Source organism: Pseudomonas sp. HS6-2, from assembly GCF_049325675.2.
In the GTDB taxonomy this organism is placed as follows: domain Bacteria; phylum Pseudomonadota; class Gammaproteobacteria; order Pseudomonadales; family Pseudomonadaceae; genus Aquipseudomonas; species Aquipseudomonas putida_N.
In genome coordinates this window covers 4902686-5349953 of the sequence record NZ_CM143906.1, presented here as the reverse complement: position 1 = coordinate 5349953, position 447268 = coordinate 4902686, and the positions used below count along the sequence as shown (strand labels likewise).

The window sequence follows — 447268 nt, the reverse complement described above, 5'->3', positions numbered from 1 at the left end:
GGCCTGGCGCTGCGCGGCGAGCAGGATCGGGCCTTTGATCGCCTGATTCTCGACGGCCTCAACCGCGGTAATGAAGGGCCTCAGGGCTATCGCAGCTATCTGCGTGCCATTGGCCGCTATCGCCCGGCACCGGGTACTGCATTCGACGATCCGCGCTGGGAGCAGTGGGCCGGCAGGGTGCTGCACAGTTTCGAAGACTTCCAGCTGCTGTGCGCTGTGCGCAAGGGGGCCTGGGGGGTCGAAGGCCTCAACGAGCGGGTGGCGCGCGTGCTGCACAATGCCGGGCTGATCGACAGCCAGCAGCCGTGGTATGAGGGCCGCCCGGTGCTGGTCACGCGCAACGACTATGGCTTGGGCTTGATGAACGGTGACATCGGCATCGCCCTGCGCCTGCCAGACGAGCAAGGTGAAGCGTTGCTGCGCGTGGCCTTCCCGCGCAACGACGGCAGTGGTGGGGTGCGCTTCGTCCTGCCCAGCCGCCTCAACGAGGTGGAAACCGTTTACGCCATGACCGTTCACAAGTCCCAGGGCTCAGAGTTCAGCCACACCGCGCTGGTGCTGCCGGATGCACTCAACCCGGTGCTGACCAAGGAACTGGTGTACACCGGCATCACCCGGGCCAAGCATTGCTTCAGTCTGATCGAGCCGCGCCAGGGCATTTTCGAGGAAGCGGTGCTGCGCAAGGTACGGCGTATTTCCGGCCTGATGCTTGAGCAAGTCTGACCGGGGGCTTGTGACTGACCCTATGGGAGCGGGCAATCCCGTTCCTACAGATAGCCAGCGTTGTGCTATCGTTGCGCCGACTTCAGACAGGTTTTTTTGAGAGAATTCTCACATGACAGGCGCCAGGGAGCGGTTGACAGGCTGTGCGCTTTCGCTGCTGCTAGTTGCCCTGTCGCTATTGGCCAGCCCTGCCCAGGCGGATGGTTCGGCCACCTCCGCACAGGCCCAGCAGCGTGCCAGGGCGGTGACCCAGGTGGTCCTGGGTATCCTCAGCTATGCGCGCTGGCCGACCGAGCCAGTACCCTTGCGCCTGTGCCTGGTCGGCCCTACCGAATACGCCGACGACCTGATCAAGGGCAGTCTGCAGAACTCCGGCCAACCCTTGCAGGTACGCCGCCTGCTGGCCGACGACCGGCAGGTCGCCCAAGCCTGCGACGCCGTGTACATCGGCAAGCTCGACGATGCCCAGCGTGATCGTCTGTTTCAGGCCATCACTGGCCAGCCGGTACTGAGCATCAGCGAAGCCGACGACCCGTGCACGGTCGGTAGCCTGTTCTGCCTGCGCGTCGGCGATCAGCAGGTGGCTTTCGAGGTAAACCTCGATTCCGTGGCGCGTTCCGGCGTGCGTATCCACCCCAGTGTGCTGCAGCTGTCACGGCGTCGCGGAGCTATGCCATGAAAAGCCCGGCCATGAACAGCTCAGCCAGCAAGGCCGACAAGAAGCGCGGCGTGCGCCCGACCTTGCGCTCGGTGCTCGGCCGTGGCCACCTCAGCGTGGCCGTGATGGCGGTGGGCCTGGCCGGTATCTCGCTGACGCTGCTCGGCGTGTTGGCTCTGCGTGTATACGCCAACCACAACCTCCACCTGATTGCCCGTTCGATCAACTACACCGTCGAAGCTGCCGTGGTGTTCGACGACAGCGCTGCGGCCAATGAGGCACTGGAACTGATCGCCAAGACCGAAGAAGTGGCGGACGCCAAGGTCTTCAACAACGACGGGGAGCAGTTGGCACATTGGCAGCGCGGCGATGAAGGGGTGCTCGGGCGCCTTGAGGCGCAAGTGGCGACGACCTTGCTGGATGAGCCGATCAACCTGCCAATCCTGCACCAGCAACAAAAGGTCGGGCATATCGAGCTGATCGGCCAGGGCCGCAGCCTGCTGCTGTTCCTGCTCAGCGGACTGGGCGGCATCCTGTTCTGCACGATCCTCAGTGCCTTCGTCGCCTTGTACCTGTCGCGGCGCTTGCTCGGTGACATCGTTCGGCCCCTGCGCGGCCTGGCCAGCGTGGCCCATGCCGCCCGTCGCGAACGCAGTTTCGACCGCCGGGTGCCAGAGGCGCCCATTGCCGAGCTCAACGAGTTGGGCAACGACTTCAACGCGTTGCTCGATGAGCTGGAGGTCTGGCACAGCCACCTGCAGAACGAGAACGCGACCCTGGCTCACCAGGCCAGCCACGACAGCCTCACCGGCCTGCCCAACCGCGCCTTCTTCGAGGGCCGTCTCAGCCGCAGCCTACGCAACGCCGCACGGCAGCAAGACCATTTGGCGTTGCTGTTCCTCGACAGTGACCACTTCAAGCAGATCAACGACAGCCTCGGCCATGCCGTGGGCGACGAAGTGCTGATCAACATCGCCGACCGCGTGCGTGCGCAGCTGCGCGAGCACGACCTGGTGGCCCGCCTGGGCGGTGACGAGTTCGCTGTATTGTTGACCCCGCTGCACGCTCGCGAGGACGCCGAACGCATCGCCGAGAAGATCATCGCCAGCATGCAGTTGCCGATGCTGCTCGAGGGCGGCGAAAGCCTCACCACGTCGCTCAGTGTCGGCATCGCCTATTACCCGGATGATGGCAGCGACCCTGCCAGCCTCCTCAATGCCGCCGATGCGGCGATGTACCAGGCCAAGCGCAAGCGTCGTGGCCAGTGGCAAGCGGCGCAGACGGAACGGTCCGCCGCCGATTTCAGGAACAGGAGTTGAACCGTGATACAGCGTTTGCGTTTTTCGTTCGTCCTGATGTTGCTGGCTATGCTGGCGTTGACTGGGTGCCAGAGCACGCCCCCAAAAGGGCTGACCGCCGAGCAGATTGCCGTGCTCAAGCGTGAAGGCTTTGCCCCCACCGACGAGGGCTGGGCGTTCGACCTGTCGGGCAAGGTGCTGTTCGGCAGCGACCTGGACAGGCTCAATGGCCCGAGCCAGGCGATCGTCGAGCGGATCGGCAAGGCCTTGCTGGGCGTGGGTATTCAGCGTTTGCGGGTTGATGGCCATGCCGATGCCTCGGGCAAAGCGGCGTACAACCAGCAGCTGTCCGAGCGACGGGCGCAGAGTGTGGCCAACGCGTTGATCGACGTTGGCATGCTGGCGCAGAACATCCGTACCCGTGGGCTGGGCAGCACGCAGCCGGTGGCGGACAACCGCACCAGCGCCGGGCGGACCGAGAACCGCCGGGTGTCGATTGTGGTGGCGTCTTATTGACATAGCTGCAAAGAATGCAGCGAGGTGTAGCTGGCAGGTGCCTGCCTTGTGGCTTTCGGCGCCTATGAGACCGAGCGCCGCCCGCGCGGCGCATCGCGAGCTGCGCTCGCTCCTACGTTTGTTTCGGGCCAGTAATACCTGGGACAGGCGCGCGCGACCGCCTTGTAGGTACGACGCGGTGTCGCGCCATGCACTAAGGCGTTCGCGCGCAAATCCCGCAGGAGTATTTGGCCCGAAACAAACGTAGGAGCGAGCGCAGCTCGCGATGCGCCGCGCGGGCGGCGCTCGATCTGATAGGCGCTGCACATCTGTCGGCGAACACCTGGTGGCCGTGATGCGCTATCAGGCCTGGCCCATCAACGCCTCATACCCATCTCCGCATCATCCATCAGCGCCTTGGCCATCGCGCTCAGGTAGTGCGAAGCCCAGATCATCATCGGTTTCTCTTCCATCAAGCCGAGGATGGTCAGCTCGCGCACATAGCCCATCAATTCCGAGGCCTGCTCGCGGGCGTCGCGGCAAGGGATACCGGGTTCGATGCGGAACAGCGGGTGGGTCTGGTTTTCACCTTGGAAGAAGGTGGTCTTGCCGACGGTGCATTGGGTGTCGTCTGTGGGCATTGTTCATCTCCTTGAAATTTCCACCATCATCAGGATCGACGCCGGTGACTTGGGCTGCAGCAGCAACGCCTGATGCACCACTGTCGTCGCGCACAGCGCTTAGTCGGTGGCCTGGATCAGGGTGTCTTCAAGGGAATGAAAATCGTGGGGTGGATCGGGAACAATCTTTAGCATGGTGGCACTCTCTATGGGTTGGCTAGAGCCGCCACTCGTGACTTGCAGTGTGATGGGTGGCGGCCACGTACGGGTCTGCAAGACCGGCAGAGAGCAAAAATCCGGCAGGTTCGAAAACCTCCCGTACGCAGCCACCATCAAGCGCGCGCAATGGCATGCCATTGGCTATCGGTGATCGACATTTTTGCTCTGGACGGGCTTGCAGGCCCGGTCGCTGCTTTGGCAACGACCGGGCCACACTATTCCGCCGAGAACACCACCGCAATGGCCCAAGGGCGGTAGGAAGCTAATTCAGAAATGGACTACAAACAACGGGAAAAATCTGAGGTTTTGAATCAGAGGGGATCGCCTTCAGATTTTCAGCGTTTATGAGATCGAGCGCCGGCCCCATCAATCCTGAGCAAAGCGCATCTCGCGCGTCTCGCCCATCAACAATGGCGCATTCGCCTCGGTCACCCCGCGGATGTAATCCCACAGCAGGGTAATCCGCTTCAGCTTGCGCAAATCTTCCCGGCAATACATCCAGAATTGCCGCGTCACTTCGATCTCCTCCGGCAACACCGTCACCAGCCGCGCATCCTGCGCCGCGAGGAAGCACGGCAAAATCGCCAACCCACGCCCCTGCAGCGCTGCCGTGTACTGGGCTATGACACTGGTGCTGCGCAAATGCGCATTGGCATTGGGAATCATGTTGGCCAGGTACAGCAACTCCGAACTGAACGCCAGGTCGTCCACATAACTGATGAACGGGTGGCTGACCAGGTCGCTGACCTGGCGGATCGGTGCATGGCTGTCGAGGTAGTCCTGGGTCGCATAAAGCCGCAACCGATAGTCACACAGCTTGCAGCACACATAAGGCCCATGCTCCGGCCGTTCCAGGGCAATGACGATGTCTGCCTCTCGTTTGGACAGGCTGATGAAGTGCGGCAGCGGCAGGATATCCACCGAGATCGCCGGGTAGGCATCGACGAAATGGCTTAATTGTGGGGTGACGAAAAAGCTGCCAAAGCCCTCGGTGCAGCCCATGCGCACATGCCCCGACAGCGCCACGCCGGAGCCGGAGACCTGTTCGCAGGCCATGTGCAAGGTGCTCTCGATCGACTCTGCATAGCCCAGCAGGCGCTGCCCCTCGGCGGTCAGCACGAAGCCATTGGTGCGTGACTTTTCGAACAGCAGCGTGCCCAACGCCCCCTCCAGCGAGCTGATGCGCCGCGACACCGTGGTGTAGTCGACGGCCAGGCGTTTGGCAGCGCTGCTGGCCTTGCGCGTGCGCGCCACTTCGAGGAAGAACTTCAGGTCGTCCCAGTTCAGCGCACTGAGGGAGGTCAGGTCTTTTTGCATGTTGATCCGGTTTTTTTGTGCGTTCTTGTTGGATGTTTGCACATCTATACTCGAAAAAAGCCCCAAGGCGCCACCTCGTGTTTGCCCGGCGCTGGCGATCTCGTCCTGACAATAATTCCAAGGAGAACGCAGATGAACGCACCACAATCCCCTGACAAGACCAAGGTCGAGCAGGTCAAGTTGCTGATCGACGGCCAGTGGGTCGAGTCGAAAACCAGCGAATGGCGCGATATCGTCAACCCGGCCACCCAAGAGGTGCTGGCGCGGGTACCGTTCGCCACCGTCGAAGAAGTGGATGCCGCCGTGGCTGCTGGCCAGCGCGCCTTCAAGACCTGGCGCGACACCCCGATCGGGGCACGCATGCGCATCATGCTCAAGCTGCAGGCGCTGATCCGCGAACACACCAAGCGCATCGCCCAGGTACTCAGCGCCGAGCAGGGCAAGACCCTTGCCGACGCCGAAGGCGACATTTTCCGCGGCCTGGAAGTGGTCGAGCATGCGGCCTCCATCGGCACCCTACAGATGGGCGAGTTCGCCGAGAACGTTGCCGGTGGCGTGGACACCTACACCCTGCGCCAGCCGATCGGTGTGTGCGCTGGCATCACCCCGTTCAACTTCCCGGCGATGATCCCGCTGTGGATGTTCCCGATGGCCATCGTCTGCGGCAACACCTTCGTCCTCAAACCCTCCGAGCAGGATCCACTGTCGACCATGCTGCTGGTCGAGCTGGCGCTGGAAGCCGGTGTGCCTGCCGGTGTGCTGAACGTGGTGCACGGCGGCAAGCAAGTGGTGGATGCGATCTGCACTCACCAGGACATCAAGGCGATTTCCTTCGTCGGCTCCACCGAAGTCGGCACCCACGTGTACAACCTGGCCAGCCAGCACGGCAAACGCGTGCAGTCGATGATGGGCGCGAAGAACCACGCCGTGGTGCTGCCCGACGCCAACCGCACGCAAACCGTCAACGCCCTGGTCGGTGCCGCCTTCGGCGCAGCAGGCCAGCGCTGCATGGCCACCTCGGTGGCGGTGCTGGTGGGCAAGGCGCGTGAGTGGCTGCCGGACATCAAGGACGCGGCGAGCAAGCTCAAGGTCAACGCCGGTTGCGAGCCTGGCACCGATGTCGGCCCGGTGGTTTCCAAACGCGCCAAGGAGCGGGTGCTGGGCCTGATCGAAAGCGGCATTCAGGAAGGCGCCAAGCTCGAACTCGATGGCCGTGGTGTGAAGGTGCCAGGCTACGAGCAAGGCAACTTCGTCGGCCCGACCCTGTTCTCGGGGGTGAAAACCGACATGCAGGTGTACACCCAGGAAATCTTCGGCCCAGTGCTGGTGACCTTGGAAGTCGACACCCTTGACGAAGCCATTGCCCTGGTCAACGCCAACCCGTTCGGCAACGGCACTGGCCTGTTTACCCAGAGCGGCGCGGCGGCGCGCAAGTTCCAGAGCGAGATCGACATCGGCCAGGTCGGTATCAACATCCCGATTCCGGTACCGGTACCGTTCTTCAGCTTCACCGGCTCGCGGGGTTCCAAGCTCGGCGACCTGGGCCCGTACGGCAAGCAAGTGGTGCAGTTCTACACTCAGACCAAGACCGTCACCGCCCGCTGGTTCGATGACGACAGCGTCAACGACGGTGTGAACACCACCATCAGCCTGCGCTAAGGAGCTTGTCATGCGTATCGCATTCATCGGCCTGGGCAACATGGGCGCGCCCATGGCCCGCAACCTGATCAAGGCCGGGCACCAGCTGAACCTGTTTGACCTGAACAAGACCGTGCTGGCCGAGCTCGCTGAGCTGGGCGGGCAGGTCAGCGCCTCGCCGAAGGACGCGGCGGCCAGCAGCGAGCTGGTGATCACCATGCTGCCGGCGGCAGCCCATGTGCGCGCCGTATACCTCAACGAAGACGACGGTGTGCTGGCGGGCATTCGCCCGGGCACGCCGACGCTGGACTGCAGCACCATCGACCCGCAGACCGCGCGTGATGTGTCCAAGGCCGCTGCGGCAAAAGGTGTGGACATGGGCGATGCGCCGGTGTCCGGGGGGACCGGCGGCGCGGCGGCCGGTACGCTGACCTTCATGGTCGGCGCCAGCAATGAGCTGTTCGCCACGTTCAAGCCGGTGCTGGAGCAGATGGGCCGCAACATCGTGCACTGCGGTGAAGTGGGTACCGGGCAGATCGCCAAGATCTGCAACAACCTGCTGTTGGGTATCTCGATGATCGGCGTGTCCGAGGCCATGGCCTTGGGCAATGCGCTGGGTATCGACACCAAGGTGCTGGCGGGGATCATCAACAGTTCGACCGGGCGTTGCTGGAGCTCCGATACCTACAACCCATGGCCGGGCATCATCGAGACCGCCCCCGCGTCGCGTGGGTATACCGGTGGCTTTGGTGCCGAACTGATGCTCAAGGACCTGGGGCTGGCCACCGAGGCTGCGCGTCAGGCGCACCAGCCGGTCATTTTGGGTGCCGTGGCCCAGCAGCTGTATCAGGCGATGAGCCTGCGTGGTGAAGGCGGCAAGGATTTCTCGGCGATCGTCGAGGGTTACCGCAAGAAGGATTGACGAGCGAGGACTTTATCGCGGGCCGGGCGGCCTTCCCTCTGTAACTGCGCACCAGAGGGAAGGGCACCCTTCCTGCGATGTTTTTTATCAGGCGAAGACGAAATACTTGCGCACGGTCTCGACCACTTCCCAGGTACCTTTCATCCCCGGTTCGATCACGAACACATCACCCGCTTTCAGGTGCTTCGGCTCTTCGCCTTCCGGGGTGATGATGCAGTAGCCATCGAGGAAGTGACAGAACTCCCACTTCTCGTAGTTGACCTCGAACTTGCCCGGGGTGCAGATCCAGGTGCCCATGATCTTGCTGCCGTCGGCCGACAGGTAGGCGTTGAGGTTGACGGTGTGCGGATCGCCGCCGATGCGCTTCCACTTGGTGGCGTCCACGACCGGCGTCGGGCAGGTTTCGCGCAGGACGGTGATGAAATCGGACATGGCACAACTCCTGGTGACTGGCTGAATGACTCGTCACCATAGGGCCATCCGCCGAGCCGCAGTTGCCTGGGCTCGACGTCCAGCTGCCTGCCCGCGCTATGCCAGGGCGTTGACCTCGACGGTGATATGGGCCAGTTCCTGGTGCACGCCCAGTGCCTGGCGCACGCTGTCGGCGCTCAGTGCGGCCTGGGTGGCCAAGCTGAGGATGCAGGCGTACTGGTCCTTACCCACGCGCCACACGTGCAGGTCGGTGATGGTGGCGGGCACCGGCAGTTCGGCGACCACCTCGCGAATCTCCTCGACCACCGGCGCATCCATCTCGGCATCCAGCAAGACGCGGCCGGTATCGCGCAGCAGGCCACGGGCCCAGAGCGCCACCAGCACGGCACCGACCAGGCCCATCACCGGGTCGAGCCAACTGGCGCCCCAGAACTTGCCGGCCAGCAGGGCGACGATCGCCAGCACCGACGTGGCGGCGTCGGCGATCACGTGCAGGTAGGCCGAGCGCAGGTTCAGGTCGTGGTGATGATGGCCGTGGTGATGATGGCCATGGTCATGGTGGTGATGATCGTGGTCGTCGCGCAGCAGCCAGGCGCAGATCAGGTTCACGGCCAGGCCGATCACCGCGATGAAGATCGCCTCGTCATAGTGGATAGGCCCTGGCGTCAGCAGGCGCTCGGCCGACTGGAAGGCCATCAGCCCGGCCACACCGAGCAGCAGCAGGGCGCTGGAGTAGCCGCCGAGGATCTCGATCTTCAGGTGCCAAAAGCGAAGCGTTGGTCCTTGGCATAACGACGCGCGGCAGCGTAGGCCAGCAGCGACAGTCCGAGGGCCAGGGCGTGCGAGCTCATGTGCCAGCCGTCGGCGAGCAGGGCCATGGAGTTGAAGAACCAACCCCCGGCGATTTCCGCCACCATCATGATCGCCGTCAGCCACACGGCCAGGCGTGTCTTGCGCTCGGCGCCAAGGTTGCTGGTATGGAACTGGTGGCTGTGCTGCCAGCGGCCTGAGGTTTGTGTCGCCATGGTTTATCATGCTCCCGGAATGTCGAGAAATATACTATACCCCAGTATACCTAGCATGGTGTGAAAGCGAATGGCACATACGATCAAGAGCAAGAAGCAGCTGCTGACCCGCGTGCGCAAGATCAAAGGCCAGGCCGCTGCTCTGGAGACCGCGCTGGAGCAAGACAAGGACTGCCTGGCGATCCTCCAGCAGATCGCCGCCGTGCGCGGCGCGGTGAACGGGCTGATGACCGAGGTGATGGAAGGGCACATCCGCGAACACCTGGTGGCGGAAGGGCTGAGTACAGAGGAACGGCAGGAAGAGGCGGACAAGGTGGCGGCGTTGTTGCGGTCTTATCTGAAGTGATACCCCCTGGGGGTATACGGTAGGAATGTAGGCTTCCTACAGAGCTATAAGTTGAAGCCTACAAGGTGATATGAACCATCCGCTGGTCGCTGGAAGTGCGCGTAGTGTGTACTGCGCTTCGTTTTGGTTAATTCGGTGTGTATCATACACATCGACTGCCGAAGGAAGAGTGAATGCGCAGTCGTGAAGTGATCCTGCTCATTGAGGCGGACGGGTGGTATGAAGTCGAGGTGAAGGGCAGCCATCACCAGTTCAGGCATCCGTTCAAGAAGGGGAGGGTGACAGTTCCTCATCCCAAGAGCGATCTGCCTAAAGGCACCGTACACAGCATCTTGAAACAAGCTGGCTTGAAGCAGTCCAGTGGCTTCGGCAGCTCGAACATCAGTGGAGACGCGCAATGAAATTTCCGGTGGTATTGCACAAGGACGCCGATTCGGACTACGGAGTGACCGTTCCCGATGTGCCAGGTTGCTTCTCTGCCGGTGCGAATGTCGCTCAAGCGCTGGAAAACGTTCAGGAGGCGCTGGCGCTTCATTTCGAAGGCTTGGTTGCTGATAACGAAGCGCTTCCGCAAGCGCAGGAAGTCGACGTCCATGTGGCGAATCCCGATTATGCAGGTGGGGTCTGGGCTGTCGTTGATTTTGATGTCACGCCGTATCTGGGCAAGGCCGTGCGGTTCAATGCAACACTGCCGGAAAACCTGCTGCAGCGGATCGACGAAAAAGTGAAGCGTGATCATCGGTATGCCTCCCGTTCCGGATTTCTCGCCTCGGCTGCACTGCGAGAGCTGGCGCTCGCGCACTGAACAACGAGTCGATTTTGGAATCCATCAATTGTGGAAGTGCGTGAATCGGGGCGCCGAACCGCCGCAAATACGTCAGCTCAGGTGACGTTGGACATTCACGCTTGCATCAATCGCTCGACCAACCCCGCCGCATAGCCCGGTAACCCGGCAAAATCCCGCGCACACAACAGCAACCGCCGGTTGGCCCAGTCTTCCCGCAGTGCCACCCAATGCATCGGCAACACGCCCTTCCAGCGCTGCAACGATGCCAGCGGCACCACGCCGATACCAGCGCCACGGGCAACCATGCGTATCACCCCGTCAAACCCTTCGGCCCGCACCCGGACCTGCATGCGATGGCCTTCGCGCAGGGCCTGTTCCTCCAGATACAACGCCAAGGCACTGTTCACCCCCAGCCCGACATGGCCATGGGCAAGGCAGTCGCAAAAGCTCGGGGCGGGCTCTGCGGCGAGGGGATGATCCAGTGGTGTTACCAGCACCAGCGGGTCATCGCGAAAGGGCAGGGTCTGCAGATGCGCGCTGGGCGCGGCGGTGGAAATGATGCCCAGGTCAGCCATGCCCTGAGTGATCGACTGCACAATACGCAGGCTCGGCAGCTCCTGCACATCGATGCTGATCCCAGGGTTGTCGGCAAGGTAGCTGGCCAGCAGCTCCGGCAGGTACTCGGTCAGCGCCGCCGTGTTGCACAGCAGCCGCACCTGGCCTTGCTGGCCGCGTGCATAGTGGGCCAGGTCGAACTGCAGGCGCTCGACCTGCTGGCCGATCAGCCGTGCATGTTGCAGCAGTGCTTGCCCGGCGGGCGTCGGCTGCACGCCACGGCGGTTGCGCTCAAGCAACGGCGTTCCCAGCGAGGCCTCCATGGCGCGGATACGTGCACTGGCCGCTGGCAGCGAAAGATGGCTGCGGCGGGCGCCGGCGGTGATGTTGCCGCATTCGGCGGTGTGCTGGAAAAGCCGGAGGTCGATCAGGTCGAAATGCATCTGCCTCTGTCCTGGCGAGAGTCTGGCTGAGTATATGGCAGATTTTCAGTCCAATCGCTGCGCGCCATCATGGCGGCCATGGATACCTTGATCGCTTTCTACCAGAACATAGGCCCGGCATTGACGCTGCTGGTGGTCATCACCTTCCTGCTGGCCGGTGCTGTCAAAGGTGTGATCGGCCTCGGCCTGCCGACCATCGCCATGGGCTTGCTGGGGCTGGCTATGCCACCGGCGCAGGCTGCGGCGCTTCTGATCGTTCCGTCGACGCTGACCAACCTCTGGCAACTCGCAGCCGGAGGGCATCTGCCGGCGCTGCTGCGCAGGCTTGGGCCGATGCTGGCGATGATCTTCGTCGGTACCTTGCTGGGCAGTGCCTGGTTGGGTATCAACAGCGGGCCCTGGGCGGTGCATGCGTTGGGGGCGGCGCTGGTGATCTACGCGCTGTACGGGTTGGCAGGCCCGGCGTTGCGGGTAGCGCCGAAGCAGGAAGGCTGGCTGGGGCCGGTCTGTGGGCTGGTGACCGGTGTGGTCACTTCGGCCACTGGAGTGTTCGTAATGCCTGCGGTGCCTTACCTGCAGAGCCTGGGCCTGAGCCGCGACGAGATGATCCAGGCACTGGGCCTGTCGTTCACGGTCTCGACCCTGGCGCTGGCCTTTGGCCTGGCGGGGCAGGATGCCCTGGGTGGGCAAGCGCTGGGTGCTTCGTTGCTGATGCTGGCGCCGGCGTTGCTGGGCATGCTCGCGGGGCAGTGGCTGCGCCAGCGCATCAGCGCAGCGCTGTTCAAGCGCTGCTTCTTCATAGGCCTGGCCGCGTTGGGCGGCCATCTGCTGATCAACGGTTAGCGGACGAGGCGCTGAGCATGACGATCGGCTGGATGTCGAAATCGCGCTCCAGGTAGTCCATGCGTTTTTCGAAGAACTCGACCATGTGCGGCAGTGCCGAGTGCACGTCCAGCGCAGCCTTGTCGGCCCACACCTCATAGAACACGAACAGGCTCGGGTCCTGCTGGTCGCGCAGCATGTGGTATTCGATGCAGCCCGGTTCCTGGCGGCTGGGTTCGACGTAGGCGCGGAACAGGGTTTCGAAGGCTTCGGCCATTTCCGGACGGGTCTTGGCCTTGAGGATGAATGCGTGCTGCTGACTCATTGATCGTACTCACTGAAGAAGGGTGAATCGATTTTACGGCAATAATTAAGTCTGTATTCGTGACTTCAGGTCAATTGTATTTTGCCCTGTACCTGCTGTATCCCACGCCCACGAGCCATTACTGTGCCGGTCATCCATTTATGACCCCGAGGCCCAGCATGAAAAAGATCCTTCTGCTTAATGGCGGCAAACAGTTCGCTCACTCCGACGGCCGTCTCAACCAGACCCTGCACGACGCCGCCCTGGTCCATCTGGACCGTGCCGGTTTCGATGTACAGCAGACTTTCATCGACGGTGGTTACGACGCCCAGGCCGAGGTCGAGAAATTCCTCTGGGCCGATGTGATCATCTACCAGATGCCAGGCTGGTGGATGGGCGCACCGTGGACCGTGAAGAAATACATCGACGATGTCTTCACCGCCGGCCACGGCAGCCTCTATGCCAACGATGGCCGCACCCGTTCCGACCATTCGCAGAAGTACGGCAGCGGTGGCCTGGTGCACGGCAAGCAGTACATGCTGTCGTTGACCTGGAATGCGCCACAGCAAGCGTTCGATGACCCGAGCGACTTCTTCGAGGGTAAGGGCGTGGATGCGGTGTACTTCCCGTTCCACAAGGCCAACCAGTTCCTTGGCATGACCGGTCTGCCGACCTTCCTCGCGGTGGATGTGATGAAGCGCCCGGATGTGCCGACAGCCCTGGCGGCCTATGAGGCTCATCTGGACAAGGTGTTCGGCAAGGCTATCTAATTCCCGCACGGACCCAGCACAGGCGCTCAAGTGAAAACCCGATCCGAAGAACTCCAGGTATTCGTCGCCGTCATCGACTGCGGCTCGATCTCCGCCGCCGCCGAGCAGATGGGCCAGACCCCGTCGGCCGTCAGCCGCACGCTGTCACGCCTGGAGACCAAGCTCGGCACCACCCTGGTCAATCGCACTACCCGGCGCATGGACCTGACCGAAGAGGGCCGCTTCTTTCTTGAACGCGCGCGCCGGGTGCTGGAACAGATGGACGAGATGGAGGAGCATCTGTCGATGAACCGCCAGACGCCCTCCGGGCGCCTGCGCATCAATGCCGCCGCACCGTTCATGCTGCATGCCATCCTGCCGTGGATCGGCGAATTCCGTCGCCAATACCCGGCCATCGAGCTGGAACTGAACACCGACGACCTGATCATCGATCTGCTGGAACAGAGCACCGATGTGGCCATCCGCATCGGTGACCTCGCCGACTCCAGCCTGCATGCCCGTTCGCTCGGCTGCAGCCCGGTTCAGGTACTGGCGAGCCCGGAGTACCTGGAACAACACGGCACGCCGGAAAAGGTCGAAGACCTGAACAGCCACGCTCTGCTCGGCTTCAGCCAGCCCGAGTCGCTCAACCAGTGGCCGTTGCGCCACGCCCAGGGTGACCGTTGGAGCATTCGCCCGGCGCTGATCGCCTCCAGCGGCGAGACCCTGCGCCAGCTGGCGCTGGCCGGGGAGGGCATCGTCGCCCTGTCGCACTTCATGACCCACGAAGACATCCGCGCCGGTCGCCTCAAAGTGCTGCTGAGCGACGCCAATAACGGCTACCGCCAGCCGATCCACGCGGTGTACTACCGCAACACGCAGCTGGCCCTGCGTATCCAGTGCTTCCTCGATTTCATCCAGCGCAAACTGGCGATGTACGCCTGCTGAGTTGCCTGAACGCGACAGATCCTGTCCACAGGCGGCGAAACTTCCTACGGTTGATTGCACAGTCAGAGCGCTTCGGCCTTACTGACTGCTCAACAAAAACAACACCAAGGAAGTGTCATGCGTATTGTCCCGTTCCAGTGCCTGGCTCTGACAGCCGCGCTCCTGAGCTGTTCCTCGACTTTCGCCGCCACGTTGGAAGGCGGCGCTGTCGCCGCGCCCGATCAATATGGTGCACAGGTAGCCGCCGACATTCTCAAGAAGGGCGGCAACGCGGTGGATGCGGCGGTGGCCACTGCCTTCACCCTGGCGGTGACCTACCCCGAGGCGGGCAACATCGGCGGCGGTGGCTTCATGACCCTGTTCGTCGACGGCAAGCCGTACTTCCTCGACTACCGCGAAGTGGCGCCCAAGGCCGCCACGCGCAACATGTACCTGGATGACAAGGGCGAGGTTATCGAGAACCTGAGCCTGGTCGGCGTGCGCGCCGCAGGCGTGCCTGGCACGGTGATGGGGCTGTGGGAAGCCCACCAGAAGTTCGGCAAGCTGCCCTGGAGCGAGTTGCTGACCCCGGCCATCGGTTATGCGAAAAACGGCTTCAAGGTCGCCGAGAAGCAGTACCAGTACCGCAATGATGCCCAGGGCATGTTCAAGACCGCGACCAACTTCAACGATTACTTCGGCAACATGAAAGTCGGTGAGCTGTTCAAACAGCCGGAAATGGCCCAGACACTCGAACGCATTGCCGACAAGGGGGTGAGCGAGTTCTACCAAGGCAAGACCGCCGACCTGCTGGTGGCGCAGATGCAGGCCGACAAGGGCTTGGTCACCAAGGAAGACCTGAAGGACTACAAGGCCGTGTGGCGCGAACCGATCGCCATCAGCTGGCGCGGCAATGTGGTCTACACCGCGCCACCCCCAAGCTCCGGTGGCGTGGCCCTGGCCCAGTTGCTGGGCATCAAGGAAGACCGCGCGGCCGACTTCAAGGGTGTGGCGCACAACTCGGCGCAGTACATCCACCTGCTTTCGGAGATTGAAAAACGCGTGTTCGCCGACCGTGCCGATTACCTTGGCGACCCGGCGTTCACCAAGGTGCCGGTCGACCAGCTGGTGGCCAAGGACTACCTGGCCAAGCGTGCCGCGCAGGTCAACCCGAAAGCCATCTCCGAGACCGACAAGGTCAAGCCGGGCCTGGAACCGCACCAGACCACGCACTTCTCGATCGTCGACAAGCAGGGCAACGCCGTCAGCAACACCTACACCCTCAACCTCGATTACGGCAGCGGCGTAGTGGTCAAGGGCGCGGGCTTCCTGCTCAACGACGAGATGGACGACTTCAGCGCCAAGCCTGGCGCCGCCAATGCCTTTGGTGTGGTCGGCGGTGACGCTAACGCCATCGAGCCGGGCAAGCGCATGCTGTCGTCGATGAGCCCGAGCCTGATGACCCGTGATGGCAAGGTCGAACTAGTGATCGGTACCCCGGGTGGCTCGCGGATCTTTACCTCGATCTTCCAGGTGATGAACAACCTGTACGACTATGGCATGCCGCTGGAGAAGGCCGTGGCGGCGCAGCGAGTGCACCATCAGTTGCTGCCCAAGGACACCATCTATTTCGACAGCTACGCGCCGCTGACCGGGCCGGTGGCTGAAGAGCTGAAGAAGATGGGTTATGTGCTGGAGGATCAGGGCTGGGAGATGGGCGATATCCAGGCGATCCGCGTGAACGGGGCGCAGCTTGAGACCGCTTCGGATCCGCGTGGGCGTGGGGTGGGGATGATCGTCAAGTAGCTCTGCATAGGCAGTGCTGACGCATTCGCGGGGCAAGCCCGCTCCTACAGGTCTGGCGTGTACCTGTAGGAGTGGGCTTGTCCCGCGAAAGTAATATTGAGGTCAGACGCGGAACTGGCTGACCAGCATCTGCAAGTGACCACCCAGGCGCGCCAGCTCGACGCTGGACGCTGCCGTTTCATCACTGGCCGCTGCAGTCTGCTCGGACACATCCCGCACATTCAGGATGCTGCGGCTGATCTCTTCAGCCACCGCGCTCTGCTGCTCGGCCGCCGCCGCGATCTGCTGGTTCATCGACTGAATACTCGAAACCGTGCCGGTGATGTTCTCCAGCGAGGCACCGGCCTTGCGCGCCAGCTCGACACTGCTGTCGGTCAATGTGCGGCTGCCCTGCATGGCATTGGCCACCTGCTGGGTACCGTGCTGCAGGCTGGCCACCAGCTCTTCGATCTCTTCGGTGGACTTCTGCGTGCGCTGTGCCAGGCCACGCACTTCATCGGCGACCACGGCGAAACCACGGCCGGCTTCACCGGCACGGGCCGCTTCGATCGCAGCGTTGAGCGCCAACAGATTGGTCTGCTCGGCCACCGACTTGATCACGTCCATCACGCTGCCGATCTTCTGGCTTTCCTGCTGCAGCAGGTTCATGGCCTCGGTGGAGCGGTGCACTTCTTCGGCCAGGCGTTCGATCTGGCTGATTGCCTCGCCCACCACGCGATCTCCGGCACGGGCCTCGTCGTCGGCACCTGTGGCCGCGTGCGAGGCCTGTTCGGCGTTGCGCGCCACTTCCTGAACGGTGGCGGCCATTTCGTGCATGGCGGTGGCCACTTGGTCAGTCTCGACCTTCTGGCTGTTGGCGCCGGCGCTGGTCTGCTCGGTCACCGCCGACAGCTCTTCAGCGGCGCTGGCGATCTGGGTAACGCCGTCACGGATACCGCTGATCAGCTCGCGCAGGGTGGTGCCCATGCGCGCGATGCCTTGCTGCAGCACGCCGATTTCGTCGCGGCGGGTGACGCGCAGGTCGTGGGTCAGGTCGCCACCGGCGATGCGTTCCACGGCTTGCAAGGTATCGCGCAGCGGGCGGGTGATCTGGCGGGTGATGACTACGGCGGCGATGACGCCAGCCAGCAGCGCCAGCAGCGTGGCGATGGTCTGCAGGCTGCGCGCCTGAGCACTTTCGGCGTCACGGCGTTCCAGCTGGATCTTGTACAGCGCGTCGCTGCGCTTGACGATGTCGGCACCCTGCACGGTCATTTCCGCGCGGGCAACGGTGATGTCGGCGACCGCATCGCGGAATTGGCGCACGGCATCGCGATAGGCTTGCACCGACTGTTCGAACTGCTGCACGCGGGTGGCTTCAGCGGGCAGCTGGCGCTTGAGGTTGCCGATGTCGGCCAACGTACCGTCCAGCTGGCGCAGGGCGGCCTGTTCGTTGGCGGCGGTGTTGTCGGCAATGTAGCCGCGCACATCGATGCGCACCTGCAGCAGCTGCTGGCGCGCCTTGCTGATCAGCTGGTACTGGGCCAGGCGCACGCTGTCGGCCTCGGGGCGGGACATGACGTCCTGGCTGAGCGACTCCATGGCCTCATCGGCCTTGGCCGCCGACACGTTCATCGCATCACGGGCGGCCAGCGAGCTCTTGTAGCCGGCGCGCATCTTGTTCAGCGACACCTTGTACTCGCTGATGGTCTGTCCCAGCTCCTTGAGCAGCGCGACGTTGGCCGGGCTGGTGAAGGTGGTGACCAGGTATTGCTGCTGCTTGCTGAAAGCGTCGAGCTTGGCCTGGGTATTGGCAGCGGCGGTGTCATCGCCGTTGGCGATCATGTACTGCAGGCGCGAGATGCGCAGGTCGGTCAGGTCCTTGTTGAGCTGGCCGATGTCGCCCATCCAGTTGCTGCGGTCGATCAGGCTGCCCAGGCTGGTCCAGCCAGTCAGGGCCAGCAGGCCGGTTAGAAACAGCACCAGGCCGAAGCCCAGGCCGAGTTTGAGGTTGACGCTGATATTGGCGAACCAGCTGTTCATGCACGCTCTCCAGAAAATTCATTCGCTCACTTGATCATCGATCGCAGGGTGTTGTTGTTCTGGGGGCCCGCTGATTCGTGCAGGTGTTATCGGCACGACGATTGGAAAGCTGAATCGCTTTTTCAGCTGATTTGTAACTATGTGAAAACGTTTGCTTTTTGTAGATCGAAGGGGCCGCTTTGCGGCCCCGTGCAATTTCAAAGGCTACGCGCGCTGAAGGTATCGCAGCTGTTCACATTACCCTGGGCAAACCCAGCCTTGAACCAGCGCACCCGCTGCGCCGAGGTGCCATGGGTGAACGAGTCGGGCACTACGCGCCCCTGGCCCCGCTGTTGCAGCCGGTCATCACCAATGGCATTGGCCGCGTTCAGGGCCTCCTCGACATCGCCGGGCTCCAGCCAGTTCAGCCGCTTCTGCGCCTGATACGCCCACACCCCGGCCAGGCAGTCAGCCTGCAGTTCCTGGCGCACCAGCAGGCCATTGTCGCCTTCCATGCGCTGGCCGCTGCGCCGCGCGGCATCGACCTTGGCCGACACCCCCAGCAAGGTCTGCACGTGGTGGCCGATCTCGTGGGCGATCACGTAGGCCTGGGCGAAATCGCCGGCCGCAGCGAAGCGGGTTTCCATCTCGCGGAAGAACGACATGTCCAGGTAGACCCGCTGATCCGCCGGGCAGTAGAACGGCCCGACCGCTGCGGAAGCGAAACCGCAGGCCGAATTCACCTGGCCGCTGAACAGTACCAGCTTGGGGTCGCGGTATTGCTTGCCAGCCTGGGCGAACAAGGCTTTCCAGGTGTCTTCCGTGTCACCCAGGATCGAGGCGACGAACTGCGCCTGTTCGTCATTGGCCGGCGGTGCCTTGCCGCCGGCACCATTTGGCGCTGCCTGCTGTTGCTGTTGGTCCATCTGCCCGGCGAGCTGGCCAAGGATCTGCAATGGGTCCTGGCCGGTCAGCCAGCCGATGCCGACAATCAGCAGCACCGCGCCAAGCCCCAGCCCCTTGCCGCCGCCAAAGCGCATGCCGCCGCCACCACCTTCGCCGCGCGCATCGACCACGTTGTCGCTGCGCCGGCCTTTTCGCCATTCCATGAAGTGCTCTCCAGAGCGTGAAACATGGGGATAAAGATTAGATCAGCCCAGCCAAAGCGACTAATACATAACCGTTTGGTTATGCAATGGGCGGCTGATTTCAATATTCATCCCGCGCGACCTATCTGAAACTGCAAGTCCGCCTGCCGTGTACAGGCGTTTTCATAATTCCAAGAGAGGAATCCGGCATGCCCGCCCAGGACAACAGCCGCTTCGTGATCCGTGATCGCAACTGGCACCCCAAGGCCCTGACGCCCGACTACAAGACTTCCATTGCCCGCTCGCCGCGCCAGGCACTGGTCAGCATCCCACAGTCGATCAGCGAAACCACCGGCCCGGACTTTTCCCACCTGGGCTTTGGTGCCCACGACCATGACCTGCTGCTGAACTTCAACAACGGTGGCCTGCCGATCGGCGAGCGCATCATCGTTGCCGGCCGCATCGTCGACCAGTACGGCAAGCCTGTGCCGAACACCCTGGTGGAAATGTGGCAAGCCAACGCCGGCGGCCGCTATCGCCACAAGAACGACCGTTACCTGGCGCCGCTGGACCCGAATTTCGGTGGCGTCGGCCGCTGTCTGACCGACCGCGACGGCTACTACAGCTTCCGCACCATCAAGCCGGGCCCGTACCCATGGCGCAACGGCCCGAATGACTGGCGCCCGGCGCACATCCACTTCGGCATCAGCGGCCCGTCGATCGCCACCAAGTTGATCACCCAGCTGTATTTCGAAGGTGACCCACTGATTCCGATGTGCCCGATCGTCAAGTCGATCGCCAACCCCGAAGCCGTACAGCAGTTGATCGCCAAGCTCGACATGAGCAACGCCAACCCGATGGACTGCCTGGCGTACCGCTTCGACATCGTGCTGCGCGGCCAGCGCAAGACCCACTTCGAAAACTGCTGAGGACCCCGCCATGCCAATCGAACTGCTGCCGGAAACCCCCTCGCAGACCGCCGGCCCCTACGTGCACATCGGCCTGGCCCTGGAAGCCGCCGGCAACCCGACCCGCGACCAGGAAATCTGGAACCGCCTGGCCAAGCCCGAGGCTGCGGGTGAGCACATCCTGCTGATCGGCCACGTATATGACGGCAACGGCCACCTGGTGCGTGACTCGTTCCTTGAGCTGTGGCAGGCCGACGCCAATGGCCAGTACCAGGACGCCTACAACCTGGAAAACGCCTTCAACAGCTTCGGCCGCACCGCCACCACCTTCGATGCCGGCGAGTGGACCGCGCACACGGTCAAGCCGGGTGTGGTGAACAATGCCGCAGGCGTGCCGATGGCGCCGCATATCAACATCAGCCTGTTTGCCCGGGGGATCAACATCCACCTGCATACGCGCCTGTACTTCGATGACGAGCCCGAGGCCAATGCCAAGTGCCCGGTGCTCAACCTGATCGAGCAGCCGCAGCGTCGCGAGACCTTGATTGCCAAGCGTTGCGAGGTAGATGGGAAGACGGCATATCGTTTCGATATCCGTATTCAGGGGGAAGGGGAGACGGTCTTCTTCGACTTCTGAGTGAAGCCTGGGGCCGCTTTGCGGCCCATTCGCGGGGCAAGCCCGCTCCTACAGAGACCGTGCAATACCTGTAGGAGAGGGCTTGTCCCGCGAATGCTTCAACGGCGAACCATCAGCACGCCGCTTTCCATGTGGTGGGTATAGGGGAACTGGTCGAACAACGCACAACGCTCGATGCGGTGCGTGTCCTGCAACTGGGCAATGTTCGCCGCCAGCGTCTCCGGGTTGCACGAGATGTATAGGATCCGCTCGAAGCGCCGGGTCAGCTCGCAAGTATCCGGGTCCATCCCCGCACGCGGAGGGTCGACAAACACGGTGCCGAAGTCATAGCTCTTCAGGTCGATCCCTTCCAGCCGGCGGAACGGCCGCACCTCGTTCAGCGCCTGGGTCAGCTCTTCCGCCGACAGGCGCACCAGCCGCACGTTATCCACAGCGTTCTCGTCGAGGTTGCTCAGCGCGGCATTGACCGAGGTCTTGCTGATTTCGGTTGCCAGCACCTGGCGCACGCGGGTGGCCAGCGGCAGGGTGAAGTTGCCGTTGCCGCAATACAGCTCCAGCAGGTCGTCCTCACGTTCGCCGATGGCCTCGAACGCCCAGCTCAGCATCTTCTGGTTCACCGCGCCGTTGGGCTGGGTGAACGCGCCTTCCGGCTGGCGGTAGCTGAAGACCCGACCGGCGACATCGAGCTTTTCCACCGCATAGTCGCGGCCGATCACCAGGCGCTTGCCCTTCGAGCGGCCGATCACGCTCACGCCAAGATCGGTGGCGAGCTGGCGCGCAGCCACTTCCCAGGCCTCGTCCAGCGGGCGGTGGTAGCACATCGTGACCATGGCATCGCCGGCGAGGGTGGTGAGGAACTCCACCTGGAACAGGCGATTGCCCAGTTCCTCGCTGGCCTGCCAAGCGGCCTTCAAGCGCGGCATCAGCTCATTGATGCGCTGGCTGGCGATGGGGAAGTCGTCGATCAGGATCGCCTTGTGCTTGTCGCCCGGGGCGAACATCGCGTAGTGGCGCTGGCCATCCTCGCGCCACAGGCGGAACTCGGCGCGCAGGCGGTAGTGCTCGCGCGGCGAGTCGAAAACGGCCGGTTCGGGCGCGCCGAAGGGCGCCAGCAGCTCGCGCAAGCGGGCGACTTTGCCCTCGAGCTGGGTGTCGTAGGCGGAAGGATCGAAGACAGCACTCATGCGTTGAACCAGCCCAGCTTGATGACGAACAGGATGGAAAGGATCACCAGAGCCGGGTTCAGGTCGCGGTGGCGGCCAGAGATCAGCTTGACGGCGGTCCAGGAGATGAAGCCGAAGGCGATGCCATTGGCGATCGAGTAAGTCAGCGGCATGGCCAGGGCGGTCACCACCACCGGTGCGGCCTCGGTGACGTCGTCCCAGTTGATTTCCGCCAGGCCCGAGGCCATCAGCACGGCGACGAACAGCAGTGCCGGGGCGGTGGCAAAGGCCGGCACGCTACCGGCCAGTGGGGCGAAGAACAGCGCCAGCAGGAACAGGATGGCGACCACGATGGCGGTCAAACCAGTACGGCCACCGGCGCTTACGCCAGCAGCGGATTCGATGTAGCTGGTGGTGGTCGAGGTGCCCAGCAGCGAACCGGCCATGGCGGCGGTGCTGTCGGCGATCAGGGCACGGCCCATCTTCGGCATGTGGCCGTCCTTGCCCATCAGGCCGGCGCGCTTGGCCACGCCGATCAGGGTGCCGGAGTTGTCGAACAGGTCGACGAACAGGAAGGCGAAGATCACGCTGACCAGGCCGACGTCGAGGGCGCCCTTGATGTCCAGCTGGAGGAAGGTCGGCGCCAGCGACGGCGGCATCGAGACCACACCGCCGAACGGTGTCACGCCCATCAGGATCGAGGCGATGGTCACGGCCAGAATGCCGATCAGCACTGCGCCACGAACTTTGAGCGACTCAAGGCCAACGATCAGGAAGAAGCCTAGGGTGGCGAGGATCGGCGCCGGCTGCTTGAGGTCACCAAGGCCCACCAGGGTCGCCGGGTTATCGACGACGATGCCGGCGTTATGCAGAGCGATGAGTGCCAGGAACAGGCCGATACCTGCAGCAATCGCCGAACGCAGCGGCAGCGGGATGCTGTTCACGATCCATTCGCGGATGCGGAAGATCGACAGCAGGAAGAACATCACTGCGGAGAGGAACACCGCGCCCAGGGCCACCTGCCAGGTGTGGCCCATGTGCAGGACTACCGTGTAGGTGAAGAACGCGTTCAGGCCCATGCCCGGCGCCAGAGCGATCGGGTAGTTGGCAATCAGGCCCATGGTGGTCGAGCCGATGGCGGCGGCCAGGCAGGTGGCGACGAAAATCGCACCTTTGTCCATGCCGGTCTCGCCGAGGATGCTCGGGTTGACGAACAGGATGTAGGCCATGGCCAGGAAGGTGGTGACGCCCGCAAGAATCTCGGTGCGCACGTTGGTGTTGTGTGCTTTTAGTTGAAACAGCCTTTCCAGCATGCCCGCTCCCCAGGGCGCCCTCGCGCCGTGAATGTATCGACCCCATCAGCAAAGCACAGACCGTAGCGGATGCCGTGCTTTTGTGTGGGGCGGAAAAAAGCCGCGCATCATACCAGCATGCTCGGCGGGGGCCTATCGCCGTTGGGGAATGGGTAGTCTGTGCCGGCCTTTTCGCGAGGCAGGCGAGCAATCAGCCGTTGTGCAAGCGGTCCCGCTTGGCCAGTGTAGGGAACAACTTTATCCACACCCCGGTCACCACCAGCGTGCCCACGCCGCCCAGCACCACCGCCGGCACCGTGCCAAACCAGTGCGCCGTTACCCCGGACTCGAACTCGCCCAACTGGTTCGAGGCACCGATGAACAACCCGTTCACCGCGCTCACCCGGCCACGCATCTCGTCCGGCGTCTCCAACTGCACGAAGGCACCGCGGATCACCATGCTGATCATGTCCGCCGCGCCGAGCACCACCAGCACCGCCAGCGAGAACCAGAACGAGGTCGACAGGCCGAAGGCGATGGTTGCCACGCCAAACAGGCCGACGGCGGTGAACATGGTGCGGCCGACCTTGCGCTCGACCGGGAAACGCGCCAGCCACAGCGACATCAGCAATGCCCCGACCGCCGGCGCCGAGCGCAGCAGGCCCAGGCCCCATGGGCCGGTAAGCAGGATGTCCTTGGCGAACACCGGCAGCAGGGCGGTGGCGCCACCCAGCAGCACGGCAAACAAGTCCAGCGAGATGGCCCCGAGGATGTCGGGCCGGCTGCGGATGAAGCGGATGCCGGCCATCAGCGATTCGAGACTGGCGCGGCCACGCTGAGGCACCTGCTGGCGCGAGTCGAGGCTGAGCATCAACAGGCAGGCGATGGCGTACAGGGCGACGGTCGGGCCGTACACCCAGGTGCTGCCGAAGGCGTACAGGAACCCGCCCACGGCCGGGGCGACGATGGTGCCCGCCTGGGTCGCCGAAGCCGAGGCCGCCACCGCCCGCGGGAACAGCCCCGGCGGCACCACATTGGGCAGCAGTGCCTGAGTCGCTGGCATTTCGAACGAGCGGGTGGCGCCGAGCAGGAAAGCCAGGACGAAGATCAGCTCGCGGCTGACGTTGTCGGTGGCGCTGCCCACGGCCAGCGCCAGGGCGATCAGCCCCTGCAAGCTCTGGCACAGCGCCGCGACCTTGCGCCGGTCATAGCGGTCGGCGACGTGCCCGGTGTGCAACATGAACAGTACCCGGGGGGCGAATTCGACCAGGCCCACCAGGCCCAGGTCGAGCACATTGCCGGTCAGCTGGTAGAGGTGCCAGCCAATGGCCACGGTGAGCATCTGGAAGCCGCTGGCGGTGAACACCCGGGCCAGCCAGAAGGCGATGAAAGGGCGGTGATGACGCAACAACTGCGGTGCGGATTCGGACATCGGAAAACCTGTTGGCCTCGGCGCAGTAGAGGGGCCCGCAGCGTATCATCTGTTTGTAACAAACAGTTACTGTTTGCCATGGTCGGCACTTTTTCACGTGGCGTGAAAGAGGGTGGGGCAACGGGTCACGCGGCAATCAACCACACGGCCCAGCGGGCCATTCGGGACTATGCTTCCTAACAGTCGTTGATCTGGATCAATTGTTCCAGATCTAACGAATTGGCCCTTGGGCCGGAATCCCTGCGATCGAACAGAACAATTCCAATGTGCCGCACTCGACTACCGTGGGGGCAGTGGGCGACGGGGCCACAAGCCCGGACGCCGGATTATCTGAAGAGGAAGCACCATGTTCGGAATAGAGGCCTTAGAACTCGCCCGAATGCAGTTTGCCTTTACCGTGTCGTTCCACATCCTGTTCCCGGCCATCACCATTGGCCTGGCGAGCTACCTGGCGGTCCTCGAAGGCCTCTGGCTGCGGACCCACAACCAGGTTTACCGTGACCTCTACCACTTCTGGTCGAAGATCTTCGCCGTCAACTTCGGCATGGGCGTGGTCTCCGGCCTGGTCATGGCCTACCAGTTCGGCACCAACTGGAGCCGCTTCTCCGACTTTGCCGGCGCCATTACCGGCCCGTTGCTGACCTATGAAGTGCTCACCGCCTTCTTCCTTGAGGCGGGTTTCCTGGGCGTCATGCTGTTTGGCTGGAACCGCGTTGGCCGTGGCCTGCACTTCTTTTCCACGGTGATGGTCGCGCTCGGCACCCTGGTCTCGACCTTCTGGATTCTGGCCTCCAACAGCTGGATGCAGACCCCTCAGGGCCACGAGATCATCGATGGCCGGGTGGTGCCGGTGGACTGGTTCGCGGTGGTGTTCAACCCGTCGTTCCCCTATCGCCTGATGCACATGGCCACTGCTGCGTTCGTGTCCACGGCGTTCTTCGTCGGTGCGTCGGCCGCCTGGCACCTGCTGCGTGGGCGTGACAACCCGGCGGTGCGCAAGATGCTGTCGATGGCCATGTGGATGGCTCTGGTCGTTGCCCCGATCCAGGCGGTAATCGGTGATTTCCATGGCCTCAACACGCTCAAGCATCAGCCGGTGAAGATCGCCGCGATCGAAGGCCACTGGGAGAACGTGCCCGGTGAGCCGACCCCGCTGATCCTGTTCGGCATCCCCGACATGAAGGCCGAAACCACCCGGTTCAAGGTCGAAATCCCGGCGCTCGGCAGCCTGATCCTGACCCACAGCCTGGACAAGCAGGTGCCGGCGATGAAGGAGTTCCCGCCTGAGGATCGGCCCAACTCGACCATCGTGTTCTGGTCATTCCGAATCATGGTCGGGCTCGGCTTCCTGATGATCTTCGTCGGCCTGTGGAGCCTGTGGCTGCGCAAGCGCGGCACCCTCTACACCTCGCGGCCGTTCCTGTACCTGGCCCTGTGGATGGGCCCGTCCGGGCTGATCGCGCTGCTCGCCGGGTGGTTCACCACCGAAATCGGCCGCCAGCCGTGGGTGGTGTATGGCCTGATGCGCACCGCCGATGGCGTGTCCAACCACAGTTATGCACAGCTCGGCTTCACCCTGGTGGCATTCGTGGTGGTGTACTTCGCCCTGTTCGGTACCGGCCTTGGCTACATGATGCGCCTGGTGCGCAAAGGCCCGCAGACCGGCGAGGGTGATGAACACAACCCCGGTGGCCCTGGCACCCAACGCACGCCGGCGCGGCCGCTGTCCGCCGCCGATGATGGCCATGAGGCCGAGTCTGCCAGCCTGAGCAAGGGGAACTGAGCCATGGGTATCGACCTTCCGCTGATCTGGGCCGTGATCATCATCTTCGGCGTCATGATGTACGTGGTGATGGATGGTTTCGACTTGGGCATCGGCATGCTCTTCCCCTTCGTCAAGGGCGAGCGTGACCGCGATGTGATGATGAATACCGTTGCGCCCGTCTGGGACGGCAACGAAACCTGGTTGGTGCTGGGCGGTGCCGGGCTGTTCGGGGCGTTCCCGATGGCCTACGCGGTGGTGCTCGAAGCGCTGTACCTGCCGCTGATCCTGATGCTGATCGGCCTGATCTTCCGTGGCGTGGCCTTCGAGTTCCGCTTCAAGGCCAAGGCCGACAAGCGTCATGTGTGGGACAAGGCGTTCATCGGCGGTTCGCTGGTTGCCACCTTCTTCCAGGGCGTGGCGCTGGGCGCCTTCCTTGAAGGCTTCAAGGTGGTCGACCGGCACTTCGCCGGTGGCACCCTCGACTGGTTGACGCCGTTCAGCCTGTTCTGCGGCCTTGGGCTGATCGTCGCCTACACCCTGCTGGGCTGTACCTGGCTGATCATGAAGACCGAGGGCGACCTGCAATTGAAGATGCACGACCTCGCCCGACCGCTGGCGCTGGTGCTGCTGGCGGTGATCGGCATCGTCAGCCTGTGGACCCCGATCGCCTACCCGCAGATTGCCGATCGCTGGTTCAGCATGCCCAACCTGTTCTGGTTCATGCCGGTGCCGCTGCTGGTACTGGTGACCTTCTACGGCTTGCTCAAGGCGGTGGCGCGCAATGCCCACTACACGCCGTTCCTGCTCACCCTGGTGTTGATATTCCTGGGCTACAGCGGGCTGGGCATCAGCCTGTGGCCGAACATCATCCCGCCGTCGATCTCGATCTGGGATGCCGCAGCGCCGCCGCAGAGCCAGGGCTTCATGCTGGTGGGCACGTTGTTCATCCTGCCGTTCATCCTCATGTACACCTTCTGGAGCTACTACGTGTTCCGCGGCAAGGTGACCCATGAAGACGGCTATCACTAGGAGGGCCACATGATGACCGGTAAACATGGCCTGGAAGAGAAGAAACCGCTGTGGCAGCGGCTGGGTTGGCTGGTGCTGATCTGGGCGATGAGCGTGGCGGCCCTGGGCATGGCGGCCTGGGTGATGCGCCTGTTCATGGGGGCCGCTGGCCTGACCACCCATTGAGTGAAAGGGGGCGCCTGGCGCCCCCTGCCTTTATTTACGAGCCTTGAGGATCACAAATTTCGGGGTTGCAGCTACCTGCTCTACGCCACGGAACAACCGCGCCAGCTTGCTGTGATAGCCCAGATGACGGTTGCCGACGATGCAGAGCGCTCCGCCCACTACCAGCGCCTCGCGCGCCTGCTGGAACATGCGCCAGGCGAGGAAGTCACCCACCACCTGCTGCTGGTGGAACGGTGGATTGCACAGCACCACATCCAGCGACTGCTTTTCCACCCCGGCCAGGCCGTCTCCCGGCAAGACTGTTACCGGCCGCTCACCCAGAGCCGCTTGCCAGTTCTCCTGCGCCGACTGCACCGCCATGTACGATTCATCGACCAGGGTGAAGTGCGCGTCCGGGTTGGCCAGCGCGCTGGCAATGGCCAGCACGCCGTTACCGCAGCCCAGGTCGGCTACTCGGGCGTTGCCCAGGTTGCGGGGCAAGTGGGGCAGGAAGGCACGAGTGCCGATATCCAGGCCCTCGCGGCAGAACACATTGGCATGGTTGACCAAGTCCAGCACCGGCGTGTCGAGCTGGTAGCGGGTCGGGTAGGGCGATCGGGCGGCAGGGCGGTCGGCAACCGTGGCGGTCAGCAAACGGGCCTTTTTCTGTGCCAGCGAAGCTTGCACCGGGCCGATGTACTTTTCCATCAGGTCACCGGCCGCGCGCGGCAGGTGCTTGATCATGGCACCTGCAATCACCTGGGCGCCGGGTGCCAGGTGGCCTTGCAGGCGGATCAGTTGTTCTTCGAGCAGCGCCAGGGTCTTCGGCACGCGCACCAGCACGCGGTCAAACGGGCCCTGCCAGTGCTCGCTGGCCGGCACGAAGGGCACGCTGTCGAACGCCTTGCCATTACGCGCCAGGTTTTTCTCCAGCGCCATGTGCGCCAGGTGCGAGTCGCCGCTGCTGACTACCTGCAGATGATCGGCGAGGCTGGCTGCCAGGGCGCCGAAGCTGTCGTTGAGCACCAGTACCCGGCTGCCGGCGTCAAGGCCGTGCCCATGCAGCTGTTCGAGCAGGTATTCATCGGCGGCATCGAAGGCTTGCAGCGGGTCGTTGGCCTGGTCCGGCTGGCGGATCAGGTCGAGTTCGGCGTAGGGGGTGGTCAACAGGGGCATGGCGTCTGGCTCGGGTACGAATCTGCCCGTGGCGGTTCGCCGCGAGCTTTGGTACGCGATTCTACAGGGCTTTGCCCGAGGCCGCAGGCTACTGTTCGATCAGGCCGCGCATCATGGCGATGGCGATGGCACCAGCCTTGTTGGCGGCGTTGGTCTTGGTGATCACACTGCGAATGTGGAAGTTCACCGTGCTTTGCGACAGCGTCAGGATGCAGGCAACGTCGGCGGCGGTCTTGCCGGCGGCCGACCACTTGAGCACTTCGATTTCGCGCTCGCTCATTTTCAACGGTGTGCTGAGCTTGTCCAGATGATATTCGCTGATGATCGCGTGCAGGGTGTGGCACAGCCATTGCACCTTGCAGGATTTGTCGTAAAGCTCGGCGATGCTCACATCTTTGCTTGGCCTGCAAATGCTGACTTGGCTCTCATTATGCTGAAGGTCATGCAAGGACTGCGTCCAGCCATGGCGAAGCCCGTGTGCGCAAGCCTGCTCGCGGAAGTCGGGTACTTCGCGGTACAGGTCATCGGTCCACAATACCGGCAAGGTCGAGGTATGGCTGCGAGTCGCCGCTGCGTCCCGTTTGTAGAAGTCGTCGCGCTGGTAGCGCTCGATCCACGCGACAGGATAGTTGCTGTATAGGAACTGCCGTGGCGATTGGGCTGCCAGTTGAATGCGGACTTTCAGCCCCAGGAACACCATGTCGAGGTCTTGCGCCAGGTGCACGGCCAGATCAAAAACCTTTTGCGGCGTGCTTTCGCTTATCAGCTGATGGAGATGCTCATGATTCCACTGAAGCATCTGGTCACACTCCCTGGGATGTGGTGGATTCCAATCCGTTTGCATACCGGAAAGATTGTAGGAAAAGACCGGCATTCATGTTGGGATTTTTTGTTATAGAGGCCGCATTTTTCATGTAGCCCGACACCGCCGCCGGGTTGTGCCCTTACTTTCCGGCGGTTTTTATCCAGGCCGCTTTGCGCGACACTGGGCGCACGCCATACACGGAGCCCGTCATGACCGCCAGTGCCGACAAGTTTACCCGCCAGACCCTGCTCGACGTCCAGCCGCTGACGCCGAACCTGTTCAGCCTGCGGGTTACGCGTGATCCAGGGTTTCGCTTCCGGGCCGGCCAGTTTGCCCGGCTGGGCGTGACCAAGGCCGATGGCAGTGTGGTCTGGCGTGCCTATTCGATGGTCAGCGCTCCCCATGATGAATACCTCGACTTCTTTTCAATCGTGGTTCCGGGGGGCGAATTCACCAGCGAGCTCAGCCGCCTGGGCGAGGGCGATAGCCTGTTGATCGACCGTCAGGCGTTCGGCTACCTGACCCTCGACCGCTTCATCGGCGGCCGCGACCTGTGGTTGCTGGCAACCGGTACTGGCATTGCGCCTTTCATGTCGATCCTGCAGGACTTCGAGGCCTGGGAGCGGTTCGACAACATCAAGCTGGTGTACTCGGTTCGCGAGGCGAAAGAGCTGGCGTATGTAGACGACATCGCCGGGCTGGAGCAGCGGGATTACCTGGCCGAGTTCGCTGGCAAGCTGCAGTTCATTCCGGTCGTCACTCGTGAGCAGCACCCAGGGGCATTGAATGCGCGTATCACCACGCTGATCGAGAATGGCGAGCTGGAAAAGGCGGCGGGGCTGGAGTTGTCGCCCGAGCATTCGCGGATCATGCTCTGCGGCAACCCCGAGATGATCGACGAGACACGCAAGGTGCTCAAGGCGCGTGACCTGCAACTGAGCCTTAGCAAGCGGCCGGGGCAGGTGGCGGTGGAAAACTACTGGTAATGCAAAGGGGCCACGATGCGGCCCCAGCCATTTCAGGGCAACCGATTCTGGTTCTGCGCCTTGAGCAGGTCGCGGATCTCGGTGAGCAGGGTTTCCTGCGGAGTGGGGACTGGCGGAGCAGTCGGTGCCACGGCTTCTTCGCGCTTGAGGCGGTTGATTGCCTTCACGCCCATGAAGATGGCGAAGGCGACGATGACGAAGTCGATCACGGTCTGTATGAACTTGCCGTAGGCCAGCACCACTGCGGGCACATCACCCTCGGCAGCCTTCAGGGTGATTGCCAGGTCGCTGAAGTCGACACCGCCGATCAGCAGACCCAGTGGTGGCATGACCACGTCACCGACGAAGGACGAGACGATCTTGCCGAAGGCTGCGCCGATGATGATACCGACCGCCATGTCGACGACATTGCCTTTGACCGCGAAGGCCTTGAACTCACTGATCATGCCCATGTTTGGTTCCTTGTAACAAATGGTGAGGTTAACGCAGTGTAAGCCACTAAAACGCTTCATGCGTTGGCTTCAGGGGTAGTGACTGCGGTTAGAACGAATAGTTTTGTCGCATCCCGACGCGTTCGAGACACATCGGCCTCGGCTATCATGGCGGTTTTTTCCAGGAGACCCTGCCCATGGCCAAGGCCAAGCGTTTATATGGCTGCACCGAGTGCGGCGCGACCTTCCCCAAGTGGGCTGGCCAATGTGCCGACTGTGGGGCCTGGAACACCCTGGTCGAGACCATGATCGAAAGCGGCGGGGCGGCGGCCCCAAGCGGCCGCGCCGGCTGGACCGGGCAGCAGGCGCAGATCAAGACCCTGGCCGAAGTCAGCGTCGAAGAAATTCCGCGCTTCACCACCAGCAGCACCGAACTCGACCGCGTGCTCGGCGGTGGCCTGGTCGATGGCTCGGTGGTGCTGATCGGTGGTGACCCAGGGATCGGCAAGTCGACCATCCTGCTGCAGACCCTGTGCAACATCGCGGTGGGCTTGCCCGCGTTGTACGTCACCGGTGAAGAGTCGCAGCAGCAGGTGGCCATGCGCTCGCGGCGCCTGGGCCTGCCCCAGGACCAGCTCAAGGTGATGACCGAGACTTGCATCGAAACCATCATTGCCACCGCGCGGGTGGAAAAACCCCGGGTCATGGTGATCGACTCGATCCAGACCATCTTCACCGAGCAGTTGCAGTCCGCCCCTGGTGGCGTGGCCCAGGTGCGCGAGAGCACCGCGCTGCTGGTGCGTTATGCCAAGCAGAGTGGTACGGCGATCTTCCTGGTCGGCCACGTCACCAAGGAAGGCTCGCTGGCCGGGCCGCGGGTGCTGGAGCACATGGTCGACACCGTGCTGTACTTCGAGGGCGAGTCCGACGGCCGCCTGCGCTTGCTGCGGGCGGTGAAGAACCGGTTCGGCGCGGTCAACGAACTGGGCGTGTTCGGCATGACCGACCGTGGCTTGAAAGAGGTGTCCAACCCCTCGGCAATCTTCCTCAACCGCACCCAGGAAGAAGTGCCTGGCAGTGTGGTCATGGCCACTTGGGAAGGCACCCGGCCCATGCTGGTCGAGGTGCAGGCGCTGGTCGATGACAGCCACCTGGCCAACCCGCGACGGGTCACCCTGGGCCTGGATCAGAACCGCCTGGCCATGTTGCTGGCGGTACTGCACCGACATGGTGGCATTCCCACCCATGACCAGGACGTGTTCCTCAACGTGGTCGGCGGGGTGAAGGTATTGGAGACGGCTTCGGACCTGGCGTTGCTGGCAGCGGTGATGTCCAGCCTGCGCAACCGGCCGTTGGCCCATGGGTTGCTGGTGTTTGGCGAAATTGGCTTGTCGGGCGAGGTGCGGCCAGTGCCCAGCGGCCAGGAGCGCCTGAAAGAGGCGGCCAAGCATGGCTTCAAACGCGCCATTGTGCCCAAGGGCAATGCGCCGAAGGAGCCGCCTGCGGGGTTGCAGGTGATTGCCGTGACCCGGCTTGAACAGGCGTTGGATGCCTTGTTCGAATAAACGAAAAAGGGGGAGCCGACGATGCGCATCGGCTCCCCCCACGTCACCGCTCAGTCAGCGGTCAATGTTCGGCCACCGCACTGCGCCTGGGCGCCTGGTTGCCATGCTCGTCCAGCTCCATCACCGGCACTTCGTTGCCCTCGGCATCGAACAGCTTGCCATCCTTGAAGAAGTCGCCATCACGCAGGCACGAGATGTCCGAGTACTGGATGGTGCGTTCGTAGGCTGCGGCGAACACCGACTGGTTCTCCGAGTTGCCCGTCTTGAAGTGGTTGAACAGCAGGTTCAGCAGGATGGCCATGATTGCCGCCGAGCTGATGCCCGAGTGGAAGATGGTCTCGAACCAGTTCGGGAAGTTGTGGTAGAAGGTCGGCGCGGCGATCGGAATCATGCCGAAGCCCAGCGAAGCAGCGACGATGATCAGGTTGACGTTGTTCTTGTAGTTGACCTTCGACAGGGTACGGATACCGCTGGCGGCCACGGTGCCGAACAGCACGATGCCCGCGCCACCCAGTACTGGGGTCGGTACTGCGGCAATTACCCGGCCCATCACCGGCAGCAAGCCGAGCACCACCAGGATCACGCCACCGGTGGCCACCACGTAGCGGCTCTTGACCCCGGTCACGGCCACCAGGCCGACGTTCTGGGCGAAGGCGCTCTGGGTGAACGAGCCGAAGATCGGCGCCAGGATGCTCGACGCCATGTCGGCACGCAGGCCGTTGCCCAGGCGTTTGGAGTCGACCTTGGTGTCGATGATCTCACCCACGGCGAGGATGTCGGCCGAGGTTTCCACCAGGGTCACCATGATCACGATGCACATCGACAGGATCGCGGCGATGTGGAACTCCGGCATGCCGAAGTGGAACGGGGCGGGGAAGGCGAACATCGGGCCTTGGCTGACCTTGCTGAAGTCGGTCATGCCCAGCGCCCAGGCGATCAGCGTGCCGATCACCATGGCCAGCAGGATCGACAACCGCGAAATGGTTGCGCTACCGAGTTTGCTCAGCACCAGGACGATGGCGAAGGTCAGTGCAGCCAGGCCGATATTGGCCACGCTGCCGAACTCCGGCGAAGCGCTGTTGCCGCCCATCACCCAGCGCGCGGCGACTGGCATCAGGGTCAGGCCGATGGTGGTGATGACGATGCCGGTCACCAGCGGCGGGAAGAACTTGGTAATGCGCGAGAACACCGGGGTGATCAGGAAACCGATCACCGACGCTGCCATGACCGCGCCGAGCACGCCCGGCAGGCCGCCCCCGCCCTCACTGCTGAGGATGGCGCCCATGGTCGCCACGCCGGCGAACGATACGCCCTGCACCAGCGGCAACTGGCAACCGAAGAACGGGATGCCCAGCGTCTGCAGCAAGGTCGCCAGGCCACCGGCAAACAGCGACGCGGCAATCAGCATGCCGATTTCGGCACCGTTGAGGCCGGCTGCCTGACCCAGGATCAGGGGTACCGCGACGATCCCGCCATACATGGTCAGCACATGCTGTAGACCATAGGCCAGGTTGGCACCCAGCCCGAGGTTTTCGTCCTCGGGGCGCTGGGCGGGAGACGTGCTAGGGGACGTAGTCATGGAGCAGGCTCTCTGTTTATTGTTGTGGCACTACTGTAGACATTTCCTACAAATGATTGCTACATAAATTGTATACAAGTTTTTGATCGGAACGCGTACAGCAGGCCTTGCGATATGTGCAAGACCTCAATGCAGAACGCGTACCAAGTTATTGAATGCGGTGTTAGAGGGGTGTGTACAAAGCGGCGCTACCCAGGCAGAAAGCTGTCTGGGTAGCCAAGAAACAGAAGGTGGGAAGGCTGTTAGCCAACTAACAGATTCTATTCTTCGATGAGTTCGCGCAGCTCGCGCATCATTTCGGTGCCATCGGCCAGGTTCAATTCCACAAGACGGTGCAAATGGCTCATTGAGTCGACGTCGATGTACAGGCAGACGAAGCCCAGGCGGGTGGGCTCCTCATGGCGCAGTTCCACCTGCATTTGTACCCGCACCTCGGGGTTCAGGTGGATGACCGCATCGAAGTCCTGGGTCAGGTCGGCGTCCCAGGGTTCGGGGCATTTGACCAGCATGCCCTTAAGCGACACATCCAGCAGTTTTACCGGCCAGCGGCGGTCGCCCTGACGCAGCTCGGTGGGGGCATCGAAATCGATGCGCTGGAAGCGGCGGCGTTCGTCGTGATCGCTCATGGGGTAGGTCCTCGGGTGACATCCTGACTATAGTTAGTTGGATATGTGCATCAGGTACCGCAATCTGGCCGCAGAGGCTCTAGACCAAAGCAAGTGTGGCAATGCGCGATGACACGCCCTAGACTCGATGGGCGGTCTTTTCCAATCCACCAGCTGGAAGCAAACCATGAACAACAATAATAGCCTGCTACGCCACATTCCGTGGCTGGCGCTGGCAGTCATAGGAGCCTGCGCGCTGGGTGTCGTCGCCCTGCGTCGCGGCGAGGCGATCAATGCCTTGTGGATCGTGGTCGCTGCGGTGGCCATCTACCTGGTCGCCTACCGTTACTACAGCCTGTTCATCGCCACCAAGGTGATGCAACTCGACCCTCGCCGAGCCACCCCGGCGGTGCTCAACAACGACGGTCTGGATTACGTTCCAACCAACAAACACATTCTCTTCGGTCACCACTTCGCCGCCATTGCTGGCGCCGGCCCCCTGGTCGGCCCGGTACTCGCCGCGCAAATGGGCTACCTGCCCGGCACGCTGTGGCTGATTGCCGGCGTGGTGCTGGCCGGTGCGGTGCAGGACTTCATGGTCCTGTTCCTCTCCACCCGTCGCAACGGCCGCTCGCTGGGCGACATGGTGCGCGAGGAGATGGGCCGCATCCCGGGGACCATCGCCCTGTTCGGCTGCTTCCTGATCATGATCATCATCCTCGCGGTGCTGGCGCTGATCGTGGTCAAGGCCCTGGCCGAGAGCCCATGGGGCATGTTCACGGTAATGGCGACCATCCCGATCGCGATGTTCATGGGCATCTACATGCGCTACATCCGCCCGGGCCGCATTGGCGAGATCTCGGTGGTCGGCGTGGTACTGCTGCTGGCGTCGATCTGGCTGGGGGGCCAGATTGCAGCCGATCCGGTCTGGGGCCCGGCGTTCACCTTCACTGGCGTGCAGATCACCTGGATGCTGGTCGGCTACGGCTTCGTCGCTGCCGTGTTGCCGGTCTGGCTGGTACTGGCGCCGCGTGACTACCTGTCGACCTTCCTCAAGATCGGTACCATCATCGCCCTGGCCATCGGCATCCTGGTGACCATGCCCGAGCTGAAAATGCCAGCGCTGACCCAGTTCACCGACGGCACCGGCCCGGTGTGGAAGGGCACACTGTTCCCGTTCCTGTTCATCACCATCGCCTGCGGCGCGGTATCCGGCTTCCATGCGCTGATTTCCTCGGGGACCACGCCGAAGCTGCTGGACAACGAAGCCAACGCCCGTTACATCGGCTACGGCGGCATGCTGATGGAGTCGTTCGTCGCCATCATGGCCATGGTTGCCGCCTCGGTGATCGAGCCGGGCGTGTACTTCGCCATGAACAGCCCGGCCGCGGTGGTTGGCGCCGACGTGGCTTCGGTGGCGCAAACGGTCAGCAGCTGGGGCTTCATGATCACCCCTGAGCAGCTCGAAGCGGTGGCCCGTGACATCGGCGAGCACACCGTTCTCGCCCGTGCCGGTGGTGCACCGACCCTGGCCGTGGGTATCGCGCAGATCCTGCACCAAGTGCTGCCGGGTGAAAACACCATGGCCTTCTGGTACCACTTCGCGATCCTGTTCGAGGCGCTGTTCATCCTCACCGCGGTGGACGCCGGTACCCGTGCCGGCCGCTTCATGCTGCAAGACCTGCTGGGCAGCTTCGTGCCGGCGCTCAAGCGCACCGAGTCGTGGACTGCCAACCTGATCGGCACCGCCGGTTGCGTTGCGCTGTGGGGCTACCTGCTATACCAGGGCGTGATCGACCCACTGGGTGGCATCAACACTCTGTGGCCGCTGTTCGGTATCTCCAACCAGATGCTGGCCGGTATCGCCCTGATGCTCGGCACCGTGGTACTGATCAAGATGAAGCGCGAGCGCTACATCTGGGTCACCCTGCTGCCGGCTGCCTGGCTGCTGATCTGCACCACTGCGGCGGGCCTGATCAAGCTGTTCGACCCGAACCCGGCCGTCGGCTTCCTGGCCCTGGCCAAGAAGTACAGCACCGCGCTGGATGCCGGTCAGGTCTTGGCCCCGGCCAAGGACATCAACCAGATGCAGCACGTGATCTTCAACGCCTACACCAACGCCGGCCTGACCATTCTGTTCCTGCTGGTGGTGTTCAGTGTGCTGTTCTTCGCCCTCAAGGTCGGCTACGCCGCCCTCGGCCGCAAAGAACGCACCGACAAGGAAACCCCGTTCCAGGCCCTGCCTGACGCTTGAGAGGACTGCAGTGATGTTCAACGACCTGGGTCGACTGGGTAAATACCTGGGGCAGGCAGCCCGCCTGATGGTCGGCATGCCCGACTACGACAACTACGTCGAGCACATGCGCAACAAGCACCCGGACCAGCCGGTGATGACGTACGAGGCGTTCTTCCGCGAACGTCAGGAAGCACGTTACGGTGGCAAGTCCGGGCCCAAGTGCTGTTGAACCTGCAACGTGCGTGAACCTGTGGGAGGCCGGGCAACCGGCCTCCCACAATCATTTTCAGCTTCAGGAGATTTTTGCGTGCAGACGCCCATTCCCGTTACGGTCCTCACCGGCTTCCTCGGTGCCGGCAAGACCACCCTGCTCAAGCACATGCTCAAGGCCGAACACGGCCTGAAGATCGCCGTGATCGAGAACGAGTTCAGCGAGGCCGGCATCGACAGCCAGCTGCTTGGCGACGAGCCGGTACAGGTCATGACCCTGGCCAACGGCTGCGTGTGCTGCAGCATCCATGGCGACCTGACCCGCGCCCTGTACCTGCTGCTCGAACGCCTGGACGCTGGCGAGATCACCTTCGACCGCCTGGTGATCGAATGCACCGGCCTGGCCGACCCGGCACCAGTGGCGCAGACCTTTTTCATCGATGAGGAACTACGTGATCGCTACATCCTCGACGGCATCATCACCCTCGTCGATGCTGCCCACGCCGAGGTGCACCTGACCCAGACCATCGCCCAGGCCCAGGTCGGTTTTGCCGATCGCCTGCTGCTGAGCAAGACCGACCTGGTCGAACCCGCTGCGGTGGAGGCCCTGCGCGAGCGCTTGGCGCGGATCAATGGCCGCGCAGCCATCCGTGTGGTCGAGCATGGCCGCATCGACCTCGCAGAGCTGCTCGATGTGCGCGGTTTCAACCTGAACCCGGACCTGGGTGCCAACCTCAAGCCAAGCCTGCGCCCGGTGCTCAAGCCGGCTACACCGGACCGGATTTCCACCTTGGTGCTACGCACCGAGACGGCACTGGACATCGACCGCCTCAGCGATTTCATGAATGAACTGCTGGAAGAGCACGGCAAGCAGTTGCTGCGCTACAAGGGCGTGTTGAACATCGCCGGCGAAGACCGTCGCCTGGTGTTTCAGGGTGTGCTCAAGCTCTACGGCTTCGACTGGGATGCCGAATGGGCAGCAGACGAGAACCGCGAGAGCGTGATGGTGTTCATCGCCGATGAGCTGCCCGAGGCTAAGATTCGGGCTGGGTTCGAGGCGCTGGCTGCGGGCTGAGCTGGCGCGGAGGCTGAGCCTCGAACCACTGCGGCCAGGAGCTGCGGTGGCGTGTCTCGACCTCGACGCACGGGATCAGTCGCTCAGCGAGCACGGCGGTTTGCCGCACGGCCTTGGCGGTGCGGTACTTGACGCTGTGGATGCACTCGCGGTCGCCAAACTCGCAGCGGTTCAGCGCCGTGCCACCACAAGGGCCGTTGGCCAGCCCCTTGGGGCAGGTTTCCGGGCAGGTGTAGAGGGTGTCTTCCAGGCGGCAGCGGCCGCAGGTGTCGCAGCCAATCAACGGGCGTTTGACCGCCCGTTCCAGCCCGTGGAGCACCCGGGCCCCACGCTTGGTTGCCCACAGTGGCTGGCGCACGGCCCAACCGAACGCTTTGCTGAGCCAGTTGGTGCGGCTGAACAGCAGCGAATGGGCGCCGTGCAGCAGGTGATAACGGACTTTCTCCTTGCCTGAGGCGCTGACGGTCGATTCACCTTTGCGCCAGTTGCCCTGTGGCGGATGGAACGCCACGATGGGCAGGCCACGCATCTGCCAGCAGTCGGCCCAGGCGGGCGCCCAGTGCTCCAGCGAATGGATCCGCGCCTGCCAGTGTTCCAAGCGCTCTTCCAGTGCCAGCAGCTGCTTGAGTTCGTGAATCCCCGACAGGTGCACGCCTGCATACCCCATCAGCTTCACACCGATGATCTGCAAGGCCAGGCGATCGACGCTGCGCGCTTGGGCGAAGGCCTTGGACACCTTGCTTTCGGCTTCGAGCAGCTCGTGCATCGAAGGGGTGACGGTCACGCCCGCCACATGTTCGAGCATCGTCGCGCGGCCGTGGGTCAGGCTCATCAGGCAGGCCAGCATCGGTTTCGGTGCGGCCTGGCGCTTCATCCAGTGGATGGCTTCCTGGTGCTTGCTGGCATCGAAGCCCAGTTGCAAGGTAAGGAAGTCTGCGCCAGCGGCGAGCTTTTTCTCGGCTTTGAAGTATTGCGCTCCGCCTTCTTCTTCGTGGTACTTGAACGGGTTCAGTGCCGCGCCGAGCAACCAGTGCGGGCAGGCCTGGCGGGCAATCAGCAAGGCTGCGACCGACTCCAGGTAGCGCACCGGGCGTTCTCCGGGTTGGTGGCCGGGCAGGCGATCGCCGGTGAGCAGCAGCAACTGATCGAGGCCGGCGGCGTCCATGCGCTGCAGCTGAGCCAAGAGATGATGGCGCTCGCGGTCCTTGCCGGAGAAGTGCGGCAGGGCGGGGAGCGGGGTGCTGAACGAGGCGAGGGCGTCCAGTGGCGACATGTCCAGCGGGCTGCCCACGCGGTCGCCGATGGCGACGGTCATGGGCCAGCCGCACAGCTGCCCGCGGGCCATGATCGCCTCCATCGCGGCGAAGCGTTCCGCCGAGGGCTTGGGGACGAATTCCATGACGCAGACGAAGTGTTTTTCGCGCAGCGCGGCTTTCAGCAGGCTCATGGCTCGAGGGCACCTGGCGTATTCAGGTTTGCATTGTGCGGCAGTTGATCGGTTGGGCTCATGTCTGAATACGTAGGCTGCTGCTCTGAACAAGACATTCAGGTTCGTGGGCATCATGAGCAATTCTTGAGTTCATCTCAAATTTAATGAGTTTGTCTCAGGGGCTCGCCGGCCGGAAAATTCCCTCATTCATTTCGGTACTCATTTTCAGAACTCTGAGGGACAAGACATGGCACTGGCACACAACCTGGGCTTTCCACGCTTTGGCAGTGATCGCGAGCTGCGTGCCCGCCATTGGCAAGTGCAGAAAGACGCCGGCATCGAGCTGCTGCCAGTTGGCGATTTCGCCTGGTCCGACCAGCCGTTTGCCCAATGCTGGGAGCAACTGTTCGACGAAGTGACCGAAGCCAAGGCTTTGGGCCATGCAGTCAAACCGGTGGTGATCGGCCCTTTGACCTATCTGTGGCAGGCCAGCAATGGCAACGCCGACCTCGATGAGCTGGAACACCTGCTGTCGCTGTATGACCTGGGCCTGAACCGCCTGGCTGCCCTGGGGGCCGAATGGGTGCAGATCGATGAGCCGATCCTGGCCCAGGAACTGCCGCAGGATTGGAAAAACGCTTTCGAACGTGTCTACAACATCCTTCAGCGTGCACCGCTGAAGAAGCTGATCGCCACCTACTTGGGTGGCCTGGAAGGCAACCTCGGCCTGGCCGTCAGCCTGCCGGTCGATGGCTTGCACGTCGACCTGGTGCAGGCCCCCGAGCAGTACCAGACCATCCTCGACCGGCTACCGGCCTACAAGGTGCTGTCGCTCGGCCTGGTCGACGGCCGCAACGCCTCGCCATGCAACCTGGAAAATACCCTGGACCTGCTGCTCGACGCCCACGACCGTCTGGGCGATCGGCTGTGGGTGGCCACAGCCTGCCCGTTACTGCACAGCCCGGTGGAGCAGGCCGTGCACAAGTGCCAGGAAGCCGCGCTGCTGGCCAGGGCCGTCAACGAAGCGGCTGCCCGCGAGTTGCGCGCGACTGCCTGATCAACGCTCGATCGCCAGTGCGACACCCTGGCCACCACCAATGCACAAGGTGGCCAGCCCCTTCTTGGCATCACGCTTGATCATTTCGTGCAGCAAGGTCACCAGCACGCGGCACCCGGAAGCACCGATCGGATGCCCCAGGGCAATCGCGCCGCCATTGACGTTGACCTTGCTGGCATCCCACTCCAGCGCCTTGCCCACCGCCAGTGCCTGCGCGGCAAAGGCCTCGTTGGCTTCGATCAGGTCAAGGTCAGCCAGCTGCCAGCCCGCCTTGTCCAGGCAACGCTGGGTCGCCGACACCGGGCCGATACCCATGATCGCCGGGTCCACGCCGGCACTGGCATAACCGGCAATCTTCGCCAGCACCGGCAGCCCCAGGGCCTTGGCTTTGCTGGCGCTCATCAGCAGCACCGCGGCGGCGCCGTCGTTGAGGCTGGAGGCATTGCCGGCGGTGACGCTGCCGTCCTTCTTGAAGGCAGGGCGCAGCTTGGCCAGCGACTCGGCGGTGGTGTCCGGGCGGGGTTGTTCATCACGGTCGAAGACTTTCGGCTCACCTTTTTTCTGCGGCATCACGATCGGGGTGATCTCGTCCTTGAAGCGGCCCGCTTCGATCGCCGCCACGGCCTTGCGCTGCGACTCGGCGGCAAAGGCGTCCTGCTGCTCACGGCTCAGGCCGTATTTTTCCACCAGGTTCTCGGCGGTGATGCCCATGTGGTAGTCGTTGAAGGCATCCCACAGGCCGTCGCTGATCATGCTGTCAATCAGTTGGCCATGGCCCATGCGCTGGCCGGTGCGGGCAGATGGCATCACATAGGGGGCCAGGCTCATGTTCTCCTGGCCGCCGGCGATCACCACCTCGGCGTCACCGCAACGGATCGCCTGCGCCGCCAGGTGCAGGGCCTTCAGGCCCGAACCGCAGACCTTGTTCAGGGTCAGTGCCGGCACACTGTAGGGCAGGCCGGCCTTGATCGCGGCCTGGCGCGCCGGGTTCTGCCCGGCACCGGCTGTGAGCACCTGGCCGAGGATCACTTCATCGACCTGGGCCGGGTCCAGCCGGGTCTGCTCCAGCAGCTGCTTGATCACCGCTGCACCAAGGTCGACGGCTGGCACATTGGCCAGGGCACCCTGGAAGCTGCCGATGGCGGTGCGGGTTGCGGCGACGATGACCACGTCGTTCATGTTGTTGTTCTCCGGGCAATGGGCGTAGTGCTGCCAGCATCGGCGGGTTCGGTTGATTTGTTAAGTTTGTTTTTCTTTGTGATTGATGTGAAAAGCCAATCAATCAGTTGTGAGCCAGGGTGTTCGCCTCAAGGGTTCAGGCGCCTGTGAAATCGAGCGCCGCCCGCGCGGCGCTCGATCTCGAAGGCGCTAAACATCTGTCGTCATGCTTAGACCTGCGGGCACTGATGTGTCACACAATGAATCCCCCCGCCACCCGCCGCAATCGCATCGATATCCAGCTGCACGATATCCCGCCCTGGGTACAACACGGCCAGCAGCGCCCGGGCTTTTTCATCGGCCTGCGCATCACCGAACTGCGGTGCGATGATCGCGCCGTTGATCACGAAGTAGTTGATGTACCCCGCCGCAAATTCGTCATTGCCTTGGCTGAACCTGTTGCGCCGCCCGCGCAGGGGCGGCGATACCACATGCACCTGCAGGCGCCTGCCCTCGGCATCAGTGGCTTTCTTGAGTATCTCCAGGTGCTTGCGGGTCACCGCGTGGTCATAGGAGTCCGGGTCATTGTCCAGGTTGGCGATCACTACCCCAGGGCGGACGAAGCGGGCATAGAAGTCCACATGCCCGTCGGTGATGTCTTCGCCAGCGATGCCCGGCAGCCAGATGACCTTGCTCAAACCCAGGCGTGCCTTGAGCTCGGCCTCGACGTCGGCCTGGCCCCAGTCCGGGTTGCGGTTGGCATTGATCCAGCTGCTCTGGGTCATGATGCCGGTGCCGTGGCCGTCCACTTCGATGGCGCCGCCTTCGCCCACCAGTTCGCTGCGCTGGTAACGCGCGCCGGCCAGCGGGGCCATACGCTTGGCCAGCTGCGCGTCGTTCTGGTGGCGTTGCTTGTTGCCCCAGCCGTTGAAGTTGAAATCCACCGCAGCGAGGGCGCCATCGTCGTCGACGACGAAGTTGGCGCCGATGTCGCGCATCCAGATGTCGTCCAGGTTGCATTCGACAAAGCGGGTGTTGTGGTTGGCGCAGTGCCGCTCGGCCAGTTCGCGTTCGCCGGGGCGACAGAACACAGTCACTGGCTGGTAGCGGGCGATAGCCTGGGCGATACGGCCCAAGGCGGCTTGCACATCGGCGGTGAAGTCCTCCCAGATGGCCTTTTGGGCACCGAAGGCGATGAACGCGCGCTGCTGTGGTTCACCTTCGTCGGGCATGAACCAGCGCCCGGGTTCCTCAGCGCGGGCCAGGCCCAGCGGCAGTCCAAGTCCGGCACCGACGCCTGTGACCAGTGACAGTTGCAGGATGGTTCTACGGCTGTGCATGGGTCAGTCCTGTGCAGTCTTGAAACGGGTCCACACGCGCATGCGCGCTCGCATGTCGGCCTGTGGAATGTCCCGGCCCGGAATCAGCCGGGCGTAGGTGGCTTCGTCGAGGTAGATGTCGGGGTTGTCGCGCATGCGCGGGTCAACTGCCTGGCGCGCCTTGGCGCTGGCCGTGGGGTAGCCGGTGAAGTTGCTGATGGCAGCCATGTTCGCCGGGCGCATGACGAAGTTGATGAAACGATAGGCGTATTCCGGGTGCTGGGCATCTGCCGGGATGGCCATGGTGTCCATCCACACCGTGGTGCCCTGGCGCGGTACGCGGTACTGGAAGTCGAGGTGCTTGTCGGCAGCGTCGGCGGCGCGCTGGGACTGGATCACGTCGCCGCTGTAGCCCAGCGACAGGCACAGGTTCTCGTTGACCAACTCGGTCACCGGTTGCGACTGGAACTTGCGTATGTACGGGCGCACCGCCTTGAGCAGTTCGCTGGCGGCCGCCAGGTCCTCACGCTTGGCGCTACGCGGTTCGCGGCCCAGATAATGGAGCACTACGGCCAGCACTTCATCGGGCGAGTCAATGATCGAGATGCCGCAATCGGCGAACTTGGCCGCAAGCTCCGGCTTGAACAGCAGGTCGAGGTTGTCCAGCGGGGCATCGGGCATGCGCTGGCGGACTTTCTCGGCATTCGCGGTCAGGCCGATGGTGCCCCAGGTGTAGGGCACGGTCGCCTGGCTGGCCTTGGGGTATTGCGCATGCAGCTTGCGCAGGCCGGGCTCGATATCGTCGAGGGCTTCCAGGCGGCTGTGGTCCAGTGGCTGCAGGCTGCCGGCACGCATCAGGCGTTCCGCCACGGTATCGCCGGGGAACACCAGGTCGTAGCCACTGCGCCCGGACATCAACTTGGCTTCGAGTACCTCGCTGCCGTCCATCACGTCGTAGATCACCTGGATACCGGTTTCGGCGGTGAATTGCTTGAGGGTGTCTTCGGCGAAGTAATCGGCCCAGTTGTACAGGCGCAGGGTGGGCTGGTCGGCTTGGGCCTGGCTGGCGCAGAGGGCCAGGCCCAGTGCGGCGATAACGTGGCGTTTCATGCTCAGGCCCTCAGGCTGTGTGGGTGCTTGCCGTCCTGGGTCAGTAGCGGCGCGTACATTTCCGGGCGGCGGTCGCGGTAGATGCCCCAGCTCAGACGGTCTTCGCGCATGCGTGCCAGGTCCAGGTCGTGCAGCCAGATACCGCTGCTGTTGCGGTCGGCTTCGGCGAGCATCGCGCCCTTGTGGTCGCAGATGAACGACGAGCCGTAGAAGCGCATGCTCAGTGATTCATCGCTATCGGCCACTTCCACGCCGACGCGGTTGGCGGCCACCACGGGCACCAGGTTGGCGGCGGCATGACCGCGCATGGCGACCTGCCAATGATCACGCGAGTCCAGCTCGGCGCAGCCGGGCTCGGAGCCGATGGCGGTGGGGAACAGCAGCACCTCGGCGCCCAGCAGGGCCAGGCAGCGGGCAGTTTCCGGGAACCACTGGTCCCAGCAGATGCCGATGCCGAGGCAGCCAAAGGCGGTGTCCCAGACTTTGAAACCGGTGTCGCCGGGGCTGAAGTACTCCTTCTCCTGGTAGCCGATGGCGTTGGGGATGTGGGTCTTGCGGTAGACGCCTAGCAACTGGCCATCGGCATCGGCTACGGTCAGCGAGTTGAAGAATGCATTGCCGGCGCGCTCGTACCAGCTCAGCGGCAGTACCACGCCCAGCTCGCCGGCCAGGGCCGCGAAACGTTGCAGGATCGGGCTGCTCGGGTAGGGTTCGGCCAGTGCCTGGTGCTTGTGGTCCTGCTCGATGCAGAAGTAGGGCGTGGCAAACAGCTCTTGCAGCAGGATCACCTGCGCGCCATCGGCGGCGGCCTGGCGTACCAGCTGCTCGGCGCGGTCCAGGTTGTCGGGCAGGTTCCAGCTGCAAGGCATCTGGGTGGTGGCGATGCGCAGCAGGCTCATGGCTGCACCTGCGGCTGCTGCTGGGTGATGCAATGGATGCCGCCGCCGCCGTGGGCGATGGCATCGATACGCACCGGCACGATTTCGCGGCCAGGGAAGGCGTGGGCGAGTTGCTCGGCGGCGTCCTGGTCGGCGGCGATGCCGTAGGCCGGCATGATGATCGCGCCGTTGGCGATGTAGAAGTTGGTGTAGGAAGCGCAGAACACTTCAGCGTCCTGATCGACTGCGGCGCTGGCTTCATAGAGGTCGAGCAGTTCGAAATGACGGCCCTGAGCATCGCTGGCGAGTTCCAGGGCGCGACGGTTTTCGCGGACCACTTCGGCGTAGACCGAGCCGTGATCGTGGGTGGCATCGACCAGCAGTACGCCTGGGCGGGCGAAGGCGCAGACGCCATCGACATGGCCGTCGGTCATGTCGCCGGTGACGTACTGCGGGTCGCCAGGCAGCCAGATGGTCTTGCTGATGCCCAGGTAGCGGGCGAAGCAGGCTTCGAACTCAGCCTTGTCGATACCGGGGTTGCGGTTGGGGTTGAGCAGCACCGATTCGGTGGTGATCAGCGTACCTTCACCGTCGACATGAATCGCGCCGCCTTCGTTGCACAGGAAGGTGCTGAAGCCGTCCAGGCCCAGCTGGTCGAGGATACGGCGGCCGAGGCTGCGGTCCTGGCTGTGTTGCGATTTACCGCCCCAGGCATTCAAGCGCCAGCTCAGCCCGGCCAGGCCATGCTGCGGGTGGCAAACGAAGCTTGGGCCGCTGTCACGGCACCAGCTGTCGTCCACGGCCAGTTCGATCAGTTCGATGTTGGCGCCGCACAGGGCGCGGGCGCTTTGCAGGGCAGAAGGGTCGACGACCATCTTCACCGGCTCGAAGCGGGCAATGGCTTGCGCTACACGGGCATAGTCCCGCTGCACATCGGCCAGGCTGACGCGCCAACCGCTTTCCCACAGCGCCTGATTGTGTGGCCAGACCATCCAGGTCGCCGCGTGGCGGGCCCATTCGGCGGGCATACGCCAGCCGCTGCCGAGGGACAGGTGCATAGTGAACTCCGATCTATTAAGGATTTTTATCAACGAAGCCCGCCGTCGCGGGTGTTGGTGCCCATGCTATGGCTATCAAGTGGTGGCGACAAACGATAGATTTAGCCGACATCTGATTAGCAGGGCTTATCGATCATGCTCAAACACTGGCCACCGCTCAATGCCCTCAGGGGCTTCGAAGCCGCAGCCCGGCTTGGCAGCTTCCACAAGGCCGCCGAAGCCCTGAACCTCACTCAGTCGGCTATCAGCCAGCAGATCCGCAGCCTGGAAACCTACCTGGAGCAGCCACTGTTCTACCGCAGCGGTCGCAGCGTCAGCCTGACCGATGCCGGGCATGATCTGCTCAGCACCACCCAGTCCATGCTGCAGCACCTGGCCGTGGGCATCCGCCGCCTGGAGCAATATCGCAAGCCGAATCAACTTGTGGTCAATACCAGCCCGGCCTTCGCCCGGCACTGGCTGCTGCCGCGTCTGGCCGATTTCCATCAGCGCTGCCCACAGGTCGACTTGTGGTTGTTCACCAGTTTCGAGGTGCCGGACATGGCCAGCGAAACCATCGACCTGGCCATTCGCGACGATCTAAGTGCCCAGGCTGAGTGCAGCTTTACCGTGCTGCATCACGACCAGCTGTATCCCGCCTGCCACCCCTCGTTGCTGCAAACGCCTGCGCAGCAGCGCACCACCTTGCATGGCGAGCGCGAAATGGACTGGAGCCATTGGCAACTGGAAGGTGGCGAGGATGTGGGGCAGCAGGGCAAGGGGCTGAACTTCTCCGATCCTGGGCTGCTGCTGGATGCCGCGAGCGAAGGGCTGGGCGTTGCCTTGGTCAGCCAGTTGCTGGCGCAGCGGGCGGTGGGCGAGGGGCGCCTGCAGGCACTGTCTGCGCAGCGGGTGCGCGGTCCGGCGTGGGCCTGCCTGGTGCATCGGGACAGCCAGGATGATCCGCTGGCACGGCAGTTTCTGGGTTGGCTGCGCGGTGAGCTGCAGGTATGACCGGCGTTTGAATCGCTTCAAACACCCCGTAATATGTGTCGGATAACCTGCGGGGGTAGTCTCACCCTCTGATCAATCGGAATCGCCCATGCGGCGGTTCCCCCGGCATAAACCTGACGAGGTACAGACATTGGCCATCATTCATCCTAAGGTTCGCGGTTTCATCTGCACCACGACTCACCCGAAGGGCTGCGAGCTCAACGTCCGTGACCAGATCGAAGCCACCCGCAAGCTGGGCGTGCGCGAGGATGGCCCGAAGAAGGTCCTGGTCATCGGCGCTTCCAGCGGCTACGGCCTGGCAGCCCGAATCACCGCGGCCTTCGGCTTCAAGGCCGACACCCTGGGCGTGTTCTTCGAAAAGCCAGGTACCGAGACCAAGGCCGGTACCGCCGGCTGGTACAACGCCGCTGCCTTCGACAAGTTCGCCAAGGCCGAGGGCCTGTACAGCAAGTCGATCAATGGTGACGCCTTCTCCGATGAAGCCCGCGCCAAGGTCATCGAGCTGATTAAGAACGAAATGGGTGGCAAGGTCGACCTGGTCATCTACTCGCTGGCTTCGCCTGTGCGCAAGCTGCCGCAGACCGGTGAGCTGATCCGTTCCGCGCTGAAGCCGATCGGTCAGCCATACAAGTCGACCGCCATCGACACCAACAAGGACACCATCATCGAGGCCAGCATCGAGCCGGCCACCGAGCAGGAAATCGCCGACACCGTCACCGTCATGGGTGGCCAGGACTGGCAGCTGTGGATCGACGCCCTGGCGGGCGCTGACGTGTTGGCCGAAGGCGCACGTACCGTGGCCTTCAGCTACATCGGCACCGAGATCACCTGGCCGATCTACTGGCACGGCGCCCTGGGCCAGGCCAAGCAGGACCTGGACGAAACCGCACTGCGCCTGGACAAGAAACTGGCCGGTGAAGTGAAGGGCGGCGCCAATGTGGCGGTGCTCAAGTCGGTGGTCACCCAGGCCAGCTCGGCCATCCCGGTGATGCCACTGTACCTGTCGATGGTCTTCAAGATCATGCAGGAAAAGGGTGTGCACGAAGGCACTCAGGACCAGCTCGACCGCATGTTCCGTGATCGCCTGTACCGTGCCGATGGCGCCCCGGCCGAAGTGGACGAGAAAGCCCGCCTGCGCCTGGACGACTGGGAGCTGCGCGACGACGTACAGGACGCGTGCAAGGCCATGTGGCCACAAGTAACCACCGAGAACCTGTTCGAGCTGACCGACTACGCCGGCTACAAGAAGCAGTTCCTCAACCTGTTCGGCTTCGAGCGCGCTGACGTCAACTACGACGAAGACGTGGCGACCGATGTGAAGTTCGACTGCATCGAACTGTAAGTCGATATAAAAGATGGGGGCCGATACAGGCCCCCATTTTTTTTGCTAGTTTTGGCGCACAACAACAGGAAGTGCGCCATGAGCAGCCTCACCCAACCCGCCACCGCCTTTCGCCAGGCCACGGCCGACGGCTATAGCCTCGGTGGCTTCTGCTGGCGTCACGCCCAGGCAGATTCCCAGCGTCCGCTGGTGATCATCAATGCGGCCACTTCGGTACGCTGCCGCTACTACTCGCGTTTTGCCGATTACCTGTTCGCCCAAGGCTGCGATGTGCTGACCTATGACTATCGCGGGATCGGCGAATCACGCCCGCACTCGCTGCGCGGCTTCCAGGCTTCGTGGAGCGATTGGGGCCGGCTGGATTTCGAAGCCATGCTGGCGCACGCCGCCGCGCATTTTCCCGGTCAGCCAGTGGACGTGGTGGGCCACAGTTTCGGAGGTTGCGCCGTGGGCCTGGCGCCGTCGGCCGGGCAGGTACGGCGGGTGGTGATGGTCGGTGCGCAGTTTGCCTACTGGCGCGACTATGCCGCCGACCAGCGCTGGCGGCTGTTCGGCAAATGGCATGTGGTGATGCCGTTGCTGACCCGCGCCTTTGGCTACTTCCCCGGCAAGCGCCTTGGCTGGCTCGAGGATACGCCCGCCGGTGTGGTGCATGACTGGGCCACTCGCACACCGCGCTACGAACAGCGCCCGAGCGGGCGCGGCCTGGCAGTGTTGCCCTTCGCTCAAGTAAAGGCCGCGACCCTGGCCATCAGCCTGACGGATGACCCGTTTGGCACCGTGGCGGCGACCGAGCGGTTATTGGGATATCTGCCTGCGGCGCAGCGGCGGCATTTGCGGATTGCGCCTGTGGATATCTCGGTCGATGAGATTGGGCATTTCGCATTCTTCCATGACCGGTTTCGCGAAAACCTGTGGCCGATTGCTTTGCAGTGGTTGCAGGAGGGCGGGCTGGCAGATGGAGTGCCGGGGACGAATATCAGTTGAAATGCTGGGCCGCAAAGCGGCCCTAGCCATCTCAAGCTTTGCGCGAAAGCGGCAGCTCGGCGAACTTCACGCCGGCCAGCCCATGCTTGATCAGCGCACGGATATTGCCATGGTCACTGCCCTCTGGAGTGGCCAGCACGTCACGGTAGTGCTCGCCGAAGGCCAGCAGCGCTTCCTGGTCGCTCAAGCCTTCCAGCAGGGCCAGGCCGAGGGTCTTGCACGAGCCTTCGTTCTGCCCGGCGGCATTTTCCACGCCACCGTTGTTGAAGGCCTGGGGCTGGTAGCTGTAGTTGCCGGCGATGAAGGCCAGGGTGTCGGCAAAAACGTGTTGGCCGCTGGCCAGGCTGGTGCGCAGGGTGTTCAGATCAGTCACGAGGTTTTCCTTGTTCAAACGCCGCTTGCTGCTCGGCGCTGGCTTCTTTCTGGTATTGGGCTTTCCACTCGGTGTAGGGCATGCCGTACACCGCTTCGCGGGCGTCATCCAGGCTGATGTCGACCTGGCGCTCGTCGGCGGCGGCCTTGTACCACTTGGACAGGCAGTTGCGGCAAAAGCCGGAGAGGTTCATCAGGTCGATGTTCTGCACGTCGGTGCGTTTCTGCAGATGTTCGACCAGGCGCCGGAACGCGGCGGCTTCGAGTTCGAGCTGTTGTTGCTCAGTCATGGCAGTCTCTCAAATCATGCGGTTCTTCAGGTGGCGGCCACCGTTGATGACCACCTGGCTGCCGGTGCTGTACTGGCTGGCGAGCAGGTATTTCACTGTCTCGATCAGTGGCCCGGCGCCGGGTTCGAATTCCAGCAGGGCCTTTTTCAGGGTCTGCTGGCGATAGGCCTCGTCACCGCCTTCCTTGAGGATCAGTAGGCCCGGCAGGATACCGTTGACGCGCACCTTGGGCGCGTATTTTTCGGCGAACGACAGCACCATGTTCTGCAGCGCGGCCTTGGTCGCGGCGTAGCCGATGTGGCCTTTGCTGCCACGCGAGGAGGTTTCGTCGCAGATGTGGATGATGTCGGCCTTGTCGACCTTGTTCAGCATCTCGCCGAGCGCCAGGTTGAGGTGGTACGGCGCTTCGACGTGCAGGCGGAACATGGTCTCGAGGTTGTCTAGGTCGTCGTCCAGCCACAGCGAGGCGTTGTGAATGATTGCACGCAGGCCGTCGTAGTTGCGCTGCAGGTGGTCGATCAACGCTTCACGGTCGGCTCTGACGCAGAGGTCGGCCTGGAACTGCACGATGTTCGGGTGCGCGGACTGCGGCTGCAGGCTGCGGCTGGCACTGATCACCGTATGGCCGGCCTGAGCCAGTTCGAAGGCCAGGGCCAGCCCGACGCGCTGGCTGGCGCCGGTGACGAGAATAGGGCTGTTCATGTGCGGGCGGTCAACTTGTCTGTCCTGTCGTTGCCACCCAGCATACCCGAACTGTTCCCGCTTGTATGACCTTGCCTCAGCGGCTGCGCAGCGCCGGGCTGGCGGCTGGCGTGGCGTGCAGCCAGTTGGCCAGCAGGCGGGTGGACAGCGGGATGAAGAGGTAGACCATGACCGGTGTCAGGGCCAGCGTGCTGAGCAAGACCCGCGGCACCAGCTCGAGCATCGCGAGCCAATGCCCGAACAGCACGTTGAACAGCAGCGAGACCGGGAAAAAGGCCAGCCAGATAGCCACGGCCTGCTTCCAGCGTGGCGGCTTTTGCACCGTATTGGTGCCAAACCAGTCGTCAATGCCGCTGACGCGCCTCTCTTTGGGGCGTTCAAACAGGCCATTACCGCGAGCCAGCCAGGCTCGGCGCGAGGCGGAGTGCTCCCAGGCGTGCAGGGTAGGCTCGTCGCTGAAGCGGAAAATGATCTGAAATTCGTCATTGTCGTGGGGCGGAGCGAGGATGCCCGAACCAAGGTAGCCGGGGAAGTCGGTGGCCAGCTGCTCGCCTTCGTGCAGCCAGGCCAGCAGGTCCTGGTAGCGGCCATGGGCGGCGCGGCGCGACACCATCAAGGTGACGGGTGGGGTAGACATTGTGTATCTCCTGGCGACGGGCTGGCGGGTAGCCGGCCTCTTGGCTGCGTGGCCCGGGGTGGTGGGCAACGGCAACAGGCATGCAAGAATCGGGCGCATGCAGTGTTAACAATTGTTCGCAAACGGTTGCTGGCTTGCGGCCTAAGCTGTCGTAGTAGAATGACCGTTCAACTTCCGCACACAGGTTACTCAGTGCAGATGAACAAACAGGGACGTAGCTCGGAGATCGAGACAGGCCTGCAACACCAGGACCTGTTCCCCATCCGTGAGGTTTCGCGCCTGACCGGGGTCAACGCCGTGACCCTGCGTGCATGGGAACGCCGCTACGGGCTGATCCAGCCGACCCGCACCGATAGCGGTCACCGGTTGTACTCCCAGGCGGATATCGAACAGGTCCGCAGCATCCTTGGTTGGCTTGAGCGAGGCGTTGCGGTCAGCAAGGTCGGGGGTATTCTCGCCCGCGGCCAGGCAGTCGCCCAGGGCGTGATTTCAGCTGATGACAGAACGCACTGGCAGGCTCAGGTGCGCAAGGCTGTGAATCGCTTCGACGCGCCGAGCCTGGACCGGCTGTTCGACCAAGTGTTCGCGACAATCGCCCTGGACCAGGTGTTCGGCGATGTGTTCTTGCCCGTCTGGCATGATCTGGCGGCGGGGCAGGGGGCGTTCGGCCAGGCCAGCGAGTGGTTATTCCTTGATCAGTTCTTGCGGGGCCGGGTGTTCTCCCGTTTGCAGCTTTCGCGTCAGCCGCGCGCGCGCCATGTACTGCTGGCTCCGCTTCCCGGGCTGTGCCACGAGCTGGAACTGCTGGTGACCGGCCTGCTTCTGGGCGGCGATGACATTGGCGTGAGTCTGCTCATGCCCGGCCAGTCGCTGGAAGAGTTGCCGCTGGTGTGTGAGCGCCTGCGGCCGGATGCGCTGGTGCTGTTTGCCAACCATTCGCCGACAGTCGAATTGAACAAGCGCCTCAGGCGTCTGGCAGTAAGCCTGGAATGCCCATTGCTGTTGGCCGGTGAGGCGGCCGAGAGCGCCCAGGACAGCCTTGCGGGCAGCCCGGTTGCGTGCCTTGGTGCGGAAGGCGAGCTGATGCAGCGCCGCTTGCGGCAGTATCTGGCCGGTCAGCTCGATACCTGATCGTGCAGTTCCGGATGGGCCTGACGATGGGCCTGGAGGATGTACTCACGCAGTCGGTCGATTTCGTCGGCGGGGCTGCGGCTGAGGTCGTAGGCGGCCAGGTCTGGGCCGATGCGCCGACGCAGCCTGCCATGCAGGCCGATCGGGCTGATGCCCTCGGGGGCGAAAAACAGATCGAAACGTGATGGAGCTTTCGCCTGGCCACGCACCTCGAGCAGCGCACCCTTGAATGAAATGTCCCGGACCAGCAGGCCACTGGCCTTGCCTTGGGCATCCCGCAGCGCGCTGGGCTGTTCCATCGACAGGCGCCAAGGGCGCAGCATGGGGCCGTCGTCTTCGTAGATTTCCGGTGAGCCGATCTGCAGGTGCACGGCATGGAACTCGTCTTCCACCAACTGCAGCGGGAAGCTGATTTGCTGGTTGTTGAACTGAGCCTGCAGGGTCACCTGCTCGTTGGCCACCAGGCGGGCAAGCAGGGACTGGATACGGCGGTCGCCATTGACCAGCAGGCTCGACATGGGGTCGGCCAGGTTCAATTGCGGGGAGTGCTGCATGTCCTGGATGAAATCCAGTTCGTCCTGAGTCAGGAGCGCGTCTGCTTGCATGATCGAACTCGGTGATGACGATTTCTTCAACGGAAATTGACCGTGCTCAGGGCGCTTGGTTCAGCCTCGTTCGTCGGAATTCCGACGAGCGTGCATTTCGGCCAGTTCACGCTCAAGTTCGACCTGGCGGCTGACGTCTTTCTGGATACCGATGAAATAAGTGCGTTGATCGGCATCGTGCCTCACCGGGGTGATCGACAGTTCATTCCAGAATGCGCTGCCATCCTTGCGGTAGTTGCGCAGTATTTCCCGGCACGGACGGCCTTCGGCCAAGGCTTTGCGAATGCGTGCCCGGCCCAGCTGATCGCGATCATCGGCCTGCAGGAAACGGCAATCCTGATAGAGGATTTCGTCTCGGCTGTAGCCGGTCAGGCGTTCGAAGGCCGCATTCACGTAGATCAGGATGGTGTCGTCGCCTTCCTGTTCGGCGACCACGATCCCGTCGTTTGAAGCGTCGACCATCGATTGCAGCAGCTGCGCGTTGATCATGTCTGGACCATTGGGCAATGAAGGGGACTTTGGTAGAGGTGGCGGTAGAGGCGGCCTTTTGCCAGCGTCGAATGCTAGTATCCTACGTTTTCACTCAGTTTCGGAATCCTCTTCCTGATGAAAGTCGCCATTATTTCCGGCTCGGTGTACGGCACCGCCGAAGAAGTCGCCCGCCATGCCGCTTCGTTGCTCAAGGCTGCAGGCTTTGAAGCCTGGCATGCTGCCCGTGCTACCCAGCAAGATCTCGAGGGTTTTGCCCCTGAAGCGTTGCTCGCGGTGACGTCGACCACTGGCATGGGTGAGCTGCCGGATAATCTGATGCCACTGTTCAGCAGCATTCGCGACACCCTGCCAGCGGCCTGGCGTGGGCTGCCGGGCGCGGTGATTGCCCTGGGTGACTCCAGCTATGGCGATACCTATTGCGGCGGCGGCGAGCAGATGCGCGAACTGTTCGCCGAGCTGGGGGTACGGGAAGTGCTGCCGATGCTGAAGCTCGATGCCAGCGAGACCGTGACCCCAGAGGCTGATGCCGAGCCTTGGCTGGCAGAGCTTGCTCAAGCACTGAAAGGCTGAGGCGTTTGCTCCTGCAGCAATTCGAGCCAGGCCTGCGCCGCACGCGACAGGTAGGCCCCACGCCGCCAGATGAAGGCGATATCCCAGCGTAGATCCGTCGGGGCCTTCAGCGGCAAGCGCACTACTCCGGGGCGCTCCAGCGCTTTTGCCACCACACGGGGCAGCAGCACCACGCCCTGGCCGGCCGCGACCAGCGCCACCAGGAAGTCCGCCTGGCCACTGCGGCCACCTTCCTTCGGGGTGAAGCCCTGCTGCTGGCAAGCCTTGAGCAAGCGATCATTGAGCACGAAGCTGCGTTGGTACAGCAGGAACGGTGTATCCGCCAGCTGCTTCAGACTCACCTGGTCCAGCGCGGCCAGCGCATGCCCGGCCGGCAGCAGGGCATCCAGCGGTTCATTGCAGAACGGTTGGTACTCGAATGCCGGGTCGCTCGGAGTGAGGCTGCCGCCCAGCTCCAGCTCGCCATTCCTCACTGCCTGTTCGACGCTACGGCTGCCGCCTTCAAGCAGTTGAATGGCGATGTTCGGATGACGCCTGCGGTATTCGGCGAACAGCCCGGCGAACAAGGTATCGCTGCCTAGCATCGGCAAACCCAGGCGCAGCTCGCCGCGAGCCATCTGGCTGAGGTCGTCGAGCTCGCTGAGCAGCGCCTGACGCTCGCGCAGCAGCGCTTCGCCACGTGCCAGCACGATGCGCCCGGCCGCCGTCAGATGCAGCTGTGAGGCCTGACGCTCAAGCAGTGGCTGGCCCACATCTTGCTCCAATTGAGCGACCTGCTTGCTCACGGCGGACTGGCTGATATGCAACGTTTGTGCGGCTTGGGTAAAGCCACCGCGATGGACGACTTCGATGAAGCTGCGCAGCTGTTTGAATTCCATGGTCGAGATTCCATTGTGGAATGGCTGCAAGTCTAACAATTCGCTTTTGGCCTAGGCAGCCGAATCTTAAAATGAGGGCCTGTCGAGGAACCCCGCCCATGAAACCCGCATTACTGAAAAAGCCCCTGCGCTTGCTCGCCGAGCTGGCGGTCCTGCTGGCCTTGTTCCTGTTCGGTGGCCAACTGGCCGCCTGGCTGGGCTGGCCGATTCCTGGCGGGGTGATGGGCCTGGGCCTGCTGTTGCTGCTATTCGCCTTCGGTGTGCTCAAGCCGGCCACCTTGCAACTGGGCGCTGGCTGGCTGATGGCGGAAATGCTCCTGTTCTTCATCCCGGCGCTGATGAGCCTGCTCGATTACGGCAGCCTGATGCGCAGCGAAGGTTGGCGCATCCTGCTGGTCATCGCCGTGAGTACCCTGATGGTCATGGTGGTGACCGCCGTGACCGTGGAACTGGTCTGCCGCTGGAGGTTGCGCCATGAGCCTTGAACCCATGCCACTGTTCTGGCTGGCACTGACCCTGGCGGCCTACCTGGCCAGCCGCTGGCTGTATCGACGCACCGGGCGCTATCTGATGTCGCCATTGATTCTGGTCCCGGCATTGCTGCTGGCGGTGGCCGTGCCGCTGCACACGGCTTACGCTGAATATTCGCGCAACACCCATTGGCTGATGAGCGTGCTGGGCCCGGTGACCGTGGCCTTCGCCGTGCCGATCTGGCAACAGCGGGCGATGCTGGCGCGGCATTGGCCGGCGCTGTTGGTGGGCATGGTAGCGGGCAGCACGGCGTCGATCGCCAGTTCCTGGAGCCTGGCGCACCTGTTGGCGCTGGACGATGCGATCAGCCTGTCGCTGGTGCCGCGTTCGATCACCACGCCATTCGCCATGCCGCTGGCTCATGACCTGGGTGGCGTACCGGAACTGACTGCGGTGTTCGTGATGTTCACCGGGGTGTTGGGTGCCATGTTCGGCGGCGTGCTGCTGCGCTGGCTGCCCTTGCGTACACCGCTGGCGCGGGGCGCGCTGTTTGGTGTGGGCGCGCATGGCGCCGGAGTCAGCCGGGCCCAGGAAGTGGGCCGCGAAGAGGGCTCGGTGGCCGGCCTGGTCATGGTCCTCACCGGCCTGCTCAACCTGTTCGCCGCGCCGTTGCTGGCGATGCTGCTGTGACCTTACGTGCCACTGACTCGCTCGGTCATCAAGCTGGCTGGTAACGCAATTTTCACATCACGGGCTGCTGCTTACACTCGACCTCGACATAGAGAGCACATGTAAGTGCCGAGGTGACATGCAATGACCGCAGCCTTGCCCTATTCCGTCGACACCACTCCACCGGGACAATCCTGATGCCTATCGCCGAGATTCCATTGCGCGTCTGGCGTACCCGGGGGCAGTGTTTTTCATTCCGGGGCCAGAGCATCCGATACTGGACCGCAGGGCAAGGAGAGCCCTTGTTACTGTTGCATGGGTTTCCCACGGCAAGCTGGGACTGGCACTACCTGTGGGCGCCGCTGAGTCAACGCTTTCGGGTGATTGCCTGCGACATGCTCGGCTTCGGCGATTCCGCCAAGCCGCTCAACCACCGCTACAGCCTGATGGAGCAGGCGGACCTGCAACAGGCGCTGCTGGCGCATCTGGAGGTTGAGCAGCCGGTGCATCTGCTGGCACACGACTACGGTGGCAGCGTGGCTCAGGAACTGCTGTCGCGGCACCACGAACAGCGTGGCGACATCGCCAGCTGCGTGTTCCTCAACAGTGGGCTGTTCCCGGAAAGCTGTCAGATCCCGCTGGTCCAGAAGCTGCTCCTTAGCCGCCTGGGCTGGCTGGTGGGGCGTTCGTTCGGGCGCGACGATCTGGTGCGCAACGTGACCCAAATCTACGGCCCGTGCACCCACCCCAGTGAAAGCGCGCTGGATGATTGCTGGAGCCTGATCACCGCCAACTACGGTACGCGCGTCCTGCACAAGCTGGTGGGTTACCAGCGTGAGCGCAGGCAGCATCGTGAGCGCTGGGTTGGGGCATTGCAGCGCGGTGGCATACCGCTGCGGTTCATAAACGGCATCGCCGACCCTTTGTCCGGCGCGGATATGGTCGAGCGCTATCGGCAGCTGGTGCCTAACCCGGATATCGTGCAACTGCAAGGCATCGGCCATTACCCACACACCGAAGCGCCCGTGCAGGTGCTGCGCCATTACCTGGCCTTTCGCGAACAGCTGTTGAGCTACCTGCCGCAGAGTGTTGCCTGCTCCTGAGCCGGCGATCATCGCCTGGCGTTTTTTTTGTCGGGGGATTGGGGCGAGGCTGCAGGTGGCTGTCGACAGATTTGCAGCGCTTATGAGCTCGAGCGCCGCCCGCGCGGCGCTCGATTTTACAGGTACTACACCTCTCAAGGCATGCCTCCCCCAGGCATCACATCTATCAAGCCATGCACATGCCCAAAAAAAAGGCCGCTGCAAAACGCAGCGGCCAATCGAGACGTTAGATCAAGGAGCTTCAAAATCAACGTCGGTGAACCTCGCGGGCCTGAAAGGCGGGGGGTAGAGCCCTTCATGCCGGCCAGTGAGGTAAGAATAAGCGCTTGATCCTGTGGGAAAAATAGCCGCTTGTGACATTCACCTTTACGTTTCGGGCAACAGTGCCAGGCGGATTTTTCAGGCCGCTGGCGAGTAGCCCATGCGCCAGCTGGTGTCTCGCGCTGCAGCCAACAGACGCCGGGCTGCCGGGCCGTGCTCATCGGCATGGAAGATCGAGGTCGGGCCGACCACGGTCATCACCGCCGCGATCTGCCCCATGGCGTTGAACACTGGTGCAGACAACGCATCCACACCCGGCATCAACAGACCGTGCACATGGTGCAAGCCCTGTTCGCGGATCCCCGCCAGCAAGCCTTCGTAGTCGCTGGCGTTCTGCTGCAGTGCGGCCAGCTCGCGGTCACGCAGCTCCACCGTCTCTCGCTCAGGCAGATGGGCGGCAAACACCAGGCCGGTGGAAGAGCTGAGCAGCGGCAGCACCGAACCGATCTGGGTCACCACCGTGACCGCCCGTACGGCGGGCTCGATGCTGACCACGGTGGCGCCCTGGTTGCCCCATACGGCGAGGAAGCAACTCTCGTTCAGCTCATCGCGCAGTTGCGACAGTGGCAGTGCCGCCACTTTCAGTACATCGATGCTGCCCAGCGCTGCAAGCCCCACACGCAATGCTTCGCGCCCCAATCCATAGTGGTTGGTGGCGGCATCCTGCTCGGCGAAACCACTGGCGATCAGCGCCTGCAGGTAGCGGTGCACCTTGCTCGCCGGCATCTGCACATGCTCGGCCAGGCGCGACAGCGAGGTAGAGGGGGAAAGCTCGGCAAGGGCCTTGAGGATGTCGGTGCCGACTTCCGCCGAGCGGACTTTCTGCTTGCCGTTGTCGGCGGGGGAGCTGGCTTTGGCCATGGGTAGGAAGCTTCCGGATTTTTCGCGTCGCGCCTTTATAGCTTGACGCCTGGCGGGGAGCAAATTACGTTATTCGTAATCAGATTACGATAAAAACAAAATCCGGAGGTTTCGATGCACCACGACACGTCCCCCGACCTTCAGTACCTGAGCGGCTTCGGAAACGAATTCGCCAGCGAAGCATTGCCCGGTGCCCTGCCGGTCGGGCAGAACTCGCCACAGAAAGCCCCCTATGGCCTGTATGCCGAGCTGCTGTCGGGCACGGCGTTCACCATGGCCCGCAGCGAACTGCGTCGCACCTGGCTGTATCGCATCCGGCCATCGGCCCTGCACCCGCGTTTCGAGCGCCTGCAGCGCCAGCCCTTGAGCGGCCCGTTGGGTGCGGTCACGCCCAACCGCCTGCGCTGGAACCCACAGCCCATGCCCAGCGAGCCAACCGATTTCATCGAAGGCTGGGTGCCGATGGTGGCCAACTCGGCAGCCGAAAAACCGGCCGGGGTCAGCATCTACATCTACTGCGCCAACCGCACCATGGACCGGGTGTTCTTCAACGCTGACGGCGAACTGCTGCTGGTGCCGGAGCAAGGCCGCCTGCGCATCGCCAGCGAACTGGGCGTGATGGACGTCGAACCACAGGAAATCGCCGTGATCCCGCGCGGCATGAAGTTCCGTGTCGAGTTGCCCGATGGCCAGGCCCGCGGCTATATCGCAGAAAACCACGGCGCGCCGCTGCGCCTGCCTGACCTGGGGCCGATCGGCAGCAATGGCCTGGCCAACCCGCGTGATTTCCTCACCCCGGTGGCGCATTACGAAGAAGTTGATGGCCCGGTGCAGCTGGTGCAGAAGTTCCTCGGCGAGCATTGGGCTTGCGAGCTGCAGCACTCGCCGCTGGACGTGGTCGCCTGGCATGGCAGCAACGTGCCCTACAAGTATGACCTGCGCCGTTTCAACACCATCGGCACGGTCAGCTTCGACCATCCGGACCCGTCGATCTTCACCGTGCTGACTTCGCCGACCAGCGTGCACGGCATGGCCAACATGGACTTCGTGATCTTCCCGCCGCGCTGGATGGTGGCCGAGAACACCTTCCGTCCACCTTGGTTCCACCGCAACCTGATGAACGAATTCATGGGCCTGATCAACGGAGCCTACGACGCCAAGGCCGAAGGCTTCCTGCCGGGTGGTGCCTCGTTGCACGGGGTGATGAGTGCCCACGGGCCGGATGCCGAGACCTGCGAGAAGGCCATCGCCGCCGAACTGGCGCCGCACAAGATCGACAACACCATGGCCTTCATGTTCGAGACCAGCCAGGTGCTGCGCCCGAGCCTGCAGGCACTCGACAGCCCGCAATTGCAGGCCGACTACGATAGTTGCTGGGCCACCTTGCCGAGCACCTTCAACCCGAACCGGAGATAACCCATGAACCAGACCGCCATTGCCCGTAGCTGGGTCGAGCACGCCAACGGGCACAGCGACTTCCCGCTGCAGAACCTGCCGCTGGGCATCTTCAGCCGCCCGGGTGAAGCACTGCGCTGTGGCGTCGCCATCGGCGATGCCATCCTTGATCTGGAAGCCGCGCTGGCCTTGGGCCTGTTCGCTGGCCAGGCCAAGGTAGCGGTGGAAGCCACCCGTGGCGGTGCGCTGAACGGCTTCTTCGCGCTGGGGCGTGATGCCCGGGTGGCGCTGCGTGAGCGTCTGCTGGAGCTGTTGGGCGAGCACAGCGAACACCAAGCTGTGCTCAAGTCTGCGCTGTATCCGGCCAGTGAGTGCCAGTTGCACCTGCCGGCCAAGGTCGGCGACTACACCGACTTCTACGTCGGTATCCAGCACGCCACCAACGTCGGCAAGCTGTTCCGCCCCGACAACCCGCTGCTGCCCAACTACAAGTACGTCCCGATCGGCTACCACGGCCGCGCCTCAACCTTGCGTCCATCGGGTACCGAGGTCCGTCGCCCGCAAGGCCAGACGTTGCCTGCCGGCCACACCGAGCCGACTTTCGGCCCCTGCGCGCGGCTGGACTACGAACTGGAGCTGGGCATCTGGATCGGCCAGGGCAACGATATGGGCCAGGCCATTCCGATTGCCGAGGCCGAGCAGCACCTTGCCGGTCTGTGCTTGCTCAACGACTGGTCGGCGCGGGATATCCAGGCCTGGGAATACCAGCCACTGGGCCCGTTCCTGTCAAAGAGTTTCATCACCACGATTTCGCCGTGGGTAGTCACCGCCGAAGCCCTGGAGCCCTTCCGCTGCGCCCAGCCGGCCCGCCCGGAAGGCGATCCGCAGCCGCTGCCATACCTGCTCGATCAGCGTGACCAGGCCAATGGCGCCTTCGATATCGAACTGGAAGTGCTGCTGCTCACCGAGCGCATGCGCGAGCAGGGCTTGCCGGCGCAACGTCTGGCCTTGAGCAACACCTTGAACATGTACTGGACCGTGGCCCAGCTGATCGCCCATCACAGCGTCAATGGCTGCCAACTGCAGCCCGGCGACCTGTTCGGTTCCGGTACCCTGTCCGGTGCCACGCCAGACGCCTACGGCAGCCTGTTGGAAACCACGGTGGGCGGCAAGCAGCCGGTGGAACTGGCCAGTGGCGAAATCCGCAAGTTCCTCGAAGACGGTGACGAAATCATCCTGCGCGCCCGCTGCAAGCGTGAGGGCGTGGCCAGCATCGGCTTCGGTGAATGCCGCGGCAAGATCATCCCAGCCAACTGAGGGAGCAGGCCATGGAGCTGTATACCTATTACCGTTCCACCTCTTCCTATCGGGTGCGCATTGCCCTGGCGCTGAAGGGCCTGGATTACCAGGCCTTGCCGGTCAATCTGCTCGAGGGTGACCAGCGCGGTGATGCCTACGTCGCGGTGAACCCGCAAGGCCGGGTGCCGGCCTTGCGCACCGACGGCGGTGAATTGCTGGTGCAGTCGCCAGCGATCATCGAGTACCTGGAAGAGGTTTATCCACAGCCCGCATTGCTGCCGGCTGGCGCGGCCCTGCGGGCCAAGGTGCGCGGCGTGGCGGCAATCATCGGTTGCGATGTGCACCCTCTGCACAATGTCAGCGTGCTCAATCAACTGCGCCAGCTGGGTCACGATGAGGCGCAGGTAAATCAGTGGATCGCCCACTGGGTCGGTCAAGGGCTGGCCGCCGTGGAGCAGTTGATTGGCGACCACGGTTATTGCTTTGGCGATGAGCCGGGGCTGGCGGATATCTACCTGATTCCGCAGTTGTATGCGGCCGAGCGCTTCAACATCGACCTCAGCGGCTACTCACGCATCGCCCGGGTCGCTGCACTGGCCAAGGGGCATTCGGCGTTCGCCAAGGCGCATCCGTCCTGCCAGGCGGACACGCCGGCTCAGTGAATCGAACGGTTCACCGTCGGTAGCTTGCCGATACGTTCGGAGAGTTTCAGGCGCTGGACCGGGTCGTCGGTCAGCAGCAGGGCATGCTCCAGGTCGAAACGTTCGGCCTGGGGGCAGTCCAGCTGTTGATACAGCGTGGCGCGGGTCATGTAGTCACTGACCTGCGCCGGGCCCAGTTGCATGACCCGTTCGGCATCTATCAGCGCAGCCAGGTGGTTGTCGTTGCTGATATGCAACTGGCGCAGGTTGCGCGAAAGGCGCTGCAGCATCTGCGTGGCGCTGGCGCTGTGCAGGTGTTCGGCAGTCAGCGGCACATGCGGGCCGAACTGGCGCGCCAGCAGCTCGCGGCAATCATTGGGGTACAGACGGCGCCCCCCGCAAGGGTCGAGCAGGTGATCGGCACCGGGCACGCGCAGCAGGAAGTGTCCAGGGAATGCCACGCCTTCCAGCGGTATGGACAGGCGCCGGGCCAGTTCCAGGGTGACGATCGCCAGTGCCAGGGGCTGGCCGCGTCGGCGCTGCAGTACCTTGTCCAACAGCGCCGCTTGCGGGCGCAGCGGGTGGTATTCGTCCTGCTGGAAGCCCAGTGCATTGAGCTGACGCAGCAGCGGCTGGGCCAGTTCGGATAACGGCAGCATGGGCAGGCAGGCACTGATCTGCCCTTGCAGGTTTTGCAGTGTGGCAAGGCTGGCCGCAGGCTCGACCTTGCGATCATGCTCGACGGCGATCCACAACGCAGCTTCCAGCAGGGCGACCGGCTCGCGCTCCAGGCATGCCAGGCAGGCTTGACGTGGTTTCATGGGGCTCTCCACACACGTTTGAGTATTAGCTGGGGGACGTGGATTCGTCCAGTGGTCCGCCCGCCGCGCCGGTCTGTGGCGCGTGCCTATACTGGTAGGAGCACCTCGTTGGGGAGCCAGTCGATGTTCGCGCTGATGCAAAGCACCCGTACCCAGTCGCTGCACCTGTTCATTGACCCGCCCACCGGCCTCAAGGCCGTCGTGGCGATTCACAGCGAGAAACTGGGCCCGGCGGTGGGCGGTTGCCGCTACCTGCCCTATGCCGATGACGAGAGTGCCATGACCGACGCCATTCGCCTGGCCCAAGGCATGAGCTACAAGGCGGCGCTGGCAGGGTTGCCCTTGGGTGGCGGCAAGGCGGTGATCATGCGCAACCCGCATGTGGAAAACCGTGCGGCGCTGTTCGAGGCGTTCGGCCGCTTCATCGATACCTTGCAAGGGCGTTTCATCATTGCCGTGGACAGCGGGACCTCGACCCTGGACATGGACTGCATTGCCCAGAGCACACTGCATGTCACCAGTACCACAGCTTCCGGTGACCCGTCACCGCATGCCGCCATGGGCGTGTTCGCCGGCATCCGCGCCACCTCGCAGGCACGCCTGGGCAGCAGCAACCTCGAAGGCCTGCGTGTCGCCGTGCAAGGGTTGGGCAATGTCGGTTATGCCTTGGCCGAGCAGTTGCATGCGGCGGGCGCGGAGTTGCTTGTAAGCGACCTGGACCCCGGGCGGGTGCGCTTGGCGGTGGAGCAGTTCAATGCTCACCCGGTGACCAATGACGCCCTGATCAGCACCCCTTGCGATATTTTCGCGCCCTGTGGCGTAGGGCCGGTGCTCAATGGTCAGACCGTGATGCAGTTGCGTTGCGCGGCGGTGGCGGGGGCAGCGAACAATCAGCTGACCACGCTGCAGGTGGCTGACCAGCTGGAGTCGCGCGGCATCCTGTATGCCCCCGACTATGTGATCAATGCTGGTGGCCTGATCTACGTGGCGCTGAAGCATCGCGGGGGCGACCTGGGTACAATCACCGCGCACCTGGCGCGGATACCTACGCGGCTGACCGAAGTGTTCGGCCATGCCCAGGCGGAAAAACGTTCGCCGGCCCGGGTGGCGCAAATGCTGGCCGAGCGTTTGCTTTATGGTTGAAGTCGGACGCCGCAGCACCTTCAAGCCGCTTACTCGCTGCCATTTTCCGCCGCATCCAGATCAGCCAATGCTGCCGCATTGTTCTTGAACGCCGCTGCAAACACCGCCCGGTTCTTGGCCATGAAGATGCTTGCCTCTTCGGCAATGTTTTCATCAAGCCCAGGCACATGCTTTACCAGAACCTGAGTAAGCACCTCGGCCAGTTCCAGCATCTGGTCATGGGCGTCTGCGAGTTTGCGGTCCAAGAACGTGGTCTCCAAATCGCGCGTGCTGCGGTAAAGAATCTCAACAGCCATACGAGGCCTCTCGGTCAGTGGTAGCAGGGGGCGGTCGTGCGCCTTCTGCTTTGCGGTTCAGTTGCTATCCAGGCAGTCGGGCAGATTGCCGTTACCGAATACTGTATCGATGTACAGTAATGGCAATGCGGTCGTTTCGCAACCAGAAATTGTAGCTGTGCTGAATTCGCATGCCGCCCGTGCCTTGCGGCAATCGGTCGCCTTCCAAGGCAGGGGCCTGGCCCTTTAACTGCATGGCACAAGCGTCACAGGCGTGACGCATCATCCTTCATGTCGTATCGGGGAATCGCACATCGTGGATATCAAATGGGCTGAAAAACTGCGCAAGGGCCTGCACGGCTCGGCCGACGCGCTGGGCAACCTGTGCGTGGAAGCGTTCCACTACCTGGCGCTGTTCGGCATCGGCGCGATTACCGCCTACGCGGCGGTGGTGACCTTCCTGGACATGCTCGGCAAGGGTGGGATCAGCGTCGATGACATCCTGCTGCTGTTCATCTACCTGGAGCTCGGGGCGATGGTCGGTATCTACTTCAAGACCAACCATATGCCGATCCGCTTCCTGCTGTATGTGGCGATCACCGCGCTGACGCGCCTGCTGATTGGCGATGTGTCGCACCACAAGGCGCCGGATGAGGGGCTGCTGTACGTGTGTGGCGGCATCCTGCTGCTGGCGTTCTCGATCCTGGTGGTGCGCTACGCCTCGTACCGCTACCCCTCGACCAAGGTATTGGACGCCAGCGGCAAGGAAGTGGAGGAGGGCAAATAGCCCTCAGTTGGCCACGCCGACGGCTGCCTGGTGACGTGGCTCGCGGCAGCTGTCGCGGGTCAGGGCGGCGAGGACCTGCAACGGGTTCTGCCCCAGTTCGATGGCCAGGCCCAGGCGGATGCTGTCGATGATTCGCTGCAGGCGCACCGGGTCGTTGCGTTGGGCCTGGCTGATCAGGCGCTTGGCGACCACGCCGGCGTCGTCGGAAAGGGTCAGCATGATGCTGCCGTCCAGCCGCTCGATACTCAGGTTGACCCGGTATTCGGGGGCGAAGGCGGCGCTGATCTGTTCGAAGGGGTTGTTCATGGTCGGGGTCTGCAATGAATGACTGCAGAAGTTGACCGGGTAAACCGCAGGTTGGTTCAGCCCCATCGATCGGGGCAAACGAAAACGCCCGGCACAGGCCGGGCGTTATTGTGCTTGCAGATGATCAGGCCTCGGGGTCACTCAGTTCCAGTGCACCGCGCTTGCTGCGCAGCTTGCCGTAGAAGTGTTCCAGCGCATTGTTCAGCTTGCTGGCGGCGCCATCGACTGCCTGGTCCAGTGACGCGGCGGTGTGGGTCACGGAAATTGGCTGATGGCCTTTCGGGCGAGCCTCCAACTGGCAGCGTTTGTCATGCGGGCCGGGCTTGGCGCCGTTCTCGTCACGCAGATGCACCTCGATGCGGGTGAGGTCGTCGTCATAGCGTTCGAGGGTGGCTTCCAGCGTACTGCGGACCCACTCGTTGAGACGGATGTTGCCTTCGATATGGTTGCTGCTGTTGACCTGGATTTGCATGATTCCAATCCTTATTCAGCTTGCTCGCATGGAGGCGTGCCTAGGCCATTGAGGGCCTTGGTATTTCTGCGCCTCTTGACTCTAAGGTCAGGCAACGGCGAAGCGATTACAACCCCTTTCTGAAAATAAATTTCCTGTTGCAAATCCGGCTTGACCACCTGCGATCGGAAGGGGTGAACGGCGCGCGATCTTTGCTTATGAGAATTGAAATCATTACTATTGCACTCCCGTTTCCCGGACTTACGCCATGAAGCGCTCCGCCCCCGGACTTCCTCTCAACTATCGCTTGGCCGTGGCTTCACGCAGCCTGGCGGCATTGCTGGGCGGCTATCTGCTGGCGTCGCTGGGCAGTGTCTGTCTGGCCCTGTTGCTGCCGTTGCCCCAGGTCGACGCAACGCTGACCGGCCTGATGCTCTCGTTCGTGTTCTATCTGCTGGCCTTCATCTGGTGCTTCGCCTGCCGCAGCGCCTGGCGTGCCTGGCTCGGCGTGCTGCTGCCGAGCCTGGTGCTGGGGCTGCTCGGCGGGTTCGCCTACTGGATGAAAAACCCATGAAGGAAAGCTTCCGCCAGGCCATGGCCTGGCTGCATACCTGGACCGGCCTGATCTTTGGCTGGCTGCTGTTCGCCATCTTCCTTACTGGCACCCTGTCGTACTTCAAGGATGAAGTCAGCCACTGGGCGCAGCCGGAAGTGCGCCGTCATGCACTCGACCCGGTAGCCAGCCTGGGGCTGGCCCAGCGCTATCTGGAGAGCAACGCCGCGCATTCGGGCAGTTGGATGATCCGCCTGCCCAGCGAGCGCGAGGCTGCCTTGAACGTCGGCTGGCGCGACCCCGAGGGTGGGCGTCGGGGCTTTGTCAGGAAGGATCTGGACGCACAGAGCGGGCAGCCGGTCGAGGTGCGAGACAGCCGTGGCGGCCAGTTCTTCTATCGCTTCCATTTCGAGTTGCAGATGCCGTATCCATGGGGCCGCTGGCTGTCGACGTTATGCGCCTTCATCATGCTGTTGGGGCTGGTCACCGGGATCATCACCCACAAGAAGATCTTCAAGGAGTTCTTCACCTTCCGCCCTGGCAAGGGCCAGCGCTCGTGGCTGGATGGCCACAACGCCATCGGCGTGCTGGTGCTGCCGTTCCACCTGATGATCAGCTACAGCAGCCTGGTGCTGTTCATGTACATGGTCATGCCGGCCAGCATCATGGCCAGCTATGGCAATACCGGCGATTACTTCAATGACCTGTTCGGTCGCGACGAGGCACCTAAGGTAGCCAATGTCGCGGCGCCACTGGTGCCGCTGGCGAGCCTCCATGCCAAGGTCCAGGCGCAGGTGCCCGGCGCGCGCATGGGCTTCATCCAGGTGCAGAACGCAGGTGATCGAAATGCCCGTGTCACCTTCACCCAATCATCGGCGGATAATGTCCCCTACAAGCGCAGTGCTAGCTGGACCTTCGATGGTGCCACCGGCGAACTGCTGAAACAGGGTGCACCGGAAAGCACCACGATGATGACCTCTTTCAGTTTTGCCGGCCTGCACATGGGCAACTACGCCGGGCCTTGGCTGCGCTGGCTGTACTTTGCCTTCGGGCTTGCCGGCACGGCGGTGATCGGTACCGGCCTGGTGATGTGGCTGGGCAAGCGCCAGCTCAAGCATGCCAAGAGCGAACGCCTGCCGGGCGAACTGCGCCTGGTCGAAGTGCTCAACATCGCCAGCATGAGCGGCCTGATCCTGGCCGTGGCCGGCTTCTTCTGGGCCAACCGGCTGCTGCCGGTGGCATTGCCAGGGCGCGCCGACTGGGAAGTGAACACGTTCTTCCTGGTCTGGCTGGCGTCGTTGCTGCATGCCGTGCTGCGCCCGGGGCGCAAGGCCTGGGGCGAGCAGCTGGCACTGGGCGCACTGGCCTTTGCCCTGCTGCCGGTGCTCAATGCCCTGAGCACTGGCCAAGGGTTGAACGTCTCTGTGCCTGCGGGTGACTGGGCCATGGCTGGGTTCGACCTTACCGCCCTTGTTTGCGGGCTTTTCCTGGCCTGGGCCGCGAGCAAGATGCTGCGGGCCCCGAAGCCTGTCGCCAAGCGTGCGTTACGGGCGACCAAGGTAGCGACCGAAAGGGTCGAGGTGCTGTGATGCTGAGTATTGCCCTGATCGAATACGCCGGCTTCGCCGCATTGTGCCTGGCGATGGACAAACACTTCAGCGAGCTGCTCAAGCGCAAGCCCGGCCCTGGTCAGTTGCGTGCACTGCGCGTTGCGGGCTGGCTGTTGCTGACTTTGTCGCTGTTCCTCTGCGTTCACTGGCGTGGCTGGGCTCACGGTCTGGTGGAGTGGGTCGCGCTGTTGATGGCTGGTGCCACCTTGTGGGTGTTCGGCTTGCCCTATCTGCCACGTGTGCTGTTGGGCCTGGCTGCTGTCAGCCTGGTGCTGGGCCCGCTGCTGGCCATGTTTGCCGGGTGATGCCTTGAGCGAAACCGACAGCGACGGCACCCGCGCGCGCTTCGTCGAGGTGTTCCTGGCCCAGCGTGCGCGCATGGAGGCGCTGGTCAGTCGCCGGGTGGGCTGCCGTGCCACAGCGTCCGACCTGGTACAGGAGCTGTTCCTGCGCTTTTGGCGGCGCCCCGAGGTCAAGGTCGAAGCGCTCGACACCTACCTGTTGCGCTGCGCCGGTAACCTGGCCATCGACCACCTGCGCAGTGAAGGCAGCCGCGAACGCGTCGCTGAAGCATCCGTGCCGCTGGATGAAGCCGGCCTGGCTCAGGCACCGGAGCAGGCTGTGGAGGTCGATCATGACCTGCAGCGTGTGGAAGCCGCCCTGCGAGCCCTGCCCGAGCGCACGCGGCACATCTTCCTGCTCAATCGCGTTCATGGCTGCACGTACGGCGAAATCGCCAAGGCCATGCAGCTTTCCCAGAGCAGCGTGGAAAAGCATATGATGCGCGCCCTCGAAGCGTGCAAGGCCAGTGTTGCCGAGCCCGCGACCTTCACTCGCAGGCTTGGGAGCACCCGCCGATGAGCCATCCAGACCTGATCACCGCCGCCCAGTCCGAGGCTGCCTTGCAATGGCTGATCCGCATCATCGAACAGCCGGCAGCGGCCAGCAGCGCGGAGTTCAAGCGCTGGTTGCTGGAAGACCCGAAGCATCGCGAAGCCTACGCCGAGGCTCAGCTGCTGTGGCAGCTCAGCGAAGCACCGGCAGTGCGCCTGGCCGAGGAAGAACAGGCAGATTTGCAGCGCTACTTGGAGGCCATCACCAAGCCGCCTGCCAGAGGGCATTGGCGGCGCGCCGGCATGGCATTGGCCGCGGCCTGCCTGGTACTGGCTGTCAGCATGGCGGGCGGCTGGCGGCCGAGTGACTGGTTGCTCAATCTGCAGGCCGATTTCAGCAGCAGTGATGCGATTCGCCTAGTGACCCTGGCGGACCAGTCACAGGTGACCCTGGATGCGGGCAGCGCCATCGCCGTCGATTTCCAGCAAGGCGAGCGTCGCGTGCGCCTGTTGCATGGCGCAGCGTTTTTCCAGGTTACCCATACGGGGCAACCATTCGTGGTGGAAGCCGCTGGCGGCGAAGTAAGGGTGCTGGGTACGCAGTTCGAGGTGCGTGACCAGGGGCAGGGCGCGCAGGTCACCGTGCGCAGCGGGCGTGTGGCGGTTATCCCGGCGACAGGGCAGGGCGGCCAGGTACTGACGGCAAACCAGCAGCTGGCCTATGCCGATGGGCAAGCAGGTGAGCTGGCGAGCGTGGACAGCGACAGCCGCCTGGCCTGGCGCCAAGGCTGGCTGAATTATTACCAGGTGCCGCTGGCGCAGGTGGTGGCAGACCTGGGCCGTTACTACCCCGGCCGCATCGTGTTGCTCGACGGCGAGTTGGGGCGGCGCAAGGTCAGCGGCAGCTTCCCGGCAGATGAGCCTTTGGCAGCACTGGACTCGCTGGGCAAGGTGCTGGGTTTTTCGCGGCAAACCTTGTTGGGGCGGCTGACCGTAATCCGCTGACAAAAAATTTCAAAAACGGATGAGGTAACAGGAGTTGGCATCCGTGTAATGAGTGGAAGTGCGATTCATTCGCAGTAATAACCCTCTCACAGGTCAGCGTCCATGAAGTTCACCCCGCGTTGCGTTCCCCTCTGGCTCGGCCTTGCAGCGTGCTCGGCCATCACCGCTGCCCCTGGCCTCATGGCCGCCGAGCAACGCCAGCTGCACACGTTCGCCCAGGCGAGCCAGCCGCTGGCTCAAGCCCTCAACGCGTTCAGCCGTGCCACTGGCCAGAGCGTGGTCTACACCCTCGAACTGCCCAGCGTGCAGGCCCCGGCCGTCAACGGCTCGTTCAGCGCCGAAGAGGCCCTGCAACAGCTGCTGGGCAACAGTGGCCTGACTTGGCGCCGCCTCGACGCACGCACCCTGACGCTCGAACCTGTGGATACCTCGGGCGCCCTCAACCTGCAGGCCACCACGGTGACCTCGCAAATGGACAGCTACAGCTATCAGCCACCCGCCAGTGCCTCGATCATGCGCGGCCAGGGCCCGTCCCAGGACATCCCCCAAGCGATCAACGTGGTGCCGGCCCAGGTCATCCGCGACCAAGCCCCGCGCAACCTCGACGACGCCTTGGCCAACGTCAGCGGCATCACCCAGGGCAACAACTTCGGTGGCACTTCCGACACGGTGATGAAACGTGGCTTCGGTGACAACCGCGACGGCTCGATCATGCGCGACGGCATGCCGCTGGTGCAGGGCCGCAGCCTCAATGCCAGCACCGAGCGGGTCGAAGTACTCAAGGGCCCGGCCTCGTTGCTGTACGGCATCCAGGACCCGGGCGGGGTGATCAACGTGGTCAGCAAGCGCCCGCAACTGCAGCAGTACAACGCCCTGACCGTGCGCGGCTCCACCTATGGCAGCGGCAAGAATGGCAGCGGCGGTGGTTTCGACAGCACCGGCGCGCTGGGCGACAGCAACTTCGCCTACCGCCTGATCGTTGACCACGAGGACGAGGACTATTGGCGCGACTTCGGCGTGCACCGCGAGTCTCTGGTGGCGCCGTCGCTGGCCTGGCTCGGCGAGGACACCCAGGTGGTGCTGGCCTATGAGCACCGCGAATTCCTCTACCCGTTCGACCGCGGCACGGCATTTGGCAGCAACGGCCACCCGCTGGACATTCCGGCCACCCGCCGCCTGGACGAGCCGTTCAACGACATGGAAGGGCGCTCCGACCTGTACCGCCTGGAGGTCGACCACCAGTTGGCCGATGACTGGAAGCTGCACTTCGGCTACAGCTTCAACCGCGAGACCTACGATGCCAGCCAGGTTCGCGTGACCGGCGTGAACGAGGCCAAGGGCACGCTGACGCGCAGCATCGATGGCACCCACAACGCCATGAGCCGCGACCAGTTCGCCACCTTGAGCCTCAATGGCAATGTCGAACTGGCCGGCATGCAGAACGACCTGCTGTTCGGCATCGACCACGAAGACCGCAAGATCTTTCGCGGCGATCTGATCCGTCAGACCTCGCAATCCACCTTCAGCTACCTGAACCCGGTCTACGGCCAGGAAGTGGAGGGCACCACGGTGCGCGCCAGCGACAGCGACCAGACCGACAAGCTGCGCACTGACGCCTTGTTCGTACAGGACGCACTGCACCTGGATGAGCACTGGATCCTGGTCGCTGGCGCGCGTTACCAGCAATACGACCAATACGCCGGCCGCGGTCGCCCGTTCAAGGCCAATACCGACAGTAACGGCCAAGCCTGGGTGCCCCATGCGGGCATCGTCTACAAGGTCGATGACCAGCTGTCGCTGTATGGCAGCTACAGCGAGTCGTTCAAGCCCAACTCCAGCATCGCCCCGCTGACCGGTGGCGTGGTGCTGGACTCGTCGGTGGCGCCGGAGGAGGGTAAGTCCTGGGAGCTGGGGGCCAAGCTCGACATGCCGGGCAGCCTCACCGGTACCCTGGCGCTGTTCGATATCACCAAGCGCAACGTACTGGTCGCGAACTTCGACAGTGGCACTGGCGAGACGGTCTACAGCAACGCAGGGGAAGTCAGCTCGCGGGGTGTCGAACTCGACCTGACCGGGCAGCTCAGCGAGCGCTGGAGCCTGATCGGCAGCTACGCCTATACCGATGCCAAGGTGACCAAGGATCCCGACCTTGAGGGCAACCGCCTGCAGAACGTGGCCCGGCACACCGGTTCGCTGTCGGCGGTGTATGACTTCGGCAGCCTGTTCGGCGGCGATCGCCTGCGTTTCGGCGCCGGGGCGCGCTACGTAGGCGAGCGGCCGGGGAACTCGACCAATACCTTCGACCTGCCGAGCTATACCGTGGCCGATGCATTCGCCACCTACGAGACCAAGCTCGACGAGCACAATGTGCGCTTGCAACTGAACGTGAAGAACCTGTTCGACAAGGTCTACTACAGCTCGGCGGTGAACCAGTATTTCGTGGCGATTGGCGATGCGCGGCAGGTGAGCCTGTCCAGCACTTTCGAGTTCTGAGGCAATCGGGGCTGCTTCGCAGCCCCAGTTTCACGAGCTCACGGCCGCGCGGTACTCGCCAGGGGTTGCACCGATTGCCTGGCGGAAGCGGTTGCTGAAATGGCTGGCGCTGGCAAAGCCGCACAGCAGCGCCACCTGGCCCAGAGGCAGCTCGCCCAGGCGCAGTAGCTGGCGAGCGCGATGCAGGCGCCGCGCCAGCAGATACTGATGCGGCGGCAAGCCGAAACTGGTGCGGAACATGCGCGCGAAGTGGTATTCGGACAGATTGCAGCGCAATGCCAGTTCACCTAGGGTAATCGGCTGGTCGAGGTGCGCCTCGATGTATTCCACCAGTTGCCGGCGCAGGCTTGGCGCCAACCCGCCTTTCAGGCGCAACCCCTGACGCAGGCCAACCTGGCTGAGTACGGCATGGTCGACGATTTCGTGGGCCAGGCTGCTGGCCAGCAAACGCTCGGCGGGTTCATCCCAGTCGAGGGTGATCAGCTGGCGAAAGCGCACGGATTGCTGCGGGTCATCGAGGAAGGTCGCCTCCTGCAATTGCAGCTCGCGTGGCTCGCGGTCGAGCAAGCGCACGCAACCCAGGGCGAACTGCCCTTCGCTGATGTACAGGTGGGCCAGGCGAATCGCACCGTTCACCACCCAGTTCGACTCGTGCCCCGCCGGCATGATGCACAGCTTGTTTGGCGCACCCTTGTCGGCCGGGCGCTGGCGACGGAAGGTACCGGTGCCATCGGCGATGTAGCACGACAGCGTGTGATGGCTTGGCGCCTGATAGTCGCGAGCGTCGTCGCGGTTGCTCCATAACGCCGCCGCCAGCCCGTCGCCCAGGTGCGCGCTCAGCTCCAGCCGGGCGTTGGGCGAGGCGTGCATGGCGTTGAACACTTGCAGCTGGGTGAGTGGCGTCATGGGCGGGTCCTCTGGCGCTCATCGTACTGCGCCAGCGTTTCGCTGACAGCCACCAGTGGGCAAAAAGCGCAAGTTTGTGCAAGCGCAGGGTGGTGAGCAGGGAGAACACTGATGGCGTTGAATTTGAAAGGCCCAAGGAACCGCCGCCATGAACCTCTCTTTGTACCTGCTCACCGTCCTGATCTGGGGCACCACCTGGATCGCCCTGAAACTGCAACTGGGCGTAGTCGCCATTCCGGTGTCGATCGTCTACCGCTTCGCCCTGGCCGGCCTGATCCTGTTCGCCATTCTTCTGCTCACCCGCCGCCTGCAGCCGATGAACCGGCGCGGCCACCTGATCTGCCTGACGCAGGGTTTCTGCCTGTTCTGCGTCAACTTCATGTGCTTCCTCACGGCCAGCCAGTGGATCGCCAGCGGCCTGATCGCTGTGGTGTTCTCCACTGCCACCTTGTGGAATGCGCTCAACGCCCGGATCTTCTTCGGCCAGAAGATCGCCAGCAATGTCCTCGGTGGCGGTGCGTTGGGCTTGCTCGGCCTGGGCCTGCTGTTCTGGCCCGAGCTTTCGCACCACACGGCCAGCCGCGAAACCCTCTACGGCCTGGGCCTGGCCCTGCTCGGTACGCTGTGCTTCTCGGCCGGCAACATGCTCTCCAGCATGCAGCAGAAGGCCGGGCTCAAACCGATGACCACCAATGCCTGGGGCATGGTCTATGGCGCGTCGATGCTGGCCGTGTATTGCCTGGTCAGCGGCATCCCCTTCGCCATGGAATGGAACACCCGCTACATCGGCTCGCTGTTGTACCTGGTCATCCCTGGCTCGGTGATCGGTTTCACCGCCTACCTGACCCTGGTCGGGCGCATGGGGCCGGAGCGGGCGGCCTACTGCACCGTGCTGTTTCCGCTGGTAGCGCTGAACGTGTCGGCGGTTGCCGAAGGCTACCAGTGGACGACACCGGCGCTGTTAGGCTTGGTGGCAGTGATGGCGGGCAATGTGCTTGTGTTTCGCAAGCCACGGCCCAAGCCGGCTGCCGCCATGGCTTGAGGCTGCCAAAAAATGCCGGGTAGGGCGTTGGTGGCTGGCTAGACTTTTCTGCGGGAGCTTATATCCGGGGAAAGGAGATGCCGCCACCGCCGTCATGGGACAAGCCACTTACGCCTGTACAACTGTGGCTGCTCTGCTGCGCGGCGTTGCTGCTGCATGCCCTGCGGTTGCTGATGGCCGACGTGCCGTTTCTCGGGTACGCGCTGGTGCGTTTGCTGCGCTATTGGTTCGAGACACCGAGCCTGAGCTGCGTGCTGTTGGTGTTGCCCTTGTGGTTCCAACCGTATTTCCTGCAGAACCTTTCCTACCAGTACGACGGCGCCAGCATGGCGTTGTCCCTGGCGGCGGCTGCCTGGGAACCCGAGATGCTGCCCCGAGTGGGCATCGACGAGCTGCACACGTTCAACCAGCCACCACCGCTGGGCCGGCAGCAGGTGCTGGCGGCCAGCCCGACACCGCAGGTGTCGAGCCGCTTCTATGACATCCACCGGGTCGGCGACGACGCCTACGTGCTGGTCAAGCCGCCAGAAGGATATGGCCAGTGACCTGGCACCATTTTGCCCGCTACGGCCTGGTCGGTATCGGCAACACGCTGGTGCACTGGCTGGTGTTCTTCGGCTTGCACCTGGCCCTGGGCCTGAAGCAGGCGCCGAGTAACCTGCTGGCCTTTGCCGTTGCCGCGACCGTGTCCTATCAGCTCAACGCTCGCTACACCTTCGCGGTCAGGCCAACCGGCAAGCGCTACCTGCTGTTCCTGCTTGGCATGGGCTGCCTCAGCCTGGCGCTGGGAGCGCTTTCCGACCTGGCAGGCCTGTCGCCCTGGCTGACCTTGCTGACCTTCTCGGCAACCAGCCTGGTCGCGGGCTACTGCTTTTCGCACACCGTAGTGTTCAAACGGAGGGGCTGATGAACATTACTCTGATCGTGCCGGTGTTTAACGAGCAGGACACCCTGGAGCGCTTCTATGACGCGGTGCGCGGCGAACCGACGCTACAGGACGTGACGGTGGAAATCCTGTTCGTCAACGACGGCAGCAGCGATGCCAGCGAAGACATCTGCGCCGAGTTGGCGGCGCGCGACGAGTGGGTCACGGTGGTCAACTTTTCGCGCAATTTCGGCAAGGAATCGGCGCTGTTCGCCGGCCTCGAATATGCCGAAGGCGATGCCGTGGTGCCGATCGATGTCGATCTGCAAGACCCGATCGACGTCGTCGCGCAGATGATCGCGCTGTGGCGGGATGGCGCCGACGTGGTACTGGCCAAGCGTCGTAGCCGAGCCGCCGATACGCCCCTCAAACGCTGGAGTGCTCGCTTTTACTACCGCCTGCACAATCGTATTGCTTCAACCCATATCGAAGAGAACGTCGGCGACTTCCGCCTGCTCGACCGCAAGGTGGTGGCTGCGATCCGCCAGCTGCCGGAGCAGCAGCTTTTCATGAAGGGGGTGCTGTCATGGGTAGGTTTTCGTACCGCGATCGTCGAATACGACCGGCCGGAGCGAGCGGCGGGCAACAGCAAGTTCAGCTTCTGGCGTTTGTGGAACCTGGCACTGGATGGCATCACCTCGTTCAGCACCGTGCCGCTGCGGCTGTGGAGCTACGTGGGCGCAGGGGTTTCGTTGTTCGCCTTTGCCTTTGCGGTGTACATGCTGATCGACAAGATGCTGCACGGCAATGATGTGCCAGGCTATCCCTCGATGATGACGGCGATCCTGTTCCTGGGTGGGGTGCAGCTGATTGGCATCGGGATATTGGGGGAGTACGTCGGGCGGGTTTACCAGGAGACCAAGCATCGGCCGCGGTATGTGGTGCGCAAGGTGTTGGGACGTCGGCGTCAGCCTAGATGAAATAAGGTGCCTGTACCGGCCTCCGCGGCTGAAGCCGCTCCTACAGGTTCGGAGCGGCTTCAGCCGCGAACAGGCCGGTACAGGCGCTAGAGAATTATCAGCCTTTCCACACCTGTGGATTCACCAGGTCCCGCGGCCGCTCACCGAGCAACGCTGCCCGCAGGTTCGCCATCGCCCGGTTGGCCATGGCCTCGCGGGTCTCGGCGGTGGCCGAGCCGATGTGCGGTAAGGTCAGCGCATTGGGCAGGTGGAACAGCGGCGACTCGCTCAGCGGCTCCTTCTCATACACATCCAGGCCGGCGCCGCGAATAGTGCCATTGTGCAGCGCTTCGATCAGCGCCGCCTCGTCGACCACCGGGCCCCGGGCGATGTTGATCAGGAACGCGCTCGGTTTCATCAGCTTCAGTTCACGGGCGCCGATCAGCTTGCGCGTGGCGTCGGACAGCGGCACCACCAGGCAGACGAAGTCGGCCTCGGCCAGCAGTTGCTCGAGGCTGCGGTACTGGGCGCCCAGTTCCTGCTCCAGTGCAGTCTTGCGGCTGTTGCCGGCATACAGGATCGACATGTTGAAGCCGAAGCGGCCACGGCGGGCGATCGCGGCGCCGATATTGCCCAGGCCGACAATGCCCAGCGTCTTGCCATGCACGTCGCTACCGAAGTGCGATGGGGCGACCGTGGCCTGCCAGTGGCCGGCCTTAGTCCACGCGTCCAGCTCGGCGGTGCGGCGGGCACAGCCCATGATCAGCGAAAAACCTAGGTCGGCGGTGCTTTCGGTGAGCACGTCCGGGGTGTTGGTCAGGGCAATGCCGCGCTCGTTGAAATAGTCGACGTCGTAGTTGTCGAAGCCTACCGAAACGCTCGACACCACTTCGAGCTTGCCCGCGCCTTCGAGCTGCGCGCGGCCGAGCTTGCGGCCAGCGCCGATCAGGCCGTGGGCCTCGGGCAGGGCTTCGTTGAACTGGGCACTGATGTCGCCGAGCTTGGGGTTCGGCACGATCACGTTGAAGTCTTGCTGCAGGCGCTCGGCCATGGCCGGGGTGATACGGCTGAAGGCCAGGACGGTCTTTTTCATCGGGCAACTTCTCAGGGCGGTGGCTGGGGTTGATTGGTTAGCAACCTACCATTGTCCACCGCCGCCGTGCAGCAGCTTTTTCAGTTGGCGATCAGCATTTCATGGGTTTTCAGGTCGGCTTCATGGGCCGCCAGAATCTCCGGCAGCGAGTTGCGCAGGTACTCGACCCAGGTCTTGATCTTGGCATCCAGGTACTGGCGTGAAGGGTAGATGGCATACAGGTTCAGCTCCTGCAACCGGTACTCCGGCATCACCCGGACCAGGCTGCCGTCACGCAAGCCATCGATGACCGAATAGATCGGCAACACACCCATGCCCATGCCACTGCGGATTGCGGTTTTCATCGCATCCGCCGAGTTGACCTGGAACGGCGAGCTGGTGATGTTCACCAGCTCCTGGCCTTCCGGGCCGTCGAACAGCCATTTTTCCAGCGGAATCACCGGGCTGACCATGCGCAGACAAGAGTGCTTGAGCAGGTCGACCGGCTTATGCGCAAAACCGTGCTTGGCCACGTACTCGGGCGAGGCGCAGACAATGCTGTAGGTGATGCCCAGGCGCTGCGAGACGAAACCGGAATCCGGCAGCTCTGTGGCCAGCACGATGGACACGTCGTAGCCCTCGTCGAGCAGGTCGGGCACGCGGTTGGCCATGGTCAGGTCGAAGGTCACGTCCGGGTGCGACTCGCGGTAGCGGGCGATGGCATCGACCACGAAGTGCTGACCGACCCCGGTCATCGAATGCACCTTCAGCTGGCCGGCAGGCCGGGCATGGGCATCGCTGGCTTCGGCTTCGGCTTCTTCGACGTAGGTGAGGATCTGTTCACAGCGCATCAGGTAACGCTTGCCTGCCTCGGTCAGGGCGATGCGCCGGGTGGTGCGGTTGAGCAGCCGGGTTTGCAGATGGGCTTCCAGGTTGGAGACCGCCCGCGACACGTTCGCGGTGGTCGTATCCAGTTGCGCCGCGGCAGCAGTAAAGCTGCCTAGCTGGGCTACGCAACTGAAAGCACGCATGTTTTGCAGGGTGTCCATGGGTCACTCTCAAGGTAGAGGACGAAATTGTGTCACGAAGTAACGCGAATGTGCGTTCGACCAAAGCCGGATTATCGCTGTTTCGGTAACAAAGATTCGCAGGAATATGCGCTTATCGCCAGTGCGGCGGCCCCCTAGAATTGCCCGGCCCCTCCACCTCTTCCTCGGGAAATCGCAGCTGTGCCGCGTCGCATCATCAGAACGCTTCAAGTGTTCAGTGCCTGTGCCCTTAGTCTCACCTTGAGCGGCTGTATCGGAACCTGGGGTATCGCCCCGCAAAGCAAGACCCTGCAAGCCAATACCTTGACCACCGACGCCGCCATTCGCGAAGCGGGCAGCGACGCGCACTGGCCTGACCAGCGCTGGTGGCAGGCCTATGGCGACCCACAACTCGACCGCTGGATCGACCTGGCCGTGGCCGGTAGCCCGAGCCTGGCCATGGCGGCGGCGCGCGTGCGTGAAGCCAAGGCCATGGCCGGTGTGGTCGAGTCGGCGGAAAAGCTCCAGGTCAATGGTGACGCCACGCTCAAGCGGCACAACTGGCCCGAGGATCAGTTCTACGGCCCAGGCGCGTTGTCGGGCGCCAACACCTGGGACAACAACGCCGCCTTCGGTTTCAGCTACGCGCTGGACCTGTGGGGCCGCGAACGCAACGCCAGCGAGCAGGCCGTGGACCAGGCGCACATGAGCGTGGCCGAGGCCCGCCAGGCGCAGCTTGAACTGCAGAACAACGTGGTGCGTGCCTACATCCAGCTGAGCCTGCATTTCGCCCAGCGCGACATCGTCAAGGCTGAGCTCGAACAGCAGGAACAGATCCTGGCCCTGGCCAAGCGCCGCCTGGACGGCGGCATCGGCACCCATTTCGAGGTCAGCCAGGCCGAGGCGCCGCTGCCCGAAACCCATCGCCAGCTAGACAGCCTCGACGAGGAAATCGCCCTGACCCGCAACCAGCTGGCGGCGTTGGCCGGCAAAGGCCCAGGGGAGGGCGCGCAGTTGCAACGGCCGACCCTGGCCCTCGCTGCCCCTCTGAAACTGCCGTCGAACCTGCCTGCCGAACTGGTCGGCCAGCGCCCGGACGTGGTCGCCAGCCGCTGGCAGGTCGCCGCCCAGGCTCGCGGCATCGATGTCGCCCATGCCGGTTTCTTCCCCAACGTCGACCTGGTCGGCAGCCTCGGCTTCATGGCCACTGGCGGCGGCCCGCTGGAGTTCCTGACCGGGCGCAAGTTCAACTACAACGTCGGCCCGGCGATCAGCCTGCCGATCTTCGACGGCGGCCGCCTGCGCTCGCAGCTGGGCGTGGCCTCGGCCGGTTATGACGTGGCCGTGGCGCGCTACAACCAGACCGTGGTCGGTGCGCTGAAAAACATTTCCGACCAGTTGATCCGCCGTGAATCGATGAAGGAACAGTCGCACTTCGCCGCCGAGTCGGTGGCTGCTGCGCAGAAGACCTACGACATCGCCACGGTGGCCTTCCAGCGCGGCCTGACCGACTACCTCAACGTGCTCAATGCGCAGACCCTGCTGTTCCGCCAACAGCAGGTGCAGCAGCAGGTGCAGGCTGCACGCCTGATTGCCCATGCCGAGCTGGTCACCGCCCTGGGCGGCGGCCTGCAGGCTGGCCAGGACGTGCCGAAGGAAGAACACCAGGCCGCGCCGAAAACCCCGGCCACCCTGGCCATTTTCGACAAGAAGCCGGATAACGCCGAATGAGCACTTCCAGTTTGCCCGTGCGCTGGCTGCAGAGCCTGGAATGGCGCCGGGGCTTCTTTGCCTGGGCGCGCACCGACGGGGTGACCTGGGTGTACATCTTCAAGGTGCTGGCGGCCGCGTTCATCACCCTGTGGCTGGCCATGCGCCTGGAATTGCCGCAACCGCGCACGGCGATGATCACCGTGTTCATCGTCATGCAGCCGCAGAGCGGCCATGTGTTCGCCAAGAGCTTCTACCGGGTGCTCGGCACCCTGGCCGGCTCGGCGATGATGGTCGCGCTTATTGCCATCTTCCCGCAGAACACCGAACTGTTCCTGCCCAGCCTGGCGGTGTGGGTTGGCCTGTGCTCGGCCGGCGCCATGCGCTACCGCACCTTCCGCGCCTATGGCTTCGTGCTCGCCGGCTACACGGCGGCGATGATCGGCCTGCCCGTGCTGCAGCACCCGGACCAGGCGTTCATGGCGGCCGTGTGGCGAGTACTGGAAATCGCCCTGGGCATCCTGGTGTCGACCTTCGTCAGCGCCGCGATCCTGCCGCAGTCGGCCAGTGCCGCCATGCGCAACGCCCTGTACCAGCGCTTTGGCGTATTTGCCGGGGTGGTGGTGGAAGCCTTGCGCGGCGATAGCCAGCGCGACCGCTTCGAAACCAGCAACGTGCGCTTCGTCGCCGAGGCGGTGGGGCTGGAGAGCCTGCGCAACGTCACCGCCTTCGAGGACCCGCACATGCGCCGCCGCTCTGGCCGGCTGGTGCGCATGAACAGCGAGTTCATGGCCATCACCACGCGCTTCAACGCCCTGCACCGCCTGCTGGAGCGCCTGCGCGCCCGCGGCCCGCTGCAGATTGTCGGCGCCATCGAGCCGGGCCTGAACACCTTGGTGGAGCTGCTGCAGCCTTATGTCGGCCGGGCGCTGACTGACGCCGATGCGCTGCGCCTGACCCTGGAGCTGGCGGCCTACAAGGAAGGCCTGCAGGCGCAGGTACGTGGCCTGCGCGCTGACTATGTGGCAACCCAGCCCAGCGAATCCGACCTGCTCGACTTCCACACCGCGTTCGAGCTGCTCTACCGCTTCGTCGACGAGATGTACAGCTACGCCGAAACCCACGCCTCGCTGGCTGCGCACAAGCACGAGCGCGAGCAGTGGGATGAGCCCTACGTGGCGCAGACCAGCTGGCTGGTGTCGTTGGCCGCCGGTGTGCGTGCCTCGGCAGTGCTGTTGCTGCTGGGCAGCTACTGGCTGATGAGCGACTGGCCCAGCGGCGCCATGATGACCCTGATCGCCACCGTCACCGTGGGCCTCTCGGCCGCTTCGCCGAACCCCAAGCGCATGTCGTTCCAGATGGCCTGCGGCACGGCGATCGGAGCCTTCATCGGCTTCTTCGAAACCTTCTTCGTGTTCCCCTGGATCGATGGCTTCCCGCTGCTGTGCATGGTCCTGGCGCCGGTGTTCGTGCTCGGTGCGTTTCTGTCGTCGCGGCCAGCGTACGCCGGTTACGGCATCGGCCTGCTGGTGTTCTTCGCCATCGGTTCGGTGCCGAACAACCTGACCGTCTACGACCCGTACAGCTTCATCAACGACTACATCGGCATGGTCATCGGCATGTTCGTCTGCGCCGCAGCGGGGGCGATCATCCTGCCGCCGAACAGCCGCTGGCTGTGGAGCCGCCTGGAGCAGGAGCTGCGCGGGCAGGTGCTGTTCGCCATCAGCGGGCGCCTGCGCGGCCTCGGCTCGGCCTTCGAAAGCCGCACCCGCGACCTGTTGCACCAGGCCTATGGCCTGGCTGCCGGCAAGCCGCAGGTGCAGAGCCAGCTGATGGGCTGGATGTTCACCGTGCTGGAAATCGGCCACGCGATCATCGAACTGCGCAAGGAGCAGGCCCGTGCGCCGATCCACCCGGCCTATGCCGAGTCGCAGCCGTGGCGCCAGGCCATTCGTGTGATGGGGCGCGCCCTGGCCCGACTGTTCCTGCAGCCCAGCGCCAGCAACCACGAACGTGCCCTGGTCGCGGTGGACCACGCCATCGCTCGCGTGCAGGCCACCGACGAACCGTTTGCCCGGCACTTCGACACTTCGGTGCTGCGCCGTGCGCAGAGTTACCTGCACTTCATCCGTTCATCCCTGCTGGACCCACAGTCGCCGCTGGCACCGGCGAAAGGATTGCACCGTGCTCCGTGAAATCATGCCCCGCGAGATCGCCTTCCATGGCGTGTACCTGCCCACCATGACCCTGATGTTCCTGTTCGCCCTGGGCTTGGCCTGGGGCCTGGACCGGTTCATCGCCAGCCATGATGGTTACCGCTTCTTCTGGCACCCGGCGCTGCTGCGCCTGAGCCTGTTCGTCTGCCTGTTCGGCGCCCTGGCGCTGTCGCTCTACTGGTGAGAATCCTTCGATGAAAAAGTTTTTCAGCCTGATCGCCACCCTGCTGGTGCTGACCGCTGCCGTGGTGATCGGTCGCCAGTTGTGGTTGCACTACATGACTACGCCATGGACCCGCGACGGCCGCGTGCGCGCCGACATCATCAACGTCGCCGCCGATGTGCCGGGCTATGTGGTAGACGTCCCCGTCAAGGATAACCAGCGGGTGAAGAAGGGCGACCTGCTGATCCAGATCGACCCTGAGCACTACCAGCTGGCGGTCGACCAGGCCAAGGCCCTGGTCGCCTCGCGCAAGGCCACCTGGGAAATGCGCAAGGTCAACGCCAAGCGCCGTGCCGACATGGACAACCTGGTGATCTCCAAGGAAAACCGCGACGACGCCAGCAACATCGCCAACTCCGCCCTGGCCGACTACCAGCAGGCCCAGGCTGAACTGGCGGCGGCCGAGCTGAACCTCAAGCGTACCCATATCGTCGCCACGGTAGACGGCTACGTGACCAACCTGAACATCCACAAGGGCGACTATGCGCGTACCGGCGAAGCGGTGATGGCGGTGGTCGACGAGAACTCGTTCTGGGTCTACGGCTTCTTCGAGGAAACTAAGTTGCCGCATGTGAAGGTCGGCGACCAGGCCGAGCTGCAGATGATGAGCGGTGAGCGTATCAAGGGGCATGTGGAGAGCATCGCCCGCGGTATCTACGACCGCGACAACCCCCAGAGCCGCGAGCTGATCGCCGATGTGAACCCGACCTTCAACTGGGTGCGCCTGGCGCAGCGGGTGCCGGTGCGGATTCACATCGATGAAGTGCCGGACGGTTTCCTGCTGGCGGCGGGGACGACTTGTACGGTGGTGGTGAAGCCGGGCGAGGAATAGCCAAAGTATATGTTGGCCGTATCTATATCTTTGGGAAAAGGACTACAAGAGGGTAGGAAGTGGATGGCATGAGCTGAATGTAGCTCGCGTTGCACAATGCCGTTTTCGCGTTGCCGGCTATGGCGATCCGGAAAAGGAATGGCCCCGCAATGCGGGGCCATTGATACGTACCTAGCGTCATCACCAGCATGACCATCAGGTCTTCTGGGAGAGGGCAACTTAGGGCTGCACCGCGAATGCTAATACAGGATGGACGAGTTTGACAAACCAGGACTGGAGCCAATCCCTCGAGCAGGCTTTTTCCAAGCCACGCCTTGCCCGATACGCGATCAACCCTCGAAAAGCCGCTGCCGCTACAGCTTACGCTCACAATATGTTGTTGGGGCAAGCCATCTACCCATGCCTGCATGTGCTGGAAGTCAGTCTGCGCAATGCCATGCATCAGGCCTTGAAGCACAAGTACGGGCGAGGCGACTGGTGGGAGGTTGCGGACTCGCTTACGCCCCTTGATCGGTCGGAAATCGAGAAAGCCAGATCATCAATCAAGGTGAAGCGTCATACAGCAACACCTGACAAGATCATTTCCGATTTGAGCTTCGGATTTTGGGTCTCACTGCTTAATACTCGCCATGAGCAGGCGTTCTGGAAGGAATTACGCCTTGCCTTTCCACGTTGCCCGAAGAAAAGGCGACAACGAAATGAAATTTCCAAGGTACTGAATCTGATTCGGGATCTACGTAACAGAGCCGCTCACCATGATGCCTTGCTCTGGTTGGCCCCCGATATTCGCCAACGGCATTTGCTCTGCCTGGAGGTTATCAGCTGGGTAAGCCCTGAATTGAAACCCTGGCTTACCCGCTATGATGGATTTCCCGAAGCATGGTCAAACTGGGTTAGCTGCGCCGTCACAGACTGCTAGCAAGCGGCCCCCACCAACACCGGCACCTCAACCCGGTCAATCACCTTCGCGCTGATCGACGGGTCCAGCAGCCGCCCCAACCGCGACAGGTGGCGGTGGCCCATGATGATCAGCTCGCAATTCAGTGCCTGCGCCTTGGTGACAATCGCCTCGACCGGCTGCCCGGCGACCATGCAGCCTTGGCTGCTGAAGCCGGCCTGTTGCAGTAACTGAACGGCTTCACCCACAGCGCGATCACCCAGGCGTTGCTCCTCGCAGGCGGCAGGGTATTCCTCCAGTTCCTCGGCGGTGTAGGGCGCGAGTTTGTCGTGCACGGCGAAGGTTGAGTCGATGGCCAGCAGTACGTGCAGTTCGTGCTCGCCGGGGCGGCAGTAGCGGCGGGCGAGGGCGAGCAGGGCTGTGGAGGCGGGTGAGGCATCGATGGCGATCAGGACGGGGCTGGGCATGCGAAATCCTAGTTGAGGCTGGCTGATGTGCTTGCAGGCTCGGCCCTTTCGCGGGGCAAGCCCGCTCCCACAGTTACTGCACATCACGTGAGCATTGTGGGATTCCTGTAGGAGCGGGCTTGCCCGGCGAAAGGGCCGAACCTGCCTATCCTTCATTTATGGCCGAACACGGCCAGTGAATAAATGCCCCACCACGCACGAGCGCATTGCGTCTGGTGCAATCCACCAACCTGCTACCATCGCCTTTCCCCACAGCTGTCACGGAAAACGGCCATGCAACTCCCGGACATGAACCTGCTCGTCGCTCTCGATGCCCTGCTCGATGAAGGCAGCGTGGTCGGCGCCGCGCAGCGCATGAACCTGAGCCCGGCGGCGATGAGCCGCACGCTTGGGCGTATCCGCGATGCCCTGGGCGACCCGATCCTGGTGCGCGCCGGCCGTGGCCTGGTGCCGACGCCGCGGGCGCTGGCCCTGCGCGAGCAGGTGGCGGCTTTGGTGGAGCAAGCCGGCGAGGTGTTCCGCAGCGCCGATGAAGTCGACCTGCCGAGGCTCGATCGCGCCTTCAACATTCGCACCAATGACCTGTTCATCGCCTTGTATGGCGCCCAGTTGCTGCACCGCATGCATGAGCAGGCGCCGCGCACGGTGCTGCGCTTCGTGCCAGAAAGCCCCGGTGGCGATGATGACAGTGTGCTGCGCGATGGACGCACCGACCTGATCATCAGCTCGACCGTCGACCTGGGCCCGGAGATCAAGGTGCAGAGCTTGTTTCAGACTTACTATGTAGGCCTGGCCCGACGTGACCATCCGATCTTCGACCAACCGATCACTCCGACCAGCTTCGCCAGTTATCCACAGATCAGCGTGTCCCGCCGTGGCCGGGCCAACGGGCCGATCGATGTCGAACTGGCCAACTTCAAGGTGCAGCGGCGGGTGGCGCTGATTACCCCGAGTTTCCATTCGGCATTGTTCTCGCTACCGGATTCGGACCTGATCCTGCCCATGCCGGCCAATATTCTCAACAGCGTGTACAAGCTCGGGCTACCGTTGCGTTCGTTCGAGATCCCGGTGCCGCTGGAGCGTGTGACCGTGCTGCAGGCGTGGCACCCGCGCTTTCACAACGACCCGGCGCACCGCTGGCTGCGGCAGACCTTGAAGGCCTGCTGCAGCGTCGACCCTTGAGCGGATTGCGCCTGGCGCAACTTAAACCTGCCGAGAAGTCAGTTTTCGTCAGCATTCGACCTTCTTAGACTGGCTCTAGTCGCAAGTTTGTTGCTGGAGATGTCTGCCCATGAGTTCCCTGTCCGCCCCTTCTGCCGCGATTGTCGCCGCCCCCGCGCCGGCCGCGCCTGTGCAGACGGCGTTCGGCCTGCGGGTGGTGGTCGGGCTGTTCGGTGTATTGCTGGCCGTGCTGTGTGCCGGCCTCAACGAGTCGGTCACCAAGATTTCCCTCGCTGACATTCGCGGCGCCATGGGCATTGGCGCCGACGAAGGGGCCTGGCTGCTGGCGGTGTACAGCGCCGCGTCGGTGTCGGCCATGGCCTTCGCCCCCTGGCTGGCCACTACTTTTTCTCTACGCCGCTTCACCATGGGTGCGGTCGGCCTGTTTGCCGTGCTCGGGCTGCTGCAACCGTTCGCCCCCAACCTGCACAGCCTGATGCTGCTGCGTGTGCTTCAAGGCTTCGCCTCGGGTGCCTTGCCGCCGATGCTGATGAGTGTGGCGCTGCGTTTTTTGCCACCTGGCATCAAGGTCTATGGGCTGGCCTGCTACGCATTGACCGCCACCTTCGGGCCCAACCTCGGCACGCCGCTGGCTGGCTTGTGGACCGAGTACGTCGGCTGGCAGTGGGCGTTCTGGCAGATCATCCTGCCCTCGGCGCTGGCCATTTTCTGCGTCGGCTGGGGCCTGCCGCAGGACCCGCTGCGCCTGGAGCGCTTCAAGCAGTTCGACTGGCGCGGCGTGTTGCTCGGCCTGCCGGCCATCAGCAGCATTGTCCTCGGCCTGTCGCTGGGTGACCGCTGGGGCTGGTTCGATTCGCCGCTGATCTGCTGGTTGCTCGGCGGTGGCGTGCTGCTGCTGGTGCTGTTCATGTACAACGAATGGTCCGAGCCGCTGCCGTTCTTCCAGCTGCGCATGCTGCAGCGGCGCAACCTCAGCTTCGCCCTGGTGACCCTGGCCGGCGTGCTGATCGTGTTGTCCGGCGTGGGCAGCATTCCATCGGCGTACCTGGCGCAGATCCAGGGCTACCGCCCGGCGCAGACCAGCCCGCTGATGCTGCTGGTGGCCATGCCGCAGCTGATCGCGCTGCCACTGACCGCAGCGCTGTGCAACATCCGTGCGGTGGACTGCCGCTGGGTGCTGGCCATCGGCTTGGCCATGCTGGCGGTGTCGTGCGTGGGTAGCAGCTTGCTGACCAGCGAGTGGATCCGTGGCGATTTCTACCCGTTCTACCTGCTGCAGGTATTTGGCCAGCCAATGGCCGTGCTGCCGCTGCTGATGCTGTCCACCAACGGCATGAGCCCGCAGGAAGGGCCGTTCGCCTCCAGCTGGTTCAACACCGTCAAAGGCCTGGCCGCAGTGATTGCCGGTGGCCTGCTGGATGCCCTGGGCACCCTGCGCCGGCACTTTCATTCCAACCACCTGGTGGACAGCCTGGGCAATGCCCCGCTGATCGACGACAACGCCGTCGGCCTTGCCAAGCGCCTCCATGACCAGGCGCTGGTGCTGACTTCGGCCGACCTGTACCTGGTCATGGCCTGCATCGCCGTGACGTTGATCTGCCTGATTCCTTTCGTGCCTACCCGGGTCTATCCGCCGCGCGCGGTGGCCTGAACCCTGGATGAATTCGAGACACTGAACATGACCAACAACCGCAAGACCCTTCTCATCGGCTCGGTGCTCGCCGTGGCCGTGCTGGCCGGCATCGTCGGCCCGTGGCTGTTCGGCAGCGACCACCGCCAGCGTACCAACGATGCCTACGTCATCGCCGATTACACCGTGGTCGCCCCCAAGGTTGCCGGCTTCATCAAGGAAGTGCTGGTCGAAGACAACCAGCAGGTGCAGGCCGGCCAGTTGCTGGCGACCATCGATGCCCGCGATTACCAGGCTGCGCTGGATGCGGCCCAGGCACAACTGCTGGTGGCCAAGGCGCAGAGCGCCGATGCCCGCGCCACCCTGGAGCGCCAGGCCGCAGTGATTGCCCAGGCTCAGGCAGCGGTGACGGCGGCCCAGGCGGAAGCCGCGTTCGCCGACCATGAGGTCAACCGCTACAGCCGCCTGGCCGAGCAGGGCGCCGGCACCGTGCAGAACGCCCAGCAGGCACGCAGCCGGGTCGACCAGGCCCGCGCACGCTTGGCCAACGCTCAGGCAGCGCTGGTGGCGACACGCAAGCAGGTGGACATCCTCACGGCCCAGGTGGCCAGTGCCGATGGCCAGTTGAAACGGGCCGAAGCCGGCCTGGAGAAGGCCCAGCTGGACCTGTCCTACACCCGCATCACCGCGCCGGTCGACGGCATGGTCGGCGAGCGGGCGCTGCGCGTCGGCGCCTTCGTCAACCCGGGCGCACGGCTGCTGTCGGTGGTGCCGCTGCAGCATGCCTACGTGGTCGGCAACTTCCAGGAAACCCAGCTGACCCATGTGCAGCCAGGCCAGCCGGTCAGCATCAGCGTCGACACCTTCTCCGGTGAAACCCTCAAGGGCCACGTCGAGAGCATCGCCCCGGCCACTGGCGTGACCTTCGCTGCGGTGAAGCCGGACAATGCCACCGGCAACTTCACCAAGGTGGTGCAACGCATTCCGGTGAAGATCGTCTTCGATGACGGCCAGCCGCTGCTCGAACGCCTGCGTGTGGGCATGTCGGTGGAAGCAACCATCGACACCCACGGCGACCAGCTGGCCGGCAAAGAGGTGAGCGCCCGATGAAACCTGCCGTACGCTTGAGCCCGCTGTTGCTGGCCGTGCTGATGGCCGGCTGCACCCTGGGGCCGGACTTCCAGCGCCCGGACAGCCAGGCGCCACAGCAATGGGCGGCGTTGCAAGGCGAGGCGGCTGCCAGCCAGCCACAAGCCGAACCGCTGGAACTGCGCTGGTGGGAAACTTTTCATGATGCCCGCTTGAGCGCACTGATCCAACGGGTGGCCGACAACAACCTCGACCTGCAGATGGCCAGTGCCCGCCTGCTGCAAAGCCGCGCCCTGCGCAGCACGGTGGCGGCCGACGAATCACCGTCGGTGGACGTCAACGCTGGCTACAGCCGCGCTCGCAACAGTGCCGTAGGCCTGAACGATCCGTCCGGCAAGGCGGGCAAGGAGGCCTTCAACCTTTGGCAGGGCGATTTGGTGGCGGGCTGGGAGCTGGATTTGTGGGGCCGCGTGCGTCGCCAGGTTGAGGCGGCCGATGCCACGGTCGAAGTGGCCGAGAACGACCGCCGCGGCGTGCTGCTGGCGCTGCTCTCGGAAACCGCCGGCAACTACATTCAGCTGCGTGCCGTGCAGCACACCCTGGACGTGACCCGCGACAACCTCAAGGTCGCCAAACACAGCCTGAAGCTCTCCCAGGATCGCCAGGCCGAAGGTGTAGCTACCCGGCTTGATGTAGCCCAGGCCAGCGCCCAGGTGGCGTCCATCGAGGCGCGCCTGCCAAGCCTTGAAGCCCGGCGCGACGACCTGATCAACGCCCTCAGCCTGCTTGCCGCCGAACCGCCGCGCAGCCTGCAGGCCGAGTTGCTGCAGGGCGGTGAGCTGCCGGCCCCGCAGCAGACGTTCGCCATCGGCCTGCCGTCCGAGCTGGCCGAACGGCGCCCGGACATTCGCCAGGCCGAGGCGCGCCTGCATGCTGCCACCGCGAGCATTGGGGTGGCCAAAGCCGACTTCTATCCCAGCATCCGTCTGTCTGGCAACGTCGGCTTCCAGGCCATGCAACTGGCCGATTTCGGCGGCTGGGATTCGCGCCGCTTTGCCTTCGGCCCGCAGCTGTCACTGCCGATCTTCGAGGGTGGCCGGCTCAAGGGCACCCTGGAACTGCGCGAGGCGCAGCAGCAGGAGGCCGCGCTGAACTACCGCAAGGTAGTGCTCGGCGCCTGGCACGAAATCGACGATGTGCTACGCCTTTACAACGCCAGCCAGTTGCGTCGCGACCACCTGGCCGAAGCGGTGCGACAGAACCGCATCGCCCTGGAAACCGCCCAGCGCCAGTATGTGGAAGGGGCGGTGGACTTTCTCAACGTGCTGACCGTGCAGGGGGCCTTGCTGGCCAGCGAAGAGCAGTGGATCGACAGTTCTGCCGCGGTGTCGCAGGCGCTGGTGGGCCTGTACAAGGCCTTGGGCGGTGGCTGGCAGGCATTCGATGAGCAGCCGCAGCATTCTCACAGCTAGAGAGGGGAGCACAGATGCAAATTTCCTTGAACGGCAAGCGCGCCATCGTCAGCGGCTCCACCGCTGGCATTGGCCTGGCCATCGCTATCGGCCTGGCCGAGGCGGGCGCCGAAGTGGTACTCAACGGCCGCACCCAGGCCCGTGTCGACGACGCGCTCAAGGCCGTGCGCGAGCGTTTGCCGCAAGCGCGAATCATCGGCATCGCCGCCGACCTGAGCACGACAGAGGGCGCGCAGCAGCTGTTCGATCAAGTGCCGCATACCGATATCCTGGTCAACAACCTCGGTATCTTCGAGCCCAAGCCATTCTTTGAGATCGACGATGCCGACTGGCAGCGCTTCTTCGACGTCAACGTGCTCAGCGCCGTGCGCCTGTCGCGCCATTACGCCCAGGGCATGGCCGAGCGCAAGTGGGGGCGGGTGGTCTTCCTGTCCAGCGAGTCGGCGTTGCAGATCCCGACCGAGATGATTCATTACGGCATGACCAAGACAGCGCTGCTGGCGGTTTCCCGTGGCCTGGCTGAGACCTTGGCCGGTACCGGGGTGACCGTGAACTCGGTGTTGCCGGGGCCGACCCGCTCGGAAGGGGTGGGCGACTTCTTTGCCAAGCTGGCGCAGGAACAGGGTGTTTCCACCGATGAGCTGGAGGCCAAATTCCTCGCCGAGCACCGGCCGACTTCGCTGATCAAGCGGCTGGCGACGGTGGAGGAAGTGGCCAACATGGTGGTGTACCTGGCATCGATGCAGGCCAGTGCCACCACCGGGGCTGCCTTGCGGGTGGATGGCGGGGTACTGCGCTCCATCGCCTGATTGTCCGTTGCCTGTTCCGGCCTCTTCGCGGGGCCGGTACAGAGCTCAGAGAGGCCTCAGCAACCCAAAGCGCTTGCGCAATGCCCAATCCAGCAACCGCGTAGGCAGCAACCGGGCCATCAATGGCAACGCCGTGCTGCCATTGCCCAACCGCACCACCGCCGGTGCCGGCGACTTGCCCACTGCCGCCAACACCCCTTGGGCAAACTCCGCCGCCGACGTCGGCCTGTCCTGCGACGCCCGCGCCCGCGCCTGCACATGCTCGCGCAGCGGCCACCACGCCGAATCCGCCGCCAACACCTCTTCGGCCTGGCGCTGGGCATTGCTGGCGAACTGCGAGGCAATCGCTCCGGGCTGCACTTCCATCACCTGAATTCCGAACGGCGCCAGCTCCAGGCGCAGGGCATCGCTCAAGGCATGCACGGCAGCCTTGGACGCGCAGTAGGCCCCGGCGAACGGCGTGACCAGCACGCCCGAGACACTGCCGATATTCACCACCAACCCGCGCGCACGGCGCAGCAGCGGGAACAGTGCGCGGGTGACGCCAACCACGGCGAAGACGTTGGTCTCGAATTGCTGGCGCAGCGCCTCGACGCCGCCATCGAGCAGCGGCCCCATGGCGCCGTAGCCGGCGTTGTTGATCAGCATGTCGAGGCGCCCGTGTTGCGCTTCCAGCTCATCGGCCAGGCGCCTGAGCGCTTCGCCATCGTTGACATCCAGTTGCCGTGCGGTGAAGCCGGCGGCGGACAGTTGCTCGACATCGTCGGGTTTGCGGGCCGTGGCCCAGACTTCGTGGCCGGCATCGCGGAAGGCGTCGGCCAGAGCGCGGCCGATGCCGCTGGAACAACCAGTGATCAGGACGGTGGGCATGGAGTAAGCCTTCAATTAATTGGCGAATGAGCCTTGCAGGTGTTCAGCGCGAAATTCCAGGGTCTGCGGCCGGTAGCCGGAGCGCAGCGGCGGCAGTGGCAGGCAGTCCTTCCACTCGGCCCCAGGTTGCAATTCACCCGGCCCGCGATAGCGCGGTGCGTTGTAGGTGTTTTCCGCCAGGTTCACGGTATCGCCCGGCGCGTACGCCGCCACGCGCCAGCGCAGTTCGGTCAGTGGCGCCTGGCTGCCGTTCTTCATGCGCACTTGCAGCGCTCGGTCGGCAGGGCAGTGTTCGGGAGCATAGGTAAGACGCAGTTCCAGGCGTGCCAGTTGCGAGGCTTCGCGGCTGTCTTGCCAGATGACGAACATTGCCACGAGGCCGAGGCCACAGACGGCGGCGAGGGTGATCGGCAAGGCCTTGGCCGGGTAGCGCAACAGCAGCACCAGCCAGGTGAGGATGAGAAAGGCACCGATGATCATGGGGCAGGCAGACCTTGGTTGCGCAGGTCTGACCATCGTAGCGCCAAATCGGGTCGGCCTCAAAAGTAAGGGGCCGCATTGGCGGCCCCTTGGGTATTGCTTACTGCGCGATGGTCTTCACCGATACGCCGCGCTCGATCGGCGTCGAGGTGCGTCCATACACATCCTCGAAGCGTTCGATGTCGTCCTCGCCCAAGTAGCTGCCGGACTGCACCTCGATGATCTCCAGCGGGATCTTGCCCGGGTTGCGCAGGCGGTGGATCGAGGCGATCGGGATGTAGGTCGACTGGTTTTCGGTAAGCAGGAACACGTTTTCGTCACAGGTCACCTCGGCGGTGCCGGAGACCACGATCCAGTGTTCGGCACGGTGGTGGTGCATCTGCAGCGACAGGCTGGCGCCCGGCTTGACGGTGATGTGCTTGACCTGGAAGCGGCCGCCCATGTCCACCGAGTCGTACGAGCCCCACGGGCGATACACTTCCAGGTGGTTCTGGGTTTCGCTGCGGCCCTGCTCGTCGAGGGTCTTGACCATCTGCTTGACGCCCTGGACCTTGTCCTTGTGGGCAATCATCATCGCGTCCTTGGTCTCGACCACGACGATGTTCTCCAGGCCGATCACCGACACCAGCTTGCCGTTGCCGTGGATCATGCAGTTGCGGCTGTCCTGCACCACCACGTCGCCCTTGGTGACGTTGCCGTTGGGGTCCTTGTCGTGGACCTCCCACAGCGACGACCAGCAGCCCACATCGCTCCAGCCGGCCGACATCGGTACCACGCAGGCGCGCTGGGTCTTCTCCATCACCGCGTAGTCGATGGAGTTGTCCGGGCAGCAGGCAAAGGTGGCTTCGTCGATGCTCAATATATCGCCATCTTCCTGGCTGCGCTCCAGGGCCAGCAGGCAGGTATCGTAGATGTCGGAGTCGTGCTTTTTCAGTTCTTCAAGGAAGCGGCTGGCGCGGAACAGGAACATGCCGCTGTTCCAGAAGTAGCCACCGGCGGCGACGAACTCGGCGGCGCGTTTTTCGTCGGGTTTCTCGACGAACTGGGCGACCCGGGCCACGCCCTCGGGCAGCAATGCGTCCTGGCTGGAACGGATATAGCCGTAGCCGGTTTCCGGTTTGGTCGCGGGCACGCCGAACAACACCATTTCGCCACGCTCGGCGGCCACAGTGGCCAGGGCCAGGGCACGTTGCAGGGCCTTCTGGTCGTCGATCACGTGGTCGGCAGGCAGCACCAGCATCAAGTCGTCACGACCTTCGTTGACCAGTTTCATGGCCGTCATCGCCACCGCTGGCGCAGTGTTGCGACCGAACGGCTCCATCAGGATGCCCTGGGTTTCCAGTTTCAGCGCCGCGAGCTGCTCCTGGACGATGAACTTGTGGTCCTTGTTGCAGACCACGACCGGGGTGTCCATGCCTTCGAAGCGCAGGCGCTCGAGGGTCTGCTGGAACAGAGTGTGTTCACCGGTCAGCGCCAGGAACTGCTTGGGGAACTGCTTGCGCGACAGAGGCCACAGACGCGAACCGCTACCACCAGAAAGAATTACCGGGATCATCATGTTTCTCCAATAGTCGTTATGAGGCAGGGGGATCAGTTGCTAGCCACGGGGCGAGTTACCCACACCGGCGACAAGTTGCTGCCGGAACCCGTTACGTACAGCACGGCCGCTTCGCCACGCTCCAGGGCGACCGGTTTCAGGTCGCTGACTTTCTTGTTGCCTTCGAACAAGGCCAGGTTGACCTTGACCGGATTGATTTCACGCTCGCCACGGCCCTTGGTGGCCACCGACGGCACCACTTCGGTCTTGCCGTCGGCGGTTTTCAGGGTCACTGCCTGGTCGCTGAGGTTCTGCACGCGTACCAGGGCTTTCTGCTTGTTCTTGAACGGTGGTTCTTCGATCAGCTGCGGGCTGCCGCTGGTGCTGTTGACCAGGGTGTAGTACTTGTCCGCAGCCAGCTTCACCGGCACGCTCTTGCCGCCAACCTGGGCGGTGTAGTCACCGCCCGGCAGGAAGCTGAAGTCGCTGCTGGCCTGGGCGCCAACCTGCTTGATCTGGGTGTTGCCGACGCTGGCCGCAGCCGGGGCGCTGGCAGCGTTGTACAGGCGCACGAAGGTCGAGCCCTTTGGTGCGCTCGGGCCGTACAGCGCGGCGTCGGCACCGGCGAAGGCCTGCATGGACGCAAGGGAAAGGCCGGCCGCGAGGGTGAGGGCTTTGGCAATGGAAGTCTTGGTAGTCATGTGCATTTCCTCTCTATCGATCAGTGATTCGTCCGGGTGGACGACAAGGCCAGGTTTTCTTCGGATTGACGGGAGTTCTTCAGCTGCGCGATCCACTGCGGGTCGAAGCTGCTGAGGTCGTTGGTCATGGGCAGATAACGTTCGGGGAATTCCCACACCACCACTTGTGGCGCGGCGTTCTTGAAGGCATCGCTCTGCAGGTACTTGAGCATCGGCAGCAGCGGGCCGTGGCCGTCTTCGGCGTAGTTGGCGACGTCGCTGTGCAGTGCCTGTTGCAGCGCACCAAGGAAGTTCCAGTGCGGGTTGGCGCTGTAGCTGGTGCCCACCAGGGCGACCGGGATCTGGTTGTCGGCGAACAGGGCGTCGTTGCCATCGCCTTCGGCCTCGGCTGGACGGGTGGTGCGTTGTTGCAGGTTGTCCGGGGTCGGCAAAAGGTTGCTGAACAGCGGGTCCAGCGGCAGGAAGTTGGTCAGGTCGCCCTTGTACGGGGCGGTGCTGCCGGCCTCGGTGATGAAAGTCTGTGGGTCGCCGTTGAGCAGGCTCTGGCGGCTGACCGCTTCGGCCAGTGCCTGCGCCGCCACTTCGGCACCCATCGGCGTCCAGTGGGTGTCGGTGCGCAGGAACACCTGGCCACGAGCCTTGGCCTGCTCCAGTGCAGCCATCAGGTCAGGGGCGAACACGTTGGCCTGGCGCGCCTGGGCATGGAACTGGTTGTACAGGTCGTCATGCAGGCTGGCGGGTTGCTCCTTGCCGATGTATTCGGAATACACCCGTGCCTTGGCCGGGATGATCGCCAGCACCAGCTGGCTGCCATGCTTCTGCAGGGTGTCACGCACACCGCGGATCAGTGCCAGGTTGTCCTGCATCAGCTGTTCGGCACCGGCGGTGGGCTTGAACTCTTCGTCGCTGAACAGCCACTGGTCGCGGCCCAGCACCACGCCCGGGCGGCCTTCGTTGAATAGTTTGAAGTCCAGTGCGGCCCAAAGGTTGGTGCCCAGGCGCTTGATCGGGAACTGGTCGTCGTAGTGGGTTTCTGCGGCCTTGGCCAGCTTGCCGTTGAGCAGGGTCATCTGCTCGGTACGGTGGAAGCTCTCGAAGCCACCGGTGGACCAGGCACCCATGCCCACCAGCAGGCCGAGGAACGACAGGGAATAGGTGACGCGTAATGTCCGGGTCATGTCATCCACCTCAGAACTGGAAGTACAGGAACGGCGAGTAGCTCTGCGCCGAAAGCTTGAGGATCGAGGCCACGAACAGCAGCAGGATCAGGGCGCGGGTCATCACCCGGGTCCAGTCCAGGCCGATCGAGCCGTCGGCGTTGACTTGCACCGGGGTGGCGTTCGCCGTCGGGTTCGCGTTGCGGTAGAAGTCGCGCAGACCGAAGAACGCCAGGGTGAGGTAGGCGATCACCAGGGTCGCCACCTGCAGGCCCGTGAGCTGGGCGCGGTTGAGTTCCGACAGCTGCCACTCACCGAAGCTGAACATGGCGCCGTACATGCGGGCGGCGACGTGCAGGTTCTCGGCACGGAAGATCACCCAGCCGACCACCACCAGCAGGAAGGTGAAGGCCCACTTGACCGGGTTGAAGCGCTGCGGGTTGGTGTCGATGCCCAGCGCCCTCTCGATCGCCAGCCACATGCCGTGCCAGGCGCCCCAGATGATGTAGGTGAAGTTGGCACCGTGCCACAGGCCGCCCAGCAGCATGGTCAGGAACAGGTTGCGGTAGGTGTTGAAGGTGCCTTTGCGGTTGCCGCCCAAGGTGATGTACAGGTAGTCGCGCAGCCAGGTCGACAGGCTGATGTGCCAGCGCCGCCAGAATTCGGTGATCGACTGGCTGATGTACGGCTGCTTGAAGTTCTCCATGAAGCGGAAGCCCATCATCAGGCCCAGGCCGATGGCCATGTCGCTGTAGCCGCTGAAGTCGAAGTACAGCTGCGCGGTGTAGGCCAGGGCACCCAGCCAGGCGTCGCCGGTGGTCGGGTTCTGCAGGGCGAAGCAATGGTCGGCGACCACCGCCAGGGTATCGGCGATGAACACTTTCTTGATGAAGCCCTGCATGAAGCGGGTGCAGCCTTCGGAGAACTTGTCCAGGGTGTGGGTGCGGTTGTTGAACTGGTCGACCAAGTCCTTGAAGCGCAGCACGGGGCCGGCGATCAAGTGCGGGAAGATCGCCACGAACGCCGCGAAGTCGATCAGGTTACGGGTGGCCGGGGTATCGCCGCGGTACACGTCGATGATGTAGCTGATCGACTCGAAGATGTAGAACGAGATACCGATCGGCAGCAGCACGTGGGTGAGGATGAAAGGCTCCAGGCCGAACGAGGTGATGATCGCATTGAGGCTGTCGACGCCGAAGTTGGCGTACTTGAAGTAGCCGAGGATCGCCAGGTCCACGCCGACGCCGAGCAGCAGCCAGCGCTGGGCCGGTTTGGTGCGCACGCCGGCGGCGCCGACTTTCAGGCCGATCCAGTAGTTCCACAGGGTCACCCCAGCGAACAGGGCGAGGAAGTCGACTCGCCACCAGGCGTAGAAGATGTAGCTGGCGACCAGCAGCAGCAGGTTGCGATAGCGTTGCCCGCTCAAGTAGTACAAGCCGAGGAAGACCGGCAAGAACAGGAACAGGAACACGTTGGACGAGAAGACCATCCCGGTTCTCCTTGTTGTTCACAGCATCCGGGGCACAGCGCCCCCCAAACCCCCCACGCCAAAGGTGGGGGGACCTAGCCCCCGCGGGGGCGCGTTATTTCTTCGATTCTGCGCTCGGGTCGTAGACCCGCGTCATGTCGCCGCCGAGCCTGAAACTGTTGAACGGCTGCATGTGCTGCTTGCGCTGCAGGGTGTCGCCAACGCAGTGATAGAGCGCACACCAGGGTTCGAGCCAGGAGTACTTGCTGTCGACCTTGAGATCGGTCAGGTCCTGCTTCTCACCGGCGCGCTCCTTGAAGTGGCTTGGGTCGCGGGCACCGGCCAACACGCCCTCGCCCAGACGTTGCAGAGCGAAGTTGTTCTCGGCGCGCAGGTCGACGCCGTTGACCTGGGCGAAGCTGGCGATCATTGCCAGCGGCGGCAAGGCGTAGTTGTGATAAGCCAGGGCGCGCTGCTTGCGCTTGATCTCATTGGGCAGGAAGCCCTGATCGTCCACCTGGTTGGCGCCGATCTTGTATTCCTTCACCGCCCAGTCGAACAGGTCGCGGCGGTCGGTGGCCACGGCGGTGGCCATCACCGACCAGGCCGCCCAGTAGCTGTGGTTGTTGATCTTCGCCAGCGGCAGGTCGCTCCAGTCGCGCACGGTCTGCTCGGCGAGGCGGGCGAACCACTTCTCGATCAGCTCGGCCTCGGCCTGGTGCGCGGCCAGCGGCTGCGAGTTGGAGAATTTCAGGCGCAGCCACGACCCGCTCATGCTGCCCAGCGCCCATTTGCGCATGGACTTGCCGGTGTGGTTGTAGTCGGTGGACAGCAGCGCATCGGCGCGAGCCCAGCTACCGAGCCAGGCCAGGGTGCAATCGAGCTGCGCCGGGCGGCCATCACGCATGTACTGGCCGACCATCTTGCTCACGCCCTTCTCGAGCGTGGTGATGTCTTCGGTGGACTTGCGGAAGGCTTTTTCCGAGGCGACGTTGAGCGTCGCCCGGGCCTTGTCCGAGCCTTCGTACTTGCTGCGGAACTGCAGCGCGCCGGTGTACGGCTTGGGGGCCGGTTCGCAGCGGAAGTTGCCGTCCCCGGTCTTCAGCTTCTCGATGCCCTCGTAGTAACCCTGCGGGGGCACCAGTGCGGCATGGGCGGCGCTACCGAACATGGCAAGGGTGAGCAGGGCGGGGCTGAAGATTCGCTTGAATAGGGTCATGATCGCCTCACTGTCCGGCCTGCGCAGTCTGCGCGGGCACGGCGAAGTTGTTGCGTTTGCAGAGCTTGGCCTCGACTTTCTGGGTGCCGCTTTCCGGCCCCTGGACCTCGAAGGCCAACAGGTTCTGGCTGGCCCAGTCCTCGTCTTCGCGCATCTGGAAGACGAAGCGGCCGTCAGTATCGGAGGTTTCCGGTTTTTCCAGCTTGATGTCCTCGTGGCGGCCGTTGAGGTACCACAGGGTCGCCTGCAGCACCTTCACCGAAGGGTCTTCGAACTTGATGTCCATCTGCAGGTTGCGGTTGACCAGGTCCTTGATCACGCCGCCCTTGCCATTGACCATCAGCTCGTTCTTGCCAGGCTTGAGCGTGGTGCTGGCGCTCATCAGCGCCGGGCGCGCATCGCAGCCGTCGTCGAGCAGGCCGAGGATCTGCCGCCAGATGGTCTCCTGGTCCAGGCGGTACAGCGGCGAGAACTCCCAGATGAGGATCTTCGGCGGGTGGTTCTGGAATTCTTCGCTGCCCAGATACTGGATCATCGAGCCTTCCAGGCCGCCACCGGGGAAGGCGACGTTGAGCACGTCGGCGCCGATGTACTGCTCGAGGAAACCGCTGAAGTTGTAGTTCTTGCCACTGTGGCTGGTGCCGACCAGGGTGATCTGAGCGTTGCCGCTGTCACCGAACAGGTCGTCGCCGCCGCCGGTCGAGCCTTTCGGCTCGGTGGCGAACTGGTCCATGTACTGCACCGCGTAGCTGGTGCCGCAGAGCTGGCCGGCAACGTTGTGCAGGGTGCCGGTCTTGCCCATGCGCCCGGACTTGTGGGTTTCGAATTCCTTGCGCGGGATGCCTTCGAAGGCCGGCATCTTGTGCACGGTGTCGGCCACGATCTTGGCCGCGCGCTCGGCGCCGTAGGGCGTCCAGTGCTGGTCACCGCGGAAGTAGAAATCCTTGCCCTGGTCGGCGGCGGCCAGCTGCTCGTTGGTCAGCGGCGACAGGTCGGGCACGTTGTAGCCCATGCTGGCGAAGCGCTTGAGCATGGCCTGGTAGTTGCCCAGCGCCTTCTGATAGTCGAAAGCGGCTTTCTCGTCGGGCTTGAGCATGTTGCGGTTCACCAGGCCACGGGTCGGCTGATAGACCACGACCAGTTCCACACCGCGTTTCTTGAACGCATCGTGCACCTGCTGCAGGCGCTTGTAGCCGGCCGGTGTGGTGTTGAACTCGGTGCGCAGGTCTTCGCGGGTCCGGAACAGCCAGTCGCCTTGGGCCTGCACCAGCGTGGTGAAGTTCTGCTGGTAGCGGGTGGTGTAGCGGCTGGCGTCATGCGCCTCGGGGCACAGCTGGCAGCAAGGTTCGGCGGTGAAGGTCGGGGCCTTCACTTCGTCGGCGCGCACGCCCTGGCTGATGGCCAGGAGGGCGGCGGACAGGCCCAGCAGTTTCATCAGGTGTAGAGTCATGGTCTGGGCTTCCTTAATCGATCATTTCGGTCTGGCGTTCGACCGGGTCGATCAGCACGGCCTTCTGCTGGCGCACCAGCAGGTCGAGGATTTCGTCCTGGCGCTCGCCGAGGATGCCGTTGAGGCTGATGCCGCTGGCTTTGCGCGGGGCGAGCATGGACACCTTGTACAACTCGACCGACAGCGGCGAGTCGATCGACAGCGGGCCGGAGCCGTTGGCCGCCAGCTCGCCGCCGACCACAATCAGCGACACCTTGGTGTCGAACGGGTCGAGGGCGATGTCGCGGTCGGTGTCGGACAGGTCCTTGATGTGCCCGTACACGCCGACCAGGCCGTTGGCCATGGCGATGTTCTCGTACAGGCGGATGTTCACGCTGTTGCGCACGCGGATACCGTGGCGACGGTTGTTGATCAGCTTGTTGCCCCAGATCAGGTTGTCGCCGCTCTCATACAAGGTGATGCCGTCGGTGTGGTTGCGGTAGATCTCGTTGTAGGCCACCAGGTTGTTGACGCTGTTGCGGTCGATCACCACGCCCGAGAGCTTGTTGTCGTAGCTCTTGTTGTTGATGATCCAGCTGTCGTTGACTTCACGGGAAACGATGATGCCGTGCTTCTTCTTGGTGCCGTACACGGTGTTGCCGGCGATGATCAGGCGGTGCGAACGGTCGTGCGGGTCGATGCCGTAGACGATGTTGTCGTGGTAGGTGTTGTCCTTGACCACGAAGTCGGAGGTCTCGTAGCAATAGAAGCCGTACCACATGTCGCTGAAGGTCGAGCCGATGATCCAGCCGGTCGGCTCCGGGCGGCCCATGCGCTGGGACATGTTCGGTGTGTACTGCGAAATGCTCACGCCGTACGACTTGGACTTGGCATAGCCGAAGCTGGCCATCTTCGTGTTGACGATATAGGTCTCGGTACCGCCCCACGACAACAGGAACGGGCGGAATTCCTTGGGCGAGCGGAAGGTCGCCGGGCCGTTGTCCTTCTCGCGCCAGCCAGTCACCTGGGTGTCGGTGACGAACAGCTTGCCGTCGTTGACCAGGAACGAACCGCCTTCCTGGGACAGGCGCAGCTGCTTGACCTTGCCATCGATCTCGAGAATGCCCTTCTGCCCGACCACGATCGGCAGGCGCGCCAGGTACACGCCTGGTTCGACTTCGCTGAGGTACTGCTTGGGCACCTTCTTGCTCAGTTCGACCAGGTCGATATGGCCGTCATCGATGAAGATCGCCTGGGGAATGCCATGCTGGCGCTGCACCCACTCGGCGGCCTTGTTGTCGCCGCCGACGAATTCCTTGAGGGTGTCCTCCTGGAACATGCGCCGGACGCTGACCTTGCCCTTGTGACGGCGGTCGATCTTCTTCTGCACCGCTGCGGCGGTGTAGCCGGTCAGGTCGGGCAGTTTCGGCGGGTCCATCTGCAGCGGCTCGATCGGAGCGCTGGCCACGGTGTAGGTCTTGGCCTGCTGCAGCTCCTTGGCGATCACCTGGGGCTCTGCGGCGACAGCCAGGTGGCTTGCCAGCAGCAAAGCGCTGGCCAGGAGGCTGTGACGGATGTGCGGGTGAAGGTTCATCAGGGGTCTCCCGGCCTCAGAAGCGCCAGATCACGTCGACGAAGGCGCGGTGCATGTACGAGTCCGTTTCCTTGCCGTAGGCATCGCCCGGCTTGAACACACCGGCACGCAGGCGCACCAGGGCGGAAGGCTCATCGATCGCCTGGCTCATCGAGGCCGGCAGCAGGCCTTGCTTGAAGTACTTGGTGACGACCACGTCCATTTCCTGGCCGAGGTCTTTTTCGCCGTCGACCAGCTGGCGGTTCACGCCGTTGTCGTCGACCACCGCGTTGATGCCGCTGGAACCGATGTTCTGGTTGCCGTCGACGCGCCAGAACTTGTGGTAGATGAGGCTGGCGTCGTAGTCGTCGCGCAGCTGCCAGGAGGCGAACAGGGTGGCCGCCTGCAGGTTGCCTAGCTCGCCGCGGAAGGCTTCGCCGAAGCGGTGTACGCGCGAGCGGGTGCCGGTGAAGTTGGAGCGGTTGCTCTCAAGACCTGTCTGCTCGAAGTTGTTCGAACCATCGTCGCCTCCGCCGCCGCTGCCGCGGGCGTAGGCTGCACCGACCTGCCATTGCGGGTCCAGGCGCAGGCGGATGCCAAGGTCGGTGGCCCAGGCGTTGACGTCGCCGCTCTGCTTGCCGGTAGCGACCTGGTCGTCACCGACCAGTTGTGAGCTCAGGGTGTCGCGGTTGCCGGTCAGCCAGGTGACGCTGCCCCAGTAGTTGACGGTGTGGTCGTTGCGCCAGTTGTAGGCGTCGCTGTTGGCTTCCAGGCCCAGCCAGGTGAGGTCGCCGGTGCGGGTCTTGTCCAGCGCGTCGACGGTTTCGCCCGGGTTCTTCAGGCTGCCGCTGTCATGGGTGTGATGGGCGCGTACACCCACCCAGTGGCCAGGGGTCCACTGCGTGGCGACGTTGCCGTAGATATGCGTGCGGTCCTTGTCTTCCGGGGCCAGCTCGGTGAGGTCGGTGCGGTATTCGCTGAAGCGCTGGGCCACGCCCAGGTCGGCCTTGAGCAAGGTGGTGTCGAAGGTCCAGTTCAGCGCTTCGATGTTGGTGTCACGCCACATGCCGTCGTCGCTGCGCAGGCGCTGGCGGCCGAGGCGCAGTTGCTCGCCCGGGTAGGCGGTGAGGCCGCTGTAGCCGACCCAGAACTCGCGCATGGCCAGGTAGCTCTTGTCGGGCTTGCGGCTGTCGTCGCCGGTGTCGGTGGTGGTGCCGTCGTCGTTCTGGCGCAGGGTATCGGTTTCGATGGTGTCGGTGGCCGCAACCGCTTGGCCCATGGCGTAGGCGCTCCAGTTGCCGCGCTCGCCGTAGACCCACGGGCGCAGGTCGAGGCCCAGGCCGTTTACGTCGCCGCCGGAGCGGGTGCCGAGGTCACGGTCGTCTTCTGACTGGCCGGTGATCTTCACATCCAGGCCGAAGTTCTTCTGGGCGGTCATGTCCGCCAGGGTCGGGCAGGACCACAGCAGGGCGAAGCTCAGGCCGATGCCGGCTTTCACGAAGGGATTGAGCGTCATAGCGAGTCCTCACCGTCTACTTCTTTTTCGTCGTCTTGCAGGGCTTCGAGGGCCAGGGTGCTGTTGGCGCCCTGAACCATGCTGCCGCGGGCCTGTTTCTCCTGCGCCAGCAGGCTCTGCGCCTGGCTGCGCTGGTCAGGCGTGAGTTGCTGGTCGAGCTGCTGCAGCAGTTCGCTGGACTGTGGCGTCGGGTTGACCTGAGCCAGCTGGGCGAACACCCAGGCGTTGCCCGGTTGCGGGCGGATGCCATGGCCTTCGCTGAACAGCTGGGCGAGGGCATAGTCGGCGCTGTTCTGGCCGCCACGGGCGGCAGTCAGCAGGTTGTCCACAGCCTTCTGTGGCTCGACCTTGCCCAGGTAGCCGCGGCGGTACAGCTGGCCGAGGTAGTAATGGGCGCTGACTTCGCCGGCGTCGGCGGCGGCCTGCAGGTGTTGCTCGGCCTTGACCGCATCGGCGGGCAAGGTCTTGCCTTCGTAGTACAGGCGGCCCAGCAGCAGCTCAGCGCGTGGCTGTTCGGCTTCGCGGCCCTTGTCGATGTAGGCCATCAGCTGGTCGGTGTCGCCCAGCTCGGGGAAGTCGTACAGCAGCTGCGCCAGGCTGACCCAGGACGCCGGGTTGGCCGGGGCGACCTGTTCGAGCAGGTCCTTGGCGGCTTTTTCGTCGGTCTGGCCGAGGCTGCGGTCAGCCAGCACGCGGGCGACACTGTCGACCCGGGTAGCCGGCACCGCGCCACGGGCATAGGCGGATTTGAGCTGGCCGAGCAGGGCGGCCTGTTGATCGGCCTGGCCACGCTTCTGGTACACGGTGGCCAGCTCGACGTAGCAGATGTCGGTGGTGTTAAGGGCGGCCTTGCAGATTTTCTCGACATCGCCCAGGTGCTGGTCGTAGGTACCTTGGGTGCGGTACAGCAGCACCTGGGCCAGGCCCGCTTCCGGGTTGCCGGCGGCGCGCCACTGGTCAATCTGCTGCTGGGCGTTGACCTTGGGGAAGCTCTGCGGGTAGGTCAGGTAGAGCATCGCCAGCGGGATCAGGGTATTGCCTTCACCTTGCTTGGCGGCGAGCTTGAGCAGGGTTTCGGCTTCCTCGCGCTCGGCCTGGGTGCTGTCCGGCTTGGCCACCAGCAGGCGGCCGAGGCGTGCCTGGGCACGGGGCGAGGTAGCGGCGGCAGCGCGATAGGTGGCTTCGGCTTCACGGATTTTCGCCGGCTCACGGGTGGCTACCTTGATGTCGGCCAGGCCCACTTGCGCGTCGCTGTAGCCGAGGTCGGCCAGGGCCTTGTAGTTGCGCTCGGCCAGCGCGGTGTCACCGCGCTTGAGGGCTTCGTTGGCCAGGCGCTGGTCGGGCAAGCCCGCACAGCCGGCCAGGGCGACCGCCGCAGCCAGGGCACAGAGGCCCAGGCTTGCGCTTTTCTTATGGGAAATCATCACGGGATCCTCTTACAGACCACGGGCCACGGCTTTGTCGATCAGCCAGTTCAGCGAAGGGCCACGGTCGCTGTTGACCGCGGCCGGGCGGCCGGCGAGTTCAGCCGGCAGGGCGCTGTCGGGCTTGATCTGCACGCGGATGTCGGAGGCCAGGTCATCGCTGTTGAGGCTGGCGCTGCTGACGATCTGGCCAGTGCGCACGTCGTCTTCGCCGGCCACCTGGAAGTTGACCCGGGTACCTGGCTTGACCTCGTCGAACTGGCGGTAGCTGAAGCGCGCCTCGACCATCGGGGTGGTGGTGCGCGGCACCAGCTGGAAGATCGGCTGGCCCTTGGCGGCGTACTGGCCGTCGTCCACCAGTTGGCGGGCGATCACGCAATCGCAAGGGCTGGTGAGGGTGCCGGAGAGCTGCTTGCCGAACAGCTCCTCGATCTTCGCCGGCTCCAGTTGCGAGTCGTCCAGGTTGCCCTTGAGCATGTCCAGCATGCTGGTGGTGAAGCTGGCCAGCGGCGCGCCCTTGACGATCTGCCCACCGGTTTCGGCCAGGCTGTTGACGGTACCGTCGCGCGGCATGGTGACGGTGGTGGTCGGCACGGCGACCACGCCGGCTTCGGCATGGCTGACGAAGTACATGCCGTACAGCGACTTGGCGACGAAGCCGAACGCGGCCACGCCGACCACGAACACGCCGAGGGTCACGGTCACCGCCTTGAGCCGGCCGAAGGCGGACAGGCCGGAGCCCCCATCCTTCTGTTTGCGGGCCTTGGTGAAGTTGTCGCGCTGCAGGGTGCTGAGTACGTCGCCTGCGGTGATCAACTCACCCGACAGGTGGCTGGTGATGATGTGGCGCAGGGTGGCGATGTCGCGGGGTTCGAGGTTCTGGAACTGCGCACCGGTACGGCCGCTGCCGCTGTTGTAGCCGCGCACCTGGAACTCGATGTCCATCGACAGGCCGAGGTTGTCGACCGTGAACTGCAGGCGACCGCGCAGTACTTCACCGACCGACAGTGGCTGTTTGGTGTGGAAGCTCAGGCCACCGGCGGAGAGGTCGTCGACCTTCACATCGTGGGCCTGGCGCTCTTTGTCGAGGAAGCGCAGCTTGGCCGGGATGCGCACTCGGGCGTGTTGGCGCTGGGCTTCGGACTCATGCACGACGTTGACGTTCACGGCGGTATTCATCTGGGTTTGTTCCTGTTAGTTCCGATCCGGGTTGGGCTCACACGACCATGAACAGCACAGCGACGAAGATGCTGGCAGCCGAGAAGGTCATGGTCCGCGAGGACCAGGTGTTGAACCATTGTTGAAAACTGGCGAGGTCACGCTTGAGGGCAGTCGGTTGGCGGGTCCAGGACTGCTTGTCGAGGCGGAAGAACACGTAGATCTTCATCAGCGCGCCGACGATCTGGTTGTAATAGAGAATCAGCGGGTAGGCCGGGCCTACGTTGTGGCCGGAGCACAGCAGCATGATGGTGAGGATCAGGCGGGTGATGCCGATCCACAGCAGATACACCAGCAGGAACGCCATACCGAACTTCAGGCTGGCGATCACCGCCACGGTCAGCCCGAGCAGGCTGGTCCACATCGACACGCGCTGGTCGAACAGCACGATGCTGGTAAACAGGCCCAGGCGGCGCAGGCCGAGGCCCAGGGCACGGGAGTTCTGCCGCAGGTTGTTGCCGTACCAGCGGTACATCAGTTTGCGGCTGGCCTTGAGAAAGCTCTTTTCCGGCGGGTGCTCGACCGTGTTGATCGCGGCGTCCGGCACGTAGAAGGTGTCGTAGCCCAGGCGCATCAGGCTGAACCAGCTGGACTTGTCGTCACCGGTGAGGAACTTGAAGCGGCCCAGGCGCCAGTGCATCAGCGAGTCGCTTTCGACGTCGGCGATGAACTCGGGGTTGGTCACAACGCTTGCGCGGAACATCGACATGCGCCCGGTCATGGTCAGCACGCGCTTGGACAGGGCCATCGAGCACATGTTGATGTGGCGCTGGGCGAAGCGCAGCTTGTGCCACTCGCTCATGATGTAGCCGCCGCGCACTTCGCAGAACTCGTTGGTGGTCAGGCCGCCGACGTTGGGGAACAGCTTGAACCACGGCACGGTCTTGCGTACCACGCCTTCGCCGAGCACGGTGTCGCCGTCGATCACCGCGACCACGGCGTTTTCGTCCGGCAGCATCCGCGAGATGGCGCGGAAGCCGTAGGCCAGGCCGTCGCGCTTGCCGGTACCGGCGATGCGCACGATGTCCAGTTTGACGTGGGCGGGCGGGTTGTAGCGGGCCCACAGGCTCTTCACCAGCAGTTCATCGGACATTTCCACCAGCGAGCAGACCACGGTGGTGGGATAGCCGCATTCGATCGCCTCGCGGATCACCGAGCTGTACACCTGGGCAGTGGTCAGCGCTTCGATACGGAAGCTGGTGACCATCAGGTACACATGCGACGGCGCGGCGGAGTCGCCCATCTTTTGTACTTTGCGGCGCAGGTACGGGTAGACGCCGTAGAGGAAGATCATGCCGCGGATGAAATGGGTGGCGCCCATGGAATAGCGCCAGATGCCGACTGCGCCGACCAGGAAGATGAAGTGCTTCGACTGCGAGTCGAAGATATCGGCTGGCAGGGCCAGGGCGATCAGCATGAGCAGGCTCATGTAGAGCAGCCACCCGGCGCACTGCAACAGCACAGTCTGGAGCCTTTGCATGTTCAGCATCCGTCGAGAATTCGGGAAAGGGTGGGCAGCGCAGGTGCCGCTCTTGCAAGAGCACCCCGCTGCCCGGTCGAGCACTTACCAGCAGATGCCTTCGGTACGACTGGTGGTGCAGGTCGGCTTGCCCATGAAGCCGACCAGGTCGATCACCTGCTTGCCGGCCGGCGCTTGCTCGGCAAGGGCGCGGAACTGCTCGTCACGGTTGCCCAGGACGATGATGTCGGCGTTGGCGATGACCTTCTGGAAGTCGGCGTTGAGCAGCGACGAGACGTGCGGAATCTTCGACTCGATGTACTCCTTGTTCGCCCCATGGACGCGGGCGTACTCGACGTTCTCGTCGTAGATATCCAGCTGGTAGCCCTTGCCGATCAGGCGCTCGGCCAGTTCGACCAGTGGGCTCTCACGCAGGTCGTCGGTGCCGGCCTTGAAGCTCAGGCCGAGCAGGGCGACCCTGCGCTTGTCGTGGGCTTCGATCAGCTCGAATGCGTTCTGCACCTGCGATTCGTTGCTGCGCATCAGCGAGTCGAGCAGCGGTGCACGGACGTCGAGGGACGCGGCGCGGTAGGTGAGAGCACGCACGTCTTTGGGCAGGCACGAGCCACCGAAGGCAAAGCCAGGGCGCATGTAGTACTGCGACAGGTTCAGCACCTTGTCCTGGCAGACCACGTCCATCACGTCACGGCCATCCACGCCGACGGCCTTGGCGATGTTGCCGATCTCGTTGGCGAAGGTGACCTTGGTGGCGTGCCACACGTTGCAGGTGTACTTGATCATCTCGGCCACTTCGATCGGCTTGCGAATGACCGGCGCGTCGAGTTCTTCGTACAGTGCTTGCAGCACGTCACCGCTGGCGCTGTCCAGTTCACCGATGACGGTCATCGGTGGGTGGTCGTAGTCCTTGATCGCGGTACTTTCACGCAGGAACTCCGGGTTGACGGCCACGCCGAAGTCGACGCCGGCCTTTTTGCCTGAGCAGTCTTCGAGAATCGGGATCACCACGCTCTTCACGGTGCCCGGCAGCACGGTGCTGCGGACCACGATGGTGTGGCGACGATCGCTGTCGCGCAGTACGTAGCCGATTTCGCGGCACACCGACTCGATGTATTCCAGGCCCAGGTCGCCGTTTTTCTTGCTCGGGGTGCCGACGCAGATCATCGACACGTCGCTGGCGCGGATGGCCTCGGCGAAGTCGGTGGTGCCACGCAGGCGGCCGTTGGCGATGCCTTGTTGCAGCAGTGCTTCCAGGCCAGGTTCGACGATCGGCGACTTGCCCTGATTGATCAGGTCGATCTTGGTCTTGGACACGTCCACACCAATCACGTCATGGCCCCGCGCCGTCAGGCAGCCTGCACACACCGCACCCACATAACCCAAACCAAAGATGCTGATACGCATCGCTATCACCTCATGTGTTTATCACGCCAGCTCTTCCGGGAAGAGCCGGACTGGGTTGATTAACAACAGTTTTCGGGCGCACGGATCCATGGGCGAAAGCTCACTTCGCCGAGCGCAGGCATGAATAAATCCGTCGCGCACAAAGTTGTGCACTAAAAGTTGGCAGTATTAAGCCAGTCTTTAAAAGGCGTGCCCTGTCATGCAGCCGTCTTTATTGCAAAGCGCTACTTGGTGCTTTGCTGTGCTTGTTTTTTCAAGTGGAAAAATCCTTTGAAATCAACCACTAGGACGAGTTTAAAGGGGCGCGTTACTCCTCGGTTGGCAGTGCCAGTGGGGGTTCCCGTTGCACTTGCCAGGTTATCGAAGCGGGTAGTAATACCTGCTGGTTGTCATCTGTAAGTCATCTCTCACACCCCAGGGGCAGGAAATTCGTTACGGCACTATGAGCGATAGGTCGCAGGAGAAGTTCCTGAGCGGGTTCCGCTTCGATGAAAAATTTCTAAATAATTTTTCAGTAGCAAATACTTTCAAATTGATAGCACGTCACAGTTTCACCCCCAGTTATAAAGGATGAGAGTGAAGCGCGGTGTTGTTATGCCACCATGAAAAAATATTTTTCAAAATTCGTCAAAAAAGCACGAACGGTCTTATGACGTTTGGCGATAGACGGGTAATCGTCGGGTTTTTGGCGCCTGACTATTGACTTGAAGGCTATTTGCAATCGCCCTGCAATGGGGCACAGGTTGGCACATATCCGGTAACACACAAAGGCCTCACACAAGCTAAGGCTTTTCCGGCGACTGCCGTTACCCCCTTTGGACGCTCTGTGGAGCTGTTCATGTACGAAGGAGCGTCTTGGGCAACCTCGGGCCGCTGGCCACCGCGGGCGTCTCATCCATCAATCACATGGAAGAGGCGAGAGAAAGCTTATGAAGAAGACAACACAGGTAGTGATCGGCGGGGCATCGCTGCTGCTGGCTGGCATGGTGCAGGCGGGTCCCCCCGTTGAAGTGATCATCTAGAATCTTGGCACGCAAGCCGCGACGATGAAGCTGGTGACCTCCAATGAAACCAGCACCTACCAGATAGCCAACCCAAAACCCTCCAAGACAATCCAGGCTGGATCGTCGACTCCTATGCGCGTTCAGCGGGTTGTCAGCCCGGATGTGAATGCAGCCATGATCCGGTACACGATCGGCGGGAAGACCTGTGCTTTCGGTACGACATTCCAGATGCGAACGTTACCTGGAGGCATCAAACAGCCCGAGTGGACCAAAACGGCCACCCCGAGTGGAGGGGCGACCTGTACGGCCACGATCACCAGTACTGCCGCAGATTATTCATGGAAAGCTGAATTCACCATGAAGTGACAGTCAGGCGAACAGTGCACTGCTTTGGTTAACTCAAGGCAGTGCATGTGTTTAGCAACTGTATCGGGATCATGTGCTTGAGAGGGTTTGATTAATGGATGCCATCAACGGTCGTTCCGTCGCGCGTAGTGAGTCAGGCGCGCTGCAAACTATTAGGCAGGCGGATAAAGCGAGTACTCTGAACACCCAACTTCCCATCGCACAGTCGGACAGCTCAGATGAGCAGCTATCAAGTCTGGCCAAGAAACTGAGTGCTGCCGCTGAGCTGGCGGCGCAGCGTGACAGCCGTCTTTCACGCCAGGAATTGGCCGATCTGGCTGCAAGGATCATGGATCGGCTTGGCGGTCTAAGCTACTCATTAGCAAAGGATTTTTATGACTCGCAGTTGCCTGATACGCATGATGAGGAGTGGCGTGAACGCGCACGGCAGGCGAATGATTTTGCCAAGGGAAGAGGAGAAAATCCCTTCAAAGGGCTGCCTCGTGAACAACTTAGCTTGATTGTACATGATGAGAGCGGAGCCTTTACCGTAAGTGAGCGCCGTGCTGCATTGATGGAAAAAACAGATCAGCACAATCAGTGGGCCCACTCCATCATTGGCAAGATGAATGCTGAATATCAATTGACGGGGCGTACTGATCAGGGCTTGCGCGAAATTCTTGATTTTTATAATTAACTACCGCCTATAGAAGTGGCCGAATATGGGAACTACGAGGCCAATATCATGATGCAGTTATCCCTGCAGGAGGTAGAGTGGCCAGCGTCCAATACTTCATTGATCGACCTGATTGCCAAACAATGGAAAACGGAAGAAACCTCGTCCTCAGTGCCGTTTGATCCCACCTCTGATGTCATTGGCAAGGGGGGCAGCAAGGGATGACCTCGATCATTGCCCTGCACGGCGTCACACGTAGGCTGGGAGGTGAAGCCGTCCTCCAGGACGTATCGTTTTCCCTTCCCGCAGGCCAATCCTGCGCCATCGTCGGTGCCTCCGGCTCTGGCAAAAGCACACTGCTCAATCTGATCGGTCTCCTTGACCAGCCGTGTCACGGGCGCCTGGTACTGGATGGGAGTGAGGTAGCCCAGGCCGATGCCGATCAGCGTGCTATTACACGTAATCGCCTGCTTGGTTTCGTGTTCCAGAGCTTCAACCTGCTGCCCCGACTGTCCGTGCTGGACAATGTTGCGCTGCCGTTGAGCTACCGCGGCATCCGCCTGGCGTCGGCTCGGCAGATCGCCAAGGTCCAGTTGGAGAAAGTCGGCCTGGCGCCTCGTGCGAAGTATCACCCGGCCGACCTCTCCGGCGGCCAGCGGCAGCGAGTGGCAATTGCCAGGGCTCTGGTTACGGAACCACGGATTCTGCTGGCCGATGAGCCCACAGGCAATCTGGATGGTGACACGGCGCAGGACATCATCGAGCTGCTCACGACGTTGAACCGGGAGCAGTTCATGACGCTGCTGATGGTGACGCACGACCCGGCCATGGCGCAGTGCATGGATCGCTGCCTGCTGGTTCGCAACGGTGGCGTATTCGATGCCTGAAGCCGCCTACGGCCCAGGCTGGCCGCAACGCTTCAGCGAGGCCCTGTTCAGCGTTCGGCAGCTTGGTGCCCGGGCCTGGCTTGCGCTGTTTGGCATCGCAGTCGGTTGTGCCGCACTGGTGGCCCTGATGAATATCGGCCACAGCGCAGCACAGTATGCCCGGCAATTGTTCCAGGGGCTGGGTAGCGAATTGCTGGTCGTCAACCTGAAAGCCACGGTCGAAGGCGGTGCGCCCGTGCGTCTGCAACCTTTCGAGTTGCCGCCGGGCATCCGAGCTGTGGCCCCCTTGGCAGCTGGTGTGTTCGCTGTGCAGTTCAACGGGGGAAGCATCGAGACCATGGTGGCAGGCAGCACTGCACAGCTGTTCGAGGTCGTCGACCTTCAGGCAGCCCGCGGCCGCTCGCTGTCTGCTTACGATGACCAGGCCGCGCATGTGCTGCTGGGGGCTTCGCTGGCGGCGCGGTTGCAGGTGAGGCCGGGTGACCGAGTGCAATTGGGTAGCTATCTGTTCGATGTGGTCGGTGTGCTCGCGCCACGTGGCTACAACCCGATGTTGCCGGTCAATTTCGACGATAGCGTTCTGATGCCTTTGCCAGGCACGCGTCGTTTGAGCCCGGTACCCGAGGTTGCAACGCTGATCGCGAAAGGGATCGATGCCTCAACCCTCACCCAGGCTGCACGTTCATTGGAACGCCATCTGCGCGCCAGGCTCACGCAGCATGACGTGGATGTCCAGTTACCCAGGCAGATGCTCGAAGGTATGGCCGGCCAGTCACGGGTGATGACCGGGCTGCTGGCCGGCACCGCCGCCGTTGCCCTGCTACTGGGGGGTGTCGGGGTGATGAATGTGATGGTGATGAACGTGACCCAGCGCCGACGCGAAATCGGGGTGCGCATGGCCCTGGGCGCGCGCAGTCGCGATATCGCCTGGCAGTTCCTGCTTGAGGCGTTGCTGTTGTCGGTGGCCGGAGCGCTGCTGGGCGCAGTGCTTGGCCTGGCGGCCGCGTGGTTGTTCGCCCGGGTTTCAGGGTGGGATCTTGCGCTCGATGCAAGGTCGCTTCCGGCGAGCATGGGCGTATCACTGACCCTGGGGTTGTTCTTCGGTTTGCAGCCCGCCCTGTCTGCGGCGCGGCTTCAGCCTGTCGTCGCCTTGCGTGATGAGTAAGTGGCTGGCGATGACCTGCGCCTGGTCACTGCCCCTGTTCGGCCTGGCCGACAGCGCTTTGCAGCCCTCCCGTCCGACCTTGCATCAGGGTGGCTCGGTGAGTGCCTTGTCGGCGTTGCACAGTGAACCTGTGGATATCGACCTGGCCGATGCCGTTGCCCTGGCCCTGCGCGACAACCGGGCGATCCGCAGTGCTTACCTTGAGCGTGTCGCGCAAAAAATCGACCTGCGCGTGGCCCATGACCGGTTCGCCCCGCAGCTGTCGCTCAAGGCCCGCTACCTGGGCAATCGAAATCATGCCGATCGCTACCGGGAGGCGCAGCTGGCCCCGAGCGCCAGCCTGCTGACCCAATTCGGTACGCGCCTCAACCTGGAGTGGGGCTACGGGCATACACAAGCCGATGGGGCGGGGCGGCGGTATCGGGATGGCGCCAGCCTGATGATCGTCCAGCCATTGCTGCGCGGCGCCGGGCGGGACATCGCCAGCGCGCCGCTGCGCCAGGCTTACCTGGCGGAGCAGTCGAACCGTCTGACGCTCGCCGACAACGTGGCCCAGGTCATTACCCGGACCCTGCTGTCGTACCGCGATCTGCTGCGCGCACAGGAGCAACTGCATATTGCCGAAGATGGCCTGTCGCGTTCCCGTCAGCTGGTGGAGGTGAACCGGGCGTTGATCGCTGTCGGGCGCATGGCAGCCTTCGAAGTCGTGCAGGCAGAAGCCGAGGTCGCCAGCCAGGAGCTGGCCCTCGAAGGCAGCCGCAACCAGCTGCAGCAGAGCCGTGTGGCCCTGGCGCAATTGCTGGCCTTGGACCTTGCGACACCGTTACGGGCCGCGGAGCGGCTGCTGGCCGAGCATCAGCAGGTGAGCACCGAGCAGGCCCAGGCCAAGGCAGAAGCGCTGCAGCCGGCGTTTCTGATGCAGCGGCTGGCGGCCGAACAGGCGGCCATCGAGCTGCAGGTCGCAAGCAACGCGCAATGGTGGGATCTGTCACTGATCGGCGGGGCCAGCCAGGCCCGGGAACGTCCCGGCAGTGAGGCGACGTGGGAGCACTACCTAGGGCTGGAGCTGGAGATACCGATCGGTGACCAGAGCCGCCGCCAGGCGCAGGTGCGGGCCAAGGTTGAGGTGGAGAACCAGCGCTTGCGCCTGGCCGAATCCCGTCAGCAGCTTCAGCGCGAGGTGAGTACGGCAATACGCGATCTCCAGGTCCGCTGGCGGCAACTGGAGATCGCCAGGCGTGCGCTGGCCCTGACCCGGCGCAAGCTGGAAATCGAACAGCAAAAGCTCGCGGCAGGGCGCTCGAGCAATTTTCAGGTGCTCAGTTTCGAAAATGATCTGCGTCAGACGCAAAGCACGCAGCTTGAAGCGACGATCGCGTACCTGGATGCGCAAGTCATCCTCGATCAGGTCGTGGGGACCACCTTGGCCAACTGGGAGGTGGCCCTCAATGATTAAGCGGGGCTGTTGGCTGGCCGTCGCGGTGATGTGTGGCGAATTGGCGATGATGATCTGGCCCAGCGCAGTTCAGCCCCCCGAGCAGACGTGGCTGCGTGTCGAACCGCAATTGCTGGAAAGCCGTCTGGGGTTGGTGGGCAGGCTGCAGGCGGCCCGCCAGGTGACATTGAGCGCTCCGTTCGATGGTGTGGTAGCTGCAATACCCGCCCAGGATGGCCAGCGCGTTGAAGCGGGCCAACCCTTGATCAGCCTCGAGACTGCTCAGCTTGACATCCAGCTTCGCCAGGCCCGAACCGAGCGCCTCAAGGCCCAGGAGCAGCTTCTGCAGTTGCGTACCTGGGAAAGCGGCCCGCAGGTGGCGCGAGGCTTGCGCGCTGTAAGAGCGGCCCGCGCCGCGCTGGCGGCCACCCAGGCGAGCCTGGAGGACACCCGGCGTCTGTTCGAGCGTGGCATCGTCGCCCGTATGGAAGTCGCCAGCCTCGAACAACTGCACCAGACGCAGCGTCAGGCATTGCTGGATGCTGAACAGGAGTTGCTGTTGACGCGTGCGCGGGGGCAGGGCGATGCGTTGCTGATTGCGGAAATGGAGCTGGACAATGCGCAAGCGCGCTGGCAGGTCTTGACCAGAATGCGTGAGCAGCAGGTGATCGAGGCGCCTTTCACCGGCGTGCTCTTACCCGTGAGTACGGATGCCGGCCCCGCTGGCCGGCAGGTGCATGTCGGGCAAGCGGTGAGCCAGGGCATGCCGTTGTTGACCCTGGTCGACCTGGAGCGCTTGCAGGTGGTGGCCAGGCTGGAAGAGCACGATCTGGCCAAGGTGCGTGAAGGCATGCAGGTCGAGGCCGTCATCGCGGGGCAGCAGTTTGCAGGCCGCATCGACCGGATTGCCATGCAAGCAAGAGACGACACAGGGCAGGGGGCCTGGTACGACCTGCGAGTCAGTGTGGATTTGCCGGCTACGGCCCTGCAACTGGGCTTGCGCCTGGGCATGAGCGCGCAGTTGGCGCTGGTGCTTCACCGCCAGGAGCAGGCGATGGTGGTGCCTGCGCAGGCGTTGCAGGTGGACGAGGCCGGGCGCACCTATGTGCTGTTCCGGGCCGATGAAGGCCAGGCACCGCGTAAAGTGCCTGTCACGCCAGGCTCGACGGGGGTGCAGGGTGTCGAAGTTCAGGGGCTGGAGAGTGGTTACGTGCTGATACCGCCGGAGCCGCCAGGCGGCTCCGGCATCGATCAATCGGCTGGATGATCGCGCAGGAATACCAAATGATCGGCCTTCGACTGTTCGGCACTGTAGTAGTAGCCCTGCACGTCGAAGCGCTTGAGCTGCTCCGGGTCGTTGACCCGTTCCTGGATCACGAAGCGGCTCATCATGCCGCGAGCCTTCTTGGCGTAGAAGCTGATGATCTTGTATTGGCCATTCTTCAGGTCCTTGAAGTCGACGTTGATCACCCGCCCCTTGAGCGCGCTGCGTTTCACCGCACTGAAGTATTCATTGCTGGCCAGGTTCAGCAGCAGGTCGTCGCCCTGGTCGGCCAGCGCCTGGTTCAGCCATTCACTGATACGCGTGCCCCAGAAGGCATACAGGTCCTTGCCGCGGGCATTGGCCAGCTTGGTGCCCATTTCCAGGCGGTAGGGCTGCATCAGGTCGAGCGGGCGCAGCAGGCCGTACAGGCCGGAGAGCATGCGCAGGTGCTCCTGGGCATAGCTGAAATCATCCTCGCCGAGGGTTTCGGCATCCAGGCCGGTGTACACGTCACCTTTGAACGCCAGCAGTGCCTGCTTGGCGTTGGCCGGGGTGAAGTCCGGGGTCCAGCTGCCGAAGCGCGCGGCATTGAGGCCGGCTAGCTTGTCGGACAGGTGCATCAGCTCGCTGATCTGCGCCGGCGACAGCTCGCGCAGCTGCAGGATCAGTTCCTGGGAATCGTCCAGGTATTGCGGCAGGGTGAAGCGCTCGGTCACCGGCGCGGTGTCGTAGTCGAGGGTCTTGGCGGGGGAAATCACCGTCAGCATCGGGTCGGCTCCTGGAATCGTTGCGGGGAATTCTACGGATCGCGGCCGGTAACGCCAAACTATGGCGACAATAGTCACAGACCATCGCCAAAGCAGGCGTTATAGTGCGCGTTTTGGCTGTCACGGAGAGACTGATCGTGCGCATTGCCGGGGCCTTGCTGGCCACCTTGTTGAGCCTGGCCGCCCAGGCCGCCCCCATGCCGTCGGCCAGCCTGGACCGCAGCCAGTGGCCCGAGCAGCTGGACAGCCCGGTGCTGTTCGACGTCGCCTCGCGGGCCGAGATCCTGTCGTTTGCCCAGGTGCTGCATGAAAGCGAGCTGCTCGACGATGGTGCATTGGCTGCGCGCTTGGGGCTGAGGCAGATCAACCTGCAGAAGGTTCGCGCCGTGCGCGCGCAGATGTGGCAGCGGTTGTGGCAGGGCTATCAGCAGGCCCAGCGCAGTTGCGAGCAGGACGCCTCGTTCTGCTATTTGCTCGAATCCATGGCTGACTTGCGCACCAGAGCAGCGACATTCGCTACCGATGTCGGCACGTTCTATACCGGTTGGATCGAGCCCAGTCATCAGTTTCATGTGCGTTATCTGGATGAGCAACTGCGCAAGGCCGCGCTGCTGCCGCAGACCAGCAGTGAGGTCGAGCGCCTGTCCAGCCGCGAGCGCAATGGCGATGAACTGAACGACCGCATGTTCCTGTTGACCTTCGTCGGTGGCCCGGGGCCCGATGGTGGTAGCACCGATGCGCTGACCGAATACCTGCGCAAGCAGAAGCTGCAGGGCACCTTCTTTGTCTTGGGCAATCGCCTGCAGCAGCGGCGCGATACCGGCGCGGCCAATGCGCTGGCCCAGCTCTACGCCGGCCAATGCGTGGGCATCCAGGGGTGGGAATATCGCTCCCACGCCCAGTGGCAGGGTTGGCAGGACTCGATCAAGCGCGCCCAGGGGCGGGTCCAGGCCGACCTGCCAGCGCAATACGTGCCGCTGTTCCGCCCGCCCTACGGCCAGCGTCGGGCTGACGGAGAAGCGTTCATGGCCAGCCAGCAGCTAAGGGTTTCGCTATGGGATATCGACGCTCAGGATGATGGCCCGCTGACTGCCGACGCTTCGGCCCAGCGGGTGCTGACCTTGATGCTGCTATGGCGCAAGGGGGTGATCCAGTTCCATGACAGCCTGCCCAAGGCGCAGCCGGCGGTCGAGTGGTTGCTGCACAACACGGTGCAGAGCGGGATCGGCTGGGAAGACTGCCGTGATTACGCGTATCGCGAATAGAGGGTATGACTTTTGACTGTAGTCCCGTCTGGCGTTGCCGCCAAGCGCTCTTCGTCAATCGGAAAAATAAACTTCAAAATCTCGTAAAAATGCTTTTTTCGGTCATGGTTTTTGCGGTATGAAGAAACCAGACAGCCGAATCCTGCAGCACAGGTGGCGTCATCCACCCCACCTTGCCAGGTACGCTTCCCGCCCGTAGCAACGCGGATACGGGGAGAACGGCGGTCACTCTGCGGCGCACTACAGAGCGTGCCGTGTGGCTTCGACATAAGGTGACCGAGTATGGATGACCAAGGACGCAACCCTTCCTCCAGCAAGCCAATCCTCTATGTGCTCGATACCAACGTCCTGATTCACGACCCCAACGCATTACTCAACTTCGAGGAGCATCACGTCGCCATTCCGATGACGGTGCTGGAGGAACTCGACAAGCTCAAGACCGGTAAACAAACCATCGCCGCCGAATGTCGCCAGGCCATCCGCCTGATCGACCAGACCCTCGGTGACGCTTCGCCCAGCGATGTCGAGCAGGGCGTGCCGATCCAGCGCGGCAAGAGTGGGCCAAAGGGGTTCCTGTCGATCCTGATGAGCCCGCGCAACGAGCCCAGCAAGTTGCTGCCGGAAAACCTCAACGACAACATCATCATCAACACCTTGCTCGACGTACGGACCCGGCGCACCGAACTGGACGTCGTGCTGGTCACCAAAGACATCAACATGCGCCTGAAGGCGCGCGCCTGCGGGATCGCGGCCGAGGACTACAGCACCGACCAACTGGTCGACGATGTGTCCTTGCTGTCCAAGGGCTATCACTCGGTCACCGGCTCGTTCTGGGACCGGGTCAGCAAGGTCGATACCCGCCAGGAGCGTGGCCGCACCTGGCATCGGGTACAAATGATCGACAACTTGCCCGCCGTGCACATCAACGAGTTCATCATCGACGAGCAAGGTTTTGTCGGCTGGGTAAAAGGCATCCGTAACGATGAACTGCTATTGCTCGACCTGCACCAGGAGCCATTGCTGCATCAGGAGGCCTGGGGCCTGAAGCCACGGGACATTCATCAGAGCCTGGCGCTGTTCGCCTTGCTCGACCCGGATATCCACCTTGTCAACCTGACCGGCGCTGCCGGCTCCGGCAAGACCATCCTGGCCCTGGCCGCAGCCATCGAGCAGACCATGGTCAGCAAGCGCTACCGGCGCATCATCGCCACCCGCAGCGTGCAGGGGCTGGACCAGGAGATCGGCTTCCTGCCGGGCACCGAGGCGGAAAAGATGGAACCTTGGCTGGGCGCCATCACCGACAACCTCGAAGCCTTGCACATGGATGATGAAAGCACCCATGGCAGCGTCGAATACATCCTCGAACGTGTGCCACTGCAGTTCAAGTCGTTGAACTACATCCGTGGGCGCAGCTTCCAGCAGAGCCTGATCCTGATCGACGAGTGCCAGAACCTGACGCCGCACCAGATGAAAACCATCATCACCCGTGCCGGCTCCGGGTCCAAGGTGGTGTGCCTGGGCAACCTGGCGCAGATCGACACGCCGTACCTGTCCGCGACCAGCTCGGGACTGACCTACCTGACCGAGCGCTTCAAGGACTTCCCCCATGGCGTGCACATCACCCTGCAGGGTGTGCCGCGCTCGGTGCTGGCCGAGTACGCCGAGTCGCATCTGTAACCCTCCTAGCCGGGTGGCTCGCCGCCCGGCTTTTTTCCGCTGCGCAATCCTGACCCACGGGTTTACACTCTCTGTTCCCTTCAAAGGAGCAGAGCAGTGCTGACTCATCTTGATTCCCAGGGGCGCGCCAATATGGTCGACGTCACTGAAAAGGCCGTGACCGAGCGCGAGGCCGTGGCCGAGGCGCGGGTGCGCATGTTGCCGCAGACCTTGCAGATGATCGTCGACGGCGAGCATCCCAAGGGCGATGTGTTCGCCGTGGCGCGCATTGCCGGTATCCAGGCGGCGAAGAAGACCAGCGACCTGATCCCGCTGTGCCACCCGCTGATGCTGACCAGCGTCAAGGTCGAACTGAGTGCCGACGGCGAAGATGCGGTGCATATCGTCGCCCGCTGCAAGCTGGCCGGGCAGACCGGCGTCGAGATGGAAGCGCTGACCGCCGCCAGCGTCGCAGCGCTGACGATCTACGACATGTGCAAGGCGGTGGACAAGGGCATGGTCATCGAGCAGGTGCGCCTGCTGGAAAAGGTTGGTGGCAAGAGCGGGCACTACAAGGTAGAAGTGTGATGAAGGTCAAAGTGATGTATTTCGCCCGTTACCGCGAGCTGCTGGGCGTCGATACCGAGCGCCTGGAAGGTGAGTTCAAGGTGGTCGATGATGTGCGCCAGGCGTTGGTGGCCAAGGGCGGACAGTACGCGGTGCTGGCCGAACAGAACCTGATGAGTGCGCGCAATGAAGAGCTGTGCAAGCTCGACGAGCCGCTGGAAGAGGGCGATGAAGTGGCGTTCTTCCCGCCGGTGACCGGAGGCTGAATATGGCAGTGCGAGTGCAACACGGCGCGTTCGACCCGGGGGCCGAGGTCAATGCCATGCATGCGGCCAATGTCGGCGTCGGCGCCGTGGTCGGTTTTGTTGGCTATGTGCGCGACTTCAACGATGGTCGGGACGTGGCGGGGATGTTCCTCGAGCATTACCCGGGCATGACCGAGAAGGCCCTGGCCAAGATCGTGGTCGAGGCCGAGCAGCGCTGGCCGTTGCTCAAGGTCGAAGTGCTGCACCGCATCGGTGCGCTTGAGCCGGGTGAGCCAATCGTCTTTGTCAGTGTGGCCAGTGCCCATCGGCAGGCGGCGTTCGATGCCTGCAACTTCATCATGGACTACCTGAAGACCCGGGCGCCGTTCTGGAAGAAGGAAAATACCCAGGATGGACCGCGCTGGGTGGAAGGGAAGCAGAGTGACCAGGATGCTGCCGGGCGCTGGTAGCCCAGGCTGCGCGGATCTCTTGTAGGAGCGGCACAAGGCCGTTCCTACAAGGGTGCGGCTAGCGCTGATAAATCAGTGATGCTTGCGCGGTACCGGCTTCAAAAGCTCATCTGGCGGCATCTCGCACTTGATCTTGCGGCCCAGCAGCTCTTCGATAGCCGGCAGCTGGTAGGAGTCATCCTCACCGGCAAAGCTGATCGACACGCCATCGGCGCCCGCACGCCCGGTACGGCCGATACGGTGGACATAGTCGTCCGGGTCTTCCGGCAGCGTGAAGTTGATCACATGGCTGATGCCATCGATATGGATACCACGGCCTGCCACGTCAGTGGCCACCAGCACCGTGACCCGGCCTTCACGGAAGTTCTCCAGGGTGCGAATACGTTTGTGCTGCGGCACATCGCCCGATAACTGCGCGGCATTGATACCATCGCGCACGAGTTTTTCCTCGATTCGCCGTACCTCGTCCTTGCGGTTGGCGAATACCATGACCCGTTCCCACTTGTTCTGGGTCACCAGGTTGTACAGCAGCTTGTACTTGTCGCTGCCGGCCACTGCATACACGTGTTGCTCGACCGTCTCGCTGGCGACGTTCTCCGGCTCGATCTCGACGATCGCCGGGTTGGTGGTCCACTGCTTGGCCAGGTTCATCACGTCGTCGGTGAAGGTGGCGGAGAACAGCAGGGTCTGGCGTTCGCTCTTCGGCGGGGTCTGGCGGATGATCTGCCGTACCTGGGGGATGAAGCCCATGTCGAGCATGCGGTCGGCTTCATCCAGCACCATCACCTCGACCATGTCCAGGTGCACTTCGCCGCGCTGGTTGAAGTCCAGCAAACGGCCCGGGGTGGCCACCAGGATGTCGCAATGGCGGGCTTCCAGGGCCTTGAGCTGCTTGTCGAAGTCCATGCCACCGACGAAGCTCATCACATTCAGGCCGGTGTACTTGGTCAGGGCGACGGCGTCCTTGGCGATCTGCACCACCAGCTCGCGGGTTGGCGCGATGATCAGCGCGCGCGGCTCGCCCATGTAGCGCTCTTTCGGCGGCGGCGTCTGCTGCAGCTGGGAAATGATCGAAATCAGGAACGCCGCCGTCTTGCCAGTACCGGTCTGGGCGCGACCGATGGCATCCTGGCCTGCCAGGGTGTAACCCAGCACCTGCGCCTGGATCGGGGTGCAGTAAGGGAAACCGAGGTCGTGGATGGCATGCATCAGCTCGTTGGAGAGTTTGAAGTCGTGGAAGCGGGTCTTGCCTTCCTGCGGCTCGACCACGAAGTCTTCCGGCTTCCACAGACTCGCCTGGGGCTTGGGCTTGCGTTCGCGATGTGGTCTGTCCTTGGCCGGCTTGTCGGCAGGCGCTGGGGCGTCGGCGGCTGCTTCTACCTTGGCGGCGGGCTTGGCGGAGGGCTTGGCGCGTGGCGCGGCCGGTTTCGGTTCGGGCCGGGCCTCTGCGGTGAGGGCGGGCGCCGTTGGCGTCACGCTGGCAGCAGGAGCGACGGCCTGTGGCGCGGCGTCTCCTTTGCCGAATATTTTCTTGAGTGCCTTGAGCACGATCGTCTCATCAACTGGTTAAGGAATGTACGCCGGGCAGTGTAATGCAAGATCTGGGCGCGGCGTAGCGGAAAACTCCCACAACTACAGGTGGGGTTGGCTTATTGCAATTGCTTGCTCAGCCAGTCGTGGATATCGCTTAGTTCCTCGACCACCACCTCGTGCTCCATCGGGTATTCGTGCCAGCGTGCGGCGACACCCCAGGTGTTGAGGTATTCGAACGCGGTACGGCCCATGGACGGAATCACCACCGGGTCGTGCACGCCGTGCAGGCACAGGGTCGGGGTACGTTGCTGGCAGGCGCTCAGCTGGTGGCTGTCGGTGAAGGTCGGGGCATAGGTGGACAGGGCGATCACGCCGCCCAGCGCTTCCTGCCACTTTATATAGGCGGTGTGCAGCACCACCGCACCGCCCTGGGAGAAACCGGCGAGGAAGATCCGCGACAGGTTGATGCCTTTGGCCTGCTCAGCCTTGATCAGGCCGATGATCTGCTCGGCTGATTCTTCCAGCTGCGCTTCGTCGATGGCGCGGGCCGGGGTCATGGCCTTGATGTCGTACCAGCTGGGCATGGCGTAGCCGCCGTTGATGGTCACCGGGCGGGTCGGTGCCTGGGGCATGACGAAGCGGGTGCTGGGCAGGCGTTCCTGCATGAATTCAGCCACAGGTAGGAAGTCGTAACGGTCGGCACCCAAACCGTGCAACCAGATCACACAGGCGTCGGCGGTTTTCTGGGGTTCGAGAATCAGCGGGTTGGTCATGACTGCTCCGAAAGAGTGCGGGTCTTGTTATGGCGTGCATGAAAAGAAGGCGCTGCAATTGATTGTCAGAAAAAGAATGTCGCAACGATACAACTTTCCCTACTTGACGATCGCTTAAACGCTACAGCCAACAAATCTGGTACGCGCTTTGCAATTCTTCATTCGATGCAAAGGGCAGGCCGTGACGGTAACACCCTTTGCACGCGAAGGCTGTCACAGAACAGCCCATTGCGCCAATTGACCCAAGAACAAGCCAACACGGGTCGGATGCGCCTCATAAGGGTGCGGTGCAATTCCGGCTCATACAACAAGAGCGATTTGGAGGTTGTGAATGAAGATGTTGAAAACCACCCTGGCAGTCCTGACCGCTGCCGCTGCGCTGGGCGCCGTGAGCACCGTCCAGGCCGGCGCCACCCTCGATGCGGTAAAGAAGAAGGGCTTCGTCCAGTGTGGCGTGAGCGACGGTCTTCCAGGCTTCTCGGTCCCTGATGCGCAGGGCAAGATCGTCGGTATTGACGCCGACGTCTGCCGCGCCGTGGCCGCCGCCGTGTTCGGTGATGCGACCAAGGTCAAGTTCAGCCAGCTCAACGCCAAGGAACGCTTCACCGCACTGCAGTCGGGTGAAGTCGACGTGCTGTCGCGCAACACCACCTGGACCAGTTCTCGCGATGCCGGCATGGGCTTGGTATTCGCCGGTGTCACCTACTACGACGGCGTTGGCTTCCTGGTCAACAAGAAGCTCGGCGTTTCCAGCGCCAAGGAACTCGACGGCGCGACCATTTGCATCCAGGCCGGTACCACCACCGAACTGAACGTGTCGGACTTCTTCCGTGCCAATGGCCTGAAGTACACCCCGATCACCTTCGATACCTCCGATGAAAGCGCCAAGTCGCTTGAGTCCGGCCGTTGCGACGTGCTGACCTCGGACAAGTCGCAGCTGTTCGCCCAGCGCTCCAAGCTGGCCGCGCCGACCGACTACGTGGTACTGCCGGAAACCATCTCCAAGGAGCCTCTGGGCCCGGTGGTGCGTAAGGGCGACGAGGACTGGTTCAGCATCGTCAAGTGGACCCTGTTCGCCATGCTCAATGCCGAAGAGGCCGGCATCACCTCGAAGAACGTCGAGGCCGAGGCCAAGTCCACCAAGAACCCGGACGTCGCCCGCCTGCTGGGCGCGGACGGTGAATATGGCAAGGACCTCAAGCTGCCCAAAGACTGGGTAGTGCAGATCGTCAAGCAAGTCGGCAACTACGGCGAAGTGTTCGAGAAGAACCTGGGCCAGAGCACCGACCTGAAGATCGACCGTGGCATGAACGCCCTGTGGAACAACGGCGGCATCCAGTACGCGCCACCTGTGCGCTGATGGCTGCACCCTGCGGCGGCATCCCGTCGCCGCAGGTTGTTCGAATCCCTATTTTTCGGGGCACTTCATGCAAAATCAAATTGGCGCACCCAAGGGGCTGTCCCTGAACGACCCGCGTGTGCGCGCCTGGCTGTTCCAGATTCTCACCATCATCTTCGTGGTGGGCCTGGGCTGGTATCTGTTCCACAACACCCAGACCAACCTGCAACACCGGGGTATCACCTCGGGTTTTGACTTCCTCGAGCGTAGCGCCGGCTTCGGCATCGCCCAGCACCTGATTCCCTACGTGGAGTCCGACAGCTATGCGCGGGTGTTCGTCATCGGCCTGCTCAATACCCTGCTGGTGACGTTCATTGGCGTGATCCTGGCGACCGTCCTCGGCTTCATCATCGGCGCGGCGCGGCTGTCGCCCAACTGGATGATCAGCAAGCTGGCGACCGTGTATGTGGAAACCTTCCGCAACATCCCGCCACTGCTGCAGATCCTGTTCTGGTACTTCGCGGTGTTCCTGACCCTGCCGGGGCCAAGGGGCAGCATCAACATCGACGACACTTTCTTCATCAGCAACCGCGGCCTGAACATGCCCGGTGCGTCGATGGCGGAGGGTTTCTGGCCGTTCGTCGTTGCTCTGCTGCTGGCGCTGGTGGCGATCGTGGCGATGGTGCGTTACGCCAACAAGCGTTTCGACGAAACCGGCGAGCCGTTCCACAAGTTCTGGGTGGGGCTGGCGCTGCTCATCGCCATTCCAGGCGCCTGCGCGCTGCTGTTCGGCAGTCCGGTGCATTGGGAGGTGCCGCAGCTCAAGGGCTTCAACTTCGTCGGCGGTTGGGTGTTGATCCCTGAACTGCTGGCGCTGACCCTGGCGTTGACCATCTACACGGCGGCCTTCATTGCCGAGATCGTGCGTTCGGGCATTCGTTCGGTGAGCCACGGCCAGACCGAAGCCGCCCATTCGCTCGGCCTGCGCGACGGCCCGACCCTGCGCAAGGTGATTATTCCCCAGGCACTGCGGGTGATCATTCCGCCACTGACCAGCCAGTACCTGAACCTGGCGAAGAACTCGTCGCTGGCAGCCGGTATCGGCTACCCGGAGATGGTCTCGCTGTTCGCCGGTACCGTGCTCAACCAGACCGGCCAGGCCATTGAGGTGATCGCCATCACCATGAGTGTCTATCTCGCCATCAGCATCAGCATTTCGCTGCTGATGAACTGGTACAACAAGCGCATCGCGCTGATCGAGCGGTGAGGATACGCCCGTGAATGCTCATGTTTTCAAACCCGACATGCCGCCACCGGTGAAAACCGTCGGCGTGCTCGCATGGATGCGTGCAAACCTGTTCTCCAGCTGGCTCAACACCCTGCTGACCCTGTTCGCCGTGTACCTGGTGTGGCTGATCGTGCCGCCGCTGGTGCAGTGGGCGTTGATCGACGCCAACTGGGTCGGCACCACCCGCGCCGACTGCACGAAAGAGGGCGCCTGCTGGGTGTTCGTGCAACAGCGCTTCGGCCAGTTCATGTACGGCTACTACCCGGTCGAGCTGCGCTGGCGCGTGGACCTCACGGTGTGGCTGGCCGTGCTCGGCGCGGCGCCGCTGTTCATCAAACGCTTCCCGCGCAAGGCCTTCTACGGCCTGGGCTTCCTGGTGCTGTACCCGGTCATCGCCTACACCTTGCTGCACGGCGGCGTACTGGGCCTGAGCAACGTCGCCACCAGCCAGTGGGGCGGCCTGATGCTGACCCTGGTGATTGCCACGGTGGGGATCGTCGGCGCCTTGCCGCTGGGCATTCTGCTGGCCCTTGGGCGACGCTCGCGGATGCCGGCGGTGAAGGTGGTCTGCGTGACCTTCATCGAGTTCTGGCGTGGCGTGCCGCTGATCACTGTGCTGTTCATGTCGTCGGTGATGCTGCCGTTGTTCCTGCCTGAAGGCATGAGCTTCGACAAGCTGCTGCGGGCAATGATCGGGGTGATCCTGTTCCAGTCGGCGTATGTCGCCGAGGTGGTGCGCGGCGGTCTGCAGGCCATCCCCAAGGGCCAGTACGAAGCCGCCGCGGCCATGGGCCTGGGCTACTGGCGCTCGATGGGCCTAGTGATTCTGCCGCAGGCGCTCAAGCTGGTGATCCCTGGCATCGTCAACACCTTCATCGCCCTGTTCAAGGACACCAGCCTGGTGATCATCATCGGCCTGTTCGACCTGCTCAACAGCGTCAAGCAAGCCGCCGCTGACCCGGCTTGGCTGGGCATGGCCACCGAGGGCTATGTGTTCGCCGCCCTGGTGTTCTGGATTTTCTGTTTCGGTATGTCCCGCTACTCCATGCACCTGGAGCGCAAGCTGGACACTGGCCACAAGCGTTAGGAGTTTCAAAATGAGTGAAGCGATCAAGCAGCCTGCCGGCCCCGAAGGCATCATCCAGATGCAGGGCGTGAACAAGTGGTACGGCCAGTTCCATGTGCTCAAGGACATCAACCTGAACGTGCGCCAGGGCGAGCGCATCGTCCTGTGTGGCCCGTCCGGTTCCGGCAAGTCGACCACCATCCGCTGCCTGAACCGCCTGGAAGAGCACCAGCAGGGCCGCATCGTGGTCGATGGCGTGGAACTGACCAACGACCTCAAGCAGATCGAGGCGATCCGCCGCGAGGTGGGCATGGTGTTCCAGCACTTCAACCTGTTCCCGCACCTGAGCATTCTGGAAAACTGCACCTTGGCGCCGATGTGGGTGCGCAAGATGCCCCGGCGCAAGGCCGAGGAAATCGCCATGCACTACCTGGAGCGGGTGCGCATTCCGGAACAGGCCCACAAGTTCCCGGGGCAGCTGTCGGGTGGCCAGCAGCAGCGCGTGGCGATTGCCCGGGCGCTGTGCATGAAGCCGAAGATCATGCTGTTCGACGAACCGACCTCGGCACTGGACCCGGAAATGGTCAAGGAAGTGCTCGACACCATGGTCGGCCTGGCCGAGGACGGCATGACCATGCTCTGCGTGACCCACGAAATGGGCTTTGCCCGCACCGTGGCAAACCGGGTGATCTTCATGGACAAGGGGGAGATCGTCGAGCAGGCGGCGCCGGATGATTTCTTCGATCGCCCGCGCAGTGACCGGACCAAGCTGTTCCTCAGCCAGATCCTGCACTGATGCAAAAGGGGCCGCAAATGCGGCCCCTTTTTCTTATTTCTCTTCCTGCGTTGTTGCAGGCGCTGGCGGCGGGCGCAGCCCCACCTCGGCAATCAGCTTCAGCTGCTGACCATTGCGCATCACTTCGATGGTGATCTTTTCGGTCGGCTTGATTCGCGCCACCTGGTTCATCGACTTGCGCCCGTCACCCGCCGGTTCGCCGTTGATGCTCAGGATCACGTCACCCAACTGCAACCCGGCCTTCTGCGCCGGGCCGTCGCGGAAGATACCGGCCACCACGATGCCTGGGCGGCCCTGCATGCCGAAAGATTCAGCCAGTTCCTGGCTCAACGGTTGCACTTCGATGCCCAGCCAGCCGCGGATCACCTGGCCGTGTTCGACGATCGACTTCATCACTTCCAGCGCCAGCTTGATCGGGATGGCGAAGCCGATGCCCTGGGAGCCGCCGGACTTGGAGAAGATCGCGGTGTTGATGCCGACCAGGTTGCCATTGGCGTCGACCAGCGCACCACCGGAGTTGCCCGGGTTGATCGCCGCGTCGGTCTGGATGAAGTCTTCGTAGTTGTTCAGGCCCAGCTGGTTGCGGCCGGTGGCACTGATGATGCCCATGGTCACGGTCTGGCCAACACCGAACGGGTTGCCGATGGCCAGCACCACATCACCGATGTGGATGTTGTCGGAGCGGCCGATGGTGATGGCTGGCAGGTTCTTCAGGTCGATCTTCAACACCGCCAGGTCGGTTTCCGGGTCACTGCCGATCACTCGCGCCAGGGTTTCCCGGCCGTCCTTAAGGGCCACGACGATCTGGTCGGCGCCGCTGGTGACGTGGTTGTTGGTCAGCAGGTAGCCCTCCGGGCTCATGATCACCGCCGAACCCAGGCTCGACTCCCAACGGCGCTGCTTGGGCAGGTTGTCACCGAAGAACCGGCGGAACTGCGGGTCTTCGAACAGCGGGTGAGCGGTCTTGTTCACCACCTTGGTGGTGTACAGGTTGACCACGGCCGGGGCGGCGAGGGTCACGGCGTCGGCGTAGGACACCGGGCCCTGCATGATCCGCGTGGTCTGCGGGGCTTGCTGCAGGTTGACGTCCTGGCTGGGCAGACCGACCCACTCCGGGTAGCGCTGGATGATCAGTACGGCGATCAGAATACCGGTGAGCAGGGGCCAGCCGAAGTAACGCAAAGCCTTGAACATGAACGAGTCCTGGAAAGAGCGGGGGCCGGAGGCCGCGCAGTGGGGCATGAGCGCGCGCGATCATACACCGGTTCCCCCGATGCCGGCGACGGCCCATAATGGCCGGCATTATACGGGCGTTCTGCAGGCGTTGCGCCCGTGAAAAGCGCAGATTTCGAGGAGATTTTCATGGCCGTCGCACTCAACACCCTGGTCGAGGAGGCCGAACGCTACCTAGGCAGCGCGAAGATCCAGGATTATTGCCCCAATGGCCTGCAGGTCGAGGGCCGGCCGCAGGTCAGCCGCATCGTCAGCGGCGTCACCGCCAGCCAGGCCTTGCTGGATGCCGCAGTCGAGGCTGAGGCCGACCTGATCCTGGTGCACCATGGTTACTTCTGGAAGGGCGAGAACCCGTGCGTTACCGGGATCCGTCAGCGCCGCCTGAAGACCTTGCTCAAGCACGACATCAGCTTGCTGGCGTTTCATCTGCCGCTGGATGTGCACCCTGAGGTCGGCAACAACGTGCAGCTGGCGCGGCAGCTGGATATCACCGTCGAAGGGCCGCTGGACCCGGAAAACCCCAAGGTGGTCGGGCTGGTCGGCTCGCTGGCGGAGCCGGTGACTGCACGTGATTTTGCCCGGCGGGTGCAGGAAGTGCTCGGACGTGAGCCGTTGCTGGTCGAGGGCGACGAGATGATTCGCCGAGTCGGCTGGTGCACCGGCGGCGGGCAGGGCTATATCGACACGGCAATTGCCGCCGGGGTGGACCTGTACCTGACTGGCGAGGCGTCCGAACAGACCTATCACAGTGCCCGGGAGAATGGCGTCAGCTTCATTGCTGCTGGGCACCACGCCACCGAGCGCTATGGGGTGCAGGCGCTGGGTGACTATTTGGCGCGGCGGTTTGCCCTGGAGCATTTGTTCGTCGACTGCCCGAATCCTATCTGACCGTGCCGACTCTTGGGCCGCGAAGCGGCCCAAACCCCCAGTCATATCGTTAGACTTTTTCGATCTAGTCCGCCTCCTAAATAGAAGCAGTCGCTGTGATAAAGTGGCTCGCTCGAACACGGCCCGCAGGCCGTCCATAAGATCGTTTTTCGTGTTTTTTCGTGAGTAGCCATGGTCGACAAACTGACGCACTTGAAACAGCTGGAGGCGGAGAGCATCCACATCATCCGCGAGGTGGCCGCCGAGTTCGATAACCCGGTGATGCTGTACTCGATCGGCAAGGACTCCGCCGTGATGCTGCACCTGGCGCGCAAGGCCTTCTTCCCGGGCAAGCTGCCGTTCCCGGTGATGCACGTCGACACCCAGTGGAAATTCCAGGAGATGTACAGCTTCCGCGACAAGATGGTCGAGGAAATGGGCCTGGAGCTGATCACCCACGTCAACCCCGAGGGTGTGGCGCAGGGCATCAACCCCTTCACCCATGGCAGCTCCAAGCACACCGACATCATGAAAACCCAGGGCCTCAAGCAGGCGCTGGACAAGCATGGTTTCGACGCCGCCTTCGGTGGTGCGCGCCGCGACGAAGAGAAGTCGCGGGCCAAGGAGCGCGTGTACTCGTTCCGTGACAGCAAGCACCGCTGGGACCCGAAGAACCAGCGCCCTGAGCTGTGGAACGTGTACAACGGCAAGGTCAACAAGGGCGAGTCGATCCGCGTGTTCCCGCTGTCGAACTGGACCGAGCTGGACATCTGGCAGTACATCTACCTCGAAGGCATCCCGATCGTGCCGCTGTACTTCGCCGCCGAGCGTGAAGTCATCGAGAAGAACGGCACCCTGATCATGATCGACGACGAGCGCATCCTCGAACACCTCTCCGAGGAAGAGAAGGCGCGCATCGTCAAGAAGAAGGTGCGTTTCCGTACCCTCGGCTGCTACCCGCTGACGGGCGCTGTCGAGTCGGAAGCCGAGACCCTGACGGACATCATTCAGGAAATGCTCCTGACCCGTACGTCCGAACGCCAGGGCCGTGTCATCGACCACGATGGCGCCGGTTCCATGGAAGACAAGAAACGCCAAGGCTACTTCTAATTTCAGGGTTACTCCATGTCGCACCAATCTGATCTGATCAGCGAGGACATCCTCGCCTACCTGGCCCAGCACGAGCGCAAGGAACTGCTGCGCTTCCTGACCTGCGGCAACGTCGACGATGGCAAGAGCACCCTGATCGGGCGCCTGCTGCACGACTCGAAGATGATCTACGAGGACCACCTCGAGGCCATCACCCGTGATTCGAAGAAAGTCGGCACTACCGGCGAAGAAGTCGACCTGGCGCTGCTGGTCGACGGCCTGCAGGCCGAGCGCGAGCAGGGCATCACCATCGATGTCGCCTACCGCTACTTCTCCACCGCCAAGCGCAAGTTCATCATTGCCGACACCCCGGGCCACGAGCAGTACACCCGCAACATGGCTACCGGCGCGTCCACTTGTGACCTGGCAATCATTCTGGTCGATGCCCGCTACGGTGTGCAGACCCAGACCCGTCGCCACAGCTACATCGCCTCGCTGCTGGGCATCAAGCACATCGTGGTCGCGGTCAACAAGATGGACCTCAAAGGCTTCGATGAAGGCGTGTTCGAGTCGATCAAGGCCGACTACCTGAAGTTCGCCGACGCCATCAACCTGAAGCCGAGCAGCCTGCAATTCGTGCCGATGTCGGCGCTCAAGGGCGACAACGTGGTCAACCACAGCGAGCAATCGCCGTGGTACGCCGGCCCGACCTTGATGGAAATCCTCGAGACCGTCGAAGTGTCGGCCGACCGCAACTTCACCGACCTGCGTTTCCCGGTGCAGTACGTCAACCGCCCGAACCTGAACTTCCGCGGCTTCGCCGGCACCATCGCCAGCGGCGTGGTGCACAAGGGTGACGAAGTGGTCGTGCTACCGTCGGGCAAGAGCAGCCGGGTCAAGTCCATCGTCACCTACGAAGGTGAACTGGAAAACGCCGGCCCAGGCCAGGCCGTGACCCTGACCATGGAAGACGAGATCGACATCTCCCGTGGCGACCTGCTGGTGCACGCCGATAACGTGCCGCCAGTCACCGACCAGTTCGACGCCATGCTGGTGTGGATGGCCGAGGAGCCGATGCTCCCGGGCAAGAAGTACGACATCAAGCGCGCCACCAGCTACGTGCCGGGCTCGATCGCCAGCATCACCCACAAGGTCGATGTGAACACCTTGGAGCAGGGCGCTGCCAGCGCGCTGCAACTGAACGAGATCGGCCGCGTCAAGGTCGCCCTGGACGCCTCGATCGCCCTGGACGGTTACGACAGCAACCGCACCACCGGTGCCTTCATCGTCATCGACCGCCTGACCAATGGCACCGTCGGCGCCGGCATGATCATCGCGCCGCCAGTCCTGCCGCACGGCGGCACTGGTCAGCATGGCAAGCTCGCTCACGTGGCCACCGAAGAGCGCGCCCTGCGCTTCGGCCAGCAGCCGGCCACCGTGCTGTTCAGCGGCCTGTCCGGCGCTGGCAAGAGCACCCTGGCCTATGCTGTCGAACGCAAGCTGTTCGACATGGGCCGTGCGGTGTACGTGCTCGATGGTCAGAACCTGCGCCACGATCTGAACAAGGGCCTGCCGCAAGACCGCGCCGGCCGCACCGAGAACTGGCGCCGCGCCGCCCATGTGGCGCGCCAGTTCAACGAAGCTGGCCTGCTGACCCTGGCTGCGTTCGTCGCCCCGGATGCCGAAGGCCGCGAACAGGCCAAGGCGCTGATCGGCAAGGAGCGCCTGGTGACCGTTTACGTTCAGGCCTCGCCGCTGGCGTGCCGCGAGCGTGACCCGCAGGGCCTGTATGCAGCTGGTGGCGACAACATCCCGGGTGAAAGCTTCCCGTTCGATGTGCCGCTGGATGCCGACCTGGTGATCGATACCCAGAACACCAGTGTTGAGGAAGGCGTGAAGCAGGTGCTGGATGTGCTGCGTCAGCGTGGCGCGATCTAAGTATTGCTGCTTGTGAAAAACCCCGCTTCGGCGGGGTTTTTTGTATCTGTGAAGTCAGCACAAGCTTTACATATGGACTAATTGACAAGTTGACACGCGTGATGTGGCGCCTTAGCCTATGTGCACAGGGGCTATTCAGGCCCTGAGGAGGAACCATGAGTGTGGTCACCCACGATGCCATTCATCCTGCGCTCGCTCATATCGAGGCCGCCAAGACGGCATTGCGGGAGCGCTTCGAGGAGCATCTTGCGCGAGCGTCGGCGGCGGTAGTGCTAAAAGCCGTGGCGCTTGCGGACGAGAAGGCTTTTGCTGCGCTCGCCAAGGTCGAAGTTGAAGCCAAGCGCAGTATTGCAACGCGCAATCAGGAAGCTGTGGCCAGGATGAAGGCACGTGCCTTTGAACGGGTAGACAGCCGTTGTGAACTGCTCGATGCCAAAGCAGCCTGCGAAATTCTGGGCATTACCAAGCAAGCGCTGAGTCAGAAGACCAAGGCGGGTAAACTCTTGGCGTATACCAACACGGGCAACCGCAGAAAGTTCTACCCTTCGTTTCAGTTTGCCGAAAACAAGCCAAGGTTGATTGTTGAAGCATTGATCAGGTCGCTTGATGTCGACCCTGCTGACACCGAAGCCATGAACACGCTAGTTCAGCATCTGGTCGGCAGGATGGATTACTCCGACCCAGGCGAACCTGGCAACGTATTGCCCCGATTCGAAGTGCTGGATGATCCAGCCGCTCTGGAAATCATCAAGCGTGACTACCAGAATGCGTTGATGGCGGGACAGTGAAGGCGGGCCTCGTGAGAGGTCCGTTTTTTGTGCTTACTCCAGCACTACACCCAGACTCTCCAGGAATTCCACAGCCGTCTCCCCATTCGATAGCAGTGCTTCCATTGCCAGCTGGTGGCTGATCGCCTCGACTTGGCGCCTACGGCCCTCAAACAGCACAAGGTTGCACCCGTCCATGGACCCGGTCACCGTGTAAACCGCTGACTGATAGAGCAGGCCATCGACCTCACCGACATTCATGCATGCTTGGCTGATTTTTTGGGTGAGTGCATATCCCTCTCGCCCCTGTCCCTTGGCCTGCACGATATCGCGCACTTTGTGGTGGGTGGCTCTGTTCGCCAAGGCGGCGACGTCAACCACGTTCAACACGCGTGCTGCCTTGAGTCGGTGCAGTGACGTTTGCTCAAGTCGCCAGAAACTAACTGACTGGTCGTCAACACCTTGCCCAGGTTGGAAAGATTCGGCTACGGCAACTTCCTCGGTGAGACCGAGGTAATAGACACCAATCTGCCTGGCGGGATCGGCATAGCGTGTGTCGGAGTCCGCATGATAGTTGACGGGGTTGGCATCGTAGCGGGAGGGCTGCACGCGGTGCAGTATTGTACCCTCGGGGATCTCGCGTATCAGTTCCGGGTATCTGCTCAGTGTTTCCAGCACTTGGCTGGCGATTGTATCCTCGGGCTGCTTTGCCGTACCGCTCATGAAATGCCTCCGAGCAATCGCGGTGGTGTTCGCAGATAGCGCCAAATGAATGGGCTGGGCTACCTAGTTCTTCTTGTCCTCGACTGACTTGAAGTGCCGGTCATAGTCACTTTGGCGTTCACATCCCTGCTTGTAAGGATCCATGTCACAGGAGAATTTCTGGTTCTGCTGGTCAGGCAAAAGAAAGAACTTGCCGTCTACACAACCGGTCAGAAACAGCATCAGCATCCATACAGACTTTTTCATTGCACGTTCTTGAACAGGGGAAGTCCCTTTGATTTTCGCCAGGCGATGATACGTGCGATCACCCCCATGGCGCAGCCCTCCAGCTCGTTTGCCGGGTAGTAGAGGAGGTCGGATCCGTCCGGGTGTTCGGCCATTTCGATAAAGTGTTCGAGCAAGCGGTCCTGCCAGGCGGAGGTACCAGATGCCTGTAGCAATTCCTCAACCACAGTCCTGAATTCGGCGCAGGTGTAGTCGGCAAGGGTGTGTTTTTGACTGATCACCACTTCACCTCCGATGACAGCGCGTACTGCAGGGCACTCATGATCCGTAGGTTCTCGGCGTCATACATTGCGCCGCCAAAGGCGGGTGGGTCGAGGTGACAGACTTGATAGTCGCGCACGCCTTTTGCGGTTTCGCCAAAGGGCGCGCGGGGTGGCCAGCCTTGCTTGATGCGGTTGAGCTGGGAGGTTACGAATTGTTGGGAGTAAATCGGGTCTTCGGCGATTGCCAACCAGAAGGCTTGAGAGAAATCGTCGAAGTTGTCGAAGGTTTGTGCTGCCAGTTTCTTTGCGATGTGGTCGGGAGGGTGGAGTGCCATGTCAATATTTCTCTCTAAGTGAAATCGAGATCATGGCTTCACTTGTTTGGGATGGAAATACTCACCGTGCCACATCGGATGTAGGCTTTTTCTCAGAATCAGTAGGAATGTTCTTACTTCAGCGAGAGAGGCACCCCGCCGAAGCGGGGTGTGCGTTCAGCTATCCTTGAATCCAGGTTTTCCGTTAGCTGCGCGCCACGATTTGATAATGCTCAGAACTGCTTCAAGCTCACCCTGATCATCATTTTCAGGCCAATAAATCAGGTCTGTGCCGCTAGGGTGCTCGGTAACTGCAGCAAAGTGCTCCAGTAATGGATCTAGTACCTCATCTGGCTCCTCGGCATTGGCGCGATAGATTTCCTTCAGAAACTCAACGAACTCCATTTCCGTATAGTCGTTATAGTTGGGTTTAATGATCATGGTTTGTCTCCATAATGAATCTTATGATGAGCTGCTGGTGTGACAACCCTTAGATTGTCGATGTCGTACACTGCGCCGCCTTCGCTGATTGGCACCACATGATGCAGCTCAAAACTCTTCTTTTTTCCGTAAAGGTCAGGAGTTCGCGCTCTGGGAGCATGTCCATTTTCCCGCATGCGAATAATGTTCTGTTTGGAAAATTGCCTTGAAAGCTCGGGGTCATTTGCAACAATTTTCCAGAGTTTTTCTCGAAAAGCATCGTAACTCCGAAATTCGATACCTCTAAGCTGATCAGCAATATGTGCCGGTATCGGGGCGCCTTCTCCGCGTGTTGCCTCGCCAAGCCAGAGCCCTGTTATCTGCGCACCGACTCCTGTGGCGGTACCTGGCTCATACCTGGGGCTCTTGAAAACCACCAGGATAGGCGGCAATCCCGAGTCGATCGGGAAGGTGATGATCAGCCGTTCCTGATCGAGCAGATCCAGTGCAGGATAGCTTTCCGTTGTGTTGCTTACAGGGTTGAGGCTGCTGCCGGTGTAAACAATCGTGCCCGGCGCAGCGGGTGGCAGGCTAGTGGAGCTACCTTCACCGCCTCCGGGCGGGCTGGCGGGTGTCCAGGTCAGGATGCGCGGTGGGTTCTCCAGTGCGAGGCTGTAAACCTGTCGTTCAGTATCAAATGTTGCGGCCCTTACCGGCACTGCCTTACCGCCGGGAACCACGTAGAGGCTGATGTCGTTTGCGTCTTCACTACCTGCAAGTAGATAAGGCACATCCACGCTGGTTGATGAAAGGGCGAGGGCGGCCAGGTCAGGCCCGCCAGGCGGAGCAAGGCTGGAAAGAGGAGTGCTGATCAAGTAGCGCCTTTCTGCGTTACCCAGTGTCGAAGGCCATGCTGCCGAAAGTATGGCTACAGCCACGGTGGCCGAAGTGGCAGCCAATCGACTTACTGCAGCGGTGATCGTAGCGCGAAGGGCAACCGACGCGGCTTCGACAGCGAAGGTCGCTGCCCCAATCGGAATGACGGTCGTCGCAGATGCAACAGAATGGGTGTCGTTGATGTAGTTGATGCGTTGGCGTGCAGTTTCGGCTTCTGCTTGCTGGCGTGCGGCTTCTTCGGCGGCTATGCGTTCGGCTTCTGCTTGCTGACGTGCGGTTTCTTCGGCAGCTATCCGCGCTGCTTCTGCTTGCTGACGTGCAGCCTCCTCGGCAGCTGCACGTTCGGCTGCAAGCCTTTCCTGCAGTTGTTTCAGTTCCATCGCTCGCTGGGTGAGGTTCGTCATGGCCACGCTGAACTGCTGCAAATAGCGAATGGACTCTGTGAGCGCCAGCGCTCGGTGATAATCCGCCCAAAGCACGCCAGCCCGGCGGGTGGCCTGTTCGTCGACGAGGTCTTGCAGTGCCTCGGTTTGTGGCTTGGAAAGTGGACCGACGATGTTCGGGTTGGAGTCGCCGAAAGCGGGTACCTCGGCTTGCTTCGCACCGATCAGCGCATTTGCGGCGTTTACATAGGCCGAAAAACGCTGGATGAGGGTATCGGTTTCCTGGGTTGGGGTGGATTGAGCCACTTGGTGTTGCAGGAAGCTGGGCAGGCAGTCGAAGCAGATCTGCTGTTCATGAAGAATTTGCCCATACCGCCGTTCGATGGCTTTAGGGAGGTCGACAGCAGGTTGGGCAATTTCTGCCTCGTCAACCTGGCGAGCCATTTCCGGCAGGTCCACCGCCAACGCCTGAAACTTCTGCGCTGCGATGTGCAAGCGGTAGGCGGCATCGACAGAAGCGTTGAAAGTCTCCCAGACCCGTCGGCCCCATGCCTCGCCAGAGGTACCTATCGGGAATGCGCCATCGTCGTTCAACCGGGTGGCGAAGGAGTCGTAGCGTTTATAAAAAGGAATGGCACCGTAGAAGCTGGTTGCCACGGGGGCGATCTGAAGATACTCGGCGCGCCTTTGTTGCAAGCTCGTCGTGGCCAGCTGTTGGCGTAGCCCCAGATGCTGGACAGGCTGACCCGCAGCTCCCGCGATTGCCTGTTGTTCGATGGCAGCGCGTTCAGCGCTGATTTGTGCGGGAAGTTGCTCAAGAGCGGGTGCATACTGTTCGGCGTGGATATTGTTGACGGCAGTAAACTCCTCGCCGAAAACCGTTCGCCAGCCTTTTTCCTGGGCGAAAGGGCTAGGCCCTCCAGTACCTCGAGGCCGCCCTGCATCCAGCCCCCAGCCGCCATAGCCGGTCCCGGTTAACGGCGGCAACGGGCTGAGAGACACGCGGTCTGGAGCTTGTGCGCGCGTCAAGACGCCCTCGTTCAGATGCAGCGCACCGCGGGAATCACGGAAGGGTTCACCAAGATTGACGGTTTCATTTTGAGCCATGTAGTCATCCTCCTGGTCGCTACATGGCAAAGCGTGCTCCAGGCAGTTTTTCCTGTATGTCAGGCGCTGCTCGTCAATCAGTAGGAGTATTCCTGCTGACTGGAAAGATCTGGTTTAAATGTGCTTTTCGGAAACAGGAATAACGCGCTTTTCCTTAACAGCCTTATAGGAAAAACTCGAATAAATCTCCTTCACCCCCGGCAACCGCTGCAGCACTTCCCGGGTAAATTCCCCAAACGACTCCAGATCCCTCGCCAGAATTTCCAACAGAAAGTCATACCGTCCGGATATGTTGTGACAGGACACTATCTCGGGAATCTCCATCAGCCTTTGCTCGAACGCCAAAGCCATATCCTTGGTATGCGAGTCCATCATGATGCTGACGAACGCCGTCACCCCAAACCCCAGCGACTTGGGCGACAAGATGGCTTGGTAACCGGTGATGTAGCCGTTGTCCTCCAGCAGCTTGACCCGTCGCCAGCAAGGCGAGGTGGTCAGCGCAACCTGGTCGGCGAGTTCGGAGATGGTCAGGCGGGCATTGTCCTGCAAGGCCGCGAGCAGGGCGCGATCGGTACGGTCGAGGCTTGAAGGCATGATTTGCCCTCCTGTTGTTGTATTTGTTGTTTCCTTTCCAAAACAAGCGCGAATGCTTGGGCTATTTTGGAAAAATTCAGGCAGCTCGGTGGCATAAGCTTATAGCAAACCACCAGAGGCTGTTGCCATGCGCGACTCCCATAACAACACCGGTTTTTCCACCCGCGCCATCCATCATGGCTACGACCCGCTTTCCCACGGCGGCGCCTTGGTGCCACCGGTTTACCAGACTGCAACCTATGCCTTCCCCAGCGTTGAATACGGCGCAGCGTGCTTTGCCGGGGAGGAGGGCGGGCACTTCTACAGCCGCATCTCCAACCCGACTTTGGCGTTGCTGGAGCAGCGTATGGCGTCCCTCGAAGGGGGTGAGGCCGGCCTGGCGCTGGCCTCGGGCATGGGGGCCATCACCTCGACCTTGTGGACCCTGCTACGCCCTGGCGACGAGCTGATTGTCGGGCGCACGGTGTATGGCTGCACCTTCGCCTACATGCACCATGGCATTGGCGAGTTCGGGGTAAAGGTCCGCCATGTCGACCTCAATGACACCAAGACGCTAAAGGCGGCGATTACCCACAAGACCCGGATGATCTACTTCGAAACCCCGGCCAACCCGAACATGCAACTGGTCGATATCGCGGCAGTGGCCGAAGCGGCGCGGGGGCATGACCTGCATATCGTGGTCGACAACACCTATTGCACGCCCTACCTGCAACGGCCACTGGAGCTGGGGGCTGACTTGGTCGTGCATTCGGCGACCAAGTACCTCAGCGGCCACGGCGATATCACTGCAGGCTTGGTAATCGGGCGCAAGGCGCTGGTGGACCGGATTCGCCTGGAAGGCCTCAAGGACATGACTGGCGCGGTGCTATCACCGCACGACGCCTCGCTGCTGATGCGTGGCATCAAGACGCTCGCGTTGCGCATGGAGCGTCACTGCGCGAATGCCCAACAGGTCGCCGAGTTCCTCGCGCGCCAGCCGCAGGTAGAGCTGATTCAATATCCTGGGCTGCCATCGTTTGCCCAATACGAACTGGCGCAGCGGCAGATGCGCTTGTCGGGCGGGATGATCGCTTTCGAGCTCAAGGGCGGGATAGAAGCCGGTCGGCGATTCATGAATGCCCTGCAACTGTTTGCCAGGGCGGTGAGCCTGGGTGATGCCGAATCGCTGGCGCAGCATCCCGCGAGCATGACCCATTCCAGCTATACGCCCGAGGAGCGGGCGCATCACGGCATTTCCGAGGGGTTGGTGCGGTTGTCGGTGGGGCTGGAGGATGTGGAGGATCTGTTGGCTGATGTGGAGCAGGCATTGAAGGCTTGCAGCTAGGTTGCCTGTTGCGGGCCTCTTCACGCCGAACCGCCGCGAAGAGACCAGTAAATCCAGCCCAAGAAAAAGGCCTCATGCGAGGCCTTGTTCATTTCAGCGCTTGAGCCCGTAGCTCTCGTCGAGCATGCCCGGCGAGTTCGGCGACTTCGGTGCATAGTCACGTGGCACTTCAGCGGTGTCTTTCGGCGGGGTCAGGCGGTCACGCGGACCCTGGGTGCCCTCCGAATGCAGTGCGGCGAGCAGACGCTGACGGGTCAGCTCGTCGAGCGCCAGGTGGTTGGCGCCGTCGGCCAGGTGATCCTGCACGTCCTGGTAGCTCTGGGTCAGCTTCTTGACCAGTACCGCGGTGCTGTTGAAATGGGTAACCACCTGGTTCTGGTAGCTGTCGAAGCGCTGCTGGATATCATCCAGCTGACGCTGGGTGCTGCTGGGCGCCGCGTTGGGCAGCAGGCGGGCCACGATGAAACCGACCGCCACACCGATGACCAGGGCCAGGGTTGGCAACAACCAAACAAGGAGCGAGAGTTCCACGAGTCCTTCCTCTATAAACGGCTTTGCTTTACGTTAACGGCTCAGACCTGCGCTGTATACCGCGAGCGATCGCAAATCAGAACAGAATTCCTCACCTAGACGAAACGACCCCCTTCGAGGTCACGGAGTAGTGCCTTGCTTGTCCGCGAAACCCCCTTGTTCATCGACGGCCCGATCGGCCAGCTGGAAGCCTTGTACCTGGACGTGGCCGATGCCCGCGGTGCGGTGCTGATCTGCCACCCCAACCCGGTACAGGGCGGCACCATGCTCAACAAGGTGGTCTCGACCCTGCAGCGCACCGCCCGCGACGCTGGCTACGTGACCCTGCGCTTCAACTACCGCGGTGTCGGCCAGAGCGCCGGCAGCCATGACATGGGCGCTGGCGAAGTGGCCGATGCCGAGGCGGCGGCGGCCTGGTTGCGTGCCAGGCACCCCGAGCTGCCGTTGGTACTGATGGGCTTCTCGTTCGGCGGCTTTGTCGCCACCAGCCTGGCCGGGCGCCTGGAAGCGCAAGGCGTGGAGTTGCAGCAGCTGTTCATGATCGCCCCGGCGGTGATGCGCCTGACCGCCGACTTCCCGCTGCCGCAGCGTTGCCCGATCGCCGTGGTGCAGCCTGACGCCGACGAAGTCGTCGATCCGCAGCTGGTTTACCAATGGTCCGACGCACTGGGGCGCCCCCATGAGCTGCTGAAAGTGGCAGAATGCGGACACTTCTTCCATGGCAAGCTGACCGATCTGAAGGATCTGCTGCTGCCGCGCCTTTCGAACTGAGCCAAGCCTGAATAAGCGAACACCCATGACCACGCGCATCCTCACCGGTATCACCACCACCGGCACCCCGCACCTGGGCAACTACGCCGGCGCCATCCGCCCGGCGATCGTCGCCAGCCAGCAACCGGGTGTCGACTCGTTCTACTTCCTGGCCGACTACCACGCCCTGATCAAGTGCGACGACCCGCTGCGCATCCAGCGCTCGCGCCTGGAAATCGCCGCCACCTGGCTGGCTGGTGGCCTGGACCCGGCGAAGGTGACCTTCTACCGCCAGTCCGACATCCCCGAGATCCCCGAGCTGACCTGGCTGCTGACCTGCGTTGCGGCCAAGGGCCTGCTCAACCGCGCCCACGCCTACAAGGCCTCGGTGGACAAGAACCTGGAAGCCGGCGAAGACCCGGATGCCGGCGTGACCATGGGCCTGTACAGCTACCCGGTGCTGATGGCCGCGGACATCCTGATGTTCAACGCCAACAAGGTGCCGGTCGGTCGTGACCAGATCCAGCACGTGGAAATGGCCCGCGACATCGGCCAGCGTTTCAACCACCTGTTCGGCCAGGGCAACGACTTCTTCGCCCTGCCGGAAGCGGTGATCGAAGAGAGCGTGGCCACCCTGCCGGGCCTGGACGGTCGCAAGATGTCCAAGAGCTACGACAACACCATCCCGCTGTTCACCAGCGCCAAGGACATGAAAGACGCCATCTCGCGCATCGTCACCGACTCGCGTGCACCTGGCGAAGCCAAGGATCCGGACAATTCGCATCTGTTCACCCTGTTCCAGGCCTTCTCGACGCCGTCGCAGTGCGCCGAGTTCCGCGAAGAGCTGTTGCAGGGCCTTGGTTGGGGCGAAGCGAAGCAACGCCTGTTCCAGCTGCTCGACGGCCAGCTGGCCGAGAAGCGCGAGCACTACCACCAGCTGATCGCGCGCCCGGCAGACCTGGAGGACATCCTCCTGACCGGCGCCGCCAAGGCCCGCAAGATCGCCACGCCGTTCCTCGAACAGCTGCGTGAAGCCGTTGGCCTGCGCTCGTTCCGCAGCAGCGTACAGGCCAGCACCGAAGTGAAGAAGAAAGCCGCCAAGAGCGCGCGCTTCGTCAGCTTCCGTGACGAAGACGGCAGCTTCCGCTTCCGCCTGCTGGCCGCCGATGGCGAGCAATTGCTGCTTTCGCGCAGCTTCGCCGACGGCAAGAGTGCCGGTGCCGTGAGCAAGCAGCTGCAGCAGGGCTCTGATGCCGACGTGCGCGTTGACGGCCTGGGCTTCAGCTTGTGGCTGAACGACGAGCAGGTTGCCGACGGGCCGCAGTTCGACAGCGCCGAAGCCCGTGATTCGGCTATCGAAAGCCTGCGTGTAGCGCTTGCACCACAACCGGACTGACGCATTTCGCCTGTAGGAGCGGGCTTGCCCCGCGAACACCGGCAAAGCCGGTGCCATCCAGCACATTACTGGTATGGATGAGGCATATTGACGCAAGTCTGATTGCCATTAAGCGGGCCTGTCGCTACAGTGACGGCCCGTTTTTTGTTGCCTCGCTAACGAAATCATGACGCCCCTAGAACGATATCAAGCAGATCTGAAACGTCCCGACTTCTTCCATGACGCGGCGCAGGAAACTGCGGTACGTCACCTGCAGCGTCTGTACGACGACCTGGTGCACGCGCAGAACAACAAGCCTGGTGTGTTCGGCAAGCTGTTCGGCAAGAAGGAGCAGACGCCGGTCAAAGGCCTGTACTTCTGGGGTGGAGTAGGGCGTGGCAAGACCTACCTGGTCGACACCTTCTATGAAGCGCTGCCGTTCAAGCAGAAGATGCGCACGCACTTCCACCGCTTCATGAAGCGCGTCCACGAGGAAATGAAAACCCTCAAGGGTGAGAAGAACCCGCTGACCTTGATCGCCAAGCGCTTCAGCGAAGAAGCCAAGGTGATCTGCTTCGACGAATTCTTCGTATCCGACATCACCGATGCCATGATCCTCGGCACCTTGATGGAGGAGCTGTTCAAGAACGGCGTCTCGCTGGTGGCGACCTCCAACATCGTCCCCGACGGCCTGTACAAGGACGGCCTGCAGCGCGCACGCTTCCTGCCGGCCATCGCCATGATCAAGCAGTACACCGACGTGGTGAACGTCGACAGTGGTGTCGACTACCGCCTGCGTCACCTGGAGCAGGCCGAACTGTTCCACTTCCCGCTCAATGATGCGGCGCACCAGAGCATGCGCGCCAGCTTCAAGGCGCTGACGCCCGAGTGCACCCAGGCAGTCGAGAACGACGTGCTGATGATCGAAAACCGCCCGATCAATGCCCTGCGCACCTGCGACGACGTCGCCTGGTTCGACTTCCGCGCCCTGTGCGACGGGCCCCGCAGCCAGAACGACTACATCGAGCTGGGCAAGATCTTCCATGCCGTGTTGCTGAGCAACGTGGAGCAGATGGGCGTCACCACCGACGACATCGCCCGCCGCTTCATCAACATGGTGGACGAGTTCTACGACCGCAACGTCAAGCTGATCATCTCGGCCGAAGTGGAACTCAAGGACCTGTACACCGGCGGGCGCCTGAGCTTCGAGTTCCAGCGGACCTTGAGCCGCTTGCTGGAAATGCAGTCGCACGAATTCCTGTCGCGTGCGCACAAGCCATAAGAAAGTTGGGGGCTGCAAAGCAGCCCCTAGGCCTCAAGCCTCTTGCATGAACTGCTGCCGATACTGGTTCGGCGACAACTCCGTGTGCTGGCGGAACAACCGCGCAAAGAAACTCGCATCGTCATAGCCGACCTCATAACTGATGGTCTTGATGCTCTTGCGCGTGCTCGACAGCAGCCCCTTGGCCGTCTCGATGCGTAGCCGCTGCAGGTAGTGCAACGGCTTGTCGCCAGTCGCTCCCTGGAAGCGGCGCATGAAGTTACGGATGCTCATGCCATGGTTGCGGGCCACATCCTCGAAGCGGAACTTGTCGGCGAAGTGTTCCTCCAGCCAGTGCTGGATCTGCAGGATGATCAGGTCCTGGTGCAGCTTCTGGCCGCCGAAGCCCATGCGCCCTGGCGTGTAGTTGCGCTGCACTTCGTAGAGGATGTCGCGGGCCACGGCACGCGCCACATTGGCGCCGCAGAAACGCTCGATCAGGTAGATGTACAGGTCGCAGGCCGATGTGGTGCCGCCGGCGCAGTACAGATTGTCGGCGTCGGTCAGGTGCTTGTCCTGGTTCAGGCGGATCTTCGGGAAGCGCTCGGTGAAGCTGTTGAAGAAGCGCCAGTAGGTGGTCGCTTCCTTACCGTCGAGCAGGCCGGATTCTGCCAGCCAGAACACCCCGCTGGCTTCGGCGCACAGCACGGCGCCACGGGCGTGCTGTTCGCGCAGCCAAGGCAGCACCTGTGGATAACGTTGCAGCAGGTTGTCGAAATCCTCCCAGAAGGCCGGGAGGATGATCACGTCGGCATCATCGAGGCCGCCATCGACCGGCAGCTGCACATTGCTGAAGCTGTCTACCGGCTGGGCATCGGGGCTCACCAGGTGAATCTCGAACATGGGCTGCAAGCCCAGGCCCAGCTGCTTGCTGTAGCGCAAGCTGGCGAGGTGGAAGAAATCCTTGGCCTGCATCAGGGTCGAAGCGAACACCTTGTCAATGGCCAGGATGCTGACGCGCCGCAACGACGCGGAGGGTTGGGTAAACATCATTGTCATTGTTCTTATAGGGTAGAGTGGTCAATCACCGGCTGGATCGTCTTATTTTTTGGCGATTGTGTCTACCCCGTGTCGCAGAGGGGCCGCAAAGCGGCCCATGCGGTTCAAGGCGCCGGGTTCGGCTGCTCCTGATGGATTGCCTCGATTGCCGCGAGCAGTTCGTCGTTGAGGCTCAGTTGCAGGCTGTCGAGGTTGCTCTGAAGTTGCACCAGGTCGGTCGCGCCGATGATATTGCTGGTCACGAACGGCTGTCGGGTCACGAACGCCAGGGCCATCTGGGCCGGGTCCAGGCCATGGGCCAGGGCCAGCTGCACATATCGGCTGCAGGCCGCCACGGTCTGCGGATTGGAATAGCGGGCGAAGCGGCTGAACAGGGTCAGGCGGCCTTTCTCTGGTCGGGCACCATTCTCGTACTTGCCCGAGAGCATGCCGAACGCCAGTGGCGAATAGGCCAGCAGGCCGCATTGCTCGCGGATCGCCACTTCCGCCAGGCCCACTTCGAAGCTGCGGTTGAGCAGGTTGTAAGGGTTCTGGATCGACACCGCCCGCGGCCAGCCACGGCTGTCGGCCAGTTGCAGGAACTTCATGGTGCCCCACGGGGTTTCGTTGGACAGGCCGATGTGGCGGATCTTGCCGGCACGCACCTGCTCGTCGAGCACTTCGAGGGTTTCTTCCAGCGGGGTGAACAGGTCGTTGGCCAGGTGCTGGTAACCCAGTTTGCCGAAGAAGTTGGTGCTGCGCTCCGGCCAGTGCAACTGGTAGAGGTCGATGCGGTCGGTGTGCAGGCGCTTGAGGCTCTCGTCCAGTGCGGCGACGATGTGCTGGCGGTTGTGCTTGAGCTGGCCGTCACGGATGTGGCTGATGCCATTGCCCGGGCCGGCAACCTTGCTGGCCAGGACCCAGTCATCGCGATCACCGTTGGCCCGGAACCAGTTGCCGATGATGCGCTCGGTGGCGGCATAGGTTTCCGGACGGGGCGGCACCGGGTACATCTCGGCGGTATCGATGAAGTTGATGCCGCTGGCCTTGGCCAGCTTGATCTGCTCGAAGGCCTCGTCCTGGGTGTTCTGCTCGCCCCAGGTCATGGTGCCCAGGCACAGGGCGCTGACGCCGAGGTCGGTACGGCCGAGCTTGCGGTATTCCATCGGGAAAACACTCCTTGGCAAAAGAAGCCCATCAAAGCAGGTTGAAATTTTTCGCGCAATCTGGATAATTCTGCCCCTCTCCGTGTGGCGGAAGTGATGCACCACCACGCAGGAAGAACCCCGTCGAACATTGGCGTGCCCGACCCGAGCCCCCAAAAGCGTCAGCGTTCGGCTGCGCGCTTGCCCTTGGCAAGTTGTGCACTATCCAGTAAGATTCGCCGTCTATTTTTCGCTGGGCGGCCTCTGAGGCTTTAGAGAATGAAAACTTTTACTGCTAAACCGGAAACAGTAAAGCGCGAGTGGTTCGTAGTTGACGCCGCTGGCCAGACCCTGGGTCGTCTGGCTACCGAAATCGCTACCCGTCTGCGTGGCAAGCACAAACCAGAATACACCCCTCACGTTGACACCGGCGACTACATCGTCGTCATCAACGCTGAACAGGTTCGTGTGACTGGTGCCAAGTCTTCCGACAAAATGTACTACTCCCACTCCGGTTTCCCAGGCGGCATCAAGGAAATCAACTTCGAGAAGTTGATCGCCAAGGCCCCTGAGCGTGTTATCGAAACCGCGGTCAAGGGCATGCTGCCTAAGAACCCGCTGGGTCGCGACATGTACCGTAAGCTGAAAGTGTACGCGGGTGCTGCTCACCCACACACTGCTCAGCAGCCTCAAGAACTGAAGATCTAACGGGAAAGTTCATTATGTCGGCGACTCAAAATTACGGCACTGGCCGTCGCAAGACCGCAACCGCTCGCGTTTTCCTGCGTCCGGGTACTGGTAACATTTCCATCAACAACCGTTCTCTGGACGTGTTCTTCGGTCGCGAAACCGCTCGCATGGTTGTTCGCCAGCCGCTCGAGCTGACCGAGTCCACTGAGAAGTTCGACATCTACGTCACCGTTTCCGGTGGTGGTGTCAGCGGTCAGGCCGGTGCGATCCGTCACGGTATCACCCGCGCTCTGATGGAATACGACGAAACCCTGCGTGGCGCTCTGCGTCGTGCTGGCTACGTCACCCGCGACGCTCGTGAAGTCGAGCGTAAGAAAGTGGGTCTGCGTAAAGCGCGTAAGCGTCCTCAGTACTCCAAGCGTTAATACCGCTTCGGCAGTCGAAAAAAGCCCGGTTCCTTGGAACCGGGCTTTTTTTTGTGCTTGAACTAACCTGTCAGCATGTCGGTGACCACTTGTCGCATAGACGCAGATCAAGCAAAGCGCGGGTTATAGCTCCTGGTGGGGGTAATCACCTTGTCACTGTGTGGATTTGTTTCTTACCATGACGACCAATTTTTAGCGCCACTGACACAACCTAAGTACAGGCCAGGTCCAACTGGCCAAGCAAAGCTGATGGGAGAGGACTGAATGAGCAATGACGGCGTCAACGCAGGCCGGCGCCGCTTCCTCGTAGCCGCGACATCCGTGGTCGGGGCAGCGGGGGCAGTGGGGGCTGCGGTACCGTTCGTGGGGTCATGGTTTCCCAGTGCCAAGGCGAAGGCGGCCGGCGCACCGGTGAAGGTCAATATTGCCAAGGTCGAGCCTGGGCAGCAGATGGTTGCCGAGTGGCGTGGCCAGCCGGTGTTCATCGTTCGGCGAACGCAGGAGATCCTTGGCAACCTGAAGAAGATCGAGGGTGACCTCTCCGACCCTCAATCGAAGAGTTCGGTGCAGCCGACCTATGTCGACCCCGAGGTTCGCTCGATCAAGCCGGAAATCCTCATTCTCGTCGGCCTCTGCACGCACCTCGGCTGCTCGCCGACCTTCCGCCCGGAAGTCGCGCCCGCAGACCTCGGGCCGAAGTGGGTCGGTGGTTATTTCTGCCCTTGCCACGGCTCCCACTACGACCTGGCAGGCCGTGTCTACAAGTCGCAGCCGGCGCCTCTCAACCTGCCAGTGCCGCCGCATTCTTATGAGTCGGACGACATTGTCGTCATCGGCGTCGACCAGGAGAAAGCATGATGAGCAAGTTCATGGACTGGATTGACGCTCGCTTCCCCGCCACCAAGATGTGGGAAGACCACCTGAGCAAGTATTACGCGCCCAAGAACTTCAACTTCCTGTATTTCTTCGGCTCGCTGGCGCTGCTGGTGCTGGTCAACCAGATCGTCACTGGCGTGTGGCTGACCATGAGTTTCACACCCTCGGCGGAAGAGGCCTTCGCCTCGGTCGAGTACATCATGCGTGACGTCGAATACGGCTGGATCCTGCGCTACCTGCATTCCACCGGTGCTTCGGCGTTCTTCATCGTGGTCTACCTGCACATGTTCCGCGGCCTGCTCTACGGCTCCTACCAGAAGCCTCGTGAGCTGGTGTGGCTGTTCGGCATGCTGATCTACCTGGCGCTGATGGCTGAAGCCTTCATGGGTTATCTACTGCCATGGGGGCAGATGTCGTACTGGGGTGCCCAGGTGATCATCTCGCTGTTCGGCGCCATTCCGGTGATCGGTGGCGACCTGACCCAGTGGATTCGTGGTGACTACCTGATCTCGGGCATCACCCTGAACCGCTTCTTCGCCTTGCACGTGGTGGCCCTGCCGATCGTGATTCTCGGCCTGGTGGTGCTGCACATCCTGGCCCTGCACGAAGTGGGTTCGAACAACCCCGATGGTGTCGACATCAAGAAGAAAAAGGACGAAAACGGCATTCCGCTCGACGGCATTCCGTTCCATCCTTATTACACCGTCAAGGACATTGTCGGTGTGGTGGTGTTCCTCTTCGTGTTCTGCGCCGTGGTGTTCTTCTTCCCGGAAATGGGCGGTTACTTCCTGGAAAAACCTAACTTCGAGCAAGCGAACGCGTTCAAGACGCCCGAGCATATTGCCCCTGTGTGGTACTTCACGCCGTTCTACGCGATCCTGCGAGCGGTACCTGACAAGCTCATGGGCGTAATCGCCATGGGTGCTGCGATCGCCGTGTTGTTCGTGCTGCCCTGGCTCGACCGCAGCCCGGTGCGTTCCATGCGCTACAAGGGCTGGATCAGCAAGGTCTTCCTGCTGGTGTTCTGCATTGCCTTCGTCATCCTCGGTATCCTCGGCGTACTGGCGCCTACACCTGGGCGTACCTTGCTGTCGCAGGTGTGCACGGTGCTGTATTTCGCCTACTTCCTGCTGATGCCGTTCTACACAAGGCTCGAGAAGACCAAACCGGTTCCGGAAAGGGTGACTGGCTGATGAAAAAGTTGATTGCAGTATTTTTGCTGGCAGTGATGCCTGCCTTTTCCTTCGCTGCCGAACAGGGCCTGGAGCTGGACAAGGTCGATATCGATCTGACCGACAAGGCAGCCATGCAGGACGGTGCGCGAACCTTTGCCAACTATTGCATGGGTTGCCACAGCGCCAAGTTCCAGCGTTACGAGAGGGTTGCCGATGATCTTGGCATCCCTCATGAGTTGATGCTCGAGAAGTTGGTGTTCACCGGTGCCAAGATCGGTGACCACATGCAGATCGGCATGCAGCCCAGCGACGCCAAGACCTGGTTCGGCGCCGCGCCACCCGACCTGACCCTGGTCGCCCGGGTGCGGGGTACCGACTGGCTGTACACCTACCTGCGCAGCTTCTATGAAGACAAGTCGCGCCCGTACGGGGTCAACAACAAGGTGTTCCCGAACGTCGGCATGCCCAACGTGCTGGTCGGCCTGCAAGGCAACCAGGTGGTTGGCTGCAAGCAGGTGCAGATGGTGGTGGATGGCAAGAAGCAATTCGACCCATTGACGGGTAGCCCGCTTACCCATGAAGCCTGTGACCAGCTGACCATTACGCCGAATTCCGGTACCCTGAACACCGAGCAGTTCGACGAGAAGGTCAAGAACCTGGTGACCTTCCTGGCCTATTCGGCCAACCCGGTCAAACTGGAAAGCCAGCGCATCGGTACCTACGTGTTGCTGTACCTGGCTTTCTTCTTCGTATTTGCCTACTTGCTCAAGCGCGAATACTGGAAGGACGTGCACTGATCACGCAGTAATTTCTGGTAGTTGAACGCGCCCGCGGGGCCCTGGCACATGTGCCAGGGCCCCGCGGGCGCGTTTTCATTTAGAGTTTTACAAGCATCCCCTGCGAGGAGGCGCTACATGGGCGCAACCAACCGGTTAGCCTGTTATTCCGACCCTGCTGACCATTATTCTCATCGGGTACGCCTCGTGCTTGCCGAGAAGGGCGTCAGCGTGCAGGTCATCGACGTCGATCCTGCACGGCTGCCAGCCAAGCTGGCAGAGGTGAACCCTTACGGCAGTGTGCCGACCCTGGTCGATCGTGACCTGGCGTTGTATGAGTCGACCGTGGTCATGGAATACCTCGAGGAGCGTTATCCGCATCCGCCGCTGATGCCGGTATATCCGGTCGCGCGTGGCAACAGCCGTCTGCTGATGCATCGCATCCAGCGTGACTGGTGCGCCCTGGCGGATACCATTCTCGACCCGCGCAGCGCTGAGGGCGCCCGTACCGAGGCGCGCAAGGCGCTGCGCGAAAGCCTGACCGGCGTCTCGCCGCTGTTCGGCGAGTTTGCTTGCTTCATGAGTGAGGAGCAAAGTCTGGTCGACTGTTGTCTATTGCCCATATTATGGCGTTTGCCGGTAATGGGTATCGAATTGCCGCGGCAGGCCAAGCCGCTGCTGGAATACATGGAGCGACAGTTCGCCCGCGAGCCGTTCCAGGCGAGCCTGTCCTCTGTTGAACGTGAAATGCGCAAGCTTTAAGGAGCCGTTGATGAACTCCAGTCGCCCCTACCTGGTTCGAGCACTGTACGAGTGGATCGTCGACAACGATTGCACCCCCCATATGCTGGTCAATGCCGAATTTCCGGCGGTCCAGGTGCCACAAGGTTTTGCCAGTGATGGCCAGATCGTCCTGAACATTTCGCCGAGTGCCGTGCGCAACCTGCACATGGACAACGACGCAGTGAGTTTCGAGGGGCGCTTCAGTGGCGTTGCCCATTCGTTGTTCGTGCCAGCGGGCGCCATCCTGGGTATCTATGCCCGGGAGAATGGCCAGGGCATGGTATTCGAGCTCGAACCGCCGCTGATGGAGGATGATGAGCTGGAAGACGAGGGTGTCGAGCCTGATGACGATGGCCCGCCGGAAGGGGGTGGGCAGCCGCCACGCCCAAGCGGGCGACCCAGCCTGAAGGTGGTCAAGTAACAAAAAAGGCGATCCAAATGGATCGCCTTTTTATTTGCCGCGACGCGGTGCTTACAGGTCGCTGATGGTGCGGACCTGGTCCCGGTTGATGCGGGTACGCTTGCCGTCGAGCTGCTGGAACTCGTAGAAGCCCGAGTCCTTGTCGAAGTGTGGAGCGTCCACTGCCTGGATTTCGCGGCCGTCGTTGAGGGTGATCAGGCTTGGGGTGGAGCAGCCGGCCAGGGTGGCGAAGGTGCCGAACAGCAGGGCGGGCAGCAAAAGCTTTTTCATGCGGTATTTCCTGGAAATTGAACAGGTGGGGCAAGCTGCTGCCGATACCAGTCAGTGACTGGTAACGGCGGCAACTGAATCAGTCGATGTACTCGAACAGCTTGACGATCTTCTGCACGCCAGACACACCCTGTACCACGGCAGTGGCAGAGTTGGCCTCCTGCTGAGTCACCAGGCCCAGCAGGTAGACGATGCCGTTCTCGGTGATCACCTTGATGCGCGAGCTGGGCACCGCATTGTCGGTGAGCATCTGGGTCTTGATCTTGGTGGTCAACCAGGCATCGTTGTTGCGCGCCAGGATGGAGGAGGGCTGCATCACCTGCAGCTCGTTGTGCACCTTCTTCACCCGCTGGACCTGGCTGGCAGTCTGTTCGGCCAGGCTCTTGAGATCGGCGCGCGGGGTTTGCCCGGCGAGCAGGACGATGCCGTTGTAGCTGCTGACGACGATGTGCGAGCTCTTGTCCAGGTCTGGGCTGGCCTTGGCGATGTTGACCGAAGCCTTGGTTTCGATCAGCGAGTCGTCGATCTTGCTGCCGATGGTACGGGTGCCGCGATCATCCTCGATTGGCGAGTTGCGGGTCGAGGTCAGTACCGAGCTGCAGCCGGTGACGCTCAGGCACAGGGTCAGGGCCATCAGGCCGAGGCGTATGGGGGTCATTCTTCACTCCCGAACAGTTGGCTGTCGATCAGATCGCACAGGCAGTGGATCGCCAGCAGGTGGACTTCCTGGATACGTGCGGTGACCGTCGACGGTACGCGGATTTCCACGTCTTCGGGCAGCAGCAGCGAGGCCATGCCGCCGCCGTCACGTCCGGTCAATGCTACGACAATCATTTCGCGATCATGTGCGGCCTGGATCGCTTGAATCACGTTGGCAGAGTTGCCGCTGGTCGAAATCGCCAGCAGCACGTCGCCGGGCTGGCCCAGGGCGCGGATCTGCTTGGAGAAGATCTCGTTGTAGCTGTAGTCGTTGGCGATCGAGGTCAGTGTCGAGCTGTCAGTGGTCAGGGCGATGGCCGGCAGGCTCGGGCGCTCACGCTCGAAGCGGTTGAGCAACTCCGAAGAGAAGTGCTGGGCATCGCCGGCCGAGCCGCCATTGCCGCAGGCGAGCATCTTGCCCTCGTTGAGCAGCGCATTGACCATGACCAGGCTAGCCTGCTCGATGTGCGGTGCCAGGATGTCCATTGCCTGTTGCTTGGTGTCGATGCTGGCCTGGAACAGCCGGCGAATTCGGGATTGCATGTCCATCTGGTGACCTTAAGTGGGGCGGTGGCCTTTGCTACGCGCAACAAGGACCAGCCCGCGAAACATAGAGCAAAAAAATCGGAGTGGGTTCAGCATTCGAAGGCGTTTTTCAGCCATTGAAGCGGCTGGCCTGCATGGCGACTGCCCTGCATGGCGACAACATCGAAGCGGCAGGGGTGATTGGCCCAGCGGAACTCCTTCTGCAGGAACAGAGTGGCGGCAAGCACCAACCGTTTCTGCTTGCGCCCGTCAATGCTGCCGAGGGCGCCACCGAAGTCCGCGTGCAACCGGTAGCGGACTTCGACGAATACTACTGTATCGGCGTCGAGCATGACCAGATCAAGCTCGCCGCCTTTGCATCGCCAATTGCGTGTCAGCAGTTGCAGGCCTTGCCCTTGAAGGTACTCAAGGGCTTGGGTTTCTGCCGCCTGGCCAGCGCTGGTCGGCGATGCTTTGGGCATCAGCGCGAGGTGTCTGGCAGACGCTTGACCTGGCCGCCGGTGAACTCGGCCCATGGCAGCTGGCGCTCGACGCGCTGGCTGGCGTTGATGCTCAGGCTGCCGGACAGGCCTTGCACGCGGTTGTCTGGCAATGCCTTCAGCTGGCCCAGGCGTGGTGCCAGGCTGTAGGCGTCGACACCCATGGCGTACAGGCGGCCGAGGCTGCCTGCGGCTTGCGGCCACTGCTGCACGACCTGTTGGCGCAGGCTGTTGCTGGTGTCGAGCAGCCACGGGGTTTCGCAGAAACGAATGCCGTTCATGTCGTTGTACTGGTTGACGTCACCACTGGCGCTGTACAGGTTCGAGGTGGCGTAGACCGGTACGTCACCGGCGTACTGGAAGTTCAGGGTCGGCTTGATCTGCTGTGCCTGTTGTGGGGTCGAGGCGAGGAAGATGAAATCGATGTCCTGGCGACGCGACGGTTGGGCCGCGATGTTGCCGCCCACGGTACTCTGCAGGCTCTGGGCGCGGCCTTCGCTCTGGCGCAACTGGAACAGGCTGGCGATCTGCTGGGCCAGTGCAACCGGCTGGGCGATGCGCTCGGCGGCGATGATGGTGCCGCCATTGCCTTCCCAGTCCTGACGGAAGGCGGCCAGCACGCGGTCACCCCACTCACCGCTCGGTACCAGGGCCACGGCGCGGACCATGCCGTCAGCGCGGGCGCGACGTGCCACTTCGCGGGCTTCGTCCTCGGCGGCGAGGCCGAACTGGAACAGCTGGGGTGGTGCTTTCTGGCCGGCGTCGGCGTAGTTCAAGGCGAGGGTGGTGATGGGCAGCTGGGTGTTGCCAGCAAGCTGCTTGACCAGCGGCTTTTCAAGCGGGCCGACCACCAGTTGCACGCCATCGGCCTGGGCCTGGCGATAGAAGGCGTCGAGCGAGCCGATGCGCGAACTGTCGTAGACCTGCACGGCAGGCGCTTGCCCGCCTGCCTGCTGGGCCTGGAAGTGGGCGGCCATGAAGCCGTCACGCAGGGCGCGGGCAACGCCGGCCAGTGGGCCTTCCTGGGGCAGCAGCAGGGCGATTTTGGTCAGCGGTTGGCTGGCCAGTTCCTTGAGCTTGATCAGGGCCGTTGGCAGCTGCTTGGCGGCTGGGTGATCAGGGTGCTGGTTGCGCCAGGCTTCGATGGCAGCCTGCTGCTGCTCCAGGGTGCCGGCGCTTTTCACTGCCAGCGCCAGGCTGGTCCAGCCGGCCAGGATTTCGTTGTTGGCAGGCTGTTGCAACTGCTCCGCTGGCAGCGAAGCGACCAGGGCCCAGATCGCGTCATTGTTGGCGCTGGCAGCCTGACCGCTGAGCAGCGGGCTCAGCAGCACGCGTTGCTGGGCGGCGGCCATGGCCTGGCCGTCGGCCTCGAGGGCGGCGGCGTGGACGCTGTAGGTGCGCACCTGCTGTTGCTCGGGCAGCTCTGCGATGTGTTGCAGGCTCGGGTGGGACAGCGCGGTCAGCGCGGCCTTGGGCTGGTTGCGGCTCATGGCCAGTTCGGCGCCGAGGGTGGCGGCGAAGATCTGCTGGGCCGGCTTGAGCGTGTCCATCGGCACCTGCTCGAGGATGCGTGCGGCGCGTGGGAAGTCCTTCTGCTTGTAAGCCAGGTCGGCAGCGCTCAGGCGCAGCAGGGCAGCGTCTTCGGCGGACTTGCTGGTGGCGGCCTTCTCGAGCAGTTGCTCGATGCTGGCATCCGGGGTGCGTGGCAGTTCGCCCAGGCTGGATGAGGGCGAGCTGGCGCAGGCTGCCAGCAGGGCAGCGAGGCAGAGGGCTGTGAGCAGCCGCAGGCAAGCGATCATGTAAAGGTCCTGTTACTCGATCAAGTTGGCCGGCAATTGTACCCAAGCGGCGGCCGGGGCGCGATCTGCCGTTAGCAGAACCTTCACTATAGGCGTCTGGCCGATGACCGCCGATGAAGTTCTTTGCGCCCTGTTACCGGCGCTCGGGCTACAATAGCGCCTTTGATCCGAAAGGCAGGATGTGTGCAGTGACTGATGTGGCCGGGGCTTCGAAATCCACCATGGGGACGCTTTATGTGGTCGCGACCCCCATCGGCAACCTTGATGACATGAGCGCCAGGGCGCTCAAGGTGCTGGCCGATGTCGCCCTGATCGCCGCCGAGGACACCCGGCATTCGATCCGCCTGTTGCAGCATTTCGGCATCGATACGCCGCTGGCGGCCTGTCATGAGCACAACGAGCGCGACGAGGGCGGGCGCTTCATCACCAAGCTGCTGGCCGGTGAAGATGTGGCGCTGGTATCCGATGCCGGTACGCCGCTGATTTCCGACCCGGGCTACCATCTGGTGCGCCAGGCGCGGGCCGCCGGGGTCAGCGTGGTGCCAGTGCCAGGCGCCTGCGCCTTGATTGCCGCGCTTTCGGCAGCCGGCCTGCCTTCCGACCGCTTCATCTTCGAAGGCTTCCTGCCAGCCAAGGCCGCCGGGCGTCGGGCCCGTCTGGAGCAGGTCAAGGAAGAGCCTCGCACGCTGATCTTCTACGAGGCACCTCACCGCATCCTGGAGTGTCTCGAAGACATGGAGCTGGTGTTCGGCGGCGAGCGCCCGGCGCTGCTGGCGCGCGAGCTGACCAAGACCTTCGAGACCCTCAAAGGCCTGCCGTTGGCTGAACTGCGTGCGTTCGTCGCCGGCGACAGCAACCAGCAGCGCGGCGAGTGCGTGGTGCTGGTCGGTGGCTGGAGTGCACCTGAAGGCGAGGATGCGATCAGTGCCGAGGCGCAGCGTGTATTGGATCTGCTGCTGGCCGAATTGCCACTGAAAAGGGCGGCGGCATTGGCAGCGGAAATCACTGGCGTGCGCAAGAACCTGTTGTATCAAGTGGCCCTGGAAAAACAGAAAGCGCAGTAGTGGCAATTAGACATAATTGACGGTATCGCTTGTTCTTGCGCGCGCGTGCCGTTAACCTTGTCGGCGGAGAGTCGATCGGACAGTCGCTGCCGTCTTTTGTTCCGCAAAAGATGGGGGAGGAAAGTCCGGGCTCCATAGGGCGGAGTGCCAGGTAACGCCTGGGAGGCGCGAGCCTACGGAAAGTGCCACAGAAAATAACCGCCTAAGCACTTCGGTGCCGGTAAGGGTGAAAAGGTGCGGTAAGAGCGCACCGCACGGCTGGCAACAGTTCGTGGCTAGGTAAACCCCACTCGGAGCAAGACCAAATAGGGTTCCATCAGGCGTGGCCCGCGTCGGAACCGGGTAGGTTGCTAGAGGCGTCCAGTGATGGCCGTCGTAGAGGAATGACTGTCCTCGACAAAACCCGGCTTACAGATCGACTCTCCACCTTTTCCCTTCCTGCTTGATTCGATAGCAGATCCCTCTTGGTAATACCAAAAAGATCTTACTCTTAATAATTCACTTTAACTTCGAACGGCATTCGTTTGAGTCGGTTTGATTTTTCTCGTGTTTTTCCCCGTCTGGCAGTCCTTGCGCATTCCTTTGTTGCGCTAAATCTCGGTCCTGTAAGGCTTTTCCTTATGAACGTGCCTTGACGGTGCAGCGGGCGGATTCCTATAGTGTGCGCAAGTGGCAGAAAGTGGGATGAAGTGGGTTTTCTGGCACAAAAAAGTTACCATTGTGGGGAATCGCAGCCGTGTTCCGCGGAGCCAACGCCGTCAGCCTCGATGCCAAGGGCCGTCTCGCCATGCCGAGCCGGTACCGTGACGAGCTCGATTCGCGTTGCAATGGTCAGCTGATCGTGACCATCGACGCTGTTGACCCCTGCTTGTGTGTTTATCCCCTCGATGAGTGGGAGCAGATTGAAGCCAAGTTGCGTGCCTTGCCGTCGTTGCGTGAGGAAAACCGCCGCCTGCAGCGCTTGCTGATCGGTAATGCGGTTGACCTGGAGCTCGATGGCAGTGGGCGTTTCCTGGTGCCGCCCCGCCTGCGTGAGTACGCCAAGCTGGACAAGAAGGCGATGCTGGTGGGGCAGCTGAACAAATTCCAGCTGTGGGATGAGGATGCCTGGAACGCGGTTTCGGCAGCCGACCTTGCAGCTATCCAACAACCGGGCGCCATGCCCGACGATTTGCGTGACCTGATCCTGTGACCATAGATAGCGGCTTCAACCACATCACCGTCCTCCTCGACGAAGCTGTCGAGGCATTGGCCCTGCGCGCCGACGGTTGCTATCTGGACGGCACCTTCGGGCGTGGCGGCCATAGCCGCCTGATCCTCAGCAAACTCGGACCGCAAGGGCGGCTGCTGGGCTTCGACAAAGATCCTCAAGCGATTGCCACCGGGCAAGCGCTGGCGGCCGAAGACGGCCGCTTTGTCATTGTGCAACGCAGTTTTGCCGAGCTCGGCTCGGAAGTCGCCGAGCGTGGTCTGGCCGGCAAGGTCAGCGGTATCCTGCTTGACCTGGGCGTGTCCTCGCCGCAGCTGGATGACCCCGAGCGTGGCTTCAGCTTCCTCAACGATGGGCCGCTGGACATGCGTATGAATCCGGATCAGGGCATCAGCGCTGCCGAGTTCATCGCCACCGCCCCCGTCGAAGAAATTGCCCGTGTCTTCAAGGAATACGGTGAAGAGCGCTTTGCCGGGCGTATGGCCCGTGCCGTGGTCGAGCGCCGTGAGAAGCAGCCCTTCACCCGCACCGCTGATCTGGCTGAAGTGCTCAAGGTCGCCAACCCGGCCTGGGAAAAGGGCAAAAACCCGGCGACCCGTGCCTTCCAGGGCCTGCGTATCCACGTCAATAACGAGCTGGGTGACCTCGAGACTGGCCTGGAAGCTGCGCTCGACGCCCTGGAAGTAGGCGGCCGTCTGGCGGTCATCAGCTTCCACTCGCTGGAAGACCGCATCGTCAAGCTGTTCATGCGCAAACTGGTCAAGGGCGAGGCCGACAACCTGCCACGCAACCTGCCGGTACAGCACAAGATCTTCGAGCCGAAGATCAAGCTGATCGGCAAGGCCCAGTTTGCCTCCGAAGCCGAACTCAAGGCCAACCCGCGGTCGCGCAGCGCCGTGATGCGGGTGGCGGAGAAGCTTCGGTGAGCCGGCTATTTGCCAAACCTCTGCCAGGCGGAAGCTTCCTGATGCTTCTGCTGTTTGTCGGTGTGCTCATTTCGGCCATTGCCGTGTCTTACAGTGCCCACTGGAATCGTCAGTTGCTCAACACCCTGTACGGCGAGTTGAACGAGCGTGACAAGGCCCAGGCCGAGTGGGGCCGGCTGATTCTCGAGCAAAGCACCTGGACCGCCTCCAGCCGTATCGAGAGCCTGGCCTCCGAACAGCTGAAGATGCGTGTGCCTGCAGCTGACGAAGTACGGATGGTGGCGCCATGATGAAGCTCGAAGGCGCACTCTACCCCTGGCGCTTCCGGGTAGTGATCGGCTTGCTGGCCCTGATGGTCGGCGCCATCTGCTGGCGCATCATCGACCTGCAGGTAGTCGACCGTGACTTCCTCAAGGGCCAGGGCGATGCTCGCAGCCTGCGTCACATTCCCATTCCTGCGCACCGTGGCCTGATCACCGACCGCAACGGCGAGCCGCTGGCGGTCAGTACCCCGGTCACCACCTTGTGGGCCAACCCCAAGGAAATGCAGGCCGCCAAGGATCGCTGGCCGCAGCTGGCTGCTGCCCTTGGGCAGAACGCACAGCAACTGACCGAGCGCCTGACCCAGCAGGCCAATAAAGAGTTTATCTACCTGGTCCGCGGCCTGACCCCGGAGCAGGGCCAGCACGTGCTCGATCTGAAAGTCCCGGGCGTGTATGGACTGGAAGAATTCCGCCGCTTCTATCCGGCCGGCGACGTGACCGCGCACATGGTCGGCTTCACCGACCTCGACGACCATGGTCGCGAAGGCGTGGAGCTGGCCTACGATGAATGGCTGGCCGGCGTGCCCGGTAAGCGGCAAGTGATCAAGGATCGGCGCGGCCGGCTGATCAAGGACATCCAGGTCACCAAGAACGCCAAGGCCGGCAAGACCTTGGCGTTGTCGATCGACCTGCGCCTGCAATACCTGGCCACCCGCGAACTGCGCAACGCCATTGCCGAACAGGACGCCAAGGCCGGCAGCCTGGTGATCATGGACGTCAAGACCGGTGAGGTCCTGGCCATGGTCAACCAGCCGACCTACAACCCGAACAACCGTCGCAGCATGTTCCCGGCCGCCATGCGTAACCGGGCGATCATCGACGTGTTCGAGCCGGGCTCGACGGTCAAGCCGATCTCGATGAGTGCGGCGCTGCAGAGTGGCCGCTGGAAGCCGAGCGACAAGGTCGAGGTGTATCCGGGCAGCCTGCAGATTGGTCGCTACACCATCAAGGACGTGTCCAAGAGCGAGGGCCCGATCCTCGACCTGACCGGCATCCTGATCAACTCATCCAACGTCGGCATGAGCAAGATCGCCTTCGATATCGGCGGCGAGGCCATCTACCGGGTCATGTCCCAGGTCGGCCTGGGCCAGTACACCGGCCTCGGCTTCCCGGGCGAGCGCGTCGGCAACCTGCCCAACCACCGTGAGTGGCGCAAGGCTGAAACTGCGACCCTGTCCTACGGCTACGGTGTGTCGGTGACCGCCCTGCAGCTGGTGCACGCCTACGCGGCGCTGGCCAACGACGGCAAGATGGTGCCGCTGTCGATCCTCAAGGTCGACAAGGCGCCGGAAGCGGTGCAGGCCATTCCGAAGGAAACCGCCGAAACCGTCCAAGGCATGCTGCAGCAGGTGATCGAAGCGCCGCGCGGCGTGTTCCGTGCCCAGGTGCCGTTCTACCACGTGGCCGGCAAGTCCGGTACCGCACGTAAGGCCACCGTCGGCTCCAAGGGTTACACCGAAAACGCCTACCGCTCGCTGTTCGCCGGCTTCGGCCCGATGAGCGACCCGCGCTACGCCATCGTCGTGGTCATCGACGAGCCGGGCAAGGGTGGTTACTTCGGTGGTCTGGTATCGGCCCCCGTATTCAGCAAGGTCATGTCGGGAACCCTGCGCCTGATGAACGTGCCGCCAGATAACCTGCCGCCGCCGAGTGATCCGCAGCAGGCCAGTGCAGCACCCGCCAAGGGAGGGCGTGGATGATGACGATGCCATTGAGCAAGCTTTTCGCCCACGCCAGCCGTGATCCGCTGATCCGTGAACTGACCCTGGATAGCCGTCAGGTGCGTCAGGGCGACCTGTTCCTGGCCGTGCCAGGTGCCAAGGTTGATGGCCGTGAGCACATTGCCGATGCACTGTCGCGTGGCGCTGCGGCCGTGGCTTACGAAGAGCAGGGCGTCAACGTGCTGCCGCTTACCGATGTACCGCTGATTCCTGTGAAGGGTCTGATCGGCCAGCTGTCGCAAATTGCCGGGCGCTTCTACGGCGAGCCGAGCCGTCAGCTGAACCTGGTGGGCGTCACCGGCACCAATGGCAAGACCAGCGTCACGCAGCTGGTGGCTCAGGCGCTCGATGCGCTGGGCCAGCGCTGCGGCCTGATCGGCACCTTGGGCACCGGCTTCTATGGCGAGCTGCAGAGCGGCCGCCTGACCACGCCCGATCCGATCGCCGTGCAGTCGACCTTGAGCGACCTCAAGAAGGGCGGCGCCAAGGCTGTGGCCATGGAGGTTTCGTCCCACGCCCTGGAGCAGGGCCGTGTTGCTGCGCTGGAATTCGATATCGCGGTCATGACCAACCTGTCCCGCGACCATCTGGACTACCACGGCAGCATGGAGGCCTACGAGGCCGCCAAGGCCAGGCTGTTCGCATGGCCGAGCCTGCGTTGCCAGGTGGTCAACCTGGATGATGACTTCGGTCGCCGCTTGGCCGACGATTTTGCTCGCCGCCCGAGTGTCGATCATATCGAGACCCGGCTGCTCAGCTACAGCCTGGAAAACCCGGACGCTTCGCTGTTCTGCCGCGAAGCGCATTTCGATGATGATGGCGTGCGCGCCACGCTCGTCACCGCTCAAGGTGAGCGCACTCTGCGTAGCCAGCTGCTGGGTCGCTTCAACCTGAGCAACATGCTCGCGGCGGTGGCCACGCTGCTGGCGCTGGACTACTCGTTGGAGGAGATCCTCAAGGTCGTCCCCGCCCTGCAGGGCCCGGTCGGCCGCATGCAGCGCCTGGGTGGCGGTGACAAGCCGCTGGTAGTGGTCGATTACGCACATACCCCTGATGCCCTGGAAAAAGTCCTCGAAGCCTTGCGCCCGCATGCTCACGGCGAGCTGCTGTGCCTGTTCGGCTGCGGTGGTGACCGTGATCGCGGCAAGCGCCCGCTGATGGCCGAAGTGGCCGAGCGCCTGGCCGACCGGGTGCTGGTCACCGACGACAACCCGCGTACTGAAGACCCGCTGCGCATCTTCGACGACATTCGCCCTGGTTTCGCCAAGCCTGCCGACATCGAGTTCGTCGCTGGCCGTGGTGAAGCCATTGCTCACCTGATCGCCACCGCTGCTGCCGATGACGTGATCGTCCTGGCCGGCAAGGGGCACGAGGACTACCAGGAGATCAATGGCGAGCGCCATGCCTTCTCCGACCTGATCGAAGCCGACAAGGCACTTGCAGCCTGGGAGGCACCACATGCTTAAGCCCATGACCCTCAGCCAGCTGACCGGCGCTTTGAATGCGCGCCTGGTCAACGCCGACGCCAGCTTCACCGGTGTCAGCATCGACAGCCGCAGCGTTGCTGCCGGCCAGTTGTTCGTTGCCCTGAGCGGGCCACGCTTCGATGGCCATGACTACCTCGCCGACGTGCAAACCAAAGGCGCCGTTGCTGCACTGGTCGAGCGCGAAATTGCCGATGTTGATCTGCCGCAGCTGCTGGTTGCCGACTGCCGCGTAGCACTCGGCCAGCTCGGTGCGCTGAACCGCGCTGCCTTCGACAAGCCAGTCGTCGCCATCACCGGTTCCAGCGGCAAGACCACGGTCAAGGAGATGCTCGCCAGCATCTTGCGCACCCGCGGCCTGGTGCATGCCACCCGCGGCAACCTGAACAACGACCTAGGTGCACCGCTGACCTTGCTTGAAATTGCTCCGGAGCACAGCGCTGCGGTGATCGAGCTGGGCGCTTCGCGCATCGGTGAAATCCGCTACACCGTCGGCCTGACCCAGCCGCAGGTGGTGATCATCAACAACGCCGGTACTGCCCACGTTGGCGAGTTCGGCGGCCCCGAGAAGATCGTCGAAGCCAAGGGCGAGATCCTCGAAGGCCTGGGCGAGGGCGGTATCGCCATTCTCAACCTGGACGACAAAGCCTTCGCCATCTGGAAGGCCCGTGCCGGTGCGCACAAGGTAATCAGCTTCGCTCGTGGCAACGATCAGGCTGATTTTTACGCCAGCGACATCGGTCGCGATGCCCGTGGCTGCCCGTCGTTCAAACTGCATGGCGCGGGTGAAACGGTAGACGTGCAACTCAATGTGCTAGGCGAACACAACGTCAGCAACGCCCTGGCCGCTGCCGCCGCTGCCCATGCCGTTGGTCTGAGCCTGAATGGCATCGCCGCCGGCCTCAACGCCGTGCAGCCGGTCAAGGGCCGTACCGTGGCGCAAATCGCCCCGAGCGGTGTGCGGGTAATCGACGATACCTACAACGCAAATCCCACCTCGATGTGCGCGGCCATTGATATACTCCGCGCCTTTTCCGGGCGCACCGTTCTGGTGCTGGGGGATATCGGCGAACTGGGTCAGTGGGCGGAAGAAGGCCACCGGCAGGTGGGTGATTACGCACGCGGCAAGGTTGACGCCGTGTATGCAACAGGTTCAAACATGGTTCATGCGGTCAAGGCGTTCGGCGCCAATGGCCGTCATTTCGCCACTCAAGCTGAGCTGATCGACGCCGTTCGCGCCGAGACTGCCAGCGACACCACTATCTTGATCAAGGGCTCGCGCAGCGCTGCGATGGAAAACGTCGTGGCTGCATTGTGCGGTGCCAGCGGGGAGAAACATTAATGCTGCTGCTGTTGGCCGAGTATCTGCAACAGTTCCACAAGGGCTTCGCGGTCTTCCAGTACCTGTCCCTGCGCGGGATTCTTGGTGTACTGACCGCGTTGTCACTGGCGCTGTGGCTGGGGCCGTGGATGATCCGTACCCTGCAGATTCGCCAGATCGGTCAGGCCGTTCGTAACGACGGCCCGCAATCGCACCTGTCCAAGTCCGGCACTCCGACCATGGGTGGCGCACTGATCCTGTCTGCAATCGGCGTCAGCACCCTGCTGTGGGCCGACCTGTCCAACCGCTATGTCTGGACCGTGCTGATCGTCACCCTGCTGTTCGGTGCCATCGGCTGGGTCGACGACTACCGCAAGGTGATCGAAAAGAACTCGCGTGGCCTGCCGAGCCGCTGGAAGTACTTCTGGCAGTCGGTGTTCGGCCTGGGCGCGGCAGTGTTCCTGTACATGACCGCCCCGACTACTGTCGAAACCACCTTGATCGTGCCGTTCCTCAAGGACGTCACCATCCCGCTGGGTATCGGCTTCGTCGTACTGACCTATTTCGTCATCGTCGGTTCGAGCAACGCGGTCAACCTGACCGACGGCCTCGATGGCCTGGCGATCATGCCAACCGTGATGGTCGGCGGCGCCCTGGGTATCTTCTGCTACCTGTCGGGTAACGTGAAGTTTGCCGAATACCTGCTGATCCCTTACGTACCGGGCTCGGGCGAGCTGATCGTGTTCTGCGGCGCGCTGATCGGTGCCGGCCTGGGCTTCCTTTGGTTCAACACCTATCCGGCCCAGGTGTTCATGGGCGACGTCGGCGCACTGGCGCTGGGCGCTGCATTGGGCACCATCGCCGTGATCGTGCGCCAGGAGATCGTGCTGTTCATCATGGGCGGCATCTTCGTGATGGAAACCCTGTCGGTGGTGATTCAGGTCGCCTCGTTCAAGCTCACCGGCAAGCGCGTGTTCCGCATGGCACCGATTCACCACCACTTTGAACTCAAGGGCTGGCCTGAGCCACGCGTGATCGTCCGTTTCTGGATCATCACCGTGATTCTGGTACTGATCGGCCTGGCAACCCTGAAACTGAGGTAGAAAAGCGTGTCATTGATCGCTTCCGACCAATTCCGCATCGTTGTCGGCCTCGGCAAGAGCGGCATGTCCCTGGTTCGCTTCCTGGCGAACCGGGGCATTGCCTTTGCGGTCGCCGACACCCGTGAGCAACCGCCGGAACTGGAAACCCTGCGCCGTGATTACCCGCAGGTGGAAGTGCGCTGTGGTGAACTGGACGTGGACTTCCTGTGCCGCGCCAACGAGCTGTACGTGAGTCCGGGCCTGGCCCTGGCCACCCCGGCCCTGCAGCAGGCGGCGGCACGTGGCGTGCAGCTGTCCGGTGACATCGAACTGTTCGCCCGCCATGCCAAGGCGCCGATCGTGGCGATCAGCGGCTCCAACGCGAAAAGCACCGTTACCACCCTGGTCGGCGAGATGGCCGCCAAGGCCGGCAAGCGCGTGGCCGTGGGTGGCAACCTGGGCACCCCGGCGCTGGACCTGCTGAGCGACGATGTCGAGCTGTATGTGCTGGAGCTGTCGAGCTTCCAGCTGGAGACCACCGACCAGCTCAACGCCGAAGTGGCCACCGTGCTGAATATCAGCGAAGACCACATGGACCGCTACAGCGGCCTGCCGGCCTACCACCTGGCCAAGCACCGGATCTTCCGCGGTGCCCGTCAGGTCGTGGTCAACCGCCAGGATGCCCTGAGCCGGCCGCTGCCGGTGGAAGGCCGCCCATGCTTCACCTTCGGTCTCAACCAGCCAGATTTCAAGGCCTTCGGCCTGCGCGAAGTCGATGGCGAGAAATACCTGGCGTACGAATTCCAGACGCTGATGCCGGTGCGTGAGTTGAAGGTTCGTGGCGCCCACAACCAGAGCAACGCCCTGGCGGCCCTGGCCCTCGGTCACGCTGCCGGCCTGCCGTTCGAGCCAATGCTCGAAGCGCTGCGTGAATTCAAGGGCCTGGCTCACCGTTGCCAGTGGATCCGTGAGCGCAACGCCGTCAACTGGTACGACGATTCCAAGGCCACCAACGTTGGTGCTGCCCTGGCGGCGATCGAAGGCCTGGGTGCGGACATCGACGGCAAACTGGTGCTGATCGCCGGTGGCGACGGCAAGGGTGCCGATTTCGCCGCCCTGCGCGAGCCGGTCAACAACTTCTGTCGCGCCGTGGTGCTGCTTGGCCGTGATGCCGAGCGCCTGGCCGAGGCCCTGGGCGATGGCGTGCCGCTGGTGCGGGTCAAGACCCTGGATGAGGCTGTGCAGCAGTGCGCCGAGCTGGCCCAGCCGGGTGACGCGGTGCTGCTGTCGCCGGCCTGCGCCAGCCTCGACATGTTCAAGAACTTCGAAGAACGCGGGCGCCTGTTCGCCCAGGCGGCGGGAGGGCTGGCATGATCTTCGGCATCCTCAAGCCGTATCCGTCGCCGCTGATCAGCGGCCGTGGCGTCGACCTCGACTTCGCCATGCTGGCCGGTTGCCTGGCGCTGCTGGGCCTGGGCCTGGTGATGATCACCTCGGCGTCTTCGGAAGTTGCTGCGGTGCAGTCCGGTAACCCGCTGTACCACATGTACCGTCACCTGGTGTACGTGTTCCTCGGCCTGGTTGCCTGTGGCGCGACCATGATGGTGCCGATCGCCACCTGGCAGCGCATGGGCTTCATGATGCTGATCGGTGCCTTCGGCCTGCTGGTGCTGGTGCTGGTGCCGGGGATCGGCCGTGAAGTGAACGGTTCGATGCGCTGGATCGGCTTCAGCTTCTTCAACGTGCAGCCCTCTGAGATCGCCAAGGTGTTCGTGGTCATCTACCTGGCTGGCTACCTGGTGCGCCGGCAGACCGAGGTGCGCGAGACCTGGATGGGCTTCTTCAAGCCGTTCATCGTGCTGCTGCCAATGGCGGCTCTGCTGCTGATGGAACCGGACTTCGGCGCCACCGTGGTGATGATGGGGGCCGCCGCCGCGATGCTGTTCCTCGGCGGGGTGGGGCTGTTCCGCTTCAGCCTGATGGTGGTGCTGGCGGTGGCTGCGGTGTTCATTCTGGTACAGGCGCAGCCTTACCGGATGGCGCGCCTGATCACCTTCACCGACCCCTGGTCCGACCAGTTCGGCTCCGGCTACCAGCTGACCCAGGCACTGATCGCCTTCGGCCGCGGCGAGTGGCTGGGTGTCGGCCTGGGCAACAGCGTGCAGAAGCAGTTCTACCTGCCTGAAGCGCACACCGACTTCGTGTTCTCGGTACTGGCCGAAGAGCTTGGCGTGGTTGGCTCGCTGGTGACCATCGCGCTGTTCGTCTTCGTCACCATCCGCGCGCTGTACATCGGCCTGTGGGCAGAGAAGGCCAAGCAGTTCTTCGCCGCCTACATGGCGTTCGGCCTGGCGTTCCTGTGGATCGGCCAGTTCCTGATCAACATCGGCGTGAACGTCGGCCTGCTGCCGACCAAGGGCCTGACCCTGCCATTCCTCAGTTACGGCGGTTCATCGCTGGTGATCTGCTGTGCCTGCGTGGGGTTGCTGTTGCGCATCGAATGGGAAAGTCGCACGCACCTGGGCAGCGAGGAGCACGAATTCAAAGAGAGCGATTTTGCCGAGGAGACCAGTCATGGCCGCTGACGGCAGGAACGTACTGATCATGGCAGGCGGCACCGGGGGCCACGTGTTCCCGGCCCTGGCCTGCGCCCGTGAATTCCAGGCCCGCGGCTACACCGTGCATTGGCTGGGCACCCCGCGTGGCATCGAGAACGAACTGGTGCCGCAAGCCGGCCTGCCACTGCACCTGATTCAGGTCAGTGGCCTGCGTGGCAAAGGCAAGCTTTCGCTGCTCAAGGCACCGTTCACCCTGGTCAAGGCGGTGCTCCAGGCGCGCCGTATCGTGCGCGAGCTCAAGCCCGTCTGTGTAGTTGGCTTCGGCGGCTATGTGACCGGCCCAGGCGGCGTTGCCGCACGGCTGTGCGGTGTGCCGTTGGTGATCCACGAGCAGAACGCCCGTGCCGGTACCACCAACCGCCTGCTGCTGCCCCTTGCGGCGCGTGTCTGCGAAGCCTTCCCGGCGACCTTCGACGCCAGCGACAAGCTGCGTACCACCGGCAACCCGGTGCGCCCGGAGCTGTTCATGGATGCCCAACGGGCGCCCCTGGCCGAGCGCCGCGCGCGCCTGCTGGTGATGGGGGGCAGCCTGGGTGCGGAACCATTGAACAAATTGTTGCCTAAGGCCCTGTCCGAAGTACCGGCGAACCTGCGCCCAGAGGTGTTCCACCAGGCCGGCAAGCACCATGCGCCGGCCACTGCCGAGCGTTACCGCGAAGCGGGTGTCGACGCTCAGGTCGAACCGTTCATCAAGGACATGGCCCATGCCTATGGCTGGGCCGATATCGTGGTCTGCCGGGCCGGTGCCCTGACAGTCAGCGAACTCGCGGCGGCGGGCCTGCCTTCAATGCTGGTGCCTTTGCCCCACGCGATCGACGACCACCAGACCTACAACGCCCAATATCTGGCCCAGGAAGGTGCTGCCTTCCTCATGCCACAAGCGACAACTGGCGCAGCGCAACTCGCTGAACGCCTGAACGAGGTGCTGATGCAACCCGAGAAACTCAACACCATGGCTGGCACCGCACGGCGCCTGGCCAAACCTGCTGCAACCAGCACCGTGGTCGATATCTGCCTGGAGGTGGCCCATGGTTGAAAGCCAGAAAGCCATGCCCCAGCCGAAGATGGGCCGCATCAATCGTATCCACTTCGTCGGTATCGGCGGCGTGGGCATGTGCGGTATCGCTGAAGTGCTGCTGAACCTGGGCTACCAGGTGTCCGGTTCCGACCTCAAGGCGTCGCCGGTTACCGAGCGCCTGGAGTCGTTCGGCGCCGAGATCTTCGTCGGCCACCGCGCCGAGAACGCCGCCAATGCCGATGTGCTGGTGGTGTCCAGCGCCATCAACCCAGCCAACCCGGAAGTCGCCACCGCCCTGGAGCGGCGTATTCCGGTGGTACCGCGTGCCGAGATGCTCGCCGAGCTGATGCGCTATCGCCATGGCGTGGCGGTTGCCGGTACCCACGGCAAGACCACCACCACCAGCCTGTTGGCTTCGGTATTCGCCGCCGGCGGTCTGGACCCGACTTTCGTCATCGGTGGTCGCCTGACCGCTGCCGGCACCAACGCGCAGCTGGGCACCAGCCGCTACCTGATTGCCGAAGCCGACGAAAGCGATGCCAGCTTCCTGCACCTGCAGCCGATGGTAGCCGTGGTCACCAACATCGACGCCGACCACATGGCAACCTACGAGGGTGACTTCAACAAGCTGAAGAAGACCTTCGTCGAGTTCCTGCACAACCTGCCGTTCTATGGCCTGGCCGTGATGTGCCTGGACGACCCTGTCGTGCGCGAGATCCTGCCGCAGGTCAAGCGCCCGACCGTCACCTACGGTTTCAGCGAAGAGGCCGACATCCGCGCCATCAACGTGCGCCAGCAGGGCATGCAGACCCACTTCACCGTGCTGCGCCGTGACTGCGAGCCGCTCGAGGTGTCGGTGAACATGCCTGGCAATCACAACGTGCTCAACGCCTTGGCCACCATCGCCATCGCCACTGACGAAGGCATCAGCGATGAAGCCATCGTCCAGGGCCTGTCCGGCTTCCAGGGTGTCGGCCGACGCTTCCAGGTCTACGGCGAACTGCCGGTCGACGGCGGCAGCGTGATGCTGGTCGATGACTATGGTCACCACCCGACCGAAGTGGCAGCAGTGATCAAGGCCGTGCGCGGTGGCTGGCCAAGCCGTCGCCTGGTGATCGTCTACCAGCCGCACCGCTACAGCCGTACCCGCGACCTGTACGACGATTTCGTCCAGGTGCTGGGCGATGCCAACGTGCTGCTGTTGATGGAGGTCTACCCGGCCGGCGAAGAGCCGATCCCCGGTGCCGACAGCCGCCAGCTGTGCCACAGCATCCGCCAGCGCGGCAAGCTGGACCCGATCTACATCGAACGTGGTGCCGAGCTGGCGCCGCTGGTCAAGCCGCTGCTGCGCGCCGGCGACATCCTGATCTGCCAGGGTGCCGGTGACGTCGGTGGCCTGGCTCCGCAACTGATGAAAAGCCCGCTGTTCGCTGGCGCCCAGCAGGAGAAGTCGAAATGACCAGCGCCTACGAACAACTGCACTCGACCCTGGACGTGAAAGCATTCGGCCGGGTGGCCGTGCTATACGGCGGCAAGAGCGCCGAGCGTGAAGTGTCGCTGAAGTCCGGCGCCGCGGTGATCGACGCACTGACCAGTGCCGGTGTCGATGTGGTCGGCATCGATGTCGGTGACGACCTGCTGGAGCGCCTGCAGAGCGAGAAAATCGACCGCGCCTTCATCATCCTCCACGGCCGTGGCGGTGAGGACGGAAGCATGCAGGGCCTGCTCGAGTGCCTGGGCATCCCCTACACCGGCAGCGGCATCCTCGCTTCGGCACTGGCCATGGACAAGCTGCGCACCAAGCAGGTGTGGCAGAGCCTGGGTATTCCGACCCCGCGCCACGCGGTGCTGGCCAGTGTCCAGGATTGTGTTGCAGCCAGTACGGAACTGGGCTTCCCGCTTATCGTCAAACCTGCCCATGAAGGCTCTAGCATCGGCATGGCCAAGGTGAATAGCGAGCAGGAACTGATCGCTGCCTGGCAAGACGCCGCCCACTACGATTCGCAAGTCCTGGTCGAGCAATGGATTCACGGCCCGGAGTTCACCATCGCCGTTCTGCGTGGCCAGGTGCTGCCGCCGATCGCCCTGGGCACTCCGCACGTGTTCTACGACTACGACGCCAAGTACATCGCCAATGACACCCAGTACCGCATCCCGTGTGGCCTGGACAGTGCCAAGGAGCAGGAACTGATCGACCTGACCGCGCGCGCCTGCGATGCCATCGGCATCGAAGGCTGGGGCCGGCTGGACGTGATGCAGGACGAGCAGGGCCGGTTCTGGCTGCTCGAAGTCAACACCGCACCCGGCATGACTGATCATAGCCTGGTGCCCATGGCGGCCCGCGCGGCCGGCCTGGACTTCCAGCAACTGGTGCTGGCGATCCTGGCCGAAAGCGTGGCGACGCGAGGTTAACCATCATGCAAGGCGCAATGATACGTCAGCAGCAACCCGTTACCGGCCGCAGCAAGCCGGTGCCGCGCGGTGCCAGCCGACTGGTGGCCGACGAGCCCGTATCGGCGCGCCTGCCGCGGCCCAGCCTGGGCGGCCTCAAGCGACTGCTGTGGCCGATCGTGCTGGTGGCTGCAGGCTTCGGCGCCTATGAGGGCGCCATCCGCCTGATGCCCTATGCCGACCGGCCGATCACCAAGATCGACGTGCAGGGTGACCTCAGCTACATCAGCCAGCAGTCGGTGCAGCAGCGCATTGCGCCGTATGTGGCGGCGAGCTTCTTCAGCGTCGACCTCACCGCGATGCGCGCCGAGCTCGAGCAGATGCCGTGGATCGCCCATGCCGAAGTACGCCGGGTGTGGCCGGACGAAGTGGTGATTCGCCTGGAAGAACAGCTGCCGGTGGCGCGCTGGGGTGATGAGGCCTTGCTCAACAACCAGGGCCAGGCCTTCACCCCGCGCGAGCTGGCCAACTATGAGCACCTGCCGCAGCTGGCCGGGCCGCAGCGTGCTCAGCAACAAGTCATGCAGCAATATCAGGTATTGAGCCAGATGCTGCGCCCCTTGGGCTTTTCCATCGCTCGCCTTGAGCTGCGCGAGCGGGGCAGCTGGTTCCTGACCACCGGTGCGAGCAGTGCCGGGCCGGGCATCGAGCTGCTGTTGGGGCGCGACCATCTGGTGGAGAAGATGCGCCGTTTCATTGCCATTTACGACAAGACACTCAAAGAGCAGATCACCAATATCGCCCGCATTGATCTGCGTTATGCCAACGGACTTGCCGTTGGTTGGCGGGAACCGAACGCACCGACGACGGCCAAACCCGCCGTTGCGAAGAATTAGAGAGAGGCAGGACCATGGCAAACGCGCATAGCGGCAAAATGATCGTCGGGCTGGACATCGGCACTTCCAAGGTGGTGGCGCTGGTGGGTGAAGTGGGCGAAGACGGCACCCTCGAGATCGTGGGCATCGGCACCCATCCATCCCGCGGCCTGAAGAAGGGCGTGGTGGTGAACATCGAATCGACCGTGCAGTCGATCCAGCGTGCAGTGGAAGAAGCCCAGCTGATGGCTGGCTGCCGTATCCACTCGGCGTTCGTCGGCGTAGCCGGCAACCACATCCGCAGCCTGAACTCCCACGGCATCGTCGCCATCCGCGACCGCGAGGTCAGCGTTGCCGACCTCGAGCGTGTGCTCGACGCCGCCCAGGCCGTGGCCATCCCGGCTGACCAGCGCGTGCTGCACACCTTGCCGCAGGACTACGTGATCGACAACCAGGAAGGCGTGCGCGAGCCGCTGGGCATGTCTGGCGTGCGCCTGGAAGCGAAGGTTCACGTGGTCACCTGCGCGGTCAACGCGGCGCAGAACATCGAAAAGTGCGTACGCCGCTGCGGCCTGGAAATCGACGACATCATCCTCGAGCAGCTGGCCTCGGCCTACTCGGTGCTGACCGATGACGAGAAAGAACTGGGTGTGTGCCTGGTGGACATCGGTGGTGGCACTACCGACATCGCCATCTTCACCGAGGGTGCGATCCGTCACACCGCGGTCATCCCGATTGCCGGCGACCAGGTGACCAACGACATCGCCATGGCCCTGCGTACGCCGACCCAGTACGCCGAAGAAATCAAGATCCGCTACGCCTGCGCCCTGGCCAAGCTGGCCGGCGCCGGCGAGACCATCAAGGTGCCGAGCGTGGGCGACCGCCCACCGCGCGAGCTGTCGCGCCAGGCCCTGGCCGAGGTGGTGGAGCCACGTTACGACGAGCTCTTCACCCTGATCCAGGCCGAGCTGCGCCGCAGCGGTTACGAGGACTTGGTGCCAGCCGGCATCGTCCTCACCGGCGGCACCGCGAAGATGGAAGGCGCCGTGGAACTGGCCGAGGAAATCTTCCACATGCCGGTACGCCTGGGCGTACCGCACAGCGTTCGGGGGCTGAGCGACGTGGTGCGCAACCCGATCTATTCCACCGGTGTGGGCTTGCTCACCTATGGGCTGCTCAAGCAGTCCGAGGACCTGGTCCTGACCGGTAACACCAACAGCAGCAACAACAGCTATGGCGATGAACCGAAGGCCCCAGTGCTTGAGCGCTTCAAGAAATGGGTCCAGGGCAACTTCTAAGTTTCAAAGCAGTAGTGGTAGGCGCAACAACTAGAGAACTGTAAGGAGAGGGAAAATGTTCGAGCTCGTAGACAACGTCCCGCAAAGTCCGGTCATCAAGGTGATCGGCGTCGGCGGTGGCGGCGGCAACGCCGTCAACCACATGGTGAAGAGCAGCATCGAAGGCGTCGAGTTCATCTGCGCCAACACCGATGCCCAGGCGCTGAAAAACATTGGCGCACGCACCATCCTGCAACTGGGTACCGGCGTGACCAAGGGCCTGGGTGCTGGTGCCAATCCGGAAGTCGGCCGTCAGGCCGCGCTGGAAGACCGTGAGCGCATCGCTGAGGTGCTGCAGGGCACCAACATGGTGTTCATCACCACCGGCATGGGCGGCGGTACCGGTACCGGCGCGGCGCCGATCATCGCCGAAGTGGCCAAGGAAATGGGCATTCTCACCGTTGCAGTGGTGACCCGTCCGTTCCCGTTCGAAGGCCGCAAGCGCATGCAGATCGCCGACGAAGGCATCCGCATGCTGGCTGAGAGCGTCGACTCGCTCATCACCATCCCCAACGAGAAGCTGCTGACCATCCTGGGCAAGGATGCCAGCCTGCTGTCCGCCTTTGCCAAGGCCGACGATGTACTGGCCGGTGCCGTTCGCGGTATCTCCGACATCATCAAGCGCCCGGGCATGATCAACGTCGACTTCGCCGACGTGCGCACCGTCATGGGTGAAATGGGCATGGCGATGATGGGTACCGGCTGCGCCAGCGGTCCGAACCGTGCTCGCGAAGCCACCGAAGCGGCCATTCGCAACCCGCTGCTCGAAGACGTCAACCTGCAGGGCGCCCGCGGCATCCTGGTGAACATCACCGCCGGTCCTGACCTGTCGCTTGGTGAGTACTCCGATGTAGGTAGCATCATCGAAGCCTTCGCCTCCGACCACGCCATGGTCAAGGTCGGTACCGTGATCGACCCTGACATGCGTGACGAACTGCACGTGACCGTGGTTGCCACCGGTCTGGGCGCGCGCATCGAAAAACCGGTCAAGGTGGTCGACAACACCCTGCAGACCGCTCAGCAGGTGTACGAGGCTTCCAACCCGGCGCCGGTGCGTCAGGAGCAGCCAGCCGTCAACTACCGTGACCTGGAGCGCCCGACCGTGATGCGCAACCAGGCCCACGCCGGTGCCGCTGCGGCAGCTAAACTCAACCCTCAGGATGATCTGGACTACCTCGATATCCCAGCCTTCTTGCGTCGTCAGGCTGATTGATGGAATTTATCAGGGGTATAAGGGTGATTGGTGTTCAGCAAAGGCCGGGTCTGTTATCATCCCCAGCCTTTGTTGATACCTGTTCGCATTATTTGCGCTGAAGCGGCCAATGCCATGATTAGACAACGCACCCTGAAGAATACCATCCGTGCCACGGGCGTCGGCCTGCACTCCGGGGAGAAGGTCTACCTGACCCTCAAGCCTGCGCCTGTCGACACCGGCATCGTCTTCCGTCGCGCCGACCTTGACCCTGTGGTCGAGATCCCGGCGCGTGCGGCTAACGTCGGTGAGACCACCATGTCCACCACGCTGGTCAACGGTGACGTCAAGGTCGATACGGTCGAGCACCTGCTCTCCGCCATGGCGGGCCTGGGCATCGATAACGCCTACGTCGAGCTCTCCGCCTCGGAAGTGCCGATCATGGATGGCAGCGCCGGTCCCTTCGTATTTCTGATTCAGTCTGCTGGCCTGGAAGAGCAGGACGCAGCCAAGAAGTTCATCCGCATCCTGCGCGAAGTGACAGTGGTGGAGGGCGACAAGAGCGCCACCTTCCTGCCATTCGACGGGTTCAAGGTGAGCTTCGAGATCGACTTCGATCACCCGGTCCTCAAGGGCCAGACCCAGAGTGCGGTCGTCGACTTCTCCAGCACCTCTTTCGTGAAGGAAGTCAGCCGCGCCCGTACTTTCGGCTTCATGCGTGACATCGAGTACCTGCGCAAGCACAACCTTGCGCTGGGCGGCAGTGTCGAGAACGCCATCGTGGTCGACGAGACCGGTGTGCTCAACGAAGACGGCCTTCGTTCCGATGACGAATTCGTCAAGCACAAGATCCTCGACGCCATTGGCGACCTTTACCTGCTGGGCAACAGCCTGATCGGCGAGTTCAAGGGCTACAAGTCCGGCCACGCGCTGAACAACCAGCTGCTGCGCAAGCTCATCGCTGAAACCGATGCCTGGGAAGTGGTCACTTTCGAAGATGCCAGCACGGCACCGATCTCCTACATGCGCCCTGTTGCGGCTGTGTAAGTTCGAACACTCTCTAGTTCGTTGATTGAGGCCACCTTCGGGTGGCCTTTTTTATGGCGGGTTCCTGGCTCAAGGCTTTCAGCGCCTGTGTGATCGAGCGCCGCGCGGGCGGCGCTCGATCTGCGCGCCAGCACAAAACTCGAGGCAAGCGCCCCTAGCCTTTCCCCTTCGCGTGGCTGGCCAGGCGCTCCAGGGCGGCGCGCAGCTTGGGGTCGGCGATCCCTTCGGCGGAGTCTCGGATGCTCTCGGCAGCGGTGTTCGACAATTCGGTGGTGTTACCGCCGCGCTTGGCCGGTACCAGGGGCGGCTGCACCTTGTAGAGAATGCGCTGCAGGTTGCCGAATGCTTCCAGCGCCTGTAGCTGGCGCTGCAGGCGCTTCTGCTGATAGCGCAGGCGCGTGGCCCAATGGCCGTCGGTGACCACCAGCAACAATGTGCCGTCCCGCCACGAGGCCACATGGCAATGCTCGCGGGCTGCCGGTTGCAGCTGGCTTTCCAGCAGGCGCTGCAGGTGCTCCAGGCGCTCGGCCTGGTTCAGCAGCAGGCGCAGCGGGCGGTTCTGGCGCAGCAGGGTGGCGGGCGGCTGGGCGGGGGAGGGTTTGAAGGCCATGGTGGTGTGCATCCAGTGACAAGGTGGCCAGTCTAACATCCTCGTTGCCTGAGCTGGCCTCTTCGCAGGATAGGAGTCATTCTCGCTATTGTTTCATCAACCCGCGGGTTGAACTCGGGGAAAATACCCCTATCTTAGAAAAGCCCCCGCCTAAGCGCTGTGCCAGCATCGTGGCAATCGACCACTTTCCTCACCATCGTTTCCGGGTAGAATGCTCGTTCGCATGCGGCCTCAGGGCTGCACGGGCGACTCATGGGGCCGCCCTCCATCCCTACGTGTGGAAGATCCTGCCGATATGTTTGCGCCTTTGTTAAAAAAACTTTTTGGAAGCAAGAATGAGCGTGAAGTCAAACGCATGCTCAAGACGGTTGCTATCGTCAATGCCTTCGAAGAGAAGATGGTGGCCCTCTCCGACGAGCAACTGCGGGCCAAGACCGCAGAGTTCAAGGAGCGCCTGGCCAAAGGCGAGACACTGGACCAACTGCTGCCCGAAGCCTTCGCCGTGGCCCGAGAGGCCGGCAAGCGCGTGATGGGCATGCGCCACTTCGACGTGCAGCTGATCGGCGGCATGACCCTGCACGAGGGCATGATCGCAGAAATGCGTACCGGTGAAGGCAAGACCTTGGTCGGTACCCTGGCCGTTTACCTCAATGCCCTGTCTGGCAAAGGCGTACACGTGGTCACGGTGAACGACTACCTGGCCCGCCGTGACGCCAACTGGATGCGCCCGCTGTACGAATTCCTTGGCCTGTCCGTAGGCATCGTCTCGGCCTTCCAGCCGCCTGAAGAAAAGCGTGCCGCCTACGCCGCCGACATCACCTACGGCACCAACAACGAATTCGGTTTCGACTACCTGCGCGACAACATGGCGTTCAGCCAGGAAGAGAAGTTCCAGCGTGAACTGAACTTCGCCGTGATCGACGAAGTCGACTCGATCCTCATCGACGAAGCGCGCACCCCGCTGATCATCTCCGGCCAGGCCGAAGACAGCTCCAAGCTGTACATCGAGATCAACCGCCTGATCCCGCGCCTGACCCAGCACATCGAAGAAGTCGAAGGCCAGGTCACCCAGGAAGGCCACTTCACCATCGACGAGAAGAGCCGCCAGGTCGAGCTGAACGAAGCCGGTCACCAGTTCATCGAAGAGATGCTGACCCAGGCCGGGCTGCTGGCCGAAGGCGAGAGCCTGTACTCGGCGCACAACCTGGGCCTGCTGACCCACGTCTACGCTGGCCTGCGGGCACACAAGCTGTTCCACCGCAACATCGAATACATTGTCCAGGACGGCCAGGTTCTCCTGATCGACGAACACACCGGCCGTACCATGCCGGGTCGTCGTCTGTCCGAAGGCCTGCACCAGGCCATCGAGGCAAAAGAAAACCTGAACATCCAGGCCGAAAGCCAGACCCTGGCATCGACCACCTTCCAGAACTACTTCCGTCTGTACACCAAGCTGTCCGGCATGACCGGTACCGCCGACACCGAAGCGTTCGAGTTCCAGTCGATTTACGCCCTGAACGTGATGGTCATTCCGCCGAACAAGCCGCTGGCGCGTAAAGACTTCAACGACCTGGTGTACCTGACCGCCGACGAGAAATACGCCGCGATCATCGCCGACATCAAAGAGAGCATGACCCAGGGCCGCCCGATCCTGGTGGGTACCGCCACCATCGAAACTTCGGAGCACATGTCGAACCTGCTGAAGAAGGAAGGTATCGACCACAAGGTACTGAACGCCAAGTACCACGAGAAGGAAGCCGAGATCATCGCCCAAGCCGGTGCTCCGGGTGCGCTGACCATCGCCACCAACATGGCTGGCCGTGGTACCGACATCCTGCTGGGCGGTAACTGGGAAGCCGAAGTGGCTGCCCTGGAAAACCCGACCCCCGAGCAGATCGCCCAGATCAAGGCCGACTGGCAGAAGCGTCACCAGCAGGTGATTCAAGCCGGTGGCCTGCACGTGATCGCTTCCGAGCGTCATGAATCGCGCCGTATCGACAACCAGCTGCGTGGCCGTTCCGGCCGTCAGGGTGACCCGGGTTCGAGCCGCTTCTACCTGTCGCTGGAAGACAGCCTGATGCGCATCTTCGCCTCCGACCGGGTGAAGAACTTCATGAAGGCACTGGGCATGCAGTCTGGTGAGGCCATCGAGCACCGCATGGTCACCAACGCCATCGAAAAAGCCCAGCGCAAGGTCGAAGGCCGCAACTTCGACATCCGCAAACAGCTGCTTGAATACGATGACGTGGCCAACGAACAGCGCAAGGTGATCTACCACATGCGCAACAGCCTGCTGGCAGCCGATAACATTGGCGATACCATCGCCGAGTTCCGCCAGGAAGTGCTGGACGCCACCATCAGCCAGCACATCCCGCCGCAGTCACTGCCAGAGCAGTGGGACGTGGCCGGCCTCGAAGCTTCGCTGGCCAGCGACTTCGCCATGAAGCTGCCGATCCAGCAGTGGCTGGACGAGGACGATCACCTCTACGAGGAGACCCTGCGTGAGAAGCTGCTGAACGAGATCACCACCGCCTACACCGAGAAGGAAGACCAGGCCGGCATCGAAGCGCTGCGTACCTTCGAGAAGCAGATCCTCCTGCGCGTGCTGGACGACCTGTGGAAAGACCACCTGTCGACCATGGACCACCTGCGTCACGGTATCCACCTGCGTGGTTACGCACAGAAGAACCCGAAGCAGGAGTACAAGCGCGAGTCGTTCACGCTGTTCCAGGAACTGCTCGAGTCGATCAAGCGCGACACCATCCGCGTGCTGTCGCATGTTCAAGTGCGCCGCGAAGATCCGGCCGAGGAAGAAGCCCGCCTGCGCCGCGAGGCCGAGGAGCTGGCTAGCCGCATGCAGTTCCAGCACGCAGCCGCGCCGGGCCTTGAAAGCGAGCAACTGAGCGAGGAGGGCGCCGAAGTGGCCGTGGCCGCTGCCCCGGTGCGCAACGACCTCAAGCTGGGCCGCAACGAGCCGTGCTGGTGTGGTTCGGGCAAGAAATTCAAGCATTGCCATGGTCAGATCGAGTGACCTGACCTGATTGTTGTATCGTGACATCCCTGGGGGCCGCATTGCGGCCCCCTTTTTCCATATTCACCGTATTTCTAGGAGCGCTCTAATGGCTGTTGGTCTTGGTCCTTTGCCCACCCTGCACCCGGTTCCGGGTTTTGAACTCGGTATTGCTTCTGCCGGCATCAAGCGTCCTGGGCGCAAGGATGTGGTGGTCATGCGCTGCGCCGAAGGCTCCAGCGTGGCTGGCGTGTTCACCCTCAACGCCTTCTGTGCCGCTCCCGTGATCCTGTCCAAGCAGCGCGTGCAGGGTACCGTGCGCTACCTGCTGACCAACACCGGCAATGCCAACGCCGGCACCGGCGCGCCAGGCCTGGCCGCTGCCGAACGTACCTGCGCCAAGCTGGCCGAACTGACCGGCGTGCCGGCCGAATCGGTGCTGCCGTTCTCCACCGGTGTGATCGGTGAGCCACTGCCGGTCGAGAAGATCGAAGGTGCGCTGCAGGCCGCCCTGGACAACCTGTCGGAAAACCACTGGGCTGAAGCCGCCACCGGCATCATGACCACCGACACCCTGCCAAAAGGTGCCAGCCGCCAGTTCCAGCACGAGGGCGTGACCGTCACCGTGACCGGTATCAGCAAAGGCGCCGGGATGATCCGCCCGAACATGGCCACCATGCTCGGCTACATCGCCACCGACGCCAAAGTTGCCCCGGCGGTGCTCAAGGACCTGATGCTCGACGGCGCCAACAAGTCGTTCAACCGCATCACCATCGATGGCGACACCTCGACCAACGACTGCTGCATGCTGATCGCCACCGGCAAGGCCAACCTGCCGGAAGTCACCGAAGCCAGCGGCGCGCTGTTCGAAGCGCTCAAGAAGGCCGTATTCGAAGTGTGCATGGAAGTGGCCCAGGCCATCGTCCGTGACGGCGAAGGCGCCACCAAGTTCGTCACCGTGCAGGTCAACGGTGGTGGCAACCACCAGGAGTGCCTGGATGTCGGTTACGCCGTGGCCCACTCGCCGCTGATCAAGACCGCGCTGTTCGCCTCCGACCCGAACTGGGGCCGTATCCTGGCTGCCGTGGGCCGTGCCGGCGTGCCGGAGCTGGATGTCAGCTTGATCGACGTTTACCTGGACAGCGTGTGCATCGCCAGCAAAGGCGGCCGCAGCCCGAGCTACACCGAAGCGCAGGGTTCGGCCGTGATGGCCCAGGAAGAGATCACCATCCGTATCGAGCTGGGCCGTGGTCAGTGCAGCGAAACCATCTGGACCACCGACCTGTCCCACGAATACGTGAAGATCAACGCCGAATACCGCACCTGATTCACCCGGGGCCGCACAGCGGCCCCAACCTCTCAAGAAATGGAGCCGAACCATGAGCTATCACCTGATCATCGGCGACAAGCTGTATTCCTCCTGGTCGCTGCGTGGTGCCCTGGCCCTTGAGCTGGCCGGCGTGCCGTACGAAGAAACGCTGATCAGCCTGAACCAGCCCGATACCCGCAAGCGCATCCTCGAATTCTCTTCCACCGGCAAGGTGCCGCTGCTCAAGACCGAACACGGGGTGATTGCCGACTCCCTCGCTATTGCCGAGTACCTCAACGAGCGTCACCCAGAGGCCCAGCTGTGGCCGGCCGATGTGGCTGCTCGTGCCCAGGCCCGTTCGGCTTGCGCGCAGATGCACAGCGGCTTCTTCGCCTTGCGCGGTGCCATGCCGTTCGACCTGTCCCGTGACCAGGGGCTGGATGACATGCCTCTGGACGTGCAAGTGGACATCGACCGCATCGTCGCGCTGTGGTCCGAGTGCCGCCTGGTGGCCAAGGGCAATGGCCCCTTCCTGTTCGGCAAGCCGACCCTGGCCGATGCCTTCTTTGCCCCGGTGGCGGTGCGCCTGCGTACCTACCGCGTGGAAGTGCCCGCCGAGGCAGCCACCTATATCGAAACCATTTACCAGTGGCCGGCCTTCCAGGCCTGGCAGCAAGCTGGCCTGGCGGAGCGTGAAGGTTGAAACGGATTCATGTTGTAGCCGCGGTGATCCGCGGGAGTGACGGCCGCATTCTGATTGCCCGCCGCGCCGATACTCAGCACCAAGGCGGCTTGTGGGAATTCCCGGGCGGCAAGGTGGAAGAGGGCGAAGGCGTCGAAGCGGCCCTGGCCCGTGAGTTGCGCGAAGAGCTTGGCATCGAAGTGACCCGTTCGCGGGCGCTGATCAAGGTCAGCCACGACTACCCGGACAAGCAGGTGCTGCTGGATGTGCGTGAGGTCGATGCGTTCACCGGTGAGCCCCACGGCGCCGAAGGCCAGCCACTGGCCTGGGTTGCGCCACGCGACCTGGGGCAATACGAATTCCCTGAGGCCAACAAGCCGATCGTCGCTGCTGCGCGCTTGCCGGCCCAGTACCTGATCACTCCGGATGGCCTCGAAGTGCCGCAGATGCTCAAAGGTATCCAGAAGGCCGTGGCCAACGGTATCCGTCTGATCCAGCTGCGCGCCCCGGACATGTACGACCCCAAGTACCGCGATGTGGCAGTGGACGCGGTCGGGCTGTGCGCAGGCAAGGCGCAGTTGATGCTCAAGGGGCCGCTGGAGTGGCTGGGCGACTTCCCGTCCGCCGGTTGGCACCTGACCGCCGCGCAGCTGCGCAAGTACGCAGCCAAAGGCCGCCCGTTCCCCAAGGAGCGCTGGCTGGCGGCGTCGTGCCACAGTGCTGAAGAGCTGGCCCTGGCCGAGCAGATGGGCGTGGATTTCGTCACCCTGTCGCCGGTGCAGGCAACCCAGACCCACCCCGAGGCGGTGCCGTTGGGCTGGGATGAGGCGCAGCGGCTGATTGCCGGTTTCAACCAGCCGGTTTACCTGTTGGGTGGGGTTGGGCCGGGTGAGCGGGAGAAGGCCTGGGAGGCTGGTGCCCAAGGTGTTGCCGGGATCCGCGCATTCTGGCCTGAGGCCTGAGTATCCGGGGCTGCAAAGCAGCCCCGGCGATATCAGCCTTGAGGCTTTTCTGCAGGCTGCCAAAGCACTTCCGCAATCCCTTGCCGCCGCCCAATGATCCGCGCCGCCACAAACAGCAGATCCGAAAGCCGGTTGATATAAGCCAACCCAACCCCCTGCAACGGCTCCAGCGCATTCAACTGCTGACACCGCCGTTCCGCACTGCGCGCCAGGCTACGGCACACATGGGCCTGCGCCACCAGCGCCGAACCACTGGGCAGAATGAAGTTCTGCAGCGGTCCCAGCTCCTCGTTCCACACATCGATCGCTGCCTCCAGCCGCTCCACCTCGGCCTGGTTCAGGGCCTGATAGCTGGGCATCGCCAACTCGCCGCCAAGGTCGAACAAACGATGCTGGCATGGCGCAAGGACGTTGCTTACCTCATCCAGCTTGTGGTCATCCAGGCCGGCCAGCAGCAGCCCGAGCTGACTGTTGAGGCTGTCCACCTCACCGATCGCCTCGACCCGTGGGTGGTCCTTGGGCACCCGCCGCCCGTCGCCGAGGCCGGTTTCGCCCTTGTCGCCAGTGCGGGTGTAGATCTTCGACAGGCGATAGCCCATGTCATGCCTCCGTGTGGGTCGGCGCAGCCGCTGGCGGTTGGCCGAGGGGCAGGCGCAGGGTAAAGCAGGTGCCCTGGCCGGGCGTGGACTGCACTTCCATCTGCCCCTTGTGGTTGTTGGTGATGATGAAGTACGAAACCGACAGCCCGAGCCCAGTGCCCTGGCCGATTTCCTTGGTGGTGAAGAACGGCTCGAAGGTGCGTTTGCGCACGGTTTCGGGCATGCCCACGCCGTTGTCCTCAACCTGAATCTCGGCCCAGGGGGGATTGAGCTTTGTGCGCAGCGTGATACGCCCCGGCTCGCTGGGCTGAGGCCGCTGGTGGATGGCTTGGGCGGCGTTCTTCAGCAGGTTCAGCAGCACCTGCTCCAGTTCGTTGGCGGTGCAGGGCACCGGGCCCAGGTTGGGGTCGAACTGGCGGATGATGGCCTGCCCCTTGAAGTCGAAGCCGATGGTCAGGTCGAAGTCGTTGCTGGCAATTTCCACGGCCTGGTCGATCAACGCCGGCAGTTCGCAAGGTACCAGCAGGCGGTTGCTGCGGCGGCTGAAGCTGAGCATGTGGGTGACAATCTTGGCGGCGCGTGCGCCGGCCTGCTGGATGCCGTCGAGCAGTTGCGGCACTTCGCGGTTGTCCAGGTAGCGGTTGACGCTGGCCAGGTCGATGCCCAGCTCGCTCGCCTGCTCCTGGTTGCGTGGCAGATCCGGCGACAGGCGCCGGCGGATGTTCTGCACGTTGTGCAGGATCGCGCCCAGCGGGTTGTTGATTTCGTGGGCCATGCCGGCTGCGAGGCCGCCGACCGAGAGCATCTTCTCGGACTGCACCATCATTTCTTCCAGCGACAGGCGCTGGGTGATGTCGTCGATACGGATGACCACGCCGCGGCCGCCGCCGCCCATCAGCGGGTAGAAGGTCAGGGCGTAATGGCGCAGGTCGTCTCCCTTGGGCCAGGTGACCCGCTCGATCTTCGCCACCCGGTGCTTTTCCACGCTTTCCTTGAGTTGCGGCAGGAACGGCTTGAGCGGTTCGAAGGCGATGAATATCGGCTGGTTCAGCGCTTCGTCCAGCGGCGTGCCGGAGAGTACCGTGGCTTCGTGGTTCCATTGGGTGACGTAAAGCTGCTCATCGAGGGCGATCAGCGCCGAGGGCATGGAGTCGATGATGCTGTTGAGGTAGTTCTGAAAACCGGTGAGCTTCTTCTCGATCTTGCTGCGCACCTGGACTTCCAGCTCCAGCTTGCGATTGGTGTGACGGGTTTCCTCGGCCAGGCCCTGGGCCTGGTCGTAGGCCGTCTGGAATTCGTCGCGAGTGCGCTTGAGCTGCTGCTCGCGGGCCTCGATACGCGAAAGCATGGTGTTGAAGGCTTCGGCCAGGCTGCCGATCTCGTCGTCGTTGCCGCGGGTGGCGCGCAAGGCATAGCTTTCTTCGCGGGTGACCTGGCGGCTGAGTTCTTCGAGCTGGTTGATCGGCTGGGTGATCAGGCGCTTGATCTGTCGGGCGATGATCATCCACAGCAGGATGCTGAACACCAGGATCGCCAGGCTGGCGCTGAGCGTGCCGGTGTAGAACGCCGTGGGCAGTTCACTGCTGGCCACCAGCAGCAGGTGCGCCGGTGGGTTGGCGTCGCGGGGGATGCGGATGAGCTGGGTGCTGCGAAACTCCATCAGGCGCCAGCCGTCGATGTTGCGGTAGCGCTTGGGCAGCGCCAGGTGATCGCCGTGTTGCAGCTGGGCCAGCATGCTGCCGTCGCCGCCGTAGATGGCAGCGGCGCGTAGCGGGGTGTAGCTGTCCAGCTCCTTGAGCAGGGCTGTGGCTGTCTCGGTCGAGTCGCCGGCACGGGCCGACAGTTGCGGATTGGCCACCAGCTTGCCGATGGTCTGCAATGCCTGTGGCGCCATGCTCTCCTGGGTGATCCAGTAGGCGGCGCTGATGAAGGTCAGGTTGGCGACCAGCAGGATGGTCACCAGCAGTACCAGCAGGGCTGCCAGCAGTTTCTGCCCGACCGGGAGGTTTTCCAGGCGTTGGCGCAGGCTCATGGGCAAGGCAATATCCGTATTGGGTTGACGTCAGGCGCTGGGCAAACCACGCGCTCGCAGGTTATCGACCAGGCGCTGGTGCAGGTGTTCCAGCCGTGGCAGCTCCAGGTCGTGGCGTTCGGCTGCCCGGCAGGCGTGGCCCAGCAGGTAGTGCACTTCGGTACGCCGGCCAGCGCGCACGTCCTGGTACATGGAAGAGTAGTTGGCTGCGGTGGCCAGGATCACCCGCTGCACTTCTTCATTCAGATCGGTTGCCGCTTCCGGCTGGCCGCAACGGCGCAGCAATTCGGCCAGTTCCGTAGTCAGTGCCTCGACCTCGCCGAGATGCCCAAGTAAACCGCCGTTCTGGCAGTCATGCAGCACGGTCAGCGGGTTGATGGCGCAATTGAGTGCCAGCTTGCGCCACAGGCGGGTAAGGATGTCGACCGTCCATTCGCCTGGGATGCCGGCGTCGTTCAGGTCATCGAACCATTCTGGGGTGGTGGGGTTGGCCGGGTCTCCCAGCCAGTTGAAACCATGGCCGGCGAAGCGCACCTGCCAGTCGTCCTCGCGGAAAGCGCCTTCGGTGCTGGAGGCGAAGATGCAGCGGGCAAGGGGGGCCTGATCGGCGACTTCGTCCTGGCTGCCCAGGCCGTTCTGCAACAGCACGATTTCTGCGCCTTCAGCCAGGCGCGGCGCCAGGCGGGCGATGGCGGGGGCGGCATCGTAGGCCTTGCAGGCCACCAGCAGGCGATGGATGGGCCCACCGGACTCGGCCGTTTCGGCCGGGATCGCGTAGAGGCGGGTTTGATCCTGTTCGACCAAGGTCAGGCCACCGGCCCGCTGGTAGGCCTGCAGGCGCTGCGCATCACGCAGGATCAGGCGTACCGCCTTGCCGGCGCGTGCCAGGCGGCAGGCCCAGAGGCTGCCGAGGCTACCGGCGCCGAGAATATGCCAGGTGCTGCTCATCTGCGTTTCGCAACCCGTTATAATGAGCCCGCATTTTAACCCGCTAACACCGACGCGCTCCATGTTCAGACTGAGCGCGCGTTTATTTTATGGAGATTACCCATGCCTTCGTTCGACGTGGTATCGGAACTGGACAAGCACGAAGTGCAGAACGCGGTCGACAACGCCATCAAGGACCTCGAGCGCCGCTATGACCTCAAGGGCAAGGGCAGCTTCGAGTTCAAGGACAAGGAACAGACCGTGGTGCTGACCGCCGAGGAAGAGTTCCAGCTCGAAGCCATGATGGAAATCCTGCGCCTGGCGCTGGTCAAGCGCAAGATCGACGTCAAGTGCCTGGAAACCAAGGACCCGTACGCCTCGGGCAAGGAAAAGAAACAGGAAGCCAAGTTCCGCGAAGGCATCGACAAGGACCTGGCCAAGAAGATCGTCGCCACCATCAAGGACGGCAAGCTCAAGGTCCAGGCCGCCATCCAGGGCGAGCAGGTGCGTGTCACCGGCAAGAAGCGCGACGACCTGCAGGAGGCCATTGCCCTGCTGCGCACCAAGGAATTCGACATGCCGATCCAGTTCAACAACTTCCGCGACTGATCGCCGGGTTGTGCGGAACCTCGATGGCGTAATGATGTCCATGGGGGCCATGGCCGCTGTTAGACCCGCGGCCTGCTTTACTGTGTACGTGCCGCTCGGCATCAGGAGATGAATACATGGATTTGAACGCTGAAGTCGATCAGCTGGTCCGCCAATCGCAGACCTGGGTCCCCTTGATCATGGAATACGGCAGCCGCTTTCTGCTGGCACTGCTGACCCTGGCTGTCGGTTGGTGGATCATCAACAAGGTCAGCGCCCGCCTGGGCAAACTGGTTGGGTTGCGTAACGCCGACCTGGCGCTGCAAGGGTTCATCAGCACCTTGTCGAACATTGTGCTGAAAGTGCTGCTGTTCGTCAGCGTGGCGTCGATGATCGGCATCGAGACCACTTCGTTCGTCGCCGCCATCGGTGCTGCCGGCCTGGCCATCGGCCTGGCCTTGCAGGGCAGCCTGGCGAACTTCGCGGGTGGTGTGCTGATCCTGATGTTCCGCCCGTTCCGCATCGGTGACTGGATCGAAGCGCAGGGTGTGGCGGGTACCGTCGACAGCATCCAGATCTTCCATACTGTGCTGCGTACCGGTGACAACAAGACGGTGATCATGCCCAACGGTGCCCTGTCCAACGGCATCATTACCAATACCAACCGCCAGCCGACGCGCAAGGTGGTGTTCGATGTGGGCGTGGACTATGAGGCCGACCTGCAGAAGGCCCGCCAGGTGCTGCTGGAGCTGGCGCAGGACCCACGCGTGCTGGCGGACCCTGCTCCGCAGGCGGTCGTCTCGACCCTGGGCGACAGCTCGATCACCGTTTCGCTGCGCCTGTGGACCAAGACCTCCGATTACTGGGACGTGATGTTCATGCTCAACGAGCATGCCCGTGACCGGTTGAAGGCCGAAGGGATCGACATTCCGTTCCCGCAGCGGGTGATCCGCGTGGTGCAGGAAACTGCAGCGCAGTGATGCCAGACTGGGGCCGCGAAAGCGGCCCCAGTCTTTTCAGCCCCCCTTACACTTGTTCACAGCAATCCCCCGCCATTTCTGGCATATAACCTGTCCCCTCCTGCCTGCACCCGATACGCCATCATGAAACCACTGCTCTACATCACGCCTCTTCGGGCCCTGCTGTTCGGCCTGACCCTGGCCCTGTTCGAGCTGCTCACCTACCTGGCCAGCGACGCCGTGATGCCGGCCATGCCGGTGGTGGTCGAGCAGCTGAACGCCAGCCCCGAGTACATTCCCCACGCGCTCAACCTGTACCTGCTTGGTGGCGTGGTGCTGCAATGGCTGATCGGCCCGCTGGCTGACCGCTATGGTCGCCGCCCGCTTCTGCTGGCCGGCTGCGCGTTCTTCGGCGTTGCCTGCCTGGCCACCTACTGGGTGCAAGACATTGGCCTGTTCAACCTGCTGCGCCTGCTGCAGGGCATCGGCCTGGGCTTCGTGGTGACGGTCAGCTACCCAGCGCTGAACGAGTCGTTCAGCGAAGCGGACGCGGTGCGCATGATGGCGTTGCTGGCCAATATCGCCTTGCTGTCGCCGTTGCTCGGGCCGCTGGTCGGGACCCTCATGCTGCAGTGGCTGGACTGGCGCTGGCTGTTCGTGGCCTTCGCCATCGGAGCAGTGCTGTGCTGGCTGCTGCTGCATCGGCTAATGCCGGAAACCCTCGGTGTGGAGCGTCGTGATGGCTCACGCCTGCCGTTCACCCCAATCCACCTGTTGCCTCTGCTTGCCGGTTACGGCCAGCTGCTGGCCAACCGCAAATTCGTCGCCGGCAGTGCCGCGTTGGGCCTGGTGGGCCTGCCGCTGATTGGCTGGATCGGCCTTTCGCCAGTGCTGCTGATTCACGATGAGGGGCTGAGCACGATGGAATATGCGCTTTGGCAGTTGCCGGTGTTCGGCGGGCTGATCCTGGGTAACCTGATCATCAACCGGATCGCCGACCGTTACCCGCTGCCGGCCCTTGTGCGCGGCGCGCTGGGGCCGTACCTGGCCGGCCTGTGCCTGATGGTGCTGGCGACTTGGGTGTGGCCGACGGTAACCAGTGTGGTCGCCGGCATGTCGCTGTACGCGTTGGGGCTGGGCGTGGCCAATGCGGTGCTGTACCGCATGACGCTGTTCGCCAGCGAGCAGAGCAAGGGGTTGGTATCGGCGATGCTGGGGATGATCACCATTGCCTTGCTGGGGCTGGGTGGTGCGGTATTGGCGATGATCGGGGCGGGGGCGAGCCTGTTGCACTTTGCCCTGGCGGCGGGTGTGGCAGGTGCCTTGGCGCTGTGGCCTTTGTGGTTTGTAGTGGGTGGGCAGCCTGGGGAAGGGGCTGTCGCTCAATAACCATTTTGCCTGCACTTGCCTCTTCGCGGGACAAGCCCGCTCCTACAGGCAAACTCGTTTACTGAACTGCGCCCCATTTGTTGGACAGTCTGTGATTAGGCTGCTGCAGCCTGACTCCTGTATGCCACGGGAGTCAGGCCGCCCAGCCCCATCTTGATTCGATCATGGTTGTAGTAGTTGATGTATTCATCGATTGCCGCCCTCAGCTCTGCGATGCTGGCGAAGCGCTGACCATGGTACATCTCTATCTTCAGTGTGCCGAAAAAACTCTCCATTCGTGCATTGTCCAGGCAGTTGCCTTTGCGCGACATGCTCTGCTCCAGCCCCTTTTCTTCGAGTCGATTCCGGTAGGCGTAGTATTGATACTGCCAGCCCTGGTCGGAATGCAGCATCGGCTTGGCTCCTTCCGGTAGCTTCGCAAGCGCCTGCTCCAGCATCTGGCCGACCAGAGGATAGTGCGGCGAAGTATCGATCTGATGCGCCACGATCTCCCCGCTAAACAGGTCCAATATCGGCGATAGGTACAGTTTCTCACCCGCCACCTTGAACTCGGTCACGTCTGTTACCCATTTCTCGTTGGGCTCTGCTGCCGTGAAATCGCGCTCCATTGTGTTGGGCGCAATGCGTCCGGGCTGACCGCGATAGGACTTGTACTTTTTCACGCGCACCGTGCATTTGAGGTCGAGTTCACCCATCAGCCGGCGCACAACTTTACTGTTTACTATTTGGCCAATGTTGCGCAGCGCTGCAGTCATGCGTCGATAGCCATAGCGCCCCTTATGCCGCCCCTGGGTCTCACAGATATGAGCCTTTAACGGGGCCAGCTTGTCACCTGCAGCCATCACCTTGAGTTGGTAGTAGTACGTACTGCGCGCCAGCCCAGCCAACTTGAGCAGGTTGTTGAGGGGGAATCGGTTACGCAAGGCCGAGATGATCAGGACTTTTTCTTCTCGGCCTTCTTCTGCCTCGCCTTCTCCTCGCGCAGCTCTTTTAACTTTTTTAGATAGGCGATCTCCATCTCGGCATGGCGCAGCTTGGCCAGCAACTCGGCGTGCGAGAGATCTTCATCGGCTACAGGTGGGGTGTTGGCGGGTGGAACAGGTGGTTTAGGCATGAGACTGCGCGGACCTTTGCTCTTTGCTGTCAGGGCTTTGATGCCGCCACTGTAGTACTGCGATTCCCATATGCCTATCTGGCTGGAGTGGCTCATATTGAAAACGGCTGCCGTCTGGCGCAGCGATAGCTTGTCGCGCCACATCCGCTCAAGCACCGAAAGCTTGAACTCAGGGCTGAAAGTCCGTGTTTGTCCGCAGAGGCTAGCCTCGCCATGGATGCGATAGCTCGCGACCCAGCGCCGAAGCAAGGAGGGATCCATCTGCAACTCAGATGCGATGGTGCGATAGCCAATGCCTCGCTGCAGAAAGGCATGGATGGCTGAAAGTTTGAACTGCTTGGTGTGCTTGCTCACGTAAAACGCCCCTGAGGTTGGATTTTTTGTCCAACATCAGGGGCGCAGTTCATTACTGTAGGAGCGGGCTTGTACAGGCCTTAGAGAGCTATCAGGGCTGCTCGGCCGCCGGGTTATCCACCGGCACCTGCTTTCCCCGGCTCACTTCCTGGCGCCAGTGCAGCGCGATCAGGATCAGTGTGGGCACACCCAACAGTGCAGTGATCAGGAAGAAATCGTGATACCCGTACTTCTCCACCATCACCCCTGAATAGCCGCCGATCAGGCGCGGCAGCAACAGCATGATCGAGCTGAGCAGCGCATACTGGGTGGCCGAGAACTTCAGGTTGGTCAGGCTCGACAGATAGGCGACGAACGCCGAAGTGGCCAGGCCCGAGCTGAAGTTGTCCAGCGAAATGGTCACCACCAGCATTTCCAGGTTCGGCCCCATGTCGGCCAGCATCAGGAACAGGATGTTAGTGGCCGCCGAGGCCGCGCCGCCGATGAACAGGATCGGCAGGATGCCGAACCGCACGATCAGCAATCCGCCGACGCCGGCACCGACCAGGGTCATGATCAGGCCGAAGACCTTGCTGACGCTGGCGATCTGGTCCTTGGTGAAACCCATGTCGATGTAGAACACGTTGGCCATCACGCCCATGACCGTGTCCGACATGCGATAGGTGGCGATCAGCCCTAGCAGCAGCAGCGCCTGCCAGCGGTAGCGAGCGATGAAGTCGTGCACCGGTGTAAGCACCGGGGCCAGGCCACGGCGGCCCATGCCCGAAAGGCAAGCCCAGGTCAGCAGCACGTAGAGGATCAGGCGCAGGAAGGCGCGGTCTTCGAGCAGCAGGTCGAGTGGTGTCGCATCGCCGGAAATGACGCTCGACCAGCCAGTGTTGAACATCTGGGTGAAGCTGGCCGGTACCGACACCAGCAGGATGATCAGCACGAACACCGAGGCCATCTGATGCATCAGGCCATAGCGAGCGGCCGACAGCTGAGTGCGCAGGGGTACCGGTGGCTCACGCATCACCAGGGTGGTGAACAGCGCCGGCAGCATCATCACGCCGAACAGCACGTAGGTGCCAGCCCAGGCCTTGTGCAGGTAGCTGAAGCCGGTGGAACCGAACCACTCGGCGAAGAACAGTGCGCCTGCGGTCGCGAGCAGGGCGGCGACCCGGTAACCGGCCATGTAGCTGGCGGCGAGGGCTGCCTGGCGCTGGTCGTCGGCAATCTCGAGGCGATAGGCATCGACGGCGATGTCCTGGGTGGCCGAGGCAAAGGCCACCAGCACCGCCAGGGCGATCAGCCAGGAAAGGTGTTGCTGCGGGTCGCACAAGCTCATACCGACCAGGCCGATCACTACCAGCGCTTGCGAGAGCAACAGCCACGAACGGCGTCGCCCCAGGCCGCCAAGCAACGGCAGGCGCCACTGGTCGAGCAGGGGTGACCAGACCCATTTGAAGGCATAGGCCAGGCCGATCAGGCTGGCGTAGCCAATGGTTTCACGGGCCACGCCCGCTTCGCGCAGCCATACCGACAGGGTCGAGAACACCAGCATGTAGGGCAGGCCGGCGGCAAAGCCCAGCAGCAAAAGTACCAAGGTTGACGGGCTGGCATATGCAGCAAGCGCAGCGCGCCAGGTTTTACGGGGCATGGGCCAACATCTGCCTCAAATTTGCGAAAACAAAGCGCGCACTCTAACCGCTGTGATCCATCGGGCGCCAGCCATGGCGCGCTATTCCCACACGATTATTAGACACTTCAACACCTTCTGCCCTTAGGCGTGCCCGCTGTTCGTCGCCAGAGGGCGTGCTTGCTCCAAGGCTCAAGCGGCCACCCGCACCGACCACTCTGTGCCATGGCAGGCGGCTGTCCGCTGGCAGCTGGCCGAGCACTCGACCAACCCAGCGCGCCGCGCGACCCAGTCCAGCCAGCTCGGCAAGCTGGCCATAGGTCACGACTTTGCCCGGTGGCACTTGTCCCAGCACGGTAAACAGCGCCGTTCGTCGGGCCTCTGGTGATTCCGCGACGTGCACATATGACTCAGACATCAGAGCAGCCCAGGCCTGGGATGAAACCGGACGAGTGGTCACGGCAAATGAGAGTTGAACTCAACGGCATACTCCTGGGTCTGTCCTTGCTCTGGTCGTCGGTATCTGGATAATGCCCGGCTTTTTTCGTCAAATCGAACCTGTAGCGCGCTTATGTATTCTAGATCCTTGCTTTGCCTGTTGACCGCTTCGCTGTGCGCCGCCCCGGCGTTCGCCGATACCGTGTGGATGAAGAACGGGGACCGGCTCAGCGGCAAGATTCGTGTATTCGACGGTGGCAAGCTGGTGCTGGAAACGCCGTATGGTGGCGCGATCTCGCTGGACTGGAAACAGGTCCAGACCCTGGAAAGCGACCAGGAACTGCTGGTCAAGCAGGACGCCTACAGCGGCGAGAAGGCCAAGTCACTCAAGGCCGCCGAGCCGGGCAAGGTGACCCTGGCCAACGGCGATGCGCCGAAGACGGTCGAGCTGGCCAGTGTCCAGCAGATCATGAAGCCCAAACCGCTGGTCGAGGACTTCATCTGGAAGGGCAACGTCGACGTGGCCTTGGACTACAAGCGCGCCGAGACTGACAGCGACGACTACGACATCGGCTTCAAGACCACCGCCCGCCATGGCCGCTGGCGGCACAATGCCGAAGGCGAATACAACCGCGAATCCAAGGACGACGTCACCACCACCGACAACTGGAGCGCCGAGTACGCGCTCGACCGCTTCATCACCGAGAAGTGGTTCTGGCAGGGGCGCATGGAGTACAAGCGCGACCGCATCGAGGAACTGGCCCGGCAGCGCACGGTCGGTACCGGCCCGGGTTACCAGTTCTGGGATGACGAACTGGGCGCGTTCTCGCTGGGTTCGCTGATCAACCGCACCGATTTCGAATACCAGGATGGTGCCAAGGACAACTTCTATTCGGCGGCGGTGAAGTGGGACTACACCCGCTACCTGATCGGCAAGAACGTTCAACTGTTCACCAATGGCGAATTTGCCAAGCCGCTGGGCGGTGTCGCCGATTACTCGCTGGATGCCGAAGTGGGGCTGCGCTACAAGGTCACCGAATGGGCCTCGCTCAACCTCAAGGCGGAGAAGGACATCATTACCGGGACGCGGGATAGCGACCTGGACAAGACCCGTTACACCGCCGGTTTCGGTGTGACCTGGTAGATCATATGGCGGCGCAGCAGCACCATTGGCACTGGATGTGATAATGCTTATCTTGTCACCTATCCAGTCCGCCGCCAGGAGCCGCCCCCAAGTGAGTACCAACGCCATCCGCCCCGCCCGGGAACTGCTGCTCAAGGAATACCGCGGCGTGCTCTCGACCCATTCCAAGTCCATGCCGGGCTTCCCGTTCGGTTCGGTGGTGCCTTACTGCCTGGATGCCGAGGGCAATCCGCTGATCCTGATCAGCCGTATCGCACAGCACACCCACAATCTGCTCAAAGACCCCAAGTGCTCGCTGCTGGTGGGTGAGCGTGAGGCCGAGGACGTGCAGGCTGTGGGCCGCCTGACGGTGATGGCCGAAGCGCACAAGCTGGTCGATGAGGCCGCCATCGAGGCGGCGGCCGAGCGCTACTACCGCTATTTCCCCGATGCGGCCAACTACCACAAGGCCCATGACTTCGACTTCTGGGGCCTGCAGCCGGTGCGCCATCGCTATATCGGTGGCTTCGGTGCGATCCACTGGCTCGATCAGGTGACCCTGGCCAATCCGTTCGCGGGCAAGGCCGAGGCGGGCATGATCGAGCACATGAACAGCGACCATGCCAATGCCATCGCCCATTACGCCGAGCTGAGCGACCTGCCGCGCAACGTACCGGCGCAGATGGTCGGCATCGACAGCGAAGGCATGCACCTGCGTATCGGCCAGGGTATTTACTGGTTAGCGTTTCCCGCGCCTTGCAACACGCCGACACAAGTCCGCGAAGCCCTGGTTTTGCTGGCACGCGCCGACCAGTGGCCGACTGCGACTGAAGTCGAGGCTTGAAATCCCGAGTGAACGCATCCAACTGTAGGTCTAACAGGAAGGGTCTCTTCCGACGAGGAATGCTTTGATGCGTGCTTTTCTATTGCTGTTTCTGTTGTTCCCGGTGCTGGAGCTGTTCGTCTTCGTCAAGGTCGCCGGGGCCATCGGTTTCTTTCCGGCGCTGCTGCTGATCATCGCCGGCTCCGCCCTGGGGGTGCTGGTGGTGCGTGTGGCGGGCCTCGCCACTGCCCTGCGTGCCCGTGAAAGCCTGCAGCGTGGCGAACTGCCCGCCGAGGACATGTTTCAGGGCCTGATGCTGGCCGTGGGCGGTGGCTTGTTGCTGCTGCCAGGTTTCATCAGCGACGTGCTGGGCCTGCTGTGCCTGCTGCCCTTCACCCGCCACCTGGCGGCCCGCAAGATGCGCGAGCGCGCCGAAGCCCAGGCCATGCGCCAGCGCGCGTTCCAGGACGACCCGTTCCAGCCGCAGCCGCGTGATGGCGGCCATCGCCCGAACGTGATCGAAGGCGAGTACGAGCGCCGCGACAAATAATCAGACCTGCAACCCCCGGGGCCGCACAAGCGGCCCTGGTCTTTTTCAACCGGCTGAAAAATTTTGCATATCAAACCTTGTAATTGGATATGGCGGCCTCATGTATGTGGTCACCGCAAGGTTTCTGGTGGCAACACCAGTCATGACACAGGTGGTTCGCCCTTTGCGGGCCACCCCCGGCAACGCCGGACCGCATAAACCCGCCGGTGTCGATACCGGCCGATGAAAACCACAATTTGGGAGAGATCGACAATGAAGCTTCGTCCTCTGCATGACCGCGTAGTCATCCGTCGCAGCGAAGAAGAATCGAAAACCGCTGGCGGTATCGTCCTGCCGGGTTCGGCCGCTGAAAAACCAAACCGCGGCGAAGTTGTTGCTGTTGGCACCGGTCGCGTCCTGGAAAACGGCGAAGTACGTGCGCTGGCCGTCAAGGTCGGTGACAAAGTGGTTTTCGGCCCTTACTCGGGCAGCAACACCGTGAAAGTCGATGGCGAAGACCTGCTGGTCATGGCCGAGAACGAAATCCTCGCCGTTATCGAAGGCTGATTTCACCCCCGACTTCCCGTTACTCCAAAGATTTACAAGGATTAAACGATCATGGCTGCTAAAGACGTAAAATTCGGCGATTCCGCTCGTAAGAAAATGCTTGTTGGTGTCAACGTTCTGGCTGACGCGGTAAAAGCGACCCTCGGCCCGAAAGGCCGTAACGTAGTGCTGGCCAAGAGCTTCGGCGCTCCGACCATCACCAAGGACGGCGTTTCCGTCGCCAAAGAAATCGAGCTGAAAGACGCCTTCGAAAACATGGGCGCCCAGCTGGTCAAGGAAGTCGCTTCCAAGGCCAACGACGCTGCCGGTGACGGCACCACCACCGCTACCGTTCTGGCTCAGGCCATCGTCAACGAAGGCCTGAAAGCCGTCGCTGCCGGCATGAACCCGATGGACCTGAAGCGCGGCATCGACAAGGCCACCGCCGCCGTTGTCGCCGAGCTGAAGAACCTGTCCAAGCCATGCGCCGACTCCAAGGCCATCGCCCAGGTAGGCACCATCTCCGCCAACTCCGACAACTCCATCGGTGAAATCATCGCCGAAGCCATGGAAAAAGTCGGTAAAGAAGGCGTGATCACCGTTGAAGAAGGCTCGGGCCTGGAAAACGAACTGTCCGTCGTAGAAGGCATGCAGTTCGACCGCGGCTACCTGTCGCCGTACTTCATCAACAAGCCGGACACCATGGTTGCCGAGCTGGAAGGCCCGCTGCTGCTGCTGGTCGACAAGAAGATCTCCAACATCCGTGAGCTGCTGCCAGTTCTGGAAGCCGTTGCCAAGGCCGGCCGTCCACTGCTGATCGTTGCCGAAGACGTCGAAGGCGAAGCGCTGGCGACCCTGGTGGTCAACAACATGCGCGGCATCGTCAAGGTTGCTGCAGTCAAGGCACCAGGCTTCGGCGACCGCCGCAAGGCCATGCTGCAGGACATCGCTGTCCTGACCGGCGGCCAGGTCATCTCCGAAGAAATCGGCCTGACCCTGGAAACCACCACCCTGGAGCACCTGGGTAACGCCAAGCGCGTCATCCTGTCCAAAGAAAACACCACCATCATCGACGGTGCTGGCGTTGACGCCGACATCGAAGCACGCGTCAAGCAGATCCGTGCCCAGATCGAAGAAACCTCTTCGGACTACGACCGTGAGAAGCTGCAAGAGCGTCTGGCCAAACTGGCTGGCGGTGTTGCCGTGATCAAGGTCGGTGCTGGCACCGAAGTTGAAATGAAAGAGAAGAAAGCTCGCGTTGAAGACGCCCTGCACGCTACCCGTGCTGCCGTCGAAGAAGGCGTGGTGCCTGGCGGTGGTGTTGCCCTGGTTCGTGCCCTGGCTGCCATTGTTGACCTCAAAGGCGACAACGAAGACCAGAACGTCGGTATCGCCCTGCTGCGTCGCGCTGTAGAAGCTCCGCTGCGCCAGATCACTGCCAACGCCGGCGACGAGCCAAGCGTTGTTGCTGACAAGGTCAAGCAAGGTTCGGGCAACTACGGCTACAACGCTGCTACCGGCGAATACGGCGACATGATCGAAATGGGTATCCTCGACCCAGCCAAGGTCACCCGTTCGGCTCTGCAAGCTGCAGCTTCGATCGGTGGTCTGATGATCACCACCGAAGCCATGGTTGCCGACCTGCCGGAAGACAAGCCAGCTGCTGGCATGCCTGACATGGGCGGCATGGGCGGCATGGGCGGCATGATGTAAGCCAGCCTTACCCCCTGCAGCAAGAAGAAGCCCCGGTTCGTGAGAACCGGGGCTTTTTCGTTTTTCTGTCGCGGCCCCCTATCAGGCAGTACGAGGCTCGCCGGCTGCCGTCTCGGCCACGCCGTTGCGATACAGCACCAGGTAATAGGAGCCCAAGCCTATCAACCAGCAGAACACTGCGGTCCACACGTTATGCGACAGGAAGTGCGCCCCCTGCAGCATCCGCCCCAACCCCAGCGCCGAGCCAGCCACCAGGGCTACCCCGAACGCCACGCGCGCCAGCTTCGGCTTGCGGTCACGCAGCATGAAGAACAGGCCGAACAGGCAGAAACCGGTGGCCGCATGCCCACCTGGCCAGCACAGCCCCGGCTTGTCGGTGGCCGGGCGATGTTGCAGCAGCTCGCTGTAGGTTTCCTTACCGCCGAACTGGGTCAGGCTCCACGGGCACTGCACCTGGGTCACCTTCTTCAGCGGCGTGACGAAGGCCGTCGACAGCCCCAGCGCCAAGACCAGGCAACCCAGCTCGCGGCGCCAGCTGAACAGACGCTTCCAGAAGAAGCTCGAGGCGAATGCGCCCAGCGAAATCAGCCCAAGCAGGATCACACCTTGCTTGACCCGGTCGTGCATGACGGTTTCCAGCAAGTAACTGTGACGGCCGATGAACTGCCCGGCGGCGGGGTCGAAGAACAGGTTGGCGACGTCCATGTCGACCGATGTCAACTCCAGCAGGAGCAGGGCCGCGGCAATAGCCAGGGGTATGCCCAGGTACAGCCAGAGATTGATCGGACGCGGACGAGTGCGTTGTTGCATGACGACTCCAGGGGGTAAAAAGACCGGGCATTGTCATGCGCCCGCTATTCTCTGTCCGTGAAGGATCAGTGAAAAAACTGTCAAGTTCGCTGAATTTGCCCTGGGGCTGGCACAGTACCGGCGATGGCCTTAAGCTGCGCGTGCCGCGCCCCCTAGCGAAGCGCCGCACAGGAGAACCCGATGCGTATTCTTTTGGTTGAAGACAACCGCGATATTCTTGCCAACCTTGCCGATTACCTGGGCATGAAAGGCTACACCGTCGACTGCGCCCAGGACGGCCTCTCAGGCCTGCACCTGGCCGCCACCGAGCACTACGACCTGATCGTGCTCGACATCATGCTGCCCGGTATCGATGGCTATACCCTGTGCAAGCGCCTGCGCGAGGATGCCCGCCGTGATACCCCGGTGATCATGCTCACGGCCCGCGACCAGCTGGACGATCGCCTCCAGGGCTTCCGCTCCGGTGCCGATGATTACCTGCTCAAACCTTTTGCCCTGTCCGAGCTGGCCGCGCGCATCGAAGCCGTGCTGCGCCGTGCCCAGGGCGGCGGGCGGCGTACCCTGCAGGTCGCAGACTTGAGCTACGACCTCGATACCCTCGAAGTGACCCGTCAGGGCCGCCTGCTCAAGCTGAACCCGGTCGGTCTCAAGCTGCTCGCAGTATTGATGCAGAAGAGCCCGCACGTGCTGCGCCGCGAAGTGCTGGAAGAAGCCCTGTGGGGCGATGACTGCCCGGACAGCGACAGCCTGCGCAGCCACGTGCACCAGTTGCGCCAGGTGATCGACAAACCGTTCGAAAAACCGCTGCTGCATACCGTCCATGGCGTCGGCTATCGCCTCGCCGAGGGCCGCGATGGAGTTTAAGCAAAGCCTTGCCCAGCGCATCATCATCGCCTTTGCGTTGATGAGTGCGCTGGTGGCCGGCGCCTTCGCCTTCGGTATTGTCGCCACCGTGCACCTGGTCGAAGAGCGCCTGATCTCGTCGGTGCTCGGCGGCGACTTGCAGCGCTTGCTGCGCATGGACAGCGTGAGCGACTGGAGCCACCGGCCACGGCCTGACCAGTTGTTCTACTTCAGTGGCGGGCGCGATGACTTCGAGCTGCCCAAGGACCTGCGCCACCTCGACGTCGGCTTCCATGAGGTGTTTCGCGACCAGCTGTCCTATCACGCGATGGTCGAGATCGTCGATGGTCGCCGCTATGTGCTGCTGCAGGACCAGAGCGATTTCGAAGAGCGCGAGCGCGTGCTGTTCGCCGTCGTGGTGGTGGGCTTCGTGCTCAGCCTGGTACTGGCGGTAGTGCTCGGCTGGCTGTTGGCGCGCAGGGTGATGGCACCGGTCATCCGCCTGGCGCGACAGGTTCGCCATCGTGATCAGTTGCTTGGCCTGGCGCCGCCGTTGGCCCCGGACTACGCGGCCGACGAAGTCGGCCAGCTGGCGGTGGCGTTCGACGATACCCTGGGCCGGCTGCGCGATGCGCTGACCCGCGAGCGCTTGTTCACCAGCGATGTCAGCCATGAGTTGCGCACGCCGCTGATGGTGCTGGCCACCTCGTGCGAACTGCTGATGGAAAACCCCAATCTGGATACCCGCGCGCGCAGCCAGGTGGAGCGTATCGCCCGCGCTACGGAAGAAATGCGCGAGCTGGTCAAGACCTTCCTGATGCTGGCGCGTGCCCAGCGTGACCAGGGTGCCGTGGCATCCCAGGCAACCCTGCGCGAAGTCGCCGACGACCTGATCGGGGTGTGGCGCGATACCATCGAGCAGAAGGGCCTGGCGCTCTATTACGATGGCCAGGTCAGTGCAGGCCCATTGCTGTACAACGCCACCTTCCTGCAATCGGTGATGGGCAACTTGCTACGCAACGCCGCCCATTACACCGACAGCGGTTATATTCGCCTCAGCCTGGAGCTCAACGGCTTCAGTGTCGAGGACAGTGGCGTGGGTATCCCGGAGGAGCAGCGCGAGGCCATGTTCCAGCCTTTCGTGCGCGGCGAGGAGCGGCGTGGCGAAGGCCTTGGGTTGGGTCTGTCGCTGGTGCAGCGGATCTGCGATGACCAGGGCTGGCGGGTGACGCTGACTTCGACGGCACCGCATGGCTGCCGCTTCCAGGTGGACCTGAGCCAGAGCGCGGAAAAGATCGATCCCACGCAAGAATAAGGTGGAAAATTTCTACGAAATAATGTGAAACATACCTTCCGTTTGATGACATTATTTTCACATTGGCATGACCAGTTGCCTACGATTTGTTACCTAAGGTATGCGCATTGGAGACAGGAGCTACTCGATGCGCAGCCCGATCAAACTCGAATTTTCCGAGAAGTACGACCAGCAACATGCCCAGGACTACTTCCTCAAGCACCAGGATGGACTGGCCCGACGTCTGTCCCACAAGCGTGACGAGCAGTTGGCCCGTCGTGCCCTGGCACTGGCTGGAGAACCGGGCTTGGTCCTCGACTTGCCTTGCGGCGCGGGCCGTTTCTGGCCGCTGCTGGCGGAAAAGCCGAACCGGGTGATCATCGGTGCCGACAACTCCGAGGCGATGATCCAGACGGCCTGTGCCGCACAACCACCAGAAGTGGTGGCACGGGTACGTCCTTTGCAGACTTCGGCATTCGCGATCGACTTGCCGGATAATTCGGTCGACAGCATCTTCTGCATGCGGCTGTTCCACCACATTGGCGAGGCGGCTCACCGCAAGACCATTCTTGACGAGTTTCAAAGGGTTAGCCGTGACAGTGTAATCCTGTCATTGTGGGTGGACGGCAACTTCAAGGCCTGGCGCCGCAAGAAGCTCGAGCAAGAGCGTCACGCCAAGGCCGAGCAGGGCAGTTATCAGAACCGTTTCGTGTTACCGGCAGAAACGGTCGAAGCAGAATTCAAGGCCGCCGGCTTCAGAATCCAGGAACACCTCGACTTCCTGCCGTTCTATGCCATGTGGCGGGTGTATGTATTGCGTAAGGGGTAGTGTTTGATGGCTGTAGCGCAAAATGGGGAGTCTCGGTTCGATTATTACTGGCGCCAGCAGGGCGAATGGGTCGAGGAACCCAACCAGCGGCGCGGTGGTGAGAGTGGCGTACAACGGCTGAACGATGGCAACGGCAAGGTGCTGTATGCCAAGCGTCAGGTCGGCCATATCTATCGCAGCCTGTTGCACCCACTCGGCAGGCCGACCGTGTTGCGCGAGCTCGATGCACTGAACAGCTTCGAGCAACTGGGTGTGCGTGTGCCGCGCATCGTGTTTTGTGGCGCCGAGCGTGACCCCGAGCACCAATGGCGCGCGCTGCTGGTCAGCGAGGCGCTGGATGGCTTTGTCGAACTCGATACGTGGCACGCCGAAGGCGCCCGCGAGCGCTATCCTCAAGTTGTGCATGAACGCATGCTCAAGGATCTGGCCGACAACCTGGCGCGCATGCACCTGGGCCATTGGCAGCATGGCTGCCTGTACGGCAAGCACGTCTTCATCAAGGTCATCGGCGAGGGTGAGCAGGCCCGCGTCGAGGTAGCACTTCTGGATCTGGAAAAATGCCGACGACGCATCAGCTGTCAGCGGGCTGCGGGTAACGACCTGCGTCAGCTGCGCCGCCACTCGTCGCTAAATGACACGGAATGGCAAACGCTGCTCTATTTTTACCAGATGGCGTTTGGCAGCGCTGTCAAAGGGTTAGGGTAATGAAACTAGAAATAGCTCGAGCTTTATTCCTGGTGGCTGGGTTGGCTGTGACCACGGCGGCGGTAGCTGCCTGGGAAGAGCCACGGCCTGTGGTATTCAGCAAGGCAGACCAGTGCGCGGTGCCGCATGAGGTCAAGGCGCAGCAGAACAAGGCCGAACCGGACCAGGACCTGCTGTTGTTCCTCTTTGGCATGCGCCAGGGGCTACGGCCGTTTGGCTGATACAGCTTGAGCAAGATGAAGGCCTCGCAAACGCGAGGCCTTTGTTTTTTTGTAGGAGCGGTCATGCGGTAATCGGCTGCTTGGCTTCAGACTTGTGTGCCAGCAAGGTGTAGATACACGGCAGCACAAACAGGGTGAACAAGGTCCCGATAGACATCCCGGTGGCAATCACCGTGCCGATATCGAACCGGCTCACCGCGCCGGCCCCGGTGGCCAGGATCAGCGGCACCATGCCGAACACCATCGCCGCCGTGGTCATCAGCACTGGCCGCAGGCGAATGGCGGCCGCTTCCTCGATGGCCTGGCGAACGCTCAAGCCCTTTTCCTCACGCAACTGGTTGGCGAACTCGACGATCAGGATGCCGTGCTTGCTGATCAGCCCGATCAGCGTCACCAGCCCCACCTGGGTGTAGATGTTCATGCTGGATATGCCCAGGAACAGCGGTAGCAGCGCACCACAGATCGACAAGGGTACGGTCACCAGGATCACCAACGGGTCGCGGAAGCTCTCGAACTGCGCAGCCAGCACCAGGAAGATGATCGCCAGTGCCAGGCCGAAGGTCACCCACAGTGCGCTGCCTTCCTGCACGTACTGCCTGGCCGTCCCGGCATAGTCAAAGGCAAAGCCCTCCGGTGCCTCTTCCCGGGCGATGTCGCGCACCGTCTGCAGCGCTTCGCCGATGCTGACCATCGGCACTCCCTGGATGATCGCCGAGTTAAGCTGCTGGAACTGGTTGAGCTGGCGCGGGCGGGCGCGGTCACTGAGGGTGATCAGTGTCGACAAGGGCAGCAACTGCCCTTGCTCGTTCTTCACGTAGTAGTTGTTCAGCCAGCCGGCGTTGTCCCGATAGGGCCGCTCGACCTGGGCAATTACCTTGTAGCTGCGGCCTTCGAGGGTGAAACGGTTGATTTCCGCCTCGCCCAGCAGGGTGGCCAGGGTGCCGCCGAGCGTATCCATGGACACGCCCATCTGCGCCGCCTTGGCCCGGTCGATATCAACCACCACTTCAGGCTTGTCGAAGGCCAGGTCGATGTCGAGGAAGGCGAACTTGCCCGATTCCTGCGCCCGTTGCTTGACCCGCTGGGCGACTTCCAGCAGGGCAGGGTAATCGCCGGCAGTGTTGATCACGAACTGGAACGGCAGGCCCTCACCGGTGCCTGGCAGCGATGGCAGGTTGAAACCGAAGATCTGCAGCCCGCCGATCTGCTCCAGCTTGGCCTGCACCAGCGGCAGCAGTTCCATCTGCGTGCGCTGGCGTTCGTTCCAGGGCTTGAGCAGGAAGCCACCGATGCCGCTCTGTACGCCGTTGAAGCCGTTGATCTGGAACGACGAGTAGTACTCGGGGAAGCTCTTGAACAGCGGCGTGAACTGGTCGGTGTAGGCGTTCAGGTAGTCGAGGTTGGCCGGCTGCGGCGAGCTGCTCATCATGAAGATCACACCCTGGTCCTCGTTGGGCGCCAGCTCGTTCTGGGTGAACTTCAGCAGCAGCGGGATCAGACACAGGATGATCACGGCGAACACCAGCACCACCGGGCGACTGTCGAGGGTGGCATGCAGCAGGCGCTGGTAACGTACCTTGAGGCCTTCGAACAGCACGTCGAGCCGATGGGCCAGGCCGCTGGGGTTCTGCTCCTGGCGCAGAAGCAGGGCGCACATCATCGGCGACAGGGTCAGGGCGACGATGCCAGAGATCACTACCGCGCCAGCCAGGGTCAGGGCGAACTCCTTGAACAGCGCACCGGTGAGCCCGGTAAGGAAGCCGATGGGCGCGTACACCGCCGCCAGGGTGATCGTCATCGACACCACCGGCATGGCGATTTCCCGCGCGCCTTCCAGGGCGGCATCGAAGGGAGACTTGCCTTCCTCCATGTGCCGGTGGATGTTCTCCACCACCACAATGGCATCGTCCACCACCAGGCCGATGGCCAGCACCATCGCCAGCAGTGTCAGCAGGTTCAGCGAGTAGCCCATCATCTGCATGAAGAACAGCACGCCGATCATCGACAGTGGGATGGTCACCACCGGGATCAGCACCGAGCGCAGCGCGCCGAGGAACAGGAACACCACCACGATGACGATCAGCACCGCTTCGCCCAGGGTCTTGATCACTTCGTCGATGGACGCCTGGATGAACAACGTGGCGTCGTAGGCGATCGATACCTTCAGCGCCGACGGCAGCTGGCTTTCCAGCTCCGGCATGATGCGCCGCACTTCCTTGATCACGTCCAGCGGGTTGGCCGCCGGGGTGGCCTTGATGCCGATATAGACCGACGGCGTGCCATCGAACGAACTGACCGTGTCGTAATTTTCCGCGCCCATCTCCACCCGTGCCACGTCACCCAACAGCACCCTGCTGTCACCGGACACCTTGAGCGGTAGCGCGGCGAAGGCTTCGGCCGATTTCAGCTCGGTGCTGGCGTTGATGCTGGTGACCACGTACTCGCCCTTTACCTCGCCGGCGGCGGAGAGGAAGTTGTAGCGGCGTACGGCATTGGTCACGTCGGTGGCGGCAAGGCCGAAGCCGGCCAGCTTCACCGGGTCGATCCAGATGCGCATGGCGAACACCTGATTGCCCAGGATTTCCGCTTCGGCCATGCCCGGCAGGGTGGCCAGCTTGGGCTGGATCACCCGCGACAGGTAGTCGGTGATCTGCGGGTTGCTCATCTCCTTGCTGTAGAAACTGATGTACATCAGCGCCGATGCGTCGGCGGCTTCCTTGCTCAGGACCGGGTCTTCAGAATCCTGCGGGAGCTGGTTGCGCACCTCGTTGGCCTTGGCCAGCAGTTCGGTGAACAGGCGGTCGCTGTCGGCGCCGATGCGCGCGTAGATGGAGATCACCGAAAAGTTCTGCCGGCTGACCGAGGTCATGTAGTCGATGCCTTCGGCGCTGGCCAGGCTCTGTTGCAGCGGCTGGGTGATGTAGCCCTGGATGGTTTCGGCGTTGGCCCCGGGGTAGGCGGTGGTCACAGTGATCAGGGCGTTTTCCATTTTCGGGTACTGGCGGATCTGCAGCTTGTTCCAGGCCTGGAAGCCGAGCAGCAGGATCAGCAGGCTGACCACGCTGGCCAGCACCGGGCGGCGGATGAACGGGTCGGTGAACGCCATGCCTGCCTCCTGCTCAGTCGGTGCGCGGGGCGCCCTGTTCGGGCTTGAGCGCGCTGTCCTGGCCAATGCGGATGGTCGCGCCCGGGGTCAGCTTGAGCTGCCCGGCGGTGACCACCTGCTCGCCGGCCTTGAGGCCCTTGCTGACCACCACCACGCCATCGCGGCGTTCGCCGGTCTGCACGGTACGCTGTTCGGCACTGAGCTGTGGCTGGCCCTTGTCGTCGTTTTCCGGGTTGCCGTCCTTGTCTTTCTTCGGCGTGGCGACGTACACCGAGTTGCCGTACAGGGTGTAGGTGATGGCACTTTCCGGCACCACTACCTGGGGCTGTGGATCGGGCAGCAGGATCAGCAGGTTGGCGAACATGCCGGGCAGCAGCTTGTCGTCCGGGTTGGCCAGGGTTGCGCGCACCAGCAGGTTGCGCGTGTTCTCATCGACCTTGGGGTTGATCGCGCTGAGGCTGGCCGGGAAGGTCTGGCCGGGGTAGGCCGCCACCTGCACCAGCACCTGCTGGCCCAGGCTCAGGTGCGGCAGCGCCTGTTCCGGGACGTTGAAGTCGACATACAGGCTGGACAGGTCCTGTAGGGTGGCGATCACCGTGCCGGCGGCCAGGTACTGGCCAATGTCCACCTGGCGGATGCCGATGGTGCCATTGAACGGCGCGTTGATGCTTTTCTTGATCTTTTGCGCCTTGAGCTGTTCGACCACCGCCTGATTGCGCCGGTACTGGGAGGACAGGCGATCGAACTCGCCGCGGGAAATGGCGGCATCGCCGACCAGCTGGCTGCCGCGGCCGAAGTCGACCTTGGCCAGCCCCAGGTCGGCCTGGGCGGTGCCGAGCAGGGCGGTTTCCTGGTCGTCGTTGAGCTGCAGCAGCGGTTGCCCGGCTTTGACCTTCTGCCCGGAGTCGAAGTACAAGGCTTTGACGATGCCTTCCACTTCCAGACTCAGCTCGACGCCTTGCAGGGCCTTGAGGCTGCCTACGGCAGGCAGGCGTTCCTGCCACTGGCGCTGTTCGGCCGGTGCGGCTGCAACGGTGATGGGCGGCCTGGGCGCCGAGAACATCTGGATCTGCCGGTAGATCGAGAAGCCCTTGTAGCCCCCCAGGGCCAGCACGATCAGCAGAACGACGGCCAACATGATGAGCATGCGGCGGCGTAGCATAGGTCCGGTTCCTTGGATGCGTGGTTGTTATTCGTTTTGACACGACAACGGGCGATCCTGCCCACGTGCGGATGATGGAAGTATTGCAGAAGGAGAGGGGATTGCCTGTACCGGCCTCTTCGCGGGGCAAGCCCGCTCCTACAGGTACATTGCGAACCCACGGATTGTGGGGCCCTGCAGGAGCGGGCTTGCCCCGCGAAAGGTCCGTCAAGCCAGGTGCAGGTGGTTATCCCAGAACCCGGAAGGCAGGTCCATCGGTTGCCCGATCAGTTCGGCCTTGCGGCAATCGTAGAAGCGGCAACGGCCCTGCCCGGAGGTGACAACGAAACCATCCTTGACCGCGCCGACCCCGGCGCAATCGGGCATCGGCGCATCGAGCTTCACCGCACCGCTGTCCAGGTCCCAGACGAACAGGCGGTTGGCCCGCGGCGCAGTCACGGCCACCAGGCGAAGGTCGCTGTGGATGGCGACGCTGGCGGTGTACTGGGCCATCGATTGCAGCTGGCGCTCAGGTACCGGGAAGGCCTTGAATGGCTCCCCCGGGCGCTTGATCGCCAGCAGCTCGGCGGTCTCGTCGGCAGCGCCCATGAACTGCTGGCAGGCGGCGATGGTGCCATCGTCGCCCACTGCCAGGTGCCGCACGCTGTTCATCTGCTGGGCCAGGGTCTCCTTGCTCAGCATGGTGCCGTCGCGCTGCATCAGCACCAGGCTCGGCTCCATGGCATTGAGGTTCATCTCGACCCGGCTCTCGGCCTCGGTGCGGATGCCACCGTTGGCCACGACCAGGGTTTCGCCGTCCGGCAGCCAGGCCACTTCATGGGGGCCGATGCCGTGGGTCGGGATCTCGCCCGTATGCACCAGACGCTCACCCACGAAGCGGTACACGCCGAGCACGCCACGGCCTGGGTCAGTGGTGTCGTTCTCGGTGGCATACAGCCATTCGCCACCCTGGTGGATCACCGCATGGCCATAGAAGTGCCGGTTCGGTTGCGAGGTGACAGTCTGCAGCAGGCGCCCGTCGCGCAGGTCGACCAGGTAGCTTTCGGTACCGGGGCGACGGGCGACGAACAGGGCGATCGGCAGCTCGGGGTGGTTGATGATGGCATGGCAACGCTGGGCAACCTGGGTACTGAACACCTGGGTGCCGTCCAGGCGGAACCCGACCGCATAATGCTTGCCGTCGCCATCGTCCCGCGCCGACAGCAGCAAGGGTTCGCTGCCTTTGTTGCGCAGCAGGCTCCAACCGCCCAGGGTCAGGGCGCTGAGCAATACGCTACCGAGTTTGAGGGCCTGGCGTCGCAGCATGATCAGTCACCGTCGTTGGCATTGAAGCCCAGCTGGATGTTCAGCGCCTTGGCCAGGTCGCCTTCGTGCAGGCGGTGGACGGCGTTGAGGGCATCGTAGATCTGGTTGAGGGTCTGCTGCCCGGCGTCGTCGGCCAGCAGTTCGCCGAGGGGCTTCTGATTGTCGGCCAGCAGTTTGAGCGCCGTAGCGTAGGCGTCGTCGATCTTCTGCGCCAGGGCTTTCTGATCGCTGGGCAGCAGGCTGCGCAGGCCCTGGTTGTCGACCCCGACCCACACGGCCTGGGCGGCCTTGAGGGTGGCTTCCAGGCTCTTCAGCGAAGAGTGGCTGCGCCAGGCTTCGGCCTGCAGCGGCTGCGGGATGCCCTTGCTCTGGCGGCCCATCGGTGCCCCCAGCTTCTTCTTCAGGGTGTCCAGGGCGGTGACCTGGGAGCGCAGCAGGTCGGCGATCGCCTCGTGGGAGTCGGCGTAGCGCTGGTTGGGGAACTTGGTCATCTGCGACAGCATGCCGTCGGTGCTGTTCCAGGTCTTGAGGATGTCCTCGGCCAGAACCTTCTGGTGATCGGCGATGGCGACCAGCAGCGGGCAGTAGCGGGCTTTCTGCTCGGCAGTGGCGATGTCCGGCTTGCTGTCGAAGAGGATGTACTCGTACGCCGACAGACCGCGTACCACGACGCTGGCCTTGCCCAGGGCGGCGGCATCGACCGGCTTGTCGCCGTTGACCAGTTGCTCGACCTGGCGGCCGACCAGGTTCTTCTTGTCTGGCCAGAACTGTACCTGCCAGGCGCGGTTGCCTTCGGCCAGCGGGCCGACCAGCAGCGGTTGCAGTTCGGCCCAGGCTTTTTGCGCATTGAGGAAGTCGGCGCGCGCGGTGTCCAGGCTTTCCTTGCCTTCACAGTAGGCCAGGGCGCTGGCAGCCAGCTGGCGGTCGGCTTCGACCCAGCGGCTGTAGGTCGGCAGGATCACCTGCTTGGCGATGGCGGCGGAAGTCACCGCCTGCGGGTCTTGCGGCGAGCAGGCACCCAGGGCGAGTGCGGCGAGGCTGGTGAACAACAGTTTGGGTCGGAACATGCCCGGCTCCTTGCGCGTTTTAAAGTGAGTTCAGGAAAGCCAGCAACGCGGCGCGCTGCTCGGCATTGAAGGTCAAGACATGGTCGCGCGCCGACTGGGCTTCGCCGCCGTGCCAGAGCACGGCTTCGAGCAGGTTGCGGGCGCGGCCGTCATGCAGGTACTGGGTGTGGCCACTGACGGTTTCGGTCAGGCCGATGCCCCACAGTGGCGGGGTACGCCAGTCTTGGCCGTTGGCCGCGAATTCGGTGCGTTCGTCGGCCAGACCTGGGCCCATGTCGTGCAGCAGCAGGTCGCTGTAGGGGCGGATCACCTGGTTGGCCAGCTCCGCTTGGGCGGTGTTGGCAGCGGTGGTGAACTGCGGGATGTGGCAGGCCTGGCAGCCCGCCTGGAAGAACAGGTTCTTGCCGGCCAGCACTTGCGGTGCGCCGACGTCACGACGGGCAGGCACGCCGAGGTTGCGGGTGTAGAAGGTGACCAGGCGCAGGATGTTGTCGCTGACTTCCTTTTCGTCGCCTTCGCCGTTGCCATTGGGCGCGGCCAGGCAGTCGACCTGGGCCGGAGTGCAGTCGTCCTTCGGCTGCAAGGTGCTGGTCAGGCCCATGTCACCGTTGAAGGCGTGCACGTTCTGCTGGTTGACGTTGGGCTGCCCAGCCTTCCAGCCGAAGCGGCCGATCACGGTCTTGCCCTGGGTGTCGTCCCAGACCCGGTTGGCGCGGCCGCGGATACCGTCGTGGTTGCGGTCGTCCGGGTCTTCGTTGGCCAGGATGTCGGCCTCGGGGATGGCTTCGAGCAGGCCCAGGCCGATCATCGGTGGGGCGACGCGGGCAGAGAAGCGCGTGTCGGGGTGCATGGGGCCATAGCCGAGCTGGGTGATCTGCAGGGCCGGACGGCGCAGTTCGACCGGGTAGCCGTCCTTGAAGGTGACGGTCTGCGTGGAGTAGTTCACCCTTACCTTGCCTTCTGGCGCTACGCCGGGTATGGCCATGTCCTGCAACTGGGTGCCGTAGACGGGTTCGGGGACCACGCCCAGGCGCTCGATCTCCTTGGCCAAGTAAGGCTGATCGGGGATCGACAGGCGCACCAGCATGCCTACGGCATTGCTGTCGCCCGGCTCCGGCGGGTGCCCGCGGCCGTCGCGCACGTGGCAGTTCTGGCAGGCCGTGGTGTTGAACAACGGGCCCAGGCCGTCACGCGCGGTGGTGGTGGACGGGGCGATCACCCAAGGGTTGCGGAAGAAGCTGTTGCCCACGGCGAAGTCCAGGCGCCGCTCGGCCGAGAGGTTGGCCGAAGGCAGGGAGAATGCCTTGCGGTCGTCGCGCTGGACCGTTGCCTGACCGCCAGACAGCGCTTCGCCGGGCTCGGCCTGGGTGAAACGCGGGGCGTCGTCACAGGCGGCAAGGGCGATGGCCAGCAGCAGAGGGGAGAGTCGGGACAGCGACGAGGACATGCAAAATCCTGGGCGTGGACGAAAAACCGGCGTGCAAGCTTAGCAGGCCGGCGATGTTTGAATAAGAGCAATTTGCAATTACCCGGGTGAAAAGGATGTGAAATCTCAGCATTTTCATGGGCTTCATTGGCCCTTTCACGGGGCACAGAAAAAAGGCGACCCGCAGGCCGCCTCATTGTGAGCCAGCACAGCCGATCAGAACTCGTGGTCGGCGGTGTCCGGGTTCAGGTTGGCAATCCCCAGCTTGCCAGCAGCCTGCTCGATCGAGCCGGTCTGCTTGACCAGCGAGGCGATGGCGTCGCGCACGATCTGGTTGCCGGCAGCGTTGTCGGCGGCGATCAGCTGGTCGTAGTGCTCGCCCTTGAGGGCGTGGTCGACCATCACCTGGATCTTCGCTTCGGTAGCTTCGAGGTCAGCCTTGAGGGTGGCGTCGGCAGCCGGGTCGGCCTTGGCCACCAGCGACGACAGGCTCGGGCCGGTCAGCTTGGTGCCGTCGACACGGGTGTACTCGCCCAGATAGACGTTGCGAATGCCCTTGGCGTCGTAGAAGTGCGAGTAGTGGGTGTTGTCGCTGAAGCAGTCCTGCTCGTCTTCCGGCGAGTTGGCTTCCAGCGAGACCTTCATGCGCTCACCGGCCAGTTCGCCCAGCGACAGACTGCCCATGCCGAACAGCATCTTGCGCAGGCCATCGGCTGCCGGCTCGGCTTCCAGCGTGGCACGGTAGTTGTCGGCGACGTTCGGTGCCCAGTTGCCGACCATCTCTTCGAGGTCCTTGACCAGCAGCTCGGTGACCGCCTTCAGGTAGGCACGGCGACGGTCGTTGTGGCCGCCGGTCGCCCCCTTGCCTTCCAGGTAGTCGGAAGCCGGGCGGTTGCCCGCGCCTGGGCCGGTGCCGTTGAGGTCCTGGCCCCAGAGCAGGAATTCGATGGCGTGGTAGCCGGTGGCGACGTTGGCTTCGGAACCTGCCAGTTCGTTCAGGCTGGCCAGCTTCTCAGGGGTGATGTCCTTGACGTCGACCTTCTCTTCGCCCACCTGGATCTCGGTGTTGGCGATGATGTTGGCGCTGGCTGCCGGGTTGCCCAGGGCGTGCTCGTAGCTCTTGTCGACGTAGTCGATCAGGCCTTCGTCCAGCGGCCAGGAGTTCACTTGGCCTTCCCAGTCGTCGATGATGGTGTTGCCGAAGCGGAACGCCTCGCTCTGCAGGTACGGAACGCGCGCGGCGACCCAGGCCTCTTTGGCGGCTTTCAGGGTTTCGTCGTTGGGCTTGGCGAGGAACGCGTCGATGGCGGTCTGCAAGTTCTTGGCGGTGCTCAGTGCATCGCTGTACACGGCGTAGACCATTTCGGTGTAATGCTTGACCACGGCTTTGCCGGTCGCTTCGTCGACAGCCCCGGGCGCCGCAGCAGCGGTGCTGGCAGCAGCAGGTGCCTGAGCTTGCGGAGCGGCGGCCTTGTCATCCTTGCCTTCGCCGCAACCGGCGAGAGCGATGGCGATGGCCAGCAGACTGGCGGAGGCCAGAGGCATACGAATCATTATTGGTTTTCCTGCGTCGTGTGGTTGGACCAAGGGGTTGGGCCGTGCGCCGTGGCACGCGAAACGACAACATCATGCGAAAGATTTGCATTTGCTGTAAAGGGGTTGGCGCGCAATTCATGCAAATGCGCGTCACGGCCGATAATCGGGGCAAGCGTTACAGCGCGGAGACCTGATTGCGCTGGGCTTGTTTGAGGAAGTTGGTCAGTTCGCGGGCCGACAACGGCTTGCTGTAGTGGTAGCCCTGACCTTCATGGCAACCCTGGGCGATGATGTAGGCTTCCTGCTCGACGGTTTCCACGCCTTCGGCGATCACCTGCATCCCCAGGCTCTTGCCCAGCTGGATGATGGCGCGAACGATGGTGGCGTCGTCATCGTCGTCGAGCAGGTCCTGGACGAAGCTCTTGTCGATCTTGATCTTGTCCAGCGGCAGCGATTTCAGGTAGCTGAGCGACGAGTAGCCGGTGCCGAAGTCGTCGATGGCGATCATCGCCCCCGAGCGGCGCAGGCTCAGCAGGTGCTGGGCGGCGGTGCTGATGTCCTCCATCAGACCGGTCTCGGTCACCTCCAGCTCCAGGCTGCGCGGAGGCAGACGGTAGGCCTGCAGCAGGTTGTTGACCACCCGTGGCAGCTCGTTGTGGTGCAGTTGCACGGTGGACAGGTTGACCGCCATGCGCAGCTCGCTGAAGCCCAGGTCGTGCCATTCGCGCAACTGTCGGCAGGCCTGGTCGAGTACCCATTCGCCGATGCTGATGATGCTGCCGTTCTGTTCGGCCAGCGGGATGAACTGGTCGGGCGGGACCATGCCCAGTTCCGGGTGCTGCCAGCGTAGCAAGGCCTCGACCCCGACCACACGATGGTCGCGGTAGCTGATCTGCGGTTGATAGACCAGGTACAGCTGGTTGCGCGGCAGGGCTTCGCGCAGGTCCTTTTCCAGCTCGCGGCGGCGGCGCATTTCGCTGTCGACGCTGGCGATGTAGAACTGGTAGCGGTTGCGCGAGCGGGCCTTGGCCAGCGTCATGGTCTGTTCGGCCTTCTGCAGCAGCTTCTCGGTGCTGTCACCGTCCTCGGGGAACAGGGTGATGCCGATGGTGGCGCGCAGGCGGATCTGCTGGAGATCGAGGCCAAATGGCAGTTCCAGGTCGTCGAGGATGCTCTGGGCCAGCTCCGCCGCCTCGTAAGGCTGCTCGATATTGGCCTGGACCAGGGCGAACTGGTCGCCACCCAGCCGTGCCAGCGCACCCAGGCGCCCGCTGTGGGCGCGCAGGCGGTCGGCCAGGGCCAGCAGCAGCTGGTCGCCGGTCTGGTAGCTGAACTGCTCGTTGATGCCCTTGAAGTCGTCCAGGCCCACGCAAAGCACGGCCACGCGATGCTGCAGGCGGCCGGCGTCGGCGAGGATCTTGTCGAGCTGCTCCTGCAATTGCTGGCGGTTGGGCAGGCCGGTGAGGAAATCGTACTGGGCCATGCGCTGCAGGCTGTTCTCGGCTTCGTGGCGCAGGTGGGTATTGCGCTCGATCGAGGCCAGCAGCTGGTTGGCGGTGTTGACCCAGATGCCCAGTTCGTTCTTCTCGTGGCCCTTGAGCAGCGGGATCTGGTGCTGGCTGGGGCGGTCGGGGTTGATCTGGGTAAGGTGCTCGATGATCTTCGACAGCGGCTTGGTCAGCAGCCAGTGGTAGACCAGGTACAGCACCAGGCCCATGGCCAGGGCGCGCAGCACGCCGGAAATGAAGATGATTACCGCATTGATCAGGAAGTCTTCGCCATAGGACGAAGTATCGAGGGTGATGCTCAGGTCGCCGTAGTATTCGCTGTATGGACCACGGCCGACCAGCTGGGTGGTATAGGTGCGTTCCTGGCCGAGGATCAGGTCGGTCAGCCAGCGCATCGACATGTCCTGCAGCGGGCGGGACTTTTCCGCAAGCATGGTTTCGTTGGGGTGGCCGATCGAGGCCATGCGCACCGACTCGTCCTGGAACAGGCCTTCCATCACCTGCATGCCCATTTCCCGGTCGAGGCTGTACACCGCCTGGGTAGAGGGGTCGCGGAACATGTCGAGAATGCGTTGGGCGTCGTTGTTGACGGCCTGGCGGGTCTTGGAGGTGTCGTAGACGATCTGCGCGCAACTCAGGACAACGCCGACCGCCAGCGCCGACAGGAGCACGACCCTGAGCAACTTGACCGACAAGCTGTTCCGCAATTCCAGCTTCAATGGGGTTTCCTTAATCCATGCGCATGACATCATTTTGCCACTAACGTTGGCAATACACTATCGGCCGACCTTGGGTAGTGTATCGGTTGCCCGACCCTGCAACTTGAGTGCGCGGTGTCAAACTTCCAGACGGTTGATGTTAGCGTGCAATACGCGCTGAGCAAGACCCTGCGGGAAAACTGTCAGGCATAAAAAACCCGGCACATGGCCGGGTTTTTTGTTCAAGGCTGAATGAATCAGGCCTTGAAGGTCTTGCCTTCGAACTGCTCGGCAACGAATTTCCAGTTGACCAGGTTCCAGAACGCCTCGACGTACTTAGGACGCAGGTTGCGGTAGTCGATGTAGTAGGCGTGTTCCCAGACGTCGCAGGTCAGCAGCGGGGTGTCGCCGCTGGTCAGCGGGCAGCCGGCGCCGATGGTGCTGGCCAGGGCCAGGGAACCGTCAGCTTTCTTCACCAGCCAGCCCCAGCCGGAACCGAAGGTGCCGATCGAAGTCTTGGAGAACTCTTCCTTGAACTTGTCGAAGGAACCGAAAGCGGCGTTGATGGCATCAGCCAGGGCGCCGGTCGGCTGGCCACCGGCGTTAGGTGCCAGGCAGTTCCAGTAGAAGGTGTGGTTCCAGACTTGAGCGGCGTTGTTGAAGATGCCGCCCGAAGAGCTCTTGACGATCTCTTCCAGGGTCTTGCCTTCGAATTCGGTGCCTGGGACCAGGTTGTTCAGGTTCACGACATAGGTGTTGTGGTGCTTGTCGTGGTGAAACTCCAGGGTTTCCTTGGAGATGTGCGGCTGCAGGGCATCGTGGGCGTACGGCAGCGGCGGCAATTCAAAAGCCATGGTGGATCTCCTGATTCAGGTCTGTTTGCGGTTTGCGCAAGGCCGATCACGGGCGGCCCGATGTACGTCGGCGAGTTTGTACTCTTTGCGACGCAAGGGCTGGATCATAGCACCGGGCCCGGCTCATAACCACGCAACAAAGATAGGGAATAGAGGTTCCAGAGCGGTTGGCAGCCGCCGACCGGCGGCCCTCAATCAAAGATCAGTTGCGCCGCCACGGCGAACATCATCACCGCCACCATCAGGTCGAGCATCCGCCAGGTTGCCGGGCGCGCCAGCCACGGTGCCAGCCACGCGGCGCCGATCGCCAGGGTCGAGAACCACAGCAGCGAGGCGCTGGCTGCCCCCGCCACATAGGCGCCAGGCACAGTCTGTTGGGCACCGAGCGAGCCGATCAGCAGCACGGTGTCGAGGTACACGTGAGGGTTGAGCAGGGTAACCGCCAGCGCGCTCAGCAATACCGCCCGGCGCGAGCGCATGCCCTGGCCTTCCTGGTGCTGCAGGCTCTGCTTGGAAAAGGCGCTGCGCAGGGCCTTGGCGCCGTACCAGATGAGGAACACTGCGCCGCCCCAGCGAGCGATGGCAAGCAATGTCGGGTTGTGCGCCAGCACCGTGGCCAGGCCAAACACCCCGGCTGCCACCAGGATGGCGTCACAGACGATGCACAGCGCGGCCACTGGTAAGTGGTGCTCGCGGCGCAGGCTCTGGGCGAGGACGAAAGCGTTTTGTGCACCGATGGCCATGATCAGGCCAAAGGCCACCAGCATGCCGTTGAGATAGCTCTGCCACATGGCGAATACTCCAAACAAGATGCTGGATATTGTGGCGAGTGTCGCTGTATAAGAAAAACAAATAGAGCTGATCCGTCATTAGGAAAATTGATGTTCGACTACAAGCTGCTGGCTGCCCTTGCGGCGGTGATCGAGCAAGGCGGTTTCGAACGTGCCGCGCAGGTGCTGGGGCTGTCACAGTCCGCCATTTCGCAGCGCATCAAGCTACTCGAAGCGCGGGTCGGGCAACCCGTGCTGGTGCGTGCTGCACCGCCGAGCCCGACCGAGGTCGGCCGGCAATTGCTCAACCATGTGCAACAGGTACGGCTGCTCGAACGTGATTTGCAGCGTCAGGTGCCAGCATTGGACGAGGAGGGCATGCCCGAGCGTCTGCGCATCGCCCTGAACGCCGACAGCCTGGCGACCTGGTGGGCTGGTGCGGTGGGCACATTCTGCGCCGAGCATCAGCTGCTCACCGACTTGGTGGTTGAAGACCAAGAGGTCGGTCTCAAGCGCATGCGTGCGGGTGAAGTGGCAGCCTGCCTGTGTGGCAGCGAGCGGCCGGTGGCTGGCGCACGCAGCCTGCCGCTGGGAGCCATGCGCTATAGGGCATTGGCCAGCCCTGGGTTCATGGCACGCTATTTCCCTCAGGGTTTCGAGGCGCAGCGCCTGGCCCGCACGCCGGCCATCGTCTACGGGCCGGACGATTTCCTGCAGCACCGTTACCTGGCTTCACTGGGAATTCAGGACGGTTTCCTGCACCACCTGTGCCCGTCGTCCGAAGGCTTTCTGCGCATGACCGAGGCCGGACTGGGATGGGGCCTGGTGCCCGAGTTGCAGGCCCGTGAACAGTTGGCCAATGGCCAATTGGTGGAAATCTGCAGCGATACCCCCATCGATGTGCCGCTGTACTGGCATCATTGGCGCAACGGCGGGCACCTGCTCGCGCAACTGACCGAACACCTGCGGCACACGGCACGGCACTGGCTGGTGCCCTTGTAGCGGCGGCTGGCGTCTGTTGCATCTGAAATCAAGGCGGAGTCATACATGCAAATTCTGGTCACCGGCGCGAGCGGCTTCATTGGCGGGCGTTTTGCGCGCTTTGCCCTGGAGCAGGGCCTGGCTGTACGGGTCAGCGGCCGGCGTGCCGAGGGCGTGGAGCACTTGGTCAAGCGCGGCGCACAGTTCATCCCTGGCGACCTGGGCGACCCTGAGCTGGCCCGTCGCCTGTGCCAGGGGGTCGAGGCCGTGGTGCATTGCGCGGGCGCGGTGGGTAATTGGGGGCGCTACCAGGACTTCCACCAGGGCAATGTGGTGGTCACGGAAAACGTCGTCGAAGGCTGCCTCAAGGAGCATGTGCGGCGCCTGGTGCACCTGTCGTCGCCGTCGATCTACTTCAACGGCCGTTCGCGCCTGGGTATCCGAGAAGATCAGGTGCCGCGCCGCTTTCATGATCACTATGCGCAAACCAAACATATTGCTGAACAGAAAGTGTTCGGCGCCCAGGAGTTCGGCCTGGAGGTGCTGGCGCTGCGCCCACGCTTCGTCACCGGGGCCGGCGATGCGAGCATCTTCCCGCGCTTGATGCAGATGCAGCGCAAGGGCCGTTTGGCGATTATCGGCAACGGCCTGAACAAGGTCGATTTCACCAGCGTGCACAACCTCAACGAGGCATTGCTGAGCGCCTTGTTCGCCGAAGACCGCGCACTGGGCCAGGCCTACAACATCAGCAACGGCCAGCCGCTGCCGCTGTGGGACGTGGTCAACTACGTGATGCGCCAGATGCATTTGCCGCAGGTAACCCGCTATCGCTCCTATGGCCTGGCCTACAGCATCGCGGCGCTTAACGAAGCCGCATGCATGCTCTGGCCCGGGCGCCCGCAGCCGACCTTGTCGCGCCTGGGCATGCAGGTGATGAGCCGTGATTTCACCCTGGATATCAGCCGCGCCCGCCAATACCTGGATTACCAGCCCAAGGTCAGCCTGTGGAACGCGCTGGATGAATTCTGCGCCTGGTGGAAGCATCAGCCGCTGGGGCAGTGAACCAGATCCGCAGATGATGGTCATCAGTGCGCCGCGCAAGCGGTTTATACTCATGTCTCTTTGCTACCACCGCGGTTGAAGCCACCTATGCGTAACGATGCCAACGACGATTTCGATGATGTGCCTACCTTGCGGGCGGGTACCCCCGATGACGACGAGCTGTTGCCCGCACACGTCTCGCGCAGCCGCCAGAAGGCCGCCAGGCCGGCCAGCACTGGGCCGCTGTGGGCATTGCTGGGGGCGTCGTTCATTGCGTTGGCCGGGCTGGGCTGGTGGAGCTTCCAGCAGATCTCGCTGATGGAGCAGCAACTGGTGGCTACCCAGGAAAGCTTTGCGCGTATCAGCGAAGAGGCGGCCGGGCGTTTGCAGGCGATCAGCGGCAAGGTCGATGCCAGCGAGTCAACGAGCAGCACCGGCAGTGAAGCACTGAAGCTGCAGATCCGTCAGTTGCAGGCCAGCCTGGCCGAGCAGGGCAAGCAGCAACAAGGTGTGGCGGGGCAGGCCGGCGACCTGGGCAAGCGCCTGGAGCAGGTGCTGGCGGATACCCGTGAGCAGCAGAAGGCGGTGACCGAACTGCAGACCCAGCTGCAGGCACAGTTGAAGGCGGTGAACGCTGAGTTGGCCGCCCTGAAGTCGGGGCAGGTGGATGGCGGCAAGCTTGATGGCCAGTTCAAGAACCTAAACGATGAGGTGGCTGCACTGAAGAAGCAGGGCAATCAGAAAGCCGCCATCGACAGCCTGGAGCAGGATGTGCTGGTGCTCAAGACCCAGATGGAAAACCGTTCAGCCTCGTCGGGCGGGGCGACGGTGCAGGAGTTCGATGCGTTCCGTGGGCAGACCACGCGCAACCTCAATACCCTGCAGAGCCAGATCCAGAACCTGCAGCAGCAGATCAATTCCCGGCCTTGAGAAAGGGCCGCAAAGCGGCCCCGGCGATCTCAATTACAGGCGCGGGTAGTCGATGTACCCGACTGGCCCTTTGCCGTAGAAAGTCTCTGGATGTGCGTCATTCAACGGCGCATCTGCCGCCAGCCGCGCCGGCAGATCAGGGTTGGCGATAAACGGCACACCAAATGCCACCGCATCGGCCTTGCCCGCCGCCAATGCAGCATTGGCACTGGCCTTGTCGAAGCGCTCGTTGACGATGTAAGGCCCGCCAAATGCCGCTTTGATCAGCGGGCCGATGCTGTCGTCGGCTTCTTTCTCCCGCGAGCAGATAAAGGCAACGCCACGTTTACCCAGCTCGCGTGCCACGTAGGTGAAGGTCTCGGCGCGGTCGGCATCGCCCATATCATGGGCATCGGCCCGTGGCGCCAGGTGCACGCCGACGCGGCCGGCCCCCCAGACTTCGATGGCCGCATCGGTCACCTCCAGCAGCAGCCGTGCGCGGTTTTCCAGCGAGCCGCCGTAGCGGTCGGTACGCTGGTTGGTGCTGCTCTGCAGGAACTGGTCGAGCAGGTAGCCGTTGGCGCCGTGAATCTCCACACCATCGAAGCCAGCGGCCTTGGCGTTCTCGGCACCGCTGCGGTAGGCCTCGACGATGTCGGCGATCTCTTCGGTTTCCAGTGCGCGTGGGGTCGGGTAGTCGCTCAGCGGACGCACCAGGCTGACGTGGCCTTTGGCCTGGATCGCGCTGGGGGCCACCGGCAGCTCACCATTGAGGTAGCTGGGGTGGGAGATACGGCCAACGTGCCACAGCTGCAGGAAAATGCGCCCGCCAGCGCCGTGCACGGCCTGGGTGACGTTGTGCCAGCCACGTACCTGCTGGTCGTTCCAGATGCCGGGGGTGTCGGGGTAGCCGACGCCCATCGCGCTGACTGATGTCGCCTCGCTGAGAATCAGGCCGGCACTGGCGCGCTGCACGTAGTATTCGGCCATCAGCGCATTGGGCACGCGGCCCTCATCGGCGCGGCAGCGAGTCAGCGGGGCCATGATGATGCGGTTGGGCAGTTGCAAGTCGCCCAGTTGGATCGGATCGAAAAGCGTGGTCATAACGGTTACCTGCCTTGTCAAAGCGCTTGGCGCAGTTGTTCGAGGAACGCCTCGATGGTGGCTTCGTTGCGTTTGAAGAAGTGCCACTGGCCGACCTTCTGGCTGCTGATCAGACCGGCCCGCTGCAAGGTGGCCAGGTGGGCAGAGACGGTCGACTGCGACAGCCCGCAGCGCTGGTCTATCTGCCCTGCACAGACACCGTTCTCGGTGCTGTGGTACTGGTCAGGAAACTGCGTTGCCGGGTCTTTCAGCCAGCTGAGGATTTCTCGCCTGACCGGATGGGCCAGCGCTTTTATGATTTCGTCGAGATCGAGTGGCATGGGTTGAGGCTCGTGCTGTAGCGGTATATCGCGATAGGGCGAAACATACATCGGTATTTCGCGATACACAAATATGAAGAGGTTCTGAGCTGAGCATGAATCGCTATATCGCGTTATAACGATGTACGCGAAGGGGGTGCTAGAATGCCTCCATGAATTACCTCGCACACCTGCACCTGGGCGGCCCAGCGCCACAGCAACTGCTCGGCAGCCTGTATGGCGATTTCGTCAAAGGCTCGCTGGAGGGGCGCTTCCCGCCTGCGCTGGAGGCGGCGATCCGGCTGCACCGGCATATCGACAGCTACACCGACCAGCATCCCTTGGTGCTGGCAGCGCTGGCGCGTTTTCCGCGGGAGCGGCGGCGTTTTGCCGGGATCGTCCTGGACGTGTTTTTCGACCATTGCCTGGCGCGGCACTGGGGGGATTACGTCGAGCAGCCGCTGGCGCAGTTCACCGGGGACTTTTACCGGGTGCTGCTGGCCGAGCCCGAGCTGCCAGGGCGGTTGGCGCGGATTGCGCCGTTCATGGCGGCGGATGACTGGCTGGGGGCGTATGGCGATTTCGCCACGCTGGAGCAGGTGTTCAACGGCATCGCGCGGCGTTTGTCGCGGCCCGAAGGGATGGCCGGGGTGATGGATGAGCTGGAGCGGTTGTATCAACCGTTGATGGCGGATTTTCGCGAGTTCTATCCGCAGCTGCAGGCGTTTGCGGCGGCGGGGCGTACGGCGGGGGAGCTGCAACGACCGTGAGAACGAGCGCCGCCCGCGCGGCGCTCGATCTCAAAGACCACACATCTCCAACGTCAGGCTCAAGCAGCGCGCGCTTGACGCCGAGGTACCACCGCCACTTCCTCAACCCCGAACAACGCCATGTGAATCGCCTGTTGCGCCTGAAACGCCAGCGCCGCACGTTCCTTCTCGACGCTGCCAATCGGCTTCAACATGTGAATATGCACCTCACCCCGAGGCTCGGCAAACAAACGCATCAAGTGCGAAACCAGATCATCGTCGCCAATGAACGGTGCAATCGAGTCCGGCTCGCCATTGCGCAGGTACTGAATGGCCACCGGCTGCACTGCCACGCCCTGGTCGATGGCCCCGGCCAGCAGGCGACCGTGGAAGGTACGCAACTGGCGACCATCGGTGGTGGTGCCTTCGGGGAAGATCAGCAGCGGCCGGTCGTGCCCCAGCTGGTCGCTGATCTGTTCGCGCAGGCGCTGGCCGTCACCCCCACCGCGGCGAATGAACAGCGTGCCGGCCTTCTCTGCCAGCCAGCCGGCCACCGGCCAGTGGCGGACCTCGGCCTTGGACAGGAAGGACAACGGCAGCAGCATGCCGAGCAGGGGAATGTCGGTCCAGGACACGTGATTGCTGACCCACAGCATCGGCCGTTGTGGCAGTTCACCGATCACTCGCACCTCGAACGGCAGGGCGCCGACCAGTCGCTTCATGAACCAGCAGGACCAGCGCTGGCGAAGTTCGATGGACGCCTTGATCCCCAGGCGTTCGCCCACGGCGATGACGCCGGCCATGAGCATGCCGAGCGACAGTACCAGCAGCAGCCGAGCGAGGCGGGCGAGCACCCGCAGGCCAGGCATCAGACCGCTGCCTTGAAGTGGCGGGCATAGCGCGGGCAAAGGTCGTCGCGCTTGAGCAGGATGAACACGTCCGCCACCTGGAAGTCCTCGTCCCAGCACGGCTCGCCGCAGATCTTCGCGCCCAGACGCATGTAAGCCTTGAGCAGCGGCGGCATTTCGGCGATGACGTTGTTCGGCAGGGCCAGGCTGGGCAACGGGTTCTTCGGCTCGGCACGCAGGTGCTCGGTGCACAGGTAGCGCTCGCGCAGGCGCTGCATGACGGCGTGGGCCTGCACGCCGCCGTCCTGCATGGGGATGCTGGCGCAACCCATCAGGTAGCTGTAGCGGCCCTCGTTGAGCACTTCGGCCAGTTCGCCCCAGAGCACTGCGATGGTGCCGCCATTGCGGTATTCGGCGGCGACGCAGGTACGGCCCAGTTCGAGGATCGGGCCCTGCAGTTGCAGCAGGCCGTGCAGGCTGAATTCTTCTTCGCTGTAGAAACGCCCCAGGCTGCTCGCGGCCTGGTGGTCGAGCAGGCGGGTGGTGGCTACCAGTTCGCCGGTGCTCAGGTCGCGCACGCCGATGTGGCGGCAATGTACGTCGTAGTCATCCATGTCCAGGCCCAGTTCGGCGCCTTTGAGCTTGGCCTTGAATTCTGCGCTGAACACCTTGTAGCGCAGGGCCTGGGCTTCCTGCAGGGCCGCAGCGCCGACCAGGCGTTCGGCTTGCAGACGGCGTTCAGTGCTGTTGTCGCCAGAGTGAGCGATCCGAGTCATTACGAGTCTCCATAAGCCAGCCATGAAGGGTTGCGGCCGGTCGGCTTTGTTGTGCAAAGTCAGCCTAGGTAGGCGCGGTGTCACCCCTGTGACTCTTTGGTGATGCTTGCATGACACCCCAGAACAGCCCCCTTGAAGGAGCGTCCGATGGCCTGGTTGCAACGACTCAACGACCCTCTCCGCCAGCCCTTGGCTGGCACCTTGGGCGAGACCTATGCCGCGCAGTTCGAGCGCCTTGGCGCGGTTGCCCCGTTCGAACTGGCGGTGCTGGGCGGGCGGGCCATGGCCACGCCGGGCCTGGCGTTCCTCATCGGTTACCAAGCCGCCTTGCGCGTGCTCTGGCCCAGTGCGCCCGCCAGCCTAGGGGCGCTGTGCGCCACCGAGCGGCGCAGTGTGCGCCCGGCGGACATGCATACCCGGCTGGTCGGTTTGCGCCTGAACGGCAACAAGGATTTCGTCACCGCCGGCCTGGATGCCGAGTGGCTGCTGGTGGCTGCCCGCAGCGAAGCGCTGGGTGAACCACCCCGGCTGAGCCTGGCAGTGGTTTACCCCGGGGAGGCTGGGGTGACGCTGGAAGCATTACCGACCCTGCCGCTGATGCCCGAGGTAGGGCACGGTCGATTGCATCTGCACGATGCGGCCTGTGAGCTGCTGGCTGGCGATGGTTGGGATGCATACGTCAAACCTTTCCGCTCGCTGGAGGACTTGTACGTGCTCGCGGCGCTGACGGCCTGGCTGTATGGGGTGGGGCAGGAGTGCGGCTGGCCGCAGGAGCTGCGCCTGCGTCTGCTGGGTTTGTTGGCGGGATGTGCCGAGGGCAGCCGGCAGTGTGCCGACAGTGTTGGCTGCCATCTATTGCTGGGGGGATTGTTCTCGCAGTTTCAGGAGCTGCGCGGGGCGATCGACAAGGCGCTGCTGGCGGGGCCGGAGCAATGGGCGCAACTGTGGCAGCGGGATCAGGGCGTATTGGCATTGGCCACTGCGGCGCGGGAAAAGCGCCTGGCCAAGGCCTGGTTGGCAGCAGGGTTGTCATGAAGGCCTGAGAAACTGCGTGATCTTTTAGATCCCGGGGCTGCGAGCAGCCCCCGCAGGCGATGACGATGAAAGCACTGCTTCTGATCCTGGCATTAGCTGTGTGCCCGGCCTGGGCCGAAGTCTGGCCCGAACCGGACTGGCCAATCGACAACACCGCCCTCGACTGGCAGGCCGTCGACGCCTACGCCTTCCCGGAGCGCAACGCCGACGAACGCAGCGGCAACCGCACCGACGCTCTGCTGATCATCCGTGACGGTCGCATCCTCCACGAACGTTACAGCGCCCCCACCACCGCCAATACCGCCCACCTGACCTGGTCGGTCAGCAAGAGCGTACTGGCCACAGTGCTAGGCGTCGCCCAGGGTGAGGGCCGTTTCCAGCTGCAGGACCCGGCTGCACGTTTTTACCCGCCGATGCAGGCTCATCCTGACGTGCACCTGGCCGACCTGCTGCACTGGGCCAGCGGCCTGGACTGGCAGGAAGACTACGAGTACGCACCGTTGAAGTCCTCCGTCGTGGCCATGCTCTATACCCGTGGGCGCGACGACATGGCGGCCTATACCGCAGCCCGCGCCGGCGCCGAAAAGCCCGGCCAGCGCTTTCTCTACTCCAGCGGCGACAGCAACGTGTTGGCAGCCGCCTTGCGCGGCATGCTCGATGCCGGCACCTATGCCGACTATCCCTGGCAGGCACTGTTCACCCCGCTGGGTATCGACAGCGCAGTTTGGGAGCGTGACGGTGCAGGTACGTTCGTTGGCTCTTCCTACCTCTACCTCAGTGCCCGCGACTTGGCGCGCATCGGCTTGCTGATGCAACGCGATGGCCGCTGGCAAGGTCGCCAGCTGCTGCCGCCGAGCTGGGTTGCCTTCAACCGCACACCCTTTAGCCAGGCCGTCGCGATGCCCGGCGAAGCCAACCCGGGCGGTCACTGGTGGCTCAACCTGCCATTGCCAGGTAGCCCGAAACCGTGGCCCGACGCCCCGGCCGATACCTACGCCGCGCTCGGCCACTGGGGCCAGGCGCTGTATATCGTGCCGTCGCAGAAACTGCTGATCGTGCGCTATGCCGATGACCGCGATGGCAGCTACCGCCACAACGAACTGCTCAAGCGGGTGCTGGCGGCGCTGGCCAAGGAGGGCGCATGAAGCGCGTGCTGTTGCTGGTGATCGTCGCCTTGCTCGGCTGGGCCTGGCTGGAGCGCCAGGCGCTGGCGGACTTCCCCGGCATCCTGTCGGCCTATTCGGCCAAGGAGTACTGTTCGTGCCGCTTCGTCATGGGCTTCGACGAGGCCTATTGCCGGGGCTATGTGAAGCAATGGTTGCCCCTGAGCCGGCTGGAGGAAGACGGCCCGCAACGGCGGGTCAGCGCAGAGGGCCTCGGCCAGCGCAACCAGGCGGCTTGGCAGGGTGCGCTGGCCGGCTGCCGCTTGCTGCCATGAGGGCGGGCGGGTAAGGTTGGCGGTCAAGTTTCACGAGACCAGTCATGTTCAAGCTGCCCCGTTTTCTACCTGCCCTGCTGCTGGCTTTGTGCCTGCCTGCCCATGCCAACTGGCACCTCGATGGCGAGTCTTCACGCCTTTCTTTCGTCACCGGCAAGAACGGCGATACCACCGAGGTGCATCGTTTTCTGGTGTTGCATGGCAGCGTCGACCGCAAGGGCGCGGCTGCGTTGAGCATCGAGATGGACTCGGTGAGCAGCGGCATCCCGCTGCGTGACGAGCAGATGCGCGACAACCTGTTCGAGGTGGAGCGCTTTGCCGAGGCGAGCGTGAAGGCGCAGATCGACTTGCGACCGATCAATGACCTGGCCGATGGTGCGCAAATTGAACTGCGCCTGCCGCTGACCGTCACCCTGCATGGCCAATCGCACAGTTACAACGCGCTGCTGCTGGCCACCCGCCTGGATGAGCGGCGCTTCCAGGTGGTGACCCTCGAACCGCTGGTGCTACGGGCTTCGGATTTTGGCCTGTTGCCAGGGCTGGAAAGCCTACGCAAGTTCGCCAAGCTGAAATCCATCAATCCGTCGGTACCGGTCAATGCGGTACTGATCTTCAACGCCCGCTGACATGCCGGGGCCGGTCTTCCCCTGGCGGGGTGGCAATGAGTTCGAACTGCTGATCGACGGCCCCGAGTTCTTTCCGCGCATGCTCCAGGCGATCCTGCGCGCTGAGCTCCAGGTCGACCTCGAACTGTACCTGGTAGAGGCCGGTGCGTGTGCCGAGGCCGTGGTAGAGGCACTGGAGCAGGTGGCACGCCGCGGCGTGCGGGTGCGTTGCCTGTTCGATGACTATGGCTCATTGGCCTTTACCGCGGCGTTGCGCCAGCGCCTGCAGGAGGCCGGGGTGTACTTGCGCTGGTACAACCGCCTGCGCTGGAAGCGTGGTTTTCGCAACCTGTACCGCGACCATCGCAAGCTGTTGCTGGTGGACGAACGCTGGGCGGTGGTGGGTGGCACGGGCGTCACCGACGAGTTCTGGACGCCAGGTGAGGCGACCAGCGCCTGGCACGAAGTGATGGTGCAGATGCAAGGGCCAGTGGTGAACGACTGGCAGTTGCTGTTCGACCGCCAGTGGCAAGCCAACAACCGCCGCACCGCCTGGCGCCCGGCCGAGGGCTTTGGCCTGCCGCGCTTGCCCAAGGTGCCGGTGCAAGGCCAGGGTATGGGCCGGGTGGCCTATGCCGACGCCCGTCAGCACCAGGACATCCTGCATTCGCTGGTACGGGCGATCAACAGTGGCAAACAGCGGGTGTGGCTGGCCACGCCATACTTCCTGCCGACCTGGAGCGTGCGCCGGTCGTTACGCCGTGCCGCCAGCAAAGGCGTCGACGTGCGATTGCTGTTGACCGGGCCACGCACCGACCACCCTTCGGTACGCTATGCCGGGCACCGCTATTACCCCCGATTGCTGCGTGCCGGGGTGCGCATCTACGAGTACCAGCCGTGCTTCCTGCACTTGAAGATGGTGCTGATCGACGACTGGGTCAGTGTCGGTTCGTGCAACTTCGATCACTGGAACCTGCGCTTTAACCTGGAGGCCAACATCGAGGCCCTCGACCCGCCGTTGACGGCTGCCGTGCAGGCCAGCTTCGAGCGTGACTTTGCCTTGAGCGAAGTGGTCGATCTCGAACATTGGCATGCGCGGCCGCTGTGGCGTCGGGTGAAGCAGCGCGTGTGGGGATGGCTGGACCGGTTGGTGGTCAACCTGCTCGACCGGCGCGACTGAGAACGGCTATCGTGCAGTGACTGTCCCTTGGCAATCGAAGGAGTGGGTGCGATGACGGCGAAGAAGATTCTCATGCTGGTTGGCGACTATGTCGAAGATTACGAGGCCATGGTGCCGTTCCAGGCGCTGAGCATGGTCGGGCACACGGTGCATGCGGTATGCCCGGAGAAGGTCGCGGGGCAGACTGTGCGCACGGCGATTCATGATTTCGAAGGCGAGCAGACCTACAGCGAAAAGCCTGGGCACAATTTTGCCCTGAACTACGATTTTGTGCGGGTGCGGGCCGAGGGTTACGACGCGTTGCTGATTCCCGGTGGCCGCGCGCCGGAGTACCTGCGTCTGGATGAGAAGGTGCTGGAACTGGTGCGGGCGTTCGACCTGGCCGGCAAGCCGATTGCGGCGGTGTGCCATGGCGCGCAGTTACTGGCGGCAGCGGGTGTACTGGAAGGGCGCGAGTGCAGTGCGTATCCGGCTTGTGCGCCGGAAGTGCGCCTAGCCGGAGGCACGTTCATCGATATTGCGGTGGACCAGGCGCATGTCGATGGCAACCTGGTGACCGCACCCGCCTGGCCGGCGCACCCGGCGTGGCTGGCGGCTTTCCTCAAGGTGCTGGGGACCCGTATCGCCTGACCGGGCCTGTTCGCGGGTTCACCCGCGAACAGGCCGAAACAGGTTTACTCAACCTGCTCGACCCAGTCGTTGAGGTTGTAGTAGTTGGTCACCCGGGCAATCTTGCCGCAGTGAATGTAGAAGAAGGCCCCCGCCGGCAGCACGTAGGTCTGGCCTTTGGCTGCCGGCAACCCTTCGTCGTCGGCCAGATATTTGCCATGCACGGTGAATTCTGCCGCCGCCCGGCTGCCGTCGGCGTTCTGCATTACCACGATGTCGGCCAGGCGCTCGCGGTAGCAGCGGTTCATCTTGTCCATGAACGCGGCGAATCTGGCTTTGCCCATCTGCCGCTCGCCCTGGTTGATGTCGTGGATCACGTCTTCGCTGAGCAGTGCCAGGAAGGCCGGCATGTCGCCGGCATTGAAGGCGGCGTAGTAAGCATTTACCAGTTCGGTAGCGGTCATGGAACAGTACCTGTCGTGTAGGGAAAAGGCTGTGCGTTGGCTCGGATGATAGGGTTTCCCCTCAAGCCCGGCTTAGCCGAGCGCGTCATCCACATCGACAAAACGACCGCCAAGCATGGAAATACGCCTGTTGCACGGCGCCGCTATCGCGCCTTACATCGATGACCTCGCTCGCCTGCGCCTGACCGTGTTCCGCGAGTTCCCCTACCTCTACGACGGCACCCCGGAGTACGAGGCCGAATACCTGGCCAGCTACACCCGTTCCGGGCGCAGCCTGGTGGTGCTGGCCCTGGACGATGGCCAGGTGGTGGGTGCCTCCACCGGCCTGCCGCTGGTGGATGTGGCCCCGCAGTTCCAGCAGCCGTTCCTGACTCAGGGGCGCGACCCGGCCAACGTCTACTACTTCGGTGAGTCGCTGGTACTGCCGGAGTACCGTGGCCGTGGCTTGGGCGTGCGTTTCTTCATCGAGCGCGAGTCCTATGCCCACAAACTGGCCGAATTCGACTTCTGCGCATTCTGTGCCGTCGAGCGCCCCGGTGTGCACCCGCGCCGGCCTGCGGACTACAAGCCGCTGCACGGGTTCTGGCGCAATCGCGGCTTCCTGCATGACCCCTCCCTGCGCACCCGCTACGCTTGGCGCGACCTGGACGAGCAGGAAAGCTCGGAAAAGATCATGTCGTTCTGGACCAAGGAGCTGCCGATTTGATCCGCCTCGCGGCCTGCCAGTACGCCATCGAACTGCATGAAACCTGGGATGCCTATGCCGACCATCTGCAGGCCTTGTGCGCCGAGGCAGCAGAGGCGGGCGCCCAGTTGCTGCTGTTGCCGGAATACGCCGGGCTGGTGCTTAGCGGCCAGCTGCCGGCCGAGCAGCGTGGTGACCTCAAGGCTTCGATCGCCGGCATCCAGCCGCTGATCGAGCCGTGGCTGGTGCTGTGCGAAGGGATTGCCCGGCGCTGGGGTATCTACCTGCAACCGGGCAGCCTGCCGGTGCTCGACCTTGATGGGCAGTACCGCAACCGTGCCTGGCTGTTTGGCCCCAAGGGTGTGCTTGGCTATCAGGAAAAACTGATGATGACCCGCTTCGAGCGGGAGCAGTGGGGCATTGTTGCCGGTGAGGGGCTGCAGGTGTTCGATACCGATCTTGGGCGCCTGGGCATCCTGATCTGTTATGACAACGAGTTCCCGATGCTGGCGCGGCGCCTGGCCGAGGGTGGTGCCGACCTGATTCTGGCGCCGAGCTGTACCGACACCGAGGCGGGTTACCACCGGGTGCGCATTGGTGCACAGGCACGGGCGCTGGAAAACCAGATAGCCGTGTTGCAGAGCCCGACGGTGGGGCTGGCGCCCTGGTCGCCGGCACTGGATGAGAACATCGGCCGGGCTGGGCTGTTCGTTCCGCCGGATCATGGGATGCCGGGGGACGGGGTGGTTGCGTTGAGTGGGGCGTTGAGCCCGCAGAGCAGCCAGTGGCTGGTGTGCCAGGTGGATCTTCAGGAAGTGCGGCGGGTGAGGCGGGAAGGGCAGGTGTTTACCCGCAGGGACTGGCCGGAGCAGTTCGAAAGACTTCTGTGAGAGCGGCGGCGCCCGTGAAGCAGGCGCCACCGTTACATCGGGATTACTTCACTTCGACTGCCAGGCTCTGAGCAATCTTGCTCTGCCACAGGGCAGGGCCAGTGATGTGCACCGACTCACCGTTGCTGTCGACAGCGACGGTCACCGGCATGTCCTTGACCTCGAACTCGTAGATCGCTTCCATGCCCAGCTCGGCGAAGGCCAGGACCTTCGATTTGCGGATGGCCTGGGCCACCAGGTAGGCAGCGCCACCCACGGCCATCAGGTACACGGCCTTGTTGTCCTTGATCGCTTCGATCGCGGTAGGGCCGCGCTCGGACTTGCCGATCATGCCCAGCAGGCCGGTCTGCTCGAGGATCTGGCGGGTGAACTTGTCCATGCGGGTGGCAGTGGTCGGGCCGGCTGGGCCTACCACTTCGTCACCGACCGGGTCGACCGGGCCGACGTAGTAGATGAAGCGACCTTTCAGGTCCACCGGCAGTTCTTCACCGCGGTTGAGCATCTCGACCATGCGCTTGTGCGCAGCGTCGCGGCCGGTGAGCATCTTGCCATTGAGCAGGATGGTCTCGCCCGGTTTCCAGCTGGCGACTTCCTCAGGGGTAATGTCGTCGAGGTTGACGCGGCGGGCGCTTGGGCCTGCTTCCCAGACGATTTCCGGGTAGGCGTCCAGCGACGGCGCTTCCAGCTCGGCAGGGCCGGAGCCGTCGAGCACGAAGTGGGCGTGGCGGGTGGCGGCGCAGTTGGGGATCATGCAGACCGGCAGCGAAGCTGCGTGGGTCGGGTAGTCCATGATCTTGACGTCGAGCACGGTGGTCAGGCCGCCCAGGCCCTGGGCGCCGATGCCCAGCTGGTTGACCTTCTCGAACAGCTCCAGGCGGATTTCTTCCAGGCGGTTCTGCGGGCCGCGGGCTTTCAGTTCGTGGATGTCGATGGACTCCATCAACACTTCCTTGGCCATCACCGCGGCCTTCTCGGCGGTACCGCCGATGCCGATGCCGAGCATGCCAGGCGGGCACCAGCCAGCGCCCATGGTCGGGACGGTCTTGAGCACCCAGTCGACGATCGAGTCGGACGGGTTGAGCATGGCCATCTTCGACTTGTTCTCCGAGCCGCCGCCTTTGGCTGCAACGTCGACCTCGACCTTGTCGCCAGGGACGATGGAGTAGTGGATGACGGCCGGGGTGTTGTCCTTGGTATTCTTGCGGGCACCGGCCGGGTCGGCCAGGATCGAGGCGCGCAGGACGTTTTCAGGCAGGTTGTAGGCGCGACGCACACCTTCGTTGATCATGTCGTCGACGCTCAGGGTGGCGCCGTCCCAGCGCACGTCCATGCCCACGCGCACGAACACGGTGACGATACCGGTGTCCTGGCAGATCGGGCGATGGCCGGTGGCGCACATGCGCGAGTTGATCAGGATCTGGGCGATGGAGTCGCGTGCCGCAGGCGACTCTTCGCGCAGGTAGGCCTCGTGCATCGCCTGGATGAAATCGACGGGGTGGTAGTACGAGATGAATTGCAGGGCGTCGGCGACGCTCTGAATCAGGTCGTCTTGCTTGATCACGGTCATGCAGCGCGCTCCTCTTAAAGACGGGAACATTCAAAAAGACGCTCGACGGTGCCGACCAGCGTGTCGAAGCGCCTTGCAAGGCGCGCCGGCAGGCTGGCCGACGCAAAAGGGCGCGGCAGTATAGCGCGCCTCACCGCGCGAAACACCTGCGCGTGGTCTGGACCATGGTCGGCAGGTGCCAGGCATCCTTTTTGCTGCCAATGCGCGCTTGGCATACAGTGACCCGGTGATCGATGGAGACAGACATACCATGCCCGAACTTTGCGTGGGCGCGCGTCGCTGGACGGTGCCGACCGGCAGCAACCTACTCGATGCCTTGAACGAGGCCGGGCTCAACGTGCCCTACAGCTGCCGCGCCGGCAGTTGCCATGCCTGCCTGGTGCATTGCCTGCAAGGGCAGCCGGTGGACGCCCTGCCCGAGGCCCTGGCGCTGGACAGGCATGCCTTGGGCTGGCGCCTGGCTTGCCAGTGCCGGGTGGTCGAGGACCTGCACGTGGCGGTGTTCGACCCGCAACAGGATGGCGTGCCGGCGCAGGTCTGCGCGGTGGACTGGTTTGGCGATGTGCTGCGCTTACGGCTGCGACCGCAACGGGCGTTGCGTTATCAGGCGGGGCAGCATGTGGTGTTGTGGTTGGGCGCTGTTGCTCGGCCTTACTCTCTGGCCAGCCTGCCGGGGGAAGATGATTTCCTCGAATTTCATATCGATTGCCAACGAGCTGGTGCCTTTTGCGACAAGGCCCGTGGGCTGAAGGCGGGTGATGAGTTGCGCCTGGGTGAGTTCAGGGGCGGGGCGTTGCACTACGACCCGGACTGGCAGGCGCGTCCGCTCTGGTTGCTGGCAGCGGGCACGGGCCTTGCGCCGTTGTGGGGCATCTTGCGCGAAGCGCTGCGCCAGGGGCATCAAGGGGAGATTCGAGTGGTGCATGTGGCGCGGGACTGCGCTGGGCACTATCAGGCTGAGCTGTTGATGCAATTGCAGGGTGTGAAGGTCGAGCTGGTGCTGGCGGAGCAGATGGAGGAAGCGCTGGCGGGGTTGCGGCCGTCATCGCGGCAGACGGTGGCGCTGGTGTGCGGGGCGCCGGGGAGTGTCGAGCGGTTTGCCCGGCGGCTGTTCATTGCCGGGGTGCCGCGGGGGCAGGTGTTTGCTGATGTGTTTGTCGAACATGCCTGAGGCAGGTCCGGCCTCTTCGCGGGGCAAGTCGGATCGCCGCACCGCCGCTCCTACAGGGACTGTGCAAGCTTCAAGGCCTGCGCTGTACCTGTAGGAGCAGCGGTGCGGCGATCCGACTTGCCCCGCGAATGGGCCGCAAAGCGGCCCCCGGAAGGCATCAGCCGACCAGCGGATCACCGACGTGCAGGATCTTCATGCCGTTGGTGCCACCGATGGTGTGGTAGCTGTCACCCTTGGTCAGGATTACCCAGTCACCTTGCTCCACCAGGCCGCGCTTGAGCAGCTCGTCGACGGCTGCCTGGCTGACCTTGTCGGCCGGCAGCGAGGCCGGGTCGAAGGCGATCGGGTAGACGCCGCGGAACATGTTGGCGCGGGCCTGGGTGGCGCGGTGCGGCGAGAGTGCGAAGATCGGCACGTGCGAACGCAGGCGCGACATGATCAGCGGGGTGTAGCCACTTTCGGTCAGGGCGATGATCGCCTTCACGCCCGGGAAGTGGTTGGCGGTGTACATGGCCGCCAGGGCGATGCTTTCGTCGCAACGCTCGAAGGTGGTGTGCAGGCGGTGGCTGGACCTCTGGCTGGTCGGGTGCTTTTCGGCACCGGAGCAGATGCGGGCCATGGCCTGTACGGCTTCGATCGGGTAAGAGCCGGCAGCGCTCTCGGCCGACAGCATCACCGCGTCGGTGTTGTCCAGCACGGCGTTGGCCACGTCGGACACTTCGGCACGGGTCGGCATCGGGTTCTGGATCATCGACTCCATCATCTGGGTCGCGACGATCACCGCCTTGTTGTTGCGGCGGGCGTGCTGGATGATCTTCTTCTGGATGGCGATCAGCTCGGCGTCGCCGATTTCCACGCCCAGGTCGCCACGGGCAACCATCACGGCATCAGAAGCGAGGATCAGCTTGTCGAGGGTTTCGTCATCGGCAACGGCCTCGGCGCGCTCGATCTTGGCCACCAGCCAGGCGCTGCCGCCGGCTTCGTCACGCAGCTTGCGGGCGTATTCCATGTCGCTGGCGTCACGCGGGAAGGAGACGGCCAGGTAGTCCAGGTCCATTTCCGCGGCGAGCTTGATGTCGGCCTTGTCTTTTTCGGTCAAGGCCGGCGCGGTCAGGCCGCCACCTTTGCGGTTGATGCCTTTGTGGTCCGACAGCGGGCCACCGATGATCACCACGCAGTGCAGGGCGTCTGCGGTGGCAGTCTCGACGCGCATGACCACACGGCCGTCGTCGAGCAGCAGTTCGTCACCAACGCCGCAGTCCTTGACCAGGTCGGGATAGTCGATACCGACGATGTCCTGGTTGCCTTCGGTCAGCGGGTGGGCGGTAGAGAAGGTGAACTTGTCACCGATCTTCAATTCGATGCGCTTGTTGGCGAACTTGGCGATGCGGATCTTCGGACCCTGCAGGTCGCCCAGCAGTGCGACATGGCGGCCGTTCTTGGCGGCGATGTCACGGATCAGGCGGGCGCGCGCCTTGTGCTCGTCCGGAGTGCCGTGGGAGAAGTTCAGGCGTGCCACGTCCAGGCCGGCGAGGATCAGCTGTTCGATCACTTCCGGCGAGTTGCTGGCGGGGCCAAGGGTGGCGACGATTTTGGTACGGCGGATGCTCATGCACAGACTCCTATAGTGAAGCGCAGCGAAAGGCTACTCCTCAATTGCGCTGTAGTCATTGTTCCGTTGCACTACCTGCGACCAACGCAGGGTGGCATTTGAACGGGCGCGAGTATCCTTGCAAATGGCTGTGAAGATTCGCCGGCAATGGCCGATAAACAGGCATCAAAGGAGATACCCCATGCGCGCCCTGATCATAATCGCCCTGGCGGCCAGCACCGTCGGCTGCACCCGCTGGTCCATGGACCACCACCTGAACAACGCCTACCGCGCCTATGACCGGGGCGATTGCTCGAAAGTCATGCTGGAGTTGTCGCAGGTCGACCGCACCAGCCGTGCGCGGCCGTTCGTCCACCCGGAAGTGTCGCTGCTGCGTGGCCAGTGTCTGGAGCGTGACATGCTTTATGTCGATGCGGCGCAGACCTACGAGTACCTGATCCAGCAGTATCCGGGCAATGAATACGCCTACCGGGCCAAGGCGCGCCTGGAGACCCTGCAGAAGCTCGGGCACTACCGTGGTGCAGAGGCGGCGGTGGCCAACCCGGTCAATACCCCTACTTGGCGTTAACACCAAGGTGTCATTAATTTCACGGGATTTGATTGGCGCGCTGCGCTAATCTGTAACTCAGCTGTTACAACAACCGCCAGTACCTTGCATTCCTGGCATCAGGTACGGGACTGCACTCGCGATCATGTTCATCCAGCGCCATATTCAACGCCATCAGTTGCCTTGTGTGCTGAAGGTCTATAACCGCTTTACCGATCAGCCGATCGGTCAGCTGGGCAATGCCTCCGAAGACGGGATCATGCTGATCAGCTCGCTGCCTGTGCTGGTCGGGCCGGACTTCGAGTTGCAATTGCGCATTCCGCTGGCCGGTGGCGGATTTCAGTTCATCAACCTGACCGCCAGTTGCCTGTGGTGCCGCGAGGACCAGACCCCGGGCCACTACGACTCCGGTTTCATGCTGCTGCAGGCACCGCGCGAATACGATGAATTCGTCCGCTCGCTGCGCGACTATTTCAGTTTCCGCCCCGCCAACGCTTCCGCCTGAGCCTGTCTCCGCTAAAATCGGGTCGACCTCGAAACAGGACGACCCCGTGACTTCCAGCATCTTCTGGCACGACTACGAAACCACTGGCATCAACCCACGCTGCGACCGGCCGTTGCAGGTCGCTGGTGTGCGCACCGACCTTGAGCTCAACGAGATCGAAGAGCCGATCAACCTCTATTGCCGCCCTTCGGACGATATTCTGCCGCACCCGGCCGCCTGCCTGGTCACTGGCATCACCCCCGAGCAGCTCGCCAACCAGGGCCTGTGCGAAGCCGAGTTCATGACCCGGGTCCACGCACAGCTGGCGCGCCCTGGCACATGCGCCGCCGGCTACAACACCCTGCGCTTCGACGATGAAGTGACCCGCTACAGCCTGTACCGCAACTTCTTCGACCCTTATGCCCGCGAGTGGCAGGGCGGCAACAGCCGCTGGGACCTGATCGACGTGGTGCGCACTGCCTACGCCCTGCGTCCGGAGGGCATCGTCTGGCCGCAACAGGACGGGCGTACCAGCCTGCGTCTGGAATTGCTCAGCCAAGCCAATGGCATCGACCACGGGCATGCCCATGAAGCGCTTTCCGACGTACGGGCCACGATTGCCCTGGCCCGCCTGATAAGGCAGCAACAACCCAAGTTGTACGAGTGGCTGTTCCAGTTGCGCAGCAAGCACAAAGTGATGGAGCAGATCCGTCTATTGCAGCCTCTGGTACATATATCCGGGCGCTTTTCTGCTGCGCGTAATTATCTGGGGGTGGTCCTGCCATTGGCCTGGCACCCGCGTAATCGCAATGCGCTGATTGTGTGCGACCTGCATCAGGAAACCCTACCGTTAATAAGGGAAAGTGCCGAGGTACTGCGCGAGCGTTTGTACACGCGGCATGAGGAATTAACTGAAGGACAATTACCGGTTCCGCTCAAGTTGGTGCAGATCAATCGCTGCCCGGTAGTCGCTCCGCTTTCGGTATTGCGCCCTGCCGATCAGCGGCGATTGGGCATCGATCTGGCACTGATGCAATCACGCGCTGAACAGTTGGCTAATCAACAGGCTGAATGGCAGGACAAGCTTGAGCCTATCTACGGCAAGGAGGACTTTGCTGCGGTTGAAGACCCGGAACAGCAGTTGTATGACGGATTCATCGGTGACCGTGACCGCCGCCTGTGCGAGCAAGTTCGCACGCTGGACCCTGCGCAATTAGGGCATGGCCACTGGATGTTCGATGATGCGCGCCTGCCGGAGTTATTGTTCCGCTACCGCGCCCGTAACTTCCCCGAGACGTTGAACAATGAAGAGCGCCAGCGCTGGTATGGTTTCTGCCAGCAGCGCTTGAGCGACCCGCATTGGGGCGCACCGAACACGCTGGGTGATTTCGAGCAGGCCAGGCTGAGCGCCTGGGCCAACGCCGACGAGGCCGGGCGGCGAGTGCTGGACGCCTGGCAAGTGCATGCCAGCAACTTGCGAGAGCAGTTTGCAATCAGCCTTTGAATGAGCAAAAACGCCGGCATCATGCCGGCGTTCTTGTTTGTATATACAAAGCGTTGCTGTGGCCAATCAGTCCAGCAGGGTCGCCCAGCTTTCAACCACGTCACCACCCCATTTGGCTTTCCATTCTTTCAGGGTCTTGTGGTTGCCGCCTTTGGTTTCGATCACTTCACCGTTGTGCGGGTTCTTGTATTGCTTGACCTTACGCGCACGCTTGGTAGCAACTGGTTTCGCTGCACCGCGTGGGGCTTTGCTCAGTTTCGACTCTGGGTCGAGCAGGGCGATGACGTCTCGCAGCGACTTGGAGTACTCGCCCATCAGGGTGCGCAGTTTGCCTTCGAACTCCAGTTCTTTCTTCAGCTTGTCATCCTGCGACAGGTTGGCCAGGCGGGCCTGAAGTTCCTTGATGGCTTCTTCGGTAGCGCGGTACTCGTTGATCAGGGACATGGAGTGTTCCTTTAATGCGTGTTCAGAAATGTGTGAGGCAATAATAGACAGGCGATACTCTCAAGTAAACATATTATTCGGCACTTAACTGTTAGTAGCCCTGTGACAAAATATCTCAAGATTAAGAAAAATTTACATATGGCCCTGCAGTTGGTCGTGATTGTCATCAGGCTGTAGTAGCGCGCTTTTCGCCCTGCCTTGCCGGGCATGGCGCTGGCGGCGGGCGCAATGATTACTGCGTTTTTTTGGTCGGGCCGCTAGAATGAGCGCCTTTGCGAAGTTCTGGAGTCTTAATTCATGCGCACCTATCGTCTGGTGATCGCCTGCCCCGACCGTGTTGGCATCGTGGCGAAAGTCAGTAATTTCCTGGCCTTGTACAATGGCTGGATCAACGAAGCCAGCCACCACTCCGATGAGCAGAGCGGTTGGTTCTTCATGCGCCATGAAATCCGCGCCGAATCGCTGCCATTCGGTATCGAGGCGTTCCGCGAGGCCTTCGCGCCGATAGCCGAAGAGTTCTCCATGACCTGGCGTATCACCGACTCGGCACAGAAGAAGCGCGTGGTGCTGATGGCCAGCCGCGAATCGCACTGCCTGGCCGACCTGCTGCACCGCTGGCACACCGATGAACTGGATTGCGATATCCCGTGTGTGATTTCCAACCACAACGACCTGCGCAGCATGGTCGAATGGCACGGCATTCCGTTCTTCCACGTGCCGGTCGACCCCAAGGACAAGGCCCCGGCCTTTGCCGAAGTGTCGCGCCTGGTCCAGGAGCATGCGGCTGACGTGGTGGTGCTGGCGCGTTACATGCAGATCCTGCCGCCGCAACTGTGCCAGGACTATGCCGAAAAGGTCATCAACATCCACCACAGCTTCCTGCCGTCGTTCGTTGGCGCCAAGCCGTATCACCAGGCCGCCCTGCGTGGCGTGAAGCTGATCGGTGCGACCTGCCACTACGTGACCGAAGAGCTGGATGCCGGCCCGATCATCGAGCAGGACGTGGTGCGTGTGAGCCACGCCGACAGCATCGAAGACATGGTCCGCTTCGGCCGTGACGTCGAGAAGATGGTGCTGGCCCGCGGCCTGCGCTATCACCTGGAAGACCGCGTGCTGGTGCACGGCAACAAGACCGTGGTATTCGACTGATACCGCTGCGGGGGCTGCATTGCGGCCCCAATGCTTTTGCGGAGACCATGATGGCAATCTCGCGCAACAAACCCACAGCCTCAATTCCCCCCACCCTCGGCGAAGGCTGCCTGGCCCGCTACGACCCAGAAGCCCTGAGCGATGACGACGGCACCGACTTCCCCGATGCCGCCGAATTGTGGCGCCAACTCAACCCGCCTGACCCCGCCAGCGCTCCAGCAACGGACGCGCCAGCAAGCAGACAAACACCGGCCCGCCCGCCAGCAGATAAAAGTAGTAAGTGATCGCCCGCCAGATGACGATCGCCGCTGCGGCTGTCGAACTGCCCACCAGCGGCGTCAGCAGGCTGGCCGAAGTAAGCTCGGCGGCACCGGCGCCACCTGGCAGCAGGCTGAATTGCCCGGCGCTGAGTGACAGCATCTGCACCAGGAAGCTCGGGATCCACGACAGCTCCACCCCCAGGCCCTGCAGGACCAGGTACAACACGCTGTAGCGCAGGCTCCAGTGCATGCAGGTGAGGGTGAACACCAACGCCAGGGTGCGTTTGGGCAGCTGCCAGGTCTGTGCCAGGGCGTCGATGAAATGCAGCACCTTGCGGGCCCAGCGGCGTTTGCGCTTGCCGGGCATGCCCAGGCGTTGCAGCAGTCGCCCGTTGAAGCGCATCACAGCCCGGCGATAACGCAGCAGTACCACGATCATGGTCAGGGCAGCGCACAGCAGCAAAGCGCTGCCCAACAACATGCTTTGTTGGCTGCGCCCCAGGCTGTGGAACAGGGCATAACCGGCAATCGCCAGCATCGCGCAGAAGAAGAACAGCAGGTCGTTCAACTGATCCATGGCAAATACCGCACCACTGCGGGCCGGGCCGATGCGGTCACGGGCGAGCAGGGCCATGAGGGTGATCGGGCCGCCGCTGCCGCCAGGTGTGGTACAGATCGCGAACTCGGTGGCCATCACCACGCCGAGGCTGCGCACACGGCCAAGCTGTGTCGCCTGCTCGCCGAGCAGCAGGCGCAGGCGCATGGTATTGATCACCCAGCACAGCAGAATCATGCCGAGCAGGCTCAGCAACAGCCTGGTGTCGAATGTCGCCAGCCTGGGCAGCAGTTCGTTGCCGCCGAGCAGCGCCGGCACCAGCAAGGCGCCAGCCAGTGTCAGGGCCAGCCAGCCGAAGCGGTTCATGCGATCACCTGGCGCTCCAGCCAGGCCGACTTGGTCAGCGGCTCACGGCCTTGCAGTAGCAGGTTGTCGAGGGTGCGCAACCAGTAGTTGCGCGCCGAGCGGTGACGCATGTCTACCGGGTGCAAGCCAAGACGCAGGGTTTCAGCTGTGCGCCAGTGCCGGCACTGCCAGTCGCAGACCACCCTCGACAGCCCCCGGCGCCACGCGCTGCGTGCGCTCCATACCAGCCCCGGCGCCTCGAATGCGGTGAAGTCCGGCAAGCGATACAGGTGCTGGGGCGTGCTGGTGTAGCGCAGCGGCAGTTGGCTCAGGGCCTGCCGGGTGCCTTGGCTCATCAACCACCCCGGAGCGACGAAACCGGCCACCGGCCAGCCTTGCCCGGCGAACAGGGCCAGGCCTTGTTCCAGGCGCTGCAGGGCTTGCGCCTGGTCAAGGGCATAGAACTCGCCTTCGTGGGTGTAGATACGCCGCATGAAGTATTCGCCGAGGCTGCGCGGCGTGGGTCCGTCGTCGGCATGGTAGAAGCCGTGCAACGCCAGTTCGTCACCCCGGGTCAGGCGTCGCTCGAGCAGGCGGCAGAAGGTTGGTGAGCGGGTCAGCGGGTTGCGGTGATGAAAGTCTGGCACCACCAGCCAGGTCATCGGCACATTGCCCATTTCGTCCACGGCCTGCACGAACGGCTGGTAGTCAGGCCAGGTTTCGGGCGCGATATCGTGCAGCACCAGCATCAGGCTGCCCGAGACCCCTGCGGGCTCAGCCATGGGCGCGTACCTGGGGTCGGTGGCCGAGTACGGCCTGGTAGTGCAGCAGCAGGCCAGCCACCACGTTGTCCCACGAATAGTGCTGCTCCACATGCAGGCGGGCCTGGGCGCCGAGCTTGCGCACTCCTGCTTCGAACGCTTCGCGTACGGCCAGGGCCATGGCCTGGCCATCGTTTGCCCGGCACAGGCGCCCGCAATGTTCGTTGACGATCTCGCCGAAGGCCCCGGCGCGTACCGCGACCACTGGGGTGGCGCTGGCCATGGCTTCGAGGATGACCAGGCCGAAGGTTTCCTGATCGCCGGCGTGCACCAGCAGGTCGGCGCTGGCCATCAGGCGGGCGACTTCCTGCGGCGGGCGGAACTGGTCGATGACGCTGACGTTCTCGGGCACGCTGGCTGGCATGTTGGAACCAACCAGCAACAGGTGATAGGGCTGCCCGAGGTGTTTCATGCATTCGAGCAGCACCGGCAAGTTCTTTTCCCGTGAACCGCGCCCGGCATAGATAAGCAGGCGGCTGGTATCGGCAATGCCCAGCTGGGCGCGCAGATGCGGGTCGCGATGGTCAGGATGGAAGGTCTGCAGGTCGACACCCAGGCGCTGCACATGCACGTCACGTACACCCAGGCGGCGCAGCTTGTCGGCCATCACCAGGCTGGGCGCCAGTACCCGGTCGAAATTGCCATACAACTTGCTGACATAGGCCTCGACATTGGGCGTGAACCAGTTGCCCATGCGATTGCTCACCAGCAGCGGCAGGTCGGAGTGGTAGAAGCCGATCACCGGCACGTCGAGCTTGCGCCGGGCTTCCAGCGCCGCCCAGGCCGTGAGATAGGGGTCGCCGACTTCGATCAGGTCGGGCTTGAGGCGGCGCAGCACGTTGCACCACGGTGCCAGGCGCACCGGGAAACGGTAGCCTTTGCCGAACGGCAGGGGCGGTGCGGGGACCTGGTAGATGCCATCGGCATGGCTGGCGCTGGGGCCGGGGATCAGGAGGCTGTGGCGCACGCCTGGAAGCGCGTCGAGGCGATGGTGTTTGGCGTCGAGGTAAGTCCGCACGCCGCCGCTGGCCGGGGCGTAGAACATGGTGATGTCGGCGATGTGCACGATCAGCATCCCTCCGGGATCGTCTTCGGGTGTGTCATCTGGCGATGACGCGCCTAAAGGTTGACCTTTCTGAAGGATAGTTTGTTCGATCGGGTTGGGTGGGAGGGCAGTGCTGGATTCTGCGCGGCTGAAGCTGCTCCCACAGGGATTTCCACAATCCTGTAGAAGCGGCTTCAGGCGCGAAGCAGGCGACGCGGTCTGACGGTCAGATGCGGAAGCTGCCGACCAGGTGCTTGAGGCGGGTGGCCTGCTGCTCCAAGTCCGAGCAGGCGCGCAAGGTAGCCTGCAGGTTCTCGACACCTTCCTGGTTGAGCATGTTGATCTCGTTGATGTCCATGTTGATCGAGTCGACCACGGCGGTCTGCTCTTCGGTGGCGGTGGCCACCGACTGGTTCATGCCGTCGATCTCGCCGATGCGCACGGTCACGCTGTCCAGGCGTTCGCCGGCCTGGTTGGCGATCTGCATGCTGTCCTGGCTGTGGCGCTGACTCTGGCCCATGGTGTCGACCGACTCGCGGGCTCCTACCTGCAGCTCTTCGATCATGGTCTGCACCTGCTGCGCCGACTCCTGGGTGCGATGCGCCAGGTTGCGGACCTCGTCGGCGACCACGGCAAAACCACGCCCGGCCTCGCCGGCGCGGGCCGCTTCGATCGCGGCATTGAGCGCCAGCAGGTTGGTCTGCTGGGAAATGCTGGTGATCACTTCGAGGATCTGGCCGATGTTCACGGTCTTGCTGTTGAGCGTCTCGATGTGCGCGCTCGAGGTGACAATCAGGTCGGACAGGCGGTTCATCGCGGCGATGTTGCGCTCCACCACCTGTTGGCCTTCCTCGGCCAGCAGGCGCGCGGAGCTGGCGTGCTGCGAAGCCTGGGCGGCATTGCCGGCGATTTCCTGGGCGGCGGCGCCGAGCTCGTTGATGGCCGCAGCGACACTGTTGGTGCGGTTGGATTGCTCGTCGGAATTGGCCATCGACGAATTCGAGGCGCTGATCACGCGCAGGGCCACTTCGTTGACCTGCTCGGTCGCCGACGACACTTCGCGGATCGAGCCGTGGATACGTTCGACGAAGCGGTTGAAGGCCTTGCCGAGAATGCCGAACTCGTCGTGGTTGTGGATGCTCAGGCGCTTGGTCAGGTCGCCTTCACCTTCGGCGATGTCTTCCATGGCGCGGGTCATGGTGTGCAGCGGCTGCATCAGCACGCGGATCAGCAGGCCGAGCAGGCCGATGATGATCACCACCGCCACCAGGGTGGCGATCACCGCCGAGGTGCGGAAGGTGCTGAGCATGGCAAAGGCCTTGTCCTTGTCCACCGACAGGCCGATGTACCAGTTGGCCGAGGGCAGGCCCTTGATCGGGGTGAAGGTCAGCAGGCGAGCCTGGCCGTTGGCGTCGACTTCGGTCAGTTCGCCGGACAGTTTCGGCGTTTGCTGCGGGAACAGATCCGACAGCGACTTCATGACCAGTTCTTTGTCCGGGTGGACCAGGATCTTGCCCTGGTCGTTGACCAGGAAGGCATAACCCATGCCGCCAAAGTTCAGCGAGTTGATGATCTGCACCAGGCCATCGAGGGCCAGGTCGCCACCGACCACGCCAACACTGGCGGAAACCTTGCTGAGGATGCCGATGACCATTTTGTTGGTGGTCAGGTCGATGTAGGGCTCGGTGAGAATCGCACCCTGGGCGTTCATGCCGTCCTTGTACCAGGGGCGGGTACGCGGGTCGTAGCCATCAGGCATCTTGGAGTCCGGACGCACGCTGAAACCACCATCGACCTTGCCCAGGTAGACGGTGAGGAAACTCGAGATCAGGGCATTCTGGCCCATCAGTGTTTCGGCGTTGGCCGGTTGCTGGGCAATGTTCTGCGCCAGGTTTTCCACCAGCTTGATACGGCCATCGAACAGGTTGCGGATGTTGGTCGAAGTGGATTCGCCCATTTCAGCCAGATAATTGTCCAGATTCTCGCGGATCGCATTACGCTGGAGGTAATCGTTGTAAAGGGTGAACAGGCTGAAGGCGAGTATCACGATCAATGACGCAGCCAGAAGGATCTTGTGGCTGAAACGCAGGTTTTTGTTCATGGCGTAATCGGTTCCGCTAAGGTTTTTATCGGGCGTTCGCACGGTGTCGCTGCAAACAGTGCAACATCCCGAAAAGTCCTTTTTCGGTTGCTCCTGTCTATTAAGGCGAATATCACCCAAAGGTATCGGCCGAATTAAGCTAAAGCTTGAGCGGGGGATTAAAGAGATGTCAGAAACATCGACCATAGTTGTAGGCGCAGACCCGGGTGGGCAACCCGTTCAGCAAGCCATGCGCCTCGCCAATCGCCACGGCTTGGTCGCCGGGGCTACCGGCACCGGCAAGACCGTGACCCTGCAGCACCTGGCGGAAGTGTTCAGCGATGCTGGGGTGGCGGTGTTCGCGGCAGATGTCAAAGGCGACCTGTGCGGCCTGGGTGCGGCAGGTGCGCCACAAGGCAAGGTGGCCGAGCGGATCGCTGGCATGCCTTGGCTGGGACACACTCCAAAAGCCTATCCGGTAACGCTCTGGGATGTGGCGGGCCAGTCCGGCCACCCTTTGCGTACCACGCTCAGCGAAATGGGCCCGTTGCTGCTCGGCAACCTGCTGGAGTTGACCGACAGCCAGCAGGCCGCGCTGTATGCGGCGTACAAGGTGGCGGATCGAGAAGGCTTGCTGCTGCTTGATCTAAAAGACCTCAAGGCCTTGTTGGCGCACCTGAAGGACAACCCGCAGCTGCTGGGTGAAGACAGTGCGTTGATGACCACTGGCTCGACCCAGGCCTTGCTGCGCCGGCTGGCAACCCTGGAGCAGCAGGGCGCCGAGGCGTTGTTTGGCGAACCAGCGCTGCAGCTGGAGGACCTGTTGCAGCCAGATGCCGATGTCCGTGGGCGTATCCACCTGCTGGACGCCAGCCGGCTGGTGCATGAGGCACCGAAGGTGTACGCAACATTCCTGCTGTGGCTGCTGGCCGAGCTGTTCGAGCAGCTGCCGGAGCGCGGTGATGCCGACAAGCCGGTACTGGCGCTGTTCTTCGATGAGGCGCATCTGTTGTTCAACGGCACGCCCAAAGCACTGCAGGACCGCCTTGAGCAGGTGGTACGGCTGATCCGTTCCAAGGGGGTTGGCGTGTATTTCGTCACCCAGTCGCCGGGCGATCTGCCAGATAGCGTATTGGCCCAATTGGGCTTGCGTATCCAGCACGGCCTGCGCGCGTTCACCGCCAAAGAGCAAAAGTCGCTCAGGGCCGTGGCGGATGGCTTCCGCCCGAACCCGGCATTTGACAGCCTGGCGGTGCTGACCGAGCTGGGGATCGGCGAGGCATTGGTCGGCACCCTGGAAGACAAGGGCACGCCGGCGATGGTCCAGCGGGTGCTGATCGCACCACCGCAATCGCGGATCGGGCCGCTGAGTACGGCTGAGCGCAGTGCGTTGATAGCGACTTCGCCTTTACTGGGGCGGTATGACAAGGCGATCGACCGGGAGTCGGCGTATGAAATGCTGACCCAGCGCAAAGGAGAGCCAGTGGAGCCGACGCCAGTGCCAAAGGCGGACGAAGAGAGTTTCACCGACAAGGCAGGCGAGTTTCTGCAGAGTGCAGCGGGACAGGCGATCAAGTCGGCAGTGCGCCAGGCGGCCAATCAGTTGGGGCGGCAGCTGGTGCGTGGGTTGATGGGGTCGTTGCTGGGTGGCAAGAAAAGGTAAGCACCCACGAAAAAGGCGCCCTGGGGCGCCTTTTTCAGTGCAGCGGGATCGCTCAGGCCAGTGCCTTGGACGCCAGCCAGAACAGGCCGGCCGCCAGGCCCATCGAGGCCGGCAGGGTCAGTACCCAGGCCAGCAGGATGGTCTTCACGGTGCCGCCTTGAAGGCCGCTCTTGTTGGCGACCATGGTGCCGGCAACGCCGGACGACAGCACGTGGGTGGTCGATACCGGCAGGGCGAACACGTTGGCCATGCCGATGGCGCAGGCCGCGGTGATCTGTGCCGACATGCCTTGGGCATAGGTCATGCCCTGCTTGCCGATCTTCTCGCCGACGGTCAGTACCACACGCTTCCAGCCAACCATGGTGCCCAGGCCCAGGGCCAGGGCGACGGCCACGATCACCCAGAACGGGGCGTATTCGGTGGTAGCGGTCAGGTCCTTGCGCAGCTTCTCGAGGTCGGCCTTTTCACGGGCGTCCAGGCCAGGCAGCTTGCCGACCTTCTTCGCGGTGTCGTCCAGGCACAGCAGGTAGCGGCGCACTTCGACACGCTTCTCGGCATCCAGCGCGTGGTAATCGGTCACGCCTTGCAGCGAGGATTGCAGGGCGGCGATGGTCGGTTCGGTCTGCTGCGGGTTGCAGCTGAACTGCTCCGGCAGGTCGGTCGACTTGGCCTTGCCCAGTGCCAGGAACTCGCCCAGGGTGGCGGCGTTGCGCTGGTAGAACTGGCTCATGTGCAGGGTGGCGTCGCGGGTGCGCTCGATCTGGTAGGTGGTGCTGTTCAGGTCGAGGACAAACTTGGCCGGGACGATACCGATCAGCACCAGCATGATCAGGCCGATACCTTTCTGGCCATCGTTGGAGCCGTGTACGAAGCTCACGCCCATGGCCGAGATCACCAGGACCAGACGGTTCCAGAACGGTGGGTGCTTTTTGTCGTCGAGCTTGCGGCGCTGGTCCGGGGTCTTGTGCATCTTCGACAGCGGGCGCCACCATTTCAGGCCGACCAGCACCAGTGCGGCGACAGCGAAGCCGGCAATTGGCGAGACCACCAGCGACATGGCGATGTCGATCGCCTTCTGCCAGTTGACGCCATCGCCCAGCGGGATGTCGTTGATCAAAGCGTTGGCCAGGCCCACGCCGAGGATCGAGCCGATCAGGGTGTGCGAGCTGGAAGCGGGAATGCCGAAGTACCAGGTGCCGAGGTTCCAGGTGATGGCCGCGGCCAGCAACGAGAAGACCATGGCCAGGCCATGCCCGGTATTCACATTGATCAGCAGTTCGACCGGCAGCAGGTGCACGATGGCGTAGGCCACCCCGACACCACCGAGCAGAACGCCGAGGAAGTTGAACACCCCGGAGAAGAACACGGCCAGGTGTGGTGGCATGGCTTTGGTATAGATGACGGTGGCTACCGCGTTTGCGGTGTCATGAAAGCCATTGATGAACTCGAATGCGAGCACGAAGGTCAGGGCGAGCAGCAGGCTCACCAATACCCAGGCATCCAGTCCGCTGAATAAATCGATCATGAAGGTTGTCTGGCGGTCATAGGGGGGCGGGATTATGCCAGAAAACCTTGGCAATCGATGCACCCACAGCTGACCGATGGCAGCTATGTGAGCACCCTCTTAGCCCGGCAGGTTACGTGATCTGGCGGAAAAAGTTCCGTTAATAATCAAGAAATCGCGAAAAATTCGTTAAATTTCCGGAAAAATCTTGGTGCGGTGACACTTCAAACGGTTGTATGAAATTTGTGTAATTCCATTTCATCCTCGGCCATTCGGTAAAGATCGGCCGCATCGAGGGCGCCTGGCCCGCGACGTGATGACAGTGCAACAGGCAGCTCAGGGCTGCTCGTTGCGCAGTTCCTTTTCCATTTTTTCCAGTTCCTGGCTGAAGGCCTGGTCCTGAACGGTGGCGCGTTTGCGCCAAGGCTTGCGTTCCGGTTCCGGTTGCGCCGCATAGGTAGTGACTTCACCACCGTAAACTTCCTTGTAACGTTCTGCCTGGCGCTCGAGTTCCGCGCGCAGTTCATCTTTCGTCACAGTAATACCTGAATGAGTAGAAGTGGCTGATGTTGCGTGCAGGTGCAAGTTGCCCATGCACGACGTGCTGGTTGGCGGATGAAAGCCGGGCCAGTATTCCATTGCCGGAGTGTCGATCCGGGCCAGCGGAATCGATTATAGCAATCGGTAAATCGTCAAACAGGGATATTTATGTAATAGCGTGCAAAGTTTCAAGGCCACAGCGGCCTGTACAAACTTTGAGCAAACAGCTCCGGGAAGAGTTCACTGCCTTTTTACCCCAAGGCGGAAATAAAACGGCCCCGCACGAGGCGAGGCCGTTGCCTGGGGACTTCTACGGTGGGTACCTGACCAGTCTCTCCAAAGAAGCCACATGTGGCAGGAGAAAGGTATAAGTAAATTTGTCGGCGGTCAATTGCGATTATCGGCCGTTCGTTCGATAATCGCACGAGCCAGCGATTTTTTGAGGTGAGCGATGAACGACGAAACCACGGCCAACGAATCTGCCAACCCGGAGGCGATACGCCCGAGCGCACCCGCACTGGCACCGCCGATCGTGGCCTCGCCGGCCAAGCGTATTCAGGCATTTACCGGTGACCCTGACTTCATGACCTCCCTGGCGCGTGGCCTGGCGGTGATCCAGGCCTTCCAGGAGCGCAAGCGCCACCTGACCATCGCTCAGATCAGCCATCGCACCGAAATCCCCAGGGCTGCCGTGCGCCGTTGCCTGCACACGCTGATCAAGCTCGGTTACGCCACCACTGACGGGCGCACCTATTCGCTGTTGCCGAAGGTGCTGACCCTGGGCCATGCCTACCTGTCGTCGACGCCGCTGGCGGTGTCGGCCCAGCCCTATCTGGACCGCATCAGCGACCAGTTGCACGAGGCTGCCAACATGGCCACCCTCGAAGGCGACGACATCCTTTATATAGCCCGTTCGGCCACGGTGGAGCGGCTGATTTCGGTCGACCTTTCGGTTGGTGGGCGGTTGCCGGCCTATTGCACGTCCATGGGCCGCATCCTGCTGGCGGCGATGGACGACACCAGCCTGCGCGAATATCTCGACCGCGCCGACCTCAAGGCGCGCACCAGCCGAACCCTGAACGACCCCGAGTCGTTGTTCGCCTGCATCCAGCAGGTGCGGGAGCAGGGCTGGTGCGTGGTCGATCAGGAACTGGAACAGGGACTGCGCTCGATCGCCGTGCCTATCTATGATGCGTCCGGGCAGGTGCTGGCGGCGCTGAACGTGAGCACCCATGTCGGGCGGGTGACGCGCAGCGAGCTTGAGCAGCGCTTTCTGCCGATTCTGCTGGCGGCCAGCCGCGACCTTTGTCACCAGTTGTTCGGTTGACGGTGTTGGCGACACTGTTTCCTGTTCGATAAACGCACAGTGTCGCTCCGGGTGAATTGCGCCACCCGCCATCGCTGATTAATGTCTCTCGCAACGGTCGGCTATGCCGACCGATACAAGAAAAACACAAGAGGCGCATCCCATGACCACTGTCACTCGACTGCCGCGGCCGCACCCGTTCGCAGTACCGTTGTATCCAGGCTGATTCAGGCCGCACTTATTCGATATTCAAGCCCTGTGCTCTTGACCCAAGTGCAGTGGCCGACCGTGCCCCCTTTCTGGATAACAACAATGAACCAACCTCACTCTGTCGGGAATAATCTCGACGTCCAGTCGTTCATCAATGAACAACCGCTGTCGCGCTATCAGTGGCGCGTGGTGATCCTCTGCTTCCTGATCGTTTTCCTCGATGGCCTCGATACTGCGGCCATGGGCTTTATCGCGCCTGCCTTGTCGCAGGAGTGGGGCATCGACCGTGCCAGCCTCGGTCCGGTGATGAGTGCCGCGTTGATCGGCATGGTGTTCGGTGCCCTGGGCTCCGGGCCGCTGGCCGATCGTTTCGGGCGCAAGGGCGTGCTGGTCGGTGCGGTGCTGGTGTTCGGTGGTTTCAGCCTGGCCTCGGCCTATGCCGGCAACGTTGACCAACTGCTGGTGCTGCGCTTCCTGACGGGCCTGGGGCTGGGGGCGGGGATGCCCAATGCCACCACGCTGCTGTCCGAATATACCCCGGAACGCCTCAAGTCGCTGCTGGTGACCAGTATGTTCTGCGGCTTCAACCTGGGCATGGCCGGTGGTGGATTCATCTCCGCGAAGATGATCCCGGCCTATGGCTGGCACAGCCTGCTGGTGATCGGTGGCGTGCTGCCGTTGCTGCTGGCCGTAGTGCTGATGATCTGGTTGCCGGAATCAGCGCGCTTCCTGGTGGTGCGCAACCGCGGTAACGACAAGGTGCGCAAGACCTTGTCACCGATCGCGCCGGCGGTGGTGGCACAGGCGGCCAGCTTCAGCGTACCGGAGCAGAAGGCCGTGGCTGCGCGCAATGTGTTTGCGGTGATCTTCTCGGGTACCTACGGCCTGGGCACGGTGCTGCTGTGGCTGACCTACTTCATGGGCCTGGTGATCGTCTACCTGCTGACCAGCTGGCTGCCGACATTGATGCGCGACAGCGGCGCCAGCATGGAACAGGCCGCGTTCATCGGTGCGCTGTTCCAGTTCGGCGGTGTGCTCAGCGCCGTGGGGGTAGGCTGGGCCATGGACCGTTTCAACCCGCACAAGGTCATTGGCATCTTCTACCTGCTGGCCGGGGTGTTTGCCTACGCCGTGGGCCTGAGCCTGGGCAACATCACCGTGCTCGCCACCCTGGTGCTGGTGGCCGGCATGTGTGTCAACGGTGCGCAGTCGGCCATGCCATCGCTGGCTGCACGCTTCTACCCGACCCAAGGTCGCGCCACAGGCGTATCGTGGATGCTGGGCATCGGCCGCTTCGGCGCAATCCTCGGGGCCTGGAGCGGAGCCACGCTGCTGGGCCTGGGCTGGAACTTCGAGCAGGTTCTGACCGCCTTGCTGGTGCCGGCGGCGCTGGCGACGGTGGGCGTGGTCGTCAAGGGGCTGGTGAGCCACGCCGACGCGACCTGATCAGGCGGGGCCGCACGGCGGCCCCGTCATCGGAGATGGATAGCAGGGTAACATTTTGTTCGATAACCGCACGTTTAGTCGATTATCGAATTGTAAGCGACCCCTCAGTCTCCTTAATCTGGGCTCAACGTAGCACCCCTGGCAGGAGAAGCCTGATGCGTGAAGTATTTATCTGTGACGCCATCCGCACCCCGATCGGCCGCTTCGGCGGCGCCTTGGCCGGCGTGCGTGCCGACGACCTGGCAGCCGTTCCACTTAAGGCGCTGATCGAACGCAACCCGTCGGTACAGTGGGACCAGCTCGACGAAGTGTTCTTCGGCTGCGCCAACCAGGCCGGTGAAGACAACCGCAACGTCGCGCGCATGGCTCTGCTGCTGGCTGGCCTGCCAGAGAGCGTCCCGGGCGTGACCCTGAACCGCCTGTGCGCTTCGGGCATGGATGCCATCGGTACTGCTTTCCGCGCCATTGCCAGCGGTGAAATGGAGTTTGTGATTGCCGGCGGCGTCGAGTCGATGTCGCGTGCGCCGTTCGTCATGGGCAAGGCCGAAAGCGGTTACTCGCGCAACATGAAGCTGGAAGACACCACCATCGGCTGGCGTTTCATCAACCCGTTGATGAAGAGCCAGTACGGTGTCGACGCCATGCCGGAAACCGCCGACAACGTGGCTGACGACTACCAGGTGTCCCGCGCTGACCAGGACGTCTTTGCCCTGCGCAGCCAGCAGAAGGCTGCTGCGGCCCAGGCTGCCGGTTTCTTCGCTGAAGAGATCGTGCCCGTGCGTATCGCTCACAAGAAAGGCGAAACCATCGTTGAGCGTGACGAACACCTGCGTCCTGAGACCACTCTCGAAGCGCTGACCAAGCTCAAGCCGGTCAACGGCCCGGACAAGACCGTCACCGCGGGCAACGCCTCGGGCGTCAACGATGGCGCTGCGGCACTGATCCTGGCCTCGGCCGAGGCAGTGAAGAAACACGGCCTGACCCCACGTGCCCGCGTACTGGGCATGGCCAGCGCCGGTGTTGCCCCGCGTGTCATGGGCATCGGCCCGGTGCCAGCGGTGCGCAAGTTGACCGAGCGTCTGGGTGTGGCAGTAACCGATTTCGATGTGATCGAGCTCAACGAAGCCTTTGCCAGCCAAGGCCTGGCGGTGCTGCGTGAGTTGGGTGTGGCCGACGATGCGCCGCAGGTGAACCCCAACGGCGGCGCGATTGCCCTGGGCCACCCGCTGGGCATGAGCGGCGCGCGCCTGGTGCTGACTGCGCTTCACCAGCTGGAGAAGAGCGGTGGGCGCAAGGGCTTGGCGACCATGTGTGTGGGCGTCGGCCAAGGCCTGGCTTTGGCTATCGAGCGGGTTTGACCTGTACCGGCCTCTTCGCGGGACAAGCCCGCTCCTACAAGGGAACCACGCTGCCCCTGTAGGAGCGGGCTTGTCCCGCGAAGAGGCCGGCACCTACGGCACAAGGCCAATTGCCAGCCCGCAAGCGGAACGAGTGTGTTACTAGGTATGTCTAGACTTACCTGTGACCCTCCAGGAGTGAACACGCCATGACCTCAACCTATTACACCGGTGAAGAGCGCAGCAAACGCATCTTCGCTATCGTCGGTGCCTCTTCGGGCAACCTGGTGGAATGGTTCGACTTCTACGTCTATGCCTTCAGCGCGATCTACTTCGCCGCGTCCTTCTTCCCCTCCGACGACCCAACCGTGCAGCTGCTCAACACAGCCGGCGTATTTGCTGCGGGCTTCCTGATGCGCCCGATCGGTGGCTGGATCTTCGGTCGCCTGGCCGACCGCCATGGCCGCAAGAATTCCCTGATGATCTCGGTGCTGATGATGTGCTTCGGCTCGCTGATGATCGCCTGCCTGCCGACCTATTCGAGCATCGGTGCCTGGGCACCGGCGTTGCTGCTGCTCGCGCGGCTGATCCAGGGCCTGTCGGTGGGGGGCGAGTATGGCACCACCGCGACCTACATGAGTGAAGTGGCCCTGCGCGGTCAGCGCGGTTTCTTCGCGTCGTTCCAGTACGTGACCCTGATCGGCGGCCAGTTGCTGGCGGTGCTAGTGGTGGTGATCATGCAACAACTGCTGACCGAGGAAGAGCTGCGTGCCTGGGGCTGGCGAATTCCGTTCGTGGTCGGTGCCATTGCCGCGCTGATCTCGCTGATGCTGCGCCGCTCGCTGCACGAAACCAGCAGCGCCGAAACCCGCAAGGACAAGGAAGCCGGCACCATCAAGGGGCTGTTCCGCAACCACACCGCAGCGTTCATTACCGTGCTGGGCTACACCGCCGGTGGCTCGCTGATCTTCTACACCTTCACCACCTACATGCAGAAGTACCTGGTCAACACGGCAGGCATGCCTGCGAAGACCGCCAGTTTCGTGATGACCGGCGCGCTGTTCCTGTACATGGTGATGCAGCCGTTCTTCGGCATGCTCTCCGACCGCATCGGCCGGCGTAACTCGATGCTGCTGTTTGGTGCGTTGGGCACGATCTTTACCGTACCGCTGCTGATGGCGCTGAAGACCGTGAGCAGCCCGTTCATGGCTTTCGTACTGATCACCCTGGCCCTGTGCATCGTCAGTTTCTACACCTCGATCAGTGGCCTGGTGAAAGCCGAGATGTTCCCGCCGCAGGTCCGTGCGCTGGGCGTGGGCCTGGCTTACGCAGTGGCCAACGCAGCGTTTGGTGGTTCGGCTGAGTATGTGGCCCTGGGGCTGAAGACCATGGGCATGGAGAACACCTTCTACTGGTACGTGACGGCCATGATGGCGATTGCCTTCCTGTTCAGCCTGCGCCTGCCGAAGCAGGCGCAATACCTGCACCACGATGATTAAGGACGTTGCATGAGCAACCAACTGTTCGACGCCTACTTCACCGCGCCGGCCATGCGCGACGTGTTCTCCGACCGTGGCCGCCTGCAGGGCATGCTCGACTTCGAGGCCGCACTGGCCCGTGCCGAGGCCGCTGCCGGCCTGGTGCCGCACAGTGCCGTGGCGGCCATCGAGGCGGCCTGCCAGGCCGAGCGCTATGACGTGCGGGCGCTGGCCGATGCCATCGCCACCGCCGGCAACTCGGCGATCCCGCTGGTCAAGGCGCTGGGCAAGGTGATCGCCAGTGGTGTGCCCGAAGCCGAGCGTTACGTGCACCTGGGCGCCACCAGCCAGGATGCGATGGATACCGGGCTGGTGTTGCAGTTGCGCGACGCACTGGCGCTGATCGAAGCGGACCTCGGCAAGCTGGCCGAGACCTTGGCGCGCCAGGCCTTGCAACATGCCGACACGCCACTGGTTGGCCGCACCTGGCTGCAACATGCCACGCCAGTGACCTTGGGCATGAAGCTGGCAGGTGTGCTTGGTGCCTTGACCCGCCATCGTCAGCGCCTGCAGGAACTGCGCCCGCGACTGCTGGTGCTGCAGTTCGGCGGTGCTTCCGGGAGCCTGGCGGCCCTGGGCAGCAAAGCCATGCCGGTGGCGGAAGCGCTGGCCGAACAACTCAAGCTGACCTTGCCCGAGCAGCCTTGGCACACCCAGCGTGATCGCCTGGTGGAATTCGCGTCGGTGCTGGGCCTGGTTGCCGGCAGCCTGGGCAAGTTCGGCCGTGATGTCAGCCTGCTGATGCAGACCGAGGCCGGTGAGGTGTTCGAGCCTTCCGCGCCGGGTAAGGGCGGTTCCTCGACCATGCCGCACAAGCGCAATCCGGTCGGTGCTGCGGTGCTGATCGGCGCCGCGACCCGCGTGCCGGGCCTGCTTTCGACGCTGTTCGCCGCCATGCCCCAGGAGCACGAGCGCAGCCTCGGCCTGTGGCATGCCGAATGGGAAACCTTGCCGGACATCTGCTGCCTGGTCTCCGGCGCCCTGCGCCAGGCCCAGGTGATCGCCGAGGGCATGGAAGTGGATGCCGAACGCATGCGCCGCAACCTCGACCTGACACAAGGCCTGGTGCTGGCCGAGGCGGTCAGCATCGTGCTCGCCCAGCGCCTGGGCCGTGACCGTGCCCACCACTTGCTGGAGCAATGCTGCCAGCGGGCCGTGGCCGAACAGCGCCATTTGCGCGCCGTGCTGGGTGACGAGCCGCAGGTCAATGCCGAGCTGAGCGCGGAAGAACTCGACCGCCTGCTCGACCCTGCTCATTACCTTGGCCAGGCCCGCGTCTGGGTGGCGCGCGCCGTGGCTGAACATCAACGTTTGACTGCCTGAAGGAGACCGCTGTGGCGCACTTGCAACTGGCCGATGGCGTACTGAACTACCAACTCGACGGCCCGGCCGACGCTCCGGTGCTGGTCCTGTCCAACTCGCTGGGTACCGACCTTGGCATGTGGGACAGCCAGATCCCGCTGTGGAGCGAACACTTGCGCGTGTTGCGCTACGACACCCGTGGCCATGGCGCTTCACTGGTCACTGATGGCCCCTACAGCATCGAGCAGCTGGGCCAGGATGTACTGGCGCTGCTCGACGCGCTGGACATTCAGCACGCGCACTTCGTCGGCCTGTCCATGGGCGGCCTGATCGGCCAGTGGTTGGGTATTCATGCAGGCGCGCGCCTGCACAGCCTGACTCTGTGCAACACGGCAGCCAAGATCGCCAACGACGAGGTGTGGAACACCCGTATCGACACCGTGCTCAAGGGCGGCCAGCAAGCCATGGTCGACCTGCGCGATGCCTCCATCGCCCGCTGGTTCACCCCGAAGTTTGCCGAGCAGCAGCCGAAAGAGGCCCAGCGTATCTGCCAGATGCTGGCGCAAACCAGCCCGCAAGGGTATGCCGCCAACTGCGCGGCCGTGCGTGATGCCGATTTCCGTGAGCAACTGGGTCGCATCCAGGTGGCGACGTTGATCGTCGCCGGCACCGAAGACGTGGTCACCACGCCGGAGCATGGCCGCTTCATGCAGGCCGGTATCATCGGTGCCACCTACGCCGAGTTCCCGGCGGCGCACCTGTCCAATGTCGAGATTGGTGAGGCATTCAGCCGCCGCGTGCTCGACTTCCTGCTGGCTCGCTGAGGAATTGGCCATGGACGAGAAACAACGTTACGACGCTGGCATGCAGGTTCGTCGCGCAGTGCTGGGTGATGCCCATGTGGATCGCAGCCTGGAGAAGCTCAACGACTTCAACGGCGAATTCCAGGAAATGATCACCCGGCACGCCTGGGGCGACATCTGGACCCGCCCAGGCCTGCCGCGTCACACCCGCAGCCTGATCACCATCGCCATGTTGATCGGCATGAACCGTAACGACGAGCTCAAGCTGCACCTGCGCGCCGCAGCCAACAACGGCGTGACCCGTGACGAGATCAAGGAAGTGCTGATGCAGAGCGCGATCTATTGCGGCATCCCGGCAGCCAATGCCACCTTCCACCTGGCCGAGTCGGTGTGGGATGAGCTGGGCGTAGAGTCGCGGGGTTAAACCCCGCGTATAGCCACTGGCCCGGCATTGGCTTCCACGGCCTGTTTCAGTGCCGGGCACAGGCCCAACATGAATGCCGCTTCAGCCACCACGAACAGCGGGCCGATGATCAGCCCGCTGATATCGTCGACGAACGCCGGCTTGCGGCCTTCGTAATGATGCCCGACGAACTGGATGATCCAGCCCACCACGAACGCACCTAGGCCGGCGCTGAGCCACAGGCCGGTGGATTGCGTGGCCAGCGCCTGGCCGATCCACAGGCACAGGCCAAGCAGCAGGCCCATGACCAGGCCGAAACGCAGGTCCAGGCGCAGGTAGAACCGCACGGCAGCTGCTGCGGCGAGCAGGGCAGGGGATAGCCAGATGCCGGCCAGGTCCCAGCCGGGGCGCGACAGCAGTACCGTGACGGCGACGACAATCAGCGGAATGCCGACGAAGTGGGTGGCGATGTTGCGTGGGTCGCGATGGTAGTTGGCGTATTGGCTCAGGTGTTCGACGAGGTTTTTCATTGTTGTTCCTCCCTGGGTGGCCGATGTCTCGATATAGCTGAGAATAGCCCGCAGTCACCACCATCATCAGTTCAGCGAATGGCAGCAGCGCGCATTGGTGCATCCAACCCCACCAGGGTCTCGATCATTGCCCGTGCTGCCGGTGACAAGCGGTAGCCGCTGCGGCTGACCACCCCACATCTCACACTCAGCACCTCCAGGGCCGGTGGCAGGTTGCGCCAGTGCAGGCGCACCAGGCGCCCGCTGGCGAGGTCGTCGGCCACGGCTTCTTCGCTGGCGGTGCCCACGGCATCGCTGGCCAGCACCACGCTGCGCAATACCGCCAGATGCTCGGTCTGCAAGTGCGGGATGAAGTCGCTGCGCCCGCTCAGGTTGGCCAGGCGCTTGCGCACGCCGGGTGCAAGCAGGGCACTGGCCAAGGGGTAGGCGAACAGGTCGTTGGTCGACAGGCTGTCCTTGGCCAGCAGCGGGTGGCCGGGGCGGCAGAAGAACAGCCCGGGGCGCGGCGTGAGCGGTGCGGTGTGGAAATTGGGGTCGGCTTCGAAGGGGCGGATGTCATCGACGAAGAACTCGATCTGCTCGCGGCGCAGTGCCTGGCCCAGGCGCTCGGCATTGTCCACTACCAGCGCCGTGCGGATGCCGGGGTAGCTGGCAATGAAATGCTGCAGTGCTTGCGGGACCAGGCGCACGGCCAGGGCCGGGCCGCTGCCGAAATGCAGCTCGCCAGCGTCGAGCTTGGTCATTTGCAGCACTTCGTTGCTCAGCTGATTGGCGCCTTGCACCAGGCGGCGGGCGTGCTGCAGCACCACCAGGCCCTCGGGGGTAGGGGGCAGGGCCTTGCTGGCGCGGTCGACCAGGGGGCAGCCGAAGGTGTGTTCGAGGCCTTGGATGGCTCGGCTGAAGGCGGGTTGGGTGATACCCATGGCTTGCGCGGCGCGGACGAAACTGCGGTATTCGGTGAGGGCGATGAAGTAGCGCAGTTGGCGAAGGTCCATGTCGAGGCTCTGCGGTGGAACAGGGCTCGATTTAAGCGGTTTCTGCTTATGTCGTCAAAGAAGGTTTATCGATCTATATATTTCTTTTGGTTATTGATTGAGGCATCCGGCTTCTTCGTGGGGCAAGCCCGCTCCTACAGGCAAGGTACAGATATCGAAACCTGTGCAGGACCTGTAGGAGCGGGCTTGTCCCGCGAAGAGGCCAGTTGAATCAAAGCAGGTTCAGCGGATAGCTCACGATCAACCGGTTCTCATCGAACGAGTTGGTGCTGAAGTCCCGGCGCATGGTGGAGTTGCGCCACTTCAGCGACAGGTCCTTGAAGGTGCCGGACTGGATCACATAGGCCAGCTCGCTTTCCCGCGCCCATTCCTTGCCGTCGGTCACGCCACCGGCGGTGACATTGTCGCCCTTGATGTAGCGGTTCATCAGGGTCAGGCCGGGAATGCCGACGCTGACGAAGTTGAAGTCGTGGCGTACCTGCCAGGAGCGTTCCTTGGCATTGTCGAAGCTTGAGTTGTAGCTGTCGTTGGCCAGGGTGCCGCCACTGGTGCCGTTGACCCGCAGCCAGGCATTGTCACCGCTGACCTTCTGCAGGCCGACGTAGAAGGTGTTGCCCTTGTAGCGCGCCGACAACATCGCCGAGGCGGTCTTGTTGTCCAGCTGGCCGGCGCGTTCTGCGCCATCTTCCTTGCCCCAGAAGTAGCCCAGGTTGGCACCCAGGGTCCATTCGCCCAACGGCTGGCTGTGCACCAGGTTGAGGTACTGCTGGCGGTAGATGTCTTTGAGCTGGGCGTCCCACAGGCCGATCATGGTGCGCTTGTCGTTGAAGGTGTATTCACCGCCGCCGAAGTTGAAGCGGTCGGATGTGAAGGCCGCGCGGCCGTTGAGCGACATGTCTTCCATGCTGGCGTCGTTGCGCGGGCTGTTGCCGCGGAACTGGCCGGCATACAGGGTCAGGCCCTCGATTTCTTTCGAAGTGACCTGGCCGCCACGGAAGGTCTGCGGCAGCGAGCGGCCGTCGTCCGAGCGCAGAATCGGCAATACCGGCATCCACTCACCGACTTTAAGCTCGGTCTCGGACAGCTTGGCTTTCAATGCCACGCCCAGGCGGCCGAAGTCGTCGGCGGGGCGGCCGTCGTCATGCACTGGCAGCAGCTGGGTGTTGGCGGTGCCTTTGCCGCCATCGAGCTTGATCGAATACAGGCCCAATACGTCGATGCCGAAGCCGACAGTGCCTTGGGTGAAGCCGGAGCGGGCATCGAGGATGAAGCTCTGGGTCCATTCTTCGCCCTTGCCCTGCGGGTAGGCCGGGTCGACGAAGTTGCGGTTGATGTAGAAGTTGCGCAGGTTGAGGCTGGCCTTGGCGTCCTCCATGAACCCGCCATTGTCGGCGGCGTATACAGGCAGGGCGCAGGAAATGGCCAACAGGCCGGGCAGCAGCTGGCGTGCGGGTTGCGAAGTGCTCATCTGTCGTAAATCTCTTGTTTTTATGGGCGAACCTGCGCTGCAGGATGCGGCCTGCTGGCGAGGGTCTTTTGATGAACTTGCGAAGCGTTGCGTGGGGATGGTGCGGGGCTGGGCGGGGGTGAGGCAATTCGCCGCAAACGGTATTGGGCGATAATCGAACGCTATGTTCCACCTGGTTAATTTTGCCCAACAAAAAAAGCCCAGCGCGAGGCTGGGCTTGAGGCTGTTGCCGGTCGATCAGCCTTTCGGTGCGTCCACCGAAGCTTGCTGGTTGGCCTGGCCAGACTGCTCATACCAGCCACCGCCAAGCGCCTTGTACAGGTTGACCTCGCTGGTCAGCTGCGAGAGGCGGTCGGTGATCAGCGACTGTTGCGACGAGTACAGGTTGCGCTGTGCATCGAGGAAGGTCAGGTTGCTGTCGATCCCGATGCGGTAGCGGCGTTCGGCCAAGCGGTAGTAGTCCTGGTTCGCCTGCACCAGGTCGCGTTGAGCCTGCAGCTGCTCTTCGAAGGTCTTGCGCGCTGCCAGGCCATCGGAGACTTCCTGGAAGGCGGTCTGGATGGTCTTTTCGTACTTGGCGACGTTGATGTCCTTCTGGATCTTCGAGTAGTCCAGGCTGGCCTTCAGGCTGCCAGCGTTGAAGATCGGCAGGTTGATCTGCGGCTGGAACAGCCAGGTGCCCTGGCCGCCCGCGAACAGGTGGCCCATGTCGGGGCTCAGGCTGCCGGCGTTGGCGGTCAGGCTGATGCTTGGGAAGAACGCTGCACGGGCTGCACCGATGTTGGCATTGGCGGCCTTGAGCAGGTGTTCGGCTTCCTGGATGTCCGGGCGACGCTGGAGGATGTCGGACGGCAGGCCGGCCGGCACTTCGGCCAGCTGGTCGGCATTGAGCTCCAGCGGCTTGGCCAGGTCGGCCGGAATGCCGGTACCCAGCAGCACGGTCAGGCTGTTGACGTCCTGGGCGACCAGGCGCTGGTACTGCGAGTACTTGACCCGAGCGCCTTCCACGGCGGTGCGCGACTGGCTGACGTCCAGCGCCGAAGCCACACCGACTTCGTTGCTGCGACGGGTCAGGTTGTAGCTTTCCTCGTAGGTCTTGAGCGTCTCTTCGGTCAGCTTGAACAGCGCCTGGTCGGCTTGCCAGGTGTAGTAGGCGTTGGCCACGCTGGCCACCAGGGCGATCTGCGTGGAACGGCGCGCCTGCTCACTGGACAGGTAGGTTTCCAGGGCCTGCTCGGTCAGGCTGCGGACGCGGCCGAACAGGTCCAGCTCATAGGCGCTGACGCCCAGGGTGGCCGAGTACTGGCTGTTGATGCTGGACTCACCGGTGGTCGACATGTTCGCCGGCACGCGCTGGCGGCTGCCGCTGCCAGTGGCCGAGACCGCCGGGAACAGGTCGGCACGCTGGATACGGTACTGGGCGCGGTAGGCGTCGATATTCAACGCTGCCACACGCAGGTCACGGTTGTTCACCAGCGAGGTCTGGATCAGCTGCTGCAGTGCCGGGTCATGGAAGAACTGGCGCCAGCCCTGTTCGGCGGCGGCCACGTCGGCCGACTGGGTCGGCGAGTACGCAGGGCCTTGCGGCCACTGCGCAGCCACCGGCGATTCCGGGGTCTGATAGTCAGGGATCAGCGAGCAACCGCCGAGAATGAAAGCGGTTACCGCCAGGGACAACAAAGACTTGGTCATTGCCCAGCCTCATAACGTGGAGTTTCAGGGGTGACGTCCTTTTCCGGCTCTTTGCTGCCGAACAGCGACGACACTGCGACGAAGAATAGCGGTACCCAGAAGATTGCCAGCACGGTCGCACTGATCATGCCGCCGATCACGCCGGTGCCGATGGCATGCTGGCTGCCGGCGCCAGCGCCGCTGGCGATGGTCAACGGTACCACGCCGAGGATGAACGCCAGCGAGGTCATGATGATCGGGCGCAGACGCATGCGGCAGGCTTCGATGGCCGCGTCGTACAGGCTGCGGCCTTGCTCGTGCAGTTCCTTGGCGAATTCGACGATCAGGATCGCGTTCTTCGCCGCCAGACCGATGGTGGTCAACAGACCGACCAGGAAGTACACGTCGTTGGACAGCCCGCGCAGGCTGGTGGCGATCAGTGCACCGATAATACCCAGCGGTACTACCAGTACGACGGCGATCGGGATCGACCAGCTTTCGTACAGTGCTGCCAGGCAGAGGAACACGAACAGGACCGAGAGGGCGAACAGTGCCGGCATCTGCGAGCCGGAGAGTTTTTCCTCGTAGGACATGCCAGTCCAGGAGAAGCCGACACCGGCTGGCAATTCACCAGCAATGCGCTCGACTTCGGCCATGGCTTCGCCGGTACTGTAGCCAGGCGCCGGGGCACCGAGGATTTCCATCGCTTCGACGCCGTTGTAACGCGACAGCTTCGGCGAACCGTAGGTCCATTCGCCCTTGGCGAAGGAGGAGAACGGTACCATCTCGCCGGCGCCGTTGCGCACGTACCACTTCTGCAGGTCTTCCGGGCTCATCCGCGAGTTGGGTTCCCCCTGGATGTACACCTTCTTGACCCGGCCACGGTCGATGAAGTCGTTGACATAGCTGGCACCCAAGGCAATCGACAGGGTGTTGTTGATGTCGGCAATGGTCACGCCCAGGGCGCTGGCACGTTCGTCATCGATGGTCAGCTGGTACTGCGGTTCATCGTTCAGGCCGTTCGGGCGCACGGCGCTGAGGATCTTGCTTTGCGCGGCCTTGGCCAGGAACTGGTTGCGCGCTTCCATCAGCTTGGCATGGCCGACACCGCCGCGGTCCTGCAGGAACACGTCGAAGCCGGTGGCGTTACCCAGCTCCAGTACCGCAGGCGGGGCGAAGGCGAACACCATCGCATCGCGGAAGGTAAAGAAGTGCTGCTGTGCGCGCTGGGCGAGGTTGAACACGCTGTTCTCGGCCGAACGCTCGTCCCATGGCTTGAGCATGATGAACGCCATACCGGAGCTCTGGCCACGGCCGGCGAAGTTGAAGCCGTTGACGGTGAACACCGACGCTACGGTGTCAGATTCTTCCTTGAGCAGATACTCACGCATCTGGTCGACCACTACCTGGGTGCGCTCGGCACTGGAGCCGGCCGGGGTTTGCACCTGGGCGAACAATACGCCCTGGTCTTCTTCAGGCAGGAACGCGGTAGGGATGCGGGCGAACAGCCAGATCATGCCAACCACGATCAGCGCATAGGCCAGCAGGAACGGCACCTTGTTGCGCAGGATCGCGCCAACGCTACGCTCGTAACCGTTTACGCTGCGGTCGAAGTTGCGGTTGAACCAGCCGAAGAAGCCACCTTTGGCGGTGTGGTGCTCGCCTTTTTTCAGCGGCTTGAGCATGGTTGCGCAGAGTGCCGGGGTGAAGATCAGCGCCACCAGCACCGACAGGCCCATGGCCGAAACGATGGTGATGGAGAACTGCCGGTAGATCACACCAGTGGAGCCGCCGAAGAACGCCATGGGCAGCAGTACCGCCGACAGCACCAGGGCGATACCCACCAGGGCGCCCTGGATCTGGCCCATGGAGCGCTTGGTCGCCTCCTTGGGTGGTAGGCCCTCTTCGGACATCACCCGCTCGACGTTCTCCACCACGACGATGGCGTCGTCCACCAGCAAGCCGATGGCCAGGACCATGGCGAACATGGTCAGGGTGTTGATGCTGAAGCCCGCAGCGGCAAGGATGCCGAAGGTACCCAGCAACACCACCGGGACGGTCATGGTAGTGATGATGGTGGCGCGGAAGTTCTGCAGGAACAGGTACATCACCAGGAACACCAGGACCACGGCTTCGATCAGGGTGTGGATCACGCCGCTGATCGATTCGGTGACCACCGGGGTGGTGTCATACGGGAATACCGCTTTCACCCCAGGCGGGAAGAACGGTTCCAGGTCGGAAATGGTCTTGCGCAGGGCCTTGGCGGTGTCCAGGGCGTTGGCGCCGGTGGCCAGTTTTACGGCCAGGCCGGAAGCCGGCTTGCCGTTGAACTGTGCGCTGACCGCGTAGTTTTCGCCGCCCAGGCCGACCTGGGCAACATCGCCCAGACGCACCTGCGAACCGTCGGTGTTGACCTTGAGCAGGATCTTCTCGAACTGCTCGGCGGTCTGCAGGCGGGTCTTGCCGATGATGGTGGCGTTCAGCTGGGTACCCGGCATGGCGGGCAGGCCGCCGAGCTGGCCGGAAGACACCTGCACGTTCTGCGCGGCAACCGCGGTCTTGACGTCGACCGGGGTCAGCTGGAACTTGTTCAGCTTGGCCGGATCGAGCCAGATACGCATGGCGTACTGCGCACCGAACACCTGGAAGTCACCTACACCGGCAGTCCGCGAAATCGGGTCCTGCATGTTGGAGACGATATAGTTGGCCAAGTCGTCCTTGGTCATGCTGCCGTCTTCAGACACCAGGCCGATCACCAGCAGGAAGTTCTTCACTGCCTTGGTGACACGGATACCTTGCTGCTGCACTTCTTGCGGCAGCAGTGGGGTGGCCAGGTTCAGCTTGTTCTGCACCTGGACCTGGGCGGTGTCAGGGTTGGTACCCTGCTCGAAGGTGGCGGTAATGGTCATGCTGCCGTCGGAGTTACTTTCCGACGACACATAACGCAGGTTGTCGATACCGTTGAGCTGCTGCTCGATGACCTGCACCACGGTGTCCTGCACGGTCTGCGCCGAGGCGCCCGGGTAGGTCACGGCGATGGCGATGGCCGGCGGCGCGATGCTCGGGTACTGGTTGATCGGCAGCTTCAGGATCGACAAGGCGCCGACCAGCATGATCACCAAGGCGATCACCCAGGCGAAGATCGGGCGATCGATAAAGAACTTCGACATGGTTTACTCCGCGTTGGCGTCTGCTTTGGCCGCGTTGGCCTGATCAGGGCTGCCGGGCTTCTTGACGTTGGTGGCATCGCTGACCTTGACCTCGACGCCAGGGCGTACGTACTGCAGGCCTTCGGTGATCAGGCGGTCGCCCGGGTTCAAGCCGTCCTCGATCAGCCAGTCGCTGCCCAGGGTACGGCTGGCCTTGAGCTGGCGCAGTTCGACCTTGTTCTCCTGGTTGACCACCAGTGCGGTCGGCGCGCCCTTGAGGTCGCGGGTCACGCCCTGTTGCGGGGCCAGGATGGCGTTGGCGTTGACCCCGGCCTTGAGCCGCGCATGCACGAACATGCCAGGCAGCAGGGTGTGATCAGGGTTGGGGAAGAGCGCACGCAGGGTCACCGAGCCGGTGGTCTCGTCGACCGCGACTTCGGAGAACTCCAGGCGGCCTTCCTGTTTGAACAGGCTGCCGTCTTCCAGCACCAGCTGCACCGAGGCGGCGTTTTCGCCGGCCTTCTGCAGCTGGCCGCTTTCCAGGTCACGGCGCAGCTTGAGCAGCTCGGCGGTGGACTGGGTGACGTCGACGTAGATCGGGTCGAGCTGCTGGATGGTGGCCATGGCGTTGCTCTGGCCGTTGCTCACCAGCGCACCTTCGGTGACCGAAGAGCGCCCGATGCGGCCGCTGATCGGCGCCAGCACCTTGGTGTAACGCAGGTCGATCTGCGCGCTTTTCAGCGAAGCTTCGGCTTGCAATCGTTTGGCACTGGCATCGTCGTATTCCTGTTTCGATACCGCCTGCTCGTTGACCAGCTGCTTGTAGCGCTCGGCCAGCGACTTGGTGGATTGCAGGTTCGCCTGGGCGTTGGCCAAGGTGGCCTCGTACACGGCAGGGTCGATCTGATACAGCTGCTGGCCTTCCTTGACCTCGCTGCCTTCCTTGAACAGGCGCTTGAGGATGATGCCATTGACCTGCGGGCGCACTTCGGCGACGCGGAAGGCGCTGGTGCGCCCCGGCAATTCCGAAGTCAGGGTGAAGGACTGCGGTTGCAAGGTGACGACGCCGACCAGAGGAGCCTGCGCTGCGGGCGCGGCTTCTTCTTTCTTACAGCCACTTAGCAGGGTTGCCAGGGCGACGGCGGAAACCAGAGCGGTAACGGCTGGCTTGAATTGCATGAGGATCCTCGGGTCGCAAGAGCAGGGAGATGCTCAAGAGTAATGGAAGAGTCTTGTCAGAAAAAACTATCCGGTGGATAAGTAGCTTACTAACGAATATACTTACATTCACGGTTGTTTGTAAATACCGCTGGGTAGTACTTGGTGACTACCGCAGCCCTTGATTAGCCCATCCGGGAGGCACCCTGCAGAGGTGAACCCGGCGGTTTTCCCGCCTGCACAGCGCAGCGGGTCCAGATGAGGTTGCACTGCCATGGTCCGTCGAACCAAAGAAGAAGCCCAGGAGACCCGTGCCCAGATCATTGAGGCAGCGGAAAAGGCCTTCTATAAGCGCGGGGTTGCGCGAACCACACTGGCCGACATCGCCGAGCTGGCGGGCGTGACCCGGGGGGCGATCTACTGGCACTTCAACAACAAGGCGGAGCTGGTGCAGGCGCTGCTCGACAGCCTGCATGAAACCCATGACCACCTGGCGCGGGCCAGTGAAAGCGAAGACGAACTGGACCCGCTCGGCTGCATGCGCAAGCTGTTGCTGCAGGTGCTCAACGAGCTGGTGCTGGACGCCCGTACCCGGCGTATCAATGAAATCCTGCATCACAAGTGCGAGTTCACCGATGACATGTGTGAAATTCGCCAGCAGCGCCAAGGTGCGGTGCTGGACTGCCATGTGGGCATTGACCTGGCACTTGCCAATGCCGTTCGCCGTGGTCAGTTGCCGGCGGAGCTGGATGTCGGGCGCGCTTCCGTCGCCTTGTTCGCCTATATCGATGGCCTGATCGGGCGCTGGTTGCTGCTACCGGACAGCTTCGATCTACTGCGCGACGCGGAAAAATGGGTCGACACAGGGCTGGATATGCTGCGCTTGAGCCCCGCGCTACGCAAATGACACTTTGTTAAGGATTGTGAGGGAGTGTTTCCCTCATGTATTAAGTGAGTATTAATGCAGGCCTTAACGGCCGCGCAATTGCCGGTCCGGCAGCGCCAAGGCCGCCAGCAGTCCCAGTAAGGCAGTGCCCGCGCTGCCCAGCAACAACTGGCGGAACGTTTCCAGCAATTTCATCTGCGTGTGTGGATCCGCCTCACCTGCCTTCAGGCTCCCCAGCAGCGGGTTGCCCAGCAATTCGAAACCACCTTGTTGCAGCAGCGCCAGCAACAGACTGGACATGCACGCCACACCCATGGCCCCGCCGAGTGAGCGGAACAGGTTGGTAGTACTGGTGGCCACACCGATATCCTTGCTTTCTACTGCGCTCTGCGTGCCCACCAGCGAGGTCGGGAACTGCAGGCCACAGGCGATGCCGGTCAGCAGCATGAACACGGCACTGAGCAGGCCAGACTGCGGTGGGGTGATGGCCATGGCGAAGATCGCCACGGGCATCAGTACGGCGCCCGCCAGAATCTGTGGTTTGAAGCGCCCGGTGCGGCTGGTCATGCGGCCACCGGTGTAGGCGCCCAAGGGCAGGCCCATGACCAGCGGCAGCAGGTGCAGCGCGGCGCTGTCGGCACCAGCACCAGTAATGCCCTGGTAGCGCAGCGGTATCAGCATGGTCAGCGAAATCGACTGGAAGCTGGCGAAGAAGATCACACCCCAGCACAGCACGGCCACCCGGTTGCCGAACAGGCCCATGGGCAGCAGTGGTTCCTGGCAGCGCCGCTCATGGCCAATGAACAGGCTCAGGCCAAGCAAGGCGCAGGCGAACAGGGTCAGCACCGCGGGTGCGCTCCACGGCTGGCCTTGGCCGACCAGCGTGATGCCCAGCAGCAGACTGCCCAGGCCGAGGATCATCAGCACCGCGCCGAGGTAATCGACCCGGGCCTGACGGTGCTGCACCGGCATGCCGGCCAGGGCGCGACGGATCGCCCACAGCGCGACCAGGCCCAGCGGCAGGTTGATCCAGAACACCCAGCGCCAGGACAGGTACTCGGTCAGCGAGCCGCCGAGCACTGGCCCGGCCACGCTCGCCACGGCGTACATGCTGCTGAAGTAGCCCTGGTAACGGCCGCGTTCACGCGGTGGCACGAAATCGCCGATGATCGCCTGGCTCACCGACACCATGCCGCCGGCACCAATGCCTTGCAGTACGCGCGCCATGACCAGTTGCTGCATGTCCTGGGCCAGGGCGCAGGCGATCGAGGCCAGGGTGAACAGGCTGATACCGGTGAGGATCATGCGTCGCCGGCCATACAGGTCGCCGAGCTTGCCGTAGATCGGCACGGCCACGGTCATCGCCACCATGTAGCCGGATATCACCCAGGCCAGCAGGCCGACATCGTTGAACTGGGCCGAGATGGCCGGTAGGGAGACGGCGACGATGGTCTGGTCGAGGGCACCGAGGAAGATCGCCAGCATCAGGGCGGTCAACACGTTGCGCAGGACGGTCGGGGGCAGGGCGGCAGTCACGGAGGTACCTTGTCTGGAAGGGCGACGCGAATAGCGGGAGTGTAACCCGAGTTAGGTAGCTTCCTATGTACTATCTGCATCGCCTATGCAAGATCGGCATTGGCGCATTCATCCGGAGCTGCATGGCCGCGTGATATCGTTGGTATGCCACAGGGGCTGTAAGCCGCGGCCTGCACCAGCCTGGTGCAACATTATGCCGCAGGGTTTGTACGCCGCTGTCTCCCACACCTTTTATTCCTCTGCCTGCATGTCGAGCATGACCGCCCAGATGGCGACGGTTGGAACAGGTCAGGTAGACCCGATTCAGGGGTCGGTAGCAACCGTTCAATTTCTACATATATAAGCGGAGTGATCATGCCCAAGGCTTCCCATCAAGATCTGCGTTTTGCCTTCCGCGAGCTGCTCGCTTCAGGCTCCTGCTATCACACCGCCTCCGTGTTCGATCCGATGTCGGCACGCATCGCTGCCGACCTGGGATTTGAAGTCGGCATCCTCGGCGGTTCGGTGGCTTCGTTGCAGGTGCTGGCCGCACCGGACTTCGCCCTGATCACCTTGAGCGAATTCGTCGAGCAGGCCACCCGCATTGGCCGCGTGGCGCAACTGCCGGTGCTCGCCGATGCGGACCACGGTTATGGCAATGCGCTCAACGTCATGCGCACTGTCATCGAACTGGAGCGCGCCGGTGTCGCTGCGCTGACCATCGAAGACACCCTGTTGCCTGCCCAATTCGGGCGCAAGTCCACTGACCTGATTTCGGTCGAGGAGGGCGTGGGCAAGATCCGTGCGGCCCTGGAAGCGCGTGTCGACTCGTCGCTGTCGATCATCGCCCGGACCAATGCCGGCGTGCTCACCACCGAAGAAATCATCGTCCGCACCCAGAGCTACCAGAAGGCCGGTGCCGACGGTATCTGCATGGTCGGGGTGAAGGATTTCGAGCAGCTGGAAAAGATTGCCGAGCACCTGACCGTGCCGCTGATGCTGGTGACCTACGCCAACCCCAACCTGCGTGACGACGAGCGCCTCGCTCGCCTGGGCGTGCGTATCGTGGTCGATGGCCATGCCGCCTACTTCGCCGCGATCAAGGCCACCTATGACTGCCTGCGCCTGCAGCGCGGCCAGCAGAACAAGTCCGAGAACCTCAGCGCCACCGAGCTCTCGCACACCTACACCCAGCCCGAGGATTACATTCGCTGGGCCAAGGAGTACATGAGCGTCGAGGAGTGATTGGCGTGGCGCCAATCAACTAACGGACGGCACTCAAGGTTGCGGTGTGGGGCACGCAGTGTTCCTGCTCGCAACGGTTGGCCGCACTGGGCTGGCTGCGTAGCAGTTCGGCGCGCCAGCAGGCCGAGCCATACAGCGCCGCGACCGCGGTCAGGGCCATGACCAGGGCGACTCTTCTGGACTTGATGCCCATGGTGCTCACCTCCTGTTACTGCACAGGTGACACTCTAAGCATAGTCAATACAAACCCCGGTCCCACTCCGGTTCGTCCTTGAACCGCTGCACCAGAAAATCCAGCATGCTGCGCAAGGTCGCCGGCATATGCTTGCGCGAGGTGTAGACCGCGTTCAGGTTCAGCTCCCGTGGCCGCGCTTCCGGCAGCAGCCGCACCAGGGCGCCGCTGCGCAGGGCCGTAGCCGCCTGGTAGGTTGGCAGCATGGCGATGCCGGCACCTGCCAGTGTTGCGTTCTGCAGTGTCATGACCTCGTTGGCGCTGATGTTGCCTTGCACCGGCACGGCGATCTGTTGGCCGCCCACCTCGAAATACCACAGGCTGTGGCCGAAATAGGCATGGGTCAGGCAGTTGTGCAGGCTCAGTTCCTCGACCCGCTGCGGCGTGCCGTGCTCGCGCAGGTAGGCGGGCGTTGCACAGATCACCGAGCGGCACACGGTCAAGCGCCTGGCAATCAGGTTCGGGTCCAGATCGTTGCTGGTGCGGATTGCCAGGTCGATACGCTCGTCCACCAGGTTGACCGTGCGATCGAGCATCTGCAGTTCAACCTTCACGCCTGGGTAGCGCCGCACATACTCGGCGACCGCATCGGCCAGCTGCGCCTGGCCAAACGACGTACTGACGCTGATGCGCAGGGCACCCTTAGGCGCATCTTGCGGTTGTTGCACGGCGGCCTGCAGGTCGCCGGCCAGGTCCAGCAACTGCCGGCAGCGGGGCAGGATTTCCTGGCCGGCATCAGTCAGGCTGAGCTTGCGCGTGGTGCGCTGCATCAGTCGTGCGCCGACCCACTCCTCCAGCTCGGCGAGGTAGCGCGACACCACGGGGCGCGACAGCTGCAGGCGGTCTGCCGCTGCCGACTGGCTGCCCAGGTCGACGACGGTGACGAAAACGCGCATGGCGTTGAGACGGTCCATGATTTGCCCGATTTCAGAAACAAACTATGTCTGAGCATCGCATTTTTTGTCATGGATCAGGCAACTAAGCTGTTGCCCATCGTTCATCTCGCAGGAATCACCATGTCGCTCTTCACTCCCTTGCGTAGCCTGCTGCTGGCCTGCATCACCCTGGCCGGCCCGGCACTGGCCGCCGAGCCGTTGCAGCTCGAGGTATACAACCCAGGGCATCAGGCCATTTTCCCGGTCAGCTCGGTGATCGTCAGTGGCGAGAAAGAGGCCATCCTGGTCGATGCGCAGTTCGGCAAGGCCCAGGCCGAGCAACTGGTGCAGCGCCTGCAGGCCAGCGGCAAGCGCCTGACCACCATCTACATCAGCCACGGCGACCCGGATTACTACTTCGGCCTGGACACCGTGACCCAGGCCTTCCCCGACGCCAAGGTATTCGCCTCGGCAGCCACGCTGGCCCATATCCGCCAGACCATGGACGCCAAGCTGGCGTACTGGGGACCACAGATGGGCACGGACAAACCGGCACGGCTGGTGCTACCGAAGGTGTTGCACGGCCACAGCCTGATGCTGGAAGGGCAGTCGCTGGAGGTTGTCGGCCTGGATGGCCCGCAACCGGATCGCAGTTTCGTCTGGATTCCGTCGATCAGGGCAGTGGTCGGTGGTGTCGTGGTTGCGCAGAACATCCACGTGTGGATGGCCGACACCCAGACGGCCAAGTCCCACGCCGACTGGCTTGCCACCCTGGCGAAGATCGAGGCCTTGGCCCCGCGTACGGTGGTGCCTGGCCATTACCTGGGCCAGAGCGACCACTCACTCGACGCCGTGCGCTTCACGGCGGGTTATATCCGTGCGTTCGATGCCGAAACGGCGAGGGCGAAGGATAGCGGCGCGTTGATTGAGGCGATGAAACAGCGCTACCCCGCGCTTGCTGATGAGAGTTCGCTGGAGCTCGGCGCGAAGGTCGCCAAGGGCGAAATGAAGTGGTAATTCCGTTCAACTGACAGGAGCATTTTCGATGAGCAAGATCGCAATCATTGGGGCCACCGGCCGTGCCGGCAGCCAATTGCTGGAAGAAGCCCTGCGTCGCGGCCACAGCGTGGTGGCCATCGCCCGTGACCCATCGCAGTTGCAGGGGCGCGAAGGTGTAACCACCCAGGCATTGGATGCCAAGGACAGTGCAGCCCTGCAGCAGGCGGTCGCAGGTGTCGACGCGGTGCTCAGTGCAGCGCATTTCTCGACCCTCGAGCCCCACGCAATCATCGAGCCGGTCAAGCGCGCCGGGGTCAAGCGCCTGCTGGTGGTGGGCGGTGCAGGCAGCCTGCTGCTGCCTTCCGGGCACCGGGTGATCGACAGCCCGGACTTCCCGGAGGCCTACAAGGCCGAGGCCAGTGCCGGGGTGCGTTTTCTCGATGTGCTGCGCCAGGAGCCGACACTGGACTGGACCTTCCTCTCGCCATCGGCGGAGTTCGTCGAAGGCGAGCGCAGCGGGCACTACAAACTGGGCAAGGACCATCTTCTGATCGGTGCAGATGGCAAAAGCACGATCACCTTTGCCGACTTTGCCATTGCCATGCTCGATGAGCTGGAGAAACCGGCGCACTCGCGCCAGCGCTTCACTGTCGGTTACTGAGGCGTCTGCGCTCATGGACTGGCCTGGCTTTCCAGCCAGTCCATGAGCTCGCCCAGGCCTGGCGGAAGGCTCTTCGCCTGGCTCACCAGGTAATAACCTTTACCGGTCTGTACCTTCAGCGTAAACGGCATGCACAGCCGCCCCCCGCGCAAGTCATCACCGATCAGCGCCCAGTCGCCAATCGCCACCCCGGTTCCCTGCGATGCCATGGCCATCGCCATGTCCAACGTTTCGAAATGCTGCTTCGGCCCCTGTGCTTCCAGCACCACGCCTGCTGCCTGCAGCCACAGCCGCCAGTCATGTTCATCCCGAGAGGGATGCAGCAGCATGTGCCGGGCCAGATCCTGGATCTGCTGCAGAGGGACTGCCCCGTTCAACAGCGAAGGCGCACACACCGGTGTCAGTTGCTCGTCGAACAGCTTGCGCACCAGCAGGCCATGGTTCGGCGCAGCGCCATAGACTACGGCGGCATCGAACCCCTCACGGCGAAAGTCCACCCCGTGCTGCACCGTGGTGGTCAACTCGACCGGCACGTCGGGTCGCAGCGCCTGCCACTCCATCAGCCGCGGCAGCAGCCAACGCATCACGCAGGTCGGTGCCTTGAGCTGCAAGGTGGCGCTGCGCCCGCCGACCTCGCGCACGCCTTGTTCGATAAGGCCGAAGATCTGCTGGACCCGAGGCAGCCAGTCTTGGCCCTCGCGGGTCAGGCTCAGGCCGCGAGCCTGGCGCTGGAACAAGGCGTAGCCCAGGTGCTCCTCGAGCCCGGCAATCTGCCTGCTGACGGCGCCTTGGGTGATGTGCAGCTGCTGTGCGGCACGGGTGAAATTGCAGTACTGCGCGGTGACCAGAAAGGTGTGCAGGGCAGGCAGGGGCGGTAGCCGTTTCATTGCGCTGAGCCATGATTACAGGACATGGCTAGTATGTGTTTTTTTGCATTGTGGCGGTAGCGGTGCGTTGGGTCCAATGGGCGCAGATTGCAACAAGATTCTCCCCAACAAGATCTTAGGTGAAACCCCATGGCAACCTGCGGCGAAGTATTGGTCAAACTCCTTGAAGGCTATGGCGTGGACCATGTCTTCGGCATTCCCGGCGTACATACCGTGGAGCTCTACCGTGGCCTGGCGGGCTCGTCGATCCGCCACATCACCCCGCGCCACGAGCAGGGCGCCGGGTTCATGGCTGACGGCTATGCGCGTACCCGTGGCAAGCCAGGCGTGTGCTTCATCATCACCGGCCCCGGGATGACCAACATCACCACCGCCATGGGCCAGGCCTATGCCGATTCGATCCCGATGCTGGTGATTTCTAGCGTGCAGTCGCGCGATCAGCTGGGCGGCGGCCGCGGCAAGCTGCACGAGCTGCCCAACCAGGCAGCGCTGGTGTCGGGCGTGGCGGCGTTCTCGCAGACGCTGATGAGCGCCGATGACCTGCCGCAGGTGCTGGCTCGCGCCTTTGCCGTGTTCGATGGCGCCCGCCCGCGCCCGGTGCATATCGAGATCCCGCTGGACGTGCTGGTCGAGCCCGCCGACCATCTGCTGCCTGGCCGCCCTGTACGCAGTGCCCGCGCAGGTGCCTCGCCCCAGGCCGTAGCTGCCATGGCCGAGCGCCTGGCCAATGCTAGCCGGCCGCTGATCCTGGCCGGTGGTGGCGCACTGGCTGCGGGTGCACCGCTGGCGCTGCTGGCTGAGCACTTGCAGGCGCCGGTGGCACTGACCATCAATGCCAAAGGCCTGCTGCCAGCCAGCCACCCGCTGCAGATCGGTTCGACCCAATCGCTGGTCGTCACCCGTGAGCTGGTGGAAGAGGCCGATGTGGTGCTGGCGATCGGCACCGAACTGGCCGAGACCGACTATGACGTGACCTTCAAGGGCGGTTTCAAGATTCCCGGCAGCCTGCTGCGCATCGACATCGACCCGGACCAGACCGTGCGCAACTACCTGCCGGAGCTGGCACTGGTGGCGGATGCCGAGCTGGCCGCGCAATCCCTGCTCGAGGCCTTGCGTCAGCTACCCGCACCGGTGCGTGCCGAGGGCTGGGGCGTTGCTCGCGCGCAGCGCCTGCGCGACGCGTTGGCAACGGGCTGGGACCAGCCGACGCTGAGCCAGACACGCCTGCTGAACAGCATTCTGCAAAGCCTGCCCAACGCCATTCTGGTCGGTGACTCGACCCAGCCGGTGTACACCGGCAACCTGACCCTGGACATGGATCAGCCGCGCCGCTGGTTCAATGCTTCGACCGGCTACGGTACTTTGGGCTATGCATTGCCAGCGGCGATGGGCGCCTGGTTGGGCAGCGCCGAGCAAGCGGCCGAGCGTGCGCCAGCGGTCTGCCTGATTGGCGATGGCGGCATGCAGTTCACCCTGCCGGAACTGGCCAGCGCGGTAGAGGCGCAGGTGCCGATGATCGTGCTGCTGTGGAATAACCAGGGTTACGAGGAGATCAAGAAGTACATGGTCAACCGGGCGATCGAGCCGGTCGGCGTGGACATTCATACCCCGGACTTCATCGGCGTGGCGCGGGCGTTGGGCGCCGACGCGGAGCATGTTGCCGATGTCGAGCAACTGCAGGCTGCGCTGGGACGGGCGGTGGAGCGCAAGGGGCCGACCTTGATCCAGGTCGACCAGAACCAGTGGCAGGCGGCAGTAGCGAGCTAGTTCAGCCCGCACTGGCCCGCAACCGCGCCACATCTCGGATCGGCGGTGCGCCATACAGCCGGCTGTACTCGCGGCTGAACTGCGACGGGCTTTCGTACCCCACCCGATAGCCCGCCACCGCCGCTTCCAGGCCGTCGTTGAGCATCAGCCGCCGCGCCTCCTGCAGGCGCAGTTGCTTCTGGTATTGCAGCGGGCTCATGGAGGTCACGGCTTTGAAGCGGTGATGCAAGGTCGAGGTGCTGAGGTTGACCTCGCGGGCCAGGTCCTCGATGCGCAGCGGCTGCTGATAGTTCTGGTTGAGCCAGGTGATGGCCTGGCACACCCGGTGGGTCTGACTGTTGGCCAAGGCGATTTCGTACAGACGATAACCCTGCGGCCCACGCAGCAGGCGGTAGAGAATCTCGCGACGAATCAGCGGCGCCAGCATGCCGATGTCGCGCGGTGAATCCAGCAAGCGGACCAGCCGCAACAGCGCGTCGAGCAGTTGCGGGTCGGTGCGTTCTACATACAGGCCACGGCCGGAGGGCAGGTTGGGCACCAGCATCGGCCCGCTCTCGGCGATCAGCTGGCTTATTTCGGCTGGGTCGAGGTCCATGCGGATACCCAGGCTTGGGTTCTCCGGGCTGGCGTCCAGCTTGACACCGCTCAGCGGCAAGGTCACCGATACCACCATGTAATGCAACGGGTCGTAGGCGTATTGTTCGTCGCCGAGGAACAGGCTTTTGCTGCCCTGCGCCAGGATGCACAGCGCCGGTTGAGCCAAGGTCGGCACCGAACGGACGTTCTCGGTATAGCGCACCAGATACAGGTCGTCGATGGCCGAGACGGGGCCATGGGGCTCGCCGGCGTGCTTGCGGATCAACGCGGCCAGTTCCTGGCGTTGCACTTCCAAGGTCGGGTCGATGGACGGGGCGGTGGTCATGATGGCTTTCCTCTGCTGACCGACGCAGCATAGGTTTGGGCAATGACAGGCGCTAGTCGAAAGCTGCACGTCGATTGCCTGATCCTGTCGCGCTGCAGGATCAGGCAATCGGCGAGCAGTAATGGCCTAACGCGTCGCGCGCGCCAGCCCCTAACCTTGGCAGCCTGGTTTATCGGCCCGCCTGCTTCAAGGAGATCGTGCAATGACCCTACGACAACCGGTCACCCATCTGGCTTTCATCCGTGCCAGCAGCGGTCGCTCCGCAGAACTCGGCGCGCGCCTGCGCGACCTGCTGGAGCCGTCCTTGCGCACCCCGGGCTGCCTGAGCTTCACCGTGCAGCGCTCCCAGGCCGACGCCGACCTGTGGCTGCTCAGCGGTAGTTGGCAGGATCAACAGGCGATGAGCGGTTACTTCGCCTCGCCCACCCTCAATGTGTTCGGCGAGCTGGTTCAGGCGCAAGTCGTCAGCAGTCTCGACTTGCATACCTTCGATTGAAACACGGTTAGAATGCCGCCCCTCGATTAACAGGCGGATGGCAACATGGCACGTAGAGAATTCCCGCATTTCGAAGCGGTTTCGGCGATGGTCCCGGTGGAAGGCGGTGGCTATAACGCCGCCATCGCGGTCAAGGCCGTGGGCATGGGCGGCGCGCCGCGTTTCCACAAGGTCCTCGACGAGCAAGTGTTCGAAAGCGCCGTGGCGGCTGACGAAGCCGCCTGCGCCGAGCTTGCACGCCTGCAGGGCGTGGGCGAGGAAGGCGAACTGATCTGGTGATCAGGCCTTTGGGCGAGCCATTTTGAACAGGTTGCCCAACTCGAAGTAATCCGCCGGGCCACCACCACGCAGGATCGGCTCGGCGGCAGCGGTATCGTAGATACCGTTCTTCAGCAGGTGCTCGGCAATGTGCACCGCCACCACCTCTCCCAGAATCAGCCAGCTGGGCACCAGTTCCTGATCGGCGCGTTTGAGCTGGACGATCTGGCTCACCTTGCACTCGAAGGCCACCGGCGTTTCGCCTACGCGTGGCACCTTGACGATATTCGATGGCACCGCAGTCAGGCCGCTCAGCTCGAATTCGTTGACATCGGCGGCGACGGCCGCGCAGCTCTGGTTCATCTGCTCGGCCAGTGGCCGGGTCGCCAGGTTCCAGACGAATTCGCCTGTCTGCTCGATGTTGTTCAGGCTGTCTTTGCGCCCGACGCTGCAGAAACCGATGATTGGTGGAATGTAGTTGAAGGCGTTGAAGAAGCTGTACGGCGCAAGGTTCAGCTGGCCGTCCTGGTTCTGCGAGGAGATCCAGCCGATGGGGCGCGGCCCGACTATGGCGTTGAACGGGTCGTGGGGCAGGCCGTGGCCTTTGGCGGGTTCGTAGTAGTACATCTGTCAGCATCCTGGAAACGAGGTGCTTAGTGTGCCAAGCCTTAGTCCGCCTGAAAATGATCAAGCCCGGCGCGAGGCCGGGCTGGTAGCGCGCAACAGGGATCAGCTGAGGCGGTGGGCGTTGGTGTGGTCGTAGCCGTCTTCGGCGAAGCGTTGGGCGTTGGTGTGGTCGAAGCCATCTTCGGCGAAGCGCTGAGCGCCGGTGTGATCGAAACCATCCTCAGCGAAGCGTTGTGCACCGGTGTGGTCGAAGCCGTCTTCGGCGTAGCTGGCCGATTGAGTCTGGGCGGCGGCGAAAGTGTGGGCGTTGGTGCGGTCGAAACCATCTTCGGCGAATGCGCCAGCAGCGAAGACCGAGAGGGCCAGGGTGAGGATCAGTTTGCTTTTCATGGTCATTGCTCCTTTGGGTGCGAGAGGTTGTTTGTTTCTATGGGTTTAATGCTACTCCGATTAATTTGATTAAAAAGCGCAAAAAATAGTCTCTAAAAATCGAATTAATAGATAAATATGGTCGAGCGCTGTGTCTTCCAGCGGGTGCCGATGCTTCTTCGTGAGGTGCTTCAAACCCAAGGCGAGCGCAATGCTTCACCAGCCATTGCAGATTGGAGGAGCAGGATTAATAGGTGGTTAAGAACGAAAAATCTTAATTTGTAACTGCGTATGACGCTTTTTTCATATATCGCCAACCGATTTTTCAGGCTCTGCTCAGCACCATCGCCGCACTCAATTCCGGAGCGGCAAACAATGAACAAACTTCCGCAAATCACCCTGGCCTTCTGGGTCATGAAGATCTGCGCCACCACCCTTGGCGAAACAGCCGGTGATCTGCTGTCGATGACCCTCAACGTTGGCTATGCCGTCAGCTCGATGGTGCTGATCAGCGTGTTCCTGGTGACCCTGTTCGGTCAGCTGTTTTCGCGCCGCTATCACCCGATGCTGTATTGGCTGGTAATCCTGTCCACCAGCACGGCCGGGACCACTATGTCCGACTTCATGGACCGCACCCTGGGCCTGGGCTATGCCGCAGGTTCGGCAATCCTGATCGGTATCTTGCTGCTGACCTTCCTGGTCTGGCGCCTGAGCGGCAACCCGCTTGACGTCACCCGCATCAAGAACCGCACCGGTGAAATCTTCTACTGGGTCGCCATCCTGTTCTCCAACACCCTGGGCACAGCGCTGGGCGACTATCTGGCGGACGACTCTGGGCTGGGTTTTGCCGGTGGTGCACTACTGATCGGCAGCTCCATCGCCGTGGTAGTGCTCGCCCGTTACTGGACGCGCATCCCGGGTGTGGTGCTGTTCTGGGTGGCGTTCGTGCTGACCCGTCCGTTCGGTGCAACGCTGGGTGACTTCCTGACCAAACCGTACGAGAAAGGCGGCCTGGACTTCGGCACCATCGGTTCTTCCGCTGTGCTGGGTGGCGTGCTGCTGGTGATGGTGCTTATGGCGAACTGGTACCAGCGCCGTGAGCCGCGTCAGGTGCTGGAGATGTCCTGAAGCAAGAAAGGGCGCCCTTGATGGGGCGCCCTTTTTCTATGCGGTTGTCACAATCAGTCAGTAGTAATCCGCGAATGCTGCTTGGTGTCCTTCATGGTCGCATACACCAGCAGCGAGCAGGCGATGCACGCCGTGACGTACCAGTAGAAGCCGCTTTCCATGCCGACGCTCTTGAACCACAGGGCCACGTACTCGGCGGTGCCGCCGAAGATCGACACGGTCAGCGCGTACGGCAGGCCGACGCCCAGGGCGCGGATTTCGGTAGGGAACAGCTCGGCCTTCACCACTGCGTTGATCGAGGTGTAGCCGCTGACGATGATCAGCGCCGCCATGATCAGGAAGAACGCACCCCACCAGCTCTGGATGGTGTGCAGGGTGCTGAGGATCGGTACGGTGAACAGGGTGCCGAGCACGCCGAAGGCGATCAGGATCGGGCGACGGCCGATCTTGTCGGACAGGCCTCCGATGACCGGCTGCAGGCACATGAACAGGAACAGCGTGGCCGCCGAGATGGTGGTCGAATCGCTGATGCTCATGCCCACGGTGTTGACCAGGTACTTCTGCATGTAGGTGGTGTAGGTGTAGAAGGCCAGGGTGCCGCCCATGGTCAGGCCGACCACGGTCATCAGCTCCTTAGGGTGGCGCATGAGGGTGCGCATCAGGCTTTCCTTGGCCTTTTCCTTCTTGGTGAAAGAGGCGGTTTCTTCCATGCCGCGGCGCAGGTACAGGGCAACCACTGCGCACAGCGCACCGATCACGAAGGGCACACGCCAGCCCCAGGCGTAAAGCTGCTCGGTGGTCAGGGTCTGCTGCAGGATGATTAGTACTGCAAGGGCGATGAGCTGGCCGGAAATCAGCGTCACGTACTGGAAGCTGGAGAAGAAGCCACGGCGGTCCTTGCTGGCCATTTCGCTGAGGTAGGTGGCCGAGGTGCCGTATTCGCCGCCCACCGACAGGCCCTGCATCAGGCGTGCGATGACCAGCAGGACCGGCGCGGCAACGCCGATGGTTTCATAGCCTGGGGTCAGAGCGATCACCAGGGAGCCGGCGCACATCAGCAGCACCGAAGCCATCAGCGCGGCCTTGCGGCCCTTGCGGTCGGCGTACAGACCCATCAGCCAGCCACCGATCGGGCGCATCAGGAAGCCCACGGCGAAGATCGCGGCGGTGTTGAGCAGTTGTGCGGTGGAGTCGCCGGCAGGGAAGAAGGCCTTGGCGAAGTACAGCGAGAATGCGGCGTAGACGTACCAGTCGTACCATTCGACCATGTTGCCGATGGAACCGCTGAAGATCGACTTGAGGCGGCTGGCGGTGGTTTTTTCAGCGGCGGGCGTGACGGCCGCCCCGGCTGGCAGGGAGGTGGCGTTATCCATCAGGGATACCTTCTCGTTGTTTTTGTGGAGCGCGCCGAAGCGCAGCTTGCCAGGGCAATTGCAGAAGGTGTGCCAAATGGGTGCGTAACGATCCAAATGGGGGCATTGCAGCGTCACAGGAACCGCGAGTTACCTGGTGCGGCGCAGTTCTCTGTGGGCGGGCGTGCCCGCGAAAGGCTGCACAGCAGCCCCCGAAATCTCGCAGGAATAAGCGGATTTTCGCCTATCAAGATCCGTCGGTAAGCGGATTTCCGCCTATTCCCGCTCGACGAATGCCTCGCGGACCAAACCATGGCGCTGCATCTTTTCGTTCAGCGTGCGCCGAGGCAGCTGCAAGGTCTCCATTACCGCCTTGATCTCCCCCGCATGCTGGCGCAAGGCAGCGCGCAGGCACTGGGCCTCGAACGCTTCCATCTGCTCAGCCAACGACTGCCCGGCAGGCGCTACCTCGATGTTCGGCGAGCCCAACCCCAGTGCATGCCGCTCCGCCGCATTGGCGAGCTCACGCACATTGCCCGGCCAGTCATGGGACAGCAGCTGCGCCAGTTGCGCACCGCTCAATGCTGGCGCCGTGCGCCCCAGCTTGGTCGCGGCCGCACGGGCGAAATGCTCGAACAGCAGCGGGATATCCTCACGCCGTTCACGCAGCGGCGCCAGGCACAGTTCCGCCACGTTCAGGCGATAGGCCAAATCCTCGCGAAAGCGCCCGGCGCGAGCCTCTTCGAGCAAATTGGGCTTGGTGGCGGCAATGATGCGCAGGTCGACGCTGATGCTCTGGTTGGCCCCCAGTCGCTCCAGCTTCTGCTCCTGGATCACCCGCAGCAGCTTGGCCTGCTGGGCCAGTGGCATGCTCTCGATCTCGTCGAGGAACACCGTACCGCCGTTGGCGTATTCCAACTTGCCGATGCGTTTGCCCTGGGCGCCAGTGAAGGCACCGCTTTCGTGGCCGAACAGTTCGGCTTCGAACAGTGCTTCAGGGATGGCCGCACAGTTGAGCGCGACGAACGGCCTGTCGGCACGCGGGCCAAAGTCGTGCAGGCAGCGCGCCACGCGCTCCTTGCCGCTGCCGGTTTCGCCGCGGATCAGCACGTTCACTGGCAGGTTGGCCAGGTCCAGCACCTGTCGGCGTAGCTGCTGCAAACCTTGCGACATGCCGAGCAGGGTCGTTTCCAGGCGCGACTTGAGGTCAGCCTGTTCATGCAGACGGCGGTTCTCCAGGACCAGCTGGCGTTTCTCCAGGGCGCGGCGCAGGCTGCCCAGCAAGTGCTGCGGGGTGAAGGGCTTTTCGAGGAAGTCGTAGGCGCCGTTGCGCATGGCCTCGACCGCCATCGGCACATCGCCATGGCCGGTCAGCAGGATCACCGGCAGGTCCGGGTCATCCGCCTGCAGGCGTTCCAGCAGTTGCAGGCCACCCATGCCCGGCATGCGTACGTCGCTGATGATCACCCCGGCAAAGTGCGCGGGCAGCTGGGCCAGGCAGTCTTCGGCGCGAGCGAACAGTTGCACGCTGAAGCCCGACAGGCTCAGCCATTGCTCGACCGCAGTGCGGATGCTGGCCTCATCATCGACGACGATCACTGAATTCAACATACAGGCTCCAGGTCACGGGGCAGGGTCAGGTTCAAGCGGGCGCCGCCCGGCAGGTTCTCGGCGTGCAGCTGGCCGCCGGCTTCGACGATGATGCCATAGGAAATCGCCAGGCCCAGGCCCAGGCCTTCGCCCACCGGCTTGGTGGTGAAGAAGGGGTCGAAGACCTTGGCCAGGTCCGCATCGGCAATGCCGCCGCCGGAGTCCAGCACGCTCAGGCGCCACTGCGCGTGGTCCGGTTCGATGCGTACCTCCAGGCGCTTGTAGCGTTTGTCGGCCATGGCGTCGAGGGCGTTGCGCAGCAGGTTGATCAATACCTGCTCAAGGCGGATCGCATCGCCCCGGACCCAGGCCGGGCGGGCCAGGTACAGGGCCACTTCGACTTCCTCGCTGCGAATGCGGGTGTCCAGCAGGTGCAGGGCCTGGTCGACCACGGTGGCCAGGTCGAGGCGTTCGCGCAGGCCGACCGGGCTGTTGCGGGCGAAGGTCTTCAGGTGGCTGGTCAGTGCGGCCATGCGCGCGAGCATCTGCTCCAGCGGCTCGAGGGCCTTGCGCGCATCGTCGTAGCGGCCGTGGTCGAGCAGCAGCCGCAGGGTCTCCAGTTGCATGCGCTGGGTAGTCAGCGGCTGGTTGATCTCGTGGGCCATGGCCGCCGACATCTGTCCCAGCGCGGCCAGCTTGGCCGACTGCACCAGGCCTTCCTGGGCGGTGTGCAGCTCGCGGGTGCGTTCCTCGACCTGGCGCTTGAGCTCTTCGCGGCTGCGCTGGCGCAGGCGGGCCAGGCGCAGGCGCTGGCTGACGAACAGTGCGGCGAATACCAGGCTCAGCCACACGGCGGCGGCGCCCAGTGCAGCGTTGCGGCCAGCGGCTTCGACCTGGGGTTTGCGCAGCAGGTGCAAGGTCCAGTCCTCGCCCTCCAGCGGCAGGCTTTCCCAGAGGTATTCGACGGCGCCATCTGGGCCCTGCACGCGGCTCAGGTGACTGTTGCTGGCGAAGCGGGTCAGTATCTGGTGCTGAAGCGGCACCAGCGGCTGTTTGTCGTACTGGCGGGTTTCGGCCAGTTCGGCGCGGTCGGCGCCGCTGAGTGGCTTGAGTTCGCGGTAGCGCCAGCCTTCCTGGTTGGCGATGAAGGTGATGCCGCGGGCGTCACTGACCAGCAGGATGTCGTTGCCTTGGCGCCATTCGCGTTCGAGTTCAGGGAACTCCAGCTTGACCACCATGGCGCCGAGGAAGCGCCCCTGTTCATCGCTGACGGCACTGGCGAGGAAATAGCCCGGCACGCCGCTGGTCACGCCCACTGCGTAGAAGCGGCCACTGCCCTGGCTGCGGGTCTGCTTGAAGTAGGGGCGAAAACCATAGTTGGAACCCACGTAGGTGGTCGGCAGGCGCCAGTTGCTGGCAGCCACGGCCAGCCCGGTGCGGTCGAGCAGCTCCAGGGTCGAGGAGTTGGCGGCGCCGTTGATGCGCTCGAGTTTGAGGTTGAGCGTGTGCTGCATCTGTTCGCTGACCGGACCGCGCAGGGCTTCGATCAGTTCCGGGTCCAGCGCCAGCACAGCGGGCAGGGCACGGTAGCGATCGATCAGGGTGTGCAGGGCGTTGGCGTACAGTACCAACTGCTGGCTGGCGCGGCGGGCGTCGTCCTGCATGGCTTGTCGCTTGGCCTGGTGCATGGCCCAGCCGGCACTGAGGGCGGTGCCGAGTACGATCAGCAGAGTGATCAGCCCCAGACGCAGGGCGCGAAAGGAAAAGGGCATGGGGCGGATCCGGGTGATGGGATATCAGGACCGGCCTCTTCGCGGGTAAACCCGCTCGCACAGAGGCCGGTGCAGGCGACGAATCAGTTACAACAGTTCGAAGCTCTTTTGTTGCACTGCCTCGGAATCCAGCCCGACCTGGACATTGAACTCGCCAGGCTCGGCCACCCGTTGCAACTGGCCATTGTAGAACTTCAGATCATCCTCGCTGATGCGGAAGGTCAAGGTTCGCGACTCCCCGGCCTTGAGCATCAGTTTCTGGAAGCTCTTCAGTTCCTTGACCGGTCGGCTCATCGACGCCGAAACATCCTGCAGGTACAGCTGCACCACCGTCTCGCCGTCAAGCTTGCCGGTGTTTTTCACCGTCACTTTGGCCTCCAGGGTGTCGCCGCGCTTGAGGTCCTTGTTCGACAGGGTCAGGCCCGACAGCTCGAAGCTGCTGTAGCTCAGGCCATAACCGAACGGGTACAGCGGGCCGTTGGGCTCTTCGAAGTACTGCGAGGTGTAGTTGCCCGGCTTGCCTGGGGTGAACGGCCGACCGATGCGGGTGTGGTTGTAGTACATCGGGATCTGCCCGACCGAACGCGGGAAGGTGATGGCCAGCTTGCCCGACGGGTTGTAGTCGCCGAACAGCACATCGGCGATGGCGTTGCCGCCTTCGGTACCGGAGAACCAGGTTTCGAGCATCGCATCGGCCTGGTCACGCTCCCAACTGATCGACAGCGGGCGGCCGTTCATCAGTACCAGGACCAACGGCTTGCCAGTGGCCTTCAGGGCCTTGATCAGCTCGCGCTGGCTGGCCGGGATTTCCAGGGTGGTGCGGCTAGACGACTCGTGGGACATGCCACGGGACTCACCGACTACGGCTACCACCACATCGGACTGCTTGGCGGCCTTGACCGCTTCATCGATCAGCACGGCCGCAGGGCGCGGGTCATCGACAATTTCCGGGGCATCGAAGTTGAGGAAGTTCAGGTAGTCGAGGATCGCCTTGTCGCCGGTGACGTTGGAGCCCTTGGCGTACACCAGCTTGGCCTTGCCCTCGACTGCACGGCGCAGGCCTTCGCGCACGGTGACCGAGTGCATCGGCTTACCGTCGGCGGCCCAGCTGCCCATCATGTCGATCGGGGCATCGGCCAGCGGGCCGACCAGGGCGATGGTACCGGCCTTTTTCAGTGGCAGGGTCTGGTTGCGGTTTTCCAGCAGCACGAGGCTGCGACGCGCCACGTCACGGGCGGCGTCGCGGTGCAGGCGGTTTTCGGCGTAGTAGTCTTTCAGGTCGGTTTCGGCCTTGCCGATGCGCACGTACGGGTCCTTGAACAGGCCCATGTCGTACTTGGCGCCGAGCACCTCGCGTACGGCCTGGTTCAGCTCGTGCTGGGTCACTTCGCCGGACTTCAGCAGCCCGGGCAGCTCTTCGCCGTACAGGGTGTCGTTCATGCTCATGTCGATGCCGGCCTTGATCGCCAGCTTGGCGGCTTCGCGGCCATCGCGGGCGACACCGTGGCGGATCAGCTCCTGGATGGCACCATGGTCGCTGATGGTCACGCCCTTGAAGCCCCATTCTTTGCGCAACAGGTCGTTCATCAGCCAGGTGTTGGAGGTGGCCGGCACGCCGTTGATCGAGTTGAGCGCCACCATCACCCCGCCGGCACCGGCGTCGAGCGCGGCGCGGTAGGGCGGCAGGTAGTCGTTGTACATTTTCGGCAGGCTCATATCGACCGTGTTGTAGTCGCGCCCGCCTTCCACCGCGCCATACAGGGCGAAGTGCTTGACGATGGCCATGATGCTGTCGGGATTGGCCGGGCTGCTGCCCTGAAACGAGCGGACCATCACCTGGCCGATCTTCGAGGTCAGGTAGGTGTCTTCGCCGAAGCCTTCACTGGTGCGGCCCCAACGTGGGTCGCGGGCGATGTCGACCATGGGCGCGAAGGTCATGTCCAGAGCGTCGGCCGACGCTTCGATGGCCGAGGTGCGACCGACCTTGGCGATGGCGTCCATGTCCCAGCTGGCGGCCAGGCCCAGGCCGATCGGGAAGATGGTGCGCTCGCCGTGGATGGTGTCGTAGGCAAAGAACATCGGGATCTTCAGGCGGCTGCGCATGGCGGCGTCCTGCATCGGCCGGTTCTCGGGGGCGGTGCGCGAGTTGAACGTGCCACCAATGCGACCGGCGGCGATTTCTTCGCGGATCTTCTCGCGAGGCATTTCCGGGCCGATGCTGATCAGGCGCAGCTGGCCGATCTTTTCGGCCTCGGTCATCTGGCTGATCAGATGATCGATGAACGCCTGCTTGTCCTGCAGGGGCGGGGCGGTAGGGGCGGCAAGGGCCGCCTGGCTGGCCAGGCCCATGGCCAAGCCCAGCAAAGACAGTTTCATCATCAATCCCATTGTCGAGGCCTTTGCCGTATCCACGGTGATACGTGCGCGGCCGAAGTTTTCAGGCGACTATTGTTGTACGATTCGCGGGTAATGCTTCCAGCGGCGGATTATGCCTGAATATGTCAGCCGCGGACGAAGCCCCGAATGCCGGGACAACAACTATAAGAACGCTGAAGAGAGCGAAGGCATGACCCCCCTCAACGAATACGAACGCCGCCTGGTGGCCGAGGCCATCGCCCGGGTCGAGCGGCGCACTGATGCGCAACTGGTGACCGTGCTGGCGCGCCGCGCCGATGACTATGCCTACCTGCCACTGTTCTGGGCCGCCGTGCTGGCGCTGGCCGTGCCTGGCCTGCTGCAGTGGTTGCTGGGCTGGCCCGGGATACGAGGGCTGCTGGTCGCCAACATGCTGCTGTTCATTGGCCTGTGCCTGCTGCTGCGCAGCCCGCGCCTGGCAGCCATGCTGATTCCTGCTGCCCTGCGCCGCTGGCGCGCTTCGAGCCTGGCCCGCCAGCAGTTTCGCGAACAGAACCTGCAGGGCACGGAAGGTGCCACAGGGGTGCTGATCTTTGTCGCCGAGACCGAGCGACATGTGGAAATCCTCGTCGACCAAGGCATCGATCATCATCTCGATGCCCAGGCCCGCGCCGTGTTGGTTGCGCGTCTCGCCGAACAGGTTCGCCAGGGGCGGACCTTGCAGGGCTTTGTCGAGTGCATCGAGGCGTGCGGTGAGTTGCTGTGCGAACACGTGCCACGCACCCATGCGCGCAACGAACTGCCCAACCGTCTGGTGATTCTCGACTGAACTGGTTGGCTCAGGGTGTAGAATGCGCGGCATTGCGCAACGCGCCCCCTGTTATCCGAGGCACCCGCTTTCCATGTCCGCCAGTACTTCCGCTTCTTCCGCGCCGGATGCGCGCGCCCAGTTCCTTGACCTGCTGAGTGCCGCCCTGAACGGCAACACCCTGGTCAAGCTGGTGCTGGCGCGCCATGTCGGGGCCGACCAGACCCTGCAGCGCATCATCGCCAAGCCACTGCTGGTGAAAGGGCAGGCCCAGCTGTCGCTGGTCTACCGCCATCAGACCCGCGACATCACCCGCAACCTGCCGCTGGACCAGGCCCAGGCGCTGGTCGCCGAGCTGCTGCCGGAGAGCTTCCGCAATGCCCACCTGTTCGACGCCGACGGCGAAGTGCAGCTGACCTTCAGCAAGAAGGGCAAGCCGATGCTCCAGCGCCACGGCGCGCAGGCGCCACGCGAGGCGCTTGCCAACACCGGTCATGACCGTGAGAAGAAGCGCTACCTGGAGCTTTCGCGGCCATTCCTGCGCGACCTGGGCGTGACCGATGCCCAAGGCGCGCTGATCCCGTCGATGTCGCGCAAGTGGAAGCAGATCAACAAGTTCATCGAAGTCTTCGACCACGCCCTGGCCAATGCCCCGGTACCGGCCGAGCAGACGCTGCGGGTAGCCGACTTCGGCTCGGGCAAGGGCTACCTGACCTTCGCCATGCATGACTATCTGCGCAACACCCTGGCCCGCGAGGCGCAGGTGACCGGGGTGGAGCTGCGCCAGGACATGGTCGATTTGTGCAATGGCGCTGCGCAGCGCCTGGAACACTCGGGCCTGGAATTCCAGTGCGGCGACGTGCGCAGCGTGGTGCCCGAGGCCATCGAGGTGATGATTGCCCTGCACGCCTGCGACATCGCCACCGACTACGCCATCCACACCGGCATCCGCTGCAACGCCGCCATCATCATGTGCTCGCCGTGCTGCCATAAACAGATCCGCCCGCAATTGCACAGCCCGGGGCTGCTGCAGCCCATGCTGCAATACGGGCTGCACCTGGGGCAGCAGGCCGAGATGCTTACCGACAGCCTGCGTGCGCTGTATCTGGAAGCCTGCGGTTACGAGACAAAAGTGTTCGAGTTCATCTCCCTGGAACACACCAACAAGAACAAGATGATTCTTGCGGTGAAGCGCCGGCAGGTGGGGGATAACGCGGCATTGCTGGAGAAGATCGAGCAGCTCAAGGCGTTTTATGGGGTGCAGGAGCATTGCCTGGAGACGTTGTTGCGGGCCGATAAGCTGATCTGATTACAGCAAGATGAAGTGCACTGGAGAACTGCTCCTGTATTCACGTAGGAGAATTCCCAAGAACACTTAACGGCCGTTTTGATCCTCATGGGTTCTGTGGCGTGATTGTTCGTCAATCTCGATGGTTGTCATTTGACATGGAGCACGCCAAAAAAACCTGGCAATTTCGCCGTCAGCTAAGGCGCGTCGTGGACAACTGCACCAGCAGCATGGCCAAAGCTGGTAAGAAGAGGTAGCAGTGGAATACGAGTTCACCCTGAAGTATCAATTGATCGAAGACGAAAACATCAATGCGATGCTGGAGCGTTTGGCCGAGGCAGGCTGTGATGATGCAATGGTTGGAGTTGGGCAGCCAGGCCGCTTGGCATTGGCTTTTGTGCGCGAGGCGCCCTCTGCCGTGGAAGCCATTGAAAGTGCGCTGAGTGATGTACGTAAAGCAGTGCCTGGTGCCCGCCTGATCGAAGCGACACCCGACTTGGTAGGGCTTACCGACGTAGCGGAAATCATCGGTGTGTCACGGCAAAACATGCGCAAGTTGATGCTTTCGCATATGTACAGTTTCCCTACACCTGTTCATGAAGGCAGTACATCGTTGTGGCATCTTGCGGATGTGCTGATCTGGTTGCAGGCGCGGGGAAGTTACGCGATCGGTCAGGACATTGTGGATCTGGCTCGGGTAGCTATGTCTGTCAATGTTTCCCGTGCACATGCGCGCGTTTTCGGTTAAGTGCGAAACCCAGCCTTTGCAAGCTAATTGAGCGCGGCAATTAGCGACGCGCTGACGCCACCTCGATTGCCAACCCCTCCAACCCCAACGGGTGCGTACTGGCATCGAAGAATTGCAACGCCATCCCGACTATATCCCCGAACCGTTCGACAAAGTGCTGCTTCTGGTTGATCACCGATGCCTCGCTCAACGGCCGGATGGCAATCGACAAGTGTTTGGGCCGCGCTTGGCGAATGGCTTCGACCAAGTGCTGGTCAGTGCCATCCAGATGCTGCCCGAACAGGCACAGTCCCTGGCTTTCCTGTGCCAGTTGCCCCAACCCCCAGGCGAGGTAGTCCGAGTTGCGGATGGCGCGCATTTTCTCGTCGCTGCGTTCTTCGTTGACGAACAGCGGCACTTCACCGGGAATGTTCACGGCAAAGCCGTCCAGCAATTCGGCGCTGTCGGCGCTGCGCTGGCGGGTGCTGCCATCGGGCAGCTTGAGCAGGTGCAGGCCGCCATGCAGGTGCAGTACGCGGGTGCCTTCGCTGCGGGTGCGGCGTACGTCGAAGAACCCTTGATCGTCGAATAGCGTGGCGAAGCCCTGCGGGTTGTGTTGCAGGGCCCAGGGCAGGATCAGGTCGTAGTTGCTGGTATAGACGCTGCGGTATTCGCGCAAGGCATGGTTGATCGACGCCAGGGTGGCGGCGGGCACCAGAGGCCAGGGCAGGTGCAGGGTGCGGATGGCGTGGATCAGGCCTTCCTTGATCGAGTAGTAGCGGTTCAGCGGCGCGGTGGAATTGATGGCCAGGGCGGCGTTGGCGCGCACGGTGTGGTTGAGGGTGCTCAGTACCGGCTCGAACAGTTCGGTGCCCAGCGACTTGAACAGGGCCTGGTCGCTGATCGCCAGGCCTTTCTTGCGCCCGGCGCGCTGAGCTTCCTCGTACAGCGAGAAATAGCCGAACGGTTTCCACAGCGCGCGACTGGCGCCGTTGCCCAGCAGCAGGGCTGTGCACGGGTGGCGCTGGTTGAGGTCTGGCCAAGAGGCGAGGCGGGCGTCGAGAGCTGGCATGTGCGGTCCGTTCGGTGGTGCGGGAAACGGCGGGGACTTTAGCATGTCATGCAAGGTGTGCGAGGGTTGGTGTTTACATTACAGCCTTGTGCTGCCTGCAACGCAGGACGAAAGAGGACTTCTCCATGCGCAATCCGCTGCTCCGCACCCTGGCCCTGAGTACACTGTTCTCGGCTGCCTTGGCCTCAGCCACTGATGGCAAGACCTTGGCCGCTGCCCAAGGCATTCCTTACCCGGCGGTGATCGCCCATCGCGGCGCTTCCTACGATACCCCCGAATCCACCACGCCTGCCTACCTGCTTGCCCGCGAGCTGGGCGCCGATTACCTGGAACTCGACCTGCAACGCACCCGCGATGGCGTGCTGGTGGTGGTCCACGATGATGAGCTGTCGCGCACCAGCAACGTCGCCGAGCGATTTCCCGAGCGCGCGAAAAGCCCGGTCAGTGCCTTCACCCTGGCTGAGCTGAAATCGCTGGATGCTGGCAGCTGGTTCAATCAGGCCTACCCGAAGCGTGCCCGTCCATCGTTCGAAAAGTTGTCGATCCTGACTCTGGACGAAGTCATCGACATCGCCGAAGGCAACCCCGACCGCCACCCCGGGCTGTATATCGAAACCAAGGTGCCCAACCAGTTCCCCGGCATCGAGAAAGACCTGAAGACACGCCTCGAAGCCCGTGGCTGGCTTGATCGGCCGGGGTGGGTAGTGTTGCAGACTTTCGACCGCAACAGCCTCAAGTTGCTGCACGAAGCGATGCCGCAGGTGCCGAAGATCCTCTTGCTGTGGGTGGGCAACAATGGCATTGCATCGGCATCCGGGCAGGATTTCTCCCAGTCAGGCGAGCAGGACAAGGCCGCTTTCTATGCGCGCCAACAGCCCAAGGACAAGGCGGAGTACTTGCGCTGGCTCGACCATGCAAAGCAGGAGGGCGCAATCGGTACCGGCCCGTCAGCCACGCGCACTCATCTGGGCGAGCAGAGTTACAGCGACCTGATCCAGCCGTGGATGAACCAGGCCAATCACCAGCGCGGGCTGTTGGTCCACGTCTACACGCTCGATGACCGGGTCGATTTCGACAAAGCCATGAAAGCCGGTGTCGACGGAATCTTCACTAATCGGGCGGGGGAGCTTTTGCGCGCCTATCAGCGCCCGGCAGAAAGTGAGTCGGTTCTGTTGAAGCGTTTGGGATACTGAATCAATAAGCAAGTGCCCTGAGGACATGGTCAGGGTCGTTGCGTATGGAACGTAGCAAAGCCTTGGCCGGTCCGGTAGGTTCCCTGCGCCCTTGCTCCCAGTTCCTTAGCGTGGCGACCTGAACATCGATCATCTCGGCGAAACGCACTTGGGACAAACCCGTGGATTTACGGATGCTCCGGACCTGCAGCGCATCTATCCTTCGATCAAGTCACTCGCATCGGGAGTGCTCATCAGTTTGACTTGAAGGAGCCGGTAGGTGTCGTTTCCAAGCAGCGTTTTCACTCGTTTGGTGAACACGGGCGTTTCAATGAAGAGCGTAGCAGGATGTGCGCCATTGGCGTAGTCGATGGTTGCCCGACGCTACGAGAAGGAAGAAATCCCAGCGCTTATTCTGCGTGGGAAGACGAGGCTAGTGGATGGTGCAGTGGCTAGCAGGTCGTCCACTTCCGACTCAGATGTAGTCCGATTCTCTATTTAATTACTGGCGCCTTGCGATTCCTGTTTCGCCAAACCCGATAAGCCCGAATTCCCGCCCTTACCGAGCCAAACAGCAACTTTTCTTCCATCTCACGCGCCATCCCCGAGCGCACCAGCATGCGCAGGAAGGTGCCGCGGGCACGGGCGATGGCGAAGTGGATGCCCTGCGCCGTCAGGGTGTCACGCACCTCGCGCAGGGCGGCGATGCCGCTGACGTCGATGCTGCTCACCGCTTCCGCATCGAACAGCACCGCCTGGGGCTGGGCCTGGCTTTGCACGGCTTCGAGCAGGCGCATCTTGAAGTAGTCGGCATTGAAGAACAGGATCGCGTCGTCGAAGCGGTACACCACCAGGCCCGGCACGGTGCGAGCGTCCTTGTTCTTGCGGATGTCGACCTGGCCTTCGGTGCCCGGCAGCCAGCCGAGCACGGCGTCGGTGGGTTGGTAGATGGTGTAGAGCAGGCGCAGGATCGCCAGGGTCACGGCAAAGACGATGCCCGGCAGGACGCCCAGGCCGAGCACGCCGACCGTGGTCAGCAGGCACAGCCAGAACTCGAAGCGACTCAGGCGCCTGATGCTGCCCAGCGACTTGATGTCGATCAATCCCCAGCCAGCCATCAGCAGCACGGCGCCTAATACCGCCTGAGGGATCCAAGCCATCGGTGCGGTGAAGAATAGCAGAATCAGGGCGATCACCAGTGCCGCGACGATGCCGACCAGCTGGCTCTTGCCGCCTACCATGTCATTGACCGCCGTGCGCGAGTCGGCGCCGCTGATGGCAAACCCCTGGGAAATGCCGGCGGCCAGGTTGCTCACGCCAAGGGCGACGAACTCATGGTTGGCGTTGATCGCATAGCCGTGCCGCGCGGCGAAGCTGCGCGCGGTAAGCATGGCGCTGCAGAAGCTCACGGTGGCGATACCCAAGGCATCGCGCAGCAGGCTCTTGGTTTCGTCCAGGTTGCTGTGGGGCCAAGCGAGCTCGGGGATGCCGGACGGCACCGGGCCGAGGATGGCGACGCCGAAACGATCCAGGCCGAGCAGGCCGACCAGCAGGGTAAAGATTGCCACGGTCACCAGGGCCGCCGGCAGGCGAGGGTAGCGGCGCGGTAGCAAGATCAACAGTGCCAGCCCGGCCAGGCCGATAGCCAGGGTCATCCAGTGGATCTCGTTCAGGCGCTGGAAGAAATTCACCACGCTGAGGATGAAACCGTCTCCCTCGATCTTGAACCCCACTACCTTCGACAGTTGCCCGGCAATCAGGCTCAAGCCGATACCGTTGAGGTAACCGATCAGGATCGGGCGCGAGAAGAAACTGGCGATGAATCCGGCGCGTGCCAAGCCGGCGACAATCAGCATCAGCCCTACCAGCACGGTGACGATCACCGACAGTTCGGCGATGCGCTGTGGGTCGCCCATGGCCAGTGGCGCCACGGCGCCAGCGATCATGGCGCAGGTGGCGGCGTCGGGGCCGACCATCAATTGCCGTGAGCTGCCGATCAGGGCATAGACCATCATCGGCAGCACGCATGCGTACAGGCCGTATTGCGGCGGCAGGCCGACGATCTGGGCGTAGGCGATGGCGATGGGGATCTGGATAGCGGCCACCGAAAGCCCGGCCTGCAGGTCGGCATGGAACCATTCACGGCGGTAGTGCATCAGGTTGGCAAGGCCGGGGAGCCAGCGGGAGAGAAACATGCGTCGTCCTTTCGAAATGTTTCACGGATCCATGAAGCATATGCGCCCCAAGCCGTTTCGCTTGCAAGCGAATTGAAGCGGAAGGTGTCGAACGCGGCCTTGGGCCATATCAATGAAAGGGCAGAAACGAAAAAAGGAGCCTCGGGCTCCTTTTGACAGCGATGACGTTGCTGGAACGCCATGCGGGGTATGCAATGTGTGGAGCGGGTAGAGGGAATCGAACCCTCAACTAAAGCTTGGGAAGCTTTCGTTTTGCCACTAAACTATACCCGCGTCTGCGCTGGACTTTTTACCAGAACCCTCCCCGAATTAGAAGCCCAAGTTATAAAAAAGCTTGTCGGCGCCCCATGACCTGCGGGTACGGGGTCCGGGACGCCGATGCGCTCAGATGGCCAATGCATGTTGCCCCTGGATGTATGGGTTAGCGCGTTGACGGGACTCGCGCACGGTCGGCTTGAGGAAACCCAGCATGACGTTGCGGGTGTTTTCAGAGGCTGACTTGTTTTCCATGTCGAGGAAATGGCCAGCGTCGCGGATCACGCTGAACTGGCTGTTGCCTACATGTTTGCCGAACTCGCGTGCATCTTCGACGGTGGTGTATTCATCGCGGTCGCCGTTGATGAACAGCACCGGGATGTCGATGTTGCGCGCGCCGTTCAATGCCCGTTGCAGGTCACGTTGCAGCACTTCGTTGATGTGGAAGTGCATCTGCGCGTACTCGTGGCTGTCCAGGCCGCTGACATGCCGGTAGTTGAAGCGCTTGAACAGCGATGGCAGGTACTTGCCGATGGTGTCGTTGACCAGGTTGCCGACCTGGTAGCGATCGCAGGCAGACAGGTACCGGCAGCCACGCTCCAGGTAGTCGCGCATCGGCTCATTGATGATCGGCGAGAACGAACTGACCACCGCCTTCTTCACCAGCCGCGGCTGGTGCGCCAGCGCCAGCAGGGTGCAGGCACCGCCCCAGGAGAAGGACATGACGTGGTCGCACTGGAAGCGCTCGATCAGTTCAAGAAGGATCTGCGCCTCGTCTTCCTTGCTGATCAGCCGTTCCTGGCGGTTGTGCGGCTTGGACTTGCCGGCATATGGCTGGTCGTACAGCACAACGTTGAATTGCGGGTGCAGGTTACGCACTGTCTGGGCGAACGAGGCCGTGGTGGCCAGCGACCCATTGATCAGTATGATCGTCTTCTCGGCCGTATCCGCGCGATAGAACTCCGTGTAAACCCGATACTGACCTTGGATATCAAGTACAGCGATTTCTGGCCTCATGTCATCGACTCCTGGCGCAAAAAGGGTAATCGCGTCACCTAGGGTGCACGTTCTTTATGACAGGTAGGCATTCGCCTGAATAAAACGGGGGGCCCTGTGTCGATCCTTGGCACACGCGTCGACGATTTTGTTGTGGCGGGCAATCTGCCGTGCCCCAAGGCATCTGGGCCTTGGGTGGCCGGCAAAAGGTGTCATGAACTGCAGGCGTGACTGATTGGTCACTCGCGGACTGACGAGTTGAGAGTCAAGCAGTGGGGCGGGGATCCCGCAAGTGCCGTTTGCGCAAATTTGTGACTCGGGCCGCTCAGCGGTCGTATGCCTGTATTACGGCATTCAGACCGAGGTGATTTCTTCCACCGTAAGCGCCCTGAATTCGCCAGGTTGCAGGCCTGGATCGAGGCGGATCGTACCCATGCTTTCGCGATGCAGGCCGACCACCTTGTTGTCGAAATGGCCGAACATGCGCTTGACCTGGTGGTAGCGCCCTTCGACGATTGCCAGCCGTGCCTGACGCGGGCCAAGGATGTCGAGTTGGGCGGGCAGGGTGGTCAGGTCTTCGAAGGCGAAATAGAACCCTTCGCTGAACTTGGCGACATAGTGCGCGCCGATCTCGTCTTCGGTTTCCACCAGGTAATGCTTGGGCAGCTTGGTGGCCGGCTGGGTCAGGCGCCGCGACCACTGGCCATCGTTGGTCAGGATCATCAGGCCAGTGGTGTTGAAGTCCAGGCGCCCGGCAATGTGCAGGTCATCGCGCAATTCGCTGGGCAGCAGGTCGAGCACGGTGCGGTGCTGCGGGTCTTGCGTGGCGCTGACGCAGCCAGCGGGTTTGTGCAGCATCAGGTAGCGCGCGGGGCGGCCGGCCTGCAGCAGTTGATCGTCCACTTCCACGCGGCTGAATTCCCGGACGTCCGCCTTGGGGTCGGTGACCACTTCGTGATCCAGGCGCACATGGCCCTGCACCAGCAGCAGGCGCACTTGCTGGCGGTTGTAGCAGGGCAGGTTGGCGAGGAAACGGTCGAGGCGCATGGCAGCGGGTAAAGTGAAATGTGGGCGCAGTTTAGCGGTTTTTCACTTTAGAGCGGTGCCGGCTTGTTCGCGGGCGAGCCCGTTCCCACAAGTTGGTCTTCCACGGCGGCGCAGCGTGGGCATAGACAGGCCTTGTCGCGCAGTTCGGCAGGCAGGGCCTGGAGCACGGCCGGGTCGATGGTCACGCCGTAGCACCAGCAGGCCTGGGTGGCACTGCGTGCGTCGGCCAGGCTGCACTGGTTGAGGGCGCCACAGGCAGGGCAGTGCTGGCTGTCATTCATGTTCGGTTCCAAGTGTTTCACTGCAGACGCGGTTGCGGCCGGCCTGCTTGGCACGATAAAGCGCACGGTCGGCGCGGGTCAGCAGGGCGTGCAGGGTGTCGCCCGGCTGCAAGGCGCTGAGGCCGATACTGGTGGTCAGGCGCAAGGGTTGATCTTCGTAGCTGAAGGTCAGTTGCTCGGTACGACGGCGGATCTTCTGGGCCACCTCGATGGCCTGCTGGCCCTCGGCATCGCGCAACAGGACGATGAATTCCTCACCGCCCCAGCGGCAGAGTATATCCGACTGACGCAGGCTGCCCTGCAGCACGTTGGCGAACTGGCGCAGCACTTCGTCGCCTGCCAGGTGGCCATGGGTATCGTTGAGCACCTTGAAGTGATCGAGGTCGATCAGCAAGGCGACCAGCGGCGCGCAATCGCGCTGGGCTTCCTGCAGGGCCTGGGCGGCCAGCAGGTCGAAGCTGCGTCGGTTGGGCAGGCCGGTCAGGCTGTCGAGGGTCGCCAGCGCCTCGGTGCTGGCCTGATGGCGCCTGAGCATGCCATTGAGCAGCGACAGTACCACCAGAGTGATCATCGCGCAGATCACCAGGTTCAGGTACAGCGAGTGGCGAATCGGGTCCAGAGCGCCGGTCTCGCGTTTGTCGACCAGCAGGTACCAACCCAGTTCGGGCAGCTGCCGCACATTGAGGAAGTGGCTGTGACCTCTGCTGTCCTTGTATTCGTGGCTGCCCTCGGTGGGCGTCGGGCGCTGCGCCAGCAAATCGCTCAGGTCGGTATTATCGGACAAGGGTTGCCCCACTTTCAGCCCATGCGGGCCGCCCTCCGAGCCGGTCAGGATGAGCTTGCCCTTGGCGTCGGTGAAGAACACCGAGCGCTGATAGCGGCGCTGATACTTGTCGATCAGCTTGATCACCGCGTCCACGCTCAGGCCCACACCGGTGGCGCCGATGAAGCGCTGCTGATAGTCCAGCACCGGGTAGTTGATGAACACCGTCAGGTTGTCCTGGTTGGCCATGTCCAGGTCGACGTTGATCTCATACGGCGTTTTCATCTCGCGCAGGCGGAAGTACCAGGCATCGCGCCAAGTGTTCGGTACCACGTGCTTGAGCACGCCCTTGGCCTGGTAGTAGGTGAGGGTGCGGTCAGAGACGAAGAACGAGGTGAAGGTGTCCTGCTTGCCCATGACCTCGCCGAGAAAGCGAGTGATGCGCTGGGTGTCCTGTTCACCCGCCAGTACCCAGTCGCGCAGGAAGGTGTCCTGGGCCATCATCGAGGCGATCAGCACCGGGCGGATCAGGTCTTTCTGGATTTCCGAATAGACGGTATCGGAGGTCAGCGGCAGCTCGGTATTGACGATGCCGTCGCGGATCGCGCTGCGCGAGGCGAAATAGCTGATCAGCGATGTGGCGAGGAAGCCGCAGGTCAGCAGCAGCAGCAGGGCAAGAATCAGCGAGCGCTGTGAGAACAGGGCGGAGCGTGAAGGCATGATCTTCCCATGATGTGTGCCGAGGCGCTCATTCTAGTGAGATGACAGGCAAATGACTGCATGTTTTTAAAGGTTATTTCGACCTGTATCAATTTGTTGCTGAAATGGCACTGCACCTTGGCGCCGTTGTCTGATTCATTGTCGATGAACGCATTTGCGTCGACGCTCGCCAGCGCCGCTGTTCGAGCACCTCTGCGGTCCAGGAGGCCGCCATGTCCTATCGAATTCTGCTGATCGCCCTGCTGGGTCTGATGACGTCCGCCTGCGCGCCCTACTACGGGGGCGGTGACTATTACCGATCGGATTACTACACCACCGATCGCTACGTAACGCCGGGGTACTACCGCTATGACCGCTACTATGTAACGCCGCAGACGCGTTACTACTACCAGCCTGCACCCCGTTACTACCGGCCGGCTCCGGCACCTTATTACCGGCCCAATCCACAGCCGGGGATGAACCAGTGGCATGGCAACCCGCGATACGATTATGGCAATCGCCAGCGCAATGACTATGGACGCGATCGCGACCGCAATGACTATCGCGATGGCAGCCAGCGTTACCAGCATGATCGCTGGCATTCCAATAACCGTAGGGACAATGACGGCCAGTCGGAACGTGGGCGTGGAGGCGACCACAACTGGCAGCGTTAAGGCTGTCATGCCCCCAGGTCGGCCAGCGGGTGCCGCCCTTCCCACACCTTGGTAAAGTGCGCCTCGACCACCGCCGCTGGCACCTGCGCCACATCCGGCCAGTGCCAGTGCGGCTGGTTGTCCTTGTCCAGCAGGCGCGCTCGCACGCCTTCACTGAATTCCGGATGCCGGCAACAATTGAGGCTCATGCTGTACTCCATCTGGAACACCTGGGCCAGTGACAGGTGTCGGGCACGCTGGATCTGTTCCCAGACCAGGTGTGCCGTCAGTGGGCAGCCTTCATGCAGGCGTTGTCCCGCTTCGGCCAGCAACGGATCAGGGTGATGCTTGAGACTTTCCAGTGCGCGCCAGGCCGCAGCAGGGTCGGCCACATCCAGCAGTTCGTCGATCACCTGGCGCCGCGGCAGCCACTGCGCCGCAGGCAGCTCGGCCCAGGCGCGATGCTGTTCGGCCTTGAGCAAGCTGTTCAACTGCAGGCCGGTCTGCTCCTGCCAGTTCAGTTGCAGCAGCTCTTCGACCAATGCCTCTTGCTGTTCTTCCCCAAAGAAACGATCAGCCAGGTCCAGGTCGAGGGCATCACGGGCATTGATCGGTGCCCCGGTCAGCCCTAGGAACAAGCCAAGCTTGCCGGGCAGGCGGGCGAGAAACCAGCTGGCGCCTACGTCCGGATACAGGCCAATGCTGATTTCCGGCATGGCCAGCCGGCTGCTTGGGGTGACGATGCGTACACCGGCGCCCTGCAGCAACCCCATGCCGCCGCCCAGCACATGCCCGTGGCCCCAGCACAGCAGGGGCTTCGGGTAGGTATGCAAGAGGTAGTCGAGGCGGTATTCGGCGGCAAAGAAGGTGGCGGCCAGCGGCGGTATGCTGCCGGGGTGGGCAAGGCAGGCCTGGGCCAGCGCTCGTACATCGCCGCCGGCGCAAAAGGCCTTGGCACCGTTACCGCGCAACAGCACGCAGACGACGCCAGGGTCGCTGGCCCAGCTATGCAGCTGTTCGCCCAGCACTTCGATCATCGGCAGGTTGAGGGCATTGAGCGCCTTGGGGGCATCGAGCGTGGCGATGCCGATTCGGGCGCCATCGGCGCCGGTGAGTACCTCGCAATGAATGGCCATGGACTACCTCGCGCAAGTATCCCCCAAGTATGGCCCGCATCGCCGATCATGCCGGTCGTCGGTCGGATCGATTGACAAGGGCAAGTGGCTTACCTAGTGTCGCGTCATTGTTTACGGATGGCCCCATGACTGAAGACGATCGCATCAAACTCGAACCCAGCTGGAAGGCTGCACTGCGCGCCGAGTTCGACCAGCCCTACATGCACCAGCTGCGTGAGTTCCTGCGCCAGGAGCACGCGGCAGGCAAGGAGATCTACCCGCCGGGGCCGCTGATCTTCAATGCGCTCAATTCCACGCCGCTGGAGCAGGTCAAGGTGGTGATCCTCGGCCAGGACCCGTATCACGGACCGGGCCAGGCACATGGCCTGTGCTTCTCGGTGCAGCCGGGCGTGCCGGCGCCGCCGTCGCTGGTCAACATCTATAAAGAGCTGCAGCGCGACCTGAACATCCCGATTGCCAGCCACGGTTACCTGCAGAGCTGGGCCGAACAGGGCGTGCTGCTGCTCAACACGACCATGACTGTCGAACGGGCCAATGCCGCTTCGCATGCGAAGAAGGGTTGGGAGTTCTTTACCGACCGGATCATCCAGGTGGTCAGCGAGCAGTGCCCGAATGTGGTGTTCCTGCTGTGGGGGGCACATGCCCAGAGCAAGCAGAAGCTGATCGATGGCACCAAGCACCTGGTGCTCAAGTCGGTGCACCCGTCGCCACTTTCGGCGTATCGAGGGTTCCTTGGCTGCGGGCACTTCAGTCGCACCAACAGCTTCCTCGAACAACGTGGCATGGCGCCCATCAACTGGGCGCTGCCGCCACTCTGAAGGCGGGCAGGGGCTGCACGGCAGCCCCTAGTTCAGAGCTTTGACCCAATACCTGAACAACGGCTCCGCCAGAAACAGCACCAGGATCAACCGCACCACCTGCAGCGCCGTCACCAGCGGCACCGACAACTGCAGGGTTTCGGCCGTCAGGCTCATCTCGGCGATTCCACCCGGCATCATCCCCAGGGTCAGCGAACGCAGGTCCAGCTCGGTCATCACGCTCAACCCCCACGCCGCGCTGCCGGCAATCGCCATGCACAGTGCCGTGGCCAGCAGCGTGCGCCCAAGGAAGGACGGCGCGCGGCGGAAGAACGCGCGGTTGAAGTGGCAGGCCAGGCCGCTGCCGATGAGCCACTGACCGATCTGGCTGGCACCGTTGGGCAAGGCGATCTGCAGGTTGCCCGCCAAGCTCATCGAGGCGGCGACCAGCAACGGCCCGAACAGCCACGGGTTGGGTTGGCGCAGACGCTGCCAGGCAAACCCCACCGCCACGCCCAACGGCACGATTAGCGCCAACCAGCCCCAGCTGACACTGCCGGCGTGATTAAGCGGCACGCCGTCACCAAGCAGGAGTTTGAACAGCGCCGGCACGCACAGCACCACGGCCAGCACGCGCAGGCTCTGCGCCGCCGCCACCTGGCTGAGCACCGCGCCATTGCGTGCGCCCAGGTTGACCATCTCCCCCGAGCCACCGGGCATGCTGGCGAAGAACGCCGTGGCGCGATCTTCACCGCTACGCCGCAGCAGCCACACGCTGATCACGCTGGAAAGCGTGGTGAACAGCGCACCGAAGAAAATCAGTGCGAAATGGCTGGCGACCTGTTCGATCACCGCTGGGGTGAAGTGCAGGCCGATGCCGATGCCGATGATGCACTGGCCGCACTTGCGGCCATTGGGGATTTCCGACAGCTGCCAGGGCGTCAGGCAGCGCACCAGGATGATCGCCAGCAAGGAGCCGACCATCCACGGCAAAGGCCAGCCGACCTTGCTGGCGGCAAAACCGCCAGCAAGGCCGACCAGCCCGGTTGCGACAAACAGCGGCAGTGACCGATCAGGCATCAGCCATGGCCCGGCGCTGCAGGCTGCGCTTGCGCCAGATGCGCAGCAGCGGCAGGGTCAGCATGCAGAGGGTCAGGACCCATACCGACAGGCTGATCGGGCTCGACCAGAGGATGCCCAGCTCACCGTTGGAAATCGACAGGGCCCGGCGCAGGTTCTGCTCCATCAGGCCGCCGAGGATGAAGCCGAGCAGGATCGGCGACAGCGGGAAGTCCAGCTTGCGCAGGATGTAGCCCATGATGCCGATGCCGACCATCAGGAACAGGTCGAAGGTAGTGGCATGCACGGCGTACACGCCGATCGCCGTGATGATCGCGATCACCGGCACCAGCGCCCAGTTCGGCACGGCGAGGATGCGGGTGAAGATGCGGATCATCGGGATATTCAGGATCACCAGCATGATGTTGGCGATGAACAGCGAGGCGATCAGGCCCCAGACGATGTCCGGCTGCTGTTCGAACAGCAATGGGCCCGGGGTGATGTTGTACAGGGTCAGCGCGCCGATCATCACCGCCGTGGTGCCCGAACCTGGGACGCCGAGGGTCAGCATCGGCACCAGGGCGCCGCAGCAGGAAGCACCGATGGCGGTTTCCGGGGCAGCCAGGCCACGGGCGTCACCTTTGCCGAACTTGCCATTTTCACCGGCCAGGCGCTTCTCCGTCATGTAGGCCACGGCACTCGCCAGCGTGGCGCCGGCGCCCGGCAGCACGCCCATGATGAAGCCCAGCAGGCCGCAGCGGATGTTGACCACGAACACCGAGGCGGCTTCCTTGAGATTGAACAGCATGCGCCCGGTGGCCTTGACTGCTTCGTGGCCATGGTGTGTCTTCTCCAGCAACAGCAGGATTTCGCTGACGGAGAACAGGCCCAGCACCAGTACCACGAACTGGATACCGTCGGCCAGGTGCACACTGTCGCCAGTGAAGCGGTATACGCCGCTGTTGGCATCGATACCGACTGCCGACAGGAACAGGCCGATCAGTGCAGCAATGAAGGTCTTCAGTGGCTTGTCGCCGGCCATGCCGCCGAGGGCGACGATGGCGAACACCATCAGCACGAAGTATTCCGCCGGGCCGAAGGCAATCGCCCATTTCGCCAGCAGCGGGGCGAACAGCACCATGCCGCAGGTGGCGATGAGGGCGCCGATGAACGAGCTCCAGGCCGACAGCGACAAGGCCACACCGGCCAGGCCCTGGCGCGCCATCGGGTAACCGTCAAGGGTGGTCATCACGGTCGAGGCTTCGCCCGGGATGTTCAGCAGGATCGAGCTGATCCGGCCGCCGTATTCGCAACCCAGGTAGACCGCGGCCAGCAGGATCAGCGCCGACTCTGGTGGCAGGCCAAGGGCGAAGGCGATCGGGATCAGCAGGGCCACGCCGTTGATCGGCCCCAGGCCAGGCAGCAGGCCGACCACGGTGCCGATCAGCGTGCCCGACAGGGCGGTGACCAGGTTGTAAGGGGACAGGGCGACGCCGAAGCCCTGGCCCAGGTAGCTCAAGGTATCCATGTGTCAGTTCTCCAGTACGCTCAGCAGGCCGAGGGGCAGGGGTACGTCCATGACGCGGTCGAACAGCCAGTAGAGAAACACGCTCATGCCCACCACCACGAGGGTGCTGTGCAACCAGCGGCCGCCATACAGAAGGGCCATGGGGATGCCGACCAGGATGGCGCTGAGGATGAAACCCAGGGCTTCGAAGGTGGCGGCGAAGATGATCAGCAGGCCGACGCAGGCGGTGATCTTGATCAGGGTTTCGCGGTCCAGTTCAGGCTCATCGTCCTTGCGCACGATGGGCGTGGGGCGGATCGCCAGGTACAGCAGGGCAAGGCTCATCAGCCCGAGCATCAGCAGCGGGTAGGCACGCGGGCCGACGGGTTCGTAGGAAAACGCGGCCTGGTAGGGCCAGGCCATCACGGCCAGGACTGCACACACCGCCAGCAGGGCCAGGGCGAAGATGCGTTGCAGGATCATAGGAGAATCCTCATTGAATCGCGGGCCCTGTAGGAGCGGGCTTGCCCCGCGAACACCGGCGGAGCCGGTGCCATGCACCGCGCCGGCTTCTTCGCGGGGCAAGCCCGCTCCTACAGGAATCGGTGAAGGGGCCTGAGAGGCTTACTGGATCAGGCCGAATTCCTTGGCCAGTACCTTGTACTCAGTCACCTGCTTCTTCACATAGCTGTCCAGCTCCGCGCCGGTCATGGCGAACGGGAACAGCTCGCGCTGGTCACGCAACTTGGCGAAGTCTTCCGAGGCCAGCATCTTGTCGAACGATTCTTTCCACCAGGCGTACTCTTCGTCGCTCACCTTCGGCCCGAGGTAGAAGCCGCGCACCACCGGCCAAACGATGTCGTAGCCCTGTTCCTTGGCAGTGGGGATGTCCTTCATCTCTGGCTCGTCCAGGCGGTTTTCCGAGAACACTGCGAGGATGCGCATGTTGCCGCTCTGGATATGCGGCATGGAGTCGGAGATGTCGGTGGAGCCGACCTGGATGTGCCCGCCCAGCAGCGCGGTGGCGATCTCGCCGCCGCCTTCCAGGGCTACGTAGCGCAAGTCGCGCGGGTTGATGCCGGCGGCCTTGGCGATCAGCGCGGTCTGCATCCAGTCCTGGCTGCCGACGGTGCCGCCGGAGCCGATCACCACCTTGCTCGGGTCTTTCTTCAGTGCCGCGACCAGGTCATCGAGGGTCTTGTAGGGCGAATCACTCTTCACGGCAATGGCACCGTAGCTGGTGCCAACTGCTGCCAGCCATTTCACTGCGTTCTCGTCGAAGCGGCCGAACTTGCCTTGGGCCAGGTTCAGCAGCGAACCGCTGGACCAGGCCACCAGGGTGCCGGCGTCGGCCGGGCGCTGTGCGACCACGGCGTTGTAGGCCACTGCGCCGACACCACCGGGCATGTAGGTCACGCGCATCGGCTTGCTGAGGATCTTCTCCTGCACCAGGGCGCTCTGCACCAGTTTGCAGGTCAGGTCGAAACCACCACCGGGCGAGGCCGGGGCGATGCATTCAGGGCGTTTCGGTTCGGTGGCGAGGGCATTGCCGGCCAGCAGCAGGCAGCCGGTGGCGAGGACGAGGCGGCGCAGTGAAAAGGTCATCGAATGTCTCCGTGAGCGTTTTTGTTATGGGTTACCACAGGGCTACGCTGTAGCTCACCAGCAGCCGTACTTCGTCCGCATCGCGGGCGAAGTTGGAGCGGAAGGTGGCGTTGCGCAGGCGCACGGCGACGTTCTTCAACGGGCCGCTTTGTACCACGTACTTCAGTTCGGTGTTGCGTTCCCACTCCTTGCCCTCGCCACCGGCAGCGCGGCTGACGTTGTCGCCGTTGATGTAGCGGGTCATGAAGGTCAGGCCGGGGACGCCGAGGGCGGCGAAGTTGTAGTCGTAGCGCGCTTGCCACGAGCGCTCGTCTCTACCTGCGAAGTCGTTGATCTGGACGAAGTTGACCAGGTACGGGTCGGCACCATCGATGTAGGGGAAGGCGCTGTCGCCGGAAAGCTGCTGCCAGGCGGCGCTGACCTTGTGCCCGCCCAGGCTGTAGCTGAGCATCGTGTTGAAGGTGGTGTTGTCGATGCGCCCGGCCTTGGCCGCGCCGGCATCGTCGCTGATCGCCAGGCGCACGTCGGCGCCGAAGGTGCCCGGGCCCCACGGCTGGGTGGCGAGCATGCCGATGAAGTGCTGACGGTAGATGTCGTCGAGCTGGGCGAAGTGGTAGCTGCCGGTGATGCGATCGGTGAACTTGTAGTCCAGGCCGGCCAGGTCGAGGTTGTCGGCGCTGAAGGTGCCACCGAAGCGGCCGTTCTTGTTGTTGAGGGCCAGGTCTTCCCAGTTGGTGTCGTTGCGGTCCTTGGCCTTGTCCAGGCGCCCGCCGGTGAAGGTCAGGCCCTTGATCTCCTGCGAGGTCAGCAGGCCGCCCTCGAAGGTTTGCGGCAGGATGCGGCCGTCGTTGGGCTGCAAGGTCGGCAGTTCAGGGATCAGAGTGCCGATCTTCAGTTCGGTCTTCGACACTTTGACCTTGCCGGTCAGGCCGAGCTTGGAGTACTCGTCGGCAGCCTTGCCGTCATCGTGGGTCGGCAGCAGGCCGGTGTCGGTGCGGTCGGGGCTGGAGTCGAGCTTGATGCCCATCATGCCCAGCGCATCCAGGCCGAAGCCCACGGTGCCATCGGTATAGCCGGACTCGAAGTTGAGCATGAAGCCCTGGGCCCACTCGTCGCGCTTGGATTGTTGCGCGCTGGTGCCGTCGCGGAAGTCGCGGTTGAAGTACATGTTGCGGGTTTCGAAGGTTGCCGTGCTGTCTTCGAAGAAGGCGGCCTGGCTCAGCGGGGCGACACCGGCAAGTGCAAGGGCACTGGCGATGGCAGAAGGGCGTGCGGACAGGGAACGGCTAGGCGCGAACGCCTTAGGCTGCGATGACAGCATCGGGATGACTCCGTTTTTTTATTCTTGTTCGTTGCACCTTGCTGGTGCTTTTTTCGGCGCGTGGAGCGACCGTGATGCGATGCTAGGCAATGAACCTTTCGCTAACCTTTCAGTGTGAAAGGTTTGCTACAAGGGTCTTCACAGGCTTGGCGACGGCGGTACACTCCGCGCCACCGCCCCACCCGAGCAGGGAGAATCCGATGCGTGTGCTGCTGGTCGAAGACCATCTGCAACTGGCCGAAAGCGTGGCCCAGGCCCTGAAAAGTCAAGGCCTGACCGTGGATGTATTGCATGATGGCGTGGCTGCCGACCTGGCCCTGGCCAGCGAGGAATACGCCGTTGCCGTACTCGACGTGGGCCTGCCGCGGATGGACGGCTTCGAGGTGCTGGCGCGCCTGCGCGGTCGCGGCAAGACCCTGCCGGTACTCATGCTCACTGCACGCAGCGATGTGAAGGATCGCGTGCATGGCCTGAACCTCGGTGCTGACGATTACCTTGCCAAGCCCTTCGAACTGACCGAGCTGGAAGCGCGGGTAAAGGCCTTGCTCAGGCGCAGCGTGCTCGGTGGTGAGCGCCAGCAGCGTTGCGGGCCACTGGTGTACGACCTGGACACCCGGCGTTTCAGCCTGAGCGAGGAAAACCTGACCCTGACCTCGCGTGAGCAGAGTGTGCTTGAAGCATTGATTGCCCGCCCAGGTCGCGTGATGAGCAAGGAACAGCTGGCCGCCCAGGTGTTCGGCCTGGACGAAGAGGCCAGCCCCGACGCCATCGAAATCTACATCCACCGCCTGCGCAAGAAGCTCGATGGCCACTCGGTTGCTATTGTCACCTTCCGCGGGCTGGGTTACCTGCTTGAGCACCGCGATGCGTGACAATGGCAGCTTGCGCGGGCGGCTGCTGGGTAACCTGGCGTTGCTGCTGGTGGTGCTGATGCTGGCCAGTGGCCTGAGTGCCTACTGGAACGGTCGCGAAGCGGCCGATACCGCCTACGACCGCACCTTGCTGGCTTCGGCGCGGACCATCGCCGCCGGGCTGTCCCAACGTGATGGCAGCCTCAGCGCCGATGTGCCCTATGTGGCACTGGACACCTTCGCCTACGACAGCGCCGGGCGTATCTACTACCAGGTTTTGGACATCAATCAGCAGCTGATTTCCGGTTACGAGAACCTGCCGCCACCGCCGCCCGGCACGCCGCGTACCGACGACTATCCGGCACTGGCGCGCTTCTACGACGCCAACTACCTCGGCCAGGACGTGCGTGTGGTCAGCTTGCTGAAGGCAGTGAGCGAGCCGAACATGAACGGTATGGCGGAAATTCGCGTGGCCGAGACCGAAGAGGCTCGGGTGCGCATGGCCCGTGGGTTGATGGCCGACACCCTGCTGCGTTTGGGCATGCTGGCCCTGGCTGCGCTGGTGATGGTGTGGTTTGCGGTCAGCGCGGCGCTGCGCCCCCTGGAGCGCTTGCGCACGGCGGTGGAAGAGCGTCAGCCGGATGACCTGCGGGCGCTTCCGGTAGTGCAGGTGCAGCGTGAACTGGGCCCATTGGTGCGTGCCTTGAACCACTTCACCGAGCGTTTGCGCGGGCAGTTCGAACGCCAGGCGCAGTTCATTGCGGAGGCGGCCCACGAACTGCGCACGCCACTGGCGGCGCTGAAGGCACGGGTCGAGCTAGGGTTGCGTTCGCAGCAGCCCGAAGAATGGCGGCAGACCTTGGAGTCGGCAGCGCAGGGGACTGATCGCCTGACCCATCTGGCCAATCAGTTGCTGTCGCTGGCCAGGGTCGAGAACGGTGCCCGGGCGATTGCCGAAGGCGGTGCCCAGCGCCTGGACCTGAGCCAGCTGGCCCGTGAACTGGGCATGGCCATGGCGCCACTGGCCTACAACCGCGGCGTGGCCTTGGCGCTGGAGGCCGAGGCGCCGGTGTGGTTGAAGGGGGAGCCGACGCTGCTCAACGAGCTGCTCAGCAACCTGGTGGACAACTCGCTGGCGCATACCCCGGCGGGTGGCAATGTGATCCTGCGGGTGCTGGCGCCGGCGGTGCTGGAGGTCGAGGATGATGGGCCGGGGATTCCTGAAGATGAGCGCGAGCGGGTATTCGAGCGCTTCTATCGCAGGGGCGTGCAGGGCAGTGGGCTGGGGTTGGCCATTGTGGGTGAGATCTGCAGGGCGCACCTGGCGCAGATCAGCCTGCATGATGGCGAGAAGGGCGGGTTGAAAGTGCGGGTGAGTTTCATCGCCGACTGATCTTCTGCCTGTACTGGCCCCTTCGCGGGGCCTGTGATGTACCTGTAGGAGCGAGGTTGTCCCGCGAAGAGGCCAGTGCAGGCAGCACCTGTCAGCGCAACATGCTCCGCGCTTCCAGCAACTCGGCAATCTCCAGTTCGGTACCAAATGGCAACCCAAGGTGCCGATAAGCCGGCAACGCCGCCAAAGGCCGGCTGCGCGCGCGTTGGCTCAGGCACTTGGCGATCTGCACTACATCGATGTAGTCGACCTTGTCGGTGCGCCGGTCCAGGTCCTGCACCTGGCTCGGCAGGTTGACCAACTGCTCGGGAAACTCCCATGAAGAAAGAATCTTGTCCCCCAACACTGGCTGGATCTGCTCGATCACATAGTGCAGGCAGACCGGGTCGGAAAGCAGTTCGTTGTGTTCTTCGGCGTAGATCAGCACCGGCAGTGCGCCGATCTGGTTGACCAGCCCACCTAGGGTTGCCTGGTCGGGTTTCAGTTGCGTAAAGCGGCGGCAAATTTCATAGCTGATCCCCGCAACTTCAAGACTGTTCGACCAGATGTCCCGCAATTTTTGCTCAACTGCAGACGAGCGGGCATGGAAGATCTGTTCGATCACCAGGCCGATCGCCAGGTTGCAGCTGTAGTTGATGCCCAATCGCGTGATGGCCGTGTGCAGGTCGGTGACTTCGACCGCTGCGCGCAGCAACGGGCTGTTGACCACCTTGATCAGGCGCGCCGACAGGGCGGCGTCACGGCCGATCACCTTGCTCAGGGCGGCAACGCTGATCTCGCTGTCTTCGGCGGCCTCGCGAATGCTCAGGGCTACCTCGGGCAGGGTTGGCAGGACCAGGTCATCGTTGTCGATGGCAGCGAGCAACTGCGCTTGAACCATCTCGGCCAGCTTGTTCATGAACGTCTCAACGGCAAGGGTGGTGCACTGTTCAGCGCTGGATTTCCTGATCGCGGTCCAGCTCGTACGGCAGGCTCAGCACCTGCAGGCGAGGGCCTTCGAGGCTGTTCAGGTGCAGGTTGTCGTCCTCCACCGACTCGGCGCTGAGCACTGCAAGCAGCTCGCAGCCCTGGCCGGTGCTGGCAGCCAACACCACTTCGCCAACTGACGAACCATGGGTCGGTGAGAAGATTTCCGTACCCGGAGCCGGATTTTCCTGCTGCTCGAGTGCCAGCCGGTACTGGCGGCGCTTGAGCTTGCCCAGGTACTGCATGCGCGCGACGATTTCCTGGCCGGTGTAGCAGCCTTTCTTGAAGCTCACGCCGCCGACGGCCTGCAGGTTGATCATCTGCGGGATGAACAGCTCGCGGGTGGGGCCCATGACCTGGCCGATGCCGGCACGCACTTGCCCCAGCAGCCAGTCGTTGAGGCGGCCTTCCGGCAACGCGGCTGCCAGCTGTTGGCGAATGCTGTCGGCTCGCTCTGCCGGTACCCAGAGTTCGGCGCGGTCGGTGGAGACGGCAATGGCAATCAGGCCATCATGGCGAACGGTACTACCCGCCGCAGCCGGAAGGTCCAGCCCCAGTGCCTGCAGCGCGGTGCCGCCAGCTTGCAGGCCGTAGCGCGCCCAGGCTGCGCTCTCGTCAGTGAGCGTGGCCTTGGAAAACACGGCGTACTTCTTCAGGTCGGCCAGTTGCGGCTCCAGCAGCTCGCTGGCCATGGCCAGCAGGTAGCCATTGCCCTCGGGCAGGATGCGGAAGCTCGACTGCATGCGCCCCTTGACCATGCAGCGGGCGCCGAGGCTGGCATGCTCGAGGCTGAGGTAGTTGATGTTGCAGGTCAGCTGGCCCTGCAGGAACTTGCCGGCGTCGGAGCCGCGGACGGCGAGGATGCCCTCGTGGGACAGGGGGCTGAAGAAAGCGGAATCGGCCATGGGTCATCGCGGTGGCTAAAGACTGGCGGCCATCATAGAACGCCAGTAACAAAATAGGTAGGTGACTAGACCAACGCCCTGTGTCGCTTCGTTCACTGCGCGGTATACTGCGCGACCATTCGAGGAGGGCCCCATGGTCGAACAAACTGAACTCAACCGGCTTTTCTGGCACAGCCGCCGCGGCATGCTGGAACTGGACGTACTGCTGGTGCCATTCACCCAGGAGGTCTATCCGACCCTGAGCGAAGCCGACCGCGAACTTTATGTCCGCTTGTTGAGCTGTGAAGATCAGGACATGTTCGGCTGGTTCATGGAGCGTACCGAGTCCGAAGACCCGGAGCTGCAGCGTATGGTCCGCATCATTCTGGATCGTGTCCAGCCCAAATGAGTGTTTCGAGTGCCGCTGGCAGGGCTCGCGCCTGTTGCTGGCGGCCTACCTGGGTTGCCAGGTGCTGGCGTTACTGGTCTTGTTACTGAGCGCGCTGCCCTGGTGGCTTGGTCTTTGTGTTCTTGCCGCTTGTATTGCCCACGCTCTCTGGGCGATTCCCCGCCGTATTCTGCTGACTGATCCCCATGCCGTCACCGGTTTGCGTCGTGACGCGTCGGGTTGGCGCGTGTTCAGCCGGGCGCTCGGCTGGCAACCGGTGCGCCTGTGTCGGGACAGCGTGGCGGTGCCGGGGCTGGTGGTGTTGCGGTTCGTCAGGGCAGGGCACTGGCTCGGCGAGAGCCAGTGCGTGCCTCGGGATGCCGTGGGGGCTGAACAGCACCGGCGTTTGCGGGTGAGGTTGAAGTTCAGCCGTCGCAGGTTCGACAGCTGTTTCAGAGCGGGCTGAGGATGGTGTCCTTGGCCTCTGGCAGCATTCCAGGGTAATCCAGGGTGTAGTGCAGCCCGCGGCTTTCCTTGCGCTGCATCGCCGAGCGAATCATCAGCTCAGCCACCTGTGCGAGGTTGCGCAGTTCGATCAGGTCGCGGCTGACCTTGTAGTTGCTGTAGAACTCGTCGATCTCGTCGAGCAGCAGGCGCACGCGATGCTCGGCGCGCTGCAAGCGTTTGCTGGTGCGCACGATCCCCACGTAGTCCCACATGAAGCGGCGCAACTCGTCCCAGTTGTGGGCGATGATCACGTCTTCATCCGAATCGGTGACCTGGCTGGCGTCCCAGCAGGGCAGGGCCCTGGGCATGGCGATCTGGTCCAGATGTGCCTGGATGTCCGCCGCTGCGGCACGGCCATAGACGAAGCACTCCAGCAACGAGTTGCTGGCCATGCGGTTGGCGCCGTGCAGGCCGGTGAAGCTGGTTTCGCCGATGGCGTACAGGCCGGGCACATCGGTGTGGCCACGATCATCGACCATGACCCCGCCACAGGTGTAATGGGCGGCCGGAACCACCGGAATCGGCTGGCGGGTGATGTCGATGCCGAAGGCCAGGCAGCGTTCATAGACAGTCGGGAAGTGGCTCTTGATGAAGTCGGCCGGCTTGTGAGTGATGTCCAGGTAGACGCAGTCGACCCCCAGTCGCTTCATCTCGTGGTCGATGGCGCGGGCGACGATATCGCGCGGGGCCAGTTCTTCGCGCGGGTCGAAGCGCGGCATGAAACGCTCACCGTTAGGCAGCCGCAACAGCGCGCCTTCGCCACGCAAGGCCTCGGTGACCAGGAAGCTCTTGGCCTGAGGGTGATACAGGCAGGTCGGGTGGAACTGGTTGAATTCCAGGTTTGCCACCCGGCAGCCGGCGCGCCAGGCCATGGCGATGCCATCGCCGCAGGCTCCGTCGGGGTTGCTGGTATAGAGGTAGACCTTGGCTGCGCCCCCCGTGGCCAGCACGGTGAAGCGCGCGCCGAAGGTGTCGACTTCGCCGCTGTTGCGGTTCAGCACGTAGGCACCCAGGCAGCGGTCACCCGCCAGGCCCAGGCGGCGTTCGGTGATCAGGTCGACCGCCACGCGCTGCTCCAGCAATTCGATGTTCGGGCGCTTGCGCGCTTGTTCGAGCAGGGTGGTGAAAATCGCCGCGCCAGTGGCGTCGGCGGCGTGGATGATGCGTCGGTGGCTGTGGCCGCCTTCGCGGGTCAGGTGGAACTCGAAACCCCCATCATCGACGCTGTAGTGCTCATCGCGGGTAAAGGGCACACCTTGCTCGATCAGCCATTCGATGGCTTCGCGGCTGTGCTCGACGGTAAAGCGCACAGCGTCTTCGTCGCACAGACCACCGCCGGCATTGAGGGTGTCCTCGACATGCGATTGCACGGTGTCGGTGTCGTCGAGTACGGCGGCGACCCCGCCTTGGGCCCAGAAGGTCGAGCCGTTGGCCAGGTCGCCCTTGCTCAGCACGGCAATGCGCAAATGGCCGGGAAGGTTAAGTGCCAGGCTGAGACCGGCTGCGCCGCTGCCGATCACCAGGACATCATGTTGGAATTGTTGGCTCATGTCGGGACACTAGTAATCTTTGGAAAGGGCGCGGCACAATAGTCACGTGCAGATGGCAATGTGAAACTATCGTGAATGCTGGCCGGGCTGCCTTTATAGCAGCCTGCGGCAGCCAATTTCCATGCTAGTTAGGACGTTGCGTCAATCTTTGCGGGAACTTTCCGATACGGCCGGAAATCCTATGAAGGCTGTCCGCACGCCACAATTTGCCGCGGCGACGCAGGGCGGCAGCTCTATTCGGGCTGACACCTGCGTATTCGAAACCTGATTATCGACGTAGCGGGCCGTGACCGCGCAGCGTCTTCCGTGCGAGCCGACCAAGGGCCGCAGGAAACTTGCTTGGAGGGGAGAACTTTTGCGCAAAGCCCGAGTCTATGGTTGCAAGCCTGAACAAAGGCTATGGCAACGCTCCTTCGAGTTCACTGAGGAGTGTTCATGCTAACCCAGGAAGAGGATCAGCAGCTTGTCGAGCGCGTGCAGCGCGGCGACAGGCGAGCGTTCGATCTGTTGGTGCTGAAGTATCAGCACAAGATTCTAGGGTTGATCGTGCGGTTCGTTCACGACACCCACGAGGCCCAGGATGTGGCGCAGGAAGCCTTTATCAAGGCCTACCGTGCGCTTGGCAATTTCCGCGGTGACAGTGCGTTTTATACCTGGCTGTACCGCATCGCCATCAACACGGCGAAGAACTACCTGGTGTCCCGTGGAAGACGGCCACCAGACAGCGATGTGAGCTCCGAGGATGCGGAGTTTTACGACGGCGATCATGGTCTCAAGGATCTCGAGTCCCCAGAGCGCTCGTTGTTGCGGGATGAAATCGAAGGCACTGTCCATCGCACCATCCAGCAACTGCCCGAAGACCTGCGCACGGCACTGACGCTGCGTGAGTTCGACGGGTTGAGTTACGAAGACATTGCCAGTGTCATGCAATGTCCGGTGGGTACCGTGCGCTCTCGAATCTTCCGCGCTCGGGAGGCCATAGATAAAGCCCTGCAGCCGTTGTTGCAGGAAACCTGAGACAGCGGCGACAGCCGAGAGAGGAACCGCCATGAGTCGTGAAGCTTTGCAGGAATCGCTGTCCGCGGTGATGGATAACGAAGCGGACGAACTGGAATTGCGTCGCGTGTTGAACGCCGTCGACGATGCCGAAACCCGTGCCACCTGGTCGCGTTACCAGGTAGCCCGCGCAGCTATGCACAAGGAACTGCTGCTGCCCAAGCTGGATATCGCTTCGGCGGTCTCCGCCGCGTTGGCCGATGAAGCCGTGCCGGCCAAGGTCAAGCAGGGCCCGTGGCGCAGCATTGGCCGCTTGGCCGTGGCTGCCTCGGTCACTGTAGCGGTGCTGGCTGGCGTACGCATGTACAACCAGGACGAGATCACCGGCGCCGAGCTGGCTGCCCAGCAGCCTGCACAGCAAGGCCTGACCATGCCACAAAGTCAGGGCCCTGCGGTTTTGGCAGGCTATAGTGAAAGCAGTGAGCAACCGACCGGGCCTATGGCCAACGGCGTGCTGCAGAACCAGGCCGGCTGGGATCAGCGTCTGCCAGGCTATCTGCGCCAGCACGCGCAGGAATCCGCGCTCAAGGGCACTGAAACCGCCCTGCCGTATGCCCGCGCCGCCAGCCTGGAAAACCGCTAAGTAAGGAGGATCATGCGCGCGCTACCTCTCCTGTCGCTGCTGATAGGCAGCTGCATGACGGTGCCAGCGTTGGCAGCCAATTCATCGCCCGAGGCGAGTGAATGGTTGAACAAGCTGGCACAGGCCGAGCAGAAGCAGAGTTACCAGGGCTCCTTCGTCTACGAACGTAACGGCAGCTTTTCTTCCCACGATATCTGGCATCGCGTTCAGGACGGCAAGGTCAGCGAGCGGCTTCTGCAGCTCGATGGCACCGCCCAGGAAATCGTGCGCGTGAATGGCAAGGTGCAGTGCGTCAGTGGTGCCTTGGCGAGCGGTGTAAGTAACCTTCCCGATTCTGCACAGCGTTCGCTCGATCCCCTCAAGTTGATGAGCTGGTATGACCTGAGTGTGGCAGGCAAGTCACGGGTCGCTGACCGCGATGCCGTGATTGTCACGCTGACACCTCGCGATCAGCACCGCTACGCATTCGAGCTCCACCTGGACCGACGAACCGGCCTGCCGCTGCGCTCATTGATGCTCAATGACAAGGGGCAACTGCTCGAGCGCTTCCAGATGACCCGCCTGGACACCGACGGCCAGCCTACTGACAAAGACCTGCAAGCCAGTGCTGCGTGCAAGCCGGTCGAGCGGGTGGCCAGTAGCACCAGCGAGGCGGTTGCCGGTTGGCGTTCGGACTGGCTGCCGCCGGGGTTCGAGTTGATCAACAGTACGGTGCGCCGCGACCCTGAGCGCAACAGCTCGATCAGCAGCCTGATGTATGACGATGGCCTGGCCCGATTCTCGGTGTTCCTCGAACCCGTGAAGGATGATGCCGGTGCCGATGTGCGCACCCAGCTTGGCCCGACCTCGGCCGTTTCACGCCGGCTGAATACACCCAAAGGCAAGGTGCAGGTCACCGTGGTTGGCGAAATTCCGCTGGGTACGGCAGAACGTATCGCGCTGTCGATGCGTCCTCAGGATGCCCAGGCACGCCAGTGACGGCGCGCTTTTGCGGGCCGAATCAAGGGCAATGCACAGGCGAACGGACCCGCGGCTGAAATGAAATTAAAGCATTGTCATTTGCAATCCTTCGGCAAATTTTCTATAGGTCAGGCTTCTGGAAGTCTGGCCTTTCCTGCTTTGGGCAGGGCTATTTCAACTACCGCTCGTTGTGACGGGAGCCGTATGTCAATACCACGCTTGAAATCCTACCTAACGATGTTCGCCGCCGTGCTGATGCTTGGCCAGGTGCTCAGCGCCCAGGCCGATGAAGCCCTGCCGGACTTCACCACCCTGGTCGAGCAAGCCTCGCCGGCCGTGGTCAATATCAGCACCAAGCAGAAGCTGCCGGACCGCGTCGCCTCCGGGCAGATGCCGGACCTCGAAGGCCTGCCGCCGATGTTCCGCGAATTTTTCGAACGCAACATGCCGCAGCAGCCGCGTTCGCCGCGCGGCGACCGTCAACGCGAGGCCATGTCGCTGGGTTCTGGCTTCATCATTTCCAGCGATGGCTATGTTCTGACCAACAACCACGTGGTTGCCGATGCCGACGAGATCATCGTCCGCCTGTCGGACCGCAGCGAGCTGCAAGCCAAGCTGATCGGCACCGACCCGCGCACCGACGTGGCCCTGCTCAAGGTCGAGGGCAAGAACCTGCCGACCGTCAAGCTGGGTGATTCCGAGAAGCTCAAGGTTGGCGAATGGGTGCTGGCCATCGGTTCGCCGTTCGGCTTCGACCACTCGGTGACCAAAGGTATCGTAAGTGCCAAGGGGCGGACGCTGCCCAACGATACCTATGTGCCTTTCATCCAGACCGATGTGGCCATCAACCCGGGCAACTCCGGTGGCCCGCTGTTCAACATGAAAGGCGAAGTGGTAGGTATCAACTCGCAAATTTTCACCCGCTCCGGCGGCTTCATGGGCCTTTCCTTCGCCATCCCGATCGACGTCGCCCTCGACGTGTCCAATCAGCTGAAGAAAGACGGCAAGGTCAGCCGCGGCTGGCTGGGCGTGGTGATTCAGGAGGTCAACAAGGACCTGGCTGAATCGTTCGGCCTCGACAAACCGGCCGGTGCCCTGGTGGCGCAAGTACTGGAAAACGGCCCGGCAGCCAAGGGCGGCCTGCAGGTAGGTGACGTGATCCTGAGCATGAACGGCCAGCCGATCGTCATGTCGGCCGACCTGCCGCACCTGGTCGGCAGCCTGAAGGACGGCGAGAAAGCCAAGCTCGAAATCATCCGCAACGGCAAGCGCCAGACCCTGGACGTCGCCGTAGGCCCGATGCCGGATGACGATGCCGACATCGGTGCCGGTTCTGGCCCTGAAGGCGGCGCCGAGCGCAACAGCAACCGCCTGGGCGTGTCGGTATCGGACCTGACCGCCGAACAGAAGAAGACCCTGGAACTCAAGGGTGGCGTGGTCATCAAGGAAGTCCAGGACGGCCCGGCCGCGATGATCGGGCTGCGCCCGGGCGACGTGATCAGCCACCTGAACAATCAGGCGGTCGCCTCGGCCAAGCAGTTCACTGAAATCGCCAAGGACCTGCCGAAGAACCGTTCGGTGTCGATGCGCGTACTGCGCCAGGGACGTGCCAGCTTCATCACCTTCAAACTCGCCGAATAAGCGGGCTCAGGGGTAGGAAAGGGCAGCTTCGGCTGCCCTTTTTCATGAAAGTTCACAATTGCGGGGACGAATGCTGTGTACAGTCCGATAGAGGAATCTCCCATAACCCAGCAGCTTAAGGTACAATTCCCGGCTATTTTTCGGCGGGCGTCCGGCTCGCAGCCTTTTCCGAGTGTTGACCCGTGAGTGATTTGAGTCATATCCGCAATTTCTCCATCATCGCCCACATCGACCATGGCAAGTCGACGCTGGCCGACCGTTTCATTCAAATGTGCGGTGGCCTGTCGGCGCGCGAAATGGAAGCCCAGGTACTGGACTCCATGGACCTGGAGCGCGAACGCGGTATCACCATCAAGGCCCACAGCGTCACGCTCAACTACAAGGCGCAAGACGGCAAGGTCTACCAGCTGAACTTCATTGACACCCCTGGTCACGTCGACTTCACCTACGAAGTTTCGCGTTCGCTGGCGGCCTGTGAAGGTGCGCTGCTGGTGGTGGACGCCGGCCAGGGCGTCGAAGCCCAGTCCGTGGCCAACTGCTACACCGCCATCGAGCAGGGCCTGGAAGTCATGCCGGTCCTGAACAAGATGGACCTGCCCCAGGCCGATCCGGACCGCGTGAAGGACGAGATCGAGAAGATCATCGGTATCGACGCCACCGACGCCGTGGCCTGCAGCGCCAAGAGCGGCATGGGCGTGGACGAGGTGCTCGAGCGCCTGGTGCAGACCATCCCCGCGCCGGAAGGCGATATCGAGGCGCCACTGCAGGCGCTGATCATCGACTCCTGGTTCGACAACTACCTGGGCGTGGTCTCGCTGGTGCGTGTGCGCCACGGCCGCGTCAAGAAAGGCGACAAGATCCTGGTCAAGTCCACCGGCAAGGTGCACCTGGTCGACAGCGTCGGTGTCTTCACCCCGAAGCATACCCAGACTGCCGACCTGAAGGCCGGTGAAGTAGGCTTCATCATTGCCAGCATCAAGGACATTCACGGTGCGCCGGTCGGTGACACCCTGACGCTGTCCTCTACGCCAGAAGTCGAAGTGCTGGCCGGTTTCAAGAAGATTCAGCCACAGGTCTACGCCGGTCTGTTCCCGGTCAGCTCCGATGACTTCGAGGACTTCCGCGACGCCCTGCAGAAGCTCACCCTGAACGATTCGTCGCTGCAGTACATGCCGGAAAGCTCCGATGCTCTGGGCTTCGGCTTCCGTTGTGGCTTCCTCGGCATGCTGCACATGGAGATCATCCAGGAGCGCCTGGAGCGCGAATACGACCTGGACCTGATCACCACCGCGCCAAGCGTGATCTACGAGCTGGAACTGAAAACCGGCGAAACCATCATCGTCGACAACCCGTCCAAGCTGCCAGATGTATCCTCGGTGCTCGACTTCCGCGAGCCGATCGTCACCGCGACCATTCTGGTACCGCAGGAGCACTTGGGCAACGTCATCACCCTGTGCATCGAGAAGCGTGGTGTGCAGCGCGACATGCAGTTCCTCGGCAGCCAGGTGCAGGTGCGCTATGACATGCCGATGAACGAAGTGGTACTGGACTTCTTCGACCGCCTGAAGTCGACCAGCCGCGGCTATGCTTCGCTGGACTATCATTTCGATCGCTACCAGTCGGCCAACCTGGTCAAGCTGGATGTACTGATCAACGGCGACAAGGTCGATGCCCTGGCATTGATCGTGCACCGCGACAACGCGGCCTACAAAGGCCGTGCGTTGACCGAGAAGATGAAGGAGCTGATCCCTCGGCAGATGTTCGACGTGGCGATCCAGGCTGCCATTGGTGGCCAGATCATCGCGCGGACGACCGTCAAGGCGCTCAGAAAGAACGTGCTGGCCAAGTGCTACGGTGGTGACGTCAGCCGTAAGAAGAAACTGCTGGAGAAGCAGAAGGCCGGTAAAAAACGCATGAAACAGGTGGGTAACGTGGAGATTCCACAGGAAGCCTTCCTCGCCGTGCTCAGGTTGGATAGCTAGGTCCTATGTCGCTAAATTTCCCGCTGTTGCTAGTCATCGCCGTCTTCGTCTGCGGTCTGCTGGGCTTGATCGATCTGCTGTTCCTGGCCCCGCGCCGGCGGGCAGCGATCGCCAACTACCAGGGCAGCGTCACCCAACCAGAAATGGCGGTGGTCGAGCGCCTGAACAAAGAGCCGCTGCTGGTTGAGTACGGCAAGTCGTTCTTCCCGGTGCTGTTCATCGTGCTGGTGCTGCGCTCGTTCCTGGTCGAACCGTTCCAGATCCCTTCAGGGTCGATGAAACCGACCCTGGAAGTGGGCGATTTCATCCTGGTGAACAAGTTCTCCTATGGCATCCGCCTGCCGGTGATCGACAAGAAGGTCATCGAGGTGGGTGACCCGCAACGCGGCGATGTGATGGTGTTCCGCTACCCGAGCGACCCGAACGTCAACTACATCAAGCGTGTGGTCGGCCTGCCGGGCGACAAGATCAGCTACACCAACGACAAGCGGCTGTTCGTAAACGGCCAGCCGATTGCCGAGCAGTTGGTCGGCGCCGAACCCGGTACCCTGGGCAGCGCCGAGTTGTACAAGGAGAAACTCGGCGAAGCCGAACACCTGATCCGCAAGGAGATGACCCGCTATCGCATGCCACCGGACCAGCAATGGACCGTACCGGCCGGCCATTACTTCATGATGGGCGACAACCGCGACAACTCCAACGACAGCCGCTACTGGGATGACCCGAAAATCCCTAAAGAGCTGCACGGCATGGTTCCGGACCGGAACATCGTCGGCAAGGCCTTCGCGGTCTGGATGAGCTGGCCTGAGCCCAAGCTCAGCCACTTGCCCAACCTGTCGCGGGTCGGCCTGATCCATTGATACCCTTCGGCGCTGTCTTGCAGACAGCGCCGAATGCATTTCTGACATAGGCTGTGTTCTCAGGGAACGAGAGATTCGCCGCTCGCCGCGACGGACCACAGCCAAACAGTCTTTCAGGATGTTGATTTGAACAACGCGTTGAACAACCAACGGGTGGCTGCATGACTGCTTCCCTTGCCCGTCTCGAGCGCAAGCTCGGCTACACCTTCAAGGACCAGGAGCAGATGCTGCTGGCCTTGACCCACCGCAGCTATGCCGGGCGCAACAACGAGCGCCTGGAGTTCCTCGGTGACGCCATTCTCAACTTCGTCGCCGGCGAGGCGCTGTTCGAGCGCTTCCCACAGGCCCGCGAAGGCCAGCTGTCGCGTCTGCGCGCCCGCCTGGTAAAGGGCGAGACCCTGGCCCGCCTGGCCCGTGGTTTCGACCTGGGCGACTACCTGCGCCTGGGCTCGGGTGAGCTCAAGAGCGGTGGCTTCCGCCGTGAGTCGATCCTGGCCGACGCCCTCGAGGCGCTGATCGGCGCCATCTACCTGGACGCGGACATGCAGACCGCGCGCGAGCGTGTCCTCGCCTGGCTGACCGACGAGTTCGAAGGCCTGACCCTGGTCGACACCAACAAGGACCCGAAAACCCGCCTGCAGGAGTTCCTGCAATCGCGCAGCTGTGAGCTGCCGCGTTACGAAGTGGTCGACATCCAGGGCGAACCGCACTGCCGTACCTTCTTCGTCGAATGCGAAGTGGTGCTGCTGAACAACAAGAGCCGTGGCCAAGGTGTAAGTCGGCGTATCGCCGAGCAGGTCGCCGCCGCTGCTGCATTGATCGCCTTGGGCGTGGAGAATGGTAATGACTGATAACAATCCGACCCGCTGCGGTTACGTGGCCATCGTCGGCCGCCCGAACGTGGGCAAGTCGACCTTGCTCAATCACATCCTCGGCCAGAAGCTGGCGATCACCTCGCGCAAGCCGCAAACCACCCGCCACAACATGCTCGGTATCAAGACCGAGGGTGACGTGCAGGCGATCTACGTTGACACCCCGGGCATGCACAAGGCCAACGACAAGGCCTTGAACCGCTACATGAACCGCAACGCCTCGGCGGCCCTGAAGGACGTCGACGTGGTGATCTTCGTCGTCGACCGTACCAAGTGGACCGACGAGGACCAACTGGTGCTGGAGCGCGTGCAGTACGTGACCGGCCCACTGATCATTGCGGTCAACAAGACCGACCGCATGGAAGAGAAGGCCGAGTTGATCCCGCACCTGCAATGGCTGCAGGAGCAACTGCCGAACGCTGAAGTGATGCCGATTTCCGCGCAGCAGGGCCACAACCTGGAAGCGCTGGAAGCCCAGATCGCCAAGCACCTGCCGGAAAACGACCACTTCTTCCCGGAAGACCAGATCACCGACCGCAGCAGCCGTTTCCTCGCCGCCGAACTGGTGCGCGAGAAGATCATGCGCCAGCTGGGTGCCGAGCTGCCGTACCAGATCACCGTGGAAATCGAAGAGTTCAAGCAGCAGGGCCACGTGCTGCACATCCATGCACTGATCCTGGTCGAGCGTGATGGCCAGAAGAAGATCATCATCGGTGACAAGGGCGAGCGCATCAAACGCATTGGCTCTGAAGCACGCAAGGACATGGAAGTGCTGTTCGACTCCAAAGTCATGCTCAACCTCTGGGTCAAGGTCAAGGGCGGCTGGTCAGACGACGAACGCGCCCTGCGTTCGCTGGGCTACGGCGACCTGTAAGCCTTGCCGGGCCCTCTTCTAGGAGCGGGCCCTGCCTGCGACTGAGTTATCTTATGGAACAGCCAGTCGGCCAGCCGGCCTACGTCCTGCACAGCCGCGCCTACAAGGAAACCAGTGCTCTGGTGGACTTCTTCACCCCGCAGGGCCGCCTGCGTGCGGTGCTGCGGCGTGCGCGCGGCAAGGGTGGCAGCCTGGTGCGGCCGTTCGTTCCGCTGGAAGTGGAGTTGTTCGGTAAAGGTGAGCTGAAGAACGTCAGGCGCCTGGACAGTGTGGGTATTGCAGCATGGCTGCATGGCGACGCGCTGTTCAGCGGCCTATACCTCAACGAACTGCTGATGCGCCTGCTCCCCGCCGAGGCGCCGCAGCCCGAACTGTTCGAGCACTACGCCCTGACCCTGCAGGCCTTGGTCGCGGGAAGGCCTTTGGAACCCCTGTTGCGCTCCTTCGAGTGGCGGCTGCTTGAGGACCTGGGCTACACCTTTTCACTCAGCCACGACGTCAACGACGACCCGATCGAAGCGGACGGACTGTACCGCCTGCGGGTCGATGCCGGCCTCGAACGCGTGTACCTGGCCCAACCTGGTCTGTTCAACGGCACCGAGCTGCTGGCCCTGGCCCTGGCCGACTGGGATGCCCCCGGCGCCTTGCTGGCGGCCAAGCGCCTGATGCGCCAGGCACTGGCAGTACACCTGGGGCCAAAACCGCTGGTCAGCCGGGAACTGTTTCGCAAGCGCTGAGCACGTCGTATGCTGTGTGGCTCAAACTTCAGGAGAGCCTTTCGTGACTCACAGCAACCGCATGCTTCTTGGCGTCAACATCGACCACGTGGCGACCCTGCGCCAGGCCCGCGGCACCCGCTACCCGGACCCGGTCAAGGCTGCGCTGGATGCCGAGGAAGCGGGCGCCGACGGTATTACCGTGCACCTGCGTGAAGACCGCCGGCATATCCAGGAGCGCGACGTGCTGGTGCTCAAGGACGTTCTGCAGACGCGCATGAACTTCGAAATGGGCATCACCGAAGAGATGATGGCCTTTGCCGAAAAGATCCGCCCGGCGCATATCTGCCTGGTCCCCGAGACCCGCCAGGAGCTGACCACCGAGGGTGGCCTGGACGTGGCCGGCCAGGAGGCGCGGATCAAGGCGGCGGTCGAGCGCCTGTCGCGTACCGGTGCTGAAGTGTCGCTGTTCATCGATGCCGACGAGCGGCAGATCGAGGCTTCGCGCCGTGTCGGCGCCCCAGCCGTCGAGCTGCACACCGGGCGTTATGCCGATGCCGAAACACCGACCGAAGTGGCCGAGGAGCTGCAACGCATCGTCGATGGCGTGGCGTTTGGCGTGGGCCAGGGGCTGATCGTCAATGCCGGGCATGGTCTGCATTACCACAACGTCGAGGCGGTTGCGGCGATCAAGGGCATCAATGAACTGAACATCGGCCATGCGCTGGTGGCGCATGCGCTGTTCGTCGGCTTCAAGGCTGCCGTGGCCGAGATGAAGGCGCTGATCGTCGCGGCTTCGCGATGACCTAGTGGTACCTGTACCGGCCCTTTCGCGGGGCAAGCCCGCTCCTACAGGGGTGAACTGCGCCCCTGATGTTGGACAAAAAATCCAACCTCAGGGGCGTTTTACGTGAGCAAGCACACCAAGCAGTTCAAACTTTCAGCCATCCATGCCTTTCTGCAGCGAGGCATTGGCTATCGCACCATCGCATCTGAGTTGCAGATGGATCCCTCCTTGCTTCGGCGCTGGGTCGCGAGCTATCGCATCCATGGCGAGGCTAGCCTCTGCGGACAAACACGGACTTTCAGCCCTGAGTTCAAGCTTTCGGTGCTTGAGCGGATGTGGCGCGACAAGCTATCGCTGCGCCAGACGGCAGCCGTTTTCAATATGAGCCACTCCAGCCAGATAGGCATATGGGAATCGCAGTACTACAGTGGCGGCATCAAAGCCCTGACAGCAAAGAGCAAAGGTCCGCGCAGTCTCATGCCTAAACCACCTGTTCCACCCGCCAACACCCCACCTGTAGCCGATGAAGATCTCTCGCACGCCGAGTTGCTGGCCAAGCTGCGCCATGCCGAGATGGAGATCGCCTATCTAAAAAAGTTAAAAGAGCTGCGCGAGGAGAAGGCGAGGCAGAAGAAGGCCGAGAAGAAAAAGTCCTGATCATCTCGGCCTTGCGTAACCGATTCCCCCTCAACAACCTGCTCAAGTTGGCTGGGCTGGCGCGCAGTACGTACTACTACCAACTCAAGGTGATGGCTGCAGGTGACAAGCTGGCCCCGTTAAAGGCTCATATCTGTGAGACCCAGGGGCGGCATAAGGGGCGCTATGGCTATCGACGCATGACTGCAGCGCTGCGCAACATTGGCCAAATAGTAAACAGTAAAGTTGTGCGCCGGCTGATGGGTGAACTCGACCTCAAATGCACGGTGCGCGTGAAAAAGTACAAGTCCTATCGCGGTCAGCCCGGACGCATTGCGCCCAACACAATGGAGCGCGATTTCACGGCAGCAGAGCCCAACGAGAAATGGGTAACAGACGTGACCGAGTTCAAGGTGGCGGGTGAGAAACTGTACCTATCGCCGATATTGGACCTGTTTAGCGGGGAGATCGTGGCGCATCAGATCGATACTTCGCCGCACTATCCTCTGGTCGGCCAGATGCTGGAGCAGGCGCTTGCGAAGCTACCGGAAGGAGCCAAGCCGATGCTGCATTCCGACCAGGGCTGGCAGTATCAATACTACGCCTACCGGAATCGACTCGAAGAAAAGGGGCTGGAGCAGAGCATGTCGCGCAAAGGCAACTGCCTGGACAATGCACGAATGGAGAGTTTTTTCGGCACACTGAAGATAGAGATGTACCATGGTCAGCGCTTCGCCAGCATCGCAGAGCTGAGGGCGGCAATCGATGAATACATCAACTACTACAACCATGATCGAATCAAGATGGGGCTGGGCGGCCTGACTCCCGTGGCATACAGGAGTCAGGCTGCAGCAGCCTAATCACAGACTGTCCAACAAATGGGGCGCAGTTCACCTCTGTAGGAGCGGGCTTGCCCCGCGAAAGGGCCGGTACAGGCAACCTTCATTCAGCCTGAAACACCAAGGTAAACCGGGTCGGCCCTGAAAGGTTACTGCTGACCTCGACCCGCCCCCCATGCAACTGCATGATCGACTTCACGATCGCCAACCCCAACCCCGTCCCACCCTCCAGCCGTGAACGCCCCGACCCTACCCGGTAAAAGCGCTCGAACAGTTGCGGCCAATGTTCTTCGGCAATCCCCGGCCCCTGATTCTCCACCCACATCAGCACTTCGCTGCCCTGACGCTCGATGCCCAGCTTCACTGCCTGCCCCTGAGGGCAATGCCGTATGGCATTGCTCAACAGGTTCGACAGCGCCCGCTGGAACATCAAGCGGTCCGCCAGCGCCGTCCCCCAGCCCTGCAAGCGCAGCTCGATACCCTTCAGCTCGGCACTGAAGGCAAACAACTCGCTTACCTGCGCAGCTTCCTCCGCCAATGCCAGTGGCTTGAGCGCCACCTGCGCCTGTGGTTGGCTGACCTGGGCAAGGAACAGCATGTCGTTGATGATGCGATTGAGCCGGGTCAGCTCCTCGACGCTGTCTTCCAGCACTTCCCGGTAGTTCGCGCTATCACGCTCGCGGGCCAGGGTGACCTGGGCCTTGCCCATCAGGTTGCCCAGCGGGGTACGCAGTTCATGGGCCAGGTCGTCGGAGAACTGCGACAGCTGGCGCACACCCTGGTCCAGGCGGTCGAGCATCACATTGATACTGCGCGCCAGCTCTGCCAGCTCCAGTGGTAACCCGGTGGCGGGCAGGCGGTGTTGCAGGTCCTGGGTGGAAACCTGCCCAGCGATGCGGCGGAAGTGGCGCAGTGGCTTCAGGCCGCGCTGCATCAGCCACCAGGCGCCCGCGCCGATCAGCAGCAACAGCACGGGCAGGGCCAGCAGGGTGGAGTGCAGATAGGCCTGAAGCAGGGCATGGTCGTCGGCGCGGTTGAGCGACATCATCACCCGCACCGGGGTGTCGTCACGCAGGCGCATCTGCCGGGTCACGGTGAGGATCTGGTTGCCGCTGCTGTCGCGCCATTCGTGGTAGTTCAGCCGTGCATCGGTAGGCAATTCGCCAACCCGGGACTCCAGCGCAGGGCCGAGACTGAGCAGGTGCGGATGGCGGCCCTCAAGGGCCAGTACGCTCAGGCTGAGGTTGTCGTGGCCCATCACCAGGTCGAGCAATGGATGGGCGCGGTTGCCCAGGTCCTCACTGCGCAAGTCGACCCGCAAGTTGTGCTCCACCTGCAACATCTTGCGCGCCAGGTCCTTGCGGGCACGGCTGTCCAGTTCGTGGTCGAGGGCGAACACCGCCAGGCAGGCGAGCAGCAAGACCAGGGCGGCGCCCATCAGGGTCATGCTCAGGCCCAGGCGCAGCGACAGGCTGGCCTGCTTCAAACGCGGGCCTCGAGGACATAACCGACGCCGCGCAGGGTATGGATCAGCTTGTCGTCAAACGGGTCGTCGATCTTTGCCCGCAGGCGGCGGATCGAGACTTCGACGACATTGGTGTCGCAATCGAAATTCATGTCCCACACCAGCGAGATGATCTGCGTGCGCGACAGCACCTCGCCGCTCTGGCGCATCAGCAGGTGGAGCAGGGCGAATTCCTTGGCGGTCAGGTCGATGCGCTTGCCGGCACGGTAGGCGCGGTGGCGGCTGGGGTCCAGCTCCAGGTCGGCGACGCGCAGGGTGCTCGGTTGCAGTTGCTGGTCGTTGCGGCGCAGCAGGCTGCGAATACGGGCCAGCAACTCGGGGAATTCGAATGGTTTGAGCAGGTAGTCGTCAGCGCCCAGGTCCAGGCCTTTGACCCGGTCTGACAGGCGACCATGGGCGGTCAGCATCATGATCCGCGTGGCCGACTCGGCGCGCAGGCGCTGCAGCACCGCCCAGCCGTCCAGTTCGGGCAGGTTGACGTCGAGGATGATCAGGTCGTAAGGCTGCTGGCGCGCCAGGTGCAAGCCATCGATGCCGGTGTGGGCGCAGTCGGCCACGTAGCCGTTCTCGCGCAGGCCTTGTTGCAGGTAGTCGGCGGTACGCGGTTCGTCCTCGATAATCAGTAGGCGCATGGGCGGGCTCGGTAGGCTGGAAGGAGCAGGATTCTCAAGCCTGTAGGGGCTTCAGGGTCAAGCGGCAGGATGTTACGGCATGCGAATGGCCTGTCGGCTTAGATAACGGATTTGTAATCCTGGCGTTATCTGGCTGTCTGCCAAGGCCACATTGCAAGACTGTAATGCCCGCCTCACCTTGGCGTTAGCTGCCGATGGATACGATTGCCCTGTCTGATCGGTTATCAACGAGGCAAGCACGATGAACCTGAGCAAATACCTGCTGCTGGCGACCCTCGCCCTGGGCAGCGCCAGTGTCTACGCCGAAGGCGGCGCCGAACGTTCCCAGCAGTTCTGGCAAGCATTCCGCCAGGATCAGGAGCGCCTGCACGGCGACAAGCAACAGGCTGTCGCCGAGCGCGAACGCAAGGCGCAGGAGAAGGCCCGCGAGGTGGCCAAGGACTAAGGCAACAGCAGCTGTGCCGGCACTGCTCCCCGGCACAGGTGTGATTCGGGCGTCCACATGGACGCCTTTTTTATTTGCGCGCCAGCAGGGTGGCGCGGCGCGGGGCGGGCAAGCCTTCGATGGTCTTGCTGTGGTCGTTCGGGTCGAGGAAGTCGCCCAGCGACTGATAGCGCATCCATTCGGTGCTGCGCTGTTCCTCGACGCTGGTGACGCTCACGTCGACGCAGCGCACATCGGTGAAACCGGCGCGGCGCAACCAGCGCTCCAGGGCCGGTACCGACGGCAGGTACCAGACGTTGCGCATCTGCGCGTAACGGTCTTCGGGCACCAGCACCTGGTTTTCGTCGCCCTCGATCACCAGGGTTTCCAGCACCAGTTCGCCGCCTTTGACCAGGCAGTCCTTGAGCGCCAGCAGGTGTTCGATGGGCGAGCGGCGGTGGTAGAACACGCCCATGGAGAACACGGTGTCGAAGCCTTCGAGGTTGGCCGGCAGCTCTTCCAAGGCGAACGGCAGGTGCCAGGCGGGCAGGTCGGGCAGGTATTGCTGCACAGCCTGGAACTGGCAGAAGAACAGCCAGTTGGGGTCGACGCCGACGACCATGTCGGCACCGGCACCGAGCATGCGCCACTGGTAGTAACCGTTGCCGCAGCCGACATCGAGCACGCGCTTGCCCTTGAGGTCGAGGTGCGGGCCGACCCGCGACCACTTCCAGTCCGAGCGCCATTCGGTATCGACATGCACGCCGAACAGGTCGAACGGCCCCTTGCGCCAGGGCGACAGGCCCATCAGCGCCTGGCGCATTTGCGCGCGGGTGGCGTCATCGCACGCGCAATCCAGGCGCAGGCCGTCGACCAGGTCGATTTCGCTGGGCTGCAGGGCTGGCAACGCGTCGAGCGCACCGCGCCAGCGGTCGAGGTCGCCGTGGCCTTTTTCCAGCTTGGCTTCCAGTTGTGCTTGCAGGCCCTGGGACCAGGAAGCCAGGGGCGTGCCCGCCAGGCGGCGGACGAGGGGGGACAGATCGATCATGGCAGGGCTATCAGCGAGGTAAAGTTGAGGCATTGGAACCACGGCACCACCTTGGTGAAACCGGCCGCATGCAGGCGTTCCTTATGGGCTTGCAGGGTGTCGGGCTTCATCACGTTCTCGATGGCGCTGCGTTTCTGGGCGATTTCCAGTTCGCTGTAGCCATTGGCCCGCTTGAAGTCCAGGTGCAGTTCGTTGAGCAGCGACTGTTCCTCGTCATCGGCGAAACGCAGTTTCTCCGAGAGGATCAGCGCGCCGCCGGGCAGCAGTGCCTGGCGGATCTGGCCGAGCAGCGCCAGACGTCGTTCAGGGGCGATGAACTGCAGGGTGAAGTTCATCGCCACCACCGAGGCCGGTTCGAAGGGCAGGGTGAGGATGTCGGCTTCCAGCACGTCGACCGGCAGCAGTTCCTGGAACATCGAATCCTGGGCGGTCAGGTACTGGCGGCAACGCTCGACCATGGCGGCGGAGTTGTCCACCGCGATCACCCGGCAGCCGTCGCTGCGCACATGGCGGCGCAGCGCCTGGGTGACGGCACCCAGGGAAGCGCCCAAGTCGTACAGCGCCGTGTTCGGCTGGGCGAAGCGCGCCGCCAGCACGCCGAGGTTTTCGACGATGGTCGGATAACCGGGCACCGAGCGCTTGATCATGTCCGGGAACACGCGCACCACGTCTTCGTTGAACACGAAGTCGGGGACTTGCTCCAGAGGTTGGGCGAAAAGGCGGTCGGGTTGTTTGCTCACGGTGAATCCAGGCGGCTGACGATAGGCAGGGCCGGCATTCTAGCCAAACCGCGGCGTGGATGCATGGTTGGCTGACCAGCGCTCTGCGTTTAGTTGACCCGGATGGCGCAATCGAAGGTCTGTACCGGGCGCACTTCCGGAGCCCAGGGTTGCTGGTAGACCAGCACCAGGTGGCCTTCACCGGCAGTGCGGGCCTGGTAGCGCCAGGTCGAGATGCCCGAGCTGCCGACGATACCGGCGTCCTCGGGGGCACTGTAGACCTCAGGGCCCAGGCTTTGCAGCACGTTGGATGCAGGGTTCTGTACCAGCCAGCGGTAGCCGGTGGTGGGGTTGCTGGGCAGGGTCAGGGTGAGGCTCTGGCCGACCTGCAGGCGCTTGGGGCATTCGCTTTCGGCGTCCAGTTCGACGGTTTGTTTTGGCTGCTGGGCGCAGGCAGCGAGCAGGGCGAGGCTCAGGGGAACGAGCAGACGAGATGCGGTCATGGTGGCTCCGGAGGCTGGCGATGGCCTGAGGATACCCGATGCTGGTGGGGTTTTGTGTTGTCAGTGCTGGCCTCTTCGCGGGTTCACCCGCGAAGAGGCCGGTGCAGGTCAGAACAGGACTTTGGCCACGTCGGAGAAGCGCTTTGCGAAATGTACGGTCAGGCCTTCACGCAGGTAGTCCGGCAGTTCTTCGAAGTCCCCGCGGTTCGGCTCCGGCAGGATCAGCTCGAAGATCTTCTGCCGCCGCGCCGCGATCACTTTCTCGCGCACGCCGCCAATCGGCAGTACCTGGCCGGTGAGGGTGAGCTCGCCAGTCATGGCCACGCCTTTTTTCGGCGCCTGGTCGCGGGCCAGCGACAGCAGCGCGCTGGCCATGGTGATACCGGCGCTTGGGCCGTCCTTGGGCGTGGCGCCTTCGGGTACATGCAGGTGAATGAACGCTTCGTTGAAGAAACCGGGGTCACCACCAAACTGCTTGAGGTTGGAGCTGACATAGCTGTAGGCGATTTCAGCGGATTCCTTCATCACATCACCCAGCTTGCCGGTGAGCTTGAAGCCGCGGTTCAGGGTGTGGATGCGCGTCGCCTCGATCGGCAGGGTCGCACCGCCCATGCTGGTCCAGGCAAGGCCGGTAATCACGCCTTTGCCAGATAGCACCTGCTCGCTGCGGAACACCGGCATGCCCAGGGCGGCTTCCAGGTCCTTGTTGCCGATCTTGAGCTTGGCGTCCGGGGCTTCCAGCAGCTTGACCACGGCCTTGCGCACCAGCTTGCCCAGCTGTTTTTCCAGCTGGCGCACCCCGGCTTCACGGGCGTAGCCCTCGATCACCGTGCGCAGGGCGCTATCGCTGATGCTCAGGCTGGCCTTGGCCACGCCGGCCTTTTCCAGCTGCTTGGGCCACAGGTGGCGCTTGGCGATGGCCAGCTTCTCTTCGGTGATGTAGCCGGACAGGCGGATCACCTCCATGCGGTCGAGCAGCGGCCCGGGGATCGAGTCCAGGGTGTTGGCCGTGCACACGAACAGCACCTTGGACAGGTCCAGGCGCAGGTCCAGATAGTGGTCGAGGAAATCGACGTTCTGCTCCGGGTCGAGGGTTTCCAGCAGCGCCGAGGCCGGGTCGCCCTGGTAGCTCTGGCCCATCTTGTCGATCTCGTCGAGCATGATCACCGGGTTCATCACCTCGACTTCCTTCAGCGCCTGCACCAGCTTGCCCGGCTGGGCGCCGATGTAGGTGCGGCGGTGGCCCTTGATCTCGGCCTCGTCGCGCATGCCACCGACGCTGAAGCGGTAGAACGGCCGGCCGAGGGATTCGGCGATGGACTTGCCGATGCTGGTCTTGCCCACCCCGGGCGGGCCCACCAGCAGCACGATCGAGCCGCTGATCTCGCCCTTCCAGGCGCCGACGGCGAGGAATTCGAGGATGCGCTCCTTGATGTCATCCAGGCCGGCGTGGTGTTGGTCGAGCACCTTGCGCGCATGCTTGAGGTCGAGCTTGTCCTTGCCGTACACGCCCCAGGGCAGGGCGGTGGCCCATTCCAGGTAATTGCGGGTGACGGCGTATTCGGGCGAACCGGTCTCGAGGATGGCCAGCTTGCCCATTTCTTCGTCGATGCGCTTTTGGGCCTGCTCGGGCAGTGTCTTGCCGGCAAGGCGCTGCTCGAACTGTTCGAGGTCGGCGCTGCGGTCGTCCTTGGTCAGGCCCAGCTCCTGCTGGATGACCTTGAGCTGCTCCTTGAGGAAGAACTCACGCTGGTGCTCGCCGATCTGCCGGTTGACCTCGGCGGAAATCTCGTTTTGCAGGCGCGCGACCTCGACCTCCTTGCGCAGCATCGGCAGGACCTTTTCCATGCGCTTGAGCATGGGCACGCAGTCGAGCACTTCCTGCAGCTGGTTGCCGGTGGCGGAGGTGAGCGCGGCGGCGAAGTCGGTGAGTGGCGACGGGTCGTTGGGGCTGAAGCGGTTGAGGTAATTCTTCAGTTCTTCGCTGTACAGCGGGTTGAGCGGCAGCAGTTCCTTGATCGCATTGATCAGCGCCATGCCGTAGGCCTTGACCTCGTCAGTCGGCTCGGCCGGCTGGCGCGGATATTCGACCTCGACCAGGTACGGCGGGCGATGGTGCTTGAGCCAGGTGCGGATGCGCACCCGGGTCAGACCCTGGGCGACGAACTGCAATTTGCCGTTCTCGCGGCTGGCGTGGTGCACCTTGACCAGGGTGCCGTACTCCGGCAGGGCCGAGGTGTCGAAATGGCGGTGGTCTTCCGGCGGGGTGTCCATGAAGAACAGTGCCAGCGAGTGGTGCTCGGTCTTGGCTACCAGGTCGAGGGTTTCGGCCCAGGGTTCTTCGTTGACGATCACCGGCAGCACTTGCGCGGGGAAGAACGGGCGATTGTGGATCGGGATCACGTAGACCTTGTCCGGCAATTGCTGGCCGGGCAGGGCGAGGGCGTGGCCGGCATGGGCCTGGGTGTCGAGCTGTTCGACTGCGCTGTGTTCGTCGGGTTGTTCCGGGAAATCCTGCTGGTCGCTCATGGGGCACCTGCGTGAATGACTATGGTGCTTAGATGGGGCGGGGGGGGAAGGGTTTCAATGGTAGACGAAGGGCGCAGGGGCAGGGTTTCATCTTTGCAGGCCTGTACCGGCAGCAACGCCGGTACAGGTAATTGAGCCCCTGAGCGGGGCTCGGTGGGATCACTGAGCCAATTTGTAAGCGATGATGTAATCGCCCATCTTCGTGCCCAGCGAGCCATGGCCGCCGGCAACGATCAGCACGTACTGCTTGCCGTCCTTGCCGGTATAGGTCATCGGCGTGGCCTGGCCACCCGCTGGCAGGCGGGCTTTCCACAGTTCCTTGCCGTTGTTCACGTCATAGGCGCGCAGGTACTGGTCGAGGGTACCGCTGAGGAAGCCGACGCCACCGGCGGTGACGATCGAACCGCCCATGCTCGGTACGCCCACCGGCATGCCGATCGGCACCGGGGTGCTGTCACGGGTAGTGCCGTTCTTGCGCTTCCACACCACCTTGTTGGTGAACAGGTCGATGGCCGCCACATAACCCCAGGCGGGTGCCTGGCACGGGATGCCGATCGGCGACATGAACGGGTGCATGATCACCGCATACGGCGCGCCAGTGTTCGGCTGTACACCGCTGGTCTCGCTTTCGCGCTTGCTGCCTGCGGCCACCTGCTCACGTGGCACCATCTTCGACACGAAGGCCATGTAGTTGGGTGAGGTGAACAGCAGTTGGCGCACCGGGTCGACCGACACGCTGCCCCAGTTGAACACGCCGACGTTGCCCGGGTAGATCAGGCTGCCCTGTTCGGACGGCGGGGTGTACTGGCCTTCGTAGCGCAGCTCGCGGAATTGGATGCGGCACAGCATCTGGTCGAACGGCGTGGCGCCCCACATGGCCTGTTCGGTCAGCTCTGGGCCAAGCAGGTTGAGGTCGGAGCGGGCCTGGGTCGGTGCGGTGTGGTCACCCTTGACCGCGCCCTGCGGGACCGGGACCTCGCGGATCGGCACGATCGGCGTGCCGTCGCGGCGGTCGAGCACGTACAGGCTGCCCTGCTTGGTCGGCACGATGATCGCCGGCTTCACGTCGTCCTTGGTCTTCAGGTGCACCAGGGTCGGCTGGCTGCCGACGTCCATGTCCCACAGGTCGTGGTGGGTGAACTGGTAGTTCCAGCGGGCCTTGCCGGTGGCCAGGTCCAGGGCGACCACGCCGGCGCTGTACTTCTCGGCGCCTGGGGTGCGGTCGGCGCCCCACTGGTCAGGGGTCTGGTTGCCAAGCGGCAGGTAGACCATCCCCAGGTCTTCGTCGACGCTGGCCAGCGACCACATGTTGGCCGAGTTGCGGCTGTACATCTTGCCTGGGGCCAGCGGTTTGGTGTCGTCCGGGTTGTTGCTGTCCCAGTTCCACACCAGGTGGCCGTCGTGCACGTCGTAGGCGCGAATCACGCCGGACGGTTCGTTGGTCGACTCGTTGTCGGTCACATGGCCGCCGATGATCACCAGGCTGCGGGTGATCGCCACCGGCGAGGTGGAGTAGTAGCCACCGGCAGTGAACGGGCCAATGCCCGTGGTCAGGTCGATCGCGCCCTGGTTGGCGAAGCCTTCGCAGACCTTGCCGTTGTCGGCGTTGATGGCGATCAGGCGGGCGTCGGCGGTCGGCAGGTAGAGGCGGCGTGGGCAGGCCTGGGCCACGGCCTGGCCTGCGTCGGACACCTTTGGAGCTGGGCTGCCGTCGCGGCTGACGTAGCTGTTCTCGTCATAGTACGAGACGCCACGGCAGGTCATGTGGGCGAAGCCCTTGAAGGTGCCGACGGGGGTCTTGATCTGCGGGTCGTAGCGCCAGATCTCGGCACCGGTGTCCGGGTCCAGGGCCAGCACCTTGCTGTGGGCCGTGCAGGCATAGAGCATGCCGTTGGCCTTCAGCGGGGTGTTTTCGTTGGTCAGCTCGACCGGGTCGTTGTCGGTCGGCAGGTCGCCGGTGCGGATCCGCCAGGCTTCTTCCAGGCGGTAGGCGTTCTGCGGGGTGATCTGGCGCAGCGGCGAATAGCGGTCGCCGTGCTCGGTGCGGCCATAGGCCTGCCAGTCGCCATCCGGCATGGCCGGTGCGGCGCTGCCCATTTCGCTGTTGTCGCGGCCCAGTTCGCCGAACACTTCACCCGGGTGAGTGAACTGGCTGCCCAGGGCGCAGGCGCCGGAAGCCAGCACGGCAACGCTCAGCAGCGCGGTGTTGGCCTTGGCGGCAGGGCCGGTCAGCGGGCGCCGGGCCCACGGCAGCAGCAGCACCACGCCGATGGCGAACCAAATGGCCAGGCGCGGCACCAGTTGCCACCAGTCCAGGCCCACTTCGAGCATGGCCCATACCGTGCTGCCCAGCAGTACCAGGCCATACAGGCCCAGGGCGATGCGGCGCTTGGCCAGCAGCAGGGCGCCCGACAGGGCAAAGCCGATACCGGCGATCAGGTAGTACAGCGATCCGCCCAGCTGGCTCAGCTTGATGCCGCCGGCCAGCAGGGCCAGGCCCATCAGCAACAGCAGCACGCCCATCAGGCGTGGCAGCCAGCGGGTTCCTTGGTTGGCACCGTCAGTGCTCATCGTAGGTTCTCCCTTTAATGAAGGTGGTCAGTGTGAAAGTGGTCAGAAAGTGCTTTGGATTTTCAGGCCGCCGATCAGCGCGCTGTCGACCTGCGACACCCCGCCCGGATGGCGGATGTACTGCAGGTTCGGGCGCACCGTGAGCCAGTCGGCCAGGTGAATGCCGTAATAGAGTTCGGCGCTGTACTCGGTGTCTTGCACCGGCAGGTAGCCCGGGTTGTCGTAGTCGTCGAGGCCCGCCACCTGATTGGCCAGGCGGGCATTCTTGCGGTAGGCCGGGTTGGCGTGCACGCGGGCGACGGCGAAGCCGATGTCGTCCTTGGCGCGGGCGTCGAAGGGGCCTTTGTATACCAGTCCAGCTTGAACATAGTTATCGATGACATTGGTCTTCTTGTCGTGCACCGTGGCGTTGGCGAACAGACTCAGGCCGCGCGACTGGTCGGACGCCAGCGAGGTGACCTGCTGCTGGGCCCCGAGCCACATGCCGTGCTTGCTCGAACTGCTGCGGTAAGCGGCGCCACTGAGGGCGGCCGGCTGGCCGTTGCTGTCCTTGAGAACATCCTGTGCCTTGGCATTACTGTAGTAGTAGCCGGCGCGATATTCCCCTTTCAGGCCGTTCAAGCTTGGGCTCCATACCAGTTCGACCGGCATGACCGCACCCTGGGTGCCGCTGCCGCTGAGCTTGAAGCCGTTGCCCGATTCGAGGTTGGACGGGTTTTGCTCATACACGCCAACTTGGGCGTACAGTTCAGGGCTGAGGTTGTAGCGAACGCGCATGGCCCACTGGCTGACCGGCCAGTTGTACCAGATGCCGCCGACCCAGTTGCCCACCTGCGAGCCGCAGAAGGCCAGGTTCTGGAAGTCGCAGGGGAAGCTGTTGAAATCCTCGCCTTCGCCGAAACGGCCGACTTTCACGTCCAGGGCGCCGTCGAAGTACTTCTGCTTGATCCACATTTGCGTGAGCCGCCAGGTTTCGCCACGGCCCCAGACTTCCTGGGCCGAAGTGAAGCCGCCGACCCGCGGGTCGTTGATGCGGTCGTTGCTGATGTTGTCGCCGTGACGCTCGGTGACGGTCAGCTGGAACTCGGTGTCGTTCCAGCCGAGGATCTTCTCCAGGTCCAGGTGGCTGCCGAAGGTGAACTGGTCGCTGTAGCGTGCCGTGCGGTCGTGGTCGTAGCCGCCGTGCAGGTTGCTGCCCATCTCGCCGGTGTAGCCGAGGGTGAAGTCGTAGCCTTTCTGCAGCAGCTCGGTGCGGGTGCCACCCCAGTCGCCGAACATCCATGGAGAGTCCTTGGCGAAGGGTTCGCTGGCGCTGGCCGCGTTCGGCAGGCTGGTGGTGAGGGCAATGAGGGCAAAGCCGGTGTAGCGGGTCTTGGGCAGTTGGAGCATGAGATAGCGCTATCTTTTGATTGTTGAGCAAACGGCAAGTGCACCGAGGAGCGGACTCTTCGATGGAAGTGGCAATTGGGAGTGCTGGATGAAGCGATTCAGCTTGCGGCGGGGAGGATATAGGGGAAGTTGTAAGAAAAAAAGACAAAATGTCGCAGTTGATTGTTGCTGATCCGGTAACAGTCAGCGCAGAAAGGGGGCTGCCGAGCAGCCCCATGCGCTTTAGAAGGTGGTCCGCAGTCCAACTTCCACACTGCGCCCCGGCGCTGGCGCGATATCCCGCAGGATCGAACTCGCATAGCGCACGGTCTGGTCGGTCAGGTTCTCGCCGCGCACAAAGGCCAGCCACTGGCTCTGGCCGATGCCGAAACGGTAGCCGACGCTGGCCCCGAGCGTGGTGTAGCCATCGCTGCTGGTCTCGTTCTCAGGCTTGCGGTGCTGCGATGCGGCATGCTGCACATCGACCCGTGCCTGCCAGCGGTCCAGTTCCCATACGAGCCCGCTGTTCAGCCGCAGCGGGGCAATCCGCGGCAGTGGCTCGCCGCTGTCGAGGTTCTTGGCCCGGGTGTAGTCGCCGGACAGCTCCAGCGCGAAGCTGCCATAGCGGTTCTCGAGCAGCTTCCAGCGGTCTTGTGCCTCGATGCCGTAGAAGCGCGCACGCACGCCCTGGTATTGGTACTCGGGGAAGCCGCCATCGTCATGATCGTGGTCGTGGTCGTGATCATCCTCGCCATGGTCGTGATCATGGCCTTCACGCAGGTTACCCGTGCCGATCAGGCCGATATAGTTGCGCAAGTGGCTGTAGAACACCCCGACGCTGCCCTTGTGGGTGCCATTGTCGAAGCGCAGGGCCAGGTCGGCGGAAATTGCCTTTTCCTTGTTCAGGCTGGCATCACCAACTTCATACGCGCCGGTGGCCACATGGGCACCATTGGCATAGAGCTCGTAGAACGTCGGGGCGCGCTCGGTGTAGCCGAGGTTGGCCGCCAGAGACCAGGTCGGGTCGAGCTGGTACACAGCGCCCGAGGACAGGCTGAAGGCGTTGAAGCTGCTGGCGCTGTCGGTCTCGACGAAGTTCTCGTTGCCCTTGGCATCGGGGTCGACGCGGGTGTGTTCCAGGCGTGCGCCAAGGCTCAGGTTCAGGCGCTCGGTGGTTTGCCACTGCTCGAGCATGAACAGCGCCAGGCTGTCGGTGTCGGTGTGCGGGACGAAGGCTTCCTCGCCCAGTGCCGAGAACTCGTTGCGGCTGACCTGTGCGCCAATCACGCCTTCAAGCGGCCCGAGCGGCTGATGACGGGCTTCGATGCGGGCTTCGTAGCCCTTGTTCTTGAAGGTGGTGTGCACCTCACCTTCTTCGATCTCGCTGTGCTCGTAGTCGGTGTAGCCGGCATCGACCTTGACCGAGCTGAACGGGCCCTCCAGGTCACGCAGTTCCGAGGCAAAGGCGTAGTGGTCCTGCTTCATGTCCAGGCGCACGCCGGACTCGGCCACCGAGCCGTAGTTGCTGTCGTAGCGGCTGTAGGACAAGCCGGCATAGCCATGCTCCCAGTTGTAGGAACCGCCGATCGCGCCACCGTCCTGGCGGCCGTCGCTGTTTTCCAGGCGGTGGCGACTGCCTGGCGCGTCGGGGTCACGGACCTTGGCGCTCTGCGCGTAGCCGGGAATACGCAGGTCATTGAATTGACGGCTATTGGCGTCCAGGTGCAAGGCGAAAGTGCCGTCACCGGCTTCCAGTTTGCCGGCACTGCTGCGGGTGGTGTCGGCGCCGCCGTAGCGCAGTTCGCCAGCGCCGTGGATGCCCTCGATCGGCGAGTCAGGAATGCGGTTGTCGAAGGTGTTGATCACGCCGCCGATGGCATTGCCGCCATATAGCAGGGCAGCCGGACCGCGGACGATTTCCACGCGCTCGACCGTGACCGGGTCCAGCGGCACTGCGTGGTCATAGGACAGCGACGAGGCATCCAGGGCACCCACGCCATTGCGCAGGATGCGAATGCGGTCGCCATCCAGGCCGCGAATCACCGGGCGGCTGGCGCCAGGGCCGAACCAGGTGGAGGCTACACCGGGTTGCTTGTTCAGGGTTTCACCGAGGCTGCCGTGTTGCTGTTGCAGCAGGTCGTCACCTTCAAGCACGGTGCTGGGGGCAGCCAGTTGACGGTTGCCCAGTGGGTTGGCGGTGATGACCTGGGGTTCCAGTTCCACGGCTTGGCTGGGTGATGAGGCGAGCCACAGGGCGACAGCGAGGGGGCAGAGGCGGAGCGGGATGTACAGCATGGGGAAGAGGCGTTCCTTGGCAGATGCTTTTGTGTTGTTACAATATAACATCACTATTTCAGCACAGAGGTTTTGCCCCTGGCCAGTGGTTTTTCCGCAGACAACACGCATCCCACCCGCCACTACACTCGTGTAAGGTGCGCATCTTTCCTACGGAGCACTGGCATGAGCACGGCCCAACACAACGCGTTGCACGGCAAGACCCTCGAACAGATCCTCACCGAACTGGTGGCGCACTACCAATGGCAGGGCCTGGCCGAACGCGTTGATGTGCGCTGCTTCAAGAGCAACCCGAGCATCAAGTCGAGCCTGACCTTCCTGCGCAAGACGCCGTGGGCGCGGGAGAAGGTCGAGCAGTTGTACGTGAAGCTGCAGCGCCAGGCCTGACATGCCACGGCGCCCCTGGCTGACGTCGATGGCGTTGCTTGGCTGGTTCGGCCTCACGGTGCAGGTCTACCTGGTGCTGCTGGCGCGCTGGCAGGAACAGGCCAGCCTGATTGGCGGGCTGATCAATGTGTTCGGTTACTTCACGGTGCTGACCAATACCCTGGTGGCGACAGTGCTCAGCTACGCGGCTTTTGGCCGAGAGTCAGCGGCCGGGCGCTGGTTTCTGTCGCCATCGGTGAGTTCTGCGGTGGCGGCCAGCATCGTGCTGGTGGCGTTGGCTTACAGCTTGCTGCTGCGACACCTGTGGCAGCCCGAAGGTTGGCAGTGGCTGGCGGATGAACTGCTGCATGATGTGATGCCGCTGCTGTTCGCTTTGTACTGGTGGTTCGAGGTGCCCAAGGGCAGCCTGCGGCTCTGGCATTTGATGGTGTGGGCGCTGTACCCGGCGGTGTATTTCGCCTATGCGCTGTGGCGGGGGAGTGAGATCGGCGCGTATGCCTACCCGTTCATCGATGTGGCGAGCCTGGGGTATGGGCAAGTAATGCTAAATGCCCTCGGGGTTTTGGCGGGGTTCTGGGGGATTGGCCTGGTGTTGCTAGGGCTGGACCGGTGGCGGGGAAAGCATGGCATTGATTAGCCTGTACCGGCCCTCTGGCGGGTCACGCCCGCTCCTACAGGGGATCGCGTAACGTTGTAGGTGCGGCGGTCCGACTTGTCCCGCGAAAGGGCCGGTGCAGCAGAGAGCAGATCACTCGTCGTCCGCAGTCCCGTCGGCACGCCAGTAAGCGGCGGCCTTCAAGGCATCTTCTGCCACGCCTTTGTCCAGCAACAATGCCTTGGCCAGCCGAGTCAGTGACTTCTCGAGCGCCACCCAGCTGTACAGCTTACCTTCCGGCAACGCCAGATCCTTGAGCAACGCCAGCAGGTCCTTATCCCGCTTGACCCAGATGACTTCGACCTGCGCTGCGCTCGGCAACGGCTGCCGCTCCTGCTCATCCTCGATCTGGATCACCGCCAGCACCCGACGCCCCGCCGGCAGTTCCTCCAGTCGTCGGCCAATCGCCGGAATTGCCGTCTCGTCACCCACCAGCAGGTAGCTGTCGAAGATATCCGGCACTACCATCGAAGCCCGTGGCCCGGCGATGTTCAGCGTCTGCCCAGGTTTCGCCTGGGCCGCCCAGGTCGAAGCTGGGCCGTCGCCGTGCAGCACGAAATCGATGTCCAGTTCGTGGGCCACCAGGTCGATACGGCGCGGCGTGTACTCGCGCATGGTCGGCCGGGCGCCGCCGTCACGGCCCAGGTTGCGGGCGTCGATGGCCTGCTGCTGCTCGGCCGTTTCAGCGAACAGCAGTTTGATGTGGTCGTCACTGCCCAGGCTGGTGAAGCCCTGCAGCTCGGCGCCACCGAGGGTGATGCGGCGCATGCGCGGGGTGAGGTCGGTGACTCGCAGCACCTGCAGGCGACGTTGGCGGATTTCGTGGTTGACGCGGTGAATGGTGTCACTCATGGGGGTTCTCCCTGACTGGATCGGCCGGCCCGGAGGCGATGGCCTTGGCAGTGTCGTTGAGCAGGTTGCGCACCCGATCGATTTCTTCCGGCGTCCAGCGGCCACTGTGCATGTGCAGGGCATGGCGCAGGTTGCCGACCGCTTCGTGGATTTCCGGCGGGCGGTCGTGGCCACGCAGGGCGCGCTTGCTGACTTCGATGCGCATGCGCACGCCATCCAGGGCGACGGCCTGATCGGCCAGCGCGTTACGGCCGGCAGCGGTGATGGCGTACAGGCGTTTGCTGCCGTGCACCTGGCCGCTGATCAACTCGGCTTCTTCGAGGAAATTGAGGGTGGGGTAGATCACGCCGGGGCTCGGCGTGTAGCTGCCATCGAACAGGTTCTCGATCTGGCGGATCAGGTCATAGCCGTGGCCCGGTTGCTCGGCCAGCATCGACAGCATCAGCAGTTTGAGGTCACCCGGGGCGAAAACCCGCGGGCCACGCTCGCCTCGGGCGGGGCGGCGTTCAAAAGGGTCATGTGCGTAATGGTCACGCATTTAGAGGCTCCCTGTGTTTCGATATATCGCAAGATATTACTCAAGATATATCTAAACACAAGCCTCTAAATGCCGATGATTATCATCTACGTTTTAGATGAATCGTCGCCATGCATGGCAACCTGCGGTGGTTTGCACTCGTTCGGGTTACCTGGCTGCAAGTACGGCATCAGGATCGGCGCCATGCCCTTGAGCACCTGCACCGGCAGCGCCGAGGTAAACTTGAAGGCTTCCGCCGAGCGTCCAGGGACGAAGGCGGTCAGGGTGCCGAAGTGGTTTTCACCGAGGAAGAACACGAAGGTGGCGGTACGGTTGAGCGAGCGTGAGCCAATCAGCCGGCCACCAGCGCCGAAGCTTTCGATACGGTTGTCGCCGGTACCGGTCTTGCCACCCATCACCAGCGGCGTGCCATCCTTGAGCTTGAAGCTGCCGGAGATGCGCCGCGCGGTACCGGCATCGACCACCTGCGACATGGCCCCTTTCAGCGCCCGCGCCACTTCTACCGGCAGGATTCGCACGCCACGGTCCGGGTCACTGACCAGCTTGGTCTCGTAGGGGGTATTGGCGGCGAAATGCAGGGTGTCGATACGCAGCGTCGGCAGGCGCACGCCGTCGTTCTGGATGATGCCGACCAGTTCCGACAGCGCGGCCGGGCGATCGCCGGAACTGCCGATGGCGGTGGCCAACGACGGCACCAGATGGTCGAACGGGTAGCCCACGCGTTTCCAGCGTTGGTGGATATCGAGGAACGCTTCGATCTCGACCATGGTGCGGATGCGGCTGTCACGCGCCCCCTGGTGGCGGCTCTTGAACAGCCAGCTGTAGACTTCCTGGCGCTCGAAATGGCTGGCGTTGACCATTTCGGTGAGCGTGGAGCTCGGGTGCTTCAACAGGTAGCCCAGCAGCCACAGGTCCAGCGGGTGGACCTTGGCGATGTAGCCCTGGTCGGGCAGGTCGTACTTGCCGGGGCCGTACGCTTCGTACATCTCCGCCAGCTTGCCGTCGGTGAGTTTGCCCAAGGCAATCTTGTCATCCTTGCTGTGGGCACGGACGAAGGCATTGAAGGTTTCCTGGCCGGCTTCTGGGAACAGGTAGCGGTGCACCGCCGCCAGGCGTTGCGGGGTGGCGCGCATGCTGTCCAGGAAGGTGTCCAGGCGTTGCTGCGAGGTCTTGCGCTGGTATTTCTTCCAGAAGCGCATCAGGTAGCTGGTGCCTTCCTTGTCGGCGAAGCGGGCCAGGTATTCCTGGCGTCGCGGGTCCGAGTCGTCCTTGAGCAGCGGCACGCGGTTGAACGGCTGCTGGTAGGTGACGTAACGCACCAGGTCGCGCATCAGGCGGATGAACGGCAAGTTGATCGATTCGCGCAGGGCATCCTTGAGGGTCGGGTTGCGGTTGTTGTCTTCCTTGCGGAAGTTGTTGAACACGTGCATGCCGCCGCCGGTGAAGAAGGCTTCACCGGTGTTGGCCGAGTATTTACGCTCCAGCGCCGCATCGAGCATGGCATCCAGGCTCTGGTTCTTGCTGTTCTGTGCCAGCCATTCCAGCGACCACTGGGTGATGCGGTCGAGCTCGGCAACTTCGACTTTCTTCAACTCGGCGGCAGGTTTGCCGGCGTACTTGTCGTGCAGTTCGGCGATGATCTCCAGGTAAGTCGTGAGCACTCGCAGCTTGGCGGTCGAGCCAAGTTCCAGCTTGCTGCCTTCGTTGATATCGAAAGGCTGGTTGGTGCTGTCGGTCTGCACACGGACCCGCGAACCATCGGCGGTGCGCTCGAACAAGGTGAAGCTGTAGCTCACCTGGTCAGTGGTCTTGGAGGTGAGCAGGCGTTCGCCGATAAGGCCGATCTGCGCGGCGAATTCGGGGTCGGCAAGGTTTTTCAGGTACTGGCTGACCTGCAGCTGCAGGTCGGCTTGCAGGGTGCTGGTGGCTGACACATCGAGGCGGTCGAGATCATACAGGGGGCGGTTGAGCATGGCTGCCAGGCGATTGCGGGCCAGGCTGATGCCTTTGTTGGTGATGATCGGCACGATGGTCGGCTGGGCGACCCAGTCGCGGTAGACCGCCTTGCTGGCCAGCGCCGCATCGGCCAACGGTTGATCGATAATCTTGGCGGCCGCCAGCACACGAATGTGTGAGTCGGTGAGCTCGGCCAGTTCGACGCGGCCCTTGGAAAGGTAATGCGAAGGGCGACGCTGGGCGATCATCAGCGACAGCACCTGGCGCAGGGCCAGGCCGCGTGCGGCCATGCTGTCCGGGTCGGTGGCGGTGGAGGTCAGCGCCTGGTTGACCTGATCGAAATCGGCGCCGTACCACACCCGCAGGCCCTCGGCCATGCCATGCACCTCGCCATGCCCGGGCACGGCCGACAGCGGTACGCTGTTGAGGTAGTCACGCACGATCCGGTGGCGCGCTTCGCTGGTGTCGGGGCCACCCTGGTAGGCGCGCACGCTGGCCGAGATCATCTGGCGGATCTTCTCGGCGCCATTGACGGTCAGGCCATCCGGCGAATGGCGGTACTTCTCCAGCTGGGTGGCGAGGGTGCTTCCGCCCGCCGACTGGCCGGGCAGGGCCAGGTACTTGGCCACCTGGCTGTATGCGGCCTTGGCAAAGCGAGGCCAGTCCACGGCAGGGTTGTTCTTTACGTCTGTGGTATCGAGCAGGTCGCGGTTTTCGATGAACAGCAGGCTGTTGACCATCACCGGTGGGATGGAGGCGAAATCCGGGTACAGGTGCTGTGGGTAGTTGTACTGGTACAGCGTCTCGCCGCGGCAGTCGGTGATCGACAGGCCGGCCTGGATCTTTTCGATGTAGGGGGCGAACAGGCCGTGATCGACATAGCGCATCAGGGCCGGGGAGAACCGCACTTGTTCGCTGATCAAGTAATCGCGTTTCAGCAGGCGAGGCAGGAATTCGCCCAGCCCGCTGTAGCCCAGGCGCTTGTCGAATGGCCCGTCGCCCGGGTAGACGATCGCATCGCTCGGCCCAGGCTGGAGCGAATAGGTGAGGGTGGTGGCCAGCTTGCTGAATTCGCGCGATTGCAGGTTGGAGGTGCGGAACTCGTCGTAGGCGGCGAAACCGATGGCCACCAGTGCCACCAGCAGAATCAGGAAAATCAGCCGCCACCAGAGCCTGCGCTGACGTGGGGGCTGCGGTTGTGGCGTCTTGGCCGGAGGTGCTTCAGATGCTTCCGTTCTGGTTGGTTCCGATTGCCACAGTGCGCCCATAGTCTTCTATCCGGCCAGGTATTTTCGTCTTGCTTGTCTGAAGCTTAGACGTTGGCAGGAACAGGTGAAAAATTTGTAGGAAGTCGAGAAAAGTGGCGTAGGGCTATGCGGCTTTGGTGTGGGTTTATTCCCGCAGCGTTGTTGTTAGGGTGGCAGTGGAGCCGGGGCTGGCGCAGCAGTCCCCGAAAAACTCGCTGAATTTCCCTGTTTTTACAGCGAAAACCCCTATAACGGACTTCCTATACTGCTCGGCCCCTTCGCCCTGCCGGCCGCTCTAGCCCGGCACACGGGCCGGCCCACAAGGCCAGCCTGGCAAGCCAACGCCACGCCTATCGGCATGGCCGGCGCTGCACGAAGGTCAAATCCAATAACAAAATGAGGTTGTATTGCTATGCCAGTCGGCAACCATCCTGCCCCTGCCGAGCCCACTGAGGGCGGCCCGCTCAAGCGTGAGCTGGGCGAACGGCACATCCGTCTGATGGCGCTGGGCGCCTGTATCGGCGTCGGTCTTTTCCTCGGATCGGCCAAAGCCATCGAAATGGCCGGCCCCGCGATCATGCTTTCCTACATCATTGGTGGCCTGGCGATCCTGGTGATCATGCGTGCCCTCGGCGAGATGGCCGTGCACAACCCGGTCGCCGGCTCCTTCAGCCGCTATGCCCAGGACTACCTTGGCCCGCTGGCGGGTTTTCTCACCGGCTGGAACTACTGGTTCCTGTGGCTGGTGACCTGCGTAGCGGAAATCACTGCGGTGGCCATCTACATGGGTATCTGGTTCCCTGACGTGCCACGCTGGATCTGGGCCTTGATGGCGCTGGGCAGCATGGGCGCAGTCAACCTGATTGCGGTCAAGGCGTTCGGTGAGTTCGAGTTCTGGTTCGCTCTGATCAAGATCGTCACCATCATTGCCATGGTACTCGGTGGCATTGGCGTGATCGCGTTCGGTTTCGGCAATGACGGCGTCGCCGTGGGCATCTCCAACCTGTGGAGCAACGGCGGCTTCATGCCCAACGGCGTGACGGGCGTGCTGATGTCGCTGCAGATGGTGATGTTCGCCTACCTGGGCGTGGAAATGATCGGCCTCACCGCCGGCGAAGCACGCAACCCGCAGAAAACCATCCCCCAGGCGATTGGCTCGGTGTTCTGGCGCATCCTGCTGTTCTACGTCGGCGCCTTGTTCGTGATCCTGTCGATCTACCCGTGGGATGGCATCGGCAGCCAGGGCAGCCCGTTCGTGATGACCTTCGAGCGCCTGGGGATCAAGACCGCGGCCGGTATCATCAACTTCGTGGTGATTACCGCTGCGCTGTCGTCGTGCAACGGCGGCATCTTCAGCACCGGGCGCATGCTCTACAGCCTGGCACAGAACGGCCAGGCCCCGGCCGCCTTTGCCCGCACCTCGAAAAGCGGCGTGCCGCGCAATGCGCTGCTGCTGTCGATCGGTGCGCTGCTGCTGGGCGTGCTAGCCAACTACCTGGTGCCGGAAAAGGTGTTCGTCTGGGTAACCTCGATCGCCACTTTCGGTGCGATCTGGACCTGGGTGATGATCCTGCTGGCGCAGATCAAGTTCCGCGCCGGCCTCTCGACCGCCGAGCAGAAGGCGCTGAAGTACCGCATGTGGCTGTGGCCGCTGAGCTCCTACCTGGCCCTGGCCTTCCTAGTGCTGGTGGTGGGCCTGATGGCGTACTTCGAGGATACCCGCGTGGCGCTGTATATCGGCCCGGCGTTCCTGGTGCTGCTGACGGTGCTGTACTACGCGTTCCGCCTGGCACCGCGCCAGGAGCAAGCGCCAGTAAGCTCTGTCGCCTGACCAGGCAAAGCCCCGGCGTGAAGCCAGGGCTTTGCTTTCAGCGCCTGGGGTGGTCGTTGCTTGCCATTGTCAGTCGGGTCAGGCCTTGGCCCAGGATGGTCAGGCTAATGCCCAGTAATGCCAGGTCCTTGATCAGGAAGCTGCCGCTCTGGTTGAGCCATGGAAAGCCGCCGGAGTCTGCTTCCCAGATCGGTACGGTGAACAGGATCGACAGTGTTATTGCGAATGTCAGCGTGCACAGCGCACCCCCTGCTATCGCCGCCAGAGTGGACAACCTAGAGCTGAGTATGAGCATTGCACTGAGTATTTCGACCACGCCCAGAAAGTAGGAAGCTCCCGCCTCACCGAACAGGACGTAGAGCCATGCCAGCCAGGGCGTATTGCTAATCAATGGCACCAGCGCCTGAACCTCCAACGTGGTGAACTTGAGCAGGCCGATCATAAACATCGGCAGGGCGACGCCGAGCATGGCGATGAGGCTACCGGCCGCTTGTAACTGGCAAGGCGTGGGCAGATAAGGATGATTGGCGAGTCGTTGTATTAAAGTCATGGTGCCGGCTCCTGGAGAACGTGCACCAGTATTGGCAGGCGAGTTTTGCCTCGCTATAGGATGCTGCCAATCAAAACTGTGGGAATGGGCCGCGTGCGTTGCATGAACTAGATGATCGTCTGCTACCCCAGGCGGTTCCTTCGCCTCTGCCAAGTTGATTGATGGTCGCCTCGTAATCACCGTCAACTGGTATTTCTGTCAGTAGTCTCGTTGCTGTAATTCACCTAATTTGGTGCAGAGGCCAGACAGGGAAGGCTCGAACACCCATGCACCGCAGAATGCCGTCATTTTTCAAGTATCTGATCGTGGGCATCTTCAACACCGCTATTCACGTGGCGGTGTTTGCCGCACTGCAGGCGGCGGGCAATGATCAGGTGTTCAGCAACCTGGTGGCGTTCATCGTGGCGCTGTCCTTTTCGTACATCGCCAATGCCTGGTTCACGTTCAGGGTGCCTGTATCGCTCATGCGCTACTGCGTGTTCGTGGCGGGGATGGGCAGCCTCAGTGCGTCACTGGGTCACCTCGCTGACAGCCGAAGCTGGCCACCACCCTTGACCGTCGGGCTGTTCTGCCTGATCAGCCTGCCGCTGGGCTTTGTGTTTTCGCGATGGGTCTTCATGGAAAAGCGTAGATGGATATCTCGTTGATTGTGCCGGTATTCAATGAGGAACAGGCGATCAGGCCATTCTATGACGCGGTGCGCCAGGCGCTTGCCAACCAGGTTGACCAGGTCGAGCTGATTTTCATCAATGACGGTAGCCTGGATGGCACCGAAAAACAGATCCGCCAACTGATCGCCGGTGACCCTGATGTTGCCCTCATCGATCTTTCTCGCAACTTCGGCAAGGAGGCCGCGCTGTTCGCCGGGCTGGAACAGGCCAGTGGCGATGCCGTCATTCCCATCGATGTCGACCTGCAAGATCCGGTCGAAGTGATTCCCATGCTGATTGAGCAATGGCGGGCAGGCTTCGATGTCGTGCTCGCCAAACGCCGTGACCGTTCATGCGACAGTTACTTGAAGCGATTTACGGCCGCAGGGTTCTACTGCCTGCTGAACTGCATTTCGCAGATTCGCATCGAGGAAAACGTCGGTGATTTCCGCCTGCTCGATCGCAAGGTCGTCGAGGTGATCAAGTCGATGCCCGAGCAGCAACTGTTCATGAAAGGCATGCTGTCGTGGCCTGGCTTCAAGACGGCAGTGGTCGAGTACGAGCGCGCTTCGCGCATGGCAGGCAAGAGCCGCTTCAACGGCTGGAAACTGTGGAATCTGGCCCTGGATGGGATCACCTCGTTCAGTACCTTGCCATTGCGGCTCTGGACCTACGTGGGCGGCGCCATCGCATTGCTCGCGCTGTTTTACGCGGCCTACCAAGTCATCGACAAATGGCTGTTTGGCAACCCGGTACCGGGATATCCCTCGCTGATGACAGCCATACTGTTCCTTGGCGGTGTACAACTGATCGGCATCGGCGTGCTGGGAGAGTACATCGGGCGTATCTACATGGAGTCCAAGCATCGGCCAAGGTATGTAGTGAAGGGCATTGCCGGGCTGCGCACAGCGCGAAAGGACCGTGAGATCTTCAAGGAAAAATGATGAACCACCGCGCAAGCAGGCGTGAACCGATCACCTTGGCGTTGATAGTTGCCGGTATTCTGCTGCTTGCGCTGGTAGTTCGGTTGCATCAGATCGAACTGCAGGTCGTCTGGTATGACGAGGCCTTCAGTGTTTGGCTGGCCCGAATGGCACCCGCACAGACCGTCCTGTTCACTACGCGGGATGTCCATCCACCTCTGTATTACCTGCTGTTGCATGTGTGGATGAACTGTTTTGGTGATGGTGTTGCGGCCGTCCGCAGTTTCAGTGTCGTGACAGGGGTTGCCAGTGTCTGCATGGGGATGCTGATTGCTCGCTGGCTTGATGGCTGGCGCAGTGCCGTAATAGCAGGTGTGCTGTTGGCTATTTTGCCCATCGCGGTCTATTACAGCCAGGAAGCCCGAATGTACTCGCTACTCGGGTTGCTCATGCTCTCGGCGCTCTATGTGATATTGCTTTGGGGGCGACAACAGCGCGACCGGTACCTGCTGGCGTATGCCTTGTTGATGATCGCCGGGTTGTACACGCATTACTTTGCCGTGCTGTGTGCAGCGGCTATCTGGCTTCATGTGCTGCTGGCCAAAGGACAGAACGGCAAGTCGCTCATTCGCTCAGGGCGATGGTGGATCTGCAACCTGGCGATTGCGCTCGCCTTTCTGCCATGGCTGCCGACGCTGATCGAGCAGGCCAGCGATTCCGGGCTCCTCGCCTGGGTTGCCGAAATGACACTCATGACACTGCCGACAAGCGTCTGGCAAGCCTTCGCACTGGGCTTGCAGGTACCGGGTGCCAAGCTGGCGGCAGTGCTCTTTTGCTTGTTGCTGATAACCGCAGGTGCGTTCCTGGGGTACTTGGACCAGGTGCCTCACAGGCCCAGATCGCTACTCGTTATCTATTGCTTCATCCCGATCTTGGTGCTCGGGTTGATTTCCTGTGTGAAACCCATGTTCGTGGCGCGTTACCTGCTTTTCGCATTTTTGGGCCTGCCTATCCTGCTGGCAATCGCCTTGACCGGGATGCGCCAGAATTGGCGTGTCCCGCTACTGGTCCTTTGCATGGTGCTCGAAGTGACAGGCCTGGCAAATCTGTACAGCCGGCAATTCAACCTGCGTGGTGGCAGCGAATGGGTCGACAACCGGCTCGATTACGTCATGGCTCAGGTCGGCGCGCATTGGCAGCAAGGTGATGCGCTGCTCGCCGATGACAGAAACTGGTCGTTGACTATCGATTACTACAACAAGACGGGGGCTGCACCGCTGGTTTACAAGGCCGATTACGTCGACCCTGCCACTGCCTTGTATCCTCGCGTTGCGCAACGGGTAGTCTACGACCCACGAACACTGGAGCACCGGTACAAAAGAGTCTGGTGGGTGACCAGTGGCCCAGTGACGGAGGTAGAACGCATGATGCTGCGACACTGGAGGAGCCTGGCTGCGATCAGCAAAGGTGATTCACGGGCACTGCTGTTCGCAATGCCCGATCAATCGGCAAGCAGCGACTGAGCTGTTCAGGCTGCTTGCGGCTCGAAGCTGTCGGCCCGGGCCATCTGCCACATGCGCGAATAGAACTGCCCATTGACCTCACCGGTGAGCAACTCGCCCGGCTTGAGGAACACATGCATCTGCGAGAACAGCTTGATCTCGGTGGCCGACACGCGCCGCACCAGGTGCTTGGCCTCCAGCTGCGCCGGGTGCTCAAGACCTGCTGCGGCCAGCATTTCAGCCAGTGCACGCAGGGTATTGTGGTGGAAGTTCAGCACCCGTTGGGCCTTGTCCGGTACCACCAGGGCGCGCTGGCGTAGCGGGTCTTGCGTGGCTACGCCGGTCGGGCACTTGTTGGTGTGGCAGCTCTGCGACTGGATGCAGCCGATGGCGAACATGAACCCGCGCGCCGAGTTGGCCCAATCGGCACCGATGGCCAGCACGCTGGCGATGTCGAAGGCGCTGACGATCTTGCCGCTGGCGCCGAGCTTGATCTTGTCGCGCAGGTTAAGCCCAACCAAGGTGTTGTGCACGAACAGCAGGCCTTCACGCAGCGGCACGCCGATGTGATCGGTGAACTCCACCGGCGCGGCGCCGGTACCGCCTTCCTTGCCATCGACCACGATGAAGTCGGGCAGGATGCCAGTTTCCAGCATGGCCTTGGCGATGCCCATGAACTCCCACGGGTGGCCCAGGCAGAACTTGAAACCCACCGGTTTACCGCCAGACAACTCACGCAGCTGGGCGATGAAGTGCATCATCTCGATCGGGGTGGAGAAGGCGCTGTGGCGCGATGGCGAGATGCAGTCCTCGCCCATCAGCACTCCACGGGTTTCGGCAATTTCCTGGGTCACCTTGTGCTTGGGCAGGATGCCGCCGTGGCCGGGCTTGGCGCCCTGGCTCATCTTGATCTCGATCATCCGCACCTGTGGGGTGCGGGCCTGGGCGGCGAAGCGTTCGGGGTCGAAGCGGCCGTCGGCGGTGCGGCAGCCGAAGTAGCCGCTGCCCAGCTCCCAGACCAGGTCGCCACCGTTTTCGCGGTGATAGGGGCTGATGCTGCCTTCGCCGGTGTCGTGGTGGAAGTTGCCCAGCTTGGCGCCCTTGTTCAGGGCGCGGATGGCGTTGGCGCTGAGCGAGCCGAAGCTCATGGCCGAGATGTTGAAGATCGACGCCGAATACGGCTGGCTGCACTGCGGCCCGCCGACGATGACCCGGAAGCTTGCCGGGTCGGTCAGTGGTGCCGGGCGCATGGAGTGGCCGATGAACTCGAAGCCCGACTCATAGACATCGATCAGGGTGCCGAAGGGTTTGTCCGAGGCTTCGTTCTTGGCCCGGGCGTATACCAGCGAGCGCTGGGCGCGGGAGAAGGGCAGTGCGTCGCTGTCGGCCTCCAGCAGGTATTGGCGGATTTCCGGGCGGATGCCCTCGACCAGGTAGCGGATGTTGCCAAGAATCGGATAGTTGCGGCGCACCGCGTGGCGTTGCTGCAGCAGGTCGAACACCCCGATCAGGCTTAGCACCCCGGTGACCAGGGTGAACGGCCACAGCCACTCGTGGTGGAGGAACGGCAGGCTCGCCAGGGTGAACAATACACAGGCGGTGAAGAAGGCATAGCGGCTGAGAAGTGACAGGCTCATACGGGATCCTTGCGATGGCGCGGTCAGGCTCAGGGCCTGGGGCAAACCCCGACCATAGCCAACTTGTGTGGCAGTGCAAATCAAAATCGGGGAAGCGAAAATCATTCTCGCCCAGAGGTGTTCGACGATAAGGTTTAAGCGCCTGTCGGCGTACGCATCAATTTCTCCTTCCAGCTCGCTTGCTCCTGCGCCGCCCCCTCCACCAGATAGCTATACCGCCCCGCCACCCGCACCGCTACGGGCACGCCATCGCGATACAGCAACCGGTTATCACCCGCAGCAGGCACTTTCGCACCGGGCAGCAACGACCCTATCAAGTTCAGCGGATCACTGGCGCTGACCACCACCAGCCCACCATCTGGCGCCCGCCGGCGTACCTGCCGTAGCAACCCGACCGCCTCCGGCAATGCGAACTGCTCACCCGCCAGCCCGGCAATGAAACGCCCACCACGAATCTCGCCACGTGCTTCCAACCGGTGATAGCAACGTAGCAGCTCGCGCCAGGGCGGCAGTACATCGCTCTCCCGTTCCAGCAGCCGCCAGCAGATCACTCCATAGCGCCGTAGCAGCGCGCGGGCGATGTGTTCCACGCGCTGGTTCTCGTCAACAGTGCCACTGCCCCGACGCAGCAACGCCCAGCGTCCGGCATGGGCCATGCTGCTCGACAGCGGCGGGTGGCCGCGCCGGCGGTTGCGGGAGCTGCGCTTGGCGGCAGGGGTAATCAGGCTGCGCAGGCCGGTGAAACTGTCGGCGCCCACCAGGCCGGCCCCTACCAGTTCCTGCAACGCGGCTTCCAGCTCGCTGGGCAGCAGGTGGGCATCGCTGGTCAGTTCATCGAAGAACAACGCCCCGTGGGCCTGCAGCGCTTCAAGCACCCGTTGTGCTCGCCCGCCAAGTGCTTCGCGGGCAGGCTCGGGGGCGAGGCTACGCCATAGGCCCATGTGCTCGCGTGGCAACAGCACCAGCGGCGTACTCGACAAGGTATTGCTCGCCACGGTCGCGGCCAGCCGGCTCCAGGCAAACTGCCCGCTGCGGCAGGCATCGTCCAGCCAGTGCGGGCTGTAGTCCTTGATCCGCGCCGGCAGCAGCTCCGCTTCCCAGGCGCCGGCAGCACTGGGGAAACCCTGCAGCTGCCCCAGCACTTCGGCCACCGCCTGAGGCCCACGCAGGCGCTGATCAGGCGCCAGGTGCTGCCAGTCGAACAGAAAACGCATGAAGTCCTGCAGGCTGACCGGCTCGATCTCCCGGCGCAGACGTTTCACCGTGTAGCGATGGATGCGCGCCAGCAGGTGGCGCTCACACCATTGCAGGTCCCGCGCCCCTGGGCTGAAATGGCCGCGCAACACGTAGCCTTCGGCTTCCAGGCGGCCCAGCGCCTGTTCGACCTGAACAGCGGGCTTGCCCAGTGGTGCGGCAATCTGCGCCACGCTCAGCGGGCCGTAGCCGCTCAGGCGGGCGCGTAGCAGCTCACTCAGAGCGCTGTCCGGATCGATGGCCTGGTCGAAGCCGGGCAGTATGTCCAGCGCAGGCTCCAGGCGCGACGCCGGATACAGCGTCTGCAGCAGGTTCAGGCGTTCGCGTGCCAGCCAGAGTTTTTCATCGATCAGGCGCATGGCGCGTCCGGCCTTGGCCAGCTGGCGCAGTAGCAGGTCCCAGCTGGGGTTGGCATGGACTTCCTCATGGCTGATGGCGCCCAGGGTCATCAGCGCCTCGTGCATTTCGTCAGCATTGCCCGGCTGCGGCCAGGCCTCGGCCTGCACGGCGGCGATCGCATCGGCGTCCAGCGCACCGAGGTCATCGCCGTCATGCACTTCATTCCAGCGCCGGTTGAGCACCGCCTGGGTGCGTCGTTCCTCCAGCGGGGCGTCATCGAGGAAAGCATAGGGCCGTGCGTTGAGAATGGCCGAGGCCAGCGGCGAAGGCGCGGGCAGGTCGCGACACAGCAAGCGCACCTGGCCGCTTTCCATGCGCCGCAACAATGCCAGCCAGCCTTCGCTGTCCATGGCCTCGTGCAGGCAGTCGTCGAGGGTCTGTTCGACCAGCGGGTGATCGGGGATCTGCCGTTCGCCGACGATGTTCTCCAGGCAGGCGATCTGGTCGGGGAACACCGCGCCAATCAGGTCTTCGCTCTTCATGCGCTGGATTTGCGGTGCCACCTTGCGGCCGCCGACGAAGCGCGGCAGGGCCATGGCCACGCCGGCGTTCCAGCGCCAGCGCACGCCGAACAGTGGCGCGTCGAGCAGGGCCTGGATGAGGATCTGCTCGGCGTTGCGGCTGTTGAGGTAGCGCCATACTTCATCCAGCTCGAAGCTGTGGCTGGTAGACAGCGACAGCACGATGGCGTCTTCGCTGGCCGCAGCCTGCAACTCGAAATTGAAGGAGCGGCAGAAGCGTTTGCGCAGGGCCAGCCCCCATGCACGGTTGATACGGCTGCCGTAGGGCGAGTGGATGATCAACTGGGTACCGCCAGACTCGTCGAAGAAGCGCTCCATCACCAAGGTTTGTTGGGAGGGCAGGGCACCGAGCACCTCGCGGGTGCGGCCCAGGTAGTCGAGTAACTGGCTGGCGCTGGCTTCGTCCAGTTCGAAGGTGTCCTGCAGCCACTGCAATACCTCTTCGTTCTGCGCCAAACGATCATCCAGGCGGGCCTGCAGGCGAGCGACCGCGGCGGACAGTTCATCGCTGCGCCCCGGCGCTTCGCCGAGCCAGAACGGAATGGTCGGCGGCAGGCCCTGGGCATCCTCGACGCGCACTCGTCCGGGTTCGACCCGCAGGATGCGATAGGAGGCATTGCCCAGCTGGAAGATGTCCCCGGCGATGCTTTCAACCGCAAAGTCTTCGTTGACGCTGCCGATGTTCAGCGCCTGTGGCTCAAGCAGTACCGCATAGTCGGCATTATCGGGAATGGTGCCGCCACTGGTCAGCGCGGTCAGCTGGCTACCCCGGCGCCCGCGCAAGGTGCCGCTGACCGCATCACGGTGCAGGTAGGCGCTGCGGATGCCCAGGCGGCCGTTGTAGCCTTCGGCGAGCATGCGCAGCAGGGCCTGGTAATGCGCGGGATCAAGGGCGGTATAAGGCGTGGCTTGGCGCAGGCAGTCGAACAGCGCCTGTTCCTGCCAGGGCTGGTTGCTGGCCTCGGCGACGATCTGCTGGGCGAGCACGTCCAGCGGCGCCTTAGGGACATGCAATTCATCGAGTTCGCCATGGCGCACGCTGTCGAGCAGGGCCACGCATTCGATCAGGTCATCGCGGGAAGTCGGAAACAGCCGGCCCTTGGGAATGCCCTCGACCTGGTGCCCAGAGCGGCCGACCCGCTGCAGGAATGCCGCGATCGAGCCCGGTGATTCGATCTGGCAGACCAGATCAACATCGCCGATGTCGATACCCAGCTCCAGCGAGGCGGTGGCCACCAGCACCTGCAACTGGCCGTTCTTCAGGCGCTGCTCGGCGTCCAGGCGCAGCTCCTTGGCCAGGCTGCCATGGTGCGCGGCCACCGCTTCCTTGCCCAGGCGGTCGCTGAGGTGGCGGGTGATGCGTTCGGCCAGGCGCCGGGTATTGACGAACACCAGCGTGGTGCGATGTTCACGGGCGAGGGCAGCCAGACGGTCATAGACCAGGCCCCAGACATCCGTGGCCATGACGGCGCCGAGCGGCACCGGCGGCACTTCGATGGCGAGGTCGCGCTGGCGCGCGTGGCCGACATCGACGATCGCGCAAGGGCGTTGGTCGCCAACCAGGAACTGCGCCACACGCTCTACCGGACGCTGAGTGGCGGACAGGCCGATGCGTCGCAGTGGGCGCCCACACAAAGCCTGCAAACGCTCCAACGTCAGCGCCAGGTGGGCACCGCGCTTGTTGCCGGCCAGGGCGTGGATTTCATCGACGATCACCGTGTGCACGCTGGCCAGGCCTTCACGGCCGGAGGCCGAGCCCATCAGCACGTACAGCGACTCGGGTGTGGTCACCAGGATATGCGGTGCCAGCTTGCGCATGGCCGCCCGCTCTTTTTGCGGGGTGTCGCCGGTACGCACGGCGGCGGTGATGCGTGGTGCTTTCAAGCTTTGTTGTTCAAGGGCCTGGCTGATGCCTTCAAGCGGGGCCTGCAGGTTCAGGCGGATGTCGTTGGACAGCGCCTTGAGCGGCGAGACGTAGACGACCTGGGTGTGCGCCGGCAGCTCGCCGTCATGCTCCAGGCCTTCGCGAAACAGTTCGTCAAGCACGGCCAGAAAGGCGCTCAAGGTCTTGCCCGAGCCGGTCGGCGCGGCGAGCAGCATCGACTGGCCAGCATGGATCAGTGGCCAGGCACGAGCCTGGGCATCGGTGACCGTGGCGAAGTGGCGGCGGAACCAGGTGCTGACGGCCGGGTGGAACAGCTCGAGCACCGGGTGCTGGTGGGCTGGCAGGTTCATCTGTTGGTTATGGCGGCTGAAGGGCGGCTTGGCAAGGGGCCGTTCGTCGTCGATCTTCTGTACACTGTCGCCTTTTTCAGCGAGCCCACCCATGGCCAACATCATCCGTATCGCCGCCGCCCTGTTGATCGACCCGCAAGGCCGCACCCTGCTGGTGCGCAAGCGTGGCACCCAGGCGTTCATGCAACCGGGTGGCAAGATCGATGCGGGTGAGTCACCCGTTCAGGCGCTGGTGCGTGAACTGCACGAAGAGCTTGGGCTGCACATTGACCCGGACCAGGCTGTACATATGGGCCAGTTCAGCGCACCGGCCGCCAACGAACCGGGTTTCGAGGTGCAAGCCGAACTGTTCCGCGTCGACAGTGCCGAAGCGGTAGCCCCGGCGGCGGAAATCGAAGAAGTGCTGTGGCTGGCCGCCGATCAGGCAGCAACGCCTGAGTTGGCGCCGCTGACCCGCGACCTGATCCTGCCTTTGTACCGCCAGGCCGTCAGCGTACCGCGCTGACCCCGTCGAGGGTGGCGAACGAGGTGTCCTTGGCGGTCAGCAGGAAGTCGCGCATGTAAGGCGCATCGAGCATGTCGGTGCGCACCGCCGCGTACAGCGTGGCGAACAGGCCTTTCTCGCCCAGGCGTTTGCCCTTCACATAGCCCCGCGCGCTGTACTCGTGCAGCGCCCAGTGCGGCATGCCACACACACCACGGCCGCTGGCCACCAGTTGCATCATCATCACCGTCAGCTCGGACGTGCGCACGGCAGCCGGCTCGATATCGGCCGGCTCCAGGAAGCGGGTGAAGATGTCCAGGCGGTCGCGCTCCACCGGGTAGGTGATCAGGGTCTGGTCGAGCAGGTCCTGGGGCACGATATATGGCTTGCTGGCCAGTGGGTGCTGGTTGGCCACGGCGAGCATCGCTTCGTAGGTGAACAATGGCACGTAAGTGATGCCGGCGAGGTCCAGCGGGTCAGAGGTGACCACCAGATCGAGGTCGCCCCGGGCCAGTGCCGGCAATGGGGCAAAGGCAAAGCCCGAGGCCAGATCCAGTTCCACTTCCGGCCAGGCATCGCGGAACTGGTCGATGGTCGGCATCAGCCACTGGAAGCAGCTGTGGCATTCGATCGCCATGTGCAGGCGCCCGGCAGTGCCGCCTGCCAGCCGGGCGATGTCGCGCTCGGCGCCGCGCAGCAGCGGCAGGGTGGCATCGGCCAGTTGCAGCAGGCGCAGGCCGGCGCTAGTGAAGCGGATCGGCTTGGTCTTGCGCACGAACAGTGGCAGGCCCAGTCGCTCTTCAAGCTCCTTGAACTGGTGCGACAGTGCCGATTGGGTCAGGTGCAGGCGTTCGGCGGCCTCCACCAGGCTATCGGCCTCGCGCAGGGCATGAAGGGTTTTCAGGTGGCGGATCTCCAGCACGGCTGACTCCGAGTAAAAATTTGAGAAAACAGGGGAATGAGTTGAGTTTCGCTCATGTTGCCCCGGGCTGTCGACTGGACACTGGGCCGCACCGCTCGGCAGGGTTCATCAAACTGTCACTGAACTGTGGCAGCGCGCCCGAATTAAATTCATCAGACTCGCGCTCTACTGGGGATCTGCATTCTGGTGTTTCTTTCATGAGAGCTTTTCTGCTTTTTTTCTTTCTCGTGTTCAACGCTTCGGCGAGCTTCGCCGACACCCGTTGCGACGCCCATGTGCCGGTACAACGTGCCGAAATCGGTGAGCTGAGCCTGGTCTATCAGAGCGTCGGCGCGCCTCGCGATCCAGCCTTGTTGCTGGTCATGGGCCTGGGCGGGCAACTGATCCATTGGCCGGACGACGTGGTCGAGGCGTTGTGCCGCCAGGGCTTCCGGGTCATTCGCTATGACAATCGCGATGTCGGCCTGTCGCGCTGGAACCAGCTGCCACCTTCGGCCAATCTCACGCTCGAGCTGTTGCGCTACAAGCTGGGCCTGCCGGTTTCCGCGCCTTATACCCTGACTGACATGGCCGACGATGGCCTGCAACTGATGGATGTGCTGGGCATTCGCCAGTTCCATGTGCTGGGCGTGAGCATGGGCGGGATGATCGCCCAGCACCTGGCCGCCATGGCGCCCGAGCGGGTGCGTAGCCTGACCCTGGTGATGTCCAGTTCTGGGGCGGCAGGGCTGCCAGCGCCGGATCCGGCCCTGGTGCAGTTGCTGGCGCGGCGCAGTGCGCCGAGTCGTGAGGTGGCCATCGAGCAGCAGGCTGACCTGCTGGCTGCGTTGGGCAGCCCGCAGGTGCATGACGATCGGGCGGTGCTGCTGCAGCAGGCGGCGGTGGCGTACGACCGGGCGTACAACCCGGAGGGTGCGAAGCGCCAGATCATGGCGATTCTGGCCGAGCCGAGCCGGGTGCAGTTGCTGAATGGGTTGCGGGTGCCGACACTGGTGGTGCATGGCACCGCCGATCCGCTATTGCCGGTGATGCATGGCGTGCACTTGGCAGCGCATATCCAGGGGAGCCAGCTTCGATTGATTCCGGGGCTGGCGCACCGCTTCCAGGAGCGATTCAAGGCACCGTTGCTGGCGGCGGTGCTACCTTACCTGCAATCGCACCGGCAGGATGTCACCCATATCGCCGGCCTCTGAATCGGCATCGCCTGCGTTGCGAGCTTGCCCGCGAAGCAGGCGACGCCGTTCTGTCAGCCGAGCCCGTATTTCTTGACCTTGTCAAACAGGGTGGTCTTGGCCATGCCCAGCTCCTGGCTGGCTTGGCTGAGGTTACCGCCGGTACGCTGCAAGGCATCGCTGAGCAAGTTGCGTTCAAAGGCTTCCACTGCCTCGGCAAACCCCAGCCCCTGGCTGGCGCCACCGCTTGGCCCCTTCTTGAACGCCGGCAGTCCAAGGGCATAACGCTCGGCCACGTTGCGCAGCTCGCGCACGTTACCCGGCCAGTCATGGGCCATCAGCCGTGACAGGGTCTGGCTGTCCAGCGTCGGCGTTTCGCGGTCGAAGCGCAGCGCCGATTGCTGCAGGAAGTGTTCGAACAGTTGCAGGATGTCCTCGCGTCGCTCACGCAACGGTGGCAACTCAAGGGTCACCACGTTGAGGCGGTAATAGAGATCGCTGCGGAACTGCCCGCTCTGGCCCAGCGCGTCGAGGTCGGATTTGGTGGCCGCAATCACCCGGCAATCCACCGCAATGCTCTGGTTTGAGCCCAGGCGCTCCAGGGTGCGTTCCTGCAGCACGCGCAACAGCTTGATCTGCAGGTTGATCGGCATGCTCTCGACCTCGTCGAGGAACAGCGTGCCGCCATTGGCGTGTTCGATCTTGCCGATGCGCCGCTTGCCAGCACCAGTGAACGCGTTGGCTTCGTGGCCGAAGATCTCGCTCTCGAACAGGTTTTCCGGCAGGCCACCACAGTTCAGCGCCACGAACGGCTGGCCTTGGCGCCGGCTGAAATCGTGCAGGCAGCGGGCGACCAGCTCCTTGCCGGTACCGGTTTCACCTTCGATCAGCACATTGGCCGAGGTATCGGCGACGTTGGCGATCAGTTCGCGCAGATGCTCCATGGCCGGCGAGCGGCCGATGATACGCCCCTCCAGGCTGCTCTGTTCGGCCAGCTGCCGTCGCAGTGCCACCACCTCGCGTGACAACCCGCGCTGCTCCAGCGCACGGCGCACCACATCGACCAGGCGTTCGGGCGAGAACGGTTTCTCCATGAAATCGTAGGCACCGTTGCGCATGGCACCGACTGCCATGTCGATATCGCCGTGGCCGGTGATCAGCACCACCGGCAGGCTACGGTCGCGGGCCTTGAGGCGATTGAGCAGTTCCAGGCCATCGATGCCGGGCAGGCGGATATCGCTGACGACGATGCCGGCAAAATCATCGCCGATGCGCTCCAGGGCCTGTTCGGCACTGCCGACCCCTTCACAGGCGATGTCTTCCAGGGCCAGCGCCTGCTGGCAGCCGAGCAGCACATGCGGGTCGTCTTCGACGATCAGGACGGTAAGTGGCGCTTGGTTCATGGTTGCTCTGCCGATTCGCTGGGGGGCGTGACCAGGGGCAGGGCGAGGACGAAGGCAGTGCCGCCGGTGGCGGGGTGCTCGACGTTCAGGCTGCCCTTGGCGGCGGCGGCAAGGCTCGCCGACAGGGTCAGCCCCAGGCCCAGGCCATGTTCGCCCGGCTTGGTGGTGAAGAAGGGTTCAAACAGGTGCTTGCGGGTTTCGGCATCGATGCCGTGGCCGTTGTCGCGCACCCGCAGGCGGTATTTGTCGCCTTGCAGCTCGCCTTCGAGCCAGAGCTCGGGCAGTGGCTGGGTGGCCATGGCGTCCAGGGCGTTGCCGATCAGGTTGACCAGGATCTGCTCCAGGCGGGTCTGGTCGATGCCTAATTGCTGGTCGTCGAACTGGCTGTGCAGCTGCAGGTGACAACCTGTGATGCGGTTGTTCAGCACCTGCAAGGAGGCGTCCACGGCCTTGGCCAGCGACGCCTGGCCGCTGTCGTCACCACGCCGGGCGAACGAGCGCAGGCTGGCCGTGATGCGGCCCATGCGGTCGATCAGGTCGTTCATGGTGCGCAGGTTGGTGCTGGCGGTTTCCAGTGCACCCCGTTCGAGGAAGCGCACGGTGTTGCCGGACAGGGTCCGCAGCGCCGCCAGCGGCTGGTTGAGCTCGTGGGCGATGCTGGTGGACATCTGCCCGATCGCCGCCAGCTTGCCGGCCTGGACCAGTTCGTCCTGGGCTTGGCGCAGGGTCTGTTCGGCATGCCGACGTTCACGGATCTGGCCCTTGAGGCGTTCGTTGCTGGCGCGCAGGTCGGCGGTGCGGTCGGCGATGCGCCGTTCCAGCTGGCTGTTGGCTTCTTCCAGGGCCTCGCGGGCGGCCAGGCGCGTGGCAATCACCTTGCGCCGCTCGTTCCAGGCGATGCCGAGGATGGTCAGCAGGGCGAAGGCCACGCCGACCAGGATGCCCTGCACCATGGATTCGCGGCGCAGGTCCTGCAGCGGGGTGAGGAGGGTGAAGTGCCAGGGTGTGTCGGCCAGGCGCCGGGTCTGCGCCAGGTAGCTCACTTCGTGGGGCTTGCCCTGGGCGGTTTCGGCGTTGGCCGGGAAGGTCAGTTTCTCCACGCCATCGGCCAGGGTTTCGCGGGCCAGGGGTTGCAGCTCGTTCAGTGGCCACCAGTAATATTGCAGGCTGCGCGCCAGGCGCTCCTTGATCTGCGGAGTCAGCGGGCGCACCGATTTCAGGCGCCGGGCCGGGTCGCTGGAGAGAATGATGATGCCGTTCTCATCGCTGACGAAGGCTTCCAGACGGGCGCGCTGCCAGCGCTCTTCGAGGGTATCCAGGCGCACCTTGATCACCGCCACGCCGATGATCTTGCCGTGTTCTTCCAGGCCGTGGGCGAGGTAGTAGCCAGCCTCGCCCGTGGTGCTGCCGATCCCGTAGAAACGGCCCGGTTCACCGCGCACGGCGCTCTGGAAATAGGCCCGGAACGACAGGTCTTCACCCAGGAACGAGTCGGCATCGCGCCAGTTGCTGCTGGCCTGCACCCGGCCGTTGGTGTCGAGGACAAAGATCGCCCGGCTGCGGCTGCGGCGGTTCAGGCCTTCGAGGTATTCGTTGACGGCCTGCCGGTTGGCGCCATCAGGGTCTGTGAGCAGCTGCGAGACGCTGTCCTCCAGCTCCAGCAGGCTCGGCAGGTAGGTGTACTTGCTGATTTCGCTCTCGACCGTGCGCGCATGCAGCTCCAGCGCGCGCTCGCCGCTCTCGCTCAAGGTGCGGATGCCGTTGCTCTCGCTGATCAGGAAGCCGGCCATGCCCAGCCCAACCATCAGCAGGATGATCAGGGGCGGCAGCAGCAATTGGCGAATCAGGCGGGATTTCACGGCGGGCTTGGCAGGGAGAAGAAGCGAAGGGTCGCATTTCATCACAGTGGCCTTGTCACGGCCAGCATCCGCTGCCGGGTGACCCCGGGCAGCGGTGCCGTTCTTGCCGAATCAGTGTTGCAGGATCTTGCTGAGGAAGTGCTGGGTGCGTTCGTGGCGGGCGCTCGGGTTGCCGAAGAAGTCTTCCTTCTGGCAGTCCTCGATGATGTTGCCCTTGTCCATGAAGATCACGCGGTTGGCCACTTTGCGGGCGAAGCCCATTTCGTGGGTCACGCACATCATGGTCATGCCTTCGTGGGCCAGCTCGACCATCACGTCCAGTACTTCGTTGACCATCTCCGGGTCCAGCGCCGAGGTCGGTTCGTCGAACAGCATGACGATCGGGTCCATCGACAGCGCGCGGGCAATCGCCACGCGTTGCTGCTGGCCGCCTGAAAGCTGGCCGGGGTGCTTTTTGGCATGGGCACTGAGGCCGACGCGGTCGAGCAGGGCCAGGCCCTTCTTGGTCGCTTCCGCTTCACTGCGGCCGAGCACCTTGCGCTGGGCGATGGTCAGGTTCTCGGTGATGCTCAGGTGCGGGAACAGCTCGAAGTGCTGGAACACCATGCCCACCCGCGAACGCAGCTTGGGCAGGTTGGTCTTGGGGTCGGCGATCGAGGTGCCATCGACCACGATGTCGCCTTTCTGGAACGGCTCCAGTGCGTTGACGCATTTGATCAGTGTGGACTTGCCCGAGCCTGACGGGCCGCAGACCACCACCACTTCACCCTTCTTCACTTCGGTGGTGCAGTCGGTCAGCACCTGGAAGTCGCCGTACCACTTGTTGACGTTCTTGATGGAAATCATACGGTGATCCTTTTTTGCAGGCGCTTGACCAGCCACGAAGCGGAGAAGCTGATGACGAAGTACACGACCCCGGCGAAGATCAGGAACTCATGGGAGCGCCCGATGATGTCGCCGTTGGAGCGTGCCGAGTTGAGGAAGTCCACCAGGCCCACGGTGTACACCAGCGAGGTGTCCTGGAACAGGATGATGCTCTGCTGCAGCAGCAGCGGGGTCATCTTGCGGAAGGCCTGGGGCAGAATGATCAGGCGCATGGTCTGGCCGTAGGTCATGCCCAGGGCCTGGGCAGCGCCCATCTGGCCCTTGGAGATCGACTGCACACCGGCGCGGACGATTTCGCAGAAGTAGGCGGCCTCGAACATCATGAACGCCACCACGCACGAGGTGAAGGCGCCCACCGGGGTGTCCTCGCCGGTGATCCAGCGCAGCACGAACGGCACCGCCAGGTAGAACCAGGTGATCACCAGCAGCAGGGGGATCGAGCGGAAGTAATTGACGTAGGCGCCGGCCACACGCGACAACAGTTTGCTCGACGACAGGCGCATCAATGCCAGGATAGTGCCGAGCACGATACCGCCGACCACGCCCATGACCATCAGTTGCAGGGTCATGACCATGCCGTCCCACAGGGCAGGCAAGGCGGGGATGATTTCGCTGAAATCCATGTCCATCTACTTGCCCCCTACGGAGATCAGGCCAGGCACGGCGACTTTCTTCTCGACCATGCGCATCAGCAACATCAGGCCCATGTTCAGGGTGAAGTAGATCAGCGTGGCCAGGGTGAAGGCCTCGAACAGGTTGGCCGAGAACTCAGCGGTCTGCTTGGTCTGCGCCAGCAGCTCCATCAGGCCGATCAGCGAGGCCACCGAGGAGTTCTTGAACACGTTCAGGAATTCCGAGGTGAGCGGCGGAATGATGATCCGGTAGGCCTGCGGCAGCAGCACGTTGTTGTAGATCTGCGGCAGGCTGAAGCCCATGGCGCGGGCAGCGGCTTCTTGGCCACGAGGCAGCGCCTGGATGCCGGTGCGCACTTGTTCGCAGACGCGGGCGGCGGTGAACAGGCCCAGGCAGATCACCACGCTGATCAGTGCCGAGGTGGTCGGGTTGAGGTCTTGCTTGAACCATTCCTGCAGGCCTTCGGGCAGCAGGTCCGGCACGAGGAAGTACCAGATGAACAGCTGCACCAGCAGCGGCACGTTGCGGAACAGCTCCACGTAGGCGGTGGCGATGCCCGATACCAGACGGTTCGGCACGGTGCGCATGACGCCGAGGAGCGACCCCAGCAGCAATGCGATGATCCAGGCGGTGATGGCGATGGCGATGGTCCAGCCCAGACCGGTGATGTACCAGTCCAGATAGGTCTCGCTGCCCACGCCGGTGGACTTGAAGAACACGCCCCAGTCCCAGTTGTAATTCATCGGGATTTCCCCTCAGACGGTTGTTTCACGGGCACCTTCGAGCATCCAAGGGCGATAAACGCCCTCGGATGAAAGGGTAGACACTAAAGCGTGGCCTGTGGGTTCAATCGTGCGCGGATGCGCACCAGGCCACTATTGGCTGAGGATCAGGACTTCTTCTCGTCCGCGGCCTTGTCGGTCGGCTCGGCGATCAGTTTCTTCAGCTCGTCGCTCATCTCGAAGTTCAGGTTGAGGCCCTTTGGCGGGATCGGCTGGGTGAACCACTTGTCGTAGCTCTTGTTGACTTCGCCCGACTTGAAGTAGGCAACGATGGCGTCATCGACCGCTTTCTTGAAGGCCGGGTCATCCTTGCGCACCATGCAGCCGTAGATTTCGTACGACTGTGGAGTACCGGTGATGACCCAGTCCTTAGGATTGCGTGCCTTGGCCATTTCACCGGCGAGCAGGGCGTCGTCCATCATGAAAGCCACGGCGCGGCCGCTTTCGAGCATGTTGAAGGCTTCACCGTGGTCCTTGGCGGAAATCACGTTCATCTTCATTTGCTTGTCGGCGTTCATCGCCTTGAGGATGCGCTCGGAGGTGGTACCAGCGGTGGTCACCACATTCTTGCCGGCCAGGTCCGGGAAGTCCTTGTAGGAAGGCTGACCGTCCTTGACCTTGGTCAGCAAGCGGGTACCGACTTCGAAGATACCGACCGAGAAGCCGACTTGCTGCTGGCGCTCGACGTTGTTGGTGGTGGAGCCGCACTCCAGGTCCACGGTGCCGTTCTGCACCAGCGGGATGCGGGTCTGGGAGGTGACCAGGTTGTACTTGACCTTGATGTCGGTACCCAGTTGCTTCTTCAGGGCATCGACCACGGCCAGTTGGATGTCATGGGAGTAACCCACGGGCGTTTGACCGCCAGCCAGGTAGGAAAATGGAATGGAAGAGTCGCGGTGGCCCAGGGTGATGGTGCCCGAGTCCTTGATCTTCTTCAGGGTACCGGTCAGCTCTTCAGCCATGGCTGGCGAAGCGATGATCGCGGCGGCGATGGTTGCGCCCAACAGATGACGAACGATACGCATCAAATTTTCCTCGAGGTGTTTGTTTTTTTTATGGAGCCGTTGGCGGACTCTTCGTTCAACGAATACAGCAACAAGCGAGTGCATTCGGCTACCAAGTGTAGAGCATGAGTCGTGCCAAGCTCTGCTCTCGATCATAACGCCGTGAAAATGCTGGGGATTAATCTTTTCTGAACATTTTTTATTGCAGATAATTCTTCGGCTTTCCGAATGAAGTTTCTGGTGGTGTTCGGTTATCCGAATGAGTGGGTCTGGACATTGACCTATTTACCACCGCTGAGCCGGACGAATGTCTTGTGCTGTCGTCTTTCAGAACAGGAGACACAGTCATGGCATCTGCCAACAGCATCCCGTCAACTTCCGTCGATCATCTGATCGCAAGACAGCTTCCCGAGTGGGTCACCAACGCCAAGTCGGACGACCTTGCCGCGTACCATCAAGCGTTGCGTTCCCAGCAGGACGCAGCAGATTCCCTGAAGCGATTGCTCGGTCATATTCCGGACATCGTGGCCTTCGCCATTCCTCTTTTGAGCGATGCACTGTTTGCAGAGGGGCTTGGTCATGTTGACCCGCAATTCGCCCACGTGGTCGTCACGGAAGAGTTTCCGCTGCCTTCGGCCGCGGAAAAACTGTACCAGCCCAAAATCTCGTACTCCACGCGGCAAACCCTGCTGTCCGCCGCACTGCATAACTTCGAAGCGCACGAAGCCGAGCCGTGGCTGTTACGCAAGGCGCATCTGGTTGGCCAGAAGGGCGAGCTGTTGGCCATGACATTCGAGCAATATGTTCGTCTGTGCCGAACGCTGGACATTGGCGGCAGATACCAGGCGCTTCTCAAGGCGGTATTGCAACCTCGGTCGGGCCGTGGTCAGCCTGAGCAGCACGCTGGTGAGGCCGTGGCAAGGATGTTTGCCGATGGCGTGAAAACTCGCCTGCGCGCTTCGGTGTACGAAGGCAGGCTCAAAGGCCTGCTGGATGGGCATGATGTGCAGCGGCTTCAGGCGCTTGTCGAAGAACCGCTTCGACCGATAGCGGCTGAAGGGAGATGGTTACCTCGCCAACTGTATCTGTTGGGCAAATGCGTGGTCGGGGTCATCACCTTGGAGTGGCGCCCGAATGCCGATGAGGACACCGACGAGATCATGCTCTGGATACCCGGAGATCCGGAAAAGAGCCTGCGCTTTTACGACTCATGGGATGCACTTTACAGTGACCTGGCGCAGCGCTTGCTCAAGCGGCAATTTCGCACCTTTTTCCGCCGGTTTATCAAGGCACAGGATAGCGTTGCCTTCTACACGTCGCTATCAGCGTTGTTGGCGGCACGCAAGCCGGGCGAGGTCGTGCAGCTGGACGGGCGCCATTTGCCAATCGATGGCAGTGTGTTTACGCATGTGCAAGTTTTGCTGGTCGCCAAACTCTTTGGTGATGCCGCCCATCTCGCGGTGCCGACGGATGTCGAGGACCGCCTGAGCAGGCACAGGCGCTTGCGGGAAATGATCGCTGCAGGCATGGACCTGGTTGGGCTGGCTGCTTTCGTGGTACCGGGGTTGGGTGAGCTGATGCTGGTGGTCAGCGCGGCGCAACTGCTGGATGAAGTCTATGAGGGCTATCAGGACTGGCGACTCGGTGACCGCCAGGGAGCGCTGGATCATCTTTTCTCCGTTGCACAGGGCCTGGTACTTGCGGGTACCACGGCGGGGGCCTTACACGTGCTGAAGCGGGTTTCGTTGGTAGATGCGTTGGCACCCAAGGTAGTGGCAGAAGACAGTTTGAGGCTGGTCAGAAACCCTTTCTACCCTCCCGCCGAGGGCCGTGCCCTGGCGTTTCTCGAGCAATGGGAAAGCGGCGATCTTGCAGGTTTGCTATGGAGTGATGCCGACAAGCTGCTGGATGTCACCGGTTACCATCAAGATCAACTTCGCCGCTTGCACCTCGAACATGCCCCGCCTCCTGCGCGATTGCTCGACATGCAGGAGCGCATCCGGCTCCATGAAGCATCACCGTCACTACGCGGTGCGGCCTTCGAAGAGGCGTTGCAGGCATTGCGTCCCACAGCTACCGATGACCAAGAGAAGCTCATACGGGCTTTCACGGGCCTGTCTCCTCGCGGCGCTCAGGAGATCATCGAGCACAGCAATTCTTCCCAGCTGCACATGCTGCGGAGCACTGATCGCGTGCCATTGGCAATGGCCGAGCGAGCCAGATGGTACCTGCGGGACAGTCGGCTCGATCAAGCCGCACTGGGCATCCGTTTGCCTGGCCTGACCAACGCTGATACTGAGCAGTTGATCATGGCTTTGATCGAGCGCAAGGCACCGTGGCCAGCGAATTCGGGCATTGAGTTGCGAGTCGGTCATCGACTGGGGCGCCTGTTGTATTCAAGCGAAGGCAAGGCAACTGGCCAGGTGCACACCATCGTCAGGTCTGAACAGGGCTACTTGCTGACTGATGCAGTGGCAGGTGATCTGGCCCGTGCCGATCAGCCCCTGCTCAGCGTGGTCCTGCAATGCCTGGATCAAGATCAAAAAGCCAGACTGGGTGGGCCAACGCTGCAGTCCAGGCAGCTGCGCACCCTGTTGCTCGAGACGGTCGTTCAGGATCGTGAGCGCGCTGCAACGCTGATCGGCCTGAAGCCGATCGGTGCCCATGTGCGGCCACCCAGGCGTTTTGCCGATGGTCGGCTGGGCTATCCGCTAAGTGGCGGTGGTGAAAGCAGCCGGCAAGCAATCAGGCAAGGCATTCATCAGATATTCCCGACGCTTAGCGAGTTGCAGCTTGATGCTTATCTCGACAGCGTGAGCCAGCGTGGTGAAAACCTGTGGAACCATTATCTGCTGCTGCAACGACAGCTCTCGGCGTTGCGTGAGGGGCTGCGGCAATGGCAGGCCGACTGGCAGTCGCCGATCGATGCCATTCGCCGTCGCCGTGTTGCCGACACACTGCGGCGTAGCTGGCGGCGCAAACTGGTGGATGATAACGAGCAGTACGAGTTGTGTATCGATGGCGAGCAGGTGGGGCAGCTGCCAAGCTTGCCAGCGGGTATCGACTACGCCCATGTGCGCCGGCTGACGCTGCGCAACATGCGGCTACAGGCTATCGATCCGCAGTTTCTCGCGCTGTTCCCCAACGTTGTCGACCTGGATCTCAGTGGCAACCGTCTCAGTGGTATTCCTGAGGGGATCGAAGGCATGGGACAACTTCGGCGCGTCAATCTGGGGAACAACCAGATCGAGCTGGATGACTCGGGCAGCCGCCGTTTGGCTCGACTGACGCGTCTTGATACGCTGATTCTCAGTTACAACCCGCTCAATGGCATGCCAGACCTCTCTGTCCTGCCCCATGTGCGTGACATCCGTCTGCGGTCGACCGGGCAGGTGGACATCGGCCAGATTCACCAGAACGTGGCCTTGCGGGCTCATATTGATCTTCGAGATAACCGGATAAGCCAGTTGCACAGGGAAGTGCGTGGCTTGCGCCTGCGCCTGCAGCGCTTGAACCTGCACGAGAATCCGTTGAGCGAAGGCAGCGCCCAGTTCCTGGATGAAGCCCGTGGCGTTGCCGAGGCAGGGGGGCGGGGTAGTGCATCCTATACCCATGAGGCACTGGATGATGGCATTCGACAGACGTGGGTGGCCTCCGATGATCCCCTGCTGCGCGCCCAACGCGAGCAAAGCTGGAATCGCCTGGTGGAGGAGCCAGGCTCTGCTGGTCTGTTCCGCTTCCTCGCCGACTTTGTCGACACCGAGGATTTTGCGACCCATCCCGCCTACTTCAGGCATCGCATATGGCGCATTCTCGATGCTTGCGAGCACAATGAAGCGCTCCGTGAACAGCTGTTCCGTGAAGCCGACGGGCCGCGAAGCTGCGAAGACCGTCTGCTGTTGATGCTCAATCAGATGGAGGTGGGCATGCTTGCTTTCGAGGGCATCGAGGGGGTGCCGGTGGCGCTGAGGGAAAACCGCTTGCTACGCCTGGGGCGGCAATTGCACCGTCTGGACCTGCTGGATGACATCGCCAACGCACACGTGCGGCGCATGCTCCGCGAAGGCCTGCGCAGGGTCGATGAAATCGAGGTGCGACTGTACTACCGATCACGTTTGGCGGGCGCGCTCGACTTGCCAGTGGTGCCCGATGCAATGCATTTTGCCTCGTTCGCACAGGTTTCGTTGGCCGACCTCAGTCGTGCCGAACTGGAGGTGTTGCGCGCCGATACCGCCGTCGCCATGCTGGATGCCTTGGCAGAGCGCCCATTTTGGCAGAGCTACCTTCGCGAAACCTTTGCGCAGCGTTTCGAGGCGCTGGCGGCGAGCTACCACGAGCGTCTCGAGGTGCTGGAAGAGCAGGCCAGGGCCGGCCAGGAAAGCGATTATGATGTGCAAGCGAGGACCTTGATGCACCAGCTTGCACAGGAGGAATCGACACTGATGCGCAGCCTTACCACGGAGGCGTGGGCACGGTCACGCTACGCCTCTCATGAACACTTGATGCCTGTCTGAGTGTTCAGGCAGCCTGGGTGCGAGCCTGATCGTGCTCACGCTGCTTGAGGTAGTCCCTCAGCACCTGCTGTTCGCTATCGCTGGTGAACAACCCCAGCTTGGTGCGGCGCCACAGGATGTCTTCGGCGTCGCACGCCCATTCTTCATTGCACAGGTATTCGACTTCGCGACCGAACAAGCCGCCGCCAATCGGCTGGCCCAGATCTTCGGGGCCATGCACGCCATCGAGCAAGCGCCAGACGCGGCTGCCGTAGGTAACCGCCCAGCGTTTGGCAATATCCACGGGCAACCATCCGCACCGCGCCAGAATGGCATCGCTCAGGGCCTGGGCTGTGGTCATGTTCTCGCCCCCGGGCAACGCAGCGTCAGCGGTCCAGCTTCCGCGCATCTGGGTGAAGAAGGGCTTGAGTTCGCCCATGGCCGATTCCGCCAGCTTGCGGTAGGTGGTCAGCTTGCCACCGAATACCGAGAGCAATGGCGCCTGGCCTTCACCGGCAGACAGCGCCAAGGTGTAATCGCGGGTGACCGCCGAGGGGTTGTCCGACTCGTCGTTGCACAGTGGGCGAACGCCAGAGTAAGTATGAAGGATATCGCTGCGGCTGATCTGGTGATTGAAGTGGGCATTGACGACTTTCAGCAGATAGTCGGTTTCCTGTTCGGTGATCGTCACCATGGCCGGGTCGCCGCTGTACTCGCGGTCGGTGGTGCCGATCAGCGTGAAGCGGTCCAGATACGGGATGCAGAAGACGATGCGCTGGTCTTCGTTTTGCAAGATGTAGGCGTGTTCGCCTTCGTACAGGCGCGGCACGATGATATGGCTGCCCTGGATCAGGCGAATGCCGTAAGGAGCATCAAGCTTGAGGTCGTCCTTGATGAAGCTGGCGACCCATGGGCCGGCGGCATTGACCAAGGCGCGGGCACGAATGCTCTGCAGGCTGCCATCGGCGTGCTGCAACTCCACTTGCCACAGGCCATCTACGCGCTCGGCGCGCAGGCAGCGGGTACGGGTGCGGATGTGCGCGCCGTGTTCACGTGCCGCCATGGCGTTCAGCACCACCAGACGGGCGTCGTCCACCGCGCAGTCAGCGTATTCGAAACCGCGGGTGATCGCCGGCTTGAGCGGGTAGCCCGGGCCGAAGCGCAGGCTGCGCGAGGCCCCCAGGCGCTTGCGTTTGCCCAGGTGATCGTACAGAAACAGGCCGGCACGGATCATCCAGGTCGGACGCAGGTGCGGGCGGTGAGGCAGCACGAAGCGCATTGGCTTGACGATGTGCGGGGCCTTGGCCAGCAGCACTTCACGCTCGGCCAGCGCCTCACGCACCAGGCGGAATTCGTAGTGTTCCAGGTAGCGCAGGCCACCGTGGATCAATTTGCTGCTGGCCGACGAGGTGTGCCGGGCCAAGTCGTCCTTCTCACAGAGGAATACCTTGAGGCCACGGCCGGCGGCGTCTGCAGCGATGCCCACACCATTGATGCCACCGCCGATCACGGCGAGGTCGTAGCAGTCGGCGACTGGGGACTGGGACGAAACGGGCTGGGACACGGGCAAGGCCTCCTGGGGCTGTTCACATCGAATATGAACATTAATGTTCGTTTTCGAAAATACTAGCGCAACAGAAAGCCGGTCGCCAGTCAGTCTTTATAGAAAAAACTGATCAGATGACAATAAAGTGAACATTTACGAAAATCACGGGCCTGTTGAAGGCCCGTCGCGGGGTCAGACCACCTCGAGGCGGATCTTGTACTGGTTCAGCAGTTGGGTGAGGGCAGGGGTAGGTGCCTGGTCGGTCACCAGGCAATCGACCAGGCTGATTGAGCCGAGGCGTACCATGGCGTTGCGCCCGAACTTGCTGGAGTCGGCGGCAAGCACCACCTGGCGCGCATTGGCGATGATCGCCTGGGAAACCCGTACTTCCTGATAATCGAAATCGAGCAGGCTGCCGTCTTCATCGATGCCGCTGATGCCGACCAGGGCGAAATCGACCTTGAACTGGTTGATGAAGTCGACGCTGGCCTGGCCAACCACGCCGCCATCGCGGCGTACCGTGCCACCGGCTACCAGCACTTCGAAATCGTCCTTGGCCGCGAGGATTGCGGCCACGTGAAGGTTGTTGGTGATGACTTTGAGGTGATTGTGGTTGAGCAGTGCCCGGGCTATCGATTCGGTAGTGGTACCGATGTTGATGAACAGCGACGCATGGTCGGGAATCTGCAGCGCAATGGCTTCGGCAATACGCTGCTTCTCGTCGCGCATCTGGTCGGCGCGCATGGCGTAGGCGGTGTTCTCGATGCTCGAGTCATAGGCAGCACCGCCGTGGTAGCGGCGCAGCAGATTGAGCTCGGCGAGTTGGTTGATGTCGCGGCGGATGGTTTGTGGCGTGACGACGAACAGCTGCGCCATTTCTTCGATACTGACGTAGCCGCGGTCGCGCACCAGTTCGAGGATTTGTTGTTGGCGTGGGGGCAGATTCATGGGCGGTCCTTTGGGGCTGCCGGACAAATTCTGCAATGATGCCGTAGGATGGGGACTACGGCCAGTAGACGATGGGGGCCGCATCGCGGCCCCCTTGTGTGTTACGCCTCGTGATCTTCCCAGTCACGGGTGCGGTCGACGGCCTTCTTCCAGCCGGCATAGAGCTTCTCTTTTTGCGCCTCATCCAGCTGTGGGCTGAACTCGCGCTCGATGATTGCCTTGTCGCGCAGCTCTTCCAGGCCGCTCCAGAAGCCACAGGCCAGGCCTGCCAGGTATGCGGCGCCGAGGGCGGTGGTCTCGCGCATTTTCGGGCGCTCAACGCAGGTGCCGAGGATGTCGGCCTGGAACTGCATGAGGAAGTTGTTGGCCACCGCACCGCCGTCAACGCGCAGCTCCGACAGACGTTCGCCGCAGTCCTGCTGCATGGCGTCGAGCACGTCGCGGGTCTGGTAGGCGATCGATTCCAGCGCGGCGCGAATGATGTGATCGACCTTCACGCCACGGGTCAGGCCGAACAGCGCGCCACGGGCATATGGGTCCCAGTACGGTGCCCCCAGGCCGGTGAAGGCGGGCACCAGGTACACGCCGTTGCTGTCCTTGACCTTGCTGGCGAAGTACTCCGTATCCAGCGCATCGTTGACGATTTTCAGCTCGTCACGCAGCCACTGCACGGTGGAGCCACCGTTGAAGACCGCGCCTTCCAGGGCATAGGCCACCTCGCCGCGCGGGCCGCAGGCAATGGTGGTGAGCAGGCCGTGGGAGGAGTTCACTGCCTTGTCGCCGGTATTCATCAGCAGGAAGCAGCCGGTGCCATAGGTATTCTTGGCCTGGCCCGGTTCCACGCACATCTGGCCGAACAGCGCCGACTGCTGGTCGCCGGCGATACCGGCGATGGCGATGCCGCTCTTGGTATGGCCGTACACTTCCGATGACGAGCGCACTTCAGGCAGCATCTGCCGCGGGATGCCGAGGATTTCCAGCAGTTTGTCGTCCCACTGCAGGCTGTGGATGTTGAACATAAGCGTGCGCGAGGCGTTGGTGTAGTCGGTGACATGCACCTTGCCGCCGGAGAACTTCCAGATCAGCCAGGTATCGATGGTGCCGAACAGCAGCTCGCCGCGCTCGGCGCGTTCGCGGGCACCTTCGACATTGTCGAGGATCCACTTCAGCTTGGTGCCGGAGAAGTACGGGTCGGTGACCAGGCCGGTGGCTTCGCGGATGTAGTCTTCATGGCCATCACGCTTGAGCTGGGCACAGATCTCGGTGCTGCGGCGGCACTGCCAGACGATGGCGTTGTACACCGGGCGGCCGGTTTCCTTGTCCCACACCACGGTGGTTTCACGCTGGTTGGTGATGCCCAGTGCGGCAACCTGGGCATGGCTGATACCGGCCTGGGCCAGGGCCTCGACCATGGTCGCGCTCTGGGTGGCGAAGATCTCCATCGGGTCATGCTCGACCCAGCCAGCTTGCGGGTAGTGTTGGGCGAACTCGCGCTGCGAGGTGCCGACCACATTGGCATCGCGGTCGAAGATGATCGCCCGCGAGCTGGTGGTGCCCTGGTCCAGGGCGATGATGTAGTTCTTATCCTGGGTGTCTGTCATGGTCGTAGGCCTTGCATAAAGAGGAGTTCAGGGCGTCAGCATCAGCTGGCTTGGGTATCGCCCTGGCGATTGTCGGTTTTCTCGGCGCTTGTGTTTTGCGCCGTCGGCAGGTTGCGGCCGATCAGGCCGCGATAGGTCGCAGCCCCCAGGCAAGCGCCGAGGATCGGTGCGAACATCGGAACCAGGAAATACGGAATGTCCCGACCGCCAGTGAAGGCGATTTCGCCCCAGCCAGCCAGGAAGGTCATCAATTTGGGGCCGAAATCGCGGGCCGGGTTCATCGCAAAACCGGTCAGCGGGCCCATGGCACTGCCAATCACGGCGATCAACAGGCCAATCAGCAGCGGGGCCATGGCGCCGCGCGGCAGGCCGTTGTTGTCATCGGTCAGGGCCATGATCACGGCCATCAGGATCGCGGTGATCACCACTTCGACCAGGAACGCCTGGCCAGTGGACAGCGACGGGTGCGGATACGTCGAGAATACCGAGGCCAGTTCCAGGCTTTCGGTGCTGCCACGCAGCATGGCGTGGGCCTGTTCGAAATCGAAGAACAGGTTGCTGTAGAGCGTGTAAACGAGTGCGGCGCCACAAAATGCACCGCAGACCTGGGCGAGTGCATAGAACGGCAGCTTGCGCTTGTCGAAGCCGGCGAACAGGGTGAGCGCGATGCTCACGGCCGGGTTCAGGTGCGCGCCGGAAATGCCAGCGGTGAGGTAGATCGCCATGCTGACGCCGACACCCCAGATGATGCTGATTTCCCAGAGGCCGAAGCTGGCGCCAGCGACCTTTAGCGCGGCAACGCAACCGGTGCCGAAGAAAATCAGCAAGGCGGTGCCGAGAAACTCGGCCAGGCATTGGCTGGACAGTGTGGGTTCGCGTAGAGCAGTCGTCATGTATGACCTCGTTGTTTTTGTTGTGAGGCGCGAAGCGCTCGACAGCAAAGCCTGGTGTCTATCCCCATTGACCCCAGGCGGGTGTTAAGAAGCGCACCTAAAAAGGGCACCATTTATTCAGAAACGAAAAAATATAGACAAGAAACGCTGATGTCAAAGGTCGAAAGTGAACGGGTAGTCACGTTTTGGTCGCCTGTTTCAAAGGCTGATGCCCGTCGTAGAGGGCTGCGTCAGCCATTGGCTGGCTGGGATGGAGGAATTGCCCTAAAGTAGCCGCGACCTGTCCCAGACCGGAGCACTGCATGACCCCCGCACTCGACCTGTTGAAAAGAGCCCGCGCTGAACATCGCGTGCATAGTTATGAACATGACCCCAAGTCGGCGTCATATGGGCTTGAGGCAGCGGAAAAACTCGGCCTCGAGCCACAGCAGGTGTTCAAGACCTTGCTGGCGAGCAGCGAGAAGGGCGAGTTGCTGGTGGCGGTGGTGCCGGTAGTAGGGACGCTGGACCTCAAGGCGCTGGCCCATGCGGCAGGCGTGAAGAAGTGCGAAATGGCCGACCCGGCAGCGGCTCAGCGGGCGACGGGCTATCTGGTGGGTGGGATCAGCCCTTTGGGGCAGAAGAAGCGCCTGCGCACCTTCATTGATGATTCTGCGCAGAATTTTGCAACCATCCATGTCAGCGCTGGACGGCGGGGGCTGGAGGTCGAGTTGGCGGCGACGGTGCTGGCCGAGCATACCCAGGGCAAATTTGCCGGGATTGGTAGAGGTTGAGATTGCCGGGGCTGCAAAGCAGCCCCAAAATCTTGAATCAGGTCGCCGAGCTGTAGCGGCGAACCCCGTTCTCCTGGCGCGCCGACTGCGTCGCGACACTGCCGGGCACCGGGAACAGCACCAGGTGGTCGGCCTTCACCGCAATCCCCACCTCCTCACCCAGCTGGTGGTCGATATGGCTCGGGAAGATCGCTTCGAGCTGGCTGCCAGTGGGCAACTGCAAACGGTACAGCGTCGATGCACCGAGGAAGCTCTTGCCGACGATGTTCGCTTGCAGCGCGCTGCTCGGGGCTGACACGATGTCATCGGGGCGCAACAGCACATCCACCGAGCTGCCTGGCGCCATGGTGTAGGCACGGTTGCCACGCAGCTCGCCCAACTCGGTATTGACCGCCTCATGGCTGCTCATCTGGCCGCGGATGAAGTAACCCTGGCCGACGAAACTGGCCACGAACGGCGTCTGCGGTTCGTGATACAGGTTATAGGGCGTATCCCACTGCTCCAGCCGGCCTTCCTTGAACACACCGACGTGATCGCTGACGGCAAACGCCTCTTCCTGGTCATGGGTCACCAGGATCGCACTGGTACCGCGGCTCTTGAGGATGTCGCGCACTTCGTGGCTGAGGCGCCGGCGCAGTTCCACGTCGAGGTTGGAGAACGGTTCGTCGAGCAGCAGCAGTTGTGGCTCAGGTGCCAGCGCGCGCGCCAGGGCGACACGCTGTTGCTGGCCACCCGACAGCTCGTGCGGGTAGCGCCCACCGAGGCCGCCAAGCTTGACCAGTTCGAGCATCTCTTCGATCACCTGCGCCTGGTTAGGGTGCTTGGCGATGCCGAAGGCGATGTTCTGCGCCACGGTCAGGTGCGGGAACAGGGCGTAGTCCTGAAACACCATGCCGATCCGGCGCTTCTCCGGGGCCAGGGTGAAGCCGGCGCGGGAGATGACCTCGCCGGCCAGCTGGATTTCACCTTCGTGCACTGGCTCGAAACCGGCGATGGCGCGCAGGGTGGTGGTCTTGCCGCAACCCGATGAGCCCAGCAGGCAACCGATGTCGCCTGCGTTCAGGTGCAGGTTGAGGTTCTGGACGATGCGCTGCTCGCCGTAGCCGCAGGCGAGGTTGCGCAGGTTGAGCAGTAGGGGTTGACTCATGCGTGGTGGTAAGCCGGTTCGACAAGGAATTCGAGAAGGGCCTTCTGTGCATGCAAGCGGTTTTCAGCCTGGTCCCAAGCGACCGAACGAGGGTCGTCGAGCAGGTCATGGCTGATTTCCTCGCCCCGGTGGGCGGGCAGGCAGTGCATGAACAGGGCGTCGGGTGCCGCCAGGTCGAGCAGTGCGCGGGTGACCTGGTAAGGCGCGAAATGCGCAAGGCGCCGTGCAGTTTCCTCTTCCTGACCCATGGAAGTCCAGACATCCGTGGTCACCAGGTGTGCGCCACGCACAGCTTCCTGCGGATCGCGGATGATCTGCACGTGATCGCCACCCAGAGCCATGAAGCGTGGATCGGGCTCATAGCCTTCCGGGCAGGCGATGCGCAGTTGGAAGTCGAACTGCTTGGCCGCTTCGATGTACGAGTTGCACATGTTGAAGCCGTCGCCGATCCAGGCCACGGTCTTGCCCTGGATCGAGCCGCGGTGCTCGAGGAAGGTCTGCATGTCTGCCAGCAACTGGCAGGGGTGCGATTCGTCGGACAGGGCGTTGATCACCGGCACGCGGGATTTGGCGGCAAATTCGGTCAGGGTGCTATGGGCGTGGGTACGGATCATCACTACGTCGAGCATGCTCGACAGCACGATGGCGCTGTCACCGATCGGCTCGCCGCGGCCCAGCTGGGTGTCCCGAGGCGAGAGGAAGATTGCCTGGCCACCGAGCTGGATCATGCCGGCTTCGAACGACACACGGGTACGGGTCGAGGACTTCTCGAAGATCATGCCCAGCACGCGGTTCTTCAGGGGCTCGAACAGCACGCCGCGCTTGCGCAGGTCCTTCAGCTCGATGCCTCGGCGGATCACACCGAGCAATTCGTCGGTGGTGAAATCCAGCAGGGAGAGAAAGTGCCTAGCGCTCATGATTGACTACCTTATCTGCAACGGTATGCAGGTCGACCGTATGGTTTTTTTTGACAACGGGAGTGACCTGCGGCGTAAGCCGCACGGGGCGGACGAAATGGGGGAAGGCGCAATACTATAATTAAATGTCGCCTGAAACCAAGAGGGGAAACAGCAGCTCGTTCTTAAGATGTTGCAAAGGGTGTCGTATCCCTTGCGCCCGTGCTGTTTTTTATTTGCTACAGAAGGTTGTACACGGCTTGCTGGCAATTTGGCAAATGGCTGTCGCGAATCGTGCGCCTGATGTCGCGGGATTCACGGCGCGAAGCGCGCTGGCAGCCGCTAGGGCTGCGGCGCATAGTCATTGCTCGACGACTCCTTACGACAACGAGGCAGAGGCAGCCATGACCAAGACCCTGCATCACCGTGCCTGTCACCTGTGCGAAGCGATCTGCGGCTTGAACATAGAAGTCAGCCACGAAGACGACGGGCGGGCGCTGATCAGCTCGATCAAGGGCGACCCTGATGACCCTTTCAGTCGGGGTCATATTTGCCCCAAGGCGGTGGCCCTGCAGGACATCCAGAACGACCCGGACCGCCTGCGCCAGCCCCACCGTCGGGTAGGGCGCAAGTGGCAACCGATCGGCTGGGACGAGGCTTTTGCCTTGGCTGCCGAAAAGCTGTGGGCAGTTCAGCAGGCCTACGGGCGCAATGCCGTGGCGGTCTATCAAGGCAACCCCAGCGTCCACAACTATGGGCTGATGACCCACAGCAATTACTTCCTCGGCCTGCTCAAGACCCGAAACCGCTTCTCCGCCACCTCGGTCGACCAGTTGCCGCAGCACCTGACCAGCCACTTGATGTACGGCCACGGCCTGCTGTTGCCGATTCCGGATATCGACCACACCGACTTCATGCTCATCCTCGGCGGCAATCCGCTGGCCTCCAATGGCAGCATCATGACCGTACCCGACGTGGAAAAGCGCTTGAAAGCCCTGCGCGGGCGAGGAGGGCGCCTGGTGGTGGTCGATCCCCGGCGCAGCGAAACCGCCGCCATGGCCGATCGCCATCTGTTCATCCGGCCCGGTGGCGATGCAGCTTTGCTGTGTGGCCTGCTCAACACCCTGTTTGATGAAGACCTCGCGCGAGGTTCGCATTTGCCGGTCAGCGGCCTGCAGCACATTCGCGAAGCGATCCTGCCGTTCAGCGCAGAGGCGATGAGTGCACACTGCGGCGTTGCCGCCACCCAGATACGCCAGCTGGCGCGGGATTTCGCTGCTGCAGACAAGGCAGTCTGCTATGGGCGCATGGGCGTTTCGACCCAGACGTTCGGCACGCTGTGTCACTGGCTGGTGCAACTGATCAACCTGGTGACCGGCAACCTTGATCGAGAGGGTGGGGCGCTGTGTACCGAGCCTGCGGTCGATCTGGTGGCGACCACGTCAGGTGGCCATTTCAATGCCTGGCAGAGCCGGGTTTCGGGCTTGCCGGAGTACGCTGGCGAACTGCCGGTGGCGGCCCTGGCCGAGGAGATGCTGACCCCGGGAGAGGGCCAGGTGCGCGCCCTGGTGACGGTTGCCGGCAATCCGGTGCTGTCCACGCCCAATGGTCGGCAGCTGGATGCGGCCCTGGACGGGCTGGAGTTCATGCTCAGCATCGACCTCTATATCAATGAAACCACCCGCCACGCCGACCTGATCCTGCCTTCGACTTCGGCGCTGGAGAACGACCATTACGACAGCACCTTCAACCTGCTGGCCGTACGCAATGTGACCCGTTTCAATCGTGCCATCCTGGCCAAGCCCGAGGGCGCCCTGCACGACTGGGAGATTTTCGTCGGCCTCGCGCAGGCGCTCGCCAAGCGTGCCGAGCTGGAACTGAAACCGACCTGGCCGCCAGCACAGATGATCGACCTGGCTCTGCGCAAGGGGCGCTATGGCGAAGCCAGCGCCTGGAAGCTCTCGCTGCAGGCGCTGGACGAGCACCCTCACGGACTCGACCTGGGGCCGCTGCGTGCCAACCTGGCGACTCGTCTGGCAACCGCCAGCAAAACCGTCGAGGCGGCGCCGCAGGTGCTGCTGGATGACCTGCAGCGGTTGGCCCTGCAGGAACCTCCTGTGCCGGGGGAGTTGCTGCTGATCGGTCGCCGTCACGTGCGCAGTAACAATTCGTGGATGCACAACTTCCATCGCCTGGTCAAAGGCAAGCCGCGCCACCAACTGCTGATGCACCCGCAGGACCTGCAGCAACGGCAGTTGCAGGATGGGCAGCGGGTGCGTATCCGCTCGCGTACCGGCATGCTGGAGGTCGAGGTGCTGGCCTGTGAAGACATGATGCCTGGGGTGGTCAGCCTACCCCATGGCTTCGGCCATGGTCGCGAGGGTGTGCAGCTGCAGGTTGCCCAGGCGCAGGCGGGTGTCAGTGCCAACGACCTTACGGATGAGCGCCTGCGCGACGCGGTTTCCGGTAATGCTGCGCTCAATGGCGTGCCTGTGCAGGTCGAGGCCGCATGAGCAACGGTAAGGCCGAGCATGCTGCTCGGCTTTCCGATACAATGCGTCACCGTGCCGACGACCGCGTCGGAAAGTTCAGCTGAGGTGCTACATGGATATCATCGATACGATCAAAGAGCAGATTGCCAACAACACCATTCTGCTTTACATGAAAGGCTCGCCGAATGCCCCGCAGTGCGGGTTCTCGGCCAAGGCATCGCAAGCTGTGATGGGTTGCGGCGAGAAGTTCGCCTACGTCGACATCCTGCAGAACCCGGAAATCCGCGCCAACCTGCCAAAATACGCCAACTGGCCGACCTTCCCGCAACTGTGGGTAGCCGGCGAGCTGGTTGGCGGTAGCGACATCATGCTGGAAATGTTCGAGAAGGGTGAGCTGCAGACCCTGATCAAGGACGCCGCCGCCAAGGCCAAGGCTTCCGAAGCCTGATTATCAGGCAGCCATGAAAAAACCCGCTCAAGGCGGGTTTTTTCATGGGGCGAGAATCTTATTCTTCGCCCATCTGCGACTGCAGGTAATTCTCGATGCCGATCTTGTCGATCAGGCCCAGCTGGGTCTCCAGCCAGTCGATGTGCTCTTCCTCGGACTCGAGGATGTCTTCGAGCATGTCACGCGAGCCGAAGTCGCCGGCGGTTTCGCAGTGGGCGATGGCGGCTTTGAGGTCGACCAGGCCTTTCTGTTCGATCTTCAGGTCGCACTCGAGCATCTCTTTGGTGTGCTCGCCAATCAGCAGCTTGCCCAGGTCCTGAACGTTGGGAATGCCTTCGAGGAAGAGAATACGCTTGATCAGCTTGTCAGCGTGCTTCATCTCGTCGATGGATTCTTTGTACTCGTGCTTGCCGAGCTTGTTCAGGCCCCAATCTTCGTACATGCGCGCGTGCAGGAAGTACTGGTTGATCGCGACCAGCTCGTTTCCGAGGATCTTGTTGAGATGCTGGATGACGCTTACGTCGCCTTTCATGTCGGGTTCCTGCCCTGTAGAAGTGTGCCAATGCAGGGAAGTTTGAGCCTGTAACTGTGGGGTGTCAAACCTAAGTGTTTGAATAATAAGTGAAAATTAATAGGAATAAGAATGTTTGTGAACCGCGTTGGTACGCTAACTTATTGATATTCAGGCATAAAAAAACCGGACACGAGGTCCGGTTCATCGAATTCTGTAATATCAGGCAGCAGTAAATTCCACCGGATAGGGCAGGGCGGCGTGCTGGCTCACCTGCAATTCGGTGAGGGTTTCGCGGACCACCTGCTTGGCCAGGCAGGCACATTTGCCACACTGGCTGGCGACATTGGTCGCAGCTCGGACTTCCTTGTAACTGCAGCATCCTTCATAGATCGCATCGCGGATCTGTCCGTCGGTAACGCCGACACAAAGACACACATACATAAGGGCTGACCATCGCGGGTTGAGTCGATGGGTTGGAGCTTAATGTTAATGAGAATGCTTGTCAAAGGACTTTCTGAAAGGCCCGTGCTTGAGCGACCGACGGTTGCATTCGGCCTGTCACCACAAGCCGTGTATGATGGTCAGCCTTTGTTGGATGTCGGGCAAGCCTGCCTTGGCCCGGCAAACGGTTCTTCACCCTCATCAGGAGATTACAATGAGCGTACTCGTTGGCAAACAAGCCCCCGACTTCACCGTCCCAGCCGTCCTGGGCAATGGCGAAATCGTCGACAGCTTCAACCTGGCCTCGGCCATCAAGGGCAAGTACGGCCTGGTGTTCTTCTACCCACTGGACTTTACCTTCGTCTGCCCGTCCGAGCTGATCGCCCTGGACAACCGCATCCCTGACTTCCAGGCGCGCAACGTTGAAGTGATCGGCGTTTCGATCGACTCGCACTTCACCCACAACGCATGGCGTAACACCCCGGTCAACGCCGGCGGTATTGGCCAGGTCAAGTACACCCTGGCGGCCGACATCACCCACGAAATCTGCAAGGCCTACGACGTCGAGTCCGAAGGCGGCGTAGCCTTCCGTGGCGCCTTCCTGATCGACACCAACGGTGTAGTTCGTTCGCAGATCGTCAACGACCTGCCACTGGGCCGTAACATGGACGAACTGCTGCGTCTGGTTGACGCCCTGCAATTCCACGAAGAGCACGGCGAAGTCTGCCCTGCCAACTGGAAGAAAGGCGACCAGGGCATGACCGCTTCGCCAGAAGGCGTTGCTGCTTACCTGAGCGAGAACGCTGGCAAGCTGTAATTGCCACGCGCACAAAAAAACCGGCCCATGTGGCCGGTTTTTTTGTGCCTGGATGCTGGGGTCGCACAGCGGCTCCAGCATTTCGACTCAGTCGTTGAAGTCGCGCCAGCCGCCCATTTCCTTCCAGCGGTTGACGATGCCGCAGAACAGCTCGGCGGTCTTCTCGGTGTCGTAACGCGCCGAGTGCGCCTCACGGCCGTCGAAGTCGATGTCGGCGCTCTGGCAGGCCCGCGCCAGCACGGTCTGGCCGTAGGCCAGGCCCGCAAGAGTCGCGGTGTCGAAGCTGGAGAACGGGTGGAACGGGTTACGCTTGATATCGTTACGCGTTACCGCCGCATTGAGGAAACCAAGGTCGAAGCTGCTGTTGTGGCCGACCAGGATCGCCCGTTTGCAGCCGTTGGCCTTCAGTGCCTTGCGCACGCCGCGGAAGATGTCGGTGAGTGCGCTTTCCTCGCTCACCGCCATGCGCAGCGGGTGGTCCAGCTTGATGCCGGTGAACTCCAGCGCGGCCGGCTCGATGTTGGCCCCTTCGAACGGTTCTACTCGGAAGAAGTAGGTGTGCTCGGGGAACAGGAAACCTTTCTCGTCCATGCCGATGGTCACGGCGGCGATTTCCAGCAGGGCGTCGGTGGCGCTGTTGAAGCCGCCGGTCTCGACATCCACCACGACTGGCAGATAGCCGCGGAAGCGCTCGGCCATCGGGTGGCGCGAGCCGCTGCCGCCCTGACCGTCCTGGTCGTCTTCGTAGAGGTCTTCGCTCACGCGTTGTCCTCCAGCAGGCGCCAGCGCAGTTTTTCACCGGCACGCAGCGGGATCACGGTCTGCTCGCCAAACGGCAGGCTGTCCGGGGCGGTCCACTCTTCGCGGACCAGGGTGATGGTGTCGGTGTTCGCCGGCAGGCCATAGAAGGCCGGGCCGTGCAGGCTGGCGAAGCCTTCGAGCTTGTCCAGTGCATTGCGCTGTTCGAACGCCTCGGCGTACATCTCGATGGCCGCGTATGCGGTGTAGCAGCCGGCGCAACCGCAGGCGGCTTCTTTGGCGTGACGGGCGTGCGGTGCCGAGTCGGTGCCGAGGAAGAACTTCGGGTTGCCGCTGGTGGCCGCGTCCAGCAGCGCCACCTGATGGGTGTTGCGCTTGAGGATCGGCAGGCAATAGAAGTGCGGGCGGATACCGCCGACCAGCATGTGGTTGCGGTTGTACAGCAGGTGCTGGGCAGTGATGGTCGCACCGACATTGGCCGGGGCTTCGGTGACGAATTGCGCGGCGTCGCCCGTGGTAATGTGCTCGAACACCACTTTCAGGGTCGGGAAGCGCTCGACCAGGCGGCGCATGTGCTCGTCGATGAAGCGCTTCTCGCGGTCGAACACGTCGATCTCGCTGCGGGTCACTTCACCGTGCACCAGCAATGGCATGCCCACTTCCGCCAGCGCTTCGATGGCCGGGAAGATGTTGTCGATGCTGGTCACGCCCGAGTCGGAGTTGGTCGTCGCGCCGGCCGGGTACAGCTTGGCGGCGTAGACGATGCCGCTGGCCTTGGCCGCGCGGATGTCCTCGGGGCTGGTGCGGTCGGTGAGGTAGAGCACCATCAGCGGTTCGAAGCGGCTGCCAGCCGGGCGGGCGGCAAGGATGCGCTCGCGGTAGGCGCCAGCTTCGACGGCATTGCGCACCGGCGGAACCAGGTTAGGCATGATGATGGCACGGGCGAAAGTACGCGCCACATCGCCAACGGTATGGGGCAGGACGGCACCATCGCGCAGATGGATGTGCCAGTCGTCGGGACGCAGGAGGGTCAGGCGATCGGACATTGGGAATTCCAGGCGGGTCGAACTCAGGCCCCAATGCTACCGGAAAACCCCGGTCCGAGCACGGCTATCAAGTTTTCCGGCAAGCGTCCGATAGCCTGCCTGTAAGCCGTCAGAATTTGTGGAGCCGCCCGTGCGCCAGCGTTACCTTGCCCTGTTGACCCTCGTCGCCAGCCTGCCGGCCGGCGCACTGACCTTCCAGACCCGCATGGAGAATGTCGCCTGGAACGTCGAGGGTGACCAGTTCGAATGTCGTCTGATCCAGCCGATCGACGGTTTCGGCAGTGGCGAGTTCGTGCGTAAGGCCGGTGAGCAGCCGGTGTTTCAGCTACGCTCGCACAGCAATGTGCTGGGCGCAGGTTCCGCCACCTTGCTGGCAGCCGCTGCCCCTTGGCAGCCGGGTCGCGGCGATGTGAATCTCGGCGCTGTTCGTATGGCCCGTAGCGGCGTGTTGTTCAGCTCGTCGCAGAGCCAGGCCAGTCGCCTGATCAACGGCCTGCTCGATGGCCGCAGCACGGTGGTGCGCAACTATACCGGCGAAGGCGGGCGGGTAATGGAGGTACGCGTGTTGCCGGTCAGCTTCGCCAAGGCGTATGGCGACTATCAAGCCTGCGCCAGCAAGATGCTGCCGATGAACTATGACCAGGTGCGCCAGACCCAGGTTGGGTTCCCGGGCGGTGGCTTCGATCTCGATGCCGACGCCCGTGCGCGGCTGGATGTGATCCTCGATTACCTCAAGGCCGACCCGACGGTGAACCACATCGAACTCAATGGCCATTCCGATAACAGTGGTAACCGCCTGACCAATCGTGACACTTCGCGGCGCCGGGCCTTGGCCGTTGCCGATTACTTCAAGGCCCATGGTGTGCCCGAAGAGCAAATCGTCGTGCGCTTCCATGGCGAGCGCTATCCGCTGGTGAAGAACAACAGCCCGGCCAATCGGGCGCGTAACCGGCGGGTAAACATCGAACTGGATCGGGTGGCTCAGGTGGAGAAGCCGGCGGTGCAGTCGGTTCAGCAACCGGCACCGGTAGCGCCTGCCATCCCGCCTGCCGCGGTGGCACCGGCTACGGCTGCTCCGTCTGCATCGGGAACGAAGGCACCCTGACCGTACTTCCACGCCACCCACGTCGCGCTGCTGACAGTTCCTGTCGCTTTGTCGTCAGAAGCTGTCGCCCCACTGTAAATTTGTCCGCAACGCCGGTAGAATCGGCCCCTTTCCGTACAACCCCGTGGAGTGATGGCATGGCGGACGTAAAAAAGGTCGTACTGGCGTATTCCGGCGGCCTTGATACTTCGGTGATTCTCAAGTGGCTGCAGGATACCTACAACTGCGAAGTGGTGACCTTCACCGCTGATCTGGGTCAGGGCGAAGAAGTCGAGCCGGCTCGCGCCAAAGCTCAGGCGATGGGCGTAAAAGAGATCTACATCGACGACCTGCGCGAAGAGTTCGTGCGTGATTTCGTCTTCCCGATGTTCCGCGCCAACACCGTCTACGAAGGCGAGTATCTGCTGGGTACCTCCATCGCCCGCCCGCTGATCGCCAAGCGCCTGATCGAAATCGCCAACGAAACCGGCGCCGACGCCATTTCCCACGGCGCTACCGGCAAGGGTAACGACCAGGTTCGCTTCGAACTGGGTGCCTACGCCCTCAAGCCAGGTGTCAAGGTCATCGCCCCATGGCGCGAGTGGGACCTGCTGTCCCGCGAGAAGCTGATGGACTACGCCGAGAAGCACGGCATCCCGATCGAGCGCCATGGCAAGAAGAAGTCGCCGTACTCGATGGACGCCAATCTGCTGCACATCTCCTACGAAGGCGGTGTCCTGGAAGATACCTGGACCGAGCACGAAGAAGACATGTGGCGCTGGAGCGTCTCGCCAGAAAACGCCCCGGACCAGGCTACCTACATCGAGCTGACCTACCGCAATGGTGACATCGTCGCCATCGACGGCGTCGACATGACTCCGGCCACCGTGCTTGCCGAGCTGAACCGCATCGGCGGCGCCAACGGTATCGGCCGCCTGGACATCGTCGAGAACCGTTATGTGGGCATGAAGTCCCGCGGCTGCTACGAAACCCCTGGCGGCACCATCATGCTCAAGGCCCACCGTGCCATCGAGTCGATCACCCTGGACCGCGAAGTCGCTCACCTCAAAGACGAGCTGATGCCGAAGTACGCCAGCCTGATCTACACCGGCTACTGGTGGAGCCCGGAGCGTCTGATGCTGCAGAAGATGATCGACGCTTCGCAGGTAAATGTTAACGGCGTCGTGCGCCTGAAGCTGTACAAGGGCAACGTCATCGTGGTTGGCCGCAAGTCGGATGACTCGCTGTTCGATGCCAACATCGCGACCTTCGAAGAAGACGGCGGCGCCTACAACCAGGCTGATGCTGCCGGCTTCATCAAGCTCAACGCGCTGCGCATGCGTATTGCTGCCAACAAAGGCCGCGGGATGCTCTGAGCATTTGGCTGAAGTGGCAAAAACAAACCCGGCTCTGGCCGGGTTTTTTTTGCCTTCTGGACGGTGGCCTGGTCAATACCCATTGGGTAGATCCTCAGGCAAGCGGGTGGTCGTAAGAATCACGCACTGTTGTAGATCCATGTTGCACATTCGCCAGCGCCTGTTTTCGACATGCGCTTGGCTAAGGGCTTGCACGATTTGTTGTTGTATCAGTTTTTCCGCGTCTGGCCCGGAAAACATCATGGTTATAGTTTCTTGCATGTCGGGAAGCGTCGCTTGCTCAGGGATGTTTTTCTGTTCGGCTGGGTCAGGTTTGTAAAAGGATTTGTAGTTGAAGTTCAGGGTGAGAAAGAACAGGGCTGTGAGAAAGAATGGAAACCCCACAAGGAACCAAGTGTAGTACGTCTGACTTTTTTCGCTGAGAAAAGGCAAGGTTGCCAAGGCAGAAGCTTCGATGATGCCAGCGAAGATGGCGATTATCGTCAGTGGGGCCACAGGTTGGTTATCGTTCATGGTCATTGCCTCCTGCATGTTTCTCTTATCAATAACCTACTGACTGCCTCAACTAAATTGTGGACATTTTCCGGGGGAGGGAAATTTCTGCGGGGGGAGTGAGTTGATCACGTTTTGATTTGCGTGTTCGTAAGCGCATTCGGGATAAAGGATTAAATTTTTCTTGTAGGAAAATTCCCAAACCGACGTAAGGTTCATCTATTCGGCTATTTGTACAGGGAATCGACGCGCCATTTAGCGTTCTGCTCGGTTATGGTGAGGCAGTCGTCAAAGCAGAATAATGAATGATGGATATCGCATGAATAAAGTCCTTATCGTGGATGATCATCCGGTCATACGCTTGGCAGTGCGCATGCTCATGGAGCGGCATGGGTATGATGTTGTTGCGGAAACCGACAACGGCATTGCAGCCTTGCAACTCACTCGCGAGCACCTCCCCGACATTGTCGTGCTCGACATCGGCATCCCCAAGCTCGATGGGCTGGAAGTCATCGCCCGGATGGCCGCGGCCAGCCCTGGCAGCCGTGTCCTGGTGCTGACTTCCCAGGCGCCCGGGCATTTCTCCATGCGCTGCATGCAGGCGGGGGCTTCAGGCTATGTGTGCAAGCAGCAGGAACTCACCGAACTGCTCAGTGCCATCAAGGCTGTGCTCTCTGGCTACAGTTACTTCCCGAATCAGGCTTTGCACAAGTCCCATGGCCGGGTAGGAGGCGCCAGCGAGGCTGAAATGGTAGATCGCCTGTCGGCAAGGGAGATGATGGTGCTGCAGCAGCTTGCACGCGGGCGTTCCAACAAGGAGATTGCCGACAGCATGTTCCTCAGCAACAAGACGGTCAGCACCTACAAGACCCGCCTGTTGCTGAAGCTGAATGCCCATTCACTGGTGGACCTGATCGAGTTGGCCCGCCGTCATGGCCTGAACTGAGCGCGGCATGCACAAAGCCTCCATGAAGGAGGCTTTTTGTCAGGCTACAGGTCGTAGTCGAAATCGGCGAGTTGTCGTTGCAGGCGTCGCTCTTCGAGGAGGTTGTCAATGGTACGACGCTTGCTCAGGTTGGTCTTCGCGGTTTCTACCTGAGGCTCCGCTTCGTCGTCAGCGGTAGCAAAGTCATCTTCGATCGACAGGTCGTCTTTATCGGTACTCATGAGTCGCTCCAAGCCAAAGGGCCATTGGCCGTCCTTATAGCGAGAAAGCGAAGTCCGGTAAAAAAGATTTTTTCAATCAGGATGCAGCTGTTTTTGCTATTGGCTCAATCGTCGGAGGTCTTGTGCTTGTATTCGCACAGATCTTCGATGCGGCAGCTACCGCAACGAGGCTTGCGTGCCTGGCACACGTAGCGGCCGTGCAGGATGAGCCAATGGTGAGCGTCGAGTAAGTAATCCTTGGGGACGAACTTGACCAGCTTCTTCTCGACTTCGAGCACGGTCCTGCCCGGCGCGATGCCAGTGCGGTTGCTGACCCGGAAGATGTGTGTGTCCACGGCCATGGTCGGCTGGCGGAAGGCAGTGTTGAGCACCACGTTGGCGGTCTTGCGGCCAACGCCCGGTAGCGCTTCCAGTGCTTCTCGGGTCTGCGGTACTTCGCCTTCATGGCGCTCGATCAACAGGCGGCACGCCTCGATGACGTTCTTGGCCTTGCTGTTGTACAGGCCGATGGTCTTGATGTATTCGCTCAGGCCCTCGACACCTAGCGCATGGATGGCCTGCGGTGTATTCGCGACCGGAAACAGGCGCGCGGTGGCCTTGTTGACGCCGACATCGGTGGATTGTGCGGAAAGCGTCACGGCAACCAGGAGCTCGAATGGGGTGGTGTAGGCCAATTCCGTTTTCGGGTCGGGATTGTCTTCGTGCAGCCTGCGAAAGATCTCCAGGCGTTTGGCGGCATTCATGGGTTCAACGCTTTCCTTGACGACGTGTGAGAGTGGGGCGCAGCCAATTGTACAAGGCAAGTAGCGCGCCGAGCAGTAGCAGCCCACCTGACGGCAGCTGGGCCAAGTGCATGCCGGCGACTTTGTCCAGCCATTGGCGGCCGGCGCCGAGCAGCAGGCAGGCGAGCAGCAGGCCAGTCAAATGCAGCAACAGTTGTCGCCAGCGCCCTTCAGTTGGCAGCAATGTGTCGATGGCGAGGCATTGCAGGCAGATCAGCGCAGGAAAAAACCCAAGCGTCAGCGCCAATGGCAATGCCCAGGCCCGCAGTGCCAGTTGCAGGCAACTGGCAAGCGCAGCAAGCAGCAGCAGGCTTGCCAGCCAGTACTTCGCGCCGCTGAGTGTTGGCCGCAGCTGGCTTAGCAAGGCTTGGTGGAGAAGGGGCAGCACGAGCATGCACGCGCCGATGGCTAGTGCCTGCGCAAAGGTGCGCGTTGCACCAAGCAGCGGGGCCAGGCCGGTCACCAGCAGGCAGTATTTATTCATGGCCGGGGGCTCCGAGCAGTTCGCTGCGATGCTGGTCAAAATATCGCAAGGCTTCCTGCTGGGCATCGATCACTGCCCGGGAAGTAACGGTTGCCCCAGCCAGCTGATCGAAGTCACCTTGGTCGCGCCTGAGCGCCCAGCGATCGCCAAGGTCGTGATTGGCAAATTGTGACAGCCAGCCAGACTGTGGGTCGGCGATCTGGCCGCCCAGCCCAGGGCTTTCCTGCTGTTCGACCACCCGAGTGCCAATCAGGCGGCCTTCGGCGTCGATGGCAATGGTCAGTTTGATAGGGCCAGCATAGCCCTGGACCTGGCTCACCAGCACGATGGCTGTTGGCGAAGTGCCGTGGGTCGCGCGCAAGGCCGCGAGTATCTTGCTATGCAATGGCTGATCGGCTGGCAGTGGTAAGGCGTTGTCCAGGGGGTGATTGTCGTAACTTTGCGCGGGCAGCACCGCCAGCAATTGGTCTGCCTTAAGTTGGTGCTCGGCATCTGCGATGGCTGGGCCCGTCCAGTCCTGCCAGGCCAGCGTTAACGCCAACGCCGACCCTCCGACGACGAGTAGCAGCAAGCTGCTGCGAACAGGTGCGGTCATGGCGAGACCTGCGGGCGTCGCAAGGCAAACCGATCCAGGGCGGGCACTGCCAGGTTCATCAGCAGGATGGCGAATGCCGTGCCATCCGGGTAATTGCCCCAGGTGCGAATCAGGTAGACCAGCGCGCCTGCGCCAAAGCCAAACAACAGCCTGGCCAGGTTGGTCTTGGGGCCGGACACAGGCTCCGTGGCGATGAAGAACGCCGCCAGCATGGTTGAGCCGCTGAACAGGTGCAGCAGTGGCGAACCGTTCGAATCCGAGCCGGAGCCATTCCAGGCCAGCAGACTGAACAGAAACAGGCCGGCCAGCAGGCCTGCCGGGGCATGCCAGCTGATAACCTTGCGCTGCAAGAGAAACAGCCCACCGAACAGCAGTGCCAGGTTGACCCACTCGCTGTTGCGGCCGCCAAATTTGCCAAAGCCGGAGTGGCTGGCGAAGAGTTCGTCGATGGTCAGGCTGCGGTTGTGGCGCAGGCCATCGAGAATGGTCGGCCCCGCCCAGGCATCGATTTGGCTGTCACTGCCGGACACCAGCTGCAGGCTATCGATAAAGCCAACGGCCTGGCTGGGCCAGTGGGTCATGTGCAGCGGAAAGTTCAGCAGCACAAAGGCGTAACCGACCATTGCCGGGTTGAACAGGTTGCGGCCCACTCCGCCAAAGGCCTGCTTGCCGACGCCGATGGCAATGCCTGCTGCAGTCACGGGCAACCACCAGGGCGCTTGCACAGGCAGGGCGATGGCCAACAGCACGGCAGTCACCAGGGCACTGCCATCGTTCAATGCCGGTAGAACAGGTTGTCGACGTACAGCCAGCAGTGCCGCTTCGCAACTCAATGCACTGCTGGCGCACAGCAACAGGCTGAATAGCACCCCCCAGCCCTCTGTCCAGAGCGCTGCAAGCAAGCCCGGTAGACAGGCCAGCAGCACCAGGCCCATGGCCTTGCGTAGCCGTGGGTCAGGGTTTGCCATGGTCGTGCCCGGCCGCTGCAGGCGCAGCATCGGCAGCGGTGGCTTTTTGCGCCTTGATCCGTTCGAGGGCGGCCTTGATAGCATCTGGCGCGCCTTGTGTGGCTCCGGCCGTACGTGCCAGACGCTGCGCCTCCCGGCGTGCGATATCGCGTTGCAGGCGGGCGTTGCGCTGTTCGTGGCGCTGGCGCGCATGATCGCGGCGCTGGCGGCGGACCTGCAGTTGTTCGGGGGTATGGGCCAGGCCGCTGACAATTGGCACCACCGTGGCTGGCAGTGGATGCATGTCGATGCAATCGACCGGGCAGGGCGCCAGGCAAAGGTCACAGCCGGTACATTCGCTGGCGATGACCGTGTGCATCAGCTTGGCGGCGCCAACGATGGCGTCGACCGGGCAGGCCTGGATGCATTTGGTACAACCGATGCATTCGGCTTCGCGAATGTAGGCGACCTGGGGTGGTGCGCTTCCTCGCTGCGGGTCAGGCGCAAGCAGTGGCACCTCCAGCAGCACGGCCAGCGCGGCGATGGTTTCGCTACCGCCTGGCGGGCACTTGTTGATGGCCTCGCCCGCAGCCAGGCCTTCGGCGTAGGGCCGACAGCCATTGTGGCCGCATTTGCCGCACTGGGTCTGTGGCAACAGGGCGTCGATGCGTTGAATCAAGTTCATTGAGTGAAAAGTCCGTTGAATCCCGAGAACGCCAGGGCCATGACACCCGTACCGATCAATGTAATGGGCAAGCCGCGCAGCGCAGCCGGTACATCAGGGTGCTGGCTGCGCTGGTGCAGGTCGTCGAACAGCACCAGCGCAAGCCAGAAGCCCAGGCCGGCCGCTATCCCCCAGCACAACGTTGCAAGCGCCGAGGTGTCATCTTCCGTCACTTGCAGCACCAGGCCCAGCAGCAAGGCATTGCCCAGCAAGGGCAGCGCAAGGTCCTCGGTGGGCCATTGCGGGCGTAGCCTGGCCAACACCTGCGGCACGCCCCATGCCAGCAACGCCAGCCAGGGCAGCAGCAGGAACAGGCGCAAGTCCTGTAAATGCCAGGGCGCCATGATCAACCGGTCGAGCGCTTGCCCGCCGCTTGCCCCGAGCGCTATCGAAAGGGCGCCTGCCAGGCCACAGACCTGCAGGCGCAGCCGGCTCAGCGGCTGTTGTTGCAGGAGTAGGTGGCTGAACAGCGCAGCGCTGGCGAGGATCAGCATATAGTCGTTCATGAGAATGACGATAGCCGGGAATCGCCTGGCGCGTCCGGCATTGGCGCTGCAGATGGAACTGCCCCGGCGGTGAGGCCGGGGCAGGAGGCTTACTTGATGCGCTGACCTGGCTTGGCGCCGCTGTCAGGGCTGAGCAGGTAGATCTCTTCGCCGCCAGGGCCGGCCGCCATGACCATGCCCTCGGATACGCCAAAGCGCATTTTCCGCGGCTTGAGGTTGGCCACCATCATGGTCAGGCGGCCTTCCAGCTGGGAGGGGTCCGGATAGGCCGACTTGATGCCGGAGAACACGTTGCGGCGTTCGTCGCCGATGTCCAGGGTCAGTTGCAGCAGCTTGTCGGCGCCAGGCACGGCTTCAGCCTTGACGATCAGCGCGACGCGCAGGTCGACCGCGGCAAAGGTGTCGAACTCGATTTCGGCCGACAGCGGGTCCTTGGTCAGCTCGCCGTTGCCGGCTGGTGCCTGGGCTTCGGCGGCCAGCAGGTCTTCCTTGCTGGCGGCGACCATGGCTTCGACCTTGGCCGGTTCGATACGGCTCATCAGCGCCTTGAACGGGTTCAGCTGGTGGTTTTCCAGGCGCGACTGGTGGTCGTTCCAGGTCAGTGGCGCGACGTTGAGGAATGCCTCGGCATCGGCGGCGAGCAGCGGCAGCACCGGTTTGAGGAAGACCACCAGCTGGCGGAACAGGTTGATGCCTTGGGCGCAGATGGCCTGGACTTCGTCCTGCTTGCCTTCCTGTTTGGCCAGCGACCAAGGTGCCTTGTCGGCGATCCAGGCGTTGGCACGGTCGGCCAGGGCCATGATTTCGCGCATGGCGCGGCCGAAGTCGCGACCTTCGTAGGCTTCGGCGATCGACGGGGCGGCAGCGAGGAAGGCCTCGGTCAGCTCCGGCGCAGCATCGCCCGCGACCATCACGCCGGCATTGCCCTTGTGGATGAAGCCGGCGCAACGGCTGGCGATGTTGACCACCTTGCCGACCAGGTCGGAGTTGACCTTCTGCACGAAGTCCTCGAGGTTCAGGTCGAGGTCATCGACGCCACGGCCAAGCTTGGCGGCATAGTAGTAGCGCAGGTACTCCGGTTGCAGGTGGTCCAGATAGGTGCGGGCCTTGATGAAGGTGCCACGCGACTTGGACATCTTGGCGCCGTTGACGGTCAGGTAGCCGTGCACGTTGACTGCGGTCGGCTTGCGGAAGCCGGCGCCTTCGAGCATGGCAGGCCAGAACAGCGCGTGGAAGTTGACGATGTCCTTGCCGATGAAGTGGTACAGCTCGGCCTTGGAGCCTTCGTTCCAGAAGGCGTCGAAGTCCAGCTCCGGGCGGCGTGCACAGAGGTTCTTGAAGCTGGCCATGTAGCCAATCGGCGCGTCCAGCCAGACGTAGAAGTACTTGCCAGGCTCGCCCGGGATCTCGAAGCCGAAGTACGGCGCATCACGCGAGATGTCCCACTCCTGCAGGCCGGAATCCAGCCATTCGGCGAGCTTGTTGGCGACGGCGTCCTGCAAGGTGCCGCTGCGCGTCCACTGCTGCAGCATGGCCTGGAAGTCCGGCAGCTTGAAGAAGAAGTGCTGGGAATCGCGCAGTACCGGGGTGGCACCGGAAATCGCTGACTTGGGGTTCTTCAGTTCGGTCGGGGCGTAGGTGGCGCCGCATTTTTCGCAGTTGTCGCCGTACTGGTCTTCAGCCGCGCATTTCGGGCAGGTGCCCTTGATGAAACGGTCGGCGAGGAACATGCCCTTTTCAGGGTCGAAGTACTGGGTCACCGAACGGGTAGCGATGTGCCCGGCATCACGCAGGCGGCCGTAGATCAGGCTCGATAGCTCGCGGTTTTCGTCGCTGTGGGTGGAGTGGAAGTTGTCGAAGTCCACCAGGAAGTCGGCGAAGTCGCCGCTGTGCTCGGCCTGGACATTGGCGATCAGCTGCTCAGGGGTGATGCCTTCCTTCTCGGCACGCAACATGATGGCCGAACCGTGGGCATCGTCGGCGCAGACGTAGATGCACTGGTTGCCGCGCAGCTTCTGGAAGCGCACCCACATGTCCGTCTGGATGTACTCCAGCATATGGCCAAGGTGGATGGATCCATTGGCATAGGGCAGGGCGCTGGTAACGAGAATCTGACGTGGCTCGGACATGGTGGCTCGGCTACTTATCTGGCTCGGGTAAAAATGAGGGTGATCGGCCACTATAAAGGGCCGGCGAAGATATTTCACCCCAAGCACGCATCTGCTGACGATTGACGGGTTAGGATAGGCGTCTGTTTTGTACTCAGTTTGCCAATGGGAGTGTCCATGAGTGCCGTCACCCGTGCCGCCGTCGAAGGCGTGCTTCGCCAGTACACCGACCCCTACCTGAACCAGGACCCGGTCAGCGCCGGTTGCGTGCGCGCCATCGACATCCAGGGTGGGCAGGTCGCTGTGCAGTTGCAGCTGGGCTATGCCGCCGGCCTGTTCAAGAACGGCTGGGCCCAGGTGCTGCAGACTGCGATCGAGAACCTCGAGGGCGTCAGTTCGGCCCAGGTGTCGATCGACTGCGTGGTCGCCGCGCACAAGGCCCAGGCCCAGGTGCCAGCCATGGCCAACGTCAAGAACATCATTGCCGTGGCCTCGGGCAAGGGCGGGGTCGGCAAGTCGACCACCGCCGCCAATCTGGCCTTGGCCCTGGCCCGTGAAGGCGCCCGGGTGGGCATTCTCGATGCCGACATCTATGGCCCCAGCCAGGGCGTGATGTTCGGTATCGCCGAGGGTACCCGCCCGCAGATTCGTGAGCAGAAGTGGTTCGTGCCGATCAAGGCCCATGGCGTGGAAGTGATGTCCATGGCGTTCCTCACCGATGACAACACGCCGATGGTCTGGCGTGGCCCGATGGTGTCCGGTGCGTTGTTGCAGCTGGTCACCCAGACTGCCTGGGACGACCTGGATTATCTGGTCATCGACATGCCGCCAGGTACCGGCGATATCCAGCTGACCCTGGCGCAGAAGGTGCCGGTGGCCGGTTCGGTAATCGTCACCACGCCACAGGACCTGGCCCTGCTGGATGCCAAGAAGGGCGTGGAGATGTTCCGCAAGGTCAACATCCCGGTGCTGGGCGTGGTGGAAAACATGGCCGTGCACATCTGCTCGAACTGCGGCCATGCCGAGCACCTGTTCGGTGAAGGCGGTGGTGAAAAGCTGGCGGTGCAATACGGCGTCGAACTGCTGGCCTCGCTGCCGCTGTCGATGCTGATCCGCGAGCAGGCCGACAGCGGCAAGCCGACGGCGATCGCCGAACCGGAGAGCCAGATTGCCATGGTCTACCAGGAACTGGCCCGCCAGGTGGGCGCGCGGATCGTGCTGCAGGAAGCAGCGGCGCCGGCGATGCCGAGCATCACCATCAGCGAAGATTGAGGCAGCACTTGTGGGAACGGCCTTGCCGGTCCCACAAGGCCGCAGATGCTTTGCAGTCAGGCATAAAAAAACCCGCCAGAAGGCGGGTTTTTTTGAAAGCTAGGAAGCTAAATCGACTTAGGCGATTTGAACTTCTTCAGCCTGCATGCCTTTCTGGCCGCGGGTAGCGACGAAAGTAACAGCCTGGCCTTCTTTCAGGGTTTTGAAGCCGTCAGCTTGGATGGCTTTGAAGTGCACGAACAGGTCGTCGCCCGACTGAGGGGTGATGAAGCCGTAGCCTTTCTCATCGTTGAACCACTTAACAACACCGGATTGACGGTTGGACATTTTTCTGTCTCCTTGGACAATTTGATAACGGTCAGGAAAAACCCTGCCCGGGACTGAGCGCAAAGAGAGCAGAAAATTCAGCGATGGGCCGATCAGGATCGTGCATCAAACTAGAGATTCTCGGTGTCACGTGCAGCACAGTGGCGTCACCTTACCCCACTTTCCACGAGCTGCCAATGGTCTGTGAACGCTTTACGCAAATTCGGATCGACGGCGGCTGCAGCCCCCGTCCGGCGCGGGATGAGGCACTGGAACTTTAACCCGGGCTTCGGGACCGGTAAGATGCGCGTCTGGATTTTCCCCTCGCAACTCTTCAGGACACCCCGCCATGAGCATCAAATCGGACAAGTGGATTCGCCGCATGGCGCAGGAACACGGCATGATCGAACCGTTCGTCGAGCGCCAGGTGCGCGGCGAGCAGGACAGCCGGGTGATCTCCTTCGGCGTCTCCAGCTACGGCTACGACGTGCGCTGCGCCGACGAATTCAAGGTGTTCACCAACATCAACTCGGCCACCGTCGACCCGAAGAACTTCGACGCCGGCAGCTTCGTCGACATCAAGAGCGATGTCTGCATCATTCCGCCAAACTCCTTCGCCCTGGCCCGTACCGTCGAGTACTTCCGCATCCCGCGTGACGTGCTGACCATCTGCCTGGGCAAGAGCACCTACGCCCGTTGCGGCATCATCGTCAACGTCACCCCGCTCGAGCCGGAGTGGGAAGGCCACGTGACCCTGGAGTTCTCCAACACCACCACGCTGCCGGCGAAGATCTACGCCAACGAAGGCGTGGCGCAGATGCTGTTCCTGCAGTCCGACGAAGAATGCGAAGTGTCGTACAAGGACCGTGGCGGCAAGTACCAGGGCCAGCGCGGCGTCACCCTGCCACGCACCTGATCCGACGAGCGCGGGGAATTAGTTTCCCTGATGGCACTCCAAGAGTTTGAACAGCGCCGATACGTATGCAGCGTATCGGCCCTCGTCCAGGAGCTGCCAATGAAACTCAACCCCGCAATCAGTGCCAAGCTGGCCGTACTGCAGCCCAACCAGATCGGGTTGCTGGCGTGGTCACTGCTGGCGCATCCCTTGCCAATGCAGGCCGGTGGCGTTCCGCACCAGCCTGACCCCGATACGCCGCAGCCGCCGGAACCAGGCGAACATCCGCCCATGGAACCGGGTGAGCCGACCCTGCCGGACGAGCCACCACCGTCTCCCGTAGCCTGACTAGTTGGCGAGTGCCCACACCCGGTCGCCCCCTGCGACGAACGCGCGGGCGTCCGAGCCAGGCTCTATCGTCCATCCCCCGGTAAATTCGCCGAACGCCGGCAGCAGGCTGACCTGAGCATCGATCAGGAAGCAAGGCAGCCTGAGCCGTTGCCGTGCCCGTCCTCGCAGCACATAAACTGGATGCACATGGCCGGCCAGCACCGGATGGGTGGGGTGAGGCAGGGGGGCGTGCCGCAGGGCAAAGGGTTCCAGCAGCAAAGGTTCATCCCTTGCTTCGATACCCAGTTCGACCGGCGGGTCGCCGGCATGGCGATCATGGTTGCCACGCACCAGCACGACCTTCAGCGCGCTATGGCTGTTTTTCCACCTGCGCAGGCTGGCCAGCATGCCGGGTGAATGTGCGGCGCGCGCATGAAGGAAGTCACCGAGGATGACCAACTGCTCGCAGTCATAGCTGTTCAGCAACGTGTCCAGGCGTGCCAGCGTGGCGGCTGTGGTGCCGCGCGGAACCGGTTGATGCAAGGCCCGATAGCTGGCGGCCTTGCCGATATGGACGTCAGCCACCAGCAAGGTGCGGCGGGCTGGCCAGTAGATGGCCTTGTCCGGTAACAGCCAGAGCGTTTCGCCGCAGTGCTCGATCGACAAGTAACTGTTCATGGCCGGTTTGCCGCTTTTTCCAGGTCGGCCACCATCCGCGCAATGCGGTCTGCCAACTTTTCCGTGCTCAAGGTCTCGCGCATGCCTTCGACCAGCAGGGCGAACGCCAAGGGGCCTGGCCGTTGCAGCGTGCGCAGGTCCAGTTGCAGGCTGTGCATCTTGAGCAACTGGCGGTGCAGGCGCTCGATCTCCAGTTCTTCGCTCAGGACTTCATCGCGCGCCTGGCCGAGCAGCAAGTTGCCGGCGTCATGTTTGCGGAATACTTCATAGAACAACCCGCTGGAGGCCTGAATCTGCCGCGTGCTCTTCTGCGCGGCCGGGTAACCGCCGAATACCAGCCCGGCGATCTGGGCGATTTCACGAAACCGTCGCAACGCCATCTCGCCGGCGTTCAGGCTGGCCAGCACATCCTCCAGCAGGTTGTCGCCAGACAGCGCCTCAGGCAGGCAGCGGGCCCAATCCACGGTACTGGGGCTGAGCAGTTCGAAACCATAGTCGTTCACGGCGATGGAGACCGACAGTGGTTGCACCCGGCTCACCCGCCAGGCGATCAAGTTGGCCAGGCCCAGGTTGGCCATGCGCCCGGCAAAGGGGTAGAGGAACAGGTGCGAGCCCTGGCGCGATGCCAGCGTTTCGGCCAGCAGCGTGCTGCAGGTGGGCAAGGCCGACCACTGCGCCTGCAAGGCCAGCAACGGCCGTACGGCCTGCATCTCCGAGCCGTGGTAGCGCCCATGGGCGGCAGCATCGAGTTGCTCGACCAGTGCGTCGGCCAGTTCGTTGGACAGCGGCATGCGCCCGCCATTCCAACGCGCCACGGCGGCCTTGCGCGCGGTGCTGCGGCGCACGTAGGCGGTCATGCCTTCCACCCGTACCAACTCCAGGACCCGGCCGGCGAACACCAGGGTGTCGCCAGGGCGCAGGCGGGCAATGAAAGCTTCCTCGACACTGCCAAGGTGCTTGCCACCACCACCCTTGCTCCAATACTTGAGCTGCAGGCTGGCTTCGCTGACGATGGTGCCGATGCCCATGCGGTGACGCCTCGCCAGGCGCTCGCTGGCCACCCGCCAGACCCCGTCGGGGTGTGCTTCGACACGCCGATAGTCGGGGTAGGCCGTCAGTGCGTGGCCACCGTGATTGACGAAATCCAGTGCCCATTGCCACTGGCTGTCGCGCAAGTCACGGAAGGCCCAGGTGCTGCGCACCTCCTCGAGCAGTTCGGCGGGGCGAAAGCCATTGCCCAAGGCCATGCTGACCAGATGCTGAACCAGCACGTCCAGGCACAGCCGCGGCGAACGGCGCGCTTCGATATGGCCGGAAGCCAGTGCGGCGCGGGCTGCGGCAGCTTCCACCAGCTCCAGGCTATGGGTTGGCACCAGGGTGATGCGCGAGCGGCGCCCTGGCGCGTGGCCAGAGCGCCCGGCGCGCTGCATGAGGCGAGCAATGCCTTTGGCCGAGCCGATCTGCAGCACCCGTTCGACCGGCAAAAAGTCCACCCCAAGGTCCAGGCTGGAGGTGCAGATCACTGCCTTGAGCGTGCCCTGCTTGAGGCTGAGTTCTACCCAGTCGCGGGTTGCCCGGGCCAGCGAGGCATGGTGCAGGGCGATCTGCCCGACCCAGTCGGGGCGGGCATCCAGCAGGGCCTGGTACCAGAGCTCGGCCTGGGCACGGGTGTTGGTGAACACCAGGCTGCTGGCGCTGGCGTCGAGTTGCTGGGCAACCTGGTCGAGCATCTTCAGGCCCATGTGCCCGGCCCAGGGGAAGCGCTCGATGGCATCGGGCAGCAAGGTGTCGACCACCAACTGCTTGTCCTGGCGGCCTTTCACCAGCAGGCCTCCTCCCGGCAACAGCACCTCGAGGGCGTGCGGCAGATTGCCGAGCGTGGCCGATAAGCCCCAGGTCATCAGGCCCGGGTGCCAGCGACGCAACCGGGCCAAGGCCAGTTGCAGTTGCACGCCGCGCTTGTTGCCAAGCAGTTCGTGCCATTCATCCACCACCACCAGGCGCAGGCTGGCGAAGTCTTCGGCGGCTTGTGCGCGGGTCAGCAGCAGGGTCAAGCTTTCCGGCGTGGTGATCAGGGTGCTTGGCAGGCGCCGGGCCTGGCGAGCGCGCTCGTCACTGCCGGTATCGCCGCTGCGCACGCCGACCGTCCAGTTCAGGCCAAGCTCATCCAGCGGCGTTTGGAGGGCGCGGGCAGTATCAGCGGCCAGTGCGCGCATGGGCGTGATCCACAGCACCTGCAGCGCCGCAGGCTGGCGCCCGGTTGCTGACTTGGCGAAGGCACGCAATGCCGCCAGCCAGACCGCATAAGTCTTGCCCGCGCCGGTGCTGGCATGCAGCAGCCCGGAGTCACCACGGCCAACCGCAGCCCATACCTGGCGTTGGAAGGCGAAGGGCTTCCAGCCACGGGCAGTGAACCAGGCATTGGCAAGGTCGGACGAGGCGGGCATGCGTGCAAGCAGTCCTGAGAAGGCTGTGCTTCTACAGACCACTCGCCGCATGCATTGGTTTTACCCGATCAGTTGGCTAGCAGGTAGCCGCTGCGCAACACCTGTTCGCCGGCGACATGGGCGATGACCATGCCGGCCGTGGCCATGCGCCGCACGCTGCGGGCATAGAGCAGGCCGGGCTGGCTGTTGCGCACGGCAGTCACGCGGTCATTGAGCGGGTCGATGACTTCGGCGATCAATTGCCCGGCCTCCAGGTGCTCGCCTGGGCGGGCGTGGTACACCAGCAGCCCGCCCAGGGGCGCGGCCACGGGTTCGACGGCGGCCAGTGGCGTGGCCGGGCGTGATAGCTCCGGTAGTGGTGCGGCAATACCTTCGATGACACTGGCGTAAGTCAGGTAGTCGAGAATCGCCTGGCAGTCCTGGCTGGCCAGGTCATGGCTAACGTCGGCTTGGCCACGCAGTTCGACGGTGACCGAAACGCTGCCCAGCGGGATCGGGAAGTGCTTGCCAAAGCGTTGCTGCAGCTGCCACCAGACCAGACTGAAGCATTCGTCGAACGACTGCCCGCCGGAATCAGTAGCCAGCAGGCTGGCCTGGGCGCCCAGGTAGCGCGCCAGGGGTTCGACCTGCGGCCAGGCTTCGGGCGTGGTGTAGAGGTGTTCGACCGCTTCGAAGTCGCAGTGCAGGTCCAGTACCAGATCGGCATCGCAGGCCAGTCGTTGCAGGGTCAGTCGCTGGGACTGCAACGGCGTGCGCGCTGGGTGGGCGTCCAGGCCACGACGCAGGTATTCGCGGATGAGCGCCAGGTTGTGGGCCGGGTTCTGGGTCAGGTGGCCTTCGATCTGGTCGCCGATGCTGTCGGACAGGTCGACAAAATTGCGGTTGAAATTCTCGCCGCTCTGCAGCTCGAAACGGCCCAGGGGCGCGTCCAGCATCACCTGCTCCAGGCCGACCGGGTTGGCCACCGGTACCAGGATGATTTCGCGCAGCAGGCGACCCTGCTGTTCCAGCTCGGCCAGGCGGCGCTTGAGATGCCAGGCCACCAGCATGCCGGGCAGTTCGTCGGCATGCAGCGAGGCCTGGATATACACCTTGGCGCCACCGCGTGGGCCGAAGTGGAAGCTGTGCAATTGGCGGGTAATGCCCGGTACGGGCGAAAGCAGGTCGTGGGTCGAATGGTGCATGGTGGTCCTGGCTGCGTGGCGAAAACGGTCTGCGACACGGGTCGGCTCAAAGATAGAAGCATAATTTCCAATATCGCGCCTCACCGCGTTGCCTTCTTTCAGACCAGCAATGCCTGCAGGCTGGCCAGGTCATCGGCTTCCTCGACCGGCTTGTCCAGGCGCCAGCGCAACATCCGCGGAAACCTGACGGCGATGCCGCTCTTGTGACGTTTGGACAGCGCAATGCCCTCGAAGCCCAACTCGAACACCAGCGTCGGGGTGACGCTACGTACCGGCCCGAAGGTTTCCATCGTGGTCTTGCGAATGATCGCATCCACCTTGCGCATCTCTTCGTCGCTGAGCCCGGAATAAGCCTTGGCGAAGGGCACTAGCGCGCGGTCGGGCGTGCCGGGTGGCGCGTTCCATACTGCGAAGGTGTAGTCGCTGTAGAGGCTGGCGCGGCGGCCATGCCCGCGCTGGGCATAAATCAGCACCGCATCGATGCTGAACGGGTCGATCTTCCACTTCCACCACAGGCCCATGTCCTTTGTCCGGCCCACGCCGTACAGGGCATCACGCTGCTTGAGCATCAACCCTTCAACGCCCAGGCTGCGCGACTTTTCACGTTGCCGGGCCAGGTCGCTCCAGTCGTTGCCATCGAGCAGCGGTGAAAGCAGCAGCGGGGCCAACGGGCACTCTGCCACCAGACGCTGCAACTGCTGGCGCCGTTCATGTTGCGGGCGGCTGCGCCAGTCCTCGCCTTGCCATTCCAGCAAGTCATAGGCTTGCAGTACGACCGGGGCGTCAGCCAGCAGCTTTTTGCCCAGGTTCTTGCGGCCAAGGCGCTGCTGCAGCACGGCGAACGGCTGCACCGCTGGTGTATCGGCGCTGACGCCCGGCTTCCAGACCAGGATCTCACCGTCGAGCACCGTGCCGTCCGGCAAGCTTTCGGCCAGGCCGTGCAGCTCGGGAAAGCGCTCGGTGACCAGCTCCTCGCCCCGTGACCAGACCCATAGTTGACCCTCGCGCTTGACGACCTGGGCGCGAATGCCGTCCCACTTCCATTCGATTTGCCACGCAGCTGGCGGACCGAGCAGGGCCTCGAATTGTTCTGGCGGGGCCTGCAGGGCGTGAGCCAGGAAGAATGGGTACGGTTGGCCGCCGCGCTGGCTATGTTCATCAGTGGACTCTTCGGCGATCAGCTTGAGGTAACTGGCGGCTTTCGGGCGATGGCCGATGTCCGTATAGCCGACCAGTCGCTGGGCCACGCGCTTGGCATCCAGCCCCGCCAGTTGTGCCAGGGCGCGGGTGACCAGCAGCTTGGATACCCCGACACGAAAGCTGCCGGTGATCAGTTTCAGGCACAACATCAGGCTCGGACGGTCCAGTTGTGCCCACAAGGGGAGCAGGCGTTGCTGGAGTTCTTCAGCGGGCAGGCCGCGCAAGGGCAGCAGATGCGCCTCGACCCAGTATGCCAGGCCGTCGTCGCTGGCATGGGCGGCTTGCGGCAACAGCAGCGAGATGGTTTCGGCCAGGTCGCCCACCGCCTGATAGCTCTCTTCGAACAACCATTCGGGCAACCCCGCCAACGCCGTGGCCAACTCACGCAGCACGCGGGTCGGCACCAGCTGGCGGGGGCGCCCGCCAGCAAGGAAATAGACGGCCCAGGCGGCATCTGCGGCGGGTGCTGCCGCAAAGTAGTCACGCAAGGCTTCGAGCTTGGCATTGCTGGAGGTGGTGGCATCCAGGCGCAGGTACAGTTCGGCGAAGGCTTTCATGCCTCTGGCTCCGTGGCTACGGTGTCATCCTCTTCGCCGTACTCGGTGATGAACGCACGGGCATCCAGCCCTTGTTCGTTGAGGTAGCGCACCAACACGTTTACCGAGCCGTGGGTAACCATGACCCGTTCGGCTCCGGTCTGGCCGATGGCCCACAGCAGCCCCGGCCAGTCGGCGTGGTCGGACAGCACGAAGCCACGGTCCACCCCACGCCGTCGTCGGGTACCGCGCAACAGCATCCAGCCGCTGGCAAATGCATCGCTGTAATCGCCGAAACGGCGCATCCAGCTGCTGCCTGCGGCAGAGGGTGGCGCCAGGATCAATGCCTGGCGCAGCAGTGGGTCGTTGCGCGGAACATCACCGGCATAACGGGTGCTCGGCAGGTGCACACCGGCTTCTCGGTAGACCCGGTTCAGCGGCTCGACAGCGCCATGCACGAGGATCGGCCCGATCTCCGGGTCCAGGCCGTGGAGTATTCGCTGAGCCTTGCCGAACGCGTAGCAGAACAGCACGCTGGCCTTGCCTTGCTCACAATTGCTGCGCCACCAGGCGTTGATCCCGGCAAAAATGTGCGCCTGGCTGGGCCAGCGGTAGATGGGCAGGCCGAAAGTGGACTCGGTGATGAAGGTATGGCAGCTCACCGGCTCGAAGGCTGCGCAGGTGCCATCCGGCTCGACTTTGTAATCACCCGAAGCAACCCAGACTTCGCCCTGGTACTCGAGGCGCACCTGCGCCGAGCCCAGCACATGGCCAGCCGCGTGCAGGCTGAGGGTGACGCCGTGATGCAGGATGCGTTCACCGTACGGCAGGGTCTGCAGGTCGATGTCCTGGCCCAGTCGGCTGCGCAGGATGCCGGCGCCGGGGGCTGCGGTCAGGTAGTGGCGGTTGCCGGTGCGGGCATGGTCGCCATGACCATGGGTGATCACGGCGCGCTCGACCGGGCGCCAGGGGTCTATGTAGAAGTCGCCAGGCGGGCAGTACAGGCCTTCGGGGCGAGCGATGACGAGGTCCATGGGTTGGGCGCACTGGTTTGGGGTTACCAGTTAGGAGCCGTGGGTCGGTGTGGAAGTTCGGATGGAGTTGGCGCTGAAAATCTTGTGGCGAGCACCTGGTGGCCCTGACTCGCCCTCCGACCTTTCGCAAAGCCCTTACCGCCCTGGCACCAACGTCAACCGCTGGCTGCCATAAGCCCGCCCGAAGTTCTGCGGCTGCAGCGGCAAGCTCATGAACCGCCCCTTGAACCAGGCGTCCAGCCCGTCGCTGTAGTGCGAGCTGGCCGGGTTGCCCGACTGGCCGTTGCTGGTCAGGACCTGCAGCGGCTCGGCCTGGCCGAAGTCAACGATCATCCGCGCCGAGGCCGGCAGGCGGGTGTCGAAATTGCTGCCCCAGGCGTAAGGGGTCAGGGCCGGGGTGCTGAAGTCGCCACCGGCGGCCATTGGCGAGCGGTTCATTGCATCGCCCAGGCCGTGGTAGGCAGGGGCCGGCCAGCGGTACTGGTGCAGCTTGCCCCACTGCCAGGCACGGCGGTCACTGCCCAGTTGCGCGGTGCCGGCATCCACGGCGGCCGCCAGGCTGCGGGCGAGGATGGTCGATTTGTCTTCTTTCTGCGGCGTGTTGCGATCGTCCCAGAACGGGCTGTCATCGCGGCCCAGCAAGTGGTCAGCCTGGGCCGAGTACGACAGGCGGGCGTTGCTGACGAAGGCCTGCCAGGCAGGGCTGGATTCCGGGCCGAGCTCGTCGAGGAAGGTCTGCCGGGTGACTTCCTGGATGAACAGCTCGTACAGCGCTGCATCCGCCGACACCGGGCTCAGACGGCCATCGAAGGCCTTCAACCGAGCCAAGGCGTTGCGCGCCTTGTCACGCTGGGCCGCAGGCAGGGCGTCGATCGCCTGCTTCAGTTGCTGGGCCATGCCGGGGGCATCGAACATCTGCTTGAGCTTGTCGGCCAGCAGCGTTACCTGGTCGTTCTGCAGGGCCATCAGGCTGCGGCTGTCGTGGCGACCGTTGCCGGCCAGCTGGCCCAGGCGCTCGGCGCGCTCGGGGTAGTACCAGGTACTGGACAGCTGCATGCCATAGCCACGCGGCAGGCTGCGCTGGTTGGCGTGGGCGATCCAGCCGGCCGGTGGGTCCTGGTCATACGGGTGCAACATGGGGTCGGCATAGCCATCCCAGTCATAGCGGCCGTCCCAGCCAGGCGACGGCAACAGGCCCTGGCCTTCCCGGCGGTTCGGGTAGCGGCCGCTGACTTGCCAGCCGATGTGTTCGGGCTCGGCGAAGACGAAGTTGAGCGCCGCGGTGGCGACTTCTCGGGTGCTGTCGAAGGCGCGCTCGATATTCTGAGCGCGGGTCAGGTCGAACAGCGCGTCGAGGCTACGGTCGCCCTTGAGCTGAGGCAGGCTCAGGGCCAGGCCCAGGCTGGGGTTGCCCGCCTGGGGGAGCAGGGTGCCGTGGCGGGTGTCGTACATTACCTCGCGCTGTGGGCGCTGGCCGCGAACGAAGAAGGTCTCGCTGCGGGCCCGGGCCGGCAACCACTTGCCGTCGGCCAGGTAGCTCACCTGGCTGCCGGCATGGCGCAGTTGCTCCAGATACAGGTCCTGGTTATCGGCCATCACCGCGCTGCTGCTCCAGGCCAGCTTGCCATTGTAGCCGGCCAGCACGATGGGCAGACCAGGCAGTGACAGGCCGGCAACCTGGTACTTGCCCGTGTGGATCTGCACCGGGCTCAGGGCCCAGGCTGCGCGGCTGTCGCTGGCCAGCAGGCTCTTGCCGCTGCGGCTACGTTGCGGGCCTAGTGCCAGGTTGGCCGAGCCGGGGCTGCCGAGCAGGTCAAGATCGGCGAGTTTCTGGCTGGCCGCTGCCAGTGCAGGCAGGCCCGGCAGCTGGCTGCCCAGGTTCAGGCCCTTGAGTTTGTCCACCTCGGCTGCTGCCAGGGGTTCGTCCGGTGCGCCGGGCAGCAGCCAGGGCAGCTTGTCGTTGCCGACTTTCTGCGCCAGGGTCAGGGCGCTGAGTTCTTCCTGCAGGTTCACCGACTGGCTGAACGCATACAGGCTGAAGATCAGTGCCGAATCTTCAGGCTTCCAATATTCCGGGCGGTAACCACTACTGGCCAGGCTCGCCGGCAGTTTGTCGCGGTAGCGGAACAGGTAGGCGTTGACGCCGCGGGCATACACCTCGAAGAAGCGCTTCAGGCGTGGCGAGGCGTCTGCGTACTGCTGGGCGGCGCTCTGCTTGAGGTTGGCGGCCCGCATCAGCCGGTCGATGTCCAGCGCATCGCTGCCGGCCAGCTCCGCCAGGCGGCCCTGGGCGAGCAGGCGCATGGCGAGCATCTGCTCGATGCGATCGCCGGCATGCACATAGCCGAGGGTGAACAGCGCGTCATGGAAGCTGCTGCTCTCGATCAGCGGCGCGCCCATGGCGTTGCGCCGGACCGAAACGTTCTGTGCCAGGCCTTTGAGCGGTTGCACACCGGTGGTCGGTGGCACGCTGTCCTGATAGCCACCCATCTGGCAGCCGGCGAGCCCGAGCATGCCGAGCAACGTGGCGGCGGCGCTGAACCGCAGGCGGAAGGGAGGAAGGACGGGGGCGGCCATGACAAGGGCTCCTGCAAGGCGTGGCGGGGTTCGAAAGGCGCTAAGGTAGTGAGCGCGCAGGCGCCGTGCAAGGTGCGGTGGAGGTTTATTTACCAGCGGTACCTGCACCGCCGTCATCGCCGCTGCAGGTACCTGCGTTCAAAGGATCAAGCGCCGTGGCACTTCTTGAACTTTTTCTGGCTGCCGCACGGGCACGGGTCGTTGCGGCCGACGTCCTTCAGGGCGTTGCGCACCGGCTCCTGATGGCCGTGGTTGCAGTGCGGGCCGTGCACATGGCCGTGGTCGTGATCATGATGATCGTGACCGTGGTTGCAGTCCGGGCCATGAACATGGGGTTGCTGGGTCATTGCAGGGTTACTCCGGTATGAGATCGCCGGGGATTATCTCACCACTGCGCGACAAGTGCAGGTCCTGATGGAAGATCAGCCCGGTCTCCAGCTCGCCTTGCAGGCGGTAGTGCAGCGGCTGCCCGCTCTTGAGCAGCTTGGCCAATGGCTTGAGGTGTTGCCAGAGGTTGGTCCGCGCTGTGATCTTGAAGGTGCGCCGGGCATGCCCGCCGACACTGCGCCAGAGGCTGACGTCATCCTGCGCCAGCAGCAGGTCGTCGAGCCACACCGAATAGCTCAGGTTGCGAATGAACAGGCGGCTGTCGTTGGGGTTGTCGACGCGCAGGTGCAGGACGAATTCCTGTTGCAGCAGCCGCGCCTTCACCGTTTCCACCTTGTCCAGGTGCAGCTCCGGTTCGCGAGAGTCGTCGCCCCAGCTCGCACAGCCCGCCAGCAGCGCCAGCAGGGCGCTGAGCAGGAGCAGGCGGGTGGCGGCGATCATGCTCAGTTACCGACGTAGCTGGCGCAGCATTTCTTGAATTTCTGCCCGCTGGCGCAGGGGCAGGGATCGTTGCGGCCGGCCTTGAGCGCGACGGTGGGGTCGATGAAGTACCAGCGTCGCTCGTGCTGCACGAAGGCAGACCGCTCACGGTGCTGGTGGTCGCCCTCCTGGTCATGCCAGCGGGCAGTGAAGGTCACGAAGGCGTGTTCAGGCTGGCCGCCGAGCACTTCGGCGCTTTCCACCTCCAGCCCAAGCCAGGTGCTCTGGGCGCTCCAGGCCGCCATGGCGGCGCGGTCCAGCTCCGCCTGCTGGGCCGGCAGGGTGGTGGCGACCAGATAGTCGACCAGCCCCAGCACATAGGCGCTGTAGCGCGAACGCATCAGCGTCTGGGCGTCGGGGGCCGGGGTGCCGGCATGGTAGTGCCCACAGCAGGCGTCGAGCAGGTTGCCGCTGCCACAAGGGCAAACCGAGACACTCATCATCACCACCAATACTTGCCGAAGTTTTCAGGGTTGGCCCAGAACTGAGTGGGGTATGGCGGCAGGCCAAGCGTAGCGGGCTTCATAGAGGACCTCAAGGAATTTGGTGACAAAGCTGGTGACAGTGTTGGTGACAGACAGCGAGACCGCAAGGGCGAATTACTGGGGTCCTTAACGCGCCCACAGGCACCCACGCGAGGGCCTACGGGGGAACCTGCGCGGGAAGTCTTGTAATGGTGACCTTTCAGATTTTTCTGTCAGATTCTCAAGGGGCCTTACGGTGGTCTATGCGACCACAACCAGAATCCCAGTTGAACGGCCAGACAGACCCAGTAGAGGGCCTGTAGGTGGTCCATGGGGTTCTCCTATAGGTTGATGGTTAGATGGCCTCAGCGGGCCTTGAGGGCAGCTAAGCGCTGGTGCCTTCTGGCCATCTTCTTGATGTCCCCATAAGGGCAGCGCTCACGTTCGAGCAGGTGAATCACAGCGGCCTGTACCGAGACACGCTCAAAGCCAGACCCTTCCAGTTCGAGCCATCGCTTGACGATCATGTTGGACAGCTTGAAGGAATACCGGGAGAGCAGCGTAAAGGTCAGCTCTTTGTCGAGGATGGTCAGTGGACGTGGCTTGCCTTGGGCATCTCGATACTGGGCCTCAGCAAACGTAGCCGATCCAGATTTGGATTGGCCGGTAAGCTCCAGCTCATTGAGCATCTTGGTGATGTCGCGGAGGACGTGGCCGTGGTTCTTCCCGGTGATCTCAGCGATCTCCAAGGACGACATACCGGGCAGGCCGTTGAGGGTCGTTGGGGAAACCGCTCCGGCCTTGGAGATGTTCTCGAAGATGGTTGCTGTATTGGTGGTCATGTTCATGCTTCCACCTCATAGCCCATTGCTTCAATGGTTCCAAGCTCATCAGCGAATGAGCCTACCTTGTCTTTGTAGCTGGACTCAACCGGCTGAGACTTCAGCCCGTCGATGCTCTCAGCCACCTTACGGGCATCTGCAAGGACGTTCTTGTGGGCCTTGCCAGTCAGCTCAGCGATTTCAACGGTGGTCATGGTCACGTTGTTGCTCATGTTCATTGTCTTGTTCCTCTTGTTTGCTCCCTCACGTTCGCTCCCACGGCCCAGCGCAGAGACCCGACAAAGGTTCTGGACGGTGGCATGAAGAAGCAAACAGGAAGACTCTGCGATTGGTTGGGTGTGCCCAGCGACGGGCAGGAATGGTTGCGCATCCAGAAAATGGAGGCACAAAGATGAATCTGACTCCCCAAATCTGGGGAGCGAGATGTTGAGGTGCGCCCAGATTTGAGGCGTCCTCTTTACGGTCTGCAAATTTGCAGAGCGGTCTTGGTGGTGCCCCTGCCGGTCCCTCTTTAGGTCCGGCCTTACGGGGCGCTTTTAGATCAGCTCAGGGCAATGCGAGTGACCAGCGGGAACGGCACTTGGACGGTCTGAAGACCATCGGTAGTGAGCTTCACCTTGACCATGCCATTGGCGATGATGTCCACCACAGCCATGATCTCAAGGTCCCAGCCTTGGGCGTTCGGGTTGCGGGTCGCTTCGATGCGCCACACGTTGCCGTCTTGGCGCTCACGGTAGCTCAGCGAGGTGAACAGCTTGGGCAGCATGAAGATGCCGTGGTCGGTCCCAGTGTACGGCTGTACGCCCGCGCCAATGAGGTCCTCGATAGAGTCCTGACCAGCACGTTGAGCAGCACGCTCAAGGACAGCCACCAGCGACACAGGGAGCAGGATCACGAAGTCACTCAGCGAGGTCCCTACAGTCTGGTTAACGTGGGTCGTGAGGATGTCGATGAGGTCCTCAGCGATCTCGGCAGGCTTACCCGTTGGCTTGGCCTCAGAGACGCTCTCAGTGCTTGGGGCAGTCGCCAAGATGGCAGCGACCTTACCGGCTGCGCCGTGCTCAATATCACGAAGCATCTTGTCAGCGGTTTGCTCCATAGATTGGACGGTGAAGCCTGCCATCAGGTTGTGGTCAAGGATGGTGGCACGGTGGCTGATGACCAATGCCGTGTCGGTGGCCTCGGTGAAGATCACAGAACCGGCCAAGACTTCACCTTTGTCGATGGTCTCGTTATCCCAGTTTTTGCGGGGATCGAAGGTGACAGAGCGGTCTGCCATGGTGATGATTTGTTGCCCAGTGGCCTCAGAGCCAGCCGGACGGAACTCGCAAGGGGTTGCCTCCATGGCAGCCTCTCGCCACTCATCGCCGTTCAAATAGTCCTCAGCGGCCTCCACAAGGGCCTCCACATAGACGGACACATCGGTGGCCGCTTGGGTCTCTGGGCGAACATCGGCGGTGTTGAATCGAATCGACCCAGTGTGCTCATCGGTGATGGCGGTGGTGTAGGTCGATGGCTTGGCGTACTGGAATGGTTGTTTCATGGGAATGGTTCTCCTGAATAGATGAATGAAGTGGTTGTGTGCCGAGGGAGGTGCTGTTACCAGCCAGCGCTATTGGCACGGGAGGCGGCACGGATACGGGCACCATGCTCACGAATGGCAGCGGCTCGGGCTTCCTTATCGGCCTTCGCTTGGGCGATCTCACGGGGCGTGTACTCACGGCAGCGCTCTTGATGCCAACGGGCCTCAGCCTCTCTCTGAGCCTTCTCTTGGGCCTTCTGGTATTGGTCTTGGCGGTACTCTCGGGCAACTACGGGAATCGCTTGGAGCGACAGACCGGCCTCATCGAACGCCTTAACGATCTCGAATTGCTGGCCCTTAACGGTCCCGCATTGGGCGACCAGCATGGGCAGCATGATGTTCTCGACGTACTCACGGTTAAGGGTCTGGCCCGACACGGTGACTTCGTTCTTCAGGACTTTGGTGATGGTGATTTTCATGGTTGGGTTCTCCTGTGAGGTGACCCATTCGCTCAGCCTTGGTGCCATAGATGCGCACGACAAGACGGCAAGGAGAGAGCCGCGTGGGCACCTTCCAAGGCTGACGGATGAGTTCTTGATTTGAGGTTTGGGTATTTGTGATGCTGGTCGATCAGGACATGGCGAGCCTGAAGGGCATCGGTATTGCGAAGGGTTCAACCGTGGCAACGGCTGTGCAGCAATGGCAGAGAGAAATTATTTTTGTTATTGGTCGTTCTGTCTTACCCATAGTGAGGGTTTTTAACGACAGTCTTGACGGTTGCCTTCAAGTTGTGAGCGAGATTCCCTCGGGGCCACTCAATGGAATCCTCAAGGGCGTCACTGCGATTGCTTGAAGACAAAGCCCTTGGTCGAGCAGTTGGTTCAGGCGGTCGAGTGTTTTAGCCGGACACTTAACGAGGACTCTTTGAGCGAGACCCTCCATGTCGAAAGTTACTTCGCCTGCCTTATAGACTCTGAACGCGGCCCGGTAGTCGCTAAGGATGTTTCGTAGTTCGATGAGCTGAGCACGGGCAGGTCGGTTGAAGACCATAGACAAGATGCTCAATTGCTCATCAGTGAGGCGTGAGTTAGCTGGACAGACGATGGTATTGGTCATGGTAGAGGTCTCCTTTCGGTTGTTCTTTAAGATGCCCTTTGAGATGACTGAGAGATGAGGGGAGTTGTAATTAACAACCCCTCTCCCTCTGGGTCTGGTCGATTCTGATGGTCGTTGAGAGGTCGTTGAGATTTTCTTTATATTATCCGGCGTTAAGTCGCTAAGCCCGGAATAGAGCCTCTGCGCCCACCTCGGCCACAATCTCAGCCTTGATGTCTGGGTGTCTCTCCACATACGAAGCGATCCCATGGGCAGCGTGTCGGGCAGCCTTGGCGATCCGCTGGGCGGTCCTCAAGGAATACTCATTGGTCTTGCAGGCGTCCGCTGTGATCTCCGAAAGGAACAACGCACCGATGACCGCTCGGGCCTTGACGTTGATCTTTCCGTTGGCGACTCCGGCACTGGTGATGATCGACCCAGTAACGATGTCGTCTACCCATGGCAGCGGATCGGGAATCGCAAGGAGGTGCATGTAGGCTGCGACAGGGTTAACGAAGCTGGTCTTTGGGCGTCCACGGCCTCGCTTAGGCTTATCGCTTGGGGTCTCTTGGGGTTGCCCTTGGGTCTCGCTGGAAAGGCCCTTGGCGGCTTTCTGGTGGTCCTCAGAGAGGGACTCATCGGCACGACGCTCAGCGGCCCATGCCTGATACTGGGCTTCGAGGTTTGCGGGTCGTACCATGTCCTTGCGGCGGATGACCTCGCCAGTGATTGGGTCAATGTGAAGGATGGTGCCGGTTTCGTGATCGACGTGGCGGTGCAGTGGTCCGGGTTGGGTGAGCAGGGTCATGATAGTGGTCCTCATATGGCCGCTGCGAACGTGCAGCCATAGTGAGGGTATTTGGCGACACCAGCCCTCAAGTCCAGTAAACAAGGGCCTTAACGATCTCCTTCAGCTCATCCATGTGCCCGTCCCCTACAGGATTCTTGTAGGGACTCAATGTCGGCCCGCTTCGGGGTGTTAAGAGTTACCTTTTGGTTAACCGGGAGTCTGGTAAGTTTTTCCCTTACCAAACTCAATGGAATTCCCGGCTGCCCTTGCGGATGGTCGGGAGGACTTCCTCAGTGACCCAACGTCGAAAGGGTTCTGACTGAGGTGAGTGGCCCCGTAGGAGCATCTGATATACCCAAGACTCAGTTCCCAAGGCTGTAGTGGACCGGAATGCCCGCCCGAGTTGATCCTTTGGGACACTAATCAATGATTCTTTGATTAGTGGGTCGGCAAGGGTAAGCGCACCCTTCTTGCCTGACTCAGTCTTGCGGTACTCCGACACGGAACTGCTCGGTGCCGTCAGGCCAGCCGCTCGGGCCACTTGGGTAGCCACAAACAGCAGCTTATGCTCAGGGTGACCCACGAGGACATCCAGCTCGATTCCCATGAAATTGCGCTTTTCAAAGCAGGCCCCCCGGCAAGCGGCGGACCCTTCATTCTATCAAGGCAAAGCGAACGCCTTCACGAGGGCCTCATGGAGTGTCCCCACAGGAACCCTCTGAGACCCCGCGTAGAGGTCGTAAGTGATGTTCCCTGAGCTGTGCCCGGTGATGCTCTGAGCGATGACCTCAGGGGGCGCGGCGGCCTTCAGCAGACCTGACAGAGAATGCCTCAGAGAGTGGAACGACTGGTCACTGCCTGCCTTCAATCCCAGCGGCTCACGTAGGGCCTTATTGAGCGGTTTGTTGAAGTAGTGAGGCTTCGGCTTGAACAGCTTGCCGGGTTCCGATGCGACCCAATCAAGGAAGGCCTTGAGGGAGAACCCATAGGCCCCATCGACCAGAGGGACTTGCCGGATGGAGAAGTCATTCTTCAGGGTCTTTCCCTTCTCGTCCTTGTTGATGTCGATGACGGTGATCCCGTCCACTTGCTTTATGTCGTCCTGAGTCAGTTGGTACAGCTCACCAATACGGGCACCCGTGAGGACTCCCAGAGACAGCGCCCAGCGCTTCCAGTCGGTCACAGACAAGGTATTAGCGTGGTCCATGATGGTCGTCACTTCCTCACGGGAGAACGGTCTACGCTCGCTTTCAGCGCCCCTCTCAATCTTCAGGTCCTTGTCATAGGAGCGTTCGATATAGCCATTGTTCTTGGCCCAGTCCATGACAGTCGATAGCTGGCCCAGCAGCTTGTTGATAGTCAGAGGCTTTCGGCCCTCCATGACTCTCTCTTTGAGCGCCACCATGTCAGCCCGAGTGTGGGTCCTGATGTCGAGGTCTCCGAGAAGCGATGAGAGGGTCCTACAGTTCGATGTCACTGCCTTATGAGTGTCACTTGTGACGTTGCCTTGGCGTTCCTTCAGGAACAGCTCAGAGAGGCCCTCGAAGGTAATTGGGTCTGTCGAGGACGCATTTACAGATAGGGACACGGAAGGGGCTACAGACGTGCTACAAGATAGCTCCCCAATGATCTCCGTGAGTTCCTGAGGACGACCCTCAAGACGCTCCTGAGCAGCCCTGAGAACCCTCTGGCCTGTGCCAATGGCTCGCTGCTGGCTCCCAGTGAATCGACCAAGCGAGGCAGCCTCAGCGAGGTGGTTGCTCATCTGGTCATAGATTTCCATGTAGAGGCCCCTTGAGTCCTCGCTATGGCCTTGTAAGGCGTCCTCAGCGATCTCCTTGAGGCGCTCCTTGAGGTCCTCCCACGAAGCCTCAGGGCGGTCGAGGTGGAAGACAGCCAGTGTCTTGAGGATGTCCTTGGAGAACTGCATAGCGGTTGGCCTATCGGTGGAACGGAGAGAGATGGCGAGACTACGGGTAGAGCATCCCCGAGGGCGAACCCTCAGGTAATAGATTCCTGACCGTCTGTAGTGCCAGACCGAAAGGGCCTGAGATGGTCGTTGGTGACAAGGCTGGTGACAGGCTGGTGACAGTTGGCCCTGCTCTGGCATAGCTTCGATAGCGTTCATGGTTAGGTAAGCCCTTGATATTCATGGGTTTACCACCAGTACTTGCCAAACATTTCCGGGTTGGCCCAGAACTTGGCGTTGAGCCAGTCCGGGACCTGCTTGTAGTCATGTAGATCATAGGTGAACAAGCTCAACACCTGCTCATCGCGGCGGAATTTCTCGCTGGCCGACAATGCCAGGGAGAAGAAATCGGTGTCTTGCCAGCCACAGGCAATCAGATCGGCCAGTACTGCAACCCGGCTTGCGTTGAGGTTGCGGATGCCGCCCAGCAGTTGCAGGCCGGTGCGTTTGGGCAAGTGCTCGAGGCAGTCCACCAGCACTGCCAGGTCAAAACGCTGGGCCGCCAGTGCTGCCGGCAATGGCCCCGGCGCACAGGTTTCGATGGTCACCTGGGGGTGGGCCTGGGCAAAGGCATCCAGGGCCGGGAAGCGGCTGCCCACCAGCAGCAGGCGTTGCGGGGTGAAGCGCTCTAGCAGGGCGGCCAGGGCTTGTTGCGGGGTGCGCTGGGAAAAACCGTCGGTCATTGCCAATCCTCGTTCAAGTCATCCAAGACTAGCGGGCTGCTGTCCGACGGCATAGAGGCAAGTGGCCGCGTCGTGGCTTATTGCTGGCAGGGATCAATTGTGCGGTCTTTACTCCCAGAGATCGGTCTTATGCCGATTCCCCTAGGAGAAGCTACGAAAATGAGCATAGTACGCACAGCGTTACCCCTGGTACTGCTCACCAGTGTGTTGACTGGTTGTGCAGGTTTGCAAAAAACCGACTGGCCGAAGTGTGCTGCCGTCGGGGGCGTCGCCGGTGCCGGCCTGGGTGCCATCGAGAGCTCCAGCTGGGCTGGCTGGGGCGCGCTGCTCGGTGGTGGCCTGGCGGCGGGCTATTGCTGGGCTCACGGCGATGGCGACGAGGACGGTGATGGCGTGCCGGACAGCCGTGACAAGTGCCCGCATACGCCGCGCGGCGTGAAGGTCGATGCCAATGGCTGCCCGCCTGAGCCGGCGCCTGTGGTCGAGGAAGTGGTGGTGCAGAAGGAAGAAGTGATCGTTATTCGTGATGTGCACTTCGAATTCAACTCCTCGCGCCTGACTGCGGCCGACAAGGAACGCCTGAACACGGTTGCCACGCGCCTGAAGCAAGAAGCCCCCAGCGCCCGTCTGACCGTGACCGGCCATACCGACAGCGTCGGCTCCGACAAGTACAACCAGAAATTGTCCGAGCACCGTGCCCACGCGGTAACCGACTACCTGATCGAAAGCGGTGTGCCTCGCTCCAGCTTCATTTCGGTGGTAGGTGCAGGCGAAACCCAGCCAGTGGCGGACAACGCCACGGCCGAGGGGCGAGCCATGAATCGTCGCACCGAGATCAAGATCCAGCGTTGACGTCCCGGCGCCCGCGCCTTGAGAAGTGGCGCGGGCGCGTCTTTAATCCTGCTAGCCGGCTGCGGCCGATGACACAGGAGCATTCTTCATGAGTGTAATGTCGAAGGCGGCGATGCCGTTGCTGTTGGTGACCAGCCTGCTTGCAGGCTGCGCCACCCACAGTGATGGCAGTGCGCCGCTTAATCAAAGGACTTGGCCCATCTGCAGCCTGCTCGGTGGTGCGGTGGGTGGTGGCCTCGGCGCCATCGAAAACTCCAGCTGGGCAGCTGGCCTCGGTGCTCTTGGCGCGATCACCGGCGGGCTGATCTGTTATGCCCAGGATGGCGACGAAGATGGCGACGGCGTGTTCGACCGTCGCGACCGTTGCCCCGACACCCCGGCCAATACCCCGGTCGACCACATGGGGTGCCCGCTGCCTCAGTATCCGCCGTCCCAACCCGCACCGCAGCCCAAGCCCGAGGTGATCACCCTCGATGACCAGGGCCAGGTGATGTTTGCCTTCAACTCCGCCGACCTCACCCCGGGTAGCGAGGAGCGCCTGAAAAGCCTGCTGCCCCGCCTCAACGAGCTGGGGGTCACGCGCATCAAGGTGGTTGGGCATACCGACAACGTGGGCTCCGACAGCTACAACCAGGTGCTTTCCGAACGCCGCGCCGCCAGCGTCGCCGAGTACCTGATCCGTCAGGGCCTGGCGCCGCAGAAGGTGACCAGCGAGGGGCGAGGCGCCCATGAGCCAATCGCCGACAACGCCACCGATGAAGGGCGTGCGCACAACCGACGGGTGGACTTGCACCTCAACTGACTGCGCTGGCGTGTGCCTGGGCATACAGGTAGTGTTGGCTTCGCGGCGCGCTTGCTCGGGCCGCGTAGACATAACAATAAATAGACACGTAGGGGCGGGATATGAAGTTCATCCTGGGTCTGGGCAAGTTCCTGACCGTGGCGTTCTGGGGCGTGGTGCTGTTCAACCTGATGATGCCGCAACCGTTGCCGTTGAATCTGTTGATCAATGCCTTGGGCATTTTTGTGCTGAGCCTGCACTTTCTTGAAGTGCTGTTTTTCAATGGCAGCCTGCGAGGCCGTAGCCATCACTGGTTCGACCGGCTGCAGATCCTGCTGACCGGTATCTTTCATGTCATGTCCATTCCCCGTCCGCAGGAGGCACCTCGCCATGCGTAATTTGATGTTGCTGGCGATGCTGGCCGCGCCTATGGCTCAGGCGCAGAGCCTGGAAGTTGCCCCCCATTCCATGCTGCGCTTGCCGAACAAGTCGGCGAGCGTGCACCTGGAGCAATTGCGAGTGGCGGACTCGGCGACCTTGCTGTTGCCGGCCACATTGACCGAGCTGAAGGTCGATCATCTGCAACTGGGCCCCGATGCGCGCATTGCCATTGCGCCCGCCGAAGCACCGCTGCTCATCGATGTACGCAGTGCTGTGCTGGGCGAGGGCAGCGAGATCAGCGCGCCAGGAGCGCCCGGTACCTATGAACGCGCTGCCCGCTCTGGGCGCAGCCTGGAGTTGAAGCTTGCCGAGATCGATGCCGAGCGCCTGGCGATCGATGCCCGCGGTGGCGCCGGAGCACCAGGCTACATGGGCCTTGATGGAGCCAATGGCCAGGCGGGAGGCTGTACTTGGGGCCAGGCAAGCAAAGGGGCGAATGGCGATGATGGTGGCAACGGGCATGACGGTGCGCCTGGCGGGCGGATTCGCCTGAGCCTGCCGCAGGGCTTCCCGCAGGAGCGCGTCGTGGTACGTCTGGAAGGCGGTGCGCCGGGCAAGGCCGGGGCTGCCGGCAAAGCCGGTAGGGGCGGGGCGAGCAAGGGGTGCCTGGTGTATCGCACCGATGCCGGGGCCAACGGCCGGCCCGGGCAGGAGGGGCAGCCTGGATTGGCTGGCGCCGAGGGTGAACTGATCCTGCAGCGCCTCAGATAATGGGTGCCGGCCCATCGCCGGCACACGCAGCATCACATCAGCAGTCGTGAACTGGCCACTGCGACGACCGCAAGGCCAAGCAGCAGGTTGATCCCTACCATCCGCCGAATGCGCCCCAGCACGGCGGCGCCTGCCGGCCAGTCCTCGGCCTGCACCGCCGCCTTCAGCTCCGGCAGCAGCAGAGCCTGGATGCGCATGAACAGGGCAAACATGGCAATCCCGCCGCCAATCATCACCTGCACATATTTAGGCGCCGTTTCGAAACCGTTGAAACGCATGTGCAACATGCCGATACCACTTATCGCCAGAATCGCCACGGCCAGCCAGACCCAGACGAAGAAACGTCGGAAAACTTCCACCCACAACCGCAGCCGGGCAGGCCCTTCAAGGGCTGCAACCGTTGCCGGGCGCAGCACCAGCCAGGCGAAGAACATGCCGCCGACCCATACCAGGGCGGCGATGACATGCAATGTGTAGGGCAGGGCAAAGGCTAGCATCCGGATCTCCATGCGGCACAAAGGGCAATAGCGGGGTATGATAGCCGCCCGATGTGAAACACTGAAAATATATCCAGCCCTCCGGGCGCCTGCAGACCATGATCAGCAACGAACTCAAAGCCACCATCCAGGGCGCCTACACGCGTTTTCTCGAAGCCAAGAGCCTCAAGCCGCGATATGGCCAGCGCCTGATGATCGCCGAAGTGGCCAAGGTGCTCGGCGACATCGCCTGTGACGACGAAGGACGCCGCGCCGGCGAACCTGCCGTGGTTGCGGTGGAGGCGGGCACCGGTACCGGCAAGACGGTCGCCTACGCGCTGGCCGCGATCCCGGCTGCCAAGGCCGCTGGCAAGCGCCTGGTGATTGCCACCGCAACCGTGGCCTTGCAGGAACAGATCGTCATCAAGGACCTGCCGGACCTGATGCGTAACAGCGGCCTGAACTTCAGCTTCGCCCTGGCCAAGGGCCGCGGTCGCTACCTGTGCCTGTCCAAGCTCGACATCCTGCTGCAGGAGGGCCACGCGCAGTCGGCCACTGCCCAGCTGTTCGAGGAAGAAGGCTTCCACATCGAGGTCGACGAACGCAGCCAGAAGCTGTTCAACAGCATGATCGAAAAGCTCGCCGGCAACCGTTGGGACGGCGACCGCGACAGCTGGTCGGAGGCCGTCGAGGACCAGGACTGGGCGCGCCTGACCACTGACCACAGCCAGTGCACCGGCCGCCACTGCCCGAATTTCCAGCAGTGCGTGTTCTACAAGGCCCGCGAAGGCATGGGCAAGGTCGATGTGATCGTCACCAACCACGACATGGTCCTGGCCGACCTGGCCCTGGGTGGTGGTGCGGTGCTGCCCGACCCGCGCGACACAATGTACGTGTTCGACGAAGGCCACCACCTGCCAGACAAGGCCATCGGCCACTTCGCCCATTATTCGCGCCTGCGCTCCACTGCCGACTGGCTGGAGCAGACCGCCAAGAACCTGACCAAGCTGCTGGCCCAGCACCCGTTGCCGGGTGACCTGGGCAAGTACATCGAGCAGGTGCCTGAGCTGGCGCGGGAAGTGCGCACCCAGCAGCAGTTCATGTTCACCCTGTGCGAACAGGTCGCCGACTTCCGCCCGAGCGAGGACACCGAAGGCCGAGAGCGCCCGCGTTACCGCTTCGAGGGCGGTGTCGTGCCGGAGCAGATCCGCGAAGTCGGCATCGAGCTGAAAAAGGGTTTCGCCCGCCTCAATGACCTGTTTACCCGCTTGGCCGACCTGCTCAAGGAAGGCATGGACGGTGAGGTCAACATCGGCATCGCCAGCCATCAGGCCGAGGAGTGGTACCCGCTGTTCGGCAGCCTGGTCACCCGCGCCCAGGGCAACTGGGAGCTGTGGACCGCGTTCACCGCTGAAGACCCGGAAGACAGCCCGCCCATGGCGCGCTGGCTGACTCTGGCCGAAAGCGGTGCGTTGTTCGACATCGAGGTCAATGCCAGCCCGATTCTCGCCGCCGAAATGCTACGGCGCAGCCTCTGGAGTGTCGCCCACGGCGCCCTGGTGACCTCGGCCACGCTGACCGCGCTGGGCAAGTTCGACCGCTTCCGCATGCGCTCGGGATTGCCCCGCGATGCCGTCACCTGCGTGGTCCCAAGCCCGTTCGTGCATGGCGATGCCGGCCTGTTGCGGGTCCCCGACCTCAAGGCCGACCCACGCGACGCAGCGGCACACACCGCGGCGATCATCCGCGAGTTACCGAGCATCGTCGAAGATGCCCGCGGCGCACTGGTGCTGTTCTCTTCGCGCAAGCAGATGCAGGAAGTGTTCGACGGCCTGGACCGCGACTGGCGCAAACTGGTGCTGATCCAGGGCAACCTGTCCAAGCAGGAAACCTTGAACAAGCACAAGGCACGGGTCGACGACGGCCAGCACAGCGTGCTGTTCGGCCTGGCCAGCTTCGCCGAGGGTGTTGACCTGCCAGGTGCCTATTGTGAGCACGTGGTCATTGCCAAGATTCCCTTCGCCGTCCCCGACGACCCGGTCGAAGCGGCCCTGGCCGAATGGATCGAAGCCCGCGGCGGCAACCCGTTCATGGAGATTGCCGTTCCCGACGCCTCGCTGCGCCTGATCCAGGCCTGCGGTCGCCTGCTGCGTACCGAGCAGGATCGCGGCGTCATCACCTTGCTGGATCGGCGTCTGGTCACGCAGCGCTACGGCAAGGCTATTCTCAATGCGCTGCCGCCATTCCGGCGGGAGATTTCCTGACGGCCGGAGCACGATGCGCCGGCCCGTTGTCCATTACTCAGTCGCGGGCCCATGAGGGCCTGGAAGGAGAGCCCCAGCCCTATGATCCGCCGCACCTTGCCCGTGATATTCACGCTGTTGTTCAGCACGCCTTTACTGGCTGGCCAACAGACGTTGTTCAGCTTCGTCCGCCCGGCCTCGGTGGTCAACGTGGTGACCGAAGGCACCGGCATGCCGCAGTACAATGCGGAGCAGACGGCCGAAGGCGAGGTACTCAGGCGGGTGGTGTTCAACCCGGTCGAACGGCCGACCTTGCGCCTGAGCCCGCAGAGCGGCGTGTGGGACTGGTCGGCTGGGCAGTTCCTCACCTTGCGCATGCAAAGCGCCCAGGACTGGGCCTTGACCGTCGACGTCACGGTGCTCGGCAGCGATGGGCGCACGCTGACCAGCCGTATCGACCTGCCTGCAGGGCCTGCGCAAACCGTCATGGTGCCGCTCAAGGCCCGTTCGCCACTGAGCCAGGGCATGCGTGCCGGCCCGCCCATGCCATGGGCCTACGAAGGGCAGCGGTTGCTGTTGACCAGCAGTGCCGGTGAGGTAGACCTCAAGCAGGTAGTGTCTGTCAGCCTGACCATACCCAACCCGAAGGTGGCGCAGAACCTGCTGATCGAGAAGGTCGGCATCCAGGACGACGATCAGGCCTACCAGGCGGCCTACCACGAGTTGATCGATGCCTACGGCCAGTCCACCCGAGGGCATTGGCCCGAGAAGATCGCCAGTGACGATCAGCTCAAGGCTGCTGACACGCGTGAACAGCAGCAGCTCAAGAGCTGGCTGGCTGACCGTGAGAAGCAGCCACTGGACAGCTACGGTGGCTTGCTGGCCGGGCCGGCGTTCGCGGCCAAGGGCTTTTTCCGCACCGAAAAGCGCGAGGGCCGCTGGTACCTGGTCACGCCGCAAGGCCATCCGTTCTACTCGCTGGGCGTCAATGCCGTGGCCGCCGATGGTGGGCGTACCTACGTTGCCGGCCGCGAGGGGATGTTCAAGGCCTTGCCAGGTGAAGGCGACGTACTGACGGCCTTTTATGGCGAAGGCAACAACGACGATGGCAACGCCTCGTCGCAAGGGCGCAGCTTCAAGCAGGGGCGCTGGTTCGACTTCTACGCCGCGAATATCCAGCGCACCTATGGCAAGCCGTGCCCGCCAGCCGTCGAGGGGCAAGCACCTGCCGTATGCCCACCGCTGGTGCTGGACGCAGAGCGTTGGCAGGCTCACACGCTGGACCGTCTGCAAGCCTGGGGCTTCAACACCCTGGGTAACTGGAGTGACCCGGCCATCGCCCAGGCCAAACGCATGCCCTACACCTTGCCGCTGTCGATCGTCGGTGACTATGCCAGCATCAGCACCGGCATGGACTGGTGGGGCCGCATGCCTGACCCGTTCGACCCACGCTTTGCCATGGCCACGGAGCGCGCCGTGGCCATCGCCGCGCGGGATCACCGTGACGACCCCTGGCTGATCGGCTATTTCGCCGACAACGAGCTGGCCTGGGCCGCGCCCGGCAACGACCCCAAGGCGCGTTACGGCCTGGCCTACGGCACCCTGCGCCTGACCACCGACGTGCCAGCCAAGCGTGCCTTCCTCAAGCAGCTGCGCGACAAGTATCGCAACCAGGAGGGGCTCTCCAAGGCCTGGGGCATCGAACTGCAGGCCTGGGAGCTGATGGAGGACCCAGGCTTCGAGGCGCCGCTGCCGAATCCCGAGCACCCGGAAATCGAGCGCGATTACCAATACTTCCAGCAGGTATTTGCCGAGACCTACTTCAAGACCATTGCCGATGCGTTGAAGTGGCATGCACCGAACCACCTGCTGCTGGGCGGTCGCTATGCCGTGAGCACGCCGGAGGCGGTCAAGGCCTGCGCCGAGTTTTGCGATGTTCTGAGTTTCAACTTCTATGCCCTCAAGCCCGAGGATGGTTATGACTTCGCCCGTCTGGCCGAACTCGACAAGCCGGTGCTGGTGTCCGAGTTCCAGTTCGGCTCCCGCGACCGTGGGCCGTTCTGGCCAGGGCCGGTGGAAGTGGCCAGGGAAGAGGACCGCGGGCCAGCCTATGGCAACTTCCTCAAGGCCGCTCTGGCACAGCCGATGATCGTGGGCGCGCACTGGTTCCAGTACCTCGACCAACCGGCCAGCGGGCGCTTGCTCGATGGCGAGAACGGCCACCTGGGCCTGGTGGCGATCACCGATGTGCCCTATCCGGGGTTCGTCGAGTCGGTGCGTAAGAGCAACCTGCAGGCCGTTGGTCAGTTGCGCGGCGAGCTGGAGAAAAAGGCCCCCTGAATGTCTACCGGGGGCGCTCAGCGCCCCTGGCACAGATGACCCTGCAGTTTCGGCACCGACCATCCGGCCTTGCCCAGTAGGCAAAACCGTCAACTACTGAAACAATGCACGCCTTTGTCAGCATGGTCGTACGGAGAACAGCGGGTGCAGATCCAGGGTCACTATGAGCTGAAGTTCGAAGCGGTGCGTGAAGCGTTTGCGGCATTGTTCGAGGATCCCCAGGAACGTGGCGCTGCGCTGTGCATCCAGGTGGGTGGCGAGACCGTGGTCGACCTGTGGGCAGGCAGTGCCGACAAGGACGGCCAGCAGGCCTGGCACAGCGATACCATCGCCAACCTGTTTTCCTGCACCAAGACCTTCACTGCCGTGACCGCGTTGCAGCTGGTGGGTGAGGGCAAGCTTGCCCTGGATGCTCCGGTGGCCCGTTACTGGCCGGAGTTCGCCCAGGCCGGCAAGCAGAACATCACCCTGCGTCAGTTGCTCAGCCACCGTGCCGGCCTGCCGGCCATCCGTGAGCTACTGCCGGCTGAAGCCCTGTATGACTGGCAAGCCATGGTCGATGCCTTGGCCGCCGAAACGCCCTGGTGGACGCCCGGCACTGAGCACGGCTATGCCGCCATCACCTATGGCTGGCTGATCGGCGAACTGATCCGCCGCGTCGATGGCCGTGGCCCGGGTGAGTCGATCGTCGCCCGTACTGCCCGGCCGCTGGGCCTGGACTTCCACATCGGCCTGGCCGACGAAGAGTTCCACCGCGTGGCGCACATTGCCCGTGGCAAGGGCAATGCGGGTGATGCCGCAGCCCAGCGCCTGTTGCAGGTGACCATGCGTGAACCCGAGGCGTTGTCGACTCGTGCCTTCACCAACCCACCGGCAATCCTGACCAGCACCAACAAACCCGAATGGCGGCGCATGCAACAACCGGCGGCCAATGGCCACGGCAATGCACGCAGCCTGGCAGGCTTCTATGCGGGCCTGCTGGACGGCAGTCTGCTCGAATCCGAACTGCTTGACGAACTGACCCGCGAACACAGCCTCGGCCAGGACCGTACCCTGTTGACCCAGACCCGCTTCGGCCTGGGTTGCATGCTCGACCAGCCCGATGTGGCCAACGCCACCTTCGGCCTCGGCGCCCGTGCTTTCGGCCATCCAGGTGCTGGCGGCTCGGTCGGTTTCGCCGATCCGGAGCACGACGTGGCCTTCGGCTTCGTGGTCAATACCCTCGGCCCTTACGTGCTCATGGATCCAAGAGCCCAGCAGCTGGTACGCGTGCTTGGCACTTGCCTTTGATCGGGTAAAGCGGGTATTACGCGACCCCTTTGACTATCCTCAATGCCAACGCCTCAAGTGCGTTGGCAAAATATCTTTCAATTTCATGGTGTATCGCTGATGTCTTCACATAAAACCTTAGCTCTCGCCCTGTGCCTGGCCGCTATGACCGGTTGCGCCAGCCACTCCCAGGACGCCTCCAAGGACGGCGCCAGCAGCTGGTGGCCGTTCGGTTCGGACAAGGTTGCCGACAAGGAAGTGAAAGCGGCGGTTACCGAGAAAGTCGCCAAGGCCGACGCCAAGTCCGAGAGCGCCAGCCACTGGTGGTGGCCGTTCGGCGGTGATGACAAGCAGGCCAAAGGCCCTGTCGTACCGAAGATCGATGAAAAGGCCACCCAGGCCTGGCTGGACCAGTACGAGCCAAAGCTGCGCGAAGCCGTCAAGGACAGCAAGCTGGAGCTGGAGCGCCGCGACAACGTGCTGGTGGTGACCATCCCGGTCGACAGCTCGTACAACCCGGATCGCCCGAACATGCTGCTGCCGATGACCCTGGGCCCGATCACCCGCGTGGCCAAGGCTGTCGAAGGTGACTCGAAGACTGCCGTGCTGGTACTGGGCCATGCCGACACCAGCGGTGTAGCAGCCGCCAACCAGAAGCTGAGCCTGGAGCGTGCCGCCTCGGTATCGGCCATCTTCCGCCTGAGTGGCCTGCAGCGTGACCGTCTGTCGCTCAAGGGCATGGGCTCGGTAATGCCGCGTGCCGCCAACGACAGCGCTGAAGGCCGTGCCCTGAACCGCCGTGTCGAAATGCTGCTGACGCCGCAGAACACCATGCTTGCCCTGCTGGCCAAGTACCAACAGGCTGCTCCGGTAGCAAGCCCGGCTTCGATGGTTGCCGTGCAGGATGCCAAGGCACCTGCCGCCAAGCCAGTCGAGACCAAGAAGCCAGCCGCCAAGCCTGCTGCGAAGAAGGCCGCTGCCAAACCTGCGGCAAAGACCACTGCCAAGAAAAAAGCCGCGCCAGCCAAGCCTGCCGCCAAGAAAGCCGCTACCACCGACAAGAAAGTAGCTGCCAACAGCCCTGCGAAGACCAACTGATCGTCAAGGAAACGCAGCCATGACTCAATCCCTGGCCGATATGCGCCGCGACTACACCCGTGATGGCCTGGCTGAAGCCCAGGCGCCGGGTGAGCCGTTCGCCCTGTTCCACCAGTGGTTTGCCGACGCGGTGAAGACCGAGCAGCCACCGGTGGAGGCCAACGCCCTGACCCTCGCCACGGTCGATGGCGAGGGCCGCCCGCACTGTCGTGTGTTGCTGCTCAAGGGCCTCGATGACCGTGGTTTCACCTTCTTTACCAACTATGACAGCGCCAAGGGCCAGCAGCTGCTGGCCAACCCGTTCGCTGCCATGACCTTCTTCTGGCCGGCACTGGAGCGCCAGGTGCGGATCGAAGGGCGGGTGGAAAAGGTCACGGCCAAGGAGTCGGATGACTACTACCAGGTGCGACCGCTGGGCAGCCGCCTGGGGGCCTGGGCTTCGCCGCAGAGCCGTGTGATTGCCAATCGTGAGGAGCTCGAAGGCCTGGTCAAGGCCACCGAAGCGCGCTTCTCCGATACCCAGCCGCATTGCCCGGAACATTGGGGTGGCTATCGCTTGCTGCCTGAGCGGATCGAGTTCTGGCAGGGGCGGGCCAGCCGGCTGCATGACCGCCTGAACTACCGCCTGGTCGACGGGCAGTGGGCGCGGGAGCGCCTGGCGCCCTGACATCCCCGGGGCTGCCCGGCAGCCCCATTCCCTCCTCAAACCACACTTCTTCACCGACGATGAAGTAATCCGTGGCTATCCTTGGTCTGAGCTGTAACGCCCGCATTACTGTCGGTACAAGGCTGTACAGGGGCTGAATGGAAATAATTTTTTTGTGCTGGCGCCGTGACAGCCGTCAACGCGCAGCGTCTAATGGACACCTGTTTTCTGGAGATTGTACCCATGCGTAAATCCGCTTTGCTGGTGGCGACTTTCACCACCATGTCGCTGCTGCTCGGTGGCTGTGCCTCGAGCCTGACCGGCGACAGCTATTCCCGTGATGAGGCCCGTCGCGTGCAGACCGTGCGCATGGGTACCATCGAATCCCTGCGCCCGGTCAAGATCGAAGGCACCAAGACTCCGATCGGTGGTGGTGCTGGCGCCATCGTCGGTGGCGTGGCCGGCAGCGCCATTGGCGGTGGCCGTGGCAGCATCGTCACCGCCGTGATTGGTGCCGTGGCCGGTGGCCTGGCAGGTTCCGCTGCCGAGGAAGGCCTGACCCGTACCCAGGGTGTGGAAATCACTGTGCGTGAAGACGATGGCAGCATGCGCGCGTATGTGCAGGCCGTGCAGCAGAACGAAATCTTCCGCGTTGGTGACCGCGTGCGCATCATGACCGTTGACGGTACCAGCCGCGTTTCGCACTGATCGTCGCGGCAAACAAAAAACCCGAACGGGCCAGGCCTGTTCGGGGTTTTTTGTTTTCCTGCGCGGGCCTCTTCGCGGCCAGTATCTTTAAAGGCCGAGGATGTCGCGAGCCACGGCTTCGGCAATGCGGATACCATCCACGCCCGCCGAAAGAATGCCACCGGCATACCCCGCACCTTCGCCTGCCGGGAACAGCCCCTTCATGTTCAGGCTCTGGAAGTCCGCACCTCGGGTAATGCGCAGTGGCGACGAGGTGCGCGTTTCGATGCCGGTAAGCACCGCATCATGCAGGTTGTAGCCTTTGATCTGGCGGTCGAACGCCGGCAGCGCTTCGCGGATTGCCTCGATGGCAAAGTCCGGAAGGCTCGGCGCCAGGTCACCCAGGGTCACTCCTGGCTTGTACGATGGCTCGACGCTGCCCAGTGCGGTGGATGGCTTGCCCGCGACGAAGTCGCCCACCAGCTGCGCCGGTGCCTGGTAGTTGCTGCCGCCCATGACGTAGGCGTGGGCCTCCAGGCGCTCCTGCAGCTCGATGCCGGCCAGCGGGCCGCCCGGGTAGTCGCGCTCGGGGTCGATGCCGACGACGATGCCGGAGTTGGCGTTGCGCTCGTTACGCGAGTACTGGCTCATGCCGTTGGTGACCACCCGGCCCGGCTCGCTGGTGGCGGCGACCACGGTGCCACCCGGGCACATGCAGAAGCTGTACACCGAACGGCCGTTCTTGGCGTGGTACACCAGTTTGTAGTCGGCAGCGCCAAGTTTCGGGTGGCCGGCGTACTTGCCCAGGCGAGCCTTGTCGATCAGCGTTTGTGGGTGCTCGATACGGAAACCCACCGAGAACGGCTTGGCTTCCATGTACACGCCCTTGGCGTGCAGCATGCGGAAGGTGTCGCGGGCGCTGTGGCCCAGGGCCAGGACCACATGGCGCGAGTGCAGCTGCTCGCCGCTTTCCAGCACCACGCCGGTCAGTTGGCCGTCTTCGATCAGCAGGTCGGTGACCTTTTCCTGGAAGCGCACTTCGGCGCCTAGGGCGATCATGTCCTGGCGCATCTGCTCGACCATGCCGGTCAGGCGGAAGGTACCGATGTGCGGCTTGTTGATGTAGAGGATTTCGTCCGGCGCGCCGGCCTTGACGAACTCTTCCAGGACCTTGCGGCCGTGGTGGTTCGGGTCTTTGATCTGGCTGTAGAGCTTGCCGTCGGAGAAGGTCCCGGCGCCGCCTTCGCCGAACTGCACGTTGGACTCGGGGTTGAGCACGCTTTTACGCCACAGGCCCCAGGTGTCCTTGGTGCGCTGGCGCACTTCCTTGCCGCGCTCGAGGATGATCGGCTTGAAGCCCATTTGTGCCAGCAGCAGGCCGGCGAAGATGCCGCACGGGCCGAAGCCGACCACGATCGGGCGTTGCTGCAGGTCGGCCGGGGCCTGGCCGACGAACTTGTAGGTGACGTCGGGGGCCACGCCGATGTTGTGATCGTCGGCGAACTTGCTGAGCAGCTCGGCTTCGTTGCTGGCTTCCAGGTCGATGGTGTAGATGAACAGCAGCTCGCTGTTCTTCTTGCGCGCATCGTAGCTGCGCTTGAACAGGTTGAAGCTGAGCAGTTGCTCGTCGCGGATGCCCAGGCGCTGGACGATGGCTTCACGCAGGGCTTCGTCGGGATGGTCCAGGGGCAGCTTCAGTTCGGTGATTCGTAGCATGGCAGGGTCCAGTATCCCGGCCATGGGCGGCCGGCGGCTTTACACAAACCGCCAAGTATAAGCTGTTAGCCGCCCCGACTGGCAGGATAAAAAGCGCCCGGCGATCAGTTGTCGCGCGCACCGCCGTAGTAACCGCAGCCGCGCAGGGTCTGGCCGTCGATGCGCAGCTCGGCGCGCAGGTGACGCACGGCGCCGCTCATGTTGTCGACGCAGCGTTGCGGGGCGACCCACAGTTCAACGTGCTGGCCGTTGGCTTCGCTGGTCAGGGTCAGGCCGCCGCCGGGCACTTCTTCTTCGAGGAACGGCAGCGGTAGTGGGTCCTTGCCGACGCGGTTGAGCACCATGCCCTTGCCGCTGGCCTTGATGTCCCAGTCCGGCTCGTGGCCATTGGCGCGCAGGGTCAGCTGCTTGAAGTTGGGGTCGTCGCAGGCGCGGGTGGAGGGCTCCAGGCGGTACAGGCGGCTGACTTCCAGCTGGCCGTCGTTGTCGGCCTGTTTGGCACCGGTGAGGCGGCCACGGATGTCGGCGAACAATTTGGCATTGGCGTCCTTGGCCAGGCTGACGGACTCCTGGAGGATGCCGGTGCCGGCGACGTCATTGATCACGAAGTGGCGGCTTTCACCACAGGGTTTGAACAACAGCCGGCCGCCGCCTGCACTCAGTTCGCCCTGCATGCGCGTGGTACCGATGTTCGGGTCACGGGGCTGCTCGGCCAGCAACTGGCAGCCGGCGAACAATGGCAGCAGGGCAGTGAGCAGCAGGGTAGGGGTGAGGCGCATGGGGCGGGCTCCGGAGAATCTTTGCCAAAGAGCTCGCCACGATACACGTCCTGCGGGCAGAAAAAAGGGCCCGAAGGCCCTTTTTCATTCAACCACCCAAGTAGGCGTCGCGCACCTTCGGGTCGGTCAGCAGTGCCTCACCGGTGCCCTGCATCACCACCCGACCGTTCTCCAGCACATACGCCCGGTCGGCGATCTTCAGTGCCTGGTTGGCGTTCTGCTCCACCAGGAACACCGTCACGCCATCACGGCGCAGCTGTTCGATGATGTCGAAGATCTGCTGGATGATGATCGGCGCCAGGCCCAGCGAAGGCTCATCGAGCAGCAACAGCTTGGGCTTGCTCATCAGCGCCCGGCCGATGGCCAGCATCTGCTGCTCGCCACCGGACATGGTGCCGCCACGCTGGATGTAACGCTCCTTCAGCCGTGGGAACAGCTGCAGGACCTTGTCCAGTTGCTCCTGGTAGTCGCCCTTGTCGGTGAAGAAACCGCCCATGGCCAGGTTTTCCTCGACGGTCAGGCGGGCGAACACGCGGCGGCCTTCTGGCACCACCGCGATGCTCTTGCGCATGATGTGCGAGGACGGCTGGCCGACCAGTTCTTCACCCAGGTACTTGATGCTGCCGCTGTGCGCCTGTGGCGAGCCGCACAGAGTCATCAGCAAGGTCGACTTGCCAGCGCCGTTGGCACCGATCAGGGTGACGATCTCGCCCTGGTTGATCTCGACATTGACGCTGTGCAGCGCCTGGATCTTGCCGTAGAAGGTGGAAACGTTCTCGAACTTCAGCATTTACGCTTCCCCCAGGTAGGCTTTGATCACATCAGGGTTGTCGCGGATCTCCTCCGGCGTGCCGTGGGCGAGGGGCGTGCCCTGGTTGATCACGACGATGTGGTCGGAGATGCTCATCACCAGCTTCATGTCGTGCTCGATCAGCAGCACGGTGACGTTGTGCGACTCACGCAGGTAGGCGATCAGTGCCTTGAGGTCTTCGGTTTCCTTCGGGTTCAGGCCCGCGGCGGGTTCGTCGAGCATGATGATCCGTGGCTGGGTCATCATGCAGCGGGCGATTTCCAGGCGGCGTTGCTGGCCGTAGGCGAGGGTGCCGGCGGTACGGTTGGCGAATTCGGTCAGGTTGACCTTCTCCAGCCAGTACTGGGCGCGCTCCATGGCCTCCTTCTCGCTGCGGCGGAAGTTCGGGGTCTTGAACAGCCCGGCGAAGAAGTTGGTGTTCAGGTGACGGTGCTGGGCGATCAGCAGGTTTTCCAGCGCGGTCATTTCCTTGAACAGACGCACGTTCTGGAAGGTACGCACCACGCCTTTGCGGGCGATCTGGTGACCGGCCAGGCCCTGGATCGGCTGGCCGTCGAGCAGGATTGTACCGCCGCTGGGCTTGTAGAAGCCGGTCAGGCAGTTGAACACCGTGGTTTTGCCAGCGCCGTTCGGGCCGATCAGCGCCACCACCTGTTTTTCCTTGACGGTCAGGGCCACGCCGTTGACCGCCAACAAGCCGCCGAAGCGCATGCTCAGGCCGCTGACTTGCAGAATTTCGCGGCTCATCGACGCAGCTCCATGTGGGGACGTTGCATAGGCAGCAGGCCTTGCGGACGCCAGATCATCATCAACACCATCAGCGCACCGAACATCAGCATCCGGTATTCGCTGAACTCACGCATCAGCTCTGGCAGCAGGATCATCACGATGGCCGCGAGAATCACGCCCAGTTGTGAGCCCATGCCGCCGAGCACGACGATGGCGAGGATGATCGCCGACTCGATGAAGGTGAACGACTCCGGCGTCACCAGGCCCTGGCGCGCGGCGAAGAAGCTGCCGGCGAAACCGGCGAAGCAGGCACCCAGGGTGAATGCCGAGAGCTTGATCACAGTGGGGTTCAGGCCCAGCGCACGGCAGGCGATCTCGTCCTCACGCAGCGCTTCCCAGGCACGGCCTATCGGCATGCGCAGCAGGCGGTTGATCACGAACAGTGCCAGCAGGGCCAGCAGCAGGGCGACCAGGTAAAGGAAGATGACCTTGTTGATCGAGTTGTATTCCAGCCCGAAGAACTCGTGGAAGGTCTGCATCCCTTCGGCGGCCTTGCGTTCGAAGGTCAGGCCGAAGAACTCCGGCTTGGGGATGTTGCTGATGCCGTTGGGGCCGCCAGTCCAGTCTGTGAGATTGCGCAGGAACAGGCGGATGATTTCGCCGAAGCCGAGGGTCACGATCGCCAGGTAGTCCCCGCGCAGGCGCAGCACCGGGAAGCCGAGCAGGAAGCCGAAGGTGGCCGACATCAGGCCGGCGATCGGCAGGCAGACCCAGAAGCTCCAGCCCAGGTAGTGCGAGAGCATCGCGTAGCTGTAGGCGCCGACGGCGTAGAAACCGACATAGCCGAGGTCGAGCAGGCCGGCCAGACCGACCACGATGTTCAGGCCCAGGCCTAACAGCACGTAGATCAGGATCAGCGTGGCGATGTCGACCGCCCCGCGCGAGCCGAAGAACGGCCACACCAAAGCCGCTACGATCAGACCGATGATCACGTAGCGTTGGGTTTTCGGCAGGGTCAGGTAGTTGCTGACGGCTGGCGGGATCAGCTTGCGATCCGAGCCACGGCCCATCACCGCGCTCCACTGCTTGTCGAACAGCACGCGCAGGAACATCAGCACCGAACACACGGCGATGATACTGATGGTGAACGACCCTTGGCTGTGCACCGCCAGGCTGATGCCGTCGATGCTCAGTTTCAGGCCCAGCACCGGGAAGGCCACGGCCCATACCAGCAAGGCGCTGAAGAACGCCTGTTTGAGATTTCTGTTCATACTTTTTCAACCTCCGGGCGGCCCAGGATGCCGGTCGGCCGGAACAGCAGGACAAGAACCAACAAGCCGAATGCCACCACGTCCTTGTACTGGTCGCCGAAGATGTCGGCGCCGAAGGCTTCGGCCACGCCCAGCACCAGCCCGCCGAGCATGGCGCCCGGGATGCTGCCGATGCCGCCCAATACCGCTGCGGTGAAGGCCTTAAGGCCCACCAGAAAACCAGCGTTGGGGTTGATCACCCCGTACTGCATGCTCAGCAGCACGGCCGCCACGGCCGCCAGGGCGGCACCGATGACGAAGGTCAGGGCGATGATGTTGTTGGTGTTGATACCCAGCAGGTTGGCCATCTTGATGTCCTCGGCGCAGGCGCGGCAGGCGCGGCCCAGGCGGGAACGGGAGATGAACAGGGTCAGGCAGGTCATGGCCACCAGGGTGACCACGAACACCAGGATCTGCATGTAGGAAACCAGGACCTCCTCCGCACCGCCCGGCCCGAAGGAGATGCTCCCGGGGATCAGGTTGGGGATGGATTTGTCCTTCGAGTCTTGCGATAGCAAGACCGTGTTCTGCAGGAAGATCGACATACCGATGGCTGAAATCAGCGGAATCAGACGGTTGCTGTTGCGCAGGGGGCGGTAGGCAACCCGTTCGATGCTGTAGCCATAGGCACTGGTGACGCAGATCGTCGCGACGAAGGCGACGGTCATCAGGATCGGCAGCGAATGGATACCCATCATGGCCAGGCCCGCCAGAGCGATGAAGGCCACGTAGGAACCGATCATGTATACCTCGCCGTGGGCGAAGTTGATCATGCCGATGATGCCGTACACCATCGTGTAGCCGATGGCGATCAAGGCATAGGTGCTGCCGATGGTCAATCCATTAACCAGTTGTTGGAAGAAATGGTAGATCTCAGGCATTACAGCGCTCCTAAAAACCTGATTTGCATTTCGCTGGCAGGGGTATGGCCAGGAAACCGCGGGTGACGGTTTTAAGATTTTCAGGTGGGTCGGCCCCCGGATCGCGGGGATCAGGCCCATGAACCTCGTAAAACAAAGCCCACTGCTCGCACAGTGGGCTTCTACGGTCAGCTATTAGTCACGCAGTTACTGAGGGGAGACTTCGGTCTTCGGCTTGCCGAAGTGCCATTCGTAGACCACGAACTTGAAGTCTTTCAGGTCGCCTTTCTCGTCGTAGGACAGGGTGCCGGTCGGGGTCTTGAAGGAGCCGGCGTGGATGGCGGCTGCCACCTTGTCGGTGTCTTCGGACTTGGCCGCTTCGATGCCTTTGGCGATCAGCTCGACAGCCGAGTAGGCCGGGAACACGAACGGGCCGCTCGGGTCCTTGCCGTCAGCCTTGATGGCGTCGACGATGGCCTTGTTCTCAGGGTCGGCGTCGAACGACTTCGGCAGGGTCACCAGCAGGCCTTCGGAGGCGTTCTGAGCGATCTGCGAGATGGAATCGTTACCCACGCCTTCCGGGCCCATGAACTTGGCTTTCAGGCCTTTTTCCTGGGCTTGGCGCAAGATCAGGCCCAGCTCTGGGTGGTAGCCGCCGTAGTAGACGAAGTCGACGTTGTTCTGCTTGAGCTTCTGGATGATCGAGGAGAAGTCCTTGTCACCGGCGTTCAGGCCTTCGAAGACGGCAACCTTGGTGCCTTTCTTCTCGAGGGTCTGCTTGACCGCGGTGGCGATGCCTTCACCGTACTGCTGCTTGTCGTGCAGAACGGCAACCACTTTCGGCTTGACGTGGTCGGCGATGTAGTTGCCGGCAGCCGGGCCCTGGGCGCTGTCCAGGCCGATGGTGCGGAAGATCAGCTTGTAGCCACGGGCGGTGATTTCCGGCGAGGTGGCGGCCGGGGTGATCATGATCACGCCTTCGTCTTCGTAGATGTCGGACGCTGGCTGGGTGGAGCTGGAGCACAGGTGGCCGATGACGAACTTGACGCCGTCGTTGACCACTTTGTTGGCGACTGCCACGGCCTGTTTAGGGTCGCAGGCGTCGTCGTATTCCTTGGCTTCGAGCATCTTGCCATCGACGCCGCCCTTGGCGTTGATATCCTTGATGGCCTGCTTGGCGCCGATGAACTGCATGTCGCCGTACTGGGTCACAGGGCCGGTTTTAGGGCCCGCGATCCCGATCTTGATGGTATCGGCGGCAAACGAATGGCTGGCTACCCCGGCCAGTACCATTGCGGCGAACAGCTTGGAAATCTTGATCATAGTGCTCCACTCATTCTGTTGTAATTCTTATAGTCCTGGCGGCCAGGGCTACAGACCGGGCGGGATTTGCGGCATGGCCACGCCACACTGCATGCCCACCTTCCCCCGGAACATGTCCCGGAACTGTACCGGTACAGTGTAGAGCGCTGTTTGCGCGCTTGAAAAGCGGGCAAAAAGTGCCTGTTCCGCGGGTTGTCGCATGATCGACACAAAGATACAGAAAAGCGCCATCACTTTGCCTGCATCCTGGGCCCCGCCCCATAACTTCGGGGCCAATCGACCAAATTACATATTTGAAACCGGGTTTTTCTGCAAAAATGCCGGCCTTTTTTCATTGGCCGAATTTGCGGGTACAAACCCATGACTGATCAAACAAGCACCCTCTATGCCAAATTGCTCGGCGAGACGGCGACAATCGAGTGGAAGGCTTTGGAGCGTTTCTGGGCCAAGGGTGACCTGATTTGGGTCGACCCCACGCTCGACCTGATCGAGGTCGCCGCGGCAATGGCCGAGAATCGCAGCGAGATCTTCGCCAAATGGCGTAGTGATGGCACTGTCGGCCCGGTCAGCGCCGAGCAGGCGCTCGAGCTGCAAAGCCGCGATCCAGAGATCTGGGCCGTGGTGGTTTCACCGTTCATCGTGATTCAGGCCAAGCAAGTGGAATAACGGCGCGCTTTTTTAGTGCTTAAAAATACGCAGCCGCACCATGTCGGTGCTTGTTGACGCTCACGTAAGGTGGAAGTTGGTAACAGTGGTGGGCTGATTCGGCGCTGCGGTAACAGTTTACGGCATGCGTAATGGGGCGGATCTACGGACCTTCGCGCATTGGCAGAAGTTTTGGCAGAGGTCATAGTGCGCCATTTGCCGGCATTGCCTCGCCCGCTTGTCACGCTTCTTTAATCTTCTGCCTGGAGTCGTTCATGAGTACTGCACTGCCTTCGCTGGGATTCGCCGGGATTGGCCTGATGGGCCTGCCAATGTGCCGGCGCCTGTTGGCTGCGGGTTATCCGCTGACGGTCTGGAACCGCAGCCCGGACAAATGCGCCACGTTGGTGGCCGCAGGTGCACGGTTGGCGGCGAACCCGGCCGAGCTGTGCCGTGACAACGACATGGTGCTGTTGTGCTTGGCCGACACGGCAGTGGTGCGCGAAGTGGTGTTTGGCGAGCAAGGCATCGCCGAGGGCGGGCGCAGCGGGCAGTTGCTGGTGGACTTCTCCAGCCTGGAGCCGACCGCCACCCGGGAAATGGCTGCCGAGTTGGCTGCCCTGTGCGGCATGGCCTGGCTAGACGCTCCGGTTTCCGGTGGCACGCCAGGGGCCGAGGCGGGCACCTTGGCGATCATGGTGGGGGGCGAGGCCACTGACCTGCACCGGGCGCGCCCGGTGCTGCAGGTGCTTGGCCAGCGGGTCACGCACATGGGCGGTGTGGGGGCAGGGCAGGTGACCAAGGCTTGCAATCAGATGATCGTGGCCTGCAATGCCCTGGTGATTGCGGAAGTAGTGGCGTTGGCCGAGCAGTCAGGCGTCGACGCCACCTTGATCGCCGAGGCCCTTGCCGGTGGCTTTGCCGATTCGAAGCCGCTGCAGATCCTGGCGCCGCAGATGGCCGAAAGCCGTTTCGAACCGGTCAAGTGGCATGTCCGCACCTTGCTCAAGGACCTCGACGGTGCCGTCAAGCTTTCCCGCGAGCAGGGTACGGCAACGCCACTCAGTGGCCTTGCCGCGCAGCTGATGCGCCTGCACGGTAGCCAGGGGTATCTGCAAAAAGATCCGGCGACCCTGGTAGAGCTGTATCGCAACAAGGGTTGAATACGCTGTCCTGGCGGTCGAGCTGATCGAGCAGCGAGCGTAGTTCGCTCAGCGGCACGGGGCGGCTGAGCAGGTAGCCCTGCAGGTAGTCGCAGCCCTTGCTGACCAGAAACTCATGTTGCTCGACGGTTTCGACGCCTTCGCTGACCACTTCCAGGTGTAGGGTGTGGGCCATGGCGATGATGGCCTCGATGATCTCGCGATCTTTCAGGCTGCCGGGCACATCCTGCAGGAATGAGCGGTCGATCTTCAGCACGTCCAGAGGCAGGCGTTTGAGGTAGGCCAGCGACGAATAGCCGGTGCCGAAATCGTCGATCGACAGGCCGACACCTTGGCCGCGAATGCGCTTGAGCAGGCTGACGGTATGCTCGATGTCACCCATCAAAGCGTTTTCGGTGACTTCCAGTTCCAGCTGTCGAGGCGCCAGGCCCGCCTGGAACAGCGCCACTTCCACTTCGCTGGGCAGGGCTTCATGGCCCAGGGTCACCGCCGAGCAGTTGACCGTGACCTTCAGGCTGGTAAAACCATGCTGCTGAAGCCGGGCCAGGTCCTGGCAGGCGTGGCGCAGCACCCACAGGTCGAGGTCAACGATCAGGCCGTTGGCTTCGGCAATGCCGATGAACCGGTCAGGCCCCATCAGCCCGTGCAGCGGGTGCTGCCAGCGCACCAGCGCTTCGAGTTTGGCCACCTGGCCGGTGCGCAGGTCGAAGATCGGTTGGTAATGCACGCATAGGCCGCGTTCTTCGAGCAGGGCAATGCGCAGCTCCTCTTCCAATTGCAAGGCCAGGCTGGCACGGCTTTTCAGGCTGCTGTTGAAAAAGTGCAGGCTGTTGCGCCCGCTGCCTTTGGATTGATAGAGGGCAAGGTCGGCATGCTTGAGCAGTTCTTCGGTGGTCAGGCCATCATCGGGGTAGATGCTGATGCCGATGCTGGTGGTCATGACCATGCGCCGGCCGCCCAGGTCGATCGGCTCTTTCATCCGTTGCATGATGCGCTGGGCCAGGTGGCGCGCCTCGTCGTGGCTGTTCAGGCTGGTGACCACACAGAACTCGTCACCGCCGAAGCGGGCCACCAGGTCGTGGCTGCGGGTGGCGGCCGTGATGTGGTTGGCGATCACCTTGAGCAATTCGTCGCCGGCATCGTGGCCGAGGCTGTCGTTGATTCGCTTGAAGTGGTCGATGTCGAGGAACATCACGGCCAGGCGGTCTTCATTGGGATCCTGCTCTGCCAGGCGTTCGGCGAAGATCTGGTTGAAACCACGTCGGTTGACCAGGTTGGTCAGGGCGTCGTAGTGGGCGGCCTGTTGCAGTGACTCGCGGGCCTGGTCCAGTTGGCTGAGCAGCACGCCGTAACGGCGCAGGTCGTCTTCCTTGCTCTGCAGCTTCTTGTCGGCCAGGGCGGCGCTGATGCTGCTGCCGCTGATCAGCAAGGTGATGAAGGCGATGGTCAGCCCCAGCTGCAGGCTGTTGTCACCCGAGGGCAGGAGCAAGGCGGTGTCGGCGGGGATTACCAGGGTCATGGCCGACATGGCGGTGAAGTGGGTGGCCACGATGCCGCTGGCCATGATCAGGCTGGCGCCATACTTCATGGTCTGGTGCAGGGTACCGCTGCCGTTACGGAAGTAGCGGGCCAGCAACAACGCGACAAGGCTGGTGAGCAGGGCGATGACGGCGCTGCTGAGCAGCAGGCCGGTCTGGTAATACTGCTGGGCACCGGTCTGCAGCGCGGCCATGCCGACGAAATGCATGATGACGATGCCCAGGCCGATAAGCAGCGCGCTTTGCAGGTAGTGCTGCGGGCGCATTTCGCTGCGGTCCAGGCTGTTCATCGCCAGCCACGCCACCAGTAATGCGATCAAGAGGGACAGGCCGGTCAGCGACACGTCGTAATGCTTCTCCACTGGGGCCTGAAAGGCGAGCATGCTGATGAAGTGCATGGCCCATATGCCGCCGGCCAGGCAGCAGGCGCCGAGCACACGCCATTGTCGCTGGGCAGCGCGCAGCTCGGTGTGGGATTGGCGCTCGGCCATGTCGAGGGTGGCGAAGCACGCTGCGCTGGCCACGGCAAACGCGATCAGCACCAGTAACGGTTCGTGGCGGCAGTCGATGACGATGCGCCCGGTTACCGGCAGTTCGGTGAACAGTTGCAGTCCCAGCCAGTCCATTGCTAGCCCTTTGCTCGAGTTTTCACTCGTCTCCGTTCAAGCGCTGTGGAGACTGTTCTGGGGCAGTATAGAAACAGGTGGTTGAACCTTCCTGACTAGTGGCACTTTGGCTTCAATGATTTGGCTCTGAAGTCGATAGCCAGTCGGCATAACGAACTGGGGGGCGCCAAAGCGCCCCCCAGTCAGGTGGCAGGACGGTCAGCCGGCGACCAGCACACGTATCGCCTCGAGGCGCAGCGCGGCCTTGTCGAGCATCGCCAGGCCTTGCTCACGCTGCTTGCGCAGCGCATCGATCTCGCTGTCACGCACGCTCGGGTTGACGGCCTGCAGCGCGGTCAGGCGTGCCAGCTCTTCATCGGCCTCGGCGACCAGGCGGCGCTGGGCTTCGGCCACGCGCTCGACGTGGACCGGCATGACCTTGGCTTCACCACCACTGATGCGTTGGGCCAGCACATCACGCTGGGCCTGCACGAACTTGTTGGCGCTGGCCCGCGGCACGCTTTCGAGCTGGTCGTTGAGGGTTTCGAACGCTACCCGCGAAGCCAGGTCGTTGCCGTTGGCATCGAGCAGGCAGCGCAGTGCCGCTGGCGGCAGGTAACGGCCCAGTTGCAGGCTGCGCGGCGCCACCACCTCGCTGACGAACAGCAGCTCGAGCAGCACGGTGCCCGGTTTGAGCGCCTTGTTCTTGATCAGCGCGACTGCGGTGTTGCCCATCGAACCGGACAGCACCAGGTCCATGCCGCCCTGCACCATCGGGTGTTCCCAGGTGAGGAACTGCATGTCTTCACGCGACAGCGCCTGGGCGCGGTCGTAGGTGATGGTCACGCCTTCGTCGTCGCCCAGCGGGAAGCTGGCGTCGAGCATCTTCTCGCTCGGCTTGAGGATCAGGGCGTTTTCCGAGTGGTCTTCGCTGTCGATGCCGAAGGCGTCGAACAGGGTTTCCATGTAGATCGGCAGGGCGAACTGGTCGTCTTGCTCAAGGATCGCCTCGACCAGCGCCTGGCCCTCGCCGGCACCACCAGAGTTGAGCTCCAGCAGGCGGTCACGGCCGCTGTGCAGTTCTGCCTCCAGGCGCTCGCGCTCGCCACGGGCCTCGCTGACCAGTGCGGTCCAGGCCTTGGCATCGCCGCCTTCGAGCATCGGCAGCAGGCGCGGGCCGAACTGGTGCTGAAGGGCGTTACCGGTCGGGCAGGTATTGAGGAAGGCGTTCAGGCCATCGTGGTACCACTGGAACAGGCGCTCCTGCGGGCTGTCCTGCAGATACGGAATGTGCAGTTCGATGGTGTGCTTCTGGCCGATACGGTCGAGACGGCCGATGCGCTGTTCGAGCAGGTCCGGGTGGGCCGGCAGGTCGAACATCACCAGGTGATGGGCGAACTGGAAGTTACGGCCTTCACTGCCGATCTCGGAGCAGATCAGCACCTGGGCGCCGAATTCCTCGTCAGCGAAGTAGGCCGCAGCGCGGTCACGCTCGAGGATGCTCATGCCTTCGTGGAACACCGTCGCCGGGATGCCGGAGCGCACGCGCAAGGCGTCTTCCAGGTCCATGGCGGTTTCAGCGTGGGCGCAGATCACCAGGACCTTGGTGCGCTTGAGCATCTTCAGCGTGTCGATCAGCCAGTCGACCCGTGGGTCGAAGCGCCACCAGCGTTCGTCGTCGCTGACCTCGCCCTGGGCCTGGAAGGCCACTTCCGGGTACAGCTCGGCGTGTTCGCCGGCAGGCAGGTCCTGGTAGGGCGCCGGGTTGGCCAGCGGATATGGATGCAGCTGGCGCTCGGGGAAACCCTGGACGGCGGCACGGGTGTTGCGGAACAGCACGCGGCCGGTGCCGTGGCGGTCGAGCAGTTCGCGGATCAGACGGGCACTGGCCTGGGTGTCGCCATCGTTGACTGCGGCCAGCAGGGCTTCGCCTTCGGCGCCGAGGAAGCCTTGAATGGTGGCATGGGCCTTGGGTGACAGGCGGCCTTCTTCAAGCAGCTCCTGCACGGCTTCGGCCACCGGGCGGTAGTTTTCGCTCTCGGCGCGGAACGCCGCGAGGTCATGGAAACGGTTGGGGTCGAGCAGGCGCAGGCGGGCGAAGTGGCTGTCCTGGCCAAGCTGTTCGGGGGTAGCGGTCAGCAGCAGCACGCCCGGGATGACCTGGGCCAGTTGCTCGACCAGGCTGTACTCGGTGCTGGCCTGCTCTTCGTGCCACACCAGGTGGTGCGCCTCGTCGACCACCATCAGGTCCCAGCCAGCGGCGAACAGAGCGTCCTGGGCCTTTTCGTCATCGACCAGCCACTCCAGGGCGACCAGCGCCAGCTGGGCATCCTCGAACGGGTTGCTGGCGTCGCTTTCGATGAAGCGCTCGGCGTCGAACAGGGCGACCTGCAGGTTGAAGCGCCGGCGCATTTCCACCAGCCATTGGTGCTGGAGGTTCTCCGGAACCAGGATCAGCACGCGGCTGGCGCGGCCGGACAGCAGCTGGCGGTGAATCACCAGGCCGGCCTCGATGGTCTTGCCCAGGCCTACTTCGTCGGCCAGCAGAACGCGTGGGGCGCTGCGGTCGGCGACTTCGCGGGCAATGTGCAACTGGTGGGCGATCGGTTGCGCGCGGCAACCGCCCAGGCCCCATAGCGACGACTGCATCTGCTTGCTGGTGTGGTGCAGGGTGTTGTAACGCAGGCTGAACCACGACAGCGGGTCGATCTGCCCGGCGAACAGGCGGTCGCTGGCCAGGCGGAACTGGATGAAGTTCGACAGCTGGGTTTCCGGCAGGGTGCGCGCCTGGTTCTGGCCATCCAGGCCGTGGTAGACCATCAGCCCGTCGATGTCCTCGACCTCGCGTACGGTCAGCTTCCAGCCTTCGAAGTGGGTGATCTGGTCACCCGGCGAGAAACGCACGCGGGTCAGCGGCGCATTGCGCAGGGAATACTGGCGGGTGTCGCCAGTGGCCGGGTAGAGCACGGTCAACAGGCGGCCATCCTGCGCCAGGATGGTACCCAGGCCAAGCTCCGCTTCACTGTCGCTGATCCAGCGTTGCCCCGGTTGATACTGCTGCGCCATACTGCCTGAACTCCCGCGATGAAAAAGCCGGCTATGTTAACGGATAGGCCGGGCGGACCATAGACCAGAAGTCCATGAGTCTAGCTGTTTCATCGCAGAAAACACCGTCTTGCTGACGAGGGCTACGCACCGATATGCCGCTCAAGCACCGCTGGTTGCACACTTCCCTGGCCCTGAGCAGCTTGTTGCTGCTGGCTGCCTGTGAACAGAAAAATTTCGAAACCTTGCCTGCGATCCCGGTCGAGCAGCTCGAAGTGCTGGGCGTGCAGACGCCGATCAAGAGCGTGCACTTCCGCGACCGCGACGGCGAGGGGCTGCTGGTGCTCAGCCGCAGCGATGGCCAGGCGGTCGATGCCGAGTCCGAGCAGGAGGTCGACAAGGTAGTACTCAAGGCCACCCTGTACGGTCGTACCTCCGAGAGCGACGCGTTCAAGCCGCGCTGGCAGATCGAGCAGGAAACCACCTGCCCGGGGCTGGACCTGGATGTCGACTTCTACACCGATGTCAGTGATGTCACTGACCTGAACAAGGACGGTGTCGCCGAAGTGACAGTGGCCAGCCATGCCTTCTGTGGTGGCGGCATCGACCCGCACGACATCGCCATCGAGATGCGCGAGGGGCAGAGCGCCTACACCATCACCGGTCAGTCGCTGATCACCCCGGCAGGTGAGGAGCCGGTTGGCGGCGAACGTGAAGACAGCGCTTCGCTGAAGAACGCGCCACAGGTGCTGCGTGAGCACATGGATTCGGTCTGGCAACAGGTCTACAAGCGGCCCTGGAGCGAAGCCAGCCCGCCGGCCAGCGACGACGACCCTGAGGATGAGGCCGAGTAACGGCTGTCTATACTGGCATGGCGCGGCCGTGAATGGCCGCGCATTCTCACCTTTTACGCTCAAGCTGGCTAACGGATGGCCGATACAGTGGGCACAGGAGAACTTCCATGCTGCCGCCGATCATCCCGCTCAGTGCCGCCCCCGTGACCTCGCAACAGGATCCGGTCAAGCAGACACCCGACATCAAGCCGGTGGTGCCCGTGCAGCCGTCGTCCAACGAAAGCGCCATCGACCTCAAGCAGCAGCGCGACCCGCAGGAGCAGGCCTTGCTGCTGCGTGAAGAGCAACGCCGGCAGCAGCAACGGCGCAACAGCAAGGGCGATGAGGAGCGTTACAACGCGGTGCCGGGTGATGAAGTCAACGCCGACAATACCGTGCCGGTGGCGCCGCTGATGGGCGAGCACCAGCGTCAGGGCCTGCTGGTCGATATCGAAGTCTGACGCGGGGCTGGTCACGACCGGCGCCTGGCTTCATGATGCAAGTCTCTGTAGATCGTCGAGCCCACCCATGAGCCAAGACAACCTCATCGACTTCGATGCCGAGCGCGCCAAGCGCATCCATGACCTCAAGGAAAAACGTCTGAACGAAGTGCGCCAGGCGTTCGAGCAGGCCATGCCGCTTGCCCCCGCGAAGAAAAAGAAGCCCAAGGGCAAGCCCAAGAAGCGCTGAAACTTGACGCAGGTCAACCCTGCACCCGCCTCGCGTGCCCGGTCCCGGGCAGCATTGACCCTGATCAATTTTCCCCGCCCCCGTATTCGTTACCTTGCATCCATCGGACAACGGCAAACGAATCGGGAGGCCAGCATGTTTTTCGACAATGTGGTTATCGCGGGCGTGGTAACGGTCGGGTTGATGTTTGCATTCTTTGCCGGTCTGGGCATTTTCATCTGGAAGGACTCGCAAAAGCGCAAGCCGCGCTGACCTTCCGGAACCACGAGCACGCAAGGCATTTTGGGCGACTTCGGTCGCCTATTTTTTTGTCCGCGTTTTTTGTCGATAAAGATGATTAGCTAGCTAATTAATCGTCCCGGCAGTATCCTTTCCCCATTGTCTATCGTTCATATAACCATCCCCTCGCAAGGTCCGATTCGTGCCCATCACCCTCCAGGCCCTGTTCGCACCCAGCAGCCTCGCCATCAAGTTCGCCATCAAGACCCTGCTTGGAGCGGGCCTGGCGCTGTGGCTGGCCATGCGTTGGGGGCTGGAGCAACCGTCCTGGGCGTTGATGACCGCATTCATCGTCGCCCAGCCGTTGTCGGGGATGGTGGTGCAAAAGGGTCTGGCGCGTCTGGCCGGGACTTTGGTCGGCACGGTCATGTCGGTGGTGTTCATCGGCCTGTTCGCGCAGACGCCATGGCTGTTCCTGATCACCTTGGCGTTGTGGCTGGCCCTGTGCACGGCGGCCTCCACGCAGTTACGCAGTGCCTGGGCCTATTCGTTCGTACTGGCCGGCTACACCGCAGCCATCATTGCTTTGCCCGCCATCAGTCATCCCTTGCAGGTGTTCGACCAGGCGGTAGCGCGTTGTACCGAGATCTGCCTGGGGATCTTCTGCGCCACCGCCAGCAGCGCCCTGATCTGGCCGATGCGGGTCGAGCAGCAGCTCGCCGGGCAGGCCCGTCAGGCCTGGCAGAACGGCTTGCAGGCGGCAAGCGCCATGCTTGGTGGCGAGGATGAAGCGCGCAAAGGGTTGCTGGACAGCCTCGGCCGCATCGTCGCCATCGATACCCAGCGCGAGCACGCCTGGTTCGAGGGGCCGCGCGGGCGGCTGAGGGCCAAGGCCATTCGCGGGTTGAGCCAGAAACTCATGGTGCTGCTGCGCATTTCACGCTCTGTCCGTCGGCAGTGGCGGCAACTGGACGCGCACGAAGCCGGGCGCCTCGGTCCTTGGCTTGAAGAACTGCGAGCACTGCTGGTCAGCCCCGATCAGCCGAGCCTGCTGGTGTTGCGCCAGCGCATCTGGGATGCCGCGCATGACGAGCAGATCAGCTCTGCCGAGCATTTCTGCCTGGCGCGCATGGCCTTGCTGCTGGACTTCGCCATGGCCGCCACCCAGGCCCTGGACGATGTCGAGGCGGGCAGGGCGCCGAAGGATGTCGCCCAGGGCCTGGCGGTGCACCGCGACTGGTCGCTGGCGTTGTTGTTCGGTTCACGCAGTGCCTTGGCCTTCCTGGTGATGAGCAGCTTCTGGCTGGCTACTGCCTGGCCGTCGGCGCCGGGTGGCCTGGTGCTGACCTGCGTGGTCTGCAGCCTGTTCGCCAGCCGCGAGAACGGCGCGCAGATCGGCCTGAGTTTCTTGCGCGGGATCTTCCTGGCGATCCCGCTCGCTTTCCTGGTAGGGCAGATCATCCTGCCGCAATGGAGCAGCTTCGCCATGCTCTGCCTGGGCATGGGTGTGCCGCTGTTCTTCGGGGCGCTTGGTATGGCCCATCCGCGTACCGGCGCCACGGCGACCTCTTATTGCCTGCATTTCATCGTGCTGGTCTCGCCGCTCAATGCCATGACGTTTGGTGTGGCGACCATGCTCAACAGCGCCCTGGCCATGTTGATGGGGGTGGGCGCCGCCGTGTTGGCGTTCCGCCTGCTGGTGTTCCGTCACCCGGCCTGGCTTGGCCGGCGCCTGCGCGCCGCGACCCAGAGCGACCTGGTGCGCTTGACCCGGCGCGATTTGCGCGGTGCCGACAGCTGGTTTGGCGGGCGCATGGCCGACCGCCTGATGCAACTGGCCCGGCATGCCAGTGAGTTGCCGGCCACTGAGCGCAAGCGCTGGGATGACGGCCTGCATGGGCTGGATATCGGTGACGAGCTGGTGCACCTGCGCATGTGCCTGGCGGTGGCCCAAGTGCCATTGGCTGGCGCCGAGCGCGAGTACCTGCAGCAGGTCGAGGCGGTACTGGCCAAAGGCCCGGCAGCGGGGCGCGGGCAGCGTCTGGATGCGGCCAGCGAGCAGTTCATCGCCGCCTTGCAGCGGGCGCCGGCCAGCGACCCGTTGCGCCTTGCCCAGGGCGCGGTATTGCAGTTGCAGAAAAGCTGGGGGAAATGGTGCCGTTCGCAGGAGGATGCCCATGGGCTTGCGTGAGTGGGAGCTGGGCGGTGTGCTGCTCAGCCCGTTCCTGATTTATGTTCTGATGGCGCTGGCGCTGACCGGCGTGCTGCGCCTGGTGGTGCACGCCACGCCGCTGGGGCGCTGGATCTGGCATGAAGCGCTGTTCGACACGGCGTTGTTCGTTTGTGTGCTGTTCCTGGTGGTTCGTCTGCTGGGGCCTTTGTAAGGAGTGATTCAATGCGTGCTGTCGTCCGTACCCTGGTGACCCTGTGCGTGGTCGCCATTGCCGTTCTGGCCGGCTTCAAGCTCTGGCAGTACTACATGCTCACGCCATGGACGCGTGATGCCCGGGTACGCGCCGATGTGGTGGTGATCGCCCCGGACGTGTCTGGCTGGGTGCGTGAGCTGAAGGTGCAGGACAACCAGCAGGTCAAGGCTGGCGACTTGCTGATGAGCATTGATCGCGAGCGTTTCCAGGCCGCGTTCGACCAAGCCAGCGCGGTGGCTGAAACCCGCGCCCAGCAATTGCACCTGCGTGAGCGTGAAGCAGCGCGGCGCACAGCCTTGGGCCCGGAGGCGATCAGTGCCGAGCTGCGCGAGAATGCCCAGATCAACGCCGCCGTCGCCCGCGGCGAATTGCATGAGGCCGAAGCACAGTTGCAGGTGGCGAAGATCAACCTGGCGCGCAGCGAAGTGCGGGCGCCGCGTAGCGGGCATATCACCAACCTGCGCCTGGCCCAGGGCAACTATGTGAATACCGGTCAATCGGTGATGGCCCTGGTGGATGATTCGACGTTCTACATCCAGGCCTATTTCGAGGAAACCAAGTTGCCGCGCATCCGGGTTGGCGATGAGGTGAAGGTCTGGCTGATGGGCGCAGGCGACGCGATGCAGGGCCATGTGGAAAGCATCAGCCGCGGCATCACCGACAGCAACAGCAACCCAGACAGCCAGTTGCTGCCAGTAGTGGAGCCGACCTTCAACTGGGTGCGGCTGGCGCAGCGGATCCCGGTGCGGATCAGGCTCGACCAGATTCCCGAAGGCGTGCACCTGAGCGCTGGGATGACCGCCAGCGTTCAGGTGCATGAGGATCAGATGGAACAGTGATGGCCATTGGGGCCGCAAAGCGGCCCCAGAATCTCTGACTTAAAGGAACATCCCGCCAGACACCTCCAGCCGCTGCCCGGTAATCCAGCCATTGCCCTCTTCGAGCAACAGTGCGATGGCGGCGCCGATATCATCGGGCAACCCGACCCGCCCCAATGCCGTATTGCCGGCAATGAAGTCATTGACCTGCTGGTTGTCGCGCACCACCCCACCACCAAAATCAGTCTCGATCGCCCCCGGTGCGAGGATGTTGACGCGGATGCCGCGTGACCCGAGCTCCTTGGCCTGATATCGGGTCAAGACCTCCATCGCCCCCTTCATGGCCGCATAGGCGGCATACCCAGGCAGTGCGAAACGCGCCAGTCCGGACGAGATGTTAACGATGCGCCCGCCATCGACGAGCAACGGCAGCAGCCGCTGAGTGAGGAAGAACGGCCCCTTGAGCTGTATGTTCAGCAACTGGTCGAACTGCGTCTCGGTGGTTTCGCTGAACGGCACATTCAAGCCGATACCGGCATTGTTAACCAGGAAATCGAAGCGCTCACGGCCGAAGTGTTGTTGCAAGGTCGTGCCCAGGCGTTCGGCAAAGCTGGCGAAGCTGCTGCTGTCGCCGACATCCAGTTGCAGCATGGCAGCCTTGGCACCAGCCGCTTCGAGAGCCTTGGCCACCTGCTGCGCCTCGTCGGCCCTGCTGTGGTAGGTGCCGATGATGTCGATACCGCGTGCAGCCAGATGTTCAGCGGCATTGCGGCCCAGGCCACGGCTGGCGCCAGTGATCAGAGCGATCTTGCGAGTCATGTCGTATCCCTCGTGGGTGGTGGATGACGGACAGGTTATTGATCGTGATGCGGCTGTTAAATCCAGCAGAATCGGAAATACTGTTCGCGTGTTTCGAACAGTCGGGGTGGGTATGAACAAGCTGGAACTGCTGCGCACCTTCGTACGCGTCAGCGAGTTGAGCAGTTTCACACTGGCGGCAGACAGCCTGGGCCTGCCGCGCTCGACGGTGTCGGAGCAGGTGAGGGCGTTGGAGCAATTGCTTGGCACGCGCCTGTTCAACCGCACCACGCGGCGCGTCCAGGCGACCCAGGACGGTTCATTGCTGTATGAGCGTAGCAAGGACCTGCTGTCGGGCATGGACGAGATCGAGAGCCTGTTCCGCGCGGACGATGCCGAGCTGGCCGGCTGCTTGCGGGTCGACATGCCAACCATGATGGCCCGCCGTGTGATCATTCCGGCCTTGCCGCAATTCTTGTCGCGGTTTCCCAGGCTGGAGGTGGAGATCAGTTGCACTGATCGACAAGTTGATCTGCTGCGTGAAGGCTTCGACTGTGTCATGCGCATCGGTGCGCTGAGTGACCTGGATGTCGTAGCGCGGCCTGTCGGCCAGTTGAGCATGCGCAATTGCGCCAGCCCCGCCTACCTTGCCCGTTGCGGCGTGCCACAGAGCCTGGATGATCTGGCGGAGCACAGCCTGGTCCACTACGTCCGCAACCTGGGGGCGCGCAGCGCGGGCTTTGAGTACATGCAGGCCGGCCAGGTATGCTTTCAGCCCATGGCCGGCGCGGTCACGGTCAACAATGCCGAGGCCTATTCGGCGGCATGCCTGGCCGGCCTTGGCTTGATCCAGGTGCCAGCAGTGGGTGTGGCGCATCACCTGGCAAGCGGCGAGCTGGTGGAGGTGATGCACGGCTGGCAGGCACAGGCCATGCCGGTGTCCTTGCTGTATGCCCGGCAACGGCATGTGCCACGCAGGGTCCAGGCCTTCATGGGCTGGTTGGGCGGGCTGCTGGCGTCGCAGGTCGACGCCATGCCAGTCGATCTCATGCCAGACGACGAAAACCTTGGCGCAACGATGAGTACATGAGCTAGGCTGCCCACTGCGCGTCGCCCATCAGAGGCGACCGTTGCCTGCCTGGCGTGCGTCACTTCCGTTCATTTGCGAGGTTACGTCATGGCCATCACTTCCCAGGACATCTGCAGCGCTGCCGACCAGCTCAATGGTTTTGTCGGCTTTCATGGCAAGCGCGGCGTCCATATCGTGCGGTTTTCCGAGGACGCATTCGGCATGGACGTGGCGGATGACAGCATCACCCCCTGCAACGAATTCGTCTGGCGGCCACAACAGGGTGCGCGCATGGCACTGTGCCGGGAGCGTCTGGCGCTGTTGCTGGAGCAGCATGTGGATGACCGGCTGAACATCGGCGAGCCATTGCGCATCTACCTGCAACGCAGCGATCTGCCGGAAATCGTCGCCGAGCGTTCACTGCGCTGAGCCGCTTAAAGTGGCATCGGCAGAGCAACCCGGCTTGTGTTGCAACAATTGCTCGAAGCCGGCTCTGTCCAGTGGCCGGCTCAGGTAATAGCCCTGCACTTCATGACAATTGTCCCTGGCCAGGGTTTGCAACTGTTGTTCGGTTTCCACGCCCTCGGCGGTCACGGTAAGGCCCATGGCCTCACCCAGGTTGATGATGGCCTGCACGACCGCCCGGTCGTTGCCAGTGGCATTGGCAAGGCCGGCGATGAAGCGTTTGTCGATCTTGATGCTGTCGAACGGATAGGTCCGCAGGTAACCCAGCGACGAGTAGCCTGTGCCGAAGTCGTCCATGTTCAGCCGCACGCCCAGTTCCTTCAGCGCAAGCATGGTAGCCAGGGCGCCTTCTATATCGTTGAGCATCACGTTCTCGGTTATCTCCAGCTCCAGCCGCTGGGCGGGGAAGCGGGTATCCAGAAGGATCTCGCGAATGTCGGCAACCACGTCGCTGCGCAAGAACTGCGCCGGTGACAGGTTTACCGACACCAGCAGGTGTTCCGGCCAGTCGAGCGCACTGCGGCAAGCTTCACGCAACACCCAGCGTCCCAGGGTGACGATCAGCTCGCTTTGCTCGGCCAGCGGGATGAAGGTGTCCGGGGCAAGCAGGCCTTCTTGCGGATGTTGCCAGCGCAGCAGGGCTTCGACCGAAACGATGCGCAAGTCGCTCAGGCGGTAGCGTGGCTGGTAATGGAGAACGAATTCGTTGCTGTTCAGGGCGTGGCGCAAGTCATTTTCCAATTGGCGGCGATACTGGATCTGCTGGTTCATCTCGTCGCTGAAGTAGCGCCAGGTGCCTTTGCCATCGGCCTTGGCCTGGTACAGGGCGATGTCCGCGCAACGGATCAGTTCGCCAGCATCGAAACCTTGATTGCGGGTTTGGGCGATGCCGACGCTGGCGCCGATATGCAACTGATGGTTTTCGAAGGCAATGGGCTGTTGCAGCAATTCGATGAGCCGCCGGCACAGCTTGTCGATCTCGCTGCGGTTATCCATGCCGGTGAGCACCAGTACGAATTCGTCACCACCCAGACGCGCCACCAGGTCAACGTCACGCGTGGTGTCACGCAGGCGCGCGGCGACCTCTTGCAGGACTGCATCGCCTGCCGCGTGGCCAAGGGAGTCGTTGATGGGCTTGAAATTGTCGAGATCGAGCAGCAGCAGGGTCAGCGGCGGCGAGTCGCTGCCGCGCAGCAATGTCTGTTCCAGGTGCCGGGCCAGCTTGTTGCGGTTGGCCAGGCCGGTCAGCGGGTCGTGCAGCGACAGGTGCTGGATGCGCGCATGGGCCTCGACTTCGTCGGTGATATCGCTGGCCGTGCCCCGAAAGCCGGCGAGCTTGCCATCGAAGCGGATTGCCCGGGCTGAAATCCGGCAGTAGCGGCTCAGGCCATTGTGGTCGAGGTAGGCACAGCGCAGGTTGGCCGGTTGCTCCGAATCGGCCTCGGCCTGGGCGTCCAGCCAAGGAGAAAGGGGCGTGGTTTCACAGCTGAGCAACTGGTTGAGCGGCTGGCCCAGCCAGACCTCGACCGGGTCGCCGGTGACCTTGACGAATCGCTGTGACAGATAGGTCAGCCGTTGCTGGCGGTCGGTCTCCCAGATCCAGTCGGACGCAGCCTCGGCGACCGCGCGAAAACGCTGTTCACTGGCTTCCAGCGCCTGATTGCTCTCCTGCAGGCGCTCAAGGCTGAGGTCGATGGCGCGGGAGCTGCGCAGCGCATGGCGAAACAGATAAAGCATGACCAAGGCCAGTATCAGTAATGCGCAGATCAAGGGCGGCAGCACGGCCCATAACAGTTGTCGCCCAGGCTGCGGGCTGGTCCAGGTCAGGTGGTAGCCAGTATTGCCCAGGGCAATTTGTTGCTGGGGGCGGTCGTGCTCGCCGTTCTTTTCGATGTGCATGTGTGCAAGGCCTGCACCCGCGCCCAGGCCCTCGAGCTTGGCTTCGGTAAGCTGGTCGACGAACAGCATGACCGGTGCCTGGCTCACCTCCTGGGCGGAAACATCCCGGTCCGGGCGCACGGCGGCAGCGCTGAGCACTGCTGGCCAGTTGTTGAACATGACGAAGCGGGTAATCTGCTTGCGGGCGCTGGCCGCCCCACGCGCCGCGTCGATGACCTCTGCCAGGGGGGCATCGATGAAACTGCCAGCATCTGCCTGGGTCGGTGCCCCCTTGAAAAGCGCATAGGTGGTGCGTTGATCTTCCACCACGAATACCCCTTCGTAGCCGCTGGCGCTGTACAGCGACTCGCCGACATTCTTTTGTTCATAGGCCCACTGCCAGTCGACCTTGCCAGCCAGGTGTTCGAAGGCGGCGTCCCACACCGCGTAGCTGGAAAGAAACTGCCTGGAGGCCAGCAACCGTTGTTCCAGCGTCTGGGTGGCATGGAACGCACTGCGTTGCTGCTCCTGTTGGTCGAGCGTGGCGGCGATATTGAACAAGGCACCCAGCGTGACCAGGCAGGCGAGGCCGAAAACTGCGCAGATGCCGCCAATCAGATGACGGACTTGGAGACGGGGGAGGGAGCTGGCGGTCCTGGCCATGCGCGAACAACTCCTTGTTGACTGCAGTCCCCCGCCGGCCAATCAGCAAGGAGGTTCAGTCAGGATAGGCCAGCCTGAGCGGGGTGGCCTCGCCCTGCGCGAAATTGACCTGGTCGCGACCGCGCCGCTTGGCGCTGTACAGCGCCTTGTCGGCCTGCTCCAGCCAGTGCTCGGGGGACTGGAGGTCGGCATTGAACGCCGCCAGGCCAATGCTCAGGCTGATGCGCAGGTGCGGCAGCTGCGGGTTGCGGTAGCTGGCGACCTGTTCGCGCAGGCGCTCCATGGCCTGGCAGGCCTGAGCCTCGCTGGTGGCGGGGAGGATCACGCAGAACTCATCGCCACCATAGCGCCCGGCCTGGTCGGACTCGCGCAGGTTGCGCTTGAGCTCCTCGCTAAACTGGCGCAGTACGCAATCGCCGACCACGTGGCCGAAGGTGTCGTTGATGGTCTTGAAGTGATCGATGTCGATCAGCGCGATCACGGCGGGTGACTGTTGTTGCCGGCAGGCCTGGAACCTGAGTAGCAGCAGATCTTTCCAGGCGCCGTGGTTGAGCAGGCCGGTCAAGCTGTCGGTGAGGCTCAGGGCGCTGAGGCGGCGCTTGTGCTCGCCCAGCTTGATCGCCAGGCGGTAACAGACCCAGCCCAGGGCCAACGGGTACAGGGTCAGCATTGGCAGGCAGGCGTAGATCTGCAGCGCCGTGGCGTTCAACTGCAGCCCGGTGCCCAGCAGCGTGCTGGCCAGCAACATGCCGGCCAGTTGAGCCATGATCCCGCGCACGATCAGGCGCTTGCCGCCCGCGGCCACGTTGTTCATGGTCATCATCGACAGCACGGTCACGGTCGGCAGCGGGTTGAAGTGCATGGCCGCGGTCCAGAAGCCGCCCAGCAGCGAGTCCAGCAGCATGTTGCGCTGTTCTGCCTGATAAGGGGCCGCTGAACGCGATGCCCACTGATAGGCGACATGTGGCCAGAGCAGGCCATTGAACAGCAGCAGCACCCAGACCCAGGTTGGCGGCGACAGCGGCGCCACGGCAGCGGCTACGCTGAACAGGCCGATCCCCAGGCCGATGACACGAGGCAGGTAGATGCGCTTGACGAAAGAAAGTCCCTTGCCGCTGCGATTGTCCATCATGGTCGTTGTTCTTCTGCTGGGGTGCCGTTTATCGCATAACTCACGTGAATATTGTTGAACAGTGTTTCATCGACGAAAAATGACCTTACAAGCCAATTCACGGTTGATGTGATCCCAGTGGGGTAACATGAAGCCTTTCCTCTTGCTTGGAGTGTTACTGCTCATGGCTCCCATGGCGAATCCTGGCGACCAATCGGCGCCGCAGCGGGACGGACGTTTTCACAACCAGGCCAGCCTGCCCCAGGATGGCGTGCTGAAGAAGCTGCGCATCGGCCTCAAGTACCTGTTCCTGCGCAAGCCGCCGGAAACCCGGCCGGCGGCCGCGATCAGCGTGCAGCCCATGACCCGCCAGCAGGTGCTTGATGCGCCGGACCACAGCCTCTGGCGCCTGGGCCATTCCACAGTATTGCTCAAGCTGCGCGGTCGCTACTTCCTTACCGACCCGGTCTTCGCCGAACGCGCCTCGCCGGTGCAATGGGCCGGGCCGCTGCGCTTTCATGCACCACCGCTAGGGCTGGATGAGTTGCCGCCGCTGACGGCGGTAATTCTCTCCCACGACCATTTCGACCACCTCGATGAGCAGGCGATACGCCGACTGGCCCCACGTGCCGAGCGCTTCCTGGCGCCGCTCGGGGTGGGTGACCTGCTGATCGAGTGGGGGGTGCCTGCTGCAAAGGTCGTGCAACTGGACTGGTGGCAGGAAACCGAAGTCGAGGGTGTGCGTTTCATCGCCACGCCCGCGCAACACTTCTCCGGGCGTGGGCTGTTCGACAGCAATCGAACCTTGTGGGCTTCCTGGGTGCTGATAGATGACCAGACGCGCCTGTTCTTCAGCGGTGATACCGGTTACTTCGCCGGCTTTGCTGAAATCGGCGAACGCTTCGGGCCGTTCGACCTGACGTTGATCGAGACCGGTGCCTACAACGTGGCCTGGCCCAACGTGCATATGCAACCGGAACAGAGCCTGCAGGCACACCTGGATTTGCGCGGGCGCTGGATGCTGCCAATCCATAATGGCACCTTCGACCTGTCCATCCATGGCTGGCAGGAGCCGTTCGAACGCATCGTCGCCCTGGCAGCTGCAGCCCAGGTGCGGCTGAGTACCCCACAGATGGGCGAGCGGGTCAGTATCGACTCACCGCACGAGGGGCAGAACTGGTGGCTGCCGCACCCGGCGCGAGAGCGGGGCAGGGCGGCCGAACGGGCATTGGCGGCGCGCTGAGTTCAGTCCCGGCGTTGCTGACCTTCTTTATCCTTTAATAGTTGCGATGGCGGCTTGCCGCTGTCGCTGCGCACCTGGGCATGGCTGATCAGGGCGAAGATGAAGCTGCCACCGATGATGTTGCCAGCCAGGGTCGGCAAGGCGAACGCCAGCCAGAAGCTGCTCCAGGTTTCGTCGCCGGCCCATACCAGGTAGGAAACTTCCACCGAGCCAACGACGATATGGGTGAAGTCGCCCAGCGCCATCAGGTAGGTGATCATCAAGATGATCCAGATCTTGGCCTGTTCCATGGACGGGATCATCCAGACCATGGTGGCGATCATCCAGCCCGACACGATGCCTTTGGCGAACATCTGGCTGATGTCGTTCTTCATTACCTTGCGCCCGACTTCGAGGAAGGCCACGTCGGTCTTGCTGTCGAAGATCGGCAGTTCGAGCATTACCCAGGCCACCAGCAAGGTGCCCGCGAGGTTGCCGAGCAGCACCACGCTCCATAGCCGCAGCAAGCGCCCGAGG

The 447268-nt window shown here is 62.9% G+C and carries 423 protein-coding genes, 1 tRNA gene, 1 other RNA gene and 5 pseudogenes (2 of these 430 cut by a window edge); 220 read left to right on the top strand and 210 right to left on the bottom strand.

The genetic code is table 11. The annotated features are described in order from the left end of the window. The 4 genes from recD to yfiB all read left to right on the top strand — a co-directional run. On the top strand, positions 1 to 723 hold the 3' end of the coding sequence (gene recD / locus ACOKS3_RS25040; RefSeq protein ID WP_422763708.1) for an exodeoxyribonuclease V subunit alpha. The gene continues 1353 nt to the left of window position 1, outside the view; only the last 723 of its 2076 coding nucleotides appear in the window; the start codon falls outside the window, past its left edge; its stop codon occupies positions 721 to 723. Between the two features lie 112 nt (positions 724 to 835). Next, positions 836 to 1402 carry a regulatory sequestration protein YfiR gene (gene yfiR / locus ACOKS3_RS25035; RefSeq protein ID WP_422763709.1) on the top strand — a complete coding sequence of 189 codons (567 nt, stop codon included), beginning with the start codon at positions 836 to 838 and terminating at the stop codon, positions 1400 to 1402. Next, positions 1399 to 2700, top strand: a complete 1302-nt coding sequence (gene dgcN, locus ACOKS3_RS25030; RefSeq protein ID WP_374755322.1) for a diguanylate cyclase DgcN/YfiN — start codon at positions 1399 to 1401, stop codon at positions 2698 to 2700. The genes yfiR and dgcN overlap by 4 nt, the downstream gene beginning before the upstream one ends. 3 nt (positions 2701 to 2703) lie before the next feature. After that, entirely contained in the window at positions 2704 to 3195 is a 492-nt protein-coding gene (yfiB, locus tag ACOKS3_RS25025; protein WP_103448974.1) for an outer membrane lipoprotein YfiB, read from the top strand. 356 nt (positions 3196 to 3551) lie between these two features. Here the strand turns inward: yfiB and ACOKS3_RS25020 are convergent, their stop codons facing one another. Next, positions 3552 to 3815 (bottom strand): DUF3077 domain-containing protein, encoded by a 264-nt coding sequence (locus tag ACOKS3_RS25020; RefSeq protein ID WP_103448976.1) that lies wholly within the window; start codon positions 3813 to 3815, stop codon positions 3552 to 3554. A 564-nt stretch (positions 3816 to 4379) separates the two neighbouring features. Then, entirely contained in the window at positions 4380 to 5330 is a 951-nt protein-coding gene (locus ACOKS3_RS25015; RefSeq protein ID WP_103448977.1) for a LysR family transcriptional regulator, read from the bottom strand. Positions 5331 to 5462: 132 nt separating this feature from the next. Between ACOKS3_RS25015 and ACOKS3_RS25010 the strand changes: the two genes are divergently transcribed. Further along, complete coding sequence (locus tag ACOKS3_RS25010) at positions 5463 to 6989, top strand: CoA-acylating methylmalonate-semialdehyde dehydrogenase (protein ID WP_103448979.1); 1527 nt, start codon at positions 5463 to 5465, stop codon at positions 6987 to 6989. 10 nt (positions 6990 to 6999) lie between these two features. Next, the gene (gene mmsB, locus ACOKS3_RS25005) at positions 7000 to 7890 is read left to right on the top strand and encodes a 3-hydroxyisobutyrate dehydrogenase (protein WP_422763710.1); all 891 of its coding nucleotides are present in this window, start codon (positions 7000 to 7002) and stop codon (positions 7888 to 7890) included. Positions 7891 to 7977: 87 nt separating this feature from the next. On the opposite strand, the gene ACOKS3_RS25000 is transcribed toward mmsB, so the two are convergent. After that, a complete protein-coding gene (locus ACOKS3_RS25000) occupies positions 7978 to 8322 on the bottom strand; it encodes a cupin domain-containing protein (protein ID WP_003258412.1) in 345 nt (114 codons plus the stop codon). 96 nt (positions 8323 to 8418) lie between these two features. Continuing rightward, a pseudogene (gene dmeF / locus ACOKS3_RS24995) lies at positions 8419 to 9347 on the bottom strand (CDF family Co(II)/Ni(II) efflux transporter DmeF). Positions 9348 to 9417: 70 nt separating this feature from the next. On the opposite strand from dmeF, the gene ACOKS3_RS24990 reads away from it, so the two are divergent. From ACOKS3_RS24990 to ACOKS3_RS24980, 3 genes are all read left to right on the top strand, one after another. Continuing rightward, the gene (locus ACOKS3_RS24990; protein WP_060485576.1) at positions 9418 to 9693 is read left to right on the top strand and encodes a metal/formaldehyde-sensitive transcriptional repressor; all 276 of its coding nucleotides are present in this window, start codon (positions 9418 to 9420) and stop codon (positions 9691 to 9693) included. 173 nt (positions 9694 to 9866) lie between these two features. Next, positions 9867 to 10094 carry a type II toxin-antitoxin system HicA family toxin gene (locus ACOKS3_RS24985; protein WP_103448985.1) on the top strand — a complete coding sequence of 76 codons (228 nt, stop codon included), beginning with the start codon at positions 9867 to 9869 and terminating at the stop codon, positions 10092 to 10094. Continuing rightward, complete coding sequence (locus ACOKS3_RS24980) at positions 10091 to 10498, top strand: type II toxin-antitoxin system HicB family antitoxin (RefSeq protein ID WP_103448987.1); 408 nt, start codon at positions 10091 to 10093, stop codon at positions 10496 to 10498. The genes ACOKS3_RS24985 and ACOKS3_RS24980 overlap by 4 nt, the downstream gene beginning before the upstream one ends. Positions 10499 to 10593: 95 nt before the next feature. On the opposite strand, the gene ACOKS3_RS24975 is transcribed toward ACOKS3_RS24980, so the two are convergent. Next, the gene (locus tag ACOKS3_RS24975; protein WP_103448988.1) at positions 10594 to 11478 is read right to left on the bottom strand and encodes a LysR family transcriptional regulator; all 885 of its coding nucleotides are present in this window, start codon (positions 11476 to 11478) and stop codon (positions 10594 to 10596) included. 78 nt (positions 11479 to 11556) lie between these two features. Here ACOKS3_RS24975 and ACOKS3_RS24970 point away from each other — a divergent pair, with 78 nt between their 5' ends. Then, complete coding sequence (locus tag ACOKS3_RS24970; RefSeq protein WP_103449872.1) at positions 11557 to 12321, top strand: sulfite exporter TauE/SafE family protein; 765 nt, start codon at positions 11557 to 11559, stop codon at positions 12319 to 12321. Here the strand turns inward: ACOKS3_RS24970 and ACOKS3_RS24965 are convergent. After that, positions 12311 to 12625 (bottom strand): putative quinol monooxygenase, encoded by a 315-nt coding sequence (locus tag ACOKS3_RS24965; protein ID WP_103448989.1) that lies wholly within the window; start codon positions 12623 to 12625, stop codon positions 12311 to 12313. The two genes, ACOKS3_RS24970 and ACOKS3_RS24965, sit on opposite strands and share 11 nt — an antisense overlap. 158 nt (positions 12626 to 12783) lie before the next feature. On the opposite strand from ACOKS3_RS24965, the gene mdaB reads away from it, so the two are divergent. The 3 genes from mdaB (at position 12784) to ggt (ending at position 16086) form a co-directional block, all read left to right on the top strand. Further along, on the top strand, positions 12784 to 13374 hold the full coding sequence (mdaB, locus tag ACOKS3_RS24960; protein WP_103448990.1) for an NADPH:quinone oxidoreductase MdaB: 591 nt from the start codon (positions 12784 to 12786) through the stop codon (positions 13372 to 13374). A 30-nt stretch (positions 13375 to 13404) separates the two neighbouring features. Next, positions 13405 to 14301 (top strand): LysR family transcriptional regulator, encoded by an 897-nt coding sequence (locus ACOKS3_RS24955; RefSeq protein ID WP_103448992.1) that lies wholly within the window; start codon positions 13405 to 13407, stop codon positions 14299 to 14301. A gap of 117 nt (positions 14302 to 14418) precedes the next feature. Then, a complete protein-coding gene (gene ggt / locus ACOKS3_RS24950) occupies positions 14419 to 16086 on the top strand; it encodes a gamma-glutamyltransferase (protein ID WP_103448994.1) in 1668 nt (555 codons plus the stop codon). Positions 16087 to 16188: 102 nt separating this feature from the next. On the opposite strand, the gene ACOKS3_RS24945 is transcribed toward ggt, so the two are convergent. Further along, positions 16189 to 18108 (bottom strand): HAMP domain-containing methyl-accepting chemotaxis protein, encoded by a 1920-nt coding sequence (locus tag ACOKS3_RS24945; protein ID WP_422763711.1) that lies wholly within the window; start codon positions 18106 to 18108, stop codon positions 16189 to 16191. A gap of 197 nt (positions 18109 to 18305) precedes the next feature. Then, positions 18306 to 19196 carry a KPN_02809 family neutral zinc metallopeptidase gene (gene ypfJ, locus ACOKS3_RS24940; RefSeq protein WP_103448997.1) on the bottom strand — a complete coding sequence of 297 codons (891 nt, stop codon included), beginning with the start codon at positions 19194 to 19196 and terminating at the stop codon, positions 18306 to 18308. Between the two features lie 188 nt (positions 19197 to 19384). Between ypfJ and pcaH the strand changes: the two genes are divergently transcribed. Continuing rightward, positions 19385 to 20104, top strand: a complete 720-nt coding sequence (pcaH, locus tag ACOKS3_RS24935; protein ID WP_103449008.1) for a protocatechuate 3,4-dioxygenase subunit beta — start codon at positions 19385 to 19387, stop codon at positions 20102 to 20104. A 10-nt stretch (positions 20105 to 20114) separates the two neighbouring features. Next, positions 20115 to 20720, top strand: coding sequence for a protocatechuate 3,4-dioxygenase subunit alpha (gene pcaG, locus ACOKS3_RS24930; RefSeq protein ID WP_422763712.1), 606 nt, complete (start codon positions 20115 to 20117; stop codon positions 20718 to 20720). Between the two features lie 98 nt (positions 20721 to 20818). Here the strand turns inward: pcaG and trmA are convergent, their stop codons facing one another. The 3 genes from trmA to ACOKS3_RS24915 form a co-directional block, all read right to left on the bottom strand. Next, positions 20819 to 21904, bottom strand: coding sequence for a tRNA (uridine(54)-C5)-methyltransferase TrmA (gene trmA / locus ACOKS3_RS24925; RefSeq protein ID WP_422763713.1), 1086 nt, complete (start codon positions 21902 to 21904; stop codon positions 20819 to 20821). Further along, positions 21901 to 23196, bottom strand: a complete 1296-nt coding sequence (locus ACOKS3_RS24920) for an NCS2 family permease (protein WP_422763714.1) — start codon at positions 23194 to 23196, stop codon at positions 21901 to 21903. The genes trmA and ACOKS3_RS24920 overlap by 4 nt, the downstream gene beginning before the upstream one ends. A gap of 190 nt (positions 23197 to 23386) precedes the next feature. Then, positions 23387 to 24607 (bottom strand): MFS transporter, encoded by a 1221-nt coding sequence (locus ACOKS3_RS24915; RefSeq protein ID WP_463581458.1) that lies wholly within the window; start codon positions 24605 to 24607, stop codon positions 23387 to 23389. A gap of 346 nt (positions 24608 to 24953) precedes the next feature. Here ACOKS3_RS24915 and ACOKS3_RS24910 point away from each other — a divergent pair, with 346 nt between their 5' ends. Genes ACOKS3_RS24910 through ACOKS3_RS24900 form a run of 3 tightly spaced genes read left to right on the top strand, consistent with a single transcriptional unit; the run spans position 24954 to position 27566 of the window. Next, positions 24954 to 26390 carry a cytochrome ubiquinol oxidase subunit I gene (locus ACOKS3_RS24910; RefSeq protein ID WP_103449017.1) on the top strand — a complete coding sequence of 479 codons (1437 nt, stop codon included), beginning with the start codon at positions 24954 to 24956 and terminating at the stop codon, positions 26388 to 26390. A gap of 3 nt (positions 26391 to 26393) precedes the next feature. Next, positions 26394 to 27401, top strand: coding sequence for a cytochrome d ubiquinol oxidase subunit II (cydB, locus tag ACOKS3_RS24905; protein ID WP_079226526.1), 1008 nt, complete (start codon positions 26394 to 26396; stop codon positions 27399 to 27401). Between the two features lie 9 nt (positions 27402 to 27410). Further along, positions 27411 to 27566, top strand: coding sequence for a DUF2474 domain-containing protein (locus tag ACOKS3_RS24900; protein ID WP_103449019.1), 156 nt, complete (start codon positions 27411 to 27413; stop codon positions 27564 to 27566). A gap of 30 nt (positions 27567 to 27596) precedes the next feature. On the opposite strand, the gene ACOKS3_RS24895 is transcribed toward ACOKS3_RS24900, so the two are convergent. Both ACOKS3_RS24895 and ACOKS3_RS24890 read right to left on the bottom strand, forming a co-directional pair. After that, a complete protein-coding gene (locus tag ACOKS3_RS24895) occupies positions 27597 to 28721 on the bottom strand; it encodes a methyltransferase (protein WP_422763716.1) in 1125 nt (374 codons plus the stop codon). A gap of 88 nt (positions 28722 to 28809) precedes the next feature. Then, on the bottom strand, positions 28810 to 29520 hold the full coding sequence (locus tag ACOKS3_RS24890) for an autoinducer binding domain-containing protein (protein WP_103449024.1): 711 nt from the start codon (positions 29518 to 29520) through the stop codon (positions 28810 to 28812). A gap of 215 nt (positions 29521 to 29735) precedes the next feature. On the opposite strand from ACOKS3_RS24890, the gene ACOKS3_RS24885 reads away from it, so the two are divergent. Further along, complete coding sequence (locus tag ACOKS3_RS24885; RefSeq protein ID WP_103449026.1) at positions 29736 to 30512, top strand: ferredoxin--NADP reductase; 777 nt, start codon at positions 29736 to 29738, stop codon at positions 30510 to 30512. 32 nt (positions 30513 to 30544) lie between these two features. On the opposite strand, the gene mscL is transcribed toward ACOKS3_RS24885, so the two are convergent. Then, a complete protein-coding gene (gene mscL / locus ACOKS3_RS24880) occupies positions 30545 to 30964 on the bottom strand; it encodes a large-conductance mechanosensitive channel protein MscL (RefSeq protein WP_103449028.1) in 420 nt (139 codons plus the stop codon). Between the two features lie 176 nt (positions 30965 to 31140). On the opposite strand from mscL, the gene radA reads away from it, so the two are divergent. After that, positions 31141 to 32508, top strand: a complete 1368-nt coding sequence (gene radA / locus ACOKS3_RS24875) for a DNA repair protein RadA (RefSeq protein WP_060485566.1) — start codon at positions 31141 to 31143, stop codon at positions 32506 to 32508. Positions 32509 to 32569: 61 nt separating this feature from the next. Here the strand turns inward: radA and ACOKS3_RS24870 are convergent, their stop codons facing one another. Both ACOKS3_RS24870 and ACOKS3_RS24865 read right to left on the bottom strand, forming a co-directional pair. Beyond that, complete coding sequence (locus ACOKS3_RS24870) at positions 32570 to 34087, bottom strand: nucleobase:cation symporter-2 family protein (RefSeq protein WP_103449029.1); 1518 nt, start codon at positions 34085 to 34087, stop codon at positions 32570 to 32572. Between the two features lie 260 nt (positions 34088 to 34347). After that, the gene (locus ACOKS3_RS24865; RefSeq protein ID WP_422763717.1) at positions 34348 to 34713 is read right to left on the bottom strand and encodes a PilZ domain-containing protein; all 366 of its coding nucleotides are present in this window, start codon (positions 34711 to 34713) and stop codon (positions 34348 to 34350) included. Positions 34714 to 34879: 166 nt separating this feature from the next. On the opposite strand from ACOKS3_RS24865, the gene ACOKS3_RS24860 reads away from it, so the two are divergent. The 3 genes from ACOKS3_RS24860 to yjiA all read left to right on the top strand — a co-directional run bounded on the left by ACOKS3_RS24860 (position 34880) and on the right by yjiA (position 38213). Next, the gene (locus tag ACOKS3_RS24860; RefSeq protein WP_027918411.1) at positions 34880 to 36946 is read left to right on the top strand and encodes a carbon starvation CstA family protein; all 2067 of its coding nucleotides are present in this window, start codon (positions 34880 to 34882) and stop codon (positions 36944 to 36946) included. A gap of 13 nt (positions 36947 to 36959) precedes the next feature. Then, positions 36960 to 37157 (top strand): YbdD/YjiX family protein, encoded by a 198-nt coding sequence (locus ACOKS3_RS24855; protein WP_103449033.1) that lies wholly within the window; start codon positions 36960 to 36962, stop codon positions 37155 to 37157. A 78-nt stretch (positions 37158 to 37235) separates the two neighbouring features. Beyond that, positions 37236 to 38213, top strand: a complete 978-nt coding sequence (gene yjiA / locus ACOKS3_RS24850) for a GTPase (protein WP_103449035.1) — start codon at positions 37236 to 37238, stop codon at positions 38211 to 38213. On the opposite strand, the gene ACOKS3_RS24845 is transcribed toward yjiA, so the two are convergent. Next, positions 38173 to 39660, bottom strand: a complete 1488-nt coding sequence (locus ACOKS3_RS24845) for a methylenetetrahydrofolate reductase C-terminal domain-containing protein (RefSeq protein WP_422763718.1) — start codon at positions 39658 to 39660, stop codon at positions 38173 to 38175. The two genes, yjiA and ACOKS3_RS24845, sit on opposite strands and share 41 nt — an antisense overlap. 229 nt (positions 39661 to 39889) lie before the next feature. On the opposite strand from ACOKS3_RS24845, the gene ACOKS3_RS24840 reads away from it, so the two are divergent. Beyond that, positions 39890 to 40699 carry a 5-methyltetrahydropteroyltriglutamate--homocysteine methyltransferase gene (locus ACOKS3_RS24840; RefSeq protein WP_103449038.1) on the top strand — a complete coding sequence of 270 codons (810 nt, stop codon included), beginning with the start codon at positions 39890 to 39892 and terminating at the stop codon, positions 40697 to 40699. Here ACOKS3_RS24840 and ACOKS3_RS24835 read toward each other — a convergent pair whose 3' ends face one another. From ACOKS3_RS24835 to ACOKS3_RS24815, 5 genes are all read right to left on the bottom strand, one after another. After that, positions 40700 to 41878 (bottom strand): acetyl-CoA C-acetyltransferase, encoded by a 1179-nt coding sequence (locus ACOKS3_RS24835; protein WP_103449039.1) that lies wholly within the window; start codon positions 41876 to 41878, stop codon positions 40700 to 40702. Positions 41879 to 42087: 209 nt separating this feature from the next. Continuing rightward, positions 42088 to 43197, bottom strand: coding sequence for an agmatine deiminase family protein (locus ACOKS3_RS24830; RefSeq protein WP_422763719.1), 1110 nt, complete (start codon positions 43195 to 43197; stop codon positions 42088 to 42090). Positions 43198 to 43200: 3 nt separating this feature from the next. Beyond that, on the bottom strand, positions 43201 to 44286 hold the full coding sequence (locus ACOKS3_RS24825; protein ID WP_422763720.1) for an extracellular solute-binding protein: 1086 nt from the start codon (positions 44284 to 44286) through the stop codon (positions 43201 to 43203). Positions 44287 to 44288: 2 nt separating this feature from the next. After that, the gene (gene aguB / locus ACOKS3_RS24820; RefSeq protein ID WP_103449045.1) at positions 44289 to 45185 is read right to left on the bottom strand and encodes an N-carbamoylputrescine amidase; all 897 of its coding nucleotides are present in this window, start codon (positions 45183 to 45185) and stop codon (positions 44289 to 44291) included. Beyond that, positions 45182 to 46222 (bottom strand): agmatine deiminase family protein, encoded by a 1041-nt coding sequence (locus ACOKS3_RS24815; RefSeq protein WP_422763721.1) that lies wholly within the window; start codon positions 46220 to 46222, stop codon positions 45182 to 45184. The genes aguB and ACOKS3_RS24815 overlap by 4 nt, the downstream gene beginning before the upstream one ends. 135 nt (positions 46223 to 46357) lie before the next feature. Between ACOKS3_RS24815 and ACOKS3_RS24810 the strand changes: the two genes are divergently transcribed. The 3 genes from ACOKS3_RS24810 to ACOKS3_RS24800 all read left to right on the top strand — a co-directional run bounded on the left by ACOKS3_RS24810 (position 46358) and on the right by ACOKS3_RS24800 (position 49544). Continuing rightward, entirely contained in the window at positions 46358 to 47215 is an 858-nt protein-coding gene (locus ACOKS3_RS24810; RefSeq protein ID WP_103449048.1) for a LysR substrate-binding domain-containing protein, read from the top strand. Positions 47216 to 47345: 130 nt separating this feature from the next. Then, the gene (fabV, locus tag ACOKS3_RS24805; protein ID WP_219811536.1) at positions 47346 to 48557 is read left to right on the top strand and encodes an enoyl-ACP reductase FabV; all 1212 of its coding nucleotides are present in this window, start codon (positions 47346 to 47348) and stop codon (positions 48555 to 48557) included. A gap of 78 nt (positions 48558 to 48635) precedes the next feature. Then, complete coding sequence (locus ACOKS3_RS24800; protein WP_103449052.1) at positions 48636 to 49544, top strand: alpha/beta hydrolase family protein; 909 nt, start codon at positions 48636 to 48638, stop codon at positions 49542 to 49544. 31 nt (positions 49545 to 49575) lie between these two features. Here ACOKS3_RS24800 and ACOKS3_RS24795 read toward each other — a convergent pair whose 3' ends face one another. From ACOKS3_RS24795 to ACOKS3_RS24780, 4 genes are all read right to left on the bottom strand, one after another. After that, positions 49576 to 49917, bottom strand: coding sequence for a HopJ type III effector protein (locus tag ACOKS3_RS24795; RefSeq protein WP_103449054.1), 342 nt, complete (start codon positions 49915 to 49917; stop codon positions 49576 to 49578). Beyond that, entirely contained in the window at positions 49910 to 50206 is a 297-nt protein-coding gene (locus ACOKS3_RS24790) for a DUF1244 domain-containing protein (protein ID WP_103449056.1), read from the bottom strand. Before ACOKS3_RS24790 ends, ACOKS3_RS24795 begins: the two co-directional genes overlap by 8 nt. Positions 50207 to 50215: 9 nt before the next feature. Next, a complete protein-coding gene (gene folM, locus ACOKS3_RS24785; RefSeq protein WP_103449057.1) occupies positions 50216 to 50908 on the bottom strand; it encodes a dihydromonapterin reductase in 693 nt (230 codons plus the stop codon). A gap of 76 nt (positions 50909 to 50984) precedes the next feature. Further along, on the bottom strand, positions 50985 to 51545 hold the full coding sequence (locus ACOKS3_RS24780) for a putative antibiotic biosynthesis monooxygenase (RefSeq protein WP_103449059.1): 561 nt from the start codon (positions 51543 to 51545) through the stop codon (positions 50985 to 50987). A 198-nt stretch (positions 51546 to 51743) separates the two neighbouring features. Here ACOKS3_RS24780 and ACOKS3_RS24775 point away from each other — a divergent pair, with 198 nt between their 5' ends. After that, positions 51744 to 52676 carry a MerR family transcriptional regulator gene (locus tag ACOKS3_RS24775; RefSeq protein WP_422763722.1) on the top strand — a complete coding sequence of 311 codons (933 nt, stop codon included), beginning with the start codon at positions 51744 to 51746 and terminating at the stop codon, positions 52674 to 52676. Here the strand turns inward: ACOKS3_RS24775 and ACOKS3_RS24770 are convergent. Then, on the bottom strand, positions 52661 to 53281 hold the full coding sequence (locus ACOKS3_RS24770; protein ID WP_103449062.1) for a hypothetical protein: 621 nt from the start codon (positions 53279 to 53281) through the stop codon (positions 52661 to 52663). The two genes, ACOKS3_RS24775 and ACOKS3_RS24770, sit on opposite strands and share 16 nt — an antisense overlap. Before the next feature lie 60 nt (positions 53282 to 53341). Further along, the gene (locus ACOKS3_RS24765) at positions 53342 to 53770 is read right to left on the bottom strand and encodes a PAS domain S-box protein (protein ID WP_103449064.1); all 429 of its coding nucleotides are present in this window, start codon (positions 53768 to 53770) and stop codon (positions 53342 to 53344) included. Between the two features lie 117 nt (positions 53771 to 53887). On the opposite strand from ACOKS3_RS24765, the gene ACOKS3_RS24760 reads away from it, so the two are divergent. Continuing rightward, positions 53888 to 54343, top strand: a complete 456-nt coding sequence (locus tag ACOKS3_RS24760) for a flavodoxin (RefSeq protein WP_103449065.1) — start codon at positions 53888 to 53890, stop codon at positions 54341 to 54343. On the opposite strand, the gene ACOKS3_RS24755 is transcribed toward ACOKS3_RS24760, so the two are convergent. Then, positions 54325 to 55221 carry a LysR family transcriptional regulator gene (locus ACOKS3_RS24755; protein WP_422763723.1) on the bottom strand — a complete coding sequence of 299 codons (897 nt, stop codon included), beginning with the start codon at positions 55219 to 55221 and terminating at the stop codon, positions 54325 to 54327. The genes ACOKS3_RS24760 and ACOKS3_RS24755 overlap by 19 nt on opposite strands. A gap of 98 nt (positions 55222 to 55319) precedes the next feature. Between ACOKS3_RS24755 and ACOKS3_RS24750 the strand changes: the two genes are divergently transcribed. The 3 genes from ACOKS3_RS24750 (at position 55320) to ACOKS3_RS24740 (ending at position 57464) form a co-directional block, all read left to right on the top strand. After that, complete coding sequence (locus ACOKS3_RS24750) at positions 55320 to 55706, top strand: CidA/LrgA family protein (RefSeq protein WP_422763724.1); 387 nt, start codon at positions 55320 to 55322, stop codon at positions 55704 to 55706. Continuing rightward, a complete protein-coding gene (locus ACOKS3_RS24745) occupies positions 55696 to 56382 on the top strand; it encodes an LrgB family protein (protein WP_422763725.1) in 687 nt (228 codons plus the stop codon). The genes ACOKS3_RS24750 and ACOKS3_RS24745 overlap by 11 nt, the downstream gene beginning before the upstream one ends. Positions 56383 to 56558: 176 nt before the next feature. Beyond that, positions 56559 to 57464 carry an alpha/beta fold hydrolase gene (locus ACOKS3_RS24740; RefSeq protein WP_103449072.1) on the top strand — a complete coding sequence of 302 codons (906 nt, stop codon included), beginning with the start codon at positions 56559 to 56561 and terminating at the stop codon, positions 57462 to 57464. 399 nt (positions 57465 to 57863) lie between these two features. Here the strand turns inward: ACOKS3_RS24740 and ACOKS3_RS24735 are convergent, their stop codons facing one another. Beyond that, entirely contained in the window at positions 57864 to 58646 is a 783-nt protein-coding gene (locus tag ACOKS3_RS24735; protein WP_103449075.1) for an IclR family transcriptional regulator, read from the bottom strand. A gap of 114 nt (positions 58647 to 58760) precedes the next feature. On the opposite strand from ACOKS3_RS24735, the gene hmgA reads away from it, so the two are divergent. The 3 genes from hmgA to maiA are packed head-to-tail and all read left to right on the top strand — an operon-like array spanning position 58761 to position 62002. After that, on the top strand, positions 58761 to 60062 hold the full coding sequence (gene hmgA / locus ACOKS3_RS24730; RefSeq protein ID WP_103449076.1) for a homogentisate 1,2-dioxygenase: 1302 nt from the start codon (positions 58761 to 58763) through the stop codon (positions 60060 to 60062). Positions 60063 to 60065: 3 nt separating this feature from the next. Further along, positions 60066 to 61358 carry a fumarylacetoacetase gene (gene fahA, locus ACOKS3_RS24725; RefSeq protein ID WP_422763726.1) on the top strand — a complete coding sequence of 431 codons (1293 nt, stop codon included), beginning with the start codon at positions 60066 to 60068 and terminating at the stop codon, positions 61356 to 61358. 11 nt (positions 61359 to 61369) lie between these two features. Continuing rightward, positions 61370 to 62002: a maleylacetoacetate isomerase gene (gene maiA, locus ACOKS3_RS24720; RefSeq protein WP_422763727.1), complete on the top strand. Its 633-nt coding sequence runs from the start codon at positions 61370 to 61372 to the stop codon at positions 62000 to 62002. Here maiA and ACOKS3_RS24715 read toward each other — a convergent pair. Next, the gene (locus ACOKS3_RS24715; protein WP_103449082.1) at positions 61996 to 62802 is read right to left on the bottom strand and encodes a SirB1 family protein; all 807 of its coding nucleotides are present in this window, start codon (positions 62800 to 62802) and stop codon (positions 61996 to 61998) included. The genes maiA and ACOKS3_RS24715 overlap by 7 nt on opposite strands. A 123-nt stretch (positions 62803 to 62925) precedes the next feature. On the opposite strand from ACOKS3_RS24715, the gene ACOKS3_RS24710 reads away from it, so the two are divergent. Beyond that, the gene (locus tag ACOKS3_RS24710) at positions 62926 to 63945 is read left to right on the top strand and encodes a Leu/Phe/Val dehydrogenase (RefSeq protein WP_103449084.1); all 1020 of its coding nucleotides are present in this window, start codon (positions 62926 to 62928) and stop codon (positions 63943 to 63945) included. A gap of 29 nt (positions 63946 to 63974) precedes the next feature. Here ACOKS3_RS24710 and ACOKS3_RS24705 read toward each other — a convergent pair whose 3' ends face one another. Next, positions 63975 to 64241 carry a YebG family protein gene (locus tag ACOKS3_RS24705; protein ID WP_103449085.1) on the bottom strand — a complete coding sequence of 89 codons (267 nt, stop codon included), beginning with the start codon at positions 64239 to 64241 and terminating at the stop codon, positions 63975 to 63977. A gap of 295 nt (positions 64242 to 64536) precedes the next feature. On the opposite strand from ACOKS3_RS24705, the gene ACOKS3_RS24700 reads away from it, so the two are divergent. Further along, entirely contained in the window at positions 64537 to 65007 is a 471-nt protein-coding gene (locus ACOKS3_RS24700) for a phosphate-starvation-inducible protein PsiE (protein ID WP_103449087.1), read from the top strand. 3 nt (positions 65008 to 65010) lie between these two features. Here the strand turns inward: ACOKS3_RS24700 and ACOKS3_RS24695 are convergent, their stop codons facing one another. Further along, entirely contained in the window at positions 65011 to 65313 is a 303-nt protein-coding gene (locus ACOKS3_RS24695; RefSeq protein ID WP_103449873.1) for a DUF3509 domain-containing protein, read from the bottom strand. Positions 65314 to 65437: 124 nt separating this feature from the next. Further along, a complete protein-coding gene (locus tag ACOKS3_RS24690) occupies positions 65438 to 65785 on the bottom strand; it encodes an HPF/RaiA family ribosome-associated protein (protein WP_103449089.1) in 348 nt (115 codons plus the stop codon). Positions 65786 to 66032: 247 nt separating this feature from the next. On the opposite strand from ACOKS3_RS24690, the gene ACOKS3_RS24685 reads away from it, so the two are divergent. The 6 genes from ACOKS3_RS24685 (at position 66033) to ACOKS3_RS24660 (ending at position 72258) form a co-directional block, all read left to right on the top strand. After that, on the top strand, positions 66033 to 66338 hold the full coding sequence (locus ACOKS3_RS24685) for a DUF3649 domain-containing protein (protein ID WP_103449090.1): 306 nt from the start codon (positions 66033 to 66035) through the stop codon (positions 66336 to 66338). Continuing rightward, the gene (locus tag ACOKS3_RS24680; RefSeq protein ID WP_103449092.1) at positions 66335 to 67906 is read left to right on the top strand and encodes a PepSY-associated TM helix domain-containing protein; all 1572 of its coding nucleotides are present in this window, start codon (positions 66335 to 66337) and stop codon (positions 67904 to 67906) included. The genes ACOKS3_RS24685 and ACOKS3_RS24680 overlap by 4 nt, the downstream gene beginning before the upstream one ends. Beyond that, complete coding sequence (locus tag ACOKS3_RS24675; RefSeq protein ID WP_103449093.1) at positions 67906 to 68232, top strand: DUF3325 domain-containing protein; 327 nt, start codon at positions 67906 to 67908, stop codon at positions 68230 to 68232. The genes ACOKS3_RS24680 and ACOKS3_RS24675 overlap by 1 nt, the downstream gene beginning before the upstream one ends. Positions 68233 to 68236: 4 nt before the next feature. Then, positions 68237 to 68788: an RNA polymerase sigma factor gene (locus ACOKS3_RS24670; protein WP_422763728.1), complete on the top strand. Its 552-nt coding sequence runs from the start codon at positions 68237 to 68239 to the stop codon at positions 68786 to 68788. Next, on the top strand, positions 68785 to 69765 hold the full coding sequence (locus ACOKS3_RS24665) for a FecR family protein (protein WP_422763729.1): 981 nt from the start codon (positions 68785 to 68787) through the stop codon (positions 69763 to 69765). The genes ACOKS3_RS24670 and ACOKS3_RS24665 overlap by 4 nt, the downstream gene beginning before the upstream one ends. 102 nt (positions 69766 to 69867) lie before the next feature. Then, positions 69868 to 72258, top strand: a complete 2391-nt coding sequence (locus tag ACOKS3_RS24660) for a TonB-dependent siderophore receptor (RefSeq protein ID WP_422763730.1) — start codon at positions 69868 to 69870, stop codon at positions 72256 to 72258. A 30-nt stretch (positions 72259 to 72288) separates the two neighbouring features. Here the strand turns inward: ACOKS3_RS24660 and ACOKS3_RS24655 are convergent, their stop codons facing one another. Beyond that, a complete protein-coding gene (locus ACOKS3_RS24655; protein WP_422763731.1) occupies positions 72289 to 73164 on the bottom strand; it encodes a helix-turn-helix domain-containing protein in 876 nt (291 codons plus the stop codon). A 148-nt stretch (positions 73165 to 73312) separates the two neighbouring features. On the opposite strand from ACOKS3_RS24655, the gene ACOKS3_RS24650 reads away from it, so the two are divergent. From ACOKS3_RS24650 to ACOKS3_RS24635, 4 genes are all read left to right on the top strand, one after another. After that, the gene (locus tag ACOKS3_RS24650; protein WP_422763732.1) at positions 73313 to 74206 is read left to right on the top strand and encodes a DMT family transporter; all 894 of its coding nucleotides are present in this window, start codon (positions 73313 to 73315) and stop codon (positions 74204 to 74206) included. Positions 74207 to 74283: 77 nt separating this feature from the next. Beyond that, positions 74284 to 74751, top strand: a complete 468-nt coding sequence (locus ACOKS3_RS24645; RefSeq protein ID WP_422763733.1) for a hypothetical protein — start codon at positions 74284 to 74286, stop codon at positions 74749 to 74751. Further along, entirely contained in the window at positions 74748 to 75113 is a 366-nt protein-coding gene (locus tag ACOKS3_RS24640; protein ID WP_103449106.1) for a GtrA family protein, read from the top strand. Before ACOKS3_RS24645 ends, ACOKS3_RS24640 begins: the two co-directional genes overlap by 4 nt. Continuing rightward, the gene (locus tag ACOKS3_RS24635) at positions 75113 to 76051 is read left to right on the top strand and encodes a glycosyltransferase family 2 protein (protein WP_422763734.1); all 939 of its coding nucleotides are present in this window, start codon (positions 75113 to 75115) and stop codon (positions 76049 to 76051) included. Before ACOKS3_RS24640 ends, ACOKS3_RS24635 begins: the two co-directional genes overlap by 1 nt. 97 nt (positions 76052 to 76148) lie before the next feature. On the opposite strand, the gene ACOKS3_RS24630 is transcribed toward ACOKS3_RS24635, so the two are convergent. Beyond that, complete coding sequence (locus tag ACOKS3_RS24630; protein ID WP_422763735.1) at positions 76149 to 77123, bottom strand: 2-hydroxyacid dehydrogenase; 975 nt, start codon at positions 77121 to 77123, stop codon at positions 76149 to 76151. An 80-nt stretch (positions 77124 to 77203) separates the two neighbouring features. Continuing rightward, positions 77204 to 78151, bottom strand: a complete 948-nt coding sequence (locus ACOKS3_RS24625) for a LysR family transcriptional regulator (protein ID WP_103449111.1) — start codon at positions 78149 to 78151, stop codon at positions 77204 to 77206. A 180-nt stretch (positions 78152 to 78331) separates the two neighbouring features. Here ACOKS3_RS24625 and ACOKS3_RS24620 point away from each other — a divergent pair, with 180 nt between their 5' ends. From ACOKS3_RS24620 to ACOKS3_RS24600, 5 genes are all read left to right on the top strand, one after another. Beyond that, the gene (locus ACOKS3_RS24620) at positions 78332 to 79861 is read left to right on the top strand and encodes an efflux transporter outer membrane subunit (protein WP_422763736.1); all 1530 of its coding nucleotides are present in this window, start codon (positions 78332 to 78334) and stop codon (positions 79859 to 79861) included. Continuing rightward, entirely contained in the window at positions 79858 to 82035 is a 2178-nt protein-coding gene (locus ACOKS3_RS24615) for an FUSC family protein (protein ID WP_103449114.1), read from the top strand. Before ACOKS3_RS24620 ends, ACOKS3_RS24615 begins: the two co-directional genes overlap by 4 nt. A 4-nt stretch (positions 82036 to 82039) precedes the next feature. Continuing rightward, complete coding sequence (locus tag ACOKS3_RS24610; protein WP_103449874.1) at positions 82040 to 82240, top strand: DUF1656 domain-containing protein; 201 nt, start codon at positions 82040 to 82042, stop codon at positions 82238 to 82240. 10 nt (positions 82241 to 82250) lie between these two features. Then, positions 82251 to 83111 carry an efflux RND transporter periplasmic adaptor subunit gene (locus tag ACOKS3_RS24605; RefSeq protein WP_103449115.1) on the top strand — a complete coding sequence of 287 codons (861 nt, stop codon included), beginning with the start codon at positions 82251 to 82253 and terminating at the stop codon, positions 83109 to 83111. A 259-nt stretch (positions 83112 to 83370) separates the two neighbouring features. Next, positions 83371 to 84030, top strand: a complete 660-nt coding sequence (locus tag ACOKS3_RS24600) for a hypothetical protein (protein ID WP_422763737.1) — start codon at positions 83371 to 83373, stop codon at positions 84028 to 84030. Here the strand turns inward: ACOKS3_RS24600 and ACOKS3_RS24595 are convergent. Continuing rightward, positions 84027 to 84476, bottom strand: a complete 450-nt coding sequence (locus ACOKS3_RS24595; RefSeq protein ID WP_422763738.1) for a universal stress protein — start codon at positions 84474 to 84476, stop codon at positions 84027 to 84029. The two genes, ACOKS3_RS24600 and ACOKS3_RS24595, sit on opposite strands and share 4 nt — an antisense overlap. Positions 84477 to 84749: 273 nt before the next feature. Between ACOKS3_RS24595 and ACOKS3_RS24590 the strand changes: the two genes are divergently transcribed. The 5 genes from ACOKS3_RS24590 to ACOKS3_RS24570 all read left to right on the top strand — a co-directional run bounded on the left by ACOKS3_RS24590 (position 84750) and on the right by ACOKS3_RS24570 (position 90658). Continuing rightward, complete coding sequence (locus ACOKS3_RS24590) at positions 84750 to 85658, top strand: LysR family transcriptional regulator (protein WP_103449121.1); 909 nt, start codon at positions 84750 to 84752, stop codon at positions 85656 to 85658. A gap of 109 nt (positions 85659 to 85767) precedes the next feature. Beyond that, positions 85768 to 87309, top strand: a complete 1542-nt coding sequence (locus ACOKS3_RS24585; RefSeq protein ID WP_422763739.1) for an MFS transporter — start codon at positions 85768 to 85770, stop codon at positions 87307 to 87309. A 27-nt stretch (positions 87310 to 87336) separates the two neighbouring features. Next, positions 87337 to 88398, top strand: coding sequence for an HlyD family secretion protein (locus ACOKS3_RS24580; RefSeq protein WP_103449125.1), 1062 nt, complete (start codon positions 87337 to 87339; stop codon positions 88396 to 88398). Further along, positions 88395 to 89849, top strand: coding sequence for an efflux transporter outer membrane subunit (locus tag ACOKS3_RS24575; RefSeq protein WP_422763740.1), 1455 nt, complete (start codon positions 88395 to 88397; stop codon positions 89847 to 89849). The genes ACOKS3_RS24580 and ACOKS3_RS24575 overlap by 4 nt, the downstream gene beginning before the upstream one ends. Before the next feature lie 14 nt (positions 89850 to 89863). Next, on the top strand, positions 89864 to 90658 hold the full coding sequence (locus tag ACOKS3_RS24570; RefSeq protein WP_422763741.1) for an SDR family NAD(P)-dependent oxidoreductase: 795 nt from the start codon (positions 89864 to 89866) through the stop codon (positions 90656 to 90658). Positions 90659 to 90703: 45 nt separating this feature from the next. Here the strand turns inward: ACOKS3_RS24570 and ACOKS3_RS24565 are convergent, their stop codons facing one another. The 14 genes from ACOKS3_RS24565 to ACOKS3_RS24500 form a co-directional block, all read right to left on the bottom strand. Beyond that, positions 90704 to 91528: an SDR family oxidoreductase gene (locus tag ACOKS3_RS24565; RefSeq protein WP_422763742.1), complete on the bottom strand. Its 825-nt coding sequence runs from the start codon at positions 91526 to 91528 to the stop codon at positions 90704 to 90706. A 15-nt stretch (positions 91529 to 91543) separates the two neighbouring features. Continuing rightward, the gene (locus tag ACOKS3_RS24560; protein WP_422763743.1) at positions 91544 to 92008 is read right to left on the bottom strand and encodes a multidrug transporter; all 465 of its coding nucleotides are present in this window, start codon (positions 92006 to 92008) and stop codon (positions 91544 to 91546) included. Positions 92009 to 92108: 100 nt separating this feature from the next. Then, positions 92109 to 93563 carry a mannose-1-phosphate guanylyltransferase/mannose-6-phosphate isomerase gene (locus tag ACOKS3_RS24555; protein ID WP_103449135.1) on the bottom strand — a complete coding sequence of 485 codons (1455 nt, stop codon included), beginning with the start codon at positions 93561 to 93563 and terminating at the stop codon, positions 92109 to 92111. Positions 93564 to 93598: 35 nt separating this feature from the next. After that, a complete protein-coding gene (locus tag ACOKS3_RS24550) occupies positions 93599 to 94246 on the bottom strand; it encodes an alginate O-acetyltransferase AlgF (RefSeq protein ID WP_103449137.1) in 648 nt (215 codons plus the stop codon). Positions 94247 to 94266: 20 nt separating this feature from the next. Then, positions 94267 to 95424: an alginate O-acetyltransferase gene (locus ACOKS3_RS24545; RefSeq protein ID WP_422763744.1), complete on the bottom strand. Its 1158-nt coding sequence runs from the start codon at positions 95422 to 95424 to the stop codon at positions 94267 to 94269. 10 nt (positions 95425 to 95434) lie between these two features. Continuing rightward, positions 95435 to 96892 (bottom strand): MBOAT family O-acyltransferase, encoded by a 1458-nt coding sequence (locus ACOKS3_RS24540; protein WP_103449141.1) that lies wholly within the window; start codon positions 96890 to 96892, stop codon positions 95435 to 95437. Positions 96893 to 96986: 94 nt separating this feature from the next. Then, positions 96987 to 98090: a mannuronate-specific alginate lyase gene (locus ACOKS3_RS24535; protein ID WP_103449143.1), complete on the bottom strand. Its 1104-nt coding sequence runs from the start codon at positions 98088 to 98090 to the stop codon at positions 96987 to 96989. A gap of 7 nt (positions 98091 to 98097) precedes the next feature. Next, on the bottom strand, positions 98098 to 99540 hold the full coding sequence (locus tag ACOKS3_RS24530) for an alginate O-acetyltransferase (RefSeq protein WP_422763745.1): 1443 nt from the start codon (positions 99538 to 99540) through the stop codon (positions 98098 to 98100). A gap of 13 nt (positions 99541 to 99553) precedes the next feature. After that, positions 99554 to 101113: a mannuronan 5-epimerase AlgG gene (gene algG, locus ACOKS3_RS24525; RefSeq protein WP_103449146.1), complete on the bottom strand. Its 1560-nt coding sequence runs from the start codon at positions 101111 to 101113 to the stop codon at positions 99554 to 99556. 16 nt (positions 101114 to 101129) lie between these two features. After that, the gene (locus ACOKS3_RS24520) at positions 101130 to 102608 is read right to left on the bottom strand and encodes an alginate export family protein (protein ID WP_103449151.1); all 1479 of its coding nucleotides are present in this window, start codon (positions 102606 to 102608) and stop codon (positions 101130 to 101132) included. Beyond that, a complete protein-coding gene (gene algK, locus ACOKS3_RS24515; RefSeq protein WP_103449153.1) occupies positions 102605 to 104032 on the bottom strand; it encodes an alginate biosynthesis TPR repeat lipoprotein AlgK in 1428 nt (475 codons plus the stop codon). Before algK ends, ACOKS3_RS24520 begins: the two co-directional genes overlap by 4 nt. A gap of 12 nt (positions 104033 to 104044) precedes the next feature. Beyond that, a complete protein-coding gene (locus ACOKS3_RS24510; protein WP_103449155.1) occupies positions 104045 to 105211 on the bottom strand; it encodes an alginate biosynthesis protein Alg44 in 1167 nt (388 codons plus the stop codon). 37 nt (positions 105212 to 105248) lie between these two features. After that, complete coding sequence (locus tag ACOKS3_RS24505) at positions 105249 to 106730, bottom strand: glycosyltransferase family 2 protein (RefSeq protein WP_181004534.1); 1482 nt, start codon at positions 106728 to 106730, stop codon at positions 105249 to 105251. A gap of 84 nt (positions 106731 to 106814) precedes the next feature. Then, the gene (locus ACOKS3_RS24500; protein WP_103449158.1) at positions 106815 to 108131 is read right to left on the bottom strand and encodes a nucleotide sugar dehydrogenase; all 1317 of its coding nucleotides are present in this window, start codon (positions 108129 to 108131) and stop codon (positions 106815 to 106817) included. Positions 108132 to 109177: 1046 nt separating this feature from the next. On the opposite strand from ACOKS3_RS24500, the gene ACOKS3_RS24495 reads away from it, so the two are divergent. The 7 genes from ACOKS3_RS24495 to ACOKS3_RS24465 all read left to right on the top strand — a co-directional run bounded on the left by ACOKS3_RS24495 (position 109178) and on the right by ACOKS3_RS24465 (position 114910). Then, positions 109178 to 109501 carry a hypothetical protein gene (locus tag ACOKS3_RS24495; protein ID WP_422763746.1) on the top strand — a complete coding sequence of 108 codons (324 nt, stop codon included), beginning with the start codon at positions 109178 to 109180 and terminating at the stop codon, positions 109499 to 109501. Positions 109502 to 109595: 94 nt separating this feature from the next. Then, complete coding sequence (locus ACOKS3_RS24490; protein ID WP_422763747.1) at positions 109596 to 110177, top strand: hypothetical protein; 582 nt, start codon at positions 109596 to 109598, stop codon at positions 110175 to 110177. A 48-nt stretch (positions 110178 to 110225) separates the two neighbouring features. After that, positions 110226 to 110381, top strand: a complete 156-nt coding sequence (locus ACOKS3_RS24485; protein ID WP_422763748.1) for a hypothetical protein — start codon at positions 110226 to 110228, stop codon at positions 110379 to 110381. Beyond that, positions 110378 to 111043, top strand: a complete 666-nt coding sequence (locus ACOKS3_RS24480; protein WP_103449163.1) for an ABC transporter ATP-binding protein — start codon at positions 110378 to 110380, stop codon at positions 111041 to 111043. The genes ACOKS3_RS24485 and ACOKS3_RS24480 overlap by 4 nt, the downstream gene beginning before the upstream one ends. Then, positions 111036 to 112208 (top strand): ABC transporter permease, encoded by a 1173-nt coding sequence (locus ACOKS3_RS24475; protein ID WP_103449165.1) that lies wholly within the window; start codon positions 111036 to 111038, stop codon positions 112206 to 112208. Before ACOKS3_RS24480 ends, ACOKS3_RS24475 begins: the two co-directional genes overlap by 8 nt. Beyond that, the gene (locus ACOKS3_RS24470; protein WP_422763749.1) at positions 112201 to 113664 is read left to right on the top strand and encodes a TolC family protein; all 1464 of its coding nucleotides are present in this window, start codon (positions 112201 to 112203) and stop codon (positions 113662 to 113664) included. Before ACOKS3_RS24475 ends, ACOKS3_RS24470 begins: the two co-directional genes overlap by 8 nt. Next, positions 113657 to 114910 (top strand): efflux RND transporter periplasmic adaptor subunit, encoded by a 1254-nt coding sequence (locus tag ACOKS3_RS24465; RefSeq protein WP_422763750.1) that lies wholly within the window; start codon positions 113657 to 113659, stop codon positions 114908 to 114910. Before ACOKS3_RS24470 ends, ACOKS3_RS24465 begins: the two co-directional genes overlap by 8 nt. Here ACOKS3_RS24465 and yaaA read toward each other — a convergent pair. Beyond that, a complete protein-coding gene (gene yaaA, locus ACOKS3_RS24460; RefSeq protein WP_422763751.1) occupies positions 114895 to 115674 on the bottom strand; it encodes a peroxide stress protein YaaA in 780 nt (259 codons plus the stop codon). The genes ACOKS3_RS24465 and yaaA overlap by 16 nt on opposite strands. Before the next feature lie 137 nt (positions 115675 to 115811). On the opposite strand from yaaA, the gene ACOKS3_RS24455 reads away from it, so the two are divergent. The 5 genes from ACOKS3_RS24455 (at position 115812) to moaE (ending at position 119877) form a co-directional block, all read left to right on the top strand. Beyond that, positions 115812 to 116939, top strand: a complete 1128-nt coding sequence (locus ACOKS3_RS24455) for a polysaccharide deacetylase family protein (RefSeq protein ID WP_103449173.1) — start codon at positions 115812 to 115814, stop codon at positions 116937 to 116939. A 282-nt stretch (positions 116940 to 117221) separates the two neighbouring features. Continuing rightward, positions 117222 to 118616, top strand: coding sequence for a PhoH family protein (locus ACOKS3_RS24450; protein WP_103449175.1), 1395 nt, complete (start codon positions 117222 to 117224; stop codon positions 118614 to 118616). A gap of 96 nt (positions 118617 to 118712) precedes the next feature. Further along, a complete protein-coding gene (gene moaC / locus ACOKS3_RS24445) occupies positions 118713 to 119183 on the top strand; it encodes a cyclic pyranopterin monophosphate synthase MoaC (protein WP_103449177.1) in 471 nt (156 codons plus the stop codon). Next, on the top strand, positions 119183 to 119428 hold the full coding sequence (gene moaD / locus ACOKS3_RS24440) for a molybdopterin converting factor subunit 1 (protein WP_103449179.1): 246 nt from the start codon (positions 119183 to 119185) through the stop codon (positions 119426 to 119428). The genes moaC and moaD overlap by 1 nt, the downstream gene beginning before the upstream one ends. Positions 119429 to 119430: 2 nt before the next feature. Then, entirely contained in the window at positions 119431 to 119877 is a 447-nt protein-coding gene (moaE, locus tag ACOKS3_RS24435; protein WP_422763752.1) for a molybdopterin synthase catalytic subunit MoaE, read from the top strand. A gap of 72 nt (positions 119878 to 119949) precedes the next feature. On the opposite strand, the gene rhlB is transcribed toward moaE, so the two are convergent. Both rhlB and ACOKS3_RS24425 read right to left on the bottom strand, forming a co-directional pair. Further along, entirely contained in the window at positions 119950 to 121425 is a 1476-nt protein-coding gene (gene rhlB, locus ACOKS3_RS24430) for an ATP-dependent RNA helicase RhlB (RefSeq protein WP_422763753.1), read from the bottom strand. Positions 121426 to 121526: 101 nt separating this feature from the next. After that, the gene (locus tag ACOKS3_RS24425; RefSeq protein ID WP_422763754.1) at positions 121527 to 122183 is read right to left on the bottom strand and encodes an alpha/beta hydrolase; all 657 of its coding nucleotides are present in this window, start codon (positions 122181 to 122183) and stop codon (positions 121527 to 121529) included. A 331-nt stretch (positions 122184 to 122514) separates the two neighbouring features. Here ACOKS3_RS24425 and ACOKS3_RS24420 point away from each other — a divergent pair, with 331 nt between their 5' ends. From ACOKS3_RS24420 to ACOKS3_RS24405, 4 genes are all read left to right on the top strand, one after another. Continuing rightward, entirely contained in the window at positions 122515 to 123543 is a 1029-nt protein-coding gene (locus ACOKS3_RS24420; RefSeq protein ID WP_422763755.1) for an amino acid ABC transporter substrate-binding protein, read from the top strand. A gap of 67 nt (positions 123544 to 123610) precedes the next feature. After that, positions 123611 to 124789, top strand: coding sequence for an amino acid ABC transporter permease (locus ACOKS3_RS24415; RefSeq protein ID WP_422763756.1), 1179 nt, complete (start codon positions 123611 to 123613; stop codon positions 124787 to 124789). Between the two features lie 10 nt (positions 124790 to 124799). Beyond that, the gene (locus tag ACOKS3_RS24410; protein ID WP_103449188.1) at positions 124800 to 125897 is read left to right on the top strand and encodes an amino acid ABC transporter permease; all 1098 of its coding nucleotides are present in this window, start codon (positions 124800 to 124802) and stop codon (positions 125895 to 125897) included. 10 nt (positions 125898 to 125907) lie between these two features. After that, on the top strand, positions 125908 to 126672 hold the full coding sequence (locus ACOKS3_RS24405) for an amino acid ABC transporter ATP-binding protein (RefSeq protein ID WP_027918029.1): 765 nt from the start codon (positions 125908 to 125910) through the stop codon (positions 126670 to 126672). A gap of 33 nt (positions 126673 to 126705) precedes the next feature. Here the strand turns inward: ACOKS3_RS24405 and algW are convergent, their stop codons facing one another. Further along, positions 126706 to 127866 (bottom strand): Do family serine endopeptidase AlgW, encoded by a 1161-nt coding sequence (gene algW, locus ACOKS3_RS24400; protein WP_103449190.1) that lies wholly within the window; start codon positions 127864 to 127866, stop codon positions 126706 to 126708. A gap of 168 nt (positions 127867 to 128034) precedes the next feature. Here algW and ACOKS3_RS24395 point away from each other — a divergent pair, with 168 nt between their 5' ends. From ACOKS3_RS24395 to ACOKS3_RS24380, 4 genes are all read left to right on the top strand, one after another. Next, positions 128035 to 128793 (top strand): Nif3-like dinuclear metal center hexameric protein, encoded by a 759-nt coding sequence (locus ACOKS3_RS24395; protein WP_103449192.1) that lies wholly within the window; start codon positions 128035 to 128037, stop codon positions 128791 to 128793. A gap of 171 nt (positions 128794 to 128964) precedes the next feature. Further along, positions 128965 to 129882: a sulfate adenylyltransferase subunit CysD gene (cysD, locus tag ACOKS3_RS24390; protein ID WP_003251799.1), complete on the top strand. Its 918-nt coding sequence runs from the start codon at positions 128965 to 128967 to the stop codon at positions 129880 to 129882. A gap of 15 nt (positions 129883 to 129897) precedes the next feature. After that, positions 129898 to 131799, top strand: a complete 1902-nt coding sequence (gene cysN / locus ACOKS3_RS24385) for a sulfate adenylyltransferase subunit CysN (protein WP_103449193.1) — start codon at positions 129898 to 129900, stop codon at positions 131797 to 131799. Positions 131800 to 131954: 155 nt separating this feature from the next. Continuing rightward, positions 131955 to 132587: a hypothetical protein gene (locus ACOKS3_RS24380; protein WP_181004536.1), complete on the top strand. Its 633-nt coding sequence runs from the start codon at positions 131955 to 131957 to the stop codon at positions 132585 to 132587. A gap of 33 nt (positions 132588 to 132620) precedes the next feature. On the opposite strand, the gene ACOKS3_RS24375 is transcribed toward ACOKS3_RS24380, so the two are convergent. From ACOKS3_RS24375 to ACOKS3_RS24345, 7 genes are all read right to left on the bottom strand, one after another. Next, a complete protein-coding gene (locus ACOKS3_RS24375; RefSeq protein ID WP_103449195.1) occupies positions 132621 to 133289 on the bottom strand; it encodes an RES family NAD+ phosphorylase in 669 nt (222 codons plus the stop codon). Positions 133290 to 133352: 63 nt separating this feature from the next. Then, a complete protein-coding gene (locus ACOKS3_RS24370; protein WP_103449197.1) occupies positions 133353 to 133535 on the bottom strand; it encodes a hypothetical protein in 183 nt (60 codons plus the stop codon). Continuing rightward, positions 133532 to 133795 (bottom strand): bacteriocin immunity protein, encoded by a 264-nt coding sequence (locus ACOKS3_RS24365; RefSeq protein ID WP_103449876.1) that lies wholly within the window; start codon positions 133793 to 133795, stop codon positions 133532 to 133534. The genes ACOKS3_RS24370 and ACOKS3_RS24365 overlap by 4 nt, the downstream gene beginning before the upstream one ends. Then, positions 133792 to 134112 (bottom strand): S-type pyocin, encoded by a 321-nt coding sequence (locus tag ACOKS3_RS24360; RefSeq protein WP_103449199.1) that lies wholly within the window; start codon positions 134110 to 134112, stop codon positions 133792 to 133794. The genes ACOKS3_RS24365 and ACOKS3_RS24360 overlap by 4 nt, the downstream gene beginning before the upstream one ends. A 156-nt stretch (positions 134113 to 134268) precedes the next feature. Next, the gene (locus ACOKS3_RS24355; RefSeq protein ID WP_103449201.1) at positions 134269 to 134532 is read right to left on the bottom strand and encodes a bacteriocin immunity protein; all 264 of its coding nucleotides are present in this window, start codon (positions 134530 to 134532) and stop codon (positions 134269 to 134271) included. Continuing rightward, positions 134529 to 136898, bottom strand: coding sequence for an S-type pyocin domain-containing protein (locus ACOKS3_RS24350; RefSeq protein ID WP_422763757.1), 2370 nt, complete (start codon positions 136896 to 136898; stop codon positions 134529 to 134531). Before ACOKS3_RS24350 ends, ACOKS3_RS24355 begins: the two co-directional genes overlap by 4 nt. A gap of 114 nt (positions 136899 to 137012) precedes the next feature. Continuing rightward, complete coding sequence (locus tag ACOKS3_RS24345; protein ID WP_103449204.1) at positions 137013 to 137492, bottom strand: Lrp/AsnC family transcriptional regulator; 480 nt, start codon at positions 137490 to 137492, stop codon at positions 137013 to 137015. A 127-nt stretch (positions 137493 to 137619) separates the two neighbouring features. Here ACOKS3_RS24345 and ACOKS3_RS24340 point away from each other — a divergent pair, with 127 nt between their 5' ends. Further along, complete coding sequence (locus ACOKS3_RS24340) at positions 137620 to 138816, top strand: methionine gamma-lyase (protein ID WP_422763758.1); 1197 nt, start codon at positions 137620 to 137622, stop codon at positions 138814 to 138816. A gap of 93 nt (positions 138817 to 138909) precedes the next feature. On the opposite strand, the gene ACOKS3_RS24335 is transcribed toward ACOKS3_RS24340, so the two are convergent. Next, entirely contained in the window at positions 138910 to 139347 is a 438-nt protein-coding gene (locus ACOKS3_RS24335) for a Z-ring associated ZapG family protein (protein ID WP_027918018.1), read from the bottom strand. A gap of 135 nt (positions 139348 to 139482) precedes the next feature. Between ACOKS3_RS24335 and ACOKS3_RS24330 the strand changes: the two genes are divergently transcribed. From ACOKS3_RS24330 to zapE, 3 genes are all read left to right on the top strand, one after another. Then, the gene (locus ACOKS3_RS24330; RefSeq protein WP_103449206.1) at positions 139483 to 140118 is read left to right on the top strand and encodes an alpha/beta hydrolase; all 636 of its coding nucleotides are present in this window, start codon (positions 139483 to 139485) and stop codon (positions 140116 to 140118) included. Positions 140119 to 140143: 25 nt separating this feature from the next. After that, positions 140144 to 141493: a tryptophan--tRNA ligase gene (locus tag ACOKS3_RS24325; protein WP_422763759.1), complete on the top strand. Its 1350-nt coding sequence runs from the start codon at positions 140144 to 140146 to the stop codon at positions 141491 to 141493. Between the two features lie 166 nt (positions 141494 to 141659). Next, complete coding sequence (zapE, locus tag ACOKS3_RS24320) at positions 141660 to 142754, top strand: cell division protein ZapE (protein WP_103449208.1); 1095 nt, start codon at positions 141660 to 141662, stop codon at positions 142752 to 142754. 33 nt (positions 142755 to 142787) lie between these two features. Here zapE and ACOKS3_RS24315 read toward each other — a convergent pair whose 3' ends face one another. Beyond that, positions 142788 to 143708, bottom strand: a complete 921-nt coding sequence (locus ACOKS3_RS24315) for a GlxA family transcriptional regulator (protein WP_178120030.1) — start codon at positions 143706 to 143708, stop codon at positions 142788 to 142790. A 188-nt stretch (positions 143709 to 143896) separates the two neighbouring features. Further along, on the bottom strand, positions 143897 to 144937 hold the full coding sequence (locus tag ACOKS3_RS24310) for an NADP(H)-dependent aldo-keto reductase (protein WP_103449209.1): 1041 nt from the start codon (positions 144935 to 144937) through the stop codon (positions 143897 to 143899). 258 nt (positions 144938 to 145195) lie between these two features. Here ACOKS3_RS24310 and rplM point away from each other — a divergent pair, with 258 nt between their 5' ends. From rplM to ACOKS3_RS24275, 7 genes are all read left to right on the top strand, one after another. After that, positions 145196 to 145624: a 50S ribosomal protein L13 gene (gene rplM / locus ACOKS3_RS24305; RefSeq protein WP_003251819.1), complete on the top strand. Its 429-nt coding sequence runs from the start codon at positions 145196 to 145198 to the stop codon at positions 145622 to 145624. A gap of 14 nt (positions 145625 to 145638) precedes the next feature. Beyond that, positions 145639 to 146031, top strand: a complete 393-nt coding sequence (rpsI, locus tag ACOKS3_RS24300; RefSeq protein ID WP_103449210.1) for a 30S ribosomal protein S9 — start codon at positions 145639 to 145641, stop codon at positions 146029 to 146031. 264 nt (positions 146032 to 146295) lie between these two features. Next, positions 146296 to 146889, top strand: a complete 594-nt coding sequence (gene petA / locus ACOKS3_RS24295; protein ID WP_016395498.1) for a ubiquinol-cytochrome c reductase iron-sulfur subunit — start codon at positions 146296 to 146298, stop codon at positions 146887 to 146889. Continuing rightward, positions 146889 to 148100 (top strand): cytochrome b, encoded by a 1212-nt coding sequence (locus tag ACOKS3_RS24290; RefSeq protein WP_016395499.1) that lies wholly within the window; start codon positions 146889 to 146891, stop codon positions 148098 to 148100. Before petA ends, ACOKS3_RS24290 begins: the two co-directional genes overlap by 1 nt. Beyond that, the gene (locus tag ACOKS3_RS24285) at positions 148100 to 148879 is read left to right on the top strand and encodes a cytochrome c1 (RefSeq protein WP_103449211.1); all 780 of its coding nucleotides are present in this window, start codon (positions 148100 to 148102) and stop codon (positions 148877 to 148879) included. The genes ACOKS3_RS24290 and ACOKS3_RS24285 overlap by 1 nt, the downstream gene beginning before the upstream one ends. Positions 148880 to 148996: 117 nt before the next feature. Then, on the top strand, positions 148997 to 149620 hold the full coding sequence (locus ACOKS3_RS24280; RefSeq protein WP_103449212.1) for a glutathione S-transferase N-terminal domain-containing protein: 624 nt from the start codon (positions 148997 to 148999) through the stop codon (positions 149618 to 149620). Positions 149621 to 149630: 10 nt separating this feature from the next. Then, the gene (locus ACOKS3_RS24275; protein ID WP_103449213.1) at positions 149631 to 150062 is read left to right on the top strand and encodes a ClpXP protease specificity-enhancing factor; all 432 of its coding nucleotides are present in this window, start codon (positions 149631 to 149633) and stop codon (positions 150060 to 150062) included. 51 nt (positions 150063 to 150113) lie between these two features. Here ACOKS3_RS24275 and ACOKS3_RS24270 read toward each other — a convergent pair whose 3' ends face one another. The 5 genes from ACOKS3_RS24270 to ACOKS3_RS24250 all read right to left on the bottom strand — a co-directional run bounded on the left by ACOKS3_RS24270 (position 150114) and on the right by ACOKS3_RS24250 (position 153855). Then, positions 150114 to 150332 carry a YgdI/YgdR family lipoprotein gene (locus tag ACOKS3_RS24270; RefSeq protein ID WP_103449214.1) on the bottom strand — a complete coding sequence of 73 codons (219 nt, stop codon included), beginning with the start codon at positions 150330 to 150332 and terminating at the stop codon, positions 150114 to 150116. Positions 150333 to 150411: 79 nt separating this feature from the next. After that, positions 150412 to 150990: a BON domain-containing protein gene (locus ACOKS3_RS24265; protein WP_085675072.1), complete on the bottom strand. Its 579-nt coding sequence runs from the start codon at positions 150988 to 150990 to the stop codon at positions 150412 to 150414. Beyond that, positions 150987 to 151580 carry a phosphoheptose isomerase gene (locus tag ACOKS3_RS24260; RefSeq protein ID WP_008097558.1) on the bottom strand — a complete coding sequence of 198 codons (594 nt, stop codon included), beginning with the start codon at positions 151578 to 151580 and terminating at the stop codon, positions 150987 to 150989. The genes ACOKS3_RS24265 and ACOKS3_RS24260 overlap by 4 nt, the downstream gene beginning before the upstream one ends. An 86-nt stretch (positions 151581 to 151666) precedes the next feature. After that, positions 151667 to 152038 carry a YraN family protein gene (locus tag ACOKS3_RS24255; RefSeq protein ID WP_103449215.1) on the bottom strand — a complete coding sequence of 124 codons (372 nt, stop codon included), beginning with the start codon at positions 152036 to 152038 and terminating at the stop codon, positions 151667 to 151669. After that, complete coding sequence (locus ACOKS3_RS24250) at positions 152038 to 153855, bottom strand: penicillin-binding protein activator (RefSeq protein WP_422763760.1); 1818 nt, start codon at positions 153853 to 153855, stop codon at positions 152038 to 152040. Before ACOKS3_RS24250 ends, ACOKS3_RS24255 begins: the two co-directional genes overlap by 1 nt. A gap of 221 nt (positions 153856 to 154076) precedes the next feature. Between ACOKS3_RS24250 and rsmI the strand changes: the two genes are divergently transcribed. From rsmI to lpxC, 18 genes are all read left to right on the top strand, one after another. Then, positions 154077 to 154919 (top strand): 16S rRNA (cytidine(1402)-2'-O)-methyltransferase, encoded by an 843-nt coding sequence (rsmI, locus tag ACOKS3_RS24245; RefSeq protein ID WP_181004561.1) that lies wholly within the window; start codon positions 154077 to 154079, stop codon positions 154917 to 154919. Positions 154920 to 154986: 67 nt separating this feature from the next. After that, an RNA gene (rnpB, locus tag ACOKS3_RS24240) (RNase P RNA component class A) lies at positions 154987 to 155346 on the top strand. Between the two features lie 309 nt (positions 155347 to 155655). Then, a complete protein-coding gene (gene mraZ / locus ACOKS3_RS24235) occupies positions 155656 to 156111 on the top strand; it encodes a division/cell wall cluster transcriptional repressor MraZ (RefSeq protein WP_011535546.1) in 456 nt (151 codons plus the stop codon). Then, positions 156108 to 157055, top strand: coding sequence for a 16S rRNA (cytosine(1402)-N(4))-methyltransferase RsmH (gene rsmH / locus ACOKS3_RS24230; protein ID WP_103449218.1), 948 nt, complete (start codon positions 156108 to 156110; stop codon positions 157053 to 157055). Before mraZ ends, rsmH begins: the two co-directional genes overlap by 4 nt. Continuing rightward, positions 157052 to 157345, top strand: a complete 294-nt coding sequence (ftsL, locus tag ACOKS3_RS24225) for a cell division protein FtsL (RefSeq protein WP_103449219.1) — start codon at positions 157052 to 157054, stop codon at positions 157343 to 157345. The genes rsmH and ftsL overlap by 4 nt, the downstream gene beginning before the upstream one ends. Further along, positions 157345 to 159078 (top strand): peptidoglycan D,D-transpeptidase FtsI family protein, encoded by a 1734-nt coding sequence (locus ACOKS3_RS24220; protein ID WP_181004563.1) that lies wholly within the window; start codon positions 157345 to 157347, stop codon positions 159076 to 159078. The genes ftsL and ACOKS3_RS24220 overlap by 1 nt, the downstream gene beginning before the upstream one ends. After that, positions 159075 to 160565: a UDP-N-acetylmuramoyl-L-alanyl-D-glutamate--2,6-diaminopimelate ligase gene (locus ACOKS3_RS24215; protein WP_374755324.1), complete on the top strand. Its 1491-nt coding sequence runs from the start codon at positions 159075 to 159077 to the stop codon at positions 160563 to 160565. Before ACOKS3_RS24220 ends, ACOKS3_RS24215 begins: the two co-directional genes overlap by 4 nt. Continuing rightward, positions 160558 to 161925 (top strand): UDP-N-acetylmuramoyl-tripeptide--D-alanyl-D-alanine ligase, encoded by a 1368-nt coding sequence (locus ACOKS3_RS24210; RefSeq protein WP_103449221.1) that lies wholly within the window; start codon positions 160558 to 160560, stop codon positions 161923 to 161925. Before ACOKS3_RS24215 ends, ACOKS3_RS24210 begins: the two co-directional genes overlap by 8 nt. Beyond that, a complete protein-coding gene (gene mraY, locus ACOKS3_RS24205) occupies positions 161925 to 163007 on the top strand; it encodes a phospho-N-acetylmuramoyl-pentapeptide-transferase (protein WP_054884625.1) in 1083 nt (360 codons plus the stop codon). Before ACOKS3_RS24210 ends, mraY begins: the two co-directional genes overlap by 1 nt. Positions 163008 to 163013: 6 nt before the next feature. Then, a complete protein-coding gene (gene murD / locus ACOKS3_RS24200) occupies positions 163014 to 164360 on the top strand; it encodes a UDP-N-acetylmuramoyl-L-alanine--D-glutamate ligase (protein WP_103449222.1) in 1347 nt (448 codons plus the stop codon). After that, positions 164357 to 165571 (top strand): putative lipid II flippase FtsW, encoded by a 1215-nt coding sequence (ftsW, locus tag ACOKS3_RS24195; protein WP_103449223.1) that lies wholly within the window; start codon positions 164357 to 164359, stop codon positions 165569 to 165571. Before murD ends, ftsW begins: the two co-directional genes overlap by 4 nt. Continuing rightward, complete coding sequence (gene murG / locus ACOKS3_RS24190; RefSeq protein WP_103449224.1) at positions 165561 to 166640, top strand: undecaprenyldiphospho-muramoylpentapeptide beta-N-acetylglucosaminyltransferase; 1080 nt, start codon at positions 165561 to 165563, stop codon at positions 166638 to 166640. Before ftsW ends, murG begins: the two co-directional genes overlap by 11 nt. Then, on the top strand, positions 166633 to 168081 hold the full coding sequence (murC, locus tag ACOKS3_RS24185; protein WP_103449225.1) for a UDP-N-acetylmuramate--L-alanine ligase: 1449 nt from the start codon (positions 166633 to 166635) through the stop codon (positions 168079 to 168081). The genes murG and murC overlap by 8 nt, the downstream gene beginning before the upstream one ends. Then, a complete protein-coding gene (locus ACOKS3_RS24180; protein WP_422763761.1) occupies positions 168078 to 169034 on the top strand; it encodes a D-alanine--D-alanine ligase in 957 nt (318 codons plus the stop codon). The genes murC and ACOKS3_RS24180 overlap by 4 nt, the downstream gene beginning before the upstream one ends. A 5-nt stretch (positions 169035 to 169039) precedes the next feature. Further along, complete coding sequence (locus ACOKS3_RS24175; RefSeq protein ID WP_103449230.1) at positions 169040 to 169909, top strand: cell division protein FtsQ/DivIB; 870 nt, start codon at positions 169040 to 169042, stop codon at positions 169907 to 169909. A gap of 14 nt (positions 169910 to 169923) precedes the next feature. Next, positions 169924 to 171186, top strand: coding sequence for a cell division protein FtsA (gene ftsA, locus ACOKS3_RS24170; protein ID WP_103449232.1), 1263 nt, complete (start codon positions 169924 to 169926; stop codon positions 171184 to 171186). A 55-nt stretch (positions 171187 to 171241) separates the two neighbouring features. Then, positions 171242 to 172438, top strand: coding sequence for a cell division protein FtsZ (ftsZ, locus tag ACOKS3_RS24165; protein ID WP_003260772.1), 1197 nt, complete (start codon positions 171242 to 171244; stop codon positions 172436 to 172438). Positions 172439 to 172552: 114 nt separating this feature from the next. Beyond that, positions 172553 to 173464, top strand: coding sequence for a UDP-3-O-acyl-N-acetylglucosamine deacetylase (gene lpxC / locus ACOKS3_RS24160; protein WP_060508542.1), 912 nt, complete (start codon positions 172553 to 172555; stop codon positions 173462 to 173464). A 154-nt stretch (positions 173465 to 173618) separates the two neighbouring features. On the opposite strand, the gene ACOKS3_RS24155 is transcribed toward lpxC, so the two are convergent. Next, complete coding sequence (locus ACOKS3_RS24155) at positions 173619 to 174074, bottom strand: DUF721 domain-containing protein (protein WP_422763762.1); 456 nt, start codon at positions 174072 to 174074, stop codon at positions 173619 to 173621. 295 nt (positions 174075 to 174369) lie between these two features. On the opposite strand from ACOKS3_RS24155, the gene secA reads away from it, so the two are divergent. The 4 genes from secA (at position 174370) to ACOKS3_RS24135 (ending at position 180037) form a co-directional block, all read left to right on the top strand. Beyond that, a complete protein-coding gene (secA, locus tag ACOKS3_RS24150) occupies positions 174370 to 177105 on the top strand; it encodes a preprotein translocase subunit SecA (protein ID WP_422763763.1) in 2736 nt (911 codons plus the stop codon). A gap of 88 nt (positions 177106 to 177193) precedes the next feature. After that, entirely contained in the window at positions 177194 to 178411 is a 1218-nt protein-coding gene (argJ, locus tag ACOKS3_RS24145; RefSeq protein WP_103449237.1) for a bifunctional glutamate N-acetyltransferase/amino-acid acetyltransferase ArgJ, read from the top strand. Between the two features lie 52 nt (positions 178412 to 178463). Further along, complete coding sequence (locus ACOKS3_RS24140) at positions 178464 to 179096, top strand: glutathione S-transferase family protein (protein WP_103449239.1); 633 nt, start codon at positions 178464 to 178466, stop codon at positions 179094 to 179096. Beyond that, positions 179093 to 180037: a Nudix family hydrolase gene (locus ACOKS3_RS24135; RefSeq protein WP_103449240.1), complete on the top strand. Its 945-nt coding sequence runs from the start codon at positions 179093 to 179095 to the stop codon at positions 180035 to 180037. Before ACOKS3_RS24140 ends, ACOKS3_RS24135 begins: the two co-directional genes overlap by 4 nt. A 32-nt stretch (positions 180038 to 180069) precedes the next feature. Here the strand turns inward: ACOKS3_RS24135 and ACOKS3_RS24130 are convergent, their stop codons facing one another. Genes ACOKS3_RS24130 through ACOKS3_RS24120 form a run of 3 tightly spaced genes read right to left on the bottom strand, consistent with a single transcriptional unit; the run spans position 180070 to position 183616 of the window. Continuing rightward, positions 180070 to 180636 carry a cob(I)yrinic acid a,c-diamide adenosyltransferase gene (locus tag ACOKS3_RS24130; protein WP_103449242.1) on the bottom strand — a complete coding sequence of 189 codons (567 nt, stop codon included), beginning with the start codon at positions 180634 to 180636 and terminating at the stop codon, positions 180070 to 180072. A gap of 1 nt (position 180637) precedes the next feature. Continuing rightward, on the bottom strand, positions 180638 to 182668 hold the full coding sequence (locus tag ACOKS3_RS24125; protein WP_103449244.1) for a sensor histidine kinase: 2031 nt from the start codon (positions 182666 to 182668) through the stop codon (positions 180638 to 180640). A gap of 30 nt (positions 182669 to 182698) precedes the next feature. Further along, positions 182699 to 183616: a putative 2-dehydropantoate 2-reductase gene (locus ACOKS3_RS24120; RefSeq protein ID WP_103449245.1), complete on the bottom strand. Its 918-nt coding sequence runs from the start codon at positions 183614 to 183616 to the stop codon at positions 182699 to 182701. A gap of 102 nt (positions 183617 to 183718) precedes the next feature. Here ACOKS3_RS24120 and ACOKS3_RS24115 point away from each other — a divergent pair, with 102 nt between their 5' ends. From ACOKS3_RS24115 to ACOKS3_RS24105, 3 genes are all read left to right on the top strand, one after another. Continuing rightward, on the top strand, positions 183719 to 184204 hold the full coding sequence (locus ACOKS3_RS24115) for a YajQ family cyclic di-GMP-binding protein (RefSeq protein WP_103449247.1): 486 nt from the start codon (positions 183719 to 183721) through the stop codon (positions 184202 to 184204). Positions 184205 to 184320: 116 nt separating this feature from the next. Then, positions 184321 to 185163, top strand: a complete 843-nt coding sequence (locus ACOKS3_RS24110; RefSeq protein ID WP_103449249.1) for a mechanosensitive ion channel family protein — start codon at positions 184321 to 184323, stop codon at positions 185161 to 185163. A gap of 123 nt (positions 185164 to 185286) precedes the next feature. Then, a complete protein-coding gene (locus ACOKS3_RS24105) occupies positions 185287 to 186531 on the top strand; it encodes an MFS transporter (RefSeq protein WP_103449251.1) in 1245 nt (414 codons plus the stop codon). Positions 186532 to 186626: 95 nt separating this feature from the next. Here ACOKS3_RS24105 and ACOKS3_RS24100 read toward each other — a convergent pair. The 3 genes from ACOKS3_RS24100 to ACOKS3_RS24090 all read right to left on the bottom strand — a co-directional run bounded on the left by ACOKS3_RS24100 (position 186627) and on the right by ACOKS3_RS24090 (position 190035). Next, positions 186627 to 187999 (bottom strand): IS3 family transposase gene (locus ACOKS3_RS24100; RefSeq protein WP_422764683.1). Its coding sequence is split into 2 segments (ribosomal slippage): positions 186627 to 187523 and positions 187526 to 187999, totalling 1371 coding nucleotides; the frame shifts between segments, so codons are not numbered across the junction. A 91-nt stretch (positions 188000 to 188090) separates the two neighbouring features. Then, positions 188091 to 189638, bottom strand: coding sequence for an AmpG family muropeptide MFS transporter (locus ACOKS3_RS24095; protein ID WP_103449252.1), 1548 nt, complete (start codon positions 189636 to 189638; stop codon positions 188091 to 188093). Between the two features lie 43 nt (positions 189639 to 189681). Further along, positions 189682 to 190035, bottom strand: a complete 354-nt coding sequence (locus ACOKS3_RS24090; RefSeq protein WP_103449880.1) for an MGMT family protein — start codon at positions 190033 to 190035, stop codon at positions 189682 to 189684. A 153-nt stretch (positions 190036 to 190188) separates the two neighbouring features. On the opposite strand from ACOKS3_RS24090, the gene ACOKS3_RS24085 reads away from it, so the two are divergent. From ACOKS3_RS24085 to groL, 5 genes are all read left to right on the top strand, one after another. After that, a complete protein-coding gene (locus ACOKS3_RS24085; protein ID WP_103449254.1) occupies positions 190189 to 191199 on the top strand; it encodes a DUF481 domain-containing protein in 1011 nt (336 codons plus the stop codon). Between the two features lie 91 nt (positions 191200 to 191290). After that, positions 191291 to 192022 carry a HugZ family pyridoxamine 5'-phosphate oxidase gene (locus tag ACOKS3_RS24080; protein WP_422764189.1) on the top strand — a complete coding sequence of 244 codons (732 nt, stop codon included), beginning with the start codon at positions 191291 to 191293 and terminating at the stop codon, positions 192020 to 192022. Positions 192023 to 192089: 67 nt separating this feature from the next. Beyond that, positions 192090 to 192551, top strand: coding sequence for an FxsA family protein (locus ACOKS3_RS24075; RefSeq protein WP_103449258.1), 462 nt, complete (start codon positions 192090 to 192092; stop codon positions 192549 to 192551). Positions 192552 to 192803: 252 nt separating this feature from the next. Beyond that, on the top strand, positions 192804 to 193097 hold the full coding sequence (locus tag ACOKS3_RS24070) for a co-chaperone GroES (RefSeq protein ID WP_009684394.1): 294 nt from the start codon (positions 192804 to 192806) through the stop codon (positions 193095 to 193097). 51 nt (positions 193098 to 193148) lie between these two features. Further along, entirely contained in the window at positions 193149 to 194789 is a 1641-nt protein-coding gene (gene groL, locus ACOKS3_RS24065; protein ID WP_079226656.1) for a chaperonin GroEL, read from the top strand. 81 nt (positions 194790 to 194870) lie between these two features. Here the strand turns inward: groL and ACOKS3_RS24060 are convergent, their stop codons facing one another. Further along, positions 194871 to 195599, bottom strand: coding sequence for a phosphatase PAP2 family protein (locus ACOKS3_RS24060; RefSeq protein ID WP_103449260.1), 729 nt, complete (start codon positions 195597 to 195599; stop codon positions 194871 to 194873). Between the two features lie 180 nt (positions 195600 to 195779). On the opposite strand from ACOKS3_RS24060, the gene colR reads away from it, so the two are divergent. The 5 genes from colR to ACOKS3_RS24035 all read left to right on the top strand — a co-directional run bounded on the left by colR (position 195780) and on the right by ACOKS3_RS24035 (position 199491). Next, the gene (gene colR / locus ACOKS3_RS24055; RefSeq protein WP_003255215.1) at positions 195780 to 196463 is read left to right on the top strand and encodes a two-component system response regulator ColR; all 684 of its coding nucleotides are present in this window, start codon (positions 195780 to 195782) and stop codon (positions 196461 to 196463) included. Continuing rightward, positions 196453 to 197757, top strand: coding sequence for a sensor histidine kinase (locus ACOKS3_RS24050; protein WP_103449262.1), 1305 nt, complete (start codon positions 196453 to 196455; stop codon positions 197755 to 197757). Before colR ends, ACOKS3_RS24050 begins: the two co-directional genes overlap by 11 nt. 127 nt (positions 197758 to 197884) lie before the next feature. Further along, the gene (locus tag ACOKS3_RS24045) at positions 197885 to 198565 is read left to right on the top strand and encodes a class I SAM-dependent methyltransferase (RefSeq protein ID WP_103449264.1); all 681 of its coding nucleotides are present in this window, start codon (positions 197885 to 197887) and stop codon (positions 198563 to 198565) included. Between the two features lie 6 nt (positions 198566 to 198571). Continuing rightward, complete coding sequence (locus ACOKS3_RS24040) at positions 198572 to 199270, top strand: lipopolysaccharide kinase InaA family protein (RefSeq protein WP_103449266.1); 699 nt, start codon at positions 198572 to 198574, stop codon at positions 199268 to 199270. After that, on the top strand, positions 199270 to 199491 hold the full coding sequence (locus tag ACOKS3_RS24035) for a hypothetical protein (protein ID WP_103449268.1): 222 nt from the start codon (positions 199270 to 199272) through the stop codon (positions 199489 to 199491). Before ACOKS3_RS24040 ends, ACOKS3_RS24035 begins: the two co-directional genes overlap by 1 nt. 61 nt (positions 199492 to 199552) lie before the next feature. Here ACOKS3_RS24035 and ACOKS3_RS24030 read toward each other — a convergent pair whose 3' ends face one another. The 9 genes from ACOKS3_RS24030 to ACOKS3_RS23990 all read right to left on the bottom strand — a co-directional run bounded on the left by ACOKS3_RS24030 (position 199553) and on the right by ACOKS3_RS23990 (position 212944). After that, a complete protein-coding gene (locus ACOKS3_RS24030; protein ID WP_422764188.1) occupies positions 199553 to 202597 on the bottom strand; it encodes a multidrug efflux RND transporter permease subunit in 3045 nt (1014 codons plus the stop codon). Positions 202598 to 202610: 13 nt separating this feature from the next. Continuing rightward, positions 202611 to 203759, bottom strand: a complete 1149-nt coding sequence (locus ACOKS3_RS24025; RefSeq protein ID WP_103449272.1) for an efflux RND transporter periplasmic adaptor subunit — start codon at positions 203757 to 203759, stop codon at positions 202611 to 202613. Positions 203760 to 203966: 207 nt separating this feature from the next. Next, a complete protein-coding gene (locus ACOKS3_RS24020; RefSeq protein ID WP_103449273.1) occupies positions 203967 to 205064 on the bottom strand; it encodes a DUF1513 domain-containing protein in 1098 nt (365 codons plus the stop codon). Positions 205065 to 205066: 2 nt separating this feature from the next. After that, positions 205067 to 206131, bottom strand: a complete 1065-nt coding sequence (locus ACOKS3_RS24015; RefSeq protein ID WP_103449275.1) for an imelysin family protein — start codon at positions 206129 to 206131, stop codon at positions 205067 to 205069. 19 nt (positions 206132 to 206150) lie between these two features. Continuing rightward, entirely contained in the window at positions 206151 to 207578 is a 1428-nt protein-coding gene (locus tag ACOKS3_RS24010; RefSeq protein ID WP_103449277.1) for a di-heme oxidoreductase family protein, read from the bottom strand. 195 nt (positions 207579 to 207773) lie between these two features. After that, a complete protein-coding gene (locus ACOKS3_RS24005) occupies positions 207774 to 209111 on the bottom strand; it encodes an imelysin family protein (RefSeq protein ID WP_103449278.1) in 1338 nt (445 codons plus the stop codon). Positions 209112 to 209268: 157 nt separating this feature from the next. Further along, positions 209269 to 211320, bottom strand: coding sequence for a putative bifunctional diguanylate cyclase/phosphodiesterase (locus ACOKS3_RS24000; RefSeq protein WP_181004538.1), 2052 nt, complete (start codon positions 211318 to 211320; stop codon positions 209269 to 209271). 236 nt (positions 211321 to 211556) lie between these two features. Continuing rightward, on the bottom strand, positions 211557 to 212153 hold the full coding sequence (locus ACOKS3_RS23995) for a superoxide dismutase (RefSeq protein ID WP_103449282.1): 597 nt from the start codon (positions 212151 to 212153) through the stop codon (positions 211557 to 211559). Positions 212154 to 212344: 191 nt separating this feature from the next. Further along, on the bottom strand, positions 212345 to 212944 hold the full coding sequence (locus ACOKS3_RS23990; protein ID WP_103449283.1) for a LysE/ArgO family amino acid transporter: 600 nt from the start codon (positions 212942 to 212944) through the stop codon (positions 212345 to 212347). A gap of 90 nt (positions 212945 to 213034) precedes the next feature. Between ACOKS3_RS23990 and ACOKS3_RS23985 the strand changes: the two genes are divergently transcribed. The 3 genes from ACOKS3_RS23985 to ACOKS3_RS23975 all read left to right on the top strand — a co-directional run bounded on the left by ACOKS3_RS23985 (position 213035) and on the right by ACOKS3_RS23975 (position 215875). Beyond that, entirely contained in the window at positions 213035 to 213925 is an 891-nt protein-coding gene (locus tag ACOKS3_RS23985) for a LysR family transcriptional regulator ArgP (protein ID WP_103449284.1), read from the top strand. Positions 213926 to 213970: 45 nt separating this feature from the next. Continuing rightward, positions 213971 to 214966: an NAD-dependent epimerase/dehydratase family protein gene (locus ACOKS3_RS23980; protein ID WP_103449285.1), complete on the top strand. Its 996-nt coding sequence runs from the start codon at positions 213971 to 213973 to the stop codon at positions 214964 to 214966. 87 nt (positions 214967 to 215053) lie between these two features. Further along, complete coding sequence (locus ACOKS3_RS23975) at positions 215054 to 215875, top strand: ATPase (RefSeq protein WP_103449286.1); 822 nt, start codon at positions 215054 to 215056, stop codon at positions 215873 to 215875. 33 nt (positions 215876 to 215908) lie between these two features. On the opposite strand, the gene ACOKS3_RS23970 is transcribed toward ACOKS3_RS23975, so the two are convergent. Both ACOKS3_RS23970 and ACOKS3_RS23965 read right to left on the bottom strand, forming a co-directional pair. Next, positions 215909 to 216958 (bottom strand): alkene reductase, encoded by a 1050-nt coding sequence (locus ACOKS3_RS23970; RefSeq protein WP_422764187.1) that lies wholly within the window; start codon positions 216956 to 216958, stop codon positions 215909 to 215911. Positions 216959 to 216975: 17 nt separating this feature from the next. Next, on the bottom strand, positions 216976 to 217278 hold the full coding sequence (locus tag ACOKS3_RS23965; protein WP_054885082.1) for an ArsR/SmtB family transcription factor: 303 nt from the start codon (positions 217276 to 217278) through the stop codon (positions 216976 to 216978). A gap of 152 nt (positions 217279 to 217430) precedes the next feature. Here ACOKS3_RS23965 and ACOKS3_RS23960 point away from each other — a divergent pair, with 152 nt between their 5' ends. Beyond that, positions 217431 to 218027, top strand: a complete 597-nt coding sequence (locus ACOKS3_RS23960) for an acyl carrier protein phosphodiesterase (RefSeq protein WP_103449288.1) — start codon at positions 217431 to 217433, stop codon at positions 218025 to 218027. Positions 218028 to 218086: 59 nt separating this feature from the next. On the opposite strand, the gene ACOKS3_RS23955 is transcribed toward ACOKS3_RS23960, so the two are convergent. Beyond that, complete coding sequence (locus ACOKS3_RS23955; RefSeq protein WP_422764186.1) at positions 218087 to 218875, bottom strand: lysophospholipid acyltransferase family protein; 789 nt, start codon at positions 218873 to 218875, stop codon at positions 218087 to 218089. After that, positions 218875 to 219630: an L-ornithine N(alpha)-acyltransferase gene (gene olsB, locus ACOKS3_RS23950; protein ID WP_103449290.1), complete on the bottom strand. Its 756-nt coding sequence runs from the start codon at positions 219628 to 219630 to the stop codon at positions 218875 to 218877. Before olsB ends, ACOKS3_RS23955 begins: the two co-directional genes overlap by 1 nt. A 147-nt stretch (positions 219631 to 219777) precedes the next feature. Between olsB and ACOKS3_RS23945 the strand changes: the two genes are divergently transcribed. The 6 genes from ACOKS3_RS23945 to ACOKS3_RS23920 all read left to right on the top strand — a co-directional run bounded on the left by ACOKS3_RS23945 (position 219778) and on the right by ACOKS3_RS23920 (position 224518). Beyond that, entirely contained in the window at positions 219778 to 220665 is an 888-nt protein-coding gene (locus ACOKS3_RS23945; RefSeq protein WP_422764185.1) for an acyl-CoA dehydrogenase middle domain-containing protein, read from the top strand. 65 nt (positions 220666 to 220730) lie between these two features. Continuing rightward, positions 220731 to 221810, top strand: a complete 1080-nt coding sequence (locus ACOKS3_RS23940; RefSeq protein WP_422764184.1) for a serine hydrolase domain-containing protein — start codon at positions 220731 to 220733, stop codon at positions 221808 to 221810. Then, positions 221807 to 222103, top strand: coding sequence for an amidase (locus ACOKS3_RS23935; protein ID WP_103449293.1), 297 nt, complete (start codon positions 221807 to 221809; stop codon positions 222101 to 222103). The genes ACOKS3_RS23940 and ACOKS3_RS23935 overlap by 4 nt, the downstream gene beginning before the upstream one ends. A 44-nt stretch (positions 222104 to 222147) precedes the next feature. Then, positions 222148 to 222729: a YceI family protein gene (locus tag ACOKS3_RS23930; protein ID WP_103449294.1), complete on the top strand. Its 582-nt coding sequence runs from the start codon at positions 222148 to 222150 to the stop codon at positions 222727 to 222729. A 1-nt stretch (position 222730) separates the two neighbouring features. Next, positions 222731 to 223888 (top strand): phospholipase D-like domain-containing protein, encoded by a 1158-nt coding sequence (locus ACOKS3_RS23925; protein ID WP_103449295.1) that lies wholly within the window; start codon positions 222731 to 222733, stop codon positions 223886 to 223888. Positions 223889 to 223939: 51 nt separating this feature from the next. Beyond that, positions 223940 to 224518, top strand: coding sequence for a DJ-1/PfpI family protein (locus ACOKS3_RS23920; RefSeq protein ID WP_103449296.1), 579 nt, complete (start codon positions 223940 to 223942; stop codon positions 224516 to 224518). Positions 224519 to 224562: 44 nt separating this feature from the next. Here ACOKS3_RS23920 and ACOKS3_RS23915 read toward each other — a convergent pair whose 3' ends face one another. Further along, entirely contained in the window at positions 224563 to 224961 is a 399-nt protein-coding gene (locus ACOKS3_RS23915; protein WP_103449297.1) for a nuclear transport factor 2 family protein, read from the bottom strand. A gap of 115 nt (positions 224962 to 225076) precedes the next feature. Here ACOKS3_RS23915 and ACOKS3_RS23910 point away from each other — a divergent pair, with 115 nt between their 5' ends. Both ACOKS3_RS23910 and ACOKS3_RS23905 read left to right on the top strand, forming a co-directional pair. After that, the gene (locus tag ACOKS3_RS23910) at positions 225077 to 225667 is read left to right on the top strand and encodes a GNAT family N-acetyltransferase (protein WP_103449298.1); all 591 of its coding nucleotides are present in this window, start codon (positions 225077 to 225079) and stop codon (positions 225665 to 225667) included. After that, a complete protein-coding gene (locus ACOKS3_RS23905; RefSeq protein WP_422764183.1) occupies positions 225664 to 226536 on the top strand; it encodes a carbon-nitrogen hydrolase family protein in 873 nt (290 codons plus the stop codon). The genes ACOKS3_RS23910 and ACOKS3_RS23905 overlap by 4 nt, the downstream gene beginning before the upstream one ends. A 43-nt stretch (positions 226537 to 226579) precedes the next feature. On the opposite strand, the gene ACOKS3_RS23900 is transcribed toward ACOKS3_RS23905, so the two are convergent. Further along, positions 226580 to 228103: a fumarate hydratase gene (locus ACOKS3_RS23900; RefSeq protein ID WP_012274004.1), complete on the bottom strand. Its 1524-nt coding sequence runs from the start codon at positions 228101 to 228103 to the stop codon at positions 226580 to 226582. A 250-nt stretch (positions 228104 to 228353) separates the two neighbouring features. Between ACOKS3_RS23900 and ACOKS3_RS23895 the strand changes: the two genes are divergently transcribed. Further along, complete coding sequence (locus ACOKS3_RS23895) at positions 228354 to 229274, top strand: iron-sulfur-binding ferredoxin reductase (RefSeq protein WP_103449300.1); 921 nt, start codon at positions 228354 to 228356, stop codon at positions 229272 to 229274. Positions 229275 to 229431: 157 nt separating this feature from the next. On the opposite strand, the gene pyk is transcribed toward ACOKS3_RS23895, so the two are convergent. Beyond that, positions 229432 to 230886, bottom strand: coding sequence for a pyruvate kinase (pyk, locus tag ACOKS3_RS23890; RefSeq protein WP_103449301.1), 1455 nt, complete (start codon positions 230884 to 230886; stop codon positions 229432 to 229434). Positions 230887 to 231067: 181 nt separating this feature from the next. Here pyk and ACOKS3_RS23885 point away from each other — a divergent pair, with 181 nt between their 5' ends. The 3 genes from ACOKS3_RS23885 to sbcB all read left to right on the top strand — a co-directional run bounded on the left by ACOKS3_RS23885 (position 231068) and on the right by sbcB (position 233421). Next, entirely contained in the window at positions 231068 to 231454 is a 387-nt protein-coding gene (locus ACOKS3_RS23885) for a tetratricopeptide repeat protein (protein WP_103449302.1), read from the top strand. A 124-nt stretch (positions 231455 to 231578) separates the two neighbouring features. Beyond that, the gene (locus tag ACOKS3_RS23880) at positions 231579 to 231938 is read left to right on the top strand and encodes a PilZ domain-containing protein (protein WP_103449303.1); all 360 of its coding nucleotides are present in this window, start codon (positions 231579 to 231581) and stop codon (positions 231936 to 231938) included. 46 nt (positions 231939 to 231984) lie between these two features. After that, positions 231985 to 233421 carry an exodeoxyribonuclease I gene (sbcB, locus tag ACOKS3_RS23875; RefSeq protein ID WP_422764182.1) on the top strand — a complete coding sequence of 479 codons (1437 nt, stop codon included), beginning with the start codon at positions 231985 to 231987 and terminating at the stop codon, positions 233419 to 233421. A gap of 66 nt (positions 233422 to 233487) precedes the next feature. Here sbcB and mvaT read toward each other — a convergent pair whose 3' ends face one another. Beyond that, positions 233488 to 233865: a histone-like nucleoid-structuring protein MvaT gene (mvaT, locus tag ACOKS3_RS23870; protein ID WP_027917937.1), complete on the bottom strand. Its 378-nt coding sequence runs from the start codon at positions 233863 to 233865 to the stop codon at positions 233488 to 233490. Between the two features lie 297 nt (positions 233866 to 234162). Here mvaT and purU point away from each other — a divergent pair, with 297 nt between their 5' ends. Continuing rightward, positions 234163 to 235014 carry a formyltetrahydrofolate deformylase gene (purU, locus tag ACOKS3_RS23865; protein ID WP_060508491.1) on the top strand — a complete coding sequence of 284 codons (852 nt, stop codon included), beginning with the start codon at positions 234163 to 234165 and terminating at the stop codon, positions 235012 to 235014. A 189-nt stretch (positions 235015 to 235203) separates the two neighbouring features. On the opposite strand, the gene ACOKS3_RS23860 is transcribed toward purU, so the two are convergent. The 5 genes and pseudogenes from ACOKS3_RS23860 to ACOKS3_RS23840 all read right to left on the bottom strand — a co-directional run. Next, the gene (locus tag ACOKS3_RS23860; RefSeq protein ID WP_422764181.1) at positions 235204 to 236196 is read right to left on the bottom strand and encodes a lysylphosphatidylglycerol synthase transmembrane domain-containing protein; all 993 of its coding nucleotides are present in this window, start codon (positions 236194 to 236196) and stop codon (positions 235204 to 235206) included. After that, positions 236193 to 236957 carry a DUF2334 domain-containing protein gene (locus ACOKS3_RS23855; RefSeq protein WP_103449307.1) on the bottom strand — a complete coding sequence of 255 codons (765 nt, stop codon included), beginning with the start codon at positions 236955 to 236957 and terminating at the stop codon, positions 236193 to 236195. Before ACOKS3_RS23855 ends, ACOKS3_RS23860 begins: the two co-directional genes overlap by 4 nt. Then, on the bottom strand, positions 236950 to 238071 hold the full coding sequence (locus tag ACOKS3_RS23850) for a glycosyltransferase family 4 protein (RefSeq protein WP_103466503.1): 1122 nt from the start codon (positions 238069 to 238071) through the stop codon (positions 236950 to 236952). The genes ACOKS3_RS23855 and ACOKS3_RS23850 overlap by 8 nt, the downstream gene beginning before the upstream one ends. Before the next feature lie 196 nt (positions 238072 to 238267). After that, a pseudogene (locus ACOKS3_RS23845) lies at positions 238268 to 238864 on the bottom strand (methyl-accepting chemotaxis protein); the annotation flags it as partial. Positions 238865 to 239125: 261 nt separating this feature from the next. Further along, positions 239126 to 240142 (bottom strand): annotated as a pseudogene (locus tag ACOKS3_RS23840) (HAMP domain-containing protein); the annotation flags it as partial. A 166-nt stretch (positions 240143 to 240308) separates the two neighbouring features. On the opposite strand from ACOKS3_RS23840, the gene ACOKS3_RS23835 reads away from it, so the two are divergent. Beyond that, complete coding sequence (locus ACOKS3_RS23835) at positions 240309 to 241784, top strand: helicase HerA-like domain-containing protein (protein WP_422764180.1); 1476 nt, start codon at positions 240309 to 240311, stop codon at positions 241782 to 241784. 52 nt (positions 241785 to 241836) lie between these two features. Here ACOKS3_RS23835 and ACOKS3_RS23830 read toward each other — a convergent pair whose 3' ends face one another. Both ACOKS3_RS23830 and ACOKS3_RS23825 read right to left on the bottom strand, forming a co-directional pair. After that, complete coding sequence (locus ACOKS3_RS23830) at positions 241837 to 243309, bottom strand: inorganic phosphate transporter (protein WP_079226693.1); 1473 nt, start codon at positions 243307 to 243309, stop codon at positions 241837 to 241839. Between the two features lie 315 nt (positions 243310 to 243624). Then, the gene (locus ACOKS3_RS23825; protein ID WP_103449311.1) at positions 243625 to 243825 is read right to left on the bottom strand and encodes a hypothetical protein; all 201 of its coding nucleotides are present in this window, start codon (positions 243823 to 243825) and stop codon (positions 243625 to 243627) included. A 454-nt stretch (positions 243826 to 244279) separates the two neighbouring features. Between ACOKS3_RS23825 and pcaR the strand changes: the two genes are divergently transcribed. The 7 genes from pcaR to pcaC all read left to right on the top strand — a co-directional run bounded on the left by pcaR (position 244280) and on the right by pcaC (position 252194). Next, entirely contained in the window at positions 244280 to 245155 is an 876-nt protein-coding gene (pcaR, locus tag ACOKS3_RS23820) for a pca regulon transcriptional regulator PcaR (protein WP_181004539.1), read from the top strand. Between the two features lie 291 nt (positions 245156 to 245446). Next, positions 245447 to 246790 carry a 4-hydroxybenzoate transporter PcaK gene (gene pcaK / locus ACOKS3_RS23815; protein WP_422764179.1) on the top strand — a complete coding sequence of 448 codons (1344 nt, stop codon included), beginning with the start codon at positions 245447 to 245449 and terminating at the stop codon, positions 246788 to 246790. A gap of 152 nt (positions 246791 to 246942) precedes the next feature. Continuing rightward, complete coding sequence (gene pcaF, locus ACOKS3_RS23810; protein ID WP_181004564.1) at positions 246943 to 248148, top strand: 3-oxoadipyl-CoA thiolase; 1206 nt, start codon at positions 246943 to 246945, stop codon at positions 248146 to 248148. A gap of 188 nt (positions 248149 to 248336) precedes the next feature. Then, positions 248337 to 249626 (top strand): MFS family transporter, encoded by a 1290-nt coding sequence (locus tag ACOKS3_RS23805; RefSeq protein ID WP_103449314.1) that lies wholly within the window; start codon positions 248337 to 248339, stop codon positions 249624 to 249626. Between the two features lie 9 nt (positions 249627 to 249635). Then, positions 249636 to 250988, top strand: coding sequence for a 3-carboxy-cis,cis-muconate cycloisomerase (locus tag ACOKS3_RS23800; RefSeq protein ID WP_103449315.1), 1353 nt, complete (start codon positions 249636 to 249638; stop codon positions 250986 to 250988). Positions 250989 to 250999: 11 nt separating this feature from the next. Then, positions 251000 to 251791, top strand: coding sequence for a 3-oxoadipate enol-lactonase (pcaD, locus tag ACOKS3_RS23795; protein WP_103449316.1), 792 nt, complete (start codon positions 251000 to 251002; stop codon positions 251789 to 251791). Positions 251792 to 251801: 10 nt separating this feature from the next. Next, positions 251802 to 252194 carry a 4-carboxymuconolactone decarboxylase gene (gene pcaC / locus ACOKS3_RS23790; protein ID WP_028635111.1) on the top strand — a complete coding sequence of 131 codons (393 nt, stop codon included), beginning with the start codon at positions 251802 to 251804 and terminating at the stop codon, positions 252192 to 252194. Here pcaC and ACOKS3_RS23785 read toward each other — a convergent pair. The 6 genes from ACOKS3_RS23785 to ttgA form a co-directional block, all read right to left on the bottom strand. After that, positions 252191 to 252703, bottom strand: coding sequence for an Mpo1 family 2-hydroxy fatty acid dioxygenase (locus tag ACOKS3_RS23785; protein WP_422764178.1), 513 nt, complete (start codon positions 252701 to 252703; stop codon positions 252191 to 252193). The two genes, pcaC and ACOKS3_RS23785, sit on opposite strands and share 4 nt — an antisense overlap. Before the next feature lie 71 nt (positions 252704 to 252774). Further along, the gene (locus ACOKS3_RS23780) at positions 252775 to 253698 is read right to left on the bottom strand and encodes a LysR family transcriptional regulator (protein ID WP_103449318.1); all 924 of its coding nucleotides are present in this window, start codon (positions 253696 to 253698) and stop codon (positions 252775 to 252777) included. Positions 253699 to 253909: 211 nt separating this feature from the next. Further along, positions 253910 to 255166, bottom strand: a complete 1257-nt coding sequence (locus tag ACOKS3_RS23775) for an OprD family porin (protein ID WP_103449319.1) — start codon at positions 255164 to 255166, stop codon at positions 253910 to 253912. Between the two features lie 237 nt (positions 255167 to 255403). Then, positions 255404 to 256858 carry an AdeC/AdeK/OprM family multidrug efflux complex outer membrane factor gene (locus tag ACOKS3_RS23770; RefSeq protein WP_103449320.1) on the bottom strand — a complete coding sequence of 485 codons (1455 nt, stop codon included), beginning with the start codon at positions 256856 to 256858 and terminating at the stop codon, positions 255404 to 255406. Then, a complete protein-coding gene (gene ttgB, locus ACOKS3_RS23765; RefSeq protein WP_103449321.1) occupies positions 256855 to 260007 on the bottom strand; it encodes a multidrug efflux RND transporter permease subunit TtgB in 3153 nt (1050 codons plus the stop codon). The genes ACOKS3_RS23770 and ttgB overlap by 4 nt, the downstream gene beginning before the upstream one ends. Before the next feature lie 3 nt (positions 260008 to 260010). Then, entirely contained in the window at positions 260011 to 261165 is a 1155-nt protein-coding gene (gene ttgA, locus ACOKS3_RS23760; RefSeq protein WP_422764177.1) for a toluene efflux RND transporter periplasmic adaptor subunit TtgA, read from the bottom strand. Between the two features lie 253 nt (positions 261166 to 261418). Between ttgA and ttgR the strand changes: the two genes are divergently transcribed. Beyond that, positions 261419 to 262051: an efflux transport transcriptional regulator TtgR gene (ttgR, locus tag ACOKS3_RS23755; protein WP_103449323.1), complete on the top strand. Its 633-nt coding sequence runs from the start codon at positions 261419 to 261421 to the stop codon at positions 262049 to 262051. A 63-nt stretch (positions 262052 to 262114) separates the two neighbouring features. Here ttgR and ACOKS3_RS23750 read toward each other — a convergent pair whose 3' ends face one another. Next, positions 262115 to 263566 (bottom strand): MDR family MFS transporter, encoded by a 1452-nt coding sequence (locus ACOKS3_RS23750; protein ID WP_422764176.1) that lies wholly within the window; start codon positions 263564 to 263566, stop codon positions 262115 to 262117. 354 nt (positions 263567 to 263920) lie between these two features. On the opposite strand from ACOKS3_RS23750, the gene ACOKS3_RS23745 reads away from it, so the two are divergent. After that, positions 263921 to 264790: an isocitrate lyase/PEP mutase family protein gene (locus ACOKS3_RS23745; RefSeq protein WP_103449325.1), complete on the top strand. Its 870-nt coding sequence runs from the start codon at positions 263921 to 263923 to the stop codon at positions 264788 to 264790. Positions 264791 to 264809: 19 nt separating this feature from the next. On the opposite strand, the gene ACOKS3_RS23740 is transcribed toward ACOKS3_RS23745, so the two are convergent. Both ACOKS3_RS23740 and ACOKS3_RS23735 read right to left on the bottom strand, forming a co-directional pair. After that, entirely contained in the window at positions 264810 to 264983 is a 174-nt protein-coding gene (locus ACOKS3_RS23740) for a hypothetical protein (protein WP_177408513.1), read from the bottom strand. A 44-nt stretch (positions 264984 to 265027) separates the two neighbouring features. Further along, entirely contained in the window at positions 265028 to 265936 is a 909-nt protein-coding gene (locus ACOKS3_RS23735; protein WP_422764175.1) for a LysR family transcriptional regulator, read from the bottom strand. Positions 265937 to 266038: 102 nt separating this feature from the next. Between ACOKS3_RS23735 and ACOKS3_RS23730 the strand changes: the two genes are divergently transcribed. Together ACOKS3_RS23730 and ACOKS3_RS23725 are read left to right on the top strand one after the other, a co-directional pair. After that, positions 266039 to 266914 carry an MBL fold metallo-hydrolase gene (locus ACOKS3_RS23730; protein ID WP_103449327.1) on the top strand — a complete coding sequence of 292 codons (876 nt, stop codon included), beginning with the start codon at positions 266039 to 266041 and terminating at the stop codon, positions 266912 to 266914. Between the two features lie 28 nt (positions 266915 to 266942). After that, complete coding sequence (locus ACOKS3_RS23725; protein WP_054885039.1) at positions 266943 to 267557, top strand: NAD(P)-dependent oxidoreductase; 615 nt, start codon at positions 266943 to 266945, stop codon at positions 267555 to 267557. Between the two features lie 11 nt (positions 267558 to 267568). Here the strand turns inward: ACOKS3_RS23725 and ACOKS3_RS23720 are convergent, their stop codons facing one another. Then, a complete protein-coding gene (locus ACOKS3_RS23720; RefSeq protein WP_422764174.1) occupies positions 267569 to 268444 on the bottom strand; it encodes a LysR substrate-binding domain-containing protein in 876 nt (291 codons plus the stop codon). Between the two features lie 129 nt (positions 268445 to 268573). Between ACOKS3_RS23720 and ACOKS3_RS23715 the strand changes: the two genes are divergently transcribed. Continuing rightward, positions 268574 to 270211: a 5-guanidino-2-oxopentanoate decarboxylase gene (locus ACOKS3_RS23715; RefSeq protein WP_422764173.1), complete on the top strand. Its 1638-nt coding sequence runs from the start codon at positions 268574 to 268576 to the stop codon at positions 270209 to 270211. A 1-nt stretch (position 270212) separates the two neighbouring features. Here ACOKS3_RS23715 and ACOKS3_RS23710 read toward each other — a convergent pair whose 3' ends face one another. Continuing rightward, the gene (locus tag ACOKS3_RS23710) at positions 270213 to 271133 is read right to left on the bottom strand and encodes an AraC family transcriptional regulator (RefSeq protein ID WP_103449331.1); all 921 of its coding nucleotides are present in this window, start codon (positions 271131 to 271133) and stop codon (positions 270213 to 270215) included. Positions 271134 to 271335: 202 nt separating this feature from the next. Between ACOKS3_RS23710 and ACOKS3_RS23705 the strand changes: the two genes are divergently transcribed. Continuing rightward, on the top strand, positions 271336 to 271629 hold the full coding sequence (locus tag ACOKS3_RS23705) for a putative quinol monooxygenase (protein WP_103449332.1): 294 nt from the start codon (positions 271336 to 271338) through the stop codon (positions 271627 to 271629). Between the two features lie 45 nt (positions 271630 to 271674). Beyond that, positions 271675 to 271908: a hypothetical protein gene (locus ACOKS3_RS23700; RefSeq protein WP_422764172.1), complete on the top strand. Its 234-nt coding sequence runs from the start codon at positions 271675 to 271677 to the stop codon at positions 271906 to 271908. Here the strand turns inward: ACOKS3_RS23700 and ACOKS3_RS23695 are convergent, their stop codons facing one another. Beyond that, a complete protein-coding gene (locus ACOKS3_RS23695; RefSeq protein ID WP_422764171.1) occupies positions 271909 to 272514 on the bottom strand; it encodes a flavin reductase family protein in 606 nt (201 codons plus the stop codon). Between the two features lie 102 nt (positions 272515 to 272616). Then, positions 272617 to 272904 carry a hypothetical protein gene (locus ACOKS3_RS23690; protein WP_103449335.1) on the bottom strand — a complete coding sequence of 96 codons (288 nt, stop codon included), beginning with the start codon at positions 272902 to 272904 and terminating at the stop codon, positions 272617 to 272619. Between the two features lie 354 nt (positions 272905 to 273258). On the opposite strand from ACOKS3_RS23690, the gene ACOKS3_RS23685 reads away from it, so the two are divergent. Continuing rightward, on the top strand, positions 273259 to 274011 hold the full coding sequence (locus ACOKS3_RS23685) for a COG4705 family protein (RefSeq protein WP_422764170.1): 753 nt from the start codon (positions 273259 to 273261) through the stop codon (positions 274009 to 274011). A 53-nt stretch (positions 274012 to 274064) separates the two neighbouring features. Here ACOKS3_RS23685 and ACOKS3_RS23680 read toward each other — a convergent pair whose 3' ends face one another. The 4 genes from ACOKS3_RS23680 to bglX form a co-directional block, all read right to left on the bottom strand. Further along, positions 274065 to 275384 carry an MFS transporter gene (locus ACOKS3_RS23680; RefSeq protein ID WP_103449882.1) on the bottom strand — a complete coding sequence of 440 codons (1320 nt, stop codon included), beginning with the start codon at positions 275382 to 275384 and terminating at the stop codon, positions 274065 to 274067. A 255-nt stretch (positions 275385 to 275639) separates the two neighbouring features. Continuing rightward, a complete protein-coding gene (locus ACOKS3_RS23675) occupies positions 275640 to 276974 on the bottom strand; it encodes a sigma-54-dependent transcriptional regulator (protein WP_422764169.1) in 1335 nt (444 codons plus the stop codon). Beyond that, positions 276968 to 278725: an ATP-binding protein gene (locus ACOKS3_RS23670; RefSeq protein WP_103449338.1), complete on the bottom strand. Its 1758-nt coding sequence runs from the start codon at positions 278723 to 278725 to the stop codon at positions 276968 to 276970. The genes ACOKS3_RS23675 and ACOKS3_RS23670 overlap by 7 nt, the downstream gene beginning before the upstream one ends. An 87-nt stretch (positions 278726 to 278812) precedes the next feature. Continuing rightward, the gene (bglX, locus tag ACOKS3_RS23665; RefSeq protein ID WP_103449883.1) at positions 278813 to 281104 is read right to left on the bottom strand and encodes a beta-glucosidase BglX; all 2292 of its coding nucleotides are present in this window, start codon (positions 281102 to 281104) and stop codon (positions 278813 to 278815) included. Between the two features lie 187 nt (positions 281105 to 281291). Between bglX and ACOKS3_RS23660 the strand changes: the two genes are divergently transcribed. The 3 genes from ACOKS3_RS23660 (at position 281292) to ACOKS3_RS23650 (ending at position 283924) form a co-directional block, all read left to right on the top strand. Continuing rightward, positions 281292 to 281909 (top strand): TPM domain-containing protein, encoded by a 618-nt coding sequence (locus ACOKS3_RS23660; protein WP_103449339.1) that lies wholly within the window; start codon positions 281292 to 281294, stop codon positions 281907 to 281909. Positions 281910 to 281982: 73 nt separating this feature from the next. After that, positions 281983 to 283197 (top strand): class I SAM-dependent methyltransferase, encoded by a 1215-nt coding sequence (locus ACOKS3_RS23655; protein WP_422764168.1) that lies wholly within the window; start codon positions 281983 to 281985, stop codon positions 283195 to 283197. Between the two features lie 238 nt (positions 283198 to 283435). After that, positions 283436 to 283924, top strand: coding sequence for a helix-turn-helix transcriptional regulator (locus tag ACOKS3_RS23650; RefSeq protein ID WP_103449341.1), 489 nt, complete (start codon positions 283436 to 283438; stop codon positions 283922 to 283924). Between the two features lie 40 nt (positions 283925 to 283964). Here the strand turns inward: ACOKS3_RS23650 and ACOKS3_RS23645 are convergent, their stop codons facing one another. Beyond that, positions 283965 to 284975 (bottom strand): DUF4917 family protein, encoded by a 1011-nt coding sequence (locus ACOKS3_RS23645; RefSeq protein ID WP_422764167.1) that lies wholly within the window; start codon positions 284973 to 284975, stop codon positions 283965 to 283967. 125 nt (positions 284976 to 285100) lie between these two features. On the opposite strand from ACOKS3_RS23645, the gene ACOKS3_RS23640 reads away from it, so the two are divergent. Further along, positions 285101 to 286168: a glycerophosphodiester phosphodiesterase gene (locus ACOKS3_RS23640; protein WP_422764166.1), complete on the top strand. Its 1068-nt coding sequence runs from the start codon at positions 285101 to 285103 to the stop codon at positions 286166 to 286168. Between the two features lies 1 nt (position 286169). Here the strand turns inward: ACOKS3_RS23640 and ACOKS3_RS23635 are convergent. The 7 genes and pseudogenes from ACOKS3_RS23635 to ACOKS3_RS23605 form a co-directional block, all read right to left on the bottom strand. Then, positions 286170 to 286367 (bottom strand): annotated as a pseudogene (locus ACOKS3_RS23635) (helix-turn-helix domain-containing protein); the annotation flags it as partial. A gap of 274 nt (positions 286368 to 286641) precedes the next feature. Next, on the bottom strand, positions 286642 to 288342 hold the full coding sequence (locus ACOKS3_RS23630) for a SulP family inorganic anion transporter (protein WP_422764165.1): 1701 nt from the start codon (positions 288340 to 288342) through the stop codon (positions 286642 to 286644). Positions 288343 to 288541: 199 nt separating this feature from the next. Further along, a tRNA-Gly gene (locus ACOKS3_RS23625) sits at positions 288542 to 288615 on the bottom strand. Positions 288616 to 288726: 111 nt separating this feature from the next. Then, positions 288727 to 289614, bottom strand: a complete 888-nt coding sequence (locus ACOKS3_RS23620) for an alpha/beta fold hydrolase (protein WP_103449346.1) — start codon at positions 289612 to 289614, stop codon at positions 288727 to 288729. Positions 289615 to 289947: 333 nt separating this feature from the next. Then, positions 289948 to 290640, bottom strand: coding sequence for a pseudouridine synthase (locus ACOKS3_RS23615; RefSeq protein WP_422764164.1), 693 nt, complete (start codon positions 290638 to 290640; stop codon positions 289948 to 289950). Positions 290641 to 290687: 47 nt separating this feature from the next. After that, on the bottom strand, positions 290688 to 290921 hold the full coding sequence (locus ACOKS3_RS23610; protein ID WP_103449348.1) for a cysteine-rich CWC family protein: 234 nt from the start codon (positions 290919 to 290921) through the stop codon (positions 290688 to 290690). Beyond that, complete coding sequence (locus ACOKS3_RS23605; RefSeq protein ID WP_422764163.1) at positions 290914 to 292404, bottom strand: sensor domain-containing diguanylate cyclase; 1491 nt, start codon at positions 292402 to 292404, stop codon at positions 290914 to 290916. The genes ACOKS3_RS23610 and ACOKS3_RS23605 overlap by 8 nt, the downstream gene beginning before the upstream one ends. Before the next feature lie 212 nt (positions 292405 to 292616). Between ACOKS3_RS23605 and ACOKS3_RS23600 the strand changes: the two genes are divergently transcribed. Next, a complete protein-coding gene (locus ACOKS3_RS23600) occupies positions 292617 to 293057 on the top strand; it encodes a hypothetical protein (protein WP_103449350.1) in 441 nt (146 codons plus the stop codon). A gap of 5 nt (positions 293058 to 293062) precedes the next feature. Here the strand turns inward: ACOKS3_RS23600 and ACOKS3_RS23595 are convergent, their stop codons facing one another. Beyond that, positions 293063 to 294172, bottom strand: coding sequence for an enoyl-CoA hydratase/isomerase family protein (locus tag ACOKS3_RS23595; protein ID WP_103449351.1), 1110 nt, complete (start codon positions 294170 to 294172; stop codon positions 293063 to 293065). A 125-nt stretch (positions 294173 to 294297) separates the two neighbouring features. On the opposite strand from ACOKS3_RS23595, the gene ung reads away from it, so the two are divergent. Further along, positions 294298 to 294990 (top strand): uracil-DNA glycosylase, encoded by a 693-nt coding sequence (gene ung / locus ACOKS3_RS23590; protein WP_103449352.1) that lies wholly within the window; start codon positions 294298 to 294300, stop codon positions 294988 to 294990. Between the two features lie 27 nt (positions 294991 to 295017). Here the strand turns inward: ung and ACOKS3_RS23585 are convergent, their stop codons facing one another. From ACOKS3_RS23585 to ACOKS3_RS23565, 5 genes are all read right to left on the bottom strand, one after another. Next, positions 295018 to 296049 (bottom strand): AbrB family transcriptional regulator, encoded by a 1032-nt coding sequence (locus ACOKS3_RS23585; RefSeq protein ID WP_103449353.1) that lies wholly within the window; start codon positions 296047 to 296049, stop codon positions 295018 to 295020. Further along, entirely contained in the window at positions 296042 to 297556 is a 1515-nt protein-coding gene (locus ACOKS3_RS23580) for a tripartite tricarboxylate transporter permease (protein ID WP_103449354.1), read from the bottom strand. Before ACOKS3_RS23580 ends, ACOKS3_RS23585 begins: the two co-directional genes overlap by 8 nt. A 3-nt stretch (positions 297557 to 297559) precedes the next feature. Then, on the bottom strand, positions 297560 to 298018 hold the full coding sequence (locus tag ACOKS3_RS23575) for a tripartite tricarboxylate transporter TctB family protein (RefSeq protein WP_103449355.1): 459 nt from the start codon (positions 298016 to 298018) through the stop codon (positions 297560 to 297562). A gap of 141 nt (positions 298019 to 298159) precedes the next feature. Further along, entirely contained in the window at positions 298160 to 299140 is a 981-nt protein-coding gene (locus ACOKS3_RS23570; RefSeq protein ID WP_103449356.1) for a Bug family tripartite tricarboxylate transporter substrate binding protein, read from the bottom strand. 31 nt (positions 299141 to 299171) lie between these two features. After that, positions 299172 to 300461, bottom strand: a complete 1290-nt coding sequence (locus ACOKS3_RS23565) for an OprD family porin (protein WP_103449357.1) — start codon at positions 300459 to 300461, stop codon at positions 299172 to 299174. A 200-nt stretch (positions 300462 to 300661) separates the two neighbouring features. On the opposite strand from ACOKS3_RS23565, the gene ACOKS3_RS23560 reads away from it, so the two are divergent. Next, on the top strand, positions 300662 to 301333 hold the full coding sequence (locus tag ACOKS3_RS23560; protein WP_103449358.1) for a response regulator: 672 nt from the start codon (positions 300662 to 300664) through the stop codon (positions 301331 to 301333). Continuing rightward, a complete protein-coding gene (locus ACOKS3_RS23555) occupies positions 301326 to 302705 on the top strand; it encodes a sensor histidine kinase (RefSeq protein WP_422764162.1) in 1380 nt (459 codons plus the stop codon). The genes ACOKS3_RS23560 and ACOKS3_RS23555 overlap by 8 nt, the downstream gene beginning before the upstream one ends. 91 nt (positions 302706 to 302796) lie before the next feature. On the opposite strand, the gene ACOKS3_RS23550 is transcribed toward ACOKS3_RS23555, so the two are convergent. Beyond that, entirely contained in the window at positions 302797 to 303603 is an 807-nt protein-coding gene (locus tag ACOKS3_RS23550) for an HDOD domain-containing protein (RefSeq protein WP_422764161.1), read from the bottom strand. Positions 303604 to 303634: 31 nt separating this feature from the next. Next, positions 303635 to 304576 carry a CAF17-like 4Fe-4S cluster assembly/insertion protein YgfZ gene (gene ygfZ, locus ACOKS3_RS23545; RefSeq protein WP_103449361.1) on the bottom strand — a complete coding sequence of 314 codons (942 nt, stop codon included), beginning with the start codon at positions 304574 to 304576 and terminating at the stop codon, positions 303635 to 303637. 133 nt (positions 304577 to 304709) lie between these two features. Between ygfZ and ACOKS3_RS23540 the strand changes: the two genes are divergently transcribed. Both ACOKS3_RS23540 and ACOKS3_RS23535 read left to right on the top strand, forming a co-directional pair. Beyond that, positions 304710 to 304964: an FAD assembly factor SdhE gene (locus ACOKS3_RS23540; protein ID WP_008094993.1), complete on the top strand. Its 255-nt coding sequence runs from the start codon at positions 304710 to 304712 to the stop codon at positions 304962 to 304964. Further along, entirely contained in the window at positions 304948 to 305409 is a 462-nt protein-coding gene (locus tag ACOKS3_RS23535; RefSeq protein ID WP_103449362.1) for a protein YgfX, read from the top strand. The genes ACOKS3_RS23540 and ACOKS3_RS23535 overlap by 17 nt, the downstream gene beginning before the upstream one ends. Here the strand turns inward: ACOKS3_RS23535 and nadB are convergent. Then, the gene (gene nadB / locus ACOKS3_RS23530; RefSeq protein ID WP_422764160.1) at positions 305396 to 307000 is read right to left on the bottom strand and encodes an L-aspartate oxidase; all 1605 of its coding nucleotides are present in this window, start codon (positions 306998 to 307000) and stop codon (positions 305396 to 305398) included. The genes ACOKS3_RS23535 and nadB overlap by 14 nt on opposite strands. A gap of 435 nt (positions 307001 to 307435) precedes the next feature. Here nadB and rpoE point away from each other — a divergent pair, with 435 nt between their 5' ends. From rpoE to ACOKS3_RS23475, 11 genes are all read left to right on the top strand, one after another. Next, entirely contained in the window at positions 307436 to 308017 is a 582-nt protein-coding gene (rpoE, locus tag ACOKS3_RS23525) for an RNA polymerase sigma factor RpoE (RefSeq protein WP_003252049.1), read from the top strand. Between the two features lie 31 nt (positions 308018 to 308048). Further along, positions 308049 to 308639 (top strand): sigma-E factor negative regulatory protein, encoded by a 591-nt coding sequence (locus tag ACOKS3_RS23520; protein WP_103449366.1) that lies wholly within the window; start codon positions 308049 to 308051, stop codon positions 308637 to 308639. Between the two features lie 12 nt (positions 308640 to 308651). Further along, a complete protein-coding gene (locus tag ACOKS3_RS23515) occupies positions 308652 to 309617 on the top strand; it encodes a MucB/RseB C-terminal domain-containing protein (protein ID WP_103449367.1) in 966 nt (321 codons plus the stop codon). Between the two features lie 186 nt (positions 309618 to 309803). Then, entirely contained in the window at positions 309804 to 311240 is a 1437-nt protein-coding gene (locus ACOKS3_RS23510; protein ID WP_103449368.1) for a DegQ family serine endoprotease, read from the top strand. Positions 311241 to 311422: 182 nt separating this feature from the next. Next, a complete protein-coding gene (lepA, locus tag ACOKS3_RS23505; protein ID WP_060508428.1) occupies positions 311423 to 313222 on the top strand; it encodes a translation elongation factor 4 in 1800 nt (599 codons plus the stop codon). 5 nt (positions 313223 to 313227) lie between these two features. After that, positions 313228 to 314082, top strand: a complete 855-nt coding sequence (gene lepB / locus ACOKS3_RS23500) for a signal peptidase I (RefSeq protein ID WP_103449369.1) — start codon at positions 313228 to 313230, stop codon at positions 314080 to 314082. A 161-nt stretch (positions 314083 to 314243) separates the two neighbouring features. Beyond that, positions 314244 to 314933, top strand: coding sequence for a ribonuclease III (rnc, locus tag ACOKS3_RS23495; protein ID WP_060508426.1), 690 nt, complete (start codon positions 314244 to 314246; stop codon positions 314931 to 314933). Further along, positions 314926 to 315828 (top strand): GTPase Era, encoded by a 903-nt coding sequence (gene era, locus ACOKS3_RS23490; RefSeq protein WP_016498176.1) that lies wholly within the window; start codon positions 314926 to 314928, stop codon positions 315826 to 315828. The genes rnc and era overlap by 8 nt, the downstream gene beginning before the upstream one ends. Positions 315829 to 315881: 53 nt before the next feature. Next, entirely contained in the window at positions 315882 to 316565 is a 684-nt protein-coding gene (recO, locus tag ACOKS3_RS23485) for a DNA repair protein RecO (protein ID WP_422764159.1), read from the top strand. 61 nt (positions 316566 to 316626) lie between these two features. Beyond that, positions 316627 to 317349, top strand: coding sequence for a pyridoxine 5'-phosphate synthase (gene pdxJ / locus ACOKS3_RS23480; protein WP_374755331.1), 723 nt, complete (start codon positions 316627 to 316629; stop codon positions 317347 to 317349). Between the two features lie 105 nt (positions 317350 to 317454). Beyond that, positions 317455 to 318827 (top strand): IS3 family transposase gene (locus ACOKS3_RS23475; protein WP_422764683.1). Its coding sequence is split into 2 segments (ribosomal slippage): positions 317455 to 317928 and positions 317931 to 318827, totalling 1371 coding nucleotides; the frame shifts between segments, so codons are not numbered across the junction. A gap of 82 nt (positions 318828 to 318909) precedes the next feature. Here the strand turns inward: ACOKS3_RS23475 and ACOKS3_RS23470 are convergent. Further along, positions 318910 to 320292 (bottom strand): heavy metal sensor histidine kinase, encoded by a 1383-nt coding sequence (locus ACOKS3_RS23470; RefSeq protein ID WP_422764508.1) that lies wholly within the window; start codon positions 320290 to 320292, stop codon positions 318910 to 318912. Beyond that, entirely contained in the window at positions 320289 to 320963 is a 675-nt protein-coding gene (locus ACOKS3_RS23465; RefSeq protein ID WP_422764507.1) for a heavy metal response regulator transcription factor, read from the bottom strand. Before ACOKS3_RS23465 ends, ACOKS3_RS23470 begins: the two co-directional genes overlap by 4 nt. Before the next feature lie 241 nt (positions 320964 to 321204). Between ACOKS3_RS23465 and ACOKS3_RS23460 the strand changes: the two genes are divergently transcribed. Continuing rightward, complete coding sequence (locus ACOKS3_RS23460) at positions 321205 to 321408, top strand: hypothetical protein (RefSeq protein WP_103449372.1); 204 nt, start codon at positions 321205 to 321207, stop codon at positions 321406 to 321408. 70 nt (positions 321409 to 321478) lie between these two features. Here the strand turns inward: ACOKS3_RS23460 and cmoB are convergent, their stop codons facing one another. The 7 genes from cmoB to ACOKS3_RS23425 all read right to left on the bottom strand — a co-directional run bounded on the left by cmoB (position 321479) and on the right by ACOKS3_RS23425 (position 332420). Then, entirely contained in the window at positions 321479 to 322435 is a 957-nt protein-coding gene (cmoB, locus tag ACOKS3_RS23455) for a tRNA 5-methoxyuridine(34)/uridine 5-oxyacetic acid(34) synthase CmoB (RefSeq protein WP_422764506.1), read from the bottom strand. Beyond that, entirely contained in the window at positions 322432 to 323175 is a 744-nt protein-coding gene (cmoA, locus tag ACOKS3_RS23450; RefSeq protein WP_103449374.1) for a carboxy-S-adenosyl-L-methionine synthase CmoA, read from the bottom strand. The genes cmoB and cmoA overlap by 4 nt, the downstream gene beginning before the upstream one ends. An 89-nt stretch (positions 323176 to 323264) precedes the next feature. After that, a complete protein-coding gene (locus ACOKS3_RS23445) occupies positions 323265 to 323657 on the bottom strand; it encodes a protease inhibitor I42 family protein (protein WP_103449375.1) in 393 nt (130 codons plus the stop codon). A 108-nt stretch (positions 323658 to 323765) separates the two neighbouring features. Next, positions 323766 to 326186: an endopeptidase La gene (gene lon / locus ACOKS3_RS23440; protein ID WP_422764505.1), complete on the bottom strand. Its 2421-nt coding sequence runs from the start codon at positions 326184 to 326186 to the stop codon at positions 323766 to 323768. A gap of 159 nt (positions 326187 to 326345) precedes the next feature. Then, complete coding sequence (locus ACOKS3_RS23435; RefSeq protein WP_422764504.1) at positions 326346 to 328757, bottom strand: glucose/quinate/shikimate family membrane-bound PQQ-dependent dehydrogenase; 2412 nt, start codon at positions 328755 to 328757, stop codon at positions 326346 to 326348. A gap of 42 nt (positions 328758 to 328799) precedes the next feature. Beyond that, the gene (locus tag ACOKS3_RS23430; protein WP_103449378.1) at positions 328800 to 330146 is read right to left on the bottom strand and encodes a carbohydrate porin; all 1347 of its coding nucleotides are present in this window, start codon (positions 330144 to 330146) and stop codon (positions 328800 to 328802) included. Between the two features lie 222 nt (positions 330147 to 330368). Continuing rightward, complete coding sequence (locus ACOKS3_RS23425; RefSeq protein ID WP_103449379.1) at positions 330369 to 332420, bottom strand: TonB-dependent receptor; 2052 nt, start codon at positions 332418 to 332420, stop codon at positions 330369 to 330371. Between the two features lie 165 nt (positions 332421 to 332585). Between ACOKS3_RS23425 and ACOKS3_RS23420 the strand changes: the two genes are divergently transcribed. After that, positions 332586 to 332807 carry a VF530 family protein gene (locus tag ACOKS3_RS23420; RefSeq protein WP_023378991.1) on the top strand — a complete coding sequence of 74 codons (222 nt, stop codon included), beginning with the start codon at positions 332586 to 332588 and terminating at the stop codon, positions 332805 to 332807. A 1-nt stretch (position 332808) separates the two neighbouring features. Beyond that, positions 332809 to 333444: a Pr6Pr family membrane protein gene (locus tag ACOKS3_RS23415; protein ID WP_422764503.1), complete on the top strand. Its 636-nt coding sequence runs from the start codon at positions 332809 to 332811 to the stop codon at positions 333442 to 333444. Positions 333445 to 333555: 111 nt separating this feature from the next. Here ACOKS3_RS23415 and ACOKS3_RS23410 read toward each other — a convergent pair whose 3' ends face one another. The 3 genes from ACOKS3_RS23410 to ACOKS3_RS23400 form a co-directional block, all read right to left on the bottom strand. Beyond that, positions 333556 to 334314 (bottom strand): siderophore-interacting protein, encoded by a 759-nt coding sequence (locus ACOKS3_RS23410; protein ID WP_103449381.1) that lies wholly within the window; start codon positions 334312 to 334314, stop codon positions 333556 to 333558. Next, the gene (locus tag ACOKS3_RS23405; RefSeq protein WP_103449382.1) at positions 334307 to 334852 is read right to left on the bottom strand and encodes a PadR family transcriptional regulator; all 546 of its coding nucleotides are present in this window, start codon (positions 334850 to 334852) and stop codon (positions 334307 to 334309) included. Before ACOKS3_RS23405 ends, ACOKS3_RS23410 begins: the two co-directional genes overlap by 8 nt. A gap of 86 nt (positions 334853 to 334938) precedes the next feature. Next, a complete protein-coding gene (locus tag ACOKS3_RS23400) occupies positions 334939 to 338076 on the bottom strand; it encodes a transglycosylase domain-containing protein (protein ID WP_103449383.1) in 3138 nt (1045 codons plus the stop codon). Between the two features lie 391 nt (positions 338077 to 338467). Here ACOKS3_RS23400 and ACOKS3_RS23395 point away from each other — a divergent pair, with 391 nt between their 5' ends. Then, entirely contained in the window at positions 338468 to 339886 is a 1419-nt protein-coding gene (locus ACOKS3_RS23395) for an amino acid permease (protein WP_103449384.1), read from the top strand. 37 nt (positions 339887 to 339923) lie between these two features. Here ACOKS3_RS23395 and ACOKS3_RS23390 read toward each other — a convergent pair whose 3' ends face one another. Then, on the bottom strand, positions 339924 to 340436 hold the full coding sequence (locus tag ACOKS3_RS23390; protein ID WP_103449385.1) for a DUF417 family protein: 513 nt from the start codon (positions 340434 to 340436) through the stop codon (positions 339924 to 339926). A gap of 305 nt (positions 340437 to 340741) precedes the next feature. Between ACOKS3_RS23390 and ACOKS3_RS23385 the strand changes: the two genes are divergently transcribed. The 3 genes from ACOKS3_RS23385 to ACOKS3_RS23375 are packed head-to-tail and all read left to right on the top strand — an operon-like array spanning position 340742 to position 343532. Beyond that, on the top strand, positions 340742 to 341083 hold the full coding sequence (locus ACOKS3_RS23385; protein ID WP_422764502.1) for a GtrA family protein: 342 nt from the start codon (positions 340742 to 340744) through the stop codon (positions 341081 to 341083). Continuing rightward, positions 341068 to 342030, top strand: coding sequence for a glycosyltransferase family 2 protein (locus tag ACOKS3_RS23380; protein WP_103449387.1), 963 nt, complete (start codon positions 341068 to 341070; stop codon positions 342028 to 342030). Before ACOKS3_RS23385 ends, ACOKS3_RS23380 begins: the two co-directional genes overlap by 16 nt. Further along, on the top strand, positions 342030 to 343532 hold the full coding sequence (locus tag ACOKS3_RS23375) for a glycosyltransferase family 39 protein (protein WP_422764501.1): 1503 nt from the start codon (positions 342030 to 342032) through the stop codon (positions 343530 to 343532). The genes ACOKS3_RS23380 and ACOKS3_RS23375 overlap by 1 nt, the downstream gene beginning before the upstream one ends. A 5-nt stretch (positions 343533 to 343537) precedes the next feature. Here the strand turns inward: ACOKS3_RS23375 and ACOKS3_RS23370 are convergent, their stop codons facing one another. Together ACOKS3_RS23370 and ACOKS3_RS23365 are read right to left on the bottom strand one after the other, a co-directional pair. Continuing rightward, on the bottom strand, positions 343538 to 345148 hold the full coding sequence (locus ACOKS3_RS23370) for an FMN-binding glutamate synthase family protein (RefSeq protein WP_103449389.1): 1611 nt from the start codon (positions 345146 to 345148) through the stop codon (positions 343538 to 343540). Positions 345149 to 345282: 134 nt separating this feature from the next. After that, positions 345283 to 349557 carry a DEAD/DEAH box helicase gene (locus ACOKS3_RS23365; RefSeq protein WP_103449885.1) on the bottom strand — a complete coding sequence of 1425 codons (4275 nt, stop codon included), beginning with the start codon at positions 349555 to 349557 and terminating at the stop codon, positions 345283 to 345285. A gap of 91 nt (positions 349558 to 349648) precedes the next feature. On the opposite strand from ACOKS3_RS23365, the gene ACOKS3_RS23360 reads away from it, so the two are divergent. Then, complete coding sequence (locus ACOKS3_RS23360; RefSeq protein ID WP_103449390.1) at positions 349649 to 350062, top strand: NUDIX hydrolase; 414 nt, start codon at positions 349649 to 349651, stop codon at positions 350060 to 350062. On the opposite strand, the gene metR is transcribed toward ACOKS3_RS23360, so the two are convergent. After that, positions 350046 to 350963 (bottom strand): transcriptional regulator MetR, encoded by a 918-nt coding sequence (metR, locus tag ACOKS3_RS23355; protein ID WP_103449391.1) that lies wholly within the window; start codon positions 350961 to 350963, stop codon positions 350046 to 350048. The genes ACOKS3_RS23360 and metR overlap by 17 nt on opposite strands. Positions 350964 to 351160: 197 nt before the next feature. On the opposite strand from metR, the gene ACOKS3_RS23350 reads away from it, so the two are divergent. Further along, positions 351161 to 352156 (top strand): alpha/beta fold hydrolase, encoded by a 996-nt coding sequence (locus ACOKS3_RS23350; RefSeq protein WP_103449392.1) that lies wholly within the window; start codon positions 351161 to 351163, stop codon positions 352154 to 352156. A gap of 53 nt (positions 352157 to 352209) precedes the next feature. Here the strand turns inward: ACOKS3_RS23350 and aauR are convergent, their stop codons facing one another. From aauR to ACOKS3_RS23320, 6 genes are all read right to left on the bottom strand, one after another. Then, positions 352210 to 353538 carry a two-component response regulator AauR gene (gene aauR, locus ACOKS3_RS23345; RefSeq protein ID WP_103449393.1) on the bottom strand — a complete coding sequence of 443 codons (1329 nt, stop codon included), beginning with the start codon at positions 353536 to 353538 and terminating at the stop codon, positions 352210 to 352212. Continuing rightward, the gene (gene aauS, locus ACOKS3_RS23340; RefSeq protein WP_103449394.1) at positions 353535 to 355439 is read right to left on the bottom strand and encodes a two-component sensor histidine kinase AauS; all 1905 of its coding nucleotides are present in this window, start codon (positions 355437 to 355439) and stop codon (positions 353535 to 353537) included. The genes aauR and aauS overlap by 4 nt, the downstream gene beginning before the upstream one ends. A 69-nt stretch (positions 355440 to 355508) precedes the next feature. Next, entirely contained in the window at positions 355509 to 356243 is a 735-nt protein-coding gene (locus ACOKS3_RS23335) for an amino acid ABC transporter ATP-binding protein (protein ID WP_103449395.1), read from the bottom strand. After that, positions 356240 to 356911: an amino acid ABC transporter permease gene (locus tag ACOKS3_RS23330; RefSeq protein WP_103449396.1), complete on the bottom strand. Its 672-nt coding sequence runs from the start codon at positions 356909 to 356911 to the stop codon at positions 356240 to 356242. Before ACOKS3_RS23330 ends, ACOKS3_RS23335 begins: the two co-directional genes overlap by 4 nt. Further along, complete coding sequence (locus tag ACOKS3_RS23325; protein ID WP_103449397.1) at positions 356912 to 357658, bottom strand: amino acid ABC transporter permease; 747 nt, start codon at positions 357656 to 357658, stop codon at positions 356912 to 356914. A gap of 146 nt (positions 357659 to 357804) precedes the next feature. Continuing rightward, entirely contained in the window at positions 357805 to 358722 is a 918-nt protein-coding gene (locus tag ACOKS3_RS23320) for a glutamate/aspartate ABC transporter substrate-binding protein (RefSeq protein WP_422764500.1), read from the bottom strand. A 326-nt stretch (positions 358723 to 359048) separates the two neighbouring features. Here ACOKS3_RS23320 and ACOKS3_RS23315 point away from each other — a divergent pair, with 326 nt between their 5' ends. Further along, positions 359049 to 363215 carry an NEL-type E3 ubiquitin ligase domain-containing protein gene (locus ACOKS3_RS23315; protein ID WP_422764499.1) on the top strand — a complete coding sequence of 1389 codons (4167 nt, stop codon included), beginning with the start codon at positions 359049 to 359051 and terminating at the stop codon, positions 363213 to 363215. Positions 363216 to 363219: 4 nt separating this feature from the next. Here the strand turns inward: ACOKS3_RS23315 and glpD are convergent, their stop codons facing one another. From glpD to ACOKS3_RS23295, 4 genes are all read right to left on the bottom strand, one after another. Further along, positions 363220 to 364758: a glycerol-3-phosphate dehydrogenase gene (gene glpD, locus ACOKS3_RS23310; RefSeq protein ID WP_103449400.1), complete on the bottom strand. Its 1539-nt coding sequence runs from the start codon at positions 364756 to 364758 to the stop codon at positions 363220 to 363222. A 174-nt stretch (positions 364759 to 364932) separates the two neighbouring features. Then, entirely contained in the window at positions 364933 to 365688 is a 756-nt protein-coding gene (glpR, locus tag ACOKS3_RS23305; RefSeq protein WP_422764498.1) for a DNA-binding transcriptional repressor GlpR, read from the bottom strand. Between the two features lie 101 nt (positions 365689 to 365789). Further along, positions 365790 to 367289 carry a glycerol kinase GlpK gene (gene glpK, locus ACOKS3_RS23300; RefSeq protein WP_103449402.1) on the bottom strand — a complete coding sequence of 500 codons (1500 nt, stop codon included), beginning with the start codon at positions 367287 to 367289 and terminating at the stop codon, positions 365790 to 365792. 41 nt (positions 367290 to 367330) lie between these two features. After that, positions 367331 to 368182, bottom strand: coding sequence for an MIP/aquaporin family protein (locus ACOKS3_RS23295; RefSeq protein ID WP_103449403.1), 852 nt, complete (start codon positions 368180 to 368182; stop codon positions 367331 to 367333). Between the two features lie 302 nt (positions 368183 to 368484). On the opposite strand from ACOKS3_RS23295, the gene ybaK reads away from it, so the two are divergent. Continuing rightward, positions 368485 to 368955: a Cys-tRNA(Pro) deacylase gene (gene ybaK, locus ACOKS3_RS23290; RefSeq protein ID WP_103449404.1), complete on the top strand. Its 471-nt coding sequence runs from the start codon at positions 368485 to 368487 to the stop codon at positions 368953 to 368955. A gap of 37 nt (positions 368956 to 368992) precedes the next feature. On the opposite strand, the gene ACOKS3_RS23285 is transcribed toward ybaK, so the two are convergent. Both ACOKS3_RS23285 and argF read right to left on the bottom strand, forming a co-directional pair. After that, positions 368993 to 370102 carry an ABC transporter ATP-binding protein gene (locus ACOKS3_RS23285; protein WP_422764497.1) on the bottom strand — a complete coding sequence of 370 codons (1110 nt, stop codon included), beginning with the start codon at positions 370100 to 370102 and terminating at the stop codon, positions 368993 to 368995. Next, positions 370099 to 371019: an ornithine carbamoyltransferase gene (argF, locus tag ACOKS3_RS23280; protein ID WP_060512706.1), complete on the bottom strand. Its 921-nt coding sequence runs from the start codon at positions 371017 to 371019 to the stop codon at positions 370099 to 370101. The genes ACOKS3_RS23285 and argF overlap by 4 nt, the downstream gene beginning before the upstream one ends. A gap of 383 nt (positions 371020 to 371402) precedes the next feature. Here argF and ACOKS3_RS23275 point away from each other — a divergent pair, with 383 nt between their 5' ends. Together ACOKS3_RS23275 and grxD are read left to right on the top strand one after the other, a co-directional pair. Next, positions 371403 to 373511: a molybdopterin-dependent oxidoreductase gene (locus ACOKS3_RS23275; protein ID WP_422764496.1), complete on the top strand. Its 2109-nt coding sequence runs from the start codon at positions 371403 to 371405 to the stop codon at positions 373509 to 373511. A 91-nt stretch (positions 373512 to 373602) separates the two neighbouring features. Beyond that, the gene (grxD, locus tag ACOKS3_RS23270; RefSeq protein WP_103449407.1) at positions 373603 to 373938 is read left to right on the top strand and encodes a Grx4 family monothiol glutaredoxin; all 336 of its coding nucleotides are present in this window, start codon (positions 373603 to 373605) and stop codon (positions 373936 to 373938) included. A gap of 58 nt (positions 373939 to 373996) precedes the next feature. Here grxD and bfr read toward each other — a convergent pair whose 3' ends face one another. Beyond that, on the bottom strand, positions 373997 to 374470 hold the full coding sequence (gene bfr, locus ACOKS3_RS23265) for a bacterioferritin (protein WP_003258014.1): 474 nt from the start codon (positions 374468 to 374470) through the stop codon (positions 373997 to 373999). 201 nt (positions 374471 to 374671) lie between these two features. After that, positions 374672 to 374893 (bottom strand): bacterioferritin-associated ferredoxin, encoded by a 222-nt coding sequence (locus ACOKS3_RS23260; protein ID WP_027918972.1) that lies wholly within the window; start codon positions 374891 to 374893, stop codon positions 374672 to 374674. Positions 374894 to 375107: 214 nt separating this feature from the next. Here ACOKS3_RS23260 and ACOKS3_RS23255 point away from each other — a divergent pair, with 214 nt between their 5' ends. Then, positions 375108 to 375710, top strand: coding sequence for a peroxiredoxin (locus tag ACOKS3_RS23255; RefSeq protein ID WP_027918971.1), 603 nt, complete (start codon positions 375108 to 375110; stop codon positions 375708 to 375710). A gap of 87 nt (positions 375711 to 375797) precedes the next feature. On the opposite strand, the gene rnt is transcribed toward ACOKS3_RS23255, so the two are convergent. Together rnt and pyrC are read right to left on the bottom strand one after the other, a co-directional pair. Next, complete coding sequence (rnt, locus tag ACOKS3_RS23250; RefSeq protein WP_371922801.1) at positions 375798 to 376409, bottom strand: ribonuclease T; 612 nt, start codon at positions 376407 to 376409, stop codon at positions 375798 to 375800. 59 nt (positions 376410 to 376468) lie between these two features. Continuing rightward, a complete protein-coding gene (gene pyrC, locus ACOKS3_RS23245; protein WP_085675229.1) occupies positions 376469 to 377515 on the bottom strand; it encodes a dihydroorotase in 1047 nt (348 codons plus the stop codon). Between the two features lie 130 nt (positions 377516 to 377645). Between pyrC and ACOKS3_RS23240 the strand changes: the two genes are divergently transcribed. Then, the gene (locus tag ACOKS3_RS23240) at positions 377646 to 378620 is read left to right on the top strand and encodes a flagellar protein MotY (protein WP_103449412.1); all 975 of its coding nucleotides are present in this window, start codon (positions 377646 to 377648) and stop codon (positions 378618 to 378620) included. Between the two features lie 137 nt (positions 378621 to 378757). Further along, positions 378758 to 379975 carry an argininosuccinate synthase gene (locus ACOKS3_RS23235; RefSeq protein ID WP_054885859.1) on the top strand — a complete coding sequence of 406 codons (1218 nt, stop codon included), beginning with the start codon at positions 378758 to 378760 and terminating at the stop codon, positions 379973 to 379975. Positions 379976 to 380047: 72 nt separating this feature from the next. On the opposite strand, the gene ACOKS3_RS23230 is transcribed toward ACOKS3_RS23235, so the two are convergent. Further along, positions 380048 to 380488, bottom strand: coding sequence for a hypothetical protein (locus tag ACOKS3_RS23230; RefSeq protein WP_103449886.1), 441 nt, complete (start codon positions 380486 to 380488; stop codon positions 380048 to 380050). A gap of 298 nt (positions 380489 to 380786) precedes the next feature. Here ACOKS3_RS23230 and ACOKS3_RS23225 point away from each other — a divergent pair, with 298 nt between their 5' ends. After that, positions 380787 to 381413, top strand: a complete 627-nt coding sequence (locus tag ACOKS3_RS23225; protein WP_103449413.1) for a response regulator transcription factor — start codon at positions 380787 to 380789, stop codon at positions 381411 to 381413. A gap of 44 nt (positions 381414 to 381457) precedes the next feature. On the opposite strand, the gene ACOKS3_RS23220 is transcribed toward ACOKS3_RS23225, so the two are convergent. From ACOKS3_RS23220 to metG, 8 genes and pseudogenes are all read right to left on the bottom strand, one after another. Further along, positions 381458 to 381634: a PA3496 family putative envelope integrity protein gene (locus ACOKS3_RS23220; protein WP_027918964.1), complete on the bottom strand. Its 177-nt coding sequence runs from the start codon at positions 381632 to 381634 to the stop codon at positions 381458 to 381460. 104 nt (positions 381635 to 381738) lie between these two features. Then, a complete protein-coding gene (nth, locus tag ACOKS3_RS23215; RefSeq protein WP_103449414.1) occupies positions 381739 to 382377 on the bottom strand; it encodes an endonuclease III in 639 nt (212 codons plus the stop codon). 4 nt (positions 382378 to 382381) lie between these two features. Beyond that, entirely contained in the window at positions 382382 to 382900 is a 519-nt protein-coding gene (locus tag ACOKS3_RS23210; protein WP_103449415.1) for an Rnf-Nqr domain containing protein, read from the bottom strand. Then, positions 382893 to 383495 (bottom strand): RnfABCDGE type electron transport complex subunit G, encoded by a 603-nt coding sequence (locus tag ACOKS3_RS23205; RefSeq protein WP_422764495.1) that lies wholly within the window; start codon positions 383493 to 383495, stop codon positions 382893 to 382895. The genes ACOKS3_RS23210 and ACOKS3_RS23205 overlap by 8 nt, the downstream gene beginning before the upstream one ends. After that, positions 383492 to 384463 (bottom strand): RnfABCDGE type electron transport complex subunit D, encoded by a 972-nt coding sequence (locus ACOKS3_RS23200; RefSeq protein ID WP_422764494.1) that lies wholly within the window; start codon positions 384461 to 384463, stop codon positions 383492 to 383494. The genes ACOKS3_RS23205 and ACOKS3_RS23200 overlap by 4 nt, the downstream gene beginning before the upstream one ends. Positions 384464 to 384485: 22 nt before the next feature. Next, positions 384486 to 385127 (bottom strand): annotated as a pseudogene (rsxB, locus tag ACOKS3_RS23195) (electron transport complex subunit RsxB); the annotation flags it as partial. Further along, complete coding sequence (locus tag ACOKS3_RS23190) at positions 385124 to 385672, bottom strand: Rnf-Nqr domain containing protein (RefSeq protein ID WP_103449418.1); 549 nt, start codon at positions 385670 to 385672, stop codon at positions 385124 to 385126. The gene ACOKS3_RS23190 and the pseudogene rsxB, both read right to left, overlap by 4 nt. Positions 385673 to 385761: 89 nt before the next feature. Then, positions 385762 to 387801 (bottom strand): methionine--tRNA ligase, encoded by a 2040-nt coding sequence (gene metG, locus ACOKS3_RS23185; protein ID WP_422764493.1) that lies wholly within the window; start codon positions 387799 to 387801, stop codon positions 385762 to 385764. Positions 387802 to 387957: 156 nt separating this feature from the next. Between metG and apbC the strand changes: the two genes are divergently transcribed. Then, positions 387958 to 389052, top strand: coding sequence for an iron-sulfur cluster carrier protein ApbC (apbC, locus tag ACOKS3_RS23180; RefSeq protein ID WP_103449420.1), 1095 nt, complete (start codon positions 387958 to 387960; stop codon positions 389050 to 389052). 117 nt (positions 389053 to 389169) lie between these two features. Here the strand turns inward: apbC and ACOKS3_RS23175 are convergent, their stop codons facing one another. Next, on the bottom strand, positions 389170 to 389379 hold the full coding sequence (locus ACOKS3_RS23175; protein ID WP_003254922.1) for a cold-shock protein: 210 nt from the start codon (positions 389377 to 389379) through the stop codon (positions 389170 to 389172). A gap of 328 nt (positions 389380 to 389707) precedes the next feature. On the opposite strand from ACOKS3_RS23175, the gene dcd reads away from it, so the two are divergent. Both dcd and ACOKS3_RS23165 read left to right on the top strand, forming a co-directional pair. Then, a complete protein-coding gene (gene dcd, locus ACOKS3_RS23170) occupies positions 389708 to 390274 on the top strand; it encodes a dCTP deaminase (protein WP_003258001.1) in 567 nt (188 codons plus the stop codon). 99 nt (positions 390275 to 390373) lie between these two features. Beyond that, positions 390374 to 390601 carry a hypothetical protein gene (locus ACOKS3_RS23165; protein ID WP_103449421.1) on the top strand — a complete coding sequence of 76 codons (228 nt, stop codon included), beginning with the start codon at positions 390374 to 390376 and terminating at the stop codon, positions 390599 to 390601. Here the strand turns inward: ACOKS3_RS23165 and pdeM are convergent, their stop codons facing one another. The 13 genes from pdeM to ACOKS3_RS23100 form a co-directional block, all read right to left on the bottom strand. Next, positions 390602 to 391261: a ligase-associated DNA damage response endonuclease PdeM gene (gene pdeM, locus ACOKS3_RS23160; protein WP_422764492.1), complete on the bottom strand. Its 660-nt coding sequence runs from the start codon at positions 391259 to 391261 to the stop codon at positions 390602 to 390604. It lies immediately after the preceding gene. After that, positions 391258 to 393708: a ligase-associated DNA damage response DEXH box helicase gene (locus ACOKS3_RS23155; protein WP_422764491.1), complete on the bottom strand. Its 2451-nt coding sequence runs from the start codon at positions 393706 to 393708 to the stop codon at positions 391258 to 391260. Before ACOKS3_RS23155 ends, pdeM begins: the two co-directional genes overlap by 4 nt. Before the next feature lie 68 nt (positions 393709 to 393776). Then, positions 393777 to 394892, bottom strand: a complete 1116-nt coding sequence (locus ACOKS3_RS23150; protein ID WP_103449424.1) for a succinylglutamate desuccinylase/aspartoacylase family protein — start codon at positions 394890 to 394892, stop codon at positions 393777 to 393779. A gap of 98 nt (positions 394893 to 394990) precedes the next feature. Continuing rightward, positions 394991 to 396649: an ATP-dependent DNA ligase gene (locus ACOKS3_RS23145; protein ID WP_422764490.1), complete on the bottom strand. Its 1659-nt coding sequence runs from the start codon at positions 396647 to 396649 to the stop codon at positions 394991 to 394993. Beyond that, a complete protein-coding gene (locus ACOKS3_RS23140; protein WP_422764489.1) occupies positions 396646 to 397662 on the bottom strand; it encodes a ligase-associated DNA damage response exonuclease in 1017 nt (338 codons plus the stop codon). Before ACOKS3_RS23140 ends, ACOKS3_RS23145 begins: the two co-directional genes overlap by 4 nt. A 135-nt stretch (positions 397663 to 397797) precedes the next feature. Then, positions 397798 to 400239 (bottom strand): penicillin acylase family protein, encoded by a 2442-nt coding sequence (locus tag ACOKS3_RS23135; protein WP_422764488.1) that lies wholly within the window; start codon positions 400237 to 400239, stop codon positions 397798 to 397800. Positions 400240 to 400385: 146 nt separating this feature from the next. Next, positions 400386 to 400586, bottom strand: a complete 201-nt coding sequence (locus tag ACOKS3_RS23130; RefSeq protein WP_023379046.1) for an SEC-C metal-binding domain-containing protein — start codon at positions 400584 to 400586, stop codon at positions 400386 to 400388. A gap of 7 nt (positions 400587 to 400593) precedes the next feature. Further along, the gene (locus ACOKS3_RS23125) at positions 400594 to 401067 is read right to left on the bottom strand and encodes an LEA/WHy family protein (protein WP_103449428.1); all 474 of its coding nucleotides are present in this window, start codon (positions 401065 to 401067) and stop codon (positions 400594 to 400596) included. Positions 401068 to 401069: 2 nt separating this feature from the next. Then, positions 401070 to 401546, bottom strand: coding sequence for a YchJ family protein (locus ACOKS3_RS23120; RefSeq protein ID WP_110639619.1), 477 nt, complete (start codon positions 401544 to 401546; stop codon positions 401070 to 401072). A gap of 389 nt (positions 401547 to 401935) precedes the next feature. Further along, a complete protein-coding gene (locus ACOKS3_RS23115) occupies positions 401936 to 402418 on the bottom strand; it encodes a Rha family transcriptional regulator (RefSeq protein ID WP_221608290.1) in 483 nt (160 codons plus the stop codon). Continuing rightward, complete coding sequence (locus ACOKS3_RS23110) at positions 402415 to 402630, bottom strand: Rha family transcriptional regulator (protein WP_422764487.1); 216 nt, start codon at positions 402628 to 402630, stop codon at positions 402415 to 402417. The genes ACOKS3_RS23115 and ACOKS3_RS23110 overlap by 4 nt, the downstream gene beginning before the upstream one ends. Positions 402631 to 402953: 323 nt before the next feature. Continuing rightward, a complete protein-coding gene (locus tag ACOKS3_RS23105) occupies positions 402954 to 403955 on the bottom strand; it encodes a hypothetical protein (RefSeq protein WP_463581457.1) in 1002 nt (333 codons plus the stop codon). 56 nt (positions 403956 to 404011) lie between these two features. Then, positions 404012 to 404413, bottom strand: coding sequence for a hypothetical protein (locus ACOKS3_RS23100; protein ID WP_054904073.1), 402 nt, complete (start codon positions 404411 to 404413; stop codon positions 404012 to 404014). A gap of 140 nt (positions 404414 to 404553) precedes the next feature. On the opposite strand from ACOKS3_RS23100, the gene ACOKS3_RS23095 reads away from it, so the two are divergent. Further along, positions 404554 to 404787 (top strand): hypothetical protein, encoded by a 234-nt coding sequence (locus ACOKS3_RS23095; protein ID WP_422764684.1) that lies wholly within the window; start codon positions 404554 to 404556, stop codon positions 404785 to 404787. A gap of 423 nt (positions 404788 to 405210) precedes the next feature. Here the strand turns inward: ACOKS3_RS23095 and ACOKS3_RS23090 are convergent, their stop codons facing one another. The 4 genes from ACOKS3_RS23090 to ACOKS3_RS23075 all read right to left on the bottom strand — a co-directional run bounded on the left by ACOKS3_RS23090 (position 405211) and on the right by ACOKS3_RS23075 (position 408471). Beyond that, positions 405211 to 405837 carry a hypothetical protein gene (locus ACOKS3_RS23090; protein ID WP_463581456.1) on the bottom strand — a complete coding sequence of 209 codons (627 nt, stop codon included), beginning with the start codon at positions 405835 to 405837 and terminating at the stop codon, positions 405211 to 405213. 226 nt (positions 405838 to 406063) lie between these two features. Beyond that, complete coding sequence (locus tag ACOKS3_RS23085; RefSeq protein ID WP_422764628.1) at positions 406064 to 406426, bottom strand: BRO family protein; 363 nt, start codon at positions 406424 to 406426, stop codon at positions 406064 to 406066. Between the two features lie 54 nt (positions 406427 to 406480). Continuing rightward, the gene (locus ACOKS3_RS23080) at positions 406481 to 407749 is read right to left on the bottom strand and encodes a site-specific integrase (RefSeq protein ID WP_422764629.1); all 1269 of its coding nucleotides are present in this window, start codon (positions 407747 to 407749) and stop codon (positions 406481 to 406483) included. A gap of 227 nt (positions 407750 to 407976) precedes the next feature. Next, positions 407977 to 408471: a DUF6231 family protein gene (locus ACOKS3_RS23075; RefSeq protein ID WP_422764630.1), complete on the bottom strand. Its 495-nt coding sequence runs from the start codon at positions 408469 to 408471 to the stop codon at positions 407977 to 407979. 159 nt (positions 408472 to 408630) lie between these two features. On the opposite strand from ACOKS3_RS23075, the gene ACOKS3_RS23070 reads away from it, so the two are divergent. The 4 genes from ACOKS3_RS23070 (at position 408631) to ACOKS3_RS23055 (ending at position 411256) form a co-directional block, all read left to right on the top strand. Then, positions 408631 to 409323, top strand: coding sequence for a PA1041 family peptidoglycan-binding anchor lipoprotein (locus ACOKS3_RS23070; RefSeq protein ID WP_103449435.1), 693 nt, complete (start codon positions 408631 to 408633; stop codon positions 409321 to 409323). 88 nt (positions 409324 to 409411) lie between these two features. Beyond that, on the top strand, positions 409412 to 410125 hold the full coding sequence (locus ACOKS3_RS23065; protein ID WP_103449436.1) for a PA1041 family peptidoglycan-binding anchor lipoprotein: 714 nt from the start codon (positions 409412 to 409414) through the stop codon (positions 410123 to 410125). A 101-nt stretch (positions 410126 to 410226) separates the two neighbouring features. Then, a complete protein-coding gene (locus ACOKS3_RS23060; protein WP_103449437.1) occupies positions 410227 to 410502 on the top strand; it encodes a DUF1145 domain-containing protein in 276 nt (91 codons plus the stop codon). After that, the gene (locus ACOKS3_RS23055) at positions 410495 to 411256 is read left to right on the top strand and encodes a hypothetical protein (protein ID WP_103449438.1); all 762 of its coding nucleotides are present in this window, start codon (positions 410495 to 410497) and stop codon (positions 411254 to 411256) included. The genes ACOKS3_RS23060 and ACOKS3_RS23055 overlap by 8 nt, the downstream gene beginning before the upstream one ends. 32 nt (positions 411257 to 411288) lie before the next feature. Here ACOKS3_RS23055 and ACOKS3_RS23050 read toward each other — a convergent pair whose 3' ends face one another. After that, on the bottom strand, positions 411289 to 411753 hold the full coding sequence (locus ACOKS3_RS23050) for a CopD family protein (RefSeq protein ID WP_103449439.1): 465 nt from the start codon (positions 411751 to 411753) through the stop codon (positions 411289 to 411291). Positions 411754 to 411851: 98 nt separating this feature from the next. On the opposite strand from ACOKS3_RS23050, the gene dinG reads away from it, so the two are divergent. From dinG to ACOKS3_RS23020, 6 genes are all read left to right on the top strand, one after another. Then, the gene (gene dinG, locus ACOKS3_RS23045) at positions 411852 to 413996 is read left to right on the top strand and encodes an ATP-dependent DNA helicase DinG (protein ID WP_103449440.1); all 2145 of its coding nucleotides are present in this window, start codon (positions 411852 to 411854) and stop codon (positions 413994 to 413996) included. An 81-nt stretch (positions 413997 to 414077) separates the two neighbouring features. Beyond that, on the top strand, positions 414078 to 416315 hold the full coding sequence (locus ACOKS3_RS23040; RefSeq protein WP_103449441.1) for a beta-galactosidase: 2238 nt from the start codon (positions 414078 to 414080) through the stop codon (positions 416313 to 416315). A gap of 144 nt (positions 416316 to 416459) precedes the next feature. Continuing rightward, positions 416460 to 417605 carry a serine hydrolase domain-containing protein gene (locus tag ACOKS3_RS23035; RefSeq protein ID WP_103449442.1) on the top strand — a complete coding sequence of 382 codons (1146 nt, stop codon included), beginning with the start codon at positions 416460 to 416462 and terminating at the stop codon, positions 417603 to 417605. 99 nt (positions 417606 to 417704) lie between these two features. Next, positions 417705 to 418682: an OmpA family protein gene (locus ACOKS3_RS23030; RefSeq protein WP_422764631.1), complete on the top strand. Its 978-nt coding sequence runs from the start codon at positions 417705 to 417707 to the stop codon at positions 418680 to 418682. Positions 418683 to 418701: 19 nt separating this feature from the next. After that, positions 418702 to 419349, top strand: coding sequence for a pyridoxamine 5'-phosphate oxidase (gene pdxH, locus ACOKS3_RS23025; RefSeq protein WP_103449444.1), 648 nt, complete (start codon positions 418702 to 418704; stop codon positions 419347 to 419349). Positions 419350 to 419571: 222 nt separating this feature from the next. After that, positions 419572 to 420036, top strand: coding sequence for an outer membrane lipoprotein (locus ACOKS3_RS23020; protein ID WP_054885828.1), 465 nt, complete (start codon positions 419572 to 419574; stop codon positions 420034 to 420036). Positions 420037 to 420123: 87 nt separating this feature from the next. Here the strand turns inward: ACOKS3_RS23020 and ACOKS3_RS23015 are convergent, their stop codons facing one another. From ACOKS3_RS23015 to ACOKS3_RS22985, 7 genes are all read right to left on the bottom strand, one after another. After that, positions 420124 to 421731 (bottom strand): NAD(P)/FAD-dependent oxidoreductase, encoded by a 1608-nt coding sequence (locus tag ACOKS3_RS23015; RefSeq protein WP_422764632.1) that lies wholly within the window; start codon positions 421729 to 421731, stop codon positions 420124 to 420126. Between the two features lie 104 nt (positions 421732 to 421835). Continuing rightward, positions 421836 to 422510, bottom strand: coding sequence for a COG3650 family protein (locus tag ACOKS3_RS23010; RefSeq protein ID WP_422764633.1), 675 nt, complete (start codon positions 422508 to 422510; stop codon positions 421836 to 421838). Between the two features lie 88 nt (positions 422511 to 422598). After that, complete coding sequence (locus tag ACOKS3_RS23005) at positions 422599 to 423300, bottom strand: ABC transporter ATP-binding protein (protein WP_003254879.1); 702 nt, start codon at positions 423298 to 423300, stop codon at positions 422599 to 422601. Then, the gene (gene livG / locus ACOKS3_RS23000; protein WP_008097486.1) at positions 423301 to 424068 is read right to left on the bottom strand and encodes a high-affinity branched-chain amino acid ABC transporter ATP-binding protein LivG; all 768 of its coding nucleotides are present in this window, start codon (positions 424066 to 424068) and stop codon (positions 423301 to 423303) included. Next, on the bottom strand, positions 424065 to 425321 hold the full coding sequence (locus ACOKS3_RS22995) for a high-affinity branched-chain amino acid ABC transporter permease LivM (protein ID WP_422764634.1): 1257 nt from the start codon (positions 425319 to 425321) through the stop codon (positions 424065 to 424067). Before ACOKS3_RS22995 ends, livG begins: the two co-directional genes overlap by 4 nt. Further along, a complete protein-coding gene (gene livH, locus ACOKS3_RS22990) occupies positions 425318 to 426241 on the bottom strand; it encodes a high-affinity branched-chain amino acid ABC transporter permease LivH (RefSeq protein ID WP_054886946.1) in 924 nt (307 codons plus the stop codon). Before livH ends, ACOKS3_RS22995 begins: the two co-directional genes overlap by 4 nt. Before the next feature lie 186 nt (positions 426242 to 426427). Next, positions 426428 to 427543 (bottom strand): branched-chain amino acid ABC transporter substrate-binding protein, encoded by a 1116-nt coding sequence (locus tag ACOKS3_RS22985; protein WP_103449448.1) that lies wholly within the window; start codon positions 427541 to 427543, stop codon positions 426428 to 426430. 360 nt (positions 427544 to 427903) lie between these two features. Between ACOKS3_RS22985 and ACOKS3_RS22980 the strand changes: the two genes are divergently transcribed. Next, complete coding sequence (locus tag ACOKS3_RS22980) at positions 427904 to 428209, top strand: DUF2288 domain-containing protein (RefSeq protein ID WP_103449450.1); 306 nt, start codon at positions 427904 to 427906, stop codon at positions 428207 to 428209. 254 nt (positions 428210 to 428463) lie between these two features. Beyond that, positions 428464 to 429351 carry an NAD(P)-dependent oxidoreductase gene (locus tag ACOKS3_RS22975; RefSeq protein WP_422764635.1) on the top strand — a complete coding sequence of 296 codons (888 nt, stop codon included), beginning with the start codon at positions 428464 to 428466 and terminating at the stop codon, positions 429349 to 429351. Here the strand turns inward: ACOKS3_RS22975 and ACOKS3_RS22970 are convergent. Together ACOKS3_RS22970 and rapA are read right to left on the bottom strand one after the other, a co-directional pair. Beyond that, a complete protein-coding gene (locus ACOKS3_RS22970) occupies positions 429251 to 431515 on the bottom strand; it encodes a putative bifunctional diguanylate cyclase/phosphodiesterase (RefSeq protein WP_103449452.1) in 2265 nt (754 codons plus the stop codon). The two genes, ACOKS3_RS22975 and ACOKS3_RS22970, sit on opposite strands and share 101 nt — an antisense overlap. Before the next feature lie 198 nt (positions 431516 to 431713). Beyond that, a complete protein-coding gene (gene rapA, locus ACOKS3_RS22965; RefSeq protein ID WP_103449453.1) occupies positions 431714 to 434560 on the bottom strand; it encodes an RNA polymerase-associated protein RapA in 2847 nt (948 codons plus the stop codon). Between the two features lie 134 nt (positions 434561 to 434694). On the opposite strand from rapA, the gene ACOKS3_RS22960 reads away from it, so the two are divergent. From ACOKS3_RS22960 to ACOKS3_RS22930, 7 genes are all read left to right on the top strand, one after another. Next, positions 434695 to 435393 (top strand): M949_RS01915 family surface polysaccharide biosynthesis protein, encoded by a 699-nt coding sequence (locus tag ACOKS3_RS22960; RefSeq protein ID WP_422764636.1) that lies wholly within the window; start codon positions 434695 to 434697, stop codon positions 435391 to 435393. Between the two features lie 107 nt (positions 435394 to 435500). Further along, entirely contained in the window at positions 435501 to 435833 is a 333-nt protein-coding gene (locus ACOKS3_RS22955) for an aspartate-semialdehyde dehydrogenase (RefSeq protein WP_103449455.1), read from the top strand. A gap of 67 nt (positions 435834 to 435900) precedes the next feature. After that, positions 435901 to 436062, top strand: coding sequence for a hypothetical protein (locus ACOKS3_RS22950; RefSeq protein WP_181004542.1), 162 nt, complete (start codon positions 435901 to 435903; stop codon positions 436060 to 436062). Between the two features lie 135 nt (positions 436063 to 436197). Beyond that, a complete protein-coding gene (ccoM, locus tag ACOKS3_RS22945) occupies positions 436198 to 436314 on the top strand; it encodes a cytochrome c oxidase subunit CcoM (protein ID WP_275898203.1) in 117 nt (38 codons plus the stop codon). A gap of 169 nt (positions 436315 to 436483) precedes the next feature. Beyond that, on the top strand, positions 436484 to 438472 hold the full coding sequence (locus tag ACOKS3_RS22940) for an FUSC family protein (RefSeq protein WP_422764637.1): 1989 nt from the start codon (positions 436484 to 436486) through the stop codon (positions 438470 to 438472). After that, positions 438459 to 438665: a DUF1656 domain-containing protein gene (locus tag ACOKS3_RS22935; protein ID WP_103449457.1), complete on the top strand. Its 207-nt coding sequence runs from the start codon at positions 438459 to 438461 to the stop codon at positions 438663 to 438665. Before ACOKS3_RS22940 ends, ACOKS3_RS22935 begins: the two co-directional genes overlap by 14 nt. A gap of 11 nt (positions 438666 to 438676) precedes the next feature. Next, complete coding sequence (locus ACOKS3_RS22930) at positions 438677 to 439546, top strand: efflux RND transporter periplasmic adaptor subunit (protein WP_103449458.1); 870 nt, start codon at positions 438677 to 438679, stop codon at positions 439544 to 439546. Positions 439547 to 439585: 39 nt separating this feature from the next. Here the strand turns inward: ACOKS3_RS22930 and ACOKS3_RS22925 are convergent, their stop codons facing one another. Continuing rightward, positions 439586 to 440344, bottom strand: coding sequence for an SDR family NAD(P)-dependent oxidoreductase (locus tag ACOKS3_RS22925; protein ID WP_103449459.1), 759 nt, complete (start codon positions 440342 to 440344; stop codon positions 439586 to 439588). 112 nt (positions 440345 to 440456) lie between these two features. Between ACOKS3_RS22925 and ACOKS3_RS22920 the strand changes: the two genes are divergently transcribed. Further along, the gene (locus ACOKS3_RS22920; protein ID WP_103449460.1) at positions 440457 to 441413 is read left to right on the top strand and encodes a LysR family transcriptional regulator; all 957 of its coding nucleotides are present in this window, start codon (positions 440457 to 440459) and stop codon (positions 441411 to 441413) included. A gap of 87 nt (positions 441414 to 441500) precedes the next feature. Continuing rightward, complete coding sequence (locus ACOKS3_RS22915; RefSeq protein WP_103449461.1) at positions 441501 to 441821, top strand: DUF2025 family protein; 321 nt, start codon at positions 441501 to 441503, stop codon at positions 441819 to 441821. Here ACOKS3_RS22915 and ACOKS3_RS22910 read toward each other — a convergent pair. Together ACOKS3_RS22910 and ACOKS3_RS22905 are read right to left on the bottom strand one after the other, a co-directional pair. After that, positions 441810 to 444398 (bottom strand): bifunctional diguanylate cyclase/phosphodiesterase, encoded by a 2589-nt coding sequence (locus ACOKS3_RS22910; RefSeq protein WP_422764638.1) that lies wholly within the window; start codon positions 444396 to 444398, stop codon positions 441810 to 441812. The two genes, ACOKS3_RS22915 and ACOKS3_RS22910, sit on opposite strands and share 12 nt — an antisense overlap. A gap of 55 nt (positions 444399 to 444453) precedes the next feature. After that, positions 444454 to 445527, bottom strand: coding sequence for a diguanylate cyclase (locus ACOKS3_RS22905; RefSeq protein WP_103449888.1), 1074 nt, complete (start codon positions 445525 to 445527; stop codon positions 444454 to 444456). 130 nt (positions 445528 to 445657) lie between these two features. On the opposite strand from ACOKS3_RS22905, the gene ACOKS3_RS22900 reads away from it, so the two are divergent. Continuing rightward, the gene (locus ACOKS3_RS22900; RefSeq protein WP_103449463.1) at positions 445658 to 446752 is read left to right on the top strand and encodes an MBL fold metallo-hydrolase; all 1095 of its coding nucleotides are present in this window, start codon (positions 445658 to 445660) and stop codon (positions 446750 to 446752) included. A gap of 2 nt (positions 446753 to 446754) precedes the next feature. Here the strand turns inward: ACOKS3_RS22900 and ACOKS3_RS22895 are convergent, their stop codons facing one another. Further along, positions 446755 to 447268, bottom strand: the 3' portion of a protein-coding gene (locus ACOKS3_RS22895) for a formate/nitrite transporter family protein (protein WP_103449464.1). It continues 368 nt past the right edge of the window; 514 of the gene's 882 nt are visible here — the last part of the coding sequence; the start codon falls outside the window, past its right edge; the stop codon is at positions 446755 to 446757.

Bases quoted from the DNA above. Each gene is read 5' to 3' on its own strand.
- ACOKS3_RS23945 (WP_422764185.1), top strand. From the start codon at position 219,778: ATGGCCTGGTTGCAACGACTCAACGACCCTCTCCGCCAGCCCTTGGCT.
- ACOKS3_RS24275 (WP_103449213.1), top strand. From the start codon at position 149,631: ATGAACTCCAGTCGCCCCTACCTGGTTCGAGCACTGTACGAGTGGATC.
- ACOKS3_RS24660 (WP_422763730.1), top strand. From the start codon at position 69,868: ATGAAGTTCACCCCGCGTTGCGTTCCCCTCTGGCTCGGCCTTGCAGCG.
- ACOKS3_RS24520 (WP_103449151.1), bottom strand. From the start codon at position 102,608: ATGACGCTCAATCCCTTCGTGAAAGCCGGCATCGGCCTGAGCTTCGCC.
- ACOKS3_RS24945 (WP_422763711.1), bottom strand. From the start codon at position 18,108: ATGAACAGCTGGTTCGCCAATATCAGCGTCAACCTCAAACTCGGCCTG.
- ACOKS3_RS24280 (WP_103449212.1), top strand. From the start codon at position 148,997: ATGGGCGCAACCAACCGGTTAGCCTGTTATTCCGACCCTGCTGACCAT.
- ACOKS3_RS24920 (WP_422763714.1), bottom strand. From the start codon at position 23,196: ATGCTGGAAAGGCTGTTTCAACTAAAAGCACACAACACCAACGTGCGC.
- ACOKS3_RS23725 (WP_054885039.1), top strand. From the start codon at position 266,943: ATGAGCAAGATCGCAATCATTGGGGCCACCGGCCGTGCCGGCAGCCAA.
- fahA (WP_422763726.1), top strand. From the start codon at position 60,066: ATGAACCAGACCGCCATTGCCCGTAGCTGGGTCGAGCACGCCAACGGG.
- ACOKS3_RS23370 (WP_103449389.1), bottom strand. From the start codon at position 345,148: ATGAGCCTGTCACTTCTCAGCCGCTATGCCTTCTTCACCGCCTGTGTA.
- glpR (WP_422764498.1), bottom strand. From the start codon at position 365,688: ATGAATCTGCCCCCACGCCAACAACAAATCCTCGAACTGGTGCGCGAC.
- ACOKS3_RS23410 (WP_103449381.1), bottom strand. From the start codon at position 334,314: ATGAGTGACACCATTCACCGCGTCAACCACGAAATCCGCCAACGTCGC.
- ACOKS3_RS23915 (WP_103449297.1), bottom strand. From the start codon at position 224,961: ATGACCGCTACCGAACTGGTAAATGCTTACTACGCCGCCTTCAATGCC.
- ACOKS3_RS23090 (WP_463581456.1), bottom strand. From the start codon at position 405,837: ATGACCCTGCTCACCCAACCCGGACCACTGCACCGCCACGTCGATCAC.
- ACOKS3_RS22970 (WP_103449452.1), bottom strand. From the start codon at position 431,515: ATGGACTGGCTGGGACTGCAACTGTTCACCGAACTGCCGGTAACCGGG.
- livH (WP_054886946.1), bottom strand. From the start codon at position 426,241: ATGCCTGAGATCTACCATTTCTTCCAACAACTGGTTAATGGATTGACC.
- ACOKS3_RS24860 (WP_027918411.1), top strand. From the start codon at position 34,880: ATGAACAACAATAATAGCCTGCTACGCCACATTCCGTGGCTGGCGCTG.
- ACOKS3_RS24500 (WP_103449158.1), bottom strand. From the start codon at position 108,131: ATGCGTATCAGCATCTTTGGTTTGGGTTATGTGGGTGCGGTGTGTGCA.
- ACOKS3_RS23375 (WP_422764501.1), top strand. From the start codon at position 342,030: ATGAACCACCGCGCAAGCAGGCGTGAACCGATCACCTTGGCGTTGATA.
- ACOKS3_RS24220 (WP_181004563.1), top strand. From the start codon at position 157,345: ATGAAGCTCGAAGGCGCACTCTACCCCTGGCGCTTCCGGGTAGTGATC.
- ACOKS3_RS23100 (WP_054904073.1), bottom strand. From the start codon at position 404,413: ATGAAAATCACCATCACCAAAGTCCTGAAGAACGAAGTCACCGTGTCG.
- ACOKS3_RS22925 (WP_103449459.1), bottom strand. From the start codon at position 440,344: ATGACTCGCAAGATCGCTCTGATCACTGGCGCCAGCCGTGGCCTGGGC.
- ACOKS3_RS24255 (WP_103449215.1), bottom strand. From the start codon at position 152,038: ATGCCCAAAGCATCGCCGACCAGCGCTGGCCAGGCGGCAGAAACCCAA.
- ACOKS3_RS23740 (WP_177408513.1), bottom strand. From the start codon at position 264,983: ATGGGCATCAAGTCCAGAAGAGTCGCCCTGGTCATGGCCCTGACCGCG.
- ACOKS3_RS23690 (WP_103449335.1), bottom strand. From the start codon at position 272,904: ATGAAAAGCAAACTGATCCTCACCCTGGCCCTCTCGGTCTTCGCTGCT.
- algG (WP_103449146.1), bottom strand. From the start codon at position 101,113: ATGAACCTTCACCCGCACATCCGTCACAGCCTCCTGGCCAGCGCTTTG.
- ACOKS3_RS22920 (WP_103449460.1), top strand. From the start codon at position 440,457: ATGAACAAGCTGGAACTGCTGCGCACCTTCGTACGCGTCAGCGAGTTG.
- ACOKS3_RS24060 (WP_103449260.1), bottom strand. From the start codon at position 195,599: ATGCAACAACGCACTCGTCCGCGTCCGATCAATCTCTGGCTGTACCTG.
- ACOKS3_RS24990 (WP_060485576.1), top strand. From the start codon at position 9,418: ATGGCACATACGATCAAGAGCAAGAAGCAGCTGCTGACCCGCGTGCGC.
- ACOKS3_RS24690 (WP_103449089.1), bottom strand. From the start codon at position 65,785: ATGCAAATCCAGGTCAACAGCAGCAACCATATCGAAGGCAACATCCGT.
- cydB (WP_079226526.1), top strand. From the start codon at position 26,394: ATGGGTATCGACCTTCCGCTGATCTGGGCCGTGATCATCATCTTCGGC.
- ACOKS3_RS24715 (WP_103449082.1), bottom strand. From the start codon at position 62,802: ATGAAACCACGTCAAGCCTGCCTGGCATGCCTGGAGCGCGAGCCGGTC.
- ACOKS3_RS23800 (WP_103449315.1), top strand. From the start codon at position 249,636: ATGAGCAACCAACTGTTCGACGCCTACTTCACCGCGCCGGCCATGCGC.
- cysD (WP_003251799.1), top strand. From the start codon at position 128,965: ATGGTCGACAAACTGACGCACTTGAAACAGCTGGAGGCGGAGAGCATC.
- ACOKS3_RS24970 (WP_103449872.1), top strand. From the start codon at position 11,557: ATGGATACCTTGATCGCTTTCTACCAGAACATAGGCCCGGCATTGACG.
- ACOKS3_RS24590 (WP_103449121.1), top strand. From the start codon at position 84,750: ATGCAACTCCCGGACATGAACCTGCTCGTCGCTCTCGATGCCCTGCTC.
- ACOKS3_RS23520 (WP_103449366.1), top strand. From the start codon at position 308,049: ATGAGTCGTGAAGCTTTGCAGGAATCGCTGTCCGCGGTGATGGATAAC.
- ACOKS3_RS24015 (WP_103449275.1), bottom strand. From the start codon at position 206,131: ATGTTCCGACCCAAACTGTTGTTCACCAGCCTCGCCGCACTCGCCCTG.
- ACOKS3_RS23580 (WP_103449354.1), bottom strand. From the start codon at position 297,556: ATGGATACCTTGAGCTACCTGGGCCAGGGCTTCGGCGTCGCCCTGTCC.
- mdaB (WP_103448990.1), top strand. From the start codon at position 12,784: ATGAAAAAGATCCTTCTGCTTAATGGCGGCAAACAGTTCGCTCACTCC.
- ACOKS3_RS23885 (WP_103449302.1), top strand. From the start codon at position 231,068: ATGCGCGCCCTGATCATAATCGCCCTGGCGGCCAGCACCGTCGGCTGC.
- ACOKS3_RS24355 (WP_103449201.1), bottom strand. From the start codon at position 134,532: ATGATCATTAAACCCAACTATAACGACTATACGGAAATGGAGTTCGTT.
- ACOKS3_RS23510 (WP_103449368.1), top strand. From the start codon at position 309,804: ATGTCAATACCACGCTTGAAATCCTACCTAACGATGTTCGCCGCCGTG.
- nth (WP_103449414.1), bottom strand. From the start codon at position 382,377: ATGAATGCCGCCAAACGCCTGGAGATCTTTCGCAGGCTGCACGAAGAC.
- ACOKS3_RS23060 (WP_103449437.1), top strand. From the start codon at position 410,227: ATGAAGTTCATCCTGGGTCTGGGCAAGTTCCTGACCGTGGCGTTCTGG.
- bfr (WP_003258014.1), bottom strand. From the start codon at position 374,470: ATGAAAGGCGACGTAAGCGTCATCCAGCATCTCAACAAGATCCTCGGA.
- ACOKS3_RS23770 (WP_103449320.1), bottom strand. From the start codon at position 256,858: ATGACCAAGTCTTTGTTGTCCCTGGCGGTAACCGCTTTCATTCTCGGC.
- pdxJ (WP_374755331.1), top strand. From the start codon at position 316,627: ATGCTTCTTGGCGTCAACATCGACCACGTGGCGACCCTGCGCCAGGCC.
- ACOKS3_RS24655 (WP_422763731.1), bottom strand. From the start codon at position 73,164: ATGACGCCACTCACCCAGCTGCAAGTGTTCAACGCCATGCACGCCTCG.
- ACOKS3_RS24510 (WP_103449155.1), bottom strand. From the start codon at position 105,211: ATGAATACCGCCGTGAACGTCAACGTCGTGCATGAGTCCGAAGCCCAG.
- secA (WP_422763763.1), top strand. From the start codon at position 174,370: ATGTTTGCGCCTTTGTTAAAAAAACTTTTTGGAAGCAAGAATGAGCGT.
- ACOKS3_RS23615 (WP_422764164.1), bottom strand. From the start codon at position 290,640: ATGCGCCTCGACCGTTTCCTCGCCAACCTGCCCTGCTACAACCGCCAG.
- ACOKS3_RS23675 (WP_422764169.1), bottom strand. From the start codon at position 276,974: ATGTTGAATTCAGTGATCGTCGTCGATGATGAGGCCAGCATCCGCACT.
- ACOKS3_RS24650 (WP_422763732.1), top strand. From the start codon at position 73,313: ATGAACCTCTCTTTGTACCTGCTCACCGTCCTGATCTGGGGCACCACC.
- ACOKS3_RS24580 (WP_103449125.1), top strand. From the start codon at position 87,337: ATGACCAACAACCGCAAGACCCTTCTCATCGGCTCGGTGCTCGCCGTG.
- maiA (WP_422763727.1), top strand. From the start codon at position 61,370: ATGGAGCTGTATACCTATTACCGTTCCACCTCTTCCTATCGGGTGCGC.
- ACOKS3_RS23295 (WP_103449403.1), bottom strand. From the start codon at position 368,182: ATGACGACTGCTCTACGCGAACCCACACTGTCCAGCCAATGCCTGGCC.
- ACOKS3_RS23110 (WP_422764487.1), bottom strand. From the start codon at position 402,630: ATGAACATGAGCAACAACGTGACCATGACCACCGTTGAAATCGCTGAG.
- ACOKS3_RS23040 (WP_103449441.1), top strand. From the start codon at position 414,078: ATGATCCGCCGCACCTTGCCCGTGATATTCACGCTGTTGTTCAGCACG.
- ACOKS3_RS24050 (WP_103449262.1), top strand. From the start codon at position 196,453: ATGGAGTTTAAGCAAAGCCTTGCCCAGCGCATCATCATCGCCTTTGCG.
- ACOKS3_RS23220 (WP_027918964.1), bottom strand. From the start codon at position 381,634: ATGAGTACCGATAAAGACGACCTGTCGATCGAAGATGACTTTGCTACC.
- ACOKS3_RS23935 (WP_103449293.1), top strand. From the start codon at position 221,807: ATGAAGCGCGTGCTGTTGCTGGTGATCGTCGCCTTGCTCGGCTGGGCC.
- ACOKS3_RS23745 (WP_103449325.1), top strand. From the start codon at position 263,921: ATGCCCAAGGCTTCCCATCAAGATCTGCGTTTTGCCTTCCGCGAGCTG.
- ACOKS3_RS24480 (WP_103449163.1), top strand. From the start codon at position 110,378: ATGACCTCGATCATTGCCCTGCACGGCGTCACACGTAGGCTGGGAGGT.
- ACOKS3_RS23205 (WP_422764495.1), bottom strand. From the start codon at position 383,495: ATGACCGCACCTGTTCGCAGCAGCTTGCTGCTACTCGTCGTCGGAGGG.
- ACOKS3_RS23165 (WP_103449421.1), top strand. From the start codon at position 390,374: ATGAAACTCAACCCCGCAATCAGTGCCAAGCTGGCCGTACTGCAGCCC.
- ACOKS3_RS23680 (WP_103449882.1), bottom strand. From the start codon at position 275,384: ATGGATAACGCCACCTCCCTGCCAGCCGGGGCGGCCGTCACGCCCGCC.
- ACOKS3_RS23630 (WP_422764165.1), bottom strand. From the start codon at position 288,342: ATGTTTCTCTCCCGCTGGCTCCCCGGCCTTGCCAACCTGATGCACTAC.
- ACOKS3_RS23275 (WP_422764496.1), top strand. From the start codon at position 371,403: ATGACCAAGACCCTGCATCACCGTGCCTGTCACCTGTGCGAAGCGATC.
- ACOKS3_RS23230 (WP_103449886.1), bottom strand. From the start codon at position 380,488: ATGAACGATAACCAACCTGTGGCCCCACTGACGATAATCGCCATCTTC.
- ACOKS3_RS24110 (WP_103449249.1), top strand. From the start codon at position 184,321: ATGGATTTGAACGCTGAAGTCGATCAGCTGGTCCGCCAATCGCAGACC.
- ACOKS3_RS23135 (WP_422764488.1), bottom strand. From the start codon at position 400,239: ATGGCCGCCCCCGTCCTTCCTCCCTTCCGCCTGCGGTTCAGCGCCGCC.
- ACOKS3_RS24845 (WP_422763718.1), bottom strand. From the start codon at position 39,660: ATGAGCCTGCTGAAAGCCGCGCTGCGCGAAAAACACTTCGTCTGCGTC.
- ACOKS3_RS24040 (WP_103449266.1), top strand. From the start codon at position 198,572: ATGGCTGTAGCGCAAAATGGGGAGTCTCGGTTCGATTATTACTGGCGC.
- ACOKS3_RS24415 (WP_422763756.1), top strand. From the start codon at position 123,611: ATGCAAAATCAAATTGGCGCACCCAAGGGGCTGTCCCTGAACGACCCG.
- ACOKS3_RS25020 (WP_103448976.1), bottom strand. From the start codon at position 3,815: ATGCCCACAGACGACACCCAATGCACCGTCGGCAAGACCACCTTCTTC.
- ACOKS3_RS23460 (WP_103449372.1), top strand. From the start codon at position 321,205: ATGAACCTGAGCAAATACCTGCTGCTGGCGACCCTCGCCCTGGGCAGC.
- ACOKS3_RS23120 (WP_110639619.1), bottom strand. From the start codon at position 401,546: ATGAGTGTCTCGGTTTGCCCTTGTGGCAGCGGCAACCTGCTCGACGCC.
- ACOKS3_RS23970 (WP_422764187.1), bottom strand. From the start codon at position 216,958: ATGACCACGCTTTTCGATCCGATCCAACTGGGCGACTTGCAACTGCCC.
- glpK (WP_103449402.1), bottom strand. From the start codon at position 367,289: ATGACAGACACCCAGGATAAGAACTACATCATCGCCCTGGACCAGGGC.
- pcaG (WP_422763712.1), top strand. From the start codon at position 20,115: ATGCCAATCGAACTGCTGCCGGAAACCCCCTCGCAGACCGCCGGCCCC.
- ACOKS3_RS23835 (WP_422764180.1), top strand. From the start codon at position 240,309: ATGTCAGAAACATCGACCATAGTTGTAGGCGCAGACCCGGGTGGGCAA.
- ACOKS3_RS22915 (WP_103449461.1), top strand. From the start codon at position 441,501: ATGGCCATCACTTCCCAGGACATCTGCAGCGCTGCCGACCAGCTCAAT.
- ACOKS3_RS24215 (WP_374755324.1), top strand. From the start codon at position 159,075: ATGATGACGATGCCATTGAGCAAGCTTTTCGCCCACGCCAGCCGTGAT.
- nadB (WP_422764160.1), bottom strand. From the start codon at position 307,000: ATGAGCCAACAATTCCAACATGATGTCCTGGTGATCGGCAGCGGCGCA.
- ACOKS3_RS23670 (WP_103449338.1), bottom strand. From the start codon at position 278,725: ATGCCCTTTTCCTTTCGCGCCCTGCGTCTGGGGCTGATCACTCTGCTG.
- ACOKS3_RS23425 (WP_103449379.1), bottom strand. From the start codon at position 332,420: ATGCTGTACATCCCGCTCCGCCTCTGCCCCCTCGCTGTCGCCCTGTGG.
- ACOKS3_RS23570 (WP_103449356.1), bottom strand. From the start codon at position 299,140: ATGACCTTTTCACTGCGCCGCCTCGTCCTCGCCACCGGCTGCCTGCTG.
- ACOKS3_RS24890 (WP_103449024.1), bottom strand. From the start codon at position 29,520: ATGCTTCAGTGGAATCATGAGCATCTCCATCAGCTGATAAGCGAAAGC.
- ACOKS3_RS23515 (WP_103449367.1), top strand. From the start codon at position 308,652: ATGCGCGCGCTACCTCTCCTGTCGCTGCTGATAGGCAGCTGCATGACG.
- ACOKS3_RS23965 (WP_054885082.1), bottom strand. From the start codon at position 217,278: ATGCCACTCGATCTCGACGAAATCATAAAAGCGCTGGCCCATCCGGTC.
- petA (WP_016395498.1), top strand. From the start codon at position 146,296: ATGAGCAATGACGGCGTCAACGCAGGCCGGCGCCGCTTCCTCGTAGCC.
- ACOKS3_RS23225 (WP_103449413.1), top strand. From the start codon at position 380,787: ATGAATAAAGTCCTTATCGTGGATGATCATCCGGTCATACGCTTGGCA.
- ACOKS3_RS24540 (WP_103449141.1), bottom strand. From the start codon at position 96,892: ATGGTCTTCTCGTCCAACGTGTTCCTGTTCCTGTTCTTGCCGGTCTTC.
- ACOKS3_RS23585 (WP_103449353.1), bottom strand. From the start codon at position 296,049: ATGCCTGATCGGTCACTGCCGCTGTTTGTCGCAACCGGGCTGGTCGGC.
- ACOKS3_RS24555 (WP_103449135.1), bottom strand. From the start codon at position 93,563: ATGATCCCGGTAATTCTTTCTGGTGGTAGCGGTTCGCGTCTGTGGCCT.
- ACOKS3_RS23065 (WP_103449436.1), top strand. From the start codon at position 409,412: ATGAGTGTAATGTCGAAGGCGGCGATGCCGTTGCTGTTGGTGACCAGC.
- ACOKS3_RS24340 (WP_422763758.1), top strand. From the start codon at position 137,620: ATGCGCGACTCCCATAACAACACCGGTTTTTCCACCCGCGCCATCCAT.
- ACOKS3_RS24835 (WP_103449039.1), bottom strand. From the start codon at position 41,878: ATGAACGACGTGGTCATCGTCGCCGCAACCCGCACCGCCATCGGCAGC.
- ACOKS3_RS23140 (WP_422764489.1), bottom strand. From the start codon at position 397,662: ATGGACCTCGTCATCGCTCGCCCCGAAGGCCTGTACTGCCCGCCTGGC.
- ACOKS3_RS24505 (WP_181004534.1), bottom strand. From the start codon at position 106,730: ATGCAAAGGCTCCAGACTGTGCTGTTGCAGTGCGCCGGGTGGCTGCTC.
- ACOKS3_RS23055 (WP_103449438.1), top strand. From the start codon at position 410,495: ATGCGTAATTTGATGTTGCTGGCGATGCTGGCCGCGCCTATGGCTCAG.
- ACOKS3_RS23330 (WP_103449396.1), bottom strand. From the start codon at position 356,911: ATGGACATGGATTTCAGCGAAATCATCCCCGCCTTGCCTGCCCTGTGG.
- ACOKS3_RS23010 (WP_422764633.1), bottom strand. From the start codon at position 422,510: ATGCGCCTCACCCCTACCCTGCTGCTCACTGCCCTGCTGCCATTGTTC.
- ACOKS3_RS23980 (WP_103449285.1), top strand. From the start codon at position 213,971: ATGCAAATTCTGGTCACCGGCGCGAGCGGCTTCATTGGCGGGCGTTTT.
- ACOKS3_RS24130 (WP_103449242.1), bottom strand. From the start codon at position 180,636: ATGGGCTATCGCCTGTCGAAGATCTACACCCGCACTGGCGACAAGGGC.
- ACOKS3_RS24965 (WP_103448989.1), bottom strand. From the start codon at position 12,625: ATGAGTCAGCAGCACGCATTCATCCTCAAGGCCAAGACCCGTCCGGAA.
- ACOKS3_RS24420 (WP_422763755.1), top strand. From the start codon at position 122,515: ATGAAGATGTTGAAAACCACCCTGGCAGTCCTGACCGCTGCCGCTGCG.
- ggt (WP_103448994.1), top strand. From the start codon at position 14,419: ATGCGTATTGTCCCGTTCCAGTGCCTGGCTCTGACAGCCGCGCTCCTG.
- ACOKS3_RS24770 (WP_103449062.1), bottom strand. From the start codon at position 53,281: ATGCAAGCAGACGCGCTCCTGACTCAGGACGAACTGGATTTCATCCAG.
- mraY (WP_054884625.1), top strand. From the start codon at position 161,925: ATGCTGCTGCTGTTGGCCGAGTATCTGCAACAGTTCCACAAGGGCTTC.
- lepB (WP_103449369.1), top strand. From the start codon at position 313,228: ATGTCGCTAAATTTCCCGCTGTTGCTAGTCATCGCCGTCTTCGTCTGC.
- ACOKS3_RS25015 (WP_103448977.1), bottom strand. From the start codon at position 5,330: ATGCAAAAAGACCTGACCTCCCTCAGTGCGCTGAACTGGGACGACCTG.
- ACOKS3_RS23435 (WP_422764504.1), bottom strand. From the start codon at position 328,757: ATGAGCACTGACGGTGCCAACCAAGGAACCCGCTGGCTGCCACGCCTG.
- ACOKS3_RS23030 (WP_422764631.1), top strand. From the start codon at position 417,705: ATGTCTTCACATAAAACCTTAGCTCTCGCCCTGTGCCTGGCCGCTATG.
- ACOKS3_RS23335 (WP_103449395.1), bottom strand. From the start codon at position 356,243: ATGATTTCCATCAAGAACGTCAACAAGTGGTACGGCGACTTCCAGGTG.
- ACOKS3_RS24045 (WP_103449264.1), top strand. From the start codon at position 197,885: ATGCGCAGCCCGATCAAACTCGAATTTTCCGAGAAGTACGACCAGCAA.
- ACOKS3_RS23325 (WP_103449397.1), bottom strand. From the start codon at position 357,658: ATGAATTACAACTGGGACTGGGGCGTGTTCTTCAAGTCCACCGGCGTG.
- ACOKS3_RS24895 (WP_422763716.1), bottom strand. From the start codon at position 28,721: ATGCCCCTGTTGACCACCCCCTACGCCGAACTCGACCTGATCCGCCAG.
- lpxC (WP_060508542.1), top strand. From the start codon at position 172,553: ATGATTAGACAACGCACCCTGAAGAATACCATCCGTGCCACGGGCGTC.
- ACOKS3_RS24155 (WP_422763762.1), bottom strand. From the start codon at position 174,074: ATGGCCTTCAAACCCTCCCCCGCCCAGCCGCCCGCCACCCTGCTGCGC.
- ACOKS3_RS23575 (WP_103449355.1), bottom strand. From the start codon at position 298,018: ATGATCCTGCAACGCATCTTCGCCCTGGCCCTGCTGGCGGTGTGTGCA.
- ACOKS3_RS24370 (WP_103449197.1), bottom strand. From the start codon at position 133,535: ATGAAAAAGTCTGTATGGATGCTGATGCTGTTTCTGACCGGTTGTGTA.
- ung (WP_103449352.1), top strand. From the start codon at position 294,298: ATGACTGAAGACGATCGCATCAAACTCGAACCCAGCTGGAAGGCTGCA.
- ACOKS3_RS23445 (WP_103449375.1), bottom strand. From the start codon at position 323,657: ATGACCGCATCTCGTCTGCTCGTTCCCCTGAGCCTCGCCCTGCTCGCT.
- moaE (WP_422763752.1), top strand. From the start codon at position 119,431: ATGGCAGTGCGAGTGCAACACGGCGCGTTCGACCCGGGGGCCGAGGTC.
- pdeM (WP_422764492.1), bottom strand. From the start codon at position 391,261: ATGAACAGTTACTTGTCGATCGAGCACTGCGGCGAAACGCTCTGGCTG.
- ACOKS3_RS22975 (WP_422764635.1), top strand. From the start codon at position 428,464: ATGAGTACTGCACTGCCTTCGCTGGGATTCGCCGGGATTGGCCTGATG.
- ACOKS3_RS23175 (WP_003254922.1), bottom strand. From the start codon at position 389,379: ATGTCCAACCGTCAATCCGGTGTTGTTAAGTGGTTCAACGATGAGAAA.
- ACOKS3_RS24005 (WP_103449278.1), bottom strand. From the start codon at position 209,111: ATGATTCGTATGCCTCTGGCCTCCGCCAGTCTGCTGGCCATCGCCATC.
- olsB (WP_103449290.1), bottom strand. From the start codon at position 219,630: ATGACTCGGATCGCTCACTCTGGCGACAACAGCACTGAACGCCGTCTG.
- ACOKS3_RS24735 (WP_103449075.1), bottom strand. From the start codon at position 58,646: ATGGCCAAAGCCAGCTCCCCCGCCGACAACGGCAAGCAGAAAGTCCGC.
- ACOKS3_RS23085 (WP_422764628.1), bottom strand. From the start codon at position 406,426: ATGGGAATCGAGCTGGATGTCCTCGTGGGTCACCCTGAGCATAAGCTG.
- rnc (WP_060508426.1), top strand. From the start codon at position 314,244: ATGACTGCTTCCCTTGCCCGTCTCGAGCGCAAGCTCGGCTACACCTTC.
- ACOKS3_RS23255 (WP_027918971.1), top strand. From the start codon at position 375,108: ATGAGCGTACTCGTTGGCAAACAAGCCCCCGACTTCACCGTCCCAGCC.
- ACOKS3_RS24630 (WP_422763735.1), bottom strand. From the start codon at position 77,123: ATGAAAAAGACCGTCCTGGCCTTCAGCCGTATCACCCCGGCCATGGCC.
- ACOKS3_RS23465 (WP_422764507.1), bottom strand. From the start codon at position 320,963: ATGCGCCTACTGATTATCGAGGACGAACCGCGTACCGCCGACTACCTG.
- ACOKS3_RS24270 (WP_103449214.1), bottom strand. From the start codon at position 150,332: ATGAAAAAGCTTTTGCTGCCCGCCCTGCTGTTCGGCACCTTCGCCACC.
- ACOKS3_RS24695 (WP_103449873.1), bottom strand. From the start codon at position 65,313: ATGAACAACCCCTTCGAACAGATCAGCGCCGCCTTCGCCCCCGAATAC.
- ACOKS3_RS23390 (WP_103449385.1), bottom strand. From the start codon at position 340,436: ATGACTTTAATACAACGACTCGCCAATCATCCTTATCTGCCCACGCCT.
- ACOKS3_RS24030 (WP_422764188.1), bottom strand. From the start codon at position 202,597: ATGGCGTTCACCGACCCGTTCATCCGCCGCCCGGTGCTGGCCAGCGTG.
- ttgR (WP_103449323.1), top strand. From the start codon at position 261,419: ATGGTCCGTCGAACCAAAGAAGAAGCCCAGGAGACCCGTGCCCAGATC.
- ACOKS3_RS23655 (WP_422764168.1), top strand. From the start codon at position 281,983: ATGTCCGCCAGTACTTCCGCTTCTTCCGCGCCGGATGCGCGCGCCCAG.
- ACOKS3_RS24035 (WP_103449268.1), top strand. From the start codon at position 199,270: ATGAAACTAGAAATAGCTCGAGCTTTATTCCTGGTGGCTGGGTTGGCT.
- rpoE (WP_003252049.1), top strand. From the start codon at position 307,436: ATGCTAACCCAGGAAGAGGATCAGCAGCTTGTCGAGCGCGTGCAGCGC.
- ACOKS3_RS24885 (WP_103449026.1), top strand. From the start codon at position 29,736: ATGACCGCCAGTGCCGACAAGTTTACCCGCCAGACCCTGCTCGACGTC.
- mvaT (WP_027917937.1), bottom strand. From the start codon at position 233,865: ATGTCCCTGATCAACGAGTACCGCGCTACCGAAGAAGCCATCAAGGAA.
- ACOKS3_RS23685 (WP_422764170.1), top strand. From the start codon at position 273,259: ATGAACAAACTTCCGCAAATCACCCTGGCCTTCTGGGTCATGAAGATC.
- ACOKS3_RS23940 (WP_422764184.1), top strand. From the start codon at position 220,731: ATGAAAGCACTGCTTCTGATCCTGGCATTAGCTGTGTGCCCGGCCTGG.
- ACOKS3_RS24605 (WP_103449115.1), top strand. From the start codon at position 82,251: ATGAAAAAGTTTTTCAGCCTGATCGCCACCCTGCTGGTGCTGACCGCT.
- ACOKS3_RS23405 (WP_103449382.1), bottom strand. From the start codon at position 334,852: ATGCGTGACCATTACGCACATGACCCTTTTGAACGCCGCCCCGCCCGA.
- ACOKS3_RS24105 (WP_103449251.1), top strand. From the start codon at position 185,287: ATGAAACCACTGCTCTACATCACGCCTCTTCGGGCCCTGCTGTTCGGC.
- ACOKS3_RS24710 (WP_103449084.1), top strand. From the start codon at position 62,926: ATGTTCGCGCTGATGCAAAGCACCCGTACCCAGTCGCTGCACCTGTTC.
- ACOKS3_RS23540 (WP_008094993.1), top strand. From the start codon at position 304,710: ATGGTCGAACAAACTGAACTCAACCGGCTTTTCTGGCACAGCCGCCGC.
- ccoM (WP_275898203.1), top strand. From the start codon at position 436,198: ATGTTTTTCGACAATGTGGTTATCGCGGGCGTGGTAACGGTCGGGTTG.
- ACOKS3_RS24490 (WP_422763747.1), top strand. From the start codon at position 109,596: ATGGATGCCATCAACGGTCGTTCCGTCGCGCGTAGTGAGTCAGGCGCG.
- rsmI (WP_181004561.1), top strand. From the start codon at position 154,077: ATGGGGACGCTTTATGTGGTCGCGACCCCCATCGGCAACCTTGATGAC.
- ACOKS3_RS23260 (WP_027918972.1), bottom strand. From the start codon at position 374,893: ATGTATGTGTGTCTTTGTGTCGGCGTTACCGACGGACAGATCCGCGAT.
- ACOKS3_RS23050 (WP_103449439.1), bottom strand. From the start codon at position 411,753: ATGCTAGCCTTTGCCCTGCCCTACACATTGCATGTCATCGCCGCCCTG.
- ACOKS3_RS23430 (WP_103449378.1), bottom strand. From the start codon at position 330,146: ATGCTCCAACTGCCCAAGACCCGCTACACCGGCTTTGCCCTCATTGCC.
- ACOKS3_RS24125 (WP_103449244.1), bottom strand. From the start codon at position 182,668: ATGAGCCTGCGCCAACGCCTGGAAAACCTCCCGGTCGGGCAGAAACTG.
- ACOKS3_RS23200 (WP_422764494.1), bottom strand. From the start codon at position 384,463: ATGGCAAACCCTGACCCACGGCTACGCAAGGCCATGGGCCTGGTGCTG.
- ACOKS3_RS22995 (WP_422764634.1), bottom strand. From the start codon at position 425,321: ATGAACAGAAATCTCAAACAGGCGTTCTTCAGCGCCTTGCTGGTATGG.
- ACOKS3_RS24310 (WP_103449209.1), bottom strand. From the start codon at position 144,937: ATGGAATACCGCAAGCTCGGCCGTACCGACCTCGGCGTCAGCGCCCTG.
- ACOKS3_RS24380 (WP_181004536.1), top strand. From the start codon at position 131,955: ATGAGTGTGGTCACCCACGATGCCATTCATCCTGCGCTCGCTCATATC.
- ACOKS3_RS23190 (WP_103449418.1), bottom strand. From the start codon at position 385,672: ATGAACGACTATATGCTGATCCTCGCCAGCGCTGCGCTGTTCAGCCAC.
- ACOKS3_RS24210 (WP_103449221.1), top strand. From the start codon at position 160,558: ATGCTTAAGCCCATGACCCTCAGCCAGCTGACCGGCGCTTTGAATGCG.
- hmgA (WP_103449076.1), top strand. From the start codon at position 58,761: ATGCACCACGACACGTCCCCCGACCTTCAGTACCTGAGCGGCTTCGGA.
- ACOKS3_RS22900 (WP_103449463.1), top strand. From the start codon at position 445,658: ATGAAGCCTTTCCTCTTGCTTGGAGTGTTACTGCTCATGGCTCCCATG.
- cmoB (WP_422764506.1), bottom strand. From the start codon at position 322,435: ATGATCGATCTGTCCCCCCTCGTCCGCCGCCTGGCGGGCACGCCCCTG.
- ACOKS3_RS24575 (WP_422763740.1), top strand. From the start codon at position 88,395: ATGAAACCTGCCGTACGCTTGAGCCCGCTGTTGCTGGCCGTGCTGATG.
- ACOKS3_RS24975 (WP_103448988.1), bottom strand. From the start codon at position 11,478: ATGCATTTCGACCTGATCGACCTCCGGCTTTTCCAGCACACCGCCGAA.
- ACOKS3_RS23605 (WP_422764163.1), bottom strand. From the start codon at position 292,404: ATGCCTTCACGCTCCGCCCTGTTCTCACAGCGCTCGCTGATTCTTGCC.
- ACOKS3_RS24090 (WP_103449880.1), bottom strand. From the start codon at position 190,035: ATGTCTGAGTCATATGTGCACGTCGCGGAATCACCAGAGGCCCGACGA.
- era (WP_016498176.1), top strand. From the start codon at position 314,926: ATGACTGATAACAATCCGACCCGCTGCGGTTACGTGGCCATCGTCGGC.
- ACOKS3_RS23860 (WP_422764181.1), bottom strand. From the start codon at position 236,196: ATGAACCGCTTCGGCTGGCTGGCCCTGACACTGGCTGGCGCCTTGCTG.
- ACOKS3_RS24350 (WP_422763757.1), bottom strand. From the start codon at position 136,898: ATGGCTCAAAATGAAACCGTCAATCTTGGTGAACCCTTCCGTGATTCC.
- ACOKS3_RS23320 (WP_422764500.1), bottom strand. From the start codon at position 358,722: ATGCGTATCGTTCGTCATCTGTTGGGCGCAACCATCGCCGCCGCGATC.
- ACOKS3_RS24775 (WP_422763722.1), top strand. From the start codon at position 51,744: ATGAACAAACAGGGACGTAGCTCGGAGATCGAGACAGGCCTGCAACAC.
- ACOKS3_RS24870 (WP_103449029.1), bottom strand. From the start codon at position 34,087: ATGACTACGTCCCCTAGCACGTCTCCCGCCCAGCGCCCCGAGGACGAA.
- ACOKS3_RS24470 (WP_422763749.1), top strand. From the start codon at position 112,201: ATGAGTAAGTGGCTGGCGATGACCTGCGCCTGGTCACTGCCCCTGTTC.
- ACOKS3_RS23565 (WP_103449357.1), bottom strand. From the start codon at position 300,461: ATGCTGTCATCGCAGCCTAAGGCGTTCGCGCCTAGCCGTTCCCTGTCC.
- ACOKS3_RS23830 (WP_079226693.1), bottom strand. From the start codon at position 243,309: ATGATCGATTTATTCAGCGGACTGGATGCCTGGGTATTGGTGAGCCTG.
- ACOKS3_RS24315 (WP_178120030.1), bottom strand. From the start codon at position 143,708: ATGCAGGCCAAGGATTTCTTCCACCTCGCCAGCTTGCGCTACAGCAAG.
- ACOKS3_RS23720 (WP_422764174.1), bottom strand. From the start codon at position 268,444: ATGAAACGGCTACCGCCCCTGCCTGCCCTGCACACCTTTCTGGTCACC.
- ACOKS3_RS23995 (WP_103449282.1), bottom strand. From the start codon at position 212,153: ATGGCTTTTGAATTGCCGCCGCTGCCGTACGCCCACGATGCCCTGCAG.
- ACOKS3_RS23735 (WP_422764175.1), bottom strand. From the start codon at position 265,936: ATGGACCGTCTCAACGCCATGCGCGTTTTCGTCACCGTCGTCGACCTG.
- ACOKS3_RS24585 (WP_422763739.1), top strand. From the start codon at position 85,768: ATGAGTTCCCTGTCCGCCCCTTCTGCCGCGATTGTCGCCGCCCCCGCG.
- ACOKS3_RS24780 (WP_103449059.1), bottom strand. From the start codon at position 51,545: ATGTCTACCCCACCCGTCACCTTGATGGTGTCGCGCCGCGCCGCCCAT.
- ACOKS3_RS24010 (WP_103449277.1), bottom strand. From the start codon at position 207,578: ATGTCCTCGTCGCTGTCCCGACTCTCCCCTCTGCTGCTGGCCATCGCC.
- ACOKS3_RS24760 (WP_103449065.1), top strand. From the start codon at position 53,888: ATGAAAGTCGCCATTATTTCCGGCTCGGTGTACGGCACCGCCGAAGAA.
- ACOKS3_RS24495 (WP_422763746.1), top strand. From the start codon at position 109,178: ATGAAGCTGGTGACCTCCAATGAAACCAGCACCTACCAGATAGCCAAC.
- ACOKS3_RS23960 (WP_103449288.1), top strand. From the start codon at position 217,431: ATGAATTACCTCGCACACCTGCACCTGGGCGGCCCAGCGCCACAGCAA.
- ACOKS3_RS23990 (WP_103449283.1), bottom strand. From the start codon at position 212,944: ATGTGGCAGAGCTATCTCAACGGCATGCTGGTGGCCTTTGGCCTGATC.
- ACOKS3_RS24675 (WP_103449093.1), top strand. From the start codon at position 67,906: ATGCTGAGTATTGCCCTGATCGAATACGCCGGCTTCGCCGCATTGTGC.
- ACOKS3_RS23235 (WP_054885859.1), top strand. From the start codon at position 378,758: ATGGCGGACGTAAAAAAGGTCGTACTGGCGTATTCCGGCGGCCTTGAT.
- ACOKS3_RS24865 (WP_422763717.1), bottom strand. From the start codon at position 34,713: ATGAGCGATCACGACGAACGCCGCCGCTTCCAGCGCATCGATTTCGAT.
- ACOKS3_RS23900 (WP_012274004.1), bottom strand. From the start codon at position 228,103: ATGACCGTGATCAAGCAAGACGACCTGATTCAGAGCGTCGCCGACGCC.
- ACOKS3_RS23850 (WP_103466503.1), bottom strand. From the start codon at position 238,071: ATGCTGATCGTGCACATCGCCGACATCACCATGTTCTACGCCCCGGCC.
- aauR (WP_103449393.1), bottom strand. From the start codon at position 353,538: ATGAACCAAGCGCCACTTACCGTCCTGATCGTCGAAGACGACCCGCAT.
- ACOKS3_RS23910 (WP_103449298.1), top strand. From the start codon at position 225,077: ATGGAAATACGCCTGTTGCACGGCGCCGCTATCGCGCCTTACATCGAT.
- ACOKS3_RS24815 (WP_422763721.1), bottom strand. From the start codon at position 46,222: ATGCACCTGTCCCTCGGCAGCGGCTGGCGTATGCCCGCCGAATGGGCC.
- ACOKS3_RS22985 (WP_103449448.1), bottom strand. From the start codon at position 427,543: ATGATCAAGATTTCCAAGCTGTTCGCCGCAATGGTACTGGCCGGGGTA.
- ACOKS3_RS22905 (WP_103449888.1), bottom strand. From the start codon at position 445,527: ATGGACAATCGCAGCGGCAAGGGACTTTCTTTCGTCAAGCGCATCTAC.
- ACOKS3_RS23920 (WP_103449296.1), top strand. From the start codon at position 223,940: ATGACGGCGAAGAAGATTCTCATGCTGGTTGGCGACTATGTCGAAGAT.
- ACOKS3_RS22935 (WP_103449457.1), top strand. From the start codon at position 438,459: ATGGGCTTGCGTGAGTGGGAGCTGGGCGGTGTGCTGCTCAGCCCGTTC.
- lon (WP_422764505.1), bottom strand. From the start codon at position 326,186: ATGAGCGACCAGCAGGATTTCCCGGAACAACCCGACGAACACAGCGCA.
- pcaC (WP_028635111.1), top strand. From the start codon at position 251,802: ATGGACGAGAAACAACGTTACGACGCTGGCATGCAGGTTCGTCGCGCA.
- ACOKS3_RS24070 (WP_009684394.1), top strand. From the start codon at position 192,804: ATGAAGCTTCGTCCTCTGCATGACCGCGTAGTCATCCGTCGCAGCGAA.
- ACOKS3_RS23880 (WP_103449303.1), top strand. From the start codon at position 231,579: ATGTTCATCCAGCGCCATATTCAACGCCATCAGTTGCCTTGTGTGCTG.
- ACOKS3_RS23595 (WP_103449351.1), bottom strand. From the start codon at position 294,172: ATGGCCATTCATTGCGAGGTACTCACCGGCGCCGATGGCGCCCGAATC.
- ACOKS3_RS22980 (WP_103449450.1), top strand. From the start codon at position 427,904: ATGACTGATCAAACAAGCACCCTCTATGCCAAATTGCTCGGCGAGACG.
- ACOKS3_RS24375 (WP_103449195.1), bottom strand. From the start codon at position 133,289: ATGAGCGGTACGGCAAAGCAGCCCGAGGATACAATCGCCAGCCAAGTG.
- metG (WP_422764493.1), bottom strand. From the start codon at position 387,801: ATGTCCGAGCCACGTCAGATTCTCGTTACCAGCGCCCTGCCCTATGCC.
- ACOKS3_RS23780 (WP_103449318.1), bottom strand. From the start codon at position 253,698: ATGGACCTTCGCCAACTGCGCTACTTCATCGCCCTCACCGAATACCGC.
- ACOKS3_RS23420 (WP_023378991.1), top strand. From the start codon at position 332,586: ATGAGCACGGCCCAACACAACGCGTTGCACGGCAAGACCCTCGAACAG.
- ACOKS3_RS24465 (WP_422763750.1), top strand. From the start codon at position 113,657: ATGATTAAGCGGGGCTGTTGGCTGGCCGTCGCGGTGATGTGTGGCGAA.
- ACOKS3_RS23695 (WP_422764171.1), bottom strand. From the start codon at position 272,514: ATGTACTACTACGAACCCGCCAAAGGCCACGGCCTGCCCCACGACCCG.
- ACOKS3_RS24025 (WP_103449272.1), bottom strand. From the start codon at position 203,759: ATGCTACGCCGCCGCATGCTCATCATGTTGGCCGTCGTTCTGCTGATC.
- ACOKS3_RS23610 (WP_103449348.1), bottom strand. From the start codon at position 290,921: ATGAATGACAGCCAGCACTGCCCTGCCTGTGGCGCCCTCAACCAGTGC.
- trmA (WP_422763713.1), bottom strand. From the start codon at position 21,904: ATGAGTGCTGTCTTCGATCCTTCCGCCTACGACACCCAGCTCGAGGGC.
- ACOKS3_RS24740 (WP_103449072.1), top strand. From the start codon at position 56,559: ATGCCTATCGCCGAGATTCCATTGCGCGTCTGGCGTACCCGGGGGCAG.
- dinG (WP_103449440.1), top strand. From the start codon at position 411,852: ATGATCAGCAACGAACTCAAAGCCACCATCCAGGGCGCCTACACGCGT.
- ACOKS3_RS24085 (WP_103449254.1), top strand. From the start codon at position 190,189: ATGTATTCTAGATCCTTGCTTTGCCTGTTGACCGCTTCGCTGTGCGCC.
- ACOKS3_RS24560 (WP_422763743.1), bottom strand. From the start codon at position 92,008: ATGATCATCGGTGCCTTTCTCATCCTCACCTGGCTGGTGCTGCTGTTG.
- ACOKS3_RS24685 (WP_103449090.1), top strand. From the start codon at position 66,033: ATGAAGCGCTCCGCCCCCGGACTTCCTCTCAACTATCGCTTGGCCGTG.
- ACOKS3_RS24755 (WP_422763723.1), bottom strand. From the start codon at position 55,221: ATGGAATTCAAACAGCTGCGCAGCTTCATCGAAGTCGTCCATCGCGGT.
- aguB (WP_103449045.1), bottom strand. From the start codon at position 45,185: ATGAGCCTGCTGCGCATCGCCACCACCCAGATGCCTTGCAGCTGGAAC.
- ACOKS3_RS23130 (WP_023379046.1), bottom strand. From the start codon at position 400,586: ATGACCCAGCAACCCCATGTTCATGGCCCGGACTGCAACCACGGTCAC.
- murC (WP_103449225.1), top strand. From the start codon at position 166,633: ATGGTTGAAAGCCAGAAAGCCATGCCCCAGCCGAAGATGGGCCGCATC.
- ACOKS3_RS24705 (WP_103449085.1), bottom strand. From the start codon at position 64,241: ATGGCTGTTGAGATTCTTTACCGCAGCACGCGCGATTTGGAGACCACG.
- rnt (WP_371922801.1), bottom strand. From the start codon at position 376,409: ATGGCCGAGCGCTTCCGCGGCTATCTGCCAGTCGTGGTGGATGTCGAG.
- ACOKS3_RS24980 (WP_103448987.1), top strand. From the start codon at position 10,091: ATGAAATTTCCGGTGGTATTGCACAAGGACGCCGATTCGGACTACGGA.
- ACOKS3_RS23285 (WP_422764497.1), bottom strand. From the start codon at position 370,102: ATGAGTCAACCCCTACTGCTCAACCTGCGCAACCTCGCCTGCGGCTAC.
- ACOKS3_RS24425 (WP_422763754.1), bottom strand. From the start codon at position 122,183: ATGACCAACCCGCTGATTCTCGAACCCCAGAAAACCGCCGACGCCTGT.
- ACOKS3_RS23985 (WP_103449284.1), top strand. From the start codon at position 213,035: ATGTTCGACTACAAGCTGCTGGCTGCCCTTGCGGCGGTGATCGAGCAA.
- cysN (WP_103449193.1), top strand. From the start codon at position 129,898: ATGTCGCACCAATCTGATCTGATCAGCGAGGACATCCTCGCCTACCTG.
- pcaH (WP_103449008.1), top strand. From the start codon at position 19,385: ATGCCCGCCCAGGACAACAGCCGCTTCGTGATCCGTGATCGCAACTGG.
- ACOKS3_RS23600 (WP_103449350.1), top strand. From the start codon at position 292,617: ATGTCCTATCGAATTCTGCTGATCGCCCTGCTGGGTCTGATGACGTCC.
- dcd (WP_003258001.1), top strand. From the start codon at position 389,708: ATGAGCATCAAATCGGACAAGTGGATTCGCCGCATGGCGCAGGAACAC.
- ACOKS3_RS23005 (WP_003254879.1), bottom strand. From the start codon at position 423,300: ATGCTGAAGTTCGAGAACGTTTCCACCTTCTACGGCAAGATCCAGGCG.
- ttgA (WP_422764177.1), bottom strand. From the start codon at position 261,165: ATGCAATTCAAGCCAGCCGTTACCGCTCTGGTTTCCGCCGTCGCCCTG.
- ACOKS3_RS24840 (WP_103449038.1), top strand. From the start codon at position 39,890: ATGGCACTGGCACACAACCTGGGCTTTCCACGCTTTGGCAGTGATCGC.
- ACOKS3_RS23955 (WP_422764186.1), bottom strand. From the start codon at position 218,875: ATGCCTGGCCTGCGGGTGCTCGCCCGCCTCGCTCGGCTGCTGCTGGTA.
- ACOKS3_RS24075 (WP_103449258.1), top strand. From the start codon at position 192,090: ATGCGTGCTTTTCTATTGCTGTTTCTGTTGTTCCCGGTGCTGGAGCTG.
- ACOKS3_RS24750 (WP_422763724.1), top strand. From the start codon at position 55,320: ATGAAACCCGCATTACTGAAAAAGCCCCTGCGCTTGCTCGCCGAGCTG.
- ACOKS3_RS23415 (WP_422764503.1), top strand. From the start codon at position 332,809: ATGCCACGGCGCCCCTGGCTGACGTCGATGGCGTTGCTTGGCTGGTTC.
- ACOKS3_RS24475 (WP_103449165.1), top strand. From the start codon at position 111,036: ATGCCTGAAGCCGCCTACGGCCCAGGCTGGCCGCAACGCTTCAGCGAG.
- algK (WP_103449153.1), bottom strand. From the start codon at position 104,032: ATGATTTCCCATAAGAAAAGCGCAAGCCTGGGCCTCTGTGCCCTGGCT.
- ACOKS3_RS23315 (WP_422764499.1), top strand. From the start codon at position 359,049: ATGGCATCTGCCAACAGCATCCCGTCAACTTCCGTCGATCATCTGATC.
- apbC (WP_103449420.1), top strand. From the start codon at position 387,958: ATGAGTGCCGTCACCCGTGCCGCCGTCGAAGGCGTGCTTCGCCAGTAC.
- algW (WP_103449190.1), bottom strand. From the start codon at position 127,866: ATGTTCAAGGCTTTGCGTTACTTCGGCTGGCCCCTGCTCACCGGTATT.
- ACOKS3_RS24095 (WP_103449252.1), bottom strand. From the start codon at position 189,638: ATGCCCCGTAAAACCTGGCGCGCTGCGCTTGCTGCATATGCCAGCCCG.
- ACOKS3_RS23620 (WP_103449346.1), bottom strand. From the start codon at position 289,614: ATGAGGCCAGAAATCGCTGTACTTGATATCCAAGGTCAGTATCGGGTT.
- ACOKS3_RS24140 (WP_103449239.1), top strand. From the start codon at position 178,464: ATGAGCTATCACCTGATCATCGGCGACAAGCTGTATTCCTCCTGGTCG.
- ACOKS3_RS22955 (WP_103449455.1), top strand. From the start codon at position 435,501: ATGCTGCCGCCGATCATCCCGCTCAGTGCCGCCCCCGTGACCTCGCAA.
- ACOKS3_RS23645 (WP_422764167.1), bottom strand. From the start codon at position 284,975: ATGCCAGCTCTCGACGCCCGCCTCGCCTCTTGGCCAGACCTCAACCAG.
- ACOKS3_RS24825 (WP_422763720.1), bottom strand. From the start codon at position 44,286: ATGAAACGCCACGTTATCGCCGCACTGGGCCTGGCCCTCTGCGCCAGC.
- rpsI (WP_103449210.1), top strand. From the start codon at position 145,639: ATGTCGGCGACTCAAAATTACGGCACTGGCCGTCGCAAGACCGCAACC.
- bglX (WP_103449883.1), bottom strand. From the start codon at position 281,104: ATGATGAAACTGTCTTTGCTGGGCTTGGCCATGGGCCTGGCCAGCCAG.
- ACOKS3_RS24615 (WP_103449114.1), top strand. From the start codon at position 79,858: ATGAGCACTTCCAGTTTGCCCGTGCGCTGGCTGCAGAGCCTGGAATGG.
- ACOKS3_RS22910 (WP_422764638.1), bottom strand. From the start codon at position 444,398: ATGGCCAGGACCGCCAGCTCCCTCCCCCGTCTCCAAGTCCGTCATCTG.
- ACOKS3_RS24485 (WP_422763748.1), top strand. From the start codon at position 110,226: ATGATGCAGTTATCCCTGCAGGAGGTAGAGTGGCCAGCGTCCAATACT.
- ACOKS3_RS23550 (WP_422764161.1), bottom strand. From the start codon at position 303,603: ATGAACAAGCTGGCCGAGATGGTTCAAGCGCAGTTGCTCGCTGCCATC.
- ACOKS3_RS24985 (WP_103448985.1), top strand. From the start codon at position 9,867: ATGCGCAGTCGTGAAGTGATCCTGCTCATTGAGGCGGACGGGTGGTAT.
- mscL (WP_103449028.1), bottom strand. From the start codon at position 30,964: ATGGGCATGATCAGTGAGTTCAAGGCCTTCGCGGTCAAAGGCAATGTC.
- ACOKS3_RS24290 (WP_016395499.1), top strand. From the start codon at position 146,889: ATGAGCAAGTTCATGGACTGGATTGACGCTCGCTTCCCCGCCACCAAG.
- ACOKS3_RS23015 (WP_422764632.1), bottom strand. From the start codon at position 421,731: ATGCTACGAATCACCGAACTGAAGCTGCCCCTGGACCATCCCGACGAA.
- dgcN (WP_374755322.1), top strand. From the start codon at position 1,399: ATGAAAAGCCCGGCCATGAACAGCTCAGCCAGCAAGGCCGACAAGAAG.
- ACOKS3_RS23775 (WP_103449319.1), bottom strand. From the start codon at position 255,166: ATGAGCACTTCGCAACCCGCACGCCAGCTGCTGCCCGGCCTGTTGGCC.
- purU (WP_060508491.1), top strand. From the start codon at position 234,163: ATGCGCACCTATCGTCTGGTGATCGCCTGCCCCGACCGTGTTGGCATC.
- ACOKS3_RS25000 (WP_003258412.1), bottom strand. From the start codon at position 8,322: ATGTCCGATTTCATCACCGTCCTGCGCGAAACCTGCCCGACGCCGGTC.
- ACOKS3_RS24635 (WP_422763734.1), top strand. From the start codon at position 75,113: ATGAACATTACTCTGATCGTGCCGGTGTTTAACGAGCAGGACACCCTG.
- radA (WP_060485566.1), top strand. From the start codon at position 31,141: ATGGCCAAGGCCAAGCGTTTATATGGCTGCACCGAGTGCGGCGCGACC.
- mmsB (WP_422763710.1), top strand. From the start codon at position 7,000: ATGCGTATCGCATTCATCGGCCTGGGCAACATGGGCGCGCCCATGGCC.
- ACOKS3_RS23105 (WP_463581457.1), bottom strand. From the start codon at position 403,955: ATGAAACAACCATTCCAGTACGCCAAGCCATCGACCTACACCACCGCC.
- pcaK (WP_422764179.1), top strand. From the start codon at position 245,447: ATGAACCAACCTCACTCTGTCGGGAATAATCTCGACGTCCAGTCGTTC.
- ACOKS3_RS24115 (WP_103449247.1), top strand. From the start codon at position 183,719: ATGCCTTCGTTCGACGTGGTATCGGAACTGGACAAGCACGAAGTGCAG.
- ACOKS3_RS23360 (WP_103449390.1), top strand. From the start codon at position 349,649: ATGGCCAACATCATCCGTATCGCCGCCGCCCTGTTGATCGACCCGCAA.
- grxD (WP_103449407.1), top strand. From the start codon at position 373,603: ATGGATATCATCGATACGATCAAAGAGCAGATTGCCAACAACACCATT.
- colR (WP_003255215.1), top strand. From the start codon at position 195,780: ATGCGTATTCTTTTGGTTGAAGACAACCGCGATATTCTTGCCAACCTT.
- ACOKS3_RS23125 (WP_103449428.1), bottom strand. From the start codon at position 401,067: ATGATCGCCGCCACCCGCCTGCTCCTGCTCAGCGCCCTGCTGGCGCTG.
- ACOKS3_RS24530 (WP_422763745.1), bottom strand. From the start codon at position 99,540: ATGACTCTACACCTGATGAAACTGCTGGGCCTGTCCGCCGCCCTCCTG.
- ACOKS3_RS23070 (WP_103449435.1), top strand. From the start codon at position 408,631: ATGAGCATAGTACGCACAGCGTTACCCCTGGTACTGCTCACCAGTGTG.
- ACOKS3_RS24180 (WP_422763761.1), top strand. From the start codon at position 168,078: ATGACCAGCGCCTACGAACAACTGCACTCGACCCTGGACGTGAAAGCA.
- ACOKS3_RS24450 (WP_103449175.1), top strand. From the start codon at position 117,222: ATGGATGACCAAGGACGCAACCCTTCCTCCAGCAAGCCAATCCTCTAT.
- ACOKS3_RS23145 (WP_422764490.1), bottom strand. From the start codon at position 396,649: ATGAAAGCCTTCGCCGAACTGTACCTGCGCCTGGATGCCACCACCTCC.
- ACOKS3_RS23700 (WP_422764172.1), top strand. From the start codon at position 271,675: ATGGCACGTAGAGAATTCCCGCATTTCGAAGCGGTTTCGGCGATGGTC.
- ACOKS3_RS24325 (WP_422763759.1), top strand. From the start codon at position 140,144: ATGACCACGCGCATCCTCACCGGTATCACCACCACCGGCACCCCGCAC.
- ACOKS3_RS24855 (WP_103449033.1), top strand. From the start codon at position 36,960: ATGTTCAACGACCTGGGTCGACTGGGTAAATACCTGGGGCAGGCAGCC.
- ygfZ (WP_103449361.1), bottom strand. From the start codon at position 304,576: ATGGCCGATTCCGCTTTCTTCAGCCCCCTGTCCCACGAGGGCATCCTC.
- ACOKS3_RS23555 (WP_422764162.1), top strand. From the start codon at position 301,326: ATGCGTGACAATGGCAGCTTGCGCGGGCGGCTGCTGGGTAACCTGGCG.
- ACOKS3_RS23785 (WP_422764178.1), bottom strand. From the start codon at position 252,703: ATGAAAAACCTCGTCGAACACCTGAGCCAATACGCCAACTACCATCGC.
- ACOKS3_RS23925 (WP_103449295.1), top strand. From the start codon at position 222,731: ATGCCGGGGCCGGTCTTCCCCTGGCGGGGTGGCAATGAGTTCGAACTG.
- ftsZ (WP_003260772.1), top strand. From the start codon at position 171,242: ATGTTCGAGCTCGTAGACAACGTCCCGCAAAGTCCGGTCATCAAGGTG.
- ACOKS3_RS24910 (WP_103449017.1), top strand. From the start codon at position 24,954: ATGTTCGGAATAGAGGCCTTAGAACTCGCCCGAATGCAGTTTGCCTTT.
- rplM (WP_003251819.1), top strand. From the start codon at position 145,196: ATGAAAACTTTTACTGCTAAACCGGAAACAGTAAAGCGCGAGTGGTTC.
- pyrC (WP_085675229.1), bottom strand. From the start codon at position 377,515: ATGTCCGATCGCCTGACCCTCCTGCGTCCCGACGACTGGCACATCCAT.
- ACOKS3_RS24260 (WP_008097558.1), bottom strand. From the start codon at position 151,580: ATGGACATGCAATCCCGAATTCGCCGGCTGTTCCAGGCCAGCATCGAC.
- ACOKS3_RS24265 (WP_085675072.1), bottom strand. From the start codon at position 150,990: ATGACCCCCATACGCCTCGGCCTGATGGCCCTGACCCTGTGCCTGAGC.
- ACOKS3_RS23715 (WP_422764173.1), top strand. From the start codon at position 268,574: ATGGCAACCTGCGGCGAAGTATTGGTCAAACTCCTTGAAGGCTATGGC.
- ACOKS3_RS23020 (WP_054885828.1), top strand. From the start codon at position 419,572: ATGCGTAAATCCGCTTTGCTGGTGGCGACTTTCACCACCATGTCGCTG.
- ACOKS3_RS24360 (WP_103449199.1), bottom strand. From the start codon at position 134,112: ATGGCACTCCACCCTCCCGACCACATCGCAAAGAAACTGGCAGCACAA.
- ACOKS3_RS24810 (WP_103449048.1), top strand. From the start codon at position 46,358: ATGCTCAAACACTGGCCACCGCTCAATGCCCTCAGGGGCTTCGAAGCC.
- rapA (WP_103449453.1), bottom strand. From the start codon at position 434,560: ATGGCGCAGCAGTATCAACCGGGGCAACGCTGGATCAGCGACAGTGAA.
- ACOKS3_RS24175 (WP_103449230.1), top strand. From the start codon at position 169,040: ATGCAAGGCGCAATGATACGTCAGCAGCAACCCGTTACCGGCCGCAGC.
- livG (WP_008097486.1), bottom strand. From the start codon at position 424,068: ATGAGCCGCGAAATTCTGCAAGTCAGCGGCCTGAGCATGCGCTTCGGC.
- ACOKS3_RS23805 (WP_103449314.1), top strand. From the start codon at position 248,337: ATGACCTCAACCTATTACACCGGTGAAGAGCGCAGCAAACGCATCTTC.
- ACOKS3_RS22950 (WP_181004542.1), top strand. From the start codon at position 435,901: ATGAGCCAAGACAACCTCATCGACTTCGATGCCGAGCGCGCCAAGCGC.
- ACOKS3_RS23895 (WP_103449300.1), top strand. From the start codon at position 228,354: ATGCCCGAACTTTGCGTGGGCGCGCGTCGCTGGACGGTGCCGACCGGC.
- ACOKS3_RS24595 (WP_422763738.1), bottom strand. From the start codon at position 84,476: ATGCCCAGCCCCGTCCTGATCGCCATCGATGCCTCACCCGCCTCCACA.
- ACOKS3_RS22930 (WP_103449458.1), top strand. From the start codon at position 438,677: ATGCGTGCTGTCGTCCGTACCCTGGTGACCCTGTGCGTGGTCGCCATT.
- groL (WP_079226656.1), top strand. From the start codon at position 193,149: ATGGCTGCTAAAGACGTAAAATTCGGCGATTCCGCTCGTAAGAAAATG.
- ftsW (WP_103449223.1), top strand. From the start codon at position 164,357: ATGATCTTCGGCATCCTCAAGCCGTATCCGTCGCCGCTGATCAGCGGC.
- zapE (WP_103449208.1), top strand. From the start codon at position 141,660: ATGACGCCCCTAGAACGATATCAAGCAGATCTGAAACGTCCCGACTTC.
- ACOKS3_RS24395 (WP_103449192.1), top strand. From the start codon at position 128,035: ATGGCCGTCGCACTCAACACCCTGGTCGAGGAGGCCGAACGCTACCTA.
- ACOKS3_RS24405 (WP_027918029.1), top strand. From the start codon at position 125,908: ATGAGTGAAGCGATCAAGCAGCCTGCCGGCCCCGAAGGCATCATCCAG.
- ACOKS3_RS24800 (WP_103449052.1), top strand. From the start codon at position 48,636: ATGAGCAGCCTCACCCAACCCGCCACCGCCTTTCGCCAGGCCACGGCC.
- ACOKS3_RS23640 (WP_422764166.1), top strand. From the start codon at position 285,101: ATGCGCAATCCGCTGCTCCGCACCCTGGCCCTGAGTACACTGTTCTCG.
- ACOKS3_RS24020 (WP_103449273.1), bottom strand. From the start codon at position 205,064: ATGCTGCGACGCCAGGCCCTCAAACTCGGTAGCGTATTGCTCAGCGCC.
- argJ (WP_103449237.1), top strand. From the start codon at position 177,194: ATGGCTGTTGGTCTTGGTCCTTTGCCCACCCTGCACCCGGTTCCGGGT.
- ACOKS3_RS23075 (WP_422764630.1), bottom strand. From the start codon at position 408,471: ATGACCGACGGTTTTTCCCAGCGCACCCCGCAACAAGCCCTGGCCGCC.
- ACOKS3_RS23155 (WP_422764491.1), bottom strand. From the start codon at position 393,708: ATGCCCGCCTCGTCCGACCTTGCCAATGCCTGGTTCACTGCCCGTGGC.
- ACOKS3_RS23975 (WP_103449286.1), top strand. From the start codon at position 215,054: ATGCGTAACGATGCCAACGACGATTTCGATGATGTGCCTACCTTGCGG.
- argF (WP_060512706.1), bottom strand. From the start codon at position 371,019: ATGAGCGCTAGGCACTTTCTCTCCCTGCTGGATTTCACCACCGACGAA.
- ACOKS3_RS24345 (WP_103449204.1), bottom strand. From the start codon at position 137,492: ATGCCTTCAAGCCTCGACCGTACCGATCGCGCCCTGCTCGCGGCCTTG.
- ACOKS3_RS24765 (WP_103449064.1), bottom strand. From the start codon at position 53,770: ATGATCAACGCGCAGCTGCTGCAATCGATGGTCGACGCTTCAAACGAC.
- ACOKS3_RS23115 (WP_221608290.1), bottom strand. From the start codon at position 402,418: ATGAACATGACCACCAATACAGCAACCATCTTCGAGAACATCTCCAAG.
- aauS (WP_103449394.1), bottom strand. From the start codon at position 355,439: ATGAAATGCGACCCTTCGCTTCTTCTCCCTGCCAAGCCCGCCGTGAAA.
- ACOKS3_RS23380 (WP_103449387.1), top strand. From the start codon at position 341,068: ATGGATATCTCGTTGATTGTGCCGGTATTCAATGAGGAACAGGCGATC.
- ACOKS3_RS24680 (WP_103449092.1), top strand. From the start codon at position 66,335: ATGAAGGAAAGCTTCCGCCAGGCCATGGCCTGGCTGCATACCTGGACC.
- ACOKS3_RS24550 (WP_103449137.1), bottom strand. From the start codon at position 94,246: ATGACTACCAAGACTTCCATTGCCAAAGCCCTCACCCTCGCGGCCGGC.
- yaaA (WP_422763751.1), bottom strand. From the start codon at position 115,674: ATGCTGACGGTGATTTCCCCCGCCAAGACCCTCGACTACGACACCGCG.
- ACOKS3_RS23660 (WP_103449339.1), top strand. From the start codon at position 281,292: ATGACCCCCCTCAACGAATACGAACGCCGCCTGGTGGCCGAGGCCATC.
- ACOKS3_RS24285 (WP_103449211.1), top strand. From the start codon at position 148,100: ATGAAAAAGTTGATTGCAGTATTTTTGCTGGCAGTGATGCCTGCCTTT.
- ACOKS3_RS24900 (WP_103449019.1), top strand. From the start codon at position 27,411: ATGATGACCGGTAAACATGGCCTGGAAGAGAAGAAACCGCTGTGGCAG.
- ACOKS3_RS23365 (WP_103449885.1), bottom strand. From the start codon at position 349,557: ATGAACCTGCCAGCCCACCAGCACCCGGTGCTCGAGCTGTTCCACCCG.
- ACOKS3_RS24535 (WP_103449143.1), bottom strand. From the start codon at position 98,090: ATGACCCTATTCAAGCGAATCTTCAGCCCCGCCCTGCTCACCCTTGCC.
- ACOKS3_RS24790 (WP_103449056.1), bottom strand. From the start codon at position 50,206: ATGACTGAGCAACAACAGCTCGAACTCGAAGCCGCCGCGTTCCGGCGC.
- ypfJ (WP_103448997.1), bottom strand. From the start codon at position 19,196: ATGGAATGGCGAAAAGGCCGGCGCAGCGACAACGTGGTCGATGCGCGC.
- ACOKS3_RS23395 (WP_103449384.1), top strand. From the start codon at position 338,468: ATGCCAGTCGGCAACCATCCTGCCCCTGCCGAGCCCACTGAGGGCGGC.
- ACOKS3_RS24745 (WP_422763725.1), top strand. From the start codon at position 55,696: ATGAGCCTTGAACCCATGCCACTGTTCTGGCTGGCACTGACCCTGGCG.
- ACOKS3_RS23730 (WP_103449327.1), top strand. From the start codon at position 266,039: ATGTCGCTCTTCACTCCCTTGCGTAGCCTGCTGCTGGCCTGCATCACC.
- ttgB (WP_103449321.1), bottom strand. From the start codon at position 260,007: ATGTCGAAGTTCTTTATCGATCGCCCGATCTTCGCCTGGGTGATCGCC.
- moaD (WP_103449179.1), top strand. From the start codon at position 119,183: ATGAAGGTCAAAGTGATGTATTTCGCCCGTTACCGCGAGCTGCTGGGC.
- ACOKS3_RS23710 (WP_103449331.1), bottom strand. From the start codon at position 271,133: ATGACCACCGCCCCGTCCATCGACCCGACCTTGGAAGTGCAACGCCAG.
- ACOKS3_RS24120 (WP_103449245.1), bottom strand. From the start codon at position 183,616: ATGAGCAGCACCTGGCATATTCTCGGCGCCGGTAGCCTCGGCAGCCTC.
- ACOKS3_RS24565 (WP_422763742.1), bottom strand. From the start codon at position 91,528: ATGCCCACCGTCCTGATCACTGGTTGTTCCAGCGGCATCGGCCGCGCT.
- pcaR (WP_181004539.1), top strand. From the start codon at position 244,280: ATGAACGACGAAACCACGGCCAACGAATCTGCCAACCCGGAGGCGATA.
- ACOKS3_RS24250 (WP_422763760.1), bottom strand. From the start codon at position 153,855: ATGATCGCTTGCCTGCGGCTGCTCACAGCCCTCTGCCTCGCTGCCCTG.
- ACOKS3_RS24645 (WP_422763733.1), top strand. From the start codon at position 74,284: ATGCCGCCACCGCCGTCATGGGACAAGCCACTTACGCCTGTACAACTG.
- ACOKS3_RS23080 (WP_422764629.1), bottom strand. From the start codon at position 407,749: ATGCAGTTCTCCAAGGACATCCTCAAGACACTGGCTGTCTTCCACCTC.
- murG (WP_103449224.1), top strand. From the start codon at position 165,561: ATGGCCGCTGACGGCAGGAACGTACTGATCATGGCAGGCGGCACCGGG.
- ACOKS3_RS23210 (WP_103449415.1), bottom strand. From the start codon at position 382,900: ATGAATAAATACTGCCTGCTGGTGACCGGCCTGGCCCCGCTGCTTGGT.
- folM (WP_103449057.1), bottom strand. From the start codon at position 50,908: ATGAACAGCCCTATTCTCGTCACCGGCGCCAGCCAGCGCGTCGGGCTG.
- ftsA (WP_103449232.1), top strand. From the start codon at position 169,924: ATGGCAAACGCGCATAGCGGCAAAATGATCGTCGGGCTGGACATCGGC.
- ACOKS3_RS24545 (WP_422763744.1), bottom strand. From the start codon at position 95,424: ATGACCCGGACATTACGCGTCACCTATTCCCTGTCGTTCCTCGGCCTG.
- pyk (WP_103449301.1), bottom strand. From the start codon at position 230,886: ATGAGCATCCGCCGTACCAAAATCGTCGCCACCCTTGGCCCCGCCAGC.
- ACOKS3_RS23560 (WP_103449358.1), top strand. From the start codon at position 300,662: ATGCGTGTGCTGCTGGTCGAAGACCATCTGCAACTGGCCGAAAGCGTG.
- ACOKS3_RS22960 (WP_422764636.1), top strand. From the start codon at position 434,695: ATGCCGCTCAAGCACCGCTGGTTGCACACTTCCCTGGCCCTGAGCAGC.
- ACOKS3_RS23930 (WP_103449294.1), top strand. From the start codon at position 222,148: ATGTTCAAGCTGCCCCGTTTTCTACCTGCCCTGCTGCTGGCTTTGTGC.
- recO (WP_422764159.1), top strand. From the start codon at position 315,882: ATGGAACAGCCAGTCGGCCAGCCGGCCTACGTCCTGCACAGCCGCGCC.
- ACOKS3_RS23400 (WP_103449383.1), bottom strand. From the start codon at position 338,076: ATGGGCGCACTGTGGCAATCGGAACCAACCAGAACGGAAGCATCTGAA.
- ACOKS3_RS23855 (WP_103449307.1), bottom strand. From the start codon at position 236,957: ATGGCTGAGCCCGCAGGGGTCTCGGGCAGCCTGATGCTGGTGCTGCAC.
- ACOKS3_RS23705 (WP_103449332.1), top strand. From the start codon at position 271,336: ATGACCCTACGACAACCGGTCACCCATCTGGCTTTCATCCGTGCCAGC.
- pdxH (WP_103449444.1), top strand. From the start codon at position 418,702: ATGACTCAATCCCTGGCCGATATGCGCCGCGACTACACCCGTGATGGC.
- yfiR (WP_422763709.1), top strand. From the start codon at position 836: ATGACAGGCGCCAGGGAGCGGTTGACAGGCTGTGCGCTTTCGCTGCTG.
- ACOKS3_RS24570 (WP_422763741.1), top strand. From the start codon at position 89,864: ATGCAAATTTCCTTGAACGGCAAGCGCGCCATCGTCAGCGGCTCCACC.
- ACOKS3_RS25010 (WP_103448979.1), top strand. From the start codon at position 5,463: ATGAACGCACCACAATCCCCTGACAAGACCAAGGTCGAGCAGGTCAAG.
- ybaK (WP_103449404.1), top strand. From the start codon at position 368,485: ATGACCCCCGCACTCGACCTGTTGAAAAGAGCCCGCGCTGAACATCGC.
- ACOKS3_RS24625 (WP_103449111.1), bottom strand. From the start codon at position 78,151: ATGGACACCCTGCAAAACATGCGTGCTTTCAGTTGCGTAGCCCAGCTA.
- ACOKS3_RS24830 (WP_422763719.1), bottom strand. From the start codon at position 43,197: ATGCACAGCCGTAGAACCATCCTGCAACTGTCACTGGTCACAGGCGTC.
- ACOKS3_RS24665 (WP_422763729.1), top strand. From the start codon at position 68,785: ATGAGCCATCCAGACCTGATCACCGCCGCCCAGTCCGAGGCTGCCTTG.
- ACOKS3_RS23095 (WP_422764684.1), top strand. From the start codon at position 404,554: ATGCTGGTCGATCAGGACATGGCGAGCCTGAAGGGCATCGGTATTGCG.
- ACOKS3_RS24610 (WP_103449874.1), top strand. From the start codon at position 82,040: ATGCCCCGCGAGATCGCCTTCCATGGCGTGTACCTGCCCACCATGACC.
- ACOKS3_RS23350 (WP_103449392.1), top strand. From the start codon at position 351,161: ATGAGAGCTTTTCTGCTTTTTTTCTTTCTCGTGTTCAACGCTTCGGCG.
- ACOKS3_RS24915 (WP_463581458.1), bottom strand. From the start codon at position 24,607: ATGTCCGAATCCGCACCGCAGTTGTTGCGTCATCACCGCCCTTTCATC.
- ACOKS3_RS23150 (WP_103449424.1), bottom strand. From the start codon at position 394,892: ATGCACCATTCGACCCACGACCTGCTTTCGCCCGTACCGGGCATTACC.